Raw genomic sequence first — 461,373 nt, 5'->3', positions numbered from 1 at the left:
AGGAAACCAGGTAGGCCTTGCTGGGAACGCTGGGCGGCTGCTTCTTGCGTTTGCTCATCGGTTCCCCTCGTACTTCTCGATCACGATTCGAACCATCTTGGTGGTCACGTTATCGGCGATGCTGGTCCCGATTTGGCCCGGCCGGGCACGCTCGACGTGGTACAGATGGTGGGCGAAGGCGCAGACGCGATCTTCCAAGGTCCGATCGGAGATTTCAAACGTGCAGTGAATACTGAGCGAGCGCAATTGTGCCGACAATTTGGCCGCGACCTTGGCCCCCCGCTGGGTGAGTTTCAGGTTTTGGTCGACCAATTTTTCCAGCGGCATTTCGAATGCGTACGTCTTCATCACGTCTTTTTGGCTGGCCAGTTCGCTGACCGCCTCCAGGCCGCGTCCGATCGCCTTGGTCGTCACCTCCTTTTGGATCGGTGGCATTTCGCTGCCCTGCATCGCGATCCGGGCCGCCCGAGGACGAATCCGCTGACTCCACGAGTTTCGATCCAACATGTCGTGCTCGTGCCCCGCGACGCCCTTCGCCCCGGCCGCGCCGAACACACTGGCGGTGACCTTTTCGAACCGCTCCGGTTCGGTCGTGGCAAAGGTCAACAGCAAGATGAAGAACGTCATCAACAGCGTGATGACGTCGCTGTAGGTCATGAACCACGCCGGGATGTCTTCCGGCGGATCCTCGGGCAGATCGCTGGCCATCAGTCTACGCCTTTGCGAGGATCGATCGGCGAGTTTTGGGGGACAGGAACCCGAGCAGTTTTTCTTCGACCACGCGCGGGCTTTCCCCTTCGCCCAACAGGGCGATGCCGCGGATGATCAACTCGCGAATCATCGTCTCCTCCCGATTGCGGGTTTCCAACTTGCCGGCCAACGGGATACAGACGACGTTGGCGATCAATGCCCCGTACAACGTCGTCAACAATGCCGTCGCCATCCCGCCACCGATCTTGCTGGGGTCATCGAGCGAACGAAGCATCTGGACCAGACCGATCAGGGTGCCGATCATGCCGAACGCCGGCGCGGCCGCACCGGCCGAATCGACGATCTTTTTGCCCGTGACGTGTCGTTGTTCGATGTACGCCAGCTCGATCTCCAGCGTCCGCGCGACGTCTTCGGCCGGGACGCCGCTGATCAACGACTCCAGTCCCCGCCGCATGTAATCGTCCTTGATCTCGGCCGCTTGATCTTCCAATGCTAGCAACCCGTCCTTGCGAACCACTTCGGCAAACTTTTTGAATTGCGCGATCGTGTCTTGGGCGGTGGGCAGTTTGAACAGGAAGCACTTCAGGATGACGCCGAAGGCGCCCAGGTTGTACTTCAGAGGGAAGTTGATCAGGGATGCCGCGGCGGCGCCTCCGAACACGATCATCATACTGGGGGGGTCAATGAAGGGTCCCAGGCCGCCCCCGCCCATCGCGATCGAAGCCAAGATCAGACCGAATCCCAGGATCAGTCCGATGATTGTTGCGATATCCATAACTGCCCAGTTATCCCCCCCGCGACACAATCTTGTCGCCCCGTGTGATCGCAGACAGAGCGGTGCAGAGGCACTCAGAACTGCGCGTTCGAATCGAAATTCAAAACCGTCTTTCGATTCTTAGTTCACCGCTAGAGATCGACCGAATTGCCATCGACTCAGCCGCACTGGATGCCCTAATTGAGGGAACTCCCTCACCGCCAGTCGGCCCAGAGATGGCGTTTCGGCGACATTCTCGGAAAGTTGCCCTTAACGCGAACAGCTTCTCAGGCCGATATAACTGGCATGACTGGAATATTTTACCAAATGGATTTATTGGGTTCAGCGGTCAGCGCGTCGGAAAAGAGCCATCGCGTTGTCAGCCAGAATATCGCTAATGTCAACACGCCGGGTTACAAGACCAAGCGGTTGGAGTTTGAGCGGTTGTTAAACCAGCTTCAGTCGGGGCAGGCCGAGGACTCGGGCGGCATCGAATTGCCGGTCAAGGACTTGGAGGGCCTGGTGGAGCGGGTGGATGGGAACAATGTGAACTTGGAGAAGGAAGTTGCGGAATTGAAGGAGAACGCGTTGGCGTTCCAAGCCTTTTCGCACCTGCTGGCATCCAGGGTTTCGACGATGCGTCGAGCAATCTCGGGCTAAGGACGGCTTTGAAGGGTGGCTCCACCACTCAAGGCCCCCCTTTGAGGAACAAGGACGAAGGAACGTCATGACGGTTAGATTTCCAACGATCGACATCGCCGCTTCCGGCTTAGCCGCCGAGCGGTTTCGGATGGAGGTGACGGCCAACAACATCGCCAACGCCGGCACGACGATGACCGACACCGGCCAGCCCTATCGCCGACAGGCGGTGGTGTTTGCCGCCGGATTGGACCCGGTCGACCGGAAACACGGCGCCGCGGCCATGCACGGGGTGGAAGTGGTCGGAGTGGAAGGCGACCCGAGCGAGTTTCCCAGTATTTACAACCCGGCGCACCCGCATGCCGATGCGGACGGTTTCGTGAAACTGTCCAACGTCAAGATTCCCGAAGAAATGGTTGACCTGATCACGGCCAGCCGATCCTACGAGGCGAATTCGAAAGCGATCAGCGTCTTTAAAGAGATGGTCGAACAAACTCTCACACTGCTCCAAGGAGGCCAGTGATGTCTGCCCTGCCCCCCATCGCCACAACGGGATCTCCCAACGTTGCATTGCCGTCGTCGCCTGCGAAACCCCAGGCGACCGATCGCAATCTGTTCATGGATCTGATGGCCCGTGCCAACGAAGACCAGATCCGATCGGAGGAAGCGATCCAAGGATTGGTTTCCGGCGAGAATCAAGACGTCCAGCAGGTCGTCATGGAAGTCGTCAAGGCCGAGATGTCGTTTCAGATCTTTATGGAAGTACGAAATCAGATCGTCGATTCGTACAACGAATTGATGCGAATGCAATTCTAGTGGAACTCCGACAGCACCAGACGACCTTCGTGTTACCTCCCCAACGCGACATTCGCTTGCTTGATTTGCCTTGAACGTCATCCAGCCCTATATCGACGCCCTCCTAAACATTTGGCGGCACAGCTCTCCTTCGGCAAGGATCGGAATCCTGCTGTTGGCAGTGCTGTGCGTGGTCACCGTTGGTGGCGTCGGTTATTGGTCGGTGCAACCCAGCTACGTCGTCTTGGTCAGCCAGGGTGAAGGCGACCAGGTCGACCGTGTGATCAATGCCCTGGACAAAGCGGGCATCGATTACCAACTTTCCGGCGCCGGCGGAAACCTGCTGGTGGACAAGCGTGATTTCGCCAAAGCCCGCTTGTTGGCGCGGACCAACGGCGTGTCCGATGCCGGCGCGGTCGCCGATTTGCCGATGGGCGGTGCCTTCGGCAGCCCGACCGAACGACGCAACCGGGCTCGGCTGCAAACGCAACAAAGCCTTGCGTCGACGATCAAGAAGCTGGAGGTCGTCGAACACGCCGACGTTCATTTGAACATCCCTGACAAGGGGCCGTTTGAACGCAAGACATCTCCTCCCTCGGCCAGCGTGATGCTTACGCTGCGCTACGGAGCCCGATTGAGCGATCAACAAGCCGCATCGATCGCGTCCTTTGTCGCCTATGCCGTCGAAGACCTGGTTCCCGAAGCCGTCCAAATCACCGACCGTGACGGTCGCAGCTACACGATCCCCGACGAGCAATCCCAGCAAATCGGTTCGCAAGTCGAATACATCGCCGCCGCCGAACGCAAGCTCGCCGACAAGGCCGAAGCTCAATTGATGCAGTTCCTGGGATACGGCAACGCCAGCGTCCAAGTCAGTTTGGACATGACGTTCACCCAGGGGTCGACCAAAACCACCAAATACGACGCCGACGGGGCGGTCCCCAGTCAGGAAGACTTGGTTTCCGAAACGACGACCAACATGGAACAGCCCGCGGTCGGAGCCGCCGGGGTGGCGTCCAATCTGCAATCGCGGCGGGGGGCAACCGGCACAAGCAGCGTTCTCAATAAAACAGAAAACGTCAAAACAAGTTATCTGGTCCCGATCACCGAAGAAACCCAGGCGAATTCGACCCCGATCAAGAATTTCCTGAGCGTCAGCGTGCTGGTCAACTCCGAAACCCAAGGCATCAAGCAAGAAGACGGAACCTTGATCCCCGGGATGGACGAACGGGTCAGCGCCCTGGTTAAAAACGCCGTCGGGTTTCGTGACGACACCGACAGCATCACCGTCGATTTTCTGCCATTCACCGAACCGATCCTCAACGTGACGACTCCGGAAGCTACGTTTGACTGGACCAAGATCACATCGATCGTTGAAAAGGCATCACTTGCGATTGCCGCCCTGTTGGCATTTGTGTTAGGCCTAATGTTGTTGCGGCGGTTCGGACCGGCCAGCAAACCGGGCGGCGCGGGCGCCGATCAGCAACTCGATAGTGCCCGACTGGAAAACGTCAGCGAATTGTCACGAATGATCAAAGAAAACCCCGAAGTGTTTGCTCAGGTCGTTCGATCTTGGTCTGGCGCTGATTCCGATCGAGAGTCCGAGAAACGCGACGCCGCGTGATCATAGGGGGTGGCAACGATGAAGATGATGTTGACGCGGCCCGAGCGACTCGCGCTTCTGCTGCACCTGATGGGCGAAGACGCCACCGAGATGGCCCGCGAGGGGCTTTCCGGCGAAGCGCTGGAGGAGTTGGACCAGGCGCTCAAAGATTTTGAGTCCTATCCGCCCAGCCAGGAAGAAATCGATATGGTCCTTGGTGACTTTGAAGATTACTTCCACATGGCCCTGCAAACGGTCCAGAAAAACGCCCCGGCCGAAGAGGGGGATTCGGAAGAAGAGGAAGGCCCCAAAATCCTGCAGATCGCCGAGGAGAGTTTCGATGTCGAAATCGAACCGACCAAGCGTTTCACCCCGCCCAAACTGACCGGCGATACGGTTCGCGATTTGAACCAGATGCACCCCTATCAAGTCGCCCAGGCGCTCAAGAACGAGAATCCGGTCGCGGCGGCGATCGTGCTGCGACGGCTGGCCAACGAACATGCCGCCAAGACGCTGGAATTTTTGCCCGAGGCGGTCCGCCCCAACGTCTTCCTGGAGCTGGCCCAACCGTCGTCGGTTTCCCCATTGATCCAGGAACGCATTCTTGCCAAAGCCCTGCAGTTGTCGCTCCAGGTCGAGGAGCGTGAAACGGAACAGGAAACGACCTCACAAATGGCCAACCTGATGCGATCGCTGCCCAGGGCGTTGCGCAAGCCGATGCTCGATGAACTGGAAAAGCGCGACAGCGAACTGGCCGAAACCGTCCGCAATCAACTGTACCGATTCGAGGACATCGAAAAACTCGGCGACCGGGACCTGCAAAAACTGCTCGGCCAATGCCAAACCGACGCCCTGGTCTGTGCCTTGCAACAGGTTGACGAGTCGCTGCTGACGTTCATCTTGTCCAACATGTCCAAACGCGCCAAAGAGTCGCTGCAAGAGGAAATGGAATTCAAGACCAACGCGAGCGAAGAGGAGATCACCGAAGCGCGGAGTTCGATCGCCAAGATCTTGGCAGGCCTGTGCGAAGCCGGTGAGGTGAAAATCGATTGACATGCCCACGATTCAAATCCCCTTCGACCGGTCCTTGGCCAACGTCACCCTGGCCCGTGGGCCGCTGCCGCCGGCCACACCCAACTTGCCGGCCGGTACGTCACCGAACGGGGCCGCGAGCGCCGCGACCGAGCCGACGACCGTGGCCGAAGCCGAATCGGCTGCCCGAGACGAAGCCGCCGCCGCGGCGCTGAAGACGCTGCACTCAATTGAACAAAAGCTGAAACTTCTCGACGCCAGGTTGGATGAGGAACTTTCGACGATCGGCGTCCAGCTGACCGCCGCAGCAACGCAAATCGCCAAACAAGCCCTCGGCAGCGACAACGCATTGGTGGAAGAACGCGTCGCACATTTTGCGAACCTCCTGTTGCGCCAAGTGCATCCCAGCCAATCGGCGGTCATTTATGTCCATCCCGATTATGTCGTCTCGCTCCAATCCTGGTTGTCTCAGATCGATTATGAGGCGATCGAGATCCAAGGCGACGCGACGGTCCAGCCGGGTGATTGCCGCATCGAATCCAACGGGAAAGGGTTCCTGGCATCGCTGGATTCTTTTTTAGACGCCGCGGGCAAGCAGCTCTCACCGGCTTGGGGAGAGACGTAAGATGTTGATTCCGACGCTTCGAAACGACCAGTGGATTCAGACGACCGGGCGTTTGCAAAGTGTCGAGGGTCGGATGTGCGCGACCATCGATGCGGGGCTGGGCGAATTGGTCCAAATCACGTCCTCCAGCGGACAATCCGTGCTGGCCGAAGTGATCGGCTTCAACGACGACAAAGCCCAGCTGATGCCGTACCACAGCGGCGTCGATTTTCAGCGGGGCAACGTGGTCGTATCGACCGGCAAGCGGATGCGGGTCCCTGTCGGCCGTCAATTGCTCGGACGGGTCATCGATTCGCTGGGACGTCCCATCGATTCGCTCGGTCCGATCCACTGCGATGCGACGGCGGAATTGCACTTTGAATCGCCCGATCCCCTGACGCGGCCGTTGATCCGCCAGCCCTTCGTGACCGGCGTTCGTTCGATCGACGGGTTGTTGACGATGGGCCAGGGGCAACGCGTCGGATTGTTCGCCGGCAGCGGGGTCGGAAAGAGCACGCTGTTGGGGGAGATCGCCAAGCACGCGTTGTGCGACATCAACGTGGTCGCGATGATCGGCGAACGCGGACGCGAAGTTCGGCCGTTCATCGAAGACACCTTGGGCGAGGAGGGGCTTGCCCGGTCGGTCGTCATCGTATCGACCTCCGACCAGCCTCCGTTGGCTCGGATCCGGGCCAGTGAGTCGGCGGTCGCGATCGCCAGCTGGTTTCGATCTCAAGGCATGAACGTCCTGTTCATGCTGGACAGTCTGACACGACTGGCACACGCACAACGCGAACTCGGGCTGTTGCTCGGGGAACCGCCCACCTCACGCGGCTACACGCCCAGCGTGTTCCAGAAAATGGCACAATTGCTGGAGCAGCTCGGAACCAGCGACAAGGGCGTCATCACCGGGCTGTTGACCATTCTGGTCGACGGTGACGACATGAACGAACCGGTCGCCGACTCGGCACGCGCCATCTTGGACGGTCACATCGTGCTGGATCGAAAACTCGCCCACGAAGGACACTTCCCAGCCGTCAACGTGCTCAAAAGCGCCAGCCGATTGTTCAAAGAGGTCACCGATAAACCGCACCAGCAACAAGCGGCCAGCGTGCGACGCGTCCTGGCCAAGTATCTGGAAGTCGAAGATCTGATTCAGATCGGTGCCTATCAAAAAGGTGCCATGCCCGATTCGGATCGTGCGATCGAGACCTATCCGGAGGTCAATCGGTTCCTGCGCCAGGCCATGGATTCACCGAGTCCGCTCAATGCCACCCGGGCCGGTCTGCAAAGGCTGCAACAATTGATCGGGCAGCCCACATGAGCGAACTGAAAAAAAAGATCGATCGAATCCGCCGCATCCACTCGATCGAAAGCAGTCAATTGAATGTGTTGATCGGCGAACTCGCCCGCATCGATGCGTTGTTGGCCTCACACCGCAAACGGCTGGAAGATTTCGAATCGGTCAAACGCCAAGGCCTGGAGATCACCAGGAATTGCTCGATCGAGTTTCTGACGCAAACCCATCTCTGGATCGAAAGCATTGACCGGTCCATCAAGATCGTTCGAGACGAAATCGACAAATGCGAGGCCGAACGACGCGAGGCTCGTTCACGAGTCATGGACCAGCGCACGCGGGTCCGCGGCTTGGAGATCCTGATGGATCAGCGCAGGCTGGAATTTGATGCAGACGCCATGACGCAACAAATGTTATTGGCAGATGAAAACGCGCTCAAAAAGTACGCGAGGAATTAGAACATGAAAGCGATCATTTCGGCGATGATTACCTGCGCCGTGATTTTCGGCTTGTCTGCCGGGGCCACTCAGTTTCTGCTCAAAAAGCCGCCGGTCGATCTTGAGTCCACCGAAGCGGACGTGTCGGGCGAGGAATCCACCGGGTTGCTCGCCGAGGACATGGTCGACGGCGGTGGCGATGCCGTCCCCGTCTCGTTTCGTCCCGACAACAACGTCTCGGTCGAAGCGGTGTTGCAGATGAGCGACTCCATCAAACGGATGGAGCAGGAGCTCGCCGAGCGGGAAGAACGCGTCAAACGCGACGAGATGAGGGTCAAATTGATCTTCGATGACCTGACGACCGAACAGGACGAACTGCGTGCGTTTAGCGAAGGCATTGACACCAAGCTGGATCTGCTAAGCCGGATGACGGAAGAACTGAAATCGACCCTCGCCAACGTTGAACAGCAAAAGGCGGAGTTGGAAAAGCTGAGCAAAAAGGCGGAGACCAAGAAGGGGACGACGGTTTCCAGTGTGGACAGTCAGGCAGATGAAGTGAAGGGCTGGTTTGAAGGTCTGCAGCCGGAACAGGCCGCCGATTATCTGCGCGAATTCTCCAACAACGGAAAGATGGGCTTGGCCGCGTCGTTGCTGCAAAAGATGCCGGATCGTCAAAAGTCGAAAATCCTAGGGGCGATGAACGATCCGATTTTGGTCAACCAGTTGATCGAAACGCTGACCAAGGACAAGAGAAATTAGTCGTAGCGGAAGCCGCCAGGGCTTTCCGTCCAAGGGTACGGCGTCGCCCAACACGTGCGAAACTCTTGGCGAGTTCCGCTACCCGGAAGGCAGACAAGCTGCGACAAATTCACCTGAAAGCGCTGGTCTGACACCGCGTAATCATCGGAGCCAAGGATGGATATTGAAGACGTTGTACTGATCGGGCGAGAGTTTTTCATGATGGCGTTGCTGCTGACGGCCCCGGTCGTGGCGGTCAGCCTGGTCGTGGGATTGCTGATCAGCATCGGTCAAACGGTCACCAGCATTCAGGAGCAAACACTCTCGTTCGCGCCGCGGATCATCTGTGTGGTGTTTGTCCTGATCTTTCTGTCCAACTGGTACCTGACGACGCTCCAGAATTACACGTTGGGTCTGATGACACACATGGTTGAATTGGTGAAATGATCAGCGACGTCGTCCTGTTCCTGCTCGTGCTCGCCCGGGTATCGGTGTTCATCGCGTTTTTCCCTTTGTTCAGCAAAAAACAACTTCCCAATCAGGTCAAAGCGGGTCTGGCCGTCGCACTGTCGGTTTTCTGGCTGGCCGACGCCAGGAACGTGCTGCCCAATCTGACGCTGCAAGACGTGGGCAGTCTGCTGTTCCTGTTTCTGGTGTTCAAAGAGATCTGTATCGGGATCATGCTGGCCCTGGTGCTGGGGCTGTTCTTTTGGCCGGCGCGGATCGCCGGCTCGTACATCGCTCAAGAGCTGGGGCTCTCTCTGGCGGCGATCAGCGACCCGGGCAGCCAAGATTCGTCGACGCTGGTTTCGCGTGTCTTGGAAGCATTTTCGATGCTGCTGTTCTTTTCGTTGAATCTGCACCATTTTGTCATTCTGGCCATCCACCTGTCGTTCAACCAGACCATGACACGCGTCGGGCTGATCGATCTGCCGACCGAGGACTTGGTGGCCGCATTCAATCGGACCAGCGACTACGGGCTGTTGATCGTCGCTCCGTTGTTGGTGTTGCTGATGTTGGTCACGTTGGTGCTGGCGTTCCTCAATCGCGCCGCCCCGGCGATGAATCTGTTTTCGGTCGGGATGTCGATCCGCGTCGGATTCGGCGGTCTGTTGCTGTTCTTGTTTTGCCCGATCCTGTTCGGTGCGATCGAAATCTATTTCTATCGCGTCCAAGAGGACATCGAATACCTGATGCTTTCACTGACAGGTTAATCGATGGCCGAAAACCAAGATCGCGATCAAAGGACCGAGGAAGCCACCCCGCAGCGGCTGCGAAAAGCGCGCGAGGATGGCCAAATCGGATTCAGTGCCGAGCTGGTCGGAGGAGTGATTCTGGCGACCACCGCATTGTTCTATTGGTTTCTGGGGGATTGGTTCTTCGGCACGATCACCGGTTCGATCGAATACCGCATGACCCACTTCGAAACCGTGATGGTCGATCCCCGACTGCTCGTCAAAGCATTTATCGACGAAACCTTGCGGATCGGGACCGCGGTGATGGCGATCGTCGCCCCGCTGGGCATTTTGGCCGCCGTGACGGGATTGCTTCAAACGAGTTTCAATCTCAGTTTTAAACCGCTGGAGCTGAAGCTGGACAAGTTGAGTGTGATCAAGGGATTCCAAAAGATCTTCTCGATGCAAAGCGCCGTTCGCGGCGCGCTGTCGCTGGCCAAGGCCGCAGTGATTGTCGCGATCGCAATCTTTGTCGGCCAGTCAAGGATCGACCAGATCACCACCTCCGGATTCGGATCGATTCAAGAACTGATGTTCTTTCTGGGCGGTTTGCTGGTGCATTGTTCGTTGGCCATCGCCGCGACGATCACATTTTTGGGGATGATCGACCTGGGGTTCCAAAAATGGAAACACCTGGAAGACATGAAGATGAGCCGTCAGGACATCAAAGACGAGCACAAGTCGACCGAGGGTGATCCGATGGTGCGTGCCCGGATCAAGCAACTGCAGGCGGAAATGGGGCGAAAACGGATGCTCGCCGACGTCCCCAAGGCATCGGTCGTGATCACCAACCCGACCCACTTTGCCGTCGCGGTCCAGTACGATCGCGATCAGATGGACGCTCCGATCGTGATCGCCAAGGGGGCGGATTTTGTCGCCAAAAAGATCATCGCCATCGCCAAAGAAAACGGTGTGCCCGTGGTCGAACGAAAACCGGTCGCGCGTTTCCTGTTCAAGAACGTCGAAATCGGCAACCCGATCCCTTTCGACCTCTATCAAGCCGTCGCGGAGATTTTGAACTTCGTCAATCGCATGCGTTCGGCGATCTAGCGGGTTTGCGAACGTCTACGCTGCGTAGCGGAACTCGCCAAGAGTTTCGCCCCCGGCGGCAGGGCGGCCGGGATCCCGAAAGCCATGGCGGGCCGTTGATCAGATTCAAGGTGCGAATTCAATGCGATCATGCTAGCCCGACGCGTGAGCGAGGGGCGCCGCGTGACCCCTCGCTCACGCGTCGGGCTAGCATTGGGATCTCGAAGTCGGATCAATCAACAACCCGGTGCCGGCTTCCGCTACGGTTCGACGCTTGCGCTTGCGCTCTGGTCACCACCCAAAAACGCCGGGCGAATGCCCATCAACCAGGCGGCCGCCAACGCAGTGACCGGTGCCAGGAAGCTCAGCAACGCCCCCATCTTGACCGAGTCTTGGATCGGTCCCGGATTCGGGAACGCGGCGGTCGAGACAAACAGTGCCACGGTGAATCCCAAACTGGCGATACAGCCGATCACAGCGACATGCTTAAGATTCATTCCACCGGGCAACTCCAGCTTCAACACTTTGACGGCGAAGTAGCTGAAGGCCAGGATGCCGAGCGGTTTGCCCACGAACAACCCGGTCGTGACCAGCCACGTTCCGGCGCCGACGCTGGAGAGCACGACGCCGGCGTTGACCAAGGCGAACAACCCCAGGATCAGTTCAACCGGCTCTTTCCACCAATGTTCGAACTGGTTCAGCGTGTCGGTCTCCTTCCCAGTCTCTGCGAACAGACCGGCGTCGGTTTTCGCGTGGGGCAACGTCGCGATCACCGGTACCAAACCGAGTGCCGCGTGGATTCCCGCCATATAAAACGACACCCAACTCATGATGCCCGGAATAGCAAGGTACCACCAGAAATTCCGCACACCACCGCGGTTGAATCCCCATCCGGTCGCCACGGCCGCCGCGGTCAGCCCCAACCAATAAAGGTTGACTTCGCTGGACGGATAGAACACCGCCAGAATGGCCAGCCCCAATGCATCGTCGGCGATGGCCAGCAGCAACAGAAACGAAATGGCCGGATGTCCGTTGCCGAAAATCAATCGCGCGATCAAATAGCTGAACGCAATGTCGGTGGCACAGGGGATTGCCCAGCCGTTGCCGAGTTCGGAGTATTGTCCCAGCAGAACCGCACCGACCAGGTAGACCACCGACGGGCCGACCACACCGCCGGCGGTTGCCAACAACGGCGTCGCCGCGGTGCGAAGATTCGAAAGCGCCCCGCCGGGCAAGATCGATTCCCAAACCTCCTTCGCCGCGATCGCAAAGAACATCGCCATCAGGATATCGTTGACCACAAAGTGAAACGTCAAACCGTGGCCGCCATGCTCTGCGTGCCCGGAGTGCGAGAACGGCCACAGATTGACGTGAACGAAATTATGGTACGAATGACCGTGAAGCAATCCGTCCGCGTTGGCCCACAGCAATGCGGCCAACGACCCGAACACCAGGAACATTGAGTTGCTGTACAGAAAGGATCGGATCGGATTATCGTTGGTCGATGCTGTCGCCATCAGGCATTGCCCCATCATCTGGTTGGTTTTCGAAACACACTGTCGAAGGTTTTGCAAACGTAGTTCGCAGATTGAACAGCGCGACCAAAGTTCACCGAGACGGTCGACAATTCGTTGCGACCATGGCCCAATCGCAGCGTCACCGCGATCGTGGTGAGGGACAACCGCCACACGCCGAGGGTGATTCCACGCAGGACAGCCCCTCAAGGAGGCGGTCGCGCGTTTTTTATACTCGGAGATACAAGACGTGGACGCGTTTCACTCCCCTTGTCAGGAAGCTTGCTTTGAGGTGGTGTGTTCGGGCAGGAGGTCTGGAGGAACCGAAAAAGCCCACGGATAGCAGCGCGAACCCACGGATGTGATGCGGATTGGGATCCGTGGGTTCGCGCTGCTATCCGTGGGCAATCAACCTCCTTGTGATTCTGGGCAGCCAGAGACAGTTGCAAAAACACCTTAGAATCAAAGACCTGGAAACCGAACGTCCTCGGCAATCGAGGGATCACCGTCGAAGGACGGTGACCTTTGACGTCTCTATGCCCGCCTAATACGCCTCTTTGGTCTGAATGCCCTCGCGGCGGTTGTTCATCAGGCCTTCGATGTTCAATCGTTGTTCCTGTTGGAAAAGGCCGTTCTGATTGAACAGGTTGTCCAACAGCGGCTTGCCGGCTTTGCCAGGTGCCCCCGCGGCAGCGGCGTCGCCATCGGCTTGCCCCGGTGCAGGCATTCCGAAGGGATCTTCGGCCTGATTCGGCGAGGAACTCGGAATCTGCCCGCGAACATTCTGCAGCACGACCGAGCCGCGATGGAACGCGTATTGATTGTCTTCACTGACCGCGATCACCGTGCTCTTCCCCCGGATCGCGTCGGCGACGAACAGCCCACGAAGATCGGTCTGTCCGGAAACGAATTCGTCATTGGCCGAACCGATCACTTTGACATGCACGTCACCCAAGAACGCATCCTTCGTCCTGTCCTTCACATTCACGCGGACGCGCCCAGACACGGGATCTTCGTCCACGGTCAATGCCAAGGGGCTGACGACCATCAAACCGGAGCTGTACAGGTTTTCCGAACGCGCCACCACCAGGTATGCGCCCTGTTCGTCCAGCGGAAGTGAGAGCTTCGTTTCCCGATCGCGAAAGTCCTTGCCGTCGCCCAGTGGTATCGTTTCTTGGTGATACGGCTTGATCCCTGCCAGGTTGATCGCGGTGATCCGGTCCAGATTTCGCTGCGTCAATCCGAACTTCATCAAATCGATGCGATACACTTTGACCAAGACGTCCGTGACGTTTCGATGCTTCAGCAACAGCTCGCACTTGTCCTTGGGCACGAGTGTCGTGACATCGGGCAAAGAAACCGATTTGCGACTGAAGAACTCGATCGCTTCGGCGGCATCTTTGAAACGCTCGCTCACTTTCGCATACTCGTCGATCGCCTTGGCGGCCTGGCCCAGGCTGTGATGGATTTGCCCCATGATGTAGACGGCTTCCCATTTGTTGTCCGCGTGACGCGTGACTCCGCTATCGGGATCGGTAAACGTCGTCTCGGCGACTTTTCGACACATCTCGAGTGCCCGTTGATGGTCCTGGAGCTCAAAGTAACAGAATCCGATCATGTACCAGAACGAATCCAGCAGCCGGCTGCTGGGATATCGATCGGCATATTGTCGCCCACGTTTGATCGCCAGATTGTATTGCTCCAGGTCGATCAAAGCGGTCGCCAGTGCGAAACTGGCTTGATCGCCGGACGGGTCTTCGGGCCAGTTGGTCAGAAAATCATCGAGCATGCGAATCGAATTGTCGATCAAATCGACGCGAGTGATTCCCGCATCGACCAGTTTTTCGTCTTCCGCAACCGACTCGGCGCGACGATAAACCTCTTGTGATAGTGCGTAGCTGGCGGTCGCGACGTAGGATTCGGCGGGGTAATCTCGCAACAGCGACTCCATCGTCTGGACACTCCGAACGAATTCTCCGCGGGCATTCAAGAACCCGGCGACCTGATTTTCTTTCTCGAAACTCGCTTGAACGATCGCCCGATAAACCAGGTAGCTGCGTTCGTATTCGGCGATCTCGCGATACGAAAGGGCGACGTTCAGAATCTCCTGGAACGACAATTCGACATCGGGAAACCGCTCTTTGATGATTTCAAAGAACGGCACGATGTCAGCGTGGCGGTCCAAGTGGGTCGCCGCTCGGAACAGCAACAACACAGTCTCCTTGAACGGCTCCGGGTGAAGTTGCCAATCGGCGTGAAGCTGATGAAGGAAATCAAAGGCCTTTTGATAATCTCCTTTGGCATAATATGCCTTGCCGAGTTCAAACAGCTCGTCGGGTGTCAGCGTGTAGGGGTCACTGGACTCGGTTCCCACGGGTAATACGCGCATTGATCCGGGGTCGCTAACGGCGATTTCAGAAGGCTTGTAATAGCTGGCCAATACGGCGGGGGCCATGCGATAGCTGCCTGGCAAGTAGCCGGCCAACGCGTAGCGAATGTCGCCTGGCGTTTTTGAATCACCGATGTAGAACGTGATCGCCCCGGGCGTGATTTCATAGCGATCGTAAACCCCGCTGATGGTGTCTTCCAAGATCGCGCAGCCCGCCGGGATCGGTTCGATCAACATCAAGTAGTTCCGCAACGGTCGCGAATTTTGGTAGCGTGTCCGCGGGGTGAGTGTGACCAGGGTACGATCGCCCGCGGCAAGTTCGGTCAATTTGTTCGGCTTCCACGGATAGCCGCCGTCGACCACGCGATGTCCGCGGGGCACCAATCGACCGTCGATTCGCATCTGATCGGGTTCGTAACGTCGCTGGACAGACCAGTCTTTCGTCGTGCTGGCGATCGAATCGGCATCGGAGAACCCTGTCAGCACGGCGCTGTAGGAAAACTCCCCGCGACCCTGCAACTCGAATTCGATTCTTTGCTGATCTTCGGTCAGCAATGCTTGCGGCACGTTGATTCGGCGGCTCTCCGCGCCAGGTTCCAACGTCAATGTTTCGAGTTCATCACCGTTGACGTAGATCTTCACCGTGATCTTTTCTTGGGTCGGTGGCATTTCACCGAAGTGGGCCGAAAGTGCGGCGATCGCCGGGCCGTTGTCGGATTCCACCGGCCAGCGTGATCCGACTCGGGCTGCCAAAAGACGTTCGGCAAGTTTCGCCCGCAGGTCGCCGCGCAATTGCATCCGCTGCAGCGCGATCAATTGCAGTGCCGTGACTTCGACTGACGTGCTGCCGACTGTTGACCGCAGCTCAGACGTCTCGGACTTGATCACAGGAATGAGCTCCGCGGCCATCTCGTTGTGATGAAGCGACGTGAGAGCCAACATCAGCTGGACCAAGCCGTAGGCGTCCAATCGATTGCGTTCACGATACAGCCGGTTGGCCAAGGCGAAATCACCGGATCCGCATTCGGCGATTGCCGCCAGCAGGACGGCTTGGCGATTCAAGTCGGGATCGTCGGCAAAGGCTTTCTTCAAGAACGCGACGCCGGATTCGAACTGGCGTTCTGGGACGGCAAACCCAGCTCGGCGGGCTTCGGCGAGCGCCCACATCGACCGTGCCGTGCTGATCGGATCGGGCGGTCCAGTCACGTCGCCGCCCAAACTCCAACTGCCATCGTCCCGCTGGGAAGCGACCAGCGTGCTGACCGCAGCGGCGATCTGCTGGCTGACCCGAACGGCTTGGGGCGTGTCCCGCTGTGCAGATCTGCGAATCGACTTCAGAACGGCAATGCCGCCCATGCAGTCGGCAGCACTTCGATCCAACAAACTGGTCGGGAAACACCGGAGCGGCACAAAGGACTCGGCGCGAAGCAAGCTGTCCAACAACGTCTGATGAATCTGACCACCGATCATCAGCTCCAAACTTTGGCCGCGTGACTTCTGATCGGGATCCAACTGAACGATCGCCAGCGTATTCTGTGACGCCGTGCCACTGGCCGTTTGATACACCGGGTAGCCATAGGGCAATACTTCCGCGACCGAAACGTAACGGTCGGGATCAACGCCGTCGCTTTGCACGATCAATTCGAATTGCACGCGATCCGCCTGGACGACCTCCACGGGAAACGTGAGCGTTTCGATGCCGGCGTCCTTGACTTCGATTCTTTGCCGCTGTTCCAACGACTGATCCCCCATGGTCGATTTCAGCGTCACGTTGACCGTGCGTGGACCATCGAGCGAGTTGTGCACTTCGGCAGTGATGTCAGCCTTGTCGCCGACGGTCAGCGCCAGCGGCGCTCGGAGTTGTCCGAACAGATCTTTTCGCGTGACCAAGTCGACCGCGTCCGACCCGGCGAGTGCATCGATGCTGATCGCGTCGGCACGAAGCGTCCACGCCGTCGAATCCGCGGGCATCGTGATTTCGATCTCGGCTTTTCCTTCGGCATCGGTCGCGACGACTGGATCCCAGAATCCGGTTTCACCGCTGAGCGCTTCGGCGAACATCTGCACGCCGTCGGTACTGGCCAACTGAACGACTTCGTCGTCGCTCATTCCGTTGACCACCAACCATCGGCCATCGGCCGTCAAGCCATTGATGGTGATGTCGCGCCGTTGCAGCGATTGGCTGTCGATGCGCCCCGAGGCCTTGATAGATTTGGCAAGGTTTTCGCTCCAGGGCGCCGGAGGCGGAACACGATGCATCGTTTGGGCGTATTGTGCGGCAGATCGACCGTCACGACCATTGCGAGCTTTATGGAAGAACATGTGCTGCAACGATGAATCAAATCCTCGGGTTGCCCCTGGGTCCAGCGCTTGTTGTCCTCGCGCCTGTAGATCACGAAGCTGGTCGATCGTGCCGTTGCCATCGACGTCGAAGTTGGTACCAAAGGTTTGACCGAATCGGGCGACTCCGGCATATCCGAAAGCGCCCGATCGCGCGCCACTGTTGGGTTCGTCCTCCACAATCAAATCGCCTGCAATGCGTGCGTATTCGAAATCAGCCGCGTCGTTGGCGAACAAGTCGGCGACCGCGTCCGCTTCGGCCGACCGCCTTGACCTGCGTTCCGATTCAACGAGCAGGGCCTGATTGATCGATCGTGTTTGTGTGGCGTAGCTGAATTGACAACTGGACGTTTGTCGCATCCGTCGCTGGCGGAGCCCGCTGGTAAACGCCTGCACAATTCCACCTGGGGCTGGGCCGCGCGCGTCTGGGCCGAATCGTTCGAGTAAACTGGACCGGACCATTGACAACGTCAATTCTGCGGCGACGGGGCGACCGCCGGAATCGGTGACTTCGATTCCCAGCTTGACGCGTTCGGTCGGAGCAAGGCTTGTGACTGATGGAGTGAGTTTGAGCTGCAGCCCCTTGTTGACCACGAAACCGCTAAGGGCGTGGTGAAGTTTGCCGGGTTGCATCACACTGGCCGACAGGAAGAAATTGGGGGCCAGATCGGCATCGATCGGAACTTCGATCGAGTTTTCTCCTTGTTTCAGATCCACCAAACGGTGCCCCAATACCGATGCGCCATCAAAGGTAATCAGAGCGAGCGTGGGAGCCTCGCGCCAGTGCAGGCGGACGGTGGCCGTGTCACCAACGCGATAATGATGCTGATTCGCCAAGACCCGCAATCGCGTGGTGTCATCGTCACCGGAAAGGTGCAGACGCGTTTGCCCGCTGATCGAGTTGCCGAAGCGATCCTCGGCGGTCGCACGCACGATGTAGGATCCGCCGCGATCGATCTGGATCGTCTGTGTGACCTTGCCCGTTGCCGGATCGGTGGTGACGTCGAATGTCTCCGTCAGCCGTTCGCCCCAGTTACCGGATCGACTTCGCCGGGCGTGAGCATGATCATTCGCCTGGGTGACTTCAAAGACCTCCAACTTGACCGGGGTTCCAACCGGGGTGCCCGCCGGGTCAATGACATCAACATTCACGTCGAATGTTTCACCGGCAAGGAAAACGGAACGGGCGGTTGAAACGTTGACGTTGAAACCTCGTGTCGCCAAAAACACCGTCCGCGAACCGCTGACGTTCCGCTGTGGACAATCAACGCGGATCCCGACTGCCTGGGATTCGCTAAAACGGCGAGTCGGGAAACGAAGCTCCACTGTGCCGTCGGCATTCGTGGTCGCGGATTGGACATCGCCGTCTGTGCCGATGGAATACTGGATCTCGACGTTGGGCAGCGGAGCACCGTAGTGATACGCCAAGGAAACCGTCGCCTTGATTTCGTCACCGCGAAAGTAGACGTCTTCGTCCGTATCAATCGTCAATTGAACCGGCTCCAATTTGAATTGCTTGACCAGGAATTGCGATTCAAATGACAGTTCGGATTGTTGTGGTGTCGCACGGCGATGCAGGTGCACGCGGTAGTTTCCGGCAACCGCGTTGGGTGGCAACATCATGTTGGTCGACAGAGCACCGACGGCGTTCAGCGTCAGCTTTTCCGTTTTCAGCATTCTGCCGCGGGCATCATAAACATCCAACACAAACACTTCGCCAGGGCGAAACGCAAATCGGTCTTGATCGACCCAGCGCACGATGCCCTTTAAATGGACCAACTCACCGGGTCGATAGACCGGACGATCCGTAAACAGGTGTCCGGTGGGCACGAGCCCGACGGCGAAATCCAGGCCGTTCAAGTTCGTCACGGTCGACGCGACATGTCCCTCGCCGACGGCAAACACGCGCAGATCCTTGATGTCTCTCAGCCGACGCGATTGCGAACGCACGATCCCTTCATTGTCGGTCAAGCGTTCCTCGAACACCGACGAACCGTCACTGACCAGGATGCTGACACCCTGGGCCGGCTTTCCGGTCCGCATGTTTTGGGCGAACAGAAACAACTCATTCCGAGACGATTTGACCAGGATGTCCAAGTCGCTGACGACCACCATCGTCGTCGCTTCCATCTTGTCGCTGCTGACGGTCACCGCGGTGACGCCGGGTCCGTCGATCGGGATCGTGACCTCCTGTTCGATCCGCTTGAAGGGTTCGTAGTCAACAACGGTGTGCTGGAATTGTTCGTCTGGATCGATCAATGCGATGTCCAGCTTTTCGACTCCGGTGGCCAGATGCATCTTGCGAAAGTAGTCCGTCATGTCGATCGTGTAGGCCGCGACGGAGACGTTTTCCAAGTTCCGCGTCGTGAGCAGGATCTGGGCTTTCTCGTCACTGCGAAACTTGCGTTGGGTCATGACCTGCAACTCGGGGCTTGTCAGACGGGTGATGCGTCGCTTGGCGACCGATTCGCTCGCCCCTTGGACTTTCCGGTAAGACTCCAGTGCTTCTTTGCGGCGTCCGAGTTGATCTTCCAAGGTGATGCCGATTCGCAACGAGGCCAACGAAGCCTGATCGGTCCCAGGGTATTTTTCGACTAATCGCTGCCAATCGGCGATCGCGTCTTCAAACCGTTCACGGCAGGTCTGATCGAGCCGAATCTCCGTTTCCGAGCGGCCTTGTTGGATCGCGACGTCGATGCGTTGCTGATGCCGCGCCAACGCGTCGCGATAATTCATTTCGCCGAATTGCAACAAAATATCCGGCGCCCTTGGATCCAACGGATACTTGTTCAGAAACGTTTGCCACAACGAGCGTGCGACCGAGTAATTCTTTTCCTTACGTGCATGGTCGGCTGCGGCAAACTCCGCTTTGATGATGTTTTGCTGAACCTCCGGCCACTGTGAATCGGTGGGATGTTGCTCCAAGAATTCCTTCCAAGCTTCGATCGCCTTGTCGAACTCGTTTTGGGCCAGATACGACTGACCGAGCATTCGCCGCGCGACGGCCAACTGGTCCGATCCGCGATACTTCGGGTTGGCAATCAGACTCTCCAACCGGTCCACCGCTTGCAGGTTGCGGCGACGTGATTCGAATCCTTGCGCGATTTCCAACTGGGCTTTCGGAGCGAGTTTGTGATCGGGATAGGCGGCAAGAAATTGTTCAGCCTGCGTCACGCCGAGTTCCAAGTCACCATCGCTTGCCGGGGCGGGAATTCCGTACGTGTGCGCCAATCGGTACTTGGCATCGGCCAAGCGGTCGGCCAGCACCGTGTTCGTGTCACCGCGGCGCTCGTTTTTGGAAAGAAAGTCCTGCCAAGTGCGTCGCGCGGCGGAATGTTGATTGTTTTTCAGTTGGCATAAACCCAATCGATACATCGCATCCGATCGTAATTCGATCGACGCGGACGTACCCGATTTCGGTTTTTCATCCCCGTGGTCGTTGAGAAACTGCTGGTACGCTTGGATCGCCTCGTCAAGCTGATTCAACTCTTCGATGCAACGTGCCACACGGAATTCAATTTGTTGCTGTCGGCGAATGGTCGGGCCGAGCTTTTTTGCTTCGCGATAGTACTCCAACGCCTGCGAAAAATCGGGCTGCTTGACTTTGGCAGGATCGTTGGAGGGAACGCCCTCGAAAAACCGATCGGCGAACTCGAGATAGATTTTGGCGAGTTCGTTTTTTCTGCCGCGTGAGAGCAATCGCTCCGCCTCGGCCCGATAGATCTCCCCGGCGACGTTATATTGGCGGTCCGCCACCGCAACGGCCGCACGTCCGAACCGCGACCGGCTGATCCAGTCGCTACCCGGATATTTTTGCTCTAGTTCCAAGTATGCCGCGACAGCATCATCACGTCGGTCCAAATGCGACAGCGCGAGCGCCTTCAAATAGAGCAGGTAATCCGAGTCGGCTGTGTCGTCCGTTTGCAACTCCGATTCGATTGCTTTGATCGCGTCTTGGTACCTGCGATCTTGCATGGCGTCGTGCACCACTACCGGGATGTTCACCACACCGGTAACGGCCGGACGACCCGCCGATTCGCCGGGACGCTCCGGTTCGGCCGTGAATCCGACCGCCCCGAAAAAGCTCCAGAAGACTGAAGCCAAGAACATTCCACACCATCCATTCGCACCAAATCGAGCCATCTGTCGATCTCCGGAGTAGCAAGCCCAGCGGGGCTGGATCGAAACCAACCGCCGCAACCGAGGAGGATTCTCATCACTCTAACGAATGACGCTCCGAGATCGAATCAATTAGGTGTAAAGCAACTGTAAAAAGAATCTCAGTGGTGTGGATGGGGCGAGGCGATGCTAGCGATCATACATCTCCAGCGAATCGGGTCCGGTCGTTTTCAATATTTGCTCGGCTCCTTTCAGACGAAGGTCGTTGGTTGTCACAATCAACAACATGGCCCCGTCGCGGACTTTGGCTTCGTAGCTTGCCGCGACTTCGTCATCGACGCCCCAGCTTTTGACGGTTCCTACCAACCCACCCCCGACTGCACCGGCAGCCATCCCCAAAAGTGGCCCTGCCACGAGCAGCGGTCCGATCAAAGTCATGGTCCCCAGAGCGGCGCCTAGCGTGCCGCCGGCGATCGTCCCAGCCGCCGCCGCTTTCTCTCCTGACATTGATGTCGGCGTTTTGTCTTCGGCTTCCTCGATTTCCGCCAAACGACTATCGTCGGCGTGTTTTACGATCGAAACCTCGTCTTGGGTGTAATGTGCTTTCTCAAGTACCTCGATTGCAATCTGAAAATCTCGCTCATTGGTGTACTCGGCAATCAGGCAATTCTGGTCCATCGCTCAGGTCCTCTACTTGTGGTGGGTTGTTTTGTCTCGTTACTGGATCAGCGACTGGCCGCCATCGATCCAGATGGGGGTTCCGGTGACATGATCGGCCAAGTCGCTCATCAAGAATGCGGTCAGCCGGGCGACCTGGTCGGGCGTGCCGAAATCTCCGCCGGTCAGCGGAATTTTTCCCTCGGGAAAAATCACGGGAGTTTCGATTTGCTCCAAACCCTCGCGATTCGTCTTCTCGTGGATGTTGGATTCGATCGCTCCGGGACAGATCACGTTCACGCGAATTTTGGATGGAGCAAGTTCGAGCGCGAGCATCTTGGCGAACGCAAATTGGCCTGCCTTGCTTGCCGCGTAGGCCGACGCTCCCTCGTTGCTGAAGGTACGCGTTCCGTTAATCGATGCCATGATGACGATGCTTCCCCTGCCGGCCCGCTTCAAATGCGGGACACAATGGTGGACCGCCAGAAAAGTCCCCGTGAGATTGACATCGATCGTTTTTTGCCACTCGTCCGGCGTGAGCTCTTCTACGGGGGCCCAGGTGCCGTTGATTCCCGCATTGGCAACCAATCCGTCGATCCGTCCGTGACGCTTGATGGTCTGCTGCACCGCATCGGCAACTTGATCGCTCTGTGTAACATCTGCTCGGACCCACGATGCGGCCCCGCCGGCGGCCTGAATCGAGTCGACCACGGATTGCATCTCCTTTTCGTCGCGACTGGCGATCACGACTTTCGCCCCGCATCGCGCCAGTCCATGCGCGATGCCTTCTCCGATGCCCTCGCTACCGCCTGTCACGACGATGACTTGGCCGTCAAGTTCGATTTTCATCATCCGCTCCGTTAGTAATCGACGCGTTCGCCGGCCCCGTTGAATCGAGCCTCGTAGTCGATTTGGCGCAGGTAGCTTTTCAGTGCCGTCAGCTCTTGAGGATCCAGTTTGTCCTTGATTGAATCAACCGCTTCACGAATCAGATTCACCATGCGATGCACCTTGGCGTAGTCCATCCGGCGATAAACCTCACCGGGGCTGGCGCGTTTGGCGAGTGACTCTTCGATCGGCTTACGGTACGGCTGGAGCGCGTCGTGATCGAGTGGCCGAGGCCAATAGAGTTCACCGGTTTGTGTGTCGATCTGGTTTTCTTTCAAGCGGTCCGGAGCCATGCGTTTTCCGATTTCACGCCGTTGCTCCTCGGACAACACGTTGCGTTGTTCTTCCAGTTCCTCGTCGCGCAACTCCCGCAGTTCGTAATACTGCTCGACACGTTCCTTTCGGTTTTCCAGCCGGAGTGAAATCGCTTCTTGAAGCTGTTCGGCCGAGAGCGATCGCAAGTACGCCCCTTTCCCCAGCCCGCGTGCGAGATCGCCGGTCGCGTCCAGGACATCGCCGGCTGGGGTGGAGGCTTCGTCATCATCGAACAGCCCATCATCGGCTGTTGCGGCGTTTACAAGAAAGATCAACAAAAGGCAGGATGCAAATCGCATGGTTTTCTCTCCGGGAGTTGGGGGCAGTCGGTGGAACCGTGAACGTGGCTCCTACCGAACAAGTGGTTCGACGCGAATTAGTCGGCGATCGATTGAAGCACCTTGACGAGCTCCGGGTTGCTGCTCGCATCGGCGGCAGCTGCAGCGTCAATTTTCAATTTCGAAAACGCTTCATCGGCCCGTTGATACAGATTGTCTCGCGTGGTGTGCTCGGACCAAATCGCCTGGTTGACGTTGATGTGAAACTGCACCCAGTTGGCGTCATGCTGATGCGGAGCCTTCCCGGTGGTGTAACGCCGCATGTCCACGGTGCGTGCTTGACGCCGACTCGTCGTCGATTCGGCTTGGTCGCCCGACTCACGTTGCATCGCTGCAATGAGTTCGTCCTCGCCGTCGATGACTCGCGCCGGATCGTTCAGGTCAATCTCGTCGTCACCATCGCTCAGATCGACACTTTCACGATTCGTAAATTTAGTACCGGCCGGGTTATTCACGTCATAGTCGGCATCCGGGTCGTAGTCGTCGCGGTCGTAAATGGAGTCCTTGGAATATGGCATGGTCGCAGATCGGGTCTGGACCTCGCGTTCGCTGATATAGCCGGCGACTGGACCGCTGACTGCGCGACGCCCGGCGGCCGCAGCGATCGCAGCCTCCACTCCGTCTTCGACTGCATCGGCACGATTCCGCGCCTCTGTCGCGGTTTCATCGATGTAATCGTCCACGCGATACTGGTCGATGTCCAATCGGGCTTCGTCGCCGGTGCGTTCATCGTCGAGCCCTGGATCGTCGGCGCCAGCGGGTGACTCGGTGTCAAAACGCTTCAGACGCGGATCACGGGCAGGCGTTTCCCGTTTCGCCTGCTGATCACGTTGCGAGGAAGGCGTCTCTGAATCGCTGGCAGGGCGTCCGAGCGAATCGGCCACCGCGGCACCGACCGCCTCGGGTGTTGGTAATGCATCCCCTGCCGCAGAGTTTGCCGTTTTACCGTTGGAACGCTTGACCTGTTTCCATCCGAACGCTTCCAGCTCGTTGATGATCCGCGCCGACTGATCGGCGATCGACCGATAGCGTTGCACGTCGTCGGGAGAATCACTGCGTTTGGCTGCCTCGGCCGCAAGCTTGTTGGCAAGACTGGCATCACTCCAAACCAATCCGGCTAACGCCCAGTCGCTGATTTCATTGACCGTCCCGTCAGGAACGGCATCGTTTGCCTGTCGGGGTTCGGCGGCTCGAGTCGTGACGGTGACTGCCATCGCCAAACTTAGGCTGCCGATGGAGAGTAGAAGTGAACGCGGGATTGTCATTGGACTTGTGATGGATTGAAGAGGGGCTGATGTCGGCAAACCGTGAAACGATTCGAAGAAGCGGCATGCCATGTTGGATTGACAGCGTTGCAATCGGCGCGCCAAACGGTCCGCCGGTTCGCATCAAGGCCATCGTCCAATCGCGGCCAATACAGCGCCTCTATTGCACTTCAGCCCGATGCTCCATCCACCCTGATGGTGGTTGCGACGCGTTGTTGGGGATCACGGCGATCATCAGCAGGAACAGCCCGACCACGATGTGGTTTTGATGCACGGGCGTCGGCGGCAGTACGGCCAATCGCCCCCAGAGGACCAATCCCACCGCGACGACCAGGATCAACAAGTGCGCCCGGCGTGTCGGTGGCCAATAGGACAACCCCGACAGGACCCAAATCAACAGCGCCACGCCAAGGTCCGACCACAGCACGATGCCGTCGGACGCCGCGTCAAAGATAAAGGGGCTGGCGGCAAGCCAAACCGCGGTCATGATTTCGACGACACGTCCCCACATCAGTTTGCACTCCGGGAAAGTAACGTTTCGGCGGCGTGGTCCAGCGGAGCGCTGCGGTAACCCCAAAAGGCTTCCCACAAGATCCGCCGGTCACGGTTCTGTTTCCAGACGATCCACAAGTAGGTCAGCGAAACGCGGACTTCGTCCCAAGCCCAGTAAACCAAAATCAACGAAATCGCCGCCGTGACCAAACACAGAAAACACCACGACCCGACGATAAAGGCTTGGATCAAGACCAACACGACACTGACAATTCCCAACGGAATCACATCGATTCCGAACAAGACCACCATCCAGGGCCGATACTGCCACCGACGCGTCGACCCGGCCAGGCCCAGAATCGCATCCCCCAGATATGCCAACACACCCAAGGCGGCATCATGAATGCCGAGGATCCCGTACATTCGCTGCGCGGTAGGGGACTTGAGCACCTTGCCGGTGCCGTCGCCGAAGACAGGATCCCATGCCGATTCGATCAGCCCCCACTGAAATAGTGACAGGTGAGTGGAGATGGCTGCGGCGACGAAGGCGAGGATGCAAATCGGAATGCGTTGCGACCACGCCGAGGGGTTATGGTCGTAGGGCGGGACGTTGCGATTCAGTTCATCGACCGGCATCACTGCATTTGACATCACATTTCACCCTGCAAGCCGTTATTGCGATACCATTGATCAGGGTTTTGCTTTAACCGGTCGATGATGATCGGCAACTGATCAATCAGACGATACTTTGGTTCCCAATCGATCAACGCTTTAGCCCGAGAGATATCGAGAGCGTAATGGTCGTCGGCCATCGGCACCATGAACGGTTTGATAAACGCTTCGCCGGAAGAGAGCGTGTTGGTGACAGCGGCACCGACCTTTGCGAGCGGCTTCGGCACACAAAGCGTTGTCCAATCCTTTCCGTGGATCCGCTGACCGATGGCCTCTTGCAGCGTTTCGTAGGAGGGTGGGTCGGGCTCGCCGATTAAGATGGCCGTTTTTGCGTTGATGCGTTCACGGTGCTGTACGGTGGCGACGATCGCGCTGACCGCATCGTCCAGGTGCACGGCCGACTGTCCGGTTGACGTATCGCCCGGGAAAAAGTGACTTTGCAAATCCTTTTCGTAGATCCGTTTGATCTGCTGGACGATTGTCGGTTGACGCCCGTTGTCGGTGTAGACGCCCGCGATCCGCAAGAACACAGAACGCACGTCGGGATGCCCCTCGCGGATCAGACGCTCGGTTTCGATCTTGCTTTTCGGATAAGGCCACTTCGCCAACAGCGGATCGTCTTCCGAGATGTGCCGCCCGGGCTCGCAAGGTTGATGCACCAACATCGTACTGGCGAAGATGAATTGACCGAGATCAAACTCCGACAGCGCGTTGAGCAACCGGTCGGTTCCGTTGACCGTGACTTCGTCGTACGCATCACTGTCCTCGCCGGAGAAATCGTAGTAGGCCGCCAGGTGAACGACACTGGCGAGCTTTTCTCCGGCGCGACGACGCACCTCTGCAACCGCACCACGGACATTGTCATAGCGGGTGATGTCACATTCGACATCATGAACGTGTGCACGGTTCTTCGGCGGCTCGGGCAACCCGACGCGATCAAACCCGAACACTTCGTAGCCGCGATCGGCCAATTCGTTGCACACCGGCCGGCCGAGCAATCCCGAGCTTCCGGTCACGATGACGACAGGACGTGGTGTAGACATGAATGACTCCAATAATGAGGAATGTGTCACCTTCCCCGTTTCCCAGTCCGCAAAGCACATGCCAATGGTCGACGGTGTCAAGCGATTGTTGGAAACTGAAGAGGACTAGCTGGCGACTTGACCGTGACTGGCAACCCGGTCCCGAGCGATGTTCAACAGCGCGTAGAAGAACGCGGCAATCATCGGACCGACGAAGATGCCCCACAGGCCCATCAGCTTGAGGGCGCCCAGCACGGTCACCAATGCGATCAATGGGTGCAGTTTGGCTTGGTTTCCGATCACGTACGCGCGAACCAAATTGTCCGCGGTCGAAATGATCGCGGCCCCGTAGATCAGCAAACCAATTCCAGCCCCGTAGCGTCCGTCCAATAGCAGCCACGAAGCGACCGAAACCCAGACGATGGCTGATCCGAAAAACGGGATGAACGAGGAGAACATCGTCAGCACGATCAGCAGCCAGGCGTTGGGAACCCCTAGGACCGCGAATGCGATGCCTGCCAGAGTTGCTTGGGCAAGGCCGGCGACGATCGTTCCGGCCACGACGCCACGGCAGACCGATTGAAAACGATCGGTCAATCGCTCCTCTTCCCGGTTTTCCAGCGGCAGCATCCGGTGCAGTTCACGCAGAAACACATCGCGATCAGCAAGAAAGTAGTAAAGGGAGAGCATCATGACGCCAAAGCTGACGCCGAAGGCAAAAACGTCGGAAAGCAGGCCGCGTGTTTTCGTATACAGTTCTGCCGTGACACCGTCGACGATGCGTGAGAATGCTCGGCGCACTTGATCGCGTTGCTCCTTCGGCAGCCGGCTCCTTAGTTCGTCGATCACGCTGCCGACGCGGGTTTCCTGGACAAGATCAATCGCGGCCTCGGGCTCCGCCCCAGAGGACACTTCGAATCGGTCGGCGATCTCTGCCCCGGTTCGCATGACCTGGGTGCCGGCCATGATTAGCGTGACACAGATCGGCAGCAGGACGGCAACCGTGACCAGCACCGCCGTCAATCCGGCCGCGATCCGATCATGGCCGGCAATGCGATCGGTCAACCACTGGTGCAACGGAGCGAACAACACCGTCAGCACCAGCGCAATAAAGATCGCCAGGATGAACGGCTGAACCACGCGGAAGAACAGCATCCCAACAAATGCTGTTGATCCGACAAGGACCCAGAACGCAAACTGATAACGATCAGGCATTGCCCGCGGAGCTGATGTTGGCCGCTTTGGGCGGCGACTTGTCATCGGGCTGCCGCGACTCCCAGCTTTTCAGTTCGTCAAACTTGGATTGCAGTTGCTCCGTCATGCTCGAAAGCGCCCCTCCGCGATGCATCGCGGGGTCTCGACACAGATCCTTGACGCGGTGTTCGATGTCGACCTGCAGCGTCTTGTCGCTGCGACGAGCATAGCCGCTCATCAGTAGTGCCCTCAACAGATCATCGACGGTTGAGTCCTCGGGCAATGTTCGTGGTGAATCACCTTTAAGTTGCTCGCAACAGATCGAAGCGAGTTTGTCGAGCTGTTCTTCGATTTGCGGATTTGTATCGTTCATGTGTCATCGAGTAGAGAAAGGAACTCCATCGAACCCAGGCCGCTCGTCCCAAGACAGCGACAACGGTTCGATGTGATTGCCCGCAGATCCTCAGGCAGAATCCACGGAATCTTGTTACCGGTCAGCCGACGCAATCGGTATGCCAAGCGGGACGAACGAATGACACATCAACGCATGAAACGTTGTGTGGAACTTGAAATCGATCCGTCCGAACATGGCGAGAATCCGCCGACGAAACACTTCGGTCTTTCGGCAAGCTGAGGCCCGATCAATCACCACCCGGTCTGGTCGATGATCGACCAGCCTGTCGCTTCGCGTCCGAGGGACCGAAGGGGGGCGGGAGAACGTCGCTGAAACGCATTTTCGCCTCTCCCCAGAGCGAACTTTTCGATTGTCCGCGCGAACGAGTGCGTGATTTAGTATCCTGGGGCAATTCGAAATGACCGGTCTGGCGCAGAACGAAAGCTGGAAGACGTGATGAAGTATTTGGTGCTGTTAATGACGCTGCTTGCGGGAAACATCTCGGCGGCGGCTGATGTGATCGAATTTGCCGACGGGAAGAAGGTTGACGGGACAATCACGTCGATCCGCAAAGCCGAAAAGGAGTTTGATTTTTCACCCCAGGCTGGCTCTTCATCGACGAAAACTGTCTATCAGTTTGACGAGGTCCACCGGGTCCTTTACCAGGGCAAATGGTTCGTCCTGACGCCGAAATCGAGTGCGTCTGCATCGGCGGACGAAGACAACGGCACGACAGGGACCGTGACCCGTTCCAAGGCGGAGGTGTTGGCGTTGATCGAGGCGGCCGGCAAGACGCCGCCGGATTGGTTCGAATCCACGCCGCTGGACTATCCCAACACGCTCGATCTGTCCTGGCCCATCAAACCGCCCAAGGGACCCTGGCAGGCTCACAAGAACATGGGCCAGTACATCTGGTCGGTGATCAACGAAAACCCCGGACGCTGGCACTCGGGGATCAAATTGATTCACCATTGCGTTTCGCTGCACAAAGACGACCGCGAGCGACTGCAGCGCGACATGAGGGCACTCGGTGCGGCCTACTTCCGGCTGCTTCAAGATTACCCGCGAGCGGCATTCTGGTTCCAACAGGGCAAAGCGTCGGTCGACACCAACGATGGGATCTGGTTGGCCGAATGTTATTGGCGGTTGGGCAACCGCGGCATGGCCTTGCAGATGCTCCGCAGCCGACGTCTGAACCTCGGTGCGATCAAATTGTATGGGGACATGGGCGAAATCGACCGCGCGCTCAGTTTGACGAAGGCCTTTGTCAACTCCGGAAACGACTACCAAGCGAACGTCTTGGCCGCCGACGCGCTGCGACAAGCCGGGCGCTATGACGAGGCGATCGATTACTACCAGCGTGTCCTGAATTCCAAGCAGTGGCGGAATGAGGAGTACGAGAATCGATTCAAGGCTCGCGCCCAGGAGAGTATTAATACGATCCGGTTGTATGAGCAGGCGGACTTGAGTCGTGTCGCTGATGGGACGTATCGCGATAGCAGCACGGGGTACAACGGCAAGCTGACGGTCGAGGTCAACGTCGCATCGGGGCGACTTCAAAGCGTCAAGGTGGTCGACCACAAGGAAAAACAATTCTACTCCTCGCTTACAGACACGCCGGCACAACTGATTGAGCGGCAAAGTGTCCAAGGCATCGATGGCACCAGCAGTGCGACGATCACATCCCAGGCCATCGTCAACGCGACCGCCAAGGCGTTGGCACAGGGAACGCGATGAAACGACGTGGCCTTTCGTTGGCGGTCGCCCTGTTGGCTGCGGCGGCGATCCTCACAGCCGCTCAAGACGACTCCATCGCCTCACGCTTCGGCGTTTCGTCGGCGCTGATGATCACGGTCGCCGCCGTCGTGCTGGCCGCCGCCGTGTTGGTTTTTTTGACCAGTTTCGATCGCGGGAACGCCGCACTCATTCGCTTGGATTGGTTCTCCCCGGCCCTGCGGCGGCTGAAACCCCATCAATACGCATCACATTCGCTGACCGGACGATTGCTTCGTCGCCTGGTGCCCGATGGGTTGCAATCGGACCGGATGTCCAAGCAACGCGGGGTATTGCGTAAAATGCTGCGGCGGTTCGGCCTGTCCTGGCTGGCATCCCCGGTCCGGCGGATCGTCCAATCGATCTGCCTGGTCACCTTTGCCGTGCTGTTTTTCTACGTTTGTTGGCCGTATGACGCGCAGCCGGCCGAGTCACTGGACGCCGGCCAGTGGCCATCACATTACAGCGACAACCTGGCTGCCAAGGAAGTCATCCCGGCCGAGTCGTTTCTGATGATCGACCCGCTGGTCAGTCTGTCGACCGCGATCGCATCGCGTAGCTGGGTTTGGTCGTTGGTCTCCGCGGCGGCGATCCTGGTCGTCTGTGTCCTGATCCCGCGCGGCTTTTGCGGCTATCTGTGTCCGTTGGGCACGACGATCGATTTATTCGATTGGGCGGTCGGCAAGCGGGTCACGCGGTTTCGCGTTACCGGCGACGGCTGGTGGGTTCACATCAAATACTATCTGTTGGCCGGAACACTGCTGTGTTCCGTGCTTGGCGTGTTGGTGTCGGGTTTCTTTTCGGCAATACCGGTGATCACGCGGGGGATGTTGTTCCTGTTGGATCCGATTCAATCGGGGATGATGCGTGGCTGGCACTTGGTCCCCGCAATGAACGCCGGACACCTGTTGTCGATCGCAATGTTCGTCGGCGTGCTGAGTCTAGGGTTCTTGCGGCCGCGATTCTGGTGCAAGTATGTGTGCCCCAGCGGAGCGGTGTTTTCGCTGGGCAACCTGTTTCGCATCACCGAGCGGAAGGTCGAATCATCCTGCATCAACTGCAACAAGTGTGTCGAGATCTGTCCCTTTGACGCCATCAAGCCGGACTTCACGACGCGGACCACCGATTGCACGCTGTGTCAATCCTGTGGCGGCGTCTGTCCGACGCACGCGATCAAGTTTGTCGAACGCTGGAACGTCGTTGAACTGAAGGTCGAAAACGATCCCCCGACCCATGAGACGGCTTTGGGGCGACGCGGGTTTCTGTCCCTGGCCGGCGGCACCGCGGCGGCGGTGGCGGGCGGTGCCGGTGTTTCACTGGTCACCAAAACGTTCGGCGCCAATCTGAACGCCCCCGATGCGTTCTTGCCGGTGCGTCCGCCGGGCAGCGTTCCCGAGCAAGAGTTTCTGGAGATGTGCATCCGCTGCGGCGAGTGCTTCAAGGCCTGTCCCAACAACGTGTTGCAGCCGGAAGGCTTTCAGCAGGGGCTGGAGGGATTGTGGTCGCCATTGGTCAACGCCGACTGGGCCGGTTGCGAATCGAGCTGCAACGCCTGTGGTCAGGTATGTCCGACCGGAGCGATTCGTGCGTTGCCATTGGCGGAGAAAAAGGTCGCTCGGATGGGGCTAGCGATCGTCAATGAATCGACCTGTCTGCCGTTTGCCGGCGCCGAGGAGTGCGATCTGTGTGTGCAGGAGTGCAATGCGGCCGGCTACCATGCGATCGAATTCAAACGGGTCGGCACCGAAGTGGACGACAACGGTGTTCCGATCGAAGGCACCGGTTATTCAGCACCGGTCGTGTTGGCCGACAAGTGTGTCGGATGTGGGCTCTGCCAGACGCGGTGCAATGCGATCAACGTCAAAGAACGGGGGCTATTGGGCGAGTCGGCGATCATCATCCAGGCGGGGAAAGGCAAAGAGGACCGGATGATGTCCGGTTCCTACGTCGCGCTGCGCGAACAAGAAGCTCGCCAGCGAACGAGTGCCGAACCTGGCGTCGAGTACTTCGTGCCAGAGACCGGTGTCGCCCCGTCGCCCCTGATTGATGAGTCACCGTTCGGTGTCGAGCCTTCCGGCGGCGACGAGTCACCGTTCGGAGTTCCGGCGTCGGACACGATCGACGATGATCCGTTCGGAACGTTGGAGTAGCTGCGACGATGTGAACGCCAAGAAATCGTTTTCTCCGCGAGCACGCATTGCGGGAGGCTTGTTTCGTTACAATGCCCGGTGAATTGGACGGTGGTCGAATGCGATTGAATCGCACCATCGACCTCGTCCGTTTTATCGTCGCCTTCCCCACCAATGGTCTCCCATGAACCCGATCACTGTCGCCGCCGTCCAGTTCAATCATCGCCCCGGTGACAAGAGCTACAACCTTGGTCGCGTCGAAGCCTTGACAGCTGAAGCAAAGGCCAGGGGCGTTGAATTGATCGCGTTCCCGGAAATGTGTTTGACAGGTTATTGGCACGTCAGGAACTTGTCCGCCGAAGCGTGCCGCCAGCTCGCCGAACCGATCCACGGCGGGCGATCGACCGACACGCTGTTAGAGCTTGCCCGGCGGCACGAGATGACGATCGGTGCGGGGCTGATCGAACAGGGCGACGACGGTCGGCTGTTCAACAGCTACGTCGTCGCGATGCCCGACGGCCAGGTCGCGGTGCATCGGAAACTGCATTGTTTCATCAGCGAACATCTGGATTGCGGCGATGAGTACACCGTGTTCGAGATTCCCCAGGGCGCGACGGTCGGCGTTTTAATCTGTTACGACAACAACATCGGCGAAAACGTCCGCATGAACGCCCTCATGGGCGCCGAGATCCTGCTCGCTCCCCATCAAACCGGAGGCTGCAATTCCCCCAGCCCGCACTGCATGGGCGTCATCGATCCCAAACTCTGGGAGCAGCGTGAATCGAACCCCGAAGCGATCGAAGCCGAGTTTCGCGGTCCCAAGGGCCGCGAGTGGCTAAGGCGTTGGCTGCCCGCTCGGGCACACGACAACGGCTTGTTCCTGATCTTCAGCAACGGCGTCGGCATCGATGATGATGAAGTTCGAACCGGCAATGCGATGATTTTGGATCCTTATGGAGAAACGCTTGCCGAATCCTGGAAAGCCGATGATGACATGGTCGTCGCTCGGCTTGATCCGTCGCTTCAGGCATCCTGCACCGGCCGCCGTTGGCTCAAATCCCGACGCCCGGAACTGTACGGCCCGCTCGCCGAGCGAACCGGAATCGAACAGGACACCCGCATCGTGCGGTTTGCCAAATGACCACCCCTGAGAACGAAACCAACCTGCGAAACGACGCCCGCGAAACGCGGACCGAGCGAACGGTCGACGAATCGGAGTTTTCTTTCAACCATACGGATCAGCCGATCGACGAAACGATCAACGGTTCCTCCGTCACCAACCCCGACAATCAGCCCGATGAACCCGAGGAGTTGCTTCCCCGGACGATCGGTCGCTACAAAATCGAATCCCTGCTCGGCAAAGGCGGATTCGGTTCGGTGTACTTGGCCTATGACGACGAACTGCGACGCCACGTCACCATCAAGGTCCCACACGCCCATCGCATCAAGCGCTCCAAAGACGTCAATGCGTTTCTGACCGAAGCCCGAACGCTGGCCAAGCTGGAACATCCCAACGTGGTTCCGGTGCACGACGTCGGTACCACCGACGACGGGCTCTGCTTCATCGTCTCCCGGTACATCGACGGGCGAGATTTGGTCCACCGAATGCGATCCACCCCGTTGTCGATTCTCGAGTCGGTGGAATTGGTCGCGACGATTGCCGAGGCGCTGCATTACGTGCACAACCAGGGCGTCATTCACCGCGACATCAAACCGAACAACATCCTGTTGGACAAACGGGGGACGGCGTACGTCGCAGATTTCGGGCTTGCACTACTGGAAGACGATGGGATCGGCTCCAGAACCGTCGCCGGGACGCCCGCGTACATGAGCCCGGAACAGGCGCGGGGCGAAAACCATTTGGTCAAACGCACTTCGGATATCTTCAGCCTGGGCGTCGTTTTGTATCAATTGCTGACCGGGCAACGTCCGTTTGTCGCCGAACCCGGTCAATCGGTCACCGATTTGATTCAAGAGCAAGAGGTCCGTCCGCTTCGCGATCTGAACCGCGACGTGCCAGCGGAACTCGAGCGGATTTGCCTGAAGACGCTTTCCAAGCGTGCGATGGCGCGGCACCAATCGGCGTTGGAACTTTGCGAAGATTTGCGCCACCTGCTCTCCGACAGCGAAAACCTGGCGTTTGCCAGCCCGACGCTGCGCGGCGACGGAAAGGCGGTTGAGGCACAGCAGCGTTCGTCGGAAAACAGTCGATCCAGCCGCCGGGCACTGGGGATCGTTCCCCGGGGGTTGCGATCCTTTGGACCTCAAGACGCGCATTTTTTCTTGGGGCTGTTGCCGGGGCCTTACGACCGCGACGGAACTCCCGAATCGGTCTTGTTTTGGAAGCGGCGGATTGAAGACCCCGACCCGGAAAACAGTTTTCGCATCGGGTTGATCTATGGACCGTCCGGATGCGGCAAAAGCTCGTTCGTCAAAGCGGGACTGATCCCGACGCTCTGCTCGGACATCATTCCGGTCGTCATCGAGTCCGCCCCCGACGCGACCGAATCACGCTTGCTGAATCGCCTGCGTCGTCGTTGTCCTTACCTAGACACCGACCTGGGCCTGGCCGAATCGATCGCAACGCTCCGCCGCGGCGAGGTGATGGGCGGCGACAAAAAGATCCTGATCGTGATCGACCAGTTTGAACAATGGCTGTACTCGATCGATCGGCCGGAGCACTCGGCGCTGGCCAAGGCGCTGCGGCAGTGTGACGGCGAGCATGTTCAATGCATTCTGATGGTCCGAGACGACTTCTGGTTGGCGTTCAGCCGATTCATGGATCATCTGGAAATCGACCTGATGCAGAACAAGAACATGGCGTTGATCGACCTGTTCGACCTGCAGCATGCCCGGCGCGTGTTGACCGAATTCGGCCGTGCGTTCCAGCGTCTGCCCGAGCACAGCAGCGACTTCTCCCGCGACCAAAAAGCCTTCATCGCCCAAGCGATCGACGGGCTGGCCGAACACGGAAAAGTCACGCCCGTTCGTCTGGCCCTGTTTGCCGAAATGATCAAAAGCAAACCTTGGACGACGGCCACGCTGCGCAAGATCGGCGGCACCGCGGGGGTGGGCCTGATGTTCTTGGACGAAAACTTTTCCTCGGAAAACGCACCGGCCAATTATCGAGTACACCTGCACGCCGTCTATGAAACCCTGGGCGCCCTGTTGCCCCAGCCCGGTGCGAACCTGAAAGGCCACATGAGGTCGCGCGAGGAGTTGCTGGAAGTTTCCGGTTACGCCGACCAGCCCAAACAGTTCCAATCCATGATGCGGGCGCTTGATTCGGAATTACACCTGATCACGCGAACCGATCCCGAGGGCCGGGGCGATGTTTCGCAAAGCCAATCCGGCATCCAGTCGGCAAGCCAATCGGGCAGTGTGACCGGCAACCTGTCACAACTGGTTTATTATCACCTCGCTCACGATTATCTGGTGCCCGCGATCCGTGACTGGCAAGCGCACCTGCAACGGGGAACACGCAAGGGACGGGCGGAAATCCGCTTGGCACAACGCACCGAGGTCTGGGATTCCAGGCCCGATAAACGGCACCTGCCGACGCTGCCCGAATGGGTTTCGATCCTTGCGCTGACCCGACGGGACCACTGGGATGATGCTCAGCAGCGGATGATGCGATCCGCGACACGGAGGCATTTATCCAACCTGGCCCTCGTGGGATTCTTGCTTTTGCTGGGCGGCTGGGCCGCCTACGAATTGGCATCTTGGAATCGGGCCGAGACACTCACCAACCAGCTGACCGTTGCCAAGGTCGGCGAGGTGAGCGGATTGCTGGACCAATTGGAGCGACGTGAGCGATGGGCGCTCGACAACTTGGTTCAAATTCAACAGCAAAGCCGGCCCGGTTCGCCCCCGCATTTGTTCTCCAGCTTGGCCCTGCTTCGTTCCGGTCGCAACGAACTGGCGAAGATCCAACCGGCGTTGCTTCAATCGGACCCCGAGACGTTGGAATTGTTGTGCCGCGAACTTCACGGGTTCGGTGATCAACTCTCCGAATACCTTTGGAGCCAAGCCGAGGATGAAACCCTGTTGCCTCGCTCGGATGAAAACGGCCGCGTGGTCAGCCCGCGATTCAACGCGGCCTTGGCTCTGGCAAGGTTCGATCCCCCGGACGAATCCTCCGCCAGCGGTGATCGATGGAAATCATTGTCAGCCCACTTTACCGATGAACTGATCCACTTTGCCAACATCGACCGACGCTACTTTCGATCCATGGTGGACCTGATTCGCCCCGCCAGGCCGGTGCTGGTCGATCCATTGGCCGCCGTGATGACCGCCGACGGCAGTGACGAGACAGAGATCCGTCGATCGGCCGCGCAGAATTTGCTGATCAACTTGCTCGAAGACGACATCCCCGAACTGACCAATCAGCTGCTGCACGCCGAAGTTCAGCAAATCCTGTTCTCCATCGACTTGATCGACAAGCACCGCGACGCCGTGCGCCCGCTGTTGGACGAAGCGGTCGCCAAACCGCTGGATGTTCACGACCCGACGTGGAAACGCGATGCCAAGCGAAAGGCATCCGCAGCGGCGATCCTGCTGCGGCACGGTGCGTCCAACGACGACATCTGGGCAACTTTCCGCCCCGATCGACAGCCGCCACGGGATCCCGACCAATCGGAGGAGACAGAAGATTGGGTGCGTGAGGAACTGCGGCGGCTGTTGGCCGAACGCGAATTCGAAGCGTTGGAATCCGCCGATCGCGAACAACTTGTGTCCCGCTATCGGCAGATCAGCTTTGGCCGAACATCGATCCCCAACGCCCGCACGCGACTGGTCCAACGCATCGAGGTCTTCGGCGTCGATCCCGTGCCGATCGCCCAACGGTTGCTGGTCGAGCCGGACCTTGCGACACAATGCGGTCTGATTCAAGCCTTGGGCGAATTCCCGCCGGAACAGATCAACGCCGATCTTCGTAATCGTGTTCTGACGTTGACTCAAGGTTGGTTCACCACGGCCAGCCACGCCAGTCTGCGGGCCAATTCGTTGTGGTTTCTGCGGCAGTGGAACGAAGCGGATTGGGTCGATGGGCAGCTCTACGTGGAGAAACCGGAACGTCGACAAGATCGCGATTGGTACGTCAATTCTGAGGGCCACACGATGATCGTTTTGCCGCTGCACGCCCCCGACGCGACCTACCGCATCGAAGCGGCAATGGCCGAAGTCACGCTCAGCCAGATGCTCCGTTGGCTACCCGAGGGAGAGCAATCCAGAGGCTGGAACTCTCCATCGAATAACGCGTCGGTCGGCAGCGTGACCTACCACGACGCGGTGGCGTATTGCAATTGGCTTTCACGTGCCGAAGGTCTGACCGAGGATCAAGTCTGTTACACCGATCGCACGGACGATTCGATCGAGCCGGCCAAACTGCACCCGAATTACCGACAGCGGCGGGGGTATCGGTTGCCGATGGCGGAGGAATGGTTCTTTATGTGCAACGGTGGAGCGATCACCGACTATTCCTTCGGCAGTTGTCTGCAACCGTCGTACCTGTTGTCGACCGATCGGATTTCCGAGGGCTACACCCCGTCCAAGCCGACCGATGGGAAAACGTCGTGGGCAGTCGGATTGGCTCGCCCCAACGCCTTCGGCATCTTCGACACCTATTCCAACGTGCGTGAATGGGCCAATGACATCGATCCGGTCAATGCCGCGCGGATTCAAGTTTGCGGATTCGACTATCGTTTCCACATGGGGATGTCAGGCATCCAGCCTCGATACCTGGGATGGTCCCAACCCCATTCGCAACCATCGTTTTACGGGTTTCGTGTGTTTCGATCCCGGCCGATTCAGGAAACCGATATCACCCGTTCGGTCACGTCGCGGTATCTGCCCAACGCGCCGAAGGAACGGGGATCGAACGCGGCTCGTTGATACAGCCCGGCCCGCCGGCGACATTCCTGAAGCGAAAATGTTCGGACGTCCGTTCCGAATCCCGTTTCACTATTTCGTGTCGCCGACTGTGGATGGACGCGGTAACGCGTGACGACGGAACTCGAAATCGCGAAACGCACGGCCGAATGAGACGCGCGGATCATGAATTCCGAATCCAATCCACAGCGATTACGGTCGCGATCACCGAAGTCGCTGTACCCGCCCAATCGCCGAAACATCGCGACGCGGAAACAGGCGGTCGGATTCATCGCAAAGTATTGCATTTGGTTGCCGTACGGAATGTGGGAGCGACGAAACCGCTGACGATCCACAATCGCTTCTTCGGCGTCCGAGGCTGCGAATTGCTCCATCGTCGCCGCGAAAAAGTCGGCGTCAGACCGTTCAAGCAGATTGACGGTCGTCTCCAGCCGATGCGGCAAACTGATGTCGTCACCGTCTTGGACGGCGACGAAATCGGTTTCAAAGTAGGGTGACACATTGTTGAATGAAACGTATTGCCCCACATTCTTTCGATTGCGATACAGCCGGACATTCGGCAGTGATCCCCAGTAGCGAAACAGTGCATCGACATTTTCCGGTCCCCGATCGTCGATCAAATGAACGATCGGCTCGGCGTCCTGCTGCTGGATGATGCTCTCGATCGCCTGCGCGACAAAGTCCAACTGCCCATAGACCGGGATCACGACGTCGCATGGAACCGTCGATTGCGGGTACCCGATCGCGTGATGTCGAAGCGATCCCAAGCGTTCGACATAGGCCGGGGGCGCGACAGCTTTCGGCGGCTGCCAATCCCGGTGCAGTTCGACAGACGGTAACGGCATCACACGAATTTTCGCGCCGGATCGTTTGGCTCGATGGATCCATTCCAGATCCGGATCGGACTTTCGGTCCGCAAACCCACCTAAATCAATGAACGCACTGCGACGCATGACCAGCGTGGGCCACGGGATCGATGCCTGATACGCATCCGTCGGCTCCGTTGCCGCGACTTCCCCCGCGGGCGTCAACAGCGGCGATCCGATCGCGTCGGCTCCCATGCGACACAATTCGCCGACCGCGTTGGCGATGCGATTGGGCATGGCGACTGCATCGGCGTGCTGCAATGCAAGGAACTCGCTGCACGCCGTGGGGGCCAATTCGTGGACAGCCGCGAACAGACTGGTCGCGGTTGCAAGGCGATGAAGATGCACATTCCAGGTCGTCGCGTAGTCGCTTGCCAGAATCTGGGCACGCGGGCCATTGAGAATCAAATGAAGATTGACCGCGGCGTTTTGTTGGGCGAGTACACTTTCAATCGACCGTCGCGTCGCCGCCGAAGCATCGTCGCAACACAGGTAGACGTCGCAGCTGGGCAATCGCCGCTCGCCCGCCACCAATTCCCCCAAGACCGCCGCTTCGCTGATCTGCAACAATTCGGTCGCCCGTCGCGTCTGGGGACCGTCGTCCGATGACCTGCCGTGCAGAAACCGTGTGCAGGCTTCATTCAGGATCGACGGAAAGACTCCGTTGACAAAGCTGCTGGCGACCGGAGTGGATCCCGAGCAAGCCTCGCAAGCGTCGCGCGACACCTGACACGCATCATCCGTCCCACCGTTCGATTCGGTCTGCAATAACTGTTGAACCAACCCACACGTCGCGATCTCGCCGTTCCCTTGACGGCGTGGATGGATGCGGAACGGGCAATTCAGGTTTCCGGAATTCATAGGGAGAGTCTTGAAAAAAAGATTTCTGCGTGTTTGATGGGCAGGTATCAGATGCCCTATGCTAGTGGCAGGGGGCGTAGCCATGGCCATCGATTAAGCGTGATTTCAGCGCAAGGAACAAATGATGATGCAAACAGCGATTGTCCGCCCGGTCCGAAACGAGAATTCGTCCGCGCCACCGCATTCGAGCGGCCCTGAGGGTTTCGGTTATACGCTTTGGCGATTTGACGGCAGCGAGTGGCAGATCAAAAAGAATTGTGCGGTTGACGGTGCAACGGTGGGGCCGACGCCGTCGGTGGCGGGCGAGTTCGTTGGTCAATTGCGGGCGACGACCTGCGTCGCCGCGGCGGAGTGATGGAATGTCGAGCGCCCGAAACCTGTCGGCATCGCGAAGTGGTCGATTCGTCCGACACGGGCGAAATCGCCGTATGCAGATTATTGAAAAGCATCTCGGGGATTAATAACCACACGGGATTGCAGGTTTCAGCGGCGGCCTGTCGGGCATGCTGTGGATCTTACCCACCGTCACAGCGTGACTTGAACCCGATCGTCGCGTCGCTGTTGTTCGCGTTGACCGAACAAGTGATCGATGAAAACGGAGTCGCGGGATGCAATCTGGAATCGGCCAAGAAACTGAATCGATGGGCGGAACGGTCATTGCCGGCCGTGGCCCCCGACGAAGATGATTGCGTTGATTGGGGACGCAAATCGTACGATCACCTTCGGGCGGTCACCGTCGATAGCATCGCTGATCTTCTTCCACGACCGGAGACGCCACCCCCGGGTTCGAATCAAAACGTCGCGACCTGGGCCGTGGGTGTCACCACGGCTGCACGCCGACTGCCGACGTTGGAGCGCAGTGTCGGTTCGATCCTAACATCCGGATGGAGCGACCCACGGTTGTTTATCGACGGTAAGGTGGATGTTCCGCAGTCCCTTGAGCGGCTCGTCGCCTGCCGCCGCAGTCCGGCCGTTGGAGCCTTTCCCAACTACATGTTGTCACTCGGCGAGTTGTTCATGCGGGATCCCCACGCGGATGCCTACATGATGATCCAAGACGACGCGTTGTTCCTGGGCGCTCCGGCGATGCGAGACTACTTGGAAAGCGTGCTCTGGCCGGATGATGGGCCATGGATCGCGTCGCTGTACTGCAGCAAAGCCTACACGCAAGCCTCCGCAGGGTGGCACCGGTTTCCCGACCGCTGGGTCTGGGGAGCGGTGGCGTTCGTCTTTTCCCCCGAGGCACTGCGGCGGATCCTGACTTCGCCGCTCGTTTCTCAGCACCGCCGGTTGCCCGACGGAAAGGGGCTGTCCCGAATCGACGTGGTGATCGGCCAGATCGCCAATTCCGATAAGATTCCCATTCTGTTCCCATGCCCCAGCTTGGTCCAGCACATCGGGACAGTCAGTACCATTTGGAAACTGGCTCGCGCGGTCAACTCGCGACACGCGAATCAATTCATTGGGGATTTGCTGGACCGTTAATCTTGATGTCGCTGACCGTTCGATACATCAGGTTGTTGGAAAACTCCTCACCGACGAACGCCGCGGCAGAGATTTTTTTCCCGGACAACCGCTCGGGGATCTGGAACGTCACCTCCAGTTTGCCCTGTCCCGATGCAGAGCGAACGATTCGCTCGATCCGTTTCCCGCCGGCGTCTTTGATCGTGACGTGAAAGTTCTGTTCCCCCAAAGATTCGGGTAACCGGTGAGCGATGGAGACGGTGAACGATCTGCCCGGTATTGCCTGTGCAGGGACCTGCCACTGAAACAGTTTGGGATTCGGCTTGGTTTTGGCATTGTTACCGCGCCGTTTCGCCCGCCGCGCGTCCGCTTCGGCTTGCACTTTGTCGACATAGTCGCTGACGAACTGTTTGTCGCTGCGATGCTCCAGTGCGGCAAGGGCGTGGTCGCCCGAATCGACCATGAATCGTCGCATCGCCGCGCGGTGCGTGGCAATGTCGTCGGCGTACTTGGGGTCATCGATCAAATTGACGAGCGCATCGGGGTCGTTTTCGTAATCATAAAACTCTTCGGGAACGCCGTGCTGAAACAATTCCAACCGAGCGGCGATTTGCGGATCGGTCGGAGCCAGTTTGACCATCGCTCGATAGGACAGCGTCCCGGTCGTTGCGGTCCGGAAGACACGTTTACCGTCGGACCAGGGATTGAAAAGGTAACCGAAGCGTTTGGATTGGACGCTACGCATCGGGCTGCGGTTTCCGCCAGAGTTTTCGTTGTAGACCTTGAAGACCATGTCGCGACCGGATTGTTGCTCGCCGCGCAGTGTCGGCAAAAAAGACCGACCGTCAAAACCGTCGGGATGATCGATTCCGGCGATGTCCAGCAGGGTCGGCAACAGATCGACGGCGGAAATCATGTGGTTCGTGTCGATCGCGCCGGGGGCTGTGACCTCGTTGTTATACACAATTCATTCCCCTGATCTGGTTGCATTTGGACCAAAGCTTCGCCAACAACTACTGATGTCGTAGAGTCGTTCCATGCCGCGCATGACCGTATCGGTGCCAGGCTCGTCATGTCGTGGTCGGTCGATGTAGCCGCCAAGCCGAGCGATCATGCGGACGATCTCCTTCAACGTCGGTGGTTTCTTTGGCGGATCTTCCCCGGTGACGATCTTGTATACCGGCTGCCATTCGTCGGCTACGAATACTGCTTCACAGCTGACGTCTGGACATTCGCGACCGATCCGCACGCTGTAGAACGTTCGCCACGCCAAGATCATCGAAACAGCGAGACAACGCTCGAATCGTTCGATCTTTTCAAACCGCTTTGCTTCGATGCGAGTGCCTGATTTGAGAGTTCGGAAGAATACTTCGATCAACCAGCGAATGCAGTAGTAAGACAACACCAGCTCAATCTCTTCCTTGTTCGAAATCGGCATATTGGTCAGCAACAGCCAACTGATAGGCGTATCCCCTTCAGGCGGATCGATCTCGTGAGCCCAAATCGCGTTGACTTTCGTGGGCCGTAGGTGTCGATCGGGCCGATAGGGGTTCTTCAGTGTCAGCGTCGTTGCACGCACCTCGAGTTCGCATTGGCGTGCCTCTCGCGGTTGATTGCGTGCTCGTTTGTCACAGGCTAACTTGGGTTGGTGCGAACGAATCGTTATCGCTTTGGTGTAGCGTACTTTGCTCGCGGCGAGTTTTTCATGCAGATTTCCTGATGGCCGACCGTGCTGATTAACGATCGAACGGTCATAGCAACTGCGAATAATCCACCAAAAGTTCTTTGGAGAATCGGAATTACACTCGATGACTTCAAAGATGTCCGCTTCGCTGTCAGCCACGCAGACAACTTGCGTTTCGGGGTGCTCGCTAGCGATTAACTGTGCTTCGCGGTGGTTTTCAAGCCATCGCAGAGACTCCTTCTCTTCAATCGGCACTTTCTTTCGATCATCGGCTTTTGACGGACCTTCCTCGCGAGTCCAAAGTTCCGCTGCAACGGTTCCTAAGGGCGTGCCGGTGGGAGTGAACGCCATCAGCGGGTGAAGCAACTCGCCGTAGCGTGAACTGCCATCTAGCGGACCGGCCCCTTCTACTTGCGTGTTAGGTTTCGTCAAATCCAGTTCCGTCGTATCGTGAGCCAAGATGACAACTTCTTGCTCAGCAAGACGCTTATAGCAGGCATCTATATGGGGCGCTAAAATGTCCTCAAAGCAGATCGCATCGTTATCAAAAAGTCGGTAGGCTGCCGTTGTTTCGTTGTGTCCTGCGCCGACTGCAGCAGGAATGCTCTTGCTCGGCAAACCAGCCATGGCGGAGAGCACTTCGGCAAGTCGTTCATTTCGTCTCTTGTCGCCAAGATCCACCGTTTCTAATTCGTCAATCACCCATTGGCTCACCATCGCAAACACTCCGTTGCTACCTGTCGTGCACCTGAACTCCCTGTGAGCAACAGTTTGAGCGATTTCGCGAATCAATACATCATCAAAAATTTGTGTATAACAACGAGGGCTGTGACACCGGGCCAGCGGACGATCCACGGGGTCCGCGTGCTGTGATTCCAAAGTGCCGTTTTTGCAAACGGCAACGGCATCCCGTGATCGGACAGGAAGATCACGACGGTTTGTTCGTCTTGCCCCGACTCACGCAGCGCTTTCATGACGGCCGCGAAACAATCGTCCGCGCGACGTACCGACGAATAGTAGTGCGCCAATTCCAAACGAACATCGGGATGATCAAACAGGAACCCGGGGATCGGGACCTCGTCGGCGGTGAAGATCCGTGACGGGACGTTCTCGTCCTGGACAATCGCCCCCTGCTTGCCCATCGCGTAAAACGGCTTGTGCGGATCAGAAATGTTGATGTTGATGCAGAACGGTTTGCCGGCCTGCTTCGCCAATGCGATCCCACGGCGAGTCGATTTGTAATACGACTCTGCATTCTTCATGTCCTGTTTCTCGCCGTCCAGAATCGTCAGGTCCGCATCCCAGCCATAGGGTTGATAGGGAGTCGAATGAGAGACCTTGCCGCGAATGGCGACGAAGTACCCGCCCTGTTTCATCAGGTCAACCATGTGCGGATAGTCGGGATCTTTGACTTGATAAAACCCCTCGACCCCGGTGTTGTGCGGGTAGCGTCCGGAGAACATCACGTTGCGTGAGGGGTAACAGTTACCGACTTGCACATGCGCGTGATGGTAGCGCAAACCCGCCGCGGCCAGCGCGTCGATGTTCGGCGTCGTGCCCTCAAGCTCGCAGCCGAACGCGCCGACCGAATCGCAACTCATGTCGTCGACCGTAACGATCAACAGGTTCGGTTTTCCGGCGACACAACGGAGGGTCGGGGCGGCGGACAGCGTGGTAAACAGTCCGATCAAGACCACGAGGGTGAATCGATGACGCATGTCGAAATCCGGTTGGGGAGGGCGGGGGCCAATGGGAGCTGTGTTTGAAGTACAGCCCTGGCTCTGTCAGGAAATCAAGTTTACCGAAGCAGCAGTGGGAATCGCCATTGAATTGTAGCTACCTTCGCCAGAAGGTGGTTTCCGCGCGGTCCACGCTCTGGCGAGCGTGGCTACGTCCGTCTCACGCCGTCCGACTACTCGTTCGATGCCGGCAGGAACGGAAACAGTTGGCGGATCTCGTCGTCGCTGGGCTGGCGGCCGTACTCGCAGATCTCGAACGCTTCGGCATACTTGACCTGCTGCGCATGCGTTTCGCCGTACCATTTGATCAACCCGCTGCGAAATCGATTGGCTTCGGCCGACTGGCGGCTGACCCATTTTTCGCGCAGCCATTCTCGGCGGAGCTGCGGCTTGGATTCCGGCGGAGCGGCGGCCATCGTCTCGGCGCTTCCCAACGCGCCGCCTTCAAAGGTTTGAGAAACCAGTGCGGTCAGCGCGTCGACTTTCTGCTCGAACACACTGTCGACATCCACGACGATGTCGGCCTCGAAGGAGTAAGGTTTTTGAAACCGATCGCTGGAGTACAGGAAGACAGGGTTCTTTTTTAGCGGCGGCGTCGTCGGGCAAAAGAACGGGACGGCGACCATGTAGGCGGCATCCTGGACCAGCACGCCGGTGTAACGGTGATCGGGGTGGTAGTCCCAGGGCCGGTGCGAGATCACGATGTCGGCGTCCCACTGCCGGATCAAGACGGTGATCTTGCGGCGGTTTTCCAGTGTCGGTTCCAGTTCGCCGTCGTGGATGTCCAGCACCTCGCTGACGACCCCCAGTCGCTCGGCAACCTTGGCCGATTCGGCGGCACGGCGCGTGGCCAACGGACCGCCCGCCATGCTCCAGTGACCGATGTCGCCGTTGGTGACCGAAACCAATTTGACCTTGTGACCCAACGCCGCCCACAACGCCGCCGTCCCGCCACTCTTGTATTCCGCGTCGTCGGGATGGGCACCGAAACAAATGATTCTCAATGGCTGCGACGTTTCTTGACCGAATAATCGGTGGCCGGCGGGTAACGTGATCGCGGCGAAACACAAGAGCAACAAAAAACGCATGGTGGGACTCCGGCGGGATGATGGAAGGAGGTGTGGAGCGTCAAAGGATTAATTCAAAATCATAGCCGGAATCTTGATCCGGGGTGTGAACCGCCACATCGATCGAGAATTGGTTTCAGATTAAGACAGAACCCTCTCTGGAAGGGAGGGTCGGGCGAAGCGAGGGGAGGGTTGATTGCTGGTCTTTGAGTGCACTTGCGCCACAGCGAACGCATCCCGCTCCGAGCGCACGCCCCTCCGCGCCCCTCCCTAAAAGCAACGATACGACTGAAGAAATTGATTTGACACCGCATCGCCAACGCATACCTTGAAAGGCGAACATTGCAGTCATTTAAGCGGGGGTTTACAGATGCCTGTCTCTTCTTCGATTCGTTGCATCGCTGCACGGTACGCTCGCGGGGCGGTCGTGGTGCTGGTGCTGTTTCTTGCCGCCGCACAAATTGGCACCGCACCGATTGCCGCCGCACAGGGCATCGCGGCGATCCAAAATGTTTCCAGCACACCGTTTGTCACCGGGATCACTCCGATCATTGGATCGCGCGGTGGAGTCGGAGGCGTCTGGGTCGATGCGGATGGCGTCGTCGGTCGGGTCGGACACGACGATCTGGGTCAGCTACGCGCGTCCTGGTCGCAGGTCGCCGACGCGATCGATGGGGTGGGCGACGCGGAGTCCGACTTTCGCGTCGTTTCACTCGCCCGGTTGGACCGCGCGTTGGCACGGCGACTGGGCGAGGGGAAACCGATCACGCCCGACATGGCGTTTCTTGCCGGGCTACGTCGCATCGAATACGTCTTTGCGGTTCCTCCCGCCACGCCTGTTCCAGGCGGTGCGGCGACCGGCGGCGACATTTTGATCGCCGGTCCCGGCGGGCCATGGAAAGCCAACCAGGCCGGCGAGGTCGTTGGCGTTGCCGATGGTCGTGCCGTGCTTCGATTGGACGACTTGATGGATGCCCTGCGAATTGGAACCGACGGCGTCAACCGCCAGATCAGTTGCTCGATCGAACCGACCGACGACGGATTGCGGCAGTACGCCCGCGTCCAGGCAAGACTGCGAACGTTCACCCCCAAAGCGGCCGGGACGTTGGAAAAAGCGATCGGGCACCAGCAGGTGTTGATCAATGGAATCGCCCCTGACAGCCACTTCGCCCACGTCATGTTGGCCGCCGACTACGCCATGAAACGTCTGGCGATGGGCTTGGACGCCGCGCCGATCGATTCCATGCCCAGCTATCTGGAATTGTTGCAACGTCAGAAACAGGGAAGTCAAGTGACTTCGCCTCGCTGGTGGATGGCAACCGATTACGATCCGTTGCGTTGCACGCCGGACCGCTTGGCATGGCAGATTCGTGGACGTGCCGTCCGCACCATGACCCAAGACAGCCTGTTAACCACCGACGGCCGCCGCACCAACCTGGATACTGGAAACCCGCTGGCACAACAGTGGTCCGACACCATGACCGACCGCTATGACGAACTCTCGACCGCAATGCCGGTGTTCGCCGATTTGCGAAACTGTTTCGACTTGGCAGTGCTCGGGGCGTTGATGGCCAACGAAGGATTGCCGGTCCGCGCGGATTGTCAATTCGAAGTGCTGACCGATGCAAGCCGGCTGACCGGGCCGCGCTATCACGTCCCCAAAACGATTCCCTCCGTGGCATCCACGCTCCGGGGACGACAAGGATGGATCATCAGCGTGTCCGGTGGCGTCTCGATCGATGCCTGGTCGGTCGTCAATCAAACGGAGACCGACCAGGCAATCGCGACGATGCGTTCCAAAGCAATCGAAGTGACAGCGATCCAGGGAACAGCGATCCAGGGGACAGCACAACGTTGGTGGTGGTAGCCGTTGGTTGGACTCGCTGTGCCGCACGCGACTGCATTTACAGCCTACAGCTCTTTCACCTTGATATTCTTGAACTGAATCTTCATGTGGTGTCCACCGTGCAGCTGCAACCCGATCGGGCCTTCATCATTGATCGCCACACCGGTGTAATCCACACAGGGCTCTCCGTTGTGAAACGTTTGGATTCGCTTGCCGGTCAACACAACTCGCAAATGGTTCCACTGGCCGAGTTTTAAGACCTCCGTCCCCTTTTCCGAGACGCCGGGATAGCTGCCGCGTTTGTCACTGGGCGCATAGACGCACGCCGACATGTCCTTTTTCAAGCTGCCGGAGATTCCCAATTGGACCTGGTGGCCGTCTCCGCGCAGCATAACGCCGGTGTCGTAGTACTCCGAGGAGGTTTGGTAGTCGAGTTCGATTTCGTAATCCTTGTAGTTCTTGGTCGTCCAGAGCACCGATCCCTTTTGGTTTTCGTTCTCGCAAACGATCTTGCCGTCTTCGACTTTCCAATGGTCTGCGGTGTCCTTCTCCGGACGGACTTCCCAGCCGTCGAGCGACTTTCCGTCAAAGATGGCATGCGCTCCCTCGTGGGCGAGTGCCGCCGGGCTGATGCAAACGGAGACGGTCAAAAGCAACGCGGAAAGGCGGACGAACGAACGGTGCGACATTGAAAGTGATCTCATCGGATGGAGTCGTGGAGGCTGGAGGGTTACGCGAACGCTGGTGCGACTACGATACGGCCGCACGCCATGCCAGTTAGCGGGGTGTCATGATACTCAATCCGGTCACGGGCCGCTCGCTTACGCTTCCCGCTGGCATCGGCGTTGATTGCCAGCACGCAGCGTCAGCTAGTGGCCCGCCGTGATCGCTAAACCGGCACGGGCCGCTCGCTTACGCTTCCCGCTGGCAGCTATTCGGATTTGGGCTTGGTCATGGCGACGAATGCCAGCACGATCCCCATCGCGACGACCAGTGAAAGCACGGTTTTCACGACCGGTGACAGCCCCAAATCCAGGGCCGCGACTCCGAAGGCTGCCAGGCCGGCCAGACCCACGGCCGTCAGCGCTTCGCCGGCGATGACACCGGACGAAAACAGGATGCCGCGATGCAGCAATCGGTCGTGTGATTCGCGTTCCCTTCCCCGGGTGCACAGCGACGCGATCAGACCGCCGACCAGAATCGGTGTCGCCAGTCCGAAGGGCAAGTACATGCCCACGGCGATCGGCATCAGGTGGGCACGGTGTCGAGTTTTTCGTTTGAGCACTTCGTCGATCCCCAAGATCAGCACGCCGATACCCGCGCCCAATCCGATCAGGCCCCAAGGAAGCTCGCCTTCGCCGGCAAAACCCTTTGCCAGACTGGCAAACAGACTGGCCTGGGGAGCCGAAAGTTTCTCGCCGCCGATCCCGCCCGGCGTGTTGTTGTGCAACAGGGTCAGCACCGGTGCCATGACAAAGGCGGCAACAAAGACGCCGGCGATCTGCATCGTTTGCTGCCGAAACGGTGCGGCACCGACCAGCGAACCGGTCTTCAAATCGTTGCACACATCGCCGCTGGTACATGCCACGCAACACACGATCGCGGCGATGCCAAGCGTCGCCACCATGCCCTGGGTGCCGGAGTAGTTGAACAACCACAACAGTCCACCGGCCGCCAGCACCGCCGTGATCGTCATTCCCGAAACCGGGCTGTTGGAATTGCCGACCAGACCGACGATGTAGCTGGCCACCGCCGTGAAGAAGAATCCCATCGCCAGCATCACAACAGTTGACAACGCCGAAACGCCGACATCGTGGGTGAAACGATAATTGATGATTGCCAGCGTGGCGGTGCAGACCAATCCGAGCACCAAGATCAATCCCGAGGGGATGTCCCGCGTGCCGTGGTCCAGCGAAATCCGGCGGCCGCGCAATCCGTGCCACAATTCGGAGACCGCCGTGAACAACCCCTGTCGCACAGCGATCAATGAACCGATCCCGCCGACGACCATCGCGCCCACCCCGACGTACCGGATTTCGGTGCTCCAAATCGTCCAAGCACCGTTGATCGGATCGTCGTAACCCGATGCGCCGCCCATCAACGGAATCCCGATCAGCCATCCGATCGCGCCACCGACAAAGATCAACACGGCGACGTTCAAGCGGACGATGAATCCGACGGCGACCAACATCGGCGACAGGTCTCCGCCGAAATAGAAGATCCGATCACCGGCGGTCCGGGCGACTTGCAGCGTGTCGTTGACCAGCGCAAGAAACCCCGCGCAAAACTTGAACACCGCCCCCAACGCGCCGCCGATCAACAAACTGGTCGCCGCACCGCGCTGTTGGTCACCTTGCTGACCGGCTTCCAACACCGCCGCACAGGCGACGCCCTCGGGGAACGGCAGGTCTTCGTTGTCGGCCACGAACACCCGACGCATCGGGATCATGAACAAAATGCCGAGCAGGCCGCCGGTGAGTGCGACCAACGAAACGGTCCAGAAATCAAACGATTCCCAGTGCCCGATCAGAATCATCGCCGGCATCGTGAAAATGATTCCCGCCGCCAACGACTCACCGGCCGACGCGCACGTCTGGACCTGATTGGCTTCCAAGATGCTCGATCGCTTGAACAGCAACCGAAACAGCAACATCGCCATCACGGCCGCCGGGATCGAAGCCGACACGGTCATGCCCGCCTTCAATCCGACATACACGTTCGCCGCGCCCATGACGACCGACAGGATCAACCCCAGGACAAAGACGCGGGGCGTCAATTCGGGGACCTGCGGGGCGGATGATTCGGACAAATCGCTCATGATCGCAATTCCATTTGCCGCTCTTTCGGCAACACCGACACATCGCTGTCGTCTTGATAGTGTTCTCGCAGACGATCCAATTCGCGTTTCATGTCCGTGATCTCGTCGGCGTACTCGGGGTTGTTGTACTGGTTGGTCAGCTCATCGGGGTCGGTTTCGAGGTCGTAAAATTCCCATTCATCGAATTGGTAAAACCGGATCAGCTTGTAACGATGATTGCGGACCCCGTATTGCCGCGGCACCATGTGGACGCTCGGGTATTCGTAGTAATGGTAATAGATACTGCGCCGCCAATCGTCGGGGGATTCGCCTTTCAATAGCGGCACCAGCGATTCGCCTTGCATGTCTTCGGGCACCTCCGCTCCGGCCATCTCCAGAAACGTCTCGGCATAGTCCAGGTTTTGCACCAGATGATCGTCGGTCGCCCCCGGTTTGGTCACGCCGGGCCACTTGACGATCAGCGGCATCTTCAATGATTCTTCGTACATCCACCGCTTGTCGTACCAACCGTGGTCGCCGATGTAAAAGCCTTGGTCGGACGAGTAGATGACGACGGTGTTGTCGGACAGTCCCAGTTCATCGAGGGTTTCCATCAGGGTGCCGACACTTTCATCGACGCCTTTGACGCAGCGCAGGTAGTTCTTGGCGTACCGTTGGTATTTCCAGCGGACCAAGCTGTCGGCCGTGAGGTTGGCTTCGTGAAACGCTTTGTCGCGTGGGCGATAAGCGGCGAACCAGGCTTGCAGTTGTTCCGGCGTCATCCGTTGCATGTTCCGCCACGCCGATTTGTCAAAGCGTCCGACGATCGCATTGCCATCGAATTCAGGCGTCAAGTCGACGAACAGGTCAAAGTTCAGGTGCATGTGCCGGTCGATTTCCAATTCCTGGTGTCGCGCCGGAGGGGCGTTGTCATGCCACTTGTCGAACAAGGTGTTCGGTTCGGGCAGGTCGATGTCGGCGTACAGGTCCAAGTGTCGTAGCGCCGGCATCCAGTTTCGGTGCGGCGCCTTGTGCTGGACCATCAACAGGAACGGCTTGTCATCGGTGCGTCCTTCCTTGAGCCACTCGACCGCCAGATCCGTCACGACGTCGGTGCAGTGCCCTTCGATCCGCGTGCGGCCGTCCGGGGTGATCAGGTCCGGGTTGTAGTAAAGCCCTTGGCCGGGCAGCACTTTCCAGTCGTCGTAGCCTTGCGGCTGGCCTTTCAGGTGAGACTTTCCATAGATCGCCGTCGTGTAGCCCGCTTTTTGCAACAGTTTGGGGAACGTTTGCTGGTTCCAATCGAACGAGTTGCCGTTGTTCATGAAGCCGTTCTTGTGGCTGTGTTTTCCGGTCTGGATCACGGCACGGCTGGGACCGCAGATCGAATTGGTACAGAAACTGTTCCGAAAGACGATGCCTTGCTTGGCGAGTTGATCGATATTGGGCGTCGGGTCGACGCTTTTCAGCCAACCGTTGTACGCTCCGATCGCGTGGGGGGCGTGATCGTCACTGAAAATGAACAGGATATTGGGGCGGTCGTCGGCGGAAACGCGGGCGGCATTCGCAACGAGCGTGGCCAAACACCCGATCAGCACCAACGCCGGGAGGAATCGGAAGCTCATGAATCGTCTGATATACATGGGGTTAAGGATCGAATGTGGAGAACATTCATCGACAACGGAACGAATCGAGCGCCTACTATACACGCTGCACAGACGTCCCGGCGGCGCGGAAACGTTTGAATGGCCGTGCCAGACGCCAACGGCTTGCTGAGAACGGAATAGTGCCAGCCCGACGCGTGAGCGAGGGGCCACGCGGCGCCCCTCGCTCACGCGTCGGGCTGGCATGCAGACGTTGATTTCGCATCTTTGACTCAATCCACAAGCCTCGGCGGATGCCGCTACAGCACCACCGGAAAACGACGTTGCATTTCACAGTTTCAGTCCACGTCCCCCGAAGTATCCCATGAACCGATCATTGCGATTCCTCGTGACGCTCGTGATGTTGCTTTTGGTGGAATCCGCAATGGCCGAGGAAAGCGCGACGCTGGTGGCGACGTTTCGCTACCTCGGCGATCCGCCCACGCCACGCCGAATCACGCCCCATCTGGATCGCCAGTGTTGCGGCCAAGTGCCGCTTGCCGACGAGCGGTTGATCGTCGACCCGGCCAACCATGGAATCCGAAATGTCGTCCTGTACGTGTACACCGGGCGACGTGGCACGGTGCTGCCGGAGCAAGATTCGCCGTCCGAGCAGCAACTGCTGACGATCGGGCACTGCCGGTTCCGGCCCCACATTTTGCTCGCCCGAAAGGGAGACACGCTGCGTGTGGAAGACAACGATCCGGTGGGGCACAACCCCAACTTTCAGTTCTTTAACAATGCCCCACTGGGAGTTACGCGTCCGGTTGGGGCACCGTGGCAGCGATCGTTGGATAAAACAGAACCCGCGCCGGTTCCGATTCGCTGCAACATCCACCCTTGGATGAACGCATGGATTCTGGTGCTGGACCATCGTTTGGCCGGCATCAGCGACGAGAACGGAAAACTGACGATCACCGGGTTACCGGTCGGAGAGCGGATTGTGTTTCGAGCGTTCCATGAAAGTGCCAGAATCCAGCAGGTCGTCGTCAATGGAAAGAATGAAACGTGGAGTTCCAGCAAATTCGAACGCGTGCTCCAGCCTGGGAGGAATGATTTGGGAGTCGTTGGAATTCGGGCCTCGGCGTTCACGATCGATAGGGCGTTGGATACGGGAACGGGCGAGCGAGGTGGGAAGGAGTAGACAGGAAAATGGATGAAAGATGACAGAAAAATGGGGGGCAGAAAAATGTTGAGCCCATTTTTCTGTCACTTCTACCCTGCATCCGCGCGCTCTTTGAATTCCAATTCATCCAGCTGAACGTCGGCGAAGAATGCTTGTGGTCGGTCGGCGGTGCGGGAGCGATTCTCATGAACCACCAGCCGAATGGCGCTGCCGTTGGTGACGTCTTCGACGGGCAGAGAACCGATAAACTTTTCTTCCAGGAAGACGAACCAATCGTCACGTTGTCGTTCAATGTCGATGACGTGAAAGCGATCGAAAATGGTGGGCAGAGCATCGGATCGGAACGCCACGTCGACGTCACCGAAATCGGAGGTTTTCGTCCCGACCTGGTATTGATCGCCCTGCAACCGGACACATCCGCGACGGGAGGAAGGATCACTGGGGTCGAAGGCAAAATCGATGTCAATCGCGCCGCTTTCTTTCTGCGGCCACACGAACACGCTGATGCGGGGGATGGAATCGGTGGCGTACCGCCGCGTCAATGCTCCTTTAGGAGTGATGCAGGCGATCGCGGTGGACGCATCGGGTGCCTGCAGCGTGTTCCAAGCCCCGACCATCGATCCGCCGACGTCCCAACCGCTCAGCGTGACGCCGTCAAACAGCGGCACGCTTCCGATCACTCGGGTCGGAACTCGCGCCGCCGGCAGAGAGCGATAGTATTGAAATCCCCCGATCGCAAGGGCGGCCACTGCGAGGATCCCGACGGCGCTGATCCAGCGGCTCATTCGTATGCGACGGATCGACCGGGCATGAGATAAAGCGATCGTTTGCGTCACGCTCTCGCCGGACGATGCCCCGCTGCTTGCGGTGGGTGTCTCTTCCTCGGCCAACGGCGACACTCGTTCGACGGTCGGCTGCTCGCTGATGAATCCGCGATTCGGGTGTTCGTCCACGGCACTGGATGGCACCGTGGTCGGGGTCGCGGCAGCGTTGACGAGCAAGGCATCTATTTGGTCAATCAGCTGTTGGTAGCTGGCGGGGCGCACCTCCGGATCGGGATCGAGCAAGTCCAGCAGCAGCGTCATCTGTTCGCGGGGCAATTGGATCGGCAAGTCGTCGGGATGAACCAAAAGCCGCTCTGATTTTTGCTGGTACAGCGATGCAATGCTGCGACCCTGATGCGGCGGTTTTCCGAACATCAGGTGCCACGCGGTTGCCCCCAACGAATACATGTCGGTGCGAAAGTCGACCTCCCGGCCTCCGAACTGCTCGGGTGACATGTACGCAGGGCTTCCCATCACTTTTTCGCCCGTCGTGATTTTCAGTTGTTCGGCACTTGGATCGGCAAACATCGCCAGCCCAAAATCGGCGATCTTGACGATATCGGTTTTTGCAGCAGAACCCTCCGGCGGTGGCAGCAGGATCAGGTTGGCCGGTTTGATGTCCCGATGAATCAAATTCTGGCCGACGGCGTGCAACAGCCCCGATGCGACCTGACGCACGATCGACCAGACGGATTGCGGCGACATGGTGCCGGCCTCTCTGACGACTTGCTCGCAGGTCCTTCCCGGAACAAACTCCATCGCAAAGTGATAGCGCCCGTCGTGCTTGCCAAAGTTAAAGGCCTGGACAATGTTGGGATGCCGGAGCCGGGCGAGCGCCTTGGCTTCGCGTTCGAATCGTGCCGTGGCGTTCGGATGCGCCACGTTGCTGATCAGGATGATTTTTAACGCGACGATGCGATCCAAGTCGGTCTGCACCGCACGGTACACGGCCCCCATTCCGCCGCGGCCGACCAGATCCAATATCTGGTACCCCGGAACGGTGTCCGACGGATGCTGCAGCGCGTGCACGATGTCAACTTCCGCCGGCGTCAGCAGACCGCGCTGAAGCGCCAGTTGGGAGATCCCTTGCCCGTCCTGACCGACCTGCTGCTCCAACGATTTCGCGTCGGTTTCCTTGAGCAACTGAAGCTCCAGACAGGTCTCAATGAACTTCCGCTCTTGGTCTACGATCGGCATGTTCGACGCGAAGTATCGGGGGACATTTATTGATTCAATTGGCCCAATTGCCGAAGCACGGAGTCGACGGTGGGGCGATCGGCGATCGATTCGCCCACGTACGCGAATCGCACGCGTCCTTCGCGATCGATGATGTAAGTTGATGGTTTGGCAAGTTCCGCGCGAATCCCCAATTGGTCGACGCTGGACAAATTGATGTCCAACAGAATCGGATAAGGAACGTCCTGGTTGGGTATCTCGCCCCCTTTGATCCGCTTGGTCAACTCGCCCAGCTTTGGTGCGTCTTCTTCGGTTTCGGTGGGGAAAATGACGACCAACTGAGCGTTGTAGGGTTCCAGCTCATCGAATCGACGCGCCCAACGAGAGGTCTGGGACGCACAGTAGAAACACACGCCGCCGTACCAGCCTCGGGTGATCACCAGCACCAAATAGTCGCGCGTCATCACTTCGGCCAACACCACCTGATTGCCATCCTTGTCGGTGAATCGCAAGTCCGAAAAATCTTCGATCGCAATCGGCTGCGACTCGGTCACCTCTGCAAATCGGATCCCATCGTCCGGCATGCGACTACACCCGCTTGTCGTAAATGCGACAACGACGGCGAGCAATCCGATCGTGAATTTGACTTTACCGAACACCTGAAACCTCAGCTTGCGAACCAACTCTACATTGTAGGGGGTCAGCTAGCTCTGGGCTGGATTTGCGACCCGTGCAGATGGCTTTCAGGCTAAAAAGGGGGATCGGGTGGCGCATTCACACGGCCCCATGGGACCAATCAGTCTTCTGTTTCCCCTCGGTCCGATCTCGCGGGGGTGCCGCGGAAAAGGGGTCAGGTACCAAAAATGCGAAGCCCCCTGCGGGCCATTTGGTTTTTGGTACCTGACCCCTTTTCCGCTCGACAAACGCAACCCGAAAATCTAACGTTGACGGACCGCTAGAATCGTTCAATTTCGAGTGTCATCGCCGCAGCCACGTCCAAGATGCGGATACTTCGTTGAATCATTGAGTCCACGGTCCGTTGACGACTCCACCTGCCCACCACCGCGACACCGTCCCCGCCTGGGCGTGGGCCAACGTGCTTTCGATCGATGCGGTGACCGTTGGGCTGGTCTGGTTGTTCGTGTTCACCGACCAGTTTTGTCATCGATCGCCGGCGGGGTACGAGCTGGCGATCATCGGCCTTTCGATCTGGCTGGTCTACACCGCCGATCGGCTGCTTGACTCGCTCCATCTGGACACGACGCAATCCCATACGATTCGGCACCTCTTTCATTTCCGCCATCGGAAAACGCTAGGCGTGGCGTGGGTTCTGATATTGGTGCTGGACGCCGCACTGATTGTTTCCAATGCAACCGAGCCCCAATTGCGGTGGGGATGTGCAGCGATCGCGGCGGTCCTGGCGTACGTGGCGAGTGTGCAGTTCCTCAAGGATTCGGTGCGTCGGTTTCCCAAGGAATTGCAGGCCGGAATGGTCTTTGCCTTCGGCGTCAGTTTGAACGCCTGGGTCGAAGCCGCGGCCGACGATGTCATGTCCTTGGTCGTATCGGTGGTGATGACCGCGCTGGTGTTCACCGCGAACTGTGTGACCATCGCGGCGCTGGAATGCGACGTGGATCGGGTTCAAAGATTCGACTCGTGGGTCTTGCGGTCGCCACTTGCCGCCCGCGTCTTGCCGATCGCCTTGGGCCTTCACGCGTCGATCGTTTCGGGGCTGGGGCTGGCAGGCATTATTCCTGCGACCATCGCGTTCTGCCTGATCGCCAGTGATGTTTTGCTGATGTCACTGGGGCGAACGCTCAGCACACAAACGTCTTGCGGCAGTGCGGGGGCACGTCCCGGACCATGGGTGACGTTGGCCGATGTTGCCTTGGTCTTCCCCGCCGTCGTGTTCTGTAGCGTCTCCACCGTTTTGTGATGGACCAAAGCGAACTCTCGGTGCGCGGCTACGATCGGCTGGCAAAGGTCTACCGCGGGCTAGAGTTCTGTCTGTTCGGTAACTCGCTCTACCGAGCCCGCGTCGCGCTGGTGGATCAACTTCCTGTGACCGGCCGAGCACTGGTGTTGGGAGATGGGACGGGGCAGGTGCTCCAGCAACTTTGTCTCACTCAACCGAATTGCCAGATCACGACGGTGGACCAGAGTGAGCAAATGTTACGACGCCAACGCAGACGTGTGGAACGTGTCGGCGCATCGGACCGCGTGATGTTTGTGCAAACCGACGCGAGAACGTTTCCAGTGCCGACCGACAAATATGACTTGCTGGTGGCAGCGTTCATTCTGGATTGTTTCACCGAAAGTGAACTTGCGGATTGTCTGCCTCGGTTCTTGGCTGGTCTGCGGCCGCAGGGCATGTTTTATTTCGTCGACTTTGTATGGCCGAAAACCCGTTGGCGGCGCCGGCAAGCCGCAGCGTACCAGTGGTTGATGCACCGGTTCTTTCGATGGCAGACGGGATTGCCGAATCGTCGACTGGTCGACCTGGAATGTGTGTTGGCAGGACAGAATCTGGTCACGCTTCACTCCGCCGACCGTCTGCACCCGATGACTAGCTGCCGAATTTTGAAAGTGGGATGGGATTCCGGAATGTCAGATTGAGGGGCAAAACGATGGAAGGCAGAATGATGGGGGGCAGAATGATGAGAGGGCGGAATGATGGGGGGCAGGATGATTGGGGTGGGAGAGATGAGGGGGTGGGCGGTCATTGGGGGTGCGATTCAAAGCCCTTTTCGGGGACGACCAGGGTTTCATCTTGTTGCATGATGATCCATCCCTCCACTCCAGCGACGACGATCGCACCGACCAGGATGATTGCGACCAGTGACAGGTAACGGCGCGTCCCTCGTTTCGGCCTCTTGGCTCGTTTCTTGCGATCGAGCTTTTCAGCCTTGGAAAGGTCATACCCTGGCTTTTGCTCCGCATGCCGCAATAGATCGCGTGCCGTCTTGCTGGCCGCGTCCGATTCGCGTTGCGATTTGGATTTGCTTTGCCGTCCCATCCGCTGGTCGATCGCATCGCGCAGCGGCGGCAGCATCCAAGTCATCGACAGGATCTTTGACTTCGACCTTGCGTAGCGTTCCATGTCGACCAGCAAGTCGACCAACTCCGCTGGCGCGCCCTTGACGCTCCGAAGGTCCAACGGAATTCGGTGGTCGTGCGAATTGATTTCCCGAACCATTTCGGCCCGAAGCAACTCCACGTCCATCGAGTCATCCTCGGGCCAATGGAGCCGGAAAACCTTTTCGCCTGAAAGCCTGTCCAGCTGTTTGTCTAATCGCGCCATATCCCTCTCATCAAACGCCCCGCTTGCGATGCGTTGACCGGATTTGATCCCTGTGTGGGGAAAATCGTACCGCCTTTCGGAGAAACTGGACTGCGAATTCATCCGTCGTCCCGGAATCTTCAACCAACCGCAACACGAGGTTAACAATCAGGTTGCCAGGCGATGCAGGTGATAGTGTCCCGGATCCAGGGATGATTGAGCCAGATCGATCAGGTGTTGATGGTGGGTGAACAAGATCACCTGTGTCCGCTCGGACAGTTTTGAAAACCGCTTCATGGCCGCGATCGTTCGTTCGTCGTCCAGTTGGATCAAACAGTCGTCGATCACAACGGGAATCGCGTGACCGGCTGACAGTTGGTGTTCCAGCGACGCCAGCCGCATGGCCAGGTAGAGCGCGTCGGCGGTCCCCAGGCTCATCGCATCAACGGGCACCAGGTTTTCCTCCTCGGCCGGCGAGGCGGCGATGCCGAACAACTTTGACCGGCCTTTGTCGTCAAACTCGGGTTTCAATCCGGCGTAACGGCCACAAGTCAATTCTTCGAAGGCCTGGCAGGCGATTTTCAACACCGGGCTTTCATTCTCGCTGCGGTAGTGCTCGATCGATTGTTGCAAAATCATCGATGCGATTCGAAGTTTTGCGTACTGTTGCGACTCGCGTTGGATCGTTCCATAAAGCAATTGCAGATCCTGGTTCAGTTCGGCGGCCCGGTCGTCACCGTCGATTCTGGACAGTTCTTTTTTCAGCGCGCCGACTTGCTGTTCGATCGATGACCAACGTTCATTGAGCGTTTGCAACGATTCTTCCAGATTCTGAATCTCTTGTTCTAATTCGACCAGGTCGTGGGATTCGACCTGCTCGGCAAACTCCTGCACCGCGACGCCGCCGGCGATCAGTGCCAGCTGTTCTTCCGCACGGGCAATCGCCTGGAGGGCCAGACGCTTTTCGGCGGACTTTTGTTCCACGCCGGGCAGGTCGTCGGCATCATCGACACCGGCTTCGCGGCAAAGCTGGGCGAGTTGTCCGGCGGCGGCTTCAAGCACCTGGCTGTCCTCGACAAGCCGGGTTTTGGCCGCCGTCAAGTCCGCCTTGAGTCGATCGATTTGATTCGAGGCGTTCTTGGCCGCTTGCAGACGTTCGTACAATGCCTGGGCAATCTCCACGCTCGGTTGATCCGGTTTGCAATCGAGTCCGACCAGGCTGGCGATCGCGGTGGCACGCTGGGCAAACGAACGACCGTCATCGTCGATCGACCGGATCCGTCCCAAGATGATGTCGCGTTCCCGCGTCTCTTCGAATAGTTTTGCGATCTTTTTCAGCCGCATGCTGATCACGCTGGGGCTGGCCTCTTGATCGGTGGCGAAGGACGCGATGGCCCGCTTCCAATCGGAATCCCATTGTTTCCGTTTGGCCACATTCGATTCATACTTGGCTTCCGCGGCAGGCAGCGCGGCCTGGATTTCGCTCCGTTTGCGACGAATCTGGTCCAGGTTTGCGACCGCGGTGGCAAGTTCGTTGCGCAGTGCGGTGGCACGATCGTGCAGGGTTTCCAGATCGCCGGGGGCGTCGGAAAACCCGGCTGATTCGACATGGCCGGCGGCGACGGGGCGCGTCGACCAAGCGTTTTGCAGCGTGTGCGCCAGGCGCGAGGCATTGCGTCCGATCCGGGACTCGGTCGACTGCAATCGCCCGCGCTGCGTTTCCAGCGAACGGAATTTTTCGACGAACGATTGGTGTTTGGCGATCCAAGTTCGCATCTCGCGGACCTTGCCGGCGGCGACGCCACAACGTTGCCAAAGCTGGTCCCAGCTGCGTGATGCATCGGCGGCCGACACGTCGGCTTGTTCGAGCGCCGATTCGGCGGCGGTGATCTCTTGCTTGATTCGAGCAAGATCTGAGGTCGCCGAAGCGCGCTCGGCCACTTGTTTCTGATGACTTCGAATCGTGTCGACCACGTCATCAGCGGTACGGATCGATTGACGGACCTTGCGTGTGGACGCCTGGAACATTGCTTCATCGCTTCGTGCTTGGTCCAGTTGATCGACCCACTGGTCTCGCGTTTCGCGTGATTGCACCAGTTCTTGTTCGGTCGGCAGCGGCTGGTCGGCCTGCAAACGTTTCAACCGTTCGCCCGCGTCGTGCAACTGTTGCTGCAGATTTGCGAGGGCTTTTTTCGCATCGTCGACGGCGCGGGTCCGATCGGACAGCATTTGGTCGTGATCATCGATCTCCGCCGCGGTCGGCAGCTGCAGACGCGCCGCATCGTCCAGACTGATCGGGCCCAACCGAAGCTCACCGATCAATCGTTCGCATTGTGATTGCAAGTCGCGACAGATCGCCTGCTCTTGATCGGCCTGGTCCAACAGTGCCCCGGGAGGTCCGATTTCCGAAAGCACCGACTCGATCATGCCCGGATCGGCAACGTCGGGGTGACGCTCCAGCTCGTCCTCCAATTCGGCCAGCTGTTTGCGCAGGGCCTGGAGCGATTCCTGAGAATCCCGTTCTTGCTGGCGGAGCATTTCGCAATCCCCGGCGAGCTCGCTGATGCGCACCTGTGCTGCATCGCTGACGTGCAGATCGGCGACCACGGAATCGACGTCGTCGTTGGTCGCATCGTCGGGGATGTCGATGTCAAGGTCACGCAGCAGTTCGCGGAGGTGGCGGTTGCGATTGTTGACCACCCGGTGCAGGTTGGCTTGGTCTTTGGATGCAGCCTGTCGCGCGGCGATCCCTTGGAACAACGCCACAATCTCCGCTTCGTTTTCGATCGTCGCGGGGTCAACCGCACACGATTGAAGTTGCGTCTGGAGCGTCTCGATTTCCTGGCGCAATTGGCCGACCAGACGCTGGTAGGTTTGGCGATTGGCAGCAGCTTCGCGGCGACGTGCGGCAAAGTCCTCGTCAAGGGTGGGCAGCGCCGCAAGCGTTTCCAGTTCCGCCTTGTGCCGTCTCCAAACGGGAACGATCCCATGGGCTTCGCGGAACGCCTTCTGCTTGGCCAGTGACTGCGCCAGCCGTGTTCGCTGGTCGGCCAGCTCCCGTGATTGCTGCTCCGCGTCGGCCAATTGGCGTTTCAGCGATTGATATTCCGCCGGAGGCGACTGCAGCTCTCGGACGACCTTGCGTTTCTCGTCCAATTCACTCAGCAACGCGTTGATGCGTTTTTTGCCGCGTTCGAGGAACAGTTCTTTGCTTTCGGATTCCAGTTCGGCTTGAATCGCCCGCAACCGGCCGACCCCGGCACCGGCGGCGAACAGGATTTCGCCCAGTTCGCCCTTGCTTTCCAAGACCGCTTGTCCGCCGGCGACCAGCTGCTCGTGGGACAGCCCAAAACGATGATGAAAGGCGGCTTCGTCGATGCCGCCGAGCATCTGTTCCAACGCTGCCGGATCGACCGGTGTCTTGTCGTCTTGGGCGTGCAGCTTTGTCTTGCCGTTCTTGCGCCGAATCACGCTCAATCGATTGCCGTCCGAACCGAGTAACGTCGCACCGACACGCAGCTTGGCGTTGGAGTGCAAAAAACTGTCGGTCGTCCGCGTCGGGATGCCGAACAACAACGCACTGATCGCGCGCAAACACGTCGACTTTCCCGATTCATTGGGGCCGTACACCAGATGGAATCGACGGGGACCGGCGGACAGGTCCAAGGCTTCGTCACTGAACAATCCGTACGCTTTGAGATCGAGTCGTTCGATGATCATTTCGTTGCTCCTGATGCATTGGCGGTTGATTCATCCTGTTGAAGTCGTCCGACGACATCCGCGGCGGCGGATTCGACCAATCCCGCGACCCATTGATCATCGCCAAACGGAAACGCCGCCTGGTCATCATCCCCCTTGAGTTCCTTGGGCAGTTTTTTGGTCAGCCCGGCGAGTTCACGCTCGATGTGCGATGCCAGCGACGGATCGTTGCGCAGCCCTTCCAGCACCGATGCCAGGCTTTCCAGTGGGCCGTCGAAATCGAGCGAAACTTTTTGGTCGCTCGGCATCGCCGTTCGGATCTTGACGTCTTCCAGCCAGACCAATTCGTCACCGGCGGCAACACTGATCGCCTGCAATTCCGCTCGAATCCACTCTGCGTTCTGGTGCAGCGAAGCGTGCAATGCCGACTGACCGACCAATCGGACTCGGGCCACCAACAGACGGCCGTCACTGGCATCGATTTGATCCGCGACCCAATGTTGGTAGGCATCAAGGATCTGATCCCGCTCCTGCATTTGACTCACATCGATCCGGCACTCGTGCCAACGCAATACGTCCAGCGGACGAAAGTCGTAGCGGCATTGGTTTCTCGAATCGACTTCGATCAGCACGCAGCCCTTGGCACCTTGCTCGCCGATGTGCCGCCCCTGCAGGTTTCCGCTAAAAACGATCGGTGGGCCGCCTTCGATCCGATGGTCACCGCGAACGTGGATGTGGCCGAGTGCCCAGTAGTCGTACCCCTTGTCGGTCAACTGTGCCGCTGTGCAGGGCGCATAGTGAGCGTGCGTGGTCGCACCTTCCAACCCCGTGTGCAGCATGCCCAGATTGAACATTCCCGCCACCGCGTCGGGATACTTTGCGGCCAGATTGGCCTTTTCGGCACGGCTGCGAAACGATTGGCCGTGAACCGCGACGCCGATGTCCTCCAAATACCTCGACTCCGCTTTGCCGGTTTGCAGGAACAGGTCGCTACCGTCGGGATTCTTGGGCAGCGGCAACGACGCGGTCATCAAATTTGCAGCGTCATGGTTGCCTCGGATGACCAGCACCGGGATTCCGGCGGCAACCAACTTGGCCGCCTCTTTGACAAACGCCAAACCGGTGTTCTGGTCGGGCCAGTCGCCGTCGTACAAATCGCCAGCGATCACGACCAGATCGACGTCTTCATCGACCGCAAGCGCCGTCATGTTCTCGAGCGCACGACGCGACGCGCGACGAATTCGATGCGACGGCGCACTGTCATAACGGTCCAGCTTTTTCAGCGGACTGTCCAAGTGGATGTCCGCCGCGTGAAGGATCTTTCGTGTGGTCAAGGTTGCGTGGGGAATGGGGTGTGGTGTGGGGGGGAAGGGTTTCGGCAGCCTGATTTTCGGGTAGTGGACGAGGCGACGAGTCCATTGGACGTGCGCACTGCGAGGACTCCTCGCGTCGTCCACTACGAGGGTCCGATTCAGCATTTAAACCAATTCGAATCTCCGTCTTCGTACAATAACGTTTCTCCTGCGGTCGGATCGGTATCCACACCCAGTGCGGCGTGGATCAATGCGGCGGGCTTCTTGTCGTCACTCTTGCAAGGTTGGACGATCATGTACAACGCTTGCCGGGCGCGCGTCATCGCGACGTACAACAAGCACAGCGCCTCGGTCATTTTCCCGGCGGCATCACGCCCGAACGCTTTTCGCCAAGGGGAATCAAGGAAGTGCCAGGCTTCACTGGTCAAGAACCTTGATAGCCCGACCGGCGGATCGGTCAACTTGCGTGAATCGGCGATGCACAGCGGAGGTCGCCCGGTCAGACTGCCATCCAGTTCGGGCAGGAAGACCGCGTCGAATTCCAAGCCCTTGGACTGGTGAACCGTCATCACGCGGACGGCAGCCGATTGCGGTCGTTCGACTCGTTTTTCACGCACCATCCGCACAAAGTCTCTCAACCGGTCGGTCGCGTTGGGTTCATACGAAACCGCCAATTGAATCAATTGTTTCAACCGCGTCGTGTCACGCGGGCCACAGACCGGGGCGATCACACCGGCCAGATGTTGAATCGTCCGTGCGATGCCGCGTTCGGTGGCCAGTTCTCGAACATAATCGGCCGACATGCCGTCGACATTCCCCAACGGTGAATGGTCGACGTGGAACTTCCAGCGGCCGTCGGCGGGATGCTCGGCCATCATCAGCGCCGACAGGATCAAGTCGACCGCCGCCGAATCGACCAGCGGGTTACCGCCTTCCTGGCTGACATCGACGTCAAGTTGTTCCAACAGAAAGATCAGCTTCGCGACACCTTTGTTGGTCCGCGTTAAAACACCGATCGAACGCCCCGGCGCCGCGCGGGCCAGATCGGCGATCCGGCGGGCGGCAAGCTCGTAACAGGCCTGGGTCTTTTCCGCGCTGTCGCGGCTATCGATTTTTTCGCACGTTTCCATGCGAACGTAACCGGGCAGCGAGTCTTTGAAGGCGACGTGATCCGGAAACCGCTTGGCGAACCGAACCACCGCGTGGGCTTCATAGGTCGCCTTGTCAGCGTCATGGCCGCCGGTTGCCGCGTCGGCGATGTTGTGTCGCGTGATGTTCTGAAAGACTCGGTTGACCACATCCATGATCACCGGGCTGCTACGGAAACTGGTGTTCTGTTCGACCGACTCAATGCCGTCGATTTCCGCACCGACGGCATCAAAGATCTCTGCCACGCCGCCGCGCCAGCCATAGATCGCTTGCTTGGTGTCACCGACACAGAAAAACGATCTCCTGACCGGCTTTTCCGGATCCGGATCGGGATCGGGATCGACGGTCGCATCGGCGGCACGAAACGCCAGCGGCCGGAGGACTTGCCACTGGGCCGGCGAGGTGTCTTGAAACTCGTCCAACAAAACGTGGTCGATCGCACCGTCCATGCGTCGGCTGATCGACCGGTGATCGACCCGGGAAAACTGGTCGGCCAACCGCACGGCGATGTCGTCAAAGCCGAGCGTGCGCAGGGACTGTTTAAGTTGTGCGACTTGTCCATCATACAACGCCAGCACTTGCCCGGTCGCATCATTCTGGGCGGCCAACAACGACAGGGTGTTGGAGCGGGCCGCGGCGTACAGCGCGCCCAAGGCGTCGTCGATTCCCTCGGGCAACTTGGATCGCCCCAGTTTGGGTTCCTCCCCATCCCGTTTGGCTTTGGCGTAGTTCTTGATCAGCGTTTCGGTCGTCAGCGAATCGAATTGTCGCGATTCCAACAATTCGGCCATCGCATCGAGTTTGGCCCGGACCGTTTTTTGCGGCGGTTGTGACAGTCGCAGCGAGGCGGCGGCGGCGGTCAACGCGGCATCATCGGGCGCGGTCGGGGCGTCCAATTGGGTCCAGGCATTGGGGGCCGTTTGGCGTGCTTGGGTGTAGGTGCCCGAGACGATTTGGATCAATTCACGAACGATCGACCGTTTCGTTTCCCCTTTGCTGAGCATCGAGAGCAAGGTCGCCAATTCGCCGGGTTGCAGCATCGAGACCATCGAATCGACCGCGCGTTCACGCAACCACGCCTCTTCGATTTCATCGGTCAAACGCCACACCGGCGGCAGTTGCAATTCGAACGGAAACGATTTTGCCAGCTGAGTGAACAAGCTGTCCAGCGTGCAGATGCGGACGCGATGAATGGATGCGACCAGCCGCTGCAACAATTGCAAACACATGCTCCGCGGCAACGTCTGCAGCCCGACTTGCCGCCGCAGATCCTCCAGCGCCGCATCGTTTTCGCCGTCGGCCGCTTCGGCCAACGTCAACAGGATCCGTTCCAGAATTTCGCCGGCCGCCTTGCGTGTGAACGTGGTGGCAAGAATTGATTCGGGCGCCGCACCTTGGAATAGGATCTGCAACAGCCGAGCGGTCAATCGGTACGTTTTACCCGTGCCGGCCGAGGCCCGCACCAGTACCGGAGGCAGGCTGCCGTCAAGAAACACGTCACCGGGGGAACGATCGTGGGATGCCACTTCGGTGCTCATTGGTCGTTGTCTCCTTCGCCGACCGACGCGCCGGCCAGCATGCGACTGGCCACACCGGTCTGCAGGATCATCTCGTAATCGTCGTACATCACGCCTTGCTCGTTCGGCGAGAAATCACAGGCGAAGATGCGGCGGACGCATTGATGGATCAGTTCTATGGCCTGCTGCATCAGCGGTTCGCCGAACTCCGCCAGATTGATCTTGGTCTCCTCGGCTTTATCGCTGACGTTGAAATACCCCAGCTGGACCTCTTGCGGTGGCGCGTCGATGCCCAGGAACGGGACCATCATTCGGTACAGCGGCAATTGCAAATCGATCCATTCGAATTCGCCGGTGTCGCGGTTCTTGCGGAGGTGTTTTTTTTCGGGTTTGTGGCCGTGGGTCTTGTAGTCCAGGATCGCCCACTGTCCGGTTTGCACATGCCGGTCGATACGATCAAATCGGCCACGCAGCCCCATCTTTTTTCCGTCCACGGTGATGCCGGCGCCTTTGGATTCTTCCACGCTGGCCTCGGTTGCGTGGATCCGCCACCCTTGATCGATTCGCTTGGCTTGTTCGGCCGCGACGAAACGCAGTCGCTGTTCGGCTTGACGGACTTGCAGCCGCACCGCACTCTCGGCGTGATCGCCATAGTGGTTGGCGGCATAGTCGTGCAGATGGTGGCGCAGCGAATCAAAAATCCGTTTTTCGTCCGCTTCGTCTTTCTCGGCCGACTCGCCGAAGTGTTCCACCGCACCGTGGACCAGATCGCCGAACTGGTTGGCGGCAAGCTCGCGGGCCGAATCATCGACCGGTTTGAGTTGCAAGACGTGCCGCAGGTAGAACCGATAGGGGCATTCCAGGTAGGCCTTGAACGCCGTCACGCTCATCGTTTTCACCGGGCACTCGGTGGTCTGGATTTTGGGGATCGGCAGCTCCGTCGTGTCTCGATCGTTGTCCCAGCGGTGACTGACGTTGACCTTGTGACGCGTTCCACCCAACAGCGTTCGAATGCGACGGGCGACGTCCTCGGTCGGCGACGCGGCCAACAATCGGCTGGGCGGGGTGGGGGAACCGTCGGCGGACCGTTTGCCGACGATCAAACGCACGTCCTTGCGGGTCGACAGCAACAACTGCGTCGCATAGACGTCGCGGGCGTAGCGGCGTTCGTTGTCGGCGATGCCCAACCGCGATCGCAGCGATCCGGGCAAGAACGGATCACTGGTGACCGCCGCAGGAACATAGGGATGATTGAATCCGACCACCACCATGGCCGGGGAATCGTCCAACGCCAGATCCAGCCAGCCGTGAATCTGGATGTCATCCTGGCCCCGCACCTGGCCGACGCGCAAATCCGCCAACCGCGCTGCGATCATCTCCAGCGCCGACGCGGCCGTGACGGGCACGTCCAAGTGGCCGCTCAGTTTCGTGAACCGTGTCAATAGCTCTCGGGCCTTGGACACCGCTTCGGCCGTCAGTCGGCGATCATGGGCAATCGCATCGTCGGTCGAGAATCCGGCATAGATCGAATCGAGCCACTCCAGCAGGCACAAGCACCAATCGGCGATCGGTCGTGTGCGAGTCGACACGGCGGATGTCTGGGAAGGAATCAACGCCGAAAGCCACTCGAGCACGATCGTGCGCAGCTGATCCGCGACGGGGTAGTTCTTCATCGCGGCCGTCGGCAGCGGATCGGCCAGGTTTACCGGCAGATGATTCGCCAACATTTGATCAAGCGGGATCAGGTAGTCTTGCCGCGCGGATTTGCCATCGGACTTCGTTCCCTGTGATGCCGCCAGTCGTGACGTCAGCACGCGATGGACATCGCCGTGCCGGACCAGCGCCGCCAGCGACCGCCAAGTCGGTCTGGCGACCAGGGTGGCGGTCATGGAAACCAATCGCCCCACGGCCGTCGACGCGACGGTCCAACCGACGTGGCGGTAGCTGGGAAATCCGCAACCGTCCAGTTGCATTTCGGTGGCCTCGACGTGGGATTCGTCCGTCACGCCGACCGCAATTTGACCGATCGGATGGGACGCGGCAAACTCCGTCACCGCCTCGCTGACCGCAGTCGCTTGATCGGCGATATCGCCGGCGGGGACCAGGTGTTGATCGGCCAGCGGCAATTGCAGCTTGGCAAACGCATCGGTCCGCAGACATCCCAAATCGTCAAACCACGACGCCTTGTCGCTGGGGGCAGCGATGTAGGCCACAAGGTCACCGTCGACCGCGTTGATCACGTTGGCCACCGAGGGGTTCAAATCGCTGGTGCCGATCAAAGCGATCCGACGATCCGAGCGGATGGTTTTGCGTTCGATCGCCCGCCTTCGTTGCTGGTGCGGATCGCTGATGCCGGCCGTCGCGAGTTCGCTAAGATAAATTCCGTAGAGTTCTTGCAGCAATTTCCAGCGTTGTTTTTCGTCGTCACGGTCACTGGCCACCACCACGTCCGTGAAACTCACATCATGGGCCGCCAGATCCGCCGTCAAACGCCGCAGCGTGCCGGCGAGTTCCAACCACGGCCCGATCGCGTCGGTTTCCGGCAATACGGGCAACAACGGTCGCAGTGACCGGGCGTCCCACTGGCGCAACACTCGCGCCCAGGCCAACGTTTGCTCGAATTCAATCGCGATCGGTTTCTCGGGTTCATACAAGGCCTCGGCCAGGTCTCCCGCCGTCAGGATCCGGGGCGCGGTGTAATCCAGCCCTTGGGATTCCGCGGCGCTGCGGAGCAATTGGCCGAAGCGCAACGACGATTGGGCCGTCGGCAGCACACAGATCCAACCGCTGAAATCCGAGGTCGCGTTTTCCGCGGCGGAATCGATCAAGGTCCCCGCCACCTGGGGCAGCAGCGGCCGATCCCAGCCGACAAACTCACGCCGGCACCCCCGCGTGGGAAAAAGATCATCTGACACGGCCAAGCATCCCCCCCTTTTGAAAATCCGTTTCGGCTAGTGCTTTGTCAGCATTTTATTTTCGGGTTGCGTTTGTCGAGCGGAAAAGGGGTCAGGTACCCCAAGTTTAAAAGTTGCCCCGCACTAGCCTTGCTGCGTTGTTGTCGAGCATCGCTGTGACACGTTTGGTCCAATCCTATCGATTCACAGCGTTTGATGTGACCCGTGGCGGAGCACAACCGGCGTATCAACCGCGACAAACGATTCCAGCGTTACAGCCGTTGGAGCCCCGAGAATCGTTAATGTCGCGCCAACACGCATCCGATACGTAAACCAACGGACATTCAGCGCGCGATCGCTGTGTGCCGTCGGTGTGCCGAGGGGGGCACATCCTTTCGATGAACCGGATGACGGTTCATTGGGGCCGAAAACAACGGGACGATAGGAACGCGGCATGCGTGGAATTAACGCGAAATCAACAGGCCAGAACGCCGACCCATCAAGACGCATCGCAAAGCGTGCGGTTTTGCTGGCGGTGCTGGTCGCAACGGGCTCATCCGCCGGCGCGCAGCAACCGCGCGGTGCGATGATTCAATCGCGTTATTTCAATCAAACCGCCGGCACGCCGCAATTGGTCCGTCAGGGCGCCGAGAGCGCCTCGGGGATGTCGGTAGGCGTGGTGCAGTCCAATCCGTTCTTTGCATCCGACCAGCCCGCAAGCGCCGCCAACTCCAGCGACCCGCGTGTCGTCACCGACCGCGTCGACATGCCCAGCGACCTGGCGGGCCGTCCGGTCGGACGGGTGCGTCAGAATCCCAATTTTCAGCCGAGCGGTGTGAGCGATCAGCCGTTGATCGCGCTGGACAGCATCGACGCCCATGCCACGCAGGTCGAGGCGTTTGATCGGTTCAGCCAAGAGGCTGCCGGTGTCTCAAACGCACCGCAAAACCAAACGCAGCCGCCAAGCCAATCGGCGCGGGGAAGTCTCGCGGTCGCTGCGCCATCGACCTCGCCGGCACCGCTGGCGATCCCCACAGGCGCCGCAACCCCGATCAGTTCCGCACCGATCGGTTCCGCGCCGGCCGCAATGGCAGCCGAACCGACACGCTGGGCCAGCCGCGGCCAAGCCGTTCCCATCGGTGTCGCCGCGGAACAATCCTCGCGCGTCATTCCGGTGACCGATGCCCGCGATCACCAGACGACGATCCAGGAAACCCAACCGATCTTCTTCACGTTGTCCGACGACACGGCTGAAGACGACGATGCGTTCACCAGTGATTTTCAGGCTCCGGCCGAAGCAGCCGAAGCTGACCCCGTCGATCCGTCCCCGGCCGACGACGCTGGCGAAGCACCCTCCGCGTCTCACTCAACCGCATCGGCGGCTTCAGAACCAATCGCGCAAGGCCCCATCTCGGACACGGCAAAACCTGACGCCCCCGAAAGCGAGGACGCCTCGTCGCCCCCGTCTGCTCCACCGGCAAGCAAACCCGACTCGGCCCCGGTCGCGATCGGCACACCGGTGAAGCTCGCCCCGGCCGTCAACTTTCTCCCCGAGGCTCTGGCACCGATCGATGCAGGCAACGCCCAACCGTCTGCCGACGAAATCGAGGCGGTTTCCGAGGCCGACCGAAATAGCGATGACGAAATCGACGCGCTGGTCGTCAGCAACCGCGCACGCGCTCGACTGTTGAAGGTGCCTTCGCAGCAACAAGCCCAACCGGTGCTGCAAAAAGTCCAACCGGCGCCTCAGCCCCTACCTCAGCCCACCGCGACCGCAGAGCAATCAACACAGGATCCGGTCTCGCAGATCGCGGTCAATCGACATCCCAAAGCGGTCGCGATCGCGACGCCGCCGGTCGACCTTCAGTTCTCCGATCACGACGCCGCGGTCGTGCAGTCGGCGATTGATCCGATTCGGTTCAACGAAGCGGCGAAGACGGATCCCGCGGAACAGGATCAACAATGGCCGACCACAAACGCCCAGTCCAACAGTGCCGCAATGTCCGGTGACGTCCAACAGGACACGTTGGTCGTGAAGGCACCTGCGACCGCGGGCGGGCAACCACACGGGCCGTCGGATGTCCGATCGGCGGAACCTGACACGCACGATGCGATGCCAGCGATTTCCAGGCGTCAGCCCGTCGCCACCCGGACGGTGCTGGGCAAAACGGACGCCGAACGGACGCAACGCCAGGCGACAACCGGTCGCGTCGGATCGCATGCGATCGTGACCTCGGAAGCACCCGGCATCGAACAGATCGGCACCGATGAAGCCCCGTTGATCGCCGCACCGGTGGCAGTCAATCCGTCGCAAGCGGCGTCGCGTGCCGCGGCCGAGAAGGGGCGTCCATCGATCGCGAGGGCCGATTCCGGTCTCCCCGCCCGACTCGCTTCATCACGATCCAACCTGCGACGACAAAGCATCGATCCGGAACAGAAACGGATTGACGTGACGGTCCCTGACCCGCGGGCGTCACAGACGCACGGCGGCCCGGGGTCGCCATCCGGTGACCAACACCAGGCGGTCGTCTTGCAACTGCGGCGTGCCCAGGTCCGGTCGATGACGATCGGCGGTCGCGTTCGACGATTCACGATCGAAGACAAGGACGTTTGCCAGGCATTCGCGTCGGGGGCCAATCAAATCAAGCTGATCGGCACGGGAACGGGGCAAACCCAAATGACGATCTGGGCCGACGTCGTCGATGGCCAACCGACGCGGAAACAGACCTTCCAGATCCAGGTCAGCGAGGGTGTCGACGCGATCGGTGAAAAAGTCGCCGCCCACACCGAGTTGCTGAATGATTCGATCGACAAGGCGTTTCCCACCGCCAGCGTCGTCGTGTCGCTCCGCGGCGGAGAACTGGTCGTCGCAGGCCGTTGCGATGATGAGGAAACGGCAAAGCAAATCGTTCGCATGGTACGCAAAAGTTGTCTGGTCCCGGTCCAAGACAATTTGAAAGTTCGATGATCCAAGCGGGATGGTCTGTCGCTGTTCCGGTAACGGGACCGACACATCAGACGCGATTCAACCTGATTCAGAAACGTCACACTAACCACTGATTCATCGCGGAACTGTTCCGCAGCGATTTAGTCAACGAGGTTCGACATGAACAGCCCTCTGATCCACTCCGTCCTCCGGCGTCACGCCGCAAGGGTTCTGGCGATCGCCGCGGCCGCCACGATCGCTGTGGGCGGCGCGACCGCCTCGGCGCAAACCGGATTAGTGGGCACGCTCGGTGCCGGCCAGCCGACGCCCTCCGAGGCGACCGCCGGCTATCCGGCCGGCGCGGCCGCGATGTTCACCCCCGGAACCAAGATCCTCTCCGCCTCGGACGTGCCCACCGCGGCGGACGTCCGCCCCGGCCGACTCGCCCCCGGATCGATCGCCCACGCCGTCGGCGGCGACTTCGCCTCGGCCGACTCCGCTGGCGTCGCTCAAGTCGGATACGCCTGCCAAAGCTGCATGCAGCATTCCTGCAACGGAGCCTGCGGCGGCTATGGCATGTCTGGCTACGGCGGTCAAAGCATGGCCTGCGGCGTCCCCTGTGATCCCTACTACTACGTGATCGTCGAAGCGATGTACATGGAACGCAACGGCGAGGACGGGTTCAGTTTGACCCAAAACGAACGCATGGATGATTTCGGTTTCGAATGGATGCCCCGCATCACGTTCGGGACGCTGCCCAATTGCGTCAACGGATACGAGTTCACTTTCACCGGACCGACCGAGTGGAATCGCAGCCTGCGGGTCGTCGACACGAACTCGCCGGGCAACATCGATTCATTCCTGTTCGATGGTGATGGTCCGCCGACCACCGCCAATCCACACCCGCAAAACTTTGACGGCTCGTTCCTGGATCCCTTTCAAGATGCCAACCTGCAAACGCAGTTCTACAACACCGAGTACTGGAGCGCGGAGCTGAACAAGACGATCGTCGGCTGGGACGTTGCCAAAGTGCTGTTCGGCGGTCGATTGATCCGCGTCGAAGAAGACTTCGGGTACGCGTCACAAAAAGACATCTTTGCGTCCTCCGCCGATCTGACGGCCGGCACCGAGAACACGATGGTCGGCCTTCAACTCGGACTCGACCTGCTCAATCCGCTGACGCAGAACCTTTACACCGATCTGCGAGCCCGGATCGGCGTCCACTACAACTTTGCGGATTCCGAAATCCGGCTTCGCAATCAAGGCACCACGGTGCTCAGCACCAGCCGCGACGACGACGACTTCTGCGGCGTCTTTGATGTCGGCTTGGCGCTGAGGTATCAGCTGGGAGAAATCCTGTCGATCCGCGGCGGCGGCGAAGTCCTGTACATCACCAACACCGCTCTGGTCCCCGGTCAAATCGACGCCGCCGTCACCAACGCCTTGGGCAGCCGCATCGACATGAACGACGGCTTGCTGTTCTACGGCGGAACGTTTGGTATCGAACTGCGATACTGATCCGATCACGACGATTCACCCAGTAGCCGCCCGGTTCTCCTCGCGACGAGCAAACACTCGATCGCGGGGAGGATCTCGCGGCTATTTTTTTGATCTGCCGCTGACCTTCTTCTGCAACCAGTTCTGCACGCTCTGACGCTCCTCCTTGTGCTCTTCCGCCTCCCCGCTCAACGCGATGTTGGCCGTCATCTTTTCCGGTTTGATCTCGCGCGCTTCCCCACGCCCGATGTCACGCAGACATCGCGGGCAGGTCCGTGGCGGCTGGTCGATCCGCAGTCCGCACGCCGGGCAATAATACTGGATCTCTTGACGGACCGCGGCTTCGAACAAACCGCCGACGTCGCTGGCAGGAAACCATGCCGAGTCATTCTTGCGCAACCGCGTCTCCGGTTTGATCTCGCCCTTGCGGACCATTGCCAACAATTCGCTCGGACGCAACGGTCCCACTTCCGTTTGAACGTTGCCTTCCATTCGTTGTAAAAACCAAGCCGTCACGGTTTGAATCGCTCCCTAGAAAGCCCCCGGTTCGCTGGAATCCAAACAGTCTAGCAGATACGTGGCTCCGGCGACAAAAAAGGGCGCGGTCTTGCGTTTTTCCGCCATTTGGCCAGATAATAGAAATTTGACCTCCTGCCTTGCTCCGACTGGTCGCCCATGCGCTGCCCATTTTGCCATCTTGATGAAGACCGCGTCCTCGACACCAGGACGGCCGAAGGCGGTTACATGATCCGCCGCAAGCGGGTCTGCACCAATTGCAACCGCCGGTTCGCGACGGTCGAAAAAATTGAGCAACTGACGTTGCGCGTCGTCAAACGCGACCAGACCCGTGAACCCCTGGATCGCGAAAAAATTCGACGCGGCATCGAACGCGCCTGCAGCAAACGGTCCGTCCCCAGCGACAAGATCGAGCAGATCGTCCAAAGCATCGAGACGGAGATCTACCAGGAATACGAGACCGAAATTCCGGCCAAGGAGGTCGGCGAGATCGTCATGGCGCATCTGTCCCGCTTGGACGAAGTCGCCTACATCCGCTTTGCCAGCGTCTACCAGGAATTCCATTCCGCCGAAGACTTTATCAATGAAGTCACCCGGCTGAGCAAACGCCCGATCCGGACCTGAGGAGATGCGGGCGGGGCTGTCGGGTCTAGTCACAACCGAAGCAATCGTGAGCCGATGGCGCTAGCCACGGGCCCCCAAAGGCAAGGTTGTCACCGCTGGGCCCGCGGCTAGCGCCGTCGGCTCATTAAACCAACAGGCCGGCGAGCCAGTGGCCCGCGCTGGCGGTGGAGTTGAGTCACGGCCGCTCGCTCATGCGTCCCGCTGGCAGTTACTTGCGTGACCGCGACTGCATCCACCAGGCGTATTCGTTGACGGTGATGGTTCCGTCGCGATTGGCGTCGGCGTCGGCCGGGCTCATCAGCATCTTCTTCCATTCGCTGGCGACCAACTTCTTGTCGTTGTTTTCGTCGTAGCGGCCGATGATGCGTTCGGCATAGCTGATCATCTTGTCGTCCGGCGTGCCGATCTCGCCTGCCGGGGCGGAGCTGCTTCCGGAGGAAGACGACGCGGTGGAGGCCATGGTGGTCGCGGCGGAGGAACTGGCGCCCCGCTCGACCGCTCGGATCGCTTCGTCAGCGGTGATCACGCCGTCGCGGTTGAGATCTGATTGGAAAAATTCGCCGACCGTCTGGTCATCCCATTTACTGGCGAATTCCGCCATTTCGACCTGGCCGTCGTTGTTGGCGTCCTTATCGGTAAAGAACCCCGGCAAACCTTCGGGCAATCGCTTGTCACCGGTGATGCGATAGGACTTGCGACCGCCGTAGACGTCCGGCGGTTCGACATCGCCGCTGCGATCACTGTCGCGGCGCCGATTGCGGTCGTCATCGCGACGATCTTCCGAGGACTCGCGGCGGCGGGCGTAACGAACGGCCAATTCGCCGTCGGTCAATCGCCCGTCCTTGTTGCGGTCGAAATCCATCGGGTTGCCGGAGAAGCGACTGGAAAGCTCGTCCTTCTGCAGCACGCCGTCGCGGTTGCGGTCGTAGCGACGAATCGTTTCGGCGGCTTGTCGACGGTCCTCATCGGTCACCACCACGTCCATCATTTCCGCGGCCGGACCGAATCCGGCCAGCATCGGCGGAGGGGCGTCGGTGCCGAAACCCGGAACCAGCAGCTCGGGGGTCAGCGAATCGTCGCCGGAACCACCGCGGCCGCGAGACGAGTCGCCTCCGCCACGCTGCTCTTGCATCTTCTGAAAGGACTCCGTGACTCGTTTGATCGAAATCGGCTGGCCCGGTTTGATGCTCGGGTCGGTCGACTGCAAACGCTGGATCAGAAACTGCGCGGGGCCTTCCTGTTCGTCCGGGTCGATGGTCCCGTTGCCGTTTCGGTCCAGGCGGCTGAGAAAGCTGCTGGGGTCGAATCCGCCACGCGAACCGCCGCCACGGCCACCGCGGTCGCCACCGCCGCGATCACCGCCGCCGAACGGGCTGCCGCCGGGGCCGCCGCGAAAACCGCCTCCGCCGGGGGGGCCACCGCCCGGGAATCCGCCACCGGGGCCGCCACGGAAACCGCCGCCTCCCCGATCTCCGCCGCCGCGATCACCCCGGTCACCGCCACCGCGCTGGGCGGATGCCGGCGAGGGGGCCAGCAGGAAGAAAACACAGCAAACCGCGAAAACTGAAGTTTTTAGAGTGCTCATGGTGATGAAACCTCGGGCGGAGACGAAGGTTTCGTCAGTCTAGCTGATCCAGGCGGATTCGCCTAAAGAAAGATCGGCCGCTCGCTGACACGTCCCGCTGGCATGCGATGCCAGCACAGATTCAACGGACCACTAGTGCGAGAACCGCAGCAGCGCGTAATTCTTCCTGCCTTTACGGAGCACCATCACGGTTTCGCTGGCCAAGTCGGACTCGACCAAATGGCGGTTCATGTCGGTGACGCGTTGATTATTGATGTACGCACCACCATCTTTGATCGCCCGCCGCGCCTCACCGCCGCTCTTGGCCAGCCCGGCTTGCTGGAATGCTTCAACGACCCACAACCCTTCGCCGGACAACGCCTCGCGGGCCATCTCCTGGCTGGGCACGTCGGCAAAGATCTCGTTCAGCATCGCGTCGTCCATCGCTTCGATCTCGCCGCCGAACAGGGTTTTGCTGGCCTTGAGCGCGGAATTCAATCCCTCGTCACCGTGGACGAACTGCGTCATCCACTCGGCCAATCGTTTTTGGGCCGTGTTGCGTCCCGGATCCGACGCGGTCACTTCCGCCAGCGCGTCGTATTCTACACGCTCGATTTCGGTCAGATAGGCGATGCATTTCATTACGTCGTCATCGCTGACGTTCAACCAGTACTGGTAGAACGCGTAGGGGCTGGTGCGATTCCGGTCCAGCCAAACGGCGCCGCTTTCGGTTTTGCCCATCTTGCGGCCGTCACTGGTCGTCAATAGCGGGGCGGTCATCCCGAAGACCTGCTTGCCCAGCATCCGTCGGGCCAGATCGATGCCGGCGGTCACGTTGCCCCACTGGTCGCTGCCGCCGGCCTGGATCAGACAGCCGTGCTCGCGACACAGGTAGACGAAGTCATAGGCCTGCAACAGCATGTAGCTGAATTCGGTGTAGCTGAGGCCGGCTTCGCTGCCCAGCCGGGCCCGGACGGATTCCTTGCCCATCATCGTGCCGACGGGAAAGTTCTTTCCGACGTCGCGCAAGAATTCCAGGTAGCTGTAGCCTTTCATCCAATCAAAGTTGTTCAACAGCAGCGCCGCATGGTCGCCTTCGAAGGAAAGGAACTGCCGCATTTGGGCTTCGACGCCGGCGATGTTGGCTTGCAATTGTTCGGCCGACAGCAGGTTGCGTTCTTCGCTTTTGCCGGTCGGGTCGCCGATCATCCCCGTCGCACCGCCGACCAAGGCGATCGGGCGGTGTCCGGCTTGCTGGAACCGCCGCAGCAACATCAGCTGCATCATTGACCCAACGTGCAGGCTGGTCGCAGTGGGGTCAAATCCGATGTAGATCGTCTGGGGCTGCGAATCGAGCAGCTTCTTCAGGCCCTGTTCGTCGGTGACTTGGTGGATCAAGCCGCGCCAACGCAGTTCTTCGATCAGGTCTTTTTCAGGCATGATGGGATTCGATTTGAGTTTTCAGGATCGCCTCGGCGACGACCAAGTCATTGGGATGGGTGATTTTTAAATTGTCCGGCGCCCCCTGAACCAGCGCCACGTCGACTCCGATCCGCGTGACCAGTTCGGCGTCGTCGGTTGCCGGCCGGCCGCGGTGTTTGGCGTAAGCGCGTTGCAAGACGTCCAGTGCAAAGACCTGTGGCGTCTGGGCCAGCCAGAGGGTACTGCGGTCCACCGTCCGGCACGACACCCCCGCGTCGAGCGACTGTTTGACGGTCGCGGTCACGGGCGCGGCCAGGATCGCCGCACCGGTCTGGTCGGCCTTGGCGAACACGGCGTCCAAGTCATCGCGGCGGACCAACGGACGGGCCGCATCGTGGATCGCGATCAAGCCGACCGAACCGTCCTCGGCGACATGACTTAGACCCGACAGCACGCTCTCGGTTCGCTCCGCACCGCCGGCGACCAATTCGATCCCCAATTTCCGGACGTGATCGGCAAAGTCGCCTTCGAATCGCGGCCGGTCCTGGTCCGAAACCGGCATCACGATCCGCGACACCCTCGGGTGAACTCGCAAACGCCGGGCGGCGACGATCCAGATCGGCTCGCCGGCAAGAGCCGCGAACAGCTTATTCTCTTCGCGACCGAATCGCCGGCCACTGCCGGCGGCGGGCAAGATGACTGCAACGTTTTTTGGGGAATTTGACATCAGGGTTTCTTCACGCAAATGGACAGTCGCCGTCCTCTCCGAGGTCGGCGCGGGCTCAGCTCCGCTTTGACGCGCTCGCCGAGTTCGGAGAACACGGCGACTCTCCGAACCCATCGGCTACCCGAAAACCCGGCCACACGCATTAACGCCGCGCCGCTTCGTGCCGCAGCGGTACCCAGGCGGCATCCTGACCACTGCTGGCGACGCACTGTTGGATAAAGTACATGCCTTCGACGCCGTCATAACAATTCGTATAGATCGAATCGCGGCCGTCAAACGGTTGCCCCGCGGCCCGCTTGACCATGTCATCAAAGGCCCCGATGTAAATGTTGGCGAACGCTTCGAAGAAGGCTTCGGGGTGTCCGGCGGGCAAACGGCACACGCCGGCGCCCATGCGGTCCTGGTACTCCGGTTCGGGCGGCGGAACCAAGATCTGGTGTGCTTTTCCGTTGCGGCGGAAGGACATTTCGTTGGGGTTCTCTTGGTGCCAGGTCAACGAGCCCTTGGTGCCATCGATTTCGATTTCCAAACCGCAATGGCGTCCGTGGCTGATCTGCGACGCGGTCACGGTTCCCAGGGCACCGTTTTCATAGCGGATCACCGCGGTGCCGTAATCGTCCAACCGTCGTCCGGGCACGTAGGTCTTGAGGTGGCAACTGATTTGTTCGGGCAACAACCCGGTCATGAAGCGGCCCAGGTTATAGGCGTGGGTGCCGATGTCACCGAACGCCCCGGCCGCACCGCTTTTGGTCGGATCGGTCCGCCAGGCGGCCTGTTTCTGATCGTCCGATTCGATCGAATCACGCAGCCAGCCTTGGATGTACCGAGATCGGATCGCGTTGATTTCACCCAGCTCTCCGGCCAGCACCATCGCGCGTGCCTGACGGACGAGAGGGTAACCGGTGTAGTTGTGCGACAGCGCGAAAACGACGTCGCTGTTTTGGACCGTTTCGAGAAGCTGTTCGGCTTGGGCAAGGTCGTACGTCATCGGTTTGTCGCAGACGACGTTGAACCCCGCTTTGACGGCTGCTTGAGCGACTTCAAAGTGGACGTGGTTGGGCGTGGCGATGCTGACGAAATCGATCCGCTGGTCTTCGGGCAAGGCCAGTTCCGATTCGATCAACTCCTGATAGCTGGTGTAGGCGCGTGAGTCTTCGATCCCGTAGTCCGGGGCCGATGACTTGGCCCGCTCGGGGTTGCTCGAGAGTGCCCCGGCGGTCAAGACGGCGCGATTGTCCAAGCAGGCGGCGATCGAATGGACCCGACCGATGAACGAGCCTTGTCCGCCGCCGACGAGCGCCATGCGGAGTTTTCGATTCAGGGGTTCATTGATGCCCATAGGGATTTTGTTGACCTCGGTGATGCAAACAGGGACAATTTTTCGTCGTGGGATTGAAATCTCGCGTGGCCCGCAATCGTAAAGACACGTCGGCTGGCCTACAATTCCCCGTCTCTCGCGTCCCAGAAACGCGGACCCCGGAGCGCGGGTTCACTTTTCGATCACCGCCTGTCCCCCCATCCTTGCCGCACGGAGCAGAATTTTTATGGTTGACCATCCTCCACAAACTGACCAGCGATCGTTCCTTCGCCGTCGGTCGATCCCCCTGCTGGCCGTTGTCACATTGGCGTCGATCTTTGCCGCGGCGTATTACGCCGGTCAGACCCATGCCCTGCGTCAGGCCGCGGCGGGCGCGGATCAACAGGCAAATCCGCTGGGGGTGAAGCTGCCGACCTTGGACGCCACCGCCGCGGTGTCCAGCGAAAAGTTTTCGATGGCAACGGGATTCATCAGCGATCGTGCGGAAGGCTTGTTCGTGCTGGACCACAACTCGGGGCTGCTGCAATGTTCCGTCATGTATCCCCGGTTGGGAAAGTTTCTGGGGCTGTTCGTGGTCAACGTTCACGACGCCTTGGGATCCGGCAAAGGGGCCGAGTACATGATGACAACGGGACTGGTCGATATGCCCAGCAGCAATAACAATCCCCTGGCGTCGTCGGTGGTCTATGTGTTGAACACGACCACGGGGACCTATGCGTGCTACTACATCCCGTTCAACCGCACGCTGATGAATTCGAACCAACCCCAACAAGGCAACATGGTGCTGCTGGCGACCGGTTCGGCCGACCCCGTCGTCGACCGCGACGCGCTTCGCTAAACGCTCCTCGTTTCGATACCCCAAAAGGACTTTCATTGGCTCACGGATTGAACCCGGCGCAATCGGACGCCGTCGAAACCCTTTCCGGTCCCCTGCTGGTGTTGGCCGGCGCCGGGACCGGAAAGACGCGTGTGGTGACGTTTCGCATCGCCAACCTGATCCGCCACGGAACCGCTCCGGATCGGATCCTGGCGGTCACATTTACCAACAAGGCCGCCGGCGAAATGAAAGAACGCGTCGGCGAGCTACTCGGCTATGCCGGCAAACGCAAAAAGAGGGGCGAAAAACGCCCCGAGCCGACGATCAGCACGTTCCACGCCCACTGCGTCCGCGTGCTCCGCCGACACGCCACCGCGCTGGGCTATCCGGCAAAATTCTCGATCTACGATCGCAGCGACCAAGAATCACTCGCGCGCGAAATCCTCCGCCTGTTGCGACTTCCCGGCACGGCGCTCAAGCCCGGGGACTTGCTGGGGATCATCAGCAACTGGAAAAACGAATCGATTCATCCCGACCAAGCCCCGATGGTCGCGTCGACCGACAAGGAACACTTGGCCGCGGCAGGCTACCGCCGCTACCAGGAAGGCCTCAAGACGCGCGGCGCGATGGATTTCGACGACCTGCTGCTGCAAACGGAAGTCCTGTTCGACCAGCATCCGGAAATCCGTGACGCCGAGGCGGGTAAATTCGACCACGTCCTGGTCGACGAATACCAAGACACCAACGGCAGCCAGTACCGCATCACCAAGCACTTGGCCGGCAAGCACCGCAACCTGTGCGTCGTCGGCGACGATGACCAGTCGATCTACGCCTGGCGCGGGGCGGATGTGACTCACATCTTGAACTTCAAGAACGATTGGCCGGACGCAAAAATCGTCTGTCTGGAGGCGAACTACCGCAGCTGTGGCGCGATCCTGGAAATGGCCAACCGGCTGATCAAGTTCAACGCCGAACGCCACGACAAAGTGCTTCGCCCCTCGCGCCCCGACGGCGTGCGGCCGCGGATCGCACAGCACAAGGACGAAACCAAAGAATCACAATCGGTCGTCGGCGAGATCAAACACCTGATCGAAAACGAACACATCCAACCGCGCGACATCGCGATCCTGTTTCGCACCAACGAACAACCGCGTCTGTTCGAAACCGAATTGCGCAAGGCCGACGTCCCCTACGTCATGCTGGGAAGCCAATCGTTTTTCGATCGCCGCGAAGTCCGCGACATCGTGGCGTACCTGAAATGGATCGATCAGCCCGATGACGAAGTGTCGCTGTTGCGGATCATCAACACGCCGTCGCGAGGGATGAGCCCCAAAACGGTAAAGACCTTGATGGAACACGCCGTGGCCGACGGTGTGTCCATTTGGCAGATCATGCAACGCCGTGACATCGTTGCCGATCTGTCCCCGGCGGCCCAACGCGGCGTCGCCGACCTGCAATCGGTGTTTGCCGACGTCACCGCCCGGGCAAAAAGCGAATCGCTGTCCGCGGCGATGGACACGTTGCTGACGCGGACTGCGTACGCCGATGAAATCAACCGGCTGTACGACGAGCCCGAAGACCGTCAAAACCGCATGGCATCACTCGGGGAAGTGGCCAACGCGATCGGCGCCTTCGAAGACAATCGCGACGACGCCGACTTGACCGGTTTCCTGGCCGACATCGCCCTCTCCGGTCGCGAGATGGGCAATGAAAAAGACAAGCTGGCGATGCAGAACGCCGTTTGGCTGCTCACCCTGCATGCCGCCAAAGGCCTCGAGTTCCCGGTGGTCTATATGGTCGGGATGGAGGAAGGCTTGCTGCCGCATTCGCGCAGCGTCAAATCGGGCCGCGAGGAAGACATCGCCGAAGAACGGCGACTGTGTTACGTCGGAATCACCCGCGCCCAAGAACAACTGACGCTTTCGATGGCGCTGACGCGGCGCAAATGGGGTAAGCCCGTGCCGACGATCCCCAGTCAGTTCTTGTACGAAGTCACCGGCCAGGCGACCAACCCGAACCAGTTTCGCAAGCAACGAAAGATGGCCCGCCGCTGACGTTCGAGCTCTCATCATCAACGCGCCGGAGGTGACTGCCGCATGGAAGGGAGTTGGGTGCGATCGGACGGATGGGACCAATAGGACCTCTATGTCGCATGTGTCCTATCGGTCCTCTCAGACCCTCGGTCGCTAGCCGCGTCCCGATTTGGACGCGGCACTAGCTGGACAGCGCCACTTTGCTGAAGAAACGCTGTGGATCGCCGGTCGAACGTAGCTACCTTCGCCGGAAGGTGGATCCCCTGGGTTTTCCACGCTCTGGCGAGCGTAGCTACGCCAAAGTGGCGCTGTCCAGCTAGTCAATCGAATCGATCGCTTGGCGGACGGTAAAGTGTGGACCGGAAGCGACCGAGTCGTCAGGGAATTTGTTAGCGGTCCAAACCGTTTCTCCGTCGAACGCTGCGGAGAGTTTTGCGGAGGATGCTCTGGCGAAGGCATAACGCCACACAGGCTGCCCCTCGGCAAGCGTCGCTTCGATGATCAACAAGATCTCCGGATCATTGCCTTGGGCGAACACAAAAATGGCACCGTCGACGGCATCGCCCCCGGTTTTGACATTTGAATTACCGAATCGAAAGATCGGCTTCGGCAACAAACGTAACACTTGACGATCGGAATTGCCGTCATTGAAACCTTCCAGCACGCCCGTGCATCGTCGTGCGAGCTGTTTCATTTGACTCAACCGAAGCGTCCGATTGACGCCTGGCCGGAAGGTCACGTCGGCGACATGAAACGTCAGATTCGATTGAGCGGGTTCCCAAGTTGGACCGGCATCAAACCTGATCCGAAAGTTGGGGTTCTCGGTTAACACATCAAGTGTGCGAGTGGTTCGCTGACGAGATTTGACTTGGGCGGTTGGAGAGAAGAAACTATTGCCCGGAAACAGTGTTTAGGTTCCATACCACCAGGGGATCACTGTCCGGTCGACAGGGCAGCGACCTCCTGTTTTTTTCTGCGCCCAGGTGAGAGGATCAAGCATTGTCTGAAATTTTAACGGAAGGATCGAGATGATTCAGTTTCTTGGCTTGGCCCGGGCATGTTGTCGCCGACCATTGGTGACTCCATCGGTACGCAGACTCGTCCGATCGGCCCTCACTGCCGCGGCAAGTCTGATTGCGTTTGGCGGTACAACATCGCTGGCGACGGCGCAGTCGACAGAGCGTCCCAACTTGGTGCTGATTCTGGCCGATGATCTGGGATACGGCGATGTCAGCTATCAGGGGGCACCGGATTTAAGAACACCCAACTTGGATCGCCTGGCCGCCCAAGGGATCACGTTTACGAGCATGCGTGCCAACTGCACGGTGTGTTCGCCGACGCGTGCGGCGATCATGACCGGTCGCTATGCCGATCGTGTCGGGGTGCCGGGTGTGATTCGGACCTCGCCGCCGGATTCGTGGGGGTACCTCGCCCCCGGCGCAGTGACGATCGCCGACCGGTTGGGCGATGCCGGTTACCATACCGCGATCGTCGGCAAATGGCACTTGGGGTTAAGCTCACCCAACACGCCCAATGAACGCGGCTTTGACCTGTTCCATGGCTTTCTGGGTGACATGATGGATGACTATTACCATCATCGTCGTGGCGGCATCAACTTCATGCGTCACAACGCCGATCCGATCGAACCGGAGGGCCATGCGACCGAGTTGTTCACCCAATGGGCGATCGATTACGTAGACGAGCGAAACAAGTCACCCGAGCAACCGTTCTTTCTGTATCTGCCCTACAACGCGCCGCACTTCCCGATCCAACCGCCGCCGGACTGGTTGGACCGTACGAAAGAGCGTTTTCCCGACATGGATGAAAAACGGGCATTGAACGTCGCCTTTGTGGAGCACTTGGACTTCCATCTGGGGCGATTTCTGACGCACCTGGACAGCCTGGGTTTTCGCGACAACACGGTCGTCGCCTTCACCAGTGACAACGGCGGATCAATTCCACACGGCCAGCGAAATCTGCCCTGGCGCGAGGGCAAACAAAGCCATTATGACGGCGGATTAAAAGTCCCCTTCATCATTCGCCCGCTGGACAAGAGCCTCGCCGGCAGCGAATCGGACTATGCTGGGTTGACGTTTGACCTGACGGCGACGTATTTGGAACTGGCCGGCGCCGTGCGGGACCCGGAGTCGGACGCGGTCAGCTTGATGCCGATTTTGCAAGACCGACCGATGCCCGACGAACCCCGGGAACTGTACTTTGTCCGTCGCGAAGGCAACAATCGATACGTCGGCGGCGCCTACCATGCTCTCATCCGCGGCAGATGGAAATTGATGCAGAACGACCCGTTCTCACCGCTGGAACTGTATGATCTAGAGATCGACCCGTATGAAGAACACAACGTGATCGGAAAGAACCCGCGAATCACGAGCCAGCTGAAACGCTCGCTTCGTGCACACATCCAGCGCGGCGGACGTGTCGCTTGGCAACCGTAAACCAGCAGACCGACGAAGATGATCCAGGCCGCACTGATTGCGTTGATTCGCGACGGGGAAACCACCATGTTTATCGACCCCTACGGCGCGGCTTGTTTCGCGCGTCAGCTGGTCTGGGGTCAGGATGCGTTGCACCAGTGGCTGGCCGGCCGTGAACCGGTCAACGAATTCGACACCGATTGCGAAGCCGGTGCGGTGATCGATTATGACGCCCAGGCATTGCTGTGGTACAGCGAAAACGACGAGGTCGACCAACCGCGGTCGCAGCAACTGCTGGACACCCTGATCGCCGAAGCCTGGCCGGGGTTCGAGATCCTGTACGCCGATTCGATGTGTGACCTGCAAATCGCCGCCGGTGATTCGATCAGCCACGCCAGTGCGCAGCGATTGCGAGTCGTCGACGCTAACGTTGATCCGCTGGAATTCCGTAGTGAAACGTTGGACGAGGAAACGCCGCATTGCGAAGAATTTGATCCCGATGGCGAAGACGAGTTCTTTGCCTGGGTGACGATCGTGGACGACGACCAAACGGTCCAGCATCGCCTGATCGGTGAAATCACGTCGGATGTGGTTCGCAACGAAGACGACCCGCTGGCGCGTTTAAAATCGCTGCCGGCCTACGACGTGCCCGCCGAACGCAACGTCAGCGAAGCCGTCCTGTTTGATGTGCCGGCGCGCCGAATCGATCTATGGGGCCGACGCGAGATCCGATCCGTCGCAGGCGAGATGGCGCATTGCTGGACGGACTGGGACGTGCAGTGCATCGAGGCCGATGGCTACCAGCATCAATGCCGCATCAGCGGCCCCGCCGGAACCCCCATGACCGCCGCTCAGGCACTCGGCCCACTGGTCCCCATCCTCCTGATGACCCGACACATCGACCCGGCCATGATGCTCGGCGAACTCGGCAAGTCCTTCAAGGGTTTGATGGCGAAGCTGGTGGGTCTGCTGACCGTGCTGGTGTGCTTGCCATTCGTGTTGTTTGCGTTGATCACCGGGAACTGGAAGACCGGGGGCATCACCATCGGGGTGATCGTCGCGTTGGTCGTGATCGGATTCAAACTGATCGAAGCGAAATGGCGACGTGGATTCGCCGCCACGATACGCGAGGTCGGATCCGATCTCGGAGGCCCCGATGCGGATCAACCCTCCACCGCCGGACCGCAGGACCCGCGCCAACGCCGAGAACAACTCGATCAATTGCTGGCCCGAGCCGGGCTACCCAGCATCGCGGAAATTGAACCCCACTTCGACAGCGATTTTCCCGCTGCGATCTCATGACCGTTTTCCCCCTTTCCAATATCCCATCCATGCGATTCCTCTTTTGCCTGTCCGTTGCGCTGATCCTGGCCGCTCCCCTGACCGCCGGGTCCCCGTTGGTCGCCAACGAACGTAATACGCTTTACTGGTTCGATTCCGACGGCCAAGTGACCGCGTCGGTAAAACTGAAGGCTGCACCGCACGACATCCATGTGCTGCCAAACGGAAACGTGCTGACGCACCAAGGAACCGAAATCGTTGAATTGGACGCGAACAGCCGTGACGTCGTCTGGTCCTTTGACGCACTCCGGCTGGCAACGGCCAAGAAAGTCGAATTGCATTCGATCGCGCCGCTGCCCGGCGAGAAGCTGATGGTGGCGCTCAGCGGCGAAGGAAAGATCTACGAGATCGACCGCGAAGGAAACGTTCACAAACAATTCAATCTCAAACGCGACCGCCCCCACCCTCACCGCGACACGCGGTTGGTCCGCCCGATCATCGCCGGCGACGACTGGACGTATCTGGTCGCTCAAGAAGGCGACGGTTACGTTCGCGAGTACACCCGAAACGGAGCGATCGTCTGGGAGTACGACGTGCCGTTGTTCGGCAAACAGCCCCTGGGAGGCCACGGGCCGGAGGCTTTCGGCGACTCGGTCTTCAGCGCCCTGCGTCTGCCCAACGGGAACACGCTGATCGGCACCGGGAACGGGCACAGTGTGCTGGAAGTCACGCCGGAAAAAGAGATCGTGTGGCAGGTCGACCAGAACGACTTGAAAGGCATCACGCTGGCGTGGGTGACGACGCTGCAGGTGCGAGACAACGGCAACATCATCGTCGGCAATTGTCACGCCGGCCCCGGTCAGCCGCAGATCGTCGAAATCGATCGCAAGAAAAACGTCGTCTGGTCGTTCACCGATTTCGAGCACCTGGGGAACTCGGTGTCGAATTCGGTGGTGCTGCGATAAGAACCGGCGGTTCGCCCGTACGACGTCCTTTCTAGGTCCTCGCGGGAAGCCCCCTGTGGACGACGGCCCGAAAGGGCCATCGTACCCCGAGACGCAGTCCGTTTCGTCGCGATGATCCTTACAGCCCGAATCGTTCACGGGGGTCGGTCAAGCCATCGGCGAGCCGGCGCAGCGCCTCGGTTTCGATCTGCCGAACGCGTTCGCGGGTCAGCCCCAATTCGGCGCCAATCTCCTTGAGCGTTTTCGGTTCGCTGCCGTCCAGGCCGAACCGAAGTTTCAAGACCATCGCCTCGCGTTCCTCCAGGTCCCCCAACAGCTCCATGGCGTGGCGCAAGATGTCGTGATCGAGCATCATTTCGTCGGGGGCCTTGAGCCGTTCGTCCATCACCATCTCACCCAGCGACCACCCCGATTCGCTCTGGTCGCTCTGCGGCGTGCTGTTGCTGATTCGGATCGCTTTGCGAATGATCGGCAGCTTCTTCTTGGGCAACCCCAACACACGGGCGACTTCTTCGTTGGTCGGCGTGCGGCCGAGTTCTTCACTCAACCGCGCGGTCGCACGTCGCCACTTGCTCAACAATTCCACCATGTAAGCGGGAATGCGAATCGTTTTGGCACTGTTGATCAGCGCCCGCTTGATCGATTGCTTGATCCAGTAGCTGGCGTAGGTGCTGAACCGGGTTCCGACGGTCGGGTCGAATCCCTCGACCGCCCGTAGCAGGCCCAGGTTTCCCTCCTCGATCAGGTCTTGCAGGCTGAGGCCTTTACCGGTGTAGCCGCGTGAGATGTTGACGACCAACCGCAAGTTGGCCCGGACCATGCGGTCACGCGCTTCGACATCACCTTGTTCGATGCGGGCGGCCAATTCGAGCTCTTCTTTGGCCGTCAACAACGCCGTCTCGTTGATCTCGCGTAAGTAGGTTTCCAGCGGCGATTGAGCGGCATCGGTCCTGCGACTCGCTTTGCGAGTTTTTTTGACGTCGTCAAGATCCGGATCAACTGAGGGGGCGACGAATTCAGACATGAGAATTTTGGGTAGGTTGAATCGGTGCGGCCATTGCCGCCGCGGACGAGTTGCCGGTGGTCGCCGGAAGGGTGGGCGATGGCCGGGAAGAGGTGCGTGCGCAGCTGACAGTCGGCATAAGGGGCTGCCGTAGGGTGTGCATCGGACGCCGGACCAGCCGATCTGCAATTTCGGTGAATCGGTCATGGGTTTGCCAGCGTTGGCGATTGTCCGGGTCCTTCCGATTGTTCACAAAACACGGCTGGGATGACCGAGCCGGGACGAAGCGGGGCAAAGGTGGCTTGTCGACGATCATCGGATGCCGTTTACTTTGTAGCGACGCTCGCCAGAGCGTGGAACGACCGCCGTCTGGCGACGGCAGCTACGGTGAAGCCGGCATCCGTTCTTGCCCGTTGCTCTCCGAAGCAGCTCTCCCCGCACCCGCCCTGATGTTGACCGGCCATGTTGATCGACTCACACCATCACCTCTGGACCTACTCCGCCGATCAGTATCCATGGATCAACGACCAGATGTCGGTGTTGCGACGCGATTTCTGGACCGACGAGCTGAAAACGCTTGCGATTGAAAACGGCGTCGATGGCTTCGTCTCCGTCCAAGCCAGACAGACGTTGGAAGAGACCGAAACGCTGCTCGCGTTGGCGGAATCGGAACCGTTGATCAAGGGCGTCGTCGGCTGGGTCGATTTCGCGTCCGATCAAGTCACCGCACAACTGGATCGTTTCGCCGACAATCGTCAACTGAAAGGACTGCGGCACGTCGTCCAGGATGAACCCGATGATCGCTTCATCTTGGGCGCGGACTTCAATCGCGGGATCCGCGAATTGGCCGGCCGTGATCTGGTTTACGATGTCTTGATCTTCGCACGACAATTGGAACCTTCCATTGAGTTCGTCCGCACACACGGCGACCTCCCGATGGTGTTGGACCACATCGCGAAACCGACCGTCAAAGACGGCCGAGTCGACGCGCGGTGGGAATCACAGATCCGCGAAATCGCAACTTTGCCGAATCTATCGTGCAAGTTTTCCGGCGTCGTCACCGAAGTCGTCGACTCGTGTTGGGACATCGAAACGGTCCGGCCGTACTGGGAAATCGTGCTCGACGCGTTCGGCCCGTCCCGGTTGATGTACGGCAGCGATTGGCCGGTCTGTCTGCTACGCACCCATTACGATCACTGGCTGGAAACCGTCCGGTCACTGGCCGCTGAACTTTCCAGCGACGAACAACAACAAATTTTCGGCGGTACCGCCAAACGCATTTATCACTTGGAGTAACCCATCGATGCGCGCGATCCAAATCAGTGAAGTCAAAACGCTCAAGCCCATTGAAATCGAATCACCGCCGGCCCCCGGACCGGGACAGGCTCTGGTCCGCACTCACCGGATGGGCGTCTGCGGGACGGACATCAGTTGCTACTTGGGCAAGTTTCCGTTTTTCGATTTCCCGCGAATCCCCGGCCACGAACTCGGCGTCGAAGTCGTCGCGGTCGGTGAAGGCGTGACGAACGTTGCCGCCGGCGATCGCTGCAGCGTCGAACCCTACATGAACTGCGGCACCTGCTACCCCTGTCGCCGAGGAGCGACCAACTGCTGCCAAAACTTGAAAGTCATCGGTGTGATGATGGACGGCGGACTCTGCGAGTCGTTCCTGGTCCGCGCCGACAAACTGCACCCGTCCAAAAAGCTCTCCTTCGACCAACTCGCACTGGTCGAAACACTTGCGATCGGCTGCCACGCCAACGACCGAGCCAACCCGCAACCGGCCGACCACGCGATGATCATTGGGATGGGCCCGATCGGACTGGCGACGCTGGAGTTTGCCAAATTCACCGGGGCAAAGATCAGCGTGATGGACATGAACCCCGACCGCTTGGAATTCGTCCGCGATAACTACGGCATCGAAAACACGGTGCAGTTCAAAGGGGACGGCAGCGAGCTGGAGCGGATGAAGGAATTGACCGGCGGCGACCTTTATCAATCGATCGTCGACGCGACCGGAAACCGTCATTCGATGGGCGGCGCGTTGAACTATCTGGCCAGCACCGGATCATTGGTCTATGTCGGCATCACGACCGACGAAATCACTTTCCGCCACCCCACGATGCACAAGCCCGAGGCGTCCATCCTGGCATCACGCAACGCCTTGCCCGGTGATTTCACGCGCATCATCCAATTGATCGAAGGCGGATTGATCAACACCGATCCGTGGATCACCCACCGCACCGACATGGACAAGGTGTTGACGGATTTCGAGTCCTTCACCAAGCCCGAAACCGGGGTGATCAAGGCCGTGATCTCGGTCAGCGGTTGATCACACATCCAACGCGGACACCCAACGGGCCCACTCGGGTTCGTCCCTGGGGTCCAACAGCGGCTCGGGAATGATCGGCAAACGTTTGCTTTCGGGCGTTCCGGGCGTTTGGGCACGGACGGTCAACAACCCGTCCACGTTCAATTCGAATCCGATGCTGCGGGTTCGTTTCAGTTGGTTGTTGGAATCTTTATCGACGTTGAATTCGTAGCGTCCGAGCGAGTGCCACTTGTCGCCGCGGACGCCGGAGGATTCGACGACCGACAAGGTCATGGAGAATCGATCTTTGGCGATCGTGAGTTTGCGGTTGGTGCGCGCCGGTAATTTCGTGCCGCGGGGGATGATCGGCAGAATGCGGCGCCGCCCGCGGCTGTCTTCGACGACGATGCCGATCGTTTGGCTAGACACGCATCGTGGCGGCACCAGCAAATCCGTGCGCTGCGGCAATTCGGCGGCCAGACAGGCTGCCGCCCCTCGAGCGATGTCGCTGTGATCGACCACGCGGATATCCAGTTCCGGCGACAGTTTTTTGAACAAGCGGTGCTGCAATTCCTCGATCCGCAACAACGGTCCGTGGATCACGCCGGAATCGATCTTTTTGGGATGCACGCCCGCCTGCTGGCAAACCGAATGCATGTCGCGGCGGATCCCGTGAATCAAATCGGCGCATTGTTCCAGCCACTTCTGCCGCGACACGGTGATCGACCATGACGCATCGTCTTTGTCGACACTGATCGTGACCTCGGGCATCATCAGCAACGAATTCATCGCCTGCTCGCACGACACCTGCAATCGCGACGCCGTGACGGTGTGTTCGGTCGGGTCGAACCCGTGACGGCGCCGAAATGCTTCGGCGGCCAGTGTGACCAGGCGATGCTGCCAGCTCAACATGCTGGTGTGCCAATGGCCGGCGGTCGCCAGTTGCGTCAATTGCATGCCGTCGCGTTTGACCAGAGCGACCTCGGTGGCTTGGCCGGACAATCCGATAAACAACATCGTTTCGGCCGAATTGATGTCGATCGGTTTGTTCTCGCTGACCACCGCAGCGTCGATGTCCATCAACAAGGATTGGATGGCCGCGACGCTGCGGTCGACCAATCGAACCGATTCCAGCCCCGCCAATCGCGACGCCTGTTTGATGCTGCGACGATGAAACTGGTCGTAACAGGCGGGAACCACCATCGATGCCAATTTGGGCATGGCGTGCCCCGGCCAACCGTTGGAAACGATTCGCCGAATGGCCAGCGCCAGCAACACCTCCGGCGGGCAATGCCGCCCGGCGATCTCGCGGCGGACGATGTCCTTGCCGATGTACATCGGCAAGCAATGAACGACGCTGCGGGGCGCGGTCAGACGCATTTGATTGGCGTCCATGTCGAACAGCAACCTGCCGTGATCGTTGGCAATCGCCATCCGAAACAACGGTTGGTCGTCGCCGCCGGCGGTCAGATTGTGGATCCCGATCCCTTGGACGGATTCCGCCGCGGCCGCATAAAACATGGCCATCTCGATCGCAAACACGGGCTGGTTGGCGATCGCCGTGGATCCCCCGGAGATCGTCGAATCGTTGCCGCTGCTTTGCCGATTGATGAACTCGGCCAACCAAGCCGGACTGTGCGATTCCTCGGCATAGGCCCCCAGATCTTCCACGACCTCGTCCAGTGACGCGTAGCGTTCACTGAGCCGTTTGGCCATCATCCGCCGCAACAGATTGCTGAGCCCCAGATCGACGTCGCTGCGCAGCTGCATCAGGTCCGGGATCTCTCCGTGGCGGTGCCCATAGACCTGGTCCAAGTACTCACCCTGATACGGTGGTTTGGCGGTCAATAAAAAGAACAGCACCGCGCCGAGGGAATAGATATCGCTCCGCGGATCGGCTTCATCGGGCGATTCGAGTTGCTCCGGTGACATGTAGGCCAGCGTTCCGATCAACCGGCCTTTGCGCTTGTGATGCGAATCCGGGTCCTGGACGCGTCCGAGTTCGCGACCGTCTTCGGACCACAGGACGTTGCTGATTTGGGCCAGCCCCAGATCCAGGACCTTGATCGTCCCGTCCTCCGCACGGATCAGGTTGCCGGGTTTGACATCGCGGTGCACGATTCCGGCGCGATGGGCATGCAGCAACCCCAATGCGGCTTGTCGGATCACCGCGGCGGCCATCCCGGGTGACAGCGGGCCGTTCTTGGCGACCAGTCGCGTCAACGTCATCCCGTCGACATACTCCATGACCAAATAATGGATCCCGCCGAATTCGCCGGCGTCAAAGGCGGTGACGATGTTCGGGTGCATCACGCGCGAGGCGGCACGCACTTCGTCGTAGAATCGTTCCACCGACGCTTCATCGGACATCCGATCACCGCGCAAGATTTTCAGCGCGACCTTGCGTTGCATCCGCACGTGCTCGGCCGAGAACACCTGTCCCATGCCGCCCGAACCGATCAAGCCCGTGATGCGGTACTCGCCGATCTGTTTGGGAACCGTTTCCTCGGTCGGCGCGCGCTTGGCTCTTGTTTTCGTTTTTCGCGGCGCACTTGATTCAGAATCATCGTCCGGGGGAAACGCCTGGTCCGAGGCCACGCTCAGGTCAATCTCCGGCTCGGACAAATCCCCGATCTCGCAGGTCGCCGGATCGGCGCTGACCGCGTCGCGGTAGGACGGCGCGCTTTTCAACTCCGCCGAATCGACGACTCCCCCTTCAAATTCGCTGGATAGCGAATCGGGCGTCGAATCGTCGCTGTTGTGGAGTGGATTGTTCAACGTGATGGATGCCGGGGCGCGGCGGGTGCAAATGGATCGTCGCGTGGTGTTCGGTTTCGCCGCCGGGCCGATGGGGCCGCGCTCGTGATTCCGTTCGTGATTCCGAACGACTGCCGCCGATCTGTCACTATACCGCAAGACCGGAGGAGTTGCCGGAATCGGATCCGGCACGTTACTCTAAGATCCGGAAGACGCAGACGGGTGAATGTCGCCCGACACGTCGGTTTCTCCTCACTCGAACTCGGCCTGTTATCTTGCCAGCATCGGATCAACCGTCAATATCCAATCCCCCGCCCTCCCACTTGCCCGCTGAAAACGGGGACGGTCGTGTCCTGCGAATCGCGACGCGTGAAAGCCCGCTGGCCCTGTGGCAGGCTCGCCACGTCGCCGGGCTGCTGGCCGAGCGGACGCTGCCGCCGCAAATCGTGCCGATGGTCAGTAGTGGTGACGTCGACATGCGGCCGATCGACGGCAAACGATCCGTCGGTGTGTTCACCAAACGGATCCAGCAGGCGCTGCTGGAAGACGAAGGTGACGTCGCGGTGCACTCGATGAAGGATTTGCCCACCGAGCCCCACCCCCGGCTGCGGATGGTGGCCTCGCCGGAGCGTGAAACGGTCGCCGATTGTCTGGTCTCGCCGGCGGGCACGGAACTCGAGGACCTGCCGCATGCCGCACGCATCGGGACCGGCAGCCGCCGCCGCGCCGCACAGTTGCTGAAAGTCCGCCCGGACCTGGAAGTGTTGCCGATCCGCGGGAACGTGCAAACGCGGCTGCAGAGAATGCATGACGGCGAGTATGACGCGATCATTTTGGCAGCCGCGGGAATCGAACGGCTGGAGATGATGGATTTACCCCGCGTCGAATTGCCGCTGGACCTGATGCTGCCCGCCCCCGGCCAAGGTGCCTTGGCGATCGAAGTCCGCGGCGACGACTCCCATGCCGTTTCGGTGGTTTCCCGCATCAATGTCCCGCGATCGGCGGCGTGCACGTCGGCCGAGCGGACGTTATTGTCCGACCTGCACGGCGGCTGTTTGGCTCCGATCGCAGCCCTGGGAACCGTGACCGAACGCGGCGGCGGAGATCAGCCATCGGTCACCCTGAATTTGATCGCCCGCGTGTTGTCGGCCGATGGCAAAACGTGCTTGGAATCCCAAGCCGACACCCCCATCGACTTGAGTTCCGACGACTGGCAACGCGTCGCGATCGAACTGGGACGTAACGTCGCTGCAATGCTGATCGATCAGGGCGCCAAACCGCTGATCGAAGCGGGGCGATAGAATTGGGCACAAAAGAATCCCCCCATCACTCCTCCCCAAGGTCAACCCCGTGCCGACACACCCCAGATCGATCCGCCACAAGACGAATCCGCCCAGCCGCCGTCAATTCATCACCGCCATCGGTGCGGGCTGTGCCGCCGCCGGCACCGCAAGCCTGCTTGGCCCCGCGACGACGACCGCCGCCGAACCGTTTCCGCGCAGCGGTGATCCACGGTTCCGCCTCGGTTTGGCCGCCTATTCACTCCGCAACTACTTTTCATTCATGAAGGGCAAGCGGAAAGAACCGGCCGGCGGAGGCAAGGCGATCGACATGGTCGGCTTTCTGGACTATTGCGTGCAGCAAGGATTGGAAGCGGCCGAATTGACCAGCTACTTTTTCCCGCCCGACGCCGACGACGCCTACTTCTTGGAACTCCGCCGACAAGCGTTCCTCCGCGGCGTGACGATTTCCGGCACCGCCATCGGCAACAACTTCACTCAAGGCGCCGGCGAAAAGCTGGACCGGGAAATCGAAACCGCCCTCGAGTGGATCGACAAGGCCGCCGTCTTGGGCGCGCCCCACATCCGATTCTTCGCCGGCAAAGGCAAGGAACTGGACGATCACCCCGAACGGATGGATGAAGCCGTCGCGGCAATGAAACGCTGTGCGGAGCGGGCCGGCCAGCGTGGCGTCTTTCTGGGCATCGAGAACCATGGCAATCTACGTCCCGACCAATTGCTGCCGATCGTTCATACCGTTGACCATCCCTGGGTCGGCATCAACTTGGATACCGGCAATTTCTACAGCGAGGATCCCTACCGCGATTTGGAACAGTGCGTCCCCTACGCGGTGAACGTCCAAGTCAAAATGAACATGAAGAAGCCCGACGGGACGGAGTATCCGGCCGACTTGGATCGGATCGCCGGGATCCTTCGTGACAGCACCTACCAAGGCTTCGTGGTTCTGGAATACGAAGACGAACAGCCATACGACCACATTCCCGCGGCCCTCGATCGACTCCGTAGCGCACTTCGTGCCTAGCGTTAATCGTTAGCACCGTTACGGACCAAACAACCCGGCGCCGCCCGGGGGGCGAGGCCGCCAAAACGATCCTTTTCCTGAAGCTTTTGTATGGCTCCGTCAGGAAACAGACTACTGTCTAGGTGTGCGAGGGACGCGAGACGAAGCTGGCACAACAACGAGATATTAAGCGTCCCCCCGTGCGAGGCGGGGTCGGTTCTTCGGAATCGGCCTCGCCTTTTTTTGTGCCGCCCACGCCGTCATGGCCAACACCGCCAACAGGCTCGCCAGCGCCGCGTAAACCGGTTGTCGCCACGGCCCCAGTGCTTGCACCAGCAACATCACCAACGGCCCAGCCAAGATGACCGCGGCCGCCCAGCCAGACCAGGCCGCCAGCGTCGCCTGCGGCGACACGATGCGAACCAACGCATAGGTGAAACTCGGCAAGACCAGTAGATACGCGCCACCGGGAAGCGCCATCGCGAGCACGGTCCCCAACGCTGCGGTCACCCACCAGATCCAATCGCTGACGACCTCCGCTTCGTCGGATTCGATCCGCTTGGTAAAACGTTCCAGCAACGCGGTCACGACCAGGAACGAGGCGGCGATCGTGACCACCCCCGCCTGCAGATCGATCGGAGTGTACTTCAACACCGAAAACGGCGTGGTCCGCAAACCGAGTTGAATCACGACGCCGACCAACAATCCGGCGGCGATCGACAGCAGGACGACCAAGGCGTGCCGCGGCAAGCGTCTCACTCGACCGAGCGAACGTCCGCGCAGACACACCACTCCCATCAACGCAGCGGCCACAATCGCGATCACCCTCTGGATGCCTTCGCCGAAGTGCACCACGGTCCAACCATACAGATCAAAGAACACGGCGTTGCCGTGCGCGGGGTCTTCGGTCGATGCGTTCAACCGGCGCGTCGTCGGACCATCCAAGCGGTCGATGGCACGGTGCATCGAAAACAATTGTGCCCCCATGTGCTGGAGCGTCCGGTCGCTCAGGTTCTGCGGCGTGTCTTCGGGGCGGTGATAACGATGGGCACCCCCGATGACGGCGTAATTGAATCCGGACAGTCCCAGTTTGCCGTGCCAGGCGTTGAAATCCGTCGCATTGGGCAGTGACCGATAGATCGTGACGGCCAGTGACGAAGTAATCTTTGGTCGCGCCAAGTCGTCAATGATGGTCGAAACCCAGCCACTGTTGTTGACATGCGTTTCAAACATCGCAATCCCGCCGCGCGTACCGCGGGCATCGAAGTTCAACACGAACGCGGGGCGGGGAAAGGGCAGCGATTCTTGGGCAACGATCGCGTACGCGCCCAGCAGCCCGAATTCTTCCCCATCGGTAAACAAGTAATGCGTGGTGCGAACCGGCCGGGACGTCGACAGATGGCGGATGTGTTCAACCAAGGTGACAACGGCCGAACCCGCATCCCCGGCACCGGGCCCCCAGCGGCACGAATCATGGTGCGTGGCGATCAGGATCGGTGCCAACGAGGGATCAGATCCTTCGACGGTGACCCACAGGTTTTTCAACACCGTCCCGGGTGGCAACAGGTCGACGCGGCCTCCCGGATGACGATCCTGACGCTGCGGATCCCAGGGGATTTCGATCCGCCGCATTGGAACCTCGTAACCTCGGAGCTTCTTTTCCAGACGTTGTAAAAAGGCTTCACCCGACGCGGTTCCCGTCGTGTGTTTTTGCGGGGGATCCCCCAGCAATTCAACCAGCGTCGCGCGCATCCTGGCCGCCGACGGCTGGTCGGTCGGGGCATCGATCCCCAGTGGCGCCGGACCTCGGTATTCGAACCAACCCAACAGAACGGAAACGCCCAACATCAACGTCGCAGCGACAATTCGTTTGCCGAAATTCGACGCGTCGCCAACCAAGCTCGATTCTCCCGTCGTCCGAGTCCACATCTGATTTGCAGTTATCCTAGCGGGAAGCGTCAGCGAGCGCAAATGCCAGCGGGAAGCGTCAGCGAGCGGCCCGTCAATCAACTCCACCAGCACCGCCCGCCACTGGCTCACGCCACGTGCTGGCGTGCGTGCTCATGCCGCGAGCGAGGTCGACGGTTGCTGCGTGAAGCGGATTGCGATCTGCGCGACGATCTGTTTCGCCGCGTCGATGTCCGACAGCTGCAGCTGGCCCATCCGGCGCATGTCACTGCGGACCTTTCGTGCTTGGCGGCGTGGCAGCATGTCCAGGACGGTTTCGGCGGTCGCGTTGGGCAGCCCGCACAACACCAAGAACGCTTGTTTGGTCGACACCATCCCGAGCGCGCGACAAAGTTCTTGAGGCGGCAGTTGTGTCAAGAATCGATCGATCCGTTCGGCCAGTTCGTCGGCCTGGGACCGTGGATCGGCGCCCCGTAAGCGCTGTGGCGGGGCCCCGGCCGCGGCGTCTTGTGGTGTCGGCCGGCAGGATTCCGGTGGGCCTTCTTCTGGCACACCGTGCGGCACGGAGAGTTGGTCGGATTCGTATCGACGTGACTGAGGTGGCAAGACGCCGGCAGCCTGTGTCTGGTGGAATTGAGCGAACATGGTCCGCATGGCATCGTCCGGTACCGAGCAATCCGCTTGCCGGATGGGCAACGTCTCCGGCACCGATGGCGACGCCTGGGACGAGTTCAAGGCGTCCGATGAAGCGAGCTGTTCGGACGACACACCATCGTCACTGGATGCTTGAGGTGCGGTCGTTCCCCGCGTCGTCTCCGCGGACGATTCGGCAACGGAAGCGGAACCGCGGTACATCGGTTGGGAGCGTTTCTTGGATACTCTTGCGCGGCCGATCTGAATCTCGTCCTGAATCTCCGATTCGACTTTTTCGACACGACTGGTTTCGGTCTGCAAATCGTCCCGCATGCGATTGAGCACATGGACTTGTTCCATGGCATCGACTTCCCCCATCGCCGACATTTCCTCGGTGATGCATCGCTTGTCTTCGGCACCCAATTGTCCCAACAACACGCGGTGTGTCCGCTGGGGCAGCGTGTGCAGCAAGATGGCGATCTGTCGGATCGAATCGCTATGGCCGATCGATGATCCGGAGGAGGTTTCGGAAGAGGTGATCATGGACGAAGTCGGTCTATCGGGTGTTAAGCGGCATCGGCGATCCAGCTGTGGACGATTTGTGCGGCCAGCTCCGGATTCGACTCGACCAGTTCGGTCAAATCATCTCGCAAACTGGTCTCGTCGGCAGTCGTCTCCGTCGCTGCGGGGCGATCGGACGACCGAGTCGTTTTCCCGGCCGTGCCGCGGTCCATGGTCCCGCGGGCGGCTGCCTCCCGCACGGCGTCCTGCGCCATCGGGGAATGTCTCAATCGCATCCGTAGCGTGGCGATACCGAATCCGATCGCCACCAGCAACAGCGTTCCCAACGCGATCGTCAGCACCGGGTTGGATCGCAATTGGCTGACGATGGCGGCCCAGCGTCCGATCGGGCGGGCCGGTGAAGTGTAGACGGGAGTTTGGTCCGCGTCGGGGAAACTCCAGACCTGGACCGCGTGTTCATCACCGGCGGTATCGCTTTCGACCAGCGGAATGATCGCGTCGCGAATGTTGTCCATCACCTTGGTGCGGACGGCGGCCAATTGCTCGTGCGTCGGTGCTTGGGCGAAATCCGACTCGGGATGCCGGGCGCGGTAATCGTTGACCCATTGGGCGTGGAATTGGCTTTCGGGAACACCGACCGAGACGCGCATTTGGAATTCGCCCTGGGGCCCACTCGTTTTGATCGACTTGGAAAGCGCGATGGGTTTCCCGGCACGCGGCGCGTCTTGATCGTCCGCATTGCCGGCACTGGACTCACGGTAGACCGATCGCGCGGCGATGTGCAGGCCGCGGTATCCGCCCAACAGTTCGGTCAGCCGCTGTTCGAGTTCATACTCGGATTGACGCTGCTGACGGGTCAGCGGGTCGTCCGATCCGTTGTACGTCTTGCGCGCCGAGGTGTCCGTGACGGTCACTTGGTCGGCATCCATCCCGGCGTAGGCTCCGCTGACCAGGTGTTGAATCATGCTGATCCGTCCGGGCGCGATCGGTTTGCCGTTTTTGGAAACCAGCAAGACACTGGCCGACTGGATCGTTCGCCCATCGAATCCCCCGGCGGACTGCTCGTCGTAATCGACGCTGGCCCAAACGATGTCGTCAAACGCGGCGATCTTCTTGCCCAGATCACGCGCCTTGGCGACTTGATGGCGGGTCCGCTTGGCCGCTTCGGATTCGAAGTAACCGCCCCCGTTGAGCGCCTCTTCGACACTGCTTTGCAATGCGTAGGGAAGCGCCGAGGCCTGCTCCAGGGCCGCCAAGTATTCGTGCCGTTTCTCGCGCGGAATCAGAATCTGTCCGTTTTCGGGCCGCCAACCGCTCAACCCAGCCTTGCTGAACGCCAATTCGACTTGACCGAGTTCCCAATCATGCAGCGACTGCCCGCCAAACAGCGGTTCCATCGTCGGTGTCGAACCGCGCGGAGAGATGTAGACGATCCCACCCAAGATCAACAGACCGGCGATCGCACACGCGACCGCCCGCGACAACGCCGATGCGCCCGAGAGAGGCGGTACGGTGTCCAGGTGAGATTTGAATCGTTCGGTCCGCTGACGCAACACGCTTACGCTGCCAATCGACTACGAGATGCTTGCGAGGGGAACAGAATGGTGACCGCCACGCCGCCCTGAGGGCAGTTTTGCCACTGCAACTCCGCATTGATCGCCGCGGCCGCGATCGGCAGGTGGCGCTCGCGCCGGGTCGCATCGGTCCCGCTGTCGGCGATCTCTAATTCCAACCCGGCAGCGGTCTGGCAGGCCGTGATCATCAAATCGCCGCCGTCGGGCATCGCCTCCAACGCCTGCTTGCTCAGTGCGGTGATCAGATCTGCGGTCCGCTGGTGGTCGCAAGGGACCGGGATCTCCAGCTCGATGTCCAATTCCAGACACACCGGCGCCTGGTGTTGAATCAATAACGGTGCGGTCACAGTTTCGACAAGCACCAACAGGTTCCTGCACTGCTCCGGTTCCATCCAGCCTTTGGCCATCGTGGCCTCCGCATTAATCGAATGTTCAAATTGCTTGTACGCCCCGCGACTTGCGACACGCCCCGGCCAAACCCGGCAAAAGCACACACGGTAAAACCGTGAAAAATCGCCGGAATGACTCAAGTCGTCAGCCGCGTGAGACGGGCATAGCCTTTTTCCGGGTGGCGATGCAAGGCGGATTAGGCGCACAGGTGGTAACTTGCCGCGACACGAAGGGGGACGCCGCCCCTCTGACGCCTCGATTTTTTGCGATTGAAGCGTATGATTGACGCCTCGAGTCCTTGGTTGCCGGCCTGCGATTTTCCCGTCGCGGAACTCGCCAAGAGTTTCGCACCGGCGCGGCGACGCCGCTTCGGGGGGCCGAACGCCTTGGCGGCTTCCGCTACACCCCGCCGTTACGTTGCCACACTTTCGCTCTCCGTCTTTGCCCTAACCCAAACTGACATCACATGCGTTCACTGCATCTACCGCTCTCGATCACCGTGCTGGTCGCGTCGGCTACATTTTTCGCCGGCGATGCCAGCGGGCAAGGTTTGCTGCAACGGTTGCGCAGCCGGATCGCACCGCTGGTGCAAAACCAGCTGGAACAACGTGACGACGAAGCGAGCGACAACGAACTGCCCGCCCGCCCACTGCCGGCCCGCCCCTTGGCTCGTGGTGCGGCCAGGCGAGACGCCGCGGCACAAGATTCGGCGGACAGAAACGCCCCGGCTAACAACGCGACAGACTCCACGGGCCCGACGGCCCGCTACCGCTCGCTGGCGCGTCCGGCCGTCGGCGGGGTCAGCCGAATTCCATCCATCGCTCCCCCGAACCCTGGCCCAAACACTCCGAACACCGCCCCGACTCCGGCGATCGGCCCCGGCGGCGTGCGTCAGGCGGGGGCGGACGCGTTACCCGAGCCGGAGGCCGCTCCGGCACTGCCCGGGCCTTCTGAGAGCTTTGGGAAATCCATTCTTTCCCCGCTGGATTTCGGCGACTCCATCGACCGACAACCGCCGTCACGCGTTGCCGCCGCCTCGATCGGCATCAAGGGCGTGTCCGCCAACCCGGGCTACCCGGCCGTTCAAATCACGGAATTCGCCAACCACGCCCGCGCCAACCACGAAGGGCTGCGTGTCGGCGACTTTATCTTTGCCATCGACGGTGTCCCCACGCCCAGCGTCGCCGCATTGGTCGGCGAAGTCGGCAAACATTCGCCCGGCGACAGCGTTCGACTGCGGATCGGACGCGGCGGCCAAGTCAGCGACTTGGACATCACCCTGGTCGCTCAACCCGGCAAGGGCGCGGCTGAACCCTCCGATCGCCCGGCTTACCCTCCCGTTGCGGCGACGGTGCGGCCGCAACCGCTTTCGCCCACCGAAACAGCCGGCGCGGCTCCTGCAACAAGCACCGGAACCGCACCCAAAATGGCGGCCGAGCCGAAGATCGGCGCGGAAGTTCGTGACGTTCGCGGCCGCCGCGGTGTCCACGTGACCCAAGTCCAGCCCGGGTCGCCGGCAGACGCGGCAGGCCTGAAAACGGAAGACCGGATTGTCGCGATCAACGGCAAGATGGTTTCCGACACCGCCGGATTGTACGCGTTGCTAGCGACCGTGCCTGCCGATTCCCCGGCCGAACTCCAACTGATCCGTGACAATCGACTCGCCACGGCCACGCTTTCACTTCAAAGCGACGACAGTCCAGAAACTGCGACACCCGCAAATGGCAACGCCGGCGGTTCGCTGGTCGGCGGCCTCGGCTCGGTCCTCGGCGGCATGTTCGGCCAATCGAATGCGTCATCACCAACGCCTGCGGAGTCGAAAGCCGCAACGGCTGACAATCCGCAAGCGGAACCGGCCGCCGAAGCCGTCTTGCCGCCGCCGTCGGCACCATCGCCCCCACCAACTGTCGCGGACGATTCGGACGATGTGAAAGCTGAGATCCAACGGCTGCGCGACCAGCTGAAGAAACTCGAATCCAAACTCGACGACTGATCGTTTTGAGCCCACGCCGTCGACATGGCGCGTCGACAGGCGTTTCACACCAACGATAGGGGCATCACTTTAGCGACCGTCCAGCTTAGGGCGATGCTTTTCTTGGGGTACGATGGCCCTTCCGGGCCGTCGCGCGCGGGGCTCAGTGCGACGCCCTAGAAAGGACGTCGTACACCCATCCACCGACCACGTCTTACCCAATCGGCCAGATCATTTGGATTCGTCGCGTTTCGCCTCTGCCCTAAGCTGGACGGTCCCTCTCATCGAGTCCCAACCTGTCACAACAAAGGAACCCACGGATGGCAGCGCGTCCCCACGGATTACAGGCTGGTTGACATCCGTGGGGACGCCCTGCCATCCGTGGGGTAATCTTCGATACGGCTCTCGAACCTCCCAAACAAACCGGCCGCTACGTGACCAACTCCGCCGGCCCAACTCGATTGGTAGCAGATCGCGGCCGTGACACGGCCGGGGCGCGAAGCGAATCCCAGGGCAGCTAGCCGGCCATCGCGGTGCGGAAACTGATCACCGCGGGAGCATCCTCCGGCGACGTCGTTTCTTTCACCTCTTTCACCAAATTGCTCGTCAGCGTCATCTTCAACGCCGCGACCTGATTCGGTTCGATCGCGATTCGACTCTGCACGAACCAGCCGACGTGGGGCGAGCGGCTCTCCTGGCGGAGCACCAGGGTGATCGTGCCGGCCGCATCGGTTTCTTGTGCCAGCACAAGTCGCTGGTCGCCGGAGTCGCTGGGAAAGACATTCAGAATCGTCGAATTCATCAGAATCCAGAAAGCTTGACGCGGAGGGGGGCGGTGGGACGTCAGAAGTGCGTGATGTTGAAACTGATTCTCAACAACAGAGGAGTTTAACGCACCTGCGCTGGGCGTCAATCTTTCAAATCGGTGTAAAGTCTTCCATTTCTGTGACCGGGGTACGCAGGCCCGGATCCGCCCCTGGCGCCGTAAGTGATTTTCAAAAAACAACTTACGATCAATCCGCGGATTTCCATGCGTTGATTGGCACGGTTGCTGCATTGCTACACTTTCGCGGACAAGGATGTGACAGCCTTGGACGAGTTTTCTACCCTCTCTCGCCGAAACCGGCAAAGGAACCTGCCATGTTAGTTCTCTCTCGTAAAGCTGATCAACAGATCAAAATTGGCGACGACATCACTCTGACGATCGTTCGCGTGGAAGGAAATCGAGTTCGAATCGGTGTGAGTGCTCCTCGTGACGTCCGCATTCTCCGCGGCGAATTGACGGCCGAGCCAGCGGATCAGGAAGTCGAGTACGAATTGTCCGAGCGCGAATTCGCCTTTGCCCACCAAAACGCATCGGACCGGATCCAGTCGAAGCGGGCGCAGTCACGTCCGTCGTCGGAACCCCAGGTCTTCAGCGGCTCGGTCGCCGCCGACGGCAGCAAGGTTGAACTGGTCGCCCAGCGATCCAAGAAAAAGCCCAGCCGAGCTCCCCTGTCCAGCTTTGTCTCGGCCTCCTAATGGCTGCGGCAGCGCCGCGACATACTCAAAAGATCCCTCGCGTTGCAGCGTGAGGCTGCATTCCCCCTCCCCACTTCCGCGAATGGATTCGCGGCAAGCTTCTGGCTGCCCCCTATTCCTCGAACCCTACCTTCCGGACCACTTGTTTTTCGGGCACCACTTCGGGCACCAAGGCAACACGGTCGGCCGAATCGACGTCGCGAAGGTGCTCCAGCAGGATGCGGCGGACTTCGAAAATCGCCTGCCCGGTCATGTGAATTTTGGTGTGTTCGGCATCGACGATCAGTTCGCTTTCAGTGTCTTCCATCGTGGCACTGTCGTAGGCCACGATTCCATCGCCACGTCCCGCTTTCTTTTGCAACAACGTCGGGTCTTGCAGAACGCCGATGATGTTGTGGTACTTCACCTGGGGTGAGTACTTGGCCTCCAGCATGACCGGAAAGATCGGTGACTCCGGAGCCAGCGAATCGATGGCGTTGGCCATGGTCAGCAGATCGGTGTCGCGGAACAGATCGGGATTGTTCTTCACCAGATGTTCTCCGGTGGTCACGTTCATGGTTGGCAGCTTAATAAATTTGCGTGCCAACCAGCGCGTCAGCTCGTTGGCGAACTTGCTGCCGCGGTGCGGAGTCCCGATCGTGATCACACGGCTAACGGAATGATTCGGTTTGAAGAACAGTGTGCTGACAAGTTTATTCCGTTGCTCGGCATCACCTCTCAATTTTTCCGTCGGTTGGTCGCTGACGATCCGCCAGAAATCGTCACCGCTATCGATCGTCTGCATGCGGCTGATCAATCCGCCCATGCTGTGTCCGACCAACACCATTTGGTCCATCGGCACGTCTCGGTGGGCGGGATCAAACGTTTGACGCAGCTGGTGCAAGTCGGACCGTAGTTGCGTTGCACTCAACCAAAACGGTTGGCCGGACGGGTACAGGTAAAACCAGAACTGGTAGCGTTCTCGAATCTCAGGAAAACTTCGCAGGTCATTGAACATGTCCATCCATGTTCGTGGACTGGACCACAGGCCGTGTACCATCAGCACGGGAATCCGGTCGGGGTCGTAGGGCTCCAGCATGTACAACCCACGGTTTTTTGCGGCACCGGCGGGATTGAGCAGTCCTTCGGTCTCGTGATTACGTTCGCGAAACCGTGGCGTATCGAGAAAGAACGCCAGGGGTGTGGTCAGGTCGGTTTCCAACGGCACCCAGTGATTGGCCAGTTTGACTTGGTTGGCCGAAAGCGGGTCGAAGAACTCCAACACACAGGTGTTGGAGTCGCCGTATCCGCCGTGCGCGGGTTTGGCACAACGCATCATCGCGGTGACGCTGTAGCTGAGTCCTTCGGGGTAGTATTTTTCTCGCGGGTCGTCGTTCTCGTTACTCTTGCGGACAGCGATCATCGGCACGCCCAAACCGAACGTCGTGTGTTTGCTTCGCAGTGTCGCGATCTCGTAATCGCTGACGAACTCATAGTGATCGAATTCGTCAGCATTCCAGTTGCCGCGCAATTGGGTTTGGATCACGAATTCGCGATCGGGAGTTTTGACGCGGTAGGTTTGTCCCGGCTTGATATGGTGTTCTTCGCACAGCAGCCGCAGCGTGTCTTCCAGCGATTCGTTGTACAGGTCACAGGTCGCGCGGAATTGCGGATCGTATTGGTTGCGGGTTTCCGACAGATTTTCGTCAAACAGATAGTCGTAACTATTGGTCAGAGCGACGCCGAAGTAGCCCAACGCGTCACTTTGGTCGCCCTTGGATTCCGCTTTTTTGCCTTCGACATAAGACAACTCCGCGAGCGCATGAATCAGCTCCGGGTCACGATTGTCTCGCAGCGTGGTTTGGATTTTTCGCAAACACACGTGGGCATCTTGGTCATATCCGTCGCGCAGCCCATAGCGTCTGAGCGTGTTCCAGGTCCGCTCGCTGATTTGCGGCCCTTTGCGATTCATCAACCGCAGCTGGGCAGCCAACGGGTTATCGCGCACCGACCGAGCCGTCAGGTAGCGGGCCGTCGAGCAGCCGGTGGAAAGGCAAACCAGCAGGACGGGTAACAGCAGTTGCCCGTACCAAATCGCTTTACGGCGAATAGATTTACTCCGATCACACGCGGGTACGCCCGATGCCTCCGGTAACACGTTCCCGACCGCAGATTCCGCTTCGGCCGTTGACGACGCAGCACCGCGGGGCGCAGCGTGGTGCCTGATCGCATCCGAATCGGATGCCGATCCAAGCCGGCTAGACGGAGCGGTAGGGGACTCGAGCAACATCCTGTCAATCGAAGTGGGGGGCAACACGGGCACAGAGCATTCGCACCGCTGGTGCGGACACTAGAAAGCCGACGGGTTCCGTGTCAACGCAAGACGAAAAACCGGCCGGTTTCACGGCCGAGCGTTTCACGCCGGCAAGCCGGGGGGCGACGAAAAACCTTCCCACCACAGCTTGACTCCGACCGCTGATTCTCGGAAACTGCCGCTCCCAGTTTGACGCGGCCGTGGCGGAACTGGCAGACGCGCTAGGTTGAGGGCCTAGTGGGAGATAATCCCGTGGAGGTTCGAGTCCTCTCGGCCGCATTCGAAGAAGCCCGTGTTTCACGGGCTTTTTTCGTTTCTCCGCCGGCGGCTGTCGCAAGTTCGACGGCGATTCCGCATCGTCGCCCGATGCTCGCCATGGAGCGTCCCCCGTACGACGGCCCTTCTGGGCGGTCGCCCGATGCTCGCCATCGAGCACCCCCGTACGACGGCCCTTCCGGGCGGTCGTCCGTGGGACTTCGCGCGACGACCTAGAAGGCATGTCGGACAACCGATCCGCGAAGCGTCTCGCCGCCCGTTGCGTCCGGAAGATGAAGCACGGTCTCTCCCGGCGCCCGACTTGTGCGCAACTCACCTGCAATCACGTGCACAGGGACAAGATCGCGTCTCGCATCCCGCCTAAGATAGCTTGCGTCACACCAACCATCGGGCCAACCCGCGAGCAACCTCAGATGCACCCCAGACATGGATTCCCGGTCGCGATTCTCTCACTGATGTCATTGACCGCGTTCACACTCGGTGAACTCGCCGCACATCCTCCCGGCGATTCGACCTGGGTCGCCGAAGCCGAACCTCGGTTGAGGGCGATCTACGAGGACAGGGAATTCCGGGCTGAGGAGTTCCAGGGCGAATGGCTGGATGACAGTTCGGGATACACAATTCGTCGTCAGGATTCCGATACGGGCCAAGAGAGTTTGGTGAAAGTTGACCTGATCAGCGGCCAGCAGACCGAGATTGAATCGCCGAAGACGAAATCGCGCCCTCGCCGCCGCATGGCGTCACCCGATGGCAGGCATCGGCTGGAAGTTCGCGATCAAAGTATTTTCGTGCACGATCAGGAAAGTGGTCAACACACCGCATTGGTTCACGTCTCACCAGACCGAGACGTTTCGTTTCATGATGTTGGATGGAGCCCCAACGGGACGCGCGTTGTCTTCGTCGAATCGGACGCCACTGACGTCCCCACCCGTCCGATGCTCGTGCCCGACGATCCCTCCTATCCGTCCGTCACGAATCGGCGGTTCGCGCGGGTCGGTGAAACGATCAATGCACTGCGTGTCGGTGTGGCCGCAGTCGACGGTGGCGAAACGAAGTGGCTTTCGATTGGGCCCAGCGGAGACGGCATCTATCTGGGACAGGTCGAGTGGGCCGGAAACTCTCACGAAGTGCTGGTCGAAAAACTGAGTCGTTTTCGCGACGAGCGTGTTTTCTTGCTCGCCGGCGTCGATGGCGAAGTGAAAGAGATCTTTCGCGAGACCGATTCGGCCTGGGCGGTCGGCAGCCAGGGCAAGAACTCCGGGCTGACTTGGGTACGCGACGGCCAATCGTTCATCGTGCTCAGCGAAAAAGACGGCTGGCGTCACGCATTCCTTTACTCGCGAAGCGGAAAGCCGCTGGCGCTGTTGACGCCGGGTGAGTACGACGTGATCGATCGGGCGATCGTCGATGAGCCGGGCGGCTGGTATTACTTTTATGCCGCGCCCGACGATGGGCCACGAAAATACTTGTATCGCGTTCCCCTGGATGGTTCAGGCACGCTCCAGCGAATCACTCCCACCGATCAACCCGGGACACACGACTACGACTTCTCCCCCGATGCCAAGTGGGCCTTTCACAGCTATTCGACGATCGACCAGCCGCCTGTGACGGACCTGGTCGAAATGAAGGGCCATCGCGTGGTCCGCGTACTGGAAGAAAACCGCCAGCTGCGCGGGCGAGCCAAGGCGATGATGGAGCGGCCGGCAGAATTCATCCAGCTGGACGTCGGCCAGAACGTCTCGATGGACGCCTGGATGATCAAACCCAAGGACTTTGACGCGTCCAAAAAGTATCCCGTTTTCGTTTACGTCTACGGAGAGCCCTACGCCCAAACGGTGCTCGACCAGTGGGGCGCCGCCCAGAATCACTTTCATCGGGTCATCGCCGACCTCGGATACCTTGTCGTTTCGATCGACAACCGTGGCACGCCGGCACCCAAGGGGGCCGCGTGGCGGCGATCCATCTTCGGCAGCCTGGGACCGCTTTCCACCGAAGACCAAGCGGTGGGGCTGAAGGAGTTGGCTCGCATGCGTGACTATGTCGATCTGTCGCGAGTGGGGATTTGGGGCTGGAGCGGCGGTGGGTCCAACACCTTGAACGCCATGTTCCGCAAACCCGACGACTACCACGTCGGAATCGCCGTGGTCCCCAAACCGCAGCCCCACTTGTACAACGCCTGGTTTCAGGAGATCTACATGCGAGACCGCCGGGTCAACCCGGACGGATACGAGCGGTCGGCCCCGATCAACTTTGCCGACGGTCTGAAGGGCGATTTGCTGATCGTCACGGGGTCGGGCGAAACCAACACACACATCCAGATCATCGAAGGCCTGGTGGACCGGCTGATCGAACTCGGCAAGCGATTTGATTACATGGTCTATCCCAACCGCGACCATGGACTGCGCGAAGGCAGGGGATCGGAGTTGCACGTCCGCATGCTGATCGCCCGCTACCTGGTCGATCACCTGCCACGCGGCCCGCGATAACCATAGTCGCCAAGTGAAGACGCGGACCACCAAACGATTGAAGTCCTTCCCCCCGGATGGCCCATCGCTTGAGGTGATGCGTTCAAGGTCAACGTCTGGCGCGGAATCGAAAAAGCCCACGGATGGCTGCGCGAACCCACGGATCCCCGAGCGTATCGCATCCGTGGGTTCGCGCTGTCATCCGTGGGTATTGATCTGGTGGCGGTTCAGCGCGGCCGGCAAAGTAACGCTTCCCCCCTCGACGACAAACCTCCTGTGAAAAAACCAGCGGGGCGGGCGCCGCGATCCGGGCGGAGTCGTAGCGACGATGCTCCCGCCGCCGCTGGATGGTTCGACGCTTGCCGGCAAGGAGAGGTGATTCGAGACTTGCTGTTGTAACGGATCTGCCAAGCCGTGCAGATCGCAACAAAGGCGGATTCACGAGGTGATCATCGAACCTTCACGCAACCGGTCGCAGGGAACACGCTGCCCGCCGAAGGCGCCCCGAAAGAGCGTCTAAAGGCTGGACACCAACGGTGCTCAACGGCCTTTCGCCGTGCCGATTCGCGATGTCGGTTCGGCTTCGCCTTCGATCAACAGCAAACGTTGATCGACTGCAATCGGCTCGAACACTTGCCGCTTACCATTGGGCCAGGTGACAACGACGCGCACGTCGTCGGCCGATGCCCCCAGCCCGAACGACACGGTGGATTCGTTGTGGCACAGGTAGCCATCACCACCGACGATCCAATTGGTCCACACCCGCGGCCCCTGCCGGACTTCGACCTTGGCACCGATCGCATCACGCTCGGACTGCGTGCCCACAAGCTCGAGCGTCAAGAAGTGGTTGGGCGTTTCGGTGCGATTGACCATCAACGCCGTCGGTGCATTGATGTGAGAGATCACCATGTCCGGCCGACCATCGGCGTTGAAATCCAATCGGGCCATCCCGCGTCCGAGGTACTTTCCGTCCCAGTAGCCGGACGCATCGTCAACCGCGGTCAACTGGAACTGGCGGCCCAGATTGACAAAGAACTGCGGCGACTGCAGCAGCGGTTCGCCTGGCGCCTTTTCGATGTTTCCATTGGTGACGGCCAAATCAGGCCGCCCGTCCAGGTCGTAATCGAGTGCCTGGCACCCGAATCCCAGCACGTCGGAACTGTCGCGGTGCAACCGATACTGCACGCATCGATCCTCGAACACGCCACCTTGGTTCATGAACAAGCTGACCGGTTCCAAATAAAAGTTGGCGATATGAATGTCCTGCATTCCATTGCCATCGAAGTCGGCCACGGCGATTCCCATCGACGCCGTCTCCACGCCGCCGATCCCCAGCGCACAGCCGCGGACGGCGGCGACGTTGGTCCAACGATCGCCTTCCGCGGACCGCGTCCAAAGCTGATTGGCACGGATGTCGTTGCCGACGAAGACTTCGTTGCCGACCTGGCCGTCCCAATCGGCGATCACAACGCCCAATCCCGTGCTGGCGTCGCCTTGCGAGTCGCTGACCGGTTCGTGCCGCATGCCACCGCGGCCGTCGTTGACGGCGATGGAGTCGATGCCGGGTTGAAACGCCCCCGGTGAAATCGTCAGGATCTCGCCTTTTTCATTCATGTCTGGTCGATCCACCATCGTCGGGTCTTCGACGTAGTGCAGCGAGAACAGATCGGGAAGTGAATCGCCGGTGACGTCGCCAAACGCAATCGAACTGGTCAACACCTCGTGGTCCGGGTCCGGATCAAAGACGCGAGACTGGAAGGTGCCGTCGCCGTTGTTGATCAGCAACACCTTGTTGCCGATATTGGCGACGGCCAGGTCGGGCAGCCCGTCTTGGTTCCAATCGCCGCTGCCCAGTCCGATCGAGTAGCGTTTGTCGCTCGCGCCGGCGATCTCGGTATGATCGACAAGCCGGCCATCGACGTTGCGGACCAACTGATTCGACAGCTCTCCGACCAGGGCCGGCGTGTCCGCGCCTCCCTGGGCCAAGTGAAGATCGACGGCGCCGTCCAAGTCATAGTCGATCACGGCGATCCCGCCGCCGAGCGACTGATAAAGCGCAAATCGATAGGGCTGCTGCTCGCTGGCGACCAGGTAGGTGTGGTCCAGTCCAACCGCATCGGCGACGTCATCAAACTTCGGCGTGGGGAACTGGTCGATTGATGGAGTGATCGGCGGTGGCGAGTCGGCGATCGACGTCGGGATCTCCAGTTCCGGCAGCGGGTACTGCCCCAGGTCGATGCCGCAAACGGATTCCTGGGGGCTGGGAAACGCATCGTCGGAGCGGAACAGCGCGGCGCGACGCTGGTTCAGCGATTCGATTTCCTCGCGTGACGCCTTGCGATGAAACGCGCCAAAGATCCGCCACGTCGCTGCTTCCAACGGGCGGTGCAACTGGTCCAGACCGTCGGCGATGGTGGCGTAGGATTCGACACTGGTCGCATCGGAAGAGGGGGATTTTCCGATCGCGTTGCTGGCCGACACGACGTCTCGGATCGTGTCGTAGCGTTTCAGCCAACGGTCCGCTTGCTCGGTTTCGCCCAGTGCCGTTAACGCCTGGTTGATCCGTCGCATCGCGCCCACGTTGGTCGGGTCACGCACCAACGCTTCGCCGAGCGCTCGGACCGCTGCATCGAATTGTCGCTGCGAAACCAAGTGGGCGCCGATCGCCGCCCAGTATTCGGCGAACTCCTGAACCGACGGATCGAATTGCCCCAGCCACCATCCAAACCGTTCAGTGTCTTGCGCTTCGATCGCCAACAGCCCGTAGAACGCCATGATCGAAGGAACGACGTCACCGGCGCGAACCGATTCGTCGAGCGTTTCAAGTGCTTCAACGTTGCGGTTGGCGGTGAACAGCATCCGCGCCGTGGCGGCCGGCCCGATCGGATAATTGGGACGGGGACGCGGCGGGGGCTTGTTAGGATCGTCAAAAATCGCGTGCCCCAAAACCATCAACGCGTGCAGTTCGTCTTCTTGAATGTTGCCCAGCCGACACAACGCCCGCAAATGAACGGCTGCTTCATGCCGGCGGGCTTGGCGGTTGTACAGGTAAGCGAGTTGTCGGTGTGCGACGGGCACATCGCCGGCCAGCTCCAGCACCCGCCGGTATCGCGATTCGGCTTTGTCGTACTGCTGCAACTGCAGGTACCAATCGGCGGCCTGCCCCAGCGACGGCAGCCCGGCTTCGGGATGGTCCTCGGGGATCGCGTCCAGGAACTCGACCGCGTCACGCAGGTTACCGCCCTGGGCACTCAGATTCGCCAGCCGGAACAGAACTTCCGCGTCGTTCGGATCGGCCATCAAGACCTTGCGAAATTCGGCGGCCGCGGCATCTGGCTTGCCGGCCTGGACCAACGCCATCGCAGCATCGATGGTTTGGTCGCGGTCGTACGGCTTCGGCTTGGGGGACGGTTTGACTTCCGCGGGCGGCGGCGCGGTAGAAGTCGTTTGGGTTGAATCGCTCGGCTGTGGTTGGGGCGTTTCGACCGGCGAGCGGTCGCACCCGGCGAACAAACACACAAACGTGAGCAACAGGGCGGTGTGCCGAGGGTCAGTCACTGGCATCAAGACGGCGCGGGCGCAGGGGAGAAAGAAAACGAATCGCAGGATGAGATCTAGGTATTCTACCCCAGGTCAATATGCGGAAAGAGCCGTCGCGGAAATCGCCAAGACTTTCGCCGATTCGGCAGGCAACACAGCGATTGGCGGCTTGTTCATTGACCAAGCGCGAAGCGCAACGGGCTGTCGATTTAGTGAGCCGACGGCGCTAGCCGCGGGCCTAGCGGTGCCAGCATCGCCCTTCGAGGCCCGTGGCTAGCGCCATCGGCTCACTCTTGTTTCGGTTGCGATTAAATCGACAGCCCGGCAAGCGAGCGGATCTGCCCCGCCTCCTGCTCGCGAGGTCGTGCGGTTTTTAAGTGGTTAATCGTCGAGGGTTTTCGTCACTCTCTCTCTGGGAGAGTCGAGCGTCGCGAGGAGAGGGTTTTCTTTGCTGCTTGTTGATCACCGCAAAGCGGCGAAATTAGACCCGCGATTCGTCGTTCGACCTCCCCTCGCTGTGCTCGATCCCATACGCATCAAGTCAAGGCGAAACCCACTTTGGAAGCATTGATGTCAACACAACGTACAGTCCACACAACGTACAATGGCTCCCTTCTCCCCCGGCTTTGTGGGGGAGAAGGGAGCCATGCTCTAAATTGCGGACCGATTTCTGTCGACACCAACGCGCTGGAAGGGAAGGTGACGTCGCGTATTCGATAGTTCCCCGCCTTAACTTGGCGCCAATGCCCCTCGCTGCGCTCGCCCCTCCTGCCAGGAGGGTTTCTTCCAAAAACCGCACGAACTCTCGCGCCGCGGGCTAACACATCGATAAGTTCTCTCCACAAAAAAAGCGGGCGTGGTCGATTGACCACGCCCGCCACATTCGTTTTCACGCAGAAGCTGATAACCGCTTACTGGTTCAACTGCTCTTCGATCGTTTCGGCGCTGGCCTTGGTACCGAGAGCTCCCCACAGACCGTAGGGGCTTTCGCGTCCCGCACCACCATCGGCACCACGACCGTCGCCGTTGTCACGACCGATCGGCACGTGTCCTTGGTCACCCGATTCGATCGAATCGGTGATGAAGACCACCGCACCGTCAGCCATCAAGACGTGGGCACCACCTTGGTGGAAGCTGGAAGCACACATGACACCACCGCCACCGTGCCATCGCTGCAAGTTATAGCTGTTCGGCGGACTGATCGTCGTGAACACGCTAAACATCGGACGACCATCGGACCAGCGACGACCACGCTGGTGGTTGGCCGACTGATCGAAGCAGGGGTTCGGTCCCATGCCGCTACCGCAGCAACCGGTACAAGGCGGAAGACCACCGGTGGAGGTGTCGGTGTTGACGTACTGCGGACGCTCGGGATCCATGAACTGGAGGCCCTGGTTGGGCGGCAAGTCCCAAACATCGTTTTGACGAACGATCAACGTGCCCTTGGCCAAGTTGGTTCGGTCACCAACGACGTTCTCGCCACACATGATGGTGTTGGAAAGACCATCTTTGATGTCACGGAACTTGGTGAAGTGACGGGCGCGGAAGACACCGCGAGCCCAGCGTGATACCGCTTCATCACCCCAGGTTCCACTGGTACTGGGTTGACCATTGCTTTGCACACCACTGTGCTGCTGCTCGAAAATCGCGTCCCCGATACAGGCCGAGTAGTTGGTGAACGCGACGCGGTTGGAAACCGGTTGCGTCGGGTCACTCGGGCAACGATAGCTGGGAACCTGAGTCAGCCAGGGCTGATAGTTCTCGTTCCACGGCCGCGGCCCCATCGGTGCAAAGATCGGCGTGATCGGGTTGCCGGCGCGGTCCCGGTTGAAGGGATTGGAGATCTGTTGCCACAAGCCTTGCTGCTCGATAAAGGGCAACACCCCAACCATCCAACTCAACCAGTGGTCGTTGTGAAGGTTTCCGCTATTGGGAATACCCGTGTTGTACGTCCCACCGGCGTTCATCGGCAGGTTCTTGTACGTCGAGTGATAGTTGTGCAGTCCCAAGCCGATTTGCTTGAAGTTATTACTGCAACTCATCCGGCGAGCCGCCTCGCGAGCCGCCTGCACGGCCGGCAACAACAAGCCGACCAGGATTCCAATGATGGCGATCACCACCAAAAGTTCGACGAGCGTAAATCCAGCCCGCCGATCACGGCTTTTAATCATGAAAAACTCCAGAAAAATAGGAAAAGATCTGCGACATTGACCCGTCGCACCGGGCAGCGAACTGAGCCCACGTGGGCGCCCGAGCGGGCATAACCCCCATCGGACAACTTCGGATCGCAGCTTCGGAGTTTATGGCAGCTGAATCCCAGATTCAACCACATTCTCCCCCTTACGGTGAACTTTTAGGGGGGGATCCGCGACGATAGCCCGCCGCCAAGTCAGCCACGATCAACAAACGCCACGCGATAACGCGGCCCACCTGCCAACAAACCGCCGTCAAATTGAGGGGATTTTAGGGAATTTGAAGCACCGCAATCCCCCCATCCGTTGGATGGCTGAGCACGCGGCGCGAGCGGGCCCCGCGACGAATGGTCGCAGACTGACAGTGGAGAGACCGACTGACAGTGGAGACGCCATGCAGAGCCGATCGGCGATGTCGACCAGCCGTGGGCATCGAGGTCGAGCGGATCGACGACGCGCTGGGAGCCCGCACGAGGTAAGCGTGTGGGAGAAGCCGGCCGGCAGCCCGATGTGAGATCGCAGGCCGGAACCCCGTCCCGCAATGAGGGCCGGTGACGCGTGGAGCGTTTGACCCCCAAAATGAGATCAGGCTTCCACGCATGCGTGATCTGTCGTCCGATTGCCAGGGTCGTTGACCGGTGAAAAGATGACCCTGGCAAAGAGAATCTAGCTGTCTGGGCTTATCGCTGGGAAGCCGTTTCCTGTTCTGCTTCCATCATGGCCTTTTCATAGGCATCGGCCTCGGCCTCTTCCTCTGCGGTCGGGGCTTCGCTGGGGGTAAATTCTGCTTCACCACCACCACCACAGCCGGTGAACGAAATGGCGGAGGCGAACAACAGACCGAACAGAGTGAGAGAGAGTTTGCGTGTCATGATCAAATTGAAATGATTCGGCAACGGGAGTGAAAAACAACAAAGGGAGACGGCGACTGCCTACCTGGGGTAGCGCTGACGCCATCCTGAACACTTATGATCGTCGATCACCGACCCGGCATTGTCAAGCAGTTCACCCTTGCAGGGCGGCTGGCGACGACTTGAAAGCCGTTAACGACAGGCAGATTTTGCCGATGAGTCAAAAAACGTCACCGCCACGACGCCCGCCATCGCGTCAGAGTTCGCCAACTCGTTCCATGGCTCCGCCGGGGAACGCACTGCAACGGTGGCTCTCGCCACACGCGGCCGGTCAACCCGTGGTGCGGCCGGGGCGGCGCAAAATCGGGATTTTGCGGTGGTTCGCTATGCCAGTGAAATCATTCCGCGTCGGACGGTCGACTCACAGCAGCCATGGGGCGATGAAATACGGCTGACATCAGCCGAATCGCGCAAGCGTTCGGGCCCCAAACGTCGATGGGGCCCGTAGGCTGGCGCCAAACGGCTGATCCCAAGAGAGTAGCAGCGGAATCGAAAACGCCGAAATCGCAAGACACGCTGCGAAGAGGTCCTAGCGGTGATCCATGCGAACATTCCCCGCCGCACTGATCGACGTGTTAACATGCATGACTTGACGTTGATCTCCCGTTGCCAAGGCGGATGGATGCCGTCTCAAGAACCTCACGCTTTACCTACCTTCGTTTCGAAATCTTCCTGCCGGAAAGAGGCCCCCGATGAGCACTGTTGTGAAACCCTCGCTATTGCCCGAAGTCGATGCGTTTTTGCAGCGTGGCCGCTTGGCCAGTTTCGTCGGCGGCAAAACCATGGGCTCGGAGAATGACAGCAGCATCGCGACCACCGATCCCGGCAGCGGCGAAACGTTGGCCGAAGTCGTGGAGTTGACCGCCGATCAAGTGGACCAGGCCGTTGGCATCGCCGAAACCGCGTTCAAAAAAACCGCCTGGGCGACCATGCCGGTCAACGAGCGGGCTGCGCTGTTGCACCGGTTGGCCGATGCGGTCGAGAAACGGATTCCCATTATCGGCCAGATCGAAGCCATGGACGCGGGCAAGGTCCAATCACAGGCGCAAGGCGATGTGCGAAACTTCGTCGACACGATCCGCTACTTCGCCGACATGGCCCAGCACATCAACCACCGCACCACGCTGGCCGTCAAAGGCCACGAGGCCTGGACCGTGCGGCAACCCTGGGGTGCGTGCGCGTTTATCTTCCCTTGGAATTTCCCGTTCCTGTTGATCGGCTGGGGAATCGCTCCCGCATTGGCGGCCGGCAACACCGTGGTGATCAAACCGGCCGAAGACACTCCGCTGTCGGCGATCTATCTGGCCGAACTGGCGAAAGAAGTCGGCATCCCCGACGGCGTGATCAACGTGGTCACCGGCGGCGGAGCAACCGTCGGCGCGGCGCTCTCGGCCAACCCGCGGATCAAACGCATGTCGTTCACCGGTTCTCCCGAAGTCGGGCGGCTGGTCGGCGAAGCCTGTGGACGCAACCTGGTCCCGGTCAAATTGGAACTCGGTGGCAAGGGCGCCGCGGTGGTGTTTGACGACGTCGATGTGGCCCAGACCGCACAGAAGCTGGCCGGTGCGATTACGTTCCACACCGGACAGGTCTGCTGTGATGCGACGCGTTGGTTGGTCCATCAAGACATCTATGATGACTTTGTCAATCAATGCGTCGATCAGCTCTCCCAAGTCAAAATCGGTTACCAGCTCGATGGGCAAACCCAGATGGGACCGGTCGTCAACGCCAAGCAACGCGAGCGTGTGCTCGGCTACTTGGAAAAAGGGCAAGCCGAAGGCGCCCAGTGTTTGCTGGCCGGTGGTGCCGCCGAAGTCGAAGGATACAGCGGGCATTTCGTCAAACCGGCATTGCTGGCCGGATCGCTGGACAACACCGCGGCGCAAGAAGAGATCTTCGGACCGGTCGCGTATTTGGCACCGTTCAAAACCGAAAGCGAAGCCATCGAGATGGCCAACCATACCAATTACGGGCTCGCCAACAGCGTGTGGACGACGGACCTGACTCGCGCGGCGCGTGTCGCCGAATCGATGATCGCCGGCAACAGTTGGATCAACGCCCACAACGTGTTCGCCCACGGTGTCCCCTACGGCGGTGTGAACCTGAGCGGCATGGGCGGCGGCGTGCTGTCGGTCGAAACGCTGATGGATTACTACCGCAGCACCTCGGTCGTCCGGCCGCTGTGAGCCGACGGAGCGTCGAGCGGTGGGGGTAGGAAAATTTTGGAGGTAAGAAAATTGCGCTGCTGAGTGGGAGTCCCCTGAGTGGGAGTCCCCTGAGTGGGAGTCCCCATCATCATCCTGCCCCAGAATCTTTTTCCCCCAATGCACGCACGCCCCACCGGATGCCCCTCCCATACGCATCAAGTTGAGCCGAATCGTCCCCGGAAGTGTTGATGCCTACACAACTTACAATGGCTCCCTTCTCCCCCGGCTTTGTGGGGGAGAAGGGAGCCATGCCCTCAATTACGGACCGATTTGTGTAGACACCAATGCCCTGAAAGCGAGGGTGACTTCGCGGGTTCGATCAGTTCCACGTCTCAACTTGATGCGCATGTCCCTCCCGCCTTCACCCGCCGTCCTCAGCGTCGTCTTAATGCTGGCGATCTGCTGTCCACTCCAGGCCGCCGATTCGTCGGTCGACTTTGCATCGCAGATCGCGCCGATCCTGCAACAGCACTGTGTCCGCTGTCACTCGCCGGAAAACAACGAGGGCGGGATTTCGTTGGAGACGATCGACGACCTGCGGTCGGGCGATTACGTGATCCCGGGCGACCCGGAGACGAGTGGTCTGCTGGAATTGGTCACACCACAGGACGATTCGCCGGCCGCGATGCCCAAGGACGCGGCCCCGCTGGGCGCGGGCGACGTCGCGCTGCTGGGCCGTTGGATCGCCCAAGGAGCGACATGGCCGGGCGATGTGGTCGTCAGAGAACGGTCGATGGCGGATGCGTCCTGGTGGGCTTTCCAGCCGATCGATGTCCCTCACGAAAGCTCACCGAAAACGCCCTCGACCATCGACGGTTTCATTCGCGCCAAGCTTGCCGAACACGAACTTCGGATGAGCCCACCGGCCGACCGCCGCACGTTGATTCGCCGTGTCAGCTTTGATTTGGTCGGATTGCCGCCGACGCCGGAAGAGGTGGATGCGTTCGTCAACGATCCCGATCCCCAGGCCTATGAAAAATTGGTCGACCGGTTGTTGGCGTCGCCGCATTACGGCGAGCGTTACGCACGACACTGGCTGGACCTGGCACACTACGCCGACACGCACGGGTTTGAACGCGACATGCGCCGCGACACGGCGTGGCGTTATCGTGACTACGTGATCGAATCGTTCAACGACGACAAGCCGTACGACCGGTTCCTGCAAGAACAGATCGCCGGTGACGTCTTGTGGCCCGACCACGATCCGTCCGTCATCGCCACCGGTTTCCTTTCGGCCGGCCCCTGGGACTACGTCGGTCACGTGGAAACCAAAAGCGCCCAACTGCGGCGGTCTGCCCGGGCGCTGGATCTGGACGACATGTCCACCCAGGTCATGGCCACCACGATGGCGTTGACCGTGAACTGCGCCCGCTGTCATGATCACAAACTCGATCCGATCTCCCAGCGCGAGTACTACCAACTTCAATCCGTCTTCGCCGGTTTGCAAAGGGAAGAGCGCCTGGTCAGCGAATCGTCGCTACAGGAATATGAAACGCAGAAACAACGAATGATCGCGCGTCGTAACGAGATCGATTTTCAGCTCCGACGCCTGGAAGGCGACGGGATCGATCTGGCAGACATCGTCGGAGGCGGCAATGGATCGATGACCGGCGTGTTTCGCCAAGGCATCGATCCCCGCACGGCAAAGGTTCAGACGCGCGACTTCGGAAAACTCGGCAACGTCGTGACCAACCGGTTTTCCGAATCGGAATTTGAATTCGTCGATGGCGTATTCATCCCCGATGGCGACGGGGGACGCGCGGAGATCCCGGTCAGTTCGACCGGCGTGACGATCCGCGGCTTGCCCGGCACATCGGGCAACGCGTGGGACATGATCCGCAACGGTCCGGTCGCCAGCCAACATTCACCGGCCCTGGACGGAATCGACTTTACCCAGGACGGACGCAGCCTGTTGGGATTGCACGCCAACGCAGGGATCACGTTTGACGTCGCCGCGATCCGCAGACGTTTGTCGGGTGCGAACGACACGCCTGGGCAAGCAGCGTCTGCCCCGCTTCGGTTTACCGCGCGGTTGGGGTACTTCGGCGCAGCGGGTTCCCATCACGCCGACGCCTGGGTCTTTGCCGACGGTCAGAAGCTGGCGGAATTTCGAAACCTCGGACGTGACGACGGGCTGCAAGAAATCGATTTGAAACTTGATCGGTCGGTGCGTTTTTTGACGCTGGTCGCCACCGACGGCGGCAACGGGTTCAGCCACGACCAAATCGGGTTCGGCGACCCGCGGATCCGTTTGCAAACCCCGCCCGAGCGCGACGATCAGTTGGCGCGACAGATCGCGACGCTCCATTCGGCACGCAAGGCGGTGACGGCGGAACTTGACACCCTAGGGCCGCCGCCGCGTTTTTACGGCGTCATTGCCGCTGGGGAGATGCCGGAGGTGCGATTGCTGTCGCGCGGCGATCCGGAATCTCCCAGCGGTGATGCTCTGGCTCCGGCCGCCGTGTCCGCCTTGGCGATGCTGGATCCGAAACTGGGCACGGCCAAAACCGATGACGGCCAGCGGCGCGCCGCACTGGCGCGGTGGATCACCAACCCTCACAACCCGCTGACTCGGCGGGTGATCGTCAATCGACTTTGGCACTGGCATTTCGGTGATGGCCTGGTCGACACGCCCAGCGACTTCGGCTTCGGAGGCTCTCGCCCCTCGCATCCCGAATTGCTGGATTGGCTGGCCGAGGAACTGGTCCGTCGGGATTGGTCGCTCAAGGCGATGCACCGATTGATCGTGACCAGTCGGACGTATCGACAATCCAGCCGGGTAAGCAAACCGGTCAGCGAAGGGCACGCGGCGGCGCTGCGAATCGATACCGACAATCGGCTGTTGTGGCGACAGAATCCCAGACGGCTGGAGGCGGAGCTGATTCGCGATGCGGTCTTGTTCGCCAGCGGAAACTTGAACCTTCGTCGCGGCGGCCCGGGATTCGAAGACTTTGACTATCAAGACGCCTACGCCCCGATCTACACCTACAAGCCCGCCGACGATGCGTCGCTGTGGCGTCGCAGCATCTATCGCTTCATCGTGCGAACGACACCGGACCGGTTTCTGACGACCTTGGATTGCCCGGACCCGGCCAACATGACGCCCAAGCGGATCACGACCACAACGCCGCTTCAATCACTGGCGCTTTACAACAACGATTTCATGCTTCGACAAGCGCGATACTTCGCCCGGCGAATTGAATGTGCAGCCGGTGCTGATGTGTCACAGCAAGTCGAGCGAGCGTTCAGGCTTGCCCTGGCAAGGTCGCCTTCGTCGCGGGAAGCCGATTTGGCTGGCGAATTCGTCCGGCGAGAAAGTCTGTTCGCGCTGTGCCGCTCGCTGTTCAATCTGAACGAGTTTGTGTATGTCGATTAACGAACATCGTCACCGCCATCCCGTTGCCGCGCAAGCATCGCGACGTGACTTCCTGCGCTCGGCCGCCGGCGGATTCGGCTCGTTGGCGCTGTCCGCGATGCTTGCCGGTGAAGGTCATGCCGGGTTGCATCATACGGCCAAAGCGAAACGTGTCATCCAGATCTTTTGTCCCGGCGGGCTGAGTCAAGTCGACACGTTCGACTACAAGCCGGAACTGGCGCGTCGCGACGGAACCCCGTTCGACTCCGACGGGACCTTGCAGTTCTTCGCATCCAAACCGGGCAACTGCCGCGGCAGCCACTGGAAATTTCGCCGCCACGGCCAATCCGGTCTGTGGATCAGTGATCTGTTTCCGCGATTGGCGACCTGTATCGACGACATGGCCTTCCTGTACTCGATGCACAGCAAGACGGCGCTGCATGGGCCGGCCTGTTTCATGATGAATACGGGATTCACGCTGCCGGGGTTTCCCAGCATGGGATCCTGGGTGACGTATGGACTGGGCAGCGAAGCCGACGATTTGCCCGCGTTTGTGGTGTTGCCCGATCCACGCGGCTTGCCGCCCGGTGGGATCATCAATTGGGGTGCCGGGTTCCTGCCGGCTCAATTCCAGGCCACGACGCTCGACACGACCGATCCGCAACACCCCATCGCGGATCTGTTTCCCCCGCGGGGATTCGTCGAAGTGACGCCACCGTCGGATCGTGCGGGGTTGGACTTCTTGCAACGACTCAACCAGATCCACCTCCAAACACGCTCGGCCAACACGCAGCTGGAAGCCCGGATCAAAGCCTATGAGATGGCGGCGCGATTACAACTGAGTGCCCCCGAAGCCACGGATTTGAGCCAGGAGACGCCATCGATTCGAGAGCTCTATCAGACCGAACATCCCGAGATCGGCCCGTTCGGCAAGCAATGCTTATTGGCGCGACGTCTGGTCCAACGCGGCGTGCGGTTTGTGCAAGTTTACTGCGGGGCGGAAAACACGACGGCCAAAAAGATCCGTCCCAATTGGGACAGCCACGAAGACCTGCCGCGCGACCATGGGTATTGGGGCGCGGTGCTGGACGGCGGCGCCTCGGCGCTTCTAAAGGATCTAAAACAGCAGGGCATGCTGGACGAAACGCTGGTGATTTGCACGACCGAATTCGGGCGACAACCGGCTTCCCAGGGAAAGGGGTTCGGACGCGATCACAACGCCGGCGCCTTCACGGCATGGATGGCCGGGGGTGGTATCAAGGGCGGCGTCGGCTATGGGGCGACCGACGAACTCGGCTTCAAAGCGATCCAGTCGCCGACCTACAGCTATGATCTACACGCCACCGCGCTGCACTTGCTGGGCATCGATCACACGCGGTTGACCTATTACCACAACGGCATCGAGCGTCGTTTGACCGATGTTCACGGCCATGTGATCAAAGACATTCTTTCGTAGTCGTCGACCACAACTCAATTTTCCGGTTGCCGACGTGTTGCTACAGTCGCCGTGTTCTCCGAACTCGGCCCCCGTAAAAGCGAAGCTTTCCCCCGCGCCGACCTCGGAGAGGACGGCGACTGTCCGCGAGACGGCGGCCGATTGTGGAACGATTTTCATAATCGTTCGCGGAGCAATGGTGACAATTGCTCTGGACGCCCACGAAATCAAACGGCGCCGGCGGTAGAATCGTCCATTCACGCGGCGGGTTCTTCATGCTCGCGTGAATCTCGCACGCCATGCTGCTCGACTCCCTCCACCTTCCCACCAACCATCACGGCACGATGATACGTCTCTCACTTACGCTCCTGCTCGGCTTTCTGTTGTGCAACCTTTCGGCGGCGGCACGTCCGAACGTCTTGCTGATCGTCTCCGATGACCAGGGCTACAACGACCTCGGATTGCTCGGCAACGGCATCCTCACGCCCAATCTGGATCGGATCGCAGGCGAAGGGACCCGGTTGACGAATTTTTATGTCACCTGGCCGGCGTGCACACCGTCCCGGTCCGGCTTGCTGACCGGTCGCTATCCGCAGCGAAACGGGATCTATGACATGATCCGCAACGAAGCCCCCGACTACGGCTATCGCTACAACGCGGAAGAATACGCGGTCACGTTCGAACGCATCGGTGGGATGGACGTGCGAGAGATCACGATCGCCGACGTGTTGAAGCAATCGGGCTACCGAACCGCGATCTACGGCAAATGGGATCTGGGCAGCTTGAAGCGTTTTCTGCCGACCTCGCGCGGCTTCGACGACTTTTATGGCTTCGTCAACACCGGAATCGACTACTACACACACGAGCGATACGGGGTGCCCAGCATGTTCCGTAACGAGTCACCGACGGTCGAGGACAAGGGGACCTATTGCACGTATCTATTCGAACGTGAAGCGTTGCGGTTTCTCGATCAATGGGCGGGCAAAGAGCCGTTCTTTCTGTATCTCCCCTTCAACGCCCCGCACAATTCGTCGGCCCTGGAGCCCGCGATCCGCAGCTCGGTTCAGGCACCGGATGAGTTTAAAGAGCTGTATCCGAATGTCGACGTCGAGTATCGCACGACCGACAAGCATCGTTACGCATCCAAGGCGACGGTGACGACGCCGGAGGCCCGCCGGCGCGATTACCGTGCGGCGGTGACGTGCATGGACGCGTCGATCGGAAAGCTGTTGGACCGGTTGCAACAAAAGCAGTGTCTCGACAACACGATCGTGATCTTCTTCAGCGACAACGGGGGCAGCGGCGGCGCGGACAACGCGCCACTCAAAGGCCGGAAGGCGACGATGTGGGAAGGCGGCCTTCGCGTTCCCTGTCTGGTCCGTTGGCCCGATGGCGGCGTTCCGGCGGGTGCGACCAACGACCAGTTTCTGACGTCGCTAGAACTCCTGCCAAGTCTTGCGGCCGCCGCGGGAGCACCAGCGCCCGACGGAGTCCAATTGGATGGATACGATTGGTGGCCGACCCTGCGCGGCGTTCAGGATTCACCGCGGACGGAGATGTTTTGGCGGCGGCGCGGCCACCGCGCCGCCCGCGTCGGAAACTGGAAATGGCTGCAGTTGGATGATCAACGCGGTCAATTGTACGACTTGCAAAACGACGTCGGCGAATCGACCGACCTGTCCGAGCGTTTCCCCGAGGTCGCCCGCAACATGAAGCAGCGCTTTGACCGGTGGCAATCGCAAATGGATGCCTCGGAGCCGCGCGGCCCGTTTCGTGATTTTTAGATGGACTGTCGAGGTCAGTCCCATCGAGCGTCTACGTTGGCCGCTCGGATTTCGCGACACAACGACGCAGAGGCGTGCGATGCATGCGGAGAAGCACTGGAACAAGCCGTGTAGCGCCGGCCACCAAACTTTTCTCGCATCTAGAAGATGAATCCCGTCGCCGCATGGACAATGATCTTGCCCGCCGTTTCCACCGATCGGTCTTGGATTTCTTTCGGGTTAGGGTTCAACTTGACCGGGATCAGTGATGAATCAGGATGGTGGCGGAAACCCGGCGTTCGGATGATCGATGCCAATTCACGGTGATCCATCCAGGTCACCTTGCAATCAGAGCAACTATTAATGACCGCCGTGCCGGGACCGTAATATGGATGCGTTTCCATTTGCTGCGCACATGCCGGGCAGTCTCGTTGCTCCGCAAGTTCGTCTTGGTTGAGTGGCACGGGATCGGCATCAGGTCCGCGATAGTGGGCTCGCAATTCGTGAACGATCACCCCCAGGCAACCGCTATCGATGACATAACCCCGACAAGCGGTACAGAAGCAGACACGCCAGCGATCGTGCAAGACAGCGAACTGGAGACCAACCTGGCATTTCGGACAGCACACGCCGACGCCGTCGCCCGTTAGTTCAATCGGCGCGGCCGGGTCGTCAAGCTCCGTAGCGAACGCGTACCGCTGACAGTTCGAACACTGAAAAGACTCACGGTTGGGGATGGCGATGAGTTCGCCGCCGCACGGGTCGCACTGCATGAATCGACTCACCGGATTAGGACCAAGAACTGGGCCAAGACCGAGCGTTGGTGGCCCTTCTAAGAGAGCTTATCTCGCGATTGGAAAGTTGGCCAATCCACAATCGTCTCTATCATTCCGCCTCTTTAATACCGTCAGCCTCGTCACACGGGCCGCTCGCTTACCGGCCTGTTGATTTAATTCGATCACACGTGGGATCAGCCGTTTCGCGCAAGCGTACGGGCCTCCAATACCAAGAAAATGCACTATCGCCCGTAGGCTCGCGCCAAACGGCTGATTAGATCAACAGGTCGTTACGCTTTCCGCTGGCATTTTGCCCCGCATCATTCTGCCTCTTCTCTACCGTCAGCGTCGTCACAGGGGCCGCTCGCTAACGCTTCCCGCTGGCATTTTGCGCTCCAGGTTTCCGTAGGTCCCGAACGACCTGGGGCGACAGAATCCAGGCGGTCAGCGGACGACGCGACCGGAGGCGGCGCCGCCCATCAGCGCTTCGACTTCGCTCCGTGTGGAATAATTGAAATCGCCTTTGATGGAATGTTTCAGACACGACGCGGCGACGGCGAATTTTAGCGCCGTCTCCGGTTCACCTAGCTCCGGCGTCGTCAGCGCAAAGATCAGCCCGGCGGCAAAGGAGTCACCGCCGCCGACGCGGTCGACGATGTTTTTGATTTCGTACGCCCGGTAGTTCCCCTCCGCATCCAGCGGTGCAAAGCAGACTTGGTCGGCGGCGGCATCCAGTAGCATCGCTCCCCAGTTGTTGTGCGTCGCCGACAGGCTTTCGCGGAGCGTGATGGCAACTTTGGAGACATTGGCAAACTGGCTGACAACCTGCCGCGCCACGTCGGGATAACGCGACGTGTCCAGTGCCCCCGCATGGACATCGGTCTGGCCGGCGCGGATCCCCAGCACGTCGTGGCAATCTTCTTCGTTGGCGATCACCACGTCGACGTGGGGCAGAATTTCACGCATGGTCGCTTCGGCCAAATCACGCGGCGCTTTGCCGGAGTCCCAGCGCCACAGTTTTTTTCGAAAGTTCAAATCGATCGACACCGTCGCGCCGACGGCCTTTGCTTTTTGCGCGGCAAGGAGCGTCGCGTCGGCGGCATTGGCCGACAGTGCCGGCGTGATCCCGGTCAGGTGCAACCAGCCGGCGTCTTGAAAGATCGGCCCCCAGTCATAGCGATCGGCCGGCGTGATCGCGATCGCCGAATCGGCGCGGTCATAGATGACGTTGCTGGGGCGTTGGTTGGCACCGGTTTCCAAAAAATACAGCCCCAGTCGGCCTTCGTCGGTTCGCAAGACATGTTGGACATCGACGCCGAGGGCACGGATCGAATCGATCGTCGCATCGGCCAACGCGTGTTTGGGCAGCGCCGTGACGTAGCGTGCCACACCGCCCAGGTTGCTGATCGATTCGGCGACGCTGGCTTCGGCGCCGGCGTAGGTAACGTCCAGTTGCCGCGTCTGGCGCAGCCGCAAGTGGTCCGGCGCCGCCAACCGCCCCATGATTTCTCCGAACGTCACAACGACCTGATTCATGTTCTCAATCCTGCTGTAGTTTCTCGATGACCTCGGCCGCGCGGGCGCTGATCCCGTCCCAGTCCTCGCGTTCGACCAGTTCCTGTTTGACGATCCAAGAACCACCGATCGCGGCAACATTCGGCTCGGCCAAATACTCCGACATGTTGTCGGCGTTCAAACCGCCGAGCGGAAAATACTGGATGCCCAGATGTTTGTAAGGGGCCGACATGCTGCGCAGGTAGCGGACGCCTCCCATCGCTTCGGCCGGGAAGAACTTGACGAAGCGACAGCCCAATTCGATGGCGGCTTCCAAGTCCGATGGGGTGGCGATCCCCGGCGCAAACGGCAGCGCGATATCTTGGGCGGCCCGGATCACACGCGGATTCATGCCCGGAGCAACTCCGAAATCCGCGCCCGCGGCTTTGACTTCGCGGACCGACGCCGGAGTCAGGATGGTGCCGACGCCGACCAGCATTTCAGGGACCTGGCCACAAATTTCGATCAGCCCCGCCATCGCCGCGGGCGTGCGAAGCGTCAATTCGATCGCGGTGATCCCACCGGCGATCAACGCCTTGGCCAGCGGAACGGCATGCGCCACGTTTTCGACCGAGAACCCGGCGACCACGCCGGTCGTTTTCAGTCGATGGAGAATCTCGTTGGGGAATTCGACCATCAATCCATGCACTCCAACGTTCACTTCAGTAGAGAAAAGACAGGCTCGCTGGTGTCCAGGCTTTCGCCGCACATCCTCACTGCTCCAGGTACGATGGCCCTTCCGGGCCGTCGCCTCTCGCTGCTTCGCAGCGACCGGGGAATCGCCTAAAGGCTAAACACCAACGTGCGCTGGTGTCCAGGCTTTCGCCGCACATCCTCACTGCCCCAGGTACGATGGCCCTTCCGGGCCGTCGCCTCTCGCTGCTTCGCAGCGACCGGGGTGTTTTACAGAAACTTGATGATCAGGGCAAAGTCTGGATCCCGAATGAGAGCCGAAAGGGTTAGAATGGGGACGCAACGAAAGGGTGACCTCAACCCATCGAAAGGATCGGTTGACGGTCGGTTCGCACCCCCGCGCCCCGCCCGCCTGCAAGCCGCTCGTTGCTCCCGCCTGCCTTCCCCCCGCCTGCTTTCCATTTCCTCGCCGATCGATGCGATTTCTGCTTATTGCCCTCACGCTAGTCTGTTCGGCATCGGTCGCTTCGGGGGCCGATGAACTTGAGCACGCGTTTTCCGGAACGATCCGTCCGTTTCTACAGACCCACTGCGTGTCCTGTCACAATGCCGACACGGCCGAAGGCGATTTGGACCTGGATTCGGACCGTGATATCACGTCGGTCATCGACCATTTCCGGAAGTGGATGGTCGTGATGGACCGACTGGAAGCGGGTGACATGCCACCGGACGATGCAGAAACACATCCGACGCCCGAAGCTCGCAAGGGTGTCATCGAGTGGATCGCCAAAGTGCGTCGCAACGAGTCCGAGCGGCGGGCCGGTGATCCGGGAATCGTGCTCGCGCGGCGGTTGAGCAACGCCGAATACAACTACACGATTCGAGATCTGACGGGACACGACCTGCAGCCGGCCAATTCGTTCCCGATCGATCCGGCCAACCAAGAAGGGTTCGACAACTCGGGCGAATCGTTGGCCATGTCGCCTTCGTTGTTGAAAAAGTACCTGGAAGCGGCGCGGCATCTTTCCCAGCATCTGGTGCTGACGCCGACGGGCATCGAGTTTGCGCCCCATCCGGTGATCACCGAAACCGATCGCGACAAGTTCTGTGTCAACCGAATCATCGACTTTTATCGTCGCCAACGTTTGGAATACGCCGATTTCTTTTTCGCCCTCTGGCAATTCCAACACCAGCAGTCGTCCGCGGTCGATCCGCCGGTGTCGTTGGAACGATTTGCAGCCCAACAGGGACTGAGCATTCGCTACATGCAAACACTATGGGACGTCCTCAACGCCGATGAATCGTCCGACCAGACGGCAGAGATCGGTCCTTTGGCGACGCTTCGGATCATGTGGCGCAAGCTGCCCTCGGCAGAGGAAGCGGATGCCGCACGGCAAGCCGAAACGCAGTGCGGTCAAATGCAAGACTTCATCGTCAATCTGCGTCAGCGATTGGTTCCGAAAGTCGAGAACCTGACGACCCCCGAAGTCCACAAGGGCTCTCAGCCGTTGGTGCTGTGGAAGAACCGACAATTCGTCGCCAACCGCAGACGCTTTGCCGGCGAGGTTTCCGAACTGGGCAAGGTGATCGCTGCACTGGAGCTTCCGGCGGATTCACCCGAAGCCGCTGCGATGACCGTTCCCGACGAAGACGTTCAACAAGCTCACTTCGAACAAGCGATGGACCGGTTTTGCTCGGTTTTCCCCGACACGTTTGTCGTCTCCGAGCGGGCTCGCGTCTACTTGGACCCCAAAGAGGAAAAGGGGCGGACGGGGCGTTTCTTGAGCGCCGGATTCCACAGCCAAATGGGATACTTCCGCGACGACGGACCGCTGTACGAACTTGTGTTGAGCGACGCCGAGCGGCAAGAGTTGGATCGATTGTGGTTGGAGCTGGATTTTGTGACTTCGGCACCGATGCGTCAGTACGCCGGATTCATTTGGTTCGACCGCACCGATTCTCGCTTCATGCGTGATTCACAATTCGATCGCTTTCGCGCCGAAGACAAGGACAGTACGTCGGAGGAAAAAGTCAGTGCGCTTGCCGATGCGTATCTGTCGAAAGCGGAACGCGTCGGCGGCAACCCGCAAGCCTTGGAGGCGATCGCATTCTATTTTGAAGACATGTCGCGAACGTTTCGGCAGTTGGAACAATTGAAACTGGAATCGGAACCCGTGCAATTGGACGCCGTGGTCCGACTGGCCGGCCGAGCCTATCGCCGTCCGTTGACGCAAGAACAACAGCAGAGCATTCGATCGTTTTATCAACAGCGACGTCAGGTCGACGGGCTCGATCACGAGGACGCGATCCGCGAATGTGTCGTGGCGATCCTGATGTCACCCAATTTCTGTTACCGATTGGATCTTCCGCTGGAACGCGTCGAGGATGAAACCGACCAGGACATCCAGCCGCTCGACGGCTACGCCCTTGCCAGTCGGTTGAGCTATTTTCTTTGGGCCAGCATGCCGGATCAGCAACTGCTGGATCTGGCCGGTTCGGGGCGACTGCATCAGCACGACGTGTTGAAGTCCCAGGTCGCCCGCATGCTCAGCGACCGACGCGCCCAGGGATTCATCAATGAATTCGTCGGCAGCTGGCTGAGCTTTCGACAGTTCCAACAACACAACGGCGTCGATCGCAATCGCTTTCCCCAGTTCACCGACGCTCTGCGCCAGTCGATGTATGAAGAACCGATCCGGATGTTCTCCGACATCGTGCGACGCGACGGTTCGCTGCTCGATCTGTTGTACGCCGATTACACCTTCGTCGATCGGAGGTTGGCCGAACACTACCAGATCCCCACAGAGCTGTTGAATGGCAACGGCGACGACTGGTCTGACGATGGCTGGAAACGCGTCGACGGGGCGCATCGTTTCGGCCGTGGCGGGTTGATGCCGATGGCGGTGTTCCTGACGAAGAACTCGCCGGGGCTGCGAACCAGTCCCGTCCAACGAGGCAACTGGTTGGTCAAACACGTGCTCGGCGAACACATTCCCGCCCCGCCGGCGACCGTGCCGGAGCTGCCCAGCGACGAGTCCCAGCTGGGCGAACTGACGCTGCGTGAAGCGCTCCAGCGACACCGTGCCGATCCCAGCTGTGCCGCCTGCCATGACAAAATCGATTCGTTCGGGTTGGTGTTCGAACATTACGGCCCGATCGGTGAGCGGCGGGAAACGGATCTCGGCGGACGCAAAGTTGACAGCCACGTCCGGTTCCCCGACGACAGCCAAGGAGACGGAATTGAGGGGCTGCGTGATTACATCCGCCGCGCCCGACAAGCCGACTTTGTCGACCATTTTTCTCGCAAATTGCTCGCCTATGCCCTCGGACGCTCGTTAGAGTTGTCGGATGAGGCGGCGATCGCCGAAATGAATGAATCACTTGCGGTCGAAGGATTCCGCATCCGCAATGCGATCGAAAGGATCGTCACCAGTCCGGCGTTCGGAAACAAACGCGTGAATGCAGATTTATGACCGAGTGAATTAGGCGTCCACACTTCAACCGTAGCGGAAGCCGCCAAGGCTTTCGGCTTCCCCCCAGCTTCCCTCTCGCACCGAAACGAAACTCTTGGCGAGTTCCGCTACCCGATCGGTAGCCAATCCCACCTTGAACACTTCCGATCCGATGAAAACTTCCACCACCTCCCACTCTCCTGCCTTGTCCCGTCGCACGGTGTTGCGAGGCGTCGGCGTCACGATGGCGCTGCCGTGGCTGGAATCCATCCCCGTCTGGGGCTCCGAGACAGTCGTGGGGGACGATCCGGTCGCCGCACCGAAACGTTTTGCGGCGGTGTTCATGGGATGTGGCATCAATCGCGATCATTGGTGGGCCAAGGGCAGCGGCAGCGCGATGGAACTGGGCAAAAGCCTGGCGCCGATGGAGCCTCTCAAGGGGAAAATGAACTTCATCACCGGCCTGTTCAATCAGAACGCGACGCACGTCGGTATCCATCCCGGCCAGACCGGCAACATCCTTTCCGGGGCACCCCTGCAAAAGGGATCCGAGCTGCGTGGCGACATCAGCATGGACCAAGTCCTGGCCAATCATTTCCAACAGGAAACGGTCGTCCCCAGTTTGGTGCTGGGGTGCGAACAACCCGTCACGGGCTATCACGAAACCAATTTTTCGATGGCCTACAGCTCGCACATCTCGTGGCAAAACAAGACCTCGCCGGTGCCGATGGAAGTGTACCCGTCGCTGGCCTTTGACAGTCTGTTCGACAATCGTGGCAACCGTCGTGACGAAAGTATCTTGGATCGTGTCGGTGAAGAAGCGGCGTCGTTGAGTCGACGGGTCAGCAAGAGCGATCAATTGAAGTTGGACGAATACTTGAGCAGTGTCCGCGAAGTGGAAAAGCGTGCGGCGTCGATGCGGGCGGCGCGAGAGAAAGCACGCCAGCGGGCCGGCGACCGCGGTAAACCCCTCGCGGAAATGCAGCGACCCGATGACGGATTGCCGGAGGACATTCGTGAGCACATGCGGCTGATGTGCGACATCGTGGCGATCGGATTCCAGAGCGATAAATCACGTGTCGCATCGCTGCTGCTGAACCGCGATCTGTCGGGATTGTTCTATCCCTTCCTGGACGTCGAAAGCACGCACCACTCGGCGTCCCACAATGACCTTTCGGACGCGTACGAGCGTATTTCGCGGTACTACTGCAGCCAGTACGCCTACCTGGCCAAGCGGCTTGACGCCATGCCCGAAGCCGGCGGCACGGTGCTGGACAACGCGTGTTTGTTGTTCATTTCCAGCATGTGGTCCGGCAACGCCCACGATTCCAGCAAGGTCCCCGTGCTGCTGACCGGCGGACTGGGCGGCACGCTGGAAACCGGCCGCGTGCTGGATTACGTCGGCAAAGACGATGCCGACCGGAAACTGTGCAGCATGTACCTGTCGATCATGGATCGGATGGGCGTCCGCCAAGACGCCTTCGGCGACGCCGAAACGCGTCTGGCGGGGCTGTAGTCCGGAGAACGTTCAAAAGACCTCGCGACGCTCGCCAACGCGTGGACGGGGCGACGGGGGCATCGCGCAATCGATCGTAATTCTCTCCCCCGGGACGTCGATTGTATTACTGATGGGTTCAGTTGCTTTTGTTCCGTGCGCCATCAATGATCACTCCGCTCGGTTCGTCAACGGCGATCTACAACTTAGCCTGAGGTAGGACCGGATAAGCCCCAGTGAATCCGGGCGTAACCCCAGGTCCACGCTTGCCGCAGCAATAAAGGAGAGGGAAACGATTTAGCCCACGTCCGGAACAACCGGGGGGAAGTAATGAAAACGCATTACGAACCATGACCGAATCGCCCCACGCCCCCTGCTGGGACGAGGTTGGCATTTCTTGACAAACCTGCACACCCCAGACGGTAAATCGCCAGACTGGAGGAATAACGTAGACGGACAGCAAAACTGTGACCTGCGACGCTCGCCAAAGCGCGGCCCCCCAGCAGGGACCAACCTCTGGCGCCGATAGCGACGCCGGAGGGATGGGCCACGCCGTTTGATGGGTGGGGTACTTTCCAGCGAAGCGGTGTTGTCCAGCGAGATTGCCTCCCCACGAAGAAGATGACGGGCATGAACCCCAGTGCACAGCCTAATCCCGAGACGTCGTCGGCAGACCAAACAACGCCGTCGGCGCGTGAAGCGCGGTATAGCGAATTCGTCAGCTTGCTGGCGCGGCACGACCAATCGATTCGCCGATTCGCGCGCTCGTTGCTGCCATCGGGCCAAGGCGTGGACGACGTGATGCAGGAGACGGCGCTGGAGTGTTGGAAAAAATATGAATCGTTCACGCCCGAGACTGCCGAAGACGCGGCCGAGGAGTTTATTCGTTGGGCTTGCGTGATCGCCCGCTACAAGGTGCTCAGCTGGCAACGCGACCGCGGCCGAGACCGCTTGGTGTTCCGCGAAGGTGTGATCGAGCAATTGGCGCAGACCGCGATGCGTGACCTGAGTCAACGCGAGCGCGAGCGGAACGCGATCGAGGCCTGCCTGAAGGAACTGGAGGACAGGGAACGCCGCTTGGTCCTGAGCGTTCACGCCCCCGGTGAGTCGGTCGCGAAGATTGCCGAGGAAACCGGAATCAAGGTGCGGCGGTTGTACAGCAAGGTCAACGCGTTGCGAAAACGGTTGGCGGACTGTGTCCAACTACGGCTGCTGGAGGAGGGATGAGATGGACGACCATCTTCGCAACCTGATTTTTCAAGCACTCGATCAGACAATTTCGGACGACGATTTCGAGCGGCTGCAGGATGCCCTGGAGCAACACGAAGATGTCCGCATCGAATACTTGCGATCGGTCGGGCTGTACGAATCGCTGACAGAAATCGCCGCCGAATCAGATGAGTTGGTGGATCGCGATCGGTCGACGCGTGAGGCGCCGGCCCAGGGAACATCCGCACCGACACGTGGCGTCGGATTGGACGATCCGGCGGCGTGGGGGTGGCAGCGGTGGGCGATCGCGGCATCGATTTTATTGTTGGCCAGTGGTGCCGCGTATTGGTTCGGTCGCATCAATGACCCCAGCGATCCGATCGCGGTCGATCTCCGGCCCCAGCAAGTCGTTCAGCCCGAGCAAGTCGACGAGCCTGCCGAATCGTTGCTCGCCGGCCACGCGACGCTGAGTCGATCGGTCGATCTGCGCTGGTCAAACGGATCGGTCATGTACCGCGAAGGCGACGTGTTGCCCAACGGACGGCTGCGGTTTGATGCAGGCGTCGCCGAGATCGACTTTTTCTGTGGTGCGACGTTGATCGTCGACGGCCCGGCGGAGTTGGATGTCGAATCCGACTGGTCGGTTCGCGTGATCCGGGGCCGCCTGCGGGCGAGCGTTCCACCGGCGGCACGCGGGTTTATCGTCAAAGCCGCGGACTCGGAAATCATCGACCTGGGCACCGAATTCGCCGTGGAGGTGTCGCCCGACCGAGCGCGTGTCGAAGTGATTGACGGCGAAGTCGAACTGCGGGGCGGGCGAAATCACGGCGACCACCTGGTGACCGGACAGCGGCAATGGCTGAAGGGATCCCAATCCGATTCGGAATCGCTGGAAGGGCTCAGCACGGTCCGCGACCTGCAACGTCGACGCGAAGACGCACAAGCCCAACAGTTTCAACAATGGAAAACGCATTCGCAGCAGTTGAGCGAGGATCCGCGGCTGATCGCTTATTACCCGATCGCCCAGTCGCAGTCAGACCGTTTCATTCCCAACCGCGCCGCCACGGGAAGCCAGCGCGACGGCATCCTGGTCGGCCCCGTCACGCCCGCCGACGGACGATTCGGCCCTGCGTCGACCGGCTTGGAATTCGACCGTCCGGGGGCGCGGGTGCGGACTCGGATCGACGGCGAGTTTGCCGCGTTCACGTTCGCGTGTTGGGTCCGAATCGATAGCCTGGAACATCGCTACAACTCGCTGTTCATGGGCGACGGTTATGAAAACGGTGAACCGCATTGGCAGATTCACGAAGACGGGCGGATGATGTTTTCCATCATGGTCGACGACACGCCGGGATCCGGACTGGGACCGGCCGAGGATGCGCGGTTGCACCGGATCTACTACACCGATCCGATCTGGGATGTGTCCAAGAGCGGCAAGTGGCTGCATCTGGCGGCCGTCTATGACCCCCAGGGCAGACAGGTCAATCAATTCGTCAATGGCGAGCAGGTCAGCAGCGAACCGATCGTTGATCAATTCCACGTCCAGACGCTGCGGATCGGAACGGCCGAAATCGGAAACTGGGGACAACCGCTTCGCGATTCACCATGGTTTGCCGTCCGCAACCTGAACGGCGCGATCGACGAACTGGCGATCTTCGACGTTGCGCTCACGCCCCACGATATCCAATCACTTTACGAACAAGGAAAGCCATTGGGGTACTAACGACGCGGCCGACGATCCTTACCCTGGCTCCCTTCTCCCCCGGCTTTGCGGGGGAGAAGGGCTGGGGATGAGGAGGTCGTCTCGAAACAACAGCCGCCAGTTTGAGTCCGCAAACTGCTTGGTCTTGCCGCCCCTCACCCCCGACCCCTCTCCCCGAAACGGGGCGAGGGGAGCCAGTGTACTTAGAAGAATAATCCGTAGATTCCGACACCCTGAAAGCCAAATTTCAAATTCATCCTTCCCATCCCGATCCCAGTGACCTTTATGCTTCGCCCCAGCTTCGCCATCGCGTGCCTTGTGCTGCTGTCCTGCACCGGCCGCGGCGCCGACAAGCCCAATGTGCTGTTCATCGCCGTTGACGATCTGCGTCCGGAACTCGGATGTTACGGTTCCGACATCGCCGTCTCGCCGAACTTGGACGCCTTGGCCGAAGACGGGCTGCTGTTTAACCGAGCCTATTGCCAACAGGCGATCTGTCGACCATCGCGGGCGAGTCTGATGACCGGTGCCCGGCCCGAATCGACGGGTCTGTTTCACAACTACGTGTCGCTGCGAGAGCTGCAACCGGACATCGTCACGCTGCCCCAGCACTTCATCGCACACGGTTACGAAACCGCCTACTGTGGCAAGATCTTTCACCAGGGCGATACCGACGAACAGAACTCGTGGAGCCGCAGCCCGATCCAATCGATCAAAGGGATCAAGAAACCGGTCGGCGGCTACGCGCTGGCGGAAAATAACAAGATCAAAAGCGACAACATGAAGGAGATGCTGGCCAAGTACGGCGAGGCGGCACGTCGCGGGCTGGGCAGCGGGCCGGCCTATGAAAACGCCGACGTCCCCGACACCGCCTACTCCGACGGCTACAACACGCGACTTGCGATCGAGACGATGAAGGAGATGGCGGCCGGCGATAAACCCTTCTTCCTGGGACTCGGGTTCAAGAAACCGCACCTCAACTGGACCGCGCCACAACGCTACTGGGAACTGTACGATCCTACCGACATACCGATGGCGACCCACACCGACGCTCCCGAGGGTGGTGCCGCGATGGGGCTGCACGCTTCGTTCGAATTGCGGACCCGTGCGGGGATTCCTAAGATCGGTCCGCTGGGGCCGGAACTGTCGCGGACGCTCAAACACGCCTACCTTGCCTGCGTCAGCTACGTCGACGCCCAAATCGGATTGATGGTTCAAGCGTTGGAAGATGCCGGCGTCCGCGACAACACCATCATCATCGTTTGGGGTGACCACGGCTGGCACCTCGGCGACATGGGCGTCTGGGGCAAAGCGACGAATTATGAAATCGCCACCCGCGTTCCGCTGATGATCTGGACACCGGGGATGAAATCACGCGGCCGCCCGACCGACGCGCTGGTCGAGTTGGTCGACATGTATCCGACGCTGTGCGAACTGGCCGGCTTGCCGATTCCCGGTCACGTCGAAGGCCACAGCTTCGCTCCGCTGTTGGACGCCCCCGACAAAGAATGGAAAAAAGCCGCGTTCAGCCAGTACCCCAACCCGGCGCTCCGCGAATGGGCGGCCAACCCGCTTTCGCAAGGCATGCGGGAAACCTGGTTCGGACCGTTAATCGAACAAGTCGAACAGCGGATCATCAAGCAGATGGGACCGAAGTGGAATCGCGAACTGTTTGAACAACATCTGATGGGTTACACGATGCGGACCGACCGCTACCGATTGGTCGTCTGGCGCGATCACCGCAACCCGCAATCCGATCCGGTGTATGTTGAACTGTTCGACCACCAGAGTGACCCGGCGGAATCGAAAAATATCGCCGGCGAACATCCCGAATTGGTCCGCACACTCACCGAACAACTCGACGCCGGTTGGAAAGCGGCGTTATAGGCGGCCCGATCCCAACGGGCCTTTTTATCACGGACCGATCATTCGGTCCGAAACAGAAACGACGTCGCCAGCGACCACACGCTGCACCGCGTGTTGATTTAATTCGATCCCACGTGGGATCAGCCGTTTCGCGCGAGCGCACGGGCATTGAAACAACAAGAGATTGCCGTTGGGCCCGTAGGCTCGCGCCCAATGGCACCTACTTAATGAGCCGACGGCGCTAGCCGCGGGCCTTGGATTGCGAATAGAGAATTGTAAGGCCCGAGGCTAGCGCCAACGGCTCAGTTTGTGATTGTAAGGCCCGAGGCTAGCGCCGACGGTTCAGTTTGTGATCGGAAGAATTTAACAGGCCGCAAACGCGGCGGCTAAAGTCGATTCAGAGAAATACCATGTCCATGTTCCTATCCACATCCGATTGGAAACACGTCCCCATGCTTCGACGCGTCTTGCTCCTTTGTTTGATGTTCCTTCCCCAGGCCTTGCCAGGCGAAGAGATCGATTTCGAGGAACAGATCCTGCCGATCCTCGAAGAACGCTGTTTGTATTGTCACGGCGAAGACGAACAAGAATCGGGGCTGCGGTTGGACCTGCGTGCCCGCATGCTGCGCGGAGGCGATTCGGGGTTGCCGGCCGTCGTTCCCGGCAAACCGGACAAGAGCTACCTGGTCGAGGTGATCAATCATGTCGATGAAGACATGGCGATGCCGCCGGATGACGACAAGCTGCCCGCCGAAGAGATCGATTTGTTGACGCGTTGGATCGAAGCCGGTGCCGTCATTCCCGGGCAAATGGAGGACATCGCGAGCGAGCAATCCGACCACTGGGCATTCCAAAGCGTCGTGCGGCCGGAGGTTCCGGAAATCAAAGGTGCCGTTACCGCGCCCAGGCCCCTGACGGTCATCGATGCGTTCCTGCTGCGATCTTTGACCGAGCAAGGCCTGTCGTATTCAGAACCGGCCGACCCGCGTTCGTTGATCCGTCGCGTCTCGATCGTGTTGACCGGGATCGCACCGACACCGGAGCAAACCGAAGCGTTCATCGAAGCGTCCAAGATCGATTCCGAACAAGCCTACACCGAATTGGTCGATCGGCTGTTGCAATCCCCGCACTTCGGTGAACGCTGGGCGCAACACTGGTTGGACGTGATCCGCTGGGCGGAAACCAACGGGTCGGAAGCCAACCTGTATCGCAAGAACGCCTGGATCTATCGCGACTACGTGGTCCGATCGTTCAACGAAGACAAACCGTACGACGTGTTTGTCCAAGAGCAGATCGCCGGCGATTCGATGGGCGCGGGCGAAGCGACCGGCTTCCTGGTCGCCGGGCCGCACGTGCCCGCCGCGACGGTCGGCCGCGAACCGGCGGCGATTCGACAAGCACGCGCCGACCGCATGGACGAGATCATGCAGACCGTTGGTGCCTCGGTGATGGGCGTGACGATCGGGTGCGCCCGCTGTCACAACCACAAATTCGATCCGATCACGATCCAAGACTACTACTCGATGACCGGCGTGTTCCAAGACGTCGAATTCGGAAGTCGTTACCCGGAATTCGCCGCCGACCATCCCCGCCGTCAACGCGGCGAAGCGATCTGGAAAGAAATCGCCAAGCAACGCGGCGTCCTACGCCAAGCGGGAAGCTGGGAAGAAAACTGGGGCGCATTTCGCGAAATGCACTTCAAACCGATCACCACCACCGCGATCCGCGTGCGATTCAAAATGGCCAACGTCGGCTTGGACGAACTGGAGGTGTTCGGCCCGGAAAACTACGGTGAAAATCTGGCCCACAAGCGACGTGGCACCAAGGTCTCCGGATTCCCCGAAGACGGATTCGAAGGCCGCAACCCGATCCGACGCGTCAACGACGGCGAATACGGAACGATGACCTGGCGGGCCAAAGCGGAAAAGGACGCCGACAAACAGCCCTATGTCCGGTTGGACTTCGAACAGCCCGAAACGATCAGCCGGATCCGACTGAGCAGCAACCGCGAGTACTACTTCGACACCGATTACTTGGACAAAAAACCGTACCTGCCACGCTACGAATACGACGTCGACATCATGAAAAGCGACGGCAGCTGGCAACCATGGGTCGGGACCTGGCACACCAACACCCAATTGGACAAAGACCATCCGGAACGCAAACCGGCGTTGAAGAAGATTCAGAATCAAATCGATTTATTAAGCGAAGAGGGGCCGCGCCCGAGTTTTGTCGGCCGTTTCATCCGCCCCGACGTCACCCATGTACTGCTTCGCGGCAGCCCGGAAAATCCGCGTGACGAAGTCGACCCGGCGGGGCCGGCCATCTTCGGCGGCGACTTGGGACTGACCCAACAAGCACCGGGATCTAAACGTCGCGCCGAATTTGCCCAATGGATCACCAGCGATGAAAACCCGTTGACCGCACGCGTGATGGTCAACCGTCTCTGGCACCACGTCTTCGGCGCGGGAATCGTGACGACGACCAGCGATTTTGGAAAAGCCGGCGCGGCGCCGACGCATCCCGAACTGTTGGATTGGTTGGCCGCCGATTTCGTCCACCCGACCGATTCCGCCGACGCGGCGTGGTCGACCAAAGCGATGATCCGCCAGATGGTGATGTCCGCGGCGTTCCGTCAATCGAGTGCTCCGCGACCGGAGGGGCTGGCCAAGGACGCCGGTTCATCGCTGCTGTGGCGATTCCCGCCCAAACGGGTCGAAGCGGAGGTGATTCGCGATTCGATTCTGCAGGCCTCGGGATCGCTGGACCGCACGATCGGCGGACGCAGTTATCGCATTCACAACGAAAAGAAGACCTATGCCCAGTGGGAAGTGGTCAAGAACTACGGTCCGGAAACCTGGCGGCGGATGCTGTACCAAGAACGCATGCGTCGCGTCGACGACCAGATGTTCACGGCGTTTGATTTCCCCGACTGCGGTCAAGTCCGCGATAAACGTCCCGTGTCGACGACGCCGCTGCAGGCGTTGAATTTGATGAACAGCGATTTTGTGATCGCGCAATCCGAATTGATCGCCGAGCGAGCGGAACGAGAATCCGGCGACGAATTGAAGTCGGCGATCATCCGCTGCTTTGAACTGTTGCTTTCGCGCCAGCCCGAAACGGACGAATTGGACGCCTGTTTGGAAATGGCCACACAGACGAGTCTTTCGCTCGTCTGCCGTACCCTACTGAACACCAACGAAATCGCCTTCCTGCCCTGACCCCAGTACGCCTGTGGGTGTCCAAGCTTTAACCCAATACCGCTAAGTTGAGGCCGCCCGGACGCTGGCGCGAACCGGCTGATGTCAAACGATGATCAGCCGTTTGGCGCGAGCCTACGGGCCCTCCCCAACGGCACCGCTGGTCCCCAGGCCTACTCCCCTAACACCGCACTTAGACCATGACAAACCCAGAAAAACTCTCCCCGCTGGGGCGTCGTCTTCTCGATCGCCGCGGCTTCTTGCACACCGCCGGTCTTTCGACCAGCGCATTGGCGCTGACCAGCTTGCTCAGCAGCGACGGACTGTTGGCCGCCGACGTCAACACCTTTAGCGGAAAGACACCGATTCGTCCGGAGATCGATCCCAGCCAACCCTATGCCGCACGGCCCGGCCACTTCGACGTGCCCGCCAAACAGGTCCTGGTGATCTATTGCCCCGGGGCGGTCAGCCACGTCGACACGTTCGATTACAAACCCGCGCTGTATGACCTGCACGGCCAAAAGCCGCCGGGGATCCCCGAAGTGACCTTCGAAGGCCCGACAGGAAACATCGCCAAACCGTTTTGGGAATTCAAACCGCGCGGGGAAACCGGCAAAATGGTTTCCGAACTGGTACCGCACTTGGCCCAGCACGTCGACGATTTCGCCTTCATCCATTCGCTGACCACCGACACCAGTGCTCACCCGCAGGGCGAGAACTTCATGAACACCGGGTTCACGATGGAAGGCTTTCCGTCGTTCGGGGCTTGGGTCACGTATGCCTTGGGCACCGAGAACCAGGAACTGCCGGCCTTTGTCGCGATCAATGACCCACGCGGTCTGGCACGAAGCGGCAAGAACAACTTTGGCAACGGTTTCTTGCCGGCCGCGTTCCAGGGCACCGATTTCAGCGCCGCCGCGCCGCCGAACAACTTGAACCGTCCCGACGTGCTGTCCGCCAAAGAAGACCGCATGAGCGTGGATCTGTTGGCCAGGCTGAACGCCAAACACCTGGAACAATACCCCGACGACGCCGACCTGGCCGGACGGATCGCCAGCTATGAACTGGCCGGCAAGATTCAGACGACGGTGCCCGAGGTGATGGACATCTCCGGCGAAACGGCGGAAACGCTGAAGGCCTATGGAGTCGAAGGCGGCAGCAAGCTGCGGGGGCAATATGCCCGCAACTGCATCCTGGCCCGTCGGTTGCTCGAAAAAGGCGTCCGCGTCGTGCAGCTGTTCAACGGCAGCGACCCGGCCGGCGGCAACGGCATCACCAACTGGGACTCACACGCCAACATCCTGGAAACCCACGCGATGCAGGCGGAGATCATGGACCAGCCGACCGCGGCCTTGTTCGCCGATTTGAAACAGCGTGGCATGCTGGAAAACACGTTGGTCGTTTGGGCGACCGAATTCGGACGGATGCCGTTCTTGCAAGGCAACGGAACCGGACGTGACCACAACCCCGACGCGTTCACGTGCTTCCTGGCCGGTGCCGGGGTAAAGAAAGGCATCAGCTATGGCGAAAGCGACGAATTCGGATTCAAAGCCGCCGCCAACACCACCACGGTCTACGACTTCAACGCCACGTTGTTGCACCTGATGGGACTCGATCACGAACGATTGACGTACTATCACAACGGGCTGGAACGCCGGCTGACCAACGTCCACGGGCACGTCGTCAAGGACGTGTTGGCGTAGCACACCCGGCCCCGTACGACGTCCCTTCCGGGCATCTTCCCCGTACGACGTCCCTTCCGGGTCGTCGCACTGAAAGCTCCGCTTTCCCCCTCACACACTACCAGTACGACGTTCCTTCCGGCCGGTCGTCCGTAGGACGCCGCGCGACGACCTAGAAAGGACGTCGTACATCCCCCCCTGTACGACGTCCCTTCCGGGTCGTCGCACTGAAAGCTCCACTTTCCCCCTCACACACTACCAGTACGACGTCCCTTCCGGCCGGTCGTCCGTAGGACGCCGCGCGACGACCTAGAAAGGACGTCGTACATCCCCCCCCTGTACGACGTCCCTTCCGGGTCGTCGCACTGAAAGCTCCGCTTTCCCCCTCACACACCACAAGTACGACGTCCCTTCCGGCCGGTCGTCCGTAGGACGCCGCGCGACGACCTAGAAAGGACGTCGTACATCCCCCCCCTGTACGACGTCCCTTCCGGGTCGTCGCACTGAAAGCTCCGCTTTCACCCCCACACACCACCAGTACGACTCTCCTGGAAAGGACGTCGTACCCCAACGCATCGAAATTGGGAACGATTCTTGCAGCGGCAATTTGCGGCGGCCGGTCGGGGTGCCAACTCGGCTGCCGCACCTTGCCTGTCGGTGGCACTGGGCCTTCTCACTGGCACCCAGGAGCGTCCGAGGACATCCAAGATGAACCATTTGCATGCGGTGGTGATCGGGGCGTGGCTTCTTTGGGGATTGCCGGCGTTTGCCGATGACGATCCAGGCAACGTGCCTGCGACGAGTCAGGTTGAGGCGGGGACACCATCGACTTTGTCGCCAGCGGCGATCCAAGGCGGCGGGTTTGTCGAACCCAAACCGGGACAAGGTTCTGGCAATCCCGTTGTCGGCGGTTGGTATCTGGGCGTGTATGGCCGTTACGGCACGACGGGATTGTTGCTGACAAATGTTTATCCAGGCACACCGGCGGCCAGGGTGGGCTTGGAGGTGGGCGATCGGATCGTTGCCGTCAACGGCCGACGCATCGGTGTGTTGCCGCACGGAACGCGACGCATCGACACCGCGCTGCAGTGGTCGGCCAGTCGCTCTGGCTGGGTCCGACTCTTGGTCAGCGATCGACGCAGCGGTCGGTTGATCAATGTCGACGTGCGACTGGTACGCGGCAGCGTCCACTTTTGAGCCGACGGTTGTAGTCGATTTGGCGACGGGAGACGGCGCAAAAAGCGAGGCCGCGGCGTGAACCGCGGCCTTCGAGGGGAAAAACACGGCACGGCGACACCGTGCCAACCTCAACCAAAACGTCGATCAATCATCCTCCTTTTTCAACGAGGAACGAAAACGACCAATAGCGACTGACAAATCACTCCACCGAAACCAACTCGACCTCAAAGATCAACAAGGCGTTGGGACCGATCTTGTCGCCCGATCCACTCTCGCCGTAGGCCAATTTCGGTGGGATGTACAATTTCCATTTCGCGCCCGGTTTCATCAGTTTCAGTGCTTCGGTCCAACCGGCGATCACTTGATTGACGCCGAATTGGGCCGGCGTGTCTCCGGACTGGTCGAACACGGTGCCGTCGATCAGCGTGCCCTTGTAGTAGACGTTTACACGACTTTCATCGCTCGGCGATTCACCTTCGCCCTCTTCCAGCACTTCATATTGCAGACCGCTTTCGGTCGTCGTGATTCCTTCCTTCGATTGGTTTTCCGACAAGAACTTTTCCGCGGCCTCGAGGTTGGCCGCCGCGGCGTCATCACGTGACGAAGATGCTTCTGAACCGGCTTCCATCTCCGGCTCCGATTCTGATTCCGACGCTTGCGTTTTCGCTTCCACCAAGTCACTTCGCGTCAACGCCAATTTGTCGTAATCATCGCCGGGGATCACGTAATACCACTGGGCGAAACGGCGGTTCAGCGTCTGGGCCTTCTCTTTGCCCTGTGTAATTTTCTCCTGATAGGATTCCCACGCGTCCAAGTCCGAACGATACGCTTCCATCTTGGACTCGTACTCCTCCTTCAGCGTCTCAAGTCTCTCGGCCTCGGCTTGCTCCTCGGACGCTTCCTCACCGGATTCCTCAGACGACTTCGAATCGTCGGAATCCGCCTCCGCTTTCTCCTCGGCGTCTTTCAACTCCTGTGGCTTCTCCGGCTCGGTCGGCTTGGCAGGCTCATCGCCAAGGAATTGCGGATCGAAGTTGGCGGTGACAAAAACGTATCGGCCCGGTTTCTCGCTGGCGGGTTTCGCGGGATCGTCGCCCGACGATTTAGAATCCTGTGCCTCACCGGACGATCCGTCGCCTGATCCGTCGTCAACTTGAGCGTCGGATGAGGCGTCCTGGTCGTCACCGCCGAGTCCGATTTCCAGCTCCTCTTGACTGCCCGTAAAGACCCGTCCGAAGTACAGGTTGTACACCAATCCGTCATCGGTCGCCGTCGCCAGTTCACCTTCACGGGCGATCAACTTCAGTGTGTCACGATTGTTCTGGTCGGGTTGCAGCAAGAATCCTCGCGACAGCAAGTCGGATTGCAGGCGGTCGACGTCGCGTTGTGCGGCGAGCGCGTTGCGATCGAGTTGCAACTCGGGAGTCAGGCCGGTTTGCTTGGGACGCACCCCGGCGATTTCCAGGTTGGCGATGGCATTGACGGTGTCGCGGATCGCATCGCGATTGACCTGCTCGGTTTCCTGGTCGATCCCTTCCATCTGCCAATCATCGACGGAACTTTCGCGACGCAGCGAGGTCACCTGACGCTCGGTCACGGTGCCTTTCAGTTCATCGAACTGGTAATCGTTCAGCGTGACGTTGACGACATCCGAGCTGTTGATGTCGAACAGGTCGGTGTCGATCCAATCGGCGAACTTCGTGGACAGGTCGATGTTCAACGTCGCCACATAAACTTCGTCTTCGTCGGGATGACGGACGTAATACTGGTCGGTCTGGTCCTCGACTTTTTTACCGATGATGTAATCGGCCAGCACCGAATCGTCTTCACCGCGCAGGGTCAGTCGCTTGCCGACGCCATCGACCTGGCCGACTTCCAGCGAATCGGTTTTCGGGTTGACGACGCCGTAACGTGCATGATCGGCTTGCCAACGGGTGACCATGGCTCCGCGTTTGATCCCGATCACGCTGCCGGCGGTCCGCGCCAGTTGGTCGGCTGCATCGGCCGGGTAATTGTGGTGTGACGGGATCACCCATTGGCCGTTGTCGGTCCGCCGCACGCTGAACTGTTTCGATTCGACCTGATCGGGATCGATGACCGCGACGTTCAGTGCCGAGGCCAGCGTGGGATCACGGAACTCGGGATAGAACTCCTGGCCGACCTTGCCGTATTCGGCGATGACCGCTGGCCGGGTGGCCAGTTCGATCGCACCGGTCGCCAGCAGGCACAGCAGCGCCACGCCGGCATACAGAACGGTTCGACGCGTCTCAGATCCCATCGCGAGCCAGTGACGTTTCACCGTTTGGGCCGTCGCATCAATCGTTTCTTTGGCTTGACCACCGGATCGACTGTCGCTGCCCGGTTGGGTGTGGTTTTGAGTTACAGTGGACATGGGAATTGATCGAGAAGTTTTCGGGACGTTGGTTAGCTGGACAGCGTCACTCTGACGTAGCTACGCTCGCCAGAGCGTGGACCATGCCTGGGATCCACCTTCTGGCGAAGGTAGCTACATCGGGACGGGATCTACCTTCTGGCGAAGACAGCTACATCGGGCCGGCGATTCACGGTGTTTCATGTTCAAACTGGCGCGGTCCAGTGATTCGAGGAATTATTTAACATGCAATCTTGGGATCACCGTTATTCGAACGCTCATGCGGCGGGTTTGCGACGGCGCGAATCGACGACGCTCGTCCGTTCATCTCGTTTGCGTTGGACAAAGACGAATGCGCCCAAGGCGAACGCAGGGATGGCCGGAAGACAGACCGACCAGAACCGGATCGTCGACTCCAGCGATTTGATCTGGCGATTGGTACTCGCGCGGATCTTGCGGATCTCGTCGTTCTTTTGCTGTTCGATCTGGGCTTCCGCCAGCGACAATCGCTTCTGCTCGGCCTGTTGAGCCTGTTCGAGCATCTGGGCCTTGGCGATCGGATCCAGGTCATTGTTCTCCTGAATCTCTTTGACGCGTTTGCCCAATTGCTGGCGACGCAGCTCCAGCTCTTCGTCGGCTTGTTGATCCGCTTCCCGTTCTGCCTGGTTGGCCGCTTCCAGGAACTGTCGCTTTTGTTGCTCGACACGTACCAGCGTTCGATGAGCCGGTCGCCGGCTGCGGAGTTCGATGAACGAGTCGTCACCGACCAGCGAATCGACGGCATTCAGCACGAAGGTGACGTTGTCGAATTGGGTACTCAGGTTGCCGAGATTCCGCTCTTCGAAGAAGAAGTCGGAAATCATGTCGACGTCGGCGACGAAGATGGCGTTGACGTTGTGATCATCCGACTCGCGAGTCACGCGGGCGGCCAGCGTGTGCACGGCGGAGTCGATGACTCGAAACGGATTGCGCCGCGGGTTGGCCGTCCCCTGCATCGAAAAGAAGTTGAACCCGCCTTCGTCGACGAACTCTTCCCAATGCAGCACACCGGATTGTTTGCTGGTGTTCAACAGCGGACGAAAATCAGACTCGCCGCCCCGACGCTGCACTCGGCCGGGATACAGCGCGATCACTTCCTGCAGCCCCTTGGTCGTTTCGTCATCGGGGTTGAACGATTCGGTGTCGCTGCCGCCGCGGGTCACGAAGACGTATTCGGCCGGCAGCATCGCGAATTCGGGGTGCGGGTTGTTGACGTCAAACACACACGCGTCGTATTGCCAATCGATTCCCAGCGCGTCCAACAACCGAGTCGCTCGGCCGCCATCGGCCTTTTGCTCCGGCGGCGGACCGCCTTGCCCCATGAATCCCGAGTGGGGCGAGCGTTTGGGTTGCCGCGGGGCACCGGTAACGCCGAACCCGTTGCTGCCCAACGACAGCGGGAATGGATCGTCGAACACCAACAGCGGGCTGCCCGATTTGGCATAGTCCACCAGATGATCCATTTCTTCACTGGTCAGCGACGAGGGCATCACGGCCAACAGAACGTCGAACGCGGTGGTGTCGATGGCCGACGACGGCGACACCTGTTGGACGTTGTATTGTTTCTTCAGCTCCTGAACGATCTGCCAATCTCGTGATCCGCCCATCAAGTTGGCATCGGTTCGCAGCACGCCGACGGTATGGCGTTTTTCATGGGCGACGGTTTGGATCGACCGTGTCAGTTCATACTCAATCGGCAGCCCCTTGCCAAAGAAGGGGACGACGACCTTGTCATAGCTGCTGATGATCACGGCCCCCAAGTAGACGTCGGACTCGCTGCGGCGACCGTCCACCTCCGTCATCACTTGGACCGGTTCGATGCCAAAGTGCTCGGCTTCCTCGGCCTGTTGGCTGAACGGCTGGACGTCGACATAACGCACGTCCAGACCTTTCCCGCCCAGTTCGTCGAACTGTCGCAACAGCCCGACCAACCGCTTTCGTGTTTCGACGTATTCACGCGGGACATCGGGGCTGATGAAGGCCTGGATTTCGATCGGTCGCTCGGTGTCCAACTGGTCCAGGATGTCGTGTGTCGCGGGCGAAAGGCTGAACAGTCGCTCGCCGGTGGCATCGACGCGCAACACGCTGTAACCGGCCCAGGTCGTCACACAGGACAACACGACGGCGACGCTGATCGCACGCACCGCATATTGAACTCCGATCGCCGGCTCGCTGCGGGTATGCCAATGACGCCGAGTCATCAGGGTGTGGTTCAGATACAACATCACGACGGTGAAACCGGCAAAGTACAACAAGGCGGTCAGCGGGATCACGCCCATGCCAAAATCGCGGAACTGTTCTCGCAAGCTGAATCGGTCCAGCAGATCTCCAAGCCCGATCGTGGCGCCGATCTGTCCGACGAACACCGGCAACGCACAGATCACGATTCCCAACACGAACGCGACCGTCATGTTGGCCGTCAACATCGACGCCAGCATCCCCGCACTCAACATCGCCGCACCGGCCAGCCAGTAGCCGAAGTAGGTCGTTGCGATCAGCCCCCAATCGGGATTGCCCAGGAACATTAAAACGAACACGTGGGCCATGGAGAAAACGAGCGCGACGCTGTACACCGCGACGACGGCCAAGTACTTGCCGACCAGGATTTCCAATTCGGTCGCCGGCAGTGTGAACAGCAGCTCGTCGGTTCCCGACTTTCGTTCGTCGGCCCAGACACTCATCGTCACCGCGGGAACAAAAAACAGCAGCAACAACGGGTACCACTCGGTCAACTGGTCCAGTGTGGGTTCGTTGCCAGTGAAGAACCTGGCATTGAACGCCAGGGCGCCACCGAGCACAACGAACACGACGATAAACAGGTAACCGAGGACGCCGGAGAAATAGCCGGCAAAGTTACGTTGAAAGATAGCCCGAATCACTTGTTGTCGAAGTTGCATGGTCGGTTCTCAATCGATTCGCTTCTTTTGGAGGTTAGGCGGCGACGGTCAATTCACGGAATTTTTCTTCCATCGCATCACTGTGCTCGCCGAGCTGGTCGGTCGGTCCGTCGAACACCAACCGCCCCTCGTTGATCATCACCACGCGGCTGCAAACGGCGTGGACTTCTTGCAAGATGTGGGTGGACAACAGCACCGTCTTGGTTTCACCCAACTCACCGATCAGCTCACGGACCCCGTGCACTTGATTGGGATCCAACCCGCTGGTCGGTTCGTCCAAGATCAACACGTCGGGATCATGCAACAATGCCTGCGCCATCCCGACCCGCTGGCGATAGCCGCGGGAGAGTTTTCCGATCGCTTTACCCCAGACGTCGTCGAGCGAACATTGGCGGCGGACCCAGTCGAGTCGTTCTTGCAAACGGTCGGGCGACAACATCCGCGCCTGGCCGACGTAACGGAGGAATGCGTGGGGCGTCATCTCGGAATACAGCGGTCCGTTTTCGGGCAGGTAACCCAATCGCTGGGCCGCTTCGATCCGGTCTTGGTGCACGTCGTGACCGGCGATTTTCGCCGTCCCGGCGTCGGGCGACAAAAACCCCGTCAGCATCTTCATCGTCGTCGACTTTCCGGCCCCGTTGGGGCCCAGGAAAGCGCAAACCTGGCCGCGGGGGACCTTCAACGAGATGTCCTCCGCCGCGGCAAACTGGCCGTAGTACTTGCACAAACCGTCGGCGTGGATCATCCAAGGGAGATCCGTCGGGGCGTCCGCCATGGAGTCGTTTCCTCGTTGCTGGGTTAGGGAAAGGGGGATGCGGTTGCAGGACCGATCGCATGGCAAGCGTCGTGCCAATCGGGCAATTCGGTCGGCGCACGGAAATTCGATGTTTGTCGCCATCGGCACGCCCCGTCACAGGCGACAAACTGTCGTGATCGACCGACAACTTGACGCGGTGAATCAAGAAGCCCCCGCTCCTGGCAGGACGATTTTTCATTATGGCGGTGCGTTCTGGGCCGAGCAGCGAGGAGAGGCCTTCCGCGACGATCGGCACAACGATTGCAACAACGTCAAAGTCTTCGTCTTCGACTCTCACCCATCTGATGCAAGTTTGTTGGAGGAGAATCAATCGTGAAGGGTATCCCTGCCGTATTGGAACTGGTGGGCATCGATCCGTCGCGTTTTGACGAACTCGATGTCGCTCGTTGTGTGGCCCGATTGGGCGGATCCATGATCGGACGACAGATCGTCTTCAGCGACACGTCACAGTTGGACGCGGCGCTCGACGAGTTGTTTGCACGCTTCGGTGCCCAAGCGTTCTCCTGTGGCGATAGCGTGAACGCCCCCTCGTCCCTCGAACCCGAACACCGCTTGGAGGTCTCCCATGCCTGAATGGCCTGAAAACCTGTTGTCCCTGACGTTGTTGTCCGGCGGCGTGGTCGCCGCGCTGGGGCTGGTCGCCCTGGTCACCTACATGGCGTTCTTTCAGAAGCCGTAGTGGAACAGCATCCCTTTGCGCTCACTTGGCGCGTGGGTGAGCCCGTTCGTAGACCATTCGCAAGCTGGCGGCGCTGACGTGGGTGTAGATTTGCGTGGTCGCCAGACTTTTGTGACCGAGCAATTCTTGGACGCTGCGGATGTCCGCGCCGCGGTCCAACAGGTGCGTTGCGAAGGAGTGGCGCAGCGTGTGCGGACTGGTTCGCGCGTCCAGACCGGCCACGGCCAAGTGTTTCTCCAACATCCGACCCACGCTGCGCGTGGTCAGGATGTTGCCGAACCGGTTGACGAACACCGGCGCTTTGCGGCCCAGCGATTGCGTCTTGTCGCTGCGGCAGCGGCGCTTGGCATACGCCTGGATGGCCTTGATGGCAAACGAACCGAGCGGGCAGATCCGTTCCTTGCGGCCCTTTCCTCGGACGCGAATGATTTGATCGTGCGTGTCGATGTCACCGTCTTGCAATCCGACCAGTTCGCTGACACGCAAGCCCGCCGAATACATCGTTTCCAGGATCGCACGATCGCGCAAGCCGTCGACTTTGTCACCCGGCGGGGCCAGCAACAACCGTCCCACTTCGTCGTCGGTCAACACGTGCGGCAACTTGCGTTGTCGGCGAGGGTTCCGCAGCGGCTTGGCCGGGTTGCTGGACGCCAGCCCTTCGCGCATCGCAAACTTATAAAAGCTCCGCAACGCCGCCAGCTTTCTCGCGATGCTCGATCGTGCATAATCGGCTTGCTGGAGCGCCGCTTGAAATGATCGCAGTTCCGCAGGCGAAAGCGAATCGGGATCCGGCACGCGACCGAGCGTCGCTTCCAACCACTCGACAAAGCTGAACAGATCCTCGCGGTAGGATTTGATCGTCAACTCCGATGCGTTGCGTTCAGTCACCAGATAACGCAAGAACTGTGCAATCGCTGAGTGCATGCAGGCTCCTAGTGCTCTGTCAGCATCAAATGTTCGGGTTGCGTTTGTCGAGCGGAAAAGGGGTCAGGTACCAAAAATGCGGAGCCCCCTTCGGGCCATTTGGTTTTTGGTACCTGACCCCTTTTCCGCGGCGCCCTAAGTTAAAAGTTGACGCAGCACTAGCTGAAGTCTTCCACCGACAGATTGTCCAATTCGTTGTCGATCAACAGGTCGTCGTCGACGGGCACGGCATCGCGGATCTTGCGACTCAACATCGCGGCGTCGTACCAGGAAAAATCCAAATCCGGATTGGCGGCAAAACGGGCGAGTTGGCGTAGGGTCTGGTCACGATTGGCATCATCGAACATGAAGATGAATTTTTCGTCGCCTTTGACCAAAGCCAGAACGTTGATCTCTTTGTCCATCTGCGTGGGATGCCTGCGATTGAGCGGAAGTCACGGTTGCAAAACGGGGCGGCGGAGGAGATCGATTCCTTTCGATCAGTACGGCTATCGGCCCCAGGGTGAGCTATCGGCACGGAGTGATGTGGGACTGAGCGGTGTTGGCGGGGAACAGGTTGCTAGCGACCTTTGACCGCGTTGTCGTCGCTACCAATGCCAGTGATTCCCGAAACATCCAAGGTGATACAATCGTTCAAGTCGCCGAGACGTCAGGCAAGCGCGCGATGCGCGGCCGAGGCAGCAACAAATGAAGAAACCCTCCCTGGAAGGGAGGATCGATCGCAGCGAGGGAAGGGCTGAGTGGCGTAGACGCCTCGTTCCAGGGCTCCGCATTGGAAAGCGCTAAAGGTGTGGCTCCCCCCACACACGCCGCGGGCGAGCACGAGGCGGAGCCTCTGGAGATTTCCGTTCCCAGGCGGAGCCTGGGAACGAGCCCCGTAACGGGACGACCTTCACCGGGCAGGGGCAAACGCGGCACCTAGCGAGGGTACACGTACAGCGGCACGACGACGGTGTGCCGGTACGGGTAGCGGCTGCTCATCATCGGAATCGAGTTCCAGTTGGGTCGCAGCGGCTCATAGCCAGCCCACAGGTTTCGCTCCATCCGCTCCATCCGCTGTTGCGAACGGTATTGCGCTCGGGCTTGGCGGATCTCGGCGGCGGTCCGTGGGCCGGTCGACAGGTCGGACGAGCTGGGGATGGCGTCGATCAGGTGCGGCGCGGCGACGACGTCGGCATCGTCGGTGGTGGGTTTCGCGACGACCGCATCGGGTTTGGCGATTTCGGGCAGCGGAAATTGTGCAGGTGCGTTGTCGGCCAACAGGACCAATGCCATTGCGGCACATGCGGTGCCCAGCAGCCCGTTTTTAAGATTGGATTTCATGGGATTCCCCAGGGTGAAATTGGAAGGGCGGGTGGGAATCGGATCGGCAGATCGGCCCTGGGGTGTGAACCGCGGCAAAAACGTGACGCCAAATACCTTCGGAAATGGTCGGTTCATGCCGGTTATCGGGTCACCGATGGTTAATTTGCTGCCATTGGCCCGTCGGGACCGAAAAGTCACCCGACCGGGGATGGTCATTCCTGGCAAGTCTGCAAAGAATGTCTCGGCTGAACCGAATCACTCTGCTTCAACCCTGTCGTCTTGCCGCAGCGGTGAGGGCACAGGGTCCCGCCCCCCATCACTCGATTCTCGGAGAACCCCAATGAGCAACGCTTCACGAACCTTTCTCGGCACGGCCGCAGCGGCACTGATGGTGTTCTCACTCGGCTGCCAACCTCCCAAACCGCCGGCACCGGAGACCGCCGAGTCGGTGGCCGCGACCAGCAGCAACACCAGCACGAGCAATACCACCAGCAACATGACGGGCAACACGACCGCGGCAAGCGAAACGCCGGTCGGAGAAACCCCGTAAGGATCCGGCCCGATCCATTCGCGCACCTGACGAGGCGTTCGGAGGGTCGCCGTGTTCTCCGAACTCGGCGTGCGTAATAAAAGCGAGGCGATGCCCCCCGCCGACCTCGGAGAGGACGGCGACTGTCTAGCCCCATCAAAAGCGAATCTGTGCTGGAAGACTCGTGATGCGCTGCCAATTGGGCCAATCGCCAGGCTTGACTGGTGATTCGTTCGGCGCGGTGTTGTGATAAACTGTGACGGTTGTGGCTTTCTACCATCCAAGCCCGCCGTCGATCGTCACCCGCCCCACGTCTCAATCGCCCGCGCTTTATGAAACGTCCCCCGTGGTTTTCCGCGATTCCGTTCGTCGCCGTCCTCGGCTGTGTCTCGTTTGCCGTACCGTTTTCCGCGACTTGCCGGGCGGCGGTGGTACAGATCGAGTTGACCTCGGGTGAAACGGTCCGTGGCCGCTACGCCGGTGTGGCGGGGACCTCGGTGCAGTTACAGGTCGATGGTGAATCCTCTCACCGCATGCTTGCCGTTGACCAGATCGTGTCGCTGCAAGTGGCGGACGCTCGCGAATCTTCGGCCGGGCCGGCGACGAATGTCACCCTGATCGATGGGACATCGATTTTCGCTCGAGATGTCACCGCGGATGATTCGGCGGTCACGCTGCAGCCGCAACGTCAGGCGGAACTCCGTCTGCCGATCGGTCAGGTGCAATCCATTCGATTTCGGCCCGGCGGACCGGCAACCGACCCCCAGTGGCTGGGGCTGGTCGACAAGCCATCACGCAGCGATCGAATGGTCATCCGCCGCGGCAATGACCAACTGGATCCGATCGAAGGCGTTGTGGTCGGCCTGGATGCTGAACAGCTGCGGTTCGAATTGGACGGTGACCCGATCGAAGCACCACGCGATCGACTTGAAGGCGTCTTCTTTCGAACCGCCACTGACCCCGCAGCCTCGTCCGCGGTGAAGATCACCACCATCGATGGATCGATCTTTCTGGCGTCGCGACTGGAACCCAGTGAGGCGACCGATGCGGTGGAGATCGTGTTACCGGGGCAAGTCCGCCACCCAATCCCTCTGGAACGCATCAAACGAATCACCTGGGCCAGCGGACGGATCCTGTTGGCCCAAGCGTCTGCCGCATCGACCCGAATGTCCCCCTACCTGGCGACGAATTTGCCGGCCGATTTGACCAGCGATTGGTTCGGACCGGCGGCCCAGGGCGAGGACTTGGTGATGGTTGCCGGCGGCGCGGCGGAGTACCGCGTCGAACCGGGATTCCAAACGCTGGCCGGCAGCGTCGGACGGGATAAACTTGTCACCGCCGGCGGTACGGTGATCATCCGCTTGGTCGTCGATGATGTCGTGCAGTGGGAGCAGGCGTTGGCCGAATCTGAAAGCAAAGGGTTTCGCATCCCGGTCGCCGGCGCTCGGCGCGTGCGGTTAGAAGCCTTGGCCGGCGATGACGGTGACGTCGGAGATCTGATCCGATTCTTTAAACCCAGGTTGATGAAGTGAACCGCCGAGTGAAATTTAAACTGCCGCGTTCAATCGCGATGCTCACCGCGGTCTGTCTCGCCGCATTTGGCTTGGGAAACGGGGCACGCGGCCAAGACGGGGTGCAACTTGCCGCGTCGGTCGATGGTCCCATCGAATTGGACCCGCTGTTGCAAGCGGCTGAACGGGCACGGATCGCAGCGGTCGATCGTGCCCGCCCGAGCGCTGTCAGCGTGTTTGTGCCCGGCGGCGGAGGAGGAGGCAGCGGTGTCCTGATCTCTCCGGAAGGCTATGCGCTGACCAATTTTCACGTCACCAGCCCGGCCGGAACGTTCATGCGGTGCGGGTTGAGTGACGGTCGCGTCTATGACGCCGTCTTGGTGGGACTGGATCCGGTCGGCGACCTGGCCATGATTCAATTGCTCGGCCGCGATGATTTCCCCTACGCCACGCTGGCCGATAGCCGCCAAGCCCGTGCCGGTGACTGGTGCATGGTGATCGGCAACCCGTTCCTGTTGGCCACCAATTTGCAGCCCACCGTCACCTGGGGAATCCTCAGCGGCGTCGGACGTTACCAATACCCTTCCGGGACGCTGTTGGAATACGCCGACTGCCTGCAAACCGACGCGTCGATCAATCCCGGCAATTCCGGCGGACCGATCTACAACGATCAAGGTGAATTGCTGGGGATCGTCGGCCGTTGCTCGTTCGAAAAACGCGGCCGAGTCAACGTCGGTGTGGGGTACGCGATTTCGATCAACCAGGCCAAGAACTTTCTGGGTTATCTTCGCAGCGGGCGGATCGTCGATCACGCCACGCTGGGAGCGACGGTGACCACTGATCCCGACGGCGGCGTCGTGGTCAGCAATATTCTGGAGTCCAGTGACGCCTACCGACGCGGCCTGCGTTACAACGCCCAAATCCTGGAAATCGACGGCCGCCCGGTGATGACCGCCAACGATGTTCAAAACGTCTTGGGCACCTTCCCCAGTGGCTGGCGGGTGAATGTCGCGTTTCGCAACCAGGGAGTCACGACCCGCGTCCCGGTGCGATTGATGAGTGTGCATCGTCAAGACGAATTGCTGGCCAAGATGGCGTCGGCCCTGCCGCCCCCGCCGCCGGTCCCCGACCAACCCGATGACGAAGACAACGGTGAAGGAGAAGGCGAAAAACAAGACGACGATCAAGACGCTGAACAAGGTGGGGATGAAAAACCAAAACGCCCCGATTTGAAACGCCAACGGCTGCCGCCGGGACACGGCGCTGCCAAACCGGCGATCCCCGAAGCGGTCGCCGATCTGATCGTCCAGCGTCGAGGGTTTGCCAACTATCACTTCAACCAAGTCGAACAAGATCGGTTCATTCGGTCATTGAGGAGCCAATTCCCTGCGAACCAATTCGCCGAAACGGATCAATCCAAAACCACGGCCTGGACGATTACCGGCAAGACGGGCGACGCCGAGGTGAAGCTTTCGGTGGCCGACGATCAGTACGCGATCCTGGTCGGCGAAACCGCGATGCAGGCGACCAGGCGGTCGGAACTGTTTGACGCGGTCGACACCGATTCGATCGCCGGGATCCTGCCCGCGCTCGACGCTTGGCGCACGATGTTAAAACTTGGCCCGGAGAAGTTCGGCGAGGCCTATTACCAAGGCACGATGCCGCTGGGCGGTCAGCGACCGCTCCGCGATTGCCTGGTCGGCCTGTACGGAGAAATGGAAGTCCGCTGGTTGTCGCACCCCGAGACCGGTCTGGTCGAGTGCATCGAAGTGGTCGCCGATCGAGATTCGGACCCGGCGGAGGTGTGGATCCGGCGCGAGGGAGACGACATCAGCGGGCTCGAACTGCGGTACGGAACGGACGTGTCGCTGGACGTTTCGATCAGCGACTGGACCCAAACCGAGAGTGCACCGCAATGATGCTTCGACCGAATTACGCCTTCGCGTCGGCGGCGTTGCTGTCGCTCGTCTGCCTGTCGGTTCTCCCGATCGCTTCGGCCCAACCGCCGGTCGCTCCCGACGCACGTGATGTCCAGCAACGCGTCGTCAAAATCTACGGCGCCGGCGGCATCAAGGGACTGGAAGCCTATCAAAGCGGCTTTCTGGTTTCGCCCGAAGGTCACATCGCAACGGCATGGAGTTATGTGTTGGATGTCGAACCGATCGTCGTACTCGATGACGGTCGCCGTTTCGAATCCAAGATCGTCGGGATCGAACCCTCGCTGGAACTGGCGGTGTTGAAGGTCGATGCGTCCGATCTGCCGTACTTCAAAGTCGACAAAGAATTGAACGCCCAATGGGGTGACCCGATCTTGGCGGTCAGCAACCTGTTCGGCATCGCCGCGGGCAACGAACCGGCCAGCGTGATGCAGGGGATCATCGCCGGGGTGACCAATTTGGACGCACGTCGCGGCACGTTTCAAACGCCCTACCGTGGCAAGGTCTTGATCCTGGACTTGATCGCCAACAATCCGGGGGCGGCCGGCGGTGCGGTCGTCGACGCCGATGGGCGTCTGATCGGGATGTTGGGCAAAGAGCTCCGTGACAGCGGCACCGGTGTCTGGCTGAATTATGCCTTGCCGATCGATTCCCTGCGCACGGCGTTGGGCGACATCATCGCCGGTCGTGCGACGACCGTGCCCAAGGAAAACAATCCCGTGCTGCGTCGCGACCAGTCGCACAATCTGGCAACGTTGGGGTTGGTGCTGGTGCCCAACGTCTTGGAATCGACACCGGCCTACATTGATGCCGTGCAGTCCGACTCGCCGGCGGCGGAAGCGAAATTGCGGGCCGACGACTTGATCTTGCTGCTCGATGGACAGCGTGTCGGGGACCAACAAACCCTGATCGATTTACTGCGTCGGATCGATCGCCGCGATGCGGTTTCCATCACGATCCAGCGCGGCAACGATGTGCTGCCCGTTCGTTTGCAACCCTAGGAGCCCCGTCGCGTGCTGAATTTGAACTCGATCCGCTGCCTGCTGTTGGCGGCGGCATGTCTGCTGCCGAGCGTCCGCGCCGCGGCGCAGAATGACACGGCGCAGAATGACACGGCGCAGAATGACACGGCGAAGAACGACACTGCTCGAAAGGACACTGCGGAGTACCGTCAAGCCATGGCGAGCGCGGTGCGGAACGCGGCCGAGCGGGTCTTGCCGTCGGTCGTGTCGATCGAAGTGATCGGTGTGGCCGAAGTCGCCGGCGGCGGCAACCGGCAAAGCGAAGTCGCGCAAGACGCGCCGTCCTGTGGCGTGGTCGTCGATGCCGACGGATGGATCGTCGCATCGGACATCATCGTGCGGCGACCGTCGGCCAGCATCCTGGTCGTGTTGCCCGACCAGACGCGGCTGGCGGCCACGATCGTCGCGCGTGACCATCACCGCGGCCTGGTGATGCTGCGCGTCGAATCGAACACACCACTGATTCCGCTGGAATTCCCCGATGCGGTCGACACGCCGGTCGGATCGACGGTCGTCGCCGTCGGTCGCTACGGCGGTGATCGGTCGCCGATGGTCAGCAGCGGCATCTTGAGCGCCACCGGTCGATTGGAAGGCACGATGCTGCAAAGCGATGCCCGCGTGTCGCCGTCGTTTTATGGCGGCCCCCTGGTTGATCTGTACGGTAACGCGATCGGTGTGCTGGTCCCGGCGGTCGCCGAAGGCGGGGCGCCCGACGACACCAGCTGGTATGACTCGGGGATCGCGTTTGCCGTCCCGACCCCCGTGCTGACCAACAAACTGGAACGATTGCGCAGCGGGCAAGACATCCGCAAAGGGCTGATCGGCATCGTCCCCAAGGCCAAGGACCCGTACGCCGAAGACACCGAGTTGGCGGCGGTTCGCAGTCGATCTCCGGCCGAAAGGGCCGGCATCGAACCGGGAGATTCCGTCGTTGCCATCAACGGAAATCCCGTGCGGATGTTTCAACAGATCAAACAAGCACTCGGTCCCTACGATGCCGACGAGTCGATCGAGATCACGTTGCGACGAGACGGTGAAACGCGAACGGTCACCGTCACGCTGGCCGAGTCGATTCCGCCGTTGAATCCCCAGCGACTGGGGGTCTGGCTGAGCGAGAACGCAGTCGAGGCCAGCAATGAAGCAGACAACGAGGCCGAAGTCCAAAGCGAAGTGGTCGTCCGCGCGGTCGTTCCCGACACCGCAGCCGACGGCAAGTTGGAACCGGGCGATGTGATCAAAAAAGTTGACCAGACCGAAATCAACGATGTGGCCACGATCGGTCGCATGTTGATCACCGCGGTCGCGGACGAAGAACTGACGCTGGCCGTTGAGCGTGACGGAGAGCCGGTGGAAATTAAACTGACCCCCACGCCGATCGCCGGTCCGACACTCAAAAAAACGATCGAGCAGTGGTCCGGCGACGCACCGGAAAACCCCTGGGACGTCCAGCAACTGCGGCTGCCCGATGTCCCCAACCTGGCCGCCTATGTAGCGCCCAAACCGGATCAGGTGGCCGCCGAGCAGTTGGCCGAGCAAGGATTGGCCATGCTGGTGTTGTTGCTCGCTCCGGAGCAGCGTGATCCCGCCGAAGCGTTGCAGCCGTGGCGTGATGCGGCCGGCCGAGCCGGCGTGGTGGTCTGCGCGATTTGCAGCGAAGACGAACAACGTTGGCAGCAGAAGGAGATTGACGTCATCTCCCGGATGACGACCTTGATGGCCCAACGCGTGCCGATCAGCGCCAGTGCCGTCGCAGCCAACGGCGCCCTGAAAGACACTGCCGCGTCGGCGGCCGATTCCATGGTGATCGCGATCGCACTGTCGGACCGCAAGAACTTTGCCGGCATCGCCGTTGCGGCCGATGCGAAACCGCCCGCGGTGCGGCTGCGAGAAAACGAACCCGACCGCGCCCTGGAAATCATGCTCCCGATCGACTCGCTGGACGACGGGCCGACCTGGCTGGCGCCGCTGGCGACCGCCGGCTACCCGATCTCCTTGGGCGGCGACACCCAGGCCGACGACCTGCTGCGCTGGGTCCGGTTGTTGCAAACGATTTGAGTTAAACTTTGTGCGATCCGGCTGCGATCGATGATCGCGCACTCGACTCTCGTCTGATCCCCCTTCAACCCCATATTCCAACATGATCTCCCGCACGCTTGTCTCCGCCTTCTGCCTGCTGTTTGTTCCCTTGATCAGTGTCTCGCTGCATGGCAACAGCGCCGCCGCCCAGTCGGGTGTGCTGCACTTTCCCGCCCAAGGGGACTCGGCCGGCAAAATCGTGTTGGTTTCGGGTGATGAAGAGTATCGCACCGAAGAATCGATGCCGATGCTCGCCAAGATTCTGAGCGTCAAACACGGCTTTGGTTGCACGGTGTTGTTTTCGATGTCCGCCGACGGCAGCTACATCGATCCCAACAATCAACGCGGTGTCGTCGGCTGGGAAGCACTGGACGACGCGGATCTGATGATCATCGGCACGCGATTCCGTTCACCCAGCGAATCACAAGCGGCACACATCACCAAGTTCATCGACGACGGCAAACCGTTGATCGGGATTCGCACCGCGACACACGCCTTCAACGGCAAACAGTCGTTCGGCGGCGAGCTGACGTACAGCAATTTCGGCCTGAAAATCCTGGGCGAACAATGGGTCAGCCACCACGGCCAACACAAACGCCAAGGCGCCCGTGCCGTCATCGTCGACCAGGCCAAAGACCATCCGATTCTCAATTCGGTCGGCGAAATCTTCGTCCCGTCGGACGTCTATGGCGTCACCCACCTGACCGACCGGGACACGATCCTGTTGCGTGGGGCGGTGACCGAATCGCTGGATCCGAATTCGGCCAACATCGAAGGCGCCAAGAATGATCCGATGCAGCCCCTGGCCTGGCTGCACCCCTATGTCTCGCCCGCGGGCACCAAGGGACAAGCGTTTTGCACGACCACCGGGGCGAGCGTCGATTTGGTCAGCGAGGATCTGCGCCGGATGCTGGTCAATGCGACCTACTATCTGCTGGACAAAGAGGTGCCCGAGAAAGCCGATGTCGCCTACGTCGATCCGTACTACCCGACCTTTTACGGCTTCATCAACGATGCCGCCTATTGGAAAGGTCTGAACCTGCAACCGTCGGATTTCGAGCTCGGCAAATCACCGCATCGCGAAGACCCCAAGGGCAGCCCCGAGTGGCCGTTCCGCGATCGCCCGTAAGGCCGGGTCCATCCAATCGGTAGCGGAAGCCGCCAAGGCTTTCGTGCTGACTCTTGGCGGTTTGTTGATTGCTCTCCCAATGCTAGTGCCGACGCGTGAGCGAGGGACGCCACGTTGCCCCTCGCTCACGCGTCGGGCTAGCGTGAGCGGATTGATTTGCAACTTTAATTGACTCGACGAATCCTTGACGAGTTCCGCGACGGCACGCCTAGTATTCCGCCGCAGCTTAATTTGCGGGTAGCCGATGCGTTTGGAGAGTCGCCGTGTTCTCCGAACTCGGCGCCCACAAAGCGAAGCTTTGCAATGCGCCGACCTCGGAGAGGACGGCGACTGTCCGGCCCAACAGAAAACCAAGCTGCGGCGGAATACTAGGAATCCATCGCGAATTGCAGCCTTGGATCGTCCAGCCCCAACCGCTTCATTTTCTTGTACAGCGTGGTGCGGTTGATGTCCAAGGCGTCTGCCGTGGCGGCTCGGTTCCAATTGTGGCGGCGAAGCGAATGCAGGATGATCTCGCGTTCGGGCCCTTCGAGCGCCTCACGCAGACTTTTGTCCTGGTAACTGGCCGGTGTCATCGCAAAGGGTTTGACCACGTGTTCGCCGGCGGCCGGCTGGATCGCCGACGCCAACGGATCGGCGACGCGGCCCAAGATTTCCGGCGGCAAGTCTTCCAGCGTCAGTTGGCTGTCGCGGGATAACAACACGGCTCGCTCGACGACGTTCTGCAGTTGGCGGACATTGCCGGGCCAACGGTAGGATTGCAGTGTCGCCATCGCCTGTTGGTCGAACCCCTCGATTTCGCGGCCACACGTTTCGGCGGCCTCGCGCAGAAAGTGATCGACCAACAAGGGGATGTCGCCGACACGTTCACGCAACGAAGGCAGGACGATGTTGACGACGTTGATCCGGTAGTACAAATCTTGCCGGAACGCACCCTCGGTGACCGCGCGGGAAAGGTCTTCGTTGGTCGCCAAGATGACACGCGTGTCGACCGAGTGGGTGTGCGTGCCGCCGAGTGGTTCGAACTGAAATTCTTGCAGCACCCGCAACAGTTTGACTTGCATCGCGGCGGTCGCCGTCCCGATCTCGTCCAGGAACAACGTGCCCTTGTCCGCCAGTTGGAACTTGCCGACCCGGTCGCCACTGGCGCCGGTGAACGCGCCTTTGACGTGGCCGAACAATTCGCTCTCCAGCAAGTTGTCCGGCAAGGCACCGCAGGCCACTTCGACGAACGGTTTGGACCGACGTGAACTGCGTTCATGAATCGCACGCGCGATCATGCTTTTGCCGGTTCCGTTTTCTCCGGTGATCAAGATCGACGCCCGGGCATCGGCCACACTGTCGATCACATCGAAGATCTTCATCATTCGATAGTCGTGGCTGAGAATGTTCTCCAGCCCGCTTCGACTGTCCAGCTTCTTGCGCAGTTTTTCGTTCTCCAACGCGATATCGCGTTGCGACACCGCGCGGCTGATCGCCAAGTTCAATTCGTCGTCGATTAGCGGTTTGGTCAGCAAATCGAACGCACCCGCCTTGATCGCTTCGATTGCGGTGTCGGGCGTCGCGTATCCGGTCATCACCAACACGGTGGTTTCCGGGTGCTTCTGACGCGTGTGGCTGATCAGCTGGAATCCGTCCTCGTCGCGCAAGCGGAGGTCTGTGATCACCAAGTCAAACCGATGCTGATCCAGGCTGGCCTTGGCCCCGCTCAAGCAATCAGCGACGTGGACCGTGTGCCCGATTTCTCGCAGCCATTCGGCCATCGACTGGACCAGATGCCAATCATCGTCGACGAGCAAAATGGAGGCGGTGTCTTTCATATCAGGCGTGGGGGGGATCATGCTGGGGATCAAAAGCCGAGCGCGATTCATTCGCGTTCCTCTCGCACGATTTCCTAGGTCGCCGTTAGCGTCGGAGCAAAACCGAATTGCGGTGTTTTGGGCAGACCCGCGCACCGAATGCGGACGCCAAACGGTGAATTTCCGACTCTTTCGGGGGGAAGGGGTGGGGGAATATGCGAAATATTCTCATATTGGGCCCACACGCCGGCGAGAATACGCCATTTTTAGGAAGATTCGCTCCTGGGGCATCGTGTGGGGCGGTTGTGAATCAAGTTACAGGCACCAAGGATCGAAATGTCGTTGAAAACGCTGGTCGTAGACGACCATGAAGCCGCTCGTCTCGGGCTGATGGAGCTCTTGGTCGGGACGGCGGTCAGCGTCGCAAAGACTGTCGCCGATGGCGAGAGCGCGCTGCGCTACCTGGACGAAGACAAGTGCGACGTTGTCTTAATCGATGTCCAAATGAAAAAGATGGACGGGTTGACGCTGTTGACCTCGATTCGTCAGGCCCATCCCAACTTGCCGGTCGTATTGATCAGTGCGTACGACTATCCGGTCTATTTGGCCCGTGCGGTCGCCAACGGAGCGCATGATTATGTGCTCAAGAGCGATTCGGCAGGGCAGATCGAGCAGACGCTCAGCCACGCCTGTGAGAGCGGGTCGTCTTATCCGGGCGGACGGCTGGATAACGTGAAGAAGAAGATGTCCGAAACGATCCGATCCAACCAACTGCCACCGGAATTGCCGGTCACGTCACGCGAGGCGCAGGTCCTGCGTCACATCGCATTCGGATTGAGCAACCGCGAGATCGCCAAGTCGTTGGGCATCAGTGTCGAAACCGTCAAAGAGCACGTGCAGAATATCTTGCGAAAGACCGGCGCCTCGGATCGCACCGACGTCGCCGTCCGCGCCGTCCGCTTGGGATTGGTCGACTGAGGCTAGATCGGTTCCAGCCGTAGCGGAAGCCGCCAAGGCTTTCGGTCTCACCCGCGCGGCTCACCCGCGGTGTGCGAAACTCTTCGCGAGTTCCGCTACGAGCGTCATCATGCGGCCGGCATCAATAAACGTCTCGCACGTATCGCTTGGCCTTGCTCAGTGACGCGACATAGTCCTCGGCGGCCTTCTCGGACATGCCGCCTTCGGACGCGACGATGGCCTTGAGCGTGCGGTCGACATCGACCGCCATGCGGCTGGCGTCGCCACAGACATAGAAGTGGGCCCCTTGCTGCAGCCAGGTCCATAGCTCGGCGGCGTTTTGTTTCATCCGGTCCTGGACGTACACCTTTTCCGCACCGTCGCGGCTGAACGCCGTGTCCAACCGCGTCAGCAGACCGGCGTCGAGGTAGGCTTGCAATTCTTCTTGGTACAAGAAATCGGTCGCGGCATGTTGGTCGCCGAAGAACAACCAGTTCTTGCCCGGCGACTTGGTGGCATCGCGTTCTTGCAGGAATGCCAAGAACGGAGCGATGCCCGTTCCCGGTCCGACCATGATCATCGGGGTGTTGGGATCCGACGGCACGGTGAATCCGCCGTGATTGGCTTGGGTGAACACACGCAGTGTCGCGCCTGGTTCCAGCCGATCGGCCAACATCGTACTCGCCGCCCCTTTGCGCAACCGTCCGTCGCGATCATAGGTGACCTTTCCGACGGTCAGGTGGACCTGATTTCCGACGCATGCCTGGCTGCTGGCGATCGAATACAGCCGCGGATTCAGCGGCGAGAGTGTTTCCAGAAACTCGGTGGCGCTGATCGGAACCGCACCGGCCAATTGCAAGACGTCCAACACATCGAATCCGTCGGGTGCCCCCTCTTCGAGCATCTCGCTAAGCGTTGTTTTGATCGCGATGTCCGAGACACGGCTGAGCGCTAATTCCAGCAATTCGTCGCTGGGATCTTTCAGACAAAAGTCTTCGCAAAGCGCGTTGGCCAGCGACTTGGGTTCCCCGCCCGGGGTCACGGTCAACAACTTGGGATCGGCTCCGATCGCAGCGACAATCGCTTCGACCAACTCGCCGCAATTGGTCGGATAAATCCCCAGGGCATCGCCGACTTCGTAGCGGATGTCGGAATCACCGAGATCAATCGCCACGTGGCGCGTGTCTTTAGCGGATCCCTCACCGTTGAGCGGTCGCGACTCGATCAGCTTTGCCGAATACGGTGTCTTGCGGCTGAATCCCGCCGCTGACGTGCCGCCCGCAGCGGTGCCATTGGCTGGTTTGGCCGGCGCAGCCCCCCCGTCCCCAGACTCCTTAAGCACTTGCTTGATCATTTTGGAGGTTTCTTTACCACCGGGGCTGCACAGCGTCAGGTTGGTTTCTTCTCCCGATGCGATCGCCTCGCTGTAAGTCTTGCAAAGATAACCACACGACCCGCAATCCAACTGTGCCATCGCCGCCATCAGACGCCGCTCGACCGGTTTGCCTTCGGCCAACGCCATGCGGTCGACGATCGGCAGCGAGTCGTCGTGCCAGGGGAAGTCCTCTTCCGGCTCGGGTTCGTTTTCCTGCACCGCGACACCGGGCAGGGAACCCGCGGACACGCCGGCGGCGTTCATCACCGCCGAGGCATCGCCGCCGGGTTGCATGCCCATCATGCCTGCGAAAAACCCGTTCAACCAGGCGCGTTGTTCTTCGTTAAAGGGAGCCGTTTCGGGAATGAAGCTGGTGCTCATGGCAGTCTATGGGGATCGTGTCGAATGATTGAACTTCTAGGTGTTTCTAATTGGATCAGCGTCGCGTCGAAAACCAGTGGGGGGAAGGTTTCCGGGGCCTCGATGCCTCCGTCAGACCAAGGCTCTGGCGAGTGATTTCAGTTCGTAGTCGGACGACCGGGACGTGAATTCAACAAACGTCTCGCCCTCGCGTCGTTGTTCCAGGTAGCCGCCGACGATGAACGAGATCAATTCGGGCATGTCTTCGAACGCGACCGATTCAAAGATCAACCGTGCGATGCCCTGGCGATCACCCCAGCCGCCGCCCAGGTGAACGTGGTACCCGTCTACCATGTCGTCGCCCTTTTCGACCTTGCATCCCAGCAACCCGATGTCGCCGATGTAGTGCTGGGCACAACTGTGGTGGCACCCGGTCAGGTGAATGTTAATCGGGCTGTCGAGTTCGAATTGGGATTCCAGGTGTTCGGCCAGGGCCATGGCCTGGGTTTTGGTTTCCGCGGCGGCAAACTTGCATCCGCCGCTGCCGGTACAGGCCACCAGACCGGCGCGAAAGCTGCTCGCTTCATACCCCAATCCGATTTCAACCAATCGTTCTTTGACCGCATCGATGTCAGCGTCGGAAAGATTGGGGATCAGCAGGTTCTGCCAGACGGTCAATCGAATCTCTCCGTTGCCATATTCGTTTGCGATCTTCGCGATCCCGCGAGCCTGGTCGCTGGTCATCCGTCCGACCGGCAGGACCACGCCGACGTAGGACTTGCCCGACTGGGATTGTTGATGGAATCCGATATGGGCGAGACGATTCTCCGCAACCGACCGTGTCAGTTTTGATTCGTCGAATCGTCCCAGCGTGACCCCGAGTTGCTCTTCGACCGCTGCGACAAACTTGTCGAATCCCCAATCGTCCAGCACATATTTCAAACGAGCTTTTTTGCGATCGGTGCGATCGCCTGATTTGACGAACACGCGGACGATGGCGCCGGCGACGGCCAGGCATTGATCCGGCCGCAACAGGACACCGGTCGGCCGGGCAAAATCTTTGTGACCGGTGATGCCGCCGAGCGTGAGTTGGAAATAAACACCGGCGGGAAAGTCGGCCGTCGCATTGGATTCTTCGATCGCGACGGCATGAAACCCGATGTCGTTGGTGTCGTCCAGGGCGCTGATCGTTCCCCCGCCGTCGAACGCGATGTTGAACTTTCGCGGCAATCCGTACATCTCGCGGTTGTTCAAGATGTAATGGTGCATCCGTTTCGCCAACGGGATCGTTTCGATCAGCTCATCGGAATCGATGCCCGAAAGCGGGCTGGCGGTGCAGTTGCGAATGTTGTCGCCGCCGGCGCCCAGATTGACGATCTCCAGTTCACGCAGCCCGTACAGGATGTTCATCGCCTGGTCGGCGGGGATTTCGCGGTATTGCAAATTGGCCCGCGTGGTGACGTCCAAGAATCCGCCGGCCGAGCGATCGGCAAGATCCGCCAACCCGGTCAATTGCCAACTGTGCAGAAGTCCGCCGGGGATTCGCATGCGGCACATGTAACTGTTTTGTGCCGGGGCGACGTAGAACAGGCCGTGAAATTTTTGCAGGAAGACATCGGTGCCTTTGGGAAATTCGCCGGCGTCGCTGCGCGCCTGCATTTCGTCCCACATGTCCAACGGATTCTTGTCCCGCTTGGCCAGTTCTTCTTTGCACAGCGTTTTGCCGGCCGATTCGGTTTCCTGCTGCGCGATCAAGGCGATTTTCTCGGGGCCGACCGGCAGCGTCGTGGTGGGTTTGGCCCCGATCGTGACCGAGGCATCGCCGGCACAACTGCTGCCGTTGCTGATCACGGGCAATCCGCTGACCGCACGCGCCACATCCGTGCCGAATGCAAATCCGGACAGAAATTGTTTTTGTTCTTCGGTGAACGCTTTATCGCTGGACATGTTCAACAGAATCGGGTTCGGAGTTCTAAACTTTGGTGATCGCCACGGCGCAGTCCTTGTAACTCGGCTGCCGCGAATGGGGATCAAAATGGCTGAGCGTCAATTGATTGGTGACGTCGTAGTGCATCGGGATGAACGCTTGGTTTCGCTGGACGGTGGGCGTGACCATCGCGGTGACGAAAATTTCACCGCGTCGCGAGCGCACCGAAACGGTGTCGCCGTTGCGGACGCCGATCAAACTGGCATCGGTCGGATGGATTTCGACATACGGGCGTTGGGGATACAGTTTTCGCAGCACCTTGCTCTTGCTGGTGCGTGTTTGGGTGTGCCACTGGCTGACCGTTCCGCGTCCGGACATCAACAGAATCGGATACTCCGAATCGGGTGGCTCGGGCATCGCGGCAACGGCGTCCACGATCAGCCGGGCATTGCCGTCGCTGTGATAGAACGTCCCGTCGGCGAACAAGCGACGCTGTTGCGGCGGCACGTCGTTGGACGCCGCATCCTGGCGCGTCCAAGGCCACTGGATTCCGCCGGATTGGTCGATCTGGCGATACCCCTGAATCCCGCTGATATCACAGGGGCGTCCCTCGCTGGCGGCCTGCATTTTTTCGAACACCGCTTCGGGGTGCGTCCAGTCGGCGAACATCGATTCCACACCCCAGTAGGCGGCGATGCCACGAAAGATCTGGAAATCGGCCAACGCTTCGCCGGGGGCCTTTCGCACCTTCTTCAGCAGCCCGTAGCGGCGTTCGCTGTTGATGAACGTGCCTTCTTTTTCGCCCCAGCCCGCGGCCGGCAACAGCAAGTCGGCGTGCTGTGCGGTTTCGGTGGATGCGTACATGTCTTGCACGACCAGAAAGTCCAGCTTGTCCAGCAGTTCCTTGAAATCACCCTGATGGATCCAACTGTGTGCGGGATTGGTCGCGATCACCCACAACCCTTTGATCTCGTCCCGCCGAATGCCTTCGACGATCCGGTCATAGGACCAACTGCCTTGATCGGGGATTCGATCCACGTCGATGTCAAGAATACGTGCCACACGTTCTCGATCTTCGGCCGATTCGAATTTGTGGTGCCCGAACAAATTGGTCGTGTTGCTCCACAGACGCGACCCCATCGCGTTGCATTGCCCGGTGATGCTGTTGGCGCCCGTGCCGGGGCGTCCGATATTGCCGGTGATCAACGCGATGTTGATCATCGCCTGGGCGGTACGCGTGCCTTGGTAACTTTGGTTGACACCCATCGTCCACCACAACGATGCCGCGTCCGCCTGGCCGATCGATTCGGCGGCCCGGCGGATGGCGTCGGCGGTGATCCCGGCCGCGGGACCGACGACGTCGGGTGTGAACGAGGCGACATGCTCGGCCAGCGTTTCAAATCCGGTCGTGTGTGCGGCGACATATTCATGATCGATCAAATCACTGGCGATCAAGTGCTGGGTGATCGCGTACAGGATCGCCAGATCGTGTTTGGGCCGCAGCTGCAAGTGCTGGGTCGCCGCCATCGCCGTTTCGGTGCGGCGGGGATCCAACACGATGATCTCGGGACTGTTCGGGTTACGCAGCACGCGTTCCCACATGATCGGATGGCCGATACAGGGATTCGCCCCCACGAACACCATGCAATCGCTTTGCTGAAAATCGTCATAGGTGTAAGGCGGCGAATCGAACCCGAACGATTCCTTGTACGCGGTCACCGCGGTGGCCATGCACTGGCGGGTGTTGCCGTCACCGTGCAACATGCCCATCCCGAATTTCGCCAACGCGCCCAGGAACGCCATCTCTTCACACGGAATCTGCCCCGTGCTTAGGAAAGCGACCGAATCGTTGCCGTGCTGGGATTGAATCGATTTAAAACGCTCGGTGAACGTCGTCAACGCGGTGTCCCAATCGACACGTTTCATTTCACCGTCGGCATCGCGCAATAACGGATACGTGGCTCGGTCGTCCGCAGCGAGCACTTCCAGCGCCTCCCAGCCTTTGGGACACGCCATGCCCAGGTTGACCGGGTACTCGGTTTCCGGGGTCAGTCCGACCGCCTGGCCGTCGCGGACGTGCAGACGCAATCCGCAGCCGGTCGCGCAATACCCACAAGCCGCCACCGTGGTCGTTTCGGCCTGCAGCGATTCGGGGGTCATCCCCAATCCGTGATCGCCGGGGTTCAGCAATAGCTCACGGGTCATCTTTCCCGTGCGGGCTTGCAACAACTGCGGCAGCTCGAAGGTTCGCGGGCGACCTTCGTCCTCCGCTTGGGTCAATGATTTCGGCGTGACGATACTCATCGGATGATTCTCTTAAAGTGTGCCCGGCATGCGGTCGTAAACGACGCTTTGGAAGTACAGCAACCGCTCCAGGCTCTCACCGGCGATCCAAACCGCCGCCGACATCGCGGCACAAACTCCGCCGGCCGCGGGCAAGAACGGGCACATGACAACGGCCAATCCGGCCAACAGTGTCGCGACGACGGCGCTAAAGCCGCGCATCCGCAGCATTTCACCAAGGTGATTGCCGACCAGACGTCTCGATCGTCGGTCGTACGGGTCGTCCAAATCGGCGGGCGATCGATAAAGCTGACGTTCACGCATCCATTTCCAGCACCCGGCAGCGGCACCGACCAGACAGAGTACCGAGGCGGTGCCGCCGAAGCCGGCAAAGGCGAACAGGACCGCAGCGATGATCGGTCCGCAGGTCAGCGTGGTCCCAAAGAATCGCGGCAACGTCCGCCCGCTGCGCCAAAGCCGTCGTTTGGTGGCGATGTAGATCATCGCGCTGCAATACAATCCGGCCAGACCGACGGGAATCGACGCGGTCAACAGCGCTCGTCCGGCCCAATCGGGAATCCACTGGGTCGGGATCATGTCCTGGACCGATGTCGGAATCCAATCCCAGACAACGGGCAACAGCAACAACGCGATTCCGCCGGCCAACAGCCCCATGAACTTGCCCAGCACCACGGCTTCGCGGCTCAGCCAACTGGTTTTCAATCCCAGGAAAACACGCCACATGCGAAGCGGTTGCCCCAAGTGCAGCGGCGCGATTCCCAGCCCCACATTGCCGATCGCAAACGCCGACAACGCCGCGGCGATCGGGACCGCTCCGGGGACGGTGATTCCGAACGCCGTCAGCACCAACGTGGCGATCGATTCGGCGATCAGGATGCCGACCGAAATCTGTGTCGCGACCAGCATCAATGCCAACGGCCAATGGCTCTCGGCGACCTCGTCGACGTGTTCGTCTTGGGGACGCGTTTGCGCCGGATCAAACGTCGCCTCGGCAACATAACGCGTCGTCGGTCGGGTGATCGTCGACGACGGTGCTGATGGAACCAGCGATTCCTCGGTCGCGGCATCACTGCCGTCGGAGGGCACGATCGTGATTCGGATCGCCTCGTTCGGACAGGACTGGACGCAGGCCGGAGCTTCACCGACGCTCAATCGTTGATGGCACATGTCACATTTGCGGACGATGCCAAGCCGGTCGCTGTACTGTGGGACTTCGTACGGGCACATCATCGTGCAGTACTTGCATCCGATGCACTGGTCATCCAAGTGGCGAACGATCCCGGTGACCGGATCTTTGTCGTACGCCTTGACCGGGCAGCCGTTCAAACAGCCGGGGTCTTCACAGTGGTGGCAGGCGGTGGTGACGTGCTGGATCGCGGAGACGTCGGCGGCGGCGGGATCGCCGATCAACAGCGTTCCGACGCGGCGCCACGATTCGTCTTCTTCCAGCCCGTTCAGCGTATGGCAGGCGACCACACATGCCTTGCATCCGCTGCAGGCGTTCAGGTCCACTTCAAAGGCGAATTGCTGGCCCGGTCCGGGGGCACTCGCTGGAAGCAAACTGCGATAGTACTTTTCCTGTGCCGGTGCCGCAGTGGCGGCGTCGGATTCGTGCCCCGAGTGCCAGTCGCTGAACTGTTCGACGGCACTAAGTTCTTGTTGCTCCTGCAACAATTGACCGACCAGATCGGGCTGGCGGTTGACGACGGGAAGCGTGGTGCTCATGGCTGGTCTTCCCCCTACAACAGCAGTGTCAAGATGTTGGTGATCCGATCCTGTTCGAAGAACGGGATCGCGACACCCTTGCAGGGTTTTCCGCCGCCGATGGGACGCCCCGAAAAGACGATCTCGGGATCTTCGCTGATCGTCGCGGCGCCCGAAGCGAACGCCAATCCGGGAAGCGTGCCTTCCATCGGCACGGTCGCGGATCCCTCGTACATCAGCGATTGTTCCAGCCGTTGATACGCACTCGATTCCAGCAGGAACTCGTCCTCGCCGCATCGCCAGACTTCGTATCCGCGTGCGATCGGGGCGGAGTCGGAGCTGATCAGCACGGCGGTCGCCAAAAAGTCGTCGCCGAACACCGGGATCCCGACCGCGACTTGCAACGATTCGGCCGACGCCCCGGCCGCCCGCAGGAAACCGGCATGGGTGGGCAGGTTGTCGTGAATCACGAAGCCGAGGTTCCGCCACACTTGGCCCGGCAACCCCGATCCCTTTTCGAAACGGACAAACGAGCTGACGTTTTGGAACCGTTCCAGTGGTCCGAAGTAGCCTTGGGTCAGGTTAAGCTCGTCATGTTCGCCGATCGGCTGCCAGATTTCCATGACGCCGACGGTGCGTTCGCTGGTATTGCCGATCATGATGACGGCCGAGGTGATTTGCCCGGCACGATAGATCGGGATGCAGATCGCGACGGCTTCGGCTTCGCCCTCGACGGTTTGCTTGATCGTCGGCAACCCCGATTCGATCGATGCGGCGACCGCGCGGTCGGCGACGGCGATTCCGCAGGTCGGCATGGTGCCGCTGGGGTCGACTTCCAACGCGATCACGTTGGTCAAAAACGAATGATTGGATGTGGCTGCGATCATCTTAATTGCTTCGGGCTCACGGTTCGGTTCCGCACGACTTCCTCTTCTCTCCGGCGTCCGCGTTGACTACGCGCCGGCCGGTTGCGGTTCCTGTTCGGCCTGCTTCTTCGCTTCCAATGCTTCGGCGTCGGCTTTCAGTTTTTTGTGGTCCTGGTCTTCCAGGAACTGGATCATGTCGCCCCGCAAGTCGTAGTAGTCGGGGTGATCCAGAACTTCGGCGCGGACCCGCGGCCTGTCGAACGGCATCTCGAACACCTTGCCGACACGTGCCCGCGGCCCGTTGGTCATCATCACGACCTTGTCGCTCATGAAGAGCGCCTCGTCGACGTCGTGCGTGATCATCATCGTGGTGACTTTGTCGCGGATCAAAATCTCCAGCAGGATCTCTTGCAGTTCCATCCGCGTCAGCGAATCGAGCATGCCGAAGGGTTCGTCCAACAACAGCATCTTGGGTTTGAGGGCGAACGCCCTGGCAATTCCGACGCGTTGCTGCATCCCTTGGCTGAGAGCAGAGGCGCGGGTGTGGAGGCTGTTGCCGAGGCCGACCAGCGTCAGGTAATACGCCGCGATGTCGTGTCGTTGTGCCTTGGTTCCGTGCGGATAGACCTGGTTGACGCCCAACAGCACGTTTTCCATCGCCGTCATCCAGGGCATCAGGCACGGCGATTGAAAGACCACACCGCGGTCGGGGCCGGGGCCTTCGATTTCATGGCCGTCGATGACGATCCCGCCGTGGGTGATCGGATTCAACCCGGCCGTCATCGTCAGCACGGTGCTCTTGCCGCAGCCGCTGTGGCCGAGCAGACAAACGTATTCGCCTTTCGCCAGGTTCAAATTGAACTCTTCGACAATGACCGCCGGGCCATTGGGCGTGTCGTATGTCTTGCCGAGGCGAAACATTTCTACAAAACCGGCCATGGATCCGCCTTCTTTGGGTTCTCGTGGTGGTGGGTAATGGGTGAATGAAGTGATTCAGATCGATCCGATCGCGGGCGACAGTTCGGGATTCTGCCGACCGCAAGCACGGATCAACCGGACGGGATGAACGGACCAGGATCAACCGGCGCGTCCACGCGGCATCCGCAGACTGCGCGGTTTCAATTCGGGTAATTCGATCGGCGCCGACTCGGACGACAACGCTTCGTCGTCGCGCGATTTTTGCCGCACGGCGACCAGATAATTGGTGACCGCGTTACGCAGCCCTTTGAACGTCTCGTTGTGATTCAGTGCGGTCTTGTCGCGCGGACGATCCAATTCGACCGAAAAAGCCGGCCCCAGCGATGCGTTGGGTCCTGGGTTCAGCGGAACGATTCGGTCGGCCAACAAGATCGCCTCGTCGACGTCGTTGGTGATCAACAGGCACGTTTGACGTTCTTCTTCCCAGATCTTCAGGATCTCTTCTTGAAGGACGCTGCGGGTCAGCGCGTCGAGTGCCGACAGGGGTTCGTCCAGCAACAAGACGTTGGGCTTCATCGCCAGCGTCCTGGCCAGCGAGACGCGTTGCCGCATCCCACCGGACAATTCGTGCGGCCGACGGTGCACGGCATGCGACAGGCCGACCATCTCGATGAACTTTTCGACGTGGTCACGCCGCTCGCCGCGCGACCAGTGTGAAAACACTCGATCGACCGACAGGGAAATGTTGCCGCGAACGGTCAACCAAGGCAGCAAGGAATAGTTTTGGAACACGATGCCGCGTTCCTGGCTGGGTCCCTTGATGATCTCGTTCTCCATCACGATCTCGCCACTGTCGGGCGTTTCCAACCCGGCCAGCAACTTCGTCAGCGTGGTTTTGCCGCTGCCGGAAAAACCGACGATCGCCAGGAATTCCCCTTTGCGTAGATTGAGGTTGATGTTGCGGAGGACTTCGTTGCGGGTAACGCCACTGCCGTACCCCTTGCAAACGTTCCGCATCGAAATCAGCGGCTCGGGCGGCGCGGGGCGGGCGATCGCTTTGGATCTTGGCCGATCGAGGACTGCAATGCTCATCGTAATTTCACGGGGTGGATAGGATTCGAAGGACAAGAAATCCGAATGCCGACGGACGTCGGGCGATGACAGGCCGCCGGGGCCTGTCGCACAATGGTTTCGCCGCCGGGGCTGGGCGGCATGGGGGCTCAAGCGGCTTGGGGGTCGCCGAAGCTGACCAGGTTCCGCATGAAAATCATGATTCGGTCCAGCACCAAGCCGATCAAACCGATGATGATCACGCTGAACGCGATGCGGGCGTACGTTTGGCTGCTGCCGTTTTGGAACTCGTCCCAGACGAATTTCCCAAGGCCCGGGTTTTGGGCCAGCATGTCGGCGGCGATCAAGACCATCCAGCCGACGCCCAGACTGATGCGCAGCCCGGCAAACATCAGCGGCAGACTGGCCGGCAGGATGATCTTGAACAGTTGTTGGCTCCAGGAAAGTTTCAACACCCGCGCGACGTTCATGTAATCCTTGTCCACGCTGGCGACGCCCAGCGTCGTGTTGACCAGGGTCGGCCACAGGGAACACAACGAAACCGTGATCGCGGAAATCAAAAACGCCTTGTCAAAGAACGTCTCGCCCGGCTTGGTCCCCGAGTAGGCCCAGACGATGATCAAGAACGCCAGCGGCAACCATGCCAGCGGGCTGACCGGTTTGAACACTTGAATGAACGGGGTCAACGCGGCGTTGCACCACGGGCTCATGCCACACAGAACGCCGATCGGGACGGCGATCAGTGTGGCAATCGCGAAACCGACAAAGACCGTTTTCAAACTGGTGATGATCTGGTCGACAAAGGTCGGTGCACTGGAGGGACGATAGTTCGCCGCCTGCACGGCCTTCTTCTTCAGCACCAACGCGTTTGCCAACAGCTTTTCCTTTTTCTCGCCCGATGCGGCCTGGGCTTGCTTGGTGACGATGTTGGCTTGGGCCAAGTACTCGACCGCCTGCATCGTTTTTTCCTGCTTGGCCTTGCGGTCATCGGCACGCTGAGCCGAATGCATGGCGAACAGTTCCTTGCCGGCGGTCCAGGTGTCGGTCGGGCTGGGCAGCCGCATGCTGTCGGTGATCACCGTTCGGGCCGCCGCGGACCACAACATCAAAAACACGGCGACCGCCGCGATCGGCAGCACGACGAACTTTGCGATCCCTTTGAGCTGTTCTTTGACGTCTTCACCGGCGACCAGCCGGACAAAGGGCTCCAGTGCGGGCAGCCCCGCAACGTCACAGAACTTCAGTGCATTTCCACGCCAATTCATACGATTCACTAAACGATAAAGGAGTTCGGGAAGTTTTTTTCTGTTCGGGATCCACGGCCGGGCCGGACGTCTGGCACCGGACCAAGACGTCCGACCCGAAAGGCCGCTTCCCGAACATGCCACGGCGAGGCGGTCACCGCAGCATGAACATTTCAAAATCCGGGTCGGCGCGATCGGCGACCGTGCGTCCACCGATCGCGCCGAAGGGTGATTCATTCACTGGCCGGACATGACTGGCCAGATTCACTTTCCGCCCAGATTTACTGCTTGGCCAAGGCCTCTGGGTCCTTGTTGCCGATCGCAAAGCTGTTGATGTAGCCCACGGGGTCTTTGGCGTCGTACACGGTCCCGTCGATGAAGTCGCTGCTGACCTCTCGATAACCGTCGTAACCTTCGGCGGGAAAGTCCTCGGCCGATGCCTTGCCCTCGGCGACCAACATCGCCGCGGCCTTGCGATAGATCTCCGGCTTGTAGATTTCTTTCGCGGTTTCCTCATACCAGCTGGCCGGCTTGCCTTCGGTGATCTGGCCCCAGCGTCGCATTTGGGTCAAGAACCAAACGCAGTCGCTGTAGTGCGGGTAGCTGGCGTAGTACTTGAAGAAGACGTTGAAGTCGGGCATCGGCCGCACGTCGGATTGCTGAAAGACAAACGTGCCGGTCATGCTGTTGTCGATCACGTCTTCGTCGGCACCGACGTAATCCTTGCCCGAGAGAATCTTGGCGGCTTCCTGACGATTGACCAACACGCCGTTCTCGTCGGTCGCGTCGAGCCATTTACCGGCTCGGATCAGCGCCTTGATCACGGCCAAGTGCGTGTTGGGATACTTCTCGTCCCACTCCTTGGTCACGCCGAACACTTTCTCGGGATTATTCTTCCAGATGTCATAGTTGGTCGTGACCGGGACACCGATGCCTTTGACGACCGCTTGCTGATTCCACGGTTCGCCGACGCAGTAACCGAGGATCGTCCCGGCTTCAAGATTGCCGGGCATCTGTGGCGGAGGAGTGACGGACAACAAGACGTCCGCGTCGATGGTCCCCTGAATATTCTCTTCGCTGTACATCCCGGGATGAATTCCCGCCGCGGCCAGCCAATATCGAATTTCGTAGTTGTGTGTACTGACGGGGAAAACCATCCCCATGTTGAAATCTTTACCTGCCTGGTTGTACGAATCGACGATGGGTTTGAGAGAAGTCGCAGAAATCGGATGCTCGGGGGTCTCCGACTTTAACGCCGGATCATTCTCTTGCATCTGCTTCCAGATCTCATTGCTGACCGTAATCCCGTTTCCGTTGTAGTCCAAGCTATAGGCGGTCACGATGTGAGCTTGAGTTCCGACACCGATCGTCGCGCCGATCGGCTGACCGGCCAGCATGTGGGCTCCGTCAAGCTGCCCGTCGATCACACGATCCAACAACACTTTCCAATTGGATTGAGCTTCGACCTCGACGTTCAGCCCTTCTTCTTCGAAGTATCCCTTTTCTTTGGCGATGACCAGCGGGGCACAATCGGTCAACTTGATGAACCCGAACTTCAGGTTGGGCTTTTCGACATCCAGGATCTCCACGACCGCTTGGTCCGTGGCGGCGCCCGCTTCCAGATTGGCGGTTTCCAATTTGGCAGCGGCTGCTTCCAAGTCCTCCAGCGAGATCTCGGAATCGGAACAACCGACTTGCAAGACACTGACGGAAACCAACGCCAACGAAAATAGCGAGCAGCGCGATAAGTAATGTAAGGTTCGGGAACGGGCGGATCGAAAATGCACTTGGGGAAGCTCCACGGGGGGAATGGGTCAAGCAAATGCCGTTTGACCCGACTCCCTCCAGTACCGCCTTTACCAGTAGGAATCAGGATGCAGCCGTGCTGCGGCATCGCTGGACGGTGGGCAAGGCACGCAATGTGCCAAAGTAGCTATCAAAAACTATCGATTCGGCCAATGTGAGGGTGACGCGACATAGTGGCCTACCAAGGTGACTCGCATCCCCATAAAGCCCGGCGTCGATTTGTGACGCGATCGGCCTCCCCCAATCTGGATCTGCCTGGATCGTCAGCACTGTCTAAGAATCTTGCCCAGGAAACGCGCGGGGGAGTCAAAGCCGGCCATGCGGTCGTCGCGGTGCGTGACTTTAACGATTGTCGCGGCTGATGACGGTTTGGCAAAAACTATTCGGATCGATGCGATCGCTGGGACGATAGACCACCGTATGAAGGTCGGATTCGCCGGAGCCGACACGGATGTTCACCCGGATCATCAGGAATCGCGTGCAGCAGGCGGCTGCAGGTTTGGCTCACATCATTCGGGGAGCTGTGAAATTCCATTTTGACGACACCTGCATGGTGATTACCCGTTCCGTAAGGAAGGAGTCCTACGAGATGCCTCCACTTAAACAGGCTCGCCGGCGTGCATTCGCGCTGGCCTTACTTGCCGGCTTCGCCGCCGCTCCGACGGCGATGGCTGAAACACCCCCTGGGTTGGTCGACACCGTGGTGCTCGACGCGACCGACTCGCCCCAAGGCGACGTGCAACTGGTAGCCGACACACAGTATGCCGACACACCGTATGTCGCTTATCTGAACGACGCCGCTCCGCTGGTCGATGCACCGCAAGCGGAAGCCCCCCAACCGGTTCCGATGGACGATCCGGCTCCCGCGGCCACCGTCGATGCCGATGCGATCGCAGCGCCCGTCGTGACCAGCTGCAACTGCTGCACGACGCCCTGCTGCACCAAAGCCAAAAAAGCGGCGGCGACCGCGGCGATGAAAAGCGCCTACGCCGGGGTGTTCTACGCCAACAACTTTAGCTACCTGAACGATCCCTGCTACGACGGCCCTTCGTTCATCGGCGACAACCTGAAAGGATTGCTCGGCGGAAAGTTGGACATCGGTGGTGAAGCGCGGATGCGCTACCACAACGAGAACAACCATCGCGGCTTGGGATTGACCGGCGTCGATGATTCGTTTTTCTTGACCCGCTATCGAATGTTCGCCAATCTGCGCGTCAACCAGTACTTCCGCGTCTATGGGGAGTACCTGTACGCCGATTCGGGCGGAGAGACATTCAACAACCGCCCGATCGAAGAGAACCGCGGCGAGATCCAGAACCTGTTCCTGGACACCAAGTTGACCGAATCGTTGAACCTGCGTCTGGGACGCCAGGAATTGCTGTTCGGTGACCAGCGGCTGATTTCACCGCTGGATTGGGCCAACACGCGACGATCCTTCCAAGGTGTTCGCGGGACCTACACCGGTGATGCCTGGACCGTGGACGGTTTCTTCGTGAACCCGCTGAACCGTAACTTTGCCAACGAAAGCAAGATCGACGATGCCAACGAAGACGTCGATTTCTACGGCGTTTACGCCAGCAACAGCGGAACGGCGCTGGGCACGATGGACCTGTACTACCTGGGTCTGGATAACCAAGCGCTCGACTTCGATTACCACACGCTCGGCTCACGTGTCGTCGGATCAACCGACGCCGGTGTGCTGTACGCCATCGAAGGCGGCGTCCAATTCGGTTCCAACAGCCCCGGCTTTGGCGACCACAGCGCCGGGTTCTTCACCGGCGGTTTGGGCCGACAGCTGAGCATCTGCACGGCCTGTGGCGAGTGGAAACCGACCGTTTGGTTCTGGTACGACTGGGCCTCCGGCGGCGACGATTTCCCGGCCGCTCGCGGTGACGACAGCTTCGACCACCTGTTCCCGCTGGCACACAAGTACCTGGGTCTGATGGACTTGTTCGCACGTCGCAACATCAACGACGTCAACTTCCAGTTCATCACACCGATCCTGGGTGACAAGGTCAAGCTGATGCTGTGGTACCACCACTTCTTCTTGGACCAAGCCACCACGCCCTACGGTGTCACCGAAGCGCCCTTCAACAGCGTCGCCGCCGCCGGCGACAAGGAACTGGGGCAAGAGATCGACATGGTCGTGACATGTGCCATCAACCCGCGGACGAACGTCCAAATCGGTTACTCGCACTTCCGCGCCGGTGACTACTACGACACCACCGCGGGCGTCCCCACCAACGCCGACGCCGACTTCTTCTGGACCCAGTTCCAGTGGCGATTCTAATCGGCTAATTAAGTCGACTAAGAAAAACGAAAAGCCGCTTGCGGGTCCACCAACCCGCAAGCGGCTTTGATTGTAGAACCGTTGTCCCCAACTGTTCTCCTCGCGACCGCCCGGGACGTCGATCTGTATTCCTGATGGATTCAGTTGCTTTTGTCCCGTGCGTCAGCAAAGATCACCACGCTCGGTTCGCCAACGGCGATCGACAACTTAGCCTTTTCTAACATGGTCAAGTCTCGTTTGGAAATATTTTTCGGAGCCGTATTTGCGCACCGATATCGGACTGTTTTTGATCACGATTCAAAAACGTGCGGCGCGTACTGATAATCGATTTGGGCGATGTTCGGCTGGTGTGAGTGACCTCTTGCTGTGGTCCTAACTGTTTGCCTCACGGCGAATACTCTGAAATGGCTTCAACCTTTTACCTTGAGTGTCCCAACGGAGCGGCATTGATTGAATGAATACCGAAGCTCGACGCGGGCACTGAATTGGCTTCATTGAAGATTGCTTTCAGAACCGTGTTCGGGGATGCCTTGAGACTGGGGTCGGACCTCACGAAAAAAACGCGGTGTCGATGGCTACCTGTTGAAGGTCATCCCTAAACAAACGGCTGGACTACAGTGTTGGGTAACTCAGTAGGTTCCTCGATTTACGTGTTGTGGGAAAATCAACTTAAAATTCAGGCGGCAACTCGTTTGTTGCGACGGCGACGTTTGCGTTTCTCTAACGGACGCCCGGGAAAGACTTTTGCATAATCAAACTCTTGGTCATGTTGACAAACGTACCAAAGGGAGCGACTTAGCTTACGCATCAACGCGACAAGCCCTTTCATCTTGCGGTGCTGTGTGCTCGTGCTGCGACCTACTTTTTGAAAGTCCAGATACCAGCGTTGTAGCTCAGGCCGCTTCAACGCTCGCATCGCCCACAAGTAGAGGAATTTGCGGGCTAGACTCGGACCGCGTTTGGTGATCCCAAGCTGGCCTTGACGCTTACCACTGCTGAGCTCCTTGAGATTCAGCCCCAGAGACTTCAGGAAGGCGCCGCTGCTGTCGTAGTTGCGCGGGTCGCCGACCGAAGACCAGATCATGCAAAGCGTAACAGCACCGACAGGGTCAACGTAATTGCTCATTCCGGCGTGTGATTGGGCGATCGTTTCAAGCCGCTTTTTACTGGATTTGACCTGCAAAATTGATTGTTTCAATTCCTTCGCGATTTCCTGAATCCAAGACAAATCAGCCTCTCCGACCGGAACTCCCTGCGTCGTACGAGCCGAGTCAATCAGCTGATCGATCTTCCGAGCTCCCAAAAAAGAGCCACCCCACAACCGTAGGTTTTTTGCGGCGTCGACGTCTGCGGCAAGTCTTGCTGGACTACCGTAGTGCAGCATGATATTGATCAATGTCGAGCTCTTCGGTGACAGCAAACCCGAGAGCTCCGGCCAATGCGCCGCTAGAACTGCCTCGAGACGACCGCACCACTCGGTGGCATGACGATCAAAGACATCCAGCCGCTGTAACTGATAACGCATCTCCTGATTGGTTTCGCTCCGAGGCTCAAACGGCCACGGCGTTCCTTTTCCAAAGCAAGTCAACTCGGCGATAATCGCAGCATCCTTTCCATCATGCTGGCTCGGGACACCGTCGAAGATTTCCTTATAATCACTGGAAGCTTTGCCACTGATGCGATGGACCTCTAGCGACGTCGCTGTCATTGCGGCACGAACCACTTCGCCGTAGGTCCCGGTAGACTCCAATCCGATCGTCAGGCTATCACCAGTTTCTCTAAGCATCTTGAGGAGTCCGATTAATTCTGTGATCTCCGATGGGTTTTTGACACTCCAGGGACATTCAAATGCTCCGTCGGCCCAGCGTACCACAGCGACGATCTCGTTTTTGCCGATATCCAGACCGACACAAGTGCCGGCACCTGCTTTCTCCAGGGCGAGATCCTTGAGTGTCTCAAGTGAAATCTTCTTGACGGACGTGCGGCGATACCTTCTCTTAGCAGACATGGGGATGACCTCCAATTTCCTGGTCTTTTGAATCAAAGACACCAGTTTCGGGGCATCCCCTGTTTTTTGAAATATCCATGCCGCTAACCATAGCCAACTGGGGTGAGACCGGATGAGCCCCAGCGAATCCGGGCGTCACCCCAGGTCCACGCACACCAAGAAACCTCCTCCCCTTTCGATCGGCCGGCGGCTTTGCCGCCGGCCGATCGAAAGGGGAGGGAAGATGGGCTTTCTTCCCTGGGGTTGCGGTCACTCCGCTGCGCTCGTTCCCTGACCCCAAGCTATGGATGTGGATGCCCTTTGGGCAAGTGCTGCGGAATGAATGCCGCAGCATAGTGAAACAGCCTTCTGGGCGAACAAAGAAGATCCATGACCACCACTGAGCGGTGCTAACCAACAAGTCGCTCAGTAATCCAATCGACGTCCCCAGCGGGACGTCCGCGGCAGCCGGTCAGCCGCAAGCGGCTGAGAGGGAACAATTGGGACAATGGTTCGACACTGTTTTTAGCTCGCTTTCGCGGCCGGCGCGTCGCCTTCGTGGGCCGCTTCCAGCATCACGTTGCTGAGCGTGACGTAGGTGATCGTCCAAGCCTGTTTGACGTCGTCGGTGAAGGCTTCGGCCAGGCCTTGCTGGAGCGTCCAGAGCAGGGCTTGGCCGACCGTTTGGTAACTTTCATCCGGCACGCCGTACTTCACGTGCCGACGTCCCAGTTCTTTCACCGCCGGCAGAATGTCGTCCAGTTTGGTCAGGGAGGTGACGGCCAGATTCAACGTCGCCATCAGCTTCTTGCCCTGCTCCTTCATGTCGCCCTTGAACAGCGGTTTCAACGAAGGGTCCAGTTCAAACAGACGACCATAAAACAATTCGGCGGCTTGTTCGGAAATCGGTTTGACCTTTTCCCAAGACGACTGGACCAAATCAATTTGTTCGGGAGTCATGATTCATTCACTCAAAGGTTGTGTGGAAAGAGAAACAGAAGAGTCAGAATTGAAAGTGGGAGCGGCGTTTAGAGCGGGATTCGCACCAGCACACCGCCCATCACGTCGTCTTTGGCAAACTCCGGGTAGTCATCGCCGCGATTGGGGTGGTCGTTGTGACACGACCAGCACGCTTCGGCGACGGCACGGTCGGGGTAGACGGCGACGAAGTACTTTTGATCGCCGAGTTTTTCTTCCCCGTAGAAGTTTTCACCGGGGTTTTCGCTCAGGAAATCCAACGCCGTCTGCTCCAATTCGGTCTTGGCCTGGTGCTGTTCGTTGAGCGGCCATTTGCTTCGCAGGGCATACGTGAAACCGGCTTCGGGATTCTCATCGACCAGCTCGGCCCCCATGCGGAACATCTGGGCCGGCAACGGGATCGAGTTCTCGGTGTCTTCCCAATACTCGAATGCTTTGACCGGCGCATCTTGCTTGTTCAGATTGGTGACGACGTGCTTGGCGTACACGGTCCGGTCGGCCATCATCACCGCATGCACCCCGTCGGCGAATTGTTGAGGCGTGATGCCACCGACCGGGGTCGAACTCGCTTCGCTTTCGCTACAGCCGGGGAGCGTCGCCAGGGGCAACAGCAAACAAACGGTCGCGGCCGTGGCGGCAAGTCGTTGTTGAAGGTTCAATTTCATCTTGATCATCCTATTGGTGAAGGTGGCAAAGAAACGAAAACATCGATCATTGAGTGGTGTTGAAGGGAGTGGCGACAATCAGCGGTTGTCCCGACGTGCGGCCCGCTTGGCCTCTTGCTGCTCGAACCATTCGTGCGCCATCTGCACGCTTTTGATTCGCTCGGCGGGGGGATCGCCGAAACACGACGCCACGGTCTGTGGGTCGGCCAACGCGCTCAGGGAATACTCCAATCCGTGGCAATGCGTGCAGACCTGCCGCGCCATCGTTTCATTCGGACGCAGGCTTGCGTTTTGATCGTGGTTGACCCAAATCCCGGAATCGCCTTCCAGTCGCGGCAGATGACAGGTGGCACAGGAGACGCCGCTGCCGAGCGGGCCATTGCCGGCCAATTCGTCGCGCCACAGCGCCGCATGGGAACTGTCGCCGTAGGCCAACGAATGGTCGTCGGCATGACACCGCAGACAGGCATCGGTGGCGGCGAATTGTGTGTCAAAGCGATGTCCGCTGTGGCAGGCACTGCAGTCGAGTTCCGCGTGGGCCTGACCGGCGTGCATCGGCAAACGCGCCAGGTCGGGCGTCATCGGGGACAAGCCGGCGGCCAACCGCATGCCATGCTTGCCGGTTTTGAAGCTTTCGACTTGCCGCTCATGGCATTGCTGACAGCGTTCTATCGCCACCTGCTCGGACCACGGTGCATCGTCGCCGGCGGAATCTTTGTCGCCGCGGTGGCAGTGTGAGCAGTTGACGCCGGCCGAGGCGTGGGCCGTTGTCGCCCAATCGTCGAGCAAACTGTCTCCGGACAAGCTGTCTTCGGACGCGCTGTTTTCCGAGAAGCCGGGATCGGTCGTCCACGACGATGGATGATCGGCGTCGTCGATCGTCAGCGACTGTTGGGCGCGAAACGCACCTGAAAGCGATTCCAGGGTCGAACGCTGCGGCAGCGCGGCAAGCTCCAAATGGTCGCTCTGGCCGTGGTGATCGTCGAGATACTTTTCGTACAGCGCGCGGTTGTCATGGTAATTGTGACACCCCGCCGTCGCGCAACTGTCGTACGCCATGCCGCGGTGGCTGGGACGCGAATCGGCGACTTCCTGGTGACAATGCCAACAATAGTCGGCCGGCATGGTCAGCCCCATAGAAAGTGTTTGCTCGGGGACGTGTTCCTGGTGACAGGTCAAACAGTTTTGTGCGTCCAGGATCTTCAGTCGTTCCGCGTTGGTCGGGTCGCGGAACTTGTTTGCCGGATGCGTGTCCTTGGCCAGATCCAATTGAGCGCCGTGACAGCGGATGCAGGCATCTTGCATGACGTCCGCGCCGCTCGGTCCCTCCGTTGATCGCCCGGGATCATGACAGGCGTTGCAGTCCAGTTCGATTTGATAATGTCCATGGGTGGTTTCCCCGGGCAGCCAAGCGGTCTTGTGACTTGATGCCGGAGCGACCAACCCGTAGCCGAAGTACGCGGCGATCGACAGGTTGATCGCCGCCCAGGTCAACCATTTTGGCCCGTTCGGGGATTCGCGAAGTGCGTTCCAGATCGGTTTCAGTTGAATCATCATGCTCAATCGCTGAACCAATAAAAACCGAGCACATGAAGGGCGATCAGAATCGGCAGCGGCCATGTCACCCACAGGTGGATACGGCTCAACCGCGGCCGCCATCGTCGGATCCACATCCCCAGGTTTCCCGAGGCACGGCTTTCCAGACTGCTGGCAATTCCGGCCACGGCTCCGAGTGCCGCGGCGGACAAGAAGCAAACGCCCAGCAAGAAATTCAGGTTGTGTCCCAGCCGCATTCCCGTGTGAACGGCGACGCCCATCAACACGGCCATGCCCAGCACGCCGTGTGCGGCACGCCAAAAGCCGTACGATCCCCAGTGGAACCAGGCAACGCGTTTGCGCAGCGAAAAGACCAACCCCAGGACCGTCAAACCGACCAAAGTGAAGCCGCTGATTTGGCGTCCCAGGTCACCCCTCCAGACGGTTTCGATCGCGTGCCAAGACGATTGCACGCTGTCGGTCAGGGGAACCGGTGGCAGGATCAGCCAGACGAGTGTGGCAACGAGCGCCATCACGCTGGCCGCCAGCATGGCCCTTGCCCCGGGAACCACGACCGGTTCGGCCGCGCCGCCGGCCAGTTCCGCAACCAAACCGCGACAGCTGCCGCAGGCCGTCGACGCGCCACAGACCTGCGCGATCTGATCGACCTCGCGAGCACCGTCGTCGATCGCCTGCACGATGGTCGATTTGCTGACAGACAAACACGAACACACGACCGCGTCGGCCGGCCAATGGGTGACCGGCATCGCGCCGCCGGGAGTCCACGGGGAACCGGTTTGCAAGAAACGTTTGCGTTGCCACGGCCATAACCGGGCCTGTTTGGCGATCGCTTGACGGATCTGTGGCAATTCTTCCCAAGGCCCCACACACGACGCACCGACAATCCTGCCGCGTTCGGTCAACAGTTTTCGATAGCCCGAGTCGTCGTGGTGCGTGACGACATTTCCGCCGGGGGATTCACCGATCGCCAAGCCCAACGTCGCGACCTGGACGCCCATCAATTTCAACTCGGCCGATTCATCGGCGCCGTTGAACGTCACCTGTTTGCCGGCCAATCGCTGGGCCAACACATCGGCCATGCGAAAGCACGGTGCCGCCAGCCCGAAGACGTGATCGCCGAACGACGCGCATTCGCCGATCGCATAGATATTCGGATCGCTGGTCTGCAATCGCTGGTCGACCTTCACGCCGCGTCGGGGACCAATTTCAAGCCCCGCCGACTCAGCCAATTTGTCGTTGGGGCGGACACCGGCGGCGATGACCAACAAATCGACATTCAGATCGCTCGCGTTGGCGAACCGGACCTGGATCTGTTGATCGACGACGTGAATCGACTCGGTGCGGCGAACCAGCTGGATATCAACGCCCAACGCTTGGATCTTCTGTTTCAACAGTCCCGCCGCATCGGCATCCAGCTGTCGCGGCATCAAACCCGGTGCCATCTCGATCACGCTGACCGAAAGCCCCAGATCCATCAGAATCTTGGCGGCTTCCAGCCCTAACAAGCCGCCGCCGATCACGCCGCCACAACGCACGTTCCGCGACGCGCAGTGTTCGCGGATCGCTTCCAAGTCGGCGATCGTGCGATAGACAAACACGCCGTCGCTGTCACAACCCTCGATCGGGGGCACGAACGCGTGCGACCCGGTCGCCAACACCAACTGGTCGTAGTGATACGCCGAGCCCTCGTTGTCGACGACGGATTGCTGGTCGCGATCGATCCGCTCGATCCGACGCCCTGTTTTTAGTTCGATGCGATGTTGTTGATACCAGTCCCGCGGCGCGAGCAACAAATCCTCTGCCGAGCGTCCTGAAAAGTAGCTGGACAGATTCACGCGATCGTACGCCGGTTGCGGCTCATCCCCGATGATCGTGACGTCGTACTCATGGATCGCGCCACTGCGGACCAAGCGATCGCAGAGGCCGAATCCTGCCATCCCGCCACCGACGATCACCAACCGCGGGCGTTGTTTCGTCGCGCCGTCGGCGCCCGAGGTCGTCGGACGGACGTGCTGTTGATGAGCAAGCGGGGCGTTTAACGCGGCAACCATTGCAGGCGGCAACCAGAACCGGGGGAGGTGGAACCGGGGGAATCATGGGTCGAGATCGCCGCCTACGAATCTCTGTGGCCGGTTGGTCATCACCGGCCGGGACACCACCGCACGCAACCGCCGCGCCAATCCACACCCCTGTGAGCACTTGGCGGAAGTTCGACGACCCTCTTTGCCACAGTGCACGGCGAAGGCCAATAAAATATCCCTTAGCGTGTAGAATTGTTCGGATTGGCCTGCCGGATGGACGTGCCCCCAGCGCGAATCCCGCGCACGGTCGTGCCGCCCTGCTCAACGGCGCGGCATTCGGGGCCGTCGATTCGGCGACGCAGGAATTGAATTCTTCCAAACTGACCTGGAAACGGGCGTGAAGATTTGACTAGACGTGGATCTTGATTGTTAACCCGCTTGATTCTTCGCACGAATCCGTCACGGAGGACTGTCGTGCAAACGATAAAAACTGCCGCCATCGTCGTTCTGATGCTCACCGTCCTGTACGGCGGTTATGTTTCCCTGACCACACCGCCGGAACCGCTGCCCGATGAGATCGAGGAGATCTTGGTGATCGAGGACGCGGGCAGTGGCGCCTTTGGGACCGATGAAGCGGTCGCCACCGGGTTGCAACTGGACGAACCACCGGCGGGCGTCCTTTCGCCGCCCCAGGACGCACTGGTCGCTGAATCGGCCGGCGGGCTCGCCGCCTCCCCGGCTGTGACGCCGCATCGTCCGTCCGCGGCGGCAACCGCGCCGGCGCCAACATTTTCGCCCCCAGGGACTTTCGGAAGTTCGTTCGCGGACCTGCCGCCCAAATTGGAACCCTCGGTCGAACACGAAGCCGCGGTGGCCAGCAACATCACCAAGCTGCCGGCGGTCGAACCGGGAGCGTCCAGCGTGACACCCGGCCCGGTCGACTCCTACGCCTCCACGCCGGGTGAGTTCCGCATGCCGGACCCCTCCGACGCCGCATCAACGTTCGATCCGTCGCGTGGGTCTGCATTCAACAGTGACGGAACCGGATTCACGATGACCGACGAGTCGCCGGGGACGGCAACCGGATCGCTTGGTGGTAAGCCTGAGCCCCGCGAAAACCGAGGGCTGATCAATGCGTTTGCGACCGCCGACGCGATGTTCGCCAAGGGGCAATTGAAAGAAGCCCTGGCAACGCTGAGCGTCTTTTACGGGATGCCGGACCTGTCCGACGACCAACGCCGACAACTGCTCAGCCGGCTCGATCCGCTGGCCCGCGAAGTGATCTATTCGCGCCGTCACCTGCTGGAACCGCCGCACCGCGTGACCGCCAGCGAAGACCTGGTGGAGATCGCCATAGAAAACGACGTCCCGCCGCAATTGCTGGCCAATATCAACGGCGTGGAGGATCCGGTGATGGTGCTTCCGGGGACGGAACTGAAAATGGTCCGCGGCCCGTTTCGTGCCGAAGTCGACCTGACGAGCCAGCAATTGACGCTGTTCCTGGGCGACCTGTACGCGGGCCGATTCGAGATCGCTGTCGGAAACGATCCGGCCCCGACCCCCGGGACCTACACCGTTCAAGAGAAACAGACCTCGCACGTCTTCTACGACCGTTCGGGTGTCCCGATCCCGGCCGGCAGCCCCGACAACCCCTACGGCAAGATGTGGTTGGATCTGGGGGGACAAATCAGCATCCACGGCAGCCCGAACACCGTCCAGCCCACCAAGAACGGCTGCATCAGTGTCGCCGGGGACTACGCCGACGACGTTTACGGGATTCTTAGCCAGGGTTCCTCTGTCACGATTCGCCGATAACAATGCCATGCTTTGATGCTTTGTCACCCTGAAGTTCTCGAGACGAACCCGTAGCGGAAGTCGCCAAGACTTTCGGCGGCTTGTTGATTTGATCGAACCACACGAGGGATTCGCCGTTTCGCGCGAGCGTACGGGCCCCCGGCGTGCAGATTGGTTACCGTTGCCCGTAGGCTCGCGCCATACGGCTGATTAAATCGACAGGACGCTCGGCAAGTTCCGCGACCGACAATCAGGCGGCGATGAAGCAATCCACCACGTAGGCATTCATGACATGACGTACAGCAAACAAGCATTGATCGATCTGTTGGGCAGCGAAGCGCTCCAACGCGGCGAGTTCACCTTGGCCAGTGGCAAAAAGGCGTCCTATTACCTGGATTGCCGTCGGATCACCTTGCACCCCAAGGGTGCCGGTCTGGTGGCCGCCGGGATGCTGGCCGAAATCCAAGCCTCCGGCCCCCTGCCGGCCGCCGTCGGCGGCATGGCGATCGGTGCCGATCCGATCACCGCCGCGATCGTCACGATCGCTGGCCAACAGGATCTGCCGCTCAAGGGGTTCATGGTCCGCAAAGAACCCAAGGGCCACGGCATGGGCAAACAGGTCGAAGGCCCGGTCCAGCCCGGGCAGGAAGTGGTGATCGTTGAAGACGTCATCACCAGCGGCGGCAGCGCCCTGAAGGCGGTCGAGGCGGCCGAAGCGTTCGGTTTGAAGGTCCGTGAAGTCATCGGCATCATCGACCGATTGGCCGGCGGAGAAGCCGCGTTTGCCGCACGCGGGTTGAAACTAAAAACGTTGACCACCATTCGTGACTTCGGGATCGAGCCGGAATAGTGGAAACATCGCTGCATCAACAATTAAAACTCCACTACGCCTGTGACGCGTCACAAACCGAAGTGGTCGTCGGGCGTTACCGGATTGATGCAGTGCGAAGCGATGAATTGATCGAAGTGCAGTGCGCGTCGCTGTCGGCGATCAAGACCAAGATCAGTGCATTGCTTGATCGCCACACCGTCCGGGTGGTCAAGCCGATCATTCTGAGAACCCGGATCGCGAAGAAGAGCAACTCGCGTGGCAAAGTCACCTCGCGGCGGTTGAGTCCCAAACGTGGCGACACGTTGGATCTGTTCGAAGATTTGATCTACTTCACACGCGTCTTTCCACACCAGAACTTGATCTTGGAACTGGCGCTCATTCATGTGGAACAGACGCGGGTTCCCGGTCGCCGCCACCGACGTCGCTGGCGCAAGGATTACCGCGTCGCGGATGTCTCTCTGGAGCGAATCGAATCGACGATGGAGCTTCGCAGCGCTGAAGATCTGTTTGAAATGGTCGGGTTGGATCGCGAATGCGACTCGTTCACGACCGAGGACATCGCGCGGGTGACGGGACGGCCGCGTTGGTTCGCCCAGAAAATCGCCTACGTGCTTAAACACACCCGGGCGATCGAGCCGATCGGACGCAACCGATCCGGCATCCTCTACCGCGCCGCGTAGCTGATCGTGCGTTTTTCAATCGAAAACGGGGCAAGTACGAATGGCACGGGGATCAGCGTTGGTGTTTGGCCTTGAGGGACCGTTCAGCTTAGGGCGATGCTTTTCTCGTACGTACGATGGCCCTTCCGGGCCGTCGTACGTGGGGCTCAGCGCGACGACCTAGAAAGGACGTCGTACACCCATCCACCGACCACCTCAGTTTTTGCTGACCTTGATCAGTGTCAGCTCGTTTCCGGCGTCGTTGTAACGCACGTTGTCCATCAGCATACTCATCAGCGCAAACCCGATCCCTTCGCCCGTTCCGAAACAATCTTTGCGGCTGAAACCACCGGCGGAGCGATCGGGGTCACCGCTGCCACCGTCACAGATGACGAAGCGGGCCGTGCTGTTGGTGACGTGGACTTTCAATACGATCTGGCGATCACAGTAGGGCGATTGCGATCGACGCTGAGAGATCAGCTCTTTGAATCGCTCCCAGCCGGCCGCACGACTGCGGTCCAGTTCATCGCTGGTCAATTCCAAGTTGCCGTGCCAGATGGAATGCAACAGCGCCTCTTCCAATGCCACACCGACACGAATGTGCTCCGTCGCGTCACTCAATTCCAACCCGCCGATGATCTGCTGGACATAATCCAATAGCGCGGGGACTTTGTCGGGATCGTTGTCCAGATAAAACGTTGCTTCGACCTTGCCGTAAAACTTGGTCGTCTGGTTGCGGTTCCGATTGGCGTGGGATCGAGCCAACACGCGATACACGGTTTCGGCCAGTCGTTCCACGCGTTTCGCCTTGGGGACATAGCTGGCGGCCCCCTCGTACAACGCGTCAACGGCCAAGGACTCATTGCCGTAGGCCGTCATCAACACGACGGGGACCTCGGGGAATTCACGCCGCGAGGCACGCACCAATTCCAGACCATCCATTTCCGGCATGACCAGGTCGGTGATCACCAGATCGGGTTTTGACCGCCGCATCCTCTCCAACGCCTTGCATCCGTCTTCTGCAAACGTGATCCGAAAGCCCGGTTGATCGGCGATCAGGTCGCGTGTGAAGAAACGGTCCACCGGAGAGTCATCAACAATCAGTATCTCGGTCATTTGATCCCACCTGAGTGGTTTGTTAGTTGCCCCGGACGTTCCACATGCAAAAACCGCCCACTGCCGCTAGTTTAACGTTATTCGCGATGGCGATTGTACTCAAATCTGCGACTTCCGTCGGTTCACGATTTGCTGTTGATTCCTTCACGTAATCGACCATCTGGCTGTTTGAATCAGCACGCTTGCAGTGTGGGACTGCATCGACAACTGAACATCTGCCCAAAGCAAAGATCGTGTCGGGCAGAACACAAGCACACCCGACGTGCTAAAAAGACGGTCTTGCGAATCCGCCAATCGGACGATCTGAGGAATCCGCTTTGTTTCGAATCGTAGTTTTCTGTCTGGCCGCTTCAGCCACCACATGCTGGCCAGACGGAGCATCACCCAACCCCGTTGAACGGCCCTCGGCGCAAGCGGACGCCGATGCGCCCCCCGTACCGCTTGAACGATTGTCAACGGAGCATCTGCCCAACGCCATCCGAATTCACCCCCGAGTCATCTCCGGGGGACTGCCCGCCGGCGGGGCCGGTTTTCGCGAGTTGCGACGGTTGGGCGTCGAAACGGTGATCAGTGTTGACGGCGCCCGACCCGACGTCGAACTGGCTCGCGAACACGGGCTGCGGTACGTGCACCTGCCGCATGGCTACGACGGCGTACCCGAGCAGCGCGTGCGGGAACTGGCCAAGGCCGTTCGCCAGCTGGACGGACCGGTGTATCTGCATTGTCATCATGGCAAGCATCGCAGTCCCGCCGCCGCCAGCGTCGCCTGTGTCGCCGCCGGGTTGATCCCAAAATCGCAAAGCGTGAAGGTCCTGCAGCTGGCCGGCACCAGCCCGCACTATCGTGGGCTGTATCAAGCCGCGCGAGACGTCGATCGCATCGACCATGACCTGCTGGACGCGCTGGAGGTTCGGTTTCAAGCCTCGGTCGACGTGCCGCCGATGGCCGAAGCCATGGTCTCGCTGGAGCAATCCCATCATCACCTGCAGAAAATCGCCGCCGCCGACTGGAAGTCGCCTCCCGATCATCCCGACCTCGATCCGCCGCACCAGGCGCTCTTGCTTCGCGAGCACTTCACCGAACTGCTGCGGACCGAAGCGACCCAGCAGGAATCCGACGCATTCATCCAGATCATGCGTCACTCCGAGGAAACCGCGCGATCACTCGAGAAGACGCTGCGGCGGTGGGACGCGGCAATGACACCGCAGCCGCCCGCGGCGTTGAATCAACAGTTGCGGCAAATCACGTCGGATTGCAAGTCCTGTCACCAGCGTTTTCGCGACGTCCCGCTAAGTGAAAAGTGACGGCGGATGGTCAAAAGATTGAATGGTCAAAAAATGAGGCCCCCATCATCCTGCCTCCCCATCATCCTGCCTCCCCATCATTCTGCCTCCCCACCATTCTGCCTCCCCATCATTCTGCCTCCCCATCGTTTTGCCCCCATCGTTTTGCCCCCCATCATTCTGCCAACCACTTCACACCCCCTCTCCATTCACTCCGCCTCACCAACCTTGAACGTCTGGACCAAAAAATCGATCTGCATTTGACGAATTTCGGGTTCGGAGAATTTTGACCCGCCGTGTCCGGCCCCGTCGATCACGTGCAGGGTGCTTTCGACCTTGGCCGCTTGCAGCGCCTGGTGCATCAGTTCACTTTGGTTCGGCGGCACCGTGCGATCATCGCTGCCGTGAATGATCAGGAACGGCGGATCGTCGTGGTCGACATAAGTGATCGGATTGACTTGTTTGATCCCGTCCGGTTTTTTCAGCACTTCGCCGCCGCCGAGTAGTTTTGATTCCGGCGAACCGTCGCGATTGTGTCCCTCGTATCCCGGGGTGGTCACAAAGGTGTTGAAATCGGTCGGTCCGAACAGGTCGACGACCGCCTGAACGCGACTGGATTGATCGGGCCATCCGCCGCTGCCTTCGAGTTCCTTGACTCCGCCGGAGGTGCCGAGCAGTGCGACCAGATGGCCACCGGCTGAACTGCCACCCGCGGCGATCCGGTCGACGTCCAGGTTGTACTTGGTTGCGTGGGCGCGCAAGTAGCGGATCGCGCATTTGCAATCCTCGATCTGGGCCGGAAAGGGAGCTTCGCCTGTCAGTCGATATTCGATCGTCGCGCCGACAAAGCCGCGGCGGACCAGCGGGATGACCTGACGAACCCCGCCCTCCTTTGTGCCCCCCTGCCAGCCACCGCCGTGAATCCAAACGTACAGCGGCAGCGACTTGTCGCTCTTTTCTTTCGGCAGGACCAGATGCATCGTCAAATCGCGTCCGCCCCCGGTGCCGAAGACCAGATCCCGGAGGACGGTGACGTCGTCCGGTGCGTTGAGCCGGTTTGGGTTCGGGCGGTTTGGGTTCGGGCGTTCGTTAACTGCAAAATCCTCGCGGGTCAACACATCATCGTGATTGCGATCAAGCCGCTCGAACAATCGCGGCGCGGCCTTGAATTCCGCCTTGGTCACTTTCCCGTCTCCGTCGGCATCCTCACGCCGCAGCACTTCGGAAAACGGGATCCGCGGCGCCCGTTCCCGAGGGGATTGTGCTTGCAGTGATTCGGCCGCTGCGCACAAAAACAAGCAGCTCACGACGGTCGTCAATCGAAGTGGATGGTTCATGGATCACCTGTGGTCGGGACATCGGATACGATACAAACCCGCCGAGCCCGCTTTTGTTCCTGTTTTAATCGAAACCTCGTGTGACTTTATGTCTCTTGATACGAATTCGCAGCCTTTCGTTTCCGATGCATCTGCCTCCGATCTATCGGGATCGTCGCTGATGCCCCATCATCGAATCGCGATTTTGACCGACGGCTATTCGACACCGTTTGTGGCCAAGACCGCGATCAGTCTGCTCCGCTACCGAACCGAAGATGTGGTTGCGGTCATCGACGCGACGGCATCGGGCTCGACAACCCAAGATCTGTTGGGCTGCGGCGGGGCGATCCCGGTGGTGAAAACGTTGGCGGAGCTCCCGGAAGTGGACGCGTTGTACATCGGCATCGCGCCGCCGGGAGGCAAACTGCCCGACGAGTGGCGTCCGATGATTCTGCAAGCACTCCGGCGCGGCATCGACGTCGTCTCGGGGCTGCACGATTTTCTGACCGAGGACGCAGAGTACATCGCGGCGGCCGAGCGATCGGACAGTCGTTTGATCGATGTCCGTCGCAACCGATTGAAGGTCACGGCCGAATGTCACCGATTTCGCCCGGGATGCACCCGGATCCACACCGTCGGCCAGGATTGCAGTTTGGGGAAAATGGTCACGTCACTGGAGATTCACCGCGGGCTGGTCCGGCGCGAGTTGAATTCCAAATTCCTTGCCACCGGCCAAACCGGCATCATGATCTCCGGCGATGGCGTGCCGATCGATTGCGTGGTGGCCGACTTCGTCAGTGGCGCCGCCGAACAGCTTGCCCGACGCTATGAGCATCACGATTTCTTATTGATCGAAGGCCAAGGCAGCATTTCGCATCCCGCGTTTTCCGCGGTGACGTTGGGGTTATTGCACGGCAGCGCCCCGCACGGTCTGGTGTATTGCTACGAAGCGGGACGGACGCACGTCAAGGGATTGGACGATGTTCCGTTGACACCGATCAAGCAACAGATGGACGCCTATTTGGTTGCCGCGAATCTGCGTCACCCGTGCAAGTTTGTGGGCATCGGGATCAACACACGCAACCTGAGTGACGAGGAAGCGAGCGCGGAAATCGAGCGTGCCGAATCGACGTTCGGGCTGCCCGCCTGTGACGTCTATCGCACGGGGGCCGACAAACTGGTCGAAGCCTGCATCGGCTTGCGCGGCGAGGTGCTGGCCGAATGAAGTTGACCGTTTTCCGATTGAATTTGCCCCTGAAACACGCGTTCACGATCGCACGCAATTCGATCCAGACTCAATCCAGTCTGATTGTGGAACTGGAACACGACGGCGTTCGTGGCTACGGTGAAGTCACCGAGGACGCGTTCTATCGTCACACGTACGATTCGATGTTGCAATCGCTGCGGAAGATCCATCCCGGCACACTCGATCGGTACGCCGCGGAATCTCCGTCGGACCTCTGGACGGTGATGCACGACCAGACTGACGGTGACATGTTCGCACTTTCGGCGTTGGACATGGCGGCGCACGATTGGCACGGCAAGCGTCTGGGGTACCCGACTTGGAAAGTCTGGCAGCTGGCAAACACCGACGTCGTCGATTCGAGCTTTACGATCGGGATCGATACGACCGAGACGATGGTGCGAAAACTGCGGGAAGAACCGGGGTGGCGGGTCTACAAGATCAAACTCGGCACCGAGCGTGACATTGAAATCGTGACCGAGCTGCGGCGTCACACGGACGCCGTGTTTCGTGTCGACGCCAATTGCGGCTGGTCGGCCGACCAGGCGATCGACCATTCCGCACGATTGGCGACCCTGGGGGTGGAGTTCATCGAACAACCGCTGCCGATCGACGCCTCGCAAGAGGACAAGCAACGGGTGTACCGCGAATCGGCCCTTCCGATCATTGCCGACGAGGACTGCCAGGTAAGCGGTGACGTCGAGCGGTGTGGCGGTCTGTATCACGGCGTCAATGTGAAACTTTGCAAGTGCGGGGGCCTTTCGCCGGCGCTGCAGATGCTCACGCAGGCTCGCCGTCTTGGTCTCAAAACGATGATCGGCTGCATGGTCGAAAGCTCGATCGGGATCAGCGGGGCGGCGCAGCTGTTGCCGCTGTTGGACTTTGCCGATCTGGACGGGGCGGTCTTGCTGGCGGACGAACCCTGTGTGGGAGTGCGGATCGACAAGGGGATCGTCGTTGCGTCACCGCTGGCCGGTTGCGGCGGCGACATCGATCACGACCGCTTGACCGAGTTCCTGGCGTCGCCACCGCTGGTCGTCGGGTCGACGTAGGGGCCCATAGGCTAGCGCCAAACGGCAGCAGATCCACTCGCTTGCCTTTCGAAGTTGTCTCAATCGAACAAATTGTGCTCGCGTCGACTAAACTGCCGCGACCGTTGCCTGCAATGGCTTTCCTTTTCTCCTCCACACGTTCCACCGACACGGCGAGTGAATTGTGAGTGCTCCAGCCCGTTACATCCTGCATCCGACTGATTTTTCGGCCCAATCACACCTGGCGTTTGCCCATGCCTTGCGATTGGCGCTCAGTAATGAATCGACGCTGGCGCTGTTGCACGTCGGCGACGATTCCGACGAAGACTGGGATCGCTTTCCCGCAGTTCGCAAGACGCTCGGCCGCTGGGGGCTGATCGATGAGGACGCGAAACGACGTGATATTCAGGAGAAGCTGGGCGTCGGCGTGGAAAAGGTGATCGCCGAGCAAAAGGACGTGGTCGATGCGATCACGGGATTTTTTCAGCAGCGGCCGGTCGACTTCATGGTGCTGGCCACCAGTGGCCGCGATGGTCTGGCGAGTTGGTTGATGCCGTCCAAGGCAGAGAAGATTGCACACAAAAGCCACGTGCCGACGTTGTTTGTTCCCGCCGGCGGCCGTGGCTGCGTTTCGCTGGAAACCGGCGAAGTCCAGATGGATCGGGTGATCGTTCCCGTCGATGCATCGCCCTCGCCCGACGAGGCGATCGAGCGCGGACTGCGGGCGATCTCCGCTCTGGGCAGCGAAAACGCAACGCTGACCCTCTTTCACGTCGGCGCGAGCACCATGCCAGACATCAAGATCCCCGACGGCCCCTGGAACGTCGAACAGATCGTGACTCCGACGGGCGACCCCGCGACAGAGATCATCAAACTGGCCGAAGAGAAGCAGGCGAACTTGATCGCAATGGTGACCGACGGCGTCCACGGATTTTGGGACGTCTTCCGCGGCACGACGACCGACAAAGTGGTCCGCCACGCGCCCTGCCCGGTTTTGGCGATCCCGATCGACAGCTGAGGCGGCCCGCCTGTGTTGCTACGGGACGATCGCGCGTTGCGAGGCCAGAAAGGCCAGCAAGTCGGCAGCTTGCTGGGGTGTCATCCCGGCCAGCAATTGGTCGGGCATCACGGACTTGGACGAAGGTTCCATCAGCTCGATGTCATCGGTCGCCATCGTCCGCGTTTTTCCGGTCGCATCGGCGATCGTCAACTGATCCTCGTTTTCCGCCGTGACGATCCCCACGACCACTTCGCCGTCAGACGTCAGCACCTTGCGTGATCGGTATTTGGGATCGATCTGTTCCGAAGGACGCAGGAGACTGGCCAGCAATTCGACCGGCGTCCTTTGAGTCCCGATCCCACTCAGGTCCGGGCCGACGTTTTGCCCTACTGATCCGATGCGATGACAAAGACGACAATTGATCTCTTTGGCTTGTTCGAACAGCTGCTTTCCACGTTCGGCCGAACCCTCGATCGCCAACAAAGCGGCTTCGTCGATCGTCGCCCCCAGTCGGGCCACGCGTTGGTCTTCGGGAAGATAATGATCAAACAGATCGCGGACCAAAGGATCTTCGTGTCGGGTGGCTTTGTCGATGACACGCTCGCGCAGTTCATCGTCGGCGGATCGCGTGCCACAGGCCAACGACAACGCCAACGCTCCGTCGGGTGACCCGAGCAAGTCGTCCAACTTTCGATCCAGGCCGTCGTCGATCGCCAAGTCGGCGAGCAGGTTGTCTGTCTCCTCGGCCGCGTCGCTGTCGGCATCCATCGATGCGATCCAATCGTGCAGCAGCGCAACGCCCTGCAGATCGATCACATTGGATCCGAACTGCGGCATGTGCCCGCGGCCGGATTTGAGTGCTCGATACAACAGGATGCTGCGTCCGGGATCTCCCGGCGCGAGCAAGCGGGCGTCGGGAATACCAAAGTCACCTTGCGCCGGCGGTTCGTCCAAGTAGTTGTTTTCTTCTAATGATTTGGACCACTCAAAATTGAAGTTTGCCGTCCCGCCGCCTTGGCGTCGGTGACAGGTTGAACAATTGAGGGCCAGGTAGGACCGGGCGCGGGCTTCGAGCGGCTGAGATTCATCATACGGTGACGCGATCGGCGGTTTTGCCGGAACGGGCTCGCGAAACAACCCCAGCTCGGTCAACCGATCGAGTTGATTGTTTGCCAGCGAGCCGAGGTTCAATTGTTCGGGCCAGAACGCATGCACGGTTCCTGCCGCCCAAATGTGACACAGCAAACACTCGCTGCGGCTGACGTGGCGCCACGTCTGGGTCCGCACACCGCCGGGATACCGGTCGTCTTTGATCGTCAGTTTGCGTTCGGTGGCGATGTCGTCTTGCAGCACCGCGTCGGTTTGATCGTCGTTCCAGACGTAGTTGTACGCTTGCCATTCGTCGCCGAGCAGATGCAACACCTGGGTTTCCAATCGCCGCTCGGTCGCTCGGTCGGCCGGATCGCTGCGATAGCTGACCGTTTTGGCGACCACCGTGTCGGGCGGAAACATGAACCGCCCGGCCGACTGACCGGTCTGCCAGTCATCGCGATCGTACAACGAGAGCTGCTCGTTTCCCGGGATCGCGATCCACTGGCGCGATTGTGTTCCGTCGGCCCAATGGTGAGCGCTGATTTTGTATTCGACGACCCCCGCGGCCGGTGTTTGGGATTCGACGTCAGCGAACAACCCGGTCTCGCTCAATCGTGTCGGAAACGTGTGGCTGGCCGCGGTGACCGGGTTGGGTTCCAAACGCAGGATCGTGCCGTCGTAGCCGACGACCAGCACTTCGCCGCTGGGATCGAGCATGAACGAGATGATCTGCAGCGGGGTGTCGACCAGCTCTTTCTGCCACAACACTCGGTCCCCTTCGGACTTCAGTGCCCACACCTTTCCGGTCATCCAGTCGCCATAGATGTAGGCCCCTTTGAGTTCCGGCAGTCGATCACTTTGCCAGAAATGGCCTCCCGAGATGGAACGCGAATCCAAGTGCGTGTGTTCAAACAACGGCGGTGTGATCGGGACTTCGGGCGTCTGGTCCGGTTTGACCGGTTGGCTGCCTTCCATCACGCTCCAACCGTGATTGCGACCGCGGGCGACACGATGAATCATCTCGCGCATTTCCCACCCGACGTCGGCGGCCAACAGGTCACCACTGTCGGGATCAAACGCGATCTTCCAAGGGTTACGAAAGCCGTACGCCCAGATCTCCGGCCGCGCATCGCTGCGGCCGACGAAGGGGTTGTCGGCGGGGATGCGATAGGGGCGTTCGACGGTCGGGTCGTCGACGTCGATCCGCAAGATCGCTGATTCCAGGTCGCTCAAATCCTGGCCGGTATTGTTCGCATCGGGCGGATAGGGAGGCTGGCCGTCACCGATCGAAACGTAAAACATGCCGTCGGGACCGAACTGCATCGATCCACCGGTGTGCCCCGAGCTGCTCCATTTGGCCAGCACGACACGGCTGGATAGATCGACCTTGGGGACCGTCGGATCGGTCACCTTGAAACGCACCAACATGGTCGCCGCGTCATCGCCGCCGCGGAACGAATAGGTCACGAAACACCACGGCTGGCCCGACAGGTCGTGATGGAACTTGGTCCCCAAACCTTGAGAGATCCGGCCGTCGTGACATTCATTGAGGTCCATGCAGGGCACGGCCGTCGCATTTTCCGAATCGTTTTCAAATGCGACGATCGCACCGTTCAGCTGGGTGGCAATCCATTTCTCCGCCTCTGGCAGCCAGACGATCTCGGTGGGATGGTCCAGTTGAACCTGGGTGAACACGCGGCGTGTCGTGTAGGGCAGCGGCGGCGCGGGGCTGCCCTTGATGTTGGAATTCGTCCAAGGCACCGCCCGGGCCGGCGGTTCGGACTGGGCGTACAGTCCGAGCGGCGAGAGTGCGACGAAGCAGACGAAAAGGCATCCAAGAGTACGCACGATCATAAGTCTCTGGCAGAAAAGAACTCGGCGACAGAATCGATCGTGCCATCATATCAGGATCGTTGCGCGGGACTGCAGGATGAGGCAGATTGAAGGAGGCAGAATGATTCGGGGCAGAATGATGGGGGGGGCAAAACGATGACGACAGACTTCGCACGTTCACGGTCGCGGCGGGGGCGTCACGACGGCGGTGTCGAACAGCATCGAATTGTCTTGCTCCTCTTGCTCCAAGTCGTGGGCGAGCTGTTCGGCGATCCGCTTGAACACGGACGCGGATGCACTGGGCAGTTCTCCCAGGACCTCATGAGCCTCCTGCATGTGTCGCCCGAGTTCTTGCTTGGAGACCTCGTCGGGTTCGATCCGCAGGAACGTCCCGGTGGACTTGGGGGCTTTGGAAAGCAGTGTCAGGTACTTGTCCAGACAGGTCGCCGTCAACAATCGTGACCGTGCCGCATCGTCGGCGACCACGTGAAATCGCTTCGCCGTTCCGGTGCGTTGCAGTTTCAGTAAGCACCCCAAGAAGGTGCTGTCCAGATACTCGCAGCCCAGCAAGTCGACCGTCACAGTCGCCGCGGGGTCTTCGACCAAACAACCTTTGACGAACGCCGCAAAGGCGGGGCTGTGGGTCGCCGTCCCTTTGCCTTGGACACGGACGATAAATCCACCGCTGGTTCGTGAGACACAAAGATCACAACGTATCGTCATCGAATCCACCTCCGCCATGGATGCTCGACCGGGCTGTCTTCTTGCAAGCCTAGCAGAGTTGTCGGCGGGTCGCAAATTTCCCCGCCGCGTCCGGTGACGCGGCGGGGTGTCTGCACCGACCGTGCGGTCTAATTCTTGAAGAACGCGTGGTTCGGATCGCCGGCGCTGATCAGATAGGCGACCAGGTCCAGGATCTCGTCCTCCGTCATGCGGTTGAACAGTCCTTCGGGCATCGCCGACGTCTTGGAAACCATCATTTCTTCGATCGTCTTGCGGTCGATGTTGACGCGCGCATTGGGATCGGTCAGGTCGGTGTTCAGCGTCATCGAGTCGCCGCTCAGGTTGACCACGACGCCGACGTGAATGCGGCCGTCGTCGGTCAGCACTTTGACGGCCGAGAATTGATCGTTGATCACTTTGCTGGGATGGATCACCTGGTCCAACAAGTCGTGCGGCGAATAACGTCGGCCGGCCGAGGTCAGGTCGGGACCGGTCATGCCGCCCTGGTCGCCGAAGCGGTGGCAGGCGAAACAACCACTTGCGGCGAACATCTTTCGCCCGTTGTCAAAATCGCGTTGCTCCAATCCCGTCCGCGCCGCCGCGGACAGCTCTTCTAACGTCCACTTGGTTTCCGAGCGACCTTCAAAGATTTGCCCCAGATTCTCCAACGCCGACTTCTTGACGGGCTTGCGTGCCAACAGCTCTGCCATGTCCGATTTTTGCGTTTCGCTTAGCGAGGCGACCGCGTCGTCGCGAATGAACTTGATGAATTGATCGAAACTGGCACCGCCTTTGTAGTTGGCGGCCTTCAAAAACCACTCGAAGTACGCCGTGTGCAACTGCGGCGTCCATCCGGCTTTCAACATCCGAATCGATCGGGCGTATTGCATCTGTTCTTCTTGAGTCGGCGCCGACTGAATCAGCGCGATCGCTTTTTCGGCGACGGTCGGCGATTGCAGCCACGCGAGTGTTTCGCACAACAACCAGTTCAGTTCGGGCGATTGCGCCGGAAACAGCGGGTCGAAGCTGGCGATCAGTTTTTCGATCGTCGCGTCGCTCGGTCGTCCGAACCGATTCAAGATGATTTGCGTCGCACGTTGCAGCGTCAATTGCTGCGTCTCGGTCAAGCCGGTCGCATCGATCGATGTGACCGCGGCCAACAACTTTTCACGCATGGCGGTATCGACCGGCGGTGTGTCGTCGCTGCGGTGCTGGGGGCAGACGCCGGTGACGCGTGCCAGGGCCAGCAAGGCTTCGACCTGTTTGCCAGGATCGGACTCCTTGAACGCCTTGCCGGCCCACTGCTGGGCCGGTTGGTGTTCGATCGCCGTTCGAGCGGCGAAGCGAATGAAGCGATCTTGATCGTCAAGGTAGGGCCAAGCGACGGAAATCGCCTGGGGATCTTGTTTGCCGTGAAAGGCCTCCAGCATGTGGCGTGTCTCGCGGGCCTTGTTCTTGGCCGGCTTGAACTCTGCGGGTTCGGTCGACTGATCGCCGACATAGGTCACCCGGTACAGCCCGGATTGCACCCGTCGCCCGCCGATCGTGAAGTACATCGCTCCGTCTTGGGGGCGGATGATCGCATCGGTGATCGGCAGCGGCGCGCCGGTCACAAACTCTTCCTTGGTCGCGGTGTAGGACGATCCGCTCGGTTCCAAGTGGATCGCGTACAGCTTTCCCCAACTCCAATCGAGTGCATAGAGCGCGTCTTGGTACTTGGCGGGGAACTTTGCACCGTAACCGAACGTCATGCCGGTCGGAGATCCCGGACCGATGTCGAGCACGCCCGGCAGGTTATCGGCGTAGAACGGCATACGTTTTCCCGCCCCGTTCCGCCAGCCGAACTCGGCGCCGCTGGTGACGTGGCAAATGCGCGTCGGGCGATACCAAGGCGTGTTGAAGTCGTACTCCATGTCGGCGTCATAGGTGAACAGTTCGCCGTCGCGATTGACCGCGGCGTCAAAGACGTTTCGAAACCCGGACGCGTAGGCTTCGAAGGTTTGCCCGTCGGGAGAGACGCGATAGATGATTCCCCCCGGTGCCAGCACGCCGCGGTTGTGCCCGCGGCCGTCCGGCATGCTGGGCAACAAATGGTCTTCGCCCCAGACCTGCCGCACCGGCGAACTGTCCGCCAGCGGCGGCGGGGTCGTGTTGTTTCCCGTGACCAGATAAAGCGCCTTGCCATCGGGGGTCGGCATCAACGCGTGCACTCCGTGATCGCTCTTGGAGTGGACTTCGTGCAGCAGTTCGACCTTGTCCAAGTGATCGTCGCCATCGCTATCAGTGACACGGTACAAGCCCGACGGGATCTTTTGTTCGTAGTCATTGACGCCGACGTAAAGGGCGCCGAACGCCCACACCATTCCGTTGACCGCCCGGATGTCTGCCGGGACGGTTTCGATTTCCGCGGGATCCAGCGGCTGTCCCGCCGGCGGAGGTGTGATGCGATACATGCCGCCGAACTGATCGCTGACCAGGATCCGCCCCTTGTCATCGGTGCACAGATTGACCCACGATCCCTGCTGGTCGCCTGGAACCGAGTACAGCAGTTCGACCTCAAACCCCTCGGCGGCCTTGATCCGATCGATCGGTGTCGCGGTGTTGCCGCCGACTGCGGGGCCGACCGACGTCTGCCGCGCCCGCTTGGCCGGCTGTTTGCGTGGTTTGGCTTTTGTCGCCCCGTTTTGGGCCAACCCATCGGGCGCCGACATCACGACGCAGCACGCCGACAACAAGATCGCGGCGATGCAGCGGCCCTTGAATCGACTCGCATGTGGGGGAAACGATCGTAAGAATCCTGTTTTCATTTCGGGGTTCGCAGAATGCAATGGAGAACGATTCATGAGGTGAAGGTCATGACGTGTTGGGGGCAATGGCCTCTCGGCCACCAGGCGGGAGGCGAAATCGAGACGTTTCGCCGAGTCGAATATGTTACACCGTCGGGCCTGCCATCACAGACCGCAAGTGCGATCGAATCCTGCAAGGCCCCATCGGGCTGGTCTGATGCTCGCGTTAAGCACTGAAGTGGGTTACGTTAATTGAAACCGTGCTGATGCAAACGTCGGAGTCTGCCTTCGATGCAATGCTCCGCATGCCCCCGATTGGCTTCATTTCTAAAGGTCTTACAGATGAAAAAGTTTGCTTGGTTGTTCGTGGTCGCTTTGTGCGTTTCGCCCCTGTCCCTGACCGGGTGCAGTGGTAGCGGCGAAACACAGGTCATCGAAGCTCCTGCCGTGGAACAAGAAGACGACGCGTCGGCGGGAATGACGGACGAAGAATACGACAAAGCGATGGAAGAATCGATGCAGTGACATCCGCCGACGCGTTGCCCCTCGTGTCGCGCGCGCCCACGCGCGTCCCTGCCCCCGCGCGTCGCGCCCCCTCCCCGCCTCGTTCCAAGGCTCCGCCTTGGAACGCAATGCCGGCGTGGCTCCCGCCACACACACCGCGTGCTCCCGGGCGCGGAACCCGGGGACGAGCGATGAAACTGCACGACGTCATCCCGGAACTTTTTTCGCGGCGATGCCGGCCGCGATGCCCGTCTGAGTCGCTCTGACCACGGCGGACCGAGCCAACACCCAATGCGGGGGGCAGGTTTCGAAAAAAAACTTCATTTTTTTCTAAGGGCGGATGAAATTCTGATAGACTGCCACCATTGGCATTCCTCATCCCCCTATTTTCAGGTTCTTTCTATGCACCAACGGATAAAGAGGAGCGCAGGGTTCACCCTGGTCGAGCTCCTGGTCGTAATTGCAATCATTGGCATTCTGGTGGGCTTGCTGTTGCCGGCCGTGCAAGCAGCCCGCGAAGCGGCTCGTCGAATGAGCTGCAGTAACAATTTCAAGCAGATCGGGATCGCGGTTCACAACTACCACTCGGCGTTCAAGCAGTTGCCCGTCCAGGGTGGCGGAACCGGAATCGGGTTGCAGAACAATCGCTGGTGGCAGCGCGGCGACGACGCAAATCACGAGTGCTTGAGCGCGCTCGTTCCGCTGACATCATTTTTCGAACAGCAAGGGATATGGGCGGAAGTGTCCAACCCCAGCACCAAGACGGTGACCGGCGCCGCACCTCCCGCGACGACCGGTTTGACCGGACCGCCGCGTTGGCCGGCGATGGGGCCGAACCCACGGAATTACGCCAGAAACCCGGGATACATTCCCTGGGCGACGGAAATTCCGACGCTGCGTTGCCCGAGTGACCCGGGCACAGGATTGCCCGCACTGGGACGAACCAACTACGCGGTCTGCATGGGCGACTCGCCGAGCCCTTGGCACCACGCCTTGAAGCGTGGCGACCTGACGCCCAATGGTTCGGGCGGCGTCCAGAACTACAATTCGGTCAGCCGCGGTGCGTTCATGATCCGCCGGGCAGCGAAGTTCCGTGACATCCTGGACGGGCTGTCCAACACCATCGCGATGGGCGAAATCAAAACGGACTTGGGGGATCGCGACATCCGTACCGCAGCCTCTTGGAACCGTCGTGGCGGTAACCAGGTCAACAACAACCCGTCGTTGTGTGCGGACAACAACGAAATCGATCCGAATCGCCCACGATTCTGGTGTAACGGCGGCCCGGATTGCACCAACCCCGAAGTGCTCAGCCAAAACAACCACGAAGCCCGTGGTGCCAACTGGGCGAATTTCCGAGCCCACTGCACGCAGATGTTCACGGTCCTGCCGCCCAACCGAGAAGTTTGCGTCGGTCAATGGATCGACGGCCCCGGCACGATGCCGCCGAGCAGCAACCACCAAGGCGGAGCGCACGTGTTGATGACCGATGGTGCGGTCGTCTTCATGACCGATTCGGTGGAAGCCGGTGATTCCCGCGCCGGTGCCGTTCGACGCAACGCTGGCGGTGGACCGCGAACGCCTGGTCAAGTCAGCCCCTACGGTCTGTGGGGCGCCTTGGGAACCAAAGCTTCGAACGAAACGATCCAAGAGCAACTGAACCAGTAAAACGGTTTCGGTTGATTGGACGACGGGTGGGACACCAGCTCACGCTGGTGTCCAGGCTTTAGCCGCACACTCTCGCTGCTTCGCAGCGAGCCCCTAGTGGACTCGAATCCAATGGTCGTGGAAGGTCAATCCCTGATCCAACTCGACCGCCGGCATGTGACAATCGACACATCCGGTTTCCGGTGACACGGGACAAACGACATGCCCGGCTGAATCGTGCCGGTGACAGTTGACGCACGTTTGCTCGTGCTGTGAGCGGTCGACCGTGTGGATCGATCGGTGCGGGTTGTGGCACGTCGTGCACCTTAATTCGCGCTTTGATTCTAAATAGCAGGCGCTTCGCACCATTCCGATCGGTTGAAATCGTGCCAAAAGCTGGGGGTAATCCCGGATCTGTTTTTCGCTGACGCTGCGCGGCAATCGGTGGCAATCACCGCAAAGTTGCAGCTCGGATTCGGCGTCCCAGGTCGATCGCCCGACCGAATACGGCGGCGGTGTCGATGATTCTCGGGCTGCACGGACATGTTCGCTTCCAGGCCCGTGGCACTTCTCGCAGTTGACGTTGGAAACCAAGTCGACGATCGATTCATCGACGATTTTTGCACTCGTCGTGTGGCAGTAAATGCAGCGTTGTAGCGGCTGGCCTCGTGACGAGTCACCGAAATACTCCAATGCATCGCGCGGCGTCTTGTTGGCATGTCCCGGCGTCAGCCCAAGCCGTTCTCCTGCATAGCAACTGACACGGTGTTCGATGCCTTCGGTTTGACCGTCGACCGACGTGGTCAGCGTCATCAAGGTTTGGGCGTTGTGCCCCGAACCCAACGCATACATCAGCGGGAATCGCTCCTGGTCGAATCGTTCCGGCATCGACACGAACAGACGCCCTTGGTCATCGGCGTGGTAATGGTAGGTCCCGAACGACTCCCCCGCGTCAAACGACCGGCCACCGAACGTGTCCGCGAGGTCGGTTTCGGAGACCCGATGAAAGGTCGAGGCGTGACCATGCTGGGCATGCAACGCGAAGTTTTCGGCATGACATTCGCGACAAACGTTGCGTCCGACCAAGACCGGTTCGGCGGCGCCCCCGTCGGCCACCGAGTTGTGCGACAACCGATCGGTGACGCGGCGATCCGAGGCGCGCCGTTGATCGTCAGCGATGTTGGTCACGTCAGGTTTGCCGCGAAACGCCGCCAGACCGATCAAGATCAAGCAGACGCCCGCGATCGGCAGGATCAAGACACGATTCACCCGTTTCACTCCTTGGAAGACAATCCCATCCATTGTACCCGTTCGCGCCAGACTCCGGACGCCATCACTAAGCTGCACCCCGTGATCGGGTTCAATCCGACCGATGAAGCGCCGAACATCCCAATTGTGCCGCGCGGCGATTCGACCGACAATCAATGGTCCGCCGCCAAACAAGCCTCCCGCTCCCGAGGAACCATCGATTGATTCAGCGACACCCTGCTCGGAGGTTTGTTTCGGCGTGCCTGTTTCTTGCGGCCATCGTTTCGGTGGGGTGTCAAAGAGATCAGACGCCGTCAGAACCCAACCGGCCTGCACCGGTGACATCCACCCCTGATCCGGCCGCCGCAGGTCTCCCGCCCGCCGCCAAACCTTCGCCCGCGTCGGAAATTTCACCCGCCGCGGCCGCCACTCCGGCACCGGATCCGGCTGCGTTGCACGCCGATGCGATGTCGGCACTGCAATCGGGCCAGGATGAGGTGGCCTATCAATTGGCACGGCAAGCATACAGGATCGCTCCCGATGATCCGCAGGTGGTGTTTTTGATGGCGATGGTGTTCGGGGATCGAAAGCGGTTCCCAGAAGCCATCCAAATGTTGGACGAACTTGCGGTCACGACACCCGAAGTTCGGTTGCCGGTGTTGGGGCAGACGGCCGAGTGGATGGTGCGGTTTGGGCAATTCGATCAGGCCGAACAACGCTACCGTGAATTGTTGCAGCAAGTCCCCGATGCCGCACTGGTGCACCGCAATTTGTCGCAGCTGCTATTGCGGCAAGGCCGGCGCAGCGAAGCGGCCGAGTACTTGAGTGTGCTCTGTTCCATCGGTGACATCATGGAAGATGAACTACGGGCCTTGCTGCGAATTTCACATCCGTTGGCCGGCGATGTCACGGATGAGGTGTTCGACCCGATCGGGACGTTGGGCCAGGCCCGGGTGGATGTCGCCCGCGGCGACCTTGCCGCGGCTCGAACTCGTTTGGAAGCGGTCCGGGAACGCAGCGAGGAGGAAGACGCATTGCTGGGCCGCATCTATGTCCAATTGGAGGATCACGCGGCGCTTCAGACATGGCGATCCGAGCAGACCGGATCCAGCGATCGGTACGCGGACGCCTGGTTGGCCAAGGGGGCCGCGGCGGCGGAGCAGGGCGATCACGTCACCGCCGTCCGCTGTTTCGCCGAATGTGTACTCCGTGACCCGACCGACGCCCCAGCGTATCGGATGATGAGCCGATCGTTGCGTGAAACGGGGGCAGAGTCCGAGGCGACCGCCCATCGGGCAGATTTAATCGAGCAAACGGTCGCAATCGGCGCCCGGATGGCAGCCCAAGAGACACGCGATGACGCCGCATTTTCGAAGCTGATCGAATTGTTGGATCAATTACATCGCCCACTGGAGTCACTTGCATGGCGCGGGATTCAACTCGCCTACTCCGTCGAAACGTCCGCGCGGTCCGAGTCGCAACCGCAACAGTTGCTCAATGAAGTCGCGACCGAACGCGCGAAATTACTGCGATCAAATCGAGCTCAAGCGTCGCGTCGATTCGTCCTCTGTGGCGTCGATCTGGATGCGTTCGATTGAGCAAGCCGGCGGATTCTTCGTTCGCTTCGCTCGAATCCATAGACGCCACGTTCTGACCTGAAGCCATCATGCAAGTGAAGACACCCTCCCTCTTTGAAGTCGTGTGGTTTTTGGAAATCACTCTCCTGGAAGGGAGGGTCGAGCGCAGCGAGGGGAGGGTCGATTCGTGGTGTTTGCGTCAATCCGAGCCACGGCGAACCCTCCCCGCGTCGAGCGTAGACTCCTCCGCGACCCTCCCTGGAAGGAGGTTCCCAAAACTGCGCGTCCTGATTCGGGTGAGGGTAATCGGACAGGCGTGTGCGGCCGGGATCGTCGTCGTTTTGACGAATCCTGCCCTAGAGTGAACCAGGAAAACACCCTTGCGATCCTCCCGCCGTTCTCTCGCCCACCTCACACTCACCGATGCTGGATCATTCGACGCCGCACCTCCATTCTCACGCCGGCCGATTGATGGACCAGGATGTCGAGTTACCGCAGGGAGAAACGATTGCGACGGTTCTGTGGCGTTACAAGTGGCTGATCGGCATTCTGCTGCCGCTCGGGACGCTGCTCGGGTATTGGGTCAATTGTCAGAAGCCGACGACCTATCGTGCGACGACAAAGTTGATGCTCAAAAGTGACACGCCACTCACGCTCGATACCGCAACCGGTGTCGTTCGCGGCGGGATTCCCAGCGGAAACTTGATGCAGTCGCTGATCAGTTCGGACGCGATTTCCGGACGCGTTGAACTGGACGACCAACTCCGCTCGATCCCCAAGCTTCGTGATCTGAGCGACGACCAATTTGTCGCGTTGGTGCGGGGCGGGATTCGATTCCAAACGATGACCGATTTAAAGGATTCACGCGACCGCATGATCGCGGCTCTCCACTTTGACGGGAACGATCCGCAAGTCTGTGTCGCCGCCGTCAACGCCGTTTGCGATGCGATCGGAGATCATTTCCAGGAAGAGCGCGAACAGCGAGTCAACGAATTCGAGCAACTCGTCAGTAGCGCCCAGGAAAAGCTGTTGCCGCAGCAAGCCGAATTGGAGGAATCCTACAAAGTGTTCCGCGAAGGCGCGCCGCTGGAATGGGATCCTGATGGGCAAGTCGTCAATCCGCATCGGCAACGCCAATTCCAACTGCAGGCGTTCCGCGACGAGCTGGAACAAAAGCAGCGGGAATTGGATTGCGAGTTACGATTCGCCGAGAGTATGAAACGCCGCCACAAGAACCCGTTGATGGTTGCGCTGATCATCGGACAGCTGAGCGATGTTTTCGAAGACTCGCGTTTGATGCTCAAGGGAGAATCGACGGCCGATCTGACGACCGATGATTTAGAACTGCAGAAAATCGAAGTGGAAAAGAAGCTGATTCCGTTGGAGATTCAGCGGGAGCAATTGGAACTGGCCTACGGGCGATCGCACCCGGAAGTCAAATCGATTGTGATGCAGATCGAAAGTTCGCAAAGCAAACTGAACGAATTGATCGGCCAGGTCGATCGACGTCGCAAAGAGCTTAGCGATCAGGGTCAGCGGATTGCCGGTGGGGAAGGATTCCAAAAGGCGCAATTGGCACGAGCCGGTGAAGCGGTCGACGCCTACATTCGCGGTTTGAGTGAACGGTTACGCGTGGCCAACGAAGACCTGGGCGTTATCGATCAAAAGATCAGCGTCGAAAAACAAGCCGCCGACGAGCTGAAGAAGTTTGAAGACACCGATGCCTCCTTCCGCCGGCGGATCGCCAGTATTCAAGGCATGTTGATCCAATTGGAACAGCAACTTGCCGCATTGGAATTGATCGACATCAATGGCGGAATCCTGGTCCAACCGCTGTTGGCGACCGGCAAAGCGCATCCGACGGGGCCAGATCTGAAGAAAGACTTGGCCGTGTTCGCGATGCTGGGGCTGGGGCTGAGCGGGTTGCTCGCGCTGCTGTTTGAAACCACTGCCAAAACCTTTCGCAGCGCCGATGCGATCGAGCGTGAGTTGCAATCGCCCGTGCTGACGCACATTCCCGTCGACGCCGCACGCGCCCCGAAACGAGGACCAGGGCCGACCGGCTCGATCGAGCAACTCGATTCGAAGCTCGCCGTGATCCATCGACCACACTCCCCGGCTGCCGAAGCCGTCCGTGCGGTTCGGACCGCGATGTTGCTGGACCGGCGACAAAACGACAGCAAGGTTTTTCAGATCACCAGCCCCTTGCCGGGGGACGGAAAAAGCACGCTGGCGGCCAACGTCGGTTGCTCCATCGCCCAATCCGGCAAACGCACCCTGCTGATCGACTTGGACCTGCGAAGCCCAAGGTTGTCGCTGCGTTTCAATCTGGATACCAACGTCGGATTGGCGAACGTGCTGAACGGAGAATTGCCGGCCGGCAGGGCGGTTCACCAAACCCCGATCGAGAACCTCGACATCCTGCCCTGCGGACCGCTGCCGGCCAATCCCGCCGAAGCGCTGACGCTGGCCGAACTGGCCGACGTCTTTCAGTGGGCTCGGGAAAACTACGACTTTATCATCGTCGATACCCCGCCGCTGTTGATGGTCAGCGATCCCGCGATCGTGACCACCTACGTCGACGCCGCCCTGCTGGTCATCCGAATCCGACGTCGCTGTCGCCCCAACGCGAAAGAAGCCGCCGCGATGCTGCGTTGGTCCGGTTCGCGAGTGATGGGTGTGGTCATCAACAAATTCACCGCGACCCACTCCACCGCCTCCTACCAGAGCAGCGCCAGCGGAAGCTACCAATCGATCGGTTATGGTTACGGCGATCGCTATCGGCGTCGGTATCAGCGTGAAGTCAACGCCCAAGACACCTACGTCGTCACCGGAACGAAGCACCTGGGACGCGTCGACAAAGTCAGCTCCGACGCCGCGGCCACGCTCGCTAAACCCCACCTGCGCACCGCCCAACCGACCGATTCCAACGCCTAGTATTCCGCCGCAGCTTCACTAGCGGGTGGCCGAAGCGTTCGGAGAGTCGCCGTGTTCTCCGAACTCGGCGTCCACGAAGCGAAGCCTTGCCATGCGCCGACCTCCGAGAGGACGGCGACTGTCCCGCCCAACCGAAAACCAAACTGTGGCGGACTACTGGTTTCTGCTGTATTTCACGTTCGAGCACCTCCATTGCGGCACGGGCTTTGCTTCGCTGACGGCCTTCACGGACAGCAGACGTTGCTGTCACGCGACGGATCGGCCGCGCCGCTGGCGATGGAGCCTCATCGGTCGATCCGGTCATCGCATCAAAATGTCGCTGAGGAGCTAACCAATGACGTTTTCCGACGAGAGCTACAACCTTCGAATCGAATTGGACACCAAAGGCTGTGAACTGTCGGCCGAAGAGATCGAAGACATGGAACTCGATCTGCACACCTTGCGAAACCTGGTGGCCGACTTCCCTGTGTCAGATCTGCACATCACGGTCGTGTACCACCAGAAGGCACGTGATTACCACGTCAAAACCAGTCTCGCACTCTCGGGGAAAACGCTCTTTACCGGCGAGCGTCACAGCAAGGTGCACCCGGCATTTGAAAGCTGTATCAGAAAACTGACCAAAAAGGTTCGCGCCTACAAACGCCAGATGCGAGTCGGCGAGGATGCGGAAAAACATGCGGCGGGAACCCGGCACGATGTCGCGCCGCTGGGCGAAATCAATCTCCCGGCCATCATTCGTGCCGTCGACGAGGATGATTACCATCGCTTCCGCCAAGAAATGGATGTGTTTGAGTCTTCGTTGGCATCGCGGATCAGCCATTGGATCGAGCGGTATCCGGATATCGGTTCGCGACTGGAACATCCGTTCCAGGTGTCGGACATCGTCGAAGAAGTGTTCCTTAACGCGTTCGACAGCTTCGCCCAACGCTCGCACGACATTTCGCCGGGACAGTGGCTGGAAAGCCTGATCGATCCCTCCGTCCAGGCCCTGCTGCAGTCCCCGGACGAAGAGTACGAACGGATTCAATTTGCCCGGATGGCTCTGATGGACTGAGTGCCCACCGACTAGCGCGCGGCAACGCACGCCTTTGTGAGCATCGCTACCGGAGGCGTGCTAATAGACACGCTGTTGCCCGGCCGACAAAGGCGAAACGGGAACCCCGCGTCGGGGTTAATTGGAGCGGACGAGACAGTGTTGGTCAAAAAATGGGGTGGTCAAAAAATCATTCCCAAGCCGCTCTCATTTTTTGACCCACTCATTTTTTGAGCAAACTCTCCCTTCAATGCGCGTCTCCTCGGCCGCCAACATCCAACGCGGCTGACTTTAACCCGTGAAACCGGAGGCGCGATCTTAACCGCCCCAAGGCCTGCCATCAGGTGGCAGGCGAACGGGGGGCGATGTGCCTGAGGCCCGGAAGGCCGGCAAAGTTCGTGACGCACGATCGATTAGAATCGGTGCCGTCGATCTGATGCTGATCTCAATGCGTTGTTTGCAGGGTTTTACGTCTCGATGGCTTCCGAACGTGACAACACGACTTCCTCGGCATCGGGGATCGATCTGGGACCTGCCGATCCCGGCAAATGGATTCCGCTGGAAAATGCCCGGGGCTGTGTGGGCGCTGCTGCTCGCATCACCCTCGCGTCGCGATTGGCCACGGTGCTGAACCATCTGCCGGGGGCCGGGGGACGCGACGAAGCATCGATCGAACATGTACATCAGCTGCGCGTCGGCACGCGCAGGGTGATCGCGGCGCTGGAGCTGTACCAGGACGTGATCCCACGCAAGCGGGCCCGATGGATGACGGCGCAGATGAAACGGATCCGCCGGATTGCCGGCGCCGCACGCGATCTGGATGTGCTGTTAATGCGTTATCGCGAAGCGAAACCGCGAAAGTACAAACGGCTGGCACTCCGTCTGGCCCCCCTGCGTCGCAAAGCCCGCAAGGGAATCATCGCGTTGAATCACAAACTGGTCGACGATGCTCGACTGGCCTGTCGCGCAAAGAAGACGCTCGAATCGATCGACTGTCAACCGAATTTGACCTTAGACGAATTTGCCAGATTGCAGTTCGCCGATCAGTCGCGGCGGTTCTTTAAGAGGGCGCGAGGTGATCTCAATTGCGTCGATCGTTTGCACCGATTTCGGATTCAAGCGAAGCGACTTCGCTACACCATCGAACTGCTCGGCGACGTCTTGCCCCCGGAGGTGCGATCGGAGATTTATCCCGTGGTTTGCAACGTCCAGGACATGCTAGGGGAATTGCATGACCACTGGATCGCCCGCGGAAGGATGAAGCGACTGGCACGCTGTGAGATCAAGCCACGCCGCGTCAAGCAATTCAAGTCACTGGCGAAGAAAGAACAGCGAATGATGGAAGAAACGCAGTTGAAGTTCCATGCCTGGTGGACGCCGGACTTTCGCGACGAGCTGGAGAAGTCGGTCCAGCAGATTCTGCGGGGTGTCTCACGGTAGCATCCGTCGAATCGCAGAATCGGCATCGGCAAGACGCGGAGTGGATGCCGCCGCTCCTGATGTCGGCCGCGCTAAAGTTGTGGGTTGCCACGAATCGAGCGGGACAGCGGCACTTCGACGTAGCTATGCTCGCCAGAGCGTGGCCCTGCTGGAATCCACCTTCTGGCGAAGGTCGCTACGTTTGACCTGTTCGTTCAGGTTTCGTCGCGTCGCGTGGCGCCGTCGGTCGAGCAGATCATCGGCGACCGATCGTGTGCGTGATCCTTCGGCTGGAGGTCGCGGTCCGTGATCGGTTTCTCTAACAACAAGCACGCCAACAGCGCGGCGCGTTCGGGCAGTTTGTCTTCGATGACGTGTTCGTTCAGCGCGTGCGCGCCGTCGCCGACCGCGCCCAGGCCGTCCAGCGTCGCGGTGTGCAGGCTGGTGTAGTTGCCGTCGGAGCCGCCGCCGGCGGCGGCTTCGTCGATTTCGATCCCCAACGCATCGGCGGCGGCTTGGGCGCGATGCCACAATGCTCGATTGCGCGGCGTCGGTTCCAACGGCGGTCGGCCGATCTTTCCGCTGACATTGATCTCTGTCCCGGGCACAGTTGGCTGAAGCGAGTGAATCGCCTGTTCAACCTGCCGTGCGATCGCTTCGGTCCGCACCCGCACGTCGACTTCGGCGCGGCTTTCGGCGGCGACCACGTTCGGCCGCACGCCGCCATCGATCGTCCCCACATTGACCGTGGTCCCGGCGTCGGGATCGTTGAGCGCGTGTAAGGCTTGGACGACGTGGGAAAGTTCCAAGATCGCGCTGATCCCCTTGTCCGGGTCCAGACCGGCATGGGCCGCCCGGCCGGTGATCGTGATCACAAAACGCCCGACGCCCTTGCGAGCCGTTTTCAGTCGTCCTTCCGGACCCAGCGAAGGCTCCATCACCATCGCGCGATCGACACCGCGAGCCAATCTCTCGATTCGCCACGCCGATTCGCTGCTGCCGATTTCTTCGTCCGAATTGATGAACATGACGGGGGTGACCGACGGAGACATCCCCAGTTCTTTCAGAGCACGCATCGCGAACAAGGCTTGAACGAGCCCGGCCTTCATGTCGTAGACGCCGGGGCCGTGCAGTCGACCGCTTCGCGACTGGACCGGCATCCGCTCGAGCGTCCCGATCGGCCAAACGGTGTCGCAGTGGCCCAACAGCAGTTGCCGGTGGCGATTGGGACGCGTCTGGGCGGGCATGGCCAACAGTTGGCCGCCGGAGGTCTTTCCTCGGTAGCGGCGACAGCGAAATCCGATCGCCTGTAATTCGCTCGCCAACAGATCGAAGACCGGCCCCTGGGTGCTCGGGTCGGCCGACGGCGATTCGATCAGCACCGCCTCGCGGACCAGGGCGACCATGGCATCCTGATGGGCGGTCAGCCAGTGGAAGATCTTTCCTGCGGTTGCCTGGTTCACGGTTCGGGGTCCCTGGTGATTTTTGATCCGGTTGTTGATTCGTCGAACGCTCCACCGGCCCTCCCTCTGTTTCGATTTCGACGCGGATGTTTCGAGCACGTCGCGAACCTAGTGCTTTGTTCCAATTCGATGTTCGTCTTGATGGTGGTCCGCAAGGTGCTTTGCATTTTTGGTACCTGCCCCGAATGGCACGGACTTAAGCCAATACACTGAGCCGTAGGCGCTAGCCTCGGGCCCTACCGCCGTGTTGAAGGCAAATCAAGGCCCGCGGCTAGCGCCGTCGGCTCACTAAGCGGCGTGCCATTGGGATCGACACTCACAGCATAGCGTTTTCGTGCGGGGGGCATCGCCGGATCGGCGGTCCATCGTCCCCTGCCACGCCGCAGCGAGCCAGCGACGTGAACCGATCGGTGATGGAGCCCGTAGCGTGACGGGGGAGGGTGGCAATTGAGTTTGCAACGTCATCGCGGCACAATATCGCGGAACGATGCGGCGGACCACGCGAGCCGTTGCCCGTGTTTTTCGTCTACGTTTGATGCCCCATCTCCGATCGTTGGCCTACCGAGATTGAACCGCCCCGCCCGTCTATCGACCCTCCGCGATGTTCTGCGGCGTTTTGGTGTCGATCGGGCGGTCTCGTATGCGATGGCGGCGCGGATGTGGCAGATCCCGTCGGGTGTGGTGACGACGGTCTTGATCGCCCTGTGTTTTCAAGCGGACGAACAAGGCGTCTATTACCTGATCTTGACCCTGACGGGACTGCAGGCACTCGCCGACGCGGGGTTAATCAACACGTTACTTCATGCGGCCAGCCACGAGACGGCAGGCGCACGGCTGGACCGATCCGGTTTTCTGCATGCCCCGCGGCGGGCGCGGCAGCGATTGTCGGCGATGGTGCGATTTGCGGCGGCCTGGTTCGGCATCGCCGCGTCGATTCTGGTCGTGATCGGCATCGTCGCGGGCGCCGTCCTGCTGACGCGTCAGCAGGAAATGCGTTCCGGGATGGCGCCGCTGGTCTCTGCGATGATTCTCTCGGGAATGGTCTTTGCACTCGCTCCGCTGGTCGCGTTTCTGGAAGGCTGCGATCAAGTTCGAACGGTCAACCGGTATCGGTTCGTCCAGACGGTGCTGGGCAGTTTCGTCGTCTGGGGCTGTCTGGCCAGCGGCGCGGGGTTGTGGACCGTGGCGGCATCCATTGCGACACAGCTGGCTTGTGAAGCGACGTTGATCGGCTGGCGTTACCGATGTTTTTTTTGCCAACTGATTCGGACACGGCCGGGTCAGTTTCGCTGGCGAGAAGAGATTTGGCCGTTGCAGTGGCGGATCGGGGTTCAATCGATGGTGCGTTACCTGGCGTTTCTTCCGATTCTGCCGGTGTTGTTTGACGCCCATGGTCCGGAGATTGCGGGGCGTTACGGCATGACCTGGCAAGTGATCAGCAGTTTGATGATGGTCGCTTATGTGTATGTCCGGACCCGGTCCCCCGCGTTCGGCCGCTTGATTGCCGAGCATCGGCGGGGGGAGTCGAACATGATTTTCAAGCGGGTCACGATCGGGTCGACCGTCTTGCTGTCGGCACTGGTGACCGGTTTCTGTGTTTCCCTGCTGTTGTTACAGGCCCTCGGCTGGCCGCTGACCGACCAACTGGTGGGGCGATTTCTGCCGATCACGGCCTGCGTTTGCTTCGCGATCGCGGTGATTCCGATGCATTTGACGCAGTGCTTTTCGATCTTCATTCGGTCGCAAAAATTCGATCCGATTTGGCGTGTCAGCCTGCCGAGCGGAATCGCGTTGGCGGTCTTGGCCTATTTTTCCGCACGATCGGGCCATCTGGAGTGGATCGCCGGGTCGATGACGCTCACGTTCGGTTGTTCCGCGATCGCCCTGGGGATGATGTGCCGCTGGTACAGTCGTCATTTCCAGCAGGTGGAGAATTCGGCGAAGTTGGGTTAAAATTGATCCTCCTGATCGGCTGATTCCCGTATCGCGATTCACGCCGATCGACGTCTTTCTTGTTCGCCGCTGTCGTGTTCGCCGCGGATCGGATTGATCGCCTTTGAGTATGAGCTAACGTTTTCTCGCTATCTCCTTTTGAACCCCTTTGCTGAACGCCCCTGAAACGAGCCGTCCCGGCGGACGCCGTGTGGACGCGTTCGGCCAGCCAACGGAATTTCCCAGATGACGCATCTCGTCCGCCCTGGTGCAACTGTTCGGATGATCGCGGCATTCGCAGCCGTCTGGTGCTCGATCACGGTCGTTTCTGATTCACGGGCATACACGCCGGACGACCCGACCGTCGTAAAGATGGTCGATCGCGGGATCAAATTTCTAGAGAACACCAAGGGAGCCACCCCCGGCGAAACGGTCCTGTGTGCCTACACGCACTTCAAGGTCGAGCACGACGAATCGAATCCTTTGGTCAAAAGCGGGATTGAAGAGGCGAAAAAATTCGCCGCCGAGGCGAGTCGGGGTGCCGGGCACAAGTCGCATTACGAATGTGCGGTGTCGGTCATGCTGTTGTGTGAAGTCAGCCCGAGTCGATTCCGGAACGAATTGGCAACCTTCAAACGTTTCTATGACGAGCACCAAAAGCCGCACGGCGGGTTCGGCTATCCCGAGGACCAGATGGGGGATGTCTCGCAGACGCAATACGCGATCCTTGCGATTTGGACGCTTGACCGAAACGGCTTCAAGATGGACTACAACCGGGTCAAAGGGGCGTTGGACTGGCTGATCGCTGTCCAGGACATCAACGGACCGTGGCCCTACCATGGAAAAGTCCCGGTGACCGGCGGATTGGCCCGACAGGCCAAAACGAGCATGTCGATGGCGTTGGCCGGCGCGGCCAGCTTGCTGATCGGCGGCGACGCGCTCCGCGTCTGGGGCGACACCTCGGCCGACGAGGATCCGGGGATTGTCGGTTTGCCCAAAGCCGTGAAGATTTACAAGGAAGACGTCAACGCCGAGCGACGAAAGACCGTCAAAATCCCTCCGCAACGATTGCTCGGGCCCTGTGAATACATGGAACGCTGGCGTCAGCAGAATCCGGAGACGTTTGGCGGCAACCTTTACTGGTACTTCTACACCGCTTACACGACCGAGCGGTATGAGAGCTTTCTGGAAATCGCCAAGGGGCTCAAGGCCGATAAAAGTCCGGCGTGGTACAACAATATCGTCTCCGAATTGATCAAGATGCAATCGGCCGAGAGCGGCGGTTGGGAAACACGCGCCCACACCAGTCCGGCGCTCAGCACGTCATTCGCGATCCTGTTCTTGATTCGCAGCACCCAAAAAGCGTTGGGCACCGGAGCCAGTGCGACAACGATCGGCGGGTACCAGTTCGGCGATGACGTCAGCAATGCGAAACTGGTCGGTGGAAAAGCGGTCACAAAGTCGCCGGCACAATCGGTCAACCAGATGCTGGAACTGCTCGAAAGCGACGGTGCCGACGACCTGGACGGCAAGGCGCTCGCCGACCGAGCCGTTTTGCCGACCGATCCGGTCGAACGATCGGCACAACTCGATCGACTTGAACGGCTGGTTCGCGGCAGCCGGTCCTGGCAAGCACGACGCGTTTCAGCTCGCTTGCTGGGGACCAGCGATGACCTGCGAGTCGTCCCGGCACTGATTTACGCACTCAGCGATCCCGACCACGCCGTCCGCGCCTATGCACGTGACGGGTTGCGATTCATCAGCCGCAAATTCGAAGGTTTCGGCATGCCCGATGAGCCGACCAACGCCGAGATTCGCCAAGCCCAACGGAAATGGCGCGAGTGGTACCTGACGATGAAACCGGGCTACGTCTTTTTGGACGAGATTTAACCGTCGGAGCCGCCGTCTTGCTGATTGCTGAAAACGCCGATGGATGGGCGCAGTGGCTGGATACCAGCGGCGTCGTTTTTTTGGCGATCCTGTTGGTCGTCGGCTGCCTGGTCGCTTGGGCCAGCAACCTGATCGCGTTGCCGGGGAATTGGATCTGCGTGTTGCTGCTGGCGCTATACGCTTGGCTGGGTCCGGCGTCGGGCCGCGTGGCGATCGGTTACGGACCTGTGCTGGCGGGATTCGGGTTGGCGTTGGTCGGTGAAGTGGTCGAGTTTCTCGCCGGCGCGGCCGGTGCCAAACGCGCCGGGGCGAGCCGCAAATCGACACTTTATTCGATCCTCGGCTCGATGGTCGGTGCGATGACCGGCGCGATCGTCGGTGTGCCCGTCCCCGTGGTCGGATCGGTCATCGCGGCGATCCTGTTCGGCGGGATCGGCGCGGCCGCCGGGGCGATGTACGGCGAGTGGACCGACGGCAGAACATGGAAAGAAAACTGGTCGGTCGGACATTCGACGTTTTGGGGCCGCACGTTCGGCACGCTGGGGAAAGTCGTCGCGGGGCTGTTCATTGTGATTCTGGTGATCGCATCACTCCTGAGCTAGGCTTCTGTCGGCGTCAAGATTTCGGGTTGCGTTTGTCGAGCGGAAAACGGGTCAAGTACCCTCGCTTCCTGATTGATCCGCCTTCCTCGATCAGGGTTTGCAATGTCCGATCCGAAATCGAAACGCTACTCCTCGGTCGTTTTGACGATGACCTACTGCGTCTACGCCGCGTCCTTCTTTCTTCCGGCAGGCAATTCTGGCGGCGGGTGCTTTTTGCATCGCGCTCGCTTTTCCACATCCGAAGAGCGACGCTTGCTACAATCTCCAGCCGCGGCGGTGAATCATCCCGCTCGACAGCCCCGCGATCGGTGGTGAGAAATCGAACATGATGACGACGGTGGAAATCCCTTCGCCCCTGCGGCAGTATTGCGACGGCGCGTCGGAGATCCGACTTTCGGGAGCCACCCCCAATGCCATTTTGAAGGCCATGGAGGAATCGCATCCCGAACTCCATCGTTGCGTCTGTAATGAGACCGGACGAGTCCGCCCGCACGTCAACCTGTTCATCAATTCGAACTTGATTCGTGGCGACGAACAATTCAACGAGACGCTCCAGCGGGGCGACGTGATCGGAATCTTTCAAGCCGTTTCTGGAGGTTAGCCATGGCCGACCGCATCGTGCTGTGTATCGGCACCAAAAAGGGCGTGTTCGTCGCCGAAGCGGCCGCAACGCGCGGCAGGTTTTCCCTGCGAGGCCCCTTCGGATCCGGCGTCGCCGTCTATTCGGCGTTGATCGATCGCCGAGGCACACCGCAGATTATTGCGTCCAGTTGCAACGCGTTCTTCGGCATGAAGTTGTTGCGGTCGACGAACCTGGGCAAAAGTTTCAAAGAAACGAAGTCGGCACCCGAGTTCCCTAAATCGGATGGCAGGGCACTGGCAAATATCTGGTCGCTCCAGACCGGCAACTCCAAGAAAGAACTGTGGTGTGGGGCCGAACCGGCATCATTGTTCCACAGCGAAGACGGCGGGAACTCGTGGGAAATGGTCCGCAGCATCAGCGATCATGAACACTCCCGCCAATGGCAACCGGGAAACGGCGGTCTGTGCCTGCACACGATCTTACGCGACGGGGACCGGATGCATCTGGGGATCTCCACCGGCGGACATTATTTAAGCGAAGACGGCGGTGAGACCTTCGTCGCATCCAACCAGGGCATCGGTGCCGGATTCGTGCCCGACCCTTTTCCGGAATTCGGCCAATGCGTTCACAAGATCGCCGGGCACAAGGACGCGCCGGGGCGGCTGTACATGCAGAATCACGGCGGATGGGACGATCGGCCCGGCATCGGTGTCTTGCGCAGCGACGACTACGGTCACTCCTGGTACTCCATCGCCGACGGGCTGCCCTCGGATTTCGGATTTCCGATCGTCGTTCATCCCCATGATCCCGACATCGTCTACGTCGTCCCGTTGGAGCCGATGACCCGCACCTGTCCCGGCGGAAAGCCGGCCGTTTGGCAGAGTCGTAACGGCGGACGCTCGTGGCGGCGACGCAATCGTGGGCTGCCCAAAAAAGACGGCTACTTCACCGTGCTCCGCGATGCGATGGACATCGACGAACTGAAGTCGCCGGCACTTTACTTCGGCACGACCACGGGCCAAGTCTGGATCGGCCGGGACGGCGGTGACCAGTGGCAGTGTCTGTTCGACTCCCTGCCACCGGTCAACTGCGTGAAGGTTGCGGTCGTGTAGTCGATCCCGATCCACCCGGGCGCGGTGTTGGAGGCCACGGCGGGTCGCAAGATCTTCCGCGGCCGATCACTCGGCAGCGGCAGCAACCGCCTTGCGATAGATCGGATGCTCGGCCTTTCCGCCCGCTCGCAGGTAGGCGATCAGGTCGGCGATCTCGGACTCGTGGAACGAATCGAGCAATCCGGCGGGCATCATGCTGGCCTTGCTCGGTCGAGCTTGCTCCACTTCGTCGCGGTTCACTTCAGCCAGCGACGACGGATCCAGCATGTTGGTCATCACGCGCAGCTTGTTTCCGGACATGTTGACCACGCGTCCGACGATCACCTTGCCGTCTTCGGTCAAGAACTGTGTCGCGCCGTACTGGTCGCTGATCGCCTGGTCCGGATGGACGATCGCGGTCAACAGGTCTTTGGCTGAAAACCGGCCGCCGGCTCCGGTCAGGTCCGGCCCCAGGATTCCGCCTTGAATGCCCATGCGGTGGCACTTGTAACATTGGGCCGAGGCGAACACCGATTTTCCGGTCTCGAAATCCGGGGTCCGGTCCGCCGCGTTGACGACGGGAAGCAATTCGTCGACGGTCCAGTGTTTGACCAACGGGCGTTGCTCCGACTGGACGCTTTGGACCGGCTGGGGTTTCAAGACCTCGGCCAGCTTCTCTTGCATCGGTGCCGGGACATTGGCCAACGCAGCGGTTTTGATGTTGGCGATGAAACCGCCAAACGACATCCCGCCACGCGCCGATTGAACGTCGTTGAACCATCCGAAGTAGTCGCGGTACAGTGCTTCGTTCCAACCTTCATCCGCTTCGCGAAGCGTCAACGCATAGAAGATTTGGTTCTCTTGACTGGGGGCACGCAACATTTCCTGAACGATTTTCCGCGTCGATCCCGGGGACCGCAGGTACACCAGCATCTGCGCCAGTTCTCGGTCGACGTGATCGTTACCGGTCGGAAAAGCCCCTTGGATTTGATCACGAACGGTTTCGGTCTGTGTTTCGTCCAATGCACCCAAGCGGATCGCCACCAGGGAATAGGCACGCAGCAGCGCGATCCGACCATCGACCGAAAGATTTTCCCAGTCGATCTCGGCCAGGGCGTCAAACGCGAGCGTCTGGTCGTCGGGGGTGCCCGTTCGTGCCAGGGCGATGACGGCTAAAGCGCGCCCTTGGGGTTGCTTGATCTTGGCGATCCGTTGCTTCCATCGCTTGGTCGGTTGGTGTTCCAGTGCGACGCGGGCGGCGAATCGAATCGCGCGATCTTGGTGGGCGAGGTTTCGAATCGCCAACCCCACGGCCTTCTGATCGACTTGGCCGACGTGCAGGGATTCGAGTTGTTTTCGCAACGCGACCAGGCGTTGTGTTTTCTCCTGACCGGATTCAGACGGCTCGGCGGTGCCCGCATCACCACGGTAAACGATCCGGTACAGACCGCTTTGGGTCTTGCGACCACCGACGGCAAAGTACAACGCACCGTCATGGGGGCGGACGACCATGTCGGTCACCGGCAAGGGGGCAGCGGTGGCAAAGGTTTCATAGGTGCCGGTGTAAGAACTGCCGTCGGGCGTCAAATGAACCGCGTGAATGTTGCCATAGCTCCAATCGGCGATGAACAGCGCGTTGCGATACTTGGCTGGGTACTTCGTTCCGTATCCGAAACAGATCCCGGTCGGGGAACCGGGGCCGATGTCGACGGCGGCACCGAAGGAATCGGGGTAGTAGGCCGGCCACTTGCCCGTTCCGTTTCGCCACCCGAACTCACCGCCACTGATCACGTGATTGATCCTGGTGGGACGGTACCAGGGTGTGCCGACGTCCCATTCCATGTCCGCGTCATACGTGAACAGTTCACCTTGGTCATTGAGCGCGATGTCATATTCATTGCGGAAACCGGTTGCGATCAATTCAAAGTCGCTGCCGTCGGGCAGAAACGAACCGATCCAGCCGCCGGGCGCCATGCGATCGGCGGCATGACCGCGCGCGTCGGGCATGCGGCCGAGCAAGTGGTCTTCATCCCAGACTTGCGGGACGCGGCTGCGCGCGATCGTTGCGGGCAACTTGGTCATGTTGCCGCCACAGGTGATGATCCGTTTGCCGTCCTCGGACAGGATCAACGCGTGCGGACCGTGTTCACCGCCACCCTGGAGCGGCAAGACAAACTCGATTTGATCGAACTGGTCGTCGTCATCGGTGTCGGTCAAGCGATAGACGCCATTCTTGTCCTGCGGGCGTCCGTTCACGTTGACGTACAACGCGTCAAAGGCGAACAACAATCCCTGCGCCGAGCCGATTTCGACATCCAGTTTTTCGACGCTCGGTTGGTCCGCCGAAACGTCGATGCGGTACAGGCTGCCATCCTGATCCGAAGCAACCAGCCGCCCTTGGGGGTCGACGGTCAAACTGACCCACGATCCCTGGGTGTCGAAGGGAACCTCATAAACGAGTTGCACTTCGAATCCCGCTGGAACGCTGAACTGATCGGGCGGCGTCACCCCCAGATCCGCCCGTGCGTTACGTGTGCCGGGTGAAACAAACAACCAAAGAATCAGCGCCGCCACCGGGACGGTTGGGCACAGACGGAACGTGCGAAACATCACGGACAATCCAATCAGAAAACGGGGGAGGGAGTCGGGGTGGGAGCGATCAACGCGGCGACCGCCCGCACCGATCGGGACAGTCGCGTTCGCACTTGTACCCGAAAGCGATCCGAGTGCCGACAGACAATCCGGACGACGAGTCATCGGGTGGCACGCACACCCCTGTGGGCGCGAGGCGTTTAACACGCCATCATAGAGGAACAACGGTCGGCTCGGCAACGCTAGAGGGCACGGGCATTGACGTGAGGCGTGCCACTCCCAGGCTAGGGATGTACAGGCGCGGTCGGTTCGTGTCGCTGACGCGACATCAGAGCGGTCACGCGTGAGCTACTCTGATGATGTTTTGTCTCCGTTTTGTCTCCAACCACCAAGATTTTTATGTCGCTCCTTCGTGAAAATCTCTCTCTGTTTCATGACGTTGATCAATTGCAACGTGCCGTTGGTTGGGACAAGTCGATCGCGACCGACCCGGCCGAACGCGACAATCTCCGCACCTACCTGGTTCTGCAACTGGCCGCAGCCGGGTTGTTGCGCGCCGACGATGAACTCGGCAACGCGATGACGAAGTTCTCCAGCGGAATTCTGGAAAGCATCCGTGAGAAGTCGCGTCTGTTGGCGTCGCACCGTGTCCCCGTGGACACCCGAATCGAAGCGTTTCTCAAGGGCTACTTTGCCGATGAACTACGGGGCGGACAATTGAATCTGCCCTCACGCACGCTGACGTTGGATCGGCATGGGATGGCTCGCAAATTGAGTCTGCCCATCAACGGTGATTCGTTCCAAACGGATCTGGTCAGTTCGTATCGCTGCACCAATGGGGTGCTCAACAACCCGCGGGCGGATCGCCGGACGACGGCGGGGACGTTCCATGTCGTCGAAGGCGGGCTGCCGATCCCCGGTGACAAGCGGGCGGTGCCTAAGGGCGTGTTTGTCAAATTGTTCCGTGCGGCGATGGCACCACCGGAGGAGTTGACGCTGTTGCCTTACACCAGCCAATTGGAACACCCGGCCCACACCTGGGTGTCGCTGTTGATGCGGCCGCTGGTCTGCCCGGCCGTGCCCGGATTCACCAATGCGTTGTCGATGGAAACACGGTTCTTTGCGCCGGCCAGCCTGGTCAGCAACCTTGATTTTGTTGAATCGATTTTTGGCAACGGTGGTGACCCGTTGATCCCCGAGAATGACGCCGGGCTGGACGTGAAATCCTGGACCGGACACACCGGGTGCGTGATCCTGGCCCCGCACCTGACCAAGCTGACCAAGAAGGAGCTCGGTTTACCCCATGAAAGCAGTGCATCGGAACGTCAACGTCGCGACGGCATGTGCTGGAGTGACGAATCGGAATGCTACAACAACGGCACGGCGTTCAAGTTGACTTGCCGTGACCGCCGTGGCGTGGTCGTCACGCTGATCGCGGACAACTACTACGGGTATTGCAAGAAAGAGGTCAAAACCCAGATCAGTTATGCCTGCAACCTGATGGGGCGATCGGAAGAAGAGCATGCCGGCGGGGCGTTGGCGTTCGCGTCGTATTCGCTGGGTGAAGAGTTCCAAGTCGATAGCCAACGTTACAACGGCCGGACTTTCGATGACGTGGCCCGCGACTATGCCGAGTTTGTCGATGCCAAACCCGAAGGCTACGGCGTCGATCGAAATGATGATTCGATCATTTACATTCCCGAAAACGCCAAGGTCACGCTGGAAGAACGGTGCATCAAGTGGACGCGGGACGGCCAGGAGCACCGCATTGCGTTGTCGCCTGACCAGATTTACATCGCGCCGAGCGGATACAAGATCCGGTTGGAAAAACACCCCAACGCCCCCTCGTGGCGGTTGATCGGGACGGTCGGCGAAGGCGTTTTCTGTCACAAACCCTGTACCGTCAGTGGCGGCGGCAAAAGCGAGATCAGCAAGAGCTTGCGGGACTACATGTTGTACGGCCCGATCTTTGTCGGCGACCGCGACGATGACTTTGCAAAGCTGGACGAAATCTTCGAAAAGGATTACTCCACTCGCTGGTCGGACACCTACTCCGGACGGACGGATTACACCGATGGCCCCAGCCGCAGCGTGTTGAGTCCGGCCCGTAGTCTGGGCAGCGTGATCAAGCTGCTGACCCCGTCGCCGGATTACAACGACCAATACAACAAGTGGCTCAGCGAGATCCCCGAACGTGTTTACTCGATGGCCTTGATTATTAAACGGTTCACCAAGGAAGGCGAAGCGGATAATTGGAAAGACCGGTTCGGCGTGGACATCGTCAACGGATCCCCCGGTCACGAATTGAAGATCGGTGATCGAGCCCTGGTGGGCACGTACCTGCGTGTGGGATTGGATGACAAACGCTGGCGAACGTTCAAAGTGCGTCAGGATTTCATCCCGGCGGCGAAGGTTCAGCGTGAAGACGACATCAGTGCCAGCACCGTCGTCCCGGCTCGCGTGATCGAAAACCTCGGCGACGGCGTGATGCCGGCGACCAGTTACAAGTTCATCGAAAACTGCGAATACCGCTTATTCCAACGCCCCGACGATGCCATCCATCGCGGTTTGGACAAACAGACCGAATGGGATTTGTCCCGACCGGCTAACTTCATCAGCAACTTCCACCCGCTGACCCACGCCGAAGTCGGCGAGATCGTGCGTGACGCGATCGAGTTCGACAAGTTCACCGGCCCGATGGCCGATCTGCTGAAGAAGGCCTATGGGCAAGATGACAGCTACGTCGTCAGTACATCCAACCCGCGGCTGGTCGACGGCAAACAGACGAAGAACCCGCGTTACTTGCAAGACCGCCCCGACATGGTGTTCGCCCGCGACACCTATGTGGCCCGACGCGGCGTCCAGTTCAACCGCGGTCTGGGGCCGGACGAACCGATCCACATTCCGGTCGGCGCGGTCCTGGGGGGACGACGAAACAATCCGCCGGAACCGGAAAAACGAATCCGATCACTGGCCGTTTACTCGCCGCTGCATTACCAAGAGCTGCCCGAGTTGGTGATGGACTACCTCTGTTCCTTGACCGGCAAAAGCCCCAGCACCACCGGTGCCGGCAGCGAAGGCGCGCTGACCAAAGGCCCCTTCAACGCATTGATGCCGTCGACCGACATGAACAACATGATCGTGTCGATGATCCTGACCGGGCTGGGTGGATTCAGCACCGCCGCCGGGCACATCGGGCCGCGTTTCGAAGTCGGACACGACATCTCGTTGCTGATTCCCGAAGTCTGGTGTCGATTGACCCCCGAAGAACGTTCGCCGCAACACATGATCGACAACGGGATGTTGGAACCGATCGAAGATTTCAAACACAACGGAGTGGACATCCCCGCCAGCCGGCTGGGCTATCGAATCACCAAACGATTCGTCCGCACCTACATGGCTCGCGTGTTCGACAACCCCAGCAAAGTCTTTACCGAGGACATCCTGAAACCGGAGCTTCAAGACCCCGATTCGTTCGCCGACGGTATCCTGCACATCGCCGAGGCGCAAGCCCGGGTCGCCAAGGTCTACATGGAAGACGGAGGGTACGAACTGGCTTGCCCACCGCTCCGCGCCATCGTCAGCATCCTGGCCACCGGCAAGTACGAAGGGAAAACGATCGACGATCCGGAAGTCCGCAACCTGTTCACGCTGGAAAACATGCTCCAAAGCGATTGGTATCGACGTCGCCTGGTTGAACAACAGCAACGCGACATCCAGCACTGGACCGATTGCATCGGCCGTATCAAACGGGCCATCGAAAGTCTGGACGGTGACCGCCCCAGCATCAATCTGGATCTGGATGAACGTTTGGCGTACGCCAAAGAACGTTTGGCCGAAGCTGAATCGTCGACGTATGTGGACAGTTTGGTCGGAACGCTCGGCGCGGACCCGATGCGAGTGGCCGCGGACGATCCTGTCATGGCCGATCGGTTGGCGAGCGTTTGAGGTTCGTGACGCAATGAAAGTTCTCGTCCTCACCGGTGCCGGGATCTCGGCCGAATCCGGGATCCCCACCTTTCGTGGTGAGGACGGGCTGTGGGAAGGACATCGCTTCGAGGATGTCGCGACGCCCCAGGCGTTCACGCGAAATCCAGACCTGGTCCATCAGTTCTACAACGCCCGACGCAAGGCGCTGCTCGACGAATCGATTCAACCCAACGCGGCACACGTCGCGTTGGCGGAATTCGAAAAACGTCATGACGGTGACTTCTTGCTGGTGACGCAAAACATCGATGACTTGCACCAGCGTGCCGGCAGCCAAAACGTTTTGCCGATGCACGGCGAGTTGCTCAAAGCACGCTGCATGTTGACGGGCGATTTGTTCGATTGGCGCGGCGATTTGAGTGTCCAAACGCCCCACCCCGACGGTCCCGATCTGGTCGGCATGCTGCGGCCCCACGTCGTCTGGTTTGGTGGAATGCCGCTCGGCCTGGAACGTATCGCCGCCTTTGCCGAAGACTGCGACCTGTTCCTCGCGATCGGCACCTCCGCGGTCGTTTACCCCGCGGCGGGCATCGTCGCCGCCACCCCGCCGCACTGCCGGCGGGTGGAAATCAACCTCGATGACACGCCCCAGAGTGATCGATTCGATTTGACGATTCGAGGAAAGGCGTCGATCGAAGTGCCGAAGTTCTTGGAATCAGAAATCTAGCGTTAGCGCACGTGCACTTCATCATTCTGCCCGGGATCATTCTGCCATCGCTCTGCTAAGTTGCCTGGACGTGACAGCGCGTTCGAAGGCGGAACTCGGGGGCGAGGCACACGCGGATCGCTTTATCGTCGCTCCTGTTTGACGGCGTGTTCTTGCATCAGGGCGTCGAATCGTTTCCATCCCATCTTGCACCCGTTGGTGGTGCCTTTGGGAAACCAGACCAGCGAACCGTTGGAGACCGTCAATGTGCCCAGCACGCTGCCGTCGGCCTTGACTGTAAATTCGATGTCGGCGCGACCGAGGGGGCGTTTGGGAACATCAAACTCGACTTCATGCTTTGCCATCTGAATTGTCCTGCGATCATGGAATCGTTGCCGCCGCGTCTGTCAGATTGACGTTTACGACGCGGCACACGGTGCGACGGATGGTTCACATCATACAGGACATCCATACGCGAGAGGTCATGCGGCTTCATGCTTCATCCCCTGATCCGCCTGGGGTTGTGCGCGGTGTGCGTGGCGGTAGCCACCGTTGCAGTGCGTTCCATGGCACAGTCTTGGACTGAGGCAGCTGCTGAAGACTGACGAGCGAGCGTTGGCGAGTGACGGATCGCGAGTGCGATGGAGAGCAGGTTGTTTCGATCGGCGGTTGGCAGCCGCAGTCCGCCTCACTGCGTTGCCTGTTGCGGTCCGACGGTGGCCGAGACTAGAGGGCGGCTTCACCGGTTTCGTCGGTACGAATTCGCACCACGCGTTCGAGTGGCGTGACGAAGATCTTTCCGGCACCGATGTGACCGGTCTTTGCGACCTTGCTGATCGCCTCGATGACCGGATCGACCAAGGCGTCTTCGATCGCGACTTCCAGTTTGACCTTCGGGTTGAACTTCACGTCCACCACCGCGCCACGGTACATCTCCGTGTGTCCTTTTTGATGGCCGTAACCCTTGACCTCGGTCGCCGTCGCTCCTTTGGCACCGATCTCGGCAAGGGCATCCCTGACCGCGTCCAACTTCAGGGGGTTGATAATCGCACTGACAATCTTCATCGCAAATTCCTCGGGGAAAGGGGAAAGTTTCTGTCCTTGAGACTTTGGAGGCAATTTGCGTGCCAAGTTGCGTTTGCATCGTCCGACGAAAGCACACGCGGATGCGATGAATTCGATCCCACGGTCTTCGTCGCCGGTCAGCACCGCGTGTGTCCGCGTGCGACTCATGAATGCGCCGATCGCGATTGCGGATCCGCACAGGCGCGCGGTCCGGATCAATCGAATCCGCGGAATGTGTGCGTCATGTCTCGGCAGGATGTCCCGGCAGACCTGTGGGGTTGGTGGAATCGTGACCGAGTTGATCGATCGCCAAGGACAACATCCAGTGGTCGCCGACACCGGTTCATTCCGAGACCCCCCCTTGGGATCAGCCGTTTGGCGCCAGCCCGATGCCTACTTTCTGAGCCGACGGCGCTAGCCGCGGGCCTTGGGATCAACCGTTTGGCGCCAGCCCAATGCCACCTACTTTCTGAGCCGACGGCTCAGTTTGTGATCGAAAGCTGATGGCACTCGTGTTTCGTCGCTCGATGTCGGCTGTGAGTCGACCGTCCGTCACGGAATGATTTCGCTTGAATTCTGAACCATCACAGAATCCCGATTTTGTGCGGCCCAGGCGGAGCCTTAAGCCCGTTCCTTGGCCTGTTCGACCGAATCGGCGGTGCTGAACATCGTCGCTTCGTCGGGGTCTCTTGAGATCAGCTTGCAGGCTTCCAGGATGTCTTTCAGGTGTTCGCTTAACCCGCACAGAATGATCGTCGGCTTGTCCAGATGGCGGTGCAGTCCCATCAAGGCGAGAAAGCCGACGCTGCCCATGAAGCGAACGCTGTGCATGTCGATCACCAACCGTTTCGCCTGATTCTCTTTCGCCAGGGCCACCAGTTCTCGACCGATCGTCGATGCGGTGTCGGCGTCGCGGATCTGGTCGGTTTGAATCTGCATCACCAAGCTGGTGCCATCAAACGACGCCTGAACAAATGATTTCGCGTTTTCGGTCATGATGGGGTGTGGCGCCGAAGAACAGGAGGTGCGATCGAGCACCATTTTAACCCCGACGAACATGAAAAGTTGCTCGATCGTCAAAGAGAACCACCAGCGTGGACTCCGCGTGGCACCGATGCCGGTTTGGGTTCGCCTACACCATCACGCAGTTCTTTCCACGTGCCTTGGCCCGATACAGAGCGGCGTCGGCGGCGGTGACCAGCGCCAGAGAGTTTGCCGCGGTCTCGGGAAAACAGGCCACGCCGATGCTGATGGTGGGACGCAATGCGATTCGATCCTTTTCAAACGTCGCCGTTTCGACCGCGCCGCGGATTTGTTCACCGACACAACAGGCGGCTTGCAGGTCATGATCCGGCAAAAACGCGCTAAACTCGTCGCCACCGAACCGGCACGCCTGTCCACTGGAACCGAGGACCTTTGCGATCAGCCGACCGGTTTCACCGATCACATGGGCGCCGTAAAGATGACCGTGGGTGTCGTTGATCTGTTTGACGCCGTCCATGTCCATCATCAAAACGGCAAGCGGAATGTCACGTCGCAGCGAACTTGCCAGCGAGAACTCCAGCGCTTCGTCGAAGCGACGTTTCGACGGCAGATCGGTCAGCGGATCGCGGCCGACCAAGGCGGCGACTTCGCTGTGAAAATCGATCTCGAACTTGTCAGCCAACGAAAACCGAATCACCGTCTCGCCGACAAAGATTTTGTCGCCGTCGGTGAGTGTTCTGCGGCCGACGACCGGGACTCCGTCGACACGCGTTCCGTTGGTCGAATTCAGGTCTTCCAACAGGAACTGGTCGTCACCGACCGGAGTGATGGCGGCATGGTTGCCCGAGACCTTCAGGTCGTGCAGCGGAAACGTGCACTGCGGGTTGCGTCCGATCACCGTCCGGCCGGTCAGAAAGGCATTGACGCCGATGTCCGCACGACTGCGGATCACATTCAAGAACGCTCGTTTGGGGCAGCGGAGATCGGGCGGGATCGATCCGTCATCGGCGCGGAGCGTTCCCGCTTCAAAACATTGCGTATCGGAATACTTGGCAGACGTTCCAGACAATTCAAAACTCATGTCAAATTGGGATGCTGACGCACTCATCGACACTTTTAGCAAGTCCTCGGCGGCGGCGTCACGAGCGAATTTGATGGAGAAACGCTCGCCGGACAGCACCACTTCGGGCGAAATTGAATCGAACGGGGGGACGCTGACCAGCTAGCGACTGGTGCCTGCCGCGGCTCGGCTGCCATTGGCAACTTGGGCCCCATCGTCCGATCGCTCCAAATACCGCATCACGGTGTCGGTCAGATTGATCGCGTTGTCTTGGTAGACGACGTTTCTCATGATCTCGCGAGCGGCCGAATCGCCTTGGTGGGGGTCAACGGCTTCGCTATTGAAACGCAGAACGAGATTGATGTGGTTGTGGACGGCCACGGCTTTGACCGCGGCACGGATACGCTGGTAGTTGTCATAGTAAATCTTCGCCTCGGCCTCTCCCAGGTCGCTGTGCCGGCGTCTCATGTCCAGCCGCAGTTTGGAGTCCAGGTCTGCGACGTGTTCTTCTTGTCGGGCGTATTCCGGCGTGCCGATCTTCAATGATTTCAGTCGCAGCGCCGCTTGATTCAATTCCTCTCGTTTTTGTTTGATTTCGGTTTCGTGTCTCTCCAGTTCCGCTTTGACTTTGTTGATCTGTGCCTGAATAGCGGGAAGGTTTTTGAAAACGTAGCCGACATCGATCACGGCGACGCGATGGCCGGTGGAGGCCGTGGATTGGGCTTGTTGGGCCGAGACGGTTGGTGTTGCGAGGGGACAGAGAGCTAACATGGCGGTCGCGACGGCCACCTTGCCCGGCCATCGTCTGGTCCCGCGACGAGCATGTTTCAAGCGCCCCCAAATTGTCGAAGACGCGGGGGTGTGGATTTCCATAAACACGGCTAGATTCCTCCTGAATTGCGTTGACGGGGCGATCGTGACTGAACACACGCCGAACCACTCCCGCGGTCGACGAACCTCGCCTGGTGACCGGCATCGCGGGGCATTGCAAGAGGCGTGCCAATACCGACCTAGATCCTGAAACGAGCAGAAAGAACGGCATCTCCGGCAGATGCAGCGGAGAATCGTGCGTCGACGTGGCCACACGATGTCGCCGCGCTGACGACGGTTTGGAGCAAGAACGTCCGAACGGCCCTCGGCGATTCCCCATTTTTCAATTCATTGAAAATCTTACACCGGACAAATCTTACACTGGACGCTGAGCATCGGTTGCTTGCGGGACGCCGAAAGTCTCGGCGACTTCCGCTTTTGCGCATCGATGGCGAGCCTTCATCATTGCGTCCAAAACCATGGATCTATCGCATCTTCGACAAGACTACGCACTCGAATCACTGGACATCGACGATGTTGATCCCAACCCGCTGGTGCAATTCGAGCGTTGGTATCAACAAGCGACCCAGGCAGAATTGCTTGAACCCAATGCGATGGTTTTGGCAACGGTTGATGCCGAAGGTCAACCGACTCAGCGGACCGTTTTGCTGAAGTACTTCGACACCCGCGGGCTGGTGTTCTTTACCAACCATGAAAGCCGCAAGGCGCGACAGATCGGATTGAACCCTCGCGTTTCGATCCTTTTCCTGTGGCTCCCGCTGCAGCGGCAAGTCGAAATCGGGGGGACCGCCCGGAAGGTGAGCACGGCGGAATCGCTCAAGTACTTCGTCACGCGGCCACGCGGCAGTCGGCTCGGCGCCTGGGTCTCTCAACAAAGCGAAATCGTGTCGTCGCGATCGTTGTTAGAAGCCAAGATGCAGGAGATGAAACAGCGATTTGCGTCCAAGGAGGTTCCGCTGCCGAGTTTCTGGGGCGGCTACCGAATCGAGCCGACGCGTTTCGAGTTCTGGCAAGGCCGCCCGAATCGGTTGCACGATCGGATTTGCTATGAAAAGGATGACGTCGGGGAATGGCAGCGGATGCGATTGGCGCCGTAGTGCAGTGAATTGCCAGCACGTGGCGTGAGCCAGTGGCCCGCGACGATTCCGGTTTGAACCGCACATGCCGCTCGCTCACGCATCCCGCTGGCAGTGGCAGTGACGTAGCGTCGACTCCCCCATCGTTTTGCCCCCATCATTCTGCCCCCATCATTCTGCCCCCATCATTCTGCCCCCATCATTCTGCCCCCATCATTCTGCCCCCATCATTCTGCCCCCATCATTCTGCCCCGAATCATTCTGCCCACTGCTTCCCTCCTCCCCGCAATGCCCGCAACCGCTGCAGCAACGCCCCCATTCCCTCCCCGGTCTTGGCGGAGACCTTCAAGGTTTCGATCCCCGGTCGCACCGACTGCAGGCTCCGATTGGCCGCATCGGCATCGAACTCGACGGCGTCGGCCAAGTCAGCCTTCGTGATCACCGCTACATCGGCGGTGTTGAAGATCGTCGGGTACTTCAGCGGCTTGTCTTCCCCTTCGGTGACCGAAAACAGGACCAGCCGCAGTTGTTCGCCCAGGTCCCACGTCGCCGGACAAACAAGATTGCCGACGTTTTCGATAAACAGAAAGTCGAGTTCCCCAGTGTTCCATCCTTCCAGCGCCTCGGCCACCATGTCCGCTTCCAGATGACACACCGTCCCGGTGGTGATTTGTTTCGTCGGAACTTCCGCACGGGCCAGCCGCCGAGCGTCGTTGTCCGTGGCCAGATCGCCGACCAACGCGGCCACGCGAAACTCGTCGCGCAACCGGCCGAGCAACGCTTCCAACAACGCCGTCTTTCCGGCTCCGGGGCTGGACACCAAACTGACGACCGTCACGCCGTCACGGGCAAAACGTTGCCTAAGCCCTCTTGCCAGCACGTCGTTCTGCTTCAAGATCTTTGTGCGGACCTGCACCAGGCGGGTTTGGGTATTCATGGTTCGATCTCCGAGTCGGCGATTTCCAGCGCGGTGAGTTCCATTTCTCGCCCCATGACGATCTTGCCCGACGGCGTGTGACAGACCGGGCAGACGAGTTGCTGAATCGACGCAGCCGGTTGCTCGGCCGCGCACGGTTCACAGTAGATCACGATCGGGACGTCTTCCACCACCAATCGGGAATCCGGAAACGGCGAGTGCTCGCGGGCAAGGTCATAGGCCGAGATCAAGGCGGATTTGACGACCCCGGAAAGCGGGCCGAGTTTGATGTGGACGGCTTCGACGGATTTGATATTCCGCCGTTCGGCTTCTTCGGCGGCCACGTCCAGGAGGTTCAGTGCGATGGAGAGTTCATGCATCTGCGATCACCGTTTCCGACGCGATCACCCGCAGCGTCTCGGCGACCATTGCCGCGACTGCCGCTTCCGCTTCGGGGGTCAAACAGCGATCGCCGAGTTCGAACGTCCGGCCTCGAAAGGTGATCGCGAACGCTTCGGGAGCGTGGCCGTACAAGTGGCGGGCAAGACCGAGCAGCGTGCCCAGGCTGAACTGGTGCCCGAGCGATTCGGCGGCATTGGTTTCTTGCAGTCGCCGCAGGAGAACTCGATCGTCAGGGCCATCGATCGATGCGTCCAGGAAGATCACGCGTCGAGCGTCGCTGAGTTCCGATGCCAGATCGGGCGTGGGCGCGCAGCGTTGGAGGACTTTGATCGCGTGTCTTTCAGTCAGCTGATTCTGGTCGACGGCCTGCTGCACCCGATCGGCGGCGATGGGGCCGAGCGCATCGTCACCGCAGAGCGTATTGCCCAAGCCGACGATGAGGGTGGTGGATGGGATGGGATGCATAGGATGAATGGATGCCAGCGGGAAGCGTCAGCGAGCGGCCTGTGTGTGGTTGTCGGTTTTCCCCTCGTTCCAAGGCTCCGCCTTGGAACGCAGTGCCGGTGAGGCTCCGCCTCACGTCGATCAGCAATCCGCGAGGCGGAGCCTCCAATGGAATGGTGTCCCCAGGCGGAGCCCGGGAACAAGTGGACATCGTGTTTGACCTACCTCACCATTCCCCTCGTTCCAAGGCTCCGCCTTGGAACGCAGTGTCGGTGAGGCTCCGCCTCACGTCCATCAGCAATCCGCGAGGCGGAGCCTCCAATGGAATGGTGTCCCCAGGCGGAGCCCGGGAACAAGTGGACAGCGTGTTTCCCCTCGTTCCAAGGCTCCGCCTTGGAACGCAGTGCCGGTGAGGCTCCGCCTCACCTCCATCAGCGATCCGCGAGGCGGAGCCTCCGATCGAATCGTGTCCCCAGGCGGAGCCCGGGAACAAGTGGACGTCGTGTTTCCCCTCGTTCCAAGGCTCCGCCTTGGAACGCAGTGCCGGTGAGGCTCCGCCTCACGTCGATCAGCGATCCGCGAGGCGGAGCCTCCAATGGAATGGTGTCCCCAGGCGGAGCCCGGGAACAAGTGGACGTCGTGTTTCCCCTCGTTCCAAGGCTCCGCCTTGGAACGCAGTGTCGGTGAGGCTCCGCCTCACGTCCATCAGCAATCCGCGAGGCGGAGCCTCCGATCGAATCGTGTCCCCAGGCGGAGCCCGGGAACAAGTGGACATCGTGTTTGACCTACCTCACCATCTGATCCACCACATTGCCTCGCGAATCATGCAACTCGATTCGCAGCGGCATTTGTCCGAACGCATGCGAGGCGCAGCTGAGACAGGGGTCGAAACAACGGATCACTGCTTCGACTCGATTGAGCATCCCTTCCTGCAAATGGTTGCCATCGACAAAGTGTTCGGCCGCCTGCTTGATGCCCCGATTCATCGCCAAGTTGTTGTGCCCGGTGGCGATGATCAGGTTGGCCCAAGTGATCAGTCCGTCATCGTCGGTCTTGTAGTGGTGAATCAGTGTCCCACGAGGTGCTTCGGCGACCCCGATTCCCTCGTCGTTGTTCCCCCGCGCCCGCGCTCTCACTCGGGTGTCCAAGATATGTGGGCTTTCCAGCAGTTCCTTCATGCGTTCGAGCGCAAAGATGATTTCCACCAGACGCGCGAAATGAAAATGAAAGCTACTGCTGACCGGGCGATCGTGTTGCAACGCGCGGAATTCGTCCAATGCCTGATCGGCTTGTTTGGTGCCGCAGAAGTCACAGTTGTTCAACCGGGCGAGCGGTCCGACACGGTAAATACCATCGGGGTAACCCATCGGCAAATAGTATGGGAACTTCATGTACGAATATGGTTCGACCGCCTCGCCGATGATGCGTTGGTATTCCTCCAGTGGCACCATGTCGTCGACAATCTTTCCATCGGCGTCTTTGATGCGGAAGAAGCCGTCGTAGTGTTCCAACCCGCCGCGAGGCGTGATCAAGCTCAGGAACATGGTGGGGAAGTTGCCGAAGTGCTGGATCTCTTCGGGGAATTTCCCGATCAGATCCTTGAATGATTCAAACGTCCGTTCGGCGATGTCCAGCCCCTCGGGAATCATCGCCAGCATCGCCGTGCGTGAATCTTCGCTGAGCGGCCCGCTGACACCGCCGGGCACCATCCAGCCGGGGTGGATCTTCTTGCCGCCCAGCATTTCGATGACCGTTTGGCCGATTTGACGCAGCCGGATGCCATCTTTGGCCAGCTGGGGATCGACTTTCAACAACCCGAACAAGTTGCGTGATTTGGGATCCGAATCCATGCCCAGCAACAGGTCTGCCGAGGACAGGTGGAAATACGACAGCGCGTGCGACTGGATCAATTGGGCCAGGTTCATCACCCGGCGCAGATTGACAGCGGTCGGGGGAATCGTGACGCTGAGCAAGTGATCACAGGCCTTGGAGGAAGCGACAAGGTGGCTGACCGGACAGATGCCACAGGTCCGGGCGGTCAGTGCCGGCATTTCCGGGAACGGGCGTCCTTCGCAAAACTTTTCGAAGCCGCGGAATTGTGTCAGGTGAAACTTGGCGTCGTCGATGTTGCCGGCATCGTCCAGGTGCAGCGTGATGTGCGCGTGGCCTTCGATGCGAGAAACGGGATCGATTTTGATCGTGCGTCCCATGACCGAGTTCAAGCTCCGAAGCGGGTGAATTGGGTGGGATCCGGGGTGTTGCCGGCCATCAATTCGGTCAGCACCTGCCAAATGGTGTCGGCCGACGGCGGGCATCCCTGGACAAACAGATCCACTTGGACGACGTGATGGATCGGCAACACGGTTCGCAGCAGCGTCGGCAGACTCTCGCTCGGCCGGCCGGGCTGGGCCTGGACATTTTCGACGAAGGCGCGGTCCAGGACATCATCCAGATCAAAGGTGTTTCTCATCGAAGGCACGTTTCCGCTGACGGCACAGTCGCCCAGACTGATCAAGAACTGACACCGCCCGCGAAACATCCGGGCCTTGTGCAAATCCTCTTCGGTGCTGACGGCGCCTTCCAGGATGCCGACGTCGACCACCGGTGGCAATTCTTTGGTGTCGACGATCGGGCTGTAAACGACGTCGACTTTCTCCGCCAGTTCGATTAACCGCTGGTCCAAGTCTAAAAACGACATGTGGCATCCGGAACAGCCGTCCAGCCACGCGGTCGCCAAAGTGATCTTGTGTGCTTCGCTCATTGTCTCTTTCGCATCTGCGCCAGGTAGGGCACAAAGTCGTCGTGTTTTTCCATTTCGCCGGCCGCCGTGCCTTTTTTCACCAAGGCCCCGGTGGGACAGACTTGGACGCATTTGCCGCACGACGTGCAGGACTGGCTGTCGCCCCACGGTTGGTTTAAATCGGTGATGACCTGGCAATTGACGCCGCGGCCCATCACGTCCCAGGTGTGGGCGCCTTCGATCTCGTCACACACCCGGACACAGCGGGTACAGACCACACAGCGGTTGTGGTCGACGCGAAACAGGTCGTGGGACGAATCGATCGTGTAGGTCGCATTGCGGTAAGGAACGCGGACGTGGTCCATGCCGCACTCGGCGGCCAAGTCCTGCAGTTCGCAATGCCCGTTGGATACACAGACGCTGCAAACGTGGTTGCGTTCGGCGAACAACAATTCCAGGATCATCCGCCGGTAGCGTTTCAACCGTGCGCTGTTGGTGGTGATTTTCATGCCTTCGGTGGCCGTGGTGGAACAGGCCGAAACCGGTTTGGAAAAGCCTTCGATTTCGACCATGCACAACCGACAAGCGCCCCAGGTGCTCAAGCCGTCCAGGTAGCACAGCGAGGGGATGCGGATGCCGTTGGCTTGAGCGATTTCAAGGATGGAATCCGTCTCGCGTGCGCCGACATCGTGGTCGTCAATTTTCAGCGTGACGACGCGGACCTTGGGGGCAGGATTGGTTGCAGCGGGTGGATGCGTCATTTAGTCGTCCAGGGTCACAATTTGCATGCGTGGCATTCGCTCCGATTCCGGCCGCAGTTTTTCTTCGTACTCGTGTCGGAAGTACCGCAAGGTGCTCAGCACGGGATTGGGCGCGGTCTGCCCCAGTCCGCACAGGCTGGTCGCCTGGACGACGTCACACAATTCTTCCAGCAATTCCAGATCGCTCGGCGTCGCCTCGCCGTCGGCGATCTTGTCCAGCAATCCGTACAGTTGAACCGTTCCGGCGCGGCAGGGCACACATTTTCCGCACGATTCGTCCATGCAAAATTCCATGAAGTAACGCGCGACATCGACCATCGACGAGGTTTCATCCATCACGATCATGCCGCCGGATCCCATGATCGATCCGGCCGATCGCAGGGTGTCGTACTCGACCGGCATGTCCAGGAATTGTTCGGGCAGGCATCCACCGGAAGGGCCGCCGGTTTGGACGGCCTTGAACCGCCGCCCGTCGGGAATGCCACCGCCGATCTCATGGACGATTTCTCGCAGCGGGATTCCCATCGGGACTTCGATCAACCCGCTGTTGGCGATCCGGCCGGCCAAGGCGAACACCTTCGTCCCGGTCGAATTCTCGGTGCCGATGCTCTTGAACCACGCGCCGCCTTTGCCGACGATCGCGGGGATATTCGCCAGCGTTTCGACGTTGTTGATCAGTGTCGGGCATTTCCAAAGGCCTTCTTCGGCCGGGTAGGGGGGCCGCGGCCGCGGCTGGCCACGCCGACCTTCGATGGACGCCATCAACGCGGTCTCTTCACCGCACACGAAGGCTCCGGCCCCCAGACGAACCTCCACTTCAAAACTGAGCGCCGTCTCACAGATCCTGCGTCCCAGCAACCCCTTCTTGGTCGCCTGTTTGATCGCCGTCTTTAATCGCTCGACCGCCAACGGATACTCGGCGCGGATGTAGATGTAGGCGTGTTCGGCGCCGACCGCATATCCGGCCAACGCCATCCCCTCCAGCACCCGGTGCGGATCCGATTCCAGCACGGCGCGGTCCATGAAGGCTCCCGGATCACCTTCGTCGGCGTTGCAAATGACGTACTTGTGCGGTTCGGGGGCCATGGCGACGGTGGCCCATTTCAGACCCGCCGGATAGCCGCCGCCGCCCCGGCCTCGCAAGCCACTCTCCTTGACTTCGCGAAGCACCTCCTCACGACTCATCTCGGTGACCGCCCGCATCAGCGATCGGTAGCCTCCCGCGGCAATGTAATCATCGATCTGCTCGGGATCGATGATGCCCGAGTTTTCTAACACGACCTTTTGCTGACGCGCGAAAAACGGGACGTCGGTCCGGCAGCGAAGACGCTCCACCGGCTGGTCACCCAGGCTGTGATACAAGTCCTCGGTGTCATCGACCGTGACGTCCTGATAGAGCAGCGCGGTCGCCGGCTGATCCGAGTCCACGCTGACCAGCGGCCCGGCCGAACACAGGCCCATGCAACCGACCGGTTTGATGCAAACGCCGTCGTCAGCATTCTGTTTGGCTTGCGTCTGCAACCCCTCCAGCACCTCGCCGCTGCCGCACGACTGGCAACTCGCCGCCATACAGACACGGACGCAGTGTCGACGCGACTCGGCCGCAGCAGCCACTGCTTCGGTGATGTCCGCCAGGTCTTCTAAATTCATTCAGACGACCTCCTCGATTTCGTCAATCAATTCCGCGGGTGTCATTTGGCCGAGCACCTTGCCGTCCAACACGACCGTCGGGGCCAGCCCACAGGAGCCGATGCAGCGGGCGCTCAGCACCGACAACTCGTTGTCCTTTGTGGTCTGTCCTGGTTTGACCGAATAGCGGTCTTCGATCGCCGTGGACAACTCGCGGGAACCCTTGATGTAGCACGCCGTCCCGGTGCAAATCACACAGGTGTGATTGCCCTGGGGCTTCAGGGTGAACAGGTGGTAGAACGTTGCGACCCCGTACACCTTGCTCAACGGCAACCCCAACGACATCGCGACGTAACGCAGCGAGCGGTCTTCTAAGTATCCGAAACAGTTCTGCACCGTGTGCAATGTTTCGATCAGCGCGTGCCCTGAATAGCCGTTCCGCCGCATCGTGACGTTGACAATCTTCCAGCGTTTATCGTCATCCGGCGGGGCGAGCGCCGCGCGGCGTTCGGTCGTCTGGCGGTCCATCAACATTGTTTCCGCTCGATCGGGTCGGAGTCATCTGGACTGAAGCTGGAGGCAAACGCCGTACCGAACACGCGCAAATCAAACCTGGTAGTCCGCCGCAGCCTCACTTGCGGGTAGCCGAAGCGTTCGAAGAGTCGCCGTGTTCTCCGAACGCGGCGCCCACAAAGCGAAGCTTCGCCGTGCGCCGACCTCGGAGAGGACGGCGACTAGCCCGCCCAACCGAAAACCAAGCTGCGGCGGAGCACTCGTACAATAAAGCGTTCCCTAACGTGAGTGGGTTCGCCGTTGAAAGAAGGTTCGGTGAACGGTCGGGGACGACGCAGAAACGTTCTTTCGCTCCGCCGCGTGCTGTGATGACACACCGGCGCGCAATAAAGTCACATCGGCACCGGCCCCAAACATCATTCTGCACCGTATCATTCTGCCTGTGATCGCCACACGCCGGCGGCCGTCGCGACGTCACGCTGGGCCGGGTGTGGATTCGGTGGCGGTTGATACACTAGGGGCTGCGAAACGGGAGTGATTGTACGACGTCCTTTCTAGGTCGTCGTGCCGATGTCCCACGGACGACGGCCCGGAAGGGCCATCGTACACCCAAAGGTGGTCATCCCATCCTGGACGCTCCCGAATGGCCATCCACCAACAATTCCCGCCTCCTTTTCGCGATTCCCCCCCTTCGCCAGAGAATCCCCCCACCATGTCCGAATCCGATCAGCCCAGCGATCGCCCCCAGCCACGTTTCCAGGTCGCCATCATCCCCGTGACGCCGCTGGAACAGAATTCATCGATCATCTGGTCGACCGAAACCATGGAAGCCGCGATCGTCGACCCGGGCGGCGAAGCCGAACGCATCGCCGCGGCGGTCGAAGAGCTGGGGGTCGAGGTCAAGGCCGTTTGGCTGACGCACGGTCACGTCGACCACGCCGGAGCCGCCGGTGCGATCAAGCAGAAATATGGCGTGCCGATCATCGGCCCACACGAAAAAGACCAATTCCTGCTCGATGCGATCGAATCGAGTTGTGCCAATTACGGAATCGACGGCGGCATGAATGTTACCCCCGATCGCTACCTCCACGAAGGCGACACGGTCGATTTGGCGGGGATCGAGTTCGACGTTTACGAGTGCCCGGGGCACACCCCCGGCCACATCGTGCTGGTCCAGCCCGAAGACTCCTTTGCGTTTGTCGGTGACGTGCTGTTCCGCGGATCGGTCGGCCGCACCGATTTTCCCTACGGCAATCACGAAGACCTGATTCGGTCGGTCGTCGAAAAACTATGGCCGCTGGGTAAGGAGATGCAATTCCTGCCCGGACACGGCCCGGCATCGACCTTCGGCCAAGAGCGGCTGGACAACGGCTTCGTCTCCGACCGGGCGCTCGGCATTCAGGAGAATTGACGTTCTTGTCTGACGTAACCCGAATTCTGAACGAAATCCAGCAGGGTAATCGCGCTTCGGCAAACGAGTTGCTGCCGTTGGTCTATGCGGAGCTGCGCCGGTTGGCCGGAAACCGGATGCGTCAGGAGGCGGCCGGACAGACGCTTCAACCCACGGCGCTGGTGCACGAAGCGTTCTTGCGGTTGGTCGGGGACGCCGCTGTGGAGTGGGATGGGCGATCCCATTTTTTTGCCGCCGCGGCCGAGGCGATGCGGAGGATTCTGATCGAAAATGCCCGGCGACGAAAAAGTGCCAAACGCGGCGGTGACGCACGTCGCCACCCGATTTCAGATGCCGACGCCATCGCCGACGCCATCGCCGATGCAGACGACCTGGACGACTTGCTGGACCTGGACGCCGCCCTGACCAAGTTGGCGGCCGATGAACCGGCGCTGGCAAAGCTGGTCGAATTGCGTTTTTTCGCGGGTTTGACGATCGAGGAATCCGCCAACACACTCGGCGTTTCGGTCCGCACCGTCACCCGCAATTGGGCGTTCGTCCGGGCCTGGCTGGGGCGGGAAATGAAATCCGGCGAAAAGGATTAGGATTTTGTGACCAGCGCGACACCGCGTTTTCGCATGACATCCTAGCGATCTAGCAAAGATTCGGATTTCAGGCATTCCCTCACTGCGTTCCCCAATGGCAATTGGTCAAGAAAAGTCGATCTTTCTCGAAGCCCTCGACATCGATTCACCCGAAGACCGTGATGCGTACCTCCGACGGGCGTGCCAGGGCGATCCGCAGTTACTCGCGTCGGTGTCCGACCTGTTGCGCGAACACTCGTGCACAGACAACCTGGTCGATCAGCCGATCGCGACCGTGCCGAGATCGGGTCCCGATCAGACGGACATGGCACCGGGACAGCCGATTCGCGGTGCGAATCATTTCCCCGGCACGATGGTCGGCCCCTACAAGCTGATGGAACAAATCGGCGAGGGCGGATTCGGATTGGTGTTTGTCGCCGACCAGCAGCATCCGGTGCGCCGCCGCGTCGCGTTGAAAGTCATCAAACCGGGGATGGAATCGCGCGAGGTGATCGCGCGGTTCGAAGCCGAACGCCAGGCGCTCGCCCTGATGGACCATCCCAACATCGCCCGCGTCTTTGATGCCGGTGTCGCCGATTCCGGCCAACCCTATTTCGTCATGGAACTGGTCCGCGGTGTGCCGCTGAACCAATTCTGTGACAATCATAAACTCGACACCCGCGAGCGTTTGCACCTGTTCATGACGCTCTGCCATGCCCTGCAACACGCCCACCAAAAAGGCATCATCCACCGCGACCTGAAACCGTCCAACATTCTGGTCACGCTGCAGGACGGCCAACCGCTGGCCAAGGTCATCGATTTCGGGGTCGCCAAAGCGATCGGACAAAGCTTGACGGGGAAAACCATCTACACCCGTTTCGCGTCGATGATCGGGACGCCGGCCTACATGAGTCCCGAGCAGGCCGAGATGAGCAATGTCGACATCGACACCCGTGCCGACATCTATTCGCTGGGGGTGCTGTTGTACGAACTGCTGACCGGGTCCACGCCGTTCGGCAAAGATCGTTTGGACAGCGCGGGGTTTGACGAATTGCGGCGGATCATTCGTGAAGAAGACCCGCCGCGGCCGAGCACCCGGCTCAGTACGCTGAACCAGGAATTGTCCAACACGGTCTCGGTCAATCGGCGGATCGAACCGGCGAAGCTGACTTCGATCGTCAAAGGTGACTTGGATTGGATCGTGATGAAGGCGATCGACAAGGACCGCAATCGTCGCTATCCCACCGCCGGCGCCCTGGCCGAAGACGTCTCGCGGTTCTTGTTGCAACAACCCGTCGAAGCGCGTCCGCCCTCGGCCGGTTATCGATTCTCGAAATTCGCACGACGCAACAAGGCCAGCATCACCACCGCCTCGCTCGTCTTTTCCGCGCTCGTGCTGGGGACCGTGATCAGTATTTGGCAAGCCGGGATCGCCGTCCGGGAAAGCCGCGCCAAACAGGTCGCACTGGATGAAAAACAGCTGGCGCTCAACAACGCTCGCGCCGCCGAGACCCGGGCCACGATCGCCAATGAGGAACTGGAACTGTTCACGCAGCGGCTGAAACAGGCGAATATCTTGCTCAGCTCCGGACGGGCCCATGCCGACTCCCAGCGCTGGGCCGAAGCCCACGACGACTACACCCGAGCCACCGAGACTCAGCCCCGATACCACCACGTCTGGATCGAACGCGCGTCGCTGTACGTCAAATTGGGGCTTTACGATCTGGCCGCCCGCGATTATCGCGAAGCCCTTGATCTGGGGGCACCGATTCACGGCCCCGAGTGGTGGGGTGTGCCGCAACTTTTCTGGCTCTCCGCCGACGATGACGCGTATCAAGAACTGTGCCGCCGAGTCGTAAAGCACGACGATGACCCGTTATCACTCGCTGCGACACGGGGATGCCTTGCCGGCCCGCAAGGGTATGTGTCGCCGAGCGAGATGGCGGAGCAAATGGAAGCGTCGATTTTGGCTGCCGAGATGGAGGCGGCAGAGATCAAGGCGGCGGAGATCGACTGCGAAACGGACGAAAGTAAAAACAGCACGCATCACGCCAACGATCGCGGTTCACGAAAATGGGGGCGAAAGACAATGCCGATGGGCGTGCTGTGGTACGCCGCCGGCTGGGCTCACTTTCGTGCCGGCCACTTCGAACAAGCGATCTTGCGACTGCAACAATCCGGATCCGACGACGCCCACTGGATGGGCAAGGGGATCGAAGCGCCGCTGTTGGCCATGGCCTATCACAAATCGGGGAAGGCGGCCGAGGCGCAGACCGCCTTGGATCAATCACAGGCCTTCTTGGACGAGCATCTCAACGAGACGTTGGGGCAATCCAGGCTCACCCCTGCCTTGCCCTGGTTCGACTGGGTCGATTTCCTGATCAATCATCGACATGCGCAAATCTTGATCACGGGAAAAACCCCGCCGGAAGACCCCCGCGTCACCGAGATCCGCGCGCAGGCAATCGCCTCGATCCAGTGACAACCGCGGATCGCCGTTTTCATTGTCATTGTTTTGAAAAAATCTTTGGCCAAGTCGAAGTGCCGTTTTCGCATTACCCTCCGTCACGAGCCACGCGTTCTTGACGCTCCGCCAATTCACTTGTTCGTCGACGTCGAATCGAGGAAGTCCGTCCATGGGACAATCCAATCACCTGATCGCCGTGCTGGCTCGTTCGATCGCAGTTCTTTCGATCGCAGTTCTTTCGATCGCAGTTCTTTCGATCGCAGCCCTCGGTCAGACGTCTCCGACCACGCATGCTGCCGAACCGCCGCACGCAGAAACGATCACCGTGCGAAATGCTTCACTGCAACTCGGCCAGACGAATCCCCAATTCCTCGCCCCGTCGTCACTTGTCTTTGCACTGGACGTCGATCGCAACGGAATCTTGACGGAGGACGAAATCGCGGGCGCTTCGCTTGCACTGGCCAAGCTGGATACCAATCTGGACGGGCGGGTGACAACCGATGAGTGGCGTGTCGAAGAGCGTGATCTGTGGAGCCAGCGACGCTGGAATCGAAACCGAGACACCGACAGCCCCGCTCCCACATTGATCACCGCCGATCAATTCGTCGAACAGGTCATGCCGTTGGATGTCGACCGAGACGGTGAAATTGGATCGGCCGAGTTGACGAGTTTCCTGCGCCCGCTGCTTCCGTTCGTGGACCAGGACGGCAGCGGAGGCATCGACAGGGACGAAGCCACGACGCTGTACCACTCGCTCAAGGGCATGCAGAACCGACAACAACTCTTCGCCGCATCCTACTCTCGCGGAGCCGTCGAACCGGCTTTGATCGAGCAAACGATCTCGCTGCTGGGCGAGCAGCAATCCGTCGAAATGGAGGTCCAATCGCATATCGACGGTCGGGAGAATACCCAAGCCATGCTCTATTGGTTTACGGTGGGAGCCATGTTCCTGTCCATTCTGGGGTTCGGCCATCTGTTGAATTGCCCCCCAAAGAAGCAGACCGGTTGGCGTGATGTGTGTGACGACCACTCCGCCGGACGACATGTCGTCGCTTCGGTCGTCTTCATCGCCGGACTGTCGGTGATCGATCTCGTCTGGACGATCCTGGCCAGCGGCAGCGATCACTTCATCGAACTCAATCCGGTCGGCAGCGAGCTCTTGGGGGATTACTCGATCGCCATCTTCAAACTGCTGACCCTGGCGCTCACGGTCACGCTGTTCCTGAGGCTTCGACACTTTCGCGGCGCACAAATCGGATCCTGGTGGATGTGTCTGGTCTGCACCCTGGTGACCTGGCGCTGGCTGGTCAGCGAGTCGATGTTCATCGACTAGTGCGGCTGACCCAGTGTAGAACCATTGTCTCAATTGTTCTCCCGCAGCCGCTTGCGGCTGCATCGCGATCCCGGTGATGTCGCTCCGCTTTCATGGGGAGAACAGCGGAGGACAGCGGCTCGACTCTTGGCGGTTCGACTCTTGGAAGAAATCTAGAATTCACTAGCAACGGAACGGTTCGGAGCACGAAAACGGTTTTAATCACCGTGCCCCTCCGTCGAAACGTTGTGGTTGAAACCTCATCATGTATGTCTCCTCACGTTCGCGTTTGGCGTCTATTGCGACCAGCTGGACTCTGATCCAACGCGCCCACGCGGGCGAGGACACGCGGGCATCGAATGCTCGATTCGGAATCATCGATCAGTACGGTGGTGCGGCGTGGAAGTATTTGCTGGGGGTCGCGCGCGACGAAACGCTCGCAGAGGACTTGTTCCAGGAGTTTGTGTTACGCATCCTGCGTGGCGATTTGTGCCGGGTGACCCCCCAAAAAGGTCGATTCCGCGACTACATCAAGTCGGTCCTGATCAATCTGGTTCGCGACCACTATCGCCAACACGAACGTCTGGCCGTCTCGCTCGGCGAAGAACGGACCGCCGCAGCGCCGACCTGCGACGAGCCCGCGGACGCGTTTGATTCCAGTTGGCGTGAAGCACTGCTGCGTGACACGTGGCAGGAGTTGAAACGCTGCCACCCGGCGCTGTTTGCCGTGCTCCATCTGCACGTCGATCGCGTCGATGAACCGGCCAGTGCGAAAGCGAGGCGGTTGGGGGAAACGCTCGGTCAGACATTCACTGCGAATCGGTTCCGCGTCACCTTGCACCGCGCCCGCGAGAAGTTTTCAGCCATCCTGCAAGACAAGGTGGCTGCGACGCTGGAAGATCCGAGTGAAGCATGCTTGCGACATGAGCTCAAACACCTGCGGCTGTTGCGATATTGCCGACGGGCCGATTCACCAGCCCCGTGAACACTTCCGGTGCCTAAACGCCCTCGCGGCCTGTTGATTTAACCGTTTTCGGTGAATCGGCAGGACCGGTACTAGCCCGACGCGCGATCGAGTGGATGCGCTACGCCCCTTGATCGTGTTGTGGGCGAGTCAATCAACACGCCTCGCGCACGTCGTGCCCCGTCGTCATGACGGCGATGATGTCTGCCAATCTCGCCGTCGCGGTGGTCGCCAGGGCGAAACCCGCGATCCCCAATGCGATCAACACCAACAACGTGATACGGAATCGCCCAAAGCTCTCCGGCGTGAACTGATCCGGTCCGATCAACAGCAACACCGTCGCGGCACACAGCGGCATCAATCCGGAAAGCACTTGAAAAAAGCGATTGCGATTCGGGATTCGGGAAAGCTCTTTGAACGCGATCTCGTGCAGGTTCTGATAGTCGCACAACAGCCGTGTGTAGAGAACGCGAATCGCGACGTAAGAGACGACATAGTAGTGCGTGATGATCGCGATCACGCCCGTCATGGCGAACGCGACCGAGATTTGCAGGATCACCCCTCGCGGGATCGGGCCGGCCATCACGTGCATCCCCAGCGGGATGACAACGGCAAACGGAAGCCACCCGACGCACCCCAGGACGATCGATGCCATGGGGAGACGTTGGGTCAGATGTCGCGCACGGTCGACATCGTCGGTGTCAGCGAACGTGTCCCGCTGGACACGACGCCAGCTTCGATAGGCAGCCAGCAGCGTGGGGTTGAGCATCGCAATCATGATCGCGATTACGACGACGTTGTACCAGATCACCATCCAAATGAACGCGTTCTGCTGGGCGGCGGACAGGTCCTTGATGACGACCAAGATGTTGTAAACCAGGTTGATGGCGCTGGCGGAAAAATTTGGCACCAGCGTGAAAAACAACAGAAACCCGAACGGCCGAGCGAGCGCCCAGCGGGTCCATCGCCCGGCCGGAGGAAAGCGGCGTTCGATCCGTAGCAAAGCAAAGCCGCCATTGAGCGCCGCGGCCAGTTCACCGGCGGTTTGAAAACGTCGCTCCGGATCGGGATCCAGACAGCGTCGGACGATCTTGGTCAACGGTGCCGAAACCTGAGATTCGTCGAGCTGGCGGCAGACCTGACCGATATCGCGTTGATGGGCAATGACCCGATCGATGTCACGACCGTCCAAGCTGCGGTCCTTGCCCGGTTTCCGCGACGAATCGACCAGCATCTCCAGCAAAACCGCACCGAGCGAGTAGATGTCGCTGCGCGGGTCGACCAGTTCCGGCCCGCTCGGATGGCTCGGGTTGAGTGCCCGAATGTGCTCCGGCGCCATGTAGCCGATCGTTCCTCCGAAGACAGCCGCGCCCACACGCGCCGCCCCCGTCGTCGGCATCGAATGGCTGAAATCGGTCAGCATCGGTTGACCGTACTGATTCATCATCACGTTGGCCGGCTTGATGTCCAAATGAAGGACCTTGCGGTGATGGGCGTATGACAGCGCCTCGGCCAGAAAGCAACCGATCCAACAAACCGCTTCGTCCAACTGGCACCGTGAAAGCACCTCGCGGTAACGCAGCTTGACCGGATCCAGCACCGCGCTGTGAATACTCAGCTGATCCAGAATCCGCAACATCGCTTGGCCGTTGCGTGCGTCGCGGGGCAGATCGCGTATCCGCCCGATCAACTTGTGCATCGTCGCTCCGGGCACGTATTGCATGCAGAGCAGCCGAATTCCGAGCGTTTCATCGACGGTTTCGGAATAGACCTGAACGACGTGGGCGTGTTCCAGCCGCGCCATCGTTCGCCCTTCCAATCCCAGATCCGCCGTGATCTTGACGGCCACCTCGCGGTCCAAAGAGGTTTGACGGGCCAAAAAAACTTTGCCGAACGCGCCCTCGCCCAGCAAGCGAATGATTTCAAATTCTCCGACCGACTCGCCGATCTTGGAAACCGCGGCGACGACGTGCTGGGAATGGGAAAGCAACGACGGCAAACTGGGCGCGAATTCGCTCCACTGCTCCGAATCCGCAAATGAATCCGCAAATGAATCGGATTCCAGCGGCGCCCCCTCCGTCACGGTTTCCTGATCGATGGGGGACGGCTCGTTCATCGCTCTGCGATCGCGCGGGGATTGTTGCGTTGCTTCGAATATAACATCGCCAATCGCCGATCAAACGTCGCATCCGAGGGGACTTCTGCGGAAAGAACACGAAGCGATGCAGCGTCCGTTTCATTGCTCCTATTTTCTTACCTCCAAAATCTTCCTACCTCACCACCCAGCAAGGGCGTCCTGTCACATCGATGAGAATCAGGAGAGTGATGGCAGAATCATGCGGGGCAGAATGATAAAACGCTCGTCGACTGGCGTAATACATCGCATCCCCGGGGCCGAACACGCGTCCGCGTCGCACCCTTTCGCACCGCCGGCGCATCAGCGTCAGGTCCGTCCCCAATCGCGGATTTTCGGCAGATTGCGGTACAGGAACCAATTGTAAAACCGCCTCGGCATCGTCCGACGCATGACCGAGAACAGCACCGCATCGACGCTTCCGTAGACTCGCAGCGGTGGCGAATTCTGTCGGATCACGCGGACGACTTTTTTGGCCACCGAATCCGGAGTCGCGACCGCGCGGTGCATCGCCCTGGCAATGAACCGATCCATGTGATGGTAATGCGCGTAATAGGGATGATCGCCATCGGCAAACGCCTGGGCGCTCAAGTTGGTGTAGGGGACCTTCTCAAAGGCGTCGCTGCGCATGAACCCCGGTTGGACCAGGGTGACCGAAATGTTCCACGGTTTCACCTCGTAATAAAGTGCTTCGCTGGCACCTTCGAGCGCGAACTTGGACGCAGAGTACACGCTCATGGTGGGCATCGCCATCATCCCGCCGACCGATGAGATGTTGATGATCTTGCCGCGCCGCTTTTCACGCATTCCCGGCAAGACACAACGAGTCAACTCGATCGGCGAGCGAAAGTTGATGTTCATCTGGTGCAGCCGCTCGGGTTCGGTCACGTGTTCGACGCAGGAGCGATAGGCGACGCCGGCGTTGTTGATCAAAACATCCACCCCGCCCAGTTTCGATGCGATCTCGCCGACGACAGCCAGTCGCTCTTCGGCGGACGTGACATCCAGTTCACGGATCCAGACGTCGTCCCGCTCGAAGATTCCTTCCTCGGCGAATCGCGACAGCGATGCCTTTCGAGCCGTAAGGACCAGGTGCAGGTCACGCCGGTGTTGTTCGCCGATCAAGCGTCGTCCGATGGCGAGCCCCAAACCGCAGGAGGCTCCGGTGACCAGGACAACTTGCCGGCCACTTTTCGGGCTGCCGTCCGGCACGCCCCGCCGTGTCGCTTCGGTGAGCGAGCGGGGCAGGCGGGGACAGGTTTTCAGAACACCGGACATGATCACCATCTCGACGAGGGATCCCCGTGCTCTCGGCAGGGCACACGGGAACCACGCTGCCTGATCGCCGGAACGCCAGAAACCCTGCGGTCGCCGAAGTGGCAATCCCTGTGCCCTGCGCGACCGAGCTTCTCGAGACCGAGCGTTAAACGCTGGCTCGGACCCCTTCGACCGCGTTCAGGGTGCCATCGGCGCCGTTCGCATGTTCACAGTCCCGCCCGCCGTGCCTCCGGTGTGATGATGAATGGGTGTCCGCTGCCGTGAATCTGCGCACCCCTGGTACGAAAGCGTGCAGCGGATCCGCGACCGGCGCGTCGTAACGACCGAGAAAACACTAGCTGGGCATTGTCCCTAAACCCGGCACGAGTCGTCTGTGGTAGCGGAATTCGCCAAGAATTTCGGCTTTTCCCGTGTGAACTGCTGCGAGTCGAAAGCCTTGGCGGCTTCCGCTATGGGTTGAGGGACAAAGCTTAATCGCCGATCGCATTGAAGAACTCCGCCCGCACGCGCAACCGGTCTTGCTTGAGTTGCTCGAATTGCATCATCTGGTCGCGTTGCTGATCGAATTGCAATTGTTGCTGCCACAGCTTGGGCGTTTCGGTACGGTCGGCCTGTTCGATCGCCTCATTCAGCTTGGAATAGACCATCGCACTTTCGTCCGGGATGAACTGGGCGGCATCCAATTTGGTGATGTCGATACTTTGTGGTAACGATCGCTCGGAGGCGACCAGGTTGGCGATCCCCGATTCATCGTCGGCAAGAATGCCGTCGACGATCTCCGTCAATTTTGCGAATTGCTCGTCTTTGCCTTCGATCACCATCGAACTGGAACGGGCGATCTCCTTGACGGCCAGCAACAACGTGACCGGACGAACCAGCGTCTCGCTGAGCCGCAGGATCTTTTCACTGTCCTCCAGTTCGCCGGTTTGGTCCCACGACTCACGCAACAAACGCCCCCGCAGGTCCGCCTGCTGCAATTCGGCCTTGGCACGGCGCAGCAGTCGACCGGTCAGCCCCGCGACGTCTTCGTTGGTGTAGGCGTTCAAACCCCGGTAGCCGATGTTTTCACGGTACTTGTCGCGAATCGCATCGAGCTCCTGGCGCCAGCGAAAGACTTCGGACAGGTACATCGCGATCACCGTCGATTTGTCGTCCGGTCCCAGCGCCAATGCGGTCATGACATCCGAACGGGTATCGCGCAAGTGATTGCACATGAATCGATAGCGAATGACCGACAAAGGTTGCTGCGCGAATTGCCGAGGTTGGAAAACGGCGGTCGCCGCGGCGACCAGTTCCTCCTTGGTGAATTTGAATTCAAGCGGCCCGGCCACCAACGTTTCAGGATCTTGCTGAATCGTCGCCAGCATGCGGGATTCGATCGAATCGGACAGGCAGCGCTCGAGGTCGGTTTGTTGTTGATCGCTGGTTCGCAATGCGTTGGTGTAGACGGCGTTGTTGAGTGCGCTCAAGGGGCGTGTTGCCGAAGCGAACGGCCCGCTGCGTGAACCGGACGGTTTGGCGCCCGAGTCGATCTCCAAAAAGACCACGCCCCGTTGTCGCAGCAGGTCCAATACCCGTGATTCCCGTCCGCGAGGTTTCGCCGCCGCGCTCGCCTCCAACGATTTGATGACCGCGTGCAGCGAGTCGATCCCGGTGTTGTCCACCACACCGCCGTCGAGCAACCGCAGCGCCTTGCGTTGACTTTGCCCGCGGATCGGCGGGGCTTCCGAATGGATCGTCAGCTTCGGCAATGACGATTCGGACAGCATGGAAACGCCGAAACCGAAGGGGAAATTCGAGGACAGCCGCACCGCGCGGGCCAGCGCAAGTTCCGGCACCGGGTCGTTCGCAAAATCACACAGCGGCAGCGGAGAGTATTCGTCGGCCCGGCCCGCCGACGGTGTCTCGGCGTGCGGCGATCCGACCAGCGATCCGCGGGTCAGGTTGGGAAATCCGACGATCACCCGACGTCCGCCGTCGGCGTCGCTGGTGTTGAACATGACCAGCGGCGACGGACGCCGCGGCGGCGGCGCTTGATCCGCCGAACCCGATGGATCATCGACCACGGGGGCAAGATGCGGTCCCGGTTGGTAAACCCGTTCCCATCCGAAGCGGTGACGCCAAAAGTGATACAGCCCTTCGCCGCGTGTCGAAAACGGAGTCAAAAAACCACGCAAAATCGGCGCCATGAAATCCATCGACATGTCGTCGGCCATCCGCGACGAAAACGCGGCGATGACGGTGGTCGTTTGCGCGTCGTCGCCCAGGGTTTTCCAGTCGCCGTTTTCTCGTAAACGCCCGATCTGGTCCGCCACTTCTTTGAACCGCTTCTGTTCTTGTTCCAACAGCTTGACGTCGACGATCTCGGACGTCGACGTGGTTTTCGACTTTTTGGATTTCGCCTTTTCCCTCGCCAGGCAGGCCCATCGGGAGAGTTTGTCTTGGGTCAGATCCAGCAGATCGTCGCGTACGCTGTAACGCAGATCCGGCACGTGATCGTCGGCCGGATAGCCGTCGTTCCAGACGTACCGGGCACTGGCCAAACTGCCTCCCGAGACACAGCTGATCAGGACGATGTGCTCTCCCCACGTCTTCTGATCGGCCCTGTCCGACACCTCGACCTGCCGCGCCTCGGGAAACTCGGTCATCGGCTCGGTCGCAAGCATCTGCAGCACCAGCGAAGTAAACAGCGCCGCGCGCGACCCGCCGCCGCTGGCGGCGACCATCACCACCGGGCCTTCGGGCGTCGATTCGATCCGTTTCTCCAGTGTGTCCAACCAATCGGTCGGTGTCGACGTCGGCTCGGATGCCAGCGCCTCGGATGCCTTCTCTGCCGCTGCCACACTCTCCTCCGGTTGGGCGTCGGCGATGTCGCTGAAACTGCCATGAATCACGATCGCCAGGATCAGCAGGAAGGTCAACAATCGTGCCGGCAGCGGTGTCGTTTTCTGCAGGAAGTCCGCCAAGGCGGCCAGCACGACCCACAAGATGGCGATGTGAATCAACGCTGCGATGCTGAACAATCGGTACGAGGCACCGGGAAGTTCGTAGCTGGCGGTCAACCACAGCACTTCCAAGATCACGCCCATCGCCGCCAGCCACGAGAGCACTTCACCACACGCTTGCCACGCCGACCGGGGCTGTATGTCCCCTTCGGCCGTCAAGGACGATGCAAGCTGCATCCGCCGCGTCAAGGTCTTGCCGGCCAACATGCGATCGGCCCCCAGGATTCGGCCGGCCAACAGCCAGATGGCGACCAAGATCAACCACAAGCCGACCGAATTGACAAACCCACCGAACAGCACGTAGGGCGTGTTCAATTCGATCCCGACGGAGAAGAACAGCACCATCCCGATCGCGAACAGAACCGCCGGCACGACATACCCCGACACGCCGCGTCCCAACCGCGACAGCTTCCTGGCGATCCAGATCAGCCACCCGTTGATCCATTGCGCCGGCCCGAACACGCTTTTGAATTGAATCTCCGGCCAAATGAATCGCAGCAACGTGGTCACATAGACAAACGCCAGCACGGCCAACAACAACAGGAACCAGAACGTCCATTGATTCCACGTCAGCGTCGGCCGGATCAAATTGGTGACCTGCGGAACCCCGAACAGCATGAACCCCGAGAGACACGCCGCGATAATCAAGAACAGGTTATCGCTGGATGCGTCTCGGATCGTCTTCAAGCGGGAGTGTCGCTCCGGTTGCTCAGCGTCCGTCATGAGTTGCCCCCCAATCGGTAAACGTCTGATGAGTAACGCCGCGAGGGGATCGTCGCCTTCGCAGCCACCCCCTCGGTTATACCATCTCTAGGCCCCAAGGTGGAGAGAGCAATCGTTTTTCACATCGCTGCCCAATCGGTCGGTCCCGTGAGGCGTCCTTCCGCGATCCACCGGACCGCCACCGGGCGAACCATCACCAACCCCAGCTCCCCACCACCATTTCTTGACCCCACAACCGCGAATCGCCCATGAATCCCGACTCCTTGAATTGACGAATCACGTGCGGCGGCGAATCAGACGGCATCGCCTCGTTGACGATCTCGGCCGCCAGAAGTTGAACGTCTTGCCACTTGCCGCTGCTGAAAAACCGGTGGGGTCCGGTGTCGATGGCTGACTCTTCACTGAGAAACTGTAACGCTTCGAATCGCATGTCATCGGCCCATTCACCACCATTTTTTGACCACGCCATTTTTTGACCACGCCCCCACAGCAAAAACGCAGGGGCACGCGAACCGAACCGGCAACGATCCTTCCGCGCTCCCAACGAGCGCGGCCTCATTGAAGCTCTCCGCACGGCGGCGTCGGCACCGTCTTGACGCGGCCCTGCCGCGCTCCAAACGTGCATGTCCTCGTTGCCGCACCGAGGAGGTGCTCGCGTTGGCTACAATGCGTTGTGGGCACCTGGATGCTTTTTTCCATGACGCAGCGAGCGTCGTGACCCAGCGGTGAACGGCAGGGGAAACAACGTGCTCAGAAACATGAACGCTCCATTTTCGGCCAAAGTGGAGTTGTCTCTTATTGTCGCGGGGGAACGCTTCCAGCTCGGACAACTCGGGCCGGATTTTGCGCTCCTACGAACGCCACAGACGATCGATGCCGCCGTGGGCGTGATTGAGACGATCATTGATGACACGGTCTCTCGCCGGTGCGTGCGGATCACTGGCCCTCCCGACGGTGATTCAAGACGCGTTGAGTTTGAATCGCTGTGATCGAGGCGATCGAGCGTCGCACGCGGTTGCGATGGGGATGGCAGAATGATGGTGGGGAAGCTGTCGTGGGTGGACGTTCTCGAAGGGACGTCGAACGGGGAGCGTGAGGACTGTGGGGCGAATCGGAGATTCGCGGGGGAGCAGTTGGGACAACGGCTCTACACTCGGCACAGGGGAGAGTCGCGGGGGACCGTGGGGCGAATCGGAGATTCGCGGGGGAGCAGTTGGGACAACGGCTCTACACTGGGCGGCGCCCGTTTAATCGCCGATGCTGAGGTCCAGGCCGTGGGCTTCGTAGACCAGGTCGGCCTCGCGGGCTTGGTGGTGCTTTAGCGAGGTGAGCAGCCACGTGACCCGCTGGCGTATGTCGGCGTGGTCAATCGACTCGCCTGCGCCCTCGGATCGCAAGTGCTCGATCGTCGCCTCGCAACGCCGAATCATCTCGTCAAACTCCTGTTGCAGCCGGTCCACGCGGTGGTAGTACTTGCCGCCCGGGACCTTCAATTCCGCAATCAAGCCGCCCGCCGATTCCCCTCGCTGACGCGCCTCCCCGAGCGACGCCCGCAACAGACTGAGCGCCTGGTACACTCCGTCCTTCCAATCCCATTCACGCCCCGGCGCCGGCGCCGTCAAACACGCCTCCGCCCGGTGAGTGGCCATCAAGATCCGCACGCGTTCACTTCGCCCCTCTTCAAGGGAGGTTTCCTGCAGTGCCGCAAGCCGATCGTTGGGGGGACGCTTTGTCCCGTTTGATTTGGACATGGTTCGAAGGCGGTGAAAGGTGATTGATGACTGACGCTGTGAAACACAGAGACCGGGAGTCGACGAAAGGCCGACGTTTGCTTGAAGGCAATTTCTATGCCGATCGGCGGAAGGCCGAAGACCTTCGAAATCGGCGCTGACGCGGCGGCCGATCACGTCAAGTTGGCTACAACTTGTCGCGGTGAGCGGACAAACTGTCCGGCGACTTTTCGCCGGTGAACAGTCGCCTGCGAACTCGGTGGCGGGCCACGGCGTAGCTAATCTCCCGGACGACACCTCGAAATCGATGCCCCCGCCCTCCTGGAATCTCCTTTCCGCGATGCACGATGACTGAATCACGAGCCTGGAAAATCCTGATTGTCGACGAAGCCCCCCAAAGCCGTGCGACGATGGCCCGCTGGCTCGGCGGGCGCGGCTACAACCCGGTGGCGGTCCCCGACGGCGAGTCGGCGGTCGAGTTGATCGGCGAGGGTGTGGCGGTGATCATCACCGATTTAAACATGCCCAAGACCGACGGATTGGCACTGTTGGAAATCGCCAAGCAGAAGGCGCCTCACGCGATCGTGATCGTCGTCTCGGATGTCGAGAGCGTCGACGCGGCCGTGGCGGCGTTGAAAGCCGGTGCCGATGATTTCATCCCCAAGCCGGTGAACCTGAGCGAGCTGACCGAGCGGATCGAAGCGGCACTCCGCCGCCGGGCGATGGCCGAGCAGATTGCGGCGCTACAGTCCCAGCTGACCCAGCAACAGGGGCTGGACAACATGATCGGAACGAGTGCCGCGATCCGCGCCCTGTTCGAAAAAATCCGTCTCGTCGCGGACACCCGCAGCACCGTGTTGATCACCGGAGAAAGCGGCACCGGAAAGGAGCTGGTCGCGCGGTCGATCCACCGGCTGAGCCGCCGCGCGGGCAAACCGCTGATCCCCGTCAACTGTGCCGCGCTGCCGGAGTCACTGGTCGAAAGCGAATTGTTCGGTCACAAAAAAGGCGCCTTCACCGGCGCCAGCTCCGACCGCAAGGGTTTGTTTGAAACGGCGGCCGGCGGCACGCTGTTCATCGACGAAATCGGCGAATTGGATCTCGCACTCCAAGCCAAGCTGTTGCGTGCACTGGAAAACCGCACGGTCATGCCGATCGGCGGGTCCCGAGAAATTGATGTCGATGTGCGGCTGGTCGCTGCGACCAATCGAGAACTCTTGCAGCAGGTCCAATCCAAGGAGTTCCGCGAGGATCTGTACTTTCGGCTCAAGGTGGTCGAATTGACGTTGCCGCCGCTGCGCGAACGCAAGGACGACATCCCGCTGCTGATCCGCCACTTCATCGATCAACTCTCCACCGAAAACGAGCGGCCCGTCCGAGACATTTCGGCCCCCGCACTGGAAGCGATGATGGCTTACAAGTGGCCCGGTAACGTTCGCGAACTGCGGAATACGCTGGAGGGCATCATCGTGTTGACGCTGGACGAAATCATCGACGAAAAACACCTGCCACCCCACATCATCGGCGCCGAATCCGCTCAGACGATCATCCAACCCGGCATGACACTGGCGGAAATTGAACGTGAAGCGATCCGCAGAACGCTGGAACACACCGGCGGCCACCGGACGCAATCCGCCGAACTGCTGGGCATCAGCGTGCGGACGCTGCAGCGCAAGCTGAAAGAGTACGAATTGGAAACCTAGTGCGTTGTTCCATTGGCACGTTGACGATACCTATCAAGGTCGCCGTGTTCTCCGAACTCGGCGCACCCGAAAAAGCGAAGCGTTGCCCCGCGCCGACATCGCAGACAGCGACGACTGTCCAGACCAATCGAAGAGGAAGCTGCGGCAGACGACTCGCGTCACGACACCGGCGCCGGCCGGCGGAATCACTCGCGGGAAGCGGGGGTGATCTTGAGCTGGACTTCTTGGTCGCCTCTTCGCACCGTGATCCCGACTTCCTCGCCGATCTTCAGCGCTTCGATGGCGTAGGTGTAATCGTAGATGTCTTCGATCGTCTTGCCGGCCAATTCGATGATCACGTCACCGCCTTGGAGGCCCGCTTTGGCGGCCGGGCCGTCACCGGCAACCCCGCTTAATTTCAAACCCTTGATCTTGCCCGCGGCGTAGTCCGGCACGGTTCCCAAATACGCGGTCAGCCGCGCCCGCGGCACTTCCTCTTCCTGCCGCTCGCCTTCATCCAGCTTGAACTCGGGAACCGAGTCATCGCTGAGCATCCCGCGGGCGATCAAGGCGAATAACCGCGCCGTGTCGGCCGCGCCCTGGTAGTTCAGCTTTTCTTTGGTGTCCCTGGGCGTGTGGTAGTCTTCGTGGGCACCGGTGAACGCCGACAAGATGGGCACGTCGCGGGCGACGAACGCCGACGCGTCGGTCGGCAATCGCGTGCTGGTTTTGTCCAGGGTCAGCGAAAGACCGACCGGGACGTTGCGGCGGTTGACCAAGGATTCGAACTTCGGCGACGAACCGATCCCCTGGATCACCAATTTCTCGCGCAAGCGGCCGACCATGTCCAAGTTCAGGTAGGCGGCGATCGCCGGATTCAGTGATGCCGCATCGGTCGTCATCCCGTGAGCCCGCGCCACCCGCTCGGCTTCTTCGTCGACCTCCGCTTGGGGTGCGTCGGGATAAAGCGTGTGGAACGATTCGATGAACGCCTGGGATCCGAACAGGCCCAGCTCCTCACCACTCCAGCCGGCAACGACCAGGTCGCGTTTGGTTTTCAAGCGTCCGGCCCGTTGTTCGTCGGCCAGGTATTGCGCGATTTCCAACATCGCCGCGACCCCCGATGCATTGTCATCGGCGCCTTGATGGATCATGTCCTGCTCGTCGTCCTTGGCCAGCGAATTGCTGCCGGCGCCGCGCCCCAAATGGTCGACGTGGGCGCCCAGCATGACGAACGGGTAAGTCGGTTCGGCGTCGTCGCCGCTGGGCAGTCGCGCGATCACGTTTCGCCCGGTTCCGGTCTTCCGCTCGATCTCGATCGTGGTGGCGACCTTGGCGCCTTCCAAGATGTACCCCATCGCCAGCGAACCGTCGTCGAGTTGCGACTGCTGTTCTTTCAAATCTCCGTCGGCGTCGGAGAACAGTTTGGCGGCCATCGCGTTGGTGATCGAGATGGCGGCGATGCTGACGCCGGCCGAGGCGGTGGAATCAAACCGGATCAGCTCGTTTTGGACCTTGCTGGTCGGTCCGGCGACGAAAATGATCCCCTTGGCCCCCATGTCGCGGGCGAAGGTCGCCTTGCGTCGCGGGGAACTGAAACGGGCCAGTTGCTGCCGTCGCTCGGGCGTGATGTCCTGGGGCAGATCACGAAACACCATCACCCAGCGGCCCGCGACATTCAAATGGACATAGCTGTCGTATTCCGGCGCATCCTCGCTGGCCGGCACACGCATCCCGTAGCCGGCAAAGATGACTTCGGTGGCATCCAAAGATCCGTCGGCGGAAAAGGAAAGCGGACGCCAATCTTTATCCAGCGTCGCCGTGTGGTCACCGATCACCAGCGAATTGTTGTCGGTCAGCGAACAGCCGGCGGGGAATTCGAATTCGTCAAAGAACGTTCCCGACTCGCCGGCGGGAACAAACCCCAGACTTTCCAGATAGGCGGCAACGTAGGCCGTCGCCCGACGTTCGCCTTCGGTGCCGGTCAATCGGCCTTCCAGTTCGGGCCGCGTCAAGTAATCGACGTGGCGGGCGATGTCGGCGGGGGTGAATTGCGGCGACGTGGTTTCGGCCGCGCTGAGCGCCGCCAGCCGATCCTCCGATTCCGAATCGGTCAATCCCAGCCGCTTGCGAATCTCGGCGTCGTTCCAGTTGCCCAGAAAGATCTGGGAGCGTTTTTCGGGGGTGCGATTGCTGGTCCAGGCCATCCGATCGCCGCCGGGCAGGAAAACGGGCAGCCCGTCAAAGCCATCGGTGCAGGTCACGCGGACCGGTTGCCCTTGGCCGTCGGCGCGGACGCAGTAAAGTTCAAAGTTGCCGAAGCCATGACGGTTGGTGGTGAAGATCAAGTAGTCACCGCTGGGATGGTAGAACGGCGCCCAACTCATCGCGTTGATCTCGGTCAGCCGGCGGACGTCGGTCCCGTCACTGGCCATCGTGTAAATCTCCGCCGTCGTCCCGTCTTCGGAAAACCGTCGCCAGCAGATGCGTTTTCCGTCGGGCGAAAAGAATGGGCCGCCGTCGTACCCGCGGACATCGGTCAACCGTCGAACATTCGATCCGTCGGCATCCATGATGTACAGATCGATGAAGTAGGACTTGTCGGTCTTCAGCAACTCGGCGTCGCGCTGCGAGAGCGATTCGGTATACGCGGCGCGATTGGACGCAAAAACGATTTGAGTCCCGTCGGGGCTGTAGCTGCCTTCGGCGTCATAGCCCTGCGCGTCGGTGATCCGGTTGTACGATCCGTCGGCCAATCGTTCGTAGATTTCGAACTCGGGGTCATAGTCCCAGGAGTATCGCGGTTGTTTGCCGCTGCGCCGCAGTTCCAGCAGCTCGTTTTGTTTTTCGACCGACGTTTCGTCATGGTGGGTGCTGGAAAACAACACGCGATCGCCGTCGGGGTGGATCCAGGCGCATGTCGTCTTGCCGTGGCCGGGGGAGACTTGATCCAGGTCTCCGGTTTCCAGATCCATCACAAAGATTTGGTAGAACGGGTTGGCCGGATCACGCTCGCTTTGAAACACCATGCGTTTTCCGTCGCGGCTGAAGTAGCCTTCGCCGGCGCGTCGCCCGTCAAAGGTGATTTGTCGCGCGTCGCTGATCAATTCCGCTTCCTTTGCGGGAGACAGCTCGGCCGACGGATCGGCTGACGGGTCGGCCGGTGGTTGAGCGGCAAGGAAGCTGGCGGGAAGGGTCAGCAGCAGCAGGAAAGCGAGTTGTCGCATCGGTATTTCAATCAAGGTTTTCTGGCTATGTGGGAGACACGTGGTACCGACAGCCTGTTCGGTGGTCGACAGCGTGTTGTCGTAGATCATATCAGAACGCGTTTTCGTGGTAGACCGCTCGTCGTATACCGCAGCTTCGTGTTCGGTTTGGGCGGACAGTCGCCGTCCTCTCCGAGGTCGGCGGGGGAAACGCTTCGCGTTTGCGTGCGCCGAGTTCGGAGAACACGGCGACTGTTGGAACGCATCGTCAATGACGTAAATCCAGTGAGATTCAGGGGTCGATCAACCCCTGGGCTCCGCGCAACCGGATCAAATCCTCACTCCAGCGGAGAAACAATTCTCTCCGCTCGGCCGGGTCGCGAAAGACCCGCACGGAGGTGGTTTTGTGACGGATATCGTCGCGGACCAATCCGTGCAGGTCGTCGTAGACCGCCTCGGGTTCCGGTCCATCGGTTTCTTCGGCCTGACGCCGGGCCGTCGCTTCGAAACGAAAGACTTGTAACCAACCGGGACGCTGGACGGCCACCAGACGCACGTTCTTGAACTTGGCCGTGCCGCCATAATAACCGTTCTTGGTCAAGTGTTTTCGGATCTCCAGTTCCATTTCGCGATCGCCACACCAATCGTTCCATTTTTGTTGCAGCGATTTCAGCAGCGCGATCATCGATGGCCTCGTGGGGGCGAAGATGGGGAACTCGATTGTAGGCGGAGGGACACCCGTGTACGACAGCCCCTTCCGGGCGGTCGTGCGGGGGAATCTTGTGCGACGACCTGGACGGGACGTCATCGCAAGTGGAGAGGTAGGAAGATTTTGGAGGTAGGAAGATTGGCGGAACCGAATGGATGCTGCACTTCATCATTTTCTTACCCCAAAAATCTTCTTACCCGATTTCTGCAGTCGGCTAAGAAAAACCGGTCACGTGTGCGAACCGGATGATCTCAGTTCAGTTTTACTGTCTGGCGCAGCCCCCGTCGTCCGTGTGGGTACTATTGCGCGCCGTCCATCTTTTCTTTCAGCAACATGACTGCGGTCTGGAAATCCTGGTTTTCCGGCTCCAGCCGGGCCGCTTTCTCCAGCTGCTCCAGCGCCGCGTCCAGCTGGCCGTCCAAGTACAACAGTAAACCGTAGCGGTATTGGATGCCGGCGATTTCGGGAGCGAGTGCGGCGTCGCGTGCCAGCAGCGGCAGTTCCTGCTTGCGGAGCGTTTTGACCCGCCGCAACAGTGTCTCGCGTTCGCCATCGGGAACGCCGGGGGCGATCTGTTCTAACAATGCCGCGAAATTGGTGCGGGCTCCGACCGCTTTGGGCTCGACGCGGATCGCCGTCTGGTAGGCCTCGATCGCTTCGCCATAGCGTCCCAGTTGTTCACAGATGCCGGCCCAACCCATGTGCGCCCCGGCGCGGTCGGAGGCGGCCATGAATTCTTCGTGGACTTCGTTCAACACGGCTTCCAGCTGGCTCCGTTCGGAGGACGACAGCCGGCCGAATGCGGGCGATCTCAGCAGTGCACGTGCGGCCGAGGTGCGAACCAGACGCGATTCGTCGCTCAGTAGCTTCATCAGCTTGCTCTTGCCGGTCGACGCGTCGGCCATCGCCAGCACCGAGGCGGCGGTCGAGCGGACCAGCGGATGTTGGCCGCTCTTGCCGACCAGTTCGGCGGCAACGCGTGGCGCGGCGCGACTGCCCTGTCGTGCGAGTTCGTCCAACAATGTGGCTTTGGCGATCGCCGGGACGCGCTGGTCGTCGAGCGTCAGCATCTCGATCGCCCGCTTGGCGGCCTGGGGATCACCGCGGCGCAGCGGCACCAGGGCTTCGGCAAAATGCAGCGGTTTCTTTCTGGTCGGGCCATACCATTTCTCGCACGCGTCGTCACACCACCGGTCGGTTTGACGCATCAGTTCGGTGATCGTTTCGCCGTCGGTTCCGATCGTGGCGGCGCCGTCTTGTTCGGCCGCCAGCAACCACTGCGAGTATTCCTTGGACTGGAATTCGTCGCGGTGCTCGGTGGCGATTTGGGGCAAGCGATCTTTGACGTGGCAATGGCTGCAAGCATTGGGGGTTCCCAGGCTGACCGACAGATCCGGCCGCGGGATTCGCAAGCTGTGGTCACGCCGCGGGTCGACATCCATGTAAGTCGTGTGCGGCATGTGACAGTTGACGCACTTGGCGCCCTCGCTGCCCGGGGCGTGATGATGATGCGCCGGGACGTCGTACTTGCCGGCGGCGTGTTGGTGACAGTTGGTGCAGGTTTCATTGCCGGGGAATTTCAGCTTCAGCGAATGCGGATCGTGACAATCGGTGCAGCGGATGTCTTTGTGGTACATCTTGCTTTGGATGAACGATCCGTAAACGTAGACCTCGTCTTTGATTTGACCGTCGCCGTGATAGGTCGCTTCGCCGAGTGTTTCCAGGCGGTAGTGGTCAAAGTAGTCGGGTCCGGCGGCAAAGTGCGGGTCCATCACGCCGCGGCGGCTGTGACAGGGGGCACAGGTTTGCAGTTGGGGTTCGGGATCGGCGCCTTTTAATTTGGCCAGTCCATAACCATGGCGTCGGTCCCAAAACAGCGACTTCTTGTTTGCCAGTTCGACGTGCAAGGATGCGGGGCCGTGACAGGCTTCGCAGCTGACATCGATTTCGGAAAACGTGGTGTGGTACGTCGCCGAGGCGGGGTCGAAGTTCTGTTTCAGGTTGGTCGAGTGGCAATCGGCGCACATCGTTTGCCAACGTTGTGCGATGCCGGTCCAGTGCAACGGGTCGTCGGCGGCAAGTTTGTCGGCAACGTCCGGTGGTCGCAGGTAGAACCAGCGGTGGTCGCGGGAGTCCCAGCTGATGCGGAGCACTTGCAGGCGTGCGACGTCACATTCGGGCATGTCGTCGCTGCGATCGAATTCGACCATGTACTGCTGCAGCGGGTAGACGCCGAAGACGTACTTGACTTCGAAGTCCTGCATCGTGCCGTCTTCGCCTTCGGTGTGAACCATGAAGCGTTTGCCGTCGCGGTACAGCCGGTTGACCAGGCCGTCATGTTCGAACGTGACATCGTTGAAATCGCCGAGCACGGTTTCGTCGGTGGCCAAGTCCATCGCCTTGTCGTGATCGGAACCGAGGAAGGATTCGGTTTGTTCTCGATGGCAATCGATACAAGCGTCGCGGCCGACATAGCGGCGTGGCGCGCCGGCCGGTTCGGCCGACCAATAATCGGCAAACACACCGCCGGCGATCAGCGTGCCCAGGGCGGCGGCGACGATCAACCAACGCCGTGAGGGCTGCTTCAAGGGCTTGGGGTTCGCTGGCGGGGTGGGACCACCGGTGGCGGCATTCTGCGTGGCTTGCCCGACCGAATTGGGGCGGCTGGATGATTGTTGACGACGATCGGACAAGATGGCGTTCGGGGGTCAGTCGAGGAGGGGGGGGTGGGGCGAGTCGCTTGGTGGAAGCGACGTCTCGCCGGGGGGAAGCGTGCCGCTCCCTTCGTGTGGAACCGCAGATTGTTGCAGCAACCGAACCGCTTCGCTTCGCATTTGATGGATCAGGTACGTCCGATTTTCGCTTTTGGGTTCGATTTTGTCGAGCAACCGTGCGGATTTCAGAAGCATTTCCGCGGCCCGATGATTTCGGCGGGGCGACGAAGCTTCTGCCGCGGCGTGCGGGAGCCGATGCGGTCGCCGTGGTTGCGTCGGGCGTTTGGGATCGAGGACAGATCCGTCCAGGATGCTCGGGGTGCCTCGTAGCAGTTCCTTCAATTCCTCCGGCAGTTTCACCTCCGCCGTGGCGGGGCCGGCGACCTCACGACCTCCCTGCAGCAAGCGTGAAATCGCTCGCCGGGCGGCCGGATCATCCTCGGGCGGGTGCTCGGTCGGCAGCGGAACATCGGGCAGCAGCAGCACGTCGTTCGGCGGTGCGGCAAGCATCGGTCCGGTGGACAGGCAGGCGTGCAACAGAATCCCGCCGATGGCGGAGCACCAAATCGCAGGTCGAACTCGCAAAGACAGCATTGGTCAAACCGAATGGAAGGAGCGGGCAAGCGGCCGGGCAGAATAGCGTGTGTCGTGGTTTCAGGCCAACAACGATTTTGCTGCGAAGAATGCTTTCGAAGTGAGCCAATGTTTTTTCAAAAATCGTTCGGGCTTTCACGTCGCGAGGGTGGCGGTTGATCGTCCAAAATCTAGACTGTGTTGATGATGAAGGTGGAATCCGGCGGACGGTTCAGCATTGCTGCGAGCCGCGCTTCGGCCGGCTCGCCAATAAACGCTTGAACGCTTACAACAGACCAGGCCCGTGATCGGCATCGGTTGATATGAATAGCTTTAGCTTGGACTACATCGACGATTTGTACGTCCAATATGTCCAGGATCCCGAGAGCGTCTCGGAGACCTGGCGACAGTATTTTGAGCAGTTCTTGGTGAGCTCTCCCGCGACGGCAAAGAAACGCAGCGCGAGCGTTTCGCAAAGCCCCCGCGCGTCGGTCGCACGGTCCGCCGGATCGTCCAAACCCGGCGGCAACGGCGCCGCCGTGGCCCTGGCCGAACGCAAGGGATCCACCGGCGACGAAGCGACCGACCAGGCGTTGTGGATGTCGCGGATGCAGGATCGCGTCAACCAGCTGGTCCGCGAGTATCGCGTCCGCGGGCACCTCAAAGCGCAGCTCGACCCGCTGGGCATCGATCGCGGCGACCGACCGGAATTGAGCCCGCAACGTTACGGGCTGAGCGAAACCGACATGCAGCGTCGGCTGGATTCGTCGGCCGTCGAACACGTCAAAGGCGACACGCTTGACGTCATTTTGACGAAGCTCCGCAATACCTACTGCCGTTCCATCGGCGCGCAGTTCATGCACATCGACAATCGCAACATTCGCGATTGGTTGCAGCAGCGGATGGAGAGCACCGAGAACCGGCTGGACCTGCCCCACGAAACCCAGCGACGGATTTATGCGCGGTTGGCCGACGCATCGATCTTTGAAGAATTCGTCCGCCGCAAGTTCGTCGGTGCGAAGACGTTTTCGCTCGAAGGGGCCGAAACGCTGATCCCGTTGATCGACCTGGCGCTGGAAAAGGCCGGCGAGCACGGGGTCCAGGAAGTCGTCATGGGGATGGCCCACCGCGGTCGTCTGAACGTGATGGCGAACATCCTGAAAAAACGCGCGATGAATATCTTCTGGTCCTTCGACGACCCGAACCCGGAGATGAGTCGCGGCGGCGGCGATGTCCGCTATCACCTGGGTTACAGCAGCGACTGGAAAACCGCTCGCGGGGACCACCTGCACATCTCGCTGTGCTTTAACCCCAGCCACTTGGAATACGTCAACACCGTCGCGATGGGACGCACCCGTTGCAAACAGGATCACCGTGGCGATAGCGAGCGTCGACAGGTGATGAATGTGTTGATCCACGGTGACGCCGCCTTCGCCGGCGAAGGCGTGGTTCAAGAGACACTGAACCTGAGCCAGTTGAACGGCTATCGCGTCGGCGGGACGCTGCACATCATCATCAACAACCAGGTCGGGTTCACCACACTGCCGGCCCAGGGGCGCAGCACGACCTACGCGACCGACGTCGCCAAGATGCTGCAGATCCCGATCTTTCACGTCAACGGCGAAGACCCCGAAGCGGTCGCCCAAGTCGTCTCGCTGGCAATGGATTTCCGCAACGAATTCCAACGTGACGTCGTGATCGATCTGTATGCGTTTCGTCGCTGGGGACACAACGAAGGCGACGAGCCGCGTTTCACCCAGCCGCGGATGTACGCCGAAATCGACCGACGCGCCGGCGTCCGCGAACAATACCTCAATCGGCTCAAAGGACTCGGCAAAATCTCCGACGAGGAAGCCGAAGAGATTCAAAAGGAGCGGACCGAAAAACTGGAATCGGAATTTGACGCCAGCAAGAACCATCAGTTCGTCCCCGACACGCAAACCCTTGCCGCCAACTGGAGCGACTTTTTCGGCGGGGTCGAACCGATCGAGCCGACCGACACAACCTTTGACGAAACCCGCCTGGGCGAACTCGTCGACGCGGCGACGCGATTGCCGGAAGGTTTTTCCCAGCACAAGAAACTCAAGCGGTTGATCGCCAATCGCCGCGGCATGGCCGCCGGCGAAAAACCGTTCGACTGGGCCACCGCCGAACTGGCCGCGTTTGCAACCCTACTGTCCGACGGCCATGCGGTCCGCCTGACCGGCCAAGATTGCCAGCGGGGAACGTTCAGCCAACGTCACGCCGTGCAGCATGACGTCAAGACGGGCGAAACCTACATGCCGCTGGAACACCTGGAATCCAACCAGGCCCGCGTCGAACTGCACAACAGCCCGCTCAGCGAAGCCGGCGTGCTGGGGTTCGAATGGGGTTACTCGCTGGATGCCCCCGACAGCCTGGTGCTGTGGGAAGCTCAGTTCGGTGATTTCTGGAACTGCGCCCAAGTCATCGTCGACCAGTTCATCGCCAGTGCGGAAGACAAATGGAACCGCTTGAGCGGATTGGTGATGTTGCTGCCACACGGTTTCGAAGGGCAAGGCCCCGAACACTGCAGCGCCCGCGTCGAACGGTTCTTGGCGATGACCGCCGAACACAACATCCAGGTCTGCCAACCGACCACGCCGGCACAATACTTTCACCTGTTGCGCCGACAAGTGATTCGCAAGTGGCGGAAACCGTTGATCGTGTTGACGCCCAAGAGCTTGCTGCGGCACCCCGAGGTGGTCAGCGATCGCAAGGAACTTGCCGAAGGATCTTTCGAGCGAATCCTGCGTGACAAAGATGTCGATTTGTCAAAGGTCCGCCGCGTCATGTTGTGCACGGGCAAGATTTATTACGACCTGAAGAAACGTCGGCAGGAACTGGAACGCGATGACGTCGCACTGATCCGTCTGGAACAACTGTATCCGCTGGAAAGCGATGAACTGATCGCCGCCCTGGATGGCGTTCCACGCGACGCGGAAATCTTTTTTGTCCAAGACGAACCGCGAAACATGGGCACGTGGCCTTACCTGAAGTTGAACTTCGGCGACGACTTCCAGAGCGCCGGCTGGACGTTGACCCCCATCACGCGCGCCGAGTCGGCCAGCCCCAGCACGGGCAGTATGGCGGCACACTTGCTGGAGCAAAAGGAGCTCATCGAAGCCGCCTTTGCCGGGCTTTAGGATCCCGGCCGATGGACGACACCCTCGAAAGGATGTCGTACCGTTGATTCTTCGTCGCTGCAAAGCAGCGACCCCGGGCGGCTAAAGCATGGACACCAGCGCATGTTGGTGTTTAGCATTTAGGCGACTCCTCTCGCTGCAAAGCAGCGACCCCGGGCGGCTAAAGCATGGACACCAGCGCGTCTGCGGGTACCCGCAAAAACGTTTTGCCCAAAAACGTTTTGCCATCAAACAGTTCGCGCATCGATGACTCGTACCATGCGTTACAATCGCGACGGCGCCACGGTGACGCCTGGGGCAACCCGACTGGACTTCTCTTCATGGCCGAAGCACGGATGAACACGCTTTCTGTTAGCCAGCTTTCAACACTTCGTTGGGACCTGGAGTCGGACGTTCACGCTTACTCGCAACGTGGGTTTGGAGGCATCGGGCTTTACCGCCCCAAGTTGGATGATTACGGGGTTGAGCGAACGATCGAGTTACTGAGCGAGCATTCGATGGTGGCCACCTCACTGTCCTGGGGCGGCGGGTTCACCGGCAGCGACGGGCGTCCGTTCGAAGATGCGGTTTCCGATGCCGTCAACGCGGTGATCCAAGCTGCCCGGTTGCGCGCCGGCACGCTGATCGTGCTGGCCGGTGGAAAAAACAATCACATTAAAACCCACCTTCGCCGAACACTCTGCCAAGCGCTTGTTCGGGTGGCCGCTGTCGCCTCGGAACACGGAATCAAACTCGCGCTCGAACCGTTTCACCCCGGTTGCGGCGACGAATGGTCGTTCGTGCATGACCTTCAATCCACGTTGGACATCATCGAACGTGTCGACAATCCATCGTTGGGATTGGTGCTGGACACGTACCATGTGGGAATGGACCGCGCCGCGCTACGCTGGTTGCCCGATGTCGCCCAGCACATTCACCTGGTCCAACTCGGTGACGGGCGCCATTGCCCCCATGGTGAAATGAATCGGTGCCTGCTCGGTGACGGATGTGTTCCGCTGCCCGAACTGATCGAGCTGTTGCACGAGAACGGTTACTGCGGCTCCTGGGAAGTGGAAGTGATCGGTGAAGACGTCGAATTGATCAGCTATGACCATTTGCTCGATCACACCAAACGCTACCTCGATCACACGCTGGGACAGTTGTGTTGAGATCGGCTGTCGCGCCGCAGCCTTTGGGGGCCGATTGATGTCCCGCTCGTTCCAAGGCTCTGCCTTGGAACGCACTGCCGATGTGGCTCCTGCCACATGCACCACGCTCGGTCCAGGCTCCGCCTGGGCGGCGCAAAATCTCGCGATTTGTTCGCGCTTTCGTTCCTAGGATTCTGGCGTTTTCGATTCCGCTTAACCCTCTCGGGATCAGCCGCTTGGCGCCAGCCTACGGGCCCTCAAAGACGCTGGGGCCCGAACGCTTGCGCGAATCGGCTGATGTCACTCGTGTTTCGTCGCCCGATGGCGGCAGTGAGTCGACCATCCATCGCGGAATGATTTCGCTGGAATTCCGAACCACCGCAAAATCCAAATTTTGCGCAGCCCAGGCGGAGCCTCTGACAGCCAGTGACGCGTGTGGCGGGAGCCACACAAACAGTGCGTTCCCAGGCGGAGCCCGGGGAACGAGGGATGATTCAATCGCCCATCGCCGTCAGGGCGGACATCCAATCGCCGGCGGAGAACCGCAGGTCGTCGCGTTTCTTGTCGATCGCCTTGTTGAGCTTGGTGTGAAGCTTTTCGTTGATGTCGTCGATCAATACTTCGTTGACGATCTTTTCGGCCATTTCGCCCCAAGTCTCTGCCACCTCGCCTCCGACCTTGCTGATCCGGTCGACATGCAGTTCATCCAGATGCAGCGATGCGGAAGTCACATTGGGGTCAATCACGATCGCCGGCGGGAGCACCGAGTAGTCGGGGTAGCTGCTCAGCCGGCCGCTGAGGGTGAGCCGAATCTTGGCGTGTCCGCGGACTTCGACACTGTACCACTGGACGCCCAGGTTCCAACGCTCGATGCGCGCCGAAAAATCCAGCGGGGTTGCCAGATCACACTCGATCATCCAGGCGGCGTGCTCCTCCGGACCGCCGTCGGTCGGGGTCACACTGCGAACGGTCGCGTTGACCGGTCGCGGCGCCGACGGCTCGCCGGGAAACTGGATGTGGTAACGCGTCTGCAGCCCCTGACGCACGTCTCGCCAGCGACGATGGGTCTTCAGCTGCACCCCGTCGCGACGGATCCGCACCCCGGCCCAGATCTTTTTCGTCCGCTTCCAGTTTTTCTCGCCATCGTAGGCATGCGGCAGTTGGGCGACCGCCAAGTCCACGAGCGACTGAACCGTCGCCCGGGCTTGGTCGGAGCTCATCACCGAACCGAGTTCGCCGGTGGCATCGGGCGCAACCGTCGCCGGTGCCGCGGGGTCTGCACGGCCATCAGGTGCCGCGGCGAACACGAAGGTTGCCGCGGCCAGAAAGAGCGTTGCACCGCCCAGCCGGTGTTGGCGTGTCGCGTTTATCGGTAGACCACCGCAAAGTAGACGCCATCGCGGCCGGCCACCATCGCTGCGCCGGCCGCGGTCATGCGTGGATCGCTGGTGTAACACGCGGAAACTCCACTGGGCGAAAAGGAGCTGGACCAGCCGACACCTTCGTAGCGGCCGGGGGCAAACGATCCCGGCGGATGCGACTTCAGGCCCATGCTGGCCATCTGACGCGCACGCCGCTCGGCAACCGATTGCAATGCAGGGTCATATCGCAGGGTTCGCAGTCCTTGTCGAGAGCGCTGGTTGTTCAGCATGCCCAAAACGTTCTGAACACCATTGCTGGCTTTCTGGTAAGCGACTTGCGCCACAGTTCGAACCGGGGTTGCCGAGACCGATTTGGCCGGGCTTGCCGTCGCCACCGGTCGTGCCGAGCCGTGAACTCGGCCGCATTTCGGACAAACTTGCCCCGAAACCGTCGCCACCGGAGCGGTCACTGCGGGGGTCGTTGATTGAACCACGGTCGATTGGGCAGCCGCCTGGTCTCCAGACATGATCATCAGCAGCGCCGGGCAAAGCAATGACAGGACTGCATGAAGGCTGATTTGCGAAATCGCGGACAAACGCACGTTAGTTTTCTCCCACTGGAAGTACTTTGCTGGCAGCCCTTCCGTGTAAGTCAACGACGATCAAGTCGCTGACGGTGGTCTCTGCCAGTCGCGGCGACCGACCTTCAGGCCGCCGCGGGTCAATTGGCCGCAAAGCATCTCGATCGGCCGAGTTTGCGGAAGGGGCAGAGTGGGTCGAATGCGAAAGTTTTACGGCTTCGGCCGCATTGGCACGCCCCTAATCAAAACACATCAACGGCTTGCGGCGACGGGGAGTTCCGGCAAAAAAATTTACCCGAGTGTCAACATGGGAGAACTGCGTCGCGCAGGCAAAACCAGCTCGGCGTGAATCACGAGGCTGGTCGGACGGTGTAGCACCAGCGAAACGTCCCGGTCGAGGCGATCGGACCGTCGGGTTGGATCCGCATCGCCGCGTCGTCCAGGACAACGGTCGACAGGTCCTCCGGAACGACCCTCATCGCGGCTGACGCGTCGTAGCTGGTCCCGAGCTGCTTGGGCGTTTCTTTCACTCGGCAGGCCCAATCAAAGCGAAAACCGTCGGGGGTCGGTTCCACGCTCAGGCTCCAGTGGCTCGTTCCGGCGCATCCGACGCCCAGCGCGACCTCTCGGCCCTCGATCGATTCGATGGATAGCTGTTGGATCGGAGGCGAATCCGGCCAGGCGAGCCCGTCGGCGCCGCTGCGGCACGCGATTCGGTCGGCGCCGAATTCGATGGCATGTTCAAATCGATCCGCATCCCACTGAAAAAGGACGCGACCAAGACGATCGGGGTGCGGAAGTGACAAGGGAGAGGCGGAGGTTGACAAGTTTGGCATCGGGGACGGGGGAAACGGTGAGGGGCTGGAGCATCCGCGGCGGGACGATCGCATTGACGAAATACTCTCATTCAGAGGTCGTGCGGTGATTCAGTCGTTGATCAAAAAGGGGGTTTACGACTTTTCCCGGCCGCCGTACCGAACCATCCGGACGGTTTGTGCCCACCGGTGGCAGCGCGAACCCATGGATCCCGACCGCATCAGATCCGCGGGTTCGCGCTGCCAGCCGTGGGCGATCGTTCCTCTGCTCTCTATTCCCGCTGGCCTTGATGACGGTCACCGACCGCGACTTCCCTCGCTATTCCATGCCCTCACGTTCCGGGAACGTTGTGCACGTTGAGGGCGTTGAAGGCGCGGAGCAGGTTGAGGCCATTGGCCTGGCTTTTTTCGGGGTGGAACTGCGTCGCGAACAGGTTGTCGCGGGAAACCATCGCGCAGAATTCGTGGCCGTAATCGCAGGCCAAGGACATCACCGAGGGGTCGGCGGGGCGGACGTAGTAGGAGTGGACGAAATAGAAATGGGTTTCGTCGGCCAAGTCCTCCAGCAGCGGCGAGGGGGAGGTTTTCCGGACGGTGTTCCATCCCATGTGCGGGACTTTGAACGTGTCGGGCAAATCGAAGCGGACGACCTCGCCTGGCAAGATCCCCAACCCGCGATGGGTCCCGTGCTCGTAGCCTTCTTCGAACAGCAGTTGCAAACCCAGGCAGATGCCCAGGAAGGGGCGTCCGGTATCGACAAAATCGCGAATCGCCGGCGCCAGGTCGCGGCGGTTGATTTCGTCCATGGCGTCGCCGAACGCGCCGACCCCTGGCAGGACCAGTTGTTCGGCCGCTGCGATTTCGTGCGGATCGGACGTGAACCGGGCTTGGCCACCGATTCGCTCGATCGCTTTTTGGACGCTCCGCAAATTGCCCATCTGGTAGTCGACGATCGTGATCATGGCGTGTGATTCGAAGTGGAGTGGCGTGCGAGATGCGGGCGTGGGAAACCCTGAGGCTTCACCTTCTGGCGAAGGTAGCTACGTTTGAGGTGCCACATCGACGCAGCTACGCTCGATGAGAGCAATGAATCGCTGTCCCGCTAGTCTTTAGCGACACACTACTGGGAAACGCGTTCGCTGGCAAATCCCCCTCAATTGCCGGCAAAACGCTGGGGCGTCGGCCGTCGCCCAGGCCCGTCGCAAGGGGGCCATATGGCCGGTCCATCGGTGGCGGAGTGGACGTCAGCAAACGTCTGATCTACGATCCCTGCTCCGCTCTGTCGGCAATTTGTCACACGCCATTGGCCCAACCAGACCATAGTTTTCGATGTCCGATTCGCTCCTCCCGCTGCGTCGACTGATGCAAACCTTGACCGAGCGAGCGCAGAGCCGTCCGGAGGGGTCGTACACGACCAAGCTGATGGCCGCCGGGACCGGCAAGATCGGCGAGAAGATTTTGGAAGAGGCCCACGAGTTGATTGAAGCGGCCGACGAGCCCGGGGATGCCGGACGCCAGCACTTTGTTTATGAAGCCGGGGATCTGATCTACCACACCCTGGTCCTGTTGGCCTATCGCGGCGTCGACCTGGACGAGGTCGCGGCCGAACTGGGGCGACGCGAGGGGACGTCCGGGTTGGTCGAAAAAGCAAACCGAAATCAAACGAAAACGGACCAATAGCCCCCGAAGCGAACGACGATGGGACAACTGAACAAGAATTTAAGAATCGGGCTTCCGAGCAAGGGTCGGCTGAGTGAGTTGTCCGGCGAGCTGCTGCTGCAAGCGGGGCTGAGTTTTCGCCGTCAAAACCGCGGCCTGTTCGCCAAGGTCAAGGGACTGCCGATCGACCTGGTGTTTTTGCGGACCGATGACATTCCGACCTTGGTGGCCGAAGGCGCCATCGACATGGGATTCACCGGCAGCGATTTGGTCGAAGAAGCCAACGCCAACGTGGCCACGCGAATGCGGTTGGGTGTCGGACGCTGCCGATTGGCGATCTGTGTTCCCGATGACAGTGAAATCCGATCGGCAAACGAGCTGGACGGGAAACGCATCGCCACCAGCTTTCCCCACATCACCAAAGCCTACTTGGGCCAACACAACGCCCTGGCCCATATGGTTTCGCTCTCCGGCAGCGTCGAAGTGATGATCCAGCTGGGGGTGGCCGATGCGATCGTCGATTTGGTCGAAACCGGCAGCACGTTGGCGGCCAACCGGTTGCGAATCCTGGAAGAGATCGGATCCTATGAAACGATTCTGATTCAGAACAACGAAGCCTGCCGCGATGTGGAAATGGCCGATCGAATCGTCCGACGACTTGAGGGCGTGGTGATCGCCCGGGACTACTCGTTGCTGGAATACAACATTCCGACGGCCAAGCTGGACGCAGCGGAAAAGATCACGCCGGGATTCAACTCGCCGACCATCGGCACGCTCGAAGACGAGGCCTGGCGCAGCGTGCGGGTGATGGTGCGGAGCAGCGAAGTGATCGACGTGATGGAAAAGCTGGAACGACTTGGCGCATCGGCGATTTTCCAAACCACTATCTCCAACTGCAGACTGTAATCACAAGCCATGTCCAGCGACTATTCGATCGAAATTGATGTTCAATCCGTCAAGCAACTCCAGGATTCCGACGAGTCCTTTTTGTTGCTCGATGTGCGGCAACCCGAAGAGCACGCGACCGCCAAGATCGACGGCAGCGTGTTGATCCCGATGGGGGAATTGGGGCAACGGCTGGACGAACTGGAACCGCACCGCGAGGGACGAATCGTCGTGCACTGTCACCACGGCGGACGCAGCATGCAGGTGACCGAAGCCTTGCGGTCACGCGGTTTCGACAGCGTCCAAAACATGGCCGGTGGAATCGACGCCTGGAGCCTGCAGATCGACGGCAGCGTGCCCCGTTATTGATCGCACAGGCAGCGCATGTTGGTGTTAAGCCTTCAGGCGACTCCTCTCGCTGCGAAGCAGCGACCCCAAGCGGCTAAAGCCTGGACACCAGCGCATGTTGGTGTTTAGCCTTCAGGCGACTTCTCTCGCTGCGAAGCAGCGACCCCGGGCGGCTAAAGCCTGGACACCAGCGCATGTTGGTGTTTAGCCTTCAGGCGACTCCTCTCGCTGCGAAGCAGCGACCCCGGGCGGCTAAAGCCTGGACACCAGCGCATGTTGGTGTTTAGCCTTTAGGCGACTCCTCTCGCTGCGAAGCAGCGACCCCGGGCGGCTAAAGCCTGGACACCAGCGCATGTTGGTGTTTAGCCTTTAGGCGACTCCTCTCGCTGCGAAGCAGCGACCCCGGGCGGCTAAAGCCTGGACACCAGCGCATGTTGGTGTTTAGCCTTTAGGCGACTCCTCTCGCTGCGAAGCAGCGACCCCGGGCGGCTAAAGCCTGGACACCAGCGCGCTCCCGTTCGCTCGGTGCCTTCCCCCTTTTCGTCGCAGCGCCGGGGGGCATGGAACAGCGGATTACGAGTGAATCTTGGCGGTCCATGCGGCGGACCGCGGCGGGGCCGGGTACATTAGGGGTTAGGGAAGCCAACGCCCTAGTCGTGCAAGCAGCCTGGGACGAACTCGATGCAGCAGGTTCGGCCAAGTGGCTGCGGACGACTCTCATCGATGATTTTGACGCATGCCGGAGGCCCCATGTTCACCCACGAAAACCAGTCGCGACGGTCCGACAACGCCGCGGAGTCTCCCCCACAAGCCTCGGTCGCTGAGCCATCGGATCGGCATGCCTCTGCTGCGGCGAGCCATCACCACACCGTTCATCCGGATGTCGCCCGCGATCTGCTGGAGAAAATCGAAACGGTGCGGTCGCGTCTGCAAAGTGTGATCCGCGGCAAGTCCGACGTCATCGATTCGGTGCTGACGTGCATCTTGGCCGAAGGCTCGGTGTTGGTCGAAGATGTCCCGGGGGTGGGAAAAACGACGCTTGCCAAATCCATCGCTGCCTTGATCGACTTGGAATTTCAGCGGATCCAATGCACGCCCGACCTGTTGCCGTCGGACATCTTGGGCAGTGCCATCTTTCAACCCACCAGCGGTGAGTTTCACTTTCGTCGCGGGCCGATCTTTTGCAACTTGTTGATCGCCGATGAAATCAACCGCGCCTCACCGCGGACCCAGAGCGCGCTGTTGGAAGCGATGGCGGAATCCCAAGTCACGATCGATTCGACGCAGTACCGGTTGGCCAAACCGTTTGTCGTCATCGCCACACAGAACCCGACGGGTTTCGAAGGGACCTATCCGCTGCCCGAATCCCAGCTCGACCGATTCTTGTTCCGTTTGTCGATGGATTATCCGGACCAGGAAAGTGAGATCGAGTTGTTGCTCGACCAGGCGTCTCATGATCCGTCCAGCGAGTTGACGCCGGTGATGCACCGTGATGATCTGGCGACGCTGCAGCGATTGGTGCGCGAGGTCACGGTGGATCGAAAGGTCGTTCGATATTTGGTCGCGTTGGTCAATGCGACGCGTCACGACAGTCGATTGCGGGTCGGATGCAGCCCCCGCGGATCGAAGATGTTGTTGCGTGCCGCTCAAGCCCGCGCGGTGCTGGACCAGCGTGATTATGTGTTGCCCGATGACATCCAGGAAGTTGCCGTGGCCGTGCTCGCGCACCGTGTCTCGATGCGATCGGTTTCGACGTCCTGGAGTGATGCCGCGGCGGTGATCGACGAACTGATGCGACAGACGGAGGTGGTGGTTTGAGTTTGGACGCGTCGGTCGAGCCATCGACACCCTCCGGCCAGGGCTCGCCCCCCTTTGGCCAGGCACCGCCTTTCTCAAACCAGGGCCCGTCGGTCCCAGATTCTGGCGGCGGTTTGTCGTCGCGGCCGGGCAACGGCGTGGGGGATCGCGCCGACACGCCGGTCGGTTTCGGGAGGCGATGGATTCGGCGTGGATTTTATTTTCTCGGTCTTGTACTGACCGCCCCGATTCGGAGTTATCTGTCGCTTCGACGCAGCATGACCGTCGCTTCAGTCTCGGTTCTGTTGGCCGCGTTCATGACGCTCAACGTGATTTGGGGGTTCCCCTGGAACGGCATGATGGGGGCCTGCATGGCGCTGCTGGTCGTCGGGCTGGCGATCAATCGGATCATGTGTCCGCGGTTAAAGCTGAGTATCGCACTGCCTCGATCGGCCGTCGCGGGCCAGCCGTTTTCGGTCAACGTCCACCTGACCAATGTCCGCAAACTTCCCGCGCTGAATCTGCGTGTGGGCTGGCACCGTGAAGGGGTGCGTGACATTTATCCCAAACGCAATGCCATGTCGTGGGACGCGTCCGAACCGGTGTCGTTGGACCTGTTGCGTAGCGGTGATCAGATGCAGTGGCACGGTGCGATGCGGTTCCACGCTCGTGGCATCCACGACCTACCGGACTTTCAGGTCGCATCCACCTTCCCGTTTCATCTGTTCTATTGTCGCAAAGGTGTGTCGACCGAGACCCAAATCGCGATCACGCCGGCGCCGGCCAGCGACGACGATGACCCGACCTCGCGTGCGATGTTGGCGGCGATCGGTGATTGGTCCCAAAAACTGGTCGCCGGTGCGCCGGTGGAATACGTCGGCAACCGAGAGTACGAGGTCGGCGTTCCGGTTCGGCGCTGGGACTTTGCCTCCTGGGCACGGCTGGGGCGGCCGATCGTTCGCGAATACCAGTCGCCTTCGATTCAAACGGTGACGTTGATCGTCGACACCTCGCAGCGAGACGGTGACGAACGTTCCACGTCCCGCGGCGCGGCCCGACAGCAGCGGCGGGAAGCGGAGGAGTGGTTTGAACGATTGATGTCGATCTCCGCCACGGCGATTGCGGAAATCACCCACCGGCGCGTGCAATTGAACCTCTGTGTGACCGACCAACCGGTCGTCGACCGCCCGATGCGTGGCGGGGCGAGTTCGAGCGAAGGGGCCGAGAGCATGTTGGTCCGTTTGGCCGCCGCCCAACCGGTCGATCCGGTCGTCGGCGAAGCGCGCATTCTGGAAGCGATCCAATCCAGCCGATCGCAACCGACGCTGATCTTTTCCATGTTCGATCTCGGTGATCAGGATCGCACCAGTTTGGCCAACACCTTGCCGGGACACGTGACGTACATGACGATTCGAGCGCCGCGGCCGAGCGAGCGGTGGGAGTCGACCGGAGAGAGCGATGAACGATAAACCGATGCATCGACGAAGTGCGTTGATCGAGGCGGATCAGGTGAACGATTCGGCGGCCCGGTTTTGGCTGCTGCCGGGGCTGTTGCTGGTCCAAGCGATCTTCGTCGGATCGGCATTCGAAACGCTGACGACCACCCTGGGCGCGATGTGTTTCAGCTTGCTGGTGGTGGGGATCTTTTTGCAGGGATTTGGAAAACGCAAACCCGCCACGGCAATGCTGTCGGCCCCGAAAAGCCCGCGCGATTCGTCGACCTTCCAGGCGGTCAACGCGACCGACCTGGCGCGCCCCGAAGTCTCGTCCGAGGCCCCCGACCGCTACCGGTTGTTGCGCAAGATCGTGTTGGTTCCGACGTTGTTGATCGTCAGTGGATTGGGTGTGTCGTTGCGGATCGTGCACCACATGTCGGGCAACTTGAACCCGATCGCGATGGTCGTCGACTGCGTTTCCCACATGGCGTTTCTGGTCATGGCAACGCTGTGGGTGTTTTATCCGCGGCGGGGACACCCGGCCATGCTCGGTTGCGGGTTGCTGTTGGTTCTGACGACGGTGACCGGCGGCGGTGTCAGCCAGACGATCACCGGCCAGTTGGTCGCCGCGTTGGCAACCGTGATCGGATTTGCATTCGCGGCGGACCACATTTTGCGACGCTGGCAGACGCATTCCTGGCGGAAGGGACGCCAACGATTGCAACACCGATCCTCCAAGGTGAAACCCCGGCAACGATCGGCGCCGCTGCCCCGATCGACGGTTTCGATTTCCGGCGATGTTGACCAGACGGCTTCGGGGCGCAGTGCACTGATCTATTCGGTGTTGGCCCTTTCGATCTTGTTGATGTCGACCAGTGCCGCCGGGCACGTGGCCAACCGCATTGTTCCGGGATTGCAACTGGACTTTTTCGATCGGCTTTCGCAATCGCTCGAAGCGGTGACTGCCAACACCATCATCGGCGGATCCCGCTACGTCCGTGGCAGCAAGTTGGGATCGGTCCGAAAACATATGATCGGCGATCCCGGGCAGACGGCGGTGCGCGCGTTTTCGGTCACCGCCCCCGGGTACCTGCGTGGCACGGCGTTCGACCGTTACCGCGATGGCGCTTGGACCGCGGCCACGCCACGCAACTTCCGGCGGGGAACCGACATGACGCCGATCCTGCCGCGGGTTGCCAAGATCGAATCGCCGGGGAAAACGCCGCTTGAAATCAACAGCAGTACCAGCTTGGATCGATTTCAGGTCCGCAAGAATCCAGGTGCAGACCTGGTCGGGACGATTGAGGTTCATAACGTCCCGCTGAAAGGGCGCATCGTCTTTACCGCGCTGTCGACCGACTGGATCGAAGCGGCGACGTCCGGGGCAACCCTGTCACACCACGACATGGTGCTCAGCGGCGTGGACTCGCGCGAGCCCTACGTGTTGGGGATCAGCACCGATACGCCGCGAGAAGTTCTCGATCCGATCCGACGCGAAATCTTGCTGTACTTGCCCGATCGATTGCGTGCCTCCATCGCCCCCCTGGCTCAATCGGTCTGTGCCGGTCGTTTGACGGCGCCGGCCAAGGCCCGTGCGATCGAGGACTTCTTTCAGGACAACTACCGCTACTCGTTGAAGGACGTGGAGACCCCCTCGGATACCGATCCCATCGATTACTTCTTGAGTTCCCGGCATCCGGCGCACTGTGAGTTTTTCGCCAGCGCCGCGGCCGTCTTGCTGCGCGCCCAGGGTGTCCCGACGCGCTACGTGACCGGTTACGTCGTCACCGAACGCAGCGAAGGGGACGATTATTGGTTGGCCCGGAATCGCGACGCCCACGCGTGGGTCGAAGCATACGACGAGATCACCGAGCGTTGGTTCCCGGTCGAAGCGACGGTGGGCCGGACGTATCGGACGTTGATGACCGAAGCGGACTTGATCAACACCGCAGGTGGGGCGTCCGCCAGTTCGCTGGATCTGGAGGAGGACCAATCGCTGCTGGGTTTGATCATCGGGCGACTGTTGTCCTTTCGCGCGACCGACTCGTTGACCGTCGTGTTTCGGATCGCACAGTTTCCCCTGTTTTGCATCCTGGTGGCATTGCTGTGGATTCGCCAGCGACAAAAACAACGCGCCGGCAGTGACCCGATGGAATTCCAGAGTCGACACATGCTGCATCAGGTCGACCGCAAGGTTCGCCGCCACGCTTTGATTCGCCAACCGACCGAAACCTTGCATCAATTCGCCGCCCGGGTGGAAGCCGCCGCGGGCGAGCGCAGCGATGTGGCGAGCTTCTTGATCGGGGCTGCATCCTGGTATCGGTCCTACGCCGCAGCTCGCTATCGCGGGTTGATGCCGACGCCCATGGATGGAGCGGGCCGTTGAACGAGCGTTGGGACTGCAAACAAGTCGACGCGCAGACGATTCGGTTTCGCGTCCGGGTGACGCCGAAAGCCAAACAGGCCACCGTGGGCGGCACCCACGACGGTGCGTTGAAGGTCGCCGTCACCGAAGCCCCCGAAAATGGGAAAGCGAATCAGGCAGTGGTCAAAGCGATCGCAAAACAACTTTCGATCAGCAGAAGCAGCGTCGCGATCGTCTCCGGCCAGACCTCGCGGGTGAAATCAGTCGAGGTTCACGGCGTCTCGGCGGACCAGGCGACCGAGCGGCTCGGGGTCTGAACCGGCACGACCGGCACGACCGGCCAGATTCGCGAGCCCGCACAGTTTCTCTTGCCCGTTCTTGCTCCCTAAACCGGCGCCTTTGCCTAATCGGCGTGCTAGGTTTTTCTGGCCCAGCGTTCAGCACACTTCCAGCGAGAACCATCGTCAAGCTAACCGTCACATCAGCCGCGACTTTGCTCGCCGGCCGTGGCGGTCGCAACGCATCGCACGGGGCCAGATGGTTCGACTGTTTCCCAAGGAATTCAACGCATGCCTTCTTCGAAAGCCGACACGTCTCGAAGCACTGAAAGCCGCAACGCATCTTCGAAAAGCAATTCAAACGACACCGCGGGCGATGCCAACGAGCAGATCGTCACGCTCGATCGCCGACGCCCAGGCGCCGAACGCCGCGGCGGCGATCCCGGTGCATTGGATGTCGGCGTGATGAAAAACCCGCGACGCAAAAAACAACGTCGCCGACACATCGATCCGACCACCTGCGAACGAGATTATTCGGATCCCGAGATCGAATTCATGCGTGCGATGGATGACTACAAACGCAAGAGCGGTCGCATGTTTCCGACCTGCAGCGAGGTCCTGGAAGTGGTCCGCGACCTCGGCTACTTTCGGCTGACCGAACAGCAAATCGATCAGCTGGGCCTGGGAGACATCGACGACGAGGCCGACGCGATCGACGCTGAACAAGATGAGTGTGACGAAGCCGAGGCAGACGCCTAGACGGCTGATTCGAGCAAGCAAACAAGGGCATCCGGCTTTGGGGCAAAGCCGGGTGCCTTTTTTTTTGCCCGTCGGCAGCAAGTTGAGAGGTGGAACCTTCAATCCAGCAAGTCGCCTTCCCTTCCGGCATTGGTGTCTACACAACCTACAATGGCTCCCTTCTCCCCCGGCTTTGCGCACAGAGAAGGGCTGGGGATGAGGGGGCCAGCGGCTCGGAAACTGGTCGGAGGTTCGGCCCCTCACCCCCAACCTGGCCTGATGAAAAGTACGTGGCGTCGAAAACTGGTGAACCGGCAACGATTGAAAATTGCAAAATGAACAATGCAAATTGCGAAATGATTTGAGCGACGATTCCCGGCAAATTTGAATTTTGCAATGAACAGTTTGCAATTTGCAATCGAGGGATCCAGCAGAATCGCTGAACGTCCCCGAACCTGCCCAACGTTCCAAGTTCCATTGATTTTCGCCAGCTCACCCCCACCCCCTCTCCCCAAAACAGATCGCGGTCATCATCACTGGGCGATCAAAGTCGATTGCGCGATCTGTTTTAGGGAGAGAGGGGAGCCATGTCCTAGATTGGGAGCCGGCTTGTGTAGACACCAATGCTCTCTGGGAGAGTCGCGGAGGAGTGAGCGACGACGCGGGGAGGGGTGATCCACATTTGACGCGATCGGCGGACGAACGCTTGCCCGGCGATTCACCGTTCGACCTCCCCTCGCTGCGCTCGACCCTCCTGCCAAGGAGGGTGTTTTCCAAAAACCGCACGACCTCTACCAGGGAGGGTTAATTCTTAACTTAATGCCAATGTCTTTTTTTAACGTCCCCGAGCCTTTATACCCGCATTGAGCGTCTCGATGATCTCGTCGACGTCATAGACGCAACCGCCCCACGCTCCACCGCCGACCTGTTGCAGCGCCGCCCACAGTCGGGTGTCGTCGGGCATGTCCGATTCCACCGCCAGCTCGGGATGCGGCGAGCGTTCGTCCAGAAGCACCGCGGCGGGCATCCCGTCGGCCGATTCGATCAGCTCGACGCGACCATCCAGTGTGTTTCGGTCGATTTCGATTTCGATCACATCACCATCGCGAACCTTGGCGATCGGACCGCCGGCGAGCGCTTCGGGCCCCACGTGGCCGACGCACGCGCCCGTGCTGACGCCCGAGAATCGGGCGTCGGTGACCAAGGCGACGTCTTTGCCGAACGACAGGTATTTCAGTGCGGACGTGATTTGATAGGTTTCTTCCATCCCGCAACCGAGCGGACCGCGTCCGATCAGCACCATGATGTCACCGGCGACGATCGGCTGGCCCCGTTGGCCCTTGACCGCCGCGATCGCATCCCGCTCGCTGGTGAAGACCCGCGCGGGACCACGTTTGCGATAGACGCCGTCGTCATCGATCACGCTGGGGTCGATGGAAGTCGCTTTGATCACCGAGCCTTCCGGACAGAGGTTGCCGACGGGGAAGCTGACGGTGGGGGTCAGCCCTTTGGCGGCCGCCTTTTCGGGCGGCACGATCACGTCATCCGGGTCCACCCCGTCGGACTGGGCAAGCCGGTCGCGACAGAACGCCCTGCGATCGCTGGTTCGCCATTGATCCAGGATTTCGTCCCAGGTCATTCCGGCAACGGTCCGCGCAGACGATTTCAGCAACCCCAATTCGCGCAAGTGCCAGGCGACTTCGGGCACGCCACCGGCCAAGAAAAATCGAATCGTCGGGTGCCCCATCGGGCCGTTGGGCAAGCAGTCGACAAAGCGGGGAACGGAGCGATTGATTCGGCGGAACGTTTCCGCGTCGGGTCGCGTCAGCCCCGCCGCGGCAGCGATGGCAGGGATGTGCAGCAGCAGATTGGTGCTGCCGCCGACGGCCGCGTGAATCAACATCGCGTTGTAGAGCGCATCGTCAGTCAAGATCTCGCCCAGCGTGGCTCCGGCGGCGACCAACTCCATCGCTACGTCGGCTGAATCACGCGCCATTTGGGTCCAAATAGGACCACCGCTGGGGCCAAGGGCGGCGTGGGGAACGGTCATCCCCAGCGCTTCGGCAACGACTTGGCTGGTCGCCGCAGTTCCCAGGAATTGACAGCCCCCGCCGGGTGTGCCGCACGCACGGCAGCCTTCCAGCGACGCCTGTTCCAACGAGATTTCCCCTTTGGAATAACGCGCGCCGATCGATTGGACCTTGCCCGCGTCTTCCCCCACGGTCGCCGGCAGGGTCACACCGCCGGGGACCAGCACGCTGGGCAACGCCCGGGCGCCGGCCAAGGCCATCATCATCGCCGGCAGCCCCTTGTCACAGGTCGCGATCCCGATCACCGCTTTGCGTTGCGGCAGCGAACGGATCAGTCGTCGAAACACGATCGCCGCGTCGTTGCGGTACGGCAACGAATCGAACATCCCACGCGTCCCCTGGCTGCGACCGTCACAGGGGTCGCTGCAATAGGCCGAAAAGGGGACGGCGCCCCGCGCGGTCAGTTGCTCGGCGGCGGCACGCACCAACAAGCCGATTTCCCAGTGTCCGGTGTGGTACCCCAGCGCCAACGGCGTCCCGTCGTTCTCTCGCAGTCCGCCTTGCGTGCTGAGGATCAAGTATTGGTCGCCCAACACGCGGCGAGGGTCAAATCCCATGCCGACGCTTTGCGTCAACCCGAACAGGTCACCCGAGGACCATGTCCGCAGAATCTCGTCGGTCAGCGGCAGTGTTCCGGAGGGCCCAGCGGCGTGGGTGACAAGCGAATCAGGATCGGGCGGAGTGTCGAAAAAAGAGGGCACGGTGTCGGATGCAGGGAATCAGAGGTGAAAGAAAACGTTGAAACGGCGGCCCGCAATATAACAAGCTTGCTGATCGGGCTGGATGCGTGTCGGCGGCGGGGGGCTGCCCTGTATCACGACCCTCGATTGCCCTCGTTCCAAGGCTCCGCCTTGGATCGCACTGCAGGTGTGGCTCCCGCCACACGCCGCGGGCAACCGGAGGCGGAGCCTCCGAGGGCGGATGCTGGGGAAAATAGGACCAATGGGACATAGAGGACACATGGGACCGAGGGTGATCGGGGACGCTGGCGTCCTCTCAGTCACATCGGTCCCATTCGTCCTCTCTCCACCACCCGCCCAGTCGCCACCGCACTCCCAACTCCCAACTCCCAACTCCCAACTCCCAACTCCCAACTCCCAACTCCCAACTCCCAACTTGAAACAAAAAAAGCGGCGTGACCACCCAGGCCACGCCGCTTTCGCAATTCAATTCTCTCGATCGAGAACCGTTACCGGTTCGGATCGAACCCGGTTTGGGCGAACTCTTCTTCTTCTTGGATGATGATCCGTGGGGTGACCATCAACATCAGGCTCGATGCATCGCGGCCGACGGCGACGTTTCGGAACAGTCGGCTGATGTAGGGGATCTTGCTGAGCATCGGGACACCGCGTTCGGAGCGTCCTTCGCTGAGTCGTTTGATCCCACCGAGCAGAATCGTTCCACCATCGGGCACGCTGACCGTGGTGCTGACCTGCGTGAACGCAAAGGTCGGCAATTGGACGGTCGAACCGGAGATGATGTCTTCTTCCTCTTCGGTATCAACCGCGTCGTCATCGTTGACCACGCCGTCACCGTTGGTGTCCTCTTCAGCCCGGCTGCTGCTTCGGGTGGTTCGTGAACCTTCGAAGGTGAAGGTGTCGACGTCACCGATTTGGCTGAAGAAGGGCACCAGGGTCAGACGCACGAACCGTTTGTCGTCGCTGACGATCCCTTGCACGTTCAACTGGGTGCCTTCGTTCAGGACCACGATCACGGGCTGTTGGGCGACCGCGAAGTCACCGACAACGGGCGTGATACTGGTCACGAAGGGCCGCTGGCTTTGGTCAGAGATCGTTGCGATCTGGCCGTCGAACAGCGTCACCTTGGGAGCCTGCATCACGTTCGTCCGGTCATCGCCCTGTGCGGCTTGCAGGAAGAAGAACGCTTCGATGTCGCTGAGGATGGCGAAACCGATCGAGGACAGGGCTCCGGGGTCGGGGGCACCGAAGGCCGGGACGACACCGAAGGATCCGTTGTTGAATTGAATGTCCAGGTCGGCGGTCGGCAAATTGGTCAGTCCGTTCCACCCGACGGTCACACTCGGTCCGCTGTCGTCATCGGGCAGCGTCGTGACGTTGTCATCAAACTGCACGTTGAAGTCGACACCGATCTGTTCGAAGAACGTGTCGGACAACGTGATGAATCGAACTTCGATCGTGATCTGCAGGTTTTGCAGCGAACGCAGCGACTCGATCAGATCGACGATCTGGTCGTGAACATCGCTGGTCGTGCTGATGATCAGACTGAGGTTCTGGGGATACGGAGCCATGGTGCTGTTACCACCAAGCGCTTCCCAGGTGTCCGGAACGACGGTCGTTTCGATCAGGTTCATCAGCGAATCAAAGTCGGCGAATGAACCGCCACCACCGCTGCCGTTGGGCGGGTTCTGGGGACCAAAACCGCCTTGGGCGCCGCCGGGGGCGTACTGGCCCAACATGTTCGGCGACATCTTGCTCGGCTGCAGGGCGTTGGCCTGGCGCGAGGCAAGGTCGGTCATCCGAACGGGCATCATTTGCACGTCCATCCGCGGGTTGGTCATTTGGTAGGCGGCACGCAGTGCCCCTGCCAAACCGTCTTCGTAGCTGGACGTGAAGTTCGGGATCGGGGTCACCAAGTCGGCGACCTTGTAGACCCGCGTGATCACGTTGGCTCGCTTGGCTTCGGCACTGGTGATTTGCAGCACCTCGTTCTTTATCTCGTAACCCAAGTCCAGCGGCTCGAGAATCAAGTTCAATGCGCTCTTGAGTTCGATCTGGTTTTGCAGTTCCAGCGTGACCGGCGTATCGATCTGAACGCGAACGGCTTCCATCGCCCGTTGGTTCATCACGATCGGCATTCCGGTGATCGTCTTCAGGTCTTCGATGACCTCGACCAGCGGACGATTACGGTACTGGACGTTGACCGGGGTGCTGAGCTGTTGTTTCAGCTTTTGCTCTTGAACGGTGCCGTACAGCGAACCGGTGTCACGAGAGCGACGCAGGGTCAATTCGTGCCAGGATTGCGGATCACGTCCGAACGTCATCGGCTGATTGGGATCCAATCCGTCGCTGATCGAAGCGGAGCGTTCGACGTCTTCCAAGCCTTCGTAAACCAGTTCTTCTTTGCCGGCTTGGATATCCCGCATGATTTGGTCGCGGGTTGCAAATCGGCTTTTGTGGAACATGGTCGTTGCGATCGTCGATCCCGGTTTCAGTTCGCCGACCTGTTTGGCAACGACCTCGGCTTCGGAAAATCGACGTTCGCGGATCAAGTCGTTGAACGTGTTGACCAGTTCGGAAATCTCTTCATCGATCTGGGCTTCGCGAGCGGCATCGGTGGCCATCTCGGTGCGGACCGCATCGTTCTGCAGTTCCAATTCGATCGACGCGCGATTGGCTTCGACGTATTGCTTTTGCTTTTCCAATTCACGGTCGACCAATCGGGCCAGTGTGCGTTTACTGGTCTCATCGACGTTGGAGCCGTCGACACGGCGTCGCAATCGGTTCAGGCTGTCCAGCGCGTCCAGCGGCGCCGACTCTCGGATCTCTGCAGCACTGGCGATTTCCGCGGTGATCTCTCGATACAGCCGCTGAGTCATTTCGCGAGTTTCGGCGTCGGCTTGATCGATCGCCGAAAGCTGGGGATCGGCTTGGGTTCGCGGCAGCCGTGCCGGTTGCAGCAACGTCAGCTTGTCCTTGAGCCCGCTGCGGGTTGCCAAGTCCAGTTGATCTTCGTATTTCCACGCTTCGACGAAGCGTTTGCGGGCGGTTTCTTGATCGCCGGCTTGAAGCGCTTGCAATCCGGCTTCGTAAAGCTGGTTCGGATCGGCACCGGGTTCTCCCGGCTGGCCTTGCGGCAGCGGTGGGATCGGTGCGCCGAGTGCTTGGACTTGGGCGACGGCGCCGCCGCCCATCTGATTCGGCCCGGCATCGGGTCCGGCGTTGAACAGCATCTGTTGGATGAATCCGGCTTCGTCGCTACCGAGTTCCTGTTGTCCGCCTGCCAAGGCGATTTGCGAATCCAGCGTGCCGGCTCGCTTGGCGGCCGATTCGGCATCCAGGACGAATTGCCAGACGCGGGGTTCACCTTGGGCGAACGCCGACTCGGGGACATTAAGCGATTGAGCTTGGCGAGCCAGTCGCAGCGCGGTGGCGGTGTCGCCCTGATCCAGCGTCGCTCGACCGACGGCGATCAACCGCAACGCTTCGCGTTTGGCGGCCGACGCGTCGGATGCTTGCGGCGCCGGCATCGTGGCCGTCGGCATGCCGGCCAAAGGCGCCGCGGGGTTCCCGAATGCCATCGGTGTCGGCGCGGCCGCCGGAACGTTCAGCAGATCGGCATCGATGCCGGCGATCTGCAAATCGACTCGCAGCCGTGCCAGATCGGCGCTGACATTCGGGTCGGTTTTTGGGGCGGCCGAAGCTTGGCGGAAGGCGTTGACGGCCGTTTCGAATTGACCGCCGGCCATCGCCGCGCGAGCTTGTTGGACAAGCTGTTTCGCGCTCGCGGCAGTGCGTCCCGCGGTCGCCTGAGGCACCTTGTAACCGGCCGGCAGGGCCGCGGTGTTACCTTGTGCGTAGGAAGGAGCGGCAGCGGTTGCCGCACCCGATTTGTCGTTGGATGGCAGGCTCATGCCTGGCATCGGTAGCTGGGCAGAGACGCTGGACGCCCCCACAAGCCACGCCATTACGGCGCCGCCCCATCGATTGCGATTGAGGCCGAAAAGTTTTTCGTGGCGTTTCAACGCGACACTCCTTCTTCGCGGTGAGACTTCGTTGGATACACATGGAGTTTCCGCCTACGTTCACGAAAACCCATTGTCGCTTTTAGCCCCACGGCACGTCTGTCCAACCAATGCGGACCGACCCATCGCGAGTCCCGAACGACGACGGACCGCGTCTGGCCGCCATGATCCGGGCCCGACCCTTGACCGACCGAAGTGGGCGGAAGTGCCGGGAGCTAATGGACTCGGAGCCGGGGATACGCTGTTTTCGAGTGCCCTGTCAAGCTCGGCCGAGCCCGGTTTTTGGCTTTTTTTCGAATTGAAACCCGCCTCGGCACAGGAAATGCCAGACTTGAGTCAAAGCCGACAAAAAGATCACCCCGATGCGTCAATCTGGGGTGTCTAGATAAGGATCCTGGCCGATTTCACGCTGCATCTTCTTGCGTTCCTTTTCGTGATGCAGCAACACCATGCGGTCGCGAAAGTGTTTCTTTTCCACTTTACGTTGGGCGCGGCGGAAAAGTTTGGCGTAGGAGTCGACCGAACTGGTCAGTCGCTCGCCGCGGGCCTTTAGCTTTTCCGCCTTGTCCGGTCCCAGGCCACCTTTCAGGATGTCGTCGTCCAGCGACAGGTACTGGCGATACGACCCCGGGTCGCCCTGGCGTCCACAGCGACCGATCAACTGGCGGTCGATCCGTGCGGCGTCGTGTAATTCGGTGCAGATCACGTGCATCCCGCCCAGGTCGACGATTTCGTCGCTGAGTTTGATGTCGGTACCGCGTCCGGCCATGTTGGTCGCGACGGTGACCCGCCCATGCTGTCCCGCGTCGGCAACAATTTCCGCTTCCATGGCGACGTTATTGGCATTGAGCACCTGGTGCTCGATGCCGATCGCTTGAAGCATCCGCGACAAGATTTCGCTTTTGTCGATCGATCGGGTTCCGATCAATACCGGCCGTCCGGTCTCGTGGATCGTTTTGACTTCGTCCACGATCGCTTTGAATTTGGAGTCCATGGAACCGAACACCCGATCGGCCAGACGTTTTCGCTGGGGCGGACGGTTGGTCGGGACTCGCAACACGGGCGTGCGATAGATCCGCCGGAGCTCGCGTGCGCTGGTCGCGGCGGTTCCGGTCATTCCCGCCAGATGGTTGTACCTGAGGAACAGGTCTTGAACGGTGATGCGGGCGGCTTGGCCGGTCGGAACGCTGATTTCCAGATTTTCTTTGGCTTCGATCGCTTGGTGGATCCCGTCGCGCCACTTGCGCCCTTCGGCCAATCGGCCGGTGAATTCGTCGACGATGACGATTTCGTCGACGCCTTTATCGCCGGGGCGGACGACGTACTGGCGGTCGAGCAGGAATTCGCGAAAGACCTTGATCGCCCGTTCGGTGTACTCGTACAGATCGACCAGCCCCATCGTGCGAACGAGATTGCTCTTGGGCAGCGCACGGACCTTTTGCCGGCCACGTGCGGTCAATTCGTACTGCTTGGTGTCGTCGTCGATCGTGAAGTGTTCATCCAGTTCGTATTCGGAGGCGTGTTCGGACGCCCAACGATAGGTTTCGACGATTTGGTCGCGGACGGTATCCTCGATGCTTCCGATGATCAGCGGCGTCCGGGCTTCATCGATCAGGATACTGTCCGCTTCGTCGACCAGGCAGAAGTGCATCCCGCGCATGACCGGTTTGTCGCCGGAGTCGGAGAAACCGCCGCCACCATCGCCCAGCATTTCGGTCTGGATCCGGTTTTGGGCTCGCAGCAGCAAACGATCGCGCAAGAAATCAAAACCGAACTCTTTGGCCGTGCCGTAGGTGACGGCCGACCCATAGGATTTCCGCCGCGATCCTTGGTCGTCCGGCGTCTGGATGATGCCGACGCTGACGCCCAGCATGGTGTAGATCGGTGTCATCCACTCGGCGTCCCGTTTGGCCAAGTAGTCGTTGACCGTGGCCAGATGGGCGCCTTTGCCGACCAGGGAATGCAGATACAACGGCAGCGTTGCGGTCAGGGTTTTCCCCTCCCCGGTCTGCATCTCGGCGATGTGGCTTTCAAACAGCGAGATGCCGCCGATCATTTGCACGTCATAGTGCCGCATGCCAAGGGCGCGGCGCCCGGCTTCGCGGACAAGCGCGTAGGCCTCGGGAAGCAGCTTGCCCAATTTTTCGCCGGCCATCGCCCGATAACGCAGTGCCAGGGAACGTTTGCGAAGGTCGCTGTCCGATTCCGGTTTCAGCGTCGGTTCCAGTTCACCGATTTCGGCCAGCATCCGCTTCCAACGCACCATTTTGGGGTGAAAGCCGCCGCCGGAGAAGATCGACATCGACTTGGTGCCGACCGTTTGAAACCGCTCGGGAGCGATCGTCGCCGGCGGCGCCCCGCCGGCAGGGCTGGGCGAGGTGTCGGCGGGGATGATCTCGGTCGGTTGGACGACCTTACGTTCGGCCGCCTCTGCCGAGGGAGTCGGATCCGCCGGCGGCGTCGGAGTGGGTTGGCTGCCGGGGGCAGTGTCGACCGGTGCCGTGCCGGAGGCGGTGTCGGCTTCCGCATCGCTGTTTCGATCGACGTCGGCGTCGGCTTGCTCCGTCGCGCGAGTTTGCTCTGCCGCCGGGGGCTGGACGATCGTCTGGCCGCTTTTCGCCGGAGGCACGATGGGCGGGTCCGCCGAATCGATCGAATCGGGCTGTCGTCCTGATCGCACGTCGTCTCGGCCGGTGTCTTGGTCGGTCATCAAGCTGTTGGGGGGACCAATTTTCAAAAAGTTTCTGGCAAAAGCAGCGTGCGAGGGAGCCTCGGGAGCGCCATTCTACCGCTCAAAACGCCGTTTTTCCCACACTTTGGAAAGAGCAGGCAGTTTGAGTGTTGAAGTTGGGAGGGATGCGCCGACTTTAAGCAGCGTAAGGGACGTTCTCGATCTAACGCTCGTTTTCGTCGATCGTCTTATACCAGTCATTCCAGTAATCCCGGACTGCGCGAGACTACCAAAATGAAGAAGAACTTCCGAGGCATGACCCTGGCAGCGCTGTTGCTGTCCGCCTCAGCGTCGGCCCAGGCTGACAACAATCAGTATGTACCCGCCAATGATTCACCACAAGCATTCGTCGGCGATGTCGCCCCCGATGCCCCGGTCCACGTTGGCTCCCATTACCGTTCGCCCGTCGCACCGATCAGCAACTATGCTCCGGTGACCGTCGGCGACCTGCAACCGGCCGGATTCATTGAAGGCGGGTTGAGAGGTTCACGCGGCGGATGTGACAGCTGTGACAGCCCCGGTTGTGACGGCATCGGTTGCGACAGCATGTGTGGCGGCAAATCTGGCGGCCTGGGCAGTCTGTTGAACCTGTGTGGTAAAGACGGTTGGATGCGTGCCGAGGGGATGTTGATGTTCCACGCCGAGCGACAAGCTCCGCCGTTGGTGACCTCGGCTGCCCCTGGGGTGTTTCCCGTCTTGCCGGCAGCGACCATTGAATTCGGCGACGACCTGGATGGTGGACTGTCCGGCGGTGTTCGCACCGACATCGGACGCTACCTGACCGACAGCTTCGGCGTCGGTGGTCGGTTCCTGTGGGTCAGCGAGAACGGCGACGACTACTCCGCCAGCGGTGACCAGACCGATCCCAATGCCCGATCGCTCGGCCGCCCTTACTACTTCGTGCCCCGTTTCAATCCCGGTACGGCGCAAGAAGACTCGGTGATCATCAGCCAACAGAACCTGTTCTCGGGGAATGTCCAAGCGGAATACGCCACGGACTTCTTCATGGCCGATGGTTACGCCCGCATGACGTTCTGCCATAACAAGGCGTCGCGACTGGAATTCATCGCCGGTTACACCTATGCCGAACTGGAAGACATGATCTCGATCACCAGTTTTCGTCAGGACGAAGACACCGGTCGCAACCCGAACTTGGCTGCCACGGAATTCTCCAGTCTGTACGACACCGAGAACCGGTTCAACGGTGGACAACTCGGTTTCGAATCCACTGTGTCTCGCGGACGTTGGACGGCACGTGCGTTGACCAAGGTGCACTTGGGGAACATGGAACAAACGGTTCGCAAAATCGGCACAACGACCGACTATCTGCTGAACAACGTTGTTTCGACTCAGAACTCCAGCATCCTGATCAACGACGAACAGGGAACCGAGACCCAAGACGTGTTCACGTTCATTCCCGAGATGGACTTCACGATCGGGTACCGTTTCCGCGACCATGTCTCGTTCACCGTCGGATACACGTTCTTGTACTTTGACAACGTGGCGATGGCGGGCGACCAAATCGATCGCAATCGCGACACCGGCAACATCGGTGCCAACGTGACGCCCGTGTCCTATGACATCGTCGAAGGCAGCCACTGGGTGCAAGGCATCAGCCTGGGTGCGTCGGTCGATTACTAAGGCGAGCGGAAATCTTCATCGGCCGGTTGGAAGCTCTTGGCGTCATCCGGGATCACAGACGAATCTTCGCAAACCGAACCGATTGAACCGTCAAACGAAAACGCGTGGTCGAAATGGCCACGCGTTTTTTTTGATTCTGCGGTGGTTCAAAATCTTTCGATCACAAACTGAGCCGTAGGCGCTAGCCTCGGGCCTTACAACTCTTAAAGGGCAACCCAAGGCCCGCGGCTAGCGCCGTCGGCTCATAAGGGTAGGTGCCATTGGGCTGGCGTTAAACGGCTGATCCCGATAGCGGAATCGAAAACGGTAAAACTCTGCGAACGAAACCGCGAACGAATCGTTACTCTCCTCTTCTCCAAGCCCTGCCACATCGGCGAGAATCAGGGAAGCGATGGCAGAATGATGGGGGCATCCGGCGTTCGACGACTCGCCGCGTGATGAATCCGGGGAATTGAACTGCATCAACCGACCGATCATTTCAACGAGCACCTTCAAGCATGCATTCTTCGAAAATTGTCTTGGGTTTGTGGCCGATCGCCGGCATCACCACGATCGGCGTGACCGACCGCGACGCGCGGGCGACCCTGCGGGCCGCGATCGACGCCGGCATCACGTCCTTCGACACCGCGTACAGCTACGGGTACGACGGCCAGAGCGATCGTTTGCTCGGGGAGTTCGTCCGTGAGGACCGCGATCGTTTCAACGTCATGGGCAAGGTCGGCCAACGTTGGACCGATGACCGCGAACGCATCGTCGACGGTTCGCCCCGACAGTTGACCTTGGATGCCGAAGAGTCTTTGCGGCGGATGGGGATCGATGCGATGGACACGCTGTTCCTGCATTCCCCCGATCCCAATGTCGCGTTGGAAGAATCCGCCGCGGCGATGCAGCGTTTGCAAGCCCGTGGGCTGTGCAAACGCATCGGGATCTGTAATGCGACGGCCGAGCAAATCGATCAGTTCGCGCGTCATGTCTCCGCCGAAGCGATCCAGTGCCCGCTGAACCTGGTGCAACGTGAAACCCTGTCCGCGTTGATCGGGCCGGCTCAGGCGGCCGGCCGTGACGTGTACGTGTTCTGGACGCTGATGAAGGGATTGCTGGCGGGAAAGATCACCCGCGATCACGTCTTCCCCGAGGGCGATAGCCGGCCAGGGTATGCGATCTTTCAAGGCGAAACGCGGCGTCGGATTCACGACGCGGTCGATCGGCTGCGAGACTTGGGGCGTCAGATCGATCAAACCGTCGCACAGCTTGCCATCGGCTGGGCGATTTCTCAAAGTGGTGTGACCGCCGCACTGGTCGGGGCGCGTCGCGAAGAACAGATTCGGGAATTGGCCGGGGCGCGCGAGATGCCGCCGGAGACACTCGCCGCGGTGGAGCAGATCGTCGACGAGTGCGGGTGTCGCGCGTAGCTTGGATTTGCGATTGCGTGGCGACGCCGCACGGGGGACGAAAGCCGTTGAAGGCCTGTGGATTATTCCGATCACACGTAGGATCAGCCGTTACGCGCGAGCGTACGGGCCTCCAACACCAAGAAAACGCACCGGCGCCCGTAGGCTCGCGCCAAACGGCTGATTCAATCAACAAGCCGTTGGCGACTTCCGCTGCGGGGTTGGGCTCACTTTAATTCTTCGAACGCATCGTCGCCGAGTGCTTCGACCTCTCCGCCACCGAAGTCATCCTCCAGCACCGCTTCGTCGACGCCTTCACCTTCGGCCGCTTCGTCGATCTCCTCGCCCTCCTCCGCTTTGGCGGCTCGACCGCCGGGCGACATTTTCGCGGCGACCGGAACGGCGACGATCACGGCCACCATCAGGACGGCCCAAAAACTGAAGTACAGCATGACAGGAATAAAACGAAGTGGAGTGGTGGTTCTCGATGCGGGTCTAGTTTAGCTCGAACCGCCGGCGGGTGAAAATTTATTCGGTCGGCTCGGGGTCGATTCCCAGATCCAGCCGATCGCGGCCGGAAAACACGGCTTCAAACAGACTGATCGCTTCGGCGTTGGAGGATTTGATGTCCGAGTAGGCGGCTTTGAGTTGCCGTTTCGCTTCGTCGACACGCAGCTTGTTACCGGTCTGTTGAGCGGCCTGAACCCGGCGGGCCAACGCGATCAGCCGGTACTTCCGATCCGTGGTTGTGTCGTTGAGGATTTCGACCAGCGTGGCCTCGGCTTCGGCCGTGCGATTCTGTTCCAGATACAGCCGTGCCAGTTGCAGTTTGGCCTTGCTGACATACGCTTGCATGACGGCGCTGTCGCCGGGCGGAAAGTAGGTCTCGATCGCTTTCCAGGCCTGAACGTCGTCACGCTCGGCGGCTTCCAAGTACTGCTCTTCGACCGATCCCCGGCGGGGAACCTGATCGGGCCGCAGCAAGTCCGCCACCGAGGGGCGTTGCACCTGGGAGGCCGCGGCAACCCCTAGACCGATTGCCAACAGGGGGACCAGACTGAGCGCGAGTGCCCGTTTGCGGCCCCGGGCCCGTTTGCGTTTTTGTTCATCAGCGACGCGTTGCAGACGCGCCGTCGCGGTCGCCGCACCGGCCAAGCGACGCGTGTTGCTCTGCTGGGTGGCATCGTCCCCGGTCAACGCATCGAGCAACTCGCCGGGCGACTGAAATCGCTCGGCCGGATCCTTGCGCAACAATTTGGCAATGATCGCGATCAACCATTCCGGGACATCCTTGTCGCCGCGGACACGGTCCAGCGGTTTGGGCGTTTCGTTGACATGGGAAAACGCCAGCGCCAACGGATCATCGGCCTCGAACGGCGGCCGCCCGGCCAACAGGTGGTACATCGTCACGCCCAGCGAGTACAAGTCGCTGCGTGGATCCACCGGCAGCCCCTGGACTTGCTCCGGGCTCATGTAACGCGGCGTCCCCAAGGTCAGCCCCGCCTGGGTCAGGTCGGCGCGACTGCCATCGGCATCGTTGCCCCATCGGGCCAGTCCGAAGTCGGCGACCTTCACCGAACCCGACTTGGACCACATGATGTTTTCGGGTTTGATGTCCCGATGGGTGATGCCTTCGATCGCCGCCGCATCGAGGGCCGAGGCGACGCCGTACAGGATCTCGATCGCCTGCTCCGGATCGACCGCCCCGTTGCGTTCGACGTATTCGCGAAGATTTTGTCCAGAGATTAGCTCCTGAGCGATGTAGTGCCGCGAAACATCCTCGCCGACTTCGTAGATTTGCACGATGTTGGAGTGATTCAACTTGGCCGCCGCTTTGGCTTCGCGGCGGAACCGTGTGATGTAATCGCGGTCGCGAGCCAGGTCGGGGCGCAACACTTTGATGGCCACGTCGCGGTCGAGTGCCATGTCACGCGCGGCGTAAACGTCCGCCATCCCGCCGCGTCCCAGGCGGCTGAGGATCAGGTAGCCGGCCAGCCGGGATCCGACCAGACTGGCCGTCGACAGCGGGATCGTCGGAGCGTCTCGCGTCGCCGCTGCCGCGTGATTCGTTCCGTCGCCTGCCTTGAAATTACCGTCCCCGGAATTCCCCCCCCCGGGATTACCGTCCCCGGAATTACCGGACGTTGCCCCGGGTTCCGATCCGCCCGATGGCTGCTGCTCGGACCGATTGGGCGTCTCGCCTGCCGTCGGAGATGAGGGCGTGTGGCGGGAGTTTTCGTCGGGTGAATCACTGTCACGTGAATCGCTGTCAGGTGAATCACCGTGCGCCGTCTTATTCATGAAGTCTCTCGAAGTCGCGGTCGGAGTGGTCCGCTCGTTGGGATCGGGTGGGGTGGGATCGCGTGGCGTCCTGATTTACGCCACCGTGTCGGTCGGACCGCCCAGGGAGACGAGTTGCCGATTCATGCTGCCACTGGCAAAGCCTTGCAGGTCCAAAGTGACATAGCGGAAACCGATTTCGGTCAACCGCTGCGACAACTTGGTACGCACCGGGGCGTCGGCGAGTTTGCTGATCTGGTCAGCCGGCACTTCGATGCGTGCCAACCCGCCCTCGTGATAGCGGACGCGTACGTTTGCCAATCCCATCGCACGCAGCAGCTCTTCGGCCTGTTCCACCTGGCCCAATCGCTCCGGCGTGACACGGACGCCATACGCGATTCGGCTGGCCAAGCAAGGCGAAGCGGGCAAGGATGCGTTGGGCAATCCGAAGTGCCGCGCCAACGCCCGCACGCCGGATTTATCGATCCCCAATTCCGCCAACGGTTTCAACACCCCCGCGCGGTCGCCGGCGGCGATGCCCGGTCGATAGTCCCCCAAATCGTCGGCATTGGTGCCCGACACGATCGTTGCGGAATCCAAGTCCGGACTTTGGCACAAGCGGTCGAGCGTCTGGTAAAGCGTGCTCTTGCAGTGAAAACAGCGAGACGCGTCATTGACGCTGTACTGCGGCAACGACACCTCGTCGGTCTCGATCAATCGATGGTCGGCGCCCAAATGTGTGGCGATCGATTCGGCCAATTCGATTTGCCAGCGAGCCACACTGGGCGAGACCGCCGTGACCGCCGTGACCGAATCGGCCGCACTGGCGAGTGCGGCGGCCAACACCACGCTGCTGTCCACGCCGCCGGAGAACGCCACCGCGATCACACCGCGGCCCCGGAACCACTCAATCAACTCTGCAGCCCGCGATTCCACCGGCATCGATTCCAGTTCCGACTGCGCAGTCGGACGGGAACTCACCGCGGATCCGAGTGACAGGTCGGCTCGCTGGGAAGTGGATGAATCGATCGTCATACGGTGTTCGTCATGCAACGTTAGATTGGAAGGTGACTCGAACAAAAAAGCCTGCGTCGAGTTTCCGATTCCCCAGATCGTTCAGCGTTAAACGTCCTTGGTCGACCAACGAATCGAACTGACGGACCGGAACGGCAAGCTTTTCCGACAGCGTTGCCCTTAAATAGTCTACCACGTCGGAGGCCGCGACTTGCGGTGAATGGCCGGTGATCAGCAGCCGAAATCCGCTCGGCGACAGCAGCGACAGACAATCATCGACCAGCGGCCAGAGGTCACGCTCCAGCCTCCATGCTTTGCCCGAAGGCCCGTGTCCGTAGGCGGGGGGATCCATCACAATCGTGTGGTACCGGTTGCCGCGGCGGACCTCGCGGGCGACAAATTTGGCCGCGTCATCGACCAGGTAACGGATCGGGTGCTCGGCCAATCCGTTCAGCCCGGCGACCGTTCGCGCCGACGCGACGTTGGGTTTTGCAGCATCCACGTGGGCGACCTTCATCCCCTCGAGCGCCATCGCGATCGAGCTTGCGCCGGTGTAGGCGAACAGGTTCAACCCACTCGCCTGGCCGCCGGCTTTGGGGGCGGTCTCACGCAGCCAACGCCAATTGGGCAGCTGTTCGGGGAACACGCCGACGTGTCCGAACGGCGTCGGGGCGATCGGCATTCGGATCCCCGCAAACTCGACCTGCAGGTCGTCGCTCCACGCAGTGTGATGTGTCCAACGACGGCGCTGCGGGTCAAACCTGGAATCGACGTCCTTCCACAGATCAGGTCGCTGTTTCCGGCGATCGTCGGCTGCCGGACAGGGACGGTCCAGCAGCCGACCGCCGAACGATTCCAGCTTGCGACCTTGGCCAAAATCCAGCAACCGATAGCCCGGTCCGTGGGATCGTTCATTCACCGTGTTACTCATCGCCCCAAGGGTGAACTCTTACCGATCCCGTGTAAAGGAGACTACAATAGCGAGTCCCTCCCCATAGCCCTTTACGCCCACCGAGTCCGTGATGCCCACCGAACATCGTCCCCGATTTGTCTCGCTTCTGATCGCCGCGATCGCTGCCGGTTCGTTCAGCCTCGTTTCGCTCCACGCCGAGACCTTGTCCGCCCAAGACCCCGATCCGTGGGAACAGAAGAAGGCCGAGCGATTTAAACCGCTGACCGAGAACGACAAGCGTCAAATCGAAGCCGCCGTCCCAGCCGAGCCGGCAGCCAAACCTGCGGCCAAACGTCGTGTTCTAGTTTTCTATCGGTGCGAAGGCTTCATCCACACCTCGATCCCACATGCCAACCAATGTGTCCGCGTGATGGGGGAAAAGTCGAAAGCGTTCGAGGCCGATTTCGCCGACACCTATGACGTGTTCCAGGCCGAGAATTTGGCCAAGTATGACGCCATCTTGCTGAACAACACCACCCACATGCAGTTTCCCGAACCGTCACAGCGCGATGCCTTCATGGACTTCATCATCGGCGGCAAAGGGCTGATCGGTTTCCACGCGGCCAGCGACAACTTCAGCCGGCACCCCGACTGTCTGGCGATCGTCGGCGGCACCTTCGCCGGCCACCCCTGGGGCGCCGGAGGGAAGTGGGCGTTCAAGTTGGATGACCCCGGCCATGTGCTCAACGCCGCCTTCGGTCGATCAGGGTTCTGGCACACCGATGAAATCTACCAGTACAAACCGGAATCGTATGTCGGCACGAAGGTTTTGCGAGTGTTGGTCAGTCTGGATATGAGCAAGGAAGCCGTTTCCAGCCGCATCAACGACGGTCCTCGCGAGGTCCCCGTCTCCTGGGTCCGCAAGGCGGGTGACGGCCGCGTGTTCTACACCAATTTTGGTCACCGCGAAGACACGTTCGCCAATTCCGCGATCGTCAAACACATGCTCGATGGCATCCAATACGCACTCGGGGATTTACCCGCCGACGCGACTCCCACCGACGAAATGGAAAACCTGCAACCTGCGCCAGCCCCCGCTGCACGATAAACCCAGGTCCCACTTCAAGGCCGGCTGCCACCCACCAGCATGGCGTCATAGTTCATTCAATTCACATCAAACCCGCTGCACTGCTTCGCCGAATCTTCACCTCCGGTCCCTATGCTCACGACTACATGACTCGTGTTGGAATCGTCGCAACGGATTCGGCAGCAGCGCCTTGTTTAATATCACTCTCCTTCAGACCAACGGTTCGCGAAAGGGCACTCGATATCACCTTGAAACCTCCCCCTTTCTGATCGGCCGTGGCGATGAGTGTGACGTGACGTTTTCGTCGCGATCGGTCAGCCGGAAACATTGCAGCATCGTGTTTGATGACGCCAACGTTTGGGTCCAGGACCTGAACAGTCGCAATGGAACTGTCGTCGGAGGCGATCCGCTCGCGCCCGACGTTCCCCGACAACTGTCCCATCACGACAGGCTTCGGATCGGTAAGTACACCTTTCGTATCTCGATCCGCGACCGGCAGACCAGGAAACCCCATCGCTTCGGGCCGGTCGACCTTTCGACACTTTCCGGACCTGGCATCGTGCCGCAGGACCGGGCCAAAGGGGCAGCCCAGCTGCTGAGCGAATTGGACGAACTCGCCGCGCGGCTTGATCGCCCGAGCGACGGCAAACCCCGCCCGGCCGACAGGGCAATCCAAGCCCGCCCGGGGACCGAACCCGAGCGTGACGTCACGTCTGCCACGTCCGCGAGTTCACCAGCCGACAAGCTGCGTGATGACGCTTCCACTCAGTCGGGCGATGCTGATGAATCCGACGAGTCGACCAAAGTGACGATGGCGGACGAGCCGCGGGCCAAGGCATCCGACGACGAACCGTCGACTGACACCAAGAAGATCCCGCCACACTTGCGCCCCAAGGGGCCCAAAGATTCCCAGAGCGCCGCCTCGGCTGCGCTGCGAAACCTGTTTGTGCGGTAGGCGATCGCTTTTCTGGTGTACGATGGCCCTTCCGGGCCGTCGCCCGTGGGGCTCTGCACGACGACGTAGAAAGGACGACCTAGAAAGGACGTCGTTCCCCCCTCCACCGACCGCCTCTTAACCAACTTTCAGATCGCGTGGCGTTCCCGAAGAACCGCTACGGCTTGGGAGCCGCGGCGGCCATCACGGTCAGGTCTTCCTGTCCGACGCGGGCACAGAAATCGCCCAGCGATTCATTTTCGTTTCGATTGGCCTTGTATGCCGATGCGATGGCGACGATCTCGTCGACGATTTGGTCCGACGGGACCAGATCTTTGTAGAGGTACGCCAGTCGGTTGCCCAACCAGCCTCCGCCGGCGAACAGGCTGTAGCGGTCCTTGGCCTTTCCGACCAATGCCAAGTCGGCGTTGTACGGGCGGGCACAGCCGTTGGGGCAACCGGTCACGCGGATCGTGAAGCGTTCCTTGTCCAGACCGAGCTTGGCCAGCGGTGGTTCCAGGTCGTCGATCAAACTGGGCAGCCGTCGTTCGCTCTCGGTGATCGCCAGGCCACAGGTGGGCAGTGCGACGCAGGCCATCGACCAACGTCGAACCGTGCTGGTTTCTTCGGTGGTGCGGACGTTGTGCCGACGGATGATTTCGATCAACTTGTCTTTGTCGGCCGGATCGATGTCGGTCACGATGATGCTCTGGTGCCCGGTCATCCGCAACTCGGTGCCGAAGGTTCGGCACACTTCGCGCATCATCGCTTTGAGCTGACGGTGTTCGTTGTCATACAGACGCCCATTTTCGATGTTCAGTCCATAGGACCATTTGCCGTCGCCCTGGTCTTGCCAACCCATGTGGTCGTCAAAGCCGGTCACGTCATCGGGTTCGCAATCGGCAAGCGGGCCGCCGAACTGTTCTTCGACCGCGCGGCGGAATTTTTCGACGCCCCAATTGTCGACCAGATACTTCATCCGGGCGACCTTCCGGTCTTCGCGGTTGCCGTGATCGCGTTGGACCTTGATGACCGCCTTGGCGACTTCGATCGCTTGATCGGGCGTGCAGAACGCCATCCGTTTGGCCAGCGCGGGATAGGTCTTCTTGAGCGCGGGGGTGGTCCCCATGCCGCCGCCGACCAGCACGTTGTAGCCGATGATCTTGCCGTCGCGGACGATCGCCAAGAACCCCAGGTCTTGCGTGTAGATGTCGATGCAGTTGTCCTCGGGCAGGGCGATCCCGACCTTGAACTTTCGCGGCAGATAGGTTGGCCCGTACAGCGGTTCGACGATCGGGCCGCCGCCTTCGAGCGTTTTTTCACCGGTTTCCGGATCGGTCAGCCACAGCTCGTGGTAGGCCGGCGTTTGCGGCGCCAGGGCGGTGACCAATTCGTCGGTCAGCGTCAACATTTCCTGATGAACGCCGTCGGCCCGTTTGGCGGGGCAGCACATGATGTTTCGGTTGACATCGCCACAAGCGGCCAGCGTCGACAGTTCGATCTCGTTGATGCGATGGATCGTTTTGCGGAGGTCTTTCTTGAGCACCCCGTGCAACTGCAGCGTCTGCCGCGAAGTGATCTTCATCGTCGAATCACCGAGTTCGTCACACAGATCCAGCTGGGCGAGCATCTGCTCGCTGGTGATCCGCCCGGCGGGAATCCGACAGCGGACCATCATCGCGAACGCTTTACCGCCGCCGGCTTTCTTCAGCTCGGCCCGCTTGTCGCGGTCGTCTTGTTGATAGGTGCCATGGAATTTCAGCAACTGGATGTCGGATTTGCCGAAATGATCGGTGTCGGCGGCCATCTCCGTGTCGATGGTGCCTTTAAGGTACTCGCTCGCCTCTTTGATTTTTTCGACCGGGCTAAGCTTCGGCGCTTCGGTAGACATCGAGTCAAAAATCCTGTGTGATATCGTTTCGCCGGTCAGGGACCTGGCGACAGATGAACGGTGAATCTACGCGAACTATAACGATCAAACGCATTTCCCACTATGGTAAACCCATCGGCTATCGCCACCTGACAGAACAGGGGTGCGACGAGCTGACGCAACACGAGGCGAACATGACGGCAGTGATTTTGGATGGAAAGCAGGTCGCGGCGGAAATTCGCGCCGAGACGGCCAAGGAAGTCGCGGACTTTGTCGCCGGCGGCGCCCCGCCACCCTGCCTGACCGCCGTGTTGGTGGGCGAGGACCCCGCCAGCCAGGTCTATGTGCGAAATAAGGCCCGGGCCTGTGAAAAAGCCGGGATCGACGGCCGCACCCACCGTTTGCCCGCCGACGCCGGCCAAGACGAGCTGATGGCGCTGATCGCCGAACTGAACACCGACACCAACGTCAACGGCATCTTGGTCCAGCTGCCGCTGCCGACGACCGACGCCGTCCGGTATGACGAACGAGAAATCCTCGATGCCATCGATCCGCTCAAAGACGTCGACGCCTTTTCGCCGGTCAACGTCGGACTGTTGATGCAGGGTCGCCCGCGATTCTTGCCCTGCACCCCCCACGGAATCGTCCAGCTGCTCGGTCGTTCCAATTTGTCGGTGGCTGGAAAAAAGGTCTGCGTCGTCGGCCGCAGCGACATCGTCGGCAAACCGATGGCGATGATGTTGGCCCAAAAAACCGGGGCCTGTGGTCCCGAAGTCGCCAACGCCACCGTGACGCTGGCCCACAGTCGCACCGCAGACCTGGCGTCCGTTTGTCGCGACGCCGATTGCTTGATCGCCGCCGTCGGACGCCCCGAAATGATCACCGCTGACATGATCAAACCCGGCGCGATCGTGATCGACGTCGGCATCAACCGCGTCGGCGACAAACTGGTCGGCGACGTCGCGTTTGACCAGGCCAAAGAAGTCGCCTCGGCGATCACGCCGGTCCCCGGCGGCGTCGGACCGCTGACGATCGCCATGCTGCTGCACAACACCCTGGCCGCGGCAAAACTGCAAAGCGGACGTTAGTGCTCCAGTGGTCCGTCGCACCTTGGTTTTTGAGTAGCGGAACTCGCCAAGAGTTTCGCACCGCTGCGGCGCCGCAGCAGGAGGTGCCGAAAGCCTTGGCGGCTTCCGCGACGACACGAATTTCGTTCTCGCTATTGCGAAAAACGCGAGCCACCTATCCCACGCCCACATCCATTCTGGCCGCGACCGGCAGATGGTTCTTGCCGGTCCCGCGTGACGCCTTGACCCAACCCAGCGGCCGACCGCGGTGGCGCACCACGCACCAGCCCGTCTGCCCGCACGCGATCGGTTGTCCGCTCAGGTACTGCCGCGCCGTGGAGTCGTCGACCTCAATCGATTGCACTCCCCGCAACGCGCCGGAGCGGCGCAGCGACGCCTCGTGCGACGGTTTCCAGGTTTGACCGGTGCGATAGGCGAGTTCTGGGCCGGCGACGGAAATCGATTCCGCCCACGACGGCGCGTCCTCGGGCAGGCACCGAATGACCGCCCCGGCGACTTGAGAACGCTGTGGCGCGGTGCCAAACCAATCCCCCAGCTCGTCGGGCAACCGCTCCGGTTTCTCGCGACGCTTCCGTTTCTTTCCCGACGCCGGCTCGGCCGCGACCGCGGCGCCGATGTCTGATCGCAACGAGGCGGCAAAGCTGCCCGCACAACGATGCCGGTGCGGCCACAATCGATAGCTGCAACCGGAATCATCACTCGCATACTCGGCCAATCGATCGATCGGCTCGGGCGCCATGCCATCCTTGTCCAGCAGCCAACGCACTTGCGATTCGTTCTCCGCTTCGGCGAACGTGCAGGTGCTAAGTACCAGCCGACCGCCCGGACGCAGCAAGCCGATCGCCGCTGCCAGGATTCGTCGGGCCCGCAGCGCGCTGTGTTCAATTTGGGCCGGAGAAACCGCCGCCAGACTTTGCTTGCCGCGGCCCAAGAGCGCCTGGCCGCTGCAAGGAACATCGGCCAAGACCAAATCGAAGACGCCGCCGAGTCGCGTGTGCAGGACTTCGGGATCCAGGCTGGAGATCGCGTATCGGTCGATTCCGGTTCGCGCCAGGTTGTATGCCAGTGGCGCGATCCGAGACTTGATCGGTTCGTTGGCCAGCAGAAAACCATCGCCGATCGATTCCAACAGCGCGCTCGATTTACCGCCCGGTGCGGCACACAAGTCACAGATCAATCGGTTCCGTTCGGGCACCGCGTCGGCCTGGCAGGCGGCGAGGGCCAACATCGACCCGGCGTCCTGGATGAAATAATCACCGGCGGCATAGTCCAACGTCCGGCTGGGCCTGACATCCGGATCGGTGCACTGGTACCCGAGTGAATACCAGTCGACGGGGCGCACGGGAAGCGAGATGTCCGGTCGGTCGATCTCGCTGCGGTAACGCAATGCATTGCGATGACGCGATAGCAACGCCGCCGAAAATGCAGCAAACTCTTCGGCGGAGATCGCGACCGTGCCGAGCGCCGCGGCAAGCGAACGCCGAAGGTCCGCATCGGCTTCACTCGCGCCATCGGAGTCATCGAGGGTTCCCTCAAGCGCGCTCACGGCGTCTTGCGTCCCAAATAATTCAGTGCCGAAACCGCCAACGAGAGCACACAGGCCAACAGCAGCGGCGAGGTGAACGTAAACATGATGAACGCCCGATGTGCCAAGCGTCCGACGTCTTCACCACGCTCACCCGCTTCGCCATAAAACAACACACCCAATTCCTCGCGGATCGCCGGCACTCGCGATGCATAAAACAACGCCGCCGAGATAAAAGCAAACACGACCATCATCAACAGCATCAACGACAAACTGATTTGAATCTTAGGGCCGTGCTTGGCCTTCGCCATTTGCTCTTCGGGCGTCCCCGCCCCTGATGCGGAGGACGGTGAAGGCCCTGGCGGCATTCCTGCGGGACTCATCATTGCAGTGCCTCCTTCGGCAATTCAGGCAACGGCTCTTTGGGTGCCGGCGGAGGTGTCCAAAGGTCCTCCGGCTCTTGGCCGCCCGCGTCGCTGCGAAGCAACAGATAAACTCCCCCGAGTAGACCAAACGCCAGCGTGAGCTGCCAGGCAATCACGAGGGTCGCGATGATTTCCAGGGCGGCGTTCAGTTGCAACGGGTCCGGCGCGATCAGCAAAACGAGTCCCAGGGACGCCAGCGACGCCGCCCAGCCGACGCCGCCCAAAAGCACGCCGGCGACGAACACCATCGCCCCAGAAAGCAGCAGATACCAAACCAGCGACAATGGCCGCCGGACGAATGCCTCATAGCCTCGGCTGATTGAATCGATCGGGTCCGAATCCGGTTCACAAACCATCGCCGCAAGCGCCAGCGGCACCGCGAACAACGCCCCAAAACCCAGGATCCCCAGCGGGATGACCGCGATGCCGATCGTCCAGCCCGTCATCTGCGAGATCCACGGAACGTCGGCCAAAAAACTCGGCACACGGATCACGAACACGGCGGCAGCCGACGCCAGCACACACAACAACGGGATGATCGGAACCAGGAACGACTTCCACAGCCGCGATCGAACCAGTCGCATGACTTCTCCGGCACGCGGCATCGACTGGCCGGCGGCCAGCACCGCGCCGCCACGGCAAACGAATTGAATCACCGGTGTCCAGAGCACCCACATCGCAACGACCAGCGTGGTCCCCAGCAGTGGGCCGGTCGCGTTCCACATCGCCGCAATCAGCTCCACGTGCGATTGCAACTCCCAAAACGGCGCCGGCGCGACGCGTCCGGCGACCGCAGACGAGACCAGGACACGTGTCACCAGACAGGCGGCGAACACCAATCCGACATGGCTGGGCGACGCCATGATTCGCGGGATTCGGGCCAAACGCACCCAGGATGCCACGTCCACCCAGGAACGCATCCGAGAAAACATCCCCGATTCGAATTCATAGCCGGCGTGAATCTCACTCTTGTTCAAGCCTGGGCTCCGCGTCGACACAGTTCATCTTGGACCACTCCCTCCGGTATTGGCGTGCAGTATCACGCAAGCGGTAGTGATCATGCAAGATGCGAGGTCGCGGGGCTTGCCAGAGCGTCGAAAACGCCCGCAACCGAAATCCTGACGAAGCGAGTGGTCTGCCGCAGCTTCGTTCTTGATCGGGCTGCACAGTCGCCGTCCTCTCCGAGGTCGGCGGGGGCAAAGCTTTGCTTTTTCGCGCCCGCCGAGTTCGGAGAACACGGCGACTAGTGGGGGCGCCGAGTTCGGAGAACACGGCGACTCTTCGAACGCATCGTCAAGTGCGCGAAACGGGGGTCAGGCCGCGATCTTCGCCGGTTGGCTCTCGGCCGTTTTGCCCCGATCGCGTGATCGCCGCCACAGCGCCTTGATCTCGGCGGTCAAACTGTTGGCGACCGTTTTGTGATAGGGCGAGTCGGCCGGCAAGCCTTCGATCAGCCGGCGATGGGCTTTGCCCAAGTTGTGGTACGGCAAACGTGGGAACAGGTGGTGCAGCGCGTGGTAACGCGTCCCGATCGGCCCCCACAGTTCGCTGATCCATGGGGCATGCGGATAGTTGACCGAGTCGAGCAACTGTTCCTCAAACGTCATCTCCGCCCCGTCACCGGTCCAGCGGTGCGCCCCCAAGGTCCGGATCTCGTTCAACGTCAGCAATCCGATCGCGACGCTGTACGCGACGATCCACAACGGATCGAACCACTCCCCCGTGACGATCTTGTGACGAAAGATCAAACCGGCTCCGACCAGGAAACAAAAGAATTCTTGCACCACGACGACACGCGTCTCGGACTTCGACGCGTCTTCTCGTTCGTAAAACGGATCCACCACCATCGTCGAAGCGTGACGATGGACCAATTTTCGTGCCCCGGGGATCAACCAACAAACCGGGCTCAACACGACAAATCGAAACAGCCCCAAGAACGGAATGATCAACGCTTGGCCGATGAAGCCCACGATCATCCATGGGCTGTGATGGCTTAGCGACAAGTATTCCCCGTCATGCTCGGTCCCGTAATGCTTGCGGCGATGGTGGTCCATGTGCGGGTAATACAAGAATGACGGGACGAACAGCGGAATCCCGCACAGCAGATTCCAAACGAATCGGAATCCGTTGAACCCTTCTTTGGGCAGATGCACCAATTCGTGGATGAACATGACCGAGCGCATGAACAACAGCACCGTCGCCAAATACGACACGATGACGGCGGGAATCACCCAAGGCTCCGGCCAAAACAATCGCGGCACGTGCAGCGTGGCGTGCAAGGCGATGAACCCGCCGATGATCGACAACAGAAAGTCCGTCCAGTAGATCCGCGGATTCGGCTTCGTCAGATCTCCGATCAAGCTGCGTGCTTCGGCGAACGAAAACTGGCCTTGGCCGCCGGGTTTCCGCGGCCCGGTTTGGGCACCGCGTTTGGGGTCGGGTTGGGTGTCGCGGGCAAGCTTGGCTGGGCTATCAACGGACATCGCTGCAGTGATCGTGAAGTGGGTCGCGGTGGTGGTCCGGCACGTCGACGGGCACGAGATCGGGCACATCGCCGCTGCTGGACAGAATCCTCGTATTGTTTCTATCGTCCTTGGATGGCGGCAAAATTTGGTTGACCGCCCTCGTAAACCTTCAGTTTAAATACGACCTTACAGCCTTGCCCGCAAATTCCCCAAAGTTGTCCATGTCACCATTGTCGCAGCCTGAGAGTCCATGACAGATCCATCCCACCGTGACAATAACGCGCGCCGCATCGTGGTGATCGGGGCCGGGGCCGCCGGATTGGTCGCCGCCGCGGAGGCTTCGATGCGGGGGGCGGCGGTCTACCTGTTGGAGAAAAACAGCAAGGCGGGGGTCAAAATCTTGATGTCCGGCGGAACACGCTGCAACATCACCCAAGACACCGACGCACGGGGGATCGTCAGCGCCTTCGGCAAAGCCGGTCGCTTTTTGCAAAAGTCCGTCGGCGCGTTCGGGCCCGCCGACGTGGTGGCAATGTTTCATCAGCAAGGTGTCGACACCAAGGTGGAATCGACCGGAAAGATCTTTCCCAAATCCGATCGAGCCGTTCACGTCCGCGACGCACTCCAGCAACGTGCCGTCCAATCCGGTGTCAAACTGCACCTCCGCTGTGCCGTCAGCGGAATCGAGAAAACGCCGGGCGGTTGGACGGTGCAAACCGACTCCCAAGCGATCCATTGCGACCGACTGATCGTCACCGCCGGCGGAAAAAGTTGGCCGGGTTGTGGCACGACCGGAGATGCCTATGCATGGTTGCACCAACTCGGACACACGATCGTTCGCACCCGCCCCGCACTCGTTCCCCTGGTCGGTGGTTACCACTGGACGCACGCCCTGTCGGGGCTAACACTCGACGACTGCGTCGCCTCGGTCTATCGACGCGGCGACTGGGAATCCAAACCGCCGTCCAAACGCAAACCGCTGGTCAGCCGACGCAGCAGTTGGCTATTCACCCATCTGGGATTCTCCGGACCGGCGGCGATGGATGTCAGCGGCACGATCACGGGGGCCGACTCATTCGATGACGTCACGTTAGCGGTTGACCTGGTGCCCGCTCTGTCGATCCAACAAATCGAACAGGCGCTCACCGACCGCAGCAGCGGCGGACGACGGACGACCACCGCGGTGATTACCGATTGGCTACCCGCTCGACTGGCCGAATCCATCGTCCACAGCGTCAATGCCGACGGCCCGATCGCCGAACTCTCCCGCGGCAAACTTCAAGCACTGGTCGCCGCACTCAAGACCGCAACATTTCCGATCGAAGGCACACGGGGGTTCGCCAAAGCCGAGGTGACCGCAGGCGGCGTGAAGCTGTCCGAAGTCGACCCGCGGACGATGGCCAGTCGAAAAGCGCCGGGGCTGTACATCGCCGGGGAGGTCTTGGATGTCGACGGCTGGATCGGTGGCTACAACTTCCAAGCCGCCTTCAGCACCGGTCGGGCCGCCGGTATCGCCGCCAACTCGTCCGAGTAGGTGAGAAGTTGGACAGGCTTCCGGCCTGCCATCATTCTGCCCCGCATCATTCTGGTATTCCTCTCCCGGCCGCGACCGACGCGACAGGACACCGTCGCCGCGTCGAGGGCGAAGAAGGTTTTGGAGGTCGGAAGATTGGCTCCATCGAAGAGAAGCAGAAATTCACCATTTTCTTACCAAAAAAATCTTCTTGCCTAGTTCCCGCGAAAGCGTAGCCGATTGTGCGCATCGGTTGATGTCGGTGATGCTTTCCAGCACAACCGCCCATGATCATTGGTGGTCGATCGCAGAATCGATGTGGGCGAGATCGATCCCACGGGTGACCGGGAACACACTTCCGCCTTATCGCGTTTCGCAATGCCGCTACACTGTCAGCAATCGACTTTGGAACCCCGGCACGACAACGAGAGTCTTTCGCGTGAATCGAATCCTAATCGTCGTATTGCTGGTGCTGACCGCCTGCTTCGCCCGGCGGGGACTCGCCCAGTCCCCATCGCAACCATCCTTGACGGACCGGTTACTGGCCGCAGGCAGCGACTCGCTGGCGGACCAAGCACGCGAGCGAGGCGATGGGGTCCGCGGAGCCATTTTGTTTTCCACTCAGACGCTCGCATGTACCAAGTGCCACGCCCAGGCCGCTGAGGATTTACTCGGCCCGGATCTGAATCAGGCCATCGCGAAGCTGAAGGACCAGGAGATTGTGGAGGCGATTTTGCAACCCTCCAAAGTGATCTCCAAAGGATTCGAATCGGTCAAGATCTTAACGCTCAGCGGTCGCGTCGTGACCGGACGGATCGTTCGCCGAGACGACGAAACCATCCTCTTGCGAGAACTGTCCGATGCCAACCGTTTGATCGAGATCCCGACCGACGACATCGAGCGACTCGCCAACGACACCGTCTCGGCAATGCCGACCAAGTTGGCCGACCAACTGGCCGATCGGCAACAGTTCCTGGATCTAGTGAAGTACCTGATGGACATCGCCCAAGCCGGCGCGATGCCGAAGGTCGCGGGAACGATCAACGTTGCAACTGGGACGCTTGAGCCGCGGATTTATGGCAAAGTCTTATTGGACCAATTCGGTTGCGTTAACTGCCATCATAACGACACCGACGAAACGACACGGCAAAGATTGATGCCAGCCAAGCAAGCGCCGCTGCTGACTTCGGCGGCGTCGCGGATCGATCCCGGATACATCCGTCGCTTCATCGCCGACCCGCACACGATCAAGCCCGGAACGAGCATGCCCAATGTGATGGGGCATCTCTCCGGCGACGATCGCGATGCGGCGTCGACCGCGATCACCCACTACCTGGTGTCGCTGGCTGGGGCCCCATTTCATCGCGACGATGTTGATGCGGAATCGGCGACCCGCGGACACGAACTGTTTCATTCGGTCGGATGCGTCGCGTGCCATTCACCACGCGACGAACACGGAACGGAATCGATGCCGGAAAACTCGGTCGCACTGGGCGATCTGAGCCAAAAGTACAGCGTCGCCGGACTGTCAACGTTCCTTGAACACCCACACTCGGTACGACCCTCGGGACGGATGCCCGACATGAAACTGACACACTGGGAAGCGATCGACCTGGCAAACTACTTGTCCGTGGGTGTCGATTCCCAGCTCGAATCGTCGCCGATGCAGGCCGATCCCTCGTTGATCGATCACGGCCGCAACTGGTTTGCAAAACTCGGCTGCGTCGAATGTCATGTCGCCAAAGACGCTGTGCAATCGAACCAGCACCGGCAGCTTGCCACGCACTCTCCCGCTCTGTCGCAGTTGGACACCGAACGGGGATGTCTCTCGACAGGCTTCGGCAATTGGCCGCGATACGAGTTGGACGACAACCAGCGTGACGCGATCCGTGTTGCACTTGCAGCCGCCGACACAGCACTCGGCGACCGAGACCAGATCGTGTTGACGATGGAATCGTTTCGTTGTTATCGCTGCCACCGACGCGATGATTTGGGAGGCGTATCGGACCAGCGTGATCCCTTCTTTCATACCACCAACGAAAACCTGGGGCCACAAGGACGAATTCCGCCGTCGTTGACCGGGGTGGGGGGCAAGCTGCGGTCGAAATGGATGCGTGACGTATTGGTGGGGGGGCGATCCATTCGCCCCTACGTCAAAACCAGAATGCCCCAGTACGGTGCCGACAACGTCGCGCATCTGATCGAACTCTTTGCTGCGGTCGATCCCAAGCCTTCGGTCAAGATCACCGAGACGCCGGATCCCAAGGAGGCTCGAAAGACCGGGCATGAATTGGTCGGTCGCAGCGGATTGAACTGCATCGCATGTCACACCTTTCAACAGAAACCCGCCCAGACCATGCCTGCAGTCGACTTGACGGAAATGGCACAGCGGCTGCACAAAGAATGGTTCTTCCAATACATGGTCTCGCCACAATTGCTTAGCCCCGGGACAGTGATGCCGTCGTTTTGGCCGGGCGGAAAAGCGATTCGAAAAGAGGTCCTGGACGGGGACCCCAACCTTCAAGTCGGCGCGATCTGGGAATACCTGCTTGAAGGGCGACAGGCTAGAACACCGCAAGGGTTGCAATTGGAACCGATCGAATTGTTGGCCGATCAAGACCGCGCGGTGATGCTGCGACGAAGTTATCGTGACATCGGTAAACGCGGGATCGGGGTCGGTTATCCCGGTGGACTTAACTTGGCCTATGACGCCGAACAGATGCGTCTGGCGATGATCTGGAAGGGCAAGTTTGCCGATCCGGGCGGCGTCTGGCGCAGCCAGGGACACGGGACCGTGCGTCCGCTCGGAACCGACCTGATCGCTTTCTCCGCGGGCCCAGACCTGGACGATGCCCGGCAGCCGTGGATCGTCGACCAGGGCCGACCGCCGCATCACCGATTCACCGGCTATTTCCTGGACGACATCGGCCGTCCCACGTGGACCTATCGCTACGGCGAAATCGAAATCGAAGACTACGCGATCGATGGGAATGACTCCGACGCCGACCAACCGCTGTTGAAACGAAGTGTCACGTTGAACTCGCAACGCCCAAGAGACAATCTGGTCTTTCGCGTCGCATCGGGCAAACGCATCCGAGCAATCGACGAGCACTCCTTTCTGGTCGGACAATCCCTGAGGGTTCGCATCGATCCACAACACCAAGCCCAGATCGTCGACGCCGGATCGGAAAAGCGATTGGTCGTGCCGCTATCGCTTCCGACCGGCCGCACGACGCTGGAGGTCGAGTACCGATGGTAGGCGAGTGGGAGGGGGTAAAAAAATGATGAAATGCACCCCCCATCCGATTCAGCTAATTTTCCTACCTCCAAAATCTTCCTACCTTTTCACCCCGCATGAAACGGAAACTGAAGGCAAATGCGTCTGTCAACCTCGCTCTTGATCATCCTCACCTCTGTCCTCTGCGCGGCGACCTCGCTGCCCGCCCAAACCCTCGGCGAATACTGGGATACGGCGGAGGAAGAAGCGAAGTACTACAAGATCGTCGAGATCCCGATGCCCGAGGACGCCGCGATCGAAGCGGGAAGCTTTGAAGTCCTGCCCGACGATCGACTGGCCATCGGAACCCGGCGCGGTGACATCTTGTTGGTCGAGGGGGCGTTCGATCGATTCCCACAGCCGACGTACAAGCGGTTTGCCAGCGGGTTGGACGAAGTGATGGGGATGTCGTTCAAAGACGGGGCGTTTTACATCACCCAGCAAACCGAAGTCACAAAGATCACCGACGAAGACGACGACGGGCTGGCGGACCACTTCCGAACGCTCAGCGATGCGTGGGGTTTTCGCAATTATCACGAGTTCGCGTTCGGATCCAAACTCGATCCCGAAGGCAACATCTGGGTCGCGCTGTGTCTGTCCAAATCCTATCAGTCCGATGAACCGTTTCGGGGTTGGTGCGTGAAGGTCACGCCGGATGGGAACACGATCCCCATTTGCAGCGGCATCCGCAGCCCCGGTGGGATCGGCCCCAACGAACACGGCGTGATGTTTTACGCCGAAAGCCAAGGACCGTGGAACGGATCATGCAGCCTGAAAGTCCTTCAGCCGGGCGGCTTCATGGGGCATCCGGCAAGCTTCCGATGGTACGACTTGGCGGAGAATCTGGAAAAGCCAAGCGTCGAACCGAACACAAGGTCGCGGCTGCTGACCGAGCGGAAACGCGTCAAAGAATTGGTGCCGTACGCCGTCGTGTTTCCCTACATCAAGATGGGGCGATCGATCTCGGGCTTCATGGTCGATCGCACCGGCGGAAGATTTGGGCCGTTTGAAAACCAGATCTTTGTCGGCGACTTCAGCCTGAGCGTGATGATGCGGGCGACGACCGAAAAGATCAACGGGGTCTGGCAAGGCGCCTGTTATCCGTTTCGCGAAGGCCTGGCGACCGGATTATTGGCCTGTCAATTCACACCCCGCGGCGATCTGATCGTCGGCGGAACCAATCGCGGCTGGCCGGTGCGGGGACCACGCGAGTTCGCGATCCAACGATTGGACTGGACCGGAATCGTCCCCTTCGAAATCAAACAGATCAACGCGCTGCCCGACGGCTTTCGCGTCACGTTCACCGAACCGGTCGATCCGACCACCGCATCCCAAACCGACTCCTACCGGCTGTCCACGTTTACCCATGTTTATCAACAAGGCTACGGCAGCCCCGAAGTCGATCAAACAACCCCGGCCGTCACCGATGCGATCGTCTCCCCCGACGGCCTGAGTGTCCAGCTGAAGATTGACGGATTGGTCCAAGGGCACGTCCATGAATTCGACCTTGCCCCGATCCGTTCCGCCGAAGGTGGTAAGCTGGTCCACGTCAACGCGTACTACACGCTCAACGAGATCCCCTAACGGCCTGTTGATTTACGAGTGCCACGGCGCGAGCAAGAGGAGCAGCAGATCCACTCGCTCGCGCTTCGGGCTGGAATCAAAAGCGATTGATTCCATTGGCGGTGAAGCATCCTTCGCTCCCGCCCCCATCATTCTGCCCCCCATCATTCTGCCTTCCATTATTCTGCCTTCCTTCTGTCCCATCGTTTTGCCCCCATCGTTTTGCCCCGTCCCTACCATCCACCATCCACCCGACGCCCGGATTGAAATCCCCAAGGACCGGCCGACATGCACGCAAGCGAATTGAACTGCAGCGAGCAAACGTGGACGCTGGGGCATCACGATCGTTTCGTGCGGTCCTGGCTGGCACCCGATTCCCCATCGTCATCACTTCAACGCGAAATCGTCATGGGAGTGGTTCATGGTCTGGGAGATCACTCGGGGCGGTTTGATGAGACGGGACGCTGGTTCGCCAGTCGCGGAGTCCACGTCTATGCCTACGACCAGTGTGGACACGGCAAGACTCCCGGCCGGCGGATGCTGATCCCAAGCTATGAATCGCTGTTGCAGGACATCGACTCATTCTTGAGCCGGCTGAGAGAGTTGCATCGGGATGCATCGGTCGGTTTTTTGGGTCCCAGCATGGGCGGCAACCTTGTGTTGAATCATCAGCTGCGCGGTTACTCCCCGATGGATTGGGTGGTCGCAGCCTCTCCGATGTTGCGAGCGGTCAACCCGCCCGGCCCGATCCGCCTGGCGCTGCTTCGGTTGTTATCGCACCTGACTCCGGATCGTCTGTTGGACAAACCGGTCGATCCGGCGGATATCAGTCGCGATCCCGAGAAGCAACGCGAGTTTCTGGACGACCCGCTCGTGCAACAGCAGGTCAGCTTGCGACTGGGGCGGGATTTGATCGACTCGGGACGCTGGGCGATCGAGCATGCCACGGCGCTTTCGACGCCGACGTTGGTGCCGCACGGGGATGCCGACGTGATCACCTGCCACCGGGCGTCGGTTGAATTCGTGGAAAACTCCCACGGCCGCGCGAGCATGCAAATCTGGCCCGATGGGGCGCACGACCTGCACCAAGACATCCAGCGTGAAGCCTACTTGCAGAGTCTCTTGGACTGGATCAATGCTCAGGTGGCCGACCGATAAGCCGAGTAGTCTACCGCAACTCAATTTGCGAACCGGGCGATTCGTTCGGAGGGTCGCCGTGTTCTCCGAACTCGGCGTGCCCGCAAAAGCGAAGCTTTGCCCCGCGCCGACTGCGGAGAGGACGGCGACTGTCCAGCCCAATCGAAAACGAAACTGCGGTCGACGACGAGTACTTTGCCAAAGCCAAACCGTCAGGTTACGGTGCACGCCGTTGAACGTGCCATTTCGCTGCAAACACTGGATCAATCTGATGAAAACAATCCCACTGACTGCCAGTTTCCTATTGATCGTGCTGTCGACATTCGCCGTCGCCCAAGAGACCTCCGAGAACGATGACACCGCGTCAATGCGATGGCTACAGAAATTCAACGGCAGGTGGCGGACGGTGTCCCGATCGCCGGACAAAACCGTCACGCACACCGGATCGATGACGTCGCGTTCGATCGGCAACCGCTGGGTGGTCAACGAGTTCCAGACAAACATGGGTGGCTTCCAGTGTCACGCCCTCCAGACGCTCGGCGTCGATTCAAAACGAAACGTTTTTATCGCGACCTGGGTGGACAACGCACTTGACTATCGATGGAACTACGAAGGCGAACTCGACCAAGAGAAATCGCAGCTGACCTTTGTCGCCGAAGGCCCCAGCATGACCGACAAAGGGGCAACCGCTCGCTATCGAGATCTCTATGAATTCCGCAACGAAGACAGGATCGTCACGACGTCCCAGATCCGCGGCGGCGACGGCAACTGGAAAACATTCATGTCGGGTGAACTGATTCGCGTGAAGGATTCGCAGTCGACCGGAAAACCGAATGTCGCGACGCTGTTGATGTTCCAAGGAAATGCGGAGCAGGCGATAAACTACTACACCCGGACGATCCCCAACAGCGAGATCGAAACGGTAACGAAGTACGTCGAGGGTGAAAACGGAAAGGCCGGGACGATCAAACATGCCACGTTTCGCGTCGCCGGAGCTAAGCTGATTTGCATCGACAGTCCCGTCGAACACGAATTCGACTTCACTCCGTCGATCTCGCTGTTTATCGATTGCGAAAGCGAAACGCAAGTAAAATCGGTCTTCGAGAAACTGTCCCGGGGCGGCAAGGTTCTGATGCCGCTGGACGACTACGGTTTCAGCACGCGATTCGGATGGCTGACCGATCAATTCGGCGTGTCCTGGCAGATTAATTTCGGTGAATTGAAGTGAACTTAGCGGGGAGTGACGTGTGAATGAATAGACAAATCAACCAATCTCGCCCCGCAGTAGACACCGCGTCTGTTTTTGATTAGGTTAATGATTCGTCGCCACGACGTGACCGGCTGTCGTGGCCCACGGTATCTAGCAGTCTATCGGGGAGAGAGCATGCTGATGTTTCGCACGTTGGGTGTTGTTCTGATGATCGGCAGCGCATGGGGCTCCATCACTGTGGCGCAAGATCCGACGCCTCCGGGCAAGGAAACGACCGAACGCAGCGAGCGATTGTTTCAGCGATTCGACCAGACCGCCAAGGAATTGGAGTTTCAGTCGCAAGCCGGCGAGATCTATCAGTGGCAACAGACACCGCTGTTTCGTTTCAGTTCCGAAGGCAACGTATTTGGCAGCGTCTTCGTTTGGATGACGCCCAAGAAACACTTGGCGTTGATCGGGACCATCGGATCGATCCCCATCAATCAGCGGGACTATGAATTTGTCGAATTGCATCTGCTTCAGCCGACGCCGATCGTTCCGATGACGATCGGCAATGCGCCGCGGAAACGCTGGACGCCGGAGGTGGATCAGCTGGAATTGAAGCCCGTGCCGTCGGCGCCGTCGGTCGCGACCGACGGTGGGAAACGGCTGGTGCAAATGCGCGGGATCGCGCGACAATTCAAAGCGGAAATGATCCACAACAGCCAGACCAATCATCTGCGATTGCTGCCCCAGCCGCTGTTTCGATACGACGATTCAACCGCGGAATTTGACGGCGCCCTGTTCGCGTTCGTCTGGGACAATGGGACCGATCCGGAATTGTTGCTGCGGTTGGATGTCCAGCAACGCGACGGAAACAGCGTGTGGATGTTTCAGGCCGTCCGATTCACGTGGCGGCAACTGCGACTGTCCCACAAAGGAGAAACCGTTTGGCAGGCAGACGAATTCCTGAATCGCGACACCGCCGAACAACGCACGCCGTATTTGACCGGTCTGACCGGGGTAATTGCCGAGTAGTGCGATCACTCGCGCCGAGGCGTCGCGGCGACCAGGGCCAAGACTTCGTTCATGTTCATCGGTTTGGTCAGACAGCCGTCCATGCCGGCGTCCAGGCAAGCGTCCTGTTCCTCTTTCATCGCGTTTCCCGAGAGTGCCATGATGGGCCATCGCGGCCAACCGTTGTCCTGCTCGCGTTTGCGTATTCGGCGGGTGGCTTCCAATCCGTCCAGTTCCGGCATTTGCACGTCCATCAGGATCAGATCAAACGCGTCGGCGTCCGTCAGTGCGTCCAGCGCCACTTGGCCGTTTTCTGCGATCGTAACGTCGTGTCCTTCTTGTTCGAGGATTGACCGAGCAACGGCTTGATTAACGATGCTGTCTTCGGCCACAAGGATGCGTCGCGACTGGACTTGCTGTTGGCGAGTGGAGGCTTGGGGAGGACTCCAGTTGGCCAACGCGACCGCCAACGCACGAAACAGTGTTCCGCGTCGCAGCGGCTTTGGCAGCACGACCGAAAACAATTCCGCCTCCGCCGCCGAGTGACCTTCTTCGCTACCGATCGCCGATGAAGCAAGAATCAGCGCGATCTCCTTGCCGTACCGCTGCTCGCGAATCCAGCGTGCCAGTTGCCAGCCATCCGTCCCCGGCATCATGGCGTCGACGATCATCCCGTCGTGGTCGTGCAAACAATCCGGATCGCGTTGCACGCGTTGTTTGACATCATCTGCGCCGGTCGCCGCGTCGACAACGATCCCAAAACCTTCCAGTAACCCCTTGGCCACGCGACGATTGATCGCGTTGTCATCGACCAGCAACACGCGTTTTCCGACCAGCGAGTCCTTGGGCGGTTCGGATTGATGAATCGATGCGCCCACATCGATCTTATCCGTCGGCGGGATCGGCAATGTGGCGGTGAAGGTTGTGCCACTGCCGACTTCGCTTTCCAGCGTCAACGTGCCCCCCATGCGTTCCACCAACCGCCGACAGATTACCAGTCCCAACCCCGTCCCACCATACTTGCGCGTTGTCCCAGAATCAGCCTGGACAAACGGCTGAAACAATCGCTTTTGTGCTTCCGGGGAGATCCCGATTCCGGTGTCCTTGACCTCCAAACAGATTTGTTCCGGTGATTCCAGGTCCGGTCGAGCAACGACAACGATCCGGCCGTTCTCGGTGAACTTGATCGCGTTGGTGACCAAATTCGTCAACACCTGGCGGATCCGCGTCGGGTCCCCGGAACGGATATCGGGCATCTTCAGATCGATATCCAACTCGATTTCCATGCCGCGTTCGTGAGCCTTGGGCGACAGCAACTGGAGCGTCTCGCTGACCAGGTCGTGGAACGAAAAACCGATGTTTTCCAGTTCCACCTTGCCGGCATTAATCTTTGAAAAATCCAGGATGTCGTTGATGATCCTGAGCAAGGATTCGCCGGACGAGAGGATGATCGCAAGCTGCTCGGATTGGGTGGCTGAAAGTGGGCCATCGCCCAGCAACTGCGCCATCCCGAGGATGCCGTTCATCGGTGTGCGGATTTCGTGGCTCATCGCCGCCAGGAAATCGGATTTCGCTTCGTTGGCCGCTTCGGCCGCATCGCGGGCCTTTTCCAATTCCACCTGTTTTGCGTTCAGTTCTTCGATCAGCTTTTCCTGGATCTCCTTTTCCCTTCTGAGCGTTGCGTGCAGATCCACAACGGTGGGAAACGCTTCGAGTGCCTGGTGGATGATTCGGCCGCGAAGCAGGGTATCGACCCCGAACCACGGTTCGGGGTCGATCATTTCGGGGAATTGCCAAACGATGTCAAACTCACCGCGCTCCGTTGCCCGGCCCACCATGGCTCGCTTACGAACATGTCGGTTGCGGCGTAGTTCCATCACGCCGCAAGGGCCATTGACCAGGATGAAACTGTGGTTTTCCAGATCGGCGGGGTCAAAGCTTTCCATTTGTTCGACCATCGCTTTCCAGAGGTACACTTGCGTGTAGGCGTTTGCCATCGGCGATGACACCGGGCACTCGTATCCCATGTGCTCCCGCATCCGCGGTAAAAAATGCTGGTTGATCTCACTCACACATGTCGAAAAATAGTCCCAGCAGGCATAGTGGCCGACCGCTTCGGGGACGGCGGCCAGTTCGGTTTCGGAAAAGCTGAACGAGAGGACCGGCAATTCGTCCGGTCCCGGACCTCGCTGGGAAAGCATCCGAAAAAAATCAGCGTTGGCCGCGCCATTGATCGTGTTGTAGATCACGTCGGGTTTAGCGGCCAGAATCTCTTCGATCACTGGGGCAACGTCATAATCTTCCAGCGGCACGTAACATTCCTTCACAACGCGGCCCCCGCGTTTTTCCAGAATGCCGTGCATCAGCGTGTTCGCGGTCCGCGGATACACGTAATCGGACCCGACGATGGCCGCGTCGCGCCATCCGCGATCCATCGCCCAATCGACGGCCGGCTCGATTTGTTGGTTCAGCGTGCTGCCGGTGTAGATCACGTTCTCGCTTTCTTCCAGCCCCTCGTACTGAAGTGGATAAAACAGCAATCCGTTTCGCCGCGAGAGAATCGGCAGCAGCGCTTTTCGAGAAGCGGACGTCCAACACCCAAAGATCACTCGGATCTGATCGTCTTCCAAAAATCGTCTGGCCTGCTCGGCGAAGGTTTCGGCATCGGAGGCGCCGTCACGGACCCGAGCGACGATCTTGCGCCCCAGTATGCCGCCGGAAGCGTTGATTTCGTCGATCGCCAATTTGGTCGCTTCGGCCACGAGCGACTCTCCGCCGGCAAGGACACCGCTAAGCGAATGGAGAATCCCGACGGAATACGGTGCGGCTGAATCGGGAGCGACCACGGCAAGCCTTTTCGCATGACGACTTTTCTATCCCGATTGCTATTCTATTCGATCGGCGGGCCAACATGTTGTCGTCACAGCTGCGAACGTTTCCGTCTCGCTGAGACGACGTCGCGATGGGACCGATTGGACGTATGCGACCCATCAGTTCGATGTGTCCTCTCGGTCCCATCGCACGACGATTGCCTCAGCAAGCAACCGCTTCTTATTCCCGCGACCCTTGGGCTTCATCGTGACGTTTGAATTTTCCCTCGGCGAGTTTCCTTCGATAGTCACTGAGCGATCCGACAGCGAGATAACCCAGCGCCAGCACGATGGGGATATTGGACCAGAGCATGGCGCCGGTGCCGAGATCCATCAGCTTCACCATTTCGTCGGCGTTCTCGATCCAATTGGCGGCGTAAACCGCACCGGCCAAGAACACGAATTTAAAAGGCAACACACTTTGCCGGCCCAGCAGGTAGATCATCCCTTGTTCGCCGTAGTAGCTCCAAGAAATCATCGATGAAATTGCGAACAGCCACGCGGCGAGCGGTACCAACCAGCCGCCGAGCCCCGGGAATTCGCGGTCGAAAGCAAATGCGGTCAGCTCGGCACCGGCATAGTCGCGATAAACGGCGGCCGACACGATCGTGATCTCACCGAGCCTGCCATCCCAATCGCGCGGATCGACCGAGAGCGGTTCCCATGTGATGGAAGGTTCTTGGCCGTGGGTGATCTCGCCAAAAAACTTCACCCGCGAGCTTCCCGTTTCGCGCTGATTCGCATCGCCCGCATCGCCGACGACAAAGAATCGGTCGCCGACAGCCCACGCCCCCGATTCGTCCGTCGGCAGATCCTCCGGCTCCGCGGCCGAGTCAACCGAAAACGTGACGACCGTGTCTTCCCCGCGTTGAGCGGTCTTTTCGACGGAAAGCGGTTTCGCGCACTCGCCGATCGGTTCACGATTCCATGTGCCGGTGCACAGGATGACCAAACCTGTCAGCGTACAAATGCAAAGCGTGTCGATGAACGGTCCGAGGCCGCCGACGATTCCTTCACGCGCCGCTTCGCTGGTCTTTGCGGCCGCGTGGGCGATCGGCGCGGATCCCAGGCCGGCTTCGTTGGAGAAAAACGCCCGCTTCATCCCTTGGATGAATCCCCATCCGGCCGTACCGCCGACGAACGCCCCGACCGCTTCGGTCGGCTGGAACGCGGATCGGATGACGGTCATCAAAAGTGACGGGATGTCCGTGACGTGAATCGCCAAGACGACGAACGCAGAAACCAAGTACATCAGGCACATCACAGGGACCAGTGTCCCAGCGACGCTACCGATCCGTTTGATGCCCCCGACGATCACCAGGCCCACGATCAGGGCCATGGCAATGCCGGTGGAAAGTTTTGGGACGCCAAAGTGTCGCTCAGTCAATTCGGCAACACTCCACGCCTGGAACATGTTTCCGTTGGTGAACGTGGCGATGACAAGGGTGATGCAAAAGAAGACGCCGCACGTTCGGCCGATGACTTTCCAGATTCCCCCCTTGCTGCCCAGCACTTGCTCGACGACCCACATCGCGCCGCCTGACGGATTTTCCGGATCGTCCGTCTTTCGATACAGCATCGCGAGTGTGATTTCGACGGCTTTCAGCGCCATCCCGATCACACCGACGACCCACATCCAAAAAAGAGCGCCGGGGCCGCCCGTGCCCACCGCGAGCGCGACGCCTCCGATGTTTCCCAAGCCGACCGTCGCCGAAAGCGCTGCCGAAAGCGCTTGGAAGTGATTGATCGCCCCCGGGTCACTCGGGTTGTCATAGCGGCCGCGAATCACATCCACACCATGTGTCACCACGGTCCACTGAATGAACCGGGTCCAGACGGTGAACAGGACGCCCGCGGCGAGCAACGCATACGGAGTCCAAGGCCCCCAAAGGATCTCGTTGACCGGATCGAGAAACTCGAAGGAACTTAACAGCAGGCTGTCCGTCATGGCTTCATCCCTTCGTTCCCCTGTCCATCACCCCCTCCCGCACAGCGATCGGCTGACCAGACAATTGACGGCTTGTTGATTGAATCGTTTTCGATTGGTTAGCGATCGAGATAGCTTACACGAATCGAGAGAGCATCATGAAAACGCTGGTAGGAAGATTTTTTGGGGTAAGACAATGAGGGAGAAACCCGAGTCGACGCAGAAGTCTTTTTCTTACCTCCAAAACCTTCCTACCCCTTTCGCATGCCCCACCTGCCAAGAAATGGCAAAACAATGGGGGCAAAACAATTTCAGTTGGCGATCGGCCTGCCCCCATCGCCCTGCCCCCATCGCCCTGCCCCCATCGTTCTGCCCCCATCGTTCTGCCCCCATCGTTCTGCCCCCATCGTTCTGCCCCCATCGTTCTGCCCCCATCGTTTTGACCCTTTACGTCATCCCGATCCTGCCGATCTTGTCGTTGGCATCAATTCAAAGTCAATTGGTGCTGTCAAGTGAATCCGCCCGGGGCGAAATACCAACTCTTCAATACAGCAAACGAATCCTATGAAATCTGACGGCACCCCTTCCAACGCATTGCCTCCGCGAGATGCCCACAAGCGAGGATTGCACCGGACCATGACCCTGGGCGGGGCGTATGCGACTCGCAACCACACGATCAAGCACCTTCAAGACTTGAAGGGGAAAACGGTTCTTACCGAGACGATGCCCTTCACGACCCGCGAGGCGGCGGCGGCGGAAGAGGCCGGGATCGATACGCTGAAAGTCAAGTTTGATCCAGCGAATCCGGCCGACGCCGTTGCGATCCGAAATGCGGCGCCGAACACCTTCATGACGTTCTGTATCGGGCTGACCAAGATCACCACCGCGGCCGAAGCGGTCCGTGCCGGCTATGACGCGATGGAACTGGGCGCCGATGGGATCATGTGCCAATGGGGACCGGATTTCATTCGAGCCGTTTCGGACGCGGGGATCCCCGTGGAAGCGCACGCCGGTCTGGTGCCGCGGTTGAGCACCTGGACGGGAGGCCTGAGGGCGGTCGGCAAGACCATTGAACAGGCGCTCTGGGTTTTCCAGCAGATACGCTCGTTCGAAGAAGCAGGCGCATGGGCGGTCGAAGTCGAAGTCGTTCCGGCCGAGTTGCTCGCGGAAATCTCCACCCGCACGCGTCTGGTGACCTCGTCGATCGGCGCCGGCAGCGGTGGCGACATTCAATTCATGTTCGCCGAAGACATCTTGGGAAATCACGCCCCTCCCTTTCCACGACACACCAAACAGTATCGAAACCTGTACAAGATGGAGCAGGAGATCCAGGCCGAGCGCGTGGGAGGGTTTCGGGACTACATCGACGATGTCAAAAACGGAAGGTTTCCCGGCCCCCAGCACATCGTCAAAGCCCCCGAAGGATTGATCGACCAGTTTCTCACCGCAGTGGATCGCGATCGATCGGACCAATAGAACCGAGGGGACCTCAAAGTCCCATGTGTCCTATTGCACGACTGTTGCCCCGGCGAACAGAGTGCGTGGAAAAAAGGTGCCGACACGAGTGGCACTTGCACGAGTGTCGGTATTGGGTTTTCGCCGCCCGCTGTCACTGCTACGCAGCGACCGGGAATCGCCTAAAGGCTAAACACCAACGGTTGCATCGACCGTTGCGTCGGACGAAGTCGCTTTCCGCCACGGCGGTCAATTTCACTGCCGCGCCGCGACACTGCTGCGTGGTGCTCCGAGTTGGGCGACGGCCGAATCGCCGGGCATGCCCCACTTGGCGGCGATGGCTTGCAGATCGGGCGGCGCAGCGCCGTTGCTCTGGGCAAAGTAGTGACTTTCGAAGGCGGTGATGTCGTCGGCTTTCTGGGATGCTGTGAATGAACGTAGAGCATGGGCCTGCAATGCGGTGGCATAGAATTGTGCGGCGAACATGGGGCACGATGCAGCCGCATTTTTATAAATGATAGACGCTCAAGCATCCAAGATCCGTTCGGACCGCAAGCTGTTCTTTGACAAATCGCAACCCTGATTTTTTGGCGAGATGTTCGAGCTTAAATGTGGCAAGTGCTTTCGACTTGTCCAAGTCGAACAGGAACAGTTGGTCCCATGAACTTAATGCAAACCAGCGTCGATAAAGGGGTCAGGCCTCTTTGATGAGTCTTTGGGGCTCGTCTGAGACCGCTGAAAAGAGGCCTGACCCCTTTGTTTCGAAGCAGCGTCGGGGGATTGACGGCTAGGCACTAGCGATTCAGCCCGTTCCGTTCATCCATGACGCAAGCCGTGCTATTGGGGTGAGGTGTCCATCGGGAGAGTGCGCTCGCCGAGTGCGTTGTCGAAGTCTAAGATGGCCGCCGGGTCATCGGCGATCATTTTGATCCGCGCCAAGTTCGTTCGGGCCGTTTTCTCTTCTTCCACTTGCTCGGTCACGAACCATTGCAGTTCGACCAGCGAGGCGAACGCCTTCTGTTCCATCGCCATGTGAAACAACTCGTCGATGCGTTTGGTGTTTTCCTGTTCCTGATGCAATGCGGACTCGAAGATCTCGACGATCGAAGCGAAGGTTTCACGCGGGGCTTCCAGCGGCGACAATCGGACTTCGACGTCTCGATCCAACAGGAATTCGTAGATCTTCATCGCGTGGGTGTACTCTTCCTGAGCCTGCGCCCGAAGCCAGCCCGCACAGCCGGAAAGCTGCTCGCGAGAACACCAGGCGCTCATCGCCAAGTAGGAATACCAGGAGGCAAATTCCGAGGCGATTTGCCCATTCAAAGCGTCGTTGATTTGTTGATTTGGCATTGGAGGCCTTTCGTCTGGAGGAGAGAATCGCAGTCGCCAGACCTCGGTTTTCGCAGCGCCGAACGGTTCTGTCGAGTCCCAGTTCCGATGGCCCAGTTCGGTTTCCGATGGCCCAGTTCGGTTGGCCCCCCGGTGCGATGTGCCGGGGACGCGGGGACGCGACAGAACCGATACCGATCGCTGGGCGGAGCAACCCGGCGATGCTACAGCGCCAGCGGCTGCCAGTCGGGGATTCCCTTTTCAGCCAATTGCTTTTCGTAACGCACTTCTTGGGGCTGACGCTCCGCATAGGCGGCGTCTTCGTTGACCATCAGCGGCAGCGTGTCGGCCCACCACTGGTCATAGGCCTTCCGCAACGTCGCGATCACGTCGGGGTGATCGGAGGCGACGTCGACCGCTTCGTAGGGATCGGCCGAAATGTCGTAGAGTTCTTTGTTGTTGACAAATCGCCAGCGTTGGGTGCGGACGGCACAGTCGGCGAACTTGCTGTTGTTCGGATCGTCGCCCTTTTCCCAGCGGCCTTTGTGGACGAACAGTTTGCGGTCTTCCCAGTTGGCTTGTGGATTCTCCAACAACGGAATCAATGACCGTCCGTCGATCGCTTGGACGTCCTCCGGGATCGTGATGCCGGCGAGCGCGCAGAACGTCTTGTACAAATCGAGGTGAGCAGTTAACGCGGGGATGTCGACGCCTTCGCCCAGTTTTCCCTTCCATCGCCAGAACGCCGGCACATGGGTTCCGCCCTCGTACGGCGAACCCTTTCCGGTTTTAAACCCGGCGGTGAACACCTTTTCGGTCTTGCCGTTTTTCTTTGCCGTGCGTCCGGCCTGGCCGTTGTCGGTCATGAAAATCACCAACGTGTCCTCCCACAACTCCCACTCGTCCAGCTTGTCCATCAGGATGCCGAAGTTGTCATCGATGTTCTCGATCATCCCGTAGCGGCCTTGCAGGTTCCCGTCCCAGCCCAGATCCCGAAACCGCTTTTTGTACTTTTCCGGTGCGATCATCGGGCCGTGCGGCGCATTGGTGGTGATGTAGGCGAAAAACGGGGTGTCGGATTCGTGTTGTTGTTTGATGAAACCGAGTGCGGCTTGAAAGAACACGTCGGTGCAGAATCCTTTGGTTTGAACAATCGTGTCGTTGTGCAAGATCACGTTGTCAAAGTACCTGCCGTCGCGGGTTCGGTTGGGGGGAAAGTCGGCACAGCTGCCGGGATAGGCTTGGCCGATTCCGCCGGCACCATGGATAAACACTTCGCTAAAGCCGCGGTTGTAGGGCTGGTAAGCATCTTCATCACCGAGGTGCCATTTGCCGAAGATGCCTGTCGCGTAGCCCGATGCGTGCAACAATTGCGGAAACGTCGTCGTGGACAACGCCATCCGCTCGCGTTCCTTGATCGTGTGTGTCACACCGTTTCGGAATTCATGACGGCCGCTGAAAATTGCTGACCGCGTGGGGGCGCAGGTCGGGCTGACATGGAAATCCGTGAACCGCGTCGAGATCGAATGGAATCGATCCAGATTGGGCGTCCGCAGAAGCTGGTTGCCCATGCACGACAGGTCTCCCATCCCCTGGTCATCGGTCATCACCAGAATGATGTTCGGCCGCGAACCGGTCAGCGATTCCGCGGGCAATGATTCTGCGGACAACCGGGACGCGAGGGGGCAAAGGACCACAAGACCTAGGAGAGCTACGGCAACGCGAAACTTCATCGATTGATCTTTTGGGAAGGCGACGGAATCTTGGAGTTGGCAAGCATTGTACCCATGGATGGCAGAGCGTACCCACGGATGTCAATGATTCTGGAGTGGACCGGGGCATGGTCCGTGGGGACGGTCTTCCACCGATGAGACAAGTCCGCTCAGCGTTACTTGCCCCAGTACGTGCGAATGTTTCGCTCTCCGGCGGCGAGTTCCTGTTGTCGCCGTTTGAGGTACTGGTGTGAAATCTCGCGTGCTTTGGCGCGGTCGGCTTCGTCATAGTCCCAGAACTCTTGCACGATTGCCTCGCAATCCGGGTAGTGGCTGCCGTCGTCACCGACGCGTTGGCGTAGTTCGGCGAGTTGCGATTTCAGCTGTTTGGCCAAATCGGCGTGTTGGGGATCATCGTACAGGTTGCGTGTTTCCTGGGGATCGTTGACCAGATCGTACAACTCCCATCCGGCCGGGGTCTGGTAGCCGCCGTCGTAGTTGCATCCGTAGTAGTAGATCAACTTGTGCGTTTTGGTGCGGATCCCCATGTGACCGGGATTGTCGTGGTGCGCCATGTGCATCCAATAGCGATAATAAGCGGCTTGTTTCCAATCCTCGGGCTCTTGGCCGGATTCCAGCAACGATTTGAACGAGCGGCCTTGAACGGTCGACGGGATTTCGGCATCGGCAAATTCCAGCATGGTCGGCCCGTAGTCGACGTTTTCGATGATCGTGTCCAATCGCTGTCCGGCCGGCACGGTCTTGGGGTAACGCACCAGGAACGGCATCCGCTGGGATTCCTCGTACATCCAACGTTTGTCCTGGTAATCGTGCTCGCCCAACATGAAACCTTGATCGCCGGTGTAGATGATCACCGTGTTGTCCATTTGGCCGGTCTTTTCCAGGTGGTCGAACAGGCGTCCCAGATTGTCATCGATGCCTTTGACACAGCGAAGGAATTTCTTCAGGTAGGCGTTGTAGGCCAATCGAGTGTTTTGCTCGTCGCTGTAATCGGCCGGGTCATAGTTCTTGGGAAATTCGTTGGGATAAAGCGAAGGCAAGTCCCCCAGATAGGACCGGCGTGGGTTGCGGCCGCCGATCGAGGTTCCGATATGGGGCACCAATTCGTCGTCGGCACCGCGGGTCGCCAGCGACCCGAACAACGGGCCACGATCCCATAGCGTTTCGGGTTCGGGAATTTGAACATCGGCCAAATACGACTCGTAGCGCGCCGCATTGTCAAAGTAGTCGTGGGGTGCCTTGTAATGGTGCATCAAGAAGAACGGTTTGTCCTTGTCGCCCCTCTCCGTCAGCCACTGCAGCGACAGGTCGGTGATCGCGTCGGTGACGTGTTTGCCTTTGAAGCTGATCAGATTCTTGCCCCACGGTTTGTCGCCGCGGATGCGAAAATCCGGGTCGTGGTATTTGCCTTGCCCGGGCAAGACACAGTAGTGGTCAAAGTCCGCCGGCTCGTCTTTCAAATGCCACTTGCCGATCATCGCGGTTTCGTAGCCGGCCTTGCGCATCTGGATCGCCAGCATCTGCTTGCCCGGTTCGACTCGGCCGGAAAGATCAAAGGAACCGTTGATGTGATTGTACTGCCCGGTCAGCACGCAGGCTCGAGAGGGCGAGCAGATCGAGTTGGTGCAAAACGCATTGGTGAACAACGTACCTTCGCTGGCCAGACGATCGATGTTGGGTGTGGGGGCGACCGTTGCCAAACGACCGCCGTAGGCGGAAATCGCGTGGGCCGCATGGTCATCCGACATGATGTACAAGATGTTGGGCCGCACAGTGCTGGTGGGTTCGCCGCTTGTGGGTTCGGCACTCGGGGGTTCGGCGGCAACGCCCTCAGGCAACATCAGTGCGGTGGAGAGTAGAAGGAAAACGCAGTATGCGACGCGGTATCGGGTCATCATCAATTCAAACGTGGGGAGTGATCGAGTGGATGTCAATCGAGTGATTCGAGTGGCCCAGCAGTATAATGCGGCCGGTGCGATGGACCATCGATCGGCAACGGATTCCGGTGAATGCAGAGAAAGTCATTTTCCGATCCATGCCAACGCACGGCTGAATAGAAACAATCGATGGATCGGGCTCCCCTCTCCCCCGGAACTCTGGCGAGCTCCAGCGAGCCAGAGTTCCGGGGGAGACGGGCAGGGGGTGAGGGGGATCCAATCAATCCATCGACATTGCGCATCCCGGAACCGCCTTCGTTATCATCATTTGAGATTCCTGTTTCGGCTCCGCTTAATCCAATTCTCCTTTGCCTCCAACCTTGCCAAACCTCGCCGATGAAACCGACCTACCTGATCGTCCTTCTGCTCGCGATCCCATTCACGCCGCCGATTCTTGCCCAGGAATTAAGCCAGGCGGTCAACGACGACTATGAAGCGCACCTGGCGGATCTGTTCGATCACTTTCACCGCAATCCCGAACTGTCGTTGGTCGAGTACAAGACGGCGGCGCGGATGGCCCGCGAGATGCGGGCGGTCGGGTTTGATGTCACCGAGGGCGTCGGCGGCACCGGCGTCGTGGCATTGCTGAAGAACGGTGACGGCCCGACGGTGATGATGCGGGCCGACATGGACGGATTGCCGGTCGAGGAGAAATCGGGGCTGGCCAACGCATCCGAGGCGACGCAGCGGAGCCCGATCACGGGTGAGTTGGTTCCGGTGATGCACGCCTGTGGTCACGACGTGCATTTGACCAGCCTGGTCGGAACGGCACGCTACATGTCGCGCAACCGCGACGATTGGAAAGGCACGCTGATGTTGATCATGCAGCCGGCCGAAGAACGTGTGCTGGGGGCTCGTGCGATGAAACAAGATCGGTTGTGGGAACGTTTCGGCGTGCCCGATGTCGCACTCGCCTTTCATGTCACCTCACGCGACCGATCCGGTTTGATCAACGTTTCCGAAGGCAGCCCCTATGCCGGGGCCGACACCGTCGACATCATCATTCACGGCGTCGGGGCTCACGGTGCGAGTCCGCATCGGGGGAAAGACCCGATCGTGTTGGGCAGCCAAATCGTCGTCGCGTTGCAGACCCTGGTTTCCCGAGAGATCGCGCCACGGGTTCCCGGCGTGGTGACCGTCGGATCGTTTCACGCCGGAACCAAGCACAACATCATCTCGGACAAGGCGCATTTGCAGTTGACGGTCCGCAGCACAAGCGAGGAAACGCGTCAGACGCTGTTGGATGGCATCCGCAGGATCGCAACCAACATGGGCCGCGTCGCTGGGCTGCCCGATGACAAACTGCCCGAGGTCATCGTGTCCGAGGAAAGTGTGCCGCCGACGAGCAACACACCCGAGCTCGCGCGGCGGTTGCGAGCGGCTTGGCAAAAACACCTGGGCACCGATCAAGTCATCGACGAGCCTTCCAAGGGCATGGGCGCCGAGGATTTCCCGATCTTCACCGTCAATCCGACGATCCCGGCGGTCTACTGGTCGGTCGGTGGCACGCCGCAAGCCGACTTTGACGCCGAGGCAGCCGGCGGTGCCCCGGTGCCGAGCCATCATTCGCCGCTGTTCAAGATCGAAGCACGGCCGGCGGTGACCCGAGGGGTGGAGTCCACCGTGGTGGCCTTGATGACGCTGCTGGGAACCGATGACGCGTTATGAGTGAGGGCGGCCTACTCCATTTCCCCGTCGCTGATCACGGCGTCGTCGACGCTGCGGGCGATCGTGATCGCGTCCCGGATGGACTGTTTCAAGTACTTCGTCTTGTCCTTTTCACCGACAAGTCCGCAGGACAGATACGCGGCATAGATTTGTGCTGCCGCCTGCACGATGACACTCTCGCTGTGCTGCAACGTGATGTGCTTCTTCGCCATGGTTTCCCGTTCCTGTTTATAAGATTCTGTTCGTCAAGATCGCCACAAATAAAAACGGCCATCGCCGCGATTAGCACGCCGATGGCCGCGTCAGTGTAGCACAGGAGACGTCCGTGTATTGACGGTCTTACGTCGCTACCTTCGCCAGAAGGTGGATCTCGTGTCACATCCACGCTCTGGCGAGCGTAGCTACGTGGAAGTCACCTTCCCAAACTAATTCCCCGTCTGACTCTTGATCACCAGATAGGGTTTGCTGGGGTCGGTGACGGCAGGCCACGGGGGAGCCAACTTGGGAACGTCCCAAATCAGTTCCTGCTTTCGATGGACGGTGAAGCGAAGACTGTTCTGTCGCCCCAGGCCGAAGTACCAACGCAGTTGGCCGCCCATTTCTCGGGCTTCCAACAACAACAACACTTCCGGGTTGTTCGTGTTTCCCTGGCAAAAGGCGAACATCGCGCCGTCGACGATGCCCCGTTTTTCGCTCTGGTAGCGAAAGATCGGTTTGGGCAAGCGACGCAAATTCCAGGTCGATGTCGGATCGCTCCGGTCTTCCGCTTTGGCGACGAATTCTTCCGCGATCGCGTGCATCTGCCGTGAACGTTGGAACGCTCGGTCGCCGGGTTCGGGGGCATCGGTCAACAACTTCATCTCCAGGCCCTTGCCGGTCGACCAGGCGCGCGATCCATACCGCGTCATCGTCAGCGGCGATTCGCTGAGCGATTGCAGTTCGGTCGCCATATGGGTGTGGGGCGAAAACCACTTGTAGATCGATGCGATCGCCTCGGGCCGACCGTCGAGCGTCCAAATGTAAACGTCGCCGTAGATCTGTCCCGAGACCGGATTGGTCCAACGCAACAACGGCTCCGGTTCACATTTCAGTTCTTGCGTATCGATGAACAGTTCCAATGCTTCCGCTTCCGCCTTGGCCAATTCGATCGCCCGCCGAGCTTGTTGTTCGGTCGATTCTTGCCCCCAGGCGACACAGGAAACCGCCACCCAAACCATGGCACAGAAAACTCGCATAGGTCACCTTCATGTCGTCGATTGAGCCGGATCCCGAAGTCGTCTTGATTGACACGCAGACGCCAACTTAAGACGCATCGTCTATCGCGTCAAGCAAATCATGCATGCCGGCGTCACTCCTTGCGGAAATTGGTAAGAATACACGCACGCAGCGCCGGCTTGTGAGTCTGGACGACAGTTGCTCTTTGGCTTGCGATTTGAGCTCGTATTGCGCATCGAGCGCGTATTGATCAAAAAGCTAACGCTGTCCGGCTAGGCTTTGTCCCTAAACCGGGCAAGGGTCGTATGTGGTAGCGGAATTCGCCAAGAATTTCGGCTATTCCCGTGTGGACTGCTGCGAGTCGAAAGCCTTGGCGGCTTCCGCTACGGGTTGAGGGATAAAGCCTAGCTTTTCAGGTCAACACGCCCGATGCCGTACCGCAAGACTCGGAGGCCTTGTTCGTAAAATTCGTCTTCGAACCGCAATCCCGACTTTTCCAGGACACGGATCGAAGCATGGTTGTCCGGCAGCACCAAGCCGATGATCCGCTGTAGGCCGATTCTTTCGAATCCGAACTTCACGCTGGCACGCGCCGCTTCGGTGGCCAATCCCCGGCCCCAGAATTCGGGCAAAAAACGGAATCCGACATCGACTTCTTCCAGTTCGGGCAATCGCTTGAGACCACAAAAGCCGATCATTTGTCCGGTTTCATTGAGGTAGCATCCCCAGCGACCAAATCCGACGTCATCGAAATCCGGGTAGCAGCGCAGTGACTCTTTCGCTTGATCGAGGGACTCGGTCAACGGTTCGTGAGTGTACCGCATGACTTGCAGGTTTCCGTTCAGAGCGAGAAAGGATTCCGCGTCATCGACGGTCATCGCACGCATGGAAAGTCGCGCGGTGCGTGGTCCGGTTCGATAGACGTTCATGGTCGGTGTATTGTAAATTTGAGATGCGATGAGTGGGTTTTGGCGCCCCGACACAGCCAAGAATCCGCCAGAATAAGCGAATCGTCATCGGCCCCGCTGCGCTTCTCTACGTGAAAGGATAAAACAGAAATGGCAAATTTTGTCGAACCCCAGACTCCAGGAAGTGAGCCACCGCCGCAGAGTTCCGGATCGGGCAACGGTTGTTTGTGGGGCTGTTTGATCGCCGGCGGACTGTTCATCGGATCCATTCTGTGCGCCGGATTCGGCGGTTATTGGTTCCTCAGCAACCAGATCGCCAAGTACACCTCCGACACACCGGTGCAACTTCCGACCGTCGAGTACTCCGAGGAAGAGCTCGCCAAACTGGACGCCCGTGTCGAATCGTTTCGGGATAAGCTGGACGCCGGAGAGACCCCGGAAGAAGACCTGATTTTGACCGCCGACGACATCAACGCCTTGATCAGCAGCAATGAAGATCTGAAAGGCAAGGTCTATGTCAAGATCGAGAACGACCAGGTCGAAGGCGACGTGAGTTTCCCGCTGGACAAACTGCCGATGGGCAAGGGCCGCTATTTCAACGGTTCGGCGACCTTCAACGTTTCCATGGACGGCGGCGTGTTGATCGTCACGGTGGATCAGGCCGAGGTCAACGGCGAGCCGGTGCCCGAACAGTTCATGGAGGGGATGAGGCAGGAGAATTTGGCCAAAGACGTCTACAAAGACCCCGACAACGCGAGATTCATGAGCCGGTTCGAAGACATTCGGGTCGAGGGTGACAAGTTCATCCTGCGAGTCAAACGCGGTGGCGAAGGCGGCGTGAAAACAAACCCGATGATGGAAAGCGGGGAAGAAACTTCGTCCGAGCCCGAGGCGTCCGATGTCACCCCCGAGGGAGACGCGTCCCAAGAAGACGCGTCCCAAGAAGACGGGGCGTCGGAAGCCGAAACGACCGAAGCGGCCAGCGAATAGTCCCCGTGCTTGCTCCCAATCACGACGACTTCCTCGCTGATACTACGGGGCACCAAAACGAGTAAACCAGTTCCGTTACTCTAAGACAAGACGCCAGCGGCCGAGCCGATGCCGGAGCACGATTACGAAGGGTCACGCGACGAATTCATCCGGATGCTGGCCGAGCAAGGGGAGGAACCGGCGTTCATCACTCGCCGTCGTCGGCTGGACGCGGCGATCGAGCAGTTGCGATGGACCTGCCAGACGCACCGGCAAACCTTGCTCCGCGGCCCGCAATTGCACCTGCGAAAAATCGCGACGATGATCGACGGCGACTGGTCCCGGCTGGCGTCGCGGTTGGCTGTGCCAATCCAGTGGCGTGTCTATGCATCGTTGCATGAAACCATCAATGCAGACTCCCAGCCGCCTGCCTGGGCCAATCAAGGACTTTGGGCCGTGCCGATCGATCGACCGCTTCGCGATCTCGCCCGCTCCGTCGATCGATTCAATCGAGACTGGGAGGGCTATCTGAACCGATTCGATTTGGATCCGATCAACCAGACCATCGCGGATTTCAACGAGTACTATGTGCTGGAGAAGGCCTGTGCGTTGGGCCGCGAAGACCTGGCGCGGCTGGGATTCCAGCCGATGTCGCTGCTGACCCCCGCGTCCTTGCAGGCCGAGTTCCCCACCGTCGAATTGCCGCGTTTGCGATAACCCCGCTTTCTACCTCGTTCCAAGGCTCCGCCTTGGAACGCGATGGCTGGCGTGGCTCCTGCCACATTCAATGCGTGCCGTCAGAGGCGGAGCCTCTGGGAAGCCCCGTTCCCAGGCGGAGCCCGGGAACGAGACGCTCGCCATCATTCTGCCCCGTATCATTCTGCCTTCCTTCTCTCACGAATCGTTTTGCCGCATCTCTCCTGATCACAACGCAACACTCCGAAACCCGCTACACTTACGGCCCCTCCGTTTTCCTCTGCCGATCGATCGCCGCACGTGCCTCGCTCGGTCCCTCCTCGGAATCAGAAAGGATCCCTCTTGGTACCGACGACAACTCGATTGATGCGGCCTGTCATCTCCCACTGCTTGATGCTGACGCTGGCACTTGCGGTCGGTTCCACAATCGGCCACGCCGACGAACCACCGGAAGTGACGGTCTCGAACATCCGTCGCGTCTTTCACAACGGCCAACACAACGCGTTCACGGATCTGGTGCGGTTTCGCGGCCGGTATTACCTCGCGTTTCGCAGCTGCCCTGATGGGCATATGGTGCACCCCACGGCGTCGATCATCATCTTGGCCAGCGACGACGCCCGCCAGTGGCATCAAGTGCATCAATTCCGCGTCCAGCACCGCGACACGCGCGATCCGCACTTTCTGGTCTTTCAAAACAAACTGTTCGTGTACACGGGCACCTGGTACAGCGGTGAAACGACGATCCCGGTCAAGGACTACGACCTCAACCTGCACCTGGGCTATGCCGTCTGGAGCGAGGATGGCCAGAACTGGCACGGCCCCACGTTGCTGGAAGGAACGTTCGGTCATTACATTTGGCGGGCGGCTGCGCATGGCGGCAAGGCGTATTTGTGCGGCCGAAGAAAAGCCGATTTCGAAGTGGGCCCGCGGGGCGAAGGCCACACGGTCGAGTCGTTGATGCTGGAAAGCGACGACGGATTGATCTGGCGCAAACGGGCTGTCTTTCAAGAGGTCCAGGGCGATGAAACGGCGTTCCTGTTTGAAAGCGACGGAAGCGTGATCGGGATCGGACGACGCGGCGGTGACAAGGCGCAATTGTTGCGTTCGGAGCCGCCCTATCAACATTGGGATCGTCAGGAACTGGACCGCTACATCGGCGGACCGTTGATCGCTCGCTGGGGCGAGCACATTGTCGTCGGAGGGCGGAAGTCGATCGGCGGCAATGGCCCCAAAATGTCGATGTACTGGCTGGTCGATGATCGGTTGCACGAATTCGCCGAGCTTCCCAGCGGAGGCGACAACTCCTATCCCGGCTTGATCGCGCTCGGACCGACCCGAGCGATCATGTCGTGGTATTCGTCCCATGAGAAAGACGAATCGGGCAACACGATCACAGCGATTTACATGGCGGATTTGGAAATCGGTTCGGCCGAGCGAGAGAATTGAGAGTGTCCGCTCAGGTAGGCAGAGCGAGTTGCTTTGCACACGATTCGCAATCTTTCGCTGCCCAACGTAGCTACCTTCGCCAGAAGGTGGTCCCCATTGTTCCCCCCTCCTCGTTCTTTACCACGCCCCGGCGATCGTAGCGACATCGGCGCATCAGCGACTCGGATAGCCTATCCAACCTTATCGAAATAAAACCATGAAACGAATTCTACAGGCCGTTGGACCGGCGATCATTGTGGCGGCCGTCGTGCTCGGCCCCGGTTCGATTTTAACCAGTTCCAAAGTCGGTGCGTCGTTGGGATTGCTGGGGCTGCCGGTCGTCTTAGGGGCGACGGTGTTGATGATCGCGATGGTGGCGTTATCGGCCCGGTTGGGCGCGGTGTATGAAACGAGTCCTTGTGACGAATTGGCAAGTCGGCTGGGACGCCCCGTGTCGGTGGTGATCGGGTTGACGCTGTTCACTCTGGTCGCGTTTTTTCAATCGTCCAACAACATCGCGCTCGTCGGCGGCGTGGAACCGATGTTCGGCGATGCACCGCTATCGCTGGCCGCACGGACGGTGATTCTGTTGTTCGTCAATGGGCTGGTGATTTCCAGCTTGTACCTGCTGAAGAACCTGTACCGCAGCGTCGAGGGGCTGATGAAGCTGCTGATCGGCATGATGACGTTGGCGTTCCTGTTCAATTTTGTCGTCATCTTTGTCAGCCCACCGGATTTCGAACGCGTCATGCCGGAAGCGTCGCCGGATTTGTTCGCCCTGTTGGGCATGATCGGGACGACGTTCTCGGTCGGCGGCGCGTTCTACCAAGCGTACTTGGTCAAAGAAAAGGGCTGGGGGATTGGTCAAGTGCGTCAGGGGCTGATCGATTCGATCGTCAGCATGACGGTGCTGGGGTTGATCACGTCGATGATCTTGGTGACGTCGTGGCGTGTGTTTTATGGCAACCCGAATGCCGCGGCGTTGGCCTCGGTCGGGGATGTGGCGCGGCAATTGGAGCCGCTGTTCGGGGCGTCGGCCAAACTGATTTTCTGTACCGGGATCCTGGCCGGCGCGCTCAGTTCGTTCCTGGTCAACGCGTTGATCGGCGGGACGGTGATGTCCGATTCGCTGGGCAAAGGCGCCAAGCTGGATGACAAGTGGCCGCTGCACCTGACGACCGCTGCGCTGTTGGTCGGAATGGGTGTGGCGATCGCGTCGTTGGCCCGCGAAGGCAGCACGGTCCACCTGATCACGATCGCCCAGGCCTGCACGGTGCTGGGGATCCCGGCTCTGGCCGCCGCGTTGATCTATCTGGGCACCCGAGCGGAACTGACCGGGCCGCGCAAGGTCCCGCGGTGGATCATCACGCTGGCGGTGATCGGTTTTCTGGTGTCCTGTGGCTTGGCCTGTCTGACCGCGAACAAGGTCTACGAAAAACTGAACCCGCCGGCGGTGAAGGAAGTGGGATAGTGCTCTGTCAGTGGCGGGATTTCGGGTTGCGTTTGGAGAGTCGCCGTGTTCTCCGAACTCGGCGGAGCGCGCAATAGCGAAGCTTTACTCCGCGCCGGCCTCGGAGAAGACGGCGACGGTGTAGCCCGAGCGTCTAAGGTCTTGGCGACTTCCGCTACGGATCGACCGGCAACAACTGGATCGCGTCGACGATGACGTGGCCGTCGGTGTCGCGGTTGTTGATTTCGATTTCCGCCGCACCGTTGGCAAACGCGAACTTGCCGGCCGAAGCGAACGCGCCGTGGTCCGGCTTGCGACGTTGATCGACCTTCACCGTTTGGGATTCGCCGCCGCTGCGGATAATGACCGGGACATTGGTCGCCCGGTTGGCGTTGGGGGAATAAGCGATTCGCAATTCGTACGTTCCCGACTGTTTGATTTGAACGGGAAACCGAATGCTTTGGTGCCCCTTGTCCGTATCGCCATCGTGCCGGTAGCCGGCGGCGACGAATGGACCGATCATCTGGCTGGTGCCTTCAAACCCGGACCGTTCGGCGTCTTCGTCATCGACGACGATTCCGGGAAGTGATTTGGGGGCGATGGACGTTGCCGGGCGTCGAACCGGCCCGGTCCATTCCAGAACTTGGTCGTCCGCCAGCAGCCGCTGCTGGAACGCGTCATAGTCGATTTGCTGGACAGGGACATCGGCCGCGATCGACTGCATGGCGGCGGTTGCCGAGGACTGGCCCAGGACCATGAACACGGGTTCCATGCGGATCGAGCCGAACGCGATGTGCGTGGCGCTCAAGCAGACCGGGACGAGCACGTTTTCGCAATGCTCCGCTTTCGGCGTCAATGATCCGTAAGCGATCGGATAGGGTGAGAAGCCACCGACCTGGACGTCTCCTTCGTTTCGGGCGTGCCCCTGGTCATCGACGTAGCGTTGGACGTTGTGCGAGTCCATCGTGTAGGCGGCCATCCCGACCGCGTCCTCGGCGACCGTGCGTCCTTGGCAGTGGTGCTGCGTCATCACGGTCGCTCCGATCATGCGTCGGGCTTCACGCACGTAAAGTTGTTGTTGCCAGCCGTCTTCCCGCTCGAATTCATCGCGGCACATGCCCCAGCGGGCGACTTCGTTGCGAATATGATCGGGCACGCGGGGGTGGTTGGCCAAGGTCCACATCAGACCCTTTTGATAGTCCCGGTGTCGCCGGATGATCGCTTCTCGATCGGCATAGCTGGCTTCAGGGTACTCGTAGTTTTGCCCGATAAAGTCGGTCGAAAATCCGGTCCGATTGTTGGTGTCGGTCTTGCGATTGGGCATGCTGGAATTGATCCACGGCATCCCGCGTTCGCCGGCTTCGAAATTCCGCAACAACAATTCGAAGTCCAACGGATCGTAGTGATCGGGTTTGGCAAAGGGGATCCGGTTTTCGGGGTGATCGGTCAAGCACATCCGGAAACAGAACGCTTGAACGCGATGATCACCTCCCTGTTCCTGACCGGGACCCTCGGGGTCAATTCCGGGCAGCAGCCCACTGCTGGCGTCGCCGGGGACGACGTAGGGATCGACACCGCGGGCGAACTGATGGTGCCTGGCATGACGCGTTTGGACGCCGTTGAGCGTTTCGTCGTAATCGGCGTTGCTTTCGCGTCCGACGGTGTACGGGATGCCCGCGCCGGCCAGCAGGTCGCCTTCGTAGGTTGCATCGATAAAGACACGGCCGCGGTAGGTTTGGCCGCCTTCGGTTCGGATCGCCACGACCCGTTTGCCGTTTAATTCGACGCCGCGAACGTGTTGGTCGGAATCGGACACGCCCGTCCGATCGAGACGCTGTTGGTAGACGACCGGGATCTCGTACTCGCGGACAAAGTCCTGCATGATCGTCAGCGCCGCCGACGGTTCAAACGTCCACATCGTGTCTTCTTGAGCCCCGGTCCGTGTTTGGCCGCTGTCGCGATATTCATCGCGTCGTTGCCATTTCCAGTGCTCCGGCTGGTCATAGTATTTCCGCACGCGTTGATAGAATTCGCGGGCGATTCCGCCGATGGCCGCCTTGTTGCCGATGTCGGTTTGTCCCAGCCCGCCGGTGGTCAGACCGCCGATCCTGCGTCCCGGTTCGATGACCACGACCGAACCGCCCATCCGTTTGACCTGGACCGCCGCCGCGATTCCGGCGGAGGTGCCGCCATAGATGACGACGTCATAGAGTTCTCCTTCGGCGGCGCGGACCGTCGACGGTGTGGACAGGCAGATCAGTAGGATGATGGAGAAAACGTTTCGGACGCGATGATGGTTCATGCTTAGGGAGTTTAAGAGGCTAAATGGTGTGAGATGAAATGGACCGCGCTGCAGAATTGTCGCGACACTCGCCAGAGCGTGGACGACGTGGGGAACCACCTTCTGGCGAAGGTAGCCACGTCAGACAGAAAAGCTCGTGTTACTGCGACACTTGATCTTACTTCGACACCTGATCGAGAAGTTTGAGCAAGGTTTCACGCACCTTCGGCTCGGCGTCGACCGCCAGATAGCTCGACTTGGCGCGCCAGGTTTCATAGCCGCCCCAGGCGTGTTGCTGTGGCGTCGGCAGGTAGCCGTTGTAGCCGTTGGCCAATTCGATCGTGAAGGTCGGCTTCAGCGGGCTTTGTTTCTTAATCGCCAAACCGGTTTCGACGAACGTTTCACAGGGGGTGCTAACAATCCCGAGGCCGCCGATGCGGATCGCTTGCAGTTTGACTTTGACGGTCGCGGGGTATTTGGCCAGATCCAGCGTTTCGTTGGCATAAATCAATCGGCGGTCTCTCCAGGGCCCCGGGCCGGCTTCGGCGATCAGTTCTTCCGCACGCGCGACTTCCTCGGCATCGGGCCGCCGGACCCCGAGTTCGATTTCGGTTTCCTGCATTTTTAGCGGCACCCAATCTTGGTATTCGATGCGTTGGTAGGCGACCAGGGCCGAAGCCGCGACATCGGCGGCGACCAGACGAATCTGTTCGAAGGGCTGCTGACGCTCGCCGCCTTCAAAGAAGTTGATGTTGTTGATGTCGCCGCTGGTCCCGTTGGTCATCGCGGCGACAAACGCGGGCTTGGTTTCGGCGGCGTCGATCAGCTGCGAAAACTGGCGGGCGAATTCGCCGAAGTAATCCGCCGACAACGACTTGGCCGGCACGCCGCCGACGTAGTGCAGCGAGTAGTTGGCCCACACCGCGATCGGCCGACCGTCGGTCGACTGGACCGCCAACACGGGCACTTGCGGATCGATCGGCCCGGCCGGTTGCAGCAGACTTTTGCTGTTGGCGCTGGGGTTCATTCGGACCTTGTCCGTCCCGCGATCGAACGGGTCGGCCAGCGGATTGCCCGGCCGCAGGAACCAACGGCGGTTGAACACCTGACGTGGATTGTTTCCGATCGCCCAGCCCACACGAGCCGGTTCCATTTGCGAGTGGGCTTGGACGATGCCCTCGGCGATTCGACCGGTTAGGAATTCCAGATAATCATCCTGGACGATGCTTTGAAAAGTCGGCGTCGCCGTGACCGCAGTGTGGGTGTGTGTGGCCGAGCAGAGGATGTGGTCGGTGGGAATCCCGGTCTGCTTGGACGCTTGTTGTTTTGCCGCGTCAAAAATCGATCGCGGAATCATGCAGCTGTCGCAAGTGACCAATGCGATCGTCGACTGGCCATCGCTGAGCACCAGAGCCCGCGCGTGCAAGGGGTCGTGCGCGGCATCGGCCATTCGGTGCGTCATACTGCCAGCCGAACTGACGGGAAACTCGGCGGGTGTGATGTCGATCGCGTAGGCGCCGGCGCGAAACTGCTTGGCGGGAGATTCCGCGTTGCCGGCGTGGCAGAAAACGAGATTCAGTGAACCGAAGAGTGCCGCAACGAGTGACAGCCGAATTCGAAACGACGTGGTCATGATCGGAGGTTTCCGTGGAGGGGGCTGGGGACGCGGAGGTGGATGGCGGGAGAAAAGTGACAACGCGTGCTGATCGCCGAGTTCGATCTGGCCGCATGCCGGCAGATCACGATAACAGGATGGAGTGGTAAGGTGGGTGGGCGTCGGCGGGAACAATCGGAATTGCGATCGGCTATGCTATCTGGTCCTGTTGGCAGAAGCAACTTTCTCGATACGATCCATGACAGGCGGGACGCCTCTCCCACAGTTAGCTGGACAGCGCCACATTGCAAAAGAAACATCCTAAATCGCCGGTCAAACGAAGCTACCTTCGCCAGAAGGTGGATCCCCGGGGTTTCCACGCTCGCATCGAGCGACGCTACGTCAAAGTGGCACTGTCGCGTTAGTTACCCATGCCGACACCGAGTGGAACTGCCGCAAGACCGATCCCTTGGCTGTTCAGCCGGTCGGTCGACTTGATGACGTTCGGCGGCAGTGCGCTGTTAGCCTTTGCGATGCTCGGGATCGGGGGTGTCTTCGGCTGGCTTCATCAGGACACGCCCAGTTGGGCCTGGGTCGTCGCCATTTTGCTGATCGATGTTGCCCACGTTTATGCAACGGGGTTCCGCGTTTATTTCGACCGCGACGAACTCGCCCGGCGACCATGGTTGTACACGTTGACGCCGGCCTTGGCATTCGCCATCAGCTGGGCGGTATATTCGGAAAGCGTGGATGCATTTTGGCGTTGCCTGGCCTACCTGGCCGTCTTTCATTTCATCCGCCAACAATACGGTTGGGTGGCGTTGTATCGCAGCAAGGGCGGTGAAACGAGTCGCTGGGGTCGCTGGATCGACACGTCGGCGATCTACTTGGCGACCGTGTATCCGCTGGTCTATTGGCACAGTCATCTGCCGCGTGAATTCTGGTGGTTTCGGCCCGATGATTTCGCATCGTTTTCGCTGGACTGGTCGGCGTGGCTGGCGCCGGTCTATTGGTCCGCGATGGCAGCTTACGTCGGCAAAGCGATCTGGTTGGCGGGGGCAAAGCGAAAATTCAATCCCGGCAAGGACCTGGTCGTGGCGACCACCGCTCTGTGTTGGTACATCGGAATCATTACCTTCAATTCCGATTATGCGTTCACCGTGACCAACGTGATCATCCACGGCATTCCGTACATGGTCCTGGTTTATTGGTACCACCAGAGTGCCGCACAAAGCCAACAAAGACCGCTACCCGGTGTGGCGATGCGATTGTCGCGGTTTGTCGGCTTGATTTGGATCCTGGCCTACGTCGAAGAACTGGTGTGGGACCGCGGGGTCTGGCACCAGCGGGAGTGGCTGTTCGGTGCGCCGTGGAATCTGCAGTCGGTCGAAGTGGTCTTGGTGCCGCTGCTGGCCGTCCCGCAAATCACACACTACGTGCTGGACGGATTCATCTGGAAGCGGCGAACGAGCAAGCGGCTCGCAACGCTGGCGAGTCCGGCGGGGGAGTGAGGTTACTCGCGAGTGTTGGTGTCTAGCCTTTAGGCGACTTCGAGGATTGGTTTATCCGGTTGTCGAAGACAACCGAGCGACGGCCCGGAAGGGCCATCGTACGTTTCGGAGGCGACGGCCCGGAGGGGCCCTCGTACGGTAGAGGATTTGATCGTAGCGGAAGTCGCCAAGACTTTCGCAAGACGCGGGCCCTCTCTGGCGTTTGCTTGCTGCGCAAACGCCGTCTCTCCCAGTGGGAGAGAATCTTCAGCCTACCGCTTGGGGCGAAAGCGGTGGTTGCCTTGCTTGGCGGCGCGGTGGGTTTCGACCGTGTCTTGCTCGATTCCCGGATCGGCTTGTTGGTCAAGCCAAGCGTCCAGCTGGCCACTCAGCTTCGTTTGGATCGCGGCGACACCGGAGCTGCCGGCCAGATTGTTCATCTCGTAGGGATCATTCTCCAAATCGAACAATTCCTCCGACGGACGCAATTGATAACGCTGGATCAGCCGCAACGCTTTTTCGTTATCGAACGATTCAAAGACCCACGTCTGCCAATAGATGTTGTTCAGTTTTCCGTTCCCTTTGATTCCCATCAAATGTTTTTCGATGTACAGGTTTTGATTCTGCAGGTTGCGGATGTAGTGGTATCGCCCGTCACTAATCGATCGGATCGGGTACGGGGGGCCTTCGGGGACGTTGTTGTGCACGCCATAAACGTACTGGCGATGCTGGTCGGTTTGACCGCGCAGGACATCGGCAAAGCTGGTGCCGTCGAACAATTCCGCCTCGTGTTCGATGCCTGCCAAATCCATCAGCGTCGGCAAGACGTCGGCGTATTGAACCAGGGCGTCGGTCCGCTTGCCTGGCTGGATGATGCCGGGCATTCGCGCGATCAGCGCGGTGTGGACGCCCGTGTTGTAATTGGTCCATTTGTTGCCCGGGTACTGCGACCCTTGCTCGGACGAAAACAGCACCAGCGTGTTATCGGCCTTGCCGGTCGCATCGAGCGTGTCGAGCAATTGGCCGACTTGGGAATCCATGTAGGTGATTTCCGCCAGGTAGGCTCCGAAGGCGCGGCGGGTTTCCGGCGTGTCGGCGATGTTCGGCGGCAGCTTGATCGATTTGGGCGGGTAGGCGCTGGCGTCCCCCATCACCCAGGGCACGTGGGGCTCGACGAGTGCGACGACCAGACAAAACGGGTCGTCGCTTCGCGACATGAATTCAGCGGCCGGGGCGATCTGGTGCTGCTGCGTGGGGTCGCGGACGCAGTTTTTGTCGAAGCCGCCGACCGATTCAAACGGAAACGCTTGGCGTGGCAGGACGTGAACCTTGCCGGCCAGTCCGACGCGATACCCCGCCGCGCCCAGGTACTGGGGCATGCTTTCGATGTCGCTGTGGCTGGCCGAGTGGTTCCAAGCACAACCGTTGCGCATCGGGTACAGACCCGAATAGAGTTCGGCACGGCACGGTTGGCACATGGCTTCGGACAAGAAGGCCCGGTTGAACGTCAGCCCCTGGCTGGCCAAGCGATCCAGGTTCGGCGTCTTGGCGTTTTCCCCGCCATACATCGGCAGATCGTTGTAGGTGCAGTCATCGGCCAAGATCACCAACACGTTGGGCGGTGCGGCGGCATGGGTGGAGCCCGCGAAGAACATGGCGAGCAGGCCGAGCAGCGGGAGGAGTTTCATGGGCGTTGCGGGAGTCGGGAGTGAGGAGTCGGGAGTGAGGAGGCTTTCACACTCATCACGAGGTGGCTTGTCGTCTCGCTGGACAGCGCGACTTTGATGTAGCTACGCTCGCCAGAGCGTGGCCCCCGGGGGATCCACCTTCTGGCGAAGGTAGCTACGGTTGAGTGGAGATCAGGCGATGATTTCGTGGATGGGATCGACGGGTTCGACGCCGACCAGTTTTTGTTCCAGTCCGCCGTAGAAGTACGACAGATGGTTGGGGTCCAGTCCCATCAGGTGCAACACGGTCGCGTGCATGTTCTTGACGTGCAGCGGGTTTTCGACGGCGGCCGAGCCGAGTTCGTCGGTGGTCCCGAACGACATGCCGCCCTTGATGCCGCCGCCGGCCATCCACATCGTGAACCCGAACGAATTGTGGTCGCGTCCAGAGCCTTTGGCGTATTCGGCGGTCGGCTGGCGGCCGAATTCGCCGCCCCAAACCACCAGTGTTTCGTCCAACATTCCGCGTTGTTTCAAGTCGGTCAACAGCGCCGCGATCGGCAGGTCGGTTCGTCCGGCGTGTCGATTGTGGTTCAGTTCCAAGTCGCCGTGGGCGTCCCAGTTGTCGTCGTTGTGTGCCCCGCCGCTGTAGAGTTGGACGAAGCGAACACCGCGATCGACCAGACGACGGGCGATCAGACAACGGGTGCCGAAGTCGTTGGTCTCTTCGCGATCGATCCCGTACATCGACAGCGTCCGCTGGTCTTCGGTCGACAAGTCGACGGCTTCGGGGGCAGCCGATTGCATTTTATAGGCGAGTTCATAGCTGGCGATCCGAGATGCCAAATCATCGTTGTCGCTGCGGGTTTCCATATGCCGTTGGTTGGCAGTTTGGATCGAATCGATCAACTCGCGTTGCACGTCTTGCGACATGCCTTTGGGGCGATCCAGATTCAAGATCGGTGCACCTTTGGTGCGGAAGACGGTTCCCGCATAGGTCGCCGGCATGTAGCCGCTGCTCCAATTCTTTGCGCCGCTGATCGGGCCAGCCTTGGGGTCCAGCATGACGACATAACCGGGCAGGTTTTCGTTGACCGAACCCAGGCCGTAGGTCGCCCAGGATCCCAGTGCGGGGCTGCCGGAGAGGATTTTTCCGCTGTTCATCATCAGCATCGCCGAACCGTGGATCGGAGAATCCGCGGTCATCGAATGCAAGAATGCGATGTCATCGACGTGGTTGGCCAAGTTGGGGAACAGCGTGCTGACGTACTTGCCGCATTGCCCGTACTGAGAAAACTCCCAACGCGGTTCGACGATCCGACCGCCGCTTTTGCGCCCGCCGCGGCCGAACGTCTTCACATCGACGGTCTTGCCGTCCATGCCGGTCATCTTGGGCTTGTAATCGAAGGTATCGATGTGGCTGGGGCCGCCATACATGAACAAGAAGATCACGCTTTTCGCTTTGGGGGCGAAGTGCGGCGGTCGTGCGGCCAAGGGGTTGGCACCGCTGACGTAATCCGACGCCGACAGAAAGCCGTCTTGCGAGAGCATCGATGACAGTGCCGCGGCGCCGAAGCCGCCACCGGTTTGCCAGAGGAACTCACGACGCGTTCGGCCGCAAAAGTTTCGCGTTTGATTTTTCATTTCAGTTCCGTCAGTCAGTCTACAAACAAAAATTCGTTCCAGTTCATCACGCTCAGGCAATACAGCGTCTTGGCCCGCGCGGCGTCCAATTCGTGTTGTGTTTGCAAGCGGGTGACCAAGGCATCACCGTCGGCGATCTCGGCGTCGGTCGCATCGCGGGCCAGGACGGCCTGGATCACACGGCGGACCATTTCGCGGTTGTCGTCTGAGGATGCTTCCACGCTGTCGGCCAGCTTGGCGGCCTGCTGGGCCGCAAAGTCACCGTTGAGCAGCGAAAGGGCTTGAGCCGGTTGCAGCGTCATGAATCGCGCTTCACACGTCTGGTCGGGATCGGGGAAATCGAACGCGGACAACATCGGCGTCAACAGAGATCGTTTGACGTAGATGTAGACGCTGCGACGATTCTGGTCGCGTTGGCTGGATTTGCCCCAACCGCTGCCGGGTTTGGATTGGCCGGCCAGCACTTCGGGTGATAGCGTCGGATAAACGCTCGGCCCATAGACCGCGGTGTTCAGCGAGCCGTTGGCGGCAAGCATCGAATCACGAATCTCTTCGGCGCTCAAACGTCGCGGATCGAACCGCCAAAACAATTCATTGTCGGGATCGGCGGCCAACGACGTCTCGTTGCCTTGCGAGGACATTTGATAGGCGCGGCTGGACAGGATCAGCCGGTGCATACTCTTGATGCTCCAGCCGTCTTGCATGAACCGGTTGGCCAAGAAGTCCAGCAGCTCGGGGTGCGTCGGCGGGGTGCCGAGTTGTCCGAAGTTGTTGCTGCTGCGAACGATGCCGCGCCCGAAATGGAATTGCCAAATCCGATTGACGATCACGCGGGCGGTCAAACGGTTGTCTTCGCTGGCGATCCAATCGGCCAGAATGCGTCGGCGTCCGGCGGAACGATCGGTCGTCGATTCGGTGTCGGGCAACGCCGGCGGGGCGTCTTCGAACAGGGTCGGGAACGCGGGCGAAACCTCATCGCTGGGCGAATGGGGGCTGCCGCGATAAAGCACATACGTCGGCTCGTCGATCTTGCGATAGGTCGCCAATCCCATCACTCGTTCGCGTTCGGGCAACGCCTTCAACTCTTTGGCGTTCGCCTTGAGTTGCTCTTTCAGTTCCTGGTATCGGTCCCATTGCTGGTCGGTCAAATTCGCCTGCAGCTTTTCGTTCAAGACACGGTTGCGATCGCGTTTGGCTCCTTCGGTGGCGCGTTGATCGGGGGCGGACATCTTTGCGATCCCGATTTGTTCGATCTCCTGCATCTGTTGCTCGATCGAGCGACGTTGCTGGTCGTTGGCGGCATAGCGTGCTCGCAATTCGTCCGAGCTGACGTCGATCTGGCTGAACGTGTTCAGATCGCTGCGGCTGGCGTAGGGCGTGAGGTCCTCGAAGAACGACAGCATGCTGTAGTAATCTTTCTGCGGGATCGGATCGATCTTGTGGTCGTGGCATCGGGCACAGTTCATCGTCAATCCCAAGAACACCTGGCCGGTGGTCAGGATGATGTCGTCCAGGCCGTCGAAACGCGCCTGAAGTTCGTCGGCGGGCTCGTCATCCCAGATGCCTAGTCGATAGTACCCGGTGGCCGTCAACGTCTCTTTGGTCACCTGATCCAATTCGTCACCGGCAAGCTGCTCGCGGATGAATTGGTCGTACGGTTTGTCTTCGTTGAACGACCGAATGACATAATCGCGAAACTTCCACGCGTTCGCTTTAGGGCCGTCGCGTTCAAAGGAATTGGTCTCGGCAAAGCGAACCAGGTCCAACCAATGACGTCCCCAGCGTTCGCCGTAGTGCGGTGAATCGAGCAGGTGTTCGGTCACCCGTTTGAATGCCTGCGGCGAATCATCGGCGACGAAAGCGTCAACTTCGGCCTTGGCCGGCGGCAAACCCGTCAGGTCATAATAGACGCGGCGGATCAATTCACGTTTGCCTGCCGGACCGTTGGGCTTCAAGTTGGCGTTGGAGAGCGAATCGTAGATGAATGCATCGATCGGATTGGCTTGCCACTCGGCCGATGCAACTTCTGGCGGCGTCGGATCGGAAAGCGGTTCAAACGCCCAGTGATTTTCCCATTCGGCGCCCGCGGCGATCCACTCGCGCAGCAATGCGGCTTCTTCTTCGGTGACCGGATCACCTTCGGGAGGCATCCGCTCGAATTCGTCCTCGGTCGTGATCCGCTCGATCAACAGGCTCGCATCGACTTCGCCCGGCACGATGGCGAAGCTGCCCGATTCGGTTTCTGCCAGCGCCGCATCGCGGCTGGTGAATTCCAACCCGCTTTCCGCTTCATCGGGGCCGTGGCAGGCGTAGCATTTTTTTGCCAGAATCGGTTGGATCTGTTTTTGAAAGTCAATTTTCGTGGTCGCCGCACGGACCATCGGCCCCGACAGGCAGGTCAACGCGGCGGCGATCAGCAGGCTGATTTTCAAAACGGACTCACAATGGGGCTTCATAATGGTCTCGCCGGGGGCGGGCAATTTCCCACGAGGGTGTCAGCCCAAGTGGCGGTTGATTCGAGGCGGGGGGGGTGGAGGCTCGCCCCGTGAATCTGGGGGCGGCCGAGCGAGGTCGTCACAATCGAGACGCGCCAGCGGGGCAAACGCGCGGCAGACCGGCACTCGGCATCACGGTGGGATGTACAGTTTACCATTGTGGCCCAATCCCCCGCCGGATTCCAATGAGAATGGGTTCAAAATGCCTGAGCATTGTTCCCAGGGCCGCTGCACGCGTCGTCTACCGCAGCTTTATTTTCGATTGGGGTGTACAGTCACCGTCCTCTCCGAGGTCGGCGCGGGGCAAAGTTTCAATGCCGTTAAGTTAAGGGCCGCTCGCGCTAGCGCGAACCGGCTGATCTCAAACGATTATCAGCCGTTTGGCGCGAGCCTACGGGCCCTCCCCTTGCGGGGTGTCAAAGATTCGATCGCCCGCATCGCCGAGTCCGGGGACGATGAACGAACGCTCGTTCAATTCCGGATCGATCGCCGCGACGAACAGTTTGACGTCGGGAAAGTCTCGCCCGACGCGATCGATCCCCGGCTGCGACGCGATCAGGCTGAGCACGCGGATTTCGTCCACTCCCCAGCGCTGAAGCCGCCGAATCACCAAGTCGATGCTGCCGCCGGTCGCCAACATCGGATCGACCACAAGCGCGATGTTGGGGGCGTTTTCGCGAGGCAGTTTGTCGTAGTACCCGACCGGTTCGGCCGTTTCTTCGTTGCGATACAGCCCGAGGTGCCAGACCGAGGCGTCGGGCAATAACTCCAGAATCGGATCGACCATGCCCAAGCCGGCGCGCAGGATGGGAACGATTCCCACGTGAACCGACAACTCGTACCCTGTCGTGTCGCAGATCGGTGTGGTGATCCGCTTCGGACGTGTCGCCAGATCGACCGTTGCCGAAACCCCCAGAATCATCGACAGACGGTTGACCGCGGCACGAAATTCACTCGGCGGCGTCGCCGCGTCACGGATTCGGCACAGGTGATGGTCGATTAGTGGATGTTCTACACGCTGGACTAGACTCACCGATTGCGTCTCCCGAAGCCGAGCTGATTGGTCAGGCAGTTGGAGGTCGTAGTGTAGCCGATTCGACGTCACCGGCTCGAACCGGCGCGGCCTCGTGCACGCCTTTTCCCGCCAGTTCTTGTGGTCTCATCCGTGGGTACGCTTTGCCATCCGTGGGATCCATTCGTTAGCCCTCATCGGGATCGGGTAATTCGTCGTGGACGACGCGAGGAGTCCTTGCGGTTCGCACTGCGAATGAACTCGTCGCCTCGTCCACTACCCGAAAACCAAGCTGCAGCGGACTGCTACCGGCCTTTCATCCGGTGCGGCCGATCGGTTCGGCGAGAGGGCGAATGCAGCTTCAGACTCGGCAGCGATTCTTTGTCGATCGCCAACGTGGCCGCGGCGGGTTCGTCTTCGACGGGTTGCGACGCGCCGCCATCGGGGCCGTCGCCGTCGGGTTGCAGCAGCGCCAATTCATCGTCGCTGACACCCGAAGCGCCCTTGGATCCGACGCGTGGTCGGAACAGTTTTCCAAAAGGACCGGCCAGCAATGCGGGCAGCAAGATCAGGTCTCCGACCAGGGCTGCGACCAGCAACACCAGCATCAACGTTCCGAATCGCTGTGTCGGCGTGAACGTCGAGAGGGCGAACACGAACAGGCCGAGCCCGCCGACGATGGTCGTTTGCGTCATCGCCGGCCCGACACGACGGTACGTCATTTCCACCGCCTTGATGCGATCGAAGCCGCGATCCAAGTAGGAACGGAACCAGCTGAGGAAGTGAATGGTGTCGTCGACCGCCACGCCCATCGCGACCGATGCCGTCATCATGGTTCCGATATCGACCAGCCGACCAAAGTGCCCCATCAACCCGAACACCAGCAAGACGGGGAACATGTTGGGGATCATCGAGACGACGCCTGCACCGAGCCCCGAACCGAAACTGACCGGTCCCAGCATTCGCAGCGGCGTGCGAGCCGGATTGAGCAAGACCACCATCACGACGGAGATCAAAACAAACGCCAATGCGATCGATTCGACCAGGCTGCCCAACAACGTCCGCTGGGCTTTGTAGACCACCGGGACCACTCCCGTGTAAACGACCTGCATCGCGCCCGAGCCGGCCACTTCGGGAATCGTATCGTCGATCAATTCATGGCTGATCGATTTGGCGAAAATCCCTTGCGCGTCGATCAAGGTTTTGGCGTCGGCCAAGGCGGCCCGCGGGGCCGGATCTTCGCCCACCCAGACGACGACATCCGCGATGTCGATCACCTTGTTCCAACGCTCGCCGCCGATATCGATCGGTTTTTCCGTCGAGAGGTGGTCGACCCAAATCGGTTCGCGCAATCGCTCGCCGCGGAGTAGTTCTTCCAACACCGACAGATAGATTGAACGCGTTCGGATCCGATCTTCACTGGCCAGATCTGGATCGTCGCTCAAGTCCACCAGTTCGGTTTCCGCCAGCGGACTCGGCCGCGGGGCGCCCAGCATCACGATGACGGGCTGTTTCCCGCCGCTCGCATCGGCCGCCGCGATCTTGTCAAGCAGCTCTTCGCGAGTGTCATAGGCACGCAGCACCGGTTCGACGGAAACACGCAGCGTCTTGATGAATTGCCCGTAATCGACGTCTGCCAGCGCCCCGACCCGCAAACTGATCCGCCACAGTTCGCTGCCCGCGTAGGGACCAGCTTTTTCCAAGCGGACATAGTCGTTGGCGAGCAATTCAGCACGGCCCTGGTTCAATTCGGTGATGTACTGGGATCGAACCGGATTCCAGCTGTTGGTCACGCCGGGCAGGGGTTTCAAAAATGTGTTGACGGCGGTCGTCGATCCGACGATGTCCAACCCTGGTTCGCCGAGTGTTCGGTGCACGACCGAGCTGACCCGCGCGACGGCTTCGACCCGCTCCAACACATTCAGTGGCAACGCGGAATCGGCCGAGGTCGTTTCAGGGTCAGAGCCGTCGGCTGATGCCACGTCGGCCAAGCCGTTTGACTCGGTCGCCGCGGCCGCTTCGGCGATGGTTTCAAGCTGCATCGACGGCGGCACACGCAGCACCAATTCCATCGGCACCAGTTTGCCGAAATTGCTTTCCAGCCAAGCGTAGTCGCGGATGATCCGTGCATTTTCGTCGAACAGTTTCAGCAACTGGACGGACGTCTTGATCTTGGGCAGCCCCATCGCGGCGGCGACCAACAGGATCAGGCAGCCGGCGGTCACCAGCAGATGGCGTCTGCAAATCCAGGCGCCCGCGTCCGCCCAACGGTCCGACAACCACGATTCTTTGGGTTCGTCGTTGTCCTCGCGCCGCTCCAGCGACGGCGTTTCCGGTTCGGAATGTGATTCGGTAATGAAGGTCTGCAGCGCCGCCGGCAGGTAGGTAAACAGGATTGCCAACGTGGCGATCACGCCGATGGCCGAATACAGTCCAAAGTTGCTGATCGGCGTCAGATTACTGGTGTACAACGACCCGAGCCCGATCGCCGTGGTCAATGCGGCCAGCGAGCAGGGGAACATCGCATGCCGGAGGGCGCGACCGGCTGCACCACGTCGCCCCGATTTGCGGACTTCGTCGCGGTAGTAATTGATCACGTGGATCGCACCGGAGAGTCCCAGCACATAGACCAGCGACGGCATGCTCATCAAAATCGCATCGACTTGGCCGTTCGTCCATCCGACGACCGCCATGGACAGCATCGCCGCCGAACCGCCGACGATGAACACCATCAACGTGATCTTGAAGCTGCTGAAACACAGGTAGGAAAGCAGCGCGCCGACCAAGATGCTGTAGCCGACCAACCGGACCAGCGTCACCGTGCCTTCTTCATCGATCGCGATGTTGTCGACCGGTGGGCCGCCCAAACGCAGTGGTGGGGCACCGGCCAGCGATTCGACTTCGGTTCGATTGAAGGGCGGCGGGGCCATCGATGGGGGCGCGGCGGGTTGGATTCCCGAGTCGTGCGCCAATTCCAGCAAGCGGCCGCGCGGGGCCCCCAAGACGCCGCGGCCGAGGGCGTGTGACAGGTTGTCTTGAGCGATGTCGGTCAGCGTGATCAGCAAGCAGGTCTGACGTGGCGGCGGCTTCAATCCAGCTGCATCAAACACCGCGTACCAAGCATCGGTTTGCGTTTCGGTCTCGCTGGTCGCCAGCCGTTCCCGCTCGCCATCCAGGTTTTCGTCGGCAAATTCGGCGAGCGTTTTTTCGACGATTCCCTCGAAATTCTCGGGAATGTCGTCGCGTTGGTCGCTCGGCACCTCGTCGCGAAACGCCGCCGCGGTCCAGGCAAATTCATTAGGAACCGCCGGGGCGAACAGCGAACCGGTCAACCGCTCCATCGCCCGGCGACGGGCCACGATCGGGCGCCGTGATTGATCGGTAAAGTCGACCGGCCAGAGCAGTCCGCCCTCTTTGGACAACTCCTTGACCAGCGACACGCCGGTTTCCACTGACCGGAACATGGGGGCGCACAGCAAGGAAGGATCGTTGTGGAAGGGGTTGGCTCGCTCGCCGTCTTCGGGGCCAAACGCGGCCACGAAGGTGCCCTCCAATTCGTGCGTCCCCATTGAACGCTTAATGCCACGAATCAGTCCGGCCGGGCCATTGGAACGACCTTCCCAACGATGCAGATGACCGTTGGGCGTGATGTAGTACCACTTGCCGTCGGCGGTCGTCAGCCATTTCTCGTTCTTGCCGCCCCAGTTATTCAGCTTGCGCGATGCGGGCAGTAACCCCAGTCGAACGCCGTATTCCTTGGCCGACCGATAGTCCTGGGCGAGCTTGGGATCGGCGATCCCTTCGGCCGGGTCCGACTCGCTCGATTCGTGCCGCAGCTTGGATTCCAGCAGTTTCAGCCGTTGGTCGTCTTCGGTGCACCCCGGCCAGGTCGCGATGACAAAACTTTCGCCGGCAAAATGGTCCGCGAACCACTCCAGTTCGGCCGTCTCGACGAAATCCGCGGGCAGCCAATCCTTGATGTCGTTTTCTTTCTTGTTCAGGCTCAATCGCGCGGAGCGAAACGCGAACGGCACCAAAAAGAAGAAGCCGAACAGCACGACCAGCGCGACGGAAACTCCCAGCGGAGTCCGACGCTCCAGCAATGGCCGCTCCATCGGGCCCTGTTCTTGCTGGGGGTTTGGCATAGGGGGTAGATTTCCGATTGGTTGGGTAGAGACGGGCGACGCAAGTATTCCGGTGCCGTGACTGGCCCAATGAATTCCGCCCAAAGATTCAATCGAGAAAATAGCCGCTTCGGCCGCCGGGGTCTACTTCAAAGCGGCGCCCGATTGCCCGTCTGGAGCGATCATACCGTCGGGTCGTCCGGGTCCGCGAAGCTTTTCCGGCGCGCCGTGGCGAAGGACCGCCGCGAGACGGCTTCCGCTGGCCATCTGCCAGCAGAAGCCGCGGGGGCCTGTGCGGGACCAGATGAATGCTCTCTGACTCCACTGGTCCTCACATCACCTACCATGGCTCCCTTCTCCCCGGCCTTGCGGGGGGAGAAGGGCTGGGGATGAGGGGGCCGGCGGACTAAAACTGGTCGGGCGCAAGGCTTCTCGCACAATTAGCATCAAGTTAAGACGTGGAGTCACCCAACGCATGGAGTCCCCTACTCCAGGGAGGTCGATTGCGCACGGAAGGCAGCGCGACCCCACGGATCTCAGGCCGCATCACATCCGTGGGTTCGCGCTGCTATCTGTGGGCTTTTTCGGTTTCCCCAGATCTCCTGCGCGAAAGCACCACCTTCAAAGAAAGCTTCCTGCCGAGGGGAGTGAAACGCGCAAACGCCTTGCATCTCCGACGTCGATACCGCACGACCTCCCCAGGAAGGGTAGCCTCTCCATTGGGAGCGTCCACCGTCGTGTCCCAGGCCATCCCGCGACGGCCCGGAAGGGCCATCGTACGTCCAAGACCACCTCGCGACCGCCGCAGAAGGGCCGTCGTATCTTTCCGAGAGGCGACGGTTTAGGGGCGCGATGCGATTTCGGCCGAGGGGACGACGCCCAGGTAGGCCATCATGTCGCTGATTTCTCGCAAGGTGAGCTCGTCGATCAGCCCGCTGGGCATGATGCTGCTGGTGCTGGGCAGGATCTGATCCACCTCGGACGCCTCGATCATCGCCGTGTTGTTGCGGGCGTCGCGGATGACCAACGTGCCGTCGGACTGTTCGCTGACCATTCCCACCAACACTTTACCGTCCAGTGTCAGGATCTTCTTGCTGGCGTACTGGTCGCTGACGACGTGGGCCGGGTACAGGATCGATTCGACGATTTCGCGTTTGGTGAAACGACGCGCGATCCCCGACAGGTTCGGTCCGATCGATTCGCCGTAGTTGCCAAACCGGTGGCACTGGGCACAGCTGGCTTTGGTGTAGGCCGCTTTCCCCAAGGCCGGGTCGCCGAAGCGCCCCTTGTCGCTGTCGAGGTAGCTGACCAGTTGCTCAAAATCCCAGCGTGACTGGTCGGCTTTGGGCAGCACCGCCGGCGGGCGATCGGGGTAGACGCTGGCGTACCACTTTTGCCACGGCCGCATCGATTTCTTTCCATCGGCCGGGCGTTCCATTCCGGTCCAATGTTCCAGCAGTCGTTCGATCCCTTCAAACGGACGCTCTTCTTCTTCGGCCCGGACGCCCAGCAAGATCAAATGTCGCAGGGCCATCGGATCGTCGGTCGCAACATCGACCTTGCCAAGTGCCGCGACAACGTCATCACCGGCTTCGGCGTCGACGATGTTCAAGCTGCGGACCAGGTAGTCCCAGTTTTCGCCTTCGGGGTGCATGGCCAAGGCCATTGAGATGACGGCGCGGCGTTGTGGTTCATCGCGCCACAGTTCGCGCAGGTACTCCTGGGCTTCGGATTCTTCCGACGACGCCAACAGCGCGACGATGCCGGTCCGCAATCGTCGCTGGACGTCTCGGCCGTCTTGTTTGTCGCGAATCTTCTTATCAAGCGACAGCAAGGTATTGGTCGTTTTGGTGTCGATCGGTTGCTTGACCTTATAGATCGCGGCCAGCGCGGCGTTTTGCCAAACGTGCCCCTGTTCCAGAATCGCTTGCAGATCGTCTTCGGACAGCGTCGATGCGAAGTCACGCGTGACGTTGGTCATGTACATCGGCAGCGAACCGGCGGTCGAACGATTGGCGGCTTTTTCAAAGAACTTCAGGATCGCGAAGCGTTGTTTCGCGTTCCAACCATCGGACATCGATTGCAGACACATCGCCACCAGCGTGCGGCTTTCGTGCGGTGCATCGGACTCCAGATATTCGATGGCGCGATCGGCCAAGGATTCGCTGCTCAGGTACGTCGCCAAGCGAATGACTTCGTGGTTGATTCGCGGTTCGCCGGCAGGAAACTCTTCGGCGATCTGTTCGCCCAGCGTGGCGACCTTGTCCGCATCCAGTTCACTGCGATGCAAGGTGACCTGGCACAAACGCAGGACATCGATGAAGTCGGCGTCGCTCAAGAAGCCGGTCATCATTTCGCTGCAACGCTCCAGCACGGCCAGCGCGGTCGGTTCGCTGTGGTCGATCGCGACCAGGGCGAGCATGCCGACGATGGCGACCCGTGTTTCGTCGGTCGCCAGCACTTCGTCACGGAATGTTTCGACCGGCATCCGCTCCAGCAATTTGCGGCCGACATAGGCCAGCGTCCGATCGCCGCTGGCGATCACGTCCAACAGACCGTCGACGCTGTCCGGGGTGATGTTGCCCCGCAGCATGGCTTCACACGCGGCGCGTCGGACGACCGGCGCGTCGTCTTCTAACAACGCGGCCAAACGTTTGCGGCCCTGCGGACCGGGGGCCCGGCCGAGCATCTGTGCGGACTTGGCGCGGACGAGTTCGCTTTCGGCCTGGCTGAGTTCCAGCAACAGGTCTTCGCTGGGGATCGGGCCGAACAATTGCATCAACGTCATCGCGCGGACACGGTAATCCGGCGGGTTGTCATCGCTGTAGGCGACACCGGCGACCAATTGATTCCAATTGTCACCGAGTTCACTTTTGATCGAAGCGATCGTTTGGCGTGTCCAAGCCGATTCGATTTGGGGTTGGCGGATCGCCGCGGCAATGCCGGAACCGAGCTTGTTCATTCGGTCGGGCACTTCGCCTTTGTAAATGACTCGGTACACGCCGCCGGCAGTCGATCGACCTCCGGTGCAGAAATACAAACCGCCATCGGGGCCGACTTCCAAATCGGTGACGTTCAGCGGTTGCCCCTGCAGGAAGACCTCGCTGTCGGCGACAAAGCTTGCCCCGCGCGGCTTCAGACGAACGTTCAGGATTCGCCCTTCGCTCCAGTCGGCCAAGAACAAGGTGCCTTGGTATCGGACCGGAAACGCGTAGTGTTCGTAACAGACGCCGCCGGTCGGGCTGCCGCGTCCGGTATCGAGCATGTCGGGCAAGCGATCGTAGTAGTATTCGGGCCATTTCGCCCAACCGGTCCGCCAACCGAATTCGCCGCCTTCGGTGACATCAAACACGGCGTTGGGGCGATACCAGGCGGTGTCGACATCCGCTTCCATGTCGGCGTCGTGGACAAACATCGCGCCGCCGGAGTGAAAGACGATGTCGTAGGGATTGCGCAGTCCGCCGGCGACGCGTTCGATCACGCTGCCATCGATGTTGGTTCGGATGATCGTTCCGCCGGGAGCCTTGATGCCTTGTCCGTGACCGGCGGGGTCTTCGTAACGCGGCAACAAGTCGCCTTCATAAGGATCACGATAGGTCTGGCCGTCGCCGACTTCGCCGACCGCTTGCACGTGGCTTCCCAACGCGACATAGATCATGCCGTCGGGGCCGAGTCGCAAACCGTGCGGGCCGTGTTCACCGGGGCGTGCCGGCCGGCCGCTTGAGTCGACGAACTTGACGATCGCTTCCACCTTCTCAAGCGTTCCGTTGCGATCGCTGTCGGACAACTTGTACAACGCGGGGCCTTCGGGGCCGTCGCCGGTGACGAACACTTGTCCGTTGAGTGCCAGGATGCCCTGGCAGGATTCGACCTTGTCGCAGTACGTGCGGACCGTCTCGGGCACCCCGTCGTCGTTGTCGTCATAGGCCAGCAACAGCGGTCCGTTCTCCTTGGAAATCAACAGGTGACCGAATTCGTTGAACGTCATCGCGATCGCCGAACCGATCTTGTCGTCCGACAGGATGCGTTGAACGCCGAACCCCTTTTGAATCTGAAATCGCTCGCGCTGCGGTGTCGCCGGCGGGGCGGGTTTGGTGGACGCCATAACTGATTGGCCCGCACGATTGGTGTTTGGGGCGACCTGTGCGGTTGAATTGGCAGGGGCGGGATCGGTCAACGCCGTCCGCGAGGGGGCCAAACGCGACGGTGCCGCGGCAATCCGTTCGGCCTCCGTTTCGGTGCGGTCCCAGGGTGCGGTGTCGCCGAGCGGTCCGAAGGTCGACGCCGATCCCCACAAACGATCGTTGAAGACGACGGTTTCCCAAAGCTCGCTGTCTTCGGTGCTGGTTTTCCAGGACGCGTCGGAGCTGAACGTGAACCATTTGTCGCTGTTGTCCGGTCGGACCGACACGCGGGCGGCCAAGGCGGCGGTGTCACCGCGGCGGTTGCGGACACGGACCGCGACGATGTTGCGTCCGACTTCGAAGTACTCGCTGACGTCATATTCGTCGACCGTCCGCGAGGACTGGCCGTTGCCGATCGAGTGGCCGTTGACGAACAGCTCGTATTGGTCATCCGCGGCGATCTCGATGCGAACTTCCGCCGCGACACGCAGATTGATCGGTTTGCGGAACAGGCATTGGGCACCCGCGGCGATCGGTTCTTCCGCCGTCGTCCCATGAGCCCAAATCCACTCGGCCTCGCTCGCCGCCAGATCGCCGGATCCGACTACGGCCAACAACGCCAGGGCGGTGAAGCCGGTCAAGAGCTCACGAAGGCGGGAATGACGTGACTTCGAAACGCAGGTTCGGTTTTCGTTCCAACGGCCGTCCATGGCGCTATCATCTTGTAGGGAGGGGGGCGACAAAAGTACTCTGGCAACATAGGTGGGGCGGGCAAATCGATGCAAGATCGATTCCCGCATTGCGAATGGTTCGATTGACCGGTAGCTTTCGCCCGTCCGCCGCCGCCCAAACACCCCTCCGTCTTCACCGGAACCAAAGTCGCTGCAATGAATGATTGGATCCCCGTCAAACAAGCTCGTCTTGCCGAATCAGCCGGCCAACCCTGCGAGGTCCGCGGCTGGGTTCGCACACGCCGTGATAGCAAAGGTGGTTTCAGCTTCATCGAAGTCAACGACGGCTCGTGCATGGGAAACCTGCAAGTCGTCGCGCCGGGTGAACTGGACAATTACGTCGACGAGATTCAAAAGTTGACCGCCGGTTGCAGCGTGGTCGTCCAGGGTGAACTGCAAGTCAGTCCGGCCAAAGGCCAGGCGACCGAATTGCACGCTTCGGCGGTCCGCGTGCTGGGCTGGGCCGATCCGGAATCGTATCCGCTACAGAAAAAACGTCACTCGTTCGAAAAACTGCGCGAGTGGGCGCACTTGCGAACCCGCACCAACACGCTGGGGGCGGTGATGCGGGTCCGCGACCAGATCTGCCAGTCGATTCACCGGTTCTTTCACGAAAACGGTTTCCTGTACGTCAACACGCCGATCATCACCGCTAGCGATTGCGAAGGGGCCGGCGAGATGTTTCGTGTCACGACGCTGGACCTGGAGCGGCTGGCCAAGTCCGGCGGGCCGGTCGATTATTCCTTCGACTTCTTCGACAAACCCACCTTTCTGACCGTCAGCGGGCAATTGGAAGGTGAGACGTACGCGACGTCGCTGGGACGGATCTACACGTTCGGCCCCACGTTTCGCGCCGAGAACAGCAACACCAGCCGGCACCTGGCGGAATTCTGGATGATCGAACCCGAAGCCGCCTTCTTTGATCTGGCCGACAACATGCAGCTGGCCGAGCGGTTCCTGAAACAGGTCTTCTCGGACTGTCTCAATCGCTGCGAGGAAGACATGGCGTTTTTCGACCAACGGATCGAGAAGGGAAAGATCGAACAGATCCGCGCGGTGATCGACAAACCGTTCCAGCACATGACGTACACCGAAGCGATCAAGGTGCTGGAGTCTTCCGGCCAAAAGTTCGACTACCAAATCGCCTGGGGCAGCGACCTGCAAGCCGAACATGAACGTTACTTGACCGAGCAACACGTCGGCGGACCACTGATCCTGACCGACTATCCGTCGACGATTAAACCGTTCTACATGCGGGTCAGCGATGACGAAAAAACGGTCGCCGCGATGGACGTGCTGGTCCCGGGCGTGGGCGAGATTATCGGCGGCAGCCAACGGGAAGAACGGCTGGATGTGCTGCGGAAACGAATGGCCGCCCAGTCGCTCAGCGAAGACGACTATTGGTGGTACATCGATTTGCGTAAATACGGCACCGTGCCGCACGCGGGATTCGGGCTCGGCCTGGAACGCGCCGTGCAATACGTCACCGGGATGACCAACATCCGCGACGTGATCCCGTTTCCCAGGACGCCGGGAAACGCGGAGTTTTGAGAAGGGGGAAAGGGAGGCAGAATGATGCGGGGCAGAATGATGATGGGGCAAAACGATGGGGGCAAAACGATGGGGGCAAAACGATGATGAATAGGGACCAGTGATCGGCTTTCATTGTTCTGCCCCGTATTATTCTGCCAGCTCCCAACTCCCAGCTCCCAACTCCCAACTCCCAACTCCCAACTCCCAACTCCCAACTCCCAACTCCCAACTCCCAACTCCCAACTCCCAACTCCCTCACTCCAACCCCGCCAGTTCACAAAGGTGGGCTTGGGCGACCGGTTGGGGGCAGCTCCAGACCAGAAAGAACAGGGCTTGCTGGCACCAGCGGCCGACCGGATGGTCGGTCATCATGCCGGCCCCTTTGGCGGTCGTCATCGCGGCGGCGGTCGTTCGGGCGACCAAACCGTTGGCCAGCGAGCGAATCGTTCCCGAGTCGTGTCGGGGGTCTCCGTTGGCGGCCGCAAGAATGATCTCGTGCAGCTGTTGATGTTCGTGACCAAATCGATCGACGATCGGCGTCAAGCTATCACGTCGGAGCGATTCATCACGCAAGTAATCCAGCGCGGCAAAGGACAATCCGAGCGCGAGTGCAGAGGTTTGCAATCCGCCGGCACCGGTCGGCGCGTCGCCGGTGGGTTTCGCCGCAGCGAGGACGTTTTCGCGCGGGCCAGAGAGGACGTGCGCCTCGGGGACGAAAACGTCTCGCAGCCCAATCGCGTCGGTGCAGCTTGCCGTCATCGCGATCATGTTTGCGCCGGCGCCAGGGTGAACGCCTTGATCCTCGGGAGAGATCAACGCCAGGATCTGTGTGGCATCATCCAGCGTTGCACCGACAACGACGTAGCCGACCGCCGGTGCCCCGGTGACCCAAGGGATGGTGCCTCGCAGCCGATAACCATGGTCGACCTCCGTCGCGACGACGGCGGGGCCGTCCAAGTGCAACCGACTGGTGGTCAAATGACTGATGCCGACCGAGCCGATCGTCGAACCGTCTAGCAGCGACGGCAGCACGGTTGTTTGCAATCTGCTTCCAGTAGCTTCATCGCCCGCGAGCCGGTCTGATGCTGCGATCCGTTTAATCGCGCCGAGATGTTGTGTGATGACGAACGTGGTCAACAGATCCGCACGCGCCAATTCGATCAACGTTTCGACCTGATCGGCGGCAGACCCGATCGGATGGTCGCGCCCCGGCGGGTTCATTCCGGTCAGCGCATAAAAGATCCCGTGTTGCCCACACAGCGAAAGCGATTCGGCGGGCCAGTCGCGCGTGGTGCGCCAGCGCGGGGCCAGCGAAGCAAGCGTTTGGCACAACTGTTGGAAACCCGGAGGCGTGCTGTAATGACACATGTGCGATCGCGGTGACGGGATCCGGTAACGGGAATGGCTGGTGCAGACTGCGTTAGGTTGGACGCTTTGCGATGATTTGGCAAGGTTGTCTGCTGCGACAATTTCGGTCCCGCTCCGCCCCAAGGGTGAAACTTTGGAAGTTTGCCCGCCACTGGGGCCGGCGTTGCTTGATTCGTCGGGGCAAGTGGTCGACAACAGACTTCTGCGTACTTGGAAAAAGTGCGCCAGTTGGAGTACCGACTTCCCAAATCGCTCGACGGGACCGCCATGAGTCAGACCGAATTGCCGCCCCCCCAAAGTGTCCCATCCGGCCCTGCGTCCGGCGCCCCCGACTTGTTCGATGAACTGCATCACGCGGACGACCTGTACGGCAAACTGTGGACGCTGGCCAACAACCTGTGGTGGAGTTGGCATCCGGAATGCGATGCGATTTTCCGTGACGTGGACCCGATTCGCTGGCGACAACTCGGTCACAACCCGGTGGCGTTGTTGCGTGAGATGACACCGGAACGCCTGGCCGACCGGGCCGGCGAGTTGGTGTTGCACAGCCGCATCAATTACGCCTACCGGAGGCTGCAGGAATACCTGACGTCGTCACAGACCTGGGCATCGACCAACGCCGGCGTCTTGGGGGCCAAACCGGTCGCCTATTTTTCGGCCGAGTTCGGGATTCATGAATCGATCCCGATCTACAGCGGCGGCCTGGGCGTGTTGGCGGGCGACCACATCAAAAGTGCGTCCGGCTTGGGCGTTCCCCTGGTCGGCATCGGGCTGTATTACAGCCAAGGGTACTTTCGCCAATATCTGGACGAGGACGGGTTCCAGGGCGAAGACTACTTGGAGACCAAGATCGAGAATCTGCCCATCCAGGCGGCCTTGGATTCAAAGGGCAAACCGTTGACGGTGTCGATCGATACCCGCGACGGGCAATTGCTGGCCAAAGTCTGGTTGATGCATGTCGGACGCGTGCGTTTGTACCTACTCGATTGCAACGTCGAAGGTAACAAACCGGAAGACCGCGAATTGACCAGCCGGTTGTATGGCGGCGACGAGCGCACTCGCATTCGCCAAGAACTTGTTCTAGGTGTCGGCGGGGTCAAAGCGTTGGCGGCACTGGGGATCGACCCCGGCGTCTATCACCTGAACGAAGGACACTCGGCGTTCGGCGCCCTGCAAGTCGTCAAGCAGTTGATGGACAACGACGGCATGTCGTTCGAAGACGCGGTCCAGTTGTCGGCCCGCGCCACCTGCTTCACCACCCACACGCCCGTTCCCGCCGGGCACGACCGCTTCCCGCCCTCGTTGGTCGAAGAGCACTTAGGGCCGCTGCGCGATTCGCTGGGGATCAGTCAAAAGGAACTGCTGGCGCTGGGGCGCGTCGACCCCGACAACGACAACGAATCGTTTTGCATGACGGTGATCGGATTCAAAATGAGCCGCTGTGCCAATGCGGTCAGCAGTCTTCACGGAGTCGTCTCGCGACGGATGTGGCAATCGATGTGGCCCGATCGCCCGGAGAATGAAGTGCCGATCGGACACATCACCAACGGCGTGCACGTGGCCAGTTGGTTGGCGGTTCAAATGCAAACGCTGTACGACAAACACTTCGCCACCGACTGGAAGGAGCGGTTGCAGGAGCCCGACGCCTGGCAAGCGATTCACGACGTGGACCCCGGCGAATTGTGGGAAACACACAACGCGCTCAAGCACAACTTGCTGTCCTTCGTGCGACGTCGGTTCAGCCGTCAGTGTCGGCGCCGTGGCGAAGACGATCAGGCCGTCGAAGCGGCGAGGCACATCTTGGACCCACGGATCCTGACGATCGGTTTCGGCCGCCGATTCGCCACCTACAAACGCGCCAACTTGTTGTTCAGCGACATCGATCGGGTCGCCGAAATGATCGGCAGCAGCGATCGCCCGGTCCAATTGATCTATGCCGGCAAGGCGCACCCGAAAGACGAACCGGGCAAGAAGTTCATTCAGGAGATCGCCAATCTGCGACACGACCCGCGCTTCGCCGGACGCGTCGCCTTTGTCGAAGACTACGACATCAACGTTTGCCGCCACCTGATTCAAGGCGTCGACGTCTGGTTGAACAACCCCCGTCGCCCACTGGAAGCGAGCGGCACCAGCGGTCAAAAGGTCGTCCTGAACGGCGGGTTGAACTGCAGCATCCTGGACGGCTGGTGGGGTGAAGCGTTCAACGGTTCCAACGGGTTCGCCATCGGCAACGGTCGCTCCCACGTCAGCGACGAAATCACCGATCGACGCGATGCCGAATCGCTGTACCGGACGCTGGAAGAACAGGTGATCCCCTGTTTCTACTCCCGCGACAACGATGGGCTGCCCCGGCAATGGATCAAACGCATGATGAACAGCATCAGCACCCTGGCCTGGCGATTCAGCAGCCACCGCATGGTCGCCGACTACACCTCCAAATCCTACGTCTGGGCCGCCGGCGGCGTGACCTGCGAAATGCGGTATCGGTAGGGGAGTTGGGAGTTGGGAGTTGGGAGTTGGGAGTTGGGAGTTGGAAAGAAGATGCCGAGCGGCCACTGGAACTTGAAACCTGAAATCTGGAACTTGAAACCTGGACCATGAATACTCGATGAACGTCTTGATCATTCCTGACAAATTCAAAGGTTCGCTGACCGGGACCGAGGTTATCGAAGCGATCGAGGCGGGCCTGCGCCGTTTCGACTCGAATATCCAAGTGCATTCGATCACAGCGTCCGACGGCGGCGACGGGTTTCTCGATGCGATTCGAAAGACCGATGAGTCGATCGAGACGATTCGATGTGAAACGACCGATCCGCTCGGCCGTTCGATTCACGCCGAGTATGGGTTTGAATCAAAGCAAGGCATCGCGTACGTCGAGATGGCCCGCGCCTCAGGGATGGAGTTGCTGGTCGCCGAAGAACGCAATCCGCTGCTGACGTCGACGTTGGGCACCGGGACTCTGATCGCCGATGCGTTGCGCCGCGGCGCAGCGAAGTTGTACATCGGACTCGGCGGCAGCGCGACCAACGATGGCGGCATCGGAATCGCCACCGCGCTGGGGTATCGGTTCTTGGACGCCGACGGGGCAGCCTTGCCGGCGACCGGCGGGGCGCTTTCGCAAATCGATTCGATCGATGCGTCCGGCGTGATGCCCGAGTTGGATTCTGCGCAGGTGTTTGCGATCAATGATGTCGCCAACCCGCTGCTTGGCCCGGAAGGAGCGGCGGCCGTCTACGGGCCGCAAAAGGGGGCTGATGGCGTGATGGTCGTGCAACTGGATCACGGGCTGGATCGATTGCAACAAATCGTCCAGCGGGATTTGAAACTGGATGTCGCCAATGTTCCCGGTGCCGGTGCCGCCGGCGGAACCGGTTACGGACTGAAAGCGTTCCTGCGGGCCGAGTTTTTGTCGGGGATCGAGTTCGTGCTCTCGCTGACCGGCGTGGAGTCGCTGTTGTCCGGCGGAACGATCGACTGGATCGTCACCGGGGAAGGCAGGATCGATGACCAAACCGCCTACGGGAAACTGGTCCGCGGGGTCGCCGATGTCGGAGAAAAATACGGCGTGCCGGTCGCCGCACTGTGCGGATTGTTGTCGCTCGAGAATGCTTCGATCGAGGATTTGGGACTCGCCAAAGTCCGTCAAATCCACGACCCGCAGCGTCCGGTGGAAGAGACGATTCGCCGGGCCAAAGACCTGTTGGTTGACGCGGCCGAGGAATTGCTAAAGGCTGGTTGACGAGGCGCAGTCCCTAAACCCAAGACGCACGCAATCGGAACATCATTCTGCCCGGACGTGAAACGCGGAATGGATGTGATCCGGCACCTGGAATACGAGCGTCTCCAGTCATTTCGCGACGGCAAAGTTGCGGAAAACGCGAGAACGAATGGCGACACGATTCGGCAATCCATTTGCTCACCAGCGCTTGCCAATTCGAAGGATTTTCAATCTTCGTTTCCGGCGATGCGGCACTCCGTTCCAAACATCCTGAGTAAACTCGTTTGCCCGGGCCCATTGATCGCGGGCGAATGAAATCGCCTCCGGATCCCGTCGAGCTCTTCTGTTCGTGCTGCCCCTACGATTCAGTGGTGACGTAAACTGAACCGCACGCTTTCGGCGCCGCGGGTGGACCCGCCGACGCATGTTCGGTCGTGCGATTCGGCGCGGCGGTGAATCTGACCGCCGCGGCGAAACCGACTTCATTCGGCGCGGCGGTCGGTGCAACGTTCAGCTCGAACGATGCCAGAGTGCCGATCGTTCAAAGGCAGGTTCTGCGCCCTTGACAGTTCCAGCGGCGTCAACTGAAACGCGACGCAGTCAGGGCAAACGGTTAACGCCCGACGCCTACTTCTTTTTTGACTCACGATAGGCGGGCGACTCATGGAGCGTAAAAATGACGATTTCTTCGCCTGTGTGGGTACTGATATCGTGGTGCAAGCTACGAGGCTTGACGCCAGTGATATCGTGGATCACTGTCTCCAAAGCTGGCCGCGCTGTCTCAATCAGTTGCGTTCGAACCTGTTTCAGCAGGTCCCGCCCTTTCTCCGCCGGAAGGGTTCTCACCAAGTGCTGCTCAGCGGCGGTCAATACGCCTTTCAGTCGAACCACCAGCAGATCGCCAATCAAATGCGCGCGGATGTCCGTCGGGCCACGCCCCATATACTCCTGCTCGAAATGGGACATTCCTTTGCAGACGGCAGCTTCGATTTCTCCCTGTGTTTTCACCTACCTTGCTTCCTTCAATGAGCAACTGCCTGCGACGCTTGCGGACAAGAGACGGAGCCGTGAATCAACACGCAATACATGCGTGAATCGACATTCTACCAGATGCCCAGTGATGGCAGCTCGAGACGAATAGGTGCTGGCGTGTTTTCTTCGCTGGATTGGTTGGTAGTCGAACGCCTGCAACACCAACACTGTCTCGTTGTGAGGCGATTGTCGCATAAAAAACGCAGCCACATTCATCGGGTCAACGCAACCGAATTGGCTTTGTCGGTTTTCCGACCTTGTTTTCTCAATCTGACGCGATAGGATGAATCAGTTGAGAGAGCGGTTCGACTAGCCGCTCCACTCCAAGACCCCGGACGACAAGATAAAGAACAATCTGGCGAGCCCCATCAGTGGGAAGTCCAGGGGGTTCGTTGAAAAGTAAGCCGACGTCGTGGAACGCTCGTTAGTGTTCTGCCACGTCGGTTTTTTTATGCGCAATTGCTTAATGCAGAACACCTCCAACGAGTGTTACACCCATGGGCCGAGAGAGACCAAATGGACGAATCGAAGTCGCAAATGACGCAACAGCTCGCCCGCGTCGCTAGTACGCTGCAACGCCAGAGGACGGGAGTCGCTCCCAAAACCGTGACCGCGACACTCTGCGAAAACACGTTGGTCGTGACCATGGAAGGCGTACTAACACCGGCCGAGCAGGCCTTGGCCCAGACTCCGCCGGGCGTAACACAGGTACAAGAGTTCCACCGGCAACTCTTCGCCAGTTCGTCTGAGTCGATGCGAGAGAAGATCAAGACCATCACGGGGCGAGACGTGCGAGAGGAAGCCGCGGAAATCCAAACAGATGCGGGCACCCTCGCTCATCTATTTAAGTCGGGCGCGATGGTGCAAGTGTTCATCTTGACCCCTGAACTGAGCTCCTACCAAGGAAGTGACCGTGAATCGTTGGAGCGAGCTGACGATGACGGATTCCATCTGCCGGCGCAGGCCGATGGTTCTGAAGAAAGTGAGCGTGCCTAATGATGGCAAACATTTGGATTCCCGGTGCTTTGCAACTGCTGCTTGGGGCAGCGTTGATCGCTTCCCTGGTGGTCGTGCTGCTCATTGTGGTGTTCGCTAAGTGGGGCACGTACTGGCTTCAGGCGTACATGTCGGGTGCAGACGTGAGCATGAAAAGCTTGATCGTTATGAGTTTCCTGAGGATTGAGCAACGTTTAATCGTGACCGCCAAGGTCATGGGCCGGCAGGCGGGTTTGCGGATCGACCGCGAAGACGGAATGAGCACGGCTCGCTTGCTAGCACATCACTTGGCCGGCGGCGATGTGATGAAGGTGGTTTGCGCGATCATTGCCGCCCAGCGCGCTGGAATCGTCTTGGACTTTGACCGTGCAGCCGCGATCGACCTCGCCGGCCGTGATGTGCTACTTGCCGTGCAAACCAGTGTTTCTCCCAAGGTGATCTCTTGCCCGCGCCAGGATGACGAAAGCACGAACTCCCTTAGCGCGGTCGCCAAGAATGGCGTCGAACTTCTGGTCAGCGCGAGGGTCACGGTCCGTACGAACTTGGATCAACTAATCGGAGGGGCGACCGAAGAAACGATCATCGCGCGTGTCGGTCAAGGAATCGTCTCTGCAATCGGCTCAGCGAATTCACACATGGACGTGCTCGAGATGCCGTCGCAAATCTCGAAAGGTGCGATGGCACGTGGATTGGATTCAAACACCGCCTTTTCAATCGTCTCGATTGACATTGCTGATATCGACGTTGGCGAAAACATTGGGGCTCGACTGCAGAAGGACCAGGCTAACGCTGATACTCGAATTGCCCGAGCCCAGGCCGAAGTGCGTCGCGCCAATGCGGTGGCTGAAAAACAACAAATGCTTGCCAAGGTCAAGGAAGCCCAAGCAGAACTCGTGCTTGCCGAGGCCGAGGTGCCCGCTGCGTTGGCTGATGCATTTCGCGCAGGACAGTTGCGTGCAACGTCAATGGATAGGACGCAAGGCAAGCGACGCCATGAAATAAAGCAGCCGATGACGCTCGAACGTCGAAGTATTCCGCAAGGAGCCGGCGATGATAATGGCTCGTCGGCGAATCCGTTCCAAAGAGTGAGAGACGAAAACGAATGAACCGAACAACAAATCACATAAAGGAACCAAGATGTCCACAATGATCTTTCACGAAGAAGCGAGAGAAGCAATTAGGCGCGGAGTGGGGCAACTCGCGCGAACCGTGCGCAGCACACTGGGCCCGCGCGGCCATACGGTAATGCTCGCGAACTCGTTTGGTCCCCCAACAGTTACCAAAGACGGCGTCACCGTTGCCAACGCCATTGAATTGGAAGACGCGAACGAAAACATTGGCGCCAAAATGGTTCGCGAAGTTGCGTCCAAAACCAACCAGGTGGCGGGCGATGGCACGACAACCGCAACGGTTTTGGCAGATGCAATCTTCAACGAGGGGCTGCGAGCAGTAGTCGCCGGAGTCAATCCAGTCGGCCTAAAAGACGGCATCGAAAAGGCAACTGCCGACGTCGTTAGTCACCTGAAATCGATCTCGATCGCGACCAAGGGACAAAAGGCGATGGCTCAGGTCGCATCGATTGCCGCCAATAACGACTTGACGATCGGAAGGACAGTCGCCGATGCCTTAGAGCAGGTTGGCTCCGGAGGCGTCGTCACGATCGAAGACGGGAAAGCGGTCGACAACGAAGTCAATTGGGTCGAAGGGATGCGATTTGACAAAGGATACCTATCACCCTATTTCGTCAACCATCCGGAATCGATGGTGTGTGTCTTGGAGGATCCGTATGTTTTGATCCACGAAGCAAAAATCTCCAGCGTCCGGGAGATCCTGCCCCTACTTGAAAAAGTTGCGGAGGCCGGCCGACCGCTGTTGATCGTGGCCGAAGACGTGCAGGGTGAACCGTTGACGACGCTAGTGATCAATCGTTTGCGAGGAACATTCACTTGCTGTGCCGTGAAGTCGCCGGGCTATGGAGGTCTTCGTCAGGCAGTGATGGAAGACGTCGCAATCATGACCGGTGCACAAAACATCTCCGAGAGTCTCGGTCTGCAATTGAAGAATCTGGGTCTCGACTCACTCGGCAGTGCCAAAAGAGTAATTGTCGATAAGGACCACACAACGATCATCGACGGCGCAGGGACGAAGGCAGGCATTCGAGGCCGAATCGCTCAGATCGAGAGCGAGCTTGAGAAAGCGACCCAAGGCTATGATCGAGAGAAATTGCGGTCGAGGAAAGCGAAACTCTGCGGAGGCATTGCCACGATCAGCGTCGGGGGCTCAACCGAATTGGAAGTTAAAGAGAAGAAAGCACGTTTCGAGGACGCCTTGAATGCGACGCGTGCTGCGGTCGAGGAGGGGATCGTTCCAGGTGGCGGCGTTGCCCTCCTTCGCGCCGCCGCGGGCTGCAAACGCACTGATCTGAACGAACATGAACAGATAGGTTACGACATCGTGCTTCGCGCTTGCCGCTCACCGCTGACATGGATTGCCGAGAACGCTGGCGGGAACGGTCGCTTGATCTGTGAAAAGGTCGCCGCGGCGAAAGGCAACTGTGGATACAACGCTGCCGAAGATCGCTTCGAAGACCTGATGGTCGCGGGCGTCATCGATCCCGCGAAGGTCGTTCGTTGTGCATTGCAGAACGCGGCCAGTGTGTCCACCCTGCTGCTCACCAGCGATGTGCTGATCACAAAAACGCCGTGAAACGACACGCAAAGGAATCAACCATGACTGCTCAATTAGTTGACACCCCATACTACGTGTTGCTCGACGGAAAGCAGCGTCTCGGTCCGAAGCTTCTACGCCCACATCTCGGACCCGAGGGTGTGGCAATATATGGGTTTTCGGACAAGCCAACCTACGACCTGTTTTGTGCCAATAGCAATCTCGCGCTGACACCCTACCCGCTTGTGAAAGGCTATTTGAAGAATCAGATCACTGATTCGGGCAATGCCATTCACCTGATAGTGGTCGATGCTGAAGGACCGAATGAGACTCAATTGAATGCAACAACCATGAAATCTGTTTTGACAGCTCAGGAACAAGAATCAGAACGGGTAACTATTTCGTTCCATTTAATGTTGGACCCTGGTTCACAGGCCTACCGCGTCGAGAACGCCTCTTCTGACTTGGGCGTCACGAACAGCCCAAAAGAGTCGCAGAGGGGGTAGCAATCTTGGTCCGCGAACTCATTACGGACCAGTACGTCATTCCGCCGAACGAAATCGAACAAGACCAGGTGTACCTGGTTAACACACCCCACCCATAAGAAACATGCGATGAAAACAAAATCAAACCCAATCAAGGTGCCGCTCGCCAGAGCCATCATGATGCCGAATATTCAAACACTGTTACCCGATACCCTGGTACCACTTGCAATCCACGAAATTCTCACACGACAGTATTCCGAGATGCCAATCGTCAATGAAGACGGCGAGTACCTTGGGATGTTCTCTGAGAAGTGCTGTATGCGCGTTCTGGCTTCCCTCATCGAGTTGATTGATGCATCGAAACGAGATCCTCCAAAAGCCTCCAATGTAATGATTCCTCGCAAGAAATTATTTACGCTGGACCCTGGGGAAGACGTATTTGACGCGATGTCATCATTGCTTGCGATGGGATATTCCGGCGCACCTGTCATTGCCTCCGATGGAGAATTCCTCGGCATATTCTCGGAAAGGACCTGTTTGGGGTTCGTCATTGAGGCCGCTTACAGCGAAATCCCTTCGGCGAAGGTTGGCGGATTCATTGATCCGGACAGTAATCGGCTCATCAATGCCGATACGGACTTGCACGCAATTGCGAGGATATTCGTTAAAACGTCCTACGCTCGCTTGCCGGTTGTGCGAGACGATCGGATCATCGGGCAGATTTCACGGCGCGACGTACTCAACCACTCCAACATACTTTCAAGTATCCTGCGACACCGCCTAGACCTGCCGCAGACCGAACGCGAGTCAAGTCTTCCTGCAGCGGATACATTCCTTGCGGCTTACGGGATGTTGTCTGATCACAGCGTGAAAGCCTTCGCTGATACGACTTCTCACTCCATCGATCCTGAAATGGATTTGTTTTCAGTAGCCCAGCTCTTTCTTCAATCCCCTTATCGTCGTTTCTCTGTACTTGAAGAACGTAGGTTGGTCGGCCAAATCAGCCGTTGTGATGTATTGCGTCACGCGATCCGATTGCTGAAGTAACCAATGCGCAGGTTATTTTCAGCGTGCACAGGCTAGACAAGTTCATGAACTTCAAAAGGGATCGATGATGCGAATCCGTGTAGGCTTTGAAATTTCCTTCTGTTTCTCCCAACCCACCGCGATGCTAGCGTTGCTTAGTGTGCATCCGTCCCGCGCCTCCACAATCCAAACACCCGAGTGTTTCGAGGTAAATCCGGATACATCGGTTTCAGAATTCGTCGATTCATTTGGCAATCGATGCAGCCGCCTTTTCGCTCCCGCTGGAAGCGTTACCTTGCGAAACGACACTACCGTTGAGGACTGCGGACAATCAGATCAGCAGTTGTGGAATGCGGTGCAGCACAGCGTTCAGGACCTACCCGATGAAGTACTGATATTCTTGCTCGCCAGCCGCTACTGCGAGGTAGACAGCGACTTGAAGGATCTTGCGGGGAATCTATTCAATTCGACTCCCCCCGGCTGGCAGCGCGTGCAGTCGATCTGCAACTTTGTCTTTCAGCATCTTGGTTTTGACTACCAGCAGGCCCGCGCGAACCGGACGGCGCTTGAGGCGTTTCACGAACGCACCGGTGTTTGCCGAGACTACACGCATTTGGCAATCACGCTTTGCCGCTGTATGAATATCCCAGCCCGATACTGCACCGGGTATCTCAGCGATATCGGCGTAACGCCGACACATGACCCTATGGATTTCTGCGCGTGGTTCGAAGCGTATCTGGGTGGAAAGTGGCACACTTTTGATCCTCGCAACAACGTACCGCGAATTGGTCGTGTCTTGATCGCGCGTGGACGCGATGCGGCAGACGCGGCGCTCACAACTACTTTTGGAGCGAATGAATTGGAGTCCTTCAAGGTTTGGGCCGACGAAGTCCCTGGGTGACGCACACGGTCGCGTATTCGTCTTCAATAAAACGAAGTCACATCGACGATGAAGTGGCTGCATACATCGAGTGCGTACTGTCAGCTACCTCTCGGTGCTCAATGTAATTCCCCGCGACTTGTTTTTTGCAACTCGATGTCGTATACTGTTACATCGTGCGGCCATCGTTTCGGATGACTGAATAAAGAGCAACCTGGCAGATCCAGGGGGCTAGTTAAAAAGTAAACCGGTGTTGCGGAACTCTAGTGAGTGTTCCGCAACACCGTTTTTTTTTGCGTGTTGATCATTCATGCCAAATCAAGCGGCTGTAGACGACACACTGTCAATAAGCCTTTAACCAAGAGACGCTCAGATGAAGTGGGATCAGGTGAAACGCGATTGGTCGTCGGTCAGCCAACAAGTCAAGCTTAAGTGGGGCAAGTTCACAGACGAAGATCTTGCCATGATCTCCGGCCAGCGAGACACGTTTGTGAAGCTACTCGAACAACGATACGGAGACGGCCGAGCGGAAGCCGAACGGAAAGTAGACGCGTTCGTGCAAGAATTGAAGGCTCAAACAGAGCGGTCGAAAATTCTTTCATGGCCTCAACGTTGTTGGGAAAACATTCGGAGCTATCGTCATGCAAAACCGCGCATCTAGCACGAGCATCGCAAGCTCCGGCGGTGACACAAGAGTCCAGTCAAGTCATTCGACAACAGATCTTGCCGGTCGATTCATCACATTGATTGAAAATGCTGAAGATCGCCTTCGATTGATGCGGAAGAAAGCCGTCACCGAGTTTTCCAAGCACGAGGAGCGAATGATTCACTTTGCCGCAACTCAAAAGCAAATCAAGAGAATCATTGATGATCGCCTGGGAGTCTTGACAAGCCAGAGCATCTTCAGCGACGCAACGTTGACAGACGGCGATGGCATTGGTTGCACAGCGGGAACGAGATCCAGTGGCAGTATCACAACGATCACTCTGCCGATTTCCGCGACACGACACAAGGCAATGGAGTTTTCTCTTCGTGTCTTTCATGACACCGACGTCAAGACCGCGGTTGTCGAATACCGCATGCAGGTTCTTCCTGTTTTCGTGAGATTCGCTGCTCGCGACCAATTGACCATTCCGATCGCTGACGAAACCGATACGTGCGTGATCGATTGGATCGATGCGAAACTCGTTGGTTTTGTGGAAACGTATTTCGATGTTTTCTTTCATCGCGAGTATCAAAGGAAGCATTTGGTGACCGATCCAGTATTTGGGATTCCGTTTCCAAAATCCATGGCTTCGGATATTCGAGAACGGCATGGACTGACTCTCCATTTCTTCACCGAGGAATCCTGCCGCTTATTCGACGAACGCCCTTCTTATTACCTCGGTGCCCCTTTCGGTTCAACTGTTGATCCGGGCTGCACAGCACCGGTTTCACTTAGGAATGAACCATGACGCTTGGCAACAAAACCTCTGACAAAACGCTCCTAAAGAATGTCGAACGTAAATTGATGCAGAAATGTGTCGGAAGCGTAAGAATCAGTGCGACAGTTCGGAGCGGTGATGCGACCATCACGGGAACGCTCAGGCATGAACACGAGCGCAAACCGATCGTTCGATGTGTCGCGGCCGTGCAGGGAATCCGGCGTGTTGTCGACCAGCTGCGGGTAGCAGAGAAGATCAACCCAAACGGTTAGGAGATCCAGAAAGATGTTCAGGGTTGAGTTTGTCGGAGGTCCATACGACGGTCATCGGCAAATATGCGTGATGGGTCTAAACCAACTCATGCTACCGTTGGCAGCATCGCTCACAAAAGTTTCATACTCGACGAACAGGAAAGAGAAATGACAGTATTGGAAGGGAGTCCCGTCTCACCCGGATTTGCAAGTGGAATTGCGATCGTTTACGGCTATGAAGTTGAACGAAAGCTGTTATTGCCGGTTCGTGAAATACAGCATTCTGATGTGCAAGTTGAATGCGATCGGATGGATGATGCGCTTGAACAGTCCAAACGAGATTTAAAAACCGCTGAGCAAATTGCAAACAACGATCCAAAACTCGCCGACGCAGCTGCACTGTTGTCTGCTCACGCCGCGATGGCCAGCGAGATTGCGGTGTCCGTCAAGCAGCAGATTGGATGCGACCTTGTCAATGTGGAACAGGCCCTTGATTCTGTCATCCGCGATTGGATCAGCCGATTGCAACAGCTCGACAACGAGTACTTGCGGCAACGTGAACAAGACATCCGAGACGTAGGCCAGCGGATGACGCGCGCGTTGGCAGGCACGACGCCGTGGAGTTGTGATTCGTTGCCGCCAGGATCCGTGATCGTAGCCCGCGAACTGCTTCCGTCCGAAGCGGTCGGGCTTGCCAATAGCGGTGTTGTCGCGATCGTTTGTGAAGATGGAGGAAAGCTCAGTCACACCGCAATCGTTGCCCGAGCATTGGGGATTCCGGCGATCTCAGGCATCTTCAGCATCACCTCTCGGATTCAGTCCGGCGCAATGCTGCTTGTCGATGGCTTGACGGGAGTCGTAACGATACAGCCAACCGAACCTGAGAAGGCTGCCTTCTCGGTTCGTCAGCTCCAGCACGAACGGCAGATCGCGTCACTACTGTCGGAAGAAATGCAGCCGTGTATGACGCTCGATGGAGTGGAGATTTCATTAATGGCGAACGTTGGATTGCCCGACGAAGTCAATCAGGTCGCGAAACATCACTTGACCGGAGTCGGGTTGTTTCGCACCGAGTTCTTATTTATCGAATCGCAATCGCGTCCGAGCTTCGATTCGCAGTTGCACGTCTATGGCGACATGGCAAGCAAGTTAATCGGTTTGCCGATGACAATTCGCACTTTCGATCTCGGCGGTGACAAGCTCCCTCCTTTCCTTGCACTCGATGAAATAAGAAATCGTTCGAGTCTTCACCTGCGTGGACTACGATTTTCGCTCTCTGAAAAGAATCTTCTGGATGCCCAATTGCGGGCAATTGTTCAGGTCGCACAAACGACAGATGTTCGCATTTTGTTTCCGATGGTGATCGGGAGCCACGATTTTGCACAAGCGAGCGAGGCTGTCGATCGCGCCGTGCGGCAACTGGATGTTCTCCGTCGACCTTCCGTCGGCGCAATGATTGAAACACCTGCGGCGTTATTTGCTTTGGACGAGATCCTTGCATTGGCCGACTTTGTCGCGATCGGTACGAACGACTTGACGCAGTACATGCTGGCAGCTGATCGTGAGTTGTCTCAGGGGACAGACGACTGCACGGCGATGCACCCAGCTGTGTTACGTGCAATCCAACAAGTTGTGGAGGCTGCAGAAAAGCAGCAATGTTCCGTTTGCGTCTGCGGCGAGGAGGCAGGGGACGCGGACTTCGCGTGCCTGCTTGTCGGATTGGGAATTCGTGAGCTCAGCTTGGGACCGTCGCGCGCCGGGGCCGTGCGACATGCGATACGACACATTAGCCAATGTGAGGCACGTCGGGTCGCTGACTCGGCGCTTCGCTGCCAATCTCCGCGACAAGTGCAACAGTTGATTGGCACACTGCGATCGGGCAAGTTGATTGCGACGCGTTCGGCTGATGAAAGGACGTGCCAGCAGGACGATGTGGGAACCACGACCATCGAAGCGCAGTCGCGATCGATCGCCGTAGCTGCTGCCGAGCGAAAGTTGCTGCGTGAAACGAACATCGCTTTGAAACATCGAGTTGTCAAAGAAAGGGAGCTGCTATCCGGAGCCAACCATAACCTGGACGCAGCCGCAGAAGCTTCACGCATTGCGGCGGCCGCCTTCGATACCGACGACAGCATCTTGGTTGAGAAACGCAGTGAAGCTGATCCCGCATCGATCCGAGCCGCCCGCATGGTGCAGCGGGCCCTGTTCCCGGCAGCCGCACCCTGCTTACTCGGTTTTGATATCGCCGGCGCGGTGCATCCTGCCCAACAAGTCAGCGGAGACTTCTTCGACTTCATTTCTCTCGGACCGGACTCGGTCGGCGTTATTGTTGCGGATGTCAGCGGCCATGGATTGGGAGCGGCTTTGCTGAAGGCTCAAACCCAGGCCTACTTGCACGCACTGGCCGAGAACTCTTCTGATCCCGGCGAACTGCTGACCAACACGAATCGGCTCTTCGGAAACAGCGACACCGGACACACCGTCACGTCGTTTCTCGGCCGTCTCGACGCAGCGACGCGATCCTTCGTGTACGCCGGTGCCGGGCACCAGGGATACCTCGTCAGAAGCAATGGTGCGGCGCAAGTGCTCGGTTCGACAGGCTATCCACTGGGCGTCGAATTGAACGCAGCCATTTCCTCCGCACCGGCGATTGTCTTGCAAACCGGCGACACGCTTGTGGTGCCGACCGATGGTACCGAGGAATCGATGAGTCCCGGAGGGAGAGAGTTCGGTCAGGAACGAATGCTCAACGTCGTTCGCACCAACCGGAGAATGTCCGCTGCTCAAATCGTCAATGCTCTCTTTCTCGCGGCACGTGACTTTGCTGACCACCGTCCGCAGGAAGACGATATCACTGCACTTGTCGTCAAAGTATTACCGCCATGTCGGCCCCAGAATCCTCGAGATCGGAAGCAAGACGAGAATGGATAGTGCTATGACGCGAACGATTCCGGCGAAGGGTGCCGGTGAAATGATGCGGGTGGAGCGACCATCGCCGACACAGCTGGTCAATTATTGATGATACAACGACTATCCGAATCGGTCCTGCTCTGTCCCGCGGATTTGCGACCGTCGCGAGATGATTTCGCGGTGATCGGCGTCTTCAATCCAGGCGTCGTCCAAATTCGCGATGAAGTCGTCATGCTCACGCGAGTTGCTGAAAGGCCGATAGCACAACGTGCCGGTTTCACGGGGTTGCCTCGGTGGGAATCGAGTGGTGACTGTGTTGTCGACTGGGTCCATGACGACGATTTGATTTCGGTCGATCCGCGTGTCGTGCGAACAAAGTCCGAGGGTCTTCTGCGGCTGACGTCGGTATCCCATCTACGTGTGTTTCGCAAACGGGCCGGTAGCCCCGAGGGCTGGGTGCCGGGGCCAACACTCATTCCAGCGACGGCATTGGAAGAGTTTGGCATAGAAGACCCGCGGATTACGAAGATCGATCAAACGTATTGGATCACCTACGTGGCGGTCTCGCGACCGGGAGCCGCAACGGCGCTGGCTTCCAGCGATGACATGCTGACCTTCAAGCGGCACGGCTTGATCTTTTGTCCCGAGAACAAAGACGTCGTTTTATTTCCTCATAAGATCGATGGCCAGTTCGTAGCACTGCATCGCCCCAATCCGAACTCGCATTTCAGCCAGCCTCAAATCTGGCTTGCCCGATCGCCCGACCTTCTGCATTGGGGCAGACATCAGCCGCTGCTTCGAGGACGAACGACGTGGGAAGCAGACCGAGTCGGTGGAGGAACTCCGCCAATATTGATCGACGAAGGCTGGTTGCATCTTTACCACGGCAGTCAGCGAGCCCGGCAAGGTGGCCGCGTCGGCGAATACTCCGTGGGGGCATTGCTATTGGACCGAGACGATCCGTCTCAAGTGCTGGCGCGATCTCAGCAGCCGATCATGCGACCGGTGGCTGAGTCCGAGCGAAACGGTTTCGTAGCCAATGTCGTGTTTCCGACGGCATTGATCGAATCGAACAGGGACGATCACGACGACGTGCTCAGCGTTTACTACGGCGCGACCGACACATCGATCGGCGTCGTCGCATTTTCCAAGCGAGACATACTGAACGCAATTCATTGACATTCAACACCAGAACACCGAAGGGGCCTCCGATGGCCAACCCTGACCTTACCAAAATCGCTTTCGTTGGCGACTACACACCGCGGAAATGCGGCATTGCAACTTTCACGCACGATTTGCGCGGCGCAGTCGCCAGTGCTTCGTCGGCCCAGTGTATTGTTGTGCCAGTGGACGATCTCGCAGATGGCTACAACTATCCGCCCGAGGTGCGTTTTCAAATCATAGAACAGGACATCGATGCCTATCGACGTGCCGCTGACTTTTTGAACTTCAGCAATGTCGATGTGGTCTCACTGCAGCACGAATTTGGTATTTACGGAGGTCTTGGTGGCAGCCACATCCTGGCCTTTCTGCGTGACATACGGATTCCGGTCGTGACGACATTGCATACGGTTTTGTCGGATCCGGATGCGACGCAGCGGCGGGTCATGGAACAATTGACTGAGCTTTCCACGCGATTGGTCGTGATGACGGAGCGAAGCCGTGTAACGTTGTGCAAAACGTACACCGTCCCCGAAAGCAAGGTGGATCTGATCGCACACGGCATTCCAGACGCGCCGTATGCGGATACAAGCGGATTTAAAAAGCATTTCGGCGTGGAAGGCAGGCAGGTTGCGTTGACGTTTGGGCTCCTTTCTCCGAACAAAGGTATCGAGTACGTCTTGAGATCGATTCCGGATGTCGTTCGCGAATTCCCCGACTTCATCTATCTGATTCTAGGAGCGACGCATCCCAGTTTGGTGCGCAGCGAAGGCGAACGGTATCGAATCAGCTTAGAGCGGATGGCAAAGGAGTTGGGGATTACCAGGCATGTCAGCTTCTACAATCGATTCGTAGAACTACATGAGCTGACCGAATTCATCGGCGCCTCTGACCTCTACATCACTCCTTACCTGAACGAAGCACAGGCAGTCTCTGGAACGCTTGCCTATGCATTCGGCTGCGGGCAAGCTGTCATCTCGACTCCGTATTGGCACGCCCAGGAACTGCTCGCGGACGATCGCGGAGTACTCGTCCCGTTTGCTGATTCGGATGCAATTGCACGAGAGATAATCTCGCTGTTGGGCGACGATCGAAGACGCCGGGCGATGCGAGACCATGCCTATGAAATGGGACGCGATATGCTCTGGAGTCATGTCGCAGAAATCTATCTGCGTTCCTTCCACGATGCGCAAGCGAAGCGGGCCAACGACCGCAAGCCGCTGGCAATGCGAACGTTGGATGAGCAACCGCTAGACCTGCCTCACATGAACTTGGAACACCTCCAGCGGATGACCGATTCCGCCGGCATTATTCAGCACGCAAGTTTTTCGATCCCCAATCATCATGAAGGATACTGCACCGACGACAACGCGCGAGCATTGATCTTGACGGTGTTGCTGGAAGAATTAGGCAAGGATTCGCAGGAACTGCACTCGCTGGCATCAACCTACGCCGCATTTCTGAATTACGCCTTCAATGAAAGGAGTCGCCGCTTTCGCAACTTCCTCGGTTTTGACCGACGATGGCTTGAGGAAGATGGTTCCGATGATTCGCAGGGTCGCGCGGTTTGGGCGCTCGGGACCTGCGTCGGTCGTTCACGGCGTCGAGGCTTTCAGGCGTGGGCAATGGAGCTGTTTTCCAAGGCGCTGCCCGCGTGCGAGAGCACGACGTCGCCACGCACTTGGGCACTCGCACTGCTCGGTGTCCACGAATACCTACGCCGGATGAGCGGTGATCGTGTCATCGGTCAAACCGGCGAACGATTGGCGGAGAAACTCGTCGATCTATACGACCACGTGGCGACCGAAGACTGGTGCTGGTTCGAGGATGTCGCTTCTTACAACAATGCCAAGTTATCACACGCATTGATCCTGAACGGGCGTTGGAATGACAATCCGCGGATCACGGAAATCGGCCTGGAGTCGCTTCGATGGCTGTGCGCGAAACAGTTGTCTCCCGAGGGCAGATTCCGTCCGATCGGATGCAATGGCTTCTGTCGTCAGGGCGAAACTCTTGCCGTCTATGATCAGCAGGCGATCGAAGCACACGCCATGGTTTCGGCTGCGATTGCCGCCTTCGACGTGGTCAAAGAGCCGTTCTGGTGCGAACAAGCCCATTTGGCTTTCGACTGGTTCCTTGGTCGAAACGATCTCGGGCTACCGATCTACAACGCGATGACCGGCGGATGCTACGACGGGCTCGCCGAACACCAGGTCAACGAAAACCAAGGCGCAGAATCGACGCTGGCATATCTGCTTTCTTTAGCAGAAATGCAACGATTGGAAGTTTCTCTCGCTGCGTTCAAGAGTTCACTACCCAACCCGACAACAAAGCTGGGCCAACCCAAGGAATCCACCACCGGTGCTTATGCCACTTAAACGGACCGGGATCGTTCTTTCCCCCAATAATCGACGGGTGGTGCTTCGCCCCTTTGATCTCCCTGGTAACGACCGAAGGCTTCGGGTCATCGCTCGCATTGCGACACTTTCGGAAAACGAAGTTGATGCACAGCTACATCATGTACTGGAAGAGTTCCACGGCAGACATCAACGGCCACGTGAATTCTTCTTGCGACGATACGAAGCGATGCGATGTTACTTGCCGACCGACACACCGCTTAGCGAAAACCGCCAACTGTTGGTTGGTGCCTACTTTACCCAGGAATACGCGTTGGAATCTGCAGCACTGTTCAATCCGTCGATGGTCTGGCACCCCAACCAGTCGAATCTCGCCGCGGGTTCTCGGCGTTTCGTATTGAGTCTTCGGGCGGTAGGTGAAGGACACACTTCATCGGTTACGTTTCGCTCGGGCGTCATTGATGGGGACAACCAGTTGTCGATCGATGGTCCGACAAAATTCGTCACGACGCCCGAATTCGTACCCGACGCGGTTTACGACAAAGAGTTGTTTTTTCGTAAACTGGCCGAACTTGATTTGGGCAATCCGTTCACAGGGCATGTGCTATCTAAATTGGCCAGCGCGTTCACTTTGGATCAACTGGACACCTCGCTGAAAAGTTGTTTGCGCGAATATCGGTCCCAACATCACGAGTTAGCACCGATCGTCGAGAAGGTCATCACGCTCGCGAAATCAAACTACGAAATCACCTACTTGCCAGACCACGAATTGTCCGAACGTCTGATTTTCCCGTTCGGACCTACCGAAACCAACGGGATCGAAGATGCTCGCTTCGTGCAGTTTCAAGAGGAAGACGGCTCGTCGCAGTATTACGCCACTTACAGCGCGTATGACGGAAAGATGGTCCTGCCACAGTTGCTAGAAACCAAAGACTTCCTGCGTTTCAAAATGCACACGCTCAATGGACCAGCCATCTCCGACAAAGGTCTCGCTTTGTTCCCTCGAATGGTCAACGGGCGTTACGCCATGTTGTCACGGCAAGACGGCGAACATCTCTACCTGATGTACTCCGATATGCTGTACTTCTGGTATGCCAAAGAGATCATCGTGAAGCCAACCTTTCCTTGGGAGTTTGTCCAGATGGGAAATTGCGGTTCACCGATCGAGACCGATTCGGGATGGTTAGTGCTCACTCACGGTGTCGGCCCGATGCGCAAGTACTGTATCGGCGCAATCCTGCTTGACCTGGACGACCCATCACGATTGATCGGTCGCTTAAAGGAACCGCTGCTAACGCCCAACGAGAACGAGCGAGAAGGCTACGTCCCAAATGTGGTTTACAGTTGCGGTAGCGTGATCCACAACGGTCATCTCGTGCTTCCCTACGCGATGTCGGACTACGCCACCACCTTTGCCACGGTGCCCGTTGACAAACTGTTATCTTCGATGATCTGAAAGAGATGCTTCGCGAGAATATGATCCAAATTTGGCCATCCAATCACCCTGCGAACGAGGTGCAGGTCCGACTCGTACCTTTCAGAAATCACCCCAATTCCATCCTCTGCCATCGAAATGTCCTTCGAGCGCCACACAAAAAAAAACGCTGTTTCCTTGGATGCGGGACGGGAAATGAAAATCGCCATCTGCCAAGCCGTGGTGTGGCAGCGACTGGTGCGCTAAACGAGTCGTTCTCGATAAACCGTTCGAGACGACTAACACACCGGCCGCACTGTATTCGCAACATTCGTCGGCACAAATGGAGAGATCGACCTGATCAACGAGGCAAATCTGCTGATCTTTGTGATTGGCATTGCCTTTTCTGTTCCGCGTCGCTACTCTTTCCGTGTCGGGACCTTTTGTCCCGACCACTTACACTTTGATCGGAATGAATGAGACACGCAGCTTTAGCCGGCACGTGGGTTCCGATCACGAGATAATAGGCTGAGCTAGGTGCTCATCTTCTCGCTCGGCGAATGATGTATTCGCCATCTGCTGCTAACCATCGGTCGCGTCGACCTCCTGGAGATGCTGCTCGCGTCATCACGACGCATCCCATTCCGAGACAAGTTTGTTGGTCCGGAATCTAAGGAAAGCGGTCTTCGCTGATGCCACGAAAGCAAAACGCGATCGTCGCCAGCAAAACTACGAATCCAGCCAAGGCGCACACGCAGATTTCTCGGCTTGTTGGCAGTTTTACGCAACCAATGACAGCAATTGCTGTCCATCGCAGAATCGACCACGGAGTCGGCGGATCAGAAGTTTCCATCCGCTGATCGGATCCGGACGAGCGTCCCCCTAAACGACAAAAAACCTCGAAGGAATTCGAAGCCTTGGATTTGTTTGCCTCGCTTCAGCGGGCTTTAGCTGAACAGAACGAACAAACGGAAGGGGTCGGCGATTGCCTGAATCACGATCGAACTACGCGCACCAGTAACCTAGGAAAATTCATCATCGCTAAAAACCAAAATGCGTTCGCCAAGCGAGCTCGCGAAATGGAAAAGAAACGCAAGGCCGAAGCGAAGCTAAATCGCCGCAAAGAGCGAAAGGCGGCGGAATCTGCTTTGCCGCAAGCTCAATCGGACGACGAAACTGAAGAAGTGGCTCCGACGCAGACCGAGAAATCTCCCGCCGACGAAAACTAATTGCACAAAGACAAACACGACGCCGTCTGGCGAGACCTCGGTCTCTTCCCCGGTGTTGATCACAATCACCGTGTCTAACTGACTGCGTGAACGTTTCTCGCAAACCGGACCGACACAACTGTTTTGAAGAGTATTGGATTAAAAAATGGAACAAGGCACAATCAAGCGAATCACAGACAAAGGATTCGGTTTCATCTCGCCCAAAGACAGCGACAACGACATGTTCTTTCACAGTTCGTCCGTCGATGGAGCACACTTCAATGACCTCCGCGAAGGCCAAAAAGTGACCTACATGATCGGCCAAGGCCCCAAGGGCCCGCGTGCTGAGAATGTACGTGTGGACAACGAGTAATCGTCAGCACTTAATTCACGTGCAGCGAGGCAATTCTGGACGTCGGCACTTTCTCAAGTGCCAGCGTCTTTTTGCACACTGGAGTGCGTCTCGCTGGCATCCGCATCCTGCGTCCCTCTGACGGCACCGAACAGCGCGGCCTGCTTCATCGGTTGTTCGCTGTATTCAGTCGCGACAATGTTGGATCGAACGCGTAATCCTGACTCGACTGTGGCCGCCTCTACGATTCAGTCCAGTAAGTGATTCTCGCATTAGCAAAAAGAGCACGAACGATGGCCAAACACCGGCATAGAACATTTGAGATATTCGACACCTACAACGAGGCGGCGTTCGCCCTTGAGTCAAAGTCGTCGCAAAAAGTACTTCAGCAGAGCCGCGAAACAGACGAAGTTTGGACATTCCGGTGTCTGACAGTTTGCCGCGGCGAGCGCGTCATTCACGTCACCTTCAAATCTTCCAACTGTCCCGAGCAAGATCATCCATGTGACCTCCGCGCAGATCTTGCGAGGCTCACCGGTCTATTGGTCAATGACAGCCCAGTCCTGGTGGACTTCGAAGGTCTGGACGAATTTTCCGCCAGATGCGTTGAAGAACTGGCACGCTTTCTTCGAAAGCTTCAATCCAAGGGGAGCCGCATTGCACTTTGCAATCTTGGGTCCGCTGTTCGGGCGTCCTTTTTCCCAGACCGCGTCTGTGAACGAGCCTGAAAGTAGTCCGCTTGCATCGCCGAGGGAACCCGAGGTACAATAATGGGAGGTGCGGCTTTTGCACCTTTACGCAGCCTGTCGCACGAATCCAAACACAACGCCGCTGCAAATGCCGGGAATACAAATATCACGAGAGAGTTTCCTCGAAGATCCGCAGGGGCGGACGTACGCAGATGTTGTGGACGACCCAAAGCAACCATTCGATGTCGCTTTGGAGTTCTTCAACGATCAGAACCGGCAACGGAGGATGGAGGATGCCGAGTTGCACCACGACCGATCACCGTTAGCCGGCGTGGTACGCGAGTTGGAATCCTTGCCGGAGATCGATTGCTTTCTCGCCGAGGCGGAAGTGCAACGAAACAATCGATTTCGCCAGGCTATCGGGGTCTTGGTTCGGTTGATTATGGAGCGTCGTGGCTGGAAAAAGACAGGGAGAAAAGGTTCATTGGGGGTTCGCGCGTCCGGAGCAGCGCGGACTCCTGCCCACAACACTGGGGGCCTCGCGTTCTGGTTTGTGCGCGCCGAACGATACGAACTCAAGAATGGAATGCCATTCCGCTCCGTGCGACAGCGGTGCAGCGAACTTGAGGCAGCACCGAGACGATCTCAAGCTCACCGCTAAACTGGCTTCGTGCCGTCGACCCATGCGGCTTGCCTTGAGCAAGGGTGTAGATGTCTGCGCGGGATGACTCTGGAACACTTGGTGCACGGACTGCTGATTTGTCGCGGCAACTCTTCGGCGATGGATGTCGACGGAGGCGTTAACGCCGAATGTCCGGTAGCGGACAAAGAAAGGCTGCGCTCACGAGTCTCGAATGAGAAGGCGTGTTTTTGATGAAACAATTCGATTGGATCGTCGGCTGCTTCTCGACGCGGCAAAAGTCGTTGCGGGTCTACAATCGCGGAATCTCCCAAGCGAGACAGGGCAAGCATGATGTCACGATTCAGCACTACGCAACGGTCATTGGCAATTCGGCTGTGCCGGAAGATGTGAAAGCAATGTCGCCATTCAACCGCACGTTGGCGTACGCCAATGTCGACGACAGTAGGGGAGCAACGGACCTGAATATGGTTCTGAAGATGCGTGACGCACCGCCCCATATGAAAACAGGAGCGACACGAAAACTGGCAAGAATGCAACAGCGTGCCGAGCGCCGGTCCAGGAGCCATGATTAAACCGAAAAAAGTGATCGAACGGTTTCGCGACTTAACGGACTGCCACAAAATGGAGTCGCGGCTGATTGGCGAGCTGCGTCTTTTGCTTGAACAACCAGCGACAGCGCCTACGCGGCATGCGATCTTAACGATTCTCAATCGCCTGCTTGACAATCTTCCCCTGCACATTGAGCTGGCATCTCAAGGAGGCTACTTGATCGAGGTGCGTCGCCTTCGCCCAAGTTGGCAGCGGCACATTAAAGCACTTCGGAGAGCAAACGCCTGTTCCCTGTCATCTCTTCACGAGCTATGCAAACGCATCAGACACGAATCGCCTTCCGAGCCAATTGATGCGAGAGAATGCGGCGAGATCAAAGCTTGGATCCGATCACTCCGCTCATTGCGAGAACAGGAGTGTCAATTGCTCCAAAATGCTTTTTCGATCGACATTGGAGGTGAAGCGTGAGTCACCCACCTTTCGAGCAAGCGGTTGAATTTCTCAACGAAACGGATACTTCGTTCACCGACCCCAGCAGGCAATGCGACATGCCGAGAGGAATGGTGCTCAATGACTCAGTCGCCTGATTTTGACGCGGACCCGATTCGATTGCTGCACATCGACTTCATTGGAGGGCCGTACGATGGTCATGTCGAAACCTATCACACTCGTGCCCGGCTTCTCCCTAAAGAATTGACTTGGCGCGTCGGCGCGGATGCACTCAGAAGACTCAAGGATGCCGGCCACGACTCGAATTCTGATTCTCACCAATCCGTGACGAGCGTCGCTCTTTATGCGCGCGAAACAACTGGCGACACGTATCGATATCGCTTCGTTGCCACAATATCCATCAAGCAGCTAACTGATTCGATCCGCGACCATGAAGACTGATGAGATGCCTCCCCGAGACCCCAGTGCCCCGCGAATCGATACCAGCGACTTGAGTCCGATTCCCCCGCCTTGCGAGAATTCATGAGCGAAAAGAAGCCGGTACCACTACTTGATCGCGGAAACCGAAAGACGTGTCCTGTTTGCGGGCAGCGCTCGTACTCGCGAGAAGGCATTCATCCGCAGTGTGCGGTAAAGCTGGCCGACGCCGACCGAACCGAGGAGATCAAGACAAGAAAATTGGCCGAAGCGACCAGAACTGAAACATCGTCATGGAATAAGAAGACGTGTCCAAAGTGCAAGCACGTGGTACATATACGTCAGAAAGTCTGTCAATGCGGGCACGCTTTTTTCTGAAATGCTTACCGACCTGTGTGACCATGCTTGTAGCTTCGTTGGTCATTGAACTGGCCATGCTTCCGCGATGTGGCAAAAGGTGCCATGAAACCTCGCCTGTTCTGGATCGCCGTTCCTGCGTTCAGACAGCCAGCTCATGTTCATCAGAACGAGCAGACAGGGCAGCGTGCGTTTTGCCACCAAAACACTTCCTAACCGACTGTTTGCGCTGCAGACCAAGCGTTCTCCACGATTGGCGGCTGCGAGCGTTATTTCCAACTGCTCGTGTCGGTCGAGGCTGCTCTAACGCCGGAATCCGAGCCATTGGAATGGACCAAGCCTCGCTGTTACCGTCGCGGAGGTTGGGCCAATGACCGCACGAAGCGACATCGGTTCGTGCCGGCGGTGGCGGACACCGCTGTCTTGGCAGGGGGAAGCGTTGGACCGCCGCGCCGGTTGGACCTTCGGTATCGCCGTGGGGGCGAGGTCAAATTACGGTCCGGTCGCAGATGCCTGGGGATGCTTCCAATGCTTGGCGACTGCGAATCCGTTCTTCAGGGGTAACCAGTGACGTGATGTGGAAAATGCTCGGCGCTCTACGCGAGCAGGCAGGCCTGGGCGCTGTCCCCCGGCGTGTGGTGGATGAACCGGGCAAGATCGGGTCGAGCGATCACGGCAAATGGAAATGGAGTGCCAACGCGTTGGGGCCGACACCGGAAAAACGGGGTTGACGCCGCGAACTGGGGAAATCGGGCTAGCGGACGCGGCGCATGTATTTCAACAGCGCCCGGTCGATTTCAACAAGCGGTGTGCCAAAAGTTTCCTCGAACATCTCCAGGCGTTCGCGCGCGGTCAATTCGGCCATCGGTTTGCCGCTACTCAGCTGCCTCAGGTACTCGACGTACTCTTCGCGACGAGTTTTGAGCAAGTAATAGGTCAGGGCCCAACTTTCGGCGTAGGCGTCGGTGGCGGTGTCAGAACTGCGAAATCGATCGTCATCGGACAACAGCGTGACGATGGAATTGGACGGCCGCGTCGGCAGATAGTCACGCCATCGTTTCAGGTTCACCTGATTGACGCGACCGATCCCACGCCAACGCGACGCACTTTGAAAATCGGGGGATTCAAAAAACATCGCCAGCCCTTCGCTGACCCACATCGGGTTGTCGGCGAATCGTCGTTGCAAGCCGCAGTTGTAGGCCAGTTGATGCGTGGCTTCGTGAATGATCGTTGCGACGTTGCGTTCCAGATTGGGCATGTTGAACGTCGTCATGCGGTTGCTGGACAGATGGTAGTAACCGATCACGAGCTGCGCCGTGTCGCCGACCTCCGCGCCGGCGTGTTTCAAAAAATCGTCGCGGTCGGCCAGCACCAGTGCGACGAGCGGAAACTTGGGTTCGGGCAATCGCCAGCGTTGATTCTTCCAGAACGCATAGAAGCCTTTGTAAAGCTGTTCGAACAGCAATCCGACTTGCTTGACATAGGCGTCCGAAGTGTTGTGGGCGATGACGTAGTGGGCGGTTTGGTAGATCGAAAAGCCGTCGGGCAATTCTTCCTTCATCCGCTCGGCCATCTGATCGGCCGTGAGCGGACGCATCACTTCATCGTCGGATTCACGTTTGAGGATCTGGTCGGGCTGGATCATCCAGATGCGGCCGTCATCACTTTGCAGCATCAAGCCGCCGTCCTGGGCCTCGACCAGGATTTCTCCGTTGACCGTTCGGGTCGGCATCGGTGCGCCGTTGACCAGGTCCGTCTTGTCCGATTCAAAAGTGACGGTTTCCACCGCGACGGCCGGTGACGCCACCAGGGCCAAACTGGCGGTGCAAAACAGGAAAACTGGAATCGCAATCACGCCGGCGTTGTTGAAAATCAAAAGGGGCATCCTTGGACGGGGAATCCATCGAGAGGGCGAAGAGCAGTGAGCGAACGAGCGATGCGGCAATCGTTGGCGTCTAGCCTTTAGGCGATTCCCGGTCGCTGCGTCGCAGCGAGATTGGGCGATTAAAGCCTGTACACCAACACGCATGCCGTGCTATCCAGTGTAGGTGATTACGCGGCTCGCTTCCAACGGAACCGACTGGCGATGGCCAGAACGATGATCGCGGCGACATACCAAAATGCCAGCGCGGCTTCTTGATGACGCGCGCCGCTGTGCAGAAGCGCGAACAAGCGTGTGCCGACGGTCACGACGCCGGGGGGGATGACCGGAAGTGTTGCCGGAACATCGCCGCTGGCCACCACCGCCGCGGCCAGTCCGGCAATCAACAACGGTTTGGCGAGCAGCGGCCGATCGACCAGCCACAAGCGGCCGAGCCAGGAAAAATCGATGCGGGCGCTGTCCAAGATCGCCCTGTCGATCCCCGCGTAACCGGCCCGCAGGATCCAGTAACTGACCGGCAGCGCACGGGCCATCAGCGCCACCACGGTCGGCACCAGCGTTTGGTGATAGAGGGTCTGCAGCCCGGGCACGGGCAGTGTGAACAAACGCACCACGGTCAGGCCGATGATCGGGCCGGGAATCAGAAACAGAATCAGCGAGAGCAGCTCGACACTTCGGCCCAAGGTCGGGCGCCGGCGAGTGACCGACGCCAGCGACCACGCCAGCGGGATGCAGACCGCGGCCGTCAGCGCCGCCAGCGTGGCCGTCCCGACGTATTCCCTGGAAAACTCCCGCGGCGCCGCGGCGAGTAACCCGATCGCATGCCGCAGCGACCAGTCGACCGCCAGCGTCGATTCGGGATCCGACGAGACCGTGATCTGATGCCCGACCTTGACCACCAAACCGGCCAACGGGAACGCATACATCAGCGTCACCATCACAATCGCGGCGGCCGCCGCCAAGCCGGGGATCAGCGGCCGTCGTCCGTCGTCACCACTTTGCGATGGTTGGTGTCGCAAACTGCGGACGTCCGATCCGCGGCGTCTGGAAACCAGAAACGAACTGAAGATCGCGATCGACAGGGCGCAGGGCAGCACCAGCAGGACCAGGATGGACGTGATCGAAGGGCTGACGGCGTGAAACAGGTAGAACTCGTCGGCCAAGGTGCGCACGCCGTACAGGTCGACGACGGTCATTTCGGTGGCCGCCAGGATCGCCGTGGCCAACAGAGCGGTGCCCACCCACGGCGCGGCGATCGGCAACCGGATCCGCCACCACGTCCATGTCCTGCCGCCGTCCAGCCGACTCTGGTCGATCACTTCGGGGGCGATCCGCACGGTCGCGAACCACGTCGCCAACGACACCACCGCGGCGCCCAACAAGCCGTGAATCCAAACACAAGCGACCAGCCCGCTATAGCGGCCGGCCAGTCCGGTGTAGGTCCGCGCGGCCGTTTGTGAAAACGTCAACCAGCCGAATTTTCCCGCGGTGGCTTCCCACGCCGCGGCGTGCAGGATCATCGGGGTGGCCAGGCAGGCGACCAAACTGACCAGACAATAGGCGTTGACCGCACGCCCCCATCGGCGGCGTTGCGGAACCAGCGAAATCAAGAACGCGAGCGGGATTCCGATCGCCGCGGCCACCAAGACGCTCAACCCCATCAATTGCAACGTCAACAACAGCGGGCGAATCCAAAGCATCAATCAATACACACGGATTTCGATGGCCGTCGATTCGGTCGGCCGCTGCATGATCGTTTGCTCGTAGGTCGGCGGCCCGACCAGGCTGCGTGCATTGTTGGAGAACCCGTAGGGTTCTACCGGCGCATTGAACAGCGCGCGATTCAGTTCGCCGTTGTCGTCCAGATCATGGTAGGCGGCGATCGCGAATTGTTCCGGCAAGAAATCCAGCTTGATCTCCCACACCACGAACCCGTCGATCGGAACCAACGAATCTTTGATGATCGCCTGTTCCGGGTTTCCAAACGTGTGGGGCGAATCGTAAACCGCGATCCGAATCGGGCCTTCGGAATTGAGCTGGCTGGTCGCCACCCGGATCAAAATCACGTTGGGAGGCAGCGAAACAACTTGGTCGGCGCTGTCAACGGTTCCCAAGTCGACGTCGATTTCTGGGGTGCCCGGGGGGCTGGCCCAGATCATCGCCAACCCGATCAGGAAGATCAGCCCGGCAAAGGCCAGCAGCAGGTTTCCATGACTCTCCTTCCAGGCGCGGCGGTAGCGGCCTTTCTCGTTGGGAGAGCGGAGCGGGCGATTGTCTTTCGGAACAGGCATGCGATCAACGGCTGGGAGTTTCGCCGAAGTTAAGCTCCAGTTGCGTTTCGTCAACCGTGCCGCCGAATTCGCGGTACATCAAACTGGGTTGGATGTCGCGGCTGTGTTGATACTTGTCACTACAGTACGCCGCACCGTCGCCGCTGAGTTCTTGATAATAAATCTGACAGATCTGCATGCCGGGGACGATCCGGACCGGTTGGACGCAATGCATTTCCAACGTCCAGGTGCCGCAATAGCCCACGTCGCCCAGCGATCCGCCGGGGTTGATGAACAACCCCAATCGGCCCAGCGAGCTACGGCCTTGGATCATCGGCACCAAGCCCCGGGTCTCGGTGTATTCGACCGTTCGGCCCAGGTACAACACGTTGGGTTGCAGGGTCAGCCCTTCGGCGGGGATCTCCAGTCGCCGATAGCGATTGGGGACCGCGACGTCGAGCACAACTTCCTCGTAAACCAACAGTTCGTCGTGCAAGGCGAGGTTGTACCCGTTGGGGTTCAACCGGGCGGGGTCGAACGGATCGATCTTGATTTCGTCCAGTCGCAGCCGCCGGTGAATCTCGTCGCTCGATAGAAGCATCGCCGTTCCGAATCGATTCCAATGGAAAAACCCGAGCCGGCAAACGGTGCCGAGATCGGGCTCTCCAGAGTGTAACAAATCTGAGCAAGGTGAAGCGAGTGGCGGTTATTTTCGCCGCTTCGCGTCCCTACTTGCGGCGCTTCGCGGACACTTTGCCGCTGACGAACACCTTTAGCGAGTGACAGGGCATGTCCACGGCCCGATTGCTCGGCGGCATCGGCCCGTTCAAATCCGGATAAATGTCCTTGGGGGAGTCCGCGGCGGTATCCAGGAACAGGTTCCATTTCATGCCGCGGCCGACCGCCGGCAATTGTTGCGTGCGGTCGTCGCCGGTGCTGTTGAACATCATCACCAGATCGCGTCCCAGGCCGGCCGGGTCTTCGGCCCGACTCGGGGCGGCGATGTAAGCGACCATGCTGAGATGGTGTTGTCCCCAATCCAGCGGGCTGCCGTCATCGGCGTACCAGGACACGTCGCGGATCAAGCGGCCGTCGACCGGTTGCCCGGTCAAGAAATTGATGCGCCGCACGGTCGGTTGCTGGCGTCGGAAGTGAATCAGCGATTGGACAAACCGCAGCACATCCTTGTTCTTGTCGACCATCCGCCAATCGAACCAGCTCAGATCGTTGTCCTGGCAGTAGGCGTTGTTGTTGCCGCGTGCGGTGCGGCGGACTTCGTCGCCGCTGACGATCATCGGGACGCCTTGTGACAACAGCAGGGTTGCCAGCATGTTGCGGATTTGTCGTCCACGGATGGTGTTGACGCCTTTTTTCCGCGTCGGGCCTTCGACGCCGTAGTTGTCGCTGATGTTGTGATTGTCGCCATCGCGGTTGTCTTCCCCGTTGGCCATGTTGTGCTTTTCTTTGTAGCTGACCAGGTCGTTGAGGGTAAAACCGTCGTGGCTGGTGATGAAGTTGATGCTACAAAACGGAGGCCGTCCGGCGTGTTCGTACAAGTCGCTGCTGCCGGCCAGTCGGGTCGCCAGCGCGCCCAACGTGCCGCCGTCACCACGCCAGAATCCACGAACATCGTCGCGGTAGCGGCCGTTCCATTCCGCCCAACGGTGGTTGCCGAACGAACCGACCTGGTAGGCGCCCGCGGCGTCCCAGGCTTCGGCGATGATCTTGGTGTCGGCCAACAGCGGGTCTTCGGCGATCAGTTCGACCATCGGCGGATTGGGGACCAGGTTTCCGCCCCGGTCACGTGACAGAATACTGGCCAAATCGAACCGGAATCCGTCGACGTGGTAGTTGTGCACCCAATGCCGCAGACAATGAAAAATCATTTCGCGGACGACCGGGTGGTTGCCGTTCAGCGTGTTGCCGCATCCGCTGTAGTTGGTGTAGTGCTCCCCTTCGCTCAAGATGTAGTAAACCTGATTCTCCAGCCCCTTGAACGACAGCGTCGGGCCTTGCTCGTTGCCTTCGCAGGTGTGGTTGAACACGACATCCAGGATCACTTCGATCCCTGCCGCGTGCAACGCTTTGACCATCTGTTTGAATTCGTTGACTTGCGCTCCCGGGCGTTTGTCGAAGGCGTATCCGCGGTGCGGCGAGAAGAACGCCATCGGGTCGTAGCCCCAATAATTGGGCCGCTGGGGCGGGTTGCCGTAGATATCCAGGATCGGAAACTCGTTGACCGGCATCAGTTCGACGGCGGTCACGCCGAGCGATTGCAGGTAGGGGATCTTTTCGATCACACCCAGGTAGGTGCCGGGGCATTTGATTTTGGCCGTGCGGCTTTTGGTGAAGCCACGTACGTGCATTTCGTAGATCACCGACTCGCTCAGGTCACGGCGGAGGTGCCGGTCGTCTTCCCAATCGAAGTCATCTTTGACGACGACGCATTTGGGAGGCCGCACGACGCCGTCGGTGCTGCGTCCGAAGGTTCCCGCGAGGGCTTGCGCGTAGGGATCGATCAGACGGGCGGCCGAATCGAAGCGTTGCCCCTTGGCCGGGTCCCACGGTCCGCTGGCCTGGTAGTGATACAGCTGCCCCGCTTCCAGCCCTTTGACGTTCAGACTCCAGACGTCACCCCAACGATCGGTCTCGCGATCAAACTCGATGATGTCGGCCGGTTCCTGGTCGGTGACTTTGTTGTAGAGCAGCAAACGCATTGCGGTTGCCGAGCGGCTGAACACCGAAAACTGGACGCCGTTCTCCTGCAACGTTGCACCGAACGGCGGCTGGTAGGTGAACTGAAGGTTTCCGGTCGGTTGTCGCATAAGCATGTTGTGAGTGTCTCCTGCAATCCTTTCTGAACGCGTCTGTGGGGTGAGCACACCATGTGCCACCTCCAATGCGCCTGCATCACGTGCCTGCACAATGCTTGCCAGAAACCCTACCACCTGCTGACCATTGTTCTGTCAGACACGGGGCGGAGTTTGGAAAACAGGCAGGCCGCCGAGCATGCGATGACGCCTAGCGATGGATTGCCGAAGAAGCCTCAGGAAACGGTTGGTGAAACACTGACGGTCGGACCTATCAGCCGGGAATTGGCCCCGACATCACTTAGTCAACCGGCACAGTTTACCGTTTTCCGGCGTTTTTGGCGGCCTCAATGACCGCCATCGGAGGCCCGCAAGGGTGGGTGGAACATCGCCGCGCACTACACCGCGGATAATGGCGTTCTGATTGCCAGACGGCTACCAGAGCCGCCGTGGTGATGTCAAACTGGAGCCGCTGACCCGATTTTCCACTCCCAACCTGACTGCTGATCCCCCCTCCATGGCTGCGACATATAAGGACGCCGGCGTTGACCTCGACGTGTACGCCGAATCGATGCGGCGTTTGCCCAAACTGATGCATCGCACCTTCTCCCCACGCGTGCTGGCCAGCGATGGTGGGTTTGCGGGCCTGTTTCAACTCGATTTCGCCGGCAAACTGTTCGCCCGCAACTACGAACAGCCGGTACTGGTCAGCGGCACCGACGGCGTGGGCACCAAACTGAAAATCGCTCAAACCACCGGCGTCCACAGCACCGTCGGAATCGATTTGGTGGCCATGTGCGTCAACGACCTGCTCTGCACCGGCGCCGAACCGCTGTTCTTTCTCGATTACGTCGCGATGGGCAAAGACGACCCGGCTCGGCTGGAACAGATCGTCCAGGGAATCAGCGACGGCTGCGTCGCCGGCGACATGGCACTGCTGGGCGGCGAAACCGCGATCATGCCCGACATGTACGGCGATGATGACTACGACCTGGCCGGTTTCGCCGTCGGTGTCGTCGAACGAAAACGGCTGATCGACGGCAAACAGATCGGCGAAGGCGACGTCGTGCTGGGGATCGCCTCGAGTGGCTTGCACAGCAACGGGTTTTCACTGGTGCGAAAAATCATCGCCGATGCAGGGCTGACCTGGGATTCCACCCCCGAGGCCCTGGGCGGCAAAACGATCGCCCAAGAATGTCTGACGCCGACTCAAATCTATGTCGCCGCCGTTCGGGCCGTCCAAAACCATTACCGAGTCAAACAGGTCATCCACGGTCTGGCCCACATCACCGGCGGCGGGATCGAAGAGAACTTGGATCGGATCCTGCCCCCGGGCGTGGATGCCGAAATCGATCCGACCAGCTGGGAACCGCCTGCCGTTTTCCGATTCCTGCAACAAACCGGCAACGTCGCCGACGCCGAAATGCGACGCGTCTTCAACATGGGCATCGGCATGGCCATGATCGTCAGTGATTTCTATGCCGCCAGCATCCAATCTCAACTGGCCGATCTGGGGATCCAAGCCACGCCGATCGGAAACATCACCTTCGGGACCGGCAAGGTTCGCTACGTTTAGCGATCTGCCACCGCTTCGGTTTTGGGTAGTGGACGAGGCGACGAGTCCTTTCCAAACGCGCAGTGCAAGGACTCCTCGCGTCGCCCACTACCGTTGACCCGAAAACCAAGCTGCGGCGGAATCCCTGTGGACGATTCACACATAGACAAACTCGATCGCCGCATCGATGTCCGGATGAAGACTTTGGTGGACCGGGCACTTCCGCGCCGCCGATTCCAGCCGGTCCCGCATCGCGGCCTCGCTCACCGCGGCGGCTGACATCGTCACCACCGTCCGCAAACTTCCGATCCGACGGACCGGCTTCTGGATCATCTCCTTGACCACCCGGACTTCGGTCCCCTTGATGTCCAACTCGTGACGCTCGGCGACGAGCCCCAGAATCGTTAGGACGCAACTACCAAGTGCCGCGGCGACCAGGTCCGTCGGGGAAAACGATTCCCCCTTGCCGCCGTTGTCCAGCGGTGCGTCGGTAATCAAGGTCGTTTGGCTCGGGCCGTGCGTCGCCGTGCAACCGAGCTGGCCCGTGTACACCACATGAATCTCGACAGCCATCGGTTTGCTCCATCGTTGGGTTGCAAAGGGGGACTCATTTGTTCGCCGGCCACCCTACACCACAAGGAGATCAGTGCCCACGGATGGCAGCGCGAATCCACGGATATTATGCGGTCGACGATCCGTGGGTTCGCGCTGCCATCGGTGGGCTTTTTTGATTCCCACAGACCCCCGCACCGAGCGCACCACCTGACGACAAAAATCCTTCAAGGGAGGGGCTTCATTCGTTTTCCGGTTCCGGGGCTAAATTTGGAGCCGATGCTCTCGTGCCATTGCGAACCCTCCCGCGGGGAGGGTTCATCCAGCAGGACAATAAAACGGTACTTTCCGTGTTGCCTGTGCCGGCGCGCACGGGGGGAACCGGGCGGAGCGTTCAATCGGCCCGAAAGGCATGAACTTTTAAAAAGTTTTTGGAAAACAAAACGTTTTTTCGAGCATCTGATTAGCGTTAAGGGACGATTGCGGTAGATAGATCGACATTGCGCGTTTTTCACGAAAACAAAATGTTGACTCCGATTCGCCTCGACGTAGGAGTCTCCGCCTGATATTTCTGCGTCCCGGCAAAATTTCCAGTTTTGTTTGTCACTTCAACGGCAGAAGTCCGCTTGTTCGAGTAGCGAAAATCACTTCCGCCGCTTGGGAGATAGCCCGATGGCTACATCACAACTTTCCGATTCGCGTTTCACCCGCCTGATCCAGCGAATCGACTCGGTTCTGTGTGCCCACCACGAACTCTGTGACCACTTGGCCAACCTTGAGATTTCGATGGAGGGGTCGCGAATCGTGCTTCGCGGACAATTGCCGTCGGTCGCCCTCAAGCAAGCCCTGGTTCCGGCGATCCGCCAAGCCGGCGTGCTCGGCCAAGTCTGCAACTGCGTGGAAATCGGCTGAGAGACGATCGGCTGAAGCCGCTCAAGCGTCTGCCCCGGTTTCGCTTCCTTCTCAAATTTGTCGCCGCTCGGCCTGGCTTTAGCCCAATACCGCTAAGTTGAGCGTTGTTTCCTGCGGGGAGGGCCCGTAGGCTCGCGCCAAACGGTTGATCATCGTCCGACATCAGCCGGTTCGCGCCAGCGTCCGGGCTTCTCCCTCGGCCTTAACTTAGCGGTATTGGGCTTTAGCCGAAACAGGATGGGCCGTGAGGACGCGGGCGGACGGAGAATTGCAAATTGCAAATTGAACAATGCAAATTTTCAATTGGAAATGTTCATTTTGCAATTTGCAATCTTAACCGACCTTTGGGCTGACGTAGACGACGAGGAATCACGAAGCCGGAAGGTTGTGTCGAAACACACCGATCCACCGCGAGCGAAGTCGATAGGCAATCATCGCGATCGGTAGCAGGATTACGGTCCAGGGAGCCAGTGCCACCGCCAGGATCACAAGTCCGCTGGCGAGGCCGGTGATCGATCGGACCGAACCGCTCCAGGTAGCCGCGATGCGGTCGCCCAAGGTCGGTGCCGCCGGCGGCTGGTAGGTCGCTTCTTCGGTGATCCGCAGCGTCACGGTGGCCAGCGACGTCTGGTCGGTCAACACCCGCATTCGACCTTCCATCCGTTCGATCTCTTCCCGCACCCGTGACAGTTCCCGTTCGATCTCCATCAGGTCCGAGAGTTTGCCGGGGCGTTCTTCCAGCATCGCGACGATGCGTTCTTCCAGCTTGTGTTTGTTGCTGATGCGGGCTTCCAAATCGACATAGGCTTCGGTCACATCATCGGACGTCTCGCTGCGGGATCTGGCAAAACCGAGCGAATCCAGGCCCGAAAGAAAGGCGTCGTAGTTTTCCACCGGGACGCGAATCACCCAGGTGCCGCCGCGGTGGTCGCCGTGGCGTCGATCGGTCTGACGCTCCGCGGCAAACCCGCCGTGGGTGCCGATCACGGCGGGAATCTGGCGTTCGAAGGCTGCAAAATCTTCGACCACCAATTCGACTTCGGCCGTGTAGATGATCTTGCGTTTGGAGACCGATCGATCGGCCGTCTGGAGCGCGGGCACGTCACCTCCGGCGACCAAGGCGACCGCAGGATTCTCCGCCGACGTTTGGATTTCGGCACGATCGAGCACCTCGGCGATGCTGGTGCTTTCGGATTGCTGAGCACACCCCAGCAGCGGCAGGCAGAACGTGAAGGCAGCCAGCAAGCGTTTTGATTTCAATGGATCAATCACGGTTCGGTCCTCGTCTGGGGCGGGCGGTGCACTACCGGTCTGACGAGCGACGGGCCGATTCGGATTTCAAAAATTCGGAAGAATGCAGGAGCGATGGGATGCGGCCTGCGGCGCGGACAATAGAGACTCGGTGGTCACACGGAGCGAAGGATTTTTTCCATTTTCCGTCCCTTGGCAAGTTCGTCGACCAACTTGTCGAGGTAGCGGACCCGTTGCGTCAGCGGGTTTTCGATGTCTTCTACCCGGTGGCCGCAGATCACGCCGGTGATCAGGTGCGCGTTCGGATGGATGGTCGCGGCGCGAAAGAATTGTTCAAACGTCGTTTTGTCCTTGATCTGCTTTTGCAGCGACCGCTCGTTCAGCCCGGTCAGCCACTTGATCACCTGATGCAGCTCCTCTTTCGAGCGGCCTTTCTTTTCAACCTTTGCCAGATAGTGCGGGTAAACCGAAGCGAACGTCATCTTTGCGATTCGCTCGTCCTGACTGCTTTTGCCGCTCATCTTGAGTTCCCGTTGAATGAAGACCAATCACATGCCACTGATCTCATTTTTATAACCGCTGCGGAAGACCGGTGAGAATCAAGAGAGCGATGGCAGAATGATTCGGGGCAGAATGATGAAACTTGAAACTTCACCCCGCGATCCGTGCTCGCCCGGTGGATTCTTCGTGCCCGCCGCCGGATGCCACTACTGCAGCACGCGGCCGACGCCGGCGGAGCGGTCCTTGCGATCGGCGTCCGGCGAGCCGTTCATCCCTTGGAACAACCGTTCGATCGTTTGGCCGACGCCGTCCAGGGCACGTCGTTCGATGCTGGGGTTATCAACGGGCCCCGACACATCAACGGTCCACAGGGTGTAACGCTGGTCCATCAGCGGGCGGAGGATGCGGGTGAAGGTATTGCGAGGCGAGACGCGGGTGTTGAACGTCAGGTCCAACTCGCGACGGCGATCCAACATTCCTTTGCCGTGCAGTGCGATCAAGCTGCCCCACAGTTTCAGATCGTCAAAATAGAGTTCGTTTTCGCTCAGCCGAAAAAAGACGTCGGCGTTGGTAAACGCGACATCTTCGGTCGGCGTGATCGACAGCACGTTCAACAGCTGCATCAGCACCGGCACTTCGTAGAGGTTGGCATTGGTGACGACGGCGTGTCCTTGGCCGCGGAGCAGATCGGTGGTTCCCAGCACGCCTTCCAGGTTGGTGCTGCCGACGAGCGTCCCGGTCAGCTCGCTGTTGCCGTGGCCCAATTCGGCCAGCAGCACGGGCAGCTTGGCTTGAATCAGTGCCAAGCGGACGTTGAAACTGGCATCGGACAGCATCACGTTGCCGTCCATGCGAAGGGTTCCGTCGAACAAACGGCCTTCGATCGGATGTTGAAATTGGCCGTCGCGTCCCACGCCGCCCAGCCGAAGCCGATCGTCGCTGACTTGGAACGGCCCGCGCAACCGAGTGATTTGTAGATCGTTGACGTGCAGCGAATCGATGCGGACCTCGCCTTCGGCGGCGATTTCGCGCGCGTCCTTGCGGCCCTTGATCGACAACTCTCCCCTCAGCCCGTGCACCGGACCGACGTCACCGATCCGGTTGCCTTCCAATTGCAGTTGCAAGTCCCAACCGAAGACCGGATCGGGATGACTGTCGTCACTGAGCAGTGTTTCGGTCAGCCCGCTCACTCCGACCGGTCCGCGGAGGTTCAGCCCGCGCATCGCACCACGCATCTGTTGCGGCAGCGCGTTGATCAGTTCGGCGTCGGGGATCAAACGGCTGCCGTTGTGAACGTCGACGCTAAGCAACCAGCGTCCGTCGTCGAGTTGCCAACAGCCGCCGTCGGCGGAAACCTGCGACCGACCGTGCTCGGCGCGAACGGCATCGATCATGACCCGACCGCCTTCATAACGGACCGCCGCTTCGACGATGTCCAATCGGTACGGTAGGGCAATCGGTTGCAAACGCAGGGTGTCCGATCCGATCCGCTTGGCATCGAATTGGTGGGCGACGACGGTCAGCTTTAACGGCCCCTTGGGTGCATCACGGACGAGTTTGATTTTCAGCGAATCGAGCACACCGCTCGGTGCCAGGGCGTCCCAGGTTTGCCGGGACGGCAGCGGAAGCGAGCTTCGCAGCGCCTCGTCGAGCGAGATTCGGGTGGCGTCAAAATCCAAGACCAGCGAAGGCGATGCCTGGGGCGCCATCGCCGGTGGTGTCGGCGGGTTCGTTCCTGCCACGTCCGCTTGGCCTTCGCGGGGCGGAACACGGTAATCGCCTTCACAGCGAATCAACCCGCCGTTGGCGTTGGAGCCTTGAAACCCGGAGAGCGTCACCTGATCGTCGATCACGCGAACGTCGCCGGCGACGTTGTACAACGGGTACGGGAACCCGCTGAACCGGAGCGTCGCGTCGCTGACCTTCAACTCCAGATCTTGGTGCTTGACGCCGTCGGCGTCGGTTCGCATCGTGCCGCGGACCAAATGAACCGCCCCCAGCGGGTTGAGCGAGCGAATGAATTGTTCCAGCTTGGTGACCTCGCCGCCGCGCGGTGACAACGCGTTTAGCAATTCGCCATCGATGGCGACGGGCCCAGCCATCGCCGCTGAAAACACGCGGGGATGCTGCGCGCCGGGCCGAAGGGGTAGATCAAAAACGCACTGCATCAGCTGGCCGCCGACCCGGCCGCTGACCAGTTCGGTTTGCACCCGATGGTCCGCGATGAACAGGTCGCCGGTGATCTGTCGGACCGGATAGGGGAATTTTTCGTAGTTCAGGTCGACGCCCTTGCAAGTGATCTCGGCAGTGGTTTCGATCCGATCCCCCAGGATGTCCAGGTGCGCCCTGGTCACATCGATCAACCCTCGCGGCTCGAATTTTTTCCAACCACTTTCCAACCGCTCGGGAATCACGGCGGCCAACCGTTGATCCAGCATCAAGTTGTACGCCGACACATCCAAGTGGGCTTCCAGCGGCAGCGAATAGCCGGTCGTGTATCCGTCCAGCTTGATCCGAGCGTCGCCCCAAAAGGCTTGGCACGATTCGAGCTGCGCCCCCTGCGGCCGGCAGCTCAAGACGCCGCGAATCTGCTTGACCGGCATCGATGATTTTGGATGCCGAAAACGACCGTCATGAATCCGGCTGCGGGTTGCAAAATTGGTCGGTTTGCCGGGTTGGATCCGTGCGATCGCGGTCGTGTCGGCAAGTAGTTCCAGCCCTCGAAGCGGCTGAAGTCTCTGTTGGAGCATTGCCGGCAAGCGGTCGATCAGATCGCCACTCAGCCTGCCGCCACGCACCTCCGCACGCACATCGGTTTGTCCGTTCCGAATCGTCACCTGCGCGGCAAAATGTTCGGCGAACGCCGCGGCACCGTTGATACTGATGGCTGTCGACGGCGGAGCCCCCGCTCCCCCAGCGCCCGACTTCCGTTCGCGATTGCCGGCGGTGGAATTCGATCCGTCATCGGCATGGTTCAAGATCACCGCTTGGGCCAGATCGATCTCGATGGGCCGCGCGTCGACCGACTCATTGGCCAGGACGATCTTCGCATCGCGGACTTCAATTCGCGGACAGGCGACCTTGCCAAACTTCGGCAACGGCCACAGCGACTCCAACGAAACCTTGCCGTCGCGATCCAGCCACGCGTTCGCGTGAACGCCGCTGACGACAATCCGACGCGTGACCAGCGGATTTTCTTGCTCCCACAACTTCGAAACGTCCGCACTGGCCACCACCACGATCTGGCTGATCTGGACCAATTGGCGAGACGCATCGTCAGCGATCCCCAGACGCTCGCTCAACGTCCGTCCCCGTCGTCCCGCACCCGATCCAGACGTCTCGGGCAACGCAATGCGGATGTCGTCCAGGATCAACCCGATGTTCGGTTCCACCCGGCCCCGTCCGATCGAAATGTCCAATTCGGGATAGTGGTCGCGGAACGTCTGTTCGACATGGCGTCGGACTTGTTCCCCGACGGTCTGGGGAGCAATGAAGCGAAAGATGAAAACGATCGCCGCAATCAATAGCGCAACGACCATCCATCGAGACGAGTTCCCGGATGGTGCGCGGTTGTGCGATTCGGCGTCCGTGCCGCTCAAAGAGTTTCAAGCTCCAGCTAGCAAGCGATCCTGATTCGGCCGGCGGATCGTCAGCCGTCCGACCCTGCGATGGTACGCCGGTTTTTACGGGGCGATCCAGCCCAAATAGTGCCAAAAACGGTAAAGCCAGGGAGACTGCCAAGGACCATCAAGCGAGATCGAAACGGAAGTCACACTGGCTGCTAGCAAAACGAACGTCAAACACCGCCCCCAAGAACGGCCGGAGAGCCACTCGACGGGACCGGCGATGGCGAACAACCACAACGGAGCGAACCACAACATCCAGCGAAAACACACGCTGACGCCGCCATAGTTGCGGTCGATCTCCGGACGCAGCACATAAAACACCGCGCACACGACCGTGGCCAGAGCGATCGCTGCTAGCAAAAGACGCAGCTCCGTCGACCGTGACGCTCGCAACCCCAGCAATCCGATCGGCATCAACAACCAGATCGGGGTGAGCGAAAAAATGCCATAATGCCCAAACGTCATGTGGGCCGCATAGACCAGCCGCGACGGCTGGCCGATGTCCACGCCACGGCGTTTTCCGTCCACCCAGTAACTGGACGGATAGTCATACCAGTCGTCCCAATGGCGCAGCTGCGCCGGTCCGTCGTCGAGCTGGATCAAGCCGAATTGTCGTTTTCCGTCGACGAGCACCCTGGACCGCTGGGGCACTCTCGATGGCCCGATTTGGATGTCCGATTGTTCGGCAGCGAGAGCCTGTTTCAGCAGCGCCGATCGCACTTCTTCGACGCCCGGATTCGTCTGCGGTAGTGTGGCGATCAGGTCGCCGTCGCCACGATGCATGTAGGGTGGTCGCAGGCTTTGGTGTGCGATCCAGTTGGTCGCAAAGAACGCGGCGGCGACGACCAACACACCGGCGCAGTAGGCCGGCAGGGCAGGCCGCCGGACCAACAGCAGCAGCCCGGCCCAGAACACCGTCATCGACAACGCCGGCAACTCGTTGGCCGCGGTGAATCCGGCAGCCAGTCCGGCCAGCAACCACCAACCGTGCCCGGTCGTCGTGTCCAGCGATCGAACGTAGACGTACAGCACGACCGCTGCCGAGGCGGCGGCCGGCAGGTGATTGTTCAAAGCAATCGTGAACGGCAGCAACATCGTGCCGAAGCAGACCGATGCGGCCAGAAAACACTTCGCCCAAACCGACTGCGTGATGCGGTCGATCGCCAGGATGGTACACAGCAAAAAGACAAACAGGGTCGGGACGTTGACCAACCACAACACGATCCGGCCGACATAGATCGGATAGTCGCTCAGCCACATCCCCACGGTGCGCGAAACGCACCAGTAGACGCCGGCATAGAGCGTCGGCAACAACGGGGGCTTGCTGCTGTAGTAGTGCAATTGTCCGTCACGTCCCTGATGCCGCACCAAGTCGATCGTCGCCCACGGTCGGCGGTTCTGCTTGATCCCGCGACGCTCCAGAAATGGATCGATTTGGTAGGTTCCGTTTTCAACCAAAGCGGCGATCGTGCACCAGCGGGACCGGTCGTTGGCACTTAGAAACGGCGTGTCGCCTTCGCGGCTGATGACGGTCGCGATCCGGCCGGAGACGACCGACAACGCGATCACGATCAACAAGGTGTAGACGGTGGCAACCGAGAATCCTCGGTCGTTGTGGTTCGTCATGACGGACAGCGCTCGGTCGTTTCACGCGGCGATTGTGTGTCTTGCAAAATGCTGTACGGGGTCTTGGATTGATCCGACAGCGACACGATCAGCTCGGCCAGCAATCCGGCCAAGAACATTTGGGCGCCCAGCAGCAGCGCGGTGATACAGTAATAAAACAATGCCGAGGCGTGCAGATCGACGTCGGTCATCGATTCCAATTGTCGCGAGATCACCCACATCGCGGCCAAATAGACCAGGCCGAAGCCTCCGGTTAAAAAGAACAGCAATCCGATCGCCCCGACGAAGTGGAACGGTCGCTTGCCGAACGTTGTCAGGAAGAAGATCGACAGCAGGTCCAGGAATCCTTTGGCCAGTCGCGAGACACCGTACTTGGACTGGCCGAACTGGCGGGCATGGTGAACGACCGGGATCTCGGCGATTCGCCACCCCCTGGCTGCGGCCAACACGGGCACGAAACGGTGTCGTTCGCCGTATAAGGTGACGTCCTTGGTCACCGGACCGCGATAGGCCTTGAACCCGCAGTTGTGGTCATGGAGGTGCACACCGGTCATGCGGCTGACCAGCCAGTTAAAGACTTTGCTGGGCAACGTCTTGTCGAGCGCGTCCTTGCGTTTCTGTTTCCATCCGCTGACGACATCAAAGCCTTCGTTCAGCTTGTCGATGAACGCGGGAATCTCCACCGGATCGTCTTGCAGATCGGCGTCCATGGTGAACACGACGTCCCCGGTGGCTTGGGCGAACCCGGCCGATAGCGCGGCCGCTTTGCCAAAATTCCGCCGGAAACGGATGCCGCGGACGTGATCATATTGCTCGGCAAGTGCCTCGATTCGCGACCACGTTTCGTCGGTCGAGCCGTCGTCGATGAACAGCACGTCGTGGGGCAACCCGATGCCCCCACAGGCCGCGTCAATCTTCTCGACCAACGTGCCCACCGTATCCTGTTCGTCCATGGTGGGGATCACGAACGTCGCGGATCCCGGAAAACCGTTCATCAAAGCTGTCTCACGCGCATTTGACCAGGGGGATGAATAACGCGGCATCCTAGCAGAAATGGGATGGAATTGTCGTGGGATCGATCGCTCGAACATCGCAACGAACTGGTCCCACCGATGGTCGCCAGCGTCCGGCCATCAGACTTGCGAACGGCAAACTTCCTGTTCCGGACGTTGCCAAGATCGGAGCGGGAGTGGCGAATTGGAATGTGATTTGCTGAAGATTGTGACTCGGCGGGTAGGGTCTGCCATGAATGTCCGCTGTCGTTTTTTCCGACTTCCATCGCCCTGAATTTCCGAGCCATGCACGCTACGACCGACCTTTACACAAACCCAGGCCAGACCGCGACCGAGGTGACGGCTCCGACCCACCCGGTGTTGATCGGGTACCTGTACTGGATTCTGGGCATCTTCGGAGCGCACCGGTTTTATTTCGGCCGTCCTGTCACCGGCGCGATCTGGTTCTTTACCGGTGGATTGCTGTTAATCGGCTGGATTGTGGACCTGTTTCTGATCCCCTCGATGGCCGACGATGCCTCGCGTCGCTATCGACCGGGCCGGTTTGACTACACCATCTGCTGGGTGCTGCACACGTTCTTGGGACTGTTCGGCGTCCACCGGTTGTACCTGGGCAAGATCTTCACCGGGGTGCTGTTCCTGCTGACCGGTGGATTGCTCGGCGTCGGGTTCGTGTATGACCTGCTGACGCTGAACGAACAGGTCGATGAGTTGAACGCGGAGATCTGAACCGTGCCCTCCTTCCCTCTTCCCTCGTGACGAGGCTCCGGTCTCGTCTTCCCTCGTGACGAGGCTCCGGTCTCGTCTTCCCTCGTGACGAGGCTCCTGCCTCGTTACGCGCTGCCACTGAGGCTCCGGCCTCAGCGACGCCGTCGGAGGCAAGAGCCTCCGCGGCCTCGCGTTCCCAGGCCGGAGCCTGGGAACGAGCACGGGATACTCGTGACGAGGCTCTTGCCTCGTCACGCGCTGCCACTGAGGCTCCTGCCTCAGCAACGCCGTCGGAGGCAAGAGCCTCCCCGGCCTTGCGTTCCCAGGCCGGAGCCTGGGAACGAGTACGGGATACTCGTGACGAGGCTCTTGCCTCGTCACGCACTGTCCTGAGGCTCCGGCCTCAGAACCATCGTCAGAGGCAAGAGCCTCCCCGGCCTTGCGTTCCCAGGCCGGAGCCTGGGAACGAGTGCGGGGTACTCGTGACGAGGCTCCGGCCTCGTCACGCGCTTCCTTGAGGCTCCTGCCTCAGCACCGTCGCCGGAGGCAAGAGCCTCCGCGACCTCGCGTTCCCAGGCCGGAGCCTGGGAACGAGTACGGGATACTCGTGACGAGGCTCTTGCCTCGTCACGCGCTGCCACTGAGGCTCCTGCCTCAGCAACGCCGTCGGAGGCAAGAGCCTCCGCGGCCTCGCGTTCCCAGACCGGAGCCTGGGAACGAGCACGGGATACTCGTGACGAGGCTCTTGCCTCGTCACGCGCTGCCACTGAGGCTCCTGCCTCAGCAACGCCGTCGGAGAGGCAAGAGCCTCCGCGGCCTCGCGTTCCCAGGCCGGAGCCTGGGAACGAGTACGGGATACTCGTGACGAGGCTCCGGCCTCGTCACGCGCTGCCTCTGAGGCTCCTGCCTCAGCACCGTCGCCGGAGGCAAGAGCCTCCGCGACCTTGCGTTCCCAGGCCGGAGCCTGGGAACGAGTGCGGGATACTCGTGACGAGGCTCCGGCCTCGTCACGCGCTGCCTTGAGGCTCCTGCCTCAGCACCGTCGCCGGAGGCAAGAGCCTCCGCGACCTTGCGTTCCCAGGCCGGAGCCTGGGAACGAGTGCGGGATACTCGTGACGAGGCTCCGGCCTCGTCACGCGCTGCCCTGAGGCTCCGGCCTCAGCAACGCCGCCGGAGGCGGGAGCCTCCCCGGCCTCGCGTTCCCAGGCCGGAGCCTGGGAACGAGGTGGGGTTTGCGAATCTGAGGCTAACGCCAGTCCTGGCAGATCTCTAACAGCCCCTGCTGTCCAGCGTAGCTTCGCGCGCTTGAATATCGCCAATGGACCGGATCATCGACATAACCTCGCTTGACCGGATTGTGGTGAATGTAATCCAATTTTTGCCACATCATCTGGTCGGTATCAATCCGCTTGGGATGACTTCCCTCCTGCCAAAGTTGATGAACCTGGTCATTCTTGTAGCGTCGTTTGAAGTAGCGAAACTGGTCAAGCAGCGTCTGATAACCCCGTTTCTGCATCTCAATCAGAATCTGCTTTGCAGTGTAGGATTTGAATTCCCCCACACGCTTCCCGAGCAATGGCCCGACGCCGATCCAATGCAAATGGTTTTCCAGGACGACCCAACCTTCGATTTGAATGCTCCGTTCCCGTTGTAAAAACCGCCAGGAATCAAGCACGATATCCACAAAGTCAGGATTGGAGAACACCGGCAACCACGCGTTGATGGTGCATGTTACGAAATGGGGGTAAGCATCTTCATCGAATTTGTAGCGAGTTCGGCCCATAAGATTACTTCTCCGCGTTTTCAGAATGAATGAGCTGTTGAAATTTGCATGCGTGTGCGATGCAAACTTGTTTCATCAGCGCATCCGATATCGCGGAAGAGGCGAAGCCTCAGCGACCTCACGATCCCGGGCGGTCGCCTGGGAGTGAAGATCGTTCTCTCGTGACGAGAATTCCCAGAGACGAATGTCTCAGGCATCTTGCGTTTATGGTCGGAGGCAGGAGCCTCCGGCACCTTGCGTTCCCAGGCCGGAGCCCGGGAACGAGTCACGCTGTTTGTACTCTTTTTTGTCCCTCGTGACGAGGCTCCGGTCTCGTCACGCGCTGCCACTGAGGCTCCTGCCTCAGAACCATCGTCGGAGGCAAGAGCCTCCCCGGCCTTGCGTTCCCAGGCTGGAGCCCGGGAACGAGTACGGGATTACTCGTGACGAGGCTCTTGCCTCGTCACGCGCTGCCACTGAGGCTCCTGCCTCAGCACCGCCGCCGGAGGCAAGAGCCTCCGCGGCCTTGCGTTCCCAGGCTGGAGCCTGGGAACGAGTACGGGATTACTCGTGACGAGGCTCTTGCCTCGTCACGCGCTGTCACTGAGTGTCCGGCCTCAGCAACGCCGTCGGAGGCAAGAGCCTCCGCGGCCTTGCGTTCCCAGGCTGGAGCCTGGGAACGAGGTTCATGCGCCCAGTTGCTCGCGCATCGACGTCTTGGCGGCGTCGAGTGCCGCGGGGAGTTTGCTGGGGTCTTTGCCGCCGGCTTGGGCCATGTCGGGACGCCCGCCGCCGCCACCGCCGACCATCTTGGCCGCCGCTCCGACCCACTGGCCTGCTTTCAGGCCCTTGTCGACGAGCGTGTGGCTGAGCCCTCCGACCAGCACGACCTTGTCGCCTTGAACCGTGCCCAGCAACACGGCCGACCCGCCTTCGGACTTCTTGCGGATCTGGTCGATCCAGCCGCGCATCACGTTGGGGTTCGCCCCGGGGACTTCCGCAACCACGATCAAGTCCTCGCCGACCTTTTCGCCCTTGCCGATCAAGTCTTCCGCGGTGATCTTTCCGCCCGCGGTCGCTTGCTTGAGCTGCGTGATCAAGCTGACGCGATCGGCCAACATGGCATCGATTCGCCCGAGCACTTCCTCTTGCGACACGTTCAACCGGCGTGTGATCTCGCGGACGCTGGCCCGCACCGCGGGGTAATCGCCGACGTCGCCGACGGTGCAGTCCTTGGCGACCGTGAACGCCTGGGCGTGTGCGGTGGGTTTGCCGCTGGTCAGTTCTTTCTTCAGCTGCCTGATTTCCCCGGCCAATTGTTCGACCGCGCCGCCGGCACGGGCGGCGTCGGTGCCGAGCCGCTCGGCGATCTCGCTGAGCAACGCTTGCGTCTGCTGACGATGCTCCAGGGCGCGGCTACCCGTCAATGCAACGATCCGGCGGGTGCCGGCCGAGACGCTTTCTTCGGCCATCAGTTCGAACGTTTCGACGCTGCCGGACCTGGAGACGTGGGTGCCGGCGCAAAGTTCCTTGCTGTAGTCACCGATGGAGACCATCCGTACGGGGTCGGGGTACTTTTCCCCGAACAGCATCATCGCGCCGGCCTTGCGGGCTTCGGCCAATGGGACGATTTGCCAGGACACTTCGGCGTCCTCGCTGATCCGCGTCATCACGTCACTTTCGATTTTCACCAGCACATCGTCGGGGATCGGCTTTTGGTTGGTAAAATCGAAACGCAGCCGATCCTCTTCGACCTTGCTGCCCTGTTGTTGGGCGTGGTCGCCGATGTTGGTGTGCAACGCGTGGTGCAGGATGTGGGTTGCGGAGTGGGCGCGAGCCAACGCGCCGCGTCGCTCGGTATCGACGGTTGCCGTGCAGGTTGCGCCTTCTTTAATTTCGCCCTTGGTCAGTTTGCCGTGGTGGACGATCAGTCCGCCATGCTTTTGGGTGTCGTGAACGAGGAACTGGAAATCGTCCGAGGCGATCACACCGGTGTCACCGATCTGACCACCGGATTCGCCGTAAAACGGTGACTCGCTGAGGACCAGACGGAACGCGGCGTCGCCGGGGCGGCTGATGTGGCTGAGCAGTTGCCCTTCGTCGTCTTTGTCTTCCCCGTCGCCGGTAATGATCCCTTTGACCGTCGCGGTCGCCTCGGTGGTGTCGTAACCGACGAAGGGCGTTTCCCGCAGAGCTTCCTTGAGCGTTTCCAGCGGACCGGTTTGAAACAATTCGACCTGGCCGGCACCACTGGCGATCGCATGTTCGTGCATCGCGTCGCGATAGCCCGGCCAATCGAAGGTGAAGTTCTTTTCCGCCGCAAGCGTCTGCAACAATTCCGGTGGGACGCCATAGGTGGTGTTCAACTCCGCGGCTTCTTTGCCGGGGACCATCACCGCATCCTCTTCGTTCATTTCCTCGAACAGTTGCCCGATCCGTTTCATCCCGCCGTCGATGGTCCCGAAGAACGCTTTCTCTTCGGACTCGATGACTTCGCTGACCCGCGCGATGGTTTCCCCCAGCTCGGGATAGGCCGTTTGACTGGCCTGGGCGACGGCGGGGACCAGTTTGTGCAAGAAGGGTTCACGGAGGTCCATTTGGTATCCGTCCAGCACGGCGCGACGGATCAGCCGGCGGACGACGTACTTTGCCTTGTCGCGCCCCGGATAGACGTTTTCGTGGATGGAAAACGCACAGGCGCGGGCGTGGTCGGTGATCCGTCGCAGCCGTCGACCGTTGTCGCTGCCGGGGTCATAGTGCACGCCGACGACATCGGCGGCGGCATCGACGATCGGTCGCAGCGAATCGATGTGGAAGTTGGTCGAAACGCCTTGCAAGACGCTGGCGGTTCGTTCCAGTCCCATGCCGGTGTCGATGTTTTGGCTGGGCAGGGGTTTCAGGTTGTCCGGCGGATCACCGACGCGGTTGAACTGGGTGAAGACCAGGTTCCAGATTTCGACGTCGCTGCCGTCGTCCAGGTGATAATAGATCTCGCTGCAGGGGCCGCAGACGCCGTCGGGGCCTTCGCTGGGAGCGGAGGCGGGCCAGAAGTTTTCGTCCTCGTCCATGCGGACGATGCGGTCATCGGGCAACCCGATCGATTCCTTCCAGATCCCGTAGGCTTCGTCGTCGTCTTTGTAGACCGTCACGGACAGCTTGGCCGGATCGATCGCCAGCCACTTTTTGGCCGTCAAGAACTCCCAGGCCCACGCGATGGCTTCCTTTTTGAAGTAGTCGCCGAAGGAGAAATTCCCCAGCATCTCGAAGAAGGTGTGGTGATAGGCGGTTCGGCCGACGTTGTCGATGTCGCCGGTGCGGAGGCATTTTTGGCAGGTCGTCGCGCGGGTGAAGTCGAGTTTCACTTTGCCCAAAAAGTGATCCTTGAACTGGTTCATCCCTGCCGGAGTGAACAGGACCGAGGGATCCCAGGTCGGGACCAAGACGTCGCTGGGCTTCCGGACGCAGCCCTTGGTTTCAAAGAATTCGAGATATTTTTCGCGGAGTTCGTCGGTTTTCATGGGTCAACGCACGGAGATAGAAAGGAGTGCAGTGGTGCCGATGATATCGGATGGATCCGATTTCTCGTAGCCGGAGCGTCACAGCTTTTCGGCGGGGGTGGGCACGTTGGCGATGCGGATCAGCAACACGGTTTGCTGTTCCATTTGATCGACGTTTTTGCCCCCAAACATCTCCCGACCGAGCCCCTTTCGTTCGGTCGTTTCCGAGACGACAAACAGGTCGCCTTCGCCGCCGGCAAGCTCGAATTCCATCGAATCGAGCGACCAGGATTGACGGCGGACATCGATCCGCAACGCCGCGTCGCCTTGGACCCAATCCTGTTGCATGTCGCCGTGTTGGATTTCCGGCCGCACTCGCAAGCGGATTTGACTGGCCACCCTGTCGGGCCGTGGTGTGACCGCCAGCAAGAACTGGGGGTCGCGCAGGGTCCTGCCGATCGGCTGCGGGTGGTCGTGAATGATGACGACCTGGTCGCCTTGGATCGGCAACCGAACCGGCAACTCATAGCGTTTTCCCAATCGCATCGGGATCGTCTTGGTGCCTTCGGATTGGTGGCTGGAAACGGCCACCGAACTCAGAAAATCGGCCACGATGTCGGGCGACTGGGCGGACTGCAACGCGTCCAATTTGCCGACCAGTCGCTCCGGCTGGGCCGCTTTACCGATCCGCAATCCGTTGTGCCGCAACACCGTTCGGGTTTCCGGCGACAACACGGTTTCGTCGACCCATTGCCACATCGATTGCAGCTGGTCTGGATCCGCCGGATCAAATCGGATCTGGACGAATCGCGTTTCCAGTTCGATCGTACGCGTGATCTTTTTCAGCGGCAGCGTGGGACCACCACGATCCGAGTGGGGCGAGTCTTCGTGTCCGGGCCAGCTGGACCAGGACGCACATCCGACCGGCAGGATCGCGCAGGTCAGAATCAGCGAGATCGCCAGATAAAATCGACGCCGGCAGGGTTTCCGACAGCAATTCTGACCGGGCGTGCCGGGAATTCGATTCGGTCGCGGAGTGGGCATTCGCGGCATAGGGCAGAAAATGGCGGATTCGTCATGCCAACGGCGAGGACTCCTCGCGTCGTCCACGACGGCTTACCCGAATTGGAAGGCGAGACGGAAGACGATTCCCCGAGTTGACTTCAACAAACGCTTCGGGGCGACAGCCGTGGGCGGCGCTGGCGGCCGCGGCGAAACGTCGTTTCACGCCCCAGGGACTACGATTTTTCCGGCATCCGCGTCAAGACAAGCCCTCGCCAGATTCCTCTTTTCGTGAAACACGACATTCACTAAAGTTCCCCGATCCCGCATCCCAGCTGCTTGATCCCCGCAAACGCCGAAATGAGTTTTGGACGTCGATCGGGCAACTGAAACTGTATTGTTGCTGTGGCCAAGGAGGAGCCCGACCATGTTGTTGGACCGGATCGATATCGACACCCACGGCCCCCTGACTCGTGTCGAGCTGGGGCCTTTCTCAGAAGCCTTGAACGTGATTTGCGCGCCCGAAGGGTCTGGGAAAACCGCGATCGTCCGTTTCGTTCGCGACTCGTTGATTCGTCGCGAGTATCCGCTGGGCATGATGAGCTCTTCGGCCGGCCGCGTGGTCTGGGCCGATCGCAACGGAAAAATCCATTGCCGTCGCGAGCACGACGGGACCTCCAGCGGACGGCGGACGATCGAATTCGAATCACGCGGCGAAGCGGCCCATCGATTCGATTGGCTACACGGCAGCTGGATCAACGGGATCGCCGATTCGACCGACGCGACGCGTGCCCTGGAATCGATTCGAATCCCCGAATCGATCGTCGACGGCATCCTGACCGACACCGCCGTGACCAGCGTTTCACGCGTCATCAGCGCGTGCCTGCGCAGCGGACTTGGCGACCCGGCCTTGTTCGCCGGATTGCCGCTCAATCGCTCGGCCGTCAGCGGGCTTTCGCCGGCCGAGACCGCCGACCAACAGACATCACGGCGGGCAATGCGCGACGAGCTGGCACGAATCGAAACGGAATTGGCATCGATCGAATTGTCCCGGAACGGATCGGCAGACGCCCCAGATTCCGCCGATTTGCGTGAACGAGCATCGATCGCCGCCCGCCGCCGATACCTGCAGTCGCGTCTGGCACAGTTGCAATCGGCACAGTTGCAATCGACACAGCGGAATGCCGCCGGCTGGCCGATCGAAGGCGAACTGGCCGAGCTTCATGATCAAATCTGGCAGCTGCGTGTCCGCCACAGCGAACTTTCTCGCTGGCTGGCACACCTGCAATCCGACCGCAATCGTGCCCGATACACCGCGCCGATCACGGCATCGCCTTATGCCCGCCACTCCAACGACGACTTCTTCGGCGTTGCATCGATCCCGCCGGCCGCCGCGCTGGAAATGGACGCCGAACTGCGTCGCAAACTGATCGATGTCGACGCCCAAATCACGCGTTGGCGTCGCGTGATGACCGAATTATCCAGCTTGCGCGAGATGGTCGCTTCGGATGCAAACCGTTGGGACCTGCGCCGAACCTTTGACGGTCTTGGGACGTTGCCGATGTCCGAGCAGGTGCTGCGTCGCGGACGCATGCATCATTTCCTGTGGGCGCTGGACCATCACGCCGCCGATCCCACCGTTGCGACGTCATGGGGAGCGTTTGCCGCTGACGGCCACACGACGCGTTGGCCCGACGAGATCGACTTGAGAATCGAAGCGATCGTTCGCCAAGTCGACTGGCTGGCCGCACGCTACGATCAACCGCATTCACTCGCTTCCGCTTGGTATCGCGACTTGCCAAGCGAATTGACCTATCGCGGCAGCGGATCCTTGGTGCGATCCTTGCGTGCGATTCGCGAAGACCTGCAAAACGTTCGCCGCCAGGGATTTCGGTTTGCCGCGCGTGCTGAATATACACGTGCCGAACAAACACGTGCCGCTGAGCGTGCGATCGCACTACGCCGAGAACATGAAGTGGACGACTTGCGCCGCAGCGAGCAGTGGGTGGTTGCGACGATCGAGCGACTGCTGTCCTATCGGGAAAGTTTGGTTCGCAACCGACAGCTGGCTGACTTGGTGCGTTATCCGTCCTGGCTGGACGACACCTACCATCGACAAACCTGGTCGGCTTGGTACATCAATCACCTCGACGGCGAATCGCTGGCACGCAGCCGAGAGCTGGAACAAGTCACCGCACAACTGGACCGCTGTCTCGCCAGAGCGTCGCAATTGCGGCGTCGAATGGTGCCCCCAATCGGCGCTGCCCCGATCGCCACCGGCGCGGCGTTCACCACGGGTGCAGCGCTGGATCCCATGCTCCGATCACCTGACCTCGGCCACCTGCCACTGGGCGATTTCGCGTCCGATCCGGTTCGGCTGCAAGCGTTGATCGACGCCACACTGGCCGAGCTTCGGACGCTCGAACAACCCGTCGCACCCGAGCACCATGTGACACTCGACGGCACCGGTTCGCCGCGCGTGCAATGGCTGAAACGCCGGCGTGCCGAATTGATCAAGACACTCGGCGTACCTCAAGCCGCGGCCCGCTCCGGATCACCGCTGGCCGACGAGGCGAGTCAATGGTTGGTGCGGCTTTCAGGCGGTCGGCTGGCGCGATTGGATTGGAACAACGCCGATTTCACCACGGCCCCTGATCAAGTCGCCGCCGCATCGCAAGTCGGGTTTGCCAAGATCGACGGTCGTGACGAAGCGATCTGTCCGGCCGTCGACCGGGCGTTGGCGGCGTTGGCACTTCGCATGGCGGCTTCGGATCTGCTGGCCCGGACGGGACGGGCGATTCCTCTGGTGATCGAATTGCATCGTGAATTGGTACGAGACTTCGTGGGTTACCAACACGCCAACGCGGCACCCGAGACGTTCGCACCGACCGATGCGGCCGAACCGGTCAACCTTACCGTACTGGCGGCCCTGGACGACTTCACGAAAAACGGGCGACAAGCCATTTTGCTGGCCAGTGACACGACGTTTGCCGACCAAGCGGGACGCCACGGAGGCCAGGTGTTCACGATTTATGGGCAACGGGTCAAACACGAACACCGGCCGCTGTGGAGTCCACATTTTTCGCCGGAAGGCTACGCCGGGCCACACGCCCAGTCGCATCTGCCACCGGAAGCCACCGACCCACTGCCGCATAGCGACGCCTTTGTCGATCGCTATCACGACCAGTATTTTGATCAGTTGCCGATCGGCGCATCCCTGGCCGACATCAATCGCAACCTGGACACGATTTGGCACGAGGCGTACGGAATTTCACCCGATGCCTCGCCGTACGCGGCTCCGCTGTACGAGATGCCGCCGTCTGCCGTACCACCATCGGCCGCTTCGACCGCATGGAACCACGGGGGAGGGCCGCCGATTGGGCGCATGGATTCGTCGCCGACCGACACGGGACACTGGCACGACGGCTATTACTTTGCCGATGCTTACACGACCGCACCGTCGACACACTCGACAACGTATGCGACGACGGCGTCCCGAGACAGCCAGCCGCGATCGTCAACGGACGGCTCGAAACTGCAATCCGGTCCGACACAAGCGGGCCAACGTCCCGCTGCGTCACCGTTCTTCCTGACCGTCGATAGCCCGATCGATCAAGCGCCCTCGATCGACGCGGTCGCGGCGGCACGTCTACGCCGGCTGCAAGTCACGCACATTAACCACTTGATGAACCAGGACCCCAATCGGCTGGCCGATTCATTGGGCTTGGCCGGTGTGACGGCGGCAACGATTCGTCGCTGGCAGGCGGAAAGCCGCCTGGTTTGCCACGTTCCGCAACTGCGCGGGTTTGACGCGCGGGTGCTGGTCGGGTGTGGAATCGCCGACGCCGGCCACCTGTCGTCGATCGATCCGATGGATCTGCTCGATCGCGTCGAGGCCTTTCTGGCGACCGAGCGCGGACAGCGAATCCTGCTCAGCGGGACAAGCTACGAACTTTCGCGCATCACCAGTTGGATCGCGGCGGCCAACGTTAATACCGACGACCATCCGCTGGGTGTGATGGCCGACCGGCAAACCGTCAACGGACGCGTTGTCCGCCAGCAGCGCGACGGGAAAACGATCGAGGAAAAACCAGCAAACAATCGTTACGAATACGAGTTCGTCGATGATCACGGGCAAGTGGTCCGGGCCAGTTCCAATCGAAACCGATCGACGCGACGTTCGGCCGGCCGATCGGAGCGTCGGGGAAACCTGGCCGGTCGCTCGGGCGGCAACGGCGTTGGCAACAACACCGGGGCGATCAACGACGATGGGGCGAGCGACTTTGAATCGGACCGCCGGCCGAGCGCGCGTCGACGGCGCGATGACGCGCCGACACGCTCAGGCCGCAACGCATCGCGGGTGGCCCGGGACCGCGCGCCGGATCAGCGGCGACGATCACAACGGCGGCGCGATTCGGATGGGGCCAACAGATCGGAACGTCGACGCGAATCGCAGCGCGCCGATGACAATGATCTGCAGCTTCGCTTTTACCTCGAGCGCGAGAGTCCGGTCGTGGACGCACCGTCCATCGGATCGCGGATGGCCGAGCGACTTGAAGCAGTCGACATCATGACCGTCGACGATTTGATTTGCGCCGACGCCGCGGAGTTGGCCGAACGGTTGAACCGTCGACGCATCGATGCCGATGTGATCACAGCTTGGCAACACCAAGCGATTCTGGTGTGCCGTGTCCCCATGCTGCGTGGGCACGACGCGCAACTTCTGGTCGCCGCCGACGTCACCACGCCCGAAGAAGTCGCCGAATATGATCCCGGCGATCTACTGGAATTGATCGACCCGATCGCCCGCAGCAATGAAGGCCAGCGAATCCTTCGCGGCGGACAGCTGCCGGATCTGGAGGAGATCACCGAGTGGATCCGGTATGCGGCGCTCAGCCGTGAATTGGTGGCCGCGTGAGCTTGCTAGCAAATGGTGGTTCCCCTGCGTGGAGAGTGATTCCCGCAAAACGGTGAATTTTTGAACTCAACTCTTTGCCAATCGGCGGATCATCGCTTACTCTCTCCGCAAATCTTGCCACCCTTCATTTGCCCGACCAAAAGGAGTTTGGAATGAGCACCAGAATTCCACTGAGCCGTGCCGACGAGGAAGCTCGTCTGCGCAAAGAGCGTTTGGATTTGAGTATTGCTGAGATGGGCCTTTCGGTTCGCACGACGAACTGCCTGGAAGAAACCGGCATCTTGACGGTCCGTGATTTATTGGGCGCGACGCCCAAGCGGTTGCTGTCGATCAGCAATTTCGGCGAGAAGACTCTCGGCGAAGTGTATGCGGCGTTGGAAGAGTTGGGATTCTATCGCCCGAGTCGTCGACCTCAGCAACCCCGCTGATATGGCGCGCTTTCTTCGACCCTGGAGCAAGAAACGGGGAAAGCGTTTCATCGGCACGGAGCTCCGCAGCCTACTTTGGGAAACCGCATTTTACAGCGGCGTTTTCTTGGTCGGCGTGTTTGTCGTGTCGCTGGTGGTGATCAGCCAGTTGTCGTCCTGGGACAAGCTGGAAACCCTGAAAGAGCTGACAAAGATCCAGCCCGAGGATGTCACGCCGCCGGAGCTTGAGGGCGGCGGCTTGGCCAGTTGGATCTTTGGCATTCTGGGATTTGCCGCGATCGGATCGGGGGCCGGCGGGTTGATTTACCGCTTGGTGAGTGTGGGGGCCAGCAACGAGCGACGATCCGCACTGGCCAAACGAGCCTCTTCGATCGAGATCATTGTCCCCTCGGCCACCGACATCGAAAAGATGCCCTCGGTGCCGCGCGGTGACGCGTTGACCGATAGCCCGGGCGAGCGGCTGACGTACCGATTGGCTGCCGAAACGACATCGGGCAACGAACTGGTCGGTCCGGCGCTGTTGGCGTTGCTGTGGAATGCGGTATGGTTCGTGTTGCTGGCGGTGGTCGTGCTCGGGTTCTGGCATTCCAGCCCGCGCTACATTTTAACGGGACTGCTGATCCCGTTCGGCGGGATCGGTTATTGGTCGTTTCGTTATTTCCTGGCCCAGCTGCGCCGATCGGCGGGGATCGGGCCGACGATCGTCGAAATCAGCGACCACCCACTCTACCCAGGCTGCAAATATCGCCTGTTTGTGTCCCAATCGGGGCGTTTGCGATTGCGTCGTCTGCGTGTGCGCGTCGCCTGCGAGGAAGAAACCGTGTATCGTCAAGGCACCGATGTCCGGGTCGAACGGTATGAAGTTTTCACGCAAGAATTGTGTGCCGAGCGTGATGTTCGAGTTGACCCGCAGGCACCTTGGGAACAACAATTCACCTTAGACCTTCCATCCAATGTGATGCATTCCTTTGTCGCCTCGCACAATGCCGTCAGGTGGAAAGTGATTGTCTCTGGAGAAGCCCGTCCGTGGCCATCGTTCTGCCGAAGCTATCCCGTCGTCGTTCACCCACCCGGCTTGCCTCCGAAACGCAACCCGCGGTGAGTGTTTCATTGTGCCGCGAGGACGGCATCTACGAGGGCGGACGGGAGCTTACCGCGACGTGGCGAGTCTCGCGGGTCACGCTGGATGCGCTCAATGCGATCGAAGTCTCGGTGTTGTGGCACTCCGAAGGCAAAGGAGACACGGACCTGCACGTCCATCACTTTGAACGCTACGAAGCCGACCAGATCCGGCGTTTCGGACTGGCCGACAAGCATCCGTTGGTTTGCCTATTGCCGGCAACACCGCTCAGTTATCACGGCCGGCTGATCCGATTGCGGTGGTGCGTCCGAATGCGGCTGTTCCTCAATGACGGTCGCGAGATCGTCACCGACCAGCCGTTTTACCTGGTCGCACCGAATTCGATCCAAAAAGGCACCGCCATCGTCGTCGGCGACGAGCGACGAAGCCGCCCGGGAAAGTAGCGGAACCTGGCAAGGGATTCGCGGCTCGGGCACTTGTTCCCAGGCTCCGCCCCACACTGGCTGAATTGGTGTGTGGCGGCAGCCACGGCGACATTGCGTTCCCAGGCGGAGCCCGGGAATGAGGGGGGATACGGCAAACCTTGCGCAAGTATGCCAGCCCGACGCGTAAGCGAGGGACGCAACGATGCCCCACGCTCACGCGTCGGGCTAGCATAGGAACCCGGCACCGGGGAAAATCAACAAGCCGCCAAGGGTTTCGCATCCTTGGCGGATCTCCGAAAGCCCTCGCAGCTTTCGCCACGCCTTGGAGGGCCTATCCCACGGCCGCTTAGCCTTTCATCGCGTCGACGACGGCTTGGCCCATGTCGGCCGGGGTTGGGGCGACGGTGATGCCGGCGGCTTCCAAGGCGGCCACCTTTTCGGTCGCCGTGCCCTTGCCGCCGCTAATGATCGCACCGGCATGTCCCATGCGTTTCCCGGGAGGTGCGGTTCGCCCGGCGATGAAGGCGGCGACCGGCTTGGTCACGTGTTCTTTGACGAACGCGGCCGCCTCTTCTTCGGCCGAGCCGCCGATTTCGCCGATCATCAAAATCGCTTCGGTTTGATCGTCGGCCTGATACTGCTTCAGCAGATCGATGAAGCTGGTCCCGACGATCGGGTCACCGCCCAAGCCGACACAGGTGCTTTGGCCGAGCCCGAGTGCGGAGGTTTGCCAAACGGCTTCGTAGGTCAACGTGCCGCTGCGGCTCATCACGCCGACTTTGCCGGGGTTGTGAATGTAGCCGGGCATGATCCCGATTTTACATTGGCCCGGGGTGATCAAACCGGGGCAATTGGGGCCGATCAAGACCGCGTCACTGGCGCGGACCTTTTCGTAGACCCGGACCATGTCGATGACCGGCACGCCTTCGGTGATCGCGGCAATCACTTTGATGCCGGCGTCGAGGGCTTCCAGGATGGCATCGGCGGTGAAGGGCGGGGGGACAAAGATCATGGTCGCGTCGGCGCCGGTTTCCGCGACGGCTTCTTCGACGGTGTCGAAGACGGGAATGCCTTCGACGTCCTGGCCGCCTTTGCCGGGCGTCACGCCGCCGACCATTTGGGTGCCGTAATCGCGGCAGCCCAGGGTGTGGAACTTGCCCGCACTGCCGGTGATGCCCTGGCAGATGACTTTCGTCTTCGCGTCAATCAAAATACTCATCGGAAGGTTCGTCTCAGTCGAGTCTGGTGTGCGTTGGGGTGGATGGTGAAGCGTGATTGCTTCGTTTTTTTAAATCTCGGCGTCCTGGGAGGGGCGCCAAGATTCCAGGTCGTCTTCTGTGGGATCAAACCCCGGTGGCGGCGACAATCTTCTTGGCCGCGTCGGTGATGTCGGTGGCGGTGATGACGTCGACGTCGCTTGCGGCCAGCATCTTGCGACCTTCCTCGACTTCGGTGCCTTCCAGTCGGACCACCAGCGGGACGTCAAACCCGACGGTCTTGCTGGCCTCGATCAACGCACCGGCAATCGTCGTGCAACGGGCGATGCCCCCGAAGATGTTGACCAGCACGCCTTTGACGTTGGGGTCAGACAGCAGGATCCGGAACGCCTCGGTGACCTGTTCGGTGTTGGCACCGCCGCCGACGTCCAGGAAGTTGGCCGGTTGGCCGCCGTGATACTTGATGATGTCCATCGTCGACATCGCCAGTCCGGCGCCGTTGACCAGACAGCCGATGTTGCCTTCCAGTTTGACATAGCTCAGCCCGGCCGCACTGGCCCGTACTTCGCTCTCCTCCTCCTCGGCCATATCGCGCAGCTCGGCATAGCCGGGGTGGCGATACAACGCGTTGTTGTCGAAGTTGATTTTCGCGTCCAAGGCGACCATCTGGTCATCGCCGGTGATCACCAGCGGATTGACTTCGGCCAGTTCGCAGTCGTAATCGACATAGAAGCGGCACATCGCGGGCATGAACTTGGCGGCCGCCTTGGCTGCGGCGCCGCTGATGCCCAGCTTTTTGCAAAGTTTGCGGACTTGAAAGGCTTCCAGTCCGACGGCGGGATCGAAGTGTTCTTTGTGAATCAATTCGGGGGTCTTTTCGGCGACCGTTTCAATTTCCATCCCGCCTTCGGTGCTGACCATCAGGACCGGCTTGGCGGCGGCGCGATCTAATACGATGCCGAGGTACAATTCGCGCGCGATATCGCAGCCGGCTTCGACGAATACCTTGCCGACGGTTTGGCCGGCCGGTCCGGTCTGGATCGTGACCAGTTTTTTGCCCAGCAATCCCGCCGCCGCCGCACGCGCCTCGTCGGCACTCTTGGCCAACACCACGCCGTGTTGTTCGGGGTTGTCGATGATCGTGCCCTTGCCGCGGCCGCCGGCATGGATCTGAGCCTTGACCACGGCGATCTTGCCACCGAGTTTTTCGTACGCCGCGGCGGCTTCATCGGGCGTGGTGGCGACGATGCCGTCCAGGACCGGCACTCCGGCCTCTCGGAAAAGTTCTTTGCCTTGATATTCGTGGATTTTCATCGAGGTTTCGATCCGCGTGCGTGGAAGACGATTGTGACGATGTAGCCGGTTTCGGGTCGGCGGCTGAGCCCCAGTGCAGATGACGAACAGGCTTTCCTTGGGGAGGACTGCCCCGGCGGTGAATATTCCAGCAAATGCTGTACCCTGGTGCTCCGGCTACGGGTCAGCGAATATACGTCCGTCGTGCTAGCGCCGGAACCATAGGCAGCATGAATCTGTCCCGAGGCAACTTCCCAGCCCCTCCGTCATGCCCGAATTCATTCGACTGCACGCCCAAGACCATGTCGCGATCGCGACCGCGCCGCTGGACGTCGGAGCGGTCCTCGAAATCGACGGCCGTCCGATCGAACTTGCCAGCCCGATTCCCAGCGGACACAAGTTTGCGATCCGAGAAATCCTGGCCGGGTCGCCGGTGCTCAAGTACGGTCAACCGATCGGGATCGCGCGGCATCCGATCGCGGTCGGTTGCCACGTGCACACCCACAACGTGCGCGACCATCACACCGTCGCCGAGACGATCGCGTCGACCAACCCGCCGGCAGATCCGCCGCCCCTGCGACGATCTTTCCTGGGCTACCATCGTCCCGATGGGCGTATCGGCACACGCAACTACGTCGCCGTCCTGTCGACGGTCAATTGCAGCGCGACGGTCTGTCACAAGATTGTCGCCCGCTTCGACGCGGAACGCCTGAAACGCTGGCCCAACGTCGACGGTGTCTTCGCCGCCTCGCACACCACCGGCTGCGCGCTCCAATACGACGGCCGCAAACACCAGATGATCGCTCGGACGATGGCCGGGTACGCCAACCATCCCAACGTCGGCGGTCGGCTGATGATCGGACTGGGGTGTGAACAAAACACTCCGGCCTACCTCGGCCAGCACCACGGCGTCGTTCCGCTGTATGCCGCCGACGGCGAACGCCTGACGCGCGACGATGCGGTCCCCACGCTGACCATGCAATCCGAAGGCGGATCACAAGCGACCATCGCCCGCGGCGAGCGTATGCTGGAACAGGTCCTCGACGCGGCCAACCAGTCGACACGCTCGACGGCCGATGCGTCGGCGCTTTGCCTGGCGGTCGAATGCGGCGGCAGCGACGGCTACTCCGGCATCACCGCCAACCCGGCCATCGGAGTCGTCTCCGATCGTGTCGTCGCCTGCGGGGGCACGTCGATCATCTCCGAAACGACCGAACTGTACGGCGCCGAGCATTTATTGTGTGATCGCAGCCGCTCGCCCGAGGTGGCCCAGAAACTGATCGACTTGCTGCATTGGTGGCAGCAATACGTGTCGTATTACGGCGGCGAGCTGGACAACAATCCGTCGGTGGGCAACAAGGCGGGGGGACTGTCCACGATCACCGAAAAATCTCTCGGCGCGGTTTCCAAGAGTGGCTCGACGGCGCTCGAAGCGGTCTACGATTACGCCCAGCGGGTGACGGCCAAGGGACTGACGGTGATGGACACGCCCGGATTTGACCCCGCCAGCGTGACCGGCAAGGTCGCCGGGGGAGCCAATTTGGTGATGTTTTCCACCGGCCGTGGAAGCTGTTTCGGTTGCAAGCCCTCGCCCGTGATCAAGGTCGCCTCCAACAGCGACTTGTTTCAGCGGATGCGTGACGACATGGATTTAAATGCCGGCCAGGCGATCGACGGCAAATCGATCGAGCAGCTCGGCGACGAGTTTTTTGAGTTCGCCCTCCGCGTGGCCAGCGGCGAAAAAACGGCCAGCGAACGCAACGGGTTTGGCGATCACGAATTCGTCCCCTGGACCGTCGGCCCCACCCTCTGACGTCCCCCCGTCTGGGAGACGAATGGAACAGGCGTCCATCTGCCGTCCATGTTGAAAGAAATCCACCGATGGCAGCGTGAATCCACGGATCATCCCTCTGACCGGCATCAGTGGGTTCGCTCTTCCATCCGTGGGCCATTTTCTTAGTGCCCGTGTTTTTGGGGGACATGTTTTTTGGGGCCCCGTCGGCTTCGCGAACCGAGTCTCACGTCTCTTGGCCCGCGCCCCACCACGCCAAGATTCGACCGCGGCCTAAACGTGGCGTAAACTAAAGGTCCTCGTGTCGTGTTGCCTCGCACGCGCGGTGACTTGGCTCATTTTTCCTACTCCCCCCGTTGCTGAATGGGGTTCGCCCCGATTGGGATCGGTGAGCCGAAAATTCTCCCAGCCAACCTCTCGATAGGCACACCCGTAATGATGGCGCGATTCTCGTCTGCGACCCCTTGGCCCCGCTTGTTGTCCCCCTTGCTGTTGCTGGTCGGTTTGTCCCTGTTCGATACGGGGACGGCCCGTGGCCAGGGTGCCGGTCTGGGCCCCAGCCTGGGCCGGGAGCCGATGGGCAGCGGTTACCCGTCACCGGAGTATTACTTCGCCTTGGAGGTGTACCGTAGCGGAGACCTGGAAAAGGCGATGGACGCCTTTGACATCGCGGTTTCCCGCACGCGGAAAGACATCAACGGCCACTGGATCGATGCGATTCCGGTGTTTGCGATGATGGGCGAATGCCAGTACCGGCTGGGCGATCTGGAAGGTGCGATGCAGAGTCTGGACATGTCGCTGAAAATTGCGATCCGGTATCGCGGTTGGCTGGGCCGACCGGTTTGGTCGGAAGTCTTGATGTCGCAGTTTCAAATGTCGCCCAAACAATACTTGTGGCCCGAGGCCAATGCGGTCAACCGATTACCGGTCACTCGAACGATCAAGTTTTATTCGGGCGAGCAGCTGACCGAGGCCACCTTGGCCCAAGGCGGCGTGATCGAAGAATTGAACATTAAACCCATCGACGCGATCGAGATTCTGCGTGGCCTGGCGATCGCATCCTACCGTCGCCGCATCATCTTGGGGCCGCTTGCCGAAGGCGACGCCTTGGCGACACAGTTGCTCGATAGCACCAAGTATCCCGCGGGGCTGCAATTGCCGATCGCCCGAAATCTGATCGGCGCGATGCGTGCGGCCGAGCGATTCGGCGCGATGCAAGACGAACGCACCGTGTCGGATGCCGCGGAAAACGCAACCTACAACGGCGGCGTCCACCCGATCTCGCCGATCACCGGACTGTGTGCCGCGTCGGCGCTGGCCGGATCGGACAAGCCCGCCGCGGCGATCCCGCTGTGTCTGGCTGTTACCAACCAAGCCGCGTCGATGGACTACTTCGAATGGGTCGGCGAAGCGTTGCAGTTGGCCGCCGGCTGTGCGACCGCCAAAGACGCCGCCGTTGTTCAGCAGGCGGGTCAAGTCGCAGCGACCAATCTGTTGCGAAAATCCCGCCTGGCCGCGCTGCACTGCTTGATCGCATCGGCCGATGCCGCCGTCACCGCGGGTGACTTTGCCTCCGCCACGGCGCGGTTGGGCGAGGCCAAGGCGATCGCGATGCGCCGCGACGTGTTGCAACCTCGACTGGATGCTTATGGCGCCTATGTTGCCGCGCGGTTGGCGACCCGAACCGCCACTCCCGGCGGCAACCCCAATGTGACCGGCCCGTGGGAAGAAGGCTTGTCACAGATCTTTAACTTTGCAACGAACAGTCGGATTCGAAAACGATCGCTCATTTCCATGCCACGGCTGTATCAATTACAGCGTGTTCGATTGGCGCTTGGCCGAAACCTGGACGGTCAATCCGCCGACGTGCTGCTGGCCAGCTACGCGGACGATCCGGCCATCGATGTCTGGCGACGCGACCCGGTCGATGCGATCGCCGGCGTGGTCGCCGATCGCGATTTGTTGCGGCTGGCGCGATTGCGAACCGCCGCGTCGCGTGAAAGCGGCCAAGACGTTCTGGCGCGGATCGAAGACCTGCAAGCGGGCCGGATTCGCAGCCAGCTGCCGTTGGGCGGACGGGTGATGCAGGTTCGGGCACTGGCCCGCATGCCCGACGAATTACTGGAAAAGAAGATCGTCGAATTCCGAAACGCCGCCGACAAACCGATCCGCGACCTGCGAACGGCCGCCAAAGCCGACTTGGATGCCAAACCCGCTGCCGGGGCGGATCCGGCGATGGTCCAAGCCGGCCTGGATCGACTGGAGGCAAACGCATGGGCGATTGCACTCGATCGCACCGTATTGCCCGTCGTGATGCCGCACGCGTTGGACGACAAACAACCGGCATCGGTGCTGCCGGACGACGTCGGCATCCTGGCGTTTTGCCAAGACGGAAACCTGATCCACGCGGTGTTGTGCACCAAGCAGAAATCGACCTACTGGACGATCAAGGGCGCCAGTCGCGTCGCCGGCGAAATCGCCGCACTGTCGCGCGGGATCGGCGCCGCCCCGTCACGCGGCGCCCGGCTGCCCGAGGACGACGGCTGGCGCGACGACGCGATCAAATTTCGCGACCGTTTGATCGCGACGGGGACCGGGGCGCTGCTGACCGGTCGACTGACCGGCATCAAGCGGCTGGTCGTGATTCCCGACGCGTTGCTTTGGTACGTGCCGTTCGAATTGTTGCCGACCGACGAGCGAGACGCTCCGCTGCTGGGCGATTCCATCGACGTCGTGTATGCCGCGACGCCGGCGCTCGCCATCTACCCGACAGCCGACAAAACCACCAGCCCCGCCATCGCAGTGACGGCCGGAAAGTTCTTCGCGCCGCGCGAGGCCGAAACCAACGCCATGCTGGTGCAAACGATTCTGGATTCGATTCACGCCGGCGCCGCCGTCCGGCTGCCAGGCGATGCGATGATCCCCACCAGCCAAAGCGGCAACGTCGCCGGGCATCTGGTGGTCGCCGAACCGACGACGCCTAACCCGGCATCGGTCCTCGACTCGCCCCTTGCCGCATATGAAACGTCGATGCGTCAAGGCCGACTGCGATCCTGGCTGGGATTCCCCCCCGGCACACCGGGCAGTGTTTTTCTGGCCGGATTCCGATCCAACTTGGACACCAGCCAGGGCGTCTCGGGACACGAGATCATGCACGTGATCGCCGCCTTGCAATACAGCGGCGTGCGCGACGTCATCCTCAGCCGCTGGGCGGTCGGAGGCGAATCGACGGCCATCCTGTTGCGTGAATATGTCCAAGAGCTGCCTTTCTTGGGCGCCCCCGCCGCGTTGACCCGCGCCAAAAACGTGCTCCGTCGCAGCGAAATCTCGCCGTTGGGCGAACCTACCCTGTCCGGATCTGATCAAGAACGTGAGACACTGACCGGGGACGAGCCGTTCTTCTGGTCGACCTACCTTCACGCTTCGCCGCTGAATTAGATTTGGACACCACACACGAGATGATGACGGTCACCGGCGAGGCGTTGGCGACGCTGCCGGCCGGCGCGGACCTTTCGCCGATCACGGTGATCGGAACCGAGCCGATTCGTCAATCCTTCGGCGGCGAAACGCTGACCCAGGCGATCAACAGTCGCCGCGCCCCGGGCGTTTCGCGTGTGGTGCTCAATCCCGACGCCCACGTCGGCTATGGCGCTCCGGTCGGTTGCGTGATGGTTTCACCGACGCACATTTATCCCGGCCCGGTCGGCGTGGACATCAAGTGCAGCATGAGTCTGCTGCAGATGGACCTTCCCGCCGATGCAATCGATGCGCTGCCCCTGCGAAAACAGATCATTCGCGCGATCTGCAAACGCGTTCCCACCGGCGCCGGCCGCGGCCAACGACACGCACCCAAGTCAAGAAGCATCGACGGCAAACTCGGTTTCAAAATCGCGACCGAAGGCGCATCGAAGCAGGTGCTGAAGAAACTCGGGATCCCAAAGTCGTGGGCCGATGCCTGCGAAGATGCCTACCACACCGCGCCCGACGGCTCCAGCGACACGCTGGCGGCGCGGCTGGAGTGGATGGGGCGGACCCGAGACAAATTGGATCGGATTGAATCCAAGTATCGCCAACTAGGTAGCTATGGCGGCGGCAATCATTTCGGCGAAGCCGAAGTCGTGCACGTCCTCGACTCGCAGCGCGCGATCGCCGAAGCCTTTGGACTCAAAGATGGCTGCGTCGCCTTTTTGTCCCATTGCGGGTCACGCGGGTTCGGGCACGACTTGGCCGTCGCGCAGTTCCGGACGTTGAAAACCGCGTTTCAAAAACAGGGGTTGGCGTTTCCCGCCGGCGATCCCCAACTGGTTTACGCCCCCGTCGATTCACCCGAAGGCCGCGATTATTTGTGCGACATGGCGATGGGTGCGAACTTTGCAACCGTCAACCATCTGCTGATCAATGACCTGGTCCTGGAGGCGTTTCGCGAAGTCTTTCCCGGTGTCCGCGGTGAATTGGTCTACTTCATCTCGCACAACATCGCACGCCAAGAACCGATCGACGGGACGGTGCAGTGGGTTCATCGCAAAGGCGCGACGCGTGCCTTGCCGGCCGGGCATCCGCAATTGGTCGGCACGCGGTTCGAATCGACCGGACACCCGATCCTGTTGCCGGGAAATCCCCGCGACGGGTCCAGCGTGATGGTGGCCGGCGAAGGCGCCTCGGCCGCGGCGTATAGCGTCAATCACGGCGCGGGACGACGGCTCAGTCGCACCAAGGCGAAGAAACAGTTGGTACAGCACGAGATCGACCAGGGGCTCGCCGAGCATGACGTGGTCAGCAACTGCAGCGTCTATCCGCGTGACGAAGCCCCCGATGCGTACAAGGATTTCGAAGAGGTGCTCGGCAGCGTTCGCAAAGCGGGATTGGCTGAGGAAGTGGCTCGGTTGAAGGCAAAGTTTGTGATCAAAGACGGCGCGGCGGCGGACGATTAGAATGGTCGCCACTTCGGCTCCATTCGTCACACCGCGTTCAGGATTCCAGCACCGTGAACTCCCGCCACCGTTTTCCATCCCCTGCACTTCTTCTCGCATCGGCCTTCACCGTTCATCTCGCCGCCGGCGTCGTCGCCACACACGCCCAAGCCCCCCACACCCGATCCTGGTCCGTCTTTGCCGGCACCGGAAAAGCAGACTCAGCGATCGCGGTCACACCTTCCGATCCCACGCAAGTCGCGCTGCAAAACGTTTATGGGATCGAAGTCACCGGCGATGGGATCTATTTCAGCACCGTCGACGATCACTCGATTTGGAAATGCGATCACGACGGGACACAGATCCAACGCGTCGCCGGGACCGGTGAAAAAGGACTCAGCGGCGACGGCGGGCCGGCGATCAAGGCGACCTTCAACGCGCCGCACGAAATCCGTGCCGACCGAGACGGCAACCTGTTCGTCGCCGACACACGCAATCACTGCATCCGACGGATTGATGCGGCGACCGGTGTGATCGAGACGATCGCCGGGGATGGTGTCGATGGTTTTCGCGGTGACGGCCAGACCGGCGACAAGGCACGCTTCAGCCAGCCCCACAGCATTGTGCTCGATGGCGAGGGCGGCTTGTTGGTCGCCGACACGACCAATCATCGCTTGCGGCGAATCGATTTGGAAACCCGGATCGTGATGACCATTTCCGGCGATGGCCGACGTGAATTGCCCGTCGAGGGTAAGCCGGCCTCCGACGTGTCCGTGTTCGGCCCGCGGTCGCTGGCCATCGACGAGCAAGCGATTTGGTTGGTGCTGCGCGAAGGCAACAGCGTCTGGAGGATCGATCGCAAAACGAATCGTATCAACCGCGTCGCCGGGACCGGACAAAAAGGTCACGATGGAGACGGTGGAGATCCATTGTCAGCAACGTTCCGCGGCCCCAAAGGCATCGCCGTCGATTCGACAGGCAATCTGCTGGTCGTCGACACGGAAAACCATGCGATGCGGTACGTCGACCTGGGGAGAAACGTGATCGAGACGATGCAGATTCCGTTTCCGATGAAACGCCCCCACGGCACGGCCGTGTTATCACGACCCGGCAAAGGCGACGTGTACTTTGTTTCCGATTCGGAACACCACCGCGTGCTGGCCGGCCGGTGAAGCGCCGGAAACCGCCATCAGCCGTATGGCGCGAGCCTACGGACCTGGCAATTCCACGCCGGCGCAGGAACGCCCGAACGCTCGCGCGATTCGGCTAATAGCGTTCGGCAGTTCAGCCGTATGGCGCGAGCCTACGGGCCCGACAGTTCCACACCGGCGCAGGACCGCCCGAACGCTCGCGCGATTCGGCTAATGTCGTTCGGCAGATCAGCCGTATGGCGCGAGCCTACGGGCCCGGCAATTCCACACCGGCGCCTGGACCGCCCGAACGCTCGCGCGATTCGGCTAATAGCGTTCGGCAGTTCAGCCGTATGGCGCGAGCCTACGGGCCCGACAGTTCCACACCGGCGCAGGACCGCCCGAACGCTCGCGCGATTCGGCTGATGTCACTCGGCAGATCAGCCGTTTGGCGCGAGCCTACGGGCCCGGCAATTCCACACCGGCGCCTGGACTGCCCGAACGCTGGCGCGAATCGGCTAATGCCCCTCGGCAAATCAGCCGTATGGCGCGAGCCTACGGGCCCGGCAATTCCACACCAACGCCAGGACTGCCCGAACGCTGCACTACGCGAGCAACGCAACTTCTCGCATTACACCGCGAGGAAGGAATCTAGTCGAAAATTGAAATCCGCGCAATGATCAGCTTTCAATCACATCACGTCCCTTTCGATCTTGAGCTTCAAGGACGTATTCGACGCAATCCGCTACGTCTTGCATGGAATTAAGGCACTCCCAGTCTCCGCCCCGAGTCCAAACAGGGCGATCAATAAGTCTGGAATCAATGGCTCGAATCTCTCTCGTGCAATACGCCTTGAGTTGATCTCGGACGACGCTACCTCGATAGTCAGGGGCAGTAATGACGGCGTGAACATGATTGGTCCGCGCCTTGCTAGCCCAATGGTGCCATTTCCGTAGACCGCAATGATTCTCGATCGTCTGTTCAACGGTTTTGCGTATCGACATTGAGAGCAACACGATATCGTACAGAAGCCTATCACGGTGCCATTGGGCAAGTTTTGGCCGTGGCAGTTGATTGCCTTGCCGCCTTCGACGCCATCCACGAGCATCACCTGGGAGAAAGGTCCCGTAGACGGTCCAAGTAATAAAAAAAGCGATCGGACTATCGTTGTTCAATGGACGCCCCTCGTGACGATGTAGAATGCTCGATCGAGAAACCGCTATTAGCTTAACAGGGTAGTTACTCTCTCATTCGAGCGATGAAATGCGCAGTAGCAAGCAGAATCTTGGAATTATCAATGTTTGTTCAGCCGTATGGCGCGAGCCTACGGGCCCAGCAATTCCAAACCGGCGCGGGACCGCCCGAACGCTCGCGCGATTCGGCTAATGTCGTTCGGCAGATCAGCCGTATGGCGCGAGCCTACGGGCCCGGCAATTCCACACCGGCGCAGGACCGCCCGAACGCTCGCGCGATTCGGCTAATATCGTTCGGCAGATCAGCCGTATGGCGCGAGCCTACGGGCCCAGCAATTCCACACCGGCTCCAGGACTGCCCGAACGCTCGCGCGATTCGGCTAATGTCGTTCGGCAGATCAGCCGTATGGCGCGAGCCTACGGGCCCGGCAATACCACACCAACGCAGGACTGCCCGAACGCTCGCGCGATTCGGCTAATGTCGTTCGGCAGATCAGCCGTATGGCGCGAGCCTACGGGCCCGGCAATTCCACACCGGCGCCAGGACTGCCCGAACGCTCGCGCGATTCGGCTAATATCGTTCGGCAGATCAGCCGTTTGGCGTGAGCCTACGGGCCCGGCAATACCACACCAACGCCAGGACTGCCCGAACGCTGGCGCGAATCGGCTAATGCCCCTCGGCAAATCAGCCGTATGGCGCGAGCCTACGGGCCCGGCAGTTCCAAACCGGCGCCAGGACTGCCCGATCGCTCGCGCGATTCGGCCAATGTCGTTCGGCAGATCAGCCGTTTGGCGCGAGCCTACGGGCCCAGCAATTCCACACCGGCGCAGGACCGCCCGAACGCTCGCGCGATTCGGCTAATATCGTTCGGCAGATCAGCCGTATGGCGCGAGCCTACGGGCCCAGCAGTTCCACGCCGGCGCGGGACCGCCCGAACGCTCGCGCGATTCGGCTAATATCGTTCGGCAGATCAGCCGTATGGCGCGAGCCTACGGGCCCAGCAATTCCACACCGGCGCCAGGACTGCCCGAACGCTCGCGCGAATCGGCTAATGTCACTCGGCGATCGGCCGATCAACCGGCTACAATTCGATTTTTCAATCGTGTTCACCGCAGTCCCACCCGAATCAAACCATGACACTTGCCGGACGACTTCCCTCGACGCGTTGGAGCCTGGTCGTTCGCGCGGGCGTGATCTCGGGGGATGCGTCGGATCGTCAACTCGCGCGGCAATCGCTCGAGGAACTTTGCGCGATCTATTGGCCGGCGCTCTACGGTTACCTTCGCCGTCGCGGTCGGTCGCGGCAGGATTCCGAGGACTTGATCCAGGGGTTCTTTGCCAACTTACTGGAACGTGATTCGATCGCCGCCGCCGACGCGTCACGAGGTCGGTTTCGGGCATTCTTGTACAGCTCGCTTGATCATTACGTGGCCAACGAACATCGTCGCGAAACAGCAGTCAAGCGAGGCGGCACCGTTTCCACGTTTTCGATCGACGCGGAATCGTTTGACAACGCGGATCGTTCGGTTGGCACCGACGGCATCGCGGATCAAAACGCAGACCCGGCCGCTCTGTTTGACCGCCAGTGGGCGCTGTGTCTGATCCGTCAAACGATTGCCGAACTGCGACGGGAATACGAAGCAAAGGGCAAAGGGGAGTGGTTTGCCAAACTGGCACCGATGCTGACTTCGACCGACACCGATGCCCCCTCGCGCACACAACTCGCTGCCGATCTGGGATTGTCCGCAACGGCACTCAAGGTCGCGATTCATCGGCTGAGGGCAACGTACCGCGCTCGATTGCTGGAAGCGGTCGCTCAAACGGTTGAAAACCCCGACGACTCCGGTCGCGAGCGACAATGGTTGTTCGATGCACTTGGTCGGCACTAATCGTTTATGCAACTTCGTTTGCCATTGGGCTGGGCCGTCGCCGTCCTCTCCGAGGTCGGCGCGGGGCAGCGTTTCGACTATTTGCGCTCGCCGAGTTCGGAGAACACGGCGACTTTCGTGCTCGCCGAGTTCGGAGAACACGGCGACTTTCGCGCTCGCCGGGTTCGGAGAACGCGGCGACGCTCGGAATGCATCGGAAACCCGCAAGTGAAGCTGAGGTAAACTACGTCTGCTTTGTTTCAACTTTGTCTGTAACCCGCTCCCCAACCGCGTGTAGGAGAAAACAGAGTCCCGTCCGCGTTCCTCCGAAACCACGCAATCACGATGTCCGACACACCCTGTCCCCGCTGTGGCACGCCGATCCCGACCGACCCGGCGTCCGCTGATTCTGCAGCCCCAGCACAATGCCCACGCTGTTTGCTGCGACCGCCCTGGGACAAGCCGCATCCGGTCGCGATCACACTCGGACCCGGCCAAAGCTTTGTCCCGCCGTCGATCGAAGAATTGTCCGGGCAGATCAGCGGCTACGAAGTCGAAGCGTTGATCGGGCAAGGCGGCATGGGCGCGGTCTACTTGGGCCGACAGAAGTCGCTCGATCGCGCCGTGGCGATCAAGATCCTGCCCCCGCAAATCGCCGAACGCGCCGGTTTTCGCGAGCGGTTTGCCCAGGAGGGCCGGGCGCTGGCCAAACTCAATCATCCCAACATTGTTTCCGTTCATGATTTCGGCCAAGCCGGCCCCTACGCCATGTTGGTGATGGAATTGGTCGAAGGGGCCAACCTGCGCGAAGTCCTGGCCCAGGGCAGGCTGTCACCGGCTGAAGCGCTCGAGATCATCCCGCAACTTTGCGACGCGCTGGCCTATGCCCACGACGAAGGCGTCGTGCATCGCGACATCAAACCGGAAAACCTGCTCTTCGACAGCCGCGGGCGGTTGAAGATCACCGATTTCGGGCTCGCCAAGTTGGTGGCCAACAAAACCGCCGTTGATGCCGAAGAGGGCACAACGGCCGAAAGCGAATCTCCGGCGCCCGATCCAACACAAGGTGTCGTGGGGACGGTGCATTACATGGCGCCCGAGCAGTTGGAAAACCCACGTTCGGTCGATCATCGCGCCGACATCTACGCACTCGGCGTGGTGTTCTACGAAATGCTGACCGGTGAACTTCCGATCGGCCGATTCGAACCACCCAGCCAGCTCCTAAACGGTGCAGCGTCCCGGCAGATCCCAAAGGTTTCGATCGACGTGCGGCTGGACGACGTAGTGTTGCGGGCGCTGGAAAAGCACCCCGAAAAACGCTACGCCACGGCTTCGGCGGTGATGCACGATCTGGATGAAATTGAAAAGACTCCGCATCAAACGGCGCAGGCCGCTACATCGCCCGACGATCCCTGGCAACGCGTTCACGCGACGGTGCACCGCGCGGGAAACGTCGCCAGCGAATATGCATCGACATCGATGGAAACGACGGGCACGTGGATTTCGCAGGCTGTCAATCGCAGGCTGACCAACCCCCGCGTGGAAGTCCCCGCCTACATCGCCCTGGGGATCGCCATCGTCGGCGCGGTGGGCACCTCCATGTGGCTCGGTGTCCCGCGCGGCGAAGCGATGGCGCTGCTCTGGTGCGGGCTGACGACGTTCTTGGCGATTGTTTTTGCAAGAGTCTCGCTGGCGCGCGAGTCGGAATCCGGAAGCCCGCAAACGTTTCTCGTCAGCCGGCTGGTCCTCGGCGGAGCGTATCTGATCATCGCCCTTCCGATCTTGATCGCTCCGATCATCGCCTCGGTTGCCCTGTGGGTCGAAATCTATGACGAACCTCGTGACATCGGCCGAATGGGCTGGATACGTGATTGGGTCCAGGTGGTTTCAACGACGGTCGTCGCGACGGCCGCGTCATGGCTGCTTCTGCTCGGAGCGCACGCCGTGTTTCCAAAACTGCTGGCCGTCGTCTTTCGCCCCTTCGTCACCACCACCACTCGGCTCGCGACCATACCACTGGCAATCGGATTGATCGCCCTGATCGGCGGTGGCGTCGTCACGGCTCATCAGTTTCCGTACCTGAGCTACACCCCCGGGATCCCAGTCGAGGAATCGAACTGGGACAAGCTGTCGCCGAGAGACTTTAAAGAAATGCAACGCGAACTGAACGAACGTCGGCTCGCCGAAGGCGACAGTCTGCAGTGACGCTTTGCTCGATACTGGAGGACGAGAAGAACCACGGATGGCAAAGCGTACCCACGGATAGGAAACTGGATGAGATCCGTGGGTACGCCTTGCCATCCGTTGGGTGACTTCCACCTGGAGTCCGACCCGCTGACGTAGCGACGCTCGCCAGAGCGTGGAGTCGACGGAGGACCGAGATCACAGGTGCGTGTTGGCATCGTCGACGCCTACCCCGCGATCACTTCCCCGCGGCCCAAACGGTGCCATCGACGATCAGGTTCAGAAAGACCTTGTCTTGGAAGGTCTCGTTGGAGTGGCCGTAGGTGGTGCCGAACACGCGGGCCTTGCCGTACTGGTTGGTCCAGATCACGGGATGTTCTTTGCCATCCTTTTCACTTATGCTGGTCGCCAAGGCGGTCGCGGTCGGCCAAAGTTTTTCGATGATGTACAGCTCGTCGAACTGGATCGTGTGGCCGTCGGGAAAGGACTTCATGATCGGGTGATCTCTGGCCTTCACGTCGACTTTGTATGAGCTTTTGTGGTCGTGTCGCCGGCTGGTCACGCCGAGCAGTTGACGCCAGTCGTCGATGGTCGCATCGCGATAGGTGTGCATGGCACAGTGGATCACGACCGCCGGCAAGCCTTCGAAGTGCGGCCCGGTGATCGTGCGGATGTAATCGGCGTCGGTCGTCTTGGCAAAACACTCGTTGTGAATGCAGACGTCAAAGTTCTTGGCCCAATCCGACTGGCCATAAAAGTCAATTTGCGCGTCCGTCCCCGTACCGCCTTCATTGACCACCGTCCAGTTGGCCGCGACCCCGGCGTTTTCGAACGCCAGCTGTAGCGACTTGGTCTGAAAGTCATAGTCGTGGCAGCAACCGCTGGTGATCAGCAGGATGCGGAGCGGTTTGGAGTCGGCTGCCGAGCCGGTTGTCGCCACAATCAAGAGAAGCAGGGCGGAGCAGACGGAGGCGAGGAGGTTGCGTGGCATCGGGGTTTATAAGTCTTTGATTCTACGGGGTTTCTGCAAATATCTCTGGCTGCCCTGAACCACATGGAGGTCGATTGCCCACGGATAGCAGCGCGAACCCGCGGATCCCAGGCCACATTACATCCGTGGGTTCGCGCAGCTATCCGTGGGCCTTTTCGGTTCCTCCAGACCTCCTGCCTGAACGCCCCCTTAGAGCAAGCATGCGCACGAACTCTTCCAGGTAGGGTTCATTCTTAACTGACCGCCGAAGGACACGACGCGACGGCCCGGAAGGGCCATCGTACCTCCAGGCTGGAAAGCTATCCCACTGGCGACGCTACATGTTGTCCTTGACGTCGACCGCTTCCATGACCTTGGTATTGCGTTCGACGGCGATCACGGTGGTTCGCTGCCGCATGCCATCACGGCTTTCGGCCGTCACCGGCAACACCTGACGCTTGTCGGGCAACTTCATGCGGACGGTGAACGTTCCGTCGGATTGCAGTTTGACCGGACGACCGCCCAGCGAAACCGAGGACCCCGATGCGGTTCGGCCGAACACGATCAATTCCGCGTCGACTTCGAAAGGCAACTTGCTTTGACGCAGCAACGTCGGATCAGCAGTCAACTGGCCTTGTGAGCCGCGTGTCGGCATCGAACGATGCAGCCGCTCTTCGAAGATCTCCTTCAGGTCGCCGCCGTCGGTGTCGTAGCCACCGCTGAGCGAATAGATTCGTTCGTAGTCGTCGGCGATGTCGTGCCAGTGCTCGTCCAGGCGTTCGCACTCGCCGGGGCTGGGCGTTTCGACGATGTTGCTGCGGCAGATCGGATGGAAATGGTCATCCGAGGTGATGTAGCCGATGGCGACGCGGAATCGCGTCGGGGGCTCCTGGACATCGATGTACCAGGTATCCACGCCGCCGTGGATCGGGATGTCGCGTTGGACGGTCTCGGCGATGTTGTTGGCCACGTCTTCGACTTCCATCACCCGCAAAACAGGCTTGGCTGTGTGCCAGCGTTCGGCCAGCGACGACTCCGCTCGGGCGACGCTTGCCCGAGTGATTTCCCAGGTCGCTTGCAACCAGTAGGAATCGCGGACCATCAGCACGATGCGATCGCGGTGGGGCTCGCCGGCCCGCGTCCGCTGGGGGCCGTTCTGGACTGCCGATCCGCCGACCAGGGTGCCGGTGGACAGGTCGCGGTGCTTTTCCGCTTGCTCCTTCTGCCGACGCAATTGGGCCCGGATGCGGGCGGTTTTTGCCGAAACCTTGGGGGCCCGCATTTCTGGCAACGGGCGATCGTTCAGGGAAACGTTGCGACGCGACCGGGATTTGACGTTCCGCGAAGACTTGGCGGCTGCCGGACGAGTTTTCGACATCGATTTCACCGTCGACGCGACGCCGTCGGCCGATTTATCCGTTCGCGGTTTGGAGGCACTTACCCGCCGGCTGGACGCGCGTGCGGTTGCCCCCGAGCTCGAGCCGGCTTTTGCCGACACCCCACTGCGGCCCGACTTGGACGCCGGGGAAGACTTCGATTTTCGCCGCAACCGACGCTGGGTCTTGCTGATCGCGTCAACCAGCTCATCCTTTCGCATGCCATGCCACCCGGCGATGCCATAGTTTTTGGCCAGAGAGGCGAGTTCACGCCGCGTCTGTGACTTGAGATCTGCCGTTTTGATCAAAGTACTGTCTCCAGATGTGCTAGTCGTGCTGGCCAGCCACTTGCGAAATCGTTCAAAGTCACAAGTTGAGTCGGCGTTATCGTGATGACGCGTGTTACTCCCCCGGCTGAAAGCCATGTGGCCACGGCCCGGTGAGAAACCGATGGACGAGCCGGATCCTGGGCAGGCTGACTCGTCCGCGTCTTGGTGGGTGGTTTGTCGCTCATCTGAATTCCAGAAACCGGTGCAGCTATCCCCATAGAGTGGGGTTTTGGCGGGGTCACCTTGCCGCTCAGGAACCGTTAACGGAGCAATCAACACCGCAGTCATTATGCCAAGGCTTTGAGAAAGTTAAAGAGTCGTCTGGTCGGATTGCAGGGCTTGAATCGAGATTTGGGCTGAAATCGCCGTAAAGAACGGGAAAACTTCCCCAATTTTTCTGCGGATTGCCGCAGCCAAAATCGACAACGTGTCTATTTCAGGGCCGTCTGACACTTTTTCCCCGAGCCGCCCCCCGGTCTCCCGTGCCTTCGGGTGCGGCTATCGGTCGCCCCTCCTATCCGTGGCACGGTTGTCGATCAGACTGTGCCCGCGTTCTGTGGTGAAGCAGAGTTCACCGCCCCCCGATCGAGTCGCTGCGAAGCGGCCTGCACGAGCTGGGCGAGCGGACCTGGAAACAAACTGAACAAAGGTGCACAATGCCGCAGCAGGATCGATCGCCGGATCGGCCGCCGCGGCGGCGAGAGCCGGCCGGCCGAACCCCACGCACCGCGAGGGGACAGGCGCCGGTCTGGATCCGCATGGCCGGCGCCGGTTTAGAACTCGCCTTCATCACGATCGTGTTCGGTGCCATCGGTGCCGCGATCGACCGCCAGTTGCAAGCAGCCCGCCCGGTCTGCTCCGCCATCGGGGGATTGCTCGGCTTTACCCTGGGCATGATCCGGTTCATTCGCCTGGCGACTTCGACGTCGAACCTGCAACGGCAGATCGAGACGTCCGGGTCGGCCGCTCAGGCGCCCGGACGGGTCAACGAACAGCCTCCGGGCGAACAGCCTCCGGGCGACGCGGTTGCTGCCGACGATGACGGCGGCGGCGATGACCGTGCCGACGAAACACCTTGATGATTCGCGTCCCCTCGTACAAACCTTTTCGTCCGAACTTCCCTTTCGTCTGAATTTCGTTGATCGCCCTCCATTTTCCAATGCGAAACGGCCGACCCTACCTGTGCTGCCTCGTCGCGATCTCGGTCGCCTGGGTGATCGGGATGCTCGCGTCATGGTCATTGGCCCACAGCGGCGTCCTTGCGGTCGACGTGCGTTTGTTGCTGATGGTCGGCATGGGCAGCGGGGCGGTGGCGGTGGCCGGCGGATTGCCGGGGATTGCGACGGAGATGTTGCCCCAGGGTGATCGCTCACCGGCCAGGATCACGATCGGTTTTTCCGCCGGAGCAATAATTCGCCTGCTTGGCACTGTTGCACTTGTCGGTCTGTGTAGTTATCACTTGCCCGCCGCCAAGAAGGAAATCGCGGGAGTGATTCTCGCGTGGTACGTCTACCTGACCTCCACCGACGTGGTCGCGTTGGCGATGCTCTTGCCTCGCCAAGACCGTTGCGTCGCCAAGCCAGTTTGCCTTGCCGATCCTGTTCGCCTCGCCAAGCCTGGGCGGCCACCCCAAGAAGCTAAATAGCCAAGCATTCAAATCGATGAATCTGTTATTCGCATCTGCCGATGATCCACTTTCGCACGTCGTGCCCCACGCGTTGCACCACGAGCCGCTGTTTACGGTCAGCGTGGGTGGTCCCGAGACGAACATCCCGGCGTTGTTCATCAAGGACGGCCAGTACAGTTTCTACATCACCAATCACCTGATGATGACGGCCGTCACGGCGATCGCGGTCATCTTGGTGTTTTGCTATGTCGCGACCAAGATTCGGGTCAAGGGCGAAGGCTTGCAGGCCTACCAGACCAAAGGTCGCCTGGCCCAGTTGTTCGAGACCGTTTGCTGGTTCATCCGCGACGAAGTGGCGCGTCCGAACTTGCACGACCTGACCGACAAATACATCCCGTACATCTGGACGGTGTTCTTTTTCATCCTGTTCTCCAACGTGCTGGGACTGGTTCCGTTCGGCAGCGGTCTGCACATGGCCGGGTTGATCTGGAGCGACCACGCCAGCGAGTACGGGCATTTCGGGGGCACCGCGACGGGCAACCTGTCGCTCAACGCGATGCTGGCGATTTGCAGCTTTATCGCGATCTTGTTCATCGGGATTCGGGAGACGGGTGCCAAGGCATTCTTCTCTCACTTCAACCCGATCGGCTGGGACGGCCCCAAGGCGATGTCCTTCGGGATCGGATTGCCGTTGTACGTCTTGGAGTGGCTGGGATTGCTGATCAAGTGCGTCGTGCTTGCGATGCGGCTTTTCGGCACGATGATGGCGGGCCACCTGGTGGTCGCTGCGATCGTCGGGCTGGTATTCACCGCCGCATCGGTGTCGCACTTGCTGGGCTATGGCGTCGGCATCGCGGTCGTCCTGGGCTGTGTCGTGCTGACGCTGTTGGAGTTGTTCATCTGCATGCTCCAGGCCTTCATTTTTACCTTCCTGACCGTACTGTTCATTTCGACCGTTGCGGCACACCATGGCGATCATGGCCATGAACACGAGCACGATCCGTTGAGCGACGAGTCTCAAATGGATCTGGATAAGTTGATTGAGCCGACTCGCTTGGCCGGTTTGGCCGACGCGTGACGGAGCTGCGGAACCTTTGATTTACTAACCCTTTGACCTTTCCCCTTTTTTGTGCGTCCGTTTCTTTGCGAGAAGCCGGGCGACGAGAGAATTCTAGGAGCGAACCTGAGATGTTTGAATTCGCAATGATGCTGGCTCAAGAGGCTGCAGAATTTGGCAAGATGGGTGTCGGTATCGGCATCGGCCTCGTGATTTTGGGTGCCGGCTGGGGCATCGGCCGCATCGGTGGCGGTGCGGTGGAAGCGATCGCTCGCCAACCCGAAGCGAGCGGAACGATCAGCACGCAGATGCTGATTTCGGCCGCACTGATCGAAGGTGTGACCGTGATCGCGTTGATCCTGATGTACCTGCTGTAGTTCCCAGGAACTGTAACTAGAGAGATCGGCCGCGTGCTCGGTCGGTCGCCTCGCTTTCGCGGCAGTGAAGCCGAGGCGGCACTCCGGATTGCGGTTGCCCACCCTTAGGTGATTTGATGTCGTACTTGCGTTTTGCCGTCATGGCGTTCGCCGTCTCCTTCGTTGCGGTCGGCCCGCCCGTGGCGTTCTCGCCCCTCTCGGTCCAGGCCGCGGAAGCGTCGTCCGAAGGAGACGCTCATGGTGATGGTGCACACGGCGAGGGTGCCCACGAAGCACTGCCGCCGATCCTGTCGTTCGACCCCGGTGCAGCGGTCATCAATCTGGCGATCTTCCTGGTCACCTTCGGGGTGCTGGCGAAGTTCGTTTGGCCGGTGATCCTGGGTGGATTGAAGGCTCGCGAAGAAAAAATCGCCGGCGATCTGCAGTCGGCCCAGGCGTCCAACCTGAAGGCCGAAGCCACGCTTGCCGAGTACCAGAAAAAGGTGCAGGAAGTGGCCGGTGAGGCCCAGGCCATCTTGGCCGAAGCCCGACGTGACGCCCAAGCGACCGCCACCAAGATCGTCGACGAGGCCAAGGCCGACGCCCAACGTCAAAGCGAACGTGCCCAGGCCGACATCGAAACCGCCAAAAAGGTCGCCCTGGCCGAAATCGCCAGCCAAACCTCCTCCCTGGCAATGGGTGTTGCCAAGCAGGTCGTCGGCCGCGAATTGAAGGCCGAGGACCACGCCGAGCTGATCAAACGGGCGCTCGAAGAGGTCCCGAGCAAGAACTGACCCAGTGGCACGTTTTTCCCCGCCACGCCGAATCACCCCGTGCGGGAAAGACGAAACACCTTTGGAATCATCGATGGAAACTCCCGACGAAGTAAAACACGAAACGGTGATGGACACCGGGGCCGAGCAACTGGGCAAAACCTACGCCCAGGCATTGCTGGGGGCTGCCCAGCAGGCGGGCCGGACCGAAGTCATTGTCGATCAACTGAACCAGGTGGTCGATGAATACCTTCGCAAAAGCCCGCAGCTTGCCGCCGCCTTTGCTTCGCCGCGCATCGATCTTCACGAAAAACAACGCGTCATCGACAAAGTCTTCGGGGGCGATTTCGATCCGCTGCTGTTGACGTTCTTGAAGGTGATGGCATCGCGTGGCCGGCTCGGACACGTCGCGGCGGTTCGTGACGGGGTGTTGGAACAGTACGACACCATGACCAACCAAGTGCTTGCGAAAGTCAGCACGGCCGTCCCGCTGGACGATGGGTTGCGGGCCTCGATCACGGAAAAGCTGGGGGCCGCAACAGGAAAGAAAGTTCGACTTCAAGAAGTCGTCGACGCCGACTTGATCGGCGGCATGGTGATCCGAATCGGAGACACGGTTTTCGACAACTCCGTCGCCAACCGCCTCAATGGCATCGCCAAACGAGCCAGCGAAGGATTTTCCGCCAAGATCGCTGAGAAATTTGATCAATTGACTCAATAACCAACGGAAGCGCCCCCTGCCCCAACACGCAGCCGCTTCCGCTAACGCCCCAATCAACACCAAAAAACTCTGACGCATTAGATTGCCATGAAATTTAGCAGCGATGAAATCGCATCGGTCTTGCAACAGGAGATTGAAAACTTCGACAGCAAGATCGATGTTCGCGAGGTCGGTACCGTTCTCGAAGTCGGTGACGGGATCGCGCGTGTGTATGGTCTTTCCGGTGTGATGGCCGGGGAGATGGTGGAGTTCCCCAACGGTGCGATCGGGTTGGCGTTCAACCTGGAAGAGAACAGCGTCGGCGTGATCATCCTGGGGGATTACCTGACGATTCAAGAAGGTGACGAAGTCAAGGCGCTCGGAACGCTGTTGAGCGTGCCGGCCGGTGACGCCGTCGTCGGACGCGTGCTCGATCCGCTGGGCAACCCGCTGGACGGCAAAGGCCCGGTGCAGTCGGACGTCACCCGCCCGGTCGAAATCATCGCCACCGGGGTCGCCGAGCGACAGCCGGTGACCGAGCCGATGCAGACCGGCATCAAAGCGATCGACGCGATGACCCCGATCGGTCGCGGCCAACGCGAATTGATCATCGGTGACCGCAAAACGGGCAAGACCGCCATCGCGATCGATGCGATCTTGAACCAGAAAGGTCAGGACGTGAAATGCTTCTACGTCGCGATCGGCCAAAAGGACAGCTCGGTCGCGGGCGTCGTGGACGTGTTGGAAAAATACGGCGCGATGGAATACACGACCGTGATCGTCGCCGGTGCGAGCTCGCCCGCTCCGCTGCAATACGTCGCCCCCTACGCCGGGACCGCGATGGCCGAACACTTCATGTTCAACGGCGGCCACGCCCTGATCGTCTATGACGATTTGAGCAAGCAAGCGGTCGCCTATCGTCAAATGAGTCTGTTGATGCGACGCCCGCCGGGCCGTGAAGCGTTCCCCGGGGACGTCTTCTACTGCCACAGCCGTCTGCTGGAACGCTCTTCCAAACTGTCCGACGACCTGGGCGGCGGCTCGATCACCAGCTTGCCGATCATCGAAACGCTCGAAGGCGAGGTGTCGGCCTACATTCCGACCAACGTGATTTCGATCACCGACGGCCAGATCTATGTCCAGCCCGACCTGTTCTTCTCCGGTGTTCGCCCCGCGATGAACCCCGGGATTTCGGTCTCCCGCGTCGGCGGTGCCGCCCAGATCAAGGCGATGAAGAAGGTCGCCGGCGGTCTGCGATTGGACCTCGCTGCCTTCCGTGCGTTGGAAGCCTTCGCCCAGTTGGGAACCGACCTGGACCCGGCCACCCAGGCCCAACTGGACCGTGGTTACCGGATGGTCGAATTGCTCAAGCAACCCCAGTACCAACCGCTGTCGGTCGCCGAACAAGTGGTCAGCTTGTACGCCGGGACCCAAGGGCACTTGGATGACGTCGAAATCAAAACCGTCCAACAGTGGGAAAAGGATTTCTTGCAATTCATCAACGACAAACACAGCTCGTTGTTGGAGAAATTGACGCAAGAGGGTGCCTTGACCGACGACATCGTCAGCTCCCTGGAAGCCGCCATCAAAGATTTCAAGGCTGGCTACACGCCGTCTGCCTGATCTCATTCACCTGAACTATCCCGTCATCGTTTAACGATTCATGGCCAACGCAAGAGCGCTTGATAAACGACGCAAGTCGATCCGCAACATCCGCAAGATCACGCGGACGATGGAGCTGATCGCAACGGCGCGGTACAAGAAAGCGATGGACCGGGCCCAAGCCGCGACCGCTTACACCGAGCAGATCACCAAGATCGTCGGGCGACTCGCCGCCGCCGGTCTGGACGTTCAGCATCCGTTGCTGGAACAACGCGACGAAATCAAGAACGCCCGTGTGCTGGTGCTGACCAGCAACCGCGGTTTGTGCGGCGGTTACAACGGCGCGGTGCTTCGTGAAGCGATGCCGCTGATCAAGGAAATGAAAGCGTCGTTGCCCAATGTCGCCGTCGACGTCAGCGGAAAACGCGGTGCCGACGGACTGGCGTTCCGCAAGGTCGCGACCGACGAAAAGCACCTGAATTTCGAAGACCAACCGGCCTACGCCGACGTCGAAAAGATCGCCGACAGCTACCTGTCCCGGTACATCACCGGGGAATTGGATCGGCTGGACGTGGTCTACACGAAATTCATCAGCACCTCCAAGCAAGTCGCCACCGTCGAAACCCTGCTGCCACTGGGATCGCTGGGCGGCGAAGAGCAGCAAGAGGACGTCGGCGGCACGAGTGTCGAGTACGAATTCCTGCCCTCGGCCGAAAGCATCCTCGAGGAAGTCGTTCCGACCAGCTTCAAAGTCCGGCTGTTCAAGTGTTTCTTGGACGCCGCGGTCAGCGAACAAGTCGCTCGAATGATCGCGATGAAGGGCGCGACCGAAAACGCCGGCGACATGATCAAACAGCTTTCGATGACTTACAACCGGGCCCGACAAAGCCAGATCACCGGCGAGATCATGGAGATCATCGGCGGCGTCGAAGCTTTGGAAGGTTAAATCCCACACACTCTGGTGACCGGTCGCACCTGGCGGCCTGCCCCACAACACGTTTTTAGCGAAGAAGAATAGCATGTCCACCGCAACGGAAACTCGCGTCGTCGGCAAAGTCACGCAGGTCATCGGGTCGACGTTCGACGCCGAATTCCCCGAAGGCCAAATGCCGGAGATCTATAACGCTCTGGAAGTCAAGAGCGAGCACAAAGGGGTCTCGATCGACCTGGTCGGCGAAGTCCAACAGCACCTCGGCGGCGGACGCATCCGCGCGATCGCACTGGGCAGCACCGACGGCATGATGCGTGGGATGGACGTCGTCGATACCGGCAAACCCGTCGCCGTTCCGGTCGGAAAAGAAACCCTCGGACGCGTCTTCAACGTGCTGGGCGAACCGATCGACAAACGTGGCGACGTCGCGGCCGAAGATTACTGGCCGATCCACCGCGAAGCCCCGCCGGTCAACGAACTGTCCACCAACACCGAGCTGTTCGAAACCGGGATCAAGGTCGTCGACCTGCTGACCCCCTTCGTCCGCGGTGGTAAAGCGGGATTGTTCGGCGGTGCCGGACTGGGAAAAACCGTGATTCTGACCGAATTGATCGCTCGGATCGCCAGCAGCCACGGCGGTTACTCGGTCTTCGCCGGTGTGGGTGAACGAACCCGCGAAGGCACCGACCTGTGGTTGGAAATGCAGGAAACCGAAATCGGTCAAACCGGACGCAAGGTCATCGAGCAGACCTGCATGGTGTTCGGTCAGATGAACGAGCCGCCGGGATCGCGTCTGCGTGTCGCCCTGTCGGCGTTGACGATGGCCGAGTTCTTCCGGGACACCACCGGCGCGGACACGCTGTTGTTCGTCGACAACATTTTCCGTTTCTCCCAAGCCGGTTCGGAAGTTTCCGCGCTGCTGGGGCGGATGCCGTCGGCGGTCGGTTACCAACCGACGTTGGCGACCGAAATGGGTGCGTTGCAAGAACGGATCACGTCGACCAAAAAGGGTGCGATCACATCGGTCCAAGCCGTCTATGTTCCCGCGGACGACCCGACCGACCCCGCCCCGGCCACCGCGTTCGGCCAGTTGGACGCGTTCATCTATCTGGAACGGTCGATTTCGGAAAAAGGGATCTATCCCGCGATCGACCCGTTGGCGTCCAACTCGCGAATTCTGGACCCGCAATACGTCGGCGATCGTCACTACGCGATCGCACGCCGTGTGCAAACCACGCTGCAACGCTATCGCGAACTGCAAGACATCATCGCGATTCTGGGTGTCGACGAACTGAACGAAGACGACAAGACCATCGTGCACCGCGCACGTCGAATCGAACGATTCCTGTCCCAGCCCTTCTTGGTCGCCGAAGTCTTTACCGGCAAGGCCGGTGAGATCACGCCGTTGGAAGACACGATCCGCAGCTTCGAAGAGATCTGTGACGGCAAGTGGGACCACCTGCCCGAGCAAGCCTTCATGTACGTCGGATCGATCGAACAGGCGGAAGCTCAAGCCAAGAAGATGGAGAAGAAATAAGCCATGGCGATACGCTGCATCGTTGTCACCCCCGAACGCACCGAAGTGGATTGCGAAGCCGAATCGGTGACGCTGCCCATGTACGACGGATCCCTCGGCGTCCTGCCGGGTCGCGCCCCGATGATCGGGCGTTTGGGTTTCGGCACGCTCCATCTGGCCACCGCCGCGGGACCCCAACGGTACTTCGTCGACGGCGGCTTCGCCCAAGTCGAAGGCAACGTGGTCAGCCTGTTGACCTCGCGATCGATCTCCGTCGACCTGTTGGACGTCGGTGAAGCCGAACGGGCGCTCGAAGACGCCCAGGAAATGCCCGCATCGACCCCCGAGCTGGCGCAGCTGAAAGACACCGCCCTCCGCCGCGCCCGAGGCCAACTCCGCTCGGCCCGCTAAAACGCGGTTCGCTCCCCCTCGTTCCAAGGCTCTGGCTTGGAACGCACTGAGGCGGAGCCTCTGGAGAATCGCGTTCCCAGGCGGAGCCTGGGAACGAGGCTTAGATCACAAACTGAGCCGTAGGCTAGCCTCGGGCCTCAAAAGTCTCGAAGGGCAACCCAAGGCCCGCGGCTAGCGCCGTCGGCTCATAGCGTAGGTGGCATTGGACATTATCCTACGGGCCTCCATCGACGCTGATGCCCGAACGCTTGCGCGAATCGGCTGATGTCACCCGTGTTTCGTCGCTCAAGCGGTGGGTTCGCCGACGACGTTCGCACGGCGGCTGATGACTCTCCGTGACCCTGGCATCACCACCATTGATCGGATCTGATTCGATGGGTTGATCTCGGGTGAGCCGGCAGTGCAAGGCTTCTCCGCTCGGCCAGCGGCCCCCATCATTCTGCCCCGAATCATTCTGCCATCCCGCCGCAATTCCCGGCCGAGCGAACGACTCGGGTTCACTCTGCCGGTTGCCGGATCGGGGCCGACGTTTCCCCGAAGGCATAGACCAGCTGCTCGCCATCGATCGTCGCTTGGACGCGGCTGAGTTCCGGCTGGACGGTCAGGTAAGTGGTCAAACCGGTAGATTGCGGCGACACGACGCGTTCCAGCTGCTCGTGGATGGTTTCGCCGTCGGTCAGTCGGAGCATGGCGACATCCATCTTGGGCGTTGATTTGTTGACTTCGTAAATCGTCTTGGAGCGTGCCAACAACACCACGGGCGATCCGTACGGCTGGTCGACCGTGATCCCCCAGGCGTCGTCCTGGAAATCGCGGTTCCAAATGATTTCGCCGGACCGAGTCGACACGGCGATGATCTGGTGCACGGTGCGGTGGGTTTCACCATGCTGGGTCAGCATGTCACCTTTTTGCCGCACGACGGCGTTGGCGGGCAACACCAGGATTTGGCCGTCCATCCACATGGCGTACATCGATTGCAACTCCGGCATCTCGCCGGTGTCGTGACGACACAACTCGGTCGCCTTGAGAAGGTCCCAGATCACCAGTCGGCCGTTGGTATCGAACAGCACCATGTAGCGGTCCTGCAGGATCCGTCCGCACCCGCGCCCAGCGACTTGGGTCAGCGGTTGTTTGATCATCGCGTCGATTTCCAACACGACCTTCCCGGCGAACGGATCGACCAACCGCACGGTCGCGGCGGAGGACTTTGCGTCGACTTGATAGGCCAACACATGTTTTCCGCTGGTCGCCCAGACCTTCCCGTGTTCCCACTCGGCCGACTCGATCGCTCGTCCGTCGAACAGGTCAAACTGCGACACCGAGGAAACAATTCCTTTCATGTACGACACCACGGCGACGCGGTCCTGATCGACCAGAATATGTCCGAGCGTCGGGGCAGAGGAGTTCCGCCATAAGGTTTCGCTGTTCGTGGTGTCCACGGCCAGCAAGTCGCCCGCCTGCAGCACCAAAACGCGATCGCCGAGCACCGGGCCGACGCGGAACTCGCTGATTTGATTGGCGGCGCCGGCGTTGGTCGGGTAGGAAAAATTGGAATCACCGAAGACGGTGGTTTCGATTTTGCGCTGGGTGTTGCTCGCGCCGTCGGCCCCGAAATCGCGTGCCCACAACGACGCGTCGCTACGGCGGCTGCCCTGCAACGCGAACAGGTCCACGGCGGAAATTCGCCCGGGGCGTTCCAGAATCATCAGCCCGCCGCTGATCTTGGCTTTGCGATCTTGGACTCGCGCGGCACGAAATTCATCCATCGGCAATTGCATCACGTTGCCGTCGGGGTTTTGAAACATCACCGAACCGCCGCGGTTGACGACTTTCCATCCTTGAAAGGATTGTCCGCCATAAAGCGTCGGGTCGACAACGGCTTGCAGAAAAGTCGAACGTCCCGCTCCCGGCAGCGACTGTGATTTCCAGGTCAATGAAACCGGTGAGGCGACATCGATCGACGACTCGGTCGCCGCCAGACTTTCCTCGGCGCGGGTTTGCAGTTCGATTGTCGCGTCTTTGTTTTCCGCCGCCGGATCGGACTTCAACAAAGCCTCGCTGACGGCCGTGGCGTCTTGGTAAAGCGAACCTTCGTTGTACACCTCGGCCAAGGTGATCGCGCGGTCGGCGGTGAAATCCAGTTGTTGCTGGTCCAATAACTGTGACGGCAGGGACGCCCCCAACAGCAAGCGTTCGGCCAACAACAACTCGCCTTCGGCGATCCGCCGTTTGCCCAAGGTGACGACCAGGTCATCGATCCCCAGCGGTCCGAGTTGTCCGGTCATCGCGGAGAGCCGTTTGGTCGATTCCAGGCGTGTCGACTCCAAATAATTCTGCAGCTCTTCCTGAACGACATTCACTTCGTTTGCTTCGGTGGCGATTCGCATCACTTCGGCCGCGCGGGCGCACACCCAACTGTCCAGCGCACAGTCGCGTGCCGGATCGCGGAGAATGGCGTCGTCTTCGTTGCCCACCGGCGAGAGGTCCGCCATCACGCGGGAGAAATCCAACAACCGTTTGGTCGCATCAGCGACCGAACGCTTTCGCAGTGCCGATTCGATCCTCAGGGCCAGGAACTCCAGACGCTGATTCGGCGTGTCGATCAGCGCATCAAGTTCTTCCTCCAGCCCCGGCGGCGGCGTCGGGTTTTCACGCAGTTCCCCCAGCATCGACGAGATCGACAGCATCAGCACATCGTCGCTGTCGGGATCGATCGTGCGGGCTTTCTGCAGCACCTCGAGTGCCTCGCGGCGGTCTCCCCGTTCACTCAACAACAGTGCTTTCTGCACCAAGGCGTCCAAGTTGTCCGGGTCGTCTTGCAAGATGCGTTCGACGCGCGGGCCGAGCGTTTTCTTCCCCAGGGCGACGACCAGTCGCGTGGGGCCTTGCGAAATGATCTCACCGTCGATGGCGATCAAGTTCCCCAAGGGAAACTGGGCGGTCACGCGATCGACCAGGGTGCCGTCGACCAACGAGATCTCGACCAGTTCGTTTCCGCTGGTCGGGACGATGTAGGAATCGTCGCCGAAGACGCCCCTGCCGACGATCTGTTGTCCGGCAGAGACCAGGCGTTGGTCGGTGCGCCAGTTCAACCGACCGCTTTCCAAGTCATGGCTGACGACATCGCGGGCACTGACCATCAAGAATTGATCGTCGCGAACTCCCGCCAGATAAAATGCTGCCTGACGCGATTTGCTGAAACGCTTTTTACCGTCGACCAGTTCAAAGCAATACAGGTTGTCGGTCGCCGGCGGCGTGACCAAGACACTCATGCCGCTGGCCGTCGCCGCGGAGTTGTGCCAACGCTGCAACAATTGATCGGAGGATTGTCCCGAGCGTGAGTTGAACATGATGCTGCCCATCGCCCGCCGCTGGTACGAGTTCGCCCAACGCAGCGTCCGATCGGCCAAATCGACGGCGACCGTTGCACCGGCACCGGTCGGGCAAATCAATACACCTTCGTGATAGCTGGGCGTCGCACCGGAGATCCGCCGGATGGCATCGAATTGAATGCCGGCCCCCTCGATCGCGACGAGCTGTTGTTTCCAAACCAGTTTTCCGGTCGCCGGATCCAGCGACACCAACAGAATATCGCCGGCGATTTCGGCCATCGCATACAGGGCACCATCGACCGCGATCGGAGCTCCCAAGAAGAATGCTTGATTCAACTCGCTTTCGATCGTCGGATTCTGGCCCAGACGCCACAACGTCTTGCCTTCGGTTTCCAATTCCAACGCGACCAAGGTGTTGCGTCCACCGTCGGCCGTGCTGGTGTTGCGCACTCCCATCAGCGGATTGATTTGCAGCATCTGAAACGGCGAAAGGTCATCGAGCAAAAACACCCGTTTCCCATCGCTGGTGATCTGACCGTAGGGCAAGTCGTTCCATACCCGGCGGCTCAGTCGATCCGGTGGCCCCGAAGCCCCGGTCCCCAGCATCGCATCATACTGTTCGGTCTCGGCAGAAACGTCGGTTTGGAACCACGGGTATTGCCAAACGCGTTTCCCGGTGCGGTAGTCCACGCCCCGCAGACGCTCGGTCGTCCGCATCAACAATTGGTTGCCGACGCGAATCGGCGTCCAACTGGGCGGGACCAATCGCCCGCTGGCGGCCAATTCATCGGCCTTCTTTCGCAACCGCTGTTCTTCCAGCGGCGTCGCGGTGGTCTCCAGCATCCAGCGCGGCGTCGAAAGCGGTAGCTGGCCGGCATCGGTCTCGTTTCGCGATGCCGAACCGCCCAGCAACGGGTAGTCCGCCGAACGGCTGATCGAATCCATATCTGGCAATTGGTAATGTTCGTCGATCCAGCCCCGCCAGTCGGTGATCGTTTCGGCATCGGCGGAATCCCCGATCGTGACTTCGACGCGAGTCGACGCCAGTTCGCGAGGCACCGAGCGACCGCCTAGGCGACAGGCAATCGCGTGCATCGCCAGCAGCCCCTGGCCGAGTTGATCGACCGCGTGCCGGCTGGACACAACATCATCGAGCAACAGCGACGACGCCAACGGGTGACCGAGATAAAGCTCACGCTGGGCCAAGATCAGCGACGCTTGATAACCGGCCGCCGTGTGAAAGTACTTGCGGCGGACTTCGCGAAGCCGCTTCCAGTCTCGATCGCGCGTCGCTTGCTCGAGCGACTGTTTGGCCAGTGCGCCATAGCGAAGTTCGTAGGTCGCGAACGCGTCACTGGGAAGCCCGCCGATCAAGTCACGACAGTGACGCAGAAAGCTTTGGTCCAAACGCTGTTGATCACTGTCCTTGATCTCGAGAAAAAAATCTTGACCGGCGATCGATGAATCGTCCGTCGGATCGACGTTGCGCTCCAGCAAGTCGCCCAGGATCACCACCGCATCGCTGTAACGACGGTCATTGATCGCCTCCTGTGCGTCCTTCAATTGCTGATTCAGCATTCGCGGCGGCGGAATGAAGCGCGACATGTTCTGATCGAATCCCACACCGAATCGGCCTTGCTGGGCCGCCGCACGGTCACCAAGGCCGATCACCAACCAAAGTGCCGGCAGGAACACCAGAATCCGGATCGTAGAGAGAAAGCGAAGCGGGGCAGAATTCATATTCGAACGACTTGCGATGCGGACCAAAGAGATGGACGCGGCGAAGGCAGCACGCCGCAGTTCCCATTGTAGCGCCGGAGGGCAAAGAAGGCGCCCGCAGCTGAGGATTTTAGGGAGTGTCGCGGTGAAGGCGCCGTGGGAGGAGCCGGAAAGGACCTCGGGCAACGGGTTTCGCTGCGGGGAACGTCGTTTGTATTACTGAGCGACTTTTTGGTTAGTACCGCTCAGTGGTGGTCATCGATCTTCTCTGTTAGCCCAGAAGGCTGTTTCACTATGCTGCGGAATTCATTCCGCAGCACTTGCCCAAGGGCATACACATCCATCGCCTGGGGTCAGGGAACGAGCGCAGCGGAGTGACCGCAACCCCAGGAAAGAAAGCCCCTCTCCCCCCCTTTCGATCGGCCGGCGGCAAAGCCGTCGGCCGATCGAAAGGGGGCAGGTTTATTGGTGTGCGTGGACCTGGGGTTACGCCCGGATTCGCTGGGGCTCATCCGGACTCACCCCAGGCTAAGTTGTAAATCGCCGTTGGCGAACCGAGCGTAGTGGTCTTTGATGACGCACGGAACAAACGCAACTGAATCCATCAGTAATACACTCCACGTCCCGGGGCAGCGAGCTGTGGCGGCTAAAGCCTGGGCACCAGCGCGCGCTGGTGTTTAGCCTTGAGGCGACTCCCCGTCGCTGCTCCGCAGCGAACCGCAAATACTCCCAAACACCTCATCCGGTGTCCCCGCGGCGTCGACGTCGATCACGATGCCACAATTGCGGTAATACCCCAACACCGGTTCGGTGCGATCGCGAAAGACCTTCAACCGGGCCTGGATCGTTTCCGGGGTATCGTCGGCTCGTCCTTCCACCCCCGCCCGTGCGAGCAGCCGCTGGACCAAGACATCCTCGTGCAGGATCAGGTTGACCACCGAATCGATCCGCTGATCCCGTTCGGACAGATAAGCCGTCAGCATTTCGGCTTGATTGACGGTGCGGGGAAAGCCGTCCAACAGATAGCCGCTGTCGCAATCGGGCTGTCTCAGCCGTTCGATGATGAACTGCATCATCAAATCGTCGGGGGCGAGCTGGCCGCCGTCGATGTAGCTGGCGACCAATTCGCCCAGCGTCGAATCGTCCCGCGTCGCCCGCAGCATTTCACCGGAGGAAATGTGCGGGATTGCCAACTCGCGACTCAGGCGTCGGCATTGAGTGCCTTTGCCGGCACCCGGCGGACCGATGAAGACGATTCGCACGGGGTTACACGACCGGGCTGACGCCACCACCGGCGCCTTCGAGCAAGCCGCGGTAGTTTCGCATGACCAAATGGCTGTCGATCTTTTGGACCAAATCAAAGGCCACGCTGACCGCGATCAACAACCCCGTCCCGCCGTAGAACCCGGCGATCGAGTACGGCACGCCCAGCGAACCATAAACGATGGTCGGCACGATCGCGACGATCGAAAGGAACCCGGCACCGACGTAGGTAATCCGGACCATCACCTTTTCCAGGTAGTCGGTGGTGCGTTTGCCCGGTCGATAACCGGGAATGAACGTGCCGCTGTCACGCAGGTTGTCGGAGATCTCTTTCGGATTGAACGTGATCGCCGTCCAGAAGTAACAGAAGAAAAAGATCAGCGCGACGTACAGCAGGTTGAAGAAGTAAGACGCCTGGTCTTGCATCGTCAAACTGACCAGGTTCAGACCCTTGAAGATCGCACCGCCGGTTTCGAACGCTCCGGCCAACAGTCCGAAGAACACGCCGGGAATCATCAGCAAACTGCTGGCGAAAATGATCGGCATCACGCCGGCTTGGTTGATTCGCAGCGGCAGGTGTTGGCGTGTGCCGCCGTAGACCTTTCGTCCGCGGGTGAACTTGGCCGATTGCGTCGGGATCTTGCGCTGCCCCAGCGTGATGAACACCACGCCGACGACCACGCCGATGAACAGCACAAACAGCAAGATCAACGTCTCGATGCCGACCTGACCGCGGCTCAGACCGGTCAATTGGGTTTCCATGTTACGGATCAATTCGTACAACGCCTTGGGCATCTGAGCCAGGATCCCGGCCATGATCAACAAACTGATCCCGTTGCCGATCCCGTGCTCGTCGATCTGCTCGCCCAGCCACATCAGGAACACACTGCCGCAGGTCATCACCGCGACGGCGACGAATTGCCAGGGCAAATACAGTCCCGTCCCGGCTTCGTTCAAGAAATTGGCGTTGATGTTGCCGCCGCCCGGACCGCTGGCCGACAGCATGACCGAGACGTAGATCCAGCTTTGCACCAGACAGATACCGACGGTCAAATAACGCGTGTATTCGTTGATCTTCTTCTGCCCGGCCTGGCCTTCCTTTTTCAGCTCGGCCAGAGCAGGGACGGTGGTCCCGAGCAGCTGCAGAATGATCGATGCGGAAATGTAGGGCATGATGCCCAGCCCGAAGATCGTCAACTGGCGCAGATCGCTGGCGGCGAACAGGCTGACCTTTTCCAGAAAATCGGCCGCTCCCCCGCCGGCGGAATCCGTCGGGGCGTTGTCCACCATCGGCAGCGGGATGTGGAAACCGATTCGGTAAATGGCCAGCAATCCCAGCGTCAGGAAGATTTTCTTCCGCAACTCGGGGATGGTGAACATGATTCGCAGTTTTTCAAGCATTCGCTCGATCCATCGTTGGTTGATTTCGGTCGCGGCAACCCTGGCACTGGGCCGAAACGCTGCCACCTGCGGAAATTTAGTGTTTTTGGCGATCCAAGGCGAGGGCAACGGTTGGGCAAATCAAACCGGCTGCCGAAATCGAATCGCGTTTGGAATTGGCTCGCCCCGGAACAACAAAACGCCAGTCCGCGGGGGCGACTGACGTTCTGGTTGGTTCATTCAAATTTGGCTCGCTTGTCTCAAACGAGTGCCTGCCGGCGTGTCGGCCGGAGGGGAAGGCATCGATCAGGCTTGTTTCAGCGCGGCGACGCGTTCTTCCGGGGTCCGCTTGGCGACCAATTTGTTGACCGTTCCGCCGGCGGCGGTGATCTTTTCTTCGGCCGACTTGCTGAACCGGTGGGCCGAGACGGTCAGTTTCTTCGTCAGCTCGCCATCGCCCAGGATTTTGACCTCGTCGAAGCTGCCCTTGGCGACATCTTTGGCGGCCATCGCTTCCAGCGTGACTTCGGCACCGTCTTCGAACACGTCATTGAGCTTGCCGACGTTGACGGCGAAGACGTTGACGGCAAAGCGGTTGTTGAAACCACGCTTGGGGACGCGGCGGAACATCGGCATCGCCCCGCCTTGGAAGCTGGGTTTGCGGCTGTATCCGCTGCGGCTCTTGTGACCTTTGTGGCCGCGGGCCGACGTTTTACCGGTGCCGCTGCCGGGGCCACGCCCGATACGTTTACGTTTGCGGTTCTTTTGAATTCCGCGATGGACATCATTCAGGTTCATAACGAAACCCAGGTAAGCAATGTTGCACGTTGCGTCGCGGCTTGATTCGCTCGGGACGCGTCAATCTTGTTTCAAAAATTTTTAGGCGGACAATTCTTCAACGGACAACCCACGCAGGGCAGCGGTCTCTTCGCGAGTCCGCAGTTGCTTGAGGGCTTCCACGGTCGCTTTGACCAGCGTGACCGGGTTATTGGTGCCGTAGGATTTGGTCAGAATGTCGTGGATGCCACAGGCTTCACAGACCGCCCGAACGGCTTGTCCGGCGATGATCCCGGTACCGGCACCGGCCGGAATCAGGGTGACTTTGGCGGCTCCGAAGCTGCCCCAGACCTGGTGCGGAATGCTGCCTTCGACCAGTGGGACATTGACCATGTCACGGGTCGCTTGCTTGGTCGCCTTTTGGACGCTCGGCGGCACTTCGTTGGCCTTGCCGTACCCCCAGCCGACCTTGCCTTGGCCGTCGCCGACGACGACCATTGCGGCAAAGCTGAAACGACGACCGCCTTTCACGACTGCCGCACAGCGTTTGATCTTCACCACGCGGTCGAGCAAGCCGTCATCTTTTGACTCTTCCGCTTGCTTTCCGCCACGACGACGATTTTGGTTGCTTCCGCTACTAATTGTTCCGACCCTCGGTTAGCCGCCCGGCGAGCGGGTGGCAAGTTGAATTGGTGTTCGTAATCTCTGCTTCTGATTCTAAAGCACGAGCCCGCTTTCACGGGCGGCGTCTGCGAACGCTTTGACGCGTCCGTGATACTTGTTGTGTCCGCGATCGAGTTTCACTTCTTTGATCCCCGCGGCTTCGGCCTTTTCGGCGATCGCCTTCCCGACTTCCGCGGCACCGTCGCAGTTGCCGCCGACCTTGACGCTGTCACGCAGGGCCTTGTCCCGCGTGCTGGCGCTGGCCAACGTGCGTCCGGTGTTGTCGTCGACCAACTGCACCGAGAAGTGTTTCAGCGAGCGCTGAACGCACAGACGCGGCCGTTCGGCGGACCCACGAAGGACGTTGCGGACGTGGTTGCGTCGACGAAGTCGTTGCTTTCCGAGTTTCTTGTTTTTGTCCATTGAAGTGCCGTCCTGATAATCGCGGCCGATTCTTGTCGATGCTTGTCTGGTCGAAGCTTGGAGCGGGTTTGCCGGGACTACTTGGTCGCCGACTTACCGGGTTTGATCTTAACTTGTTCGCCCTGGTAGCGGATCCCCTTGCCCTTGTAGGGTTCGGGTTTCCGCAGCGAGCGGATTTCGGCGGCGAACTGGGTGACTTTCTGCTTGTCGCAGCCCTGGACGACGACGTGCGTCTGGTCGGGGCAGGTGACGGTCAGATCGCTGGGGATCTTGCGATGAAGTTCGTTGGCATAACCGACACGCAGCTGCAGCGTATCGCCGGAGATGCTGGCCAGGTAACCGACGCCGACGATCTCGAGCTTCTTCTCATAGCCGTTGGTGACGCCTTCGACCATGTTGCCGATGATCGCACGGGTCAGCCCGTGCAGTTCACGGCTGGTTCGATCTTCGCCGCTGCGTGAGCAGGTGACGGTGTCCCCTTCGACGTCGACCGAGATCTCGGGACGGTGGGTGAACGTCAGTTTGCCCTTGGCCCCCTCGACGGTGATGACACGATCGGCGACGCCGACGGTCACACCGCTGGGGATCTGGACTGGTTTCTTTCCGATACGACTCATTTCAGATCACTTGCTGAAAACGTTGTTTGTACGGGTGTTAGGCGACTTCGCAAAGGATTTCGCCGCCGATCTTTTCGCGTCGTGCTTCACGATCACTGATCACACCTTTGCTGGTGCTGATGATCGTGATGCCCATCCCGCCCAAGACCGGTTTCAGGTCTTTGCAGTGGGCGTACAAGCGGCGTCCGGGTTTGCTCATGCGGCGAATGGATTGGATCACTCGCTCGCCGTTGGAACCGTATTTCAGTTCCAGGCGGAGCAGGTTGACGGGGCTTTCTTCGACCTCCGCCCAATCCCAGATAAAACCTTCGCGCTTCAGCACGTCGGCAATACCACGCTTGACGCGGCTGGCAGGGATGTCCACAAACGCACGTTCCACGCGAACGGCATTGCGGATTCGGGTCAACATATCGGCAATCGGGTCTGTCATCATGGCTTTTCGTCGCTCCGTTGTCTTACCAACTGGCCTTACGAACACCGGGGATCAAACCCAAGTTCGCATTTTCGCGGAAACAGATTCGGCACAAACCGAACTTGCGGTAGACCGAACGAGGTCGACCACAAAACTTGCATCGGTTCTCGCGCCGGGTACTGAACTTCGGCTTCCGATTTGCCTTGGCGATTTTTGATTTACTTGCCACGGGCTGTCTTGGGGTTGCAGCTGTGAAACGGTTCGCAAAATAAAGTGACTGTTAAAGCGTCGCTCACGCGGCGTCGCTCTTACCCGGTGCCGCTTTGAACGGCATGCCGAACAATTCCAACAACGTGCGTGCTTCGTCATCGGTCTTGGCCGACGTGACGTACGTGATGTTCATGCCCTGCGGGCGGGTGAATTTGTCAGGGTTCAGTTCGGGGAAGACCAATTGCTCGGTCAAACCCATCGTGTAGTTCCCGCGGCGGTCGAACGCTTTGCGGCTGATCCCGCGAAAGTCGCGAACTCGGGGCAGAACGATCGAGACCATCCGGTCCAGGAATTCGTACATGTGTTGTCGACGCAGGGTCACCATGCATCCGATCGGCATGCCTTCACGCAAGCGGAAGTTCGCGATCGATTTGCGGGCGACCGTCATCACCGGTTTTTGACCGGCGATCTGGGTCATCGCATCGTAGGCCAGGTCGAGGATCTTTTTGTCCCCGATCGCTTGGCCGACGCCCATGTTCAGCGTGATCTTTTCCAGCCGCGGAACCTGGTGCGGGTTCTTGTATCCGTAGCGTTCGACGAGCGCCTGGCGGATGGAATCTTCGTAGGTGGATTGCAGTCGTGGTTTGGTTGCCATGGTTCGCTTCACGCCTTCTTGTACTTGTCACGGGGCGGGGAGATTTTTCCCAGGCTTGCACCGCTCTTCTTTGCAAATCGTTCCTTGGTACCGTCGTCCAGGTATCGGACTCCGATCCGCGTCGGCTTGTCGGTCGTCGGGTCGATGACCATCACGTTACTGGCGTGAATCGGCATCTCCTTGCTCAGACGCCCGCCTTGCGGGTTCTTCTGGCTCTTGCGGACATGCTTCCGCACCAAGCCGGCGCCTTCGACGACAACTTTGTTCTGTTTGCGATCGACGACCAGGACCTTGCCGCGATGACCCTTGTCACCTCCGGCGATCACTAGCACTTCGTCTTCAACTTTGAGCAACATGACTGGAATACTCTGCTTGGACTGGGCGAGCGGGCCGCCCAATGTGTTTGTTCTCAGACTCGGAGCCGCTTCGGCTCCGGCCACTTGGATTCTTAGACCACTTCGTTGGCCAGGCTGACGATCTTCATGAAGCTCTGCTCACGCAATTCCCGAGCGACCGCACCGAAAATCCGCGTACCGCGGGGCGCCTTGTCTTTGTCGATCAGGACCACGGCGTTGCTGTCGAACTTGATGTAACTGCCGTCACCCCGACGCGTCGGGGTCTTGGTCCGCACGATCACCGCACGGACGATCGCCTTCTTCTTGATCTCGCTGCCCGGGATCACGCTCTTGACGCTGCAGATGATGACGTCACCGACGCGGGCGAACCGGCGCCGGCTGCCGCCGAGGACCTTGATGCACATCACCTGACGGGCACCGGTGTTGTCGGCAACGTCGAGACGGGTTTCTTGTTGGATCATGGCTGGTTATTGACCTGGAAAATTACTCGCTTTCGGATCCGGCCGACGCAGCCTCTGCTTGCTCGGCTTCCTTGCGTGCGGCACGCAAGGCGACCAAATCGACTTCGGTGCTCTTCTCGATCACCCGCACCAAACGCCACCGCTTCAACTTGCTCAGCGGTTCGGATTCGATGATCTCGACGCGATCGCCGACGCCGGACTCGTTGGCCTCGTCGTGGACGTGGCACACCGATCGGCGGCTGATATATTTCTTGTACTTGGGGTGCTTCACCAAACGATTGATTTCGACGCGGCGCGTCTTGTCCATCTTGTCGCTGGTGACGATGCCCGAAACTACGCGTTTTGGCATGATGCTACGCTTCGGCTGGGGTGTTGTTGGCTGCTTTGCTTCGCTCGGTCTGAATCGTCTTGACTCGAGCAATCAAACGTCGGTTTTTGCGGATGTCGCTGGGCGTGTTCAAACGCTCCGACTGAGACTGGAAACGCAGTCGAAACAAATCGGCAGCCGCTTCGGCCGCGGTTGCTTCGAGCTGTTCGTCGCTCATCTCTCTCAGTTCGCTGTTGCTGGTCATGACCAGGCCTTCGAAAAACAAAAGTGATAGGTCGGGTCCGTGGGCTCGAATCGCCCGACGGCTCGATCGTTGTCATTGTCGGATCAGAGCCGTTCTCTGATTCCTGTTTAGAACGTCCGCCGTTCGACGAAGCGTACTTTCACCGGCAGCTTGCTCGCCAATCGGGCGAAACAAACCTTGGCTTGCTGTTCGGTCACACCGCCGAGTTCGTAGAGCACGGTCCCCGGCTTGACGACTGCGGCCCAGAAATCCGGCTCACCCTTACCTTTCCCCATCCGTGTTTCCAGCGGGGTGCTGGTGACGGACTTGTCGGGAAACACCCGGATGTACAGTTTTCCTTCGCCACGGACGTATTGCTGAGCCGCAATCCGTCCCGCTTCAATCGTCGTCGCTTTGATCCAACCGGGTTCCAATGACTGGATCCCGTAGTCACCAAAGACGACCGTGTTGCCACGAGTCGCACTACCTTTTATGCGCCCTCTTTGGCTTTTTCGATGCTTGACCCGTTTGGGCATCAGCGCCATCGTTGTCGTCTCCGTAAATACCTTGGTTAATCCAGACCTGAACTCCGATGTGCCCCTGTGGCGTCATCGCTTCGGTCGTTCCGTAATCGATCTTCGCTTGCAATGTGCTCAACGGAATCGAGCCCATGCTTTGTTTTTCTCGGCGAGCCATTTCCGCTCCGCCCAATCGCCCGGCCAGCTGGATCTTGATGCCCTTGGCACCGGCGTCCATCGTCTGTTCCAGCGATCGCTTCATCGTCCGCCGGAAACTGGACCGCTTCTGCAACTGCTGTGCGATGTCCTCGGCGACCAATTGAGCCTGCAGCTCGGGTCGGCCGACTTCTTCGACCTTCAAGTTGATCCGGCGGCCGATCAAGTTCTGCAGTTCTGCCTGCAGGATCTCGATCTCCTGGCCTTTCTTGCCGATGATCAATCCCGGCCGAGCGACGTACATCATCACTCGCACTTCGTCACGCGTCCGTTCGATCTCGATGCGATCGATCCCGGCGTTCTTGTATTGGTTCTTCTTGGGGTGGTTGGTGATGAAGTTCCGCAGTTTGCGGTCTTCGACCAACAGGTCCGCAAAATCTTGTTTCGACGCGTACCATCGACTGCACCAGCCGCGGGTGACACCGGTTCGAAACGCGATTGGATTGACTTTCTGTCCCATCGTTTACGACTCTTTGATTGTGTTGTTTCCGAGGGGCCTAAATTTCGTCGATCGGCGTCACTTTGACGCTGATGTGGCTGCTGCGTTTTTTGATGATGTGTGCACTGCCGCGTGCCTTGGGACGCATCCGCCGGAACATCGATCCGCCGTCGACTCGCACATCGGTCAAAACCAAGTCGTCGATCCGATGCGGGTTTCCGCCGGTCTGGTCGGGGTCCATCGCGTTTGCAACCGCACTGCGAATCACCTTTTCCAGCATCCGGGCACCGCGTTGCGGCTGATACTTCAACGTATCGAGCGCTTCGTCGGCGTACTGGCCACGCACCAGGTCGGCGACCAGCCGCACCTTTTGGGCGCTGATCCGAGCGTTGCGATGGCTTGCTACAAATGTTGACATCGTATCGACCTATTTCTTTTTGCCGCCGTGACCCTTGAACGTCCGAGTCGGAGCGAATTCGCCCAACTTGTGACCCACCATATCTTCGGTCACTTGGACAGGGACATGTGCCCGCCCGTTATGGACCATGAACGTCAGATTGATGAACTCGGGAACGATCGTGCACGCACGTGCCCAAGTCTTAATCGGCGTCTTCTTGCCTTCCTCGGCCTGCTTCTGCACCTTGAAGTACAGCTTCGGGTCGACGTAGGGACCTTTTTTGCTACTGCGGCTCATCGTTCTTCAGCTACCTGATTACTTGTGCAGTTTCAACTGACCGTATCGCTTGCTCTTGCGGCGACGAACGATCGAGCTGTTACTCGGTTTACGTTTCTGGCGGGTCGCTCCACCCTTGGCACTCTTGCCCTGGGGGCTGACCGGGTGACGACCGCCCTTAGTGCGACCTTCACCACCACCGTGCGGGTGATCGATCGGGTTCATCGCGGTTCCACGCACGTGGGGGCGACGTCCCAGCCATCGGGCTCGGCCGGCCTTGCCCAACACCACGTTCATGTGTTCGCTGTTGCCGACCTGGCCGACCGTCGCTCGGCAGCGACTGGGCACACGCCGGACCTCGCCGCTGGGCAGTTGCAACTGGGCCCAATCGGCTTCGCGGGCCATCAACGTCGCCCCCGTCCCGGCCGACCGGCACAGGACGGCACCGCCGCCGATTCGCATCTCGATGCAGCACACGGTGGTTCCCAGCGGAATATTCTTCAGCGGCAGGCAGTTACCCAGCGTCGGCGGGGCTTCGGGGCCGTTTTGGACCTTGTCGCCCGCTTTCAATCCCGAAGGAGAGATGACGTAGGTTTTTTGCCCGTCGGCGTACTTCAGCAGCGCGATCCGGGCGGAGCGATTGGGATCGTACTGAACCGAATCGACCGTCGCGGGCACACCGTCTTTGACGCGACGAAAGTCGACCACACGATACATCTGCTTGTGGCCGCCGCCACGATGCCGCGCGGTGATTTTGCCCTGGTTATTGCGACCACCGGTCTTTCGTTTCGGCTTCAGCAGCCCCTTCTCCACCTTGTAGCCGGGCGTCAGTTCAGCGAAGTCGCTGACCGATGCATTTCGGCGACCGGGGCTGGTCGGCTTGTAGATGCGAATTCCCATCGCTGAGTTCTGTCTGGCTGGGAGGAAGTGATCGGGTTCGTTGCTGCTCGCCAACTACGGGGCGAGCGGCCTGGTAAATCTAAGACGACGCGTCGCCGGCCTAGAAGAAGTCGATTTTATGGTCTTCGTGCAAGTGAACGATGGCTCGCCGCCAGTCGGACGTCCGCCCGAGCCCGTTACGGGTCCGGCGAAACTTGCCTTTGCGGTTTTGCGTGCACACCTTGTCGACCTTGACATCGAACAGCTTTTCGACAGCTGCCTTGATCTCCGGCTTGGTCGCCATGCGATGCACTTCAAACGCGTATTCGTTATGCCGCGTCGCACGGTGGACGCCTTTTTCAGTCACGAGCGGACGCAACAGGATCTGATGCGGCTCGAGCTTGATCTTCGTTTCCGCCGGGGCGGGTGGTTGAATTCTTGCCATCGCTCAAATTCTTCTTGTGCTTGGTGTGGAGGTGCGGGCGGGGACTAAACGGCCTGCCCATCGGCAAA

The 461,373-nt window shown here is 59.9% G+C and carries 335 protein-coding genes, 1 tRNA gene and 2 pseudogenes (2 of these 338 cut by a window edge); 161 read left to right on the top strand and 177 right to left on the bottom strand.

Annotation, left to right across the window (positions count from 1 at the left end; translation table 11 throughout):
• The 3 genes in view from Mal15_RS08065 to Mal15_RS08055 are tightly spaced (at most 4 nt apart) and all read right to left on the bottom strand, a layout consistent with a single transcriptional unit that may run on beyond the window.
• On the bottom strand, nt 1-58 hold the beginning of the coding sequence (locus tag Mal15_RS08065; protein ID WP_147867292.1) for a flagellar motor protein MotB. Its footprint begins 695 nt before the window's first position; 58 of the gene's 753 nt are visible here — the first part of the coding sequence; the start codon lies at nt 56-58; its stop codon lies beyond the left edge, outside the window.
• Nucleotides 55-708, bottom strand: coding sequence for a flagellar motor protein MotB (locus Mal15_RS08060; protein WP_147867291.1), 654 nt, complete (start codon nt 706-708; stop codon nt 55-57). Before Mal15_RS08060 ends, Mal15_RS08065 begins: the two co-directional genes overlap by 4 nt.
• Nucleotides 709-712: 4 nt before the next feature.
• The gene (locus Mal15_RS08055; RefSeq protein ID WP_147867290.1) at nt 713-1,486 is read right to left on the bottom strand and encodes a motility protein A; all 774 of its coding nucleotides are present in this window, start codon (nt 1,484-1,486) and stop codon (nt 713-715) included.
• A gap of 285 nt (nt 1,487-1,771) precedes the next feature.
• On the opposite strand from Mal15_RS08055, the gene flgB reads away from it, so the two are divergent.
• From flgB to Mal15_RS07995, 12 genes are all read left to right on the top strand, one after another.
• Complete coding sequence (flgB, locus tag Mal15_RS08050; protein WP_147867289.1) at nt 1,772-2,125, top strand: flagellar basal body rod protein FlgB; 354 nt, start codon at nt 1,772-1,774, stop codon at nt 2,123-2,125.
• 67 nt (nt 2,126-2,192) lie between these two features.
• On the top strand, nt 2,193-2,627 hold the full coding sequence (gene flgC / locus Mal15_RS08045; protein ID WP_147867288.1) for a flagellar basal body rod protein FlgC: 435 nt from the start codon (nt 2,193-2,195) through the stop codon (nt 2,625-2,627).
• The gene (fliE, locus tag Mal15_RS08040; protein WP_147867287.1) at nt 2,627-2,920 is read left to right on the top strand and encodes a flagellar hook-basal body complex protein FliE; all 294 of its coding nucleotides are present in this window, start codon (nt 2,627-2,629) and stop codon (nt 2,918-2,920) included. The genes flgC and fliE overlap by 1 nt, the downstream gene beginning before the upstream one ends.
• Before the next feature lie 70 nt (nt 2,921-2,990).
• A complete protein-coding gene (gene fliF / locus Mal15_RS08035; RefSeq protein ID WP_147867286.1) occupies nt 2,991-4,523 on the top strand; it encodes a flagellar basal-body MS-ring/collar protein FliF in 1,533 nt (510 codons plus the stop codon).
• Nucleotides 4,524-4,541: 18 nt separating this feature from the next.
• Nucleotides 4,542-5,555: a FliG C-terminal domain-containing protein gene (locus tag Mal15_RS08030; RefSeq protein ID WP_147867285.1), complete on the top strand. Its 1,014-nt coding sequence runs from the start codon at nt 4,542-4,544 to the stop codon at nt 5,553-5,555.
• Between the two features lies 1 nt (nt 5,556).
• Complete coding sequence (locus tag Mal15_RS08025) at nt 5,557-6,159, top strand: FliH/SctL family protein (RefSeq protein ID WP_147867284.1); 603 nt, start codon at nt 5,557-5,559, stop codon at nt 6,157-6,159.
• A 1-nt stretch (nt 6,160) separates the two neighbouring features.
• Nucleotides 6,161-7,462, top strand: coding sequence for a FliI/YscN family ATPase (locus Mal15_RS08020; RefSeq protein WP_147867283.1), 1,302 nt, complete (start codon nt 6,161-6,163; stop codon nt 7,460-7,462).
• Nucleotides 7,459-7,893, top strand: coding sequence for a flagellar FliJ family protein (locus tag Mal15_RS08015; RefSeq protein WP_147867282.1), 435 nt, complete (start codon nt 7,459-7,461; stop codon nt 7,891-7,893). Before Mal15_RS08020 ends, Mal15_RS08015 begins: the two co-directional genes overlap by 4 nt.
• A 3-nt stretch (nt 7,894-7,896) precedes the next feature.
• Nucleotides 7,897-8,631 (top strand): MotE family protein, encoded by a 735-nt coding sequence (locus Mal15_RS08010; protein WP_147867281.1) that lies wholly within the window; start codon nt 7,897-7,899, stop codon nt 8,629-8,631.
• A gap of 156 nt (nt 8,632-8,787) precedes the next feature.
• A complete protein-coding gene (locus tag Mal15_RS08005) occupies nt 8,788-9,057 on the top strand; it encodes a flagellar biosynthetic protein FliQ (protein ID WP_147867280.1) in 270 nt (89 codons plus the stop codon).
• Entirely contained in the window at nt 9,054-9,824 is a 771-nt protein-coding gene (locus tag Mal15_RS08000; RefSeq protein WP_147867279.1) for a flagellar biosynthetic protein FliR, read from the top strand. Before Mal15_RS08005 ends, Mal15_RS08000 begins: the two co-directional genes overlap by 4 nt.
• Nucleotides 9,825-9,827: 3 nt before the next feature.
• Nucleotides 9,828-10,895 carry an EscU/YscU/HrcU family type III secretion system export apparatus switch protein gene (locus tag Mal15_RS07995; RefSeq protein WP_147867278.1) on the top strand — a complete coding sequence of 356 codons (1,068 nt, stop codon included), beginning with the start codon at nt 9,828-9,830 and terminating at the stop codon, nt 10,893-10,895.
• 239 nt (nt 10,896-11,134) lie between these two features.
• Here the strand turns inward: Mal15_RS07995 and Mal15_RS07990 are convergent, their stop codons facing one another.
• The 11 genes from Mal15_RS07990 to Mal15_RS07940 form a co-directional block, all read right to left on the bottom strand.
• Entirely contained in the window at nt 11,135-12,391 is a 1,257-nt protein-coding gene (locus tag Mal15_RS07990; RefSeq protein ID WP_199773819.1) for a Na+/H+ antiporter NhaA, read from the bottom strand.
• 541 nt (nt 12,392-12,932) lie between these two features.
• The gene (locus Mal15_RS07985; protein ID WP_167546677.1) at nt 12,933-21,227 is read right to left on the bottom strand and encodes a tetratricopeptide repeat protein; all 8,295 of its coding nucleotides are present in this window, start codon (nt 21,225-21,227) and stop codon (nt 12,933-12,935) included.
• A gap of 198 nt (nt 21,228-21,425) precedes the next feature.
• Complete coding sequence (locus Mal15_RS07980) at nt 21,426-21,914, bottom strand: DUF1269 domain-containing protein (protein ID WP_147867276.1); 489 nt, start codon at nt 21,912-21,914, stop codon at nt 21,426-21,428.
• Between the two features lie 39 nt (nt 21,915-21,953).
• Nucleotides 21,954-22,742, bottom strand: coding sequence for an SDR family oxidoreductase (locus tag Mal15_RS07975; protein ID WP_147867275.1), 789 nt, complete (start codon nt 22,740-22,742; stop codon nt 21,954-21,956).
• A gap of 11 nt (nt 22,743-22,753) precedes the next feature.
• Nucleotides 22,754-23,395, bottom strand: a complete 642-nt coding sequence (locus tag Mal15_RS07970; RefSeq protein WP_147867274.1) for a hypothetical protein — start codon at nt 23,393-23,395, stop codon at nt 22,754-22,756.
• Between the two features lie 77 nt (nt 23,396-23,472).
• A complete protein-coding gene (locus Mal15_RS07965; protein ID WP_147867273.1) occupies nt 23,473-24,699 on the bottom strand; it encodes a hypothetical protein in 1,227 nt (408 codons plus the stop codon).
• Nucleotides 24,700-24,859: 160 nt separating this feature from the next.
• Nucleotides 24,860-25,210, bottom strand: a complete 351-nt coding sequence (locus tag Mal15_RS07960; RefSeq protein WP_147867272.1) for a hypothetical protein — start codon at nt 25,208-25,210, stop codon at nt 24,860-24,862.
• Complete coding sequence (locus tag Mal15_RS07955; protein WP_147867271.1) at nt 25,210-25,842, bottom strand: vitamin K epoxide reductase family protein; 633 nt, start codon at nt 25,840-25,842, stop codon at nt 25,210-25,212. Before Mal15_RS07955 ends, Mal15_RS07960 begins: the two co-directional genes overlap by 1 nt.
• A complete protein-coding gene (locus Mal15_RS07950; RefSeq protein WP_147867270.1) occupies nt 25,842-26,906 on the bottom strand; it encodes an NAD-dependent epimerase/dehydratase family protein in 1,065 nt (354 codons plus the stop codon). Before Mal15_RS07950 ends, Mal15_RS07955 begins: the two co-directional genes overlap by 1 nt.
• Before the next feature lie 105 nt (nt 26,907-27,011).
• Complete coding sequence (locus Mal15_RS07945; protein WP_167546676.1) at nt 27,012-28,100, bottom strand: AI-2E family transporter; 1,089 nt, start codon at nt 28,098-28,100, stop codon at nt 27,012-27,014.
• Entirely contained in the window at nt 28,093-28,452 is a 360-nt protein-coding gene (locus tag Mal15_RS07940; RefSeq protein WP_147867268.1) for a hypothetical protein, read from the bottom strand. Before Mal15_RS07940 ends, Mal15_RS07945 begins: the two co-directional genes overlap by 8 nt.
• A gap of 477 nt (nt 28,453-28,929) precedes the next feature.
• Between Mal15_RS07940 and Mal15_RS07935 the strand changes: the two genes are divergently transcribed.
• From Mal15_RS07935 to Mal15_RS07920, 4 genes are all read left to right on the top strand, one after another.
• Nucleotides 28,930-30,210 (top strand): FMN-binding protein, encoded by a 1,281-nt coding sequence (locus Mal15_RS07935; RefSeq protein ID WP_147867267.1) that lies wholly within the window; start codon nt 28,930-28,932, stop codon nt 30,208-30,210.
• Nucleotides 30,207-32,396, top strand: coding sequence for a 4Fe-4S binding protein (locus Mal15_RS07930; RefSeq protein ID WP_147867266.1), 2,190 nt, complete (start codon nt 30,207-30,209; stop codon nt 32,394-32,396). The genes Mal15_RS07935 and Mal15_RS07930 overlap by 4 nt, the downstream gene beginning before the upstream one ends.
• Before the next feature lie 163 nt (nt 32,397-32,559).
• Complete coding sequence (locus tag Mal15_RS07925; protein ID WP_147867265.1) at nt 32,560-33,516, top strand: nitrilase family protein; 957 nt, start codon at nt 32,560-32,562, stop codon at nt 33,514-33,516.
• Nucleotides 33,513-38,267 carry a bifunctional serine/threonine-protein kinase/formylglycine-generating enzyme family protein gene (locus Mal15_RS07920; RefSeq protein WP_147867264.1) on the top strand — a complete coding sequence of 1,585 codons (4,755 nt, stop codon included), beginning with the start codon at nt 33,513-33,515 and terminating at the stop codon, nt 38,265-38,267. Before Mal15_RS07925 ends, Mal15_RS07920 begins: the two co-directional genes overlap by 4 nt.
• On the opposite strand, the gene Mal15_RS07915 is transcribed toward Mal15_RS07920, so the two are convergent.
• On the bottom strand, nt 38,183-39,991 hold the full coding sequence (locus Mal15_RS07915) for a glycosyltransferase family 2 protein (RefSeq protein WP_167546675.1): 1,809 nt from the start codon (nt 39,989-39,991) through the stop codon (nt 38,183-38,185). The genes Mal15_RS07920 and Mal15_RS07915 overlap by 85 nt on opposite strands.
• Nucleotides 39,992-40,112: 121 nt before the next feature.
• Between Mal15_RS07915 and Mal15_RS07910 the strand changes: the two genes are divergently transcribed.
• Complete coding sequence (locus Mal15_RS07910; protein ID WP_147867262.1) at nt 40,113-40,346, top strand: hypothetical protein; 234 nt, start codon at nt 40,113-40,115, stop codon at nt 40,344-40,346.
• Nucleotides 40,346-41,476, top strand: coding sequence for a hypothetical protein (locus Mal15_RS07905; RefSeq protein WP_147867261.1), 1,131 nt, complete (start codon nt 40,346-40,348; stop codon nt 41,474-41,476). Before Mal15_RS07910 ends, Mal15_RS07905 begins: the two co-directional genes overlap by 1 nt.
• Here the strand turns inward: Mal15_RS07905 and Mal15_RS07900 are convergent.
• The 4 genes from Mal15_RS07900 to Mal15_RS07885 form a co-directional block, all read right to left on the bottom strand.
• Nucleotides 41,451-42,419, bottom strand: coding sequence for a sulfatase/phosphatase domain-containing protein (locus Mal15_RS07900; protein WP_147867260.1), 969 nt, complete (start codon nt 42,417-42,419; stop codon nt 41,451-41,453). The two genes, Mal15_RS07905 and Mal15_RS07900, sit on opposite strands and share 26 nt — an antisense overlap.
• 3 nt (nt 42,420-42,422) lie before the next feature.
• Complete coding sequence (locus tag Mal15_RS07895) at nt 42,423-43,856, bottom strand: IS4 family transposase (protein ID WP_147867259.1); 1,434 nt, start codon at nt 43,854-43,856, stop codon at nt 42,423-42,425.
• A gap of 71 nt (nt 43,857-43,927) precedes the next feature.
• A complete protein-coding gene (locus Mal15_RS07890) occupies nt 43,928-44,857 on the bottom strand; it encodes a sulfatase-like hydrolase/transferase (protein ID WP_147867258.1) in 930 nt (309 codons plus the stop codon).
• A gap of 194 nt (nt 44,858-45,051) precedes the next feature.
• Nucleotides 45,052-45,966, bottom strand: a complete 915-nt coding sequence (locus Mal15_RS07885) for a PIG-L deacetylase family protein (RefSeq protein ID WP_147867257.1) — start codon at nt 45,964-45,966, stop codon at nt 45,052-45,054.
• A 349-nt stretch (nt 45,967-46,315) separates the two neighbouring features.
• Between Mal15_RS07885 and Mal15_RS07880 the strand changes: the two genes are divergently transcribed.
• The gene (locus tag Mal15_RS07880) at nt 46,316-47,812 is read left to right on the top strand and encodes a DUF1598 domain-containing protein (protein WP_147867256.1); all 1,497 of its coding nucleotides are present in this window, start codon (nt 46,316-46,318) and stop codon (nt 47,810-47,812) included.
• 44 nt (nt 47,813-47,856) lie between these two features.
• On the opposite strand, the gene Mal15_RS07875 is transcribed toward Mal15_RS07880, so the two are convergent.
• The 3 genes from Mal15_RS07875 to Mal15_RS07865 all read right to left on the bottom strand — a co-directional run bounded on the left by Mal15_RS07875 (nt 47,857) and on the right by Mal15_RS07865 (nt 52,213).
• Entirely contained in the window at nt 47,857-48,495 is a 639-nt protein-coding gene (locus tag Mal15_RS07875) for a 3-keto-disaccharide hydrolase (protein ID WP_199773818.1), read from the bottom strand.
• A 227-nt stretch (nt 48,496-48,722) separates the two neighbouring features.
• Nucleotides 48,723-50,609 carry an OPT family oligopeptide transporter gene (locus Mal15_RS07870; protein ID WP_147867255.1) on the bottom strand — a complete coding sequence of 629 codons (1,887 nt, stop codon included), beginning with the start codon at nt 50,607-50,609 and terminating at the stop codon, nt 48,723-48,725.
• Nucleotides 50,606-52,213 carry a sulfatase family protein gene (locus Mal15_RS07865; RefSeq protein WP_147867254.1) on the bottom strand — a complete coding sequence of 536 codons (1,608 nt, stop codon included), beginning with the start codon at nt 52,211-52,213 and terminating at the stop codon, nt 50,606-50,608. The genes Mal15_RS07870 and Mal15_RS07865 overlap by 4 nt, the downstream gene beginning before the upstream one ends.
• Nucleotides 52,214-52,556: 343 nt before the next feature.
• Between Mal15_RS07865 and Mal15_RS07860 the strand changes: the two genes are divergently transcribed.
• Nucleotides 52,557-53,375 (top strand): cupredoxin domain-containing protein, encoded by an 819-nt coding sequence (locus Mal15_RS07860; RefSeq protein WP_147867253.1) that lies wholly within the window; start codon nt 52,557-52,559, stop codon nt 53,373-53,375.
• A gap of 71 nt (nt 53,376-53,446) precedes the next feature.
• Here Mal15_RS07860 and Mal15_RS07855 read toward each other — a convergent pair whose 3' ends face one another.
• Both Mal15_RS07855 and Mal15_RS07850 read right to left on the bottom strand, forming a co-directional pair.
• Nucleotides 53,447-55,378 (bottom strand): serine/threonine-protein kinase, encoded by a 1,932-nt coding sequence (locus Mal15_RS07855; protein WP_147867252.1) that lies wholly within the window; start codon nt 55,376-55,378, stop codon nt 53,447-53,449.
• Nucleotides 55,379-55,404: 26 nt separating this feature from the next.
• On the bottom strand, nt 55,405-56,040 hold the full coding sequence (locus Mal15_RS07850; RefSeq protein ID WP_147867251.1) for a peroxiredoxin family protein: 636 nt from the start codon (nt 56,038-56,040) through the stop codon (nt 55,405-55,407).
• Between the two features lie 356 nt (nt 56,041-56,396).
• On the opposite strand from Mal15_RS07850, the gene Mal15_RS07845 reads away from it, so the two are divergent.
• Both Mal15_RS07845 and Mal15_RS07840 read left to right on the top strand, forming a co-directional pair.
• Complete coding sequence (locus Mal15_RS07845) at nt 56,397-57,293, top strand: hypothetical protein (protein ID WP_147867250.1); 897 nt, start codon at nt 56,397-56,399, stop codon at nt 57,291-57,293.
• Nucleotides 57,293-57,973, top strand: a complete 681-nt coding sequence (locus Mal15_RS07840) for a class I SAM-dependent methyltransferase (protein ID WP_147867249.1) — start codon at nt 57,293-57,295, stop codon at nt 57,971-57,973. The genes Mal15_RS07845 and Mal15_RS07840 overlap by 1 nt, the downstream gene beginning before the upstream one ends.
• 103 nt (nt 57,974-58,076) lie before the next feature.
• Here the strand turns inward: Mal15_RS07840 and Mal15_RS07835 are convergent, their stop codons facing one another.
• The 5 genes from Mal15_RS07835 to Mal15_RS07815 all read right to left on the bottom strand — a co-directional run bounded on the left by Mal15_RS07835 (nt 58,077) and on the right by Mal15_RS07815 (nt 69,230).
• Nucleotides 58,077-58,658 carry a hypothetical protein gene (locus Mal15_RS07835; protein ID WP_147867248.1) on the bottom strand — a complete coding sequence of 194 codons (582 nt, stop codon included), beginning with the start codon at nt 58,656-58,658 and terminating at the stop codon, nt 58,077-58,079.
• A gap of 147 nt (nt 58,659-58,805) precedes the next feature.
• On the bottom strand, nt 58,806-62,357 hold the full coding sequence (locus Mal15_RS07830) for a YhaN family protein (RefSeq protein ID WP_147867247.1): 3,552 nt from the start codon (nt 62,355-62,357) through the stop codon (nt 58,806-58,808).
• Nucleotides 62,354-63,670 (bottom strand): metallophosphoesterase family protein, encoded by a 1,317-nt coding sequence (locus Mal15_RS07825; protein ID WP_147867246.1) that lies wholly within the window; start codon nt 63,668-63,670, stop codon nt 62,354-62,356. Before Mal15_RS07825 ends, Mal15_RS07830 begins: the two co-directional genes overlap by 4 nt.
• A 137-nt stretch (nt 63,671-63,807) precedes the next feature.
• Nucleotides 63,808-66,336 carry a UvrD-helicase domain-containing protein gene (locus tag Mal15_RS07820; protein ID WP_147867245.1) on the bottom strand — a complete coding sequence of 843 codons (2,529 nt, stop codon included), beginning with the start codon at nt 66,334-66,336 and terminating at the stop codon, nt 63,808-63,810.
• Nucleotides 66,333-69,230, bottom strand: coding sequence for a PD-(D/E)XK nuclease family protein (locus tag Mal15_RS07815; protein WP_147867244.1), 2,898 nt, complete (start codon nt 69,228-69,230; stop codon nt 66,333-66,335). The genes Mal15_RS07820 and Mal15_RS07815 overlap by 4 nt, the downstream gene beginning before the upstream one ends.
• Nucleotides 69,231-69,663: 433 nt before the next feature.
• On the opposite strand from Mal15_RS07815, the gene Mal15_RS07810 reads away from it, so the two are divergent.
• Entirely contained in the window at nt 69,664-72,177 is a 2,514-nt protein-coding gene (locus tag Mal15_RS07810; RefSeq protein ID WP_147867243.1) for a pilus assembly protein N-terminal domain-containing protein, read from the top strand.
• A 138-nt stretch (nt 72,178-72,315) separates the two neighbouring features.
• The gene (locus Mal15_RS07805; protein ID WP_147867242.1) at nt 72,316-73,653 is read left to right on the top strand and encodes a hypothetical protein; all 1,338 of its coding nucleotides are present in this window, start codon (nt 72,316-72,318) and stop codon (nt 73,651-73,653) included.
• Between the two features lie 81 nt (nt 73,654-73,734).
• On the opposite strand, the gene Mal15_RS07800 is transcribed toward Mal15_RS07805, so the two are convergent.
• Nucleotides 73,735-74,148 (bottom strand): DUF4339 domain-containing protein, encoded by a 414-nt coding sequence (locus tag Mal15_RS07800; RefSeq protein WP_147867241.1) that lies wholly within the window; start codon nt 74,146-74,148, stop codon nt 73,735-73,737.
• Nucleotides 74,149-74,307: 159 nt separating this feature from the next.
• On the opposite strand from Mal15_RS07800, the gene nrdR reads away from it, so the two are divergent.
• Nucleotides 74,308-74,772: a transcriptional regulator NrdR gene (gene nrdR / locus Mal15_RS07795; RefSeq protein ID WP_147867240.1), complete on the top strand. Its 465-nt coding sequence runs from the start codon at nt 74,308-74,310 to the stop codon at nt 74,770-74,772.
• 208 nt (nt 74,773-74,980) lie between these two features.
• Here the strand turns inward: nrdR and Mal15_RS07790 are convergent, their stop codons facing one another.
• The 4 genes from Mal15_RS07790 to Mal15_RS07775 all read right to left on the bottom strand — a co-directional run bounded on the left by Mal15_RS07790 (nt 74,981) and on the right by Mal15_RS07775 (nt 79,824).
• Nucleotides 74,981-76,357: an EF-hand domain-containing protein gene (locus tag Mal15_RS07790; protein ID WP_147867239.1), complete on the bottom strand. Its 1,377-nt coding sequence runs from the start codon at nt 76,355-76,357 to the stop codon at nt 74,981-74,983.
• Between the two features lie 132 nt (nt 76,358-76,489).
• Nucleotides 76,490-77,776 carry a tyrosine--tRNA ligase gene (tyrS, locus tag Mal15_RS07785; protein WP_147867238.1) on the bottom strand — a complete coding sequence of 429 codons (1,287 nt, stop codon included), beginning with the start codon at nt 77,774-77,776 and terminating at the stop codon, nt 76,490-76,492.
• On the bottom strand, nt 77,769-78,485 hold the full coding sequence (gene ispD / locus Mal15_RS07780; RefSeq protein ID WP_147867237.1) for a 2-C-methyl-D-erythritol 4-phosphate cytidylyltransferase: 717 nt from the start codon (nt 78,483-78,485) through the stop codon (nt 77,769-77,771). Before ispD ends, tyrS begins: the two co-directional genes overlap by 8 nt.
• Before the next feature lie 142 nt (nt 78,486-78,627).
• On the bottom strand, nt 78,628-79,824 hold the full coding sequence (locus tag Mal15_RS07775; protein ID WP_233903338.1) for a Gfo/Idh/MocA family protein: 1,197 nt from the start codon (nt 79,822-79,824) through the stop codon (nt 78,628-78,630).
• A gap of 205 nt (nt 79,825-80,029) precedes the next feature.
• Here Mal15_RS07775 and Mal15_RS07770 point away from each other — a divergent pair, with 205 nt between their 5' ends.
• Both Mal15_RS07770 and Mal15_RS07765 read left to right on the top strand, forming a co-directional pair.
• A complete protein-coding gene (locus tag Mal15_RS07770; RefSeq protein WP_147867236.1) occupies nt 80,030-80,641 on the top strand; it encodes a hypothetical protein in 612 nt (203 codons plus the stop codon).
• A 35-nt stretch (nt 80,642-80,676) separates the two neighbouring features.
• Nucleotides 80,677-82,674, top strand: a complete 1,998-nt coding sequence (locus tag Mal15_RS07765; RefSeq protein WP_147867235.1) for an ATP-dependent helicase — start codon at nt 80,677-80,679, stop codon at nt 82,672-82,674.
• A 295-nt stretch (nt 82,675-82,969) separates the two neighbouring features.
• On the opposite strand, the gene Mal15_RS07760 is transcribed toward Mal15_RS07765, so the two are convergent.
• Nucleotides 82,970-83,485, bottom strand: a complete 516-nt coding sequence (locus tag Mal15_RS07760; protein ID WP_167546674.1) for a hypothetical protein — start codon at nt 83,483-83,485, stop codon at nt 82,970-82,972.
• 196 nt (nt 83,486-83,681) lie between these two features.
• On the opposite strand from Mal15_RS07760, the gene Mal15_RS07755 reads away from it, so the two are divergent.
• From Mal15_RS07755 to Mal15_RS07745, 3 genes are read left to right on the top strand one after another with little or no spacing between them, the layout of a single operon-like run.
• Entirely contained in the window at nt 83,682-85,106 is a 1,425-nt protein-coding gene (locus Mal15_RS07755) for a sulfatase-like hydrolase/transferase (RefSeq protein ID WP_147867233.1), read from the top strand.
• Between the two features lie 18 nt (nt 85,107-85,124).
• Complete coding sequence (locus Mal15_RS07750; protein ID WP_147867232.1) at nt 85,125-86,387, top strand: hypothetical protein; 1,263 nt, start codon at nt 85,125-85,127, stop codon at nt 86,385-86,387.
• Between the two features lie 29 nt (nt 86,388-86,416).
• Entirely contained in the window at nt 86,417-87,331 is a 915-nt protein-coding gene (locus Mal15_RS07745; protein WP_167546673.1) for an outer membrane protein assembly factor BamB family protein, read from the top strand.
• Nucleotides 87,332-87,449: 118 nt separating this feature from the next.
• On the opposite strand, the gene Mal15_RS07740 is transcribed toward Mal15_RS07745, so the two are convergent.
• Nucleotides 87,450-88,355, bottom strand: coding sequence for a sigma-70 family RNA polymerase sigma factor (locus Mal15_RS07740; protein ID WP_147867230.1), 906 nt, complete (start codon nt 88,353-88,355; stop codon nt 87,450-87,452).
• Between the two features lie 441 nt (nt 88,356-88,796).
• On the opposite strand from Mal15_RS07740, the gene Mal15_RS07735 reads away from it, so the two are divergent.
• Together Mal15_RS07735 and Mal15_RS07730 are read left to right on the top strand one after the other, a co-directional pair.
• Nucleotides 88,797-89,630, top strand: coding sequence for an amidohydrolase family protein (locus Mal15_RS07735; RefSeq protein ID WP_147867229.1), 834 nt, complete (start codon nt 88,797-88,799; stop codon nt 89,628-89,630).
• Between the two features lie 7 nt (nt 89,631-89,637).
• Nucleotides 89,638-90,666 carry a zinc-binding alcohol dehydrogenase family protein gene (locus tag Mal15_RS07730; protein ID WP_147867228.1) on the top strand — a complete coding sequence of 343 codons (1,029 nt, stop codon included), beginning with the start codon at nt 89,638-89,640 and terminating at the stop codon, nt 90,664-90,666.
• Here the strand turns inward: Mal15_RS07730 and Mal15_RS07725 are convergent, their stop codons facing one another.
• The gene (locus Mal15_RS07725; protein WP_147867227.1) at nt 90,667-93,423 is read right to left on the bottom strand and encodes a protein kinase domain-containing protein; all 2,757 of its coding nucleotides are present in this window, start codon (nt 93,421-93,423) and stop codon (nt 90,667-90,669) included.
• Between the two features lie 302 nt (nt 93,424-93,725).
• On the opposite strand from Mal15_RS07725, the gene hemC reads away from it, so the two are divergent.
• Together hemC and Mal15_RS07715 are read left to right on the top strand one after the other, a co-directional pair.
• Entirely contained in the window at nt 93,726-94,703 is a 978-nt protein-coding gene (gene hemC, locus Mal15_RS07720) for a hydroxymethylbilane synthase (RefSeq protein WP_261344616.1), read from the top strand.
• A 49-nt stretch (nt 94,704-94,752) separates the two neighbouring features.
• Nucleotides 94,753-95,724, top strand: a complete 972-nt coding sequence (locus tag Mal15_RS07715; protein WP_261344615.1) for a sugar phosphate isomerase/epimerase family protein — start codon at nt 94,753-94,755, stop codon at nt 95,722-95,724.
• Between the two features lie 165 nt (nt 95,725-95,889).
• Here Mal15_RS07715 and Mal15_RS07710 read toward each other — a convergent pair whose 3' ends face one another.
• From Mal15_RS07710 to Mal15_RS07695, 4 genes are all read right to left on the bottom strand, one after another.
• Nucleotides 95,890-97,632, bottom strand: a complete 1,743-nt coding sequence (locus Mal15_RS07710; protein ID WP_147867225.1) for a M28 family peptidase — start codon at nt 97,630-97,632, stop codon at nt 95,890-95,892.
• 132 nt (nt 97,633-97,764) lie between these two features.
• Nucleotides 97,765-98,787 carry a FliG C-terminal domain-containing protein gene (locus Mal15_RS07705; RefSeq protein WP_147867224.1) on the bottom strand — a complete coding sequence of 341 codons (1,023 nt, stop codon included), beginning with the start codon at nt 98,785-98,787 and terminating at the stop codon, nt 97,765-97,767.
• 23 nt (nt 98,788-98,810) lie between these two features.
• Entirely contained in the window at nt 98,811-100,322 is a 1,512-nt protein-coding gene (locus Mal15_RS07700) for a hypothetical protein (protein ID WP_167546672.1), read from the bottom strand.
• 2 nt (nt 100,323-100,324) lie between these two features.
• Nucleotides 100,325-100,747, bottom strand: a complete 423-nt coding sequence (locus Mal15_RS07695) for a sensor histidine kinase (RefSeq protein WP_147867222.1) — start codon at nt 100,745-100,747, stop codon at nt 100,325-100,327.
• 449 nt (nt 100,748-101,196) lie between these two features.
• Here Mal15_RS07695 and Mal15_RS07690 point away from each other — a divergent pair, with 449 nt between their 5' ends.
• Nucleotides 101,197-102,723, top strand: a complete 1,527-nt coding sequence (locus tag Mal15_RS07690; RefSeq protein WP_147867221.1) for a PDZ domain-containing protein — start codon at nt 101,197-101,199, stop codon at nt 102,721-102,723.
• Nucleotides 102,724-103,219: 496 nt separating this feature from the next.
• On the opposite strand, the gene Mal15_RS07685 is transcribed toward Mal15_RS07690, so the two are convergent.
• Complete coding sequence (locus Mal15_RS07685) at nt 103,220-103,504, bottom strand: hypothetical protein (RefSeq protein WP_147867220.1); 285 nt, start codon at nt 103,502-103,504, stop codon at nt 103,220-103,222.
• A gap of 338 nt (nt 103,505-103,842) precedes the next feature.
• Between Mal15_RS07685 and Mal15_RS07680 the strand changes: the two genes are divergently transcribed.
• The gene (locus Mal15_RS07680) at nt 103,843-104,223 is read left to right on the top strand and encodes a carbon storage regulator (RefSeq protein ID WP_147867219.1); all 381 of its coding nucleotides are present in this window, start codon (nt 103,843-103,845) and stop codon (nt 104,221-104,223) included.
• 112 nt (nt 104,224-104,335) lie between these two features.
• On the opposite strand, the gene Mal15_RS07675 is transcribed toward Mal15_RS07680, so the two are convergent.
• A complete protein-coding gene (locus Mal15_RS07675) occupies nt 104,336-106,267 on the bottom strand; it encodes an esterase/lipase family protein (protein WP_233903529.1) in 1,932 nt (643 codons plus the stop codon).
• A 443-nt stretch (nt 106,268-106,710) separates the two neighbouring features.
• On the opposite strand from Mal15_RS07675, the gene Mal15_RS07670 reads away from it, so the two are divergent.
• Both Mal15_RS07670 and Mal15_RS07665 read left to right on the top strand, forming a co-directional pair.
• Nucleotides 106,711-106,795, top strand: a tRNA-Leu gene (locus Mal15_RS07670).
• A gap of 410 nt (nt 106,796-107,205) precedes the next feature.
• Entirely contained in the window at nt 107,206-109,278 is a 2,073-nt protein-coding gene (locus Mal15_RS07665) for a S9 family peptidase (protein WP_147867217.1), read from the top strand.
• Nucleotides 109,279-109,797: 519 nt separating this feature from the next.
• Here Mal15_RS07665 and Mal15_RS07660 read toward each other — a convergent pair.
• The 3 genes from Mal15_RS07660 to Mal15_RS07650 form a co-directional block, all read right to left on the bottom strand.
• Complete coding sequence (locus Mal15_RS07660; protein WP_167546671.1) at nt 109,798-112,815, bottom strand: tetratricopeptide repeat protein; 3,018 nt, start codon at nt 112,813-112,815, stop codon at nt 109,798-109,800.
• Between the two features lie 893 nt (nt 112,816-113,708).
• Entirely contained in the window at nt 113,709-114,968 is a 1,260-nt protein-coding gene (locus Mal15_RS07655; protein ID WP_167546670.1) for a DUF1559 domain-containing protein, read from the bottom strand.
• Between the two features lie 701 nt (nt 114,969-115,669).
• Nucleotides 115,670-115,861: a hypothetical protein gene (locus Mal15_RS07650; RefSeq protein WP_147867215.1), complete on the bottom strand. Its 192-nt coding sequence runs from the start codon at nt 115,859-115,861 to the stop codon at nt 115,670-115,672.
• Nucleotides 115,862-116,592: 731 nt separating this feature from the next.
• Here Mal15_RS07650 and Mal15_RS07645 point away from each other — a divergent pair.
• The 4 genes from Mal15_RS07645 to Mal15_RS07630 all read left to right on the top strand — a co-directional run bounded on the left by Mal15_RS07645 (nt 116,593) and on the right by Mal15_RS07630 (nt 124,681).
• Nucleotides 116,593-118,086, top strand: a complete 1,494-nt coding sequence (locus Mal15_RS07645) for an aldehyde dehydrogenase family protein (RefSeq protein ID WP_147867214.1) — start codon at nt 116,593-116,595, stop codon at nt 118,084-118,086.
• A gap of 367 nt (nt 118,087-118,453) precedes the next feature.
• Nucleotides 118,454-121,483 (top strand): DUF1553 domain-containing protein, encoded by a 3,030-nt coding sequence (locus tag Mal15_RS07640; protein WP_167546669.1) that lies wholly within the window; start codon nt 118,454-118,456, stop codon nt 121,481-121,483.
• On the top strand, nt 121,473-122,918 hold the full coding sequence (locus Mal15_RS07635) for a DUF1501 domain-containing protein (protein WP_147867212.1): 1,446 nt from the start codon (nt 121,473-121,475) through the stop codon (nt 122,916-122,918). The genes Mal15_RS07640 and Mal15_RS07635 overlap by 11 nt, the downstream gene beginning before the upstream one ends.
• 323 nt (nt 122,919-123,241) lie before the next feature.
• Nucleotides 123,242-124,681, top strand: coding sequence for a sulfatase-like hydrolase/transferase (locus Mal15_RS07630; RefSeq protein WP_147867211.1), 1,440 nt, complete (start codon nt 123,242-123,244; stop codon nt 124,679-124,681).
• A 140-nt stretch (nt 124,682-124,821) separates the two neighbouring features.
• Here the strand turns inward: Mal15_RS07630 and Mal15_RS07625 are convergent, their stop codons facing one another.
• The 3 genes from Mal15_RS07625 to eda form a co-directional block, all read right to left on the bottom strand.
• The gene (locus Mal15_RS07625; RefSeq protein ID WP_147867210.1) at nt 124,822-125,247 is read right to left on the bottom strand and encodes a hypothetical protein; all 426 of its coding nucleotides are present in this window, start codon (nt 125,245-125,247) and stop codon (nt 124,822-124,824) included.
• A 633-nt stretch (nt 125,248-125,880) separates the two neighbouring features.
• A complete protein-coding gene (locus Mal15_RS07620; protein ID WP_147867209.1) occupies nt 125,881-126,972 on the bottom strand; it encodes a sugar kinase in 1,092 nt (363 codons plus the stop codon).
• Nucleotides 126,973-126,976: 4 nt separating this feature from the next.
• A complete protein-coding gene (gene eda / locus Mal15_RS07615) occupies nt 126,977-127,627 on the bottom strand; it encodes a bifunctional 4-hydroxy-2-oxoglutarate aldolase/2-dehydro-3-deoxy-phosphogluconate aldolase (protein ID WP_147867208.1) in 651 nt (216 codons plus the stop codon).
• Nucleotides 127,628-128,099: 472 nt separating this feature from the next.
• Here eda and Mal15_RS07610 point away from each other — a divergent pair, with 472 nt between their 5' ends.
• From Mal15_RS07610 to Mal15_RS07575, 8 genes are all read left to right on the top strand, one after another.
• Nucleotides 128,100-131,096, top strand: coding sequence for a DUF1592 domain-containing protein (locus Mal15_RS07610; protein ID WP_147867207.1), 2,997 nt, complete (start codon nt 128,100-128,102; stop codon nt 131,094-131,096).
• A gap of 151 nt (nt 131,097-131,247) precedes the next feature.
• A complete protein-coding gene (locus Mal15_RS07605) occupies nt 131,248-132,591 on the top strand; it encodes a DUF1552 domain-containing protein (protein WP_147867206.1) in 1,344 nt (447 codons plus the stop codon).
• Between the two features lie 609 nt (nt 132,592-133,200).
• Nucleotides 133,201-133,797, top strand: coding sequence for a sigma-70 family RNA polymerase sigma factor (locus tag Mal15_RS07600; RefSeq protein WP_147867205.1), 597 nt, complete (start codon nt 133,201-133,203; stop codon nt 133,795-133,797).
• 1 nt (nt 133,798) lies between these two features.
• A complete protein-coding gene (locus Mal15_RS07595; protein WP_147867204.1) occupies nt 133,799-135,502 on the top strand; it encodes a LamG-like jellyroll fold domain-containing protein in 1,704 nt (567 codons plus the stop codon).
• A gap of 264 nt (nt 135,503-135,766) precedes the next feature.
• Entirely contained in the window at nt 135,767-137,368 is a 1,602-nt protein-coding gene (locus Mal15_RS07590) for a sulfatase (RefSeq protein ID WP_147867203.1), read from the top strand.
• A 389-nt stretch (nt 137,369-137,757) separates the two neighbouring features.
• A complete protein-coding gene (locus tag Mal15_RS07585; protein WP_233903337.1) occupies nt 137,758-140,568 on the top strand; it encodes a DUF1553 domain-containing protein in 2,811 nt (936 codons plus the stop codon).
• 179 nt (nt 140,569-140,747) lie between these two features.
• Nucleotides 140,748-142,250, top strand: coding sequence for a DUF1501 domain-containing protein (locus Mal15_RS07580; protein ID WP_147867202.1), 1,503 nt, complete (start codon nt 140,748-140,750; stop codon nt 142,248-142,250).
• A 687-nt stretch (nt 142,251-142,937) separates the two neighbouring features.
• Nucleotides 142,938-143,426, top strand: coding sequence for a PDZ domain-containing protein (locus tag Mal15_RS07575; RefSeq protein ID WP_147867201.1), 489 nt, complete (start codon nt 142,938-142,940; stop codon nt 143,424-143,426).
• 181 nt (nt 143,427-143,607) lie between these two features.
• Here the strand turns inward: Mal15_RS07575 and Mal15_RS07570 are convergent, their stop codons facing one another.
• The 3 genes from Mal15_RS07570 to Mal15_RS07560 form a co-directional block, all read right to left on the bottom strand.
• Entirely contained in the window at nt 143,608-145,800 is a 2,193-nt protein-coding gene (locus Mal15_RS07570; protein WP_147867200.1) for an FKBP-type peptidyl-prolyl cis-trans isomerase, read from the bottom strand.
• A 257-nt stretch (nt 145,801-146,057) separates the two neighbouring features.
• Nucleotides 146,058-148,715 (bottom strand): Gldg family protein, encoded by a 2,658-nt coding sequence (locus Mal15_RS07565; protein WP_147867199.1) that lies wholly within the window; start codon nt 148,713-148,715, stop codon nt 146,058-146,060.
• 34 nt (nt 148,716-148,749) lie between these two features.
• On the bottom strand, nt 148,750-149,490 hold the full coding sequence (locus Mal15_RS07560) for an ABC transporter ATP-binding protein (RefSeq protein WP_147867198.1): 741 nt from the start codon (nt 149,488-149,490) through the stop codon (nt 148,750-148,752).
• Between the two features lie 109 nt (nt 149,491-149,599).
• Here Mal15_RS07560 and Mal15_RS07555 point away from each other — a divergent pair, with 109 nt between their 5' ends.
• Together Mal15_RS07555 and Mal15_RS07550 are read left to right on the top strand one after the other, a co-directional pair.
• Entirely contained in the window at nt 149,600-149,848 is a 249-nt protein-coding gene (locus tag Mal15_RS07555) for a hypothetical protein (protein WP_167546668.1), read from the top strand.
• Nucleotides 149,845-150,105 carry a hypothetical protein gene (locus Mal15_RS07550; RefSeq protein ID WP_147867196.1) on the top strand — a complete coding sequence of 87 codons (261 nt, stop codon included), beginning with the start codon at nt 149,845-149,847 and terminating at the stop codon, nt 150,103-150,105. The genes Mal15_RS07555 and Mal15_RS07550 overlap by 4 nt, the downstream gene beginning before the upstream one ends.
• 127 nt (nt 150,106-150,232) lie before the next feature.
• Here Mal15_RS07550 and xerC read toward each other — a convergent pair whose 3' ends face one another.
• From xerC to Mal15_RS07535, 3 genes are all read right to left on the bottom strand, one after another.
• Nucleotides 150,233-151,135, bottom strand: coding sequence for a tyrosine recombinase XerC (gene xerC / locus Mal15_RS07545; RefSeq protein WP_147867195.1), 903 nt, complete (start codon nt 151,133-151,135; stop codon nt 150,233-150,235).
• A 158-nt stretch (nt 151,136-151,293) separates the two neighbouring features.
• The gene (locus tag Mal15_RS07540) at nt 151,294-151,539 is read right to left on the bottom strand and encodes a hypothetical protein (protein WP_147867194.1); all 246 of its coding nucleotides are present in this window, start codon (nt 151,537-151,539) and stop codon (nt 151,294-151,296) included.
• A 514-nt stretch (nt 151,540-152,053) separates the two neighbouring features.
• Nucleotides 152,054-152,458: a hypothetical protein gene (locus tag Mal15_RS07535; protein ID WP_147867193.1), complete on the bottom strand. Its 405-nt coding sequence runs from the start codon at nt 152,456-152,458 to the stop codon at nt 152,054-152,056.
• Between the two features lie 322 nt (nt 152,459-152,780).
• Here Mal15_RS07535 and Mal15_RS07530 point away from each other — a divergent pair, with 322 nt between their 5' ends.
• The 6 genes from Mal15_RS07530 (at nt 152,781) to Mal15_RS07505 (ending at nt 160,644) form a co-directional block, all read left to right on the top strand.
• Nucleotides 152,781-152,990, top strand: a complete 210-nt coding sequence (locus Mal15_RS07530; RefSeq protein WP_147867192.1) for a hypothetical protein — start codon at nt 152,781-152,783, stop codon at nt 152,988-152,990.
• 311 nt (nt 152,991-153,301) lie between these two features.
• A complete protein-coding gene (locus Mal15_RS07525) occupies nt 153,302-154,501 on the top strand; it encodes an NPCBM/NEW2 domain-containing protein (protein WP_147867191.1) in 1,200 nt (399 codons plus the stop codon).
• An 8-nt stretch (nt 154,502-154,509) separates the two neighbouring features.
• Nucleotides 154,510-156,399, top strand: a complete 1,890-nt coding sequence (locus Mal15_RS07520; RefSeq protein WP_233903336.1) for a S1C family serine protease — start codon at nt 154,510-154,512, stop codon at nt 156,397-156,399.
• On the top strand, nt 156,396-157,418 hold the full coding sequence (locus tag Mal15_RS07515; RefSeq protein ID WP_147867190.1) for a S1C family serine protease: 1,023 nt from the start codon (nt 156,396-156,398) through the stop codon (nt 157,416-157,418). The genes Mal15_RS07520 and Mal15_RS07515 overlap by 4 nt, the downstream gene beginning before the upstream one ends.
• Before the next feature lie 12 nt (nt 157,419-157,430).
• Nucleotides 157,431-159,494, top strand: a complete 2,064-nt coding sequence (locus tag Mal15_RS07510) for a PDZ domain-containing protein (RefSeq protein WP_147867189.1) — start codon at nt 157,431-157,433, stop codon at nt 159,492-159,494.
• Between the two features lie 82 nt (nt 159,495-159,576).
• Complete coding sequence (locus Mal15_RS07505; protein ID WP_147867188.1) at nt 159,577-160,644, top strand: ThuA domain-containing protein; 1,068 nt, start codon at nt 159,577-159,579, stop codon at nt 160,642-160,644.
• 368 nt (nt 160,645-161,012) lie between these two features.
• Here the strand turns inward: Mal15_RS07505 and Mal15_RS07500 are convergent, their stop codons facing one another.
• Nucleotides 161,013-162,464: a sigma-54-dependent transcriptional regulator gene (locus Mal15_RS07500; protein WP_147867187.1), complete on the bottom strand. Its 1,452-nt coding sequence runs from the start codon at nt 162,462-162,464 to the stop codon at nt 161,013-161,015.
• A gap of 315 nt (nt 162,465-162,779) precedes the next feature.
• Here Mal15_RS07500 and Mal15_RS07495 point away from each other — a divergent pair, with 315 nt between their 5' ends.
• Complete coding sequence (locus tag Mal15_RS07495; protein ID WP_147867186.1) at nt 162,780-163,421, top strand: response regulator transcription factor; 642 nt, start codon at nt 162,780-162,782, stop codon at nt 163,419-163,421.
• Between the two features lie 121 nt (nt 163,422-163,542).
• Here Mal15_RS07495 and Mal15_RS07490 read toward each other — a convergent pair whose 3' ends face one another.
• The 10 genes from Mal15_RS07490 to Mal15_RS34885 form a co-directional block, all read right to left on the bottom strand.
• A complete protein-coding gene (locus tag Mal15_RS07490) occupies nt 163,543-165,156 on the bottom strand; it encodes a sulfite reductase subunit alpha (protein ID WP_147867185.1) in 1,614 nt (537 codons plus the stop codon).
• A gap of 111 nt (nt 165,157-165,267) precedes the next feature.
• Complete coding sequence (locus Mal15_RS07485) at nt 165,268-167,091, bottom strand: NirA family protein (RefSeq protein ID WP_390623526.1); 1,824 nt, start codon at nt 167,089-167,091, stop codon at nt 165,268-165,270.
• A 16-nt stretch (nt 167,092-167,107) separates the two neighbouring features.
• Nucleotides 167,108-169,366: a molybdopterin oxidoreductase family protein gene (locus Mal15_RS07480; protein WP_147867183.1), complete on the bottom strand. Its 2,259-nt coding sequence runs from the start codon at nt 169,364-169,366 to the stop codon at nt 167,108-167,110.
• A 12-nt stretch (nt 169,367-169,378) separates the two neighbouring features.
• Complete coding sequence (locus Mal15_RS07475; protein WP_147867182.1) at nt 169,379-171,091, bottom strand: DmsC/YnfH family molybdoenzyme membrane anchor subunit; 1,713 nt, start codon at nt 171,089-171,091, stop codon at nt 169,379-169,381.
• 14 nt (nt 171,092-171,105) lie between these two features.
• Nucleotides 171,106-171,957, bottom strand: coding sequence for a GAF domain-containing protein (locus tag Mal15_RS07470; RefSeq protein WP_147867181.1), 852 nt, complete (start codon nt 171,955-171,957; stop codon nt 171,106-171,108).
• Nucleotides 171,958-172,023: 66 nt separating this feature from the next.
• Complete coding sequence (locus Mal15_RS07465) at nt 172,024-172,875, bottom strand: ABC transporter ATP-binding protein (protein WP_147867180.1); 852 nt, start codon at nt 172,873-172,875, stop codon at nt 172,024-172,026.
• 138 nt (nt 172,876-173,013) lie between these two features.
• A complete protein-coding gene (locus tag Mal15_RS07460; protein WP_199773817.1) occupies nt 173,014-173,946 on the bottom strand; it encodes an ABC transporter ATP-binding protein in 933 nt (310 codons plus the stop codon).
• Nucleotides 173,947-174,074: 128 nt separating this feature from the next.
• Nucleotides 174,075-175,190 (bottom strand): ABC transporter permease, encoded by a 1,116-nt coding sequence (locus Mal15_RS07455; protein ID WP_147867179.1) that lies wholly within the window; start codon nt 175,188-175,190, stop codon nt 174,075-174,077.
• Between the two features lie 260 nt (nt 175,191-175,450).
• Nucleotides 175,451-176,887 (bottom strand): CmpA/NrtA family ABC transporter substrate-binding protein, encoded by a 1,437-nt coding sequence (locus Mal15_RS07450; RefSeq protein WP_147871897.1) that lies wholly within the window; start codon nt 176,885-176,887, stop codon nt 175,451-175,453.
• Between the two features lie 430 nt (nt 176,888-177,317).
• Entirely contained in the window at nt 177,318-177,443 is a 126-nt protein-coding gene (locus Mal15_RS34885) for a hypothetical protein (protein WP_261344614.1), read from the bottom strand.
• Nucleotides 177,444-177,564: 121 nt separating this feature from the next.
• Here Mal15_RS34885 and Mal15_RS07445 point away from each other — a divergent pair, with 121 nt between their 5' ends.
• Nucleotides 177,565-179,265, top strand: a complete 1,701-nt coding sequence (locus Mal15_RS07445) for an alginate export family protein (RefSeq protein ID WP_233903334.1) — start codon at nt 177,565-177,567, stop codon at nt 179,263-179,265.
• Nucleotides 179,266-180,163: 898 nt separating this feature from the next.
• Here Mal15_RS07445 and Mal15_RS07440 read toward each other — a convergent pair.
• From Mal15_RS07440 to Mal15_RS07420, 5 genes and pseudogenes are all read right to left on the bottom strand, one after another.
• Nucleotides 180,164-181,273 (bottom strand): annotated as a pseudogene (locus tag Mal15_RS07440) (IS110 family transposase); the annotation flags it as partial.
• A 504-nt stretch (nt 181,274-181,777) separates the two neighbouring features.
• Nucleotides 181,778-182,212, bottom strand: coding sequence for a globin family protein (locus Mal15_RS07435; RefSeq protein ID WP_147867178.1), 435 nt, complete (start codon nt 182,210-182,212; stop codon nt 181,778-181,780).
• 68 nt (nt 182,213-182,280) lie between these two features.
• Nucleotides 182,281-182,895 carry a Tll0287-like domain-containing protein gene (locus Mal15_RS07430; protein WP_147867177.1) on the bottom strand — a complete coding sequence of 205 codons (615 nt, stop codon included), beginning with the start codon at nt 182,893-182,895 and terminating at the stop codon, nt 182,281-182,283.
• 78 nt (nt 182,896-182,973) lie between these two features.
• Nucleotides 182,974-184,452: a cytochrome c3 family protein gene (locus tag Mal15_RS07425; RefSeq protein ID WP_233903333.1), complete on the bottom strand. Its 1,479-nt coding sequence runs from the start codon at nt 184,450-184,452 to the stop codon at nt 182,974-182,976.
• Between the two features lie 2 nt (nt 184,453-184,454).
• Complete coding sequence (locus tag Mal15_RS07420) at nt 184,455-186,503, bottom strand: FAD-dependent oxidoreductase (RefSeq protein ID WP_147867176.1); 2,049 nt, start codon at nt 186,501-186,503, stop codon at nt 184,455-184,457.
• A gap of 444 nt (nt 186,504-186,947) precedes the next feature.
• Here Mal15_RS07420 and Mal15_RS07415 point away from each other — a divergent pair, with 444 nt between their 5' ends.
• From Mal15_RS07415 to Mal15_RS07405, 3 genes are all read left to right on the top strand, one after another.
• The gene (locus tag Mal15_RS07415; protein WP_233903332.1) at nt 186,948-188,288 is read left to right on the top strand and encodes a L,D-transpeptidase; all 1,341 of its coding nucleotides are present in this window, start codon (nt 186,948-186,950) and stop codon (nt 188,286-188,288) included.
• A 271-nt stretch (nt 188,289-188,559) separates the two neighbouring features.
• The gene (pyrE, locus tag Mal15_RS07410; protein ID WP_147867175.1) at nt 188,560-189,117 is read left to right on the top strand and encodes an orotate phosphoribosyltransferase; all 558 of its coding nucleotides are present in this window, start codon (nt 188,560-188,562) and stop codon (nt 189,115-189,117) included.
• Nucleotides 189,117-189,779 (top strand): hypothetical protein, encoded by a 663-nt coding sequence (locus tag Mal15_RS07405; RefSeq protein WP_147867174.1) that lies wholly within the window; start codon nt 189,117-189,119, stop codon nt 189,777-189,779. The genes pyrE and Mal15_RS07405 overlap by 1 nt, the downstream gene beginning before the upstream one ends.
• Before the next feature lie 195 nt (nt 189,780-189,974).
• On the opposite strand, the gene Mal15_RS07400 is transcribed toward Mal15_RS07405, so the two are convergent.
• Complete coding sequence (locus Mal15_RS07400; protein WP_147867173.1) at nt 189,975-190,874, bottom strand: response regulator; 900 nt, start codon at nt 190,872-190,874, stop codon at nt 189,975-189,977.
• A gap of 449 nt (nt 190,875-191,323) precedes the next feature.
• Between Mal15_RS07400 and Mal15_RS07395 the strand changes: the two genes are divergently transcribed.
• Nucleotides 191,324-192,178 carry a protein-tyrosine phosphatase family protein gene (locus tag Mal15_RS07395; RefSeq protein WP_147867172.1) on the top strand — a complete coding sequence of 285 codons (855 nt, stop codon included), beginning with the start codon at nt 191,324-191,326 and terminating at the stop codon, nt 192,176-192,178.
• Nucleotides 192,179-192,366: 188 nt separating this feature from the next.
• Here Mal15_RS07395 and Mal15_RS07390 read toward each other — a convergent pair whose 3' ends face one another.
• Nucleotides 192,367-193,494, bottom strand: a complete 1,128-nt coding sequence (locus Mal15_RS07390) for an alpha/beta hydrolase (RefSeq protein ID WP_147867171.1) — start codon at nt 193,492-193,494, stop codon at nt 192,367-192,369.
• A 160-nt stretch (nt 193,495-193,654) separates the two neighbouring features.
• Between Mal15_RS07390 and Mal15_RS07385 the strand changes: the two genes are divergently transcribed.
• From Mal15_RS07385 to Mal15_RS07375, 3 genes are all read left to right on the top strand, one after another.
• Nucleotides 193,655-194,698: a DUF1611 domain-containing protein gene (locus Mal15_RS07385; protein WP_147867170.1), complete on the top strand. Its 1,044-nt coding sequence runs from the start codon at nt 193,655-193,657 to the stop codon at nt 194,696-194,698.
• Entirely contained in the window at nt 194,695-195,768 is a 1,074-nt protein-coding gene (locus Mal15_RS07380; protein WP_147867169.1) for a dipeptide epimerase, read from the top strand. The genes Mal15_RS07385 and Mal15_RS07380 overlap by 4 nt, the downstream gene beginning before the upstream one ends.
• A 163-nt stretch (nt 195,769-195,931) precedes the next feature.
• The gene (locus Mal15_RS07375; RefSeq protein ID WP_147867168.1) at nt 195,932-196,765 is read left to right on the top strand and encodes a universal stress protein; all 834 of its coding nucleotides are present in this window, start codon (nt 195,932-195,934) and stop codon (nt 196,763-196,765) included.
• A gap of 18 nt (nt 196,766-196,783) precedes the next feature.
• On the opposite strand, the gene Mal15_RS07370 is transcribed toward Mal15_RS07375, so the two are convergent.
• The 3 genes from Mal15_RS07370 to Mal15_RS07360 form a co-directional block, all read right to left on the bottom strand.
• Nucleotides 196,784-199,687 carry a PQQ-dependent sugar dehydrogenase gene (locus Mal15_RS07370; RefSeq protein WP_167546667.1) on the bottom strand — a complete coding sequence of 968 codons (2,904 nt, stop codon included), beginning with the start codon at nt 199,685-199,687 and terminating at the stop codon, nt 196,784-196,786.
• 162 nt (nt 199,688-199,849) lie between these two features.
• Complete coding sequence (locus Mal15_RS07365; protein ID WP_147867166.1) at nt 199,850-200,395, bottom strand: STAS domain-containing protein; 546 nt, start codon at nt 200,393-200,395, stop codon at nt 199,850-199,852.
• A 128-nt stretch (nt 200,396-200,523) separates the two neighbouring features.
• Entirely contained in the window at nt 200,524-203,202 is a 2,679-nt protein-coding gene (locus Mal15_RS07360; RefSeq protein WP_233903331.1) for a c-type cytochrome, read from the bottom strand.
• A 321-nt stretch (nt 203,203-203,523) separates the two neighbouring features.
• Here Mal15_RS07360 and Mal15_RS07355 point away from each other — a divergent pair, with 321 nt between their 5' ends.
• Nucleotides 203,524-203,706 (top strand): outer membrane protein assembly factor BamD, encoded by a 183-nt coding sequence (locus Mal15_RS07355; protein WP_147867165.1) that lies wholly within the window; start codon nt 203,524-203,526, stop codon nt 203,704-203,706.
• A gap of 381 nt (nt 203,707-204,087) precedes the next feature.
• Nucleotides 204,088-205,353: a DUF1559 domain-containing protein gene (locus Mal15_RS07350; protein WP_147867164.1), complete on the top strand. Its 1,266-nt coding sequence runs from the start codon at nt 204,088-204,090 to the stop codon at nt 205,351-205,353.
• A gap of 93 nt (nt 205,354-205,446) precedes the next feature.
• On the opposite strand, the gene Mal15_RS07345 is transcribed toward Mal15_RS07350, so the two are convergent.
• The gene (locus tag Mal15_RS07345; protein WP_233903330.1) at nt 205,447-206,601 is read right to left on the bottom strand and encodes a multiheme c-type cytochrome; all 1,155 of its coding nucleotides are present in this window, start codon (nt 206,599-206,601) and stop codon (nt 205,447-205,449) included.
• Between the two features lie 317 nt (nt 206,602-206,918).
• Between Mal15_RS07345 and Mal15_RS07340 the strand changes: the two genes are divergently transcribed.
• From Mal15_RS07340 to Mal15_RS07325, 4 genes are all read left to right on the top strand, one after another.
• The gene (locus tag Mal15_RS07340) at nt 206,919-208,178 is read left to right on the top strand and encodes a tetratricopeptide repeat protein (RefSeq protein WP_147867162.1); all 1,260 of its coding nucleotides are present in this window, start codon (nt 206,919-206,921) and stop codon (nt 208,176-208,178) included.
• A gap of 402 nt (nt 208,179-208,580) precedes the next feature.
• Nucleotides 208,581-211,094, top strand: a complete 2,514-nt coding sequence (locus Mal15_RS07335; protein WP_147867161.1) for a polysaccharide biosynthesis tyrosine autokinase — start codon at nt 208,581-208,583, stop codon at nt 211,092-211,094.
• A 334-nt stretch (nt 211,095-211,428) separates the two neighbouring features.
• Nucleotides 211,429-212,148 carry a hypothetical protein gene (locus tag Mal15_RS07330; protein WP_147867160.1) on the top strand — a complete coding sequence of 240 codons (720 nt, stop codon included), beginning with the start codon at nt 211,429-211,431 and terminating at the stop codon, nt 212,146-212,148.
• A gap of 456 nt (nt 212,149-212,604) precedes the next feature.
• Nucleotides 212,605-213,567 carry a CHAD domain-containing protein gene (locus tag Mal15_RS07325; protein ID WP_147867159.1) on the top strand — a complete coding sequence of 321 codons (963 nt, stop codon included), beginning with the start codon at nt 212,605-212,607 and terminating at the stop codon, nt 213,565-213,567.
• 194 nt (nt 213,568-213,761) lie between these two features.
• Here Mal15_RS07325 and Mal15_RS07320 read toward each other — a convergent pair whose 3' ends face one another.
• Nucleotides 213,762-215,009, bottom strand: coding sequence for a M20 family metallopeptidase (locus Mal15_RS07320; protein ID WP_199773816.1), 1,248 nt, complete (start codon nt 215,007-215,009; stop codon nt 213,762-213,764).
• 567 nt (nt 215,010-215,576) lie between these two features.
• Here Mal15_RS07320 and Mal15_RS07315 point away from each other — a divergent pair.
• The 5 genes from Mal15_RS07315 to Mal15_RS07295 all read left to right on the top strand — a co-directional run bounded on the left by Mal15_RS07315 (nt 215,577) and on the right by Mal15_RS07295 (nt 221,128).
• Nucleotides 215,577-216,962, top strand: coding sequence for a polysaccharide biosynthesis protein (locus Mal15_RS07315; protein WP_147867158.1), 1,386 nt, complete (start codon nt 215,577-215,579; stop codon nt 216,960-216,962).
• A gap of 225 nt (nt 216,963-217,187) precedes the next feature.
• Nucleotides 217,188-218,831: a hypothetical protein gene (locus Mal15_RS07310; protein WP_233903329.1), complete on the top strand. Its 1,644-nt coding sequence runs from the start codon at nt 217,188-217,190 to the stop codon at nt 218,829-218,831.
• A 17-nt stretch (nt 218,832-218,848) separates the two neighbouring features.
• Nucleotides 218,849-219,433, top strand: a complete 585-nt coding sequence (locus Mal15_RS07305) for a DUF456 family protein (protein ID WP_233903328.1) — start codon at nt 218,849-218,851, stop codon at nt 219,431-219,433.
• A 325-nt stretch (nt 219,434-219,758) separates the two neighbouring features.
• Nucleotides 219,759-220,034, top strand: a complete 276-nt coding sequence (locus Mal15_RS07300) for a MoaD/ThiS family protein (protein WP_147867156.1) — start codon at nt 219,759-219,761, stop codon at nt 220,032-220,034.
• A 2-nt stretch (nt 220,035-220,036) separates the two neighbouring features.
• Entirely contained in the window at nt 220,037-221,128 is a 1,092-nt protein-coding gene (locus tag Mal15_RS07295; protein ID WP_147867155.1) for a WD40/YVTN/BNR-like repeat-containing protein, read from the top strand.
• 66 nt (nt 221,129-221,194) lie between these two features.
• Here the strand turns inward: Mal15_RS07295 and Mal15_RS07290 are convergent, their stop codons facing one another.
• On the bottom strand, nt 221,195-223,717 hold the full coding sequence (locus Mal15_RS07290; RefSeq protein WP_147867154.1) for a c-type cytochrome: 2,523 nt from the start codon (nt 223,715-223,717) through the stop codon (nt 221,195-221,197).
• Between the two features lie 381 nt (nt 223,718-224,098).
• Between Mal15_RS07290 and Mal15_RS07285 the strand changes: the two genes are divergently transcribed.
• Nucleotides 224,099-227,647, top strand: a complete 3,549-nt coding sequence (locus Mal15_RS07285) for a hypothetical protein (RefSeq protein WP_147867153.1) — start codon at nt 224,099-224,101, stop codon at nt 227,645-227,647.
• A gap of 13 nt (nt 227,648-227,660) precedes the next feature.
• Nucleotides 227,661-228,353, top strand: coding sequence for an SIR2 family NAD-dependent protein deacylase (locus Mal15_RS07280; RefSeq protein WP_147867152.1), 693 nt, complete (start codon nt 227,661-227,663; stop codon nt 228,351-228,353).
• 122 nt (nt 228,354-228,475) lie between these two features.
• Here the strand turns inward: Mal15_RS07280 and Mal15_RS07275 are convergent, their stop codons facing one another.
• The 4 genes from Mal15_RS07275 to Mal15_RS07260 form a co-directional block, all read right to left on the bottom strand.
• Nucleotides 228,476-228,697: a hypothetical protein gene (locus Mal15_RS07275; protein ID WP_147867151.1), complete on the bottom strand. Its 222-nt coding sequence runs from the start codon at nt 228,695-228,697 to the stop codon at nt 228,476-228,478.
• A gap of 361 nt (nt 228,698-229,058) precedes the next feature.
• Complete coding sequence (locus Mal15_RS07270) at nt 229,059-229,565, bottom strand: P-II family nitrogen regulator (RefSeq protein ID WP_449336647.1); 507 nt, start codon at nt 229,563-229,565, stop codon at nt 229,059-229,061.
• Nucleotides 229,566-230,018: 453 nt separating this feature from the next.
• Nucleotides 230,019-230,393, bottom strand: a complete 375-nt coding sequence (locus tag Mal15_RS07265; protein WP_167546666.1) for an STAS domain-containing protein — start codon at nt 230,391-230,393, stop codon at nt 230,019-230,021.
• A 136-nt stretch (nt 230,394-230,529) separates the two neighbouring features.
• The gene (locus tag Mal15_RS07260) at nt 230,530-231,462 is read right to left on the bottom strand and encodes a GGDEF domain-containing protein (RefSeq protein WP_167546665.1); all 933 of its coding nucleotides are present in this window, start codon (nt 231,460-231,462) and stop codon (nt 230,530-230,532) included.
• Between Mal15_RS07260 and Mal15_RS33955 the strand changes: the two genes are divergently transcribed.
• The gene (locus Mal15_RS33955; protein ID WP_167546664.1) at nt 231,461-231,607 is read left to right on the top strand and encodes a hypothetical protein; all 147 of its coding nucleotides are present in this window, start codon (nt 231,461-231,463) and stop codon (nt 231,605-231,607) included. The genes Mal15_RS07260 and Mal15_RS33955 overlap by 2 nt on opposite strands.
• Here the strand turns inward: Mal15_RS33955 and Mal15_RS07255 are convergent.
• Complete coding sequence (locus Mal15_RS07255) at nt 231,604-232,212, bottom strand: OmpH family outer membrane protein (protein WP_147867147.1); 609 nt, start codon at nt 232,210-232,212, stop codon at nt 231,604-231,606. The genes Mal15_RS33955 and Mal15_RS07255 overlap by 4 nt on opposite strands.
• Nucleotides 232,213-232,730: 518 nt before the next feature.
• On the opposite strand from Mal15_RS07255, the gene pdxH reads away from it, so the two are divergent.
• The gene (gene pdxH / locus Mal15_RS07250) at nt 232,731-233,369 is read left to right on the top strand and encodes a pyridoxamine 5'-phosphate oxidase (RefSeq protein WP_147867146.1); all 639 of its coding nucleotides are present in this window, start codon (nt 232,731-232,733) and stop codon (nt 233,367-233,369) included.
• Between the two features lie 235 nt (nt 233,370-233,604).
• Here the strand turns inward: pdxH and hypB are convergent, their stop codons facing one another.
• From hypB to hoxE, 8 genes are all read right to left on the bottom strand, one after another.
• Complete coding sequence (hypB, locus tag Mal15_RS07245; protein ID WP_147867145.1) at nt 233,605-234,285, bottom strand: hydrogenase nickel incorporation protein HypB; 681 nt, start codon at nt 234,283-234,285, stop codon at nt 233,605-233,607.
• The gene (locus Mal15_RS07240; RefSeq protein ID WP_147867144.1) at nt 234,282-234,644 is read right to left on the bottom strand and encodes a hydrogenase maturation nickel metallochaperone HypA/HybF; all 363 of its coding nucleotides are present in this window, start codon (nt 234,642-234,644) and stop codon (nt 234,282-234,284) included. Before Mal15_RS07240 ends, hypB begins: the two co-directional genes overlap by 4 nt.
• On the bottom strand, nt 234,637-235,131 hold the full coding sequence (locus Mal15_RS07235; RefSeq protein WP_147867143.1) for a hydrogenase maturation protease: 495 nt from the start codon (nt 235,129-235,131) through the stop codon (nt 234,637-234,639). The genes Mal15_RS07240 and Mal15_RS07235 overlap by 8 nt, the downstream gene beginning before the upstream one ends.
• A 764-nt stretch (nt 235,132-235,895) precedes the next feature.
• Nucleotides 235,896-237,320 (bottom strand): Ni/Fe hydrogenase subunit alpha, encoded by a 1,425-nt coding sequence (locus Mal15_RS07230; RefSeq protein WP_147867142.1) that lies wholly within the window; start codon nt 237,318-237,320, stop codon nt 235,896-235,898.
• An 8-nt stretch (nt 237,321-237,328) separates the two neighbouring features.
• Nucleotides 237,329-237,871 carry an NADH-quinone oxidoreductase subunit B family protein gene (locus Mal15_RS07225; protein ID WP_147867141.1) on the bottom strand — a complete coding sequence of 181 codons (543 nt, stop codon included), beginning with the start codon at nt 237,869-237,871 and terminating at the stop codon, nt 237,329-237,331.
• On the bottom strand, nt 237,868-238,611 hold the full coding sequence (gene hoxU, locus Mal15_RS07220; protein WP_147867140.1) for a bidirectional hydrogenase complex protein HoxU: 744 nt from the start codon (nt 238,609-238,611) through the stop codon (nt 237,868-237,870). The genes Mal15_RS07225 and hoxU overlap by 4 nt, the downstream gene beginning before the upstream one ends.
• Complete coding sequence (gene nuoF, locus Mal15_RS07215) at nt 238,612-240,261, bottom strand: NADH-quinone oxidoreductase subunit NuoF (protein ID WP_147867139.1); 1,650 nt, start codon at nt 240,259-240,261, stop codon at nt 238,612-238,614.
• On the bottom strand, nt 240,262-240,774 hold the full coding sequence (hoxE, locus tag Mal15_RS07210; protein WP_147867138.1) for a bidirectional hydrogenase complex protein HoxE: 513 nt from the start codon (nt 240,772-240,774) through the stop codon (nt 240,262-240,264).
• A gap of 691 nt (nt 240,775-241,465) precedes the next feature.
• Between hoxE and Mal15_RS07205 the strand changes: the two genes are divergently transcribed.
• The 5 genes from Mal15_RS07205 to Mal15_RS07185 all read left to right on the top strand — a co-directional run bounded on the left by Mal15_RS07205 (nt 241,466) and on the right by Mal15_RS07185 (nt 247,491).
• Nucleotides 241,466-242,164 carry an MBL fold metallo-hydrolase gene (locus tag Mal15_RS07205; RefSeq protein ID WP_147867137.1) on the top strand — a complete coding sequence of 233 codons (699 nt, stop codon included), beginning with the start codon at nt 241,466-241,468 and terminating at the stop codon, nt 242,162-242,164.
• A 5-nt stretch (nt 242,165-242,169) separates the two neighbouring features.
• Nucleotides 242,170-242,748, top strand: a complete 579-nt coding sequence (locus tag Mal15_RS07200) for a sigma-70 family RNA polymerase sigma factor (protein WP_147867136.1) — start codon at nt 242,170-242,172, stop codon at nt 242,746-242,748.
• A 94-nt stretch (nt 242,749-242,842) separates the two neighbouring features.
• A complete protein-coding gene (locus Mal15_RS07195; RefSeq protein WP_147867135.1) occupies nt 242,843-245,209 on the top strand; it encodes a serine/threonine protein kinase in 2,367 nt (788 codons plus the stop codon).
• Nucleotides 245,210-245,363: 154 nt separating this feature from the next.
• Nucleotides 245,364-246,527, top strand: coding sequence for an EF-hand domain-containing protein (locus tag Mal15_RS07190; RefSeq protein ID WP_147867134.1), 1,164 nt, complete (start codon nt 245,364-245,366; stop codon nt 246,525-246,527).
• Between the two features lie 244 nt (nt 246,528-246,771).
• Nucleotides 246,772-247,491 carry an RNA polymerase sigma factor gene (locus Mal15_RS07185; protein WP_147867133.1) on the top strand — a complete coding sequence of 240 codons (720 nt, stop codon included), beginning with the start codon at nt 246,772-246,774 and terminating at the stop codon, nt 247,489-247,491.
• A gap of 133 nt (nt 247,492-247,624) precedes the next feature.
• Here the strand turns inward: Mal15_RS07185 and Mal15_RS07180 are convergent, their stop codons facing one another.
• The 4 genes from Mal15_RS07180 to Mal15_RS07165 form a co-directional block, all read right to left on the bottom strand.
• Entirely contained in the window at nt 247,625-249,586 is a 1,962-nt protein-coding gene (locus Mal15_RS07180; protein WP_147867132.1) for a serine/threonine protein kinase, read from the bottom strand.
• Between the two features lie 327 nt (nt 249,587-249,913).
• Nucleotides 249,914-250,882, bottom strand: a complete 969-nt coding sequence (locus Mal15_RS07175; RefSeq protein ID WP_147867131.1) for an SDR family NAD(P)-dependent oxidoreductase — start codon at nt 250,880-250,882, stop codon at nt 249,914-249,916.
• A gap of 470 nt (nt 250,883-251,352) precedes the next feature.
• Entirely contained in the window at nt 251,353-254,610 is a 3,258-nt protein-coding gene (locus Mal15_RS07170; protein WP_147867130.1) for a patatin-like phospholipase family protein, read from the bottom strand.
• 193 nt (nt 254,611-254,803) lie between these two features.
• Nucleotides 254,804-255,079, bottom strand: a complete 276-nt coding sequence (locus Mal15_RS07165; RefSeq protein WP_147867129.1) for a hypothetical protein — start codon at nt 255,077-255,079, stop codon at nt 254,804-254,806.
• A 289-nt stretch (nt 255,080-255,368) separates the two neighbouring features.
• Between Mal15_RS07165 and Mal15_RS07160 the strand changes: the two genes are divergently transcribed.
• Nucleotides 255,369-255,599 (top strand): hypothetical protein, encoded by a 231-nt coding sequence (locus tag Mal15_RS07160; RefSeq protein ID WP_147867128.1) that lies wholly within the window; start codon nt 255,369-255,371, stop codon nt 255,597-255,599.
• Nucleotides 255,600-255,857: 258 nt separating this feature from the next.
• Here the strand turns inward: Mal15_RS07160 and Mal15_RS07155 are convergent, their stop codons facing one another.
• On the bottom strand, nt 255,858-256,361 hold the full coding sequence (locus Mal15_RS07155; RefSeq protein ID WP_147867127.1) for a hypothetical protein: 504 nt from the start codon (nt 256,359-256,361) through the stop codon (nt 255,858-255,860).
• Between the two features lie 326 nt (nt 256,362-256,687).
• Between Mal15_RS07155 and Mal15_RS07150 the strand changes: the two genes are divergently transcribed.
• Nucleotides 256,688-258,043, top strand: coding sequence for a sigma-54-dependent transcriptional regulator (locus Mal15_RS07150; RefSeq protein ID WP_147867126.1), 1,356 nt, complete (start codon nt 256,688-256,690; stop codon nt 258,041-258,043).
• A 185-nt stretch (nt 258,044-258,228) separates the two neighbouring features.
• Here the strand turns inward: Mal15_RS07150 and Mal15_RS07145 are convergent, their stop codons facing one another.
• From Mal15_RS07145 to Mal15_RS07130, 4 genes are all read right to left on the bottom strand, one after another.
• On the bottom strand, nt 258,229-261,249 hold the full coding sequence (locus Mal15_RS07145; protein ID WP_147867125.1) for a M20/M25/M40 family metallo-hydrolase: 3,021 nt from the start codon (nt 261,247-261,249) through the stop codon (nt 258,229-258,231).
• Between the two features lie 271 nt (nt 261,250-261,520).
• On the bottom strand, nt 261,521-261,913 hold the full coding sequence (locus Mal15_RS07140) for a hypothetical protein (protein WP_147867124.1): 393 nt from the start codon (nt 261,911-261,913) through the stop codon (nt 261,521-261,523).
• Between the two features lie 323 nt (nt 261,914-262,236).
• A complete protein-coding gene (locus Mal15_RS07135) occupies nt 262,237-264,630 on the bottom strand; it encodes a multiheme c-type cytochrome (RefSeq protein WP_315854291.1) in 2,394 nt (797 codons plus the stop codon).
• A 15-nt stretch (nt 264,631-264,645) separates the two neighbouring features.
• The gene (locus Mal15_RS07130) at nt 264,646-265,245 is read right to left on the bottom strand and encodes a hypothetical protein (protein WP_147867123.1); all 600 of its coding nucleotides are present in this window, start codon (nt 265,243-265,245) and stop codon (nt 264,646-264,648) included.
• Nucleotides 265,246-265,547: 302 nt separating this feature from the next.
• Here Mal15_RS07130 and Mal15_RS07125 point away from each other — a divergent pair, with 302 nt between their 5' ends.
• Together Mal15_RS07125 and Mal15_RS07120 are read left to right on the top strand one after the other, a co-directional pair.
• A complete protein-coding gene (locus Mal15_RS07125; protein WP_147867122.1) occupies nt 265,548-268,388 on the top strand; it encodes a 2-oxoglutarate dehydrogenase E1 component in 2,841 nt (946 codons plus the stop codon).
• A gap of 320 nt (nt 268,389-268,708) precedes the next feature.
• Entirely contained in the window at nt 268,709-269,536 is an 828-nt protein-coding gene (locus Mal15_RS07120; protein WP_233903327.1) for a sugar phosphate isomerase/epimerase family protein, read from the top strand.
• 473 nt (nt 269,537-270,009) lie between these two features.
• Here Mal15_RS07120 and Mal15_RS07115 read toward each other — a convergent pair whose 3' ends face one another.
• From Mal15_RS07115 to hisH, 4 genes are all read right to left on the bottom strand, one after another.
• Entirely contained in the window at nt 270,010-270,972 is a 963-nt protein-coding gene (locus Mal15_RS07115) for a hypothetical protein (protein WP_147867121.1), read from the bottom strand.
• Nucleotides 270,882-271,532: a CAP domain-containing protein gene (locus tag Mal15_RS07110; RefSeq protein WP_233903326.1), complete on the bottom strand. Its 651-nt coding sequence runs from the start codon at nt 271,530-271,532 to the stop codon at nt 270,882-270,884. Before Mal15_RS07110 ends, Mal15_RS07115 begins: the two co-directional genes overlap by 91 nt.
• Nucleotides 271,533-271,807: 275 nt before the next feature.
• Entirely contained in the window at nt 271,808-272,293 is a 486-nt protein-coding gene (locus tag Mal15_RS07105; protein WP_147867120.1) for a hypothetical protein, read from the bottom strand.
• A 311-nt stretch (nt 272,294-272,604) separates the two neighbouring features.
• Nucleotides 272,605-273,234, bottom strand: a complete 630-nt coding sequence (hisH, locus tag Mal15_RS07100; RefSeq protein ID WP_147867119.1) for an imidazole glycerol phosphate synthase subunit HisH — start codon at nt 273,232-273,234, stop codon at nt 272,605-272,607.
• Between the two features lie 367 nt (nt 273,235-273,601).
• On the opposite strand from hisH, the gene Mal15_RS07095 reads away from it, so the two are divergent.
• From Mal15_RS07095 to Mal15_RS07060, 8 genes are all read left to right on the top strand, one after another.
• Nucleotides 273,602-273,952, top strand: coding sequence for a phosphoribosyl-ATP diphosphatase (locus Mal15_RS07095; protein WP_147867118.1), 351 nt, complete (start codon nt 273,602-273,604; stop codon nt 273,950-273,952).
• A gap of 18 nt (nt 273,953-273,970) precedes the next feature.
• Nucleotides 273,971-274,837, top strand: coding sequence for an ATP phosphoribosyltransferase (hisG, locus tag Mal15_RS07090; RefSeq protein ID WP_147867117.1), 867 nt, complete (start codon nt 273,971-273,973; stop codon nt 274,835-274,837).
• Nucleotides 274,838-274,846: 9 nt separating this feature from the next.
• Entirely contained in the window at nt 274,847-275,185 is a 339-nt protein-coding gene (locus tag Mal15_RS07085) for a rhodanese-like domain-containing protein (RefSeq protein WP_147867116.1), read from the top strand.
• 702 nt (nt 275,186-275,887) lie between these two features.
• Complete coding sequence (locus tag Mal15_RS07080) at nt 275,888-276,982, top strand: AAA family ATPase (RefSeq protein WP_233903325.1); 1,095 nt, start codon at nt 275,888-275,890, stop codon at nt 276,980-276,982.
• Between the two features lie 257 nt (nt 276,983-277,239).
• Complete coding sequence (locus Mal15_RS07075) at nt 277,240-278,430, top strand: DUF58 domain-containing protein (RefSeq protein ID WP_147867115.1); 1,191 nt, start codon at nt 277,240-277,242, stop codon at nt 278,428-278,430.
• Nucleotides 278,420-280,783 carry a transglutaminase-like domain-containing protein gene (locus tag Mal15_RS07070; protein ID WP_147867114.1) on the top strand — a complete coding sequence of 788 codons (2,364 nt, stop codon included), beginning with the start codon at nt 278,420-278,422 and terminating at the stop codon, nt 280,781-280,783. Before Mal15_RS07075 ends, Mal15_RS07070 begins: the two co-directional genes overlap by 11 nt.
• The gene (locus Mal15_RS07065; RefSeq protein ID WP_199773814.1) at nt 280,780-281,079 is read left to right on the top strand and encodes a DUF167 domain-containing protein; all 300 of its coding nucleotides are present in this window, start codon (nt 280,780-280,782) and stop codon (nt 281,077-281,079) included. Before Mal15_RS07070 ends, Mal15_RS07065 begins: the two co-directional genes overlap by 4 nt.
• A gap of 252 nt (nt 281,080-281,331) precedes the next feature.
• Nucleotides 281,332-281,799, top strand: coding sequence for a hypothetical protein (locus tag Mal15_RS07060; RefSeq protein WP_147867113.1), 468 nt, complete (start codon nt 281,332-281,334; stop codon nt 281,797-281,799).
• Between the two features lie 814 nt (nt 281,800-282,613).
• Here Mal15_RS07060 and Mal15_RS07055 read toward each other — a convergent pair.
• The 3 genes from Mal15_RS07055 to Mal15_RS07045 all read right to left on the bottom strand — a co-directional run bounded on the left by Mal15_RS07055 (nt 282,614) and on the right by Mal15_RS07045 (nt 290,893).
• Nucleotides 282,614-284,569: a YjhG/YagF family D-xylonate dehydratase gene (locus Mal15_RS07055; RefSeq protein WP_147867112.1), complete on the bottom strand. Its 1,956-nt coding sequence runs from the start codon at nt 284,567-284,569 to the stop codon at nt 282,614-282,616.
• A gap of 488 nt (nt 284,570-285,057) precedes the next feature.
• Nucleotides 285,058-288,480, bottom strand: coding sequence for a general secretion pathway protein GspD (locus Mal15_RS07050; protein WP_233903324.1), 3,423 nt, complete (start codon nt 288,478-288,480; stop codon nt 285,058-285,060).
• A 478-nt stretch (nt 288,481-288,958) separates the two neighbouring features.
• Nucleotides 288,959-290,893, bottom strand: a complete 1,935-nt coding sequence (locus tag Mal15_RS07045) for a preprotein translocase subunit SecA (protein ID WP_147871884.1) — start codon at nt 290,891-290,893, stop codon at nt 288,959-288,961.
• Between the two features lie 663 nt (nt 290,894-291,556).
• Between Mal15_RS07045 and Mal15_RS07040 the strand changes: the two genes are divergently transcribed.
• Nucleotides 291,557-292,963, top strand: coding sequence for a BBP7 family outer membrane beta-barrel protein (locus Mal15_RS07040; protein ID WP_147867111.1), 1,407 nt, complete (start codon nt 291,557-291,559; stop codon nt 292,961-292,963).
• A 497-nt stretch (nt 292,964-293,460) separates the two neighbouring features.
• On the top strand, nt 293,461-294,375 hold the full coding sequence (locus tag Mal15_RS07035; RefSeq protein WP_147867110.1) for an aldo/keto reductase: 915 nt from the start codon (nt 293,461-293,463) through the stop codon (nt 294,373-294,375).
• A 206-nt stretch (nt 294,376-294,581) separates the two neighbouring features.
• Here the strand turns inward: Mal15_RS07035 and Mal15_RS07030 are convergent, their stop codons facing one another.
• The 4 genes from Mal15_RS07030 to Mal15_RS07015 form a co-directional block, all read right to left on the bottom strand.
• Complete coding sequence (locus Mal15_RS07030; RefSeq protein WP_147867109.1) at nt 294,582-294,806, bottom strand: hypothetical protein; 225 nt, start codon at nt 294,804-294,806, stop codon at nt 294,582-294,584.
• 76 nt (nt 294,807-294,882) lie between these two features.
• Nucleotides 294,883-296,655 carry a protein kinase domain-containing protein gene (locus tag Mal15_RS07025; RefSeq protein WP_147867108.1) on the bottom strand — a complete coding sequence of 591 codons (1,773 nt, stop codon included), beginning with the start codon at nt 296,653-296,655 and terminating at the stop codon, nt 294,883-294,885.
• A gap of 75 nt (nt 296,656-296,730) precedes the next feature.
• Nucleotides 296,731-297,669, bottom strand: a complete 939-nt coding sequence (gene larE, locus Mal15_RS07020; RefSeq protein ID WP_233903323.1) for an ATP-dependent sacrificial sulfur transferase LarE — start codon at nt 297,667-297,669, stop codon at nt 296,731-296,733.
• 10 nt (nt 297,670-297,679) lie between these two features.
• Complete coding sequence (locus tag Mal15_RS07015) at nt 297,680-298,567, bottom strand: class I SAM-dependent methyltransferase (RefSeq protein WP_233903322.1); 888 nt, start codon at nt 298,565-298,567, stop codon at nt 297,680-297,682.
• Nucleotides 298,568-298,670: 103 nt separating this feature from the next.
• Between Mal15_RS07015 and Mal15_RS07010 the strand changes: the two genes are divergently transcribed.
• Both Mal15_RS07010 and Mal15_RS07005 read left to right on the top strand, forming a co-directional pair.
• Nucleotides 298,671-299,648, top strand: coding sequence for a ThuA domain-containing protein (locus tag Mal15_RS07010; protein ID WP_147867106.1), 978 nt, complete (start codon nt 298,671-298,673; stop codon nt 299,646-299,648).
• 169 nt (nt 299,649-299,817) lie between these two features.
• A complete protein-coding gene (locus Mal15_RS07005; protein ID WP_167546663.1) occupies nt 299,818-300,582 on the top strand; it encodes an FHA domain-containing protein in 765 nt (254 codons plus the stop codon).
• 157 nt (nt 300,583-300,739) lie between these two features.
• On the opposite strand, the gene Mal15_RS07000 is transcribed toward Mal15_RS07005, so the two are convergent.
• Nucleotides 300,740-302,452: an NADPH-dependent assimilatory sulfite reductase hemoprotein subunit gene (locus Mal15_RS07000; RefSeq protein WP_147867104.1), complete on the bottom strand. Its 1,713-nt coding sequence runs from the start codon at nt 302,450-302,452 to the stop codon at nt 300,740-300,742.
• A gap of 173 nt (nt 302,453-302,625) precedes the next feature.
• Here Mal15_RS07000 and folD point away from each other — a divergent pair, with 173 nt between their 5' ends.
• A complete protein-coding gene (gene folD / locus Mal15_RS06995) occupies nt 302,626-303,519 on the top strand; it encodes a bifunctional methylenetetrahydrofolate dehydrogenase/methenyltetrahydrofolate cyclohydrolase FolD (protein WP_147871882.1) in 894 nt (297 codons plus the stop codon).
• A 154-nt stretch (nt 303,520-303,673) separates the two neighbouring features.
• On the opposite strand, the gene Mal15_RS06990 is transcribed toward folD, so the two are convergent.
• The 4 genes from Mal15_RS06990 to Mal15_RS06975 form a co-directional block, all read right to left on the bottom strand.
• On the bottom strand, nt 303,674-305,065 hold the full coding sequence (locus tag Mal15_RS06990; RefSeq protein WP_147867103.1) for a methyltransferase RsmF C-terminal domain-like protein: 1,392 nt from the start codon (nt 305,063-305,065) through the stop codon (nt 303,674-303,676).
• Entirely contained in the window at nt 305,062-305,430 is a 369-nt protein-coding gene (locus Mal15_RS06985) for a hypothetical protein (RefSeq protein ID WP_147867102.1), read from the bottom strand. Before Mal15_RS06985 ends, Mal15_RS06990 begins: the two co-directional genes overlap by 4 nt.
• A complete protein-coding gene (locus tag Mal15_RS06980; RefSeq protein WP_147867101.1) occupies nt 305,427-306,446 on the bottom strand; it encodes a hypothetical protein in 1,020 nt (339 codons plus the stop codon). Before Mal15_RS06980 ends, Mal15_RS06985 begins: the two co-directional genes overlap by 4 nt.
• Nucleotides 306,447-306,782: 336 nt before the next feature.
• Nucleotides 306,783-307,952 (bottom strand): fatty acid desaturase family protein, encoded by a 1,170-nt coding sequence (locus Mal15_RS06975; RefSeq protein ID WP_147867100.1) that lies wholly within the window; start codon nt 307,950-307,952, stop codon nt 306,783-306,785.
• A 232-nt stretch (nt 307,953-308,184) separates the two neighbouring features.
• Between Mal15_RS06975 and Mal15_RS06970 the strand changes: the two genes are divergently transcribed.
• The 6 genes from Mal15_RS06970 (at nt 308,185) to Mal15_RS06945 (ending at nt 317,651) form a co-directional block, all read left to right on the top strand.
• Nucleotides 308,185-309,468, top strand: a complete 1,284-nt coding sequence (locus tag Mal15_RS06970; protein ID WP_147867099.1) for a BaiN/RdsA family NAD(P)/FAD-dependent oxidoreductase — start codon at nt 308,185-308,187, stop codon at nt 309,466-309,468.
• Between the two features lie 418 nt (nt 309,469-309,886).
• On the top strand, nt 309,887-312,706 hold the full coding sequence (locus Mal15_RS06965; RefSeq protein WP_147867098.1) for a hypothetical protein: 2,820 nt from the start codon (nt 309,887-309,889) through the stop codon (nt 312,704-312,706).
• 117 nt (nt 312,707-312,823) lie between these two features.
• Nucleotides 312,824-314,308, top strand: a complete 1,485-nt coding sequence (locus Mal15_RS06960; protein ID WP_147867097.1) for a DUF7133 domain-containing protein — start codon at nt 312,824-312,826, stop codon at nt 314,306-314,308.
• A 267-nt stretch (nt 314,309-314,575) separates the two neighbouring features.
• Nucleotides 314,576-315,445, top strand: coding sequence for an alpha/beta fold hydrolase (locus tag Mal15_RS06955; RefSeq protein ID WP_147867096.1), 870 nt, complete (start codon nt 314,576-314,578; stop codon nt 315,443-315,445).
• A gap of 250 nt (nt 315,446-315,695) precedes the next feature.
• Nucleotides 315,696-316,652, top strand: coding sequence for a DUF1579 family protein (locus Mal15_RS33950; RefSeq protein WP_167546662.1), 957 nt, complete (start codon nt 315,696-315,698; stop codon nt 316,650-316,652).
• 162 nt (nt 316,653-316,814) lie between these two features.
• Entirely contained in the window at nt 316,815-317,651 is an 837-nt protein-coding gene (locus tag Mal15_RS06945; protein WP_147867095.1) for a hypothetical protein, read from the top strand.
• Nucleotides 317,652-317,656: 5 nt separating this feature from the next.
• Here the strand turns inward: Mal15_RS06945 and Mal15_RS06940 are convergent, their stop codons facing one another.
• Together Mal15_RS06940 and Mal15_RS06935 are read right to left on the bottom strand one after the other, a co-directional pair.
• Nucleotides 317,657-320,476, bottom strand: coding sequence for a transporter substrate-binding protein (locus Mal15_RS06940; RefSeq protein ID WP_147867094.1), 2,820 nt, complete (start codon nt 320,474-320,476; stop codon nt 317,657-317,659).
• A 205-nt stretch (nt 320,477-320,681) separates the two neighbouring features.
• Nucleotides 320,682-322,448 (bottom strand): alanine/glycine:cation symporter family protein, encoded by a 1,767-nt coding sequence (locus Mal15_RS06935; RefSeq protein ID WP_147867093.1) that lies wholly within the window; start codon nt 322,446-322,448, stop codon nt 320,682-320,684.
• Between the two features lie 543 nt (nt 322,449-322,991).
• Here Mal15_RS06935 and Mal15_RS06930 point away from each other — a divergent pair.
• Nucleotides 322,992-323,903, top strand: coding sequence for a 3-methyl-2-oxobutanoate hydroxymethyltransferase (locus Mal15_RS06930; RefSeq protein WP_199773813.1), 912 nt, complete (start codon nt 322,992-322,994; stop codon nt 323,901-323,903).
• A 234-nt stretch (nt 323,904-324,137) separates the two neighbouring features.
• On the opposite strand, the gene Mal15_RS06925 is transcribed toward Mal15_RS06930, so the two are convergent.
• From Mal15_RS06925 to Mal15_RS06910, 4 genes are all read right to left on the bottom strand, one after another.
• Complete coding sequence (locus tag Mal15_RS06925; protein ID WP_147867092.1) at nt 324,138-324,368, bottom strand: hypothetical protein; 231 nt, start codon at nt 324,366-324,368, stop codon at nt 324,138-324,140.
• Nucleotides 324,369-324,719: 351 nt separating this feature from the next.
• Nucleotides 324,720-325,232, bottom strand: a complete 513-nt coding sequence (locus tag Mal15_RS06920; protein WP_147867091.1) for a ferritin — start codon at nt 325,230-325,232, stop codon at nt 324,720-324,722.
• 203 nt (nt 325,233-325,435) lie between these two features.
• Nucleotides 325,436-326,881 carry an arylsulfatase gene (locus Mal15_RS06915; protein ID WP_315854290.1) on the bottom strand — a complete coding sequence of 482 codons (1,446 nt, stop codon included), beginning with the start codon at nt 326,879-326,881 and terminating at the stop codon, nt 325,436-325,438.
• Between the two features lie 218 nt (nt 326,882-327,099).
• On the bottom strand, nt 327,100-328,839 hold the full coding sequence (locus Mal15_RS06910; protein WP_233903321.1) for a sulfatase family protein: 1,740 nt from the start codon (nt 328,837-328,839) through the stop codon (nt 327,100-327,102).
• Nucleotides 328,840-329,217: 378 nt separating this feature from the next.
• Here Mal15_RS06910 and Mal15_RS06905 point away from each other — a divergent pair, with 378 nt between their 5' ends.
• Nucleotides 329,218-330,549 carry an amidohydrolase gene (locus Mal15_RS06905; protein WP_147867089.1) on the top strand — a complete coding sequence of 444 codons (1,332 nt, stop codon included), beginning with the start codon at nt 329,218-329,220 and terminating at the stop codon, nt 330,547-330,549.
• An 11-nt stretch (nt 330,550-330,560) separates the two neighbouring features.
• Here the strand turns inward: Mal15_RS06905 and Mal15_RS06900 are convergent, their stop codons facing one another.
• The 3 genes from Mal15_RS06900 to Mal15_RS06890 all read right to left on the bottom strand — a co-directional run bounded on the left by Mal15_RS06900 (nt 330,561) and on the right by Mal15_RS06890 (nt 332,693).
• The gene (locus tag Mal15_RS06900; protein WP_147867088.1) at nt 330,561-330,761 is read right to left on the bottom strand and encodes a hypothetical protein; all 201 of its coding nucleotides are present in this window, start codon (nt 330,759-330,761) and stop codon (nt 330,561-330,563) included.
• A 213-nt stretch (nt 330,762-330,974) separates the two neighbouring features.
• The gene (locus tag Mal15_RS06895) at nt 330,975-331,784 is read right to left on the bottom strand and encodes a hypothetical protein (protein WP_147867087.1); all 810 of its coding nucleotides are present in this window, start codon (nt 331,782-331,784) and stop codon (nt 330,975-330,977) included.
• A gap of 384 nt (nt 331,785-332,168) precedes the next feature.
• The gene (locus tag Mal15_RS06890) at nt 332,169-332,693 is read right to left on the bottom strand and encodes a GNAT family N-acetyltransferase (protein WP_147867086.1); all 525 of its coding nucleotides are present in this window, start codon (nt 332,691-332,693) and stop codon (nt 332,169-332,171) included.
• 129 nt (nt 332,694-332,822) lie between these two features.
• Between Mal15_RS06890 and Mal15_RS06885 the strand changes: the two genes are divergently transcribed.
• The 4 genes from Mal15_RS06885 (at nt 332,823) to Mal15_RS06870 (ending at nt 337,233) form a co-directional block, all read left to right on the top strand.
• Nucleotides 332,823-333,662, top strand: a complete 840-nt coding sequence (locus Mal15_RS06885) for a hypothetical protein (RefSeq protein ID WP_147867085.1) — start codon at nt 332,823-332,825, stop codon at nt 333,660-333,662.
• A gap of 108 nt (nt 333,663-333,770) precedes the next feature.
• Nucleotides 333,771-334,358, top strand: coding sequence for a hypothetical protein (locus Mal15_RS06880; RefSeq protein ID WP_147867084.1), 588 nt, complete (start codon nt 333,771-333,773; stop codon nt 334,356-334,358).
• Between the two features lie 345 nt (nt 334,359-334,703).
• Entirely contained in the window at nt 334,704-335,783 is a 1,080-nt protein-coding gene (locus Mal15_RS06875; RefSeq protein WP_147867083.1) for a hypothetical protein, read from the top strand.
• Nucleotides 335,784-335,979: 196 nt separating this feature from the next.
• Nucleotides 335,980-337,233: an NRAMP family divalent metal transporter gene (locus tag Mal15_RS06870; protein WP_147867082.1), complete on the top strand. Its 1,254-nt coding sequence runs from the start codon at nt 335,980-335,982 to the stop codon at nt 337,231-337,233.
• Between the two features lie 154 nt (nt 337,234-337,387).
• Here the strand turns inward: Mal15_RS06870 and Mal15_RS06865 are convergent, their stop codons facing one another.
• Complete coding sequence (locus Mal15_RS06865) at nt 337,388-339,514, bottom strand: FAD-dependent oxidoreductase (RefSeq protein WP_147867081.1); 2,127 nt, start codon at nt 339,512-339,514, stop codon at nt 337,388-337,390.
• Nucleotides 339,515-339,671: 157 nt separating this feature from the next.
• Nucleotides 339,672-341,126, bottom strand: a complete 1,455-nt coding sequence (locus Mal15_RS06860) for a neutral/alkaline non-lysosomal ceramidase N-terminal domain-containing protein (protein WP_147867080.1) — start codon at nt 341,124-341,126, stop codon at nt 339,672-339,674.
• Between the two features lie 392 nt (nt 341,127-341,518).
• On the opposite strand from Mal15_RS06860, the gene Mal15_RS06855 reads away from it, so the two are divergent.
• Nucleotides 341,519-342,598, top strand: coding sequence for a hypothetical protein (locus Mal15_RS06855; protein WP_147867079.1), 1,080 nt, complete (start codon nt 341,519-341,521; stop codon nt 342,596-342,598).
• A 251-nt stretch (nt 342,599-342,849) separates the two neighbouring features.
• On the opposite strand, the gene Mal15_RS06850 is transcribed toward Mal15_RS06855, so the two are convergent.
• From Mal15_RS06850 to Mal15_RS06825, 6 genes are all read right to left on the bottom strand, one after another.
• Nucleotides 342,850-344,265, bottom strand: coding sequence for a sulfatase family protein (locus Mal15_RS06850; RefSeq protein WP_147867078.1), 1,416 nt, complete (start codon nt 344,263-344,265; stop codon nt 342,850-342,852).
• Nucleotides 344,266-344,436: 171 nt separating this feature from the next.
• Nucleotides 344,437-345,888, bottom strand: coding sequence for a DUF1501 domain-containing protein (locus Mal15_RS06845; RefSeq protein ID WP_147867077.1), 1,452 nt, complete (start codon nt 345,886-345,888; stop codon nt 344,437-344,439).
• A gap of 14 nt (nt 345,889-345,902) precedes the next feature.
• The gene (locus Mal15_RS06840; protein ID WP_147867076.1) at nt 345,903-348,344 is read right to left on the bottom strand and encodes a PSD1 and planctomycete cytochrome C domain-containing protein; all 2,442 of its coding nucleotides are present in this window, start codon (nt 348,342-348,344) and stop codon (nt 345,903-345,905) included.
• A gap of 430 nt (nt 348,345-348,774) precedes the next feature.
• Complete coding sequence (gene upp, locus Mal15_RS06835; protein WP_147867075.1) at nt 348,775-349,416, bottom strand: uracil phosphoribosyltransferase; 642 nt, start codon at nt 349,414-349,416, stop codon at nt 348,775-348,777.
• Nucleotides 349,417-349,700: 284 nt separating this feature from the next.
• Entirely contained in the window at nt 349,701-353,540 is a 3,840-nt protein-coding gene (locus tag Mal15_RS06830; RefSeq protein WP_233903320.1) for an efflux RND transporter permease subunit, read from the bottom strand.
• Nucleotides 353,541-354,360: 820 nt separating this feature from the next.
• A complete protein-coding gene (locus Mal15_RS06825; RefSeq protein WP_233903319.1) occupies nt 354,361-358,284 on the bottom strand; it encodes a DUF7133 domain-containing protein in 3,924 nt (1,307 codons plus the stop codon).
• A 246-nt stretch (nt 358,285-358,530) separates the two neighbouring features.
• On the opposite strand from Mal15_RS06825, the gene asnS reads away from it, so the two are divergent.
• Nucleotides 358,531-359,925, top strand: a complete 1,395-nt coding sequence (asnS, locus tag Mal15_RS06815) for an asparagine--tRNA ligase (RefSeq protein WP_147867074.1) — start codon at nt 358,531-358,533, stop codon at nt 359,923-359,925.
• A gap of 237 nt (nt 359,926-360,162) precedes the next feature.
• Here asnS and Mal15_RS33945 read toward each other — a convergent pair whose 3' ends face one another.
• Nucleotides 360,163-361,470, bottom strand: coding sequence for an acyl-CoA dehydrogenase family protein (locus Mal15_RS33945; RefSeq protein WP_167546532.1), 1,308 nt, complete (start codon nt 361,468-361,470; stop codon nt 360,163-360,165).
• A gap of 72 nt (nt 361,471-361,542) precedes the next feature.
• Between Mal15_RS33945 and glgP the strand changes: the two genes are divergently transcribed.
• Together glgP and Mal15_RS06800 are read left to right on the top strand one after the other, a co-directional pair.
• The gene (gene glgP / locus Mal15_RS06805) at nt 361,543-363,765 is read left to right on the top strand and encodes an alpha-glucan family phosphorylase (RefSeq protein ID WP_147867072.1); all 2,223 of its coding nucleotides are present in this window, start codon (nt 361,543-361,545) and stop codon (nt 363,763-363,765) included.
• A gap of 118 nt (nt 363,766-363,883) precedes the next feature.
• Nucleotides 363,884-365,014, top strand: a complete 1,131-nt coding sequence (locus Mal15_RS06800) for a glycerate kinase (protein WP_147867071.1) — start codon at nt 363,884-363,886, stop codon at nt 365,012-365,014.
• Nucleotides 365,015-365,620: 606 nt separating this feature from the next.
• Here Mal15_RS06800 and Mal15_RS06795 read toward each other — a convergent pair.
• Nucleotides 365,621-366,001, bottom strand: a complete 381-nt coding sequence (locus Mal15_RS06795) for a DUF2294 domain-containing protein (RefSeq protein WP_147867070.1) — start codon at nt 365,999-366,001, stop codon at nt 365,621-365,623.
• Between the two features lie 561 nt (nt 366,002-366,562).
• On the opposite strand from Mal15_RS06795, the gene Mal15_RS06790 reads away from it, so the two are divergent.
• The 12 genes from Mal15_RS06790 (at nt 366,563) to Mal15_RS06730 (ending at nt 381,638) form a co-directional block, all read left to right on the top strand.
• A complete protein-coding gene (locus Mal15_RS06790) occupies nt 366,563-367,021 on the top strand; it encodes a Na-translocating system protein MpsC family protein (RefSeq protein WP_167546661.1) in 459 nt (152 codons plus the stop codon).
• Nucleotides 367,021-368,127 carry a flotillin-like protein FloA gene (gene floA, locus Mal15_RS06785; protein ID WP_147867068.1) on the top strand — a complete coding sequence of 369 codons (1,107 nt, stop codon included), beginning with the start codon at nt 367,021-367,023 and terminating at the stop codon, nt 368,125-368,127. The genes Mal15_RS06790 and floA overlap by 1 nt, the downstream gene beginning before the upstream one ends.
• Before the next feature lie 31 nt (nt 368,128-368,158).
• Nucleotides 368,159-369,727, top strand: coding sequence for a chaperonin GroEL (groL, locus tag Mal15_RS06780; protein WP_147867067.1), 1,569 nt, complete (start codon nt 368,159-368,161; stop codon nt 369,725-369,727).
• A 23-nt stretch (nt 369,728-369,750) separates the two neighbouring features.
• Entirely contained in the window at nt 369,751-370,194 is a 444-nt protein-coding gene (locus Mal15_RS06775) for a hypothetical protein (RefSeq protein WP_147867066.1), read from the top strand.
• Between the two features lie 108 nt (nt 370,195-370,302).
• Nucleotides 370,303-371,220 (top strand): CBS domain-containing protein, encoded by a 918-nt coding sequence (locus tag Mal15_RS06770; protein ID WP_147867065.1) that lies wholly within the window; start codon nt 370,303-370,305, stop codon nt 371,218-371,220.
• 274 nt (nt 371,221-371,494) lie between these two features.
• On the top strand, nt 371,495-372,100 hold the full coding sequence (locus Mal15_RS06765) for a transglutaminase-like domain-containing protein (RefSeq protein WP_233903318.1): 606 nt from the start codon (nt 371,495-371,497) through the stop codon (nt 372,098-372,100).
• A gap of 620 nt (nt 372,101-372,720) precedes the next feature.
• Nucleotides 372,721-373,533 carry a hypothetical protein gene (locus tag Mal15_RS06755; protein WP_147867064.1) on the top strand — a complete coding sequence of 271 codons (813 nt, stop codon included), beginning with the start codon at nt 372,721-372,723 and terminating at the stop codon, nt 373,531-373,533.
• A complete protein-coding gene (locus Mal15_RS35075) occupies nt 373,530-373,775 on the top strand; it encodes a BON domain-containing protein (RefSeq protein ID WP_147867063.1) in 246 nt (81 codons plus the stop codon). The genes Mal15_RS06755 and Mal15_RS35075 overlap by 4 nt, the downstream gene beginning before the upstream one ends.
• Nucleotides 373,776-373,838: 63 nt before the next feature.
• The gene (gene ptsP / locus Mal15_RS06745; RefSeq protein WP_147867062.1) at nt 373,839-376,685 is read left to right on the top strand and encodes a phosphoenolpyruvate--protein phosphotransferase; all 2,847 of its coding nucleotides are present in this window, start codon (nt 373,839-373,841) and stop codon (nt 376,683-376,685) included.
• Nucleotides 376,686-376,772: 87 nt separating this feature from the next.
• Nucleotides 376,773-377,843: a glycoside hydrolase family 130 protein gene (locus Mal15_RS06740; protein ID WP_147867061.1), complete on the top strand. Its 1,071-nt coding sequence runs from the start codon at nt 376,773-376,775 to the stop codon at nt 377,841-377,843.
• 167 nt (nt 377,844-378,010) lie between these two features.
• On the top strand, nt 378,011-380,203 hold the full coding sequence (locus tag Mal15_RS06735) for a glycosyltransferase family 4 protein (protein WP_233903317.1): 2,193 nt from the start codon (nt 378,011-378,013) through the stop codon (nt 380,201-380,203).
• Nucleotides 380,193-381,638 (top strand): glycoside hydrolase family 130 protein, encoded by a 1,446-nt coding sequence (locus Mal15_RS06730; protein ID WP_147871875.1) that lies wholly within the window; start codon nt 380,193-380,195, stop codon nt 381,636-381,638. The genes Mal15_RS06735 and Mal15_RS06730 overlap by 11 nt, the downstream gene beginning before the upstream one ends.
• Before the next feature lie 81 nt (nt 381,639-381,719).
• On the opposite strand, the gene Mal15_RS06725 is transcribed toward Mal15_RS06730, so the two are convergent.
• A complete protein-coding gene (locus Mal15_RS06725) occupies nt 381,720-382,052 on the bottom strand; it encodes a hypothetical protein (RefSeq protein WP_147867059.1) in 333 nt (110 codons plus the stop codon).
• A gap of 461 nt (nt 382,053-382,513) precedes the next feature.
• Here Mal15_RS06725 and Mal15_RS06720 point away from each other — a divergent pair, with 461 nt between their 5' ends.
• The 5 genes from Mal15_RS06720 to Mal15_RS06700 all read left to right on the top strand — a co-directional run bounded on the left by Mal15_RS06720 (nt 382,514) and on the right by Mal15_RS06700 (nt 385,928).
• Nucleotides 382,514-382,825: a hypothetical protein gene (locus Mal15_RS06720; protein ID WP_147867058.1), complete on the top strand. Its 312-nt coding sequence runs from the start codon at nt 382,514-382,516 to the stop codon at nt 382,823-382,825.
• A gap of 145 nt (nt 382,826-382,970) precedes the next feature.
• A complete protein-coding gene (locus tag Mal15_RS06715) occupies nt 382,971-383,177 on the top strand; it encodes a cold-shock protein (RefSeq protein ID WP_147867057.1) in 207 nt (68 codons plus the stop codon).
• Between the two features lie 1,541 nt (nt 383,178-384,718).
• Complete coding sequence (locus Mal15_RS06710; protein WP_147867056.1) at nt 384,719-385,060, top strand: hypothetical protein; 342 nt, start codon at nt 384,719-384,721, stop codon at nt 385,058-385,060.
• The gene (locus Mal15_RS06705) at nt 385,053-385,505 is read left to right on the top strand and encodes a hypothetical protein (RefSeq protein WP_147867055.1); all 453 of its coding nucleotides are present in this window, start codon (nt 385,053-385,055) and stop codon (nt 385,503-385,505) included. Before Mal15_RS06710 ends, Mal15_RS06705 begins: the two co-directional genes overlap by 8 nt.
• Nucleotides 385,506-385,607: 102 nt before the next feature.
• Complete coding sequence (locus Mal15_RS06700; protein ID WP_147867054.1) at nt 385,608-385,928, top strand: hypothetical protein; 321 nt, start codon at nt 385,608-385,610, stop codon at nt 385,926-385,928.
• Between the two features lie 1,087 nt (nt 385,929-387,015).
• On the opposite strand, the gene Mal15_RS06695 is transcribed toward Mal15_RS06700, so the two are convergent.
• The 5 genes from Mal15_RS06695 to glgX all read right to left on the bottom strand — a co-directional run bounded on the left by Mal15_RS06695 (nt 387,016) and on the right by glgX (nt 393,244).
• Nucleotides 387,016-388,146 (bottom strand): DUF1570 domain-containing protein, encoded by a 1,131-nt coding sequence (locus Mal15_RS06695; RefSeq protein WP_147867053.1) that lies wholly within the window; start codon nt 388,144-388,146, stop codon nt 387,016-387,018.
• A 167-nt stretch (nt 388,147-388,313) separates the two neighbouring features.
• Nucleotides 388,314-389,843: an ABC transporter permease gene (locus tag Mal15_RS06690; protein WP_147867052.1), complete on the bottom strand. Its 1,530-nt coding sequence runs from the start codon at nt 389,841-389,843 to the stop codon at nt 388,314-388,316.
• 3 nt (nt 389,844-389,846) lie between these two features.
• Nucleotides 389,847-390,434: a DUF2141 domain-containing protein gene (locus Mal15_RS06685; protein ID WP_147867051.1), complete on the bottom strand. Its 588-nt coding sequence runs from the start codon at nt 390,432-390,434 to the stop codon at nt 389,847-389,849.
• 4 nt (nt 390,435-390,438) lie between these two features.
• The gene (gene dcd, locus Mal15_RS06680; RefSeq protein ID WP_147867050.1) at nt 390,439-391,014 is read right to left on the bottom strand and encodes a dCTP deaminase; all 576 of its coding nucleotides are present in this window, start codon (nt 391,012-391,014) and stop codon (nt 390,439-390,441) included.
• A 127-nt stretch (nt 391,015-391,141) separates the two neighbouring features.
• Nucleotides 391,142-393,244: a glycogen debranching protein GlgX gene (gene glgX, locus Mal15_RS06675; RefSeq protein ID WP_147867049.1), complete on the bottom strand. Its 2,103-nt coding sequence runs from the start codon at nt 393,242-393,244 to the stop codon at nt 391,142-391,144.
• A gap of 496 nt (nt 393,245-393,740) precedes the next feature.
• Between glgX and purM the strand changes: the two genes are divergently transcribed.
• A complete protein-coding gene (gene purM / locus Mal15_RS06670; protein WP_147867048.1) occupies nt 393,741-394,799 on the top strand; it encodes a phosphoribosylformylglycinamidine cyclo-ligase in 1,059 nt (352 codons plus the stop codon).
• Between the two features lie 135 nt (nt 394,800-394,934).
• Here the strand turns inward: purM and Mal15_RS06665 are convergent, their stop codons facing one another.
• Nucleotides 394,935-395,351: an OsmC family protein gene (locus tag Mal15_RS06665; protein ID WP_147867047.1), complete on the bottom strand. Its 417-nt coding sequence runs from the start codon at nt 395,349-395,351 to the stop codon at nt 394,935-394,937.
• Nucleotides 395,352-396,002: 651 nt separating this feature from the next.
• Here Mal15_RS06665 and Mal15_RS06660 point away from each other — a divergent pair.
• Complete coding sequence (locus Mal15_RS06660; RefSeq protein WP_147867046.1) at nt 396,003-396,242, top strand: hypothetical protein; 240 nt, start codon at nt 396,003-396,005, stop codon at nt 396,240-396,242.
• A 369-nt stretch (nt 396,243-396,611) separates the two neighbouring features.
• Here Mal15_RS06660 and Mal15_RS06655 read toward each other — a convergent pair whose 3' ends face one another.
• The 5 genes from Mal15_RS06655 to Mal15_RS06635 form a co-directional block, all read right to left on the bottom strand.
• On the bottom strand, nt 396,612-397,514 hold the full coding sequence (locus Mal15_RS06655; protein ID WP_233903316.1) for a DUF4349 domain-containing protein: 903 nt from the start codon (nt 397,512-397,514) through the stop codon (nt 396,612-396,614).
• 134 nt (nt 397,515-397,648) lie between these two features.
• Nucleotides 397,649-398,014: a DUF2200 domain-containing protein gene (locus Mal15_RS06650; protein ID WP_147867045.1), complete on the bottom strand. Its 366-nt coding sequence runs from the start codon at nt 398,012-398,014 to the stop codon at nt 397,649-397,651.
• 186 nt (nt 398,015-398,200) lie between these two features.
• Nucleotides 398,201-401,533, bottom strand: coding sequence for an AsmA-like C-terminal region-containing protein (locus Mal15_RS06645; RefSeq protein ID WP_147867044.1), 3,333 nt, complete (start codon nt 401,531-401,533; stop codon nt 398,201-398,203).
• Between the two features lie 144 nt (nt 401,534-401,677).
• On the bottom strand, nt 401,678-403,246 hold the full coding sequence (locus tag Mal15_RS06640; protein ID WP_233903315.1) for a hypothetical protein: 1,569 nt from the start codon (nt 403,244-403,246) through the stop codon (nt 401,678-401,680).
• Nucleotides 403,243-404,241: a glycosyltransferase family 2 protein gene (locus Mal15_RS06635; RefSeq protein WP_233903314.1), complete on the bottom strand. Its 999-nt coding sequence runs from the start codon at nt 404,239-404,241 to the stop codon at nt 403,243-403,245. The genes Mal15_RS06640 and Mal15_RS06635 overlap by 4 nt, the downstream gene beginning before the upstream one ends.
• A gap of 303 nt (nt 404,242-404,544) precedes the next feature.
• Here Mal15_RS06635 and Mal15_RS06630 point away from each other — a divergent pair, with 303 nt between their 5' ends.
• Nucleotides 404,545-404,988, top strand: coding sequence for a TM2 domain-containing protein (locus Mal15_RS06630; RefSeq protein ID WP_199773812.1), 444 nt, complete (start codon nt 404,545-404,547; stop codon nt 404,986-404,988).
• A 1,225-nt stretch (nt 404,989-406,213) separates the two neighbouring features.
• Here the strand turns inward: Mal15_RS06630 and Mal15_RS06625 are convergent.
• The 3 genes from Mal15_RS06625 to Mal15_RS06615 form a co-directional block, all read right to left on the bottom strand.
• On the bottom strand, nt 406,214-406,750 hold the full coding sequence (locus Mal15_RS06625) for an REP-associated tyrosine transposase (RefSeq protein WP_147867042.1): 537 nt from the start codon (nt 406,748-406,750) through the stop codon (nt 406,214-406,216).
• A 665-nt stretch (nt 406,751-407,415) separates the two neighbouring features.
• Complete coding sequence (gene alaS, locus Mal15_RS06620) at nt 407,416-410,247, bottom strand: alanine--tRNA ligase (protein WP_147867041.1); 2,832 nt, start codon at nt 410,245-410,247, stop codon at nt 407,416-407,418.
• 78 nt (nt 410,248-410,325) lie between these two features.
• Nucleotides 410,326-411,270, bottom strand: a complete 945-nt coding sequence (locus Mal15_RS06615; protein WP_147867040.1) for a hypothetical protein — start codon at nt 411,268-411,270, stop codon at nt 410,326-410,328.
• Nucleotides 411,271-411,655: 385 nt separating this feature from the next.
• On the opposite strand from Mal15_RS06615, the gene Mal15_RS06610 reads away from it, so the two are divergent.
• From Mal15_RS06610 to Mal15_RS06595, 4 genes are all read left to right on the top strand, one after another.
• Nucleotides 411,656-416,146: a DUF4332 domain-containing protein gene (locus tag Mal15_RS06610; protein WP_147867039.1), complete on the top strand. Its 4,491-nt coding sequence runs from the start codon at nt 411,656-411,658 to the stop codon at nt 416,144-416,146.
• A 152-nt stretch (nt 416,147-416,298) separates the two neighbouring features.
• Nucleotides 416,299-416,574: a DNA-directed RNA polymerase subunit alpha C-terminal domain-containing protein gene (locus Mal15_RS06605; protein ID WP_147867038.1), complete on the top strand. Its 276-nt coding sequence runs from the start codon at nt 416,299-416,301 to the stop codon at nt 416,572-416,574.
• A gap of 1 nt (nt 416,575) precedes the next feature.
• A complete protein-coding gene (locus Mal15_RS06600; RefSeq protein WP_147867037.1) occupies nt 416,576-417,676 on the top strand; it encodes a hypothetical protein in 1,101 nt (366 codons plus the stop codon).
• Nucleotides 417,673-418,098 carry a hypothetical protein gene (locus Mal15_RS06595; protein WP_147867036.1) on the top strand — a complete coding sequence of 142 codons (426 nt, stop codon included), beginning with the start codon at nt 417,673-417,675 and terminating at the stop codon, nt 418,096-418,098. The genes Mal15_RS06600 and Mal15_RS06595 overlap by 4 nt, the downstream gene beginning before the upstream one ends.
• 328 nt (nt 418,099-418,426) lie before the next feature.
• Here the strand turns inward: Mal15_RS06595 and sucD are convergent, their stop codons facing one another.
• Together sucD and sucC are read right to left on the bottom strand one after the other, a co-directional pair.
• Nucleotides 418,427-419,299: a succinate--CoA ligase subunit alpha gene (gene sucD, locus Mal15_RS06590; RefSeq protein WP_147867035.1), complete on the bottom strand. Its 873-nt coding sequence runs from the start codon at nt 419,297-419,299 to the stop codon at nt 418,427-418,429.
• 124 nt (nt 419,300-419,423) lie between these two features.
• Nucleotides 419,424-420,611 (bottom strand): ADP-forming succinate--CoA ligase subunit beta, encoded by a 1,188-nt coding sequence (sucC, locus tag Mal15_RS06585; RefSeq protein WP_147867034.1) that lies wholly within the window; start codon nt 420,609-420,611, stop codon nt 419,424-419,426.
• Nucleotides 420,612-420,858: 247 nt separating this feature from the next.
• Between sucC and Mal15_RS06580 the strand changes: the two genes are divergently transcribed.
• From Mal15_RS06580 to Mal15_RS06550, 6 genes are all read left to right on the top strand, one after another.
• Complete coding sequence (locus Mal15_RS06580; protein ID WP_147867033.1) at nt 420,859-422,403, top strand: UxaA family hydrolase; 1,545 nt, start codon at nt 420,859-420,861, stop codon at nt 422,401-422,403.
• Nucleotides 422,404-422,817: 414 nt separating this feature from the next.
• Entirely contained in the window at nt 422,818-425,820 is a 3,003-nt protein-coding gene (locus tag Mal15_RS06575; protein WP_233903313.1) for a CHAT domain-containing protein, read from the top strand.
• Nucleotides 425,821-425,840: 20 nt separating this feature from the next.
• On the top strand, nt 425,841-427,313 hold the full coding sequence (locus Mal15_RS06570) for an RtcB family protein (protein ID WP_233903312.1): 1,473 nt from the start codon (nt 425,841-425,843) through the stop codon (nt 427,311-427,313).
• A 53-nt stretch (nt 427,314-427,366) separates the two neighbouring features.
• A complete protein-coding gene (locus tag Mal15_RS06565; RefSeq protein ID WP_147867031.1) occupies nt 427,367-428,464 on the top strand; it encodes an NHL repeat-containing protein in 1,098 nt (365 codons plus the stop codon).
• 2,285 nt (nt 428,465-430,749) lie between these two features.
• The gene (locus Mal15_RS06555) at nt 430,750-431,505 is read left to right on the top strand and encodes an RNA polymerase sigma factor (RefSeq protein WP_147867030.1); all 756 of its coding nucleotides are present in this window, start codon (nt 430,750-430,752) and stop codon (nt 431,503-431,505) included.
• A gap of 324 nt (nt 431,506-431,829) precedes the next feature.
• Entirely contained in the window at nt 431,830-433,689 is a 1,860-nt protein-coding gene (locus Mal15_RS06550; protein WP_147867029.1) for a serine/threonine-protein kinase, read from the top strand.
• Nucleotides 433,690-433,906: 217 nt separating this feature from the next.
• Here the strand turns inward: Mal15_RS06550 and Mal15_RS06545 are convergent, their stop codons facing one another.
• Together Mal15_RS06545 and Mal15_RS06540 are read right to left on the bottom strand one after the other, a co-directional pair.
• Nucleotides 433,907-434,659 (bottom strand): ThuA domain-containing protein, encoded by a 753-nt coding sequence (locus Mal15_RS06545; protein ID WP_147867028.1) that lies wholly within the window; start codon nt 434,657-434,659, stop codon nt 433,907-433,909.
• Nucleotides 434,660-434,975: 316 nt separating this feature from the next.
• The gene (locus tag Mal15_RS06540) at nt 434,976-435,920 is read right to left on the bottom strand and encodes a DUF4912 domain-containing protein (RefSeq protein WP_315854296.1); all 945 of its coding nucleotides are present in this window, start codon (nt 435,918-435,920) and stop codon (nt 434,976-434,978) included.
• A gap of 31 nt (nt 435,921-435,951) precedes the next feature.
• Here Mal15_RS06540 and Mal15_RS34990 point away from each other — a divergent pair, with 31 nt between their 5' ends.
• The gene (locus tag Mal15_RS34990; protein ID WP_315854310.1) at nt 435,952-436,260 is read left to right on the top strand and encodes a hypothetical protein; all 309 of its coding nucleotides are present in this window, start codon (nt 435,952-435,954) and stop codon (nt 436,258-436,260) included.
• On the opposite strand, the pseudogene Mal15_RS34985 reads toward Mal15_RS34990, so the two are convergent.
• Nucleotides 436,248-436,439: pseudogene (locus Mal15_RS34985) on the bottom strand (hypothetical protein); the annotation flags it as partial. The gene Mal15_RS34990 and the pseudogene Mal15_RS34985 overlap by 13 nt on opposite strands.
• Nucleotides 436,440-436,999: 560 nt before the next feature.
• Here Mal15_RS34985 and Mal15_RS06535 point away from each other — a divergent pair.
• The 10 genes from Mal15_RS06535 (at nt 437,000) to Mal15_RS06490 (ending at nt 445,316) form a co-directional block, all read left to right on the top strand.
• On the top strand, nt 437,000-437,422 hold the full coding sequence (locus Mal15_RS06535) for an AtpZ/AtpI family protein (RefSeq protein WP_147867026.1): 423 nt from the start codon (nt 437,000-437,002) through the stop codon (nt 437,420-437,422).
• Nucleotides 437,423-437,502: 80 nt separating this feature from the next.
• Nucleotides 437,503-437,988, top strand: coding sequence for a hypothetical protein (locus Mal15_RS06530; protein WP_147867025.1), 486 nt, complete (start codon nt 437,503-437,505; stop codon nt 437,986-437,988).
• 16 nt (nt 437,989-438,004) lie between these two features.
• The gene (atpB, locus tag Mal15_RS06525; RefSeq protein WP_147867024.1) at nt 438,005-439,048 is read left to right on the top strand and encodes a F0F1 ATP synthase subunit A; all 1,044 of its coding nucleotides are present in this window, start codon (nt 438,005-438,007) and stop codon (nt 439,046-439,048) included.
• Between the two features lie 110 nt (nt 439,049-439,158).
• On the top strand, nt 439,159-439,404 hold the full coding sequence (gene atpE, locus Mal15_RS06520; RefSeq protein ID WP_095737805.1) for an ATP synthase F0 subunit C: 246 nt from the start codon (nt 439,159-439,161) through the stop codon (nt 439,402-439,404).
• Between the two features lie 116 nt (nt 439,405-439,520).
• The gene (atpF, locus tag Mal15_RS06515; protein ID WP_147867023.1) at nt 439,521-440,177 is read left to right on the top strand and encodes a F0F1 ATP synthase subunit B; all 657 of its coding nucleotides are present in this window, start codon (nt 439,521-439,523) and stop codon (nt 440,175-440,177) included.
• Nucleotides 440,178-440,250: 73 nt separating this feature from the next.
• Nucleotides 440,251-440,877, top strand: a complete 627-nt coding sequence (gene atpH, locus Mal15_RS06510; RefSeq protein ID WP_147867022.1) for an ATP synthase F1 subunit delta — start codon at nt 440,251-440,253, stop codon at nt 440,875-440,877.
• 87 nt (nt 440,878-440,964) lie between these two features.
• Complete coding sequence (atpA, locus tag Mal15_RS06505; protein ID WP_147867021.1) at nt 440,965-442,479, top strand: F0F1 ATP synthase subunit alpha; 1,515 nt, start codon at nt 440,965-440,967, stop codon at nt 442,477-442,479.
• A gap of 40 nt (nt 442,480-442,519) precedes the next feature.
• The gene (atpG, locus tag Mal15_RS06500; protein ID WP_147867020.1) at nt 442,520-443,404 is read left to right on the top strand and encodes an ATP synthase F1 subunit gamma; all 885 of its coding nucleotides are present in this window, start codon (nt 442,520-442,522) and stop codon (nt 443,402-443,404) included.
• A gap of 73 nt (nt 443,405-443,477) precedes the next feature.
• The gene (atpD, locus tag Mal15_RS06495) at nt 443,478-444,926 is read left to right on the top strand and encodes a F0F1 ATP synthase subunit beta (protein ID WP_147867019.1); all 1,449 of its coding nucleotides are present in this window, start codon (nt 443,478-443,480) and stop codon (nt 444,924-444,926) included.
• A 3-nt stretch (nt 444,927-444,929) separates the two neighbouring features.
• Nucleotides 444,930-445,316 carry a F0F1 ATP synthase subunit epsilon gene (locus tag Mal15_RS06490; RefSeq protein WP_147867018.1) on the top strand — a complete coding sequence of 129 codons (387 nt, stop codon included), beginning with the start codon at nt 444,930-444,932 and terminating at the stop codon, nt 445,314-445,316.
• Between the two features lie 497 nt (nt 445,317-445,813).
• Here Mal15_RS06490 and Mal15_RS06485 read toward each other — a convergent pair whose 3' ends face one another.
• The 21 genes from Mal15_RS06485 to rplD form a co-directional block, all read right to left on the bottom strand.
• Nucleotides 445,814-450,388: an outer membrane protein assembly factor BamB family protein gene (locus tag Mal15_RS06485; protein WP_147867017.1), complete on the bottom strand. Its 4,575-nt coding sequence runs from the start codon at nt 450,386-450,388 to the stop codon at nt 445,814-445,816.
• 656 nt (nt 450,389-451,044) lie between these two features.
• Nucleotides 451,045-451,629, bottom strand: coding sequence for an adenylate kinase (locus Mal15_RS06480; protein WP_147867016.1), 585 nt, complete (start codon nt 451,627-451,629; stop codon nt 451,045-451,047).
• Nucleotides 451,630-451,633: 4 nt separating this feature from the next.
• Entirely contained in the window at nt 451,634-453,031 is a 1,398-nt protein-coding gene (gene secY / locus Mal15_RS06475) for a preprotein translocase subunit SecY (RefSeq protein WP_147867015.1), read from the bottom strand.
• Between the two features lie 285 nt (nt 453,032-453,316).
• Nucleotides 453,317-453,808 carry a 50S ribosomal protein L15 gene (rplO, locus tag Mal15_RS06470; RefSeq protein WP_147867014.1) on the bottom strand — a complete coding sequence of 164 codons (492 nt, stop codon included), beginning with the start codon at nt 453,806-453,808 and terminating at the stop codon, nt 453,317-453,319.
• An 81-nt stretch (nt 453,809-453,889) separates the two neighbouring features.
• Nucleotides 453,890-454,360: a 30S ribosomal protein S5 gene (gene rpsE, locus Mal15_RS06465; protein ID WP_199773811.1), complete on the bottom strand. Its 471-nt coding sequence runs from the start codon at nt 454,358-454,360 to the stop codon at nt 453,890-453,892.
• A 144-nt stretch (nt 454,361-454,504) separates the two neighbouring features.
• Complete coding sequence (gene rplR, locus Mal15_RS06460; protein ID WP_147867012.1) at nt 454,505-454,873, bottom strand: 50S ribosomal protein L18; 369 nt, start codon at nt 454,871-454,873, stop codon at nt 454,505-454,507.
• Between the two features lie 77 nt (nt 454,874-454,950).
• Nucleotides 454,951-455,490, bottom strand: coding sequence for a 50S ribosomal protein L6 (gene rplF, locus Mal15_RS06455; RefSeq protein WP_147867011.1), 540 nt, complete (start codon nt 455,488-455,490; stop codon nt 454,951-454,953).
• A 37-nt stretch (nt 455,491-455,527) separates the two neighbouring features.
• The gene (gene rpsH, locus Mal15_RS06450; protein WP_147867010.1) at nt 455,528-455,923 is read right to left on the bottom strand and encodes a 30S ribosomal protein S8; all 396 of its coding nucleotides are present in this window, start codon (nt 455,921-455,923) and stop codon (nt 455,528-455,530) included.
• Nucleotides 455,924-455,945: 22 nt separating this feature from the next.
• On the bottom strand, nt 455,946-456,131 hold the full coding sequence (locus Mal15_RS06445) for a type Z 30S ribosomal protein S14 (protein ID WP_095738320.1): 186 nt from the start codon (nt 456,129-456,131) through the stop codon (nt 455,946-455,948).
• A 63-nt stretch (nt 456,132-456,194) separates the two neighbouring features.
• A complete protein-coding gene (rplE, locus tag Mal15_RS06440) occupies nt 456,195-456,767 on the bottom strand; it encodes a 50S ribosomal protein L5 (protein ID WP_147867009.1) in 573 nt (190 codons plus the stop codon).
• An 8-nt stretch (nt 456,768-456,775) separates the two neighbouring features.
• Entirely contained in the window at nt 456,776-457,123 is a 348-nt protein-coding gene (gene rplX, locus Mal15_RS06435; protein WP_147867008.1) for a 50S ribosomal protein L24, read from the bottom strand.
• A 92-nt stretch (nt 457,124-457,215) separates the two neighbouring features.
• The gene (gene rplN, locus Mal15_RS06430) at nt 457,216-457,584 is read right to left on the bottom strand and encodes a 50S ribosomal protein L14 (protein ID WP_147867007.1); all 369 of its coding nucleotides are present in this window, start codon (nt 457,582-457,584) and stop codon (nt 457,216-457,218) included.
• Nucleotides 457,585-457,606: 22 nt separating this feature from the next.
• Nucleotides 457,607-457,933 (bottom strand): 30S ribosomal protein S17, encoded by a 327-nt coding sequence (rpsQ, locus tag Mal15_RS06425; protein ID WP_147867006.1) that lies wholly within the window; start codon nt 457,931-457,933, stop codon nt 457,607-457,609.
• Nucleotides 457,934-457,937: 4 nt separating this feature from the next.
• Entirely contained in the window at nt 457,938-458,156 is a 219-nt protein-coding gene (gene rpmC / locus Mal15_RS06420) for a 50S ribosomal protein L29 (protein WP_095738324.1), read from the bottom strand.
• Between the two features lie 107 nt (nt 458,157-458,263).
• Complete coding sequence (gene rplP, locus Mal15_RS06415; protein ID WP_261344592.1) at nt 458,264-458,671, bottom strand: 50S ribosomal protein L16; 408 nt, start codon at nt 458,669-458,671, stop codon at nt 458,264-458,266.
• The gene (gene rpsC / locus Mal15_RS06410; protein WP_147867004.1) at nt 458,619-459,329 is read right to left on the bottom strand and encodes a 30S ribosomal protein S3; all 711 of its coding nucleotides are present in this window, start codon (nt 459,327-459,329) and stop codon (nt 458,619-458,621) included. Before rpsC ends, rplP begins: the two co-directional genes overlap by 53 nt.
• 37 nt (nt 459,330-459,366) lie before the next feature.
• Nucleotides 459,367-459,726 (bottom strand): 50S ribosomal protein L22, encoded by a 360-nt coding sequence (rplV, locus tag Mal15_RS06405; protein ID WP_147867003.1) that lies wholly within the window; start codon nt 459,724-459,726, stop codon nt 459,367-459,369.
• 9 nt (nt 459,727-459,735) lie between these two features.
• Nucleotides 459,736-460,002: a 30S ribosomal protein S19 gene (gene rpsS, locus Mal15_RS06400; RefSeq protein WP_147867002.1), complete on the bottom strand. Its 267-nt coding sequence runs from the start codon at nt 460,000-460,002 to the stop codon at nt 459,736-459,738.
• Between the two features lie 18 nt (nt 460,003-460,020).
• Nucleotides 460,021-460,881, bottom strand: a complete 861-nt coding sequence (gene rplB / locus Mal15_RS06395) for a 50S ribosomal protein L2 (protein WP_147867001.1) — start codon at nt 460,879-460,881, stop codon at nt 460,021-460,023.
• 100 nt (nt 460,882-460,981) lie between these two features.
• Nucleotides 460,982-461,305, bottom strand: coding sequence for a 50S ribosomal protein L23 (rplW, locus tag Mal15_RS06390; protein ID WP_147867000.1), 324 nt, complete (start codon nt 461,303-461,305; stop codon nt 460,982-460,984).
• A 44-nt stretch (nt 461,306-461,349) separates the two neighbouring features.
• Nucleotides 461,350-461,373 carry the 3' end of a 50S ribosomal protein L4 gene (rplD, locus tag Mal15_RS06385; protein ID WP_147866999.1) on the bottom strand. It continues 621 nt past the right edge of the window, so 24 of the gene's 645 nt are visible here — the last part of the coding sequence; the start codon falls outside the window, past its right edge — the gene reads right to left on this strand; its stop codon occupies nt 461,350-461,352.

This window comes from Stieleria maiorica (genome assembly GCF_008035925.1).
GTDB lineage: Bacteria > Planctomycetota > Planctomycetia > Pirellulales > Pirellulaceae > Stieleria > Stieleria maiorica.
Note: the sequence above shows the minus strand (reverse complement) of the source record. Positions and strands in the feature narration are given on the sequence as shown.

What these genes read in the sequence shown, in the direction of transcription:
- Mal15_RS08060 (WP_147867291.1), bottom strand. Translation starts at nt 708, where the DNA reads ATGGCCAGCGATCTGCCCGAGGATCCGCCGGAAGACATCCCGGCGTGG.
- Mal15_RS08055 (WP_147867290.1), bottom strand. Translation starts at nt 1,486, where the DNA reads ATGGATATCGCAACAATCATCGGACTGATCCTGGGATTCGGTCTGATC.
- flgB (WP_147867289.1), top strand. Translation starts at nt 1,772, where the DNA reads ATGACTGGAATATTTTACCAAATGGATTTATTGGGTTCAGCGGTCAGC.
- flgC (WP_147867288.1), top strand. Translation starts at nt 2,193, where the DNA reads ATGACGGTTAGATTTCCAACGATCGACATCGCCGCTTCCGGCTTAGCC.
- fliE (WP_147867287.1), top strand. Translation starts at nt 2,627, where the DNA reads ATGTCTGCCCTGCCCCCCATCGCCACAACGGGATCTCCCAACGTTGCA.
- Mal15_RS08030 (WP_147867285.1), top strand. Translation starts at nt 4,542, where the DNA reads ATGAAGATGATGTTGACGCGGCCCGAGCGACTCGCGCTTCTGCTGCAC.
- Mal15_RS08025 (WP_147867284.1), top strand. Translation starts at nt 5,557, where the DNA reads ATGCCCACGATTCAAATCCCCTTCGACCGGTCCTTGGCCAACGTCACC.
- Mal15_RS08020 (WP_147867283.1), top strand. Translation starts at nt 6,161, where the DNA reads ATGTTGATTCCGACGCTTCGAAACGACCAGTGGATTCAGACGACCGGG.
- Mal15_RS08015 (WP_147867282.1), top strand. Translation starts at nt 7,459, where the DNA reads ATGAGCGAACTGAAAAAAAAGATCGATCGAATCCGCCGCATCCACTCG.
- Mal15_RS08010 (WP_147867281.1), top strand. Translation starts at nt 7,897, where the DNA reads ATGAAAGCGATCATTTCGGCGATGATTACCTGCGCCGTGATTTTCGGC.
- Mal15_RS08005 (WP_147867280.1), top strand. Translation starts at nt 8,788, where the DNA reads ATGGATATTGAAGACGTTGTACTGATCGGGCGAGAGTTTTTCATGATG.
- Mal15_RS08000 (WP_147867279.1), top strand. Translation starts at nt 9,054, where the DNA reads ATGATCAGCGACGTCGTCCTGTTCCTGCTCGTGCTCGCCCGGGTATCG.
- Mal15_RS07995 (WP_147867278.1), top strand. Translation starts at nt 9,828, where the DNA reads ATGGCCGAAAACCAAGATCGCGATCAAAGGACCGAGGAAGCCACCCCG.
- Mal15_RS07990 (WP_199773819.1), bottom strand. Translation starts at nt 12,391, where the DNA reads ATGGCGACAGCATCGACCAACGATAATCCGATCCGATCCTTTCTGTAC.
- Mal15_RS07985 (WP_167546677.1), bottom strand. Translation starts at nt 21,227, where the DNA reads ATGTTCTTGGCTTCAGTCTTCTGGAGCTTTTTCGGGGCGGTCGGATTC.
- Mal15_RS07980 (WP_147867276.1), bottom strand. Translation starts at nt 21,914, where the DNA reads ATGGACCAGAATTGCCTGATTGCCGAGTACACCAATGAGCGAGATTTT.
- Mal15_RS07975 (WP_147867275.1), bottom strand. Translation starts at nt 22,742, where the DNA reads ATGAAAATCGAACTTGACGGCCAAGTCATCGTCGTGACAGGCGGTAGC.
- Mal15_RS07970 (WP_147867274.1), bottom strand. Translation starts at nt 23,395, where the DNA reads ATGCGATTTGCATCCTGCCTTTTGTTGATCTTTCTTGTAAACGCCGCA.
- Mal15_RS07965 (WP_147867273.1), bottom strand. Translation starts at nt 24,699, where the DNA reads ATGACAATCCCGCGTTCACTTCTACTCTCCATCGGCAGCCTAAGTTTG.
- Mal15_RS07960 (WP_147867272.1), bottom strand. Translation starts at nt 25,210, where the DNA reads ATGTGGGGACGTGTCGTCGAAATCATGACCGCGGTTTGGCTTGCCGCC.
- Mal15_RS07955 (WP_147867271.1), bottom strand. Translation starts at nt 25,842, where the DNA reads ATGTCAAATGCAGTGATGCCGGTCGATGAACTGAATCGCAACGTCCCG.
- Mal15_RS07950 (WP_147867270.1), bottom strand. Translation starts at nt 26,906, where the DNA reads ATGTCTACACCACGTCCTGTCGTCATCGTGACCGGAAGCTCGGGATTG.
- Mal15_RS07945 (WP_167546676.1), bottom strand. Translation starts at nt 28,100, where the DNA reads ATGCCTGATCGTTATCAGTTTGCGTTCTGGGTCCTTGTCGGATCAACA.
- Mal15_RS07940 (WP_147867268.1), bottom strand. Translation starts at nt 28,452, where the DNA reads ATGAACGATACAAATCCGCAAATCGAAGAACAGCTCGACAAACTCGCT.
- Mal15_RS07935 (WP_147867267.1), top strand. Translation starts at nt 28,930, where the DNA reads ATGAAGTATTTGGTGCTGTTAATGACGCTGCTTGCGGGAAACATCTCG.
- Mal15_RS07930 (WP_147867266.1), top strand. Translation starts at nt 30,207, where the DNA reads ATGAAACGACGTGGCCTTTCGTTGGCGGTCGCCCTGTTGGCTGCGGCG.
- Mal15_RS07925 (WP_147867265.1), top strand. Translation starts at nt 32,560, where the DNA reads ATGAACCCGATCACTGTCGCCGCCGTCCAGTTCAATCATCGCCCCGGT.
- Mal15_RS07920 (WP_147867264.1), top strand. Translation starts at nt 33,513, where the DNA reads ATGACCACCCCTGAGAACGAAACCAACCTGCGAAACGACGCCCGCGAA.
- Mal15_RS07915 (WP_167546675.1), bottom strand. Translation starts at nt 39,991, where the DNA reads ATGAATTCCGGAAACCTGAATTGCCCGTTCCGCATCCATCCACGCCGT.
- Mal15_RS07910 (WP_147867262.1), top strand. Translation starts at nt 40,113, where the DNA reads ATGATGATGCAAACAGCGATTGTCCGCCCGGTCCGAAACGAGAATTCG.
- Mal15_RS07905 (WP_147867261.1), top strand. Translation starts at nt 40,346, where the DNA reads ATGGAATGTCGAGCGCCCGAAACCTGTCGGCATCGCGAAGTGGTCGAT.
- Mal15_RS07895 (WP_147867259.1), bottom strand. Translation starts at nt 43,856, where the DNA reads ATGGTGAGCCAATGGGTGATTGACGAATTAGAAACGGTGGATCTTGGC.
- Mal15_RS07890 (WP_147867258.1), bottom strand. Translation starts at nt 44,857, where the DNA reads ATGCGTCATCGATTCACCCTCGTGGTCTTGATCGGACTGTTTACCACG.
- Mal15_RS07885 (WP_147867257.1), bottom strand. Translation starts at nt 45,966, where the DNA reads ATGCGTTTTTTGTTGCTCTTGTGTTTCGCCGCGATCACGTTACCCGCC.
- Mal15_RS07880 (WP_147867256.1), top strand. Translation starts at nt 46,316, where the DNA reads ATGCCTGTCTCTTCTTCGATTCGTTGCATCGCTGCACGGTACGCTCGC.
- Mal15_RS07875 (WP_199773818.1), bottom strand. Translation starts at nt 48,495, where the DNA reads ATGAGATCACTTTCAATGTCGCACCGTTCGTTCGTCCGCCTTTCCGCG.
- Mal15_RS07870 (WP_147867255.1), bottom strand. Translation starts at nt 50,609, where the DNA reads ATGAGCGATTTGTCCGAATCATCCGCCCCGCAGGTCCCCGAATTGACG.
- Mal15_RS07865 (WP_147867254.1), bottom strand. Translation starts at nt 52,213, where the DNA reads ATGAGCTTCCGATTCCTCCCGGCGTTGGTGCTGATCGGGTGTTTGGCC.
- Mal15_RS07860 (WP_147867253.1), top strand. Translation starts at nt 52,557, where the DNA reads ATGAACCGATCATTGCGATTCCTCGTGACGCTCGTGATGTTGCTTTTG.
- Mal15_RS07855 (WP_147867252.1), bottom strand. Translation starts at nt 55,378, where the DNA reads ATGCCGATCGTAGACCAAGAGCGGAAGTTCATTGAGACCTGTCTGGAG.
- Mal15_RS07840 (WP_147867249.1), top strand. Translation starts at nt 57,293, where the DNA reads ATGGACCAAAGCGAACTCTCGGTGCGCGGCTACGATCGGCTGGCAAAG.
- Mal15_RS07835 (WP_147867248.1), bottom strand. Translation starts at nt 58,658, where the DNA reads ATGGCGCGATTAGACAAACAGCTGGACAGGCTTTCAGGCGAAAAGGTT.
- Mal15_RS07830 (WP_147867247.1), bottom strand. Translation starts at nt 62,357, where the DNA reads ATGATCATCGAACGACTCGATCTCAAAGCGTACGGATTGTTCAGTGAC.
- Mal15_RS07820 (WP_147867245.1), bottom strand. Translation starts at nt 66,336, where the DNA reads ATGAGCACCGAAGTGGCATCCCACGATCGTTCCCCCGGTGACGTGTTT.
- Mal15_RS07810 (WP_147867243.1), top strand. Translation starts at nt 69,664, where the DNA reads ATGCGTGGAATTAACGCGAAATCAACAGGCCAGAACGCCGACCCATCA.
- Mal15_RS07805 (WP_147867242.1), top strand. Translation starts at nt 72,316, where the DNA reads ATGAACAGCCCTCTGATCCACTCCGTCCTCCGGCGTCACGCCGCAAGG.
- nrdR (WP_147867240.1), top strand. Translation starts at nt 74,308, where the DNA reads ATGCGCTGCCCATTTTGCCATCTTGATGAAGACCGCGTCCTCGACACC.
- Mal15_RS07790 (WP_147867239.1), bottom strand. Translation starts at nt 76,357, where the DNA reads ATGAGCACTCTAAAAACTTCAGTTTTCGCGGTTTGCTGTGTTTTCTTC.
- tyrS (WP_147867238.1), bottom strand. Translation starts at nt 77,776, where the DNA reads ATGCCTGAAAAAGACCTGATCGAAGAACTGCGTTGGCGCGGCTTGATC.
- ispD (WP_147867237.1), bottom strand. Translation starts at nt 78,485, where the DNA reads ATGTCAAATTCCCCAAAAAACGTTGCAGTCATCTTGCCCGCCGCCGGC.
- Mal15_RS07775 (WP_233903338.1), bottom strand. Translation starts at nt 79,824, where the DNA reads ATGGGCATCAATGAACCCCTGAATCGAAAACTCCGCATGGCGCTCGTC.
- Mal15_RS07770 (WP_147867236.1), top strand. Translation starts at nt 80,030, where the DNA reads ATGGTTGACCATCCTCCACAAACTGACCAGCGATCGTTCCTTCGCCGT.
- Mal15_RS07755 (WP_147867233.1), top strand. Translation starts at nt 83,682, where the DNA reads ATGATTCAGTTTCTTGGCTTGGCCCGGGCATGTTGTCGCCGACCATTG.
- Mal15_RS07750 (WP_147867232.1), top strand. Translation starts at nt 85,125, where the DNA reads ATGATCCAGGCCGCACTGATTGCGTTGATTCGCGACGGGGAAACCACC.
- Mal15_RS07745 (WP_167546673.1), top strand. Translation starts at nt 86,417, where the DNA reads ATGCGATTCCTCTTTTGCCTGTCCGTTGCGCTGATCCTGGCCGCTCCC.
- Mal15_RS07740 (WP_147867230.1), bottom strand. Translation starts at nt 88,355, where the DNA reads ATGTCTGAATTCGTCGCCCCCTCAGTTGATCCGGATCTTGACGACGTC.
- Mal15_RS07735 (WP_147867229.1), top strand. Translation starts at nt 88,797, where the DNA reads ATGTTGATCGACTCACACCATCACCTCTGGACCTACTCCGCCGATCAG.
- Mal15_RS07730 (WP_147867228.1), top strand. Translation starts at nt 89,638, where the DNA reads ATGCGCGCGATCCAAATCAGTGAAGTCAAAACGCTCAAGCCCATTGAA.
- Mal15_RS07710 (WP_147867225.1), bottom strand. Translation starts at nt 97,632, where the DNA reads ATGTGGACTCGGACGACGGGAGAATCGAGCTTGGTTGGCGACGCGTCG.
- Mal15_RS07705 (WP_147867224.1), bottom strand. Translation starts at nt 98,787, where the DNA reads ATGATCACCTCTTCCGAAACCTCCTCCGGATCATCGATCGGCCATAGC.
- Mal15_RS07695 (WP_147867222.1), bottom strand. Translation starts at nt 100,747, where the DNA reads ATGGCCAAAGGCTGGATGGAACCGGAGCAGTGCAGGAACCTGTTGGTG.
- Mal15_RS07690 (WP_147867221.1), top strand. Translation starts at nt 101,197, where the DNA reads ATGCGTTCACTGCATCTACCGCTCTCGATCACCGTGCTGGTCGCGTCG.
- Mal15_RS07685 (WP_147867220.1), bottom strand. Translation starts at nt 103,504, where the DNA reads ATGAATTCGACGATTCTGAATGTCTTTCCCAGCGACTCCGGCGACCAG.
- Mal15_RS07680 (WP_147867219.1), top strand. Translation starts at nt 103,843, where the DNA reads ATGTTAGTTCTCTCTCGTAAAGCTGATCAACAGATCAAAATTGGCGAC.
- Mal15_RS07665 (WP_147867217.1), top strand. Translation starts at nt 107,206, where the DNA reads ATGCACCCCAGACATGGATTCCCGGTCGCGATTCTCTCACTGATGTCA.
- Mal15_RS07655 (WP_167546670.1), bottom strand. Translation starts at nt 114,968, where the DNA reads ATGATTAAAAGCCGTGATCGGCGGGCTGGATTTACGCTCGTCGAACTT.
- Mal15_RS07650 (WP_147867215.1), bottom strand. Translation starts at nt 115,861, where the DNA reads ATGACACGCAAACTCTCTCTCACTCTGTTCGGTCTGTTGTTCGCCTCC.
- Mal15_RS07645 (WP_147867214.1), top strand. Translation starts at nt 116,593, where the DNA reads ATGAGCACTGTTGTGAAACCCTCGCTATTGCCCGAAGTCGATGCGTTT.
- Mal15_RS07640 (WP_167546669.1), top strand. Translation starts at nt 118,454, where the DNA reads ATGTCCCTCCCGCCTTCACCCGCCGTCCTCAGCGTCGTCTTAATGCTG.
- Mal15_RS07635 (WP_147867212.1), top strand. Translation starts at nt 121,473, where the DNA reads ATGTCGATTAACGAACATCGTCACCGCCATCCCGTTGCCGCGCAAGCA.
- Mal15_RS07630 (WP_147867211.1), top strand. Translation starts at nt 123,242, where the DNA reads ATGATACGTCTCTCACTTACGCTCCTGCTCGGCTTTCTGTTGTGCAAC.
- Mal15_RS07620 (WP_147867209.1), bottom strand. Translation starts at nt 126,972, where the DNA reads ATGAATCAGGTCGTTGTGACGTTCGGAGAAATCATGGGGCGGTTGGCG.
- eda (WP_147867208.1), bottom strand. Translation starts at nt 127,627, where the DNA reads ATGGTCGAATTCCCCAACGAGATTCTCCATCGACTGAAAACGACCGGC.
- Mal15_RS07610 (WP_147867207.1), top strand. Translation starts at nt 128,100, where the DNA reads ATGCGATTTCTGCTTATTGCCCTCACGCTAGTCTGTTCGGCATCGGTC.
- Mal15_RS07605 (WP_147867206.1), top strand. Translation starts at nt 131,248, where the DNA reads ATGAAAACTTCCACCACCTCCCACTCTCCTGCCTTGTCCCGTCGCACG.
- Mal15_RS07600 (WP_147867205.1), top strand. Translation starts at nt 133,201, where the DNA reads ATGAACCCCAGTGCACAGCCTAATCCCGAGACGTCGTCGGCAGACCAA.
- Mal15_RS07595 (WP_147867204.1), top strand. Translation starts at nt 133,799, where the DNA reads ATGGACGACCATCTTCGCAACCTGATTTTTCAAGCACTCGATCAGACA.
- Mal15_RS07590 (WP_147867203.1), top strand. Translation starts at nt 135,767, where the DNA reads ATGCTTCGCCCCAGCTTCGCCATCGCGTGCCTTGTGCTGCTGTCCTGC.
- Mal15_RS07585 (WP_233903337.1), top strand. Translation starts at nt 137,758, where the DNA reads ATGTCCATGTTCCTATCCACATCCGATTGGAAACACGTCCCCATGCTT.
- Mal15_RS07580 (WP_147867202.1), top strand. Translation starts at nt 140,748, where the DNA reads ATGACAAACCCAGAAAAACTCTCCCCGCTGGGGCGTCGTCTTCTCGAT.
- Mal15_RS07575 (WP_147867201.1), top strand. Translation starts at nt 142,938, where the DNA reads ATGAACCATTTGCATGCGGTGGTGATCGGGGCGTGGCTTCTTTGGGGA.
- Mal15_RS07570 (WP_147867200.1), bottom strand. Translation starts at nt 145,800, where the DNA reads ATGTCCACTGTAACTCAAAACCACACCCAACCGGGCAGCGACAGTCGA.
- Mal15_RS07565 (WP_147867199.1), bottom strand. Translation starts at nt 148,715, where the DNA reads ATGCAACTTCGACAACAAGTGATTCGGGCTATCTTTCAACGTAACTTT.
- Mal15_RS07560 (WP_147867198.1), bottom strand. Translation starts at nt 149,490, where the DNA reads ATGGCGGACGCCCCGACGGATCTCCCTTGGATGATCCACGCCGACGGT.
- Mal15_RS07555 (WP_167546668.1), top strand. Translation starts at nt 149,600, where the DNA reads ATGTTTGTCGCCATCGGCACGCCCCGTCACAGGCGACAAACTGTCGTG.
- xerC (WP_147867195.1), bottom strand. Translation starts at nt 151,135, where the DNA reads ATGCACTCAGCGATTGCACAGTTCTTGCGTTATCTGGTGACTGAACGC.
- Mal15_RS07540 (WP_147867194.1), bottom strand. Translation starts at nt 151,539, where the DNA reads ATGGACAAAGAGATCAACGTTCTGGCTTTGGTCAAAGGCGACGAAAAA.
- Mal15_RS07535 (WP_147867193.1), bottom strand. Translation starts at nt 152,458, where the DNA reads ATGAAATCCAATCTTAAAAACGGGCTGCTGGGCACCGCATGTGCCGCA.
- Mal15_RS07530 (WP_147867192.1), top strand. Translation starts at nt 152,781, where the DNA reads ATGAGCAACGCTTCACGAACCTTTCTCGGCACGGCCGCAGCGGCACTG.
- Mal15_RS07525 (WP_147867191.1), top strand. Translation starts at nt 153,302, where the DNA reads ATGAAACGTCCCCCGTGGTTTTCCGCGATTCCGTTCGTCGCCGTCCTC.
- Mal15_RS07515 (WP_147867190.1), top strand. Translation starts at nt 156,396, where the DNA reads ATGATGCTTCGACCGAATTACGCCTTCGCGTCGGCGGCGTTGCTGTCG.
- Mal15_RS07505 (WP_147867188.1), top strand. Translation starts at nt 159,577, where the DNA reads ATGATCTCCCGCACGCTTGTCTCCGCCTTCTGCCTGCTGTTTGTTCCC.
- Mal15_RS07500 (WP_147867187.1), bottom strand. Translation starts at nt 162,464, where the DNA reads ATGAAAGACACCGCCTCCATTTTGCTCGTCGACGATGATTGGCATCTG.
- Mal15_RS07495 (WP_147867186.1), top strand. Translation starts at nt 162,780, where the DNA reads ATGTCGTTGAAAACGCTGGTCGTAGACGACCATGAAGCCGCTCGTCTC.
- Mal15_RS07490 (WP_147867185.1), bottom strand. Translation starts at nt 165,156, where the DNA reads ATGAGCACCAGCTTCATTCCCGAAACGGCTCCCTTTAACGAAGAACAA.
- Mal15_RS07480 (WP_147867183.1), bottom strand. Translation starts at nt 169,366, where the DNA reads ATGAGTATCGTCACGCCGAAATCATTGACCCAAGCGGAGGACGAAGGT.
- Mal15_RS07475 (WP_147867182.1), bottom strand. Translation starts at nt 171,091, where the DNA reads ATGAGCACCACGCTTCCCGTCGTCAACCGCCAGCCCGATCTGGTCGGT.
- Mal15_RS07470 (WP_147867181.1), bottom strand. Translation starts at nt 171,957, where the DNA reads ATGATCGCAGCCACATCCAATCATTCGTTTTTGACCAACGTGATCGCG.
- Mal15_RS07465 (WP_147867180.1), bottom strand. Translation starts at nt 172,875, where the DNA reads ATGGCCGGTTTTGTAGAAATGTTTCGCCTCGGCAAGACATACGACACG.
- Mal15_RS07460 (WP_199773817.1), bottom strand. Translation starts at nt 173,946, where the DNA reads ATGAGCATTGCAGTCCTCGATCGGCCAAGATCCAAAGCGATCGCCCGC.
- Mal15_RS07455 (WP_147867179.1), bottom strand. Translation starts at nt 175,190, where the DNA reads ATGAATTGGCGTGGAAATGCACTGAAGTTCTGTGACGTTGCGGGGCTG.
- Mal15_RS34885 (WP_261344614.1), bottom strand. Translation starts at nt 177,443, where the DNA reads ATGATCCGGGTGAACATCCGTGTCGGCTCCGGCGAATCCGACCTTCAT.
- Mal15_RS07445 (WP_233903334.1), top strand. Translation starts at nt 177,565, where the DNA reads ATGCCTCCACTTAAACAGGCTCGCCGGCGTGCATTCGCGCTGGCCTTA.
- Mal15_RS07435 (WP_147867178.1), bottom strand. Translation starts at nt 182,212, where the DNA reads ATGACTCCCGAACAAATTGATTTGGTCCAGTCGTCTTGGGAAAAGGTC.
- Mal15_RS07430 (WP_147867177.1), bottom strand. Translation starts at nt 182,895, where the DNA reads ATGAAATTGAACCTTCAACAACGACTTGCCGCCACGGCCGCGACCGTT.
- Mal15_RS07425 (WP_233903333.1), bottom strand. Translation starts at nt 184,452, where the DNA reads ATGATGATTCAACTGAAACCGATCTGGAACGCACTTCGCGAATCCCCG.
- Mal15_RS07420 (WP_147867176.1), bottom strand. Translation starts at nt 186,503, where the DNA reads ATGGTTGCCGCGTTAAACGCCCCGCTTGCTCATCAACAGCACGTCCGT.
- pyrE (WP_147867175.1), top strand. Translation starts at nt 188,560, where the DNA reads ATGACGTACAGCAAACAAGCATTGATCGATCTGTTGGGCAGCGAAGCG.
- Mal15_RS07400 (WP_147867173.1), bottom strand. Translation starts at nt 190,874, where the DNA reads ATGACCGAGATACTGATTGTTGATGACTCTCCGGTGGACCGTTTCTTC.
- Mal15_RS07390 (WP_147867171.1), bottom strand. Translation starts at nt 193,494, where the DNA reads ATGAACCATCCACTTCGATTGACGACCGTCGTGAGCTGCTTGTTTTTG.
- Mal15_RS07385 (WP_147867170.1), top strand. Translation starts at nt 193,655, where the DNA reads ATGCCCCATCATCGAATCGCGATTTTGACCGACGGCTATTCGACACCG.
- Mal15_RS07380 (WP_147867169.1), top strand. Translation starts at nt 194,695, where the DNA reads ATGAAGTTGACCGTTTTCCGATTGAATTTGCCCCTGAAACACGCGTTC.
- Mal15_RS07365 (WP_147867166.1), bottom strand. Translation starts at nt 200,395, where the DNA reads ATGACGATACGTTGTGATCTTTGTGTCTCACGAACCAGCGGTGGATTT.
- Mal15_RS07360 (WP_233903331.1), bottom strand. Translation starts at nt 203,202, where the DNA reads ATGAAAACAGGATTCTTACGATCGTTTCCCCCACATGCGAGTCGATTC.
- Mal15_RS07355 (WP_147867165.1), top strand. Translation starts at nt 203,524, where the DNA reads ATGAAAAAGTTTGCTTGGTTGTTCGTGGTCGCTTTGTGCGTTTCGCCC.
- Mal15_RS07350 (WP_147867164.1), top strand. Translation starts at nt 204,088, where the DNA reads ATGCACCAACGGATAAAGAGGAGCGCAGGGTTCACCCTGGTCGAGCTC.
- Mal15_RS07335 (WP_147867161.1), top strand. Translation starts at nt 208,581, where the DNA reads ATGCTGGATCATTCGACGCCGCACCTCCATTCTCACGCCGGCCGATTG.
- Mal15_RS07330 (WP_147867160.1), top strand. Translation starts at nt 211,429, where the DNA reads ATGACGTTTTCCGACGAGAGCTACAACCTTCGAATCGAATTGGACACC.
- Mal15_RS07325 (WP_147867159.1), top strand. Translation starts at nt 212,605, where the DNA reads ATGGCTTCCGAACGTGACAACACGACTTCCTCGGCATCGGGGATCGAT.
- Mal15_RS07310 (WP_233903329.1), top strand. Translation starts at nt 217,188, where the DNA reads ATGACGCATCTCGTCCGCCCTGGTGCAACTGTTCGGATGATCGCGGCA.
- Mal15_RS07300 (WP_147867156.1), top strand. Translation starts at nt 219,759, where the DNA reads ATGATGACGACGGTGGAAATCCCTTCGCCCCTGCGGCAGTATTGCGAC.
- Mal15_RS07295 (WP_147867155.1), top strand. Translation starts at nt 220,037, where the DNA reads ATGGCCGACCGCATCGTGCTGTGTATCGGCACCAAAAAGGGCGTGTTC.
- Mal15_RS07290 (WP_147867154.1), bottom strand. Translation starts at nt 223,717, where the DNA reads ATGTTTCGCACGTTCCGTCTGTGCCCAACCGTCCCGGTGGCGGCGCTG.
- Mal15_RS07285 (WP_147867153.1), top strand. Translation starts at nt 224,099, where the DNA reads ATGTCGCTCCTTCGTGAAAATCTCTCTCTGTTTCATGACGTTGATCAA.
- Mal15_RS07280 (WP_147867152.1), top strand. Translation starts at nt 227,661, where the DNA reads ATGAAAGTTCTCGTCCTCACCGGTGCCGGGATCTCGGCCGAATCCGGG.
- Mal15_RS07275 (WP_147867151.1), bottom strand. Translation starts at nt 228,697, where the DNA reads ATGGCAAAGCATGAAGTCGAGTTTGATGTTCCCAAACGCCCCCTCGGT.
- Mal15_RS07270 (WP_449336647.1), bottom strand. Translation starts at nt 229,565, where the DNA reads ATGAGTCGCACGCGGACACACGCGGTGCTGACCGGCGACGAAGACCGT.
- Mal15_RS07265 (WP_167546666.1), bottom strand. Translation starts at nt 230,393, where the DNA reads ATGACCGAAAACGCGAAATCATTTGTTCAGGCGTCGTTTGATGGCACC.
- Mal15_RS33955 (WP_167546664.1), top strand. Translation starts at nt 231,461, where the DNA reads ATGTCAAATTGGGATGCTGACGCACTCATCGACACTTTTAGCAAGTCC.
- Mal15_RS07260 (WP_167546665.1), bottom strand. Translation starts at nt 231,462, where the DNA reads ATGAGTTTTGAATTGTCTGGAACGTCTGCCAAGTATTCCGATACGCAA.
- Mal15_RS07255 (WP_147867147.1), bottom strand. Translation starts at nt 232,212, where the DNA reads ATGTTAGCTCTCTGTCCCCTCGCAACACCAACCGTCTCGGCCCAACAA.
- pdxH (WP_147867146.1), top strand. Translation starts at nt 232,731, where the DNA reads ATGGATCTATCGCATCTTCGACAAGACTACGCACTCGAATCACTGGAC.
- hypB (WP_147867145.1), bottom strand. Translation starts at nt 234,285, where the DNA reads ATGAATACCCAAACCCGCCTGGTGCAGGTCCGCACAAAGATCTTGAAG.
- Mal15_RS07240 (WP_147867144.1), bottom strand. Translation starts at nt 234,644, where the DNA reads ATGCATGAACTCTCCATCGCACTGAACCTCCTGGACGTGGCCGCCGAA.
- Mal15_RS07235 (WP_147867143.1), bottom strand. Translation starts at nt 235,131, where the DNA reads ATGCATCCCATCCCATCCACCACCCTCATCGTCGGCTTGGGCAATACG.
- Mal15_RS07230 (WP_147867142.1), bottom strand. Translation starts at nt 237,320, where the DNA reads ATGGGACGCACGATCAAAATCGATCCCGTTTCTCGCATCGAAGGCCAC.
- Mal15_RS07225 (WP_147867141.1), bottom strand. Translation starts at nt 237,871, where the DNA reads ATGAGCGAAGCACACAAGATCACTTTGGCGACCGCGTGGCTGGACGGC.
- hoxU (WP_147867140.1), bottom strand. Translation starts at nt 238,611, where the DNA reads ATGACGCATCCACCCGCTGCAACCAATCCTGCCCCCAAGGTCCGCGTC.
- nuoF (WP_147867139.1), bottom strand. Translation starts at nt 240,261, where the DNA reads ATGAATTTAGAAGACCTGGCGGACATCACCGAAGCAGTGGCTGCTGCG.
- hoxE (WP_147867138.1), bottom strand. Translation starts at nt 240,774, where the DNA reads ATGTTGATGGACCGCCAGACGACCGAACGCCGCGCGGCGCTCGCCCCG.
- Mal15_RS07205 (WP_147867137.1), top strand. Translation starts at nt 241,466, where the DNA reads ATGTCCGAATCCGATCAGCCCAGCGATCGCCCCCAGCCACGTTTCCAG.
- Mal15_RS07195 (WP_147867135.1), top strand. Translation starts at nt 242,843, where the DNA reads ATGGCAATTGGTCAAGAAAAGTCGATCTTTCTCGAAGCCCTCGACATC.
- Mal15_RS07190 (WP_147867134.1), top strand. Translation starts at nt 245,364, where the DNA reads ATGGGACAATCCAATCACCTGATCGCCGTGCTGGCTCGTTCGATCGCA.
- Mal15_RS07185 (WP_147867133.1), top strand. Translation starts at nt 246,772, where the DNA reads ATGTATGTCTCCTCACGTTCGCGTTTGGCGTCTATTGCGACCAGCTGG.
- Mal15_RS07180 (WP_147867132.1), bottom strand. Translation starts at nt 249,586, where the DNA reads ATGAACGAGCCGTCCCCCATCGATCAGGAAACCGTGACGGAGGGGGCG.
- Mal15_RS07175 (WP_147867131.1), bottom strand. Translation starts at nt 250,882, where the DNA reads ATGTCCGGTGTTCTGAAAACCTGTCCCCGCCTGCCCCGCTCGCTCACC.
- Mal15_RS07170 (WP_147867130.1), bottom strand. Translation starts at nt 254,610, where the DNA reads ATGACGGACGCTGAGCAACCGGAGCGACACTCCCGCTTGAAGACGATC.
- Mal15_RS07165 (WP_147867129.1), bottom strand. Translation starts at nt 255,079, where the DNA reads ATGGCGTGGTCAAAAAATGGTGGTGAATGGGCCGATGACATGCGATTC.
- Mal15_RS07160 (WP_147867128.1), top strand. Translation starts at nt 255,369, where the DNA reads ATGAACGCTCCATTTTCGGCCAAAGTGGAGTTGTCTCTTATTGTCGCG.
- Mal15_RS07155 (WP_147867127.1), bottom strand. Translation starts at nt 256,361, where the DNA reads ATGTCCAAATCAAACGGGACAAAGCGTCCCCCCAACGATCGGCTTGCG.
- Mal15_RS07150 (WP_147867126.1), top strand. Translation starts at nt 256,688, where the DNA reads ATGACTGAATCACGAGCCTGGAAAATCCTGATTGTCGACGAAGCCCCC.
- Mal15_RS07145 (WP_147867125.1), bottom strand. Translation starts at nt 261,249, where the DNA reads ATGCGACAACTCGCTTTCCTGCTGCTGCTGACCCTTCCCGCCAGCTTC.
- Mal15_RS07140 (WP_147867124.1), bottom strand. Translation starts at nt 261,913, where the DNA reads ATGATCGCGCTGCTGAAATCGCTGCAACAAAAATGGAACGATTGGTGT.
- Mal15_RS07130 (WP_147867123.1), bottom strand. Translation starts at nt 265,245, where the DNA reads ATGCTGTCTTTGCGAGTTCGACCTGCGATTTGGTGCTCCGCCATCGGC.
- Mal15_RS07125 (WP_147867122.1), top strand. Translation starts at nt 265,548, where the DNA reads ATGAATAGCTTTAGCTTGGACTACATCGACGATTTGTACGTCCAATAT.
- Mal15_RS07120 (WP_233903327.1), top strand. Translation starts at nt 268,709, where the DNA reads ATGGCCGAAGCACGGATGAACACGCTTTCTGTTAGCCAGCTTTCAACA.
- Mal15_RS07105 (WP_147867120.1), bottom strand. Translation starts at nt 272,293, where the DNA reads ATGCCAAACTTGTCAACCTCCGCCTCTCCCTTGTCACTTCCGCACCCC.
- hisH (WP_147867119.1), bottom strand. Translation starts at nt 273,234, where the DNA reads ATGATCACGATCGTCGACTACCAGATGGGCAATTTGCGGAGCGTCCAA.
- Mal15_RS07095 (WP_147867118.1), top strand. Translation starts at nt 273,602, where the DNA reads ATGTCCGATTCGCTCCTCCCGCTGCGTCGACTGATGCAAACCTTGACC.
- hisG (WP_147867117.1), top strand. Translation starts at nt 273,971, where the DNA reads ATGGGACAACTGAACAAGAATTTAAGAATCGGGCTTCCGAGCAAGGGT.
- Mal15_RS07085 (WP_147867116.1), top strand. Translation starts at nt 274,847, where the DNA reads ATGTCCAGCGACTATTCGATCGAAATTGATGTTCAATCCGTCAAGCAA.
- Mal15_RS07080 (WP_233903325.1), top strand. Translation starts at nt 275,888, where the DNA reads ATGATTTTGACGCATGCCGGAGGCCCCATGTTCACCCACGAAAACCAG.
- Mal15_RS07075 (WP_147867115.1), top strand. Translation starts at nt 277,240, where the DNA reads ATGACCGTCGCTTCAGTCTCGGTTCTGTTGGCCGCGTTCATGACGCTC.
- Mal15_RS07070 (WP_147867114.1), top strand. Translation starts at nt 278,420, where the DNA reads ATGAACGATAAACCGATGCATCGACGAAGTGCGTTGATCGAGGCGGAT.
- Mal15_RS07060 (WP_147867113.1), top strand. Translation starts at nt 281,332, where the DNA reads ATGCCTTCTTCGAAAGCCGACACGTCTCGAAGCACTGAAAGCCGCAAC.
- Mal15_RS07050 (WP_233903324.1), bottom strand. Translation starts at nt 288,480, where the DNA reads ATGAGCCTGCCATCCAACGACAAATCGGGTGCGGCAACCGCTGCCGCT.
- Mal15_RS07045 (WP_147871884.1), bottom strand. Translation starts at nt 290,893, where the DNA reads ATGTCGATCTTCTCCGGCGGCGGCTTTCACCCCAAAATGGTGCGTTGG.
- Mal15_RS07040 (WP_147867111.1), top strand. Translation starts at nt 291,557, where the DNA reads ATGAAGAAGAACTTCCGAGGCATGACCCTGGCAGCGCTGTTGCTGTCC.
- Mal15_RS07035 (WP_147867110.1), top strand. Translation starts at nt 293,461, where the DNA reads ATGCATTCTTCGAAAATTGTCTTGGGTTTGTGGCCGATCGCCGGCATC.
- Mal15_RS07030 (WP_147867109.1), bottom strand. Translation starts at nt 294,806, where the DNA reads ATGCTGTACTTCAGTTTTTGGGCCGTCCTGATGGTGGCCGTGATCGTC.
- Mal15_RS07025 (WP_147867108.1), bottom strand. Translation starts at nt 296,655, where the DNA reads ATGAATAAGACGGCGCACGGTGATTCACCTGACAGCGATTCACGTGAC.
- larE (WP_233903323.1), bottom strand. Translation starts at nt 297,669, where the DNA reads ATGACGATCGATTCATCCACTTCCCAGCGAGCCGACCTGTCACTCGGA.
- Mal15_RS07010 (WP_147867106.1), top strand. Translation starts at nt 298,671, where the DNA reads ATGCCCACCGAACATCGTCCCCGATTTGTCTCGCTTCTGATCGCCGCG.
- Mal15_RS07000 (WP_147867104.1), bottom strand. Translation starts at nt 302,452, where the DNA reads ATGTCTACCGAAGCGCCGAAGCTTAGCCCGGTCGAAAAAATCAAAGAG.
- folD (WP_147871882.1), top strand. Translation starts at nt 302,626, where the DNA reads ATGACGGCAGTGATTTTGGATGGAAAGCAGGTCGCGGCGGAAATTCGC.
- Mal15_RS06985 (WP_147867102.1), bottom strand. Translation starts at nt 305,430, where the DNA reads ATGATGAGTCCCGCAGGAATGCCGCCAGGGCCTTCACCGTCCTCCGCA.
- Mal15_RS06975 (WP_147867100.1), bottom strand. Translation starts at nt 307,952, where the DNA reads ATGTCCGTTGATAGCCCAGCCAAGCTTGCCCGCGACACCCAACCCGAC.
- Mal15_RS06970 (WP_147867099.1), top strand. Translation starts at nt 308,185, where the DNA reads ATGACAGATCCATCCCACCGTGACAATAACGCGCGCCGCATCGTGGTG.
- Mal15_RS06960 (WP_147867097.1), top strand. Translation starts at nt 312,824, where the DNA reads ATGCGTCTGTCAACCTCGCTCTTGATCATCCTCACCTCTGTCCTCTGC.
- Mal15_RS06955 (WP_147867096.1), top strand. Translation starts at nt 314,576, where the DNA reads ATGCACGCAAGCGAATTGAACTGCAGCGAGCAAACGTGGACGCTGGGG.
- Mal15_RS33950 (WP_167546662.1), top strand. Translation starts at nt 315,696, where the DNA reads ATGAAAACAATCCCACTGACTGCCAGTTTCCTATTGATCGTGCTGTCG.
- Mal15_RS06945 (WP_147867095.1), top strand. Translation starts at nt 316,815, where the DNA reads ATGTTTCGCACGTTGGGTGTTGTTCTGATGATCGGCAGCGCATGGGGC.
- Mal15_RS06935 (WP_147867093.1), bottom strand. Translation starts at nt 322,448, where the DNA reads ATGACGGACAGCCTGCTGTTAAGTTCCTTCGAGTTTCTCGATCCGGTC.
- Mal15_RS06930 (WP_199773813.1), top strand. Translation starts at nt 322,992, where the DNA reads ATGAAATCTGACGGCACCCCTTCCAACGCATTGCCTCCGCGAGATGCC.
- Mal15_RS06925 (WP_147867092.1), bottom strand. Translation starts at nt 324,368, where the DNA reads ATGTTCGCCGCACAATTCTATGCCACCGCATTGCAGGCCCATGCTCTA.
- Mal15_RS06920 (WP_147867091.1), bottom strand. Translation starts at nt 325,232, where the DNA reads ATGCCAAATCAACAAATCAACGACGCTTTGAATGGGCAAATCGCCTCG.
- Mal15_RS06910 (WP_233903321.1), bottom strand. Translation starts at nt 328,839, where the DNA reads ATGACCCGATACCGCGTCGCATACTGCGTTTTCCTTCTACTCTCCACC.
- Mal15_RS06905 (WP_147867089.1), top strand. Translation starts at nt 329,218, where the DNA reads ATGAAACCGACCTACCTGATCGTCCTTCTGCTCGCGATCCCATTCACG.
- Mal15_RS06900 (WP_147867088.1), bottom strand. Translation starts at nt 330,761, where the DNA reads ATGGCGAAGAAGCACATCACGTTGCAGCACAGCGAGAGTGTCATCGTG.
- Mal15_RS06895 (WP_147867087.1), bottom strand. Translation starts at nt 331,784, where the DNA reads ATGCGAGTTTTCTGTGCCATGGTTTGGGTGGCGGTTTCCTGTGTCGCC.
- Mal15_RS06890 (WP_147867086.1), bottom strand. Translation starts at nt 332,693, where the DNA reads ATGAACGTCTATCGAACCGGACCACGCACCGCGCGACTTTCCATGCGT.
- Mal15_RS06885 (WP_147867085.1), top strand. Translation starts at nt 332,823, where the DNA reads ATGGCAAATTTTGTCGAACCCCAGACTCCAGGAAGTGAGCCACCGCCG.
- Mal15_RS06880 (WP_147867084.1), top strand. Translation starts at nt 333,771, where the DNA reads ATGCCGGAGCACGATTACGAAGGGTCACGCGACGAATTCATCCGGATG.
- Mal15_RS06875 (WP_147867083.1), top strand. Translation starts at nt 334,704, where the DNA reads ATGCGGCCTGTCATCTCCCACTGCTTGATGCTGACGCTGGCACTTGCG.
- Mal15_RS06870 (WP_147867082.1), top strand. Translation starts at nt 335,980, where the DNA reads ATGAAACGAATTCTACAGGCCGTTGGACCGGCGATCATTGTGGCGGCC.
- Mal15_RS06865 (WP_147867081.1), bottom strand. Translation starts at nt 339,514, where the DNA reads ATGAACCATCATCGCGTCCGAAACGTTTTCTCCATCATCCTACTGATC.
- Mal15_RS06860 (WP_147867080.1), bottom strand. Translation starts at nt 341,126, where the DNA reads ATGACCACGTCGTTTCGAATTCGGCTGTCACTCGTTGCGGCACTCTTC.
- Mal15_RS06855 (WP_147867079.1), top strand. Translation starts at nt 341,519, where the DNA reads ATGCCGACACCGAGTGGAACTGCCGCAAGACCGATCCCTTGGCTGTTC.
- Mal15_RS06850 (WP_147867078.1), bottom strand. Translation starts at nt 344,265, where the DNA reads ATGAAACTCCTCCCGCTGCTCGGCCTGCTCGCCATGTTCTTCGCGGGC.
- Mal15_RS06845 (WP_147867077.1), bottom strand. Translation starts at nt 345,888, where the DNA reads ATGAAAAATCAAACGCGAAACTTTTGCGGCCGAACGCGTCGTGAGTTC.
- Mal15_RS06840 (WP_147867076.1), bottom strand. Translation starts at nt 348,344, where the DNA reads ATGAAGCCCCATTGTGAGTCCGTTTTGAAAATCAGCCTGCTGATCGCC.
- Mal15_RS06830 (WP_233903320.1), bottom strand. Translation starts at nt 353,540, where the DNA reads ATGCCAAACCCCCAGCAAGAACAGGGCCCGATGGAGCGGCCATTGCTG.
- asnS (WP_147867074.1), top strand. Translation starts at nt 358,531, where the DNA reads ATGAATGATTGGATCCCCGTCAAACAAGCTCGTCTTGCCGAATCAGCC.
- glgP (WP_147867072.1), top strand. Translation starts at nt 361,543, where the DNA reads ATGAGTCAGACCGAATTGCCGCCCCCCCAAAGTGTCCCATCCGGCCCT.
- Mal15_RS06800 (WP_147867071.1), top strand. Translation starts at nt 363,884, where the DNA reads ATGAACGTCTTGATCATTCCTGACAAATTCAAAGGTTCGCTGACCGGG.
- Mal15_RS06790 (WP_167546661.1), top strand. Translation starts at nt 366,563, where the DNA reads ATGACGCAACAGCTCGCCCGCGTCGCTAGTACGCTGCAACGCCAGAGG.
- floA (WP_147867068.1), top strand. Translation starts at nt 367,021, where the DNA reads ATGATGGCAAACATTTGGATTCCCGGTGCTTTGCAACTGCTGCTTGGG.
- groL (WP_147867067.1), top strand. Translation starts at nt 368,159, where the DNA reads ATGTCCACAATGATCTTTCACGAAGAAGCGAGAGAAGCAATTAGGCGC.
- Mal15_RS06775 (WP_147867066.1), top strand. Translation starts at nt 369,751, where the DNA reads ATGACTGCTCAATTAGTTGACACCCCATACTACGTGTTGCTCGACGGA.
- Mal15_RS06770 (WP_147867065.1), top strand. Translation starts at nt 370,303, where the DNA reads ATGAAAACAAAATCAAACCCAATCAAGGTGCCGCTCGCCAGAGCCATC.
- Mal15_RS06755 (WP_147867064.1), top strand. Translation starts at nt 372,721, where the DNA reads ATGCAAAACCGCGCATCTAGCACGAGCATCGCAAGCTCCGGCGGTGAC.
- Mal15_RS35075 (WP_147867063.1), top strand. Translation starts at nt 373,530, where the DNA reads ATGACGCTTGGCAACAAAACCTCTGACAAAACGCTCCTAAAGAATGTC.
- ptsP (WP_147867062.1), top strand. Translation starts at nt 373,839, where the DNA reads ATGCGTGATGGGTCTAAACCAACTCATGCTACCGTTGGCAGCATCGCT.
- Mal15_RS06740 (WP_147867061.1), top strand. Translation starts at nt 376,773, where the DNA reads ATGATACAACGACTATCCGAATCGGTCCTGCTCTGTCCCGCGGATTTG.
- Mal15_RS06730 (WP_147871875.1), top strand. Translation starts at nt 380,193, where the DNA reads ATGCCACTTAAACGGACCGGGATCGTTCTTTCCCCCAATAATCGACGG.
- Mal15_RS06715 (WP_147867057.1), top strand. Translation starts at nt 382,971, where the DNA reads ATGGAACAAGGCACAATCAAGCGAATCACAGACAAAGGATTCGGTTTC.
- Mal15_RS06710 (WP_147867056.1), top strand. Translation starts at nt 384,719, where the DNA reads ATGAAACAATTCGATTGGATCGTCGGCTGCTTCTCGACGCGGCAAAAG.
- Mal15_RS06705 (WP_147867055.1), top strand. Translation starts at nt 385,053, where the DNA reads ATGATTAAACCGAAAAAAGTGATCGAACGGTTTCGCGACTTAACGGAC.
- Mal15_RS06700 (WP_147867054.1), top strand. Translation starts at nt 385,608, where the DNA reads ATGACTCAGTCGCCTGATTTTGACGCGGACCCGATTCGATTGCTGCAC.
- Mal15_RS06695 (WP_147867053.1), bottom strand. Translation starts at nt 388,146, where the DNA reads ATGCCCCTTTTGATTTTCAACAACGCCGGCGTGATTGCGATTCCAGTT.
- Mal15_RS06690 (WP_147867052.1), bottom strand. Translation starts at nt 389,843, where the DNA reads ATGCTTTGGATTCGCCCGCTGTTGTTGACGTTGCAATTGATGGGGTTG.
- Mal15_RS06685 (WP_147867051.1), bottom strand. Translation starts at nt 390,434, where the DNA reads ATGCCTGTTCCGAAAGACAATCGCCCGCTCCGCTCTCCCAACGAGAAA.
- dcd (WP_147867050.1), bottom strand. Translation starts at nt 391,014, where the DNA reads ATGCTTCTATCGAGCGACGAGATTCACCGGCGGCTGCGACTGGACGAA.
- glgX (WP_147867049.1), bottom strand. Translation starts at nt 393,244, where the DNA reads ATGCTTATGCGACAACCGACCGGAAACCTTCAGTTCACCTACCAGCCG.
- purM (WP_147867048.1), top strand. Translation starts at nt 393,741, where the DNA reads ATGGCTGCGACATATAAGGACGCCGGCGTTGACCTCGACGTGTACGCC.
- Mal15_RS06665 (WP_147867047.1), bottom strand. Translation starts at nt 395,351, where the DNA reads ATGGCTGTCGAGATTCATGTGGTGTACACGGGCCAGCTCGGTTGCACG.
- Mal15_RS06660 (WP_147867046.1), top strand. Translation starts at nt 396,003, where the DNA reads ATGGCTACATCACAACTTTCCGATTCGCGTTTCACCCGCCTGATCCAG.
- Mal15_RS06650 (WP_147867045.1), bottom strand. Translation starts at nt 398,014, where the DNA reads ATGAGCGGCAAAAGCAGTCAGGACGAGCGAATCGCAAAGATGACGTTC.
- Mal15_RS06645 (WP_147867044.1), bottom strand. Translation starts at nt 401,533, where the DNA reads ATGGTCGTTGCGCTATTGATTGCGGCGATCGTTTTCATCTTTCGCTTC.
- Mal15_RS06640 (WP_233903315.1), bottom strand. Translation starts at nt 403,246, where the DNA reads ATGACGAACCACAACGACCGAGGATTCTCGGTTGCCACCGTCTACACC.
- Mal15_RS06635 (WP_233903314.1), bottom strand. Translation starts at nt 404,241, where the DNA reads ATGAACGGTTTTCCGGGATCCGCGACGTTCGTGATCCCCACCATGGAC.
- Mal15_RS06630 (WP_199773812.1), top strand. Translation starts at nt 404,545, where the DNA reads ATGCACGCTACGACCGACCTTTACACAAACCCAGGCCAGACCGCGACC.
- Mal15_RS06625 (WP_147867042.1), bottom strand. Translation starts at nt 406,750, where the DNA reads ATGGGCCGAACTCGCTACAAATTCGATGAAGATGCTTACCCCCATTTC.
- alaS (WP_147867041.1), bottom strand. Translation starts at nt 410,247, where the DNA reads ATGAAAACCGACGAACTCCGCGAAAAATATCTCGAATTCTTTGAAACC.
- Mal15_RS06615 (WP_147867040.1), bottom strand. Translation starts at nt 411,270, where the DNA reads ATGCCCACTCCGCGACCGAATCGAATTCCCGGCACGCCCGGTCAGAAT.
- Mal15_RS06610 (WP_147867039.1), top strand. Translation starts at nt 411,656, where the DNA reads ATGTTGTTGGACCGGATCGATATCGACACCCACGGCCCCCTGACTCGT.
- Mal15_RS06605 (WP_147867038.1), top strand. Translation starts at nt 416,299, where the DNA reads ATGAGCACCAGAATTCCACTGAGCCGTGCCGACGAGGAAGCTCGTCTG.
- Mal15_RS06600 (WP_147867037.1), top strand. Translation starts at nt 416,576, where the DNA reads ATGGCGCGCTTTCTTCGACCCTGGAGCAAGAAACGGGGAAAGCGTTTC.
- sucD (WP_147867035.1), bottom strand. Translation starts at nt 419,299, where the DNA reads ATGAGTATTTTGATTGACGCGAAGACGAAAGTCATCTGCCAGGGCATC.
- sucC (WP_147867034.1), bottom strand. Translation starts at nt 420,611, where the DNA reads ATGAAAATCCACGAATATCAAGGCAAAGAACTTTTCCGAGAGGCCGGA.
- Mal15_RS06580 (WP_147867033.1), top strand. Translation starts at nt 420,859, where the DNA reads ATGCCCGAATTCATTCGACTGCACGCCCAAGACCATGTCGCGATCGCG.
- Mal15_RS06575 (WP_233903313.1), top strand. Translation starts at nt 422,818, where the DNA reads ATGATGGCGCGATTCTCGTCTGCGACCCCTTGGCCCCGCTTGTTGTCC.
- Mal15_RS06570 (WP_233903312.1), top strand. Translation starts at nt 425,841, where the DNA reads ATGATGACGGTCACCGGCGAGGCGTTGGCGACGCTGCCGGCCGGCGCG.
- Mal15_RS06555 (WP_147867030.1), top strand. Translation starts at nt 430,750, where the DNA reads ATGACACTTGCCGGACGACTTCCCTCGACGCGTTGGAGCCTGGTCGTT.
- Mal15_RS06550 (WP_147867029.1), top strand. Translation starts at nt 431,830, where the DNA reads ATGTCCGACACACCCTGTCCCCGCTGTGGCACGCCGATCCCGACCGAC.
- Mal15_RS06545 (WP_147867028.1), bottom strand. Translation starts at nt 434,659, where the DNA reads ATGCCACGCAACCTCCTCGCCTCCGTCTGCTCCGCCCTGCTTCTCTTG.
- Mal15_RS06540 (WP_315854296.1), bottom strand. Translation starts at nt 435,920, where the DNA reads ATGCGGGCCCCCAAGGTTTCGGCAAAAACCGCCCGCATCCGGGCCCAA.
- Mal15_RS06535 (WP_147867026.1), top strand. Translation starts at nt 437,000, where the DNA reads ATGCCGCAGCAGGATCGATCGCCGGATCGGCCGCCGCGGCGGCGAGAG.
- Mal15_RS06530 (WP_147867025.1), top strand. Translation starts at nt 437,503, where the DNA reads ATGCGAAACGGCCGACCCTACCTGTGCTGCCTCGTCGCGATCTCGGTC.
- atpB (WP_147867024.1), top strand. Translation starts at nt 438,005, where the DNA reads ATGAATCTGTTATTCGCATCTGCCGATGATCCACTTTCGCACGTCGTG.
- atpE (WP_095737805.1), top strand. Translation starts at nt 439,159, where the DNA reads ATGTTTGAATTCGCAATGATGCTGGCTCAAGAGGCTGCAGAATTTGGC.
- atpF (WP_147867023.1), top strand. Translation starts at nt 439,521, where the DNA reads ATGTCGTACTTGCGTTTTGCCGTCATGGCGTTCGCCGTCTCCTTCGTT.
- atpH (WP_147867022.1), top strand. Translation starts at nt 440,251, where the DNA reads ATGGAAACTCCCGACGAAGTAAAACACGAAACGGTGATGGACACCGGG.
- atpA (WP_147867021.1), top strand. Translation starts at nt 440,965, where the DNA reads ATGAAATTTAGCAGCGATGAAATCGCATCGGTCTTGCAACAGGAGATT.
- atpG (WP_147867020.1), top strand. Translation starts at nt 442,520, where the DNA reads ATGGCCAACGCAAGAGCGCTTGATAAACGACGCAAGTCGATCCGCAAC.
- atpD (WP_147867019.1), top strand. Translation starts at nt 443,478, where the DNA reads ATGTCCACCGCAACGGAAACTCGCGTCGTCGGCAAAGTCACGCAGGTC.
- Mal15_RS06490 (WP_147867018.1), top strand. Translation starts at nt 444,930, where the DNA reads ATGGCGATACGCTGCATCGTTGTCACCCCCGAACGCACCGAAGTGGAT.
- Mal15_RS06485 (WP_147867017.1), bottom strand. Translation starts at nt 450,388, where the DNA reads ATGAATTCTGCCCCGCTTCGCTTTCTCTCTACGATCCGGATTCTGGTG.
- secY (WP_147867015.1), bottom strand. Translation starts at nt 453,031, where the DNA reads ATGCTTGAAAAACTGCGAATCATGTTCACCATCCCCGAGTTGCGGAAG.
- rplO (WP_147867014.1), bottom strand. Translation starts at nt 453,808, where the DNA reads ATGAACCTGAATGATGTCCATCGCGGAATTCAAAAGAACCGCAAACGT.
- rplR (WP_147867012.1), bottom strand. Translation starts at nt 454,873, where the DNA reads ATGGACAAAAACAAGAAACTCGGAAAGCAACGACTTCGTCGACGCAAC.
- rplF (WP_147867011.1), bottom strand. Translation starts at nt 455,490, where the DNA reads ATGAGTCGTATCGGAAAGAAACCAGTCCAGATCCCCAGCGGTGTGACC.
- rpsH (WP_147867010.1), bottom strand. Translation starts at nt 455,923, where the DNA reads ATGATGACAGACCCGATTGCCGATATGTTGACCCGAATCCGCAATGCC.
- rplE (WP_147867009.1), bottom strand. Translation starts at nt 456,767, where the DNA reads ATGGCAACCAAACCACGACTGCAATCCACCTACGAAGATTCCATCCGC.
- rplX (WP_147867008.1), bottom strand. Translation starts at nt 457,123, where the DNA reads ATGTTGCTCAAAGTTGAAGACGAAGTGCTAGTGATCGCCGGAGGTGAC.
- rplN (WP_147867007.1), bottom strand. Translation starts at nt 457,584, where the DNA reads ATGATCCAACAAGAAACCCGTCTCGACGTTGCCGACAACACCGGTGCC.
- rpsQ (WP_147867006.1), bottom strand. Translation starts at nt 457,933, where the DNA reads ATGCCAAAACGCGTAGTTTCGGGCATCGTCACCAGCGACAAGATGGAC.
- rpmC (WP_095738324.1), bottom strand. Translation starts at nt 458,156, where the DNA reads ATGACCAGCAACAGCGAACTGAGAGAGATGAGCGACGAACAGCTCGAA.
- rplP (WP_261344592.1), bottom strand. Translation starts at nt 458,671, where the DNA reads ATGCCCAAACGGGTCAAGCATCGAAAAAGCCAAAGAGGGCGCATAAAA.
- rpsC (WP_147867004.1), bottom strand. Translation starts at nt 459,329, where the DNA reads ATGGGACAGAAAGTCAATCCAATCGCGTTTCGAACCGGTGTCACCCGC.
- rplV (WP_147867003.1), bottom strand. Translation starts at nt 459,726, where the DNA reads ATGTCAACATTTGTAGCAAGCCATCGCAACGCTCGGATCAGCGCCCAA.
- rpsS (WP_147867002.1), bottom strand. Translation starts at nt 460,002, where the DNA reads ATGAGCCGCAGTAGCAAAAAAGGTCCCTACGTCGACCCGAAGCTGTAC.
- rplB (WP_147867001.1), bottom strand. Translation starts at nt 460,881, where the DNA reads ATGGGAATTCGCATCTACAAGCCGACCAGCCCCGGTCGCCGAAATGCA.
- rplW (WP_147867000.1), bottom strand. Translation starts at nt 461,305, where the DNA reads ATGGCAAGAATTCAACCACCCGCCCCGGCGGAAACGAAGATCAAGCTC.